At 53.4% G+C, this 368,509-nt stretch carries 391 protein-coding genes, 4 tRNA genes, 1 other RNA gene, 3 pseudogenes and 1 CRISPR repeat array (3 of these 400 cut by a window edge); of the genes and pseudogenes, 210 read left to right on the top strand and 189 right to left on the bottom strand.

What is annotated here, in order from left to right; genetic code table 11:
• Nucleotides 1–24, top strand: partial view of an IctB family putative bicarbonate transporter gene (locus M0646_RS04490; protein WP_149818554.1) — the 3' portion only. The gene continues 1,374 nt to the left of window position 1, outside the view; only the last 24 of its 1,398 coding nucleotides appear in the window; its start codon lies beyond the left edge, outside the window; it ends in the stop codon at nucleotides 22–24.
• Here M0646_RS04490 and M0646_RS04485 read toward each other — a convergent pair.
• A protein-coding gene (locus M0646_RS04485; protein ID WP_286626785.1) for a hypothetical protein crosses the window boundary here: on the bottom strand, nucleotides 1–238 show its 5' portion. Its footprint begins 8 nt before the window's first position; only the first 238 of its 246 coding nucleotides appear in the window; it begins with the start codon at nucleotides 236–238; the stop codon falls past the left edge of the window. The two genes, M0646_RS04490 and M0646_RS04485, sit on opposite strands and share 32 nt — an antisense overlap.
• Nucleotides 239–1,091: 853 nt before the next feature.
• On the opposite strand from M0646_RS04485, the gene M0646_RS04480 reads away from it, so the two are divergent.
• On the top strand, nucleotides 1,092–2,189 hold the full coding sequence (locus tag M0646_RS04480) for an ArsA-related P-loop ATPase (protein ID WP_286626784.1): 1,098 nt from the start codon (nucleotides 1,092–1,094) through the stop codon (nucleotides 2,187–2,189).
• Here the strand turns inward: M0646_RS04480 and hisD are convergent.
• The 6 genes from hisD to M0646_RS04450 all read right to left on the bottom strand — a co-directional run bounded on the left by hisD (nucleotide 2,186) and on the right by M0646_RS04450 (nucleotide 7,103).
• Nucleotides 2,186–3,481 carry a histidinol dehydrogenase gene (gene hisD, locus M0646_RS04475; protein WP_286626783.1) on the bottom strand — a complete coding sequence of 432 codons (1,296 nt, stop codon included), beginning with the start codon at nucleotides 3,479–3,481 and terminating at the stop codon, nucleotides 2,186–2,188. The genes M0646_RS04480 and hisD overlap by 4 nt on opposite strands.
• Before the next feature lie 141 nt (nucleotides 3,482–3,622).
• Nucleotides 3,623–4,120, bottom strand: coding sequence for a DUF29 domain-containing protein (locus tag M0646_RS04470; RefSeq protein ID WP_286626781.1), 498 nt, complete (start codon nucleotides 4,118–4,120; stop codon nucleotides 3,623–3,625).
• Between the two features lie 30 nt (nucleotides 4,121–4,150).
• The gene (locus tag M0646_RS04465; protein ID WP_149818546.1) at nucleotides 4,151–4,627 is read right to left on the bottom strand and encodes a DUF29 domain-containing protein; all 477 of its coding nucleotides are present in this window, start codon (nucleotides 4,625–4,627) and stop codon (nucleotides 4,151–4,153) included.
• Nucleotides 4,611–5,699: a Holliday junction branch migration DNA helicase RuvB gene (gene ruvB, locus M0646_RS04460; RefSeq protein ID WP_286626779.1), complete on the bottom strand. Its 1,089-nt coding sequence runs from the start codon at nucleotides 5,697–5,699 to the stop codon at nucleotides 4,611–4,613. Before ruvB ends, M0646_RS04465 begins: the two co-directional genes overlap by 17 nt.
• A gap of 21 nt (nucleotides 5,700–5,720) precedes the next feature.
• Nucleotides 5,721–6,716: a ketol-acid reductoisomerase gene (gene ilvC / locus M0646_RS04455; RefSeq protein WP_286626778.1), complete on the bottom strand. Its 996-nt coding sequence runs from the start codon at nucleotides 6,714–6,716 to the stop codon at nucleotides 5,721–5,723.
• 102 nt (nucleotides 6,717–6,818) lie between these two features.
• Nucleotides 6,819–7,103: an RNA-binding protein gene (locus M0646_RS04450; protein WP_149818540.1), complete on the bottom strand. Its 285-nt coding sequence runs from the start codon at nucleotides 7,101–7,103 to the stop codon at nucleotides 6,819–6,821.
• A gap of 234 nt (nucleotides 7,104–7,337) precedes the next feature.
• Here M0646_RS04450 and mnmA point away from each other — a divergent pair, with 234 nt between their 5' ends.
• From mnmA to M0646_RS04410, 8 genes are all read left to right on the top strand, one after another.
• Nucleotides 7,338–8,447: a tRNA 2-thiouridine(34) synthase MnmA gene (gene mnmA, locus M0646_RS04445; RefSeq protein WP_149818537.1), complete on the top strand. Its 1,110-nt coding sequence runs from the start codon at nucleotides 7,338–7,340 to the stop codon at nucleotides 8,445–8,447.
• Between the two features lie 14 nt (nucleotides 8,448–8,461).
• Nucleotides 8,462–8,692 carry a DNA-directed RNA polymerase subunit omega gene (locus tag M0646_RS04440; RefSeq protein ID WP_149818535.1) on the top strand — a complete coding sequence of 77 codons (231 nt, stop codon included), beginning with the start codon at nucleotides 8,462–8,464 and terminating at the stop codon, nucleotides 8,690–8,692.
• A 5-nt stretch (nucleotides 8,693–8,697) separates the two neighbouring features.
• Nucleotides 8,698–9,378, top strand: a complete 681-nt coding sequence (locus M0646_RS04435) for a hypothetical protein (protein ID WP_149818533.1) — start codon at nucleotides 8,698–8,700, stop codon at nucleotides 9,376–9,378.
• Between the two features lie 25 nt (nucleotides 9,379–9,403).
• Nucleotides 9,404–11,995: a TIGR03960 family B12-binding radical SAM protein gene (locus M0646_RS04430; RefSeq protein ID WP_286649908.1), complete on the top strand. Its 2,592-nt coding sequence runs from the start codon at nucleotides 9,404–9,406 to the stop codon at nucleotides 11,993–11,995.
• Nucleotides 11,992–12,687, top strand: a complete 696-nt coding sequence (locus tag M0646_RS04425) for an N-acetylmannosamine-6-phosphate 2-epimerase (RefSeq protein WP_286649907.1) — start codon at nucleotides 11,992–11,994, stop codon at nucleotides 12,685–12,687. The genes M0646_RS04430 and M0646_RS04425 overlap by 4 nt, the downstream gene beginning before the upstream one ends.
• Nucleotides 12,688–12,806: 119 nt before the next feature.
• The gene (locus M0646_RS04420) at nucleotides 12,807–13,442 is read left to right on the top strand and encodes a peroxiredoxin (RefSeq protein ID WP_149818527.1); all 636 of its coding nucleotides are present in this window, start codon (nucleotides 12,807–12,809) and stop codon (nucleotides 13,440–13,442) included.
• 125 nt (nucleotides 13,443–13,567) lie between these two features.
• On the top strand, nucleotides 13,568–14,263 hold the full coding sequence (locus M0646_RS04415; protein ID WP_190278220.1) for a DUF3153 domain-containing protein: 696 nt from the start codon (nucleotides 13,568–13,570) through the stop codon (nucleotides 14,261–14,263).
• Nucleotides 14,264–14,269: 6 nt separating this feature from the next.
• On the top strand, nucleotides 14,270–15,304 hold the full coding sequence (locus M0646_RS04410; protein ID WP_286626766.1) for an AI-2E family transporter: 1,035 nt from the start codon (nucleotides 14,270–14,272) through the stop codon (nucleotides 15,302–15,304).
• Here M0646_RS04410 and M0646_RS04405 read toward each other — a convergent pair.
• Nucleotides 15,301–15,936: an EcsC family protein gene (locus M0646_RS04405; protein WP_286626764.1), complete on the bottom strand. Its 636-nt coding sequence runs from the start codon at nucleotides 15,934–15,936 to the stop codon at nucleotides 15,301–15,303. The two genes, M0646_RS04410 and M0646_RS04405, sit on opposite strands and share 4 nt — an antisense overlap.
• Nucleotides 15,937–16,068: 132 nt before the next feature.
• Here M0646_RS04405 and M0646_RS04400 point away from each other — a divergent pair, with 132 nt between their 5' ends.
• From M0646_RS04400 to M0646_RS04370, 7 genes are all read left to right on the top strand, one after another.
• Complete coding sequence (locus M0646_RS04400; protein WP_399374240.1) at nucleotides 16,069–16,728, top strand: transposase; 660 nt, start codon at nucleotides 16,069–16,071, stop codon at nucleotides 16,726–16,728.
• 217 nt (nucleotides 16,729–16,945) lie between these two features.
• The gene (locus tag M0646_RS04395) at nucleotides 16,946–18,478 is read left to right on the top strand and encodes a protein O-mannosyl-transferase family (RefSeq protein WP_286626762.1); all 1,533 of its coding nucleotides are present in this window, start codon (nucleotides 16,946–16,948) and stop codon (nucleotides 18,476–18,478) included.
• Between the two features lie 75 nt (nucleotides 18,479–18,553).
• Nucleotides 18,554–19,960 (top strand): UbiA family prenyltransferase, encoded by a 1,407-nt coding sequence (locus tag M0646_RS04390; protein ID WP_286626761.1) that lies wholly within the window; start codon nucleotides 18,554–18,556, stop codon nucleotides 19,958–19,960.
• Nucleotides 19,957–20,364 carry a GtrA family protein gene (locus M0646_RS04385; RefSeq protein ID WP_286626756.1) on the top strand — a complete coding sequence of 136 codons (408 nt, stop codon included), beginning with the start codon at nucleotides 19,957–19,959 and terminating at the stop codon, nucleotides 20,362–20,364. The genes M0646_RS04390 and M0646_RS04385 overlap by 4 nt, the downstream gene beginning before the upstream one ends.
• Nucleotides 20,342–21,700 carry an FAD-binding oxidoreductase gene (locus tag M0646_RS04380; RefSeq protein ID WP_286626755.1) on the top strand — a complete coding sequence of 453 codons (1,359 nt, stop codon included), beginning with the start codon at nucleotides 20,342–20,344 and terminating at the stop codon, nucleotides 21,698–21,700. Before M0646_RS04385 ends, M0646_RS04380 begins: the two co-directional genes overlap by 23 nt.
• A complete protein-coding gene (locus M0646_RS04375; protein WP_286626754.1) occupies nucleotides 21,697–22,431 on the top strand; it encodes an SDR family oxidoreductase in 735 nt (244 codons plus the stop codon). The genes M0646_RS04380 and M0646_RS04375 overlap by 4 nt, the downstream gene beginning before the upstream one ends.
• A gap of 7 nt (nucleotides 22,432–22,438) precedes the next feature.
• The gene (locus M0646_RS04370) at nucleotides 22,439–23,215 is read left to right on the top strand and encodes an S-adenosyl-l-methionine hydroxide adenosyltransferase family protein (protein WP_149818507.1); all 777 of its coding nucleotides are present in this window, start codon (nucleotides 22,439–22,441) and stop codon (nucleotides 23,213–23,215) included.
• On the opposite strand, the gene M0646_RS04365 is transcribed toward M0646_RS04370, so the two are convergent.
• Nucleotides 23,207–24,457 carry a VWA domain-containing protein gene (locus M0646_RS04365; protein WP_286626751.1) on the bottom strand — a complete coding sequence of 417 codons (1,251 nt, stop codon included), beginning with the start codon at nucleotides 24,455–24,457 and terminating at the stop codon, nucleotides 23,207–23,209. The genes M0646_RS04370 and M0646_RS04365 overlap by 9 nt on opposite strands.
• 72 nt (nucleotides 24,458–24,529) lie before the next feature.
• Complete coding sequence (locus tag M0646_RS04360) at nucleotides 24,530–27,541, bottom strand: SMC family ATPase (RefSeq protein WP_286626750.1); 3,012 nt, start codon at nucleotides 27,539–27,541, stop codon at nucleotides 24,530–24,532.
• A gap of 89 nt (nucleotides 27,542–27,630) precedes the next feature.
• Here M0646_RS04360 and M0646_RS04355 point away from each other — a divergent pair, with 89 nt between their 5' ends.
• Nucleotides 27,631–28,239, top strand: coding sequence for a Uma2 family endonuclease (locus M0646_RS04355; RefSeq protein WP_286649906.1), 609 nt, complete (start codon nucleotides 27,631–27,633; stop codon nucleotides 28,237–28,239).
• A gap of 497 nt (nucleotides 28,240–28,736) precedes the next feature.
• Nucleotides 28,737–29,138, top strand: a complete 402-nt coding sequence (locus M0646_RS04350; protein WP_286649905.1) for an AbrB family transcriptional regulator — start codon at nucleotides 28,737–28,739, stop codon at nucleotides 29,136–29,138.
• 10 nt (nucleotides 29,139–29,148) lie between these two features.
• Here the strand turns inward: M0646_RS04350 and M0646_RS04345 are convergent, their stop codons facing one another.
• From M0646_RS04345 to M0646_RS04290, 12 genes and pseudogenes are all read right to left on the bottom strand, one after another.
• On the bottom strand, nucleotides 29,149–32,796 hold the full coding sequence (locus M0646_RS04345; RefSeq protein WP_286649904.1) for a hydantoinase B/oxoprolinase family protein: 3,648 nt from the start codon (nucleotides 32,794–32,796) through the stop codon (nucleotides 29,149–29,151).
• Nucleotides 32,797–32,840: 44 nt separating this feature from the next.
• Nucleotides 32,841–33,500: pseudogene (locus M0646_RS04340) on the bottom strand (transposase).
• A gap of 205 nt (nucleotides 33,501–33,705) precedes the next feature.
• Nucleotides 33,706–36,396 carry a cyanophycin synthetase gene (gene cphA / locus M0646_RS04335; protein WP_286626748.1) on the bottom strand — a complete coding sequence of 897 codons (2,691 nt, stop codon included), beginning with the start codon at nucleotides 36,394–36,396 and terminating at the stop codon, nucleotides 33,706–33,708.
• A gap of 93 nt (nucleotides 36,397–36,489) precedes the next feature.
• On the bottom strand, nucleotides 36,490–37,458 hold the full coding sequence (locus M0646_RS04330) for a cyanophycinase (protein WP_286626747.1): 969 nt from the start codon (nucleotides 37,456–37,458) through the stop codon (nucleotides 36,490–36,492).
• A gap of 22 nt (nucleotides 37,459–37,480) precedes the next feature.
• On the bottom strand, nucleotides 37,481–38,146 hold the full coding sequence (locus M0646_RS04325) for a Uma2 family endonuclease (RefSeq protein ID WP_286649903.1): 666 nt from the start codon (nucleotides 38,144–38,146) through the stop codon (nucleotides 37,481–37,483).
• A 23-nt stretch (nucleotides 38,147–38,169) separates the two neighbouring features.
• Nucleotides 38,170–38,832, bottom strand: a complete 663-nt coding sequence (locus M0646_RS04320; protein WP_149818489.1) for a Uma2 family endonuclease — start codon at nucleotides 38,830–38,832, stop codon at nucleotides 38,170–38,172.
• A gap of 23 nt (nucleotides 38,833–38,855) precedes the next feature.
• Complete coding sequence (locus M0646_RS04315; RefSeq protein ID WP_149818487.1) at nucleotides 38,856–39,527, bottom strand: Uma2 family endonuclease; 672 nt, start codon at nucleotides 39,525–39,527, stop codon at nucleotides 38,856–38,858.
• 30 nt (nucleotides 39,528–39,557) lie between these two features.
• Nucleotides 39,558–41,120, bottom strand: a complete 1,563-nt coding sequence (locus M0646_RS04310; RefSeq protein ID WP_286649902.1) for a polysaccharide deacetylase family protein — start codon at nucleotides 41,118–41,120, stop codon at nucleotides 39,558–39,560.
• 110 nt (nucleotides 41,121–41,230) lie between these two features.
• Nucleotides 41,231–42,034: a phosphate ABC transporter ATP-binding protein PstB gene (pstB, locus tag M0646_RS04305; RefSeq protein ID WP_149818483.1), complete on the bottom strand. Its 804-nt coding sequence runs from the start codon at nucleotides 42,032–42,034 to the stop codon at nucleotides 41,231–41,233.
• Nucleotides 42,028–42,975 carry a phosphate ABC transporter permease PstA gene (gene pstA / locus M0646_RS04300; protein WP_286626744.1) on the bottom strand — a complete coding sequence of 316 codons (948 nt, stop codon included), beginning with the start codon at nucleotides 42,973–42,975 and terminating at the stop codon, nucleotides 42,028–42,030. Before pstA ends, pstB begins: the two co-directional genes overlap by 7 nt.
• A gap of 2 nt (nucleotides 42,976–42,977) precedes the next feature.
• Nucleotides 42,978–43,991 carry a phosphate ABC transporter permease subunit PstC gene (gene pstC, locus M0646_RS04295; protein WP_149818479.1) on the bottom strand — a complete coding sequence of 338 codons (1,014 nt, stop codon included), beginning with the start codon at nucleotides 43,989–43,991 and terminating at the stop codon, nucleotides 42,978–42,980.
• A 135-nt stretch (nucleotides 43,992–44,126) separates the two neighbouring features.
• A complete protein-coding gene (locus tag M0646_RS04290; protein WP_286626743.1) occupies nucleotides 44,127–45,134 on the bottom strand; it encodes a PstS family phosphate ABC transporter substrate-binding protein in 1,008 nt (335 codons plus the stop codon).
• Between the two features lie 265 nt (nucleotides 45,135–45,399).
• Between M0646_RS04290 and M0646_RS04285 the strand changes: the two genes are divergently transcribed.
• The gene (locus M0646_RS04285; RefSeq protein ID WP_286626742.1) at nucleotides 45,400–46,287 is read left to right on the top strand and encodes an alpha/beta fold hydrolase; all 888 of its coding nucleotides are present in this window, start codon (nucleotides 45,400–45,402) and stop codon (nucleotides 46,285–46,287) included.
• Here M0646_RS04285 and M0646_RS04280 read toward each other — a convergent pair.
• Genes M0646_RS04280 through M0646_RS04270 form a run of 3 tightly spaced genes read right to left on the bottom strand, consistent with a single transcriptional unit; the run spans nucleotide 46,284 to nucleotide 48,210 of the window.
• The gene (locus M0646_RS04280; protein WP_286626741.1) at nucleotides 46,284–47,075 is read right to left on the bottom strand and encodes a YdcF family protein; all 792 of its coding nucleotides are present in this window, start codon (nucleotides 47,073–47,075) and stop codon (nucleotides 46,284–46,286) included. The two genes, M0646_RS04285 and M0646_RS04280, sit on opposite strands and share 4 nt — an antisense overlap.
• 4 nt (nucleotides 47,076–47,079) lie before the next feature.
• Nucleotides 47,080–47,811, bottom strand: coding sequence for a photosystem II S4 domain protein (locus tag M0646_RS04275; protein WP_286626740.1), 732 nt, complete (start codon nucleotides 47,809–47,811; stop codon nucleotides 47,080–47,082).
• Nucleotides 47,812–48,210 carry a hypothetical protein gene (locus M0646_RS04270; RefSeq protein ID WP_149818469.1) on the bottom strand — a complete coding sequence of 133 codons (399 nt, stop codon included), beginning with the start codon at nucleotides 48,208–48,210 and terminating at the stop codon, nucleotides 47,812–47,814.
• 65 nt (nucleotides 48,211–48,275) lie between these two features.
• Between M0646_RS04270 and rpmI the strand changes: the two genes are divergently transcribed.
• The 3 genes from rpmI to lgt are packed head-to-tail and all read left to right on the top strand — an operon-like array spanning nucleotide 48,276 to nucleotide 49,686.
• Nucleotides 48,276–48,473, top strand: a complete 198-nt coding sequence (rpmI, locus tag M0646_RS04265; protein ID WP_149818467.1) for a 50S ribosomal protein L35 — start codon at nucleotides 48,276–48,278, stop codon at nucleotides 48,471–48,473.
• A 41-nt stretch (nucleotides 48,474–48,514) separates the two neighbouring features.
• A complete protein-coding gene (gene rplT, locus M0646_RS04260; RefSeq protein WP_286626737.1) occupies nucleotides 48,515–48,865 on the top strand; it encodes a 50S ribosomal protein L20 in 351 nt (116 codons plus the stop codon).
• A 14-nt stretch (nucleotides 48,866–48,879) separates the two neighbouring features.
• Complete coding sequence (gene lgt / locus M0646_RS04255; RefSeq protein WP_149818461.1) at nucleotides 48,880–49,686, top strand: prolipoprotein diacylglyceryl transferase; 807 nt, start codon at nucleotides 48,880–48,882, stop codon at nucleotides 49,684–49,686.
• On the opposite strand, the gene M0646_RS04250 is transcribed toward lgt, so the two are convergent.
• From M0646_RS04250 to M0646_RS13190, 3 genes are all read right to left on the bottom strand, one after another.
• Nucleotides 49,683–50,273 carry a chromophore lyase CpcT/CpeT gene (locus M0646_RS04250; protein ID WP_149818459.1) on the bottom strand — a complete coding sequence of 197 codons (591 nt, stop codon included), beginning with the start codon at nucleotides 50,271–50,273 and terminating at the stop codon, nucleotides 49,683–49,685. The genes lgt and M0646_RS04250 overlap by 4 nt on opposite strands.
• Nucleotides 50,274–50,334: 61 nt before the next feature.
• Nucleotides 50,335–51,855 carry a uroporphyrinogen-III C-methyltransferase gene (gene cobA / locus M0646_RS04245; protein ID WP_286626735.1) on the bottom strand — a complete coding sequence of 507 codons (1,521 nt, stop codon included), beginning with the start codon at nucleotides 51,853–51,855 and terminating at the stop codon, nucleotides 50,335–50,337.
• A 3-nt stretch (nucleotides 51,856–51,858) separates the two neighbouring features.
• Nucleotides 51,859–53,187: a M23 family metallopeptidase gene (locus M0646_RS13190; RefSeq protein WP_286626733.1), complete on the bottom strand. Its 1,329-nt coding sequence runs from the start codon at nucleotides 53,185–53,187 to the stop codon at nucleotides 51,859–51,861.
• A 614-nt stretch (nucleotides 53,188–53,801) separates the two neighbouring features.
• Here M0646_RS13190 and M0646_RS04235 point away from each other — a divergent pair.
• A complete protein-coding gene (locus M0646_RS04235; RefSeq protein WP_286626732.1) occupies nucleotides 53,802–54,272 on the top strand; it encodes a hypothetical protein in 471 nt (156 codons plus the stop codon).
• On the opposite strand, the gene ribD is transcribed toward M0646_RS04235, so the two are convergent.
• Complete coding sequence (gene ribD, locus M0646_RS04230) at nucleotides 54,244–55,383, bottom strand: bifunctional diaminohydroxyphosphoribosylaminopyrimidine deaminase/5-amino-6-(5-phosphoribosylamino)uracil reductase RibD (protein ID WP_286626730.1); 1,140 nt, start codon at nucleotides 55,381–55,383, stop codon at nucleotides 54,244–54,246. The genes M0646_RS04235 and ribD overlap by 29 nt on opposite strands.
• Before the next feature lie 10 nt (nucleotides 55,384–55,393).
• Nucleotides 55,394–55,708: a DUF6679 family protein gene (locus M0646_RS04225; RefSeq protein ID WP_024125163.1), complete on the bottom strand. Its 315-nt coding sequence runs from the start codon at nucleotides 55,706–55,708 to the stop codon at nucleotides 55,394–55,396.
• A 290-nt stretch (nucleotides 55,709–55,998) separates the two neighbouring features.
• Between M0646_RS04225 and dnaK the strand changes: the two genes are divergently transcribed.
• Genes dnaK through M0646_RS04205 form a run of 4 tightly spaced genes read left to right on the top strand, consistent with a single transcriptional unit; the run spans nucleotide 55,999 to nucleotide 60,701 of the window.
• Entirely contained in the window at nucleotides 55,999–58,023 is a 2,025-nt protein-coding gene (gene dnaK / locus M0646_RS04220) for a molecular chaperone DnaK (RefSeq protein WP_286649901.1), read from the top strand.
• Nucleotides 58,024–58,072: 49 nt separating this feature from the next.
• Nucleotides 58,073–59,053 (top strand): DnaJ C-terminal domain-containing protein, encoded by a 981-nt coding sequence (locus M0646_RS04215; protein WP_149818449.1) that lies wholly within the window; start codon nucleotides 58,073–58,075, stop codon nucleotides 59,051–59,053.
• A gap of 3 nt (nucleotides 59,054–59,056) precedes the next feature.
• On the top strand, nucleotides 59,057–60,142 hold the full coding sequence (locus M0646_RS04210; protein WP_286626727.1) for an acyl-CoA dehydrogenase family protein: 1,086 nt from the start codon (nucleotides 59,057–59,059) through the stop codon (nucleotides 60,140–60,142).
• Between the two features lie 46 nt (nucleotides 60,143–60,188).
• Entirely contained in the window at nucleotides 60,189–60,701 is a 513-nt protein-coding gene (locus M0646_RS04205) for a DNA-3-methyladenine glycosylase (protein ID WP_255451731.1), read from the top strand.
• Here the strand turns inward: M0646_RS04205 and M0646_RS04200 are convergent.
• Nucleotides 60,692–62,383 (bottom strand): SulP family inorganic anion transporter, encoded by a 1,692-nt coding sequence (locus tag M0646_RS04200; RefSeq protein WP_286626726.1) that lies wholly within the window; start codon nucleotides 62,381–62,383, stop codon nucleotides 60,692–60,694. The genes M0646_RS04205 and M0646_RS04200 overlap by 10 nt on opposite strands.
• A gap of 284 nt (nucleotides 62,384–62,667) precedes the next feature.
• Between M0646_RS04200 and M0646_RS04195 the strand changes: the two genes are divergently transcribed.
• Nucleotides 62,668–62,961 (top strand): DUF6825 family protein, encoded by a 294-nt coding sequence (locus M0646_RS04195; protein ID WP_181494369.1) that lies wholly within the window; start codon nucleotides 62,668–62,670, stop codon nucleotides 62,959–62,961.
• Here the strand turns inward: M0646_RS04195 and M0646_RS04190 are convergent.
• Genes M0646_RS04190 through M0646_RS04180 form a run of 3 tightly spaced genes read right to left on the bottom strand, consistent with a single transcriptional unit; the run spans nucleotide 62,958 to nucleotide 64,673 of the window.
• Nucleotides 62,958–63,713 (bottom strand): DUF429 domain-containing protein, encoded by a 756-nt coding sequence (locus M0646_RS04190; RefSeq protein ID WP_286626724.1) that lies wholly within the window; start codon nucleotides 63,711–63,713, stop codon nucleotides 62,958–62,960. The genes M0646_RS04195 and M0646_RS04190 overlap by 4 nt on opposite strands.
• On the bottom strand, nucleotides 63,694–64,458 hold the full coding sequence (locus M0646_RS04185; protein ID WP_286626722.1) for an EI24 domain-containing protein: 765 nt from the start codon (nucleotides 64,456–64,458) through the stop codon (nucleotides 63,694–63,696). Before M0646_RS04185 ends, M0646_RS04190 begins: the two co-directional genes overlap by 20 nt.
• A 38-nt stretch (nucleotides 64,459–64,496) precedes the next feature.
• Nucleotides 64,497–64,673, bottom strand: a complete 177-nt coding sequence (locus M0646_RS04180; protein WP_190278217.1) for a hypothetical protein — start codon at nucleotides 64,671–64,673, stop codon at nucleotides 64,497–64,499.
• 204 nt (nucleotides 64,674–64,877) lie between these two features.
• Here M0646_RS04180 and M0646_RS04175 point away from each other — a divergent pair, with 204 nt between their 5' ends.
• Complete coding sequence (locus tag M0646_RS04175; RefSeq protein ID WP_190278216.1) at nucleotides 64,878–65,309, top strand: NfeD family protein; 432 nt, start codon at nucleotides 64,878–64,880, stop codon at nucleotides 65,307–65,309.
• On the opposite strand, the gene M0646_RS04170 is transcribed toward M0646_RS04175, so the two are convergent.
• The 3 genes from M0646_RS04170 to M0646_RS04160 are packed head-to-tail and all read right to left on the bottom strand — an operon-like array spanning nucleotide 65,296 to nucleotide 66,347.
• Nucleotides 65,296–65,706 carry a ferredoxin gene (locus M0646_RS04170; protein ID WP_286626721.1) on the bottom strand — a complete coding sequence of 137 codons (411 nt, stop codon included), beginning with the start codon at nucleotides 65,704–65,706 and terminating at the stop codon, nucleotides 65,296–65,298. The two genes, M0646_RS04175 and M0646_RS04170, sit on opposite strands and share 14 nt — an antisense overlap.
• Nucleotides 65,707–65,730: 24 nt before the next feature.
• The gene (locus tag M0646_RS04165; RefSeq protein ID WP_149818434.1) at nucleotides 65,731–66,117 is read right to left on the bottom strand and encodes a DUF1257 domain-containing protein; all 387 of its coding nucleotides are present in this window, start codon (nucleotides 66,115–66,117) and stop codon (nucleotides 65,731–65,733) included.
• A 20-nt stretch (nucleotides 66,118–66,137) separates the two neighbouring features.
• Nucleotides 66,138–66,347: a DUF2997 domain-containing protein gene (locus M0646_RS04160; protein ID WP_190278215.1), complete on the bottom strand. Its 210-nt coding sequence runs from the start codon at nucleotides 66,345–66,347 to the stop codon at nucleotides 66,138–66,140.
• A 563-nt stretch (nucleotides 66,348–66,910) separates the two neighbouring features.
• Here M0646_RS04160 and M0646_RS04155 point away from each other — a divergent pair.
• On the top strand, nucleotides 66,911–67,606 hold the full coding sequence (locus M0646_RS04155; RefSeq protein ID WP_149818430.1) for a Crp/Fnr family transcriptional regulator: 696 nt from the start codon (nucleotides 66,911–66,913) through the stop codon (nucleotides 67,604–67,606).
• Here M0646_RS04155 and M0646_RS04150 read toward each other — a convergent pair.
• The 12 genes from M0646_RS04150 to M0646_RS04095 form a co-directional block, all read right to left on the bottom strand.
• Nucleotides 67,595–68,098, bottom strand: a complete 504-nt coding sequence (locus M0646_RS04150) for a hypothetical protein (RefSeq protein WP_286626717.1) — start codon at nucleotides 68,096–68,098, stop codon at nucleotides 67,595–67,597. The two genes, M0646_RS04155 and M0646_RS04150, sit on opposite strands and share 12 nt — an antisense overlap.
• Nucleotides 68,099–68,100: 2 nt before the next feature.
• Nucleotides 68,101–68,691, bottom strand: coding sequence for an HAD family hydrolase (locus M0646_RS04145; protein ID WP_286626716.1), 591 nt, complete (start codon nucleotides 68,689–68,691; stop codon nucleotides 68,101–68,103).
• Nucleotides 68,684–69,646 carry a glycosyltransferase family 9 protein gene (locus tag M0646_RS04140; protein WP_149818423.1) on the bottom strand — a complete coding sequence of 321 codons (963 nt, stop codon included), beginning with the start codon at nucleotides 69,644–69,646 and terminating at the stop codon, nucleotides 68,684–68,686. Before M0646_RS04140 ends, M0646_RS04145 begins: the two co-directional genes overlap by 8 nt.
• Nucleotides 69,646–69,804 carry a hypothetical protein gene (locus M0646_RS04135; protein WP_286626715.1) on the bottom strand — a complete coding sequence of 53 codons (159 nt, stop codon included), beginning with the start codon at nucleotides 69,802–69,804 and terminating at the stop codon, nucleotides 69,646–69,648. Before M0646_RS04135 ends, M0646_RS04140 begins: the two co-directional genes overlap by 1 nt.
• A 105-nt stretch (nucleotides 69,805–69,909) precedes the next feature.
• Nucleotides 69,910–72,474 carry a YadA-like family protein gene (locus M0646_RS04130; RefSeq protein ID WP_286626713.1) on the bottom strand — a complete coding sequence of 855 codons (2,565 nt, stop codon included), beginning with the start codon at nucleotides 72,472–72,474 and terminating at the stop codon, nucleotides 69,910–69,912.
• 651 nt (nucleotides 72,475–73,125) lie between these two features.
• Entirely contained in the window at nucleotides 73,126–73,533 is a 408-nt protein-coding gene (locus M0646_RS04125) for a hypothetical protein (protein ID WP_286626711.1), read from the bottom strand.
• Nucleotides 73,530–74,780 (bottom strand): competence/damage-inducible protein A, encoded by a 1,251-nt coding sequence (locus M0646_RS04120; RefSeq protein ID WP_190278212.1) that lies wholly within the window; start codon nucleotides 74,778–74,780, stop codon nucleotides 73,530–73,532. The genes M0646_RS04125 and M0646_RS04120 overlap by 4 nt, the downstream gene beginning before the upstream one ends.
• A 4-nt stretch (nucleotides 74,781–74,784) precedes the next feature.
• Nucleotides 74,785–75,831 carry a glycosyltransferase family 4 protein gene (locus M0646_RS04115; protein ID WP_149818414.1) on the bottom strand — a complete coding sequence of 349 codons (1,047 nt, stop codon included), beginning with the start codon at nucleotides 75,829–75,831 and terminating at the stop codon, nucleotides 74,785–74,787.
• Between the two features lie 28 nt (nucleotides 75,832–75,859).
• Nucleotides 75,860–77,137, bottom strand: a complete 1,278-nt coding sequence (gene glyA, locus M0646_RS04110; RefSeq protein WP_286626709.1) for a serine hydroxymethyltransferase — start codon at nucleotides 77,135–77,137, stop codon at nucleotides 75,860–75,862.
• A 66-nt stretch (nucleotides 77,138–77,203) separates the two neighbouring features.
• Nucleotides 77,204–78,349, bottom strand: coding sequence for a CO2 hydration protein (locus M0646_RS04105; protein WP_286626707.1), 1,146 nt, complete (start codon nucleotides 78,347–78,349; stop codon nucleotides 77,204–77,206).
• The gene (locus M0646_RS04100) at nucleotides 78,346–79,842 is read right to left on the bottom strand and encodes an NADH-quinone oxidoreductase subunit M (protein WP_286626706.1); all 1,497 of its coding nucleotides are present in this window, start codon (nucleotides 79,840–79,842) and stop codon (nucleotides 78,346–78,348) included. The genes M0646_RS04105 and M0646_RS04100 overlap by 4 nt, the downstream gene beginning before the upstream one ends.
• Nucleotides 79,827–81,656, bottom strand: coding sequence for an NAD(P)H-quinone oxidoreductase subunit F (locus M0646_RS04095; protein WP_149818406.1), 1,830 nt, complete (start codon nucleotides 81,654–81,656; stop codon nucleotides 79,827–79,829). Before M0646_RS04095 ends, M0646_RS04100 begins: the two co-directional genes overlap by 16 nt.
• A 99-nt stretch (nucleotides 81,657–81,755) precedes the next feature.
• On the opposite strand from M0646_RS04095, the gene ggt reads away from it, so the two are divergent.
• Together ggt and M0646_RS04085 are read left to right on the top strand one after the other, a co-directional pair.
• Entirely contained in the window at nucleotides 81,756–83,483 is a 1,728-nt protein-coding gene (ggt, locus tag M0646_RS04090; RefSeq protein WP_286626704.1) for a gamma-glutamyltransferase, read from the top strand.
• Between the two features lie 9 nt (nucleotides 83,484–83,492).
• On the top strand, nucleotides 83,493–84,077 hold the full coding sequence (locus M0646_RS04085) for an L-threonylcarbamoyladenylate synthase (protein WP_286649900.1): 585 nt from the start codon (nucleotides 83,493–83,495) through the stop codon (nucleotides 84,075–84,077).
• Here the strand turns inward: M0646_RS04085 and M0646_RS04080 are convergent.
• From M0646_RS04080 to M0646_RS04065, 4 genes are all read right to left on the bottom strand, one after another.
• Entirely contained in the window at nucleotides 84,074–84,259 is a 186-nt protein-coding gene (locus M0646_RS04080) for a hypothetical protein (RefSeq protein ID WP_011057956.1), read from the bottom strand. The genes M0646_RS04085 and M0646_RS04080 overlap by 4 nt on opposite strands.
• Nucleotides 84,260–84,330: 71 nt before the next feature.
• Nucleotides 84,331–84,768, bottom strand: a complete 438-nt coding sequence (locus M0646_RS04075; RefSeq protein WP_149818398.1) for a DUF29 domain-containing protein — start codon at nucleotides 84,766–84,768, stop codon at nucleotides 84,331–84,333.
• Between the two features lie 16 nt (nucleotides 84,769–84,784).
• Entirely contained in the window at nucleotides 84,785–85,234 is a 450-nt protein-coding gene (locus tag M0646_RS04070) for a DUF29 domain-containing protein (protein WP_190278211.1), read from the bottom strand.
• 34 nt (nucleotides 85,235–85,268) lie between these two features.
• Nucleotides 85,269–86,072, bottom strand: coding sequence for an inositol monophosphatase family protein (locus tag M0646_RS04065; RefSeq protein WP_286649899.1), 804 nt, complete (start codon nucleotides 86,070–86,072; stop codon nucleotides 85,269–85,271).
• Nucleotides 86,073–86,146: 74 nt separating this feature from the next.
• Here M0646_RS04065 and proB point away from each other — a divergent pair, with 74 nt between their 5' ends.
• Together proB and M0646_RS04055 are read left to right on the top strand one after the other, a co-directional pair.
• Nucleotides 86,147–87,256, top strand: coding sequence for a glutamate 5-kinase (proB, locus tag M0646_RS04060; RefSeq protein ID WP_149818394.1), 1,110 nt, complete (start codon nucleotides 86,147–86,149; stop codon nucleotides 87,254–87,256).
• 166 nt (nucleotides 87,257–87,422) lie between these two features.
• Nucleotides 87,423–88,430: a GntR family transcriptional regulator gene (locus M0646_RS04055; protein ID WP_190278210.1), complete on the top strand. Its 1,008-nt coding sequence runs from the start codon at nucleotides 87,423–87,425 to the stop codon at nucleotides 88,428–88,430.
• Nucleotide 88,431: 1 nt separating this feature from the next.
• On the opposite strand, the gene M0646_RS04050 is transcribed toward M0646_RS04055, so the two are convergent.
• Nucleotides 88,432–88,611, bottom strand: a complete 180-nt coding sequence (locus tag M0646_RS04050) for a hypothetical protein (protein ID WP_149818392.1) — start codon at nucleotides 88,609–88,611, stop codon at nucleotides 88,432–88,434.
• Between the two features lie 392 nt (nucleotides 88,612–89,003).
• Between M0646_RS04050 and M0646_RS04045 the strand changes: the two genes are divergently transcribed.
• From M0646_RS04045 to M0646_RS04020, 6 genes are all read left to right on the top strand, one after another.
• Nucleotides 89,004–89,774, top strand: coding sequence for an RNA methyltransferase (locus M0646_RS04045; RefSeq protein WP_286626698.1), 771 nt, complete (start codon nucleotides 89,004–89,006; stop codon nucleotides 89,772–89,774).
• Nucleotides 89,775–89,800: 26 nt separating this feature from the next.
• Entirely contained in the window at nucleotides 89,801–90,832 is a 1,032-nt protein-coding gene (locus M0646_RS04040; RefSeq protein ID WP_286649898.1) for a serine hydrolase, read from the top strand.
• Nucleotides 90,833–91,603, top strand: coding sequence for an ABC transporter ATP-binding protein (locus M0646_RS04035; RefSeq protein ID WP_286626696.1), 771 nt, complete (start codon nucleotides 90,833–90,835; stop codon nucleotides 91,601–91,603).
• Nucleotides 91,596–92,450 (top strand): DUF6671 family protein, encoded by an 855-nt coding sequence (locus M0646_RS04030; RefSeq protein WP_286626695.1) that lies wholly within the window; start codon nucleotides 91,596–91,598, stop codon nucleotides 92,448–92,450. The genes M0646_RS04035 and M0646_RS04030 overlap by 8 nt, the downstream gene beginning before the upstream one ends.
• Nucleotides 92,451–92,549: 99 nt before the next feature.
• Nucleotides 92,550–92,870, top strand: coding sequence for a hypothetical protein (locus M0646_RS04025; protein ID WP_149818381.1), 321 nt, complete (start codon nucleotides 92,550–92,552; stop codon nucleotides 92,868–92,870).
• 12 nt (nucleotides 92,871–92,882) lie between these two features.
• Entirely contained in the window at nucleotides 92,883–93,809 is a 927-nt protein-coding gene (locus M0646_RS04020; RefSeq protein ID WP_286626693.1) for an NAD(P)H-dependent glycerol-3-phosphate dehydrogenase, read from the top strand.
• On the opposite strand, the gene M0646_RS04015 is transcribed toward M0646_RS04020, so the two are convergent.
• Nucleotides 93,799–94,329, bottom strand: a complete 531-nt coding sequence (locus M0646_RS04015) for an anti-sigma factor (RefSeq protein WP_286626692.1) — start codon at nucleotides 94,327–94,329, stop codon at nucleotides 93,799–93,801. The genes M0646_RS04020 and M0646_RS04015 overlap by 11 nt on opposite strands.
• Nucleotides 94,330–94,370: 41 nt before the next feature.
• Nucleotides 94,371–95,036, bottom strand: a complete 666-nt coding sequence (locus tag M0646_RS04010; RefSeq protein WP_149818375.1) for a sigma-70 family RNA polymerase sigma factor — start codon at nucleotides 95,034–95,036, stop codon at nucleotides 94,371–94,373.
• Nucleotides 95,037–95,283: 247 nt separating this feature from the next.
• Between M0646_RS04010 and M0646_RS04005 the strand changes: the two genes are divergently transcribed.
• Together M0646_RS04005 and M0646_RS04000 are read left to right on the top strand one after the other, a co-directional pair.
• Nucleotides 95,284–96,141, top strand: coding sequence for a phosphatidate cytidylyltransferase (locus M0646_RS04005; RefSeq protein WP_149821646.1), 858 nt, complete (start codon nucleotides 95,284–95,286; stop codon nucleotides 96,139–96,141).
• A 177-nt stretch (nucleotides 96,142–96,318) separates the two neighbouring features.
• Nucleotides 96,319–96,711, top strand: coding sequence for a helix-turn-helix domain-containing protein (locus M0646_RS04000; RefSeq protein WP_286626691.1), 393 nt, complete (start codon nucleotides 96,319–96,321; stop codon nucleotides 96,709–96,711).
• A 91-nt stretch (nucleotides 96,712–96,802) separates the two neighbouring features.
• Here M0646_RS04000 and ald read toward each other — a convergent pair whose 3' ends face one another.
• The 6 genes from ald to M0646_RS03970 all read right to left on the bottom strand — a co-directional run bounded on the left by ald (nucleotide 96,803) and on the right by M0646_RS03970 (nucleotide 100,887).
• On the bottom strand, nucleotides 96,803–97,891 hold the full coding sequence (ald, locus tag M0646_RS03995) for an alanine dehydrogenase (protein ID WP_149818373.1): 1,089 nt from the start codon (nucleotides 97,889–97,891) through the stop codon (nucleotides 96,803–96,805).
• A 7-nt stretch (nucleotides 97,892–97,898) separates the two neighbouring features.
• A complete protein-coding gene (pheA, locus tag M0646_RS03990; RefSeq protein ID WP_149818371.1) occupies nucleotides 97,899–98,753 on the bottom strand; it encodes a prephenate dehydratase in 855 nt (284 codons plus the stop codon).
• 82 nt (nucleotides 98,754–98,835) lie between these two features.
• An RNA gene (gene rnpB, locus M0646_RS03985) (RNase P RNA component class A) lies at nucleotides 98,836–99,200 on the bottom strand.
• A 7-nt stretch (nucleotides 99,201–99,207) separates the two neighbouring features.
• Entirely contained in the window at nucleotides 99,208–99,930 is a 723-nt protein-coding gene (locus M0646_RS03980; protein WP_149818368.1) for a DUF928 domain-containing protein, read from the bottom strand.
• Nucleotides 99,931–100,028: 98 nt separating this feature from the next.
• Complete coding sequence (locus M0646_RS03975) at nucleotides 100,029–100,538, bottom strand: peroxiredoxin (protein WP_225901532.1); 510 nt, start codon at nucleotides 100,536–100,538, stop codon at nucleotides 100,029–100,031.
• Complete coding sequence (locus M0646_RS03970) at nucleotides 100,510–100,887, bottom strand: DUF2996 domain-containing protein (RefSeq protein ID WP_226972003.1); 378 nt, start codon at nucleotides 100,885–100,887, stop codon at nucleotides 100,510–100,512. Before M0646_RS03970 ends, M0646_RS03975 begins: the two co-directional genes overlap by 29 nt.
• A gap of 61 nt (nucleotides 100,888–100,948) precedes the next feature.
• Here M0646_RS03970 and rimI point away from each other — a divergent pair, with 61 nt between their 5' ends.
• The 6 genes from rimI (at nucleotide 100,949) to aroC (ending at nucleotide 105,702) form a co-directional block, all read left to right on the top strand.
• Nucleotides 100,949–101,500, top strand: a complete 552-nt coding sequence (rimI, locus tag M0646_RS03965; protein ID WP_286626690.1) for a ribosomal protein S18-alanine N-acetyltransferase — start codon at nucleotides 100,949–100,951, stop codon at nucleotides 101,498–101,500.
• Between the two features lie 90 nt (nucleotides 101,501–101,590).
• The gene (locus M0646_RS03960; protein WP_149818361.1) at nucleotides 101,591–102,766 is read left to right on the top strand and encodes a transaldolase; all 1,176 of its coding nucleotides are present in this window, start codon (nucleotides 101,591–101,593) and stop codon (nucleotides 102,764–102,766) included.
• Nucleotides 102,767–102,826: 60 nt separating this feature from the next.
• Entirely contained in the window at nucleotides 102,827–103,288 is a 462-nt protein-coding gene (locus M0646_RS03955) for a ChuX/HutX family heme-like substrate-binding protein (RefSeq protein WP_286649897.1), read from the top strand.
• A gap of 6 nt (nucleotides 103,289–103,294) precedes the next feature.
• Nucleotides 103,295–104,233 (top strand): TIGR01777 family oxidoreductase, encoded by a 939-nt coding sequence (locus M0646_RS03950; RefSeq protein ID WP_286649896.1) that lies wholly within the window; start codon nucleotides 103,295–103,297, stop codon nucleotides 104,231–104,233.
• Between the two features lie 11 nt (nucleotides 104,234–104,244).
• Nucleotides 104,245–104,583 carry an iron-sulfur cluster assembly accessory protein gene (locus tag M0646_RS03945; protein WP_286626684.1) on the top strand — a complete coding sequence of 113 codons (339 nt, stop codon included), beginning with the start codon at nucleotides 104,245–104,247 and terminating at the stop codon, nucleotides 104,581–104,583.
• A gap of 15 nt (nucleotides 104,584–104,598) precedes the next feature.
• Nucleotides 104,599–105,702, top strand: coding sequence for a chorismate synthase (gene aroC, locus M0646_RS03940; RefSeq protein ID WP_286649895.1), 1,104 nt, complete (start codon nucleotides 104,599–104,601; stop codon nucleotides 105,700–105,702).
• On the opposite strand, the gene M0646_RS03935 is transcribed toward aroC, so the two are convergent.
• Both M0646_RS03935 and murI read right to left on the bottom strand, forming a co-directional pair.
• On the bottom strand, nucleotides 105,686–106,408 hold the full coding sequence (locus M0646_RS03935; protein WP_190278207.1) for a Bax inhibitor-1 family protein: 723 nt from the start codon (nucleotides 106,406–106,408) through the stop codon (nucleotides 105,686–105,688). The genes aroC and M0646_RS03935 overlap by 17 nt on opposite strands.
• Before the next feature lie 77 nt (nucleotides 106,409–106,485).
• Nucleotides 106,486–107,379, bottom strand: a complete 894-nt coding sequence (murI, locus tag M0646_RS03930) for a glutamate racemase (RefSeq protein ID WP_149818353.1) — start codon at nucleotides 107,377–107,379, stop codon at nucleotides 106,486–106,488.
• A gap of 308 nt (nucleotides 107,380–107,687) precedes the next feature.
• Between murI and alr the strand changes: the two genes are divergently transcribed.
• Nucleotides 107,688–108,839 (top strand): alanine racemase, encoded by a 1,152-nt coding sequence (alr, locus tag M0646_RS03925; protein ID WP_149818352.1) that lies wholly within the window; start codon nucleotides 107,688–107,690, stop codon nucleotides 108,837–108,839.
• Nucleotides 108,840–108,845: 6 nt separating this feature from the next.
• On the opposite strand, the pseudogene M0646_RS03915 reads toward alr, so the two are convergent.
• A pseudogene (locus M0646_RS03915) lies at nucleotides 108,846–109,296 on the bottom strand (nucleoside deaminase).
• A 103-nt stretch (nucleotides 109,297–109,399) separates the two neighbouring features.
• Between M0646_RS03915 and rfbB the strand changes: the two are divergent.
• From rfbB to rfbC, 3 genes are read left to right on the top strand one after another with little or no spacing between them, the layout of a single operon-like run.
• Nucleotides 109,400–110,479, top strand: coding sequence for a dTDP-glucose 4,6-dehydratase (gene rfbB, locus M0646_RS03910; RefSeq protein WP_286626676.1), 1,080 nt, complete (start codon nucleotides 109,400–109,402; stop codon nucleotides 110,477–110,479).
• Entirely contained in the window at nucleotides 110,476–111,363 is an 888-nt protein-coding gene (gene rfbA, locus M0646_RS03905; protein ID WP_286649893.1) for a glucose-1-phosphate thymidylyltransferase RfbA, read from the top strand. Before rfbB ends, rfbA begins: the two co-directional genes overlap by 4 nt.
• Nucleotides 111,356–111,904 carry a dTDP-4-dehydrorhamnose 3,5-epimerase gene (gene rfbC, locus M0646_RS03900; protein WP_286626672.1) on the top strand — a complete coding sequence of 183 codons (549 nt, stop codon included), beginning with the start codon at nucleotides 111,356–111,358 and terminating at the stop codon, nucleotides 111,902–111,904. Before rfbA ends, rfbC begins: the two co-directional genes overlap by 8 nt.
• 57 nt (nucleotides 111,905–111,961) lie before the next feature.
• On the opposite strand, the gene psbD is transcribed toward rfbC, so the two are convergent.
• A complete protein-coding gene (psbD, locus tag M0646_RS03895) occupies nucleotides 111,962–113,020 on the bottom strand; it encodes a photosystem II D2 protein (photosystem q(a) protein) (protein ID WP_149818344.1) in 1,059 nt (352 codons plus the stop codon).
• A gap of 269 nt (nucleotides 113,021–113,289) precedes the next feature.
• Here psbD and M0646_RS03890 point away from each other — a divergent pair, with 269 nt between their 5' ends.
• The 5 genes from M0646_RS03890 to tsaE are packed head-to-tail and all read left to right on the top strand — an operon-like array spanning nucleotide 113,290 to nucleotide 116,862.
• Nucleotides 113,290–114,066 (top strand): WecB/TagA/CpsF family glycosyltransferase, encoded by a 777-nt coding sequence (locus tag M0646_RS03890; RefSeq protein ID WP_190278205.1) that lies wholly within the window; start codon nucleotides 113,290–113,292, stop codon nucleotides 114,064–114,066.
• Nucleotides 114,063–114,785, top strand: a complete 723-nt coding sequence (gene ftsE, locus M0646_RS03885; RefSeq protein ID WP_286626671.1) for a cell division ATP-binding protein FtsE — start codon at nucleotides 114,063–114,065, stop codon at nucleotides 114,783–114,785. Before M0646_RS03890 ends, ftsE begins: the two co-directional genes overlap by 4 nt.
• Complete coding sequence (locus M0646_RS03880; protein WP_286626669.1) at nucleotides 114,754–115,662, top strand: ABC transporter permease; 909 nt, start codon at nucleotides 114,754–114,756, stop codon at nucleotides 115,660–115,662. The genes ftsE and M0646_RS03880 overlap by 32 nt, the downstream gene beginning before the upstream one ends.
• 48 nt (nucleotides 115,663–115,710) lie before the next feature.
• Complete coding sequence (gene bchM, locus M0646_RS03875; RefSeq protein ID WP_149818338.1) at nucleotides 115,711–116,403, top strand: magnesium protoporphyrin IX methyltransferase; 693 nt, start codon at nucleotides 115,711–115,713, stop codon at nucleotides 116,401–116,403.
• Nucleotides 116,404–116,862, top strand: a complete 459-nt coding sequence (tsaE, locus tag M0646_RS03870; RefSeq protein ID WP_149818336.1) for a tRNA (adenosine(37)-N6)-threonylcarbamoyltransferase complex ATPase subunit type 1 TsaE — start codon at nucleotides 116,404–116,406, stop codon at nucleotides 116,860–116,862.
• Here the strand turns inward: tsaE and trmFO are convergent.
• Nucleotides 116,765–118,138, bottom strand: a complete 1,374-nt coding sequence (gene trmFO / locus M0646_RS03865; protein WP_286649892.1) for an FADH(2)-oxidizing methylenetetrahydrofolate--tRNA-(uracil(54)-C(5))-methyltransferase TrmFO — start codon at nucleotides 118,136–118,138, stop codon at nucleotides 116,765–116,767. The two genes, tsaE and trmFO, sit on opposite strands and share 98 nt — an antisense overlap.
• Nucleotides 118,139–118,140: 2 nt before the next feature.
• Nucleotides 118,141–119,544 carry a cation:proton antiporter gene (locus M0646_RS03860; protein WP_286649891.1) on the bottom strand — a complete coding sequence of 468 codons (1,404 nt, stop codon included), beginning with the start codon at nucleotides 119,542–119,544 and terminating at the stop codon, nucleotides 118,141–118,143.
• 157 nt (nucleotides 119,545–119,701) lie between these two features.
• Here M0646_RS03860 and M0646_RS03855 point away from each other — a divergent pair, with 157 nt between their 5' ends.
• The 4 genes from M0646_RS03855 to ndhM all read left to right on the top strand — a co-directional run bounded on the left by M0646_RS03855 (nucleotide 119,702) and on the right by ndhM (nucleotide 122,843).
• Nucleotides 119,702–120,385 carry a response regulator transcription factor gene (locus M0646_RS03855; RefSeq protein ID WP_286626664.1) on the top strand — a complete coding sequence of 228 codons (684 nt, stop codon included), beginning with the start codon at nucleotides 119,702–119,704 and terminating at the stop codon, nucleotides 120,383–120,385.
• Nucleotides 120,386–120,431: 46 nt separating this feature from the next.
• Entirely contained in the window at nucleotides 120,432–121,793 is a 1,362-nt protein-coding gene (locus tag M0646_RS03850; RefSeq protein ID WP_286649890.1) for a CHASE3 domain-containing protein, read from the top strand.
• Between the two features lie 130 nt (nucleotides 121,794–121,923).
• Entirely contained in the window at nucleotides 121,924–122,262 is a 339-nt protein-coding gene (locus M0646_RS03845; RefSeq protein ID WP_399363189.1) for a DNA-binding protein, read from the top strand.
• A 245-nt stretch (nucleotides 122,263–122,507) separates the two neighbouring features.
• A complete protein-coding gene (gene ndhM, locus M0646_RS03840) occupies nucleotides 122,508–122,843 on the top strand; it encodes a photosynthetic/respiratory NAD(P)H-quinone oxidoreductase subunit M (protein ID WP_149818324.1) in 336 nt (111 codons plus the stop codon).
• A gap of 241 nt (nucleotides 122,844–123,084) precedes the next feature.
• Here ndhM and M0646_RS03835 read toward each other — a convergent pair whose 3' ends face one another.
• From M0646_RS03835 to M0646_RS03825, 3 genes are all read right to left on the bottom strand, one after another.
• Nucleotides 123,085–123,255, bottom strand: coding sequence for a chlorophyll a/b-binding protein (locus M0646_RS03835; RefSeq protein WP_011056299.1), 171 nt, complete (start codon nucleotides 123,253–123,255; stop codon nucleotides 123,085–123,087).
• Between the two features lie 115 nt (nucleotides 123,256–123,370).
• Entirely contained in the window at nucleotides 123,371–124,918 is a 1,548-nt protein-coding gene (locus tag M0646_RS03830) for a serine/threonine-protein kinase (protein ID WP_286649889.1), read from the bottom strand.
• A 166-nt stretch (nucleotides 124,919–125,084) separates the two neighbouring features.
• Nucleotides 125,085–125,603, bottom strand: coding sequence for a hypothetical protein (locus M0646_RS03825; RefSeq protein WP_149818322.1), 519 nt, complete (start codon nucleotides 125,601–125,603; stop codon nucleotides 125,085–125,087).
• 255 nt (nucleotides 125,604–125,858) lie between these two features.
• On the opposite strand from M0646_RS03825, the gene M0646_RS03820 reads away from it, so the two are divergent.
• The 3 genes from M0646_RS03820 to M0646_RS03810 all read left to right on the top strand — a co-directional run bounded on the left by M0646_RS03820 (nucleotide 125,859) and on the right by M0646_RS03810 (nucleotide 130,279).
• Nucleotides 125,859–126,677 carry a photosystem II manganese-stabilizing polypeptide gene (locus tag M0646_RS03820; RefSeq protein WP_286626656.1) on the top strand — a complete coding sequence of 273 codons (819 nt, stop codon included), beginning with the start codon at nucleotides 125,859–125,861 and terminating at the stop codon, nucleotides 126,675–126,677.
• A 13-nt stretch (nucleotides 126,678–126,690) separates the two neighbouring features.
• Complete coding sequence (locus M0646_RS03815) at nucleotides 126,691–128,283, top strand: ABC transporter ATP-binding protein (protein ID WP_286626655.1); 1,593 nt, start codon at nucleotides 126,691–126,693, stop codon at nucleotides 128,281–128,283.
• A gap of 109 nt (nucleotides 128,284–128,392) precedes the next feature.
• The gene (locus M0646_RS03810) at nucleotides 128,393–130,279 is read left to right on the top strand and encodes a PhoX family phosphatase (RefSeq protein ID WP_149818316.1); all 1,887 of its coding nucleotides are present in this window, start codon (nucleotides 128,393–128,395) and stop codon (nucleotides 130,277–130,279) included.
• On the opposite strand, the gene M0646_RS03805 is transcribed toward M0646_RS03810, so the two are convergent.
• Nucleotides 130,276–131,556, bottom strand: coding sequence for an FtsW/RodA/SpoVE family cell cycle protein (locus tag M0646_RS03805; RefSeq protein WP_255451707.1), 1,281 nt, complete (start codon nucleotides 131,554–131,556; stop codon nucleotides 130,276–130,278). The two genes, M0646_RS03810 and M0646_RS03805, sit on opposite strands and share 4 nt — an antisense overlap.
• A 93-nt stretch (nucleotides 131,557–131,649) precedes the next feature.
• Here M0646_RS03805 and trpA point away from each other — a divergent pair, with 93 nt between their 5' ends.
• Entirely contained in the window at nucleotides 131,650–132,444 is a 795-nt protein-coding gene (gene trpA, locus M0646_RS03800) for a tryptophan synthase subunit alpha (RefSeq protein WP_315863179.1), read from the top strand.
• Here the strand turns inward: trpA and M0646_RS03795 are convergent.
• The 12 genes from M0646_RS03795 to M0646_RS03740 all read right to left on the bottom strand — a co-directional run bounded on the left by M0646_RS03795 (nucleotide 132,441) and on the right by M0646_RS03740 (nucleotide 144,729).
• Complete coding sequence (locus tag M0646_RS03795; RefSeq protein WP_286649887.1) at nucleotides 132,441–134,165, bottom strand: ShlB/FhaC/HecB family hemolysin secretion/activation protein; 1,725 nt, start codon at nucleotides 134,163–134,165, stop codon at nucleotides 132,441–132,443. The genes trpA and M0646_RS03795 overlap by 4 nt on opposite strands.
• A 197-nt stretch (nucleotides 134,166–134,362) precedes the next feature.
• Nucleotides 134,363–136,321: a two-component system sensor histidine kinase NblS gene (gene nblS, locus M0646_RS03790; protein WP_206199677.1), complete on the bottom strand. Its 1,959-nt coding sequence runs from the start codon at nucleotides 136,319–136,321 to the stop codon at nucleotides 134,363–134,365.
• Between the two features lie 46 nt (nucleotides 136,322–136,367).
• On the bottom strand, nucleotides 136,368–138,899 hold the full coding sequence (locus M0646_RS03785; protein ID WP_286626649.1) for a mannose-1-phosphate guanyltransferase: 2,532 nt from the start codon (nucleotides 138,897–138,899) through the stop codon (nucleotides 136,368–136,370).
• Nucleotides 138,900–139,074: 175 nt separating this feature from the next.
• On the bottom strand, nucleotides 139,075–140,586 hold the full coding sequence (gene atpA, locus M0646_RS03780) for a F0F1 ATP synthase subunit alpha (protein ID WP_149818305.1): 1,512 nt from the start codon (nucleotides 140,584–140,586) through the stop codon (nucleotides 139,075–139,077).
• A gap of 40 nt (nucleotides 140,587–140,626) precedes the next feature.
• A complete protein-coding gene (atpH, locus tag M0646_RS03775; RefSeq protein WP_149818303.1) occupies nucleotides 140,627–141,184 on the bottom strand; it encodes an ATP synthase F1 subunit delta in 558 nt (185 codons plus the stop codon).
• Complete coding sequence (locus M0646_RS03770) at nucleotides 141,181–141,711, bottom strand: F0F1 ATP synthase subunit B (RefSeq protein WP_226972001.1); 531 nt, start codon at nucleotides 141,709–141,711, stop codon at nucleotides 141,181–141,183. The genes atpH and M0646_RS03770 overlap by 4 nt, the downstream gene beginning before the upstream one ends.
• Before the next feature lie 11 nt (nucleotides 141,712–141,722).
• Nucleotides 141,723–142,139, bottom strand: coding sequence for a F0F1 ATP synthase subunit B' (locus M0646_RS03765; protein WP_206199672.1), 417 nt, complete (start codon nucleotides 142,137–142,139; stop codon nucleotides 141,723–141,725).
• A 61-nt stretch (nucleotides 142,140–142,200) separates the two neighbouring features.
• Entirely contained in the window at nucleotides 142,201–142,449 is a 249-nt protein-coding gene (gene atpE / locus M0646_RS03760; protein ID WP_009767951.1) for an ATP synthase F0 subunit C, read from the bottom strand.
• A 73-nt stretch (nucleotides 142,450–142,522) separates the two neighbouring features.
• Nucleotides 142,523–143,281 (bottom strand): F0F1 ATP synthase subunit A, encoded by a 759-nt coding sequence (atpB, locus tag M0646_RS03755; RefSeq protein ID WP_149818298.1) that lies wholly within the window; start codon nucleotides 143,279–143,281, stop codon nucleotides 142,523–142,525.
• A gap of 41 nt (nucleotides 143,282–143,322) precedes the next feature.
• The gene (locus tag M0646_RS03750; RefSeq protein ID WP_286626642.1) at nucleotides 143,323–143,793 is read right to left on the bottom strand and encodes an ATP synthase subunit I; all 471 of its coding nucleotides are present in this window, start codon (nucleotides 143,791–143,793) and stop codon (nucleotides 143,323–143,325) included.
• Between the two features lie 15 nt (nucleotides 143,794–143,808).
• The gene (locus tag M0646_RS03745; RefSeq protein WP_149818294.1) at nucleotides 143,809–144,264 is read right to left on the bottom strand and encodes a Mini-ribonuclease 3; all 456 of its coding nucleotides are present in this window, start codon (nucleotides 144,262–144,264) and stop codon (nucleotides 143,809–143,811) included.
• Nucleotides 144,265–144,318: 54 nt separating this feature from the next.
• A complete protein-coding gene (locus tag M0646_RS03740; protein WP_226972000.1) occupies nucleotides 144,319–144,729 on the bottom strand; it encodes an STAS domain-containing protein in 411 nt (136 codons plus the stop codon).
• A gap of 128 nt (nucleotides 144,730–144,857) precedes the next feature.
• Between M0646_RS03740 and M0646_RS03735 the strand changes: the two genes are divergently transcribed.
• From M0646_RS03735 to hemB, 5 genes are all read left to right on the top strand, one after another.
• Nucleotides 144,858–145,175, top strand: a complete 318-nt coding sequence (locus tag M0646_RS03735) for a hypothetical protein (RefSeq protein ID WP_286626640.1) — start codon at nucleotides 144,858–144,860, stop codon at nucleotides 145,173–145,175.
• A gap of 21 nt (nucleotides 145,176–145,196) precedes the next feature.
• Nucleotides 145,197–146,639 carry a deoxyribodipyrimidine photo-lyase, 8-HDF type gene (locus tag M0646_RS03730; protein ID WP_286626639.1) on the top strand — a complete coding sequence of 481 codons (1,443 nt, stop codon included), beginning with the start codon at nucleotides 145,197–145,199 and terminating at the stop codon, nucleotides 146,637–146,639.
• 72 nt (nucleotides 146,640–146,711) lie between these two features.
• Nucleotides 146,712–147,536, top strand: coding sequence for a type I methionyl aminopeptidase (gene map / locus M0646_RS03725; protein ID WP_149818287.1), 825 nt, complete (start codon nucleotides 146,712–146,714; stop codon nucleotides 147,534–147,536).
• 5 nt (nucleotides 147,537–147,541) lie between these two features.
• Nucleotides 147,542–148,090: an NUDIX hydrolase gene (locus tag M0646_RS03720; RefSeq protein WP_286626637.1), complete on the top strand. Its 549-nt coding sequence runs from the start codon at nucleotides 147,542–147,544 to the stop codon at nucleotides 148,088–148,090.
• Nucleotides 148,091–148,244: 154 nt separating this feature from the next.
• Nucleotides 148,245–149,231 (top strand): porphobilinogen synthase, encoded by a 987-nt coding sequence (hemB, locus tag M0646_RS03715; protein ID WP_149818282.1) that lies wholly within the window; start codon nucleotides 148,245–148,247, stop codon nucleotides 149,229–149,231.
• Here the strand turns inward: hemB and M0646_RS03710 are convergent.
• The 3 genes from M0646_RS03710 to M0646_RS03700 form a co-directional block, all read right to left on the bottom strand.
• The gene (locus tag M0646_RS03710) at nucleotides 149,228–149,776 is read right to left on the bottom strand and encodes an NADPH-dependent FMN reductase (protein ID WP_286626636.1); all 549 of its coding nucleotides are present in this window, start codon (nucleotides 149,774–149,776) and stop codon (nucleotides 149,228–149,230) included. The genes hemB and M0646_RS03710 overlap by 4 nt on opposite strands.
• Nucleotides 149,777–149,837: 61 nt before the next feature.
• A complete protein-coding gene (locus M0646_RS03705) occupies nucleotides 149,838–150,878 on the bottom strand; it encodes a hypothetical protein (RefSeq protein ID WP_286626635.1) in 1,041 nt (346 codons plus the stop codon).
• Between the two features lie 59 nt (nucleotides 150,879–150,937).
• Complete coding sequence (locus M0646_RS03700; RefSeq protein ID WP_286649886.1) at nucleotides 150,938–151,519, bottom strand: PAP/fibrillin family protein; 582 nt, start codon at nucleotides 151,517–151,519, stop codon at nucleotides 150,938–150,940.
• A gap of 105 nt (nucleotides 151,520–151,624) precedes the next feature.
• On the opposite strand from M0646_RS03700, the gene M0646_RS03695 reads away from it, so the two are divergent.
• On the top strand, nucleotides 151,625–152,764 hold the full coding sequence (locus tag M0646_RS03695) for a glycosyltransferase family 1 protein (RefSeq protein ID WP_149818275.1): 1,140 nt from the start codon (nucleotides 151,625–151,627) through the stop codon (nucleotides 152,762–152,764).
• Here M0646_RS03695 and M0646_RS03690 read toward each other — a convergent pair.
• From M0646_RS03690 to M0646_RS03680, 3 genes are all read right to left on the bottom strand, one after another.
• Nucleotides 152,761–153,915: a class I SAM-dependent methyltransferase gene (locus tag M0646_RS03690; protein WP_286649885.1), complete on the bottom strand. Its 1,155-nt coding sequence runs from the start codon at nucleotides 153,913–153,915 to the stop codon at nucleotides 152,761–152,763. The two genes, M0646_RS03695 and M0646_RS03690, sit on opposite strands and share 4 nt — an antisense overlap.
• Entirely contained in the window at nucleotides 153,915–156,857 is a 2,943-nt protein-coding gene (gene pruA / locus M0646_RS03685) for an L-glutamate gamma-semialdehyde dehydrogenase (RefSeq protein ID WP_286626629.1), read from the bottom strand. Before pruA ends, M0646_RS03690 begins: the two co-directional genes overlap by 1 nt.
• 77 nt (nucleotides 156,858–156,934) lie before the next feature.
• Complete coding sequence (locus M0646_RS03680; protein WP_286626627.1) at nucleotides 156,935–157,114, bottom strand: hypothetical protein; 180 nt, start codon at nucleotides 157,112–157,114, stop codon at nucleotides 156,935–156,937.
• Nucleotides 157,115–157,242: 128 nt separating this feature from the next.
• On the opposite strand from M0646_RS03680, the gene priA reads away from it, so the two are divergent.
• Entirely contained in the window at nucleotides 157,243–159,669 is a 2,427-nt protein-coding gene (priA, locus tag M0646_RS03675) for a primosomal protein N' (RefSeq protein WP_286626626.1), read from the top strand.
• Here priA and cruF read toward each other — a convergent pair.
• The 8 genes from cruF to M0646_RS03635 all read right to left on the bottom strand — a co-directional run bounded on the left by cruF (nucleotide 159,625) and on the right by M0646_RS03635 (nucleotide 165,547).
• Nucleotides 159,625–160,539: a gamma-carotene 1'-hydroxylase CruF gene (cruF, locus tag M0646_RS03670; protein WP_286626625.1), complete on the bottom strand. Its 915-nt coding sequence runs from the start codon at nucleotides 160,537–160,539 to the stop codon at nucleotides 159,625–159,627. The genes priA and cruF overlap by 45 nt on opposite strands.
• Nucleotides 160,540–160,618: 79 nt before the next feature.
• A complete protein-coding gene (locus M0646_RS03665; protein WP_286626624.1) occupies nucleotides 160,619–161,305 on the bottom strand; it encodes an energy-coupling factor transporter transmembrane protein EcfT in 687 nt (228 codons plus the stop codon).
• Nucleotides 161,306–161,315: 10 nt separating this feature from the next.
• A complete protein-coding gene (locus M0646_RS03660; RefSeq protein WP_149818262.1) occupies nucleotides 161,316–162,029 on the bottom strand; it encodes a TrkA family potassium uptake protein in 714 nt (237 codons plus the stop codon).
• 139 nt (nucleotides 162,030–162,168) lie between these two features.
• Entirely contained in the window at nucleotides 162,169–162,447 is a 279-nt protein-coding gene (locus M0646_RS03655) for a glutaredoxin family protein (protein WP_286626622.1), read from the bottom strand.
• Entirely contained in the window at nucleotides 162,444–162,911 is a 468-nt protein-coding gene (locus tag M0646_RS03650) for a VOC family protein (RefSeq protein WP_286626621.1), read from the bottom strand. Before M0646_RS03650 ends, M0646_RS03655 begins: the two co-directional genes overlap by 4 nt.
• A gap of 109 nt (nucleotides 162,912–163,020) precedes the next feature.
• Nucleotides 163,021–163,335 (bottom strand): hypothetical protein, encoded by a 315-nt coding sequence (locus M0646_RS03645; RefSeq protein ID WP_149818256.1) that lies wholly within the window; start codon nucleotides 163,333–163,335, stop codon nucleotides 163,021–163,023.
• A gap of 48 nt (nucleotides 163,336–163,383) precedes the next feature.
• Nucleotides 163,384–164,709, bottom strand: coding sequence for an aspartate aminotransferase family protein (locus M0646_RS03640; protein WP_286626619.1), 1,326 nt, complete (start codon nucleotides 164,707–164,709; stop codon nucleotides 163,384–163,386).
• Nucleotides 164,710–164,713: 4 nt separating this feature from the next.
• On the bottom strand, nucleotides 164,714–165,547 hold the full coding sequence (locus M0646_RS03635; protein ID WP_286626618.1) for a DUF975 family protein: 834 nt from the start codon (nucleotides 165,545–165,547) through the stop codon (nucleotides 164,714–164,716).
• Nucleotides 165,548–165,964: 417 nt separating this feature from the next.
• Here M0646_RS03635 and M0646_RS03630 point away from each other — a divergent pair, with 417 nt between their 5' ends.
• Nucleotides 165,965–166,279 (top strand): hypothetical protein, encoded by a 315-nt coding sequence (locus tag M0646_RS03630; RefSeq protein WP_286626617.1) that lies wholly within the window; start codon nucleotides 165,965–165,967, stop codon nucleotides 166,277–166,279.
• On the opposite strand, the gene lepB is transcribed toward M0646_RS03630, so the two are convergent.
• Nucleotides 166,276–166,845 carry a signal peptidase I gene (gene lepB, locus M0646_RS03625; RefSeq protein WP_286626616.1) on the bottom strand — a complete coding sequence of 190 codons (570 nt, stop codon included), beginning with the start codon at nucleotides 166,843–166,845 and terminating at the stop codon, nucleotides 166,276–166,278. The genes M0646_RS03630 and lepB overlap by 4 nt on opposite strands.
• A 75-nt stretch (nucleotides 166,846–166,920) precedes the next feature.
• On the opposite strand from lepB, the gene M0646_RS03620 reads away from it, so the two are divergent.
• The gene (locus M0646_RS03620; protein ID WP_149818246.1) at nucleotides 166,921–167,313 is read left to right on the top strand and encodes a DUF1823 family protein; all 393 of its coding nucleotides are present in this window, start codon (nucleotides 166,921–166,923) and stop codon (nucleotides 167,311–167,313) included.
• On the opposite strand, the gene bioA is transcribed toward M0646_RS03620, so the two are convergent.
• The 11 genes from bioA to M0646_RS03565 form a co-directional block, all read right to left on the bottom strand.
• Nucleotides 167,289–168,599, bottom strand: a complete 1,311-nt coding sequence (gene bioA / locus M0646_RS03615; RefSeq protein WP_286649884.1) for an adenosylmethionine--8-amino-7-oxononanoate transaminase — start codon at nucleotides 168,597–168,599, stop codon at nucleotides 167,289–167,291. The two genes, M0646_RS03620 and bioA, sit on opposite strands and share 25 nt — an antisense overlap.
• Nucleotides 168,592–168,858, bottom strand: a complete 267-nt coding sequence (locus M0646_RS03610; RefSeq protein WP_286626612.1) for a YlxR family protein — start codon at nucleotides 168,856–168,858, stop codon at nucleotides 168,592–168,594. The genes bioA and M0646_RS03610 overlap by 8 nt, the downstream gene beginning before the upstream one ends.
• Nucleotides 168,859–168,860: 2 nt before the next feature.
• Nucleotides 168,861–170,048 (bottom strand): transcription termination factor NusA, encoded by a 1,188-nt coding sequence (nusA, locus tag M0646_RS03605; RefSeq protein ID WP_149818240.1) that lies wholly within the window; start codon nucleotides 170,046–170,048, stop codon nucleotides 168,861–168,863.
• 40 nt (nucleotides 170,049–170,088) lie between these two features.
• The gene (rimP, locus tag M0646_RS03600) at nucleotides 170,089–170,550 is read right to left on the bottom strand and encodes a ribosome maturation factor RimP (RefSeq protein WP_190278200.1); all 462 of its coding nucleotides are present in this window, start codon (nucleotides 170,548–170,550) and stop codon (nucleotides 170,089–170,091) included.
• Between the two features lie 215 nt (nucleotides 170,551–170,765).
• The gene (locus tag M0646_RS03595; RefSeq protein ID WP_149818236.1) at nucleotides 170,766–171,065 is read right to left on the bottom strand and encodes a hypothetical protein; all 300 of its coding nucleotides are present in this window, start codon (nucleotides 171,063–171,065) and stop codon (nucleotides 170,766–170,768) included.
• A 161-nt stretch (nucleotides 171,066–171,226) separates the two neighbouring features.
• A complete protein-coding gene (arsJ, locus tag M0646_RS03590; RefSeq protein WP_149818233.1) occupies nucleotides 171,227–172,480 on the bottom strand; it encodes an organoarsenical effux MFS transporter ArsJ in 1,254 nt (417 codons plus the stop codon).
• Nucleotides 172,481–172,490: 10 nt separating this feature from the next.
• On the bottom strand, nucleotides 172,491–173,501 hold the full coding sequence (locus M0646_RS03585; protein ID WP_286649883.1) for an ArsJ-associated glyceraldehyde-3-phosphate dehydrogenase: 1,011 nt from the start codon (nucleotides 173,499–173,501) through the stop codon (nucleotides 172,491–172,493).
• Nucleotides 173,502–173,588: 87 nt separating this feature from the next.
• Complete coding sequence (locus M0646_RS03580; RefSeq protein ID WP_226972039.1) at nucleotides 173,589–174,197, bottom strand: DUF4033 domain-containing protein; 609 nt, start codon at nucleotides 174,195–174,197, stop codon at nucleotides 173,589–173,591.
• Nucleotides 174,187–174,903 carry a hypothetical protein gene (locus M0646_RS03575; protein WP_286626607.1) on the bottom strand — a complete coding sequence of 239 codons (717 nt, stop codon included), beginning with the start codon at nucleotides 174,901–174,903 and terminating at the stop codon, nucleotides 174,187–174,189. Before M0646_RS03575 ends, M0646_RS03580 begins: the two co-directional genes overlap by 11 nt.
• Before the next feature lie 74 nt (nucleotides 174,904–174,977).
• The gene (locus M0646_RS03570) at nucleotides 174,978–176,294 is read right to left on the bottom strand and encodes a DNA methyltransferase (protein WP_286649882.1); all 1,317 of its coding nucleotides are present in this window, start codon (nucleotides 176,292–176,294) and stop codon (nucleotides 174,978–174,980) included.
• 141 nt (nucleotides 176,295–176,435) lie between these two features.
• Entirely contained in the window at nucleotides 176,436–176,993 is a 558-nt protein-coding gene (locus M0646_RS03565; protein ID WP_190278198.1) for an SPOR domain-containing protein, read from the bottom strand.
• A gap of 84 nt (nucleotides 176,994–177,077) precedes the next feature.
• On the opposite strand from M0646_RS03565, the gene M0646_RS03560 reads away from it, so the two are divergent.
• The 9 genes from M0646_RS03560 to M0646_RS03520 all read left to right on the top strand — a co-directional run bounded on the left by M0646_RS03560 (nucleotide 177,078) and on the right by M0646_RS03520 (nucleotide 184,700).
• Nucleotides 177,078–178,133 carry a thiamine phosphate synthase gene (locus M0646_RS03560; RefSeq protein WP_286649881.1) on the top strand — a complete coding sequence of 352 codons (1,056 nt, stop codon included), beginning with the start codon at nucleotides 177,078–177,080 and terminating at the stop codon, nucleotides 178,131–178,133.
• Nucleotides 178,130–179,320 carry a bifunctional 2-polyprenyl-6-hydroxyphenol methylase/3-demethylubiquinol 3-O-methyltransferase UbiG gene (locus M0646_RS03555; RefSeq protein WP_286649880.1) on the top strand — a complete coding sequence of 397 codons (1,191 nt, stop codon included), beginning with the start codon at nucleotides 178,130–178,132 and terminating at the stop codon, nucleotides 179,318–179,320. The genes M0646_RS03560 and M0646_RS03555 overlap by 4 nt, the downstream gene beginning before the upstream one ends.
• Complete coding sequence (locus M0646_RS03550) at nucleotides 179,317–180,258, top strand: folate-binding protein YgfZ (protein WP_286649879.1); 942 nt, start codon at nucleotides 179,317–179,319, stop codon at nucleotides 180,256–180,258. The genes M0646_RS03555 and M0646_RS03550 overlap by 4 nt, the downstream gene beginning before the upstream one ends.
• 73 nt (nucleotides 180,259–180,331) lie before the next feature.
• Nucleotides 180,332–180,742 carry a hypothetical protein gene (locus M0646_RS03545; protein ID WP_149818217.1) on the top strand — a complete coding sequence of 137 codons (411 nt, stop codon included), beginning with the start codon at nucleotides 180,332–180,334 and terminating at the stop codon, nucleotides 180,740–180,742.
• Nucleotides 180,726–182,075, top strand: coding sequence for a gluconeogenesis factor YvcK family protein (gene yvcK, locus M0646_RS03540; RefSeq protein WP_190278196.1), 1,350 nt, complete (start codon nucleotides 180,726–180,728; stop codon nucleotides 182,073–182,075). The genes M0646_RS03545 and yvcK overlap by 17 nt, the downstream gene beginning before the upstream one ends.
• A 63-nt stretch (nucleotides 182,076–182,138) precedes the next feature.
• Nucleotides 182,139–182,729 carry a DUF3177 family protein gene (locus tag M0646_RS03535; RefSeq protein WP_206199560.1) on the top strand — a complete coding sequence of 197 codons (591 nt, stop codon included), beginning with the start codon at nucleotides 182,139–182,141 and terminating at the stop codon, nucleotides 182,727–182,729.
• Nucleotides 182,730–182,732: 3 nt separating this feature from the next.
• Entirely contained in the window at nucleotides 182,733–183,389 is a 657-nt protein-coding gene (locus tag M0646_RS03530; protein ID WP_286649878.1) for a class I SAM-dependent methyltransferase, read from the top strand.
• On the top strand, nucleotides 183,389–183,949 hold the full coding sequence (locus M0646_RS03525; protein WP_286649877.1) for a 2'-5' RNA ligase family protein: 561 nt from the start codon (nucleotides 183,389–183,391) through the stop codon (nucleotides 183,947–183,949). Before M0646_RS03530 ends, M0646_RS03525 begins: the two co-directional genes overlap by 1 nt.
• 391 nt (nucleotides 183,950–184,340) lie before the next feature.
• Nucleotides 184,341–184,700, top strand: a complete 360-nt coding sequence (locus tag M0646_RS03520; RefSeq protein WP_149818207.1) for a PadR family transcriptional regulator — start codon at nucleotides 184,341–184,343, stop codon at nucleotides 184,698–184,700.
• A gap of 1 nt (nucleotide 184,701) precedes the next feature.
• Here the strand turns inward: M0646_RS03520 and M0646_RS03515 are convergent, their stop codons facing one another.
• Nucleotides 184,702–185,409: a uracil-DNA glycosylase family protein gene (locus tag M0646_RS03515; RefSeq protein ID WP_286649876.1), complete on the bottom strand. Its 708-nt coding sequence runs from the start codon at nucleotides 185,407–185,409 to the stop codon at nucleotides 184,702–184,704.
• Nucleotides 185,410–185,842: 433 nt separating this feature from the next.
• On the opposite strand from M0646_RS03515, the gene M0646_RS03510 reads away from it, so the two are divergent.
• The 11 genes from M0646_RS03510 to psbZ all read left to right on the top strand — a co-directional run bounded on the left by M0646_RS03510 (nucleotide 185,843) and on the right by psbZ (nucleotide 193,324).
• The gene (locus M0646_RS03510) at nucleotides 185,843–186,361 is read left to right on the top strand and encodes a phycocyanin subunit beta (protein ID WP_011057792.1); all 519 of its coding nucleotides are present in this window, start codon (nucleotides 185,843–185,845) and stop codon (nucleotides 186,359–186,361) included.
• 68 nt (nucleotides 186,362–186,429) lie between these two features.
• Nucleotides 186,430–186,918, top strand: a complete 489-nt coding sequence (gene cpcA, locus M0646_RS03505; protein WP_149818203.1) for a phycocyanin subunit alpha — start codon at nucleotides 186,430–186,432, stop codon at nucleotides 186,916–186,918.
• 113 nt (nucleotides 186,919–187,031) lie between these two features.
• Entirely contained in the window at nucleotides 187,032–187,895 is an 864-nt protein-coding gene (locus M0646_RS03500; RefSeq protein ID WP_149818201.1) for a phycobilisome linker polypeptide, read from the top strand.
• 43 nt (nucleotides 187,896–187,938) lie between these two features.
• On the top strand, nucleotides 187,939–188,175 hold the full coding sequence (locus M0646_RS03495; protein ID WP_024124994.1) for a phycobilisome linker polypeptide: 237 nt from the start codon (nucleotides 187,939–187,941) through the stop codon (nucleotides 188,173–188,175).
• A 22-nt stretch (nucleotides 188,176–188,197) separates the two neighbouring features.
• Nucleotides 188,198–189,013: a HEAT repeat domain-containing protein gene (locus M0646_RS03490; RefSeq protein WP_286626597.1), complete on the top strand. Its 816-nt coding sequence runs from the start codon at nucleotides 188,198–188,200 to the stop codon at nucleotides 189,011–189,013.
• Nucleotides 189,010–189,651, top strand: a complete 642-nt coding sequence (locus M0646_RS03485) for a HEAT repeat domain-containing protein (protein WP_225901515.1) — start codon at nucleotides 189,010–189,012, stop codon at nucleotides 189,649–189,651. The genes M0646_RS03490 and M0646_RS03485 overlap by 4 nt, the downstream gene beginning before the upstream one ends.
• A 15-nt stretch (nucleotides 189,652–189,666) precedes the next feature.
• On the top strand, nucleotides 189,667–190,500 hold the full coding sequence (locus M0646_RS03480; protein WP_149818193.1) for a phycobilisome rod-core linker polypeptide: 834 nt from the start codon (nucleotides 189,667–189,669) through the stop codon (nucleotides 190,498–190,500).
• A 3-nt stretch (nucleotides 190,501–190,503) separates the two neighbouring features.
• Complete coding sequence (locus tag M0646_RS03475; RefSeq protein WP_149818191.1) at nucleotides 190,504–191,244, top strand: phycobilisome rod-core linker polypeptide; 741 nt, start codon at nucleotides 190,504–190,506, stop codon at nucleotides 191,242–191,244.
• 33 nt (nucleotides 191,245–191,277) lie between these two features.
• On the top strand, nucleotides 191,278–192,033 hold the full coding sequence (locus tag M0646_RS03470) for a phycobilisome rod-core linker polypeptide (RefSeq protein ID WP_149818189.1): 756 nt from the start codon (nucleotides 191,278–191,280) through the stop codon (nucleotides 192,031–192,033).
• A 131-nt stretch (nucleotides 192,034–192,164) separates the two neighbouring features.
• Nucleotides 192,165–193,019, top strand: coding sequence for a M23 family metallopeptidase (locus tag M0646_RS03465; RefSeq protein ID WP_149818187.1), 855 nt, complete (start codon nucleotides 192,165–192,167; stop codon nucleotides 193,017–193,019).
• A gap of 116 nt (nucleotides 193,020–193,135) precedes the next feature.
• On the top strand, nucleotides 193,136–193,324 hold the full coding sequence (psbZ, locus tag M0646_RS03460; protein ID WP_149818185.1) for a photosystem II reaction center protein PsbZ: 189 nt from the start codon (nucleotides 193,136–193,138) through the stop codon (nucleotides 193,322–193,324).
• Here psbZ and M0646_RS03455 read toward each other — a convergent pair.
• The 5 genes from M0646_RS03455 to M0646_RS03435 all read right to left on the bottom strand — a co-directional run bounded on the left by M0646_RS03455 (nucleotide 193,321) and on the right by M0646_RS03435 (nucleotide 197,087).
• Nucleotides 193,321–194,097: an RNA methyltransferase gene (locus tag M0646_RS03455; protein ID WP_315863178.1), complete on the bottom strand. Its 777-nt coding sequence runs from the start codon at nucleotides 194,095–194,097 to the stop codon at nucleotides 193,321–193,323. The two genes, psbZ and M0646_RS03455, sit on opposite strands and share 4 nt — an antisense overlap.
• Nucleotides 194,097–194,789, bottom strand: coding sequence for a type 1 glutamine amidotransferase (locus M0646_RS03450; protein ID WP_286649874.1), 693 nt, complete (start codon nucleotides 194,787–194,789; stop codon nucleotides 194,097–194,099). The genes M0646_RS03455 and M0646_RS03450 overlap by 1 nt, the downstream gene beginning before the upstream one ends.
• An 8-nt stretch (nucleotides 194,790–194,797) precedes the next feature.
• Nucleotides 194,798–195,268 carry a CAAD domain-containing protein gene (locus tag M0646_RS03445; RefSeq protein ID WP_286626593.1) on the bottom strand — a complete coding sequence of 157 codons (471 nt, stop codon included), beginning with the start codon at nucleotides 195,266–195,268 and terminating at the stop codon, nucleotides 194,798–194,800.
• A gap of 129 nt (nucleotides 195,269–195,397) precedes the next feature.
• Complete coding sequence (locus M0646_RS03440; protein ID WP_399374920.1) at nucleotides 195,398–196,834, bottom strand: circularly permuted type 2 ATP-grasp protein; 1,437 nt, start codon at nucleotides 196,832–196,834, stop codon at nucleotides 195,398–195,400.
• A 25-nt stretch (nucleotides 196,835–196,859) separates the two neighbouring features.
• Nucleotides 196,860–197,087 (bottom strand): hypothetical protein, encoded by a 228-nt coding sequence (locus M0646_RS03435; RefSeq protein WP_024125006.1) that lies wholly within the window; start codon nucleotides 197,085–197,087, stop codon nucleotides 196,860–196,862.
• 258 nt (nucleotides 197,088–197,345) lie between these two features.
• Between M0646_RS03435 and ffh the strand changes: the two genes are divergently transcribed.
• Nucleotides 197,346–198,755 carry a signal recognition particle protein gene (gene ffh, locus M0646_RS03430; protein WP_149818174.1) on the top strand — a complete coding sequence of 470 codons (1,410 nt, stop codon included), beginning with the start codon at nucleotides 197,346–197,348 and terminating at the stop codon, nucleotides 198,753–198,755.
• A 12-nt stretch (nucleotides 198,756–198,767) separates the two neighbouring features.
• On the opposite strand, the gene M0646_RS03425 is transcribed toward ffh, so the two are convergent.
• The 3 genes from M0646_RS03425 to M0646_RS03415 form a co-directional block, all read right to left on the bottom strand.
• Entirely contained in the window at nucleotides 198,768–200,357 is a 1,590-nt protein-coding gene (locus tag M0646_RS03425; RefSeq protein ID WP_149818172.1) for a glycoside hydrolase family 57 protein, read from the bottom strand.
• A gap of 219 nt (nucleotides 200,358–200,576) precedes the next feature.
• Entirely contained in the window at nucleotides 200,577–201,515 is a 939-nt protein-coding gene (locus M0646_RS03420) for a cobalamin-binding protein (protein ID WP_286649873.1), read from the bottom strand.
• A gap of 11 nt (nucleotides 201,516–201,526) precedes the next feature.
• Nucleotides 201,527–201,599, bottom strand: a tRNA-Phe gene (locus M0646_RS03415).
• Nucleotides 201,600–201,768: 169 nt separating this feature from the next.
• On the opposite strand from M0646_RS03415, the gene M0646_RS03410 reads away from it, so the two are divergent.
• Both M0646_RS03410 and sbcD read left to right on the top strand, forming a co-directional pair.
• Nucleotides 201,769–203,403, top strand: coding sequence for an alpha-D-glucose phosphate-specific phosphoglucomutase (locus tag M0646_RS03410; RefSeq protein ID WP_286649872.1), 1,635 nt, complete (start codon nucleotides 201,769–201,771; stop codon nucleotides 203,401–203,403).
• Nucleotides 203,404–203,408: 5 nt separating this feature from the next.
• On the top strand, nucleotides 203,409–204,722 hold the full coding sequence (gene sbcD, locus M0646_RS03405; protein ID WP_190278194.1) for an exonuclease subunit SbcD: 1,314 nt from the start codon (nucleotides 203,409–203,411) through the stop codon (nucleotides 204,720–204,722).
• A gap of 489 nt (nucleotides 204,723–205,211) precedes the next feature.
• Here the strand turns inward: sbcD and M0646_RS03400 are convergent, their stop codons facing one another.
• The 3 genes from M0646_RS03400 to M0646_RS03390 are packed head-to-tail and all read right to left on the bottom strand — an operon-like array spanning nucleotide 205,212 to nucleotide 210,263.
• Nucleotides 205,212–207,638 (bottom strand): CHAT domain-containing protein, encoded by a 2,427-nt coding sequence (locus tag M0646_RS03400; protein ID WP_286626587.1) that lies wholly within the window; start codon nucleotides 207,636–207,638, stop codon nucleotides 205,212–205,214.
• Nucleotides 207,639–207,668: 30 nt separating this feature from the next.
• Complete coding sequence (locus tag M0646_RS03395; RefSeq protein ID WP_286626586.1) at nucleotides 207,669–209,051, bottom strand: DUF1822 family protein; 1,383 nt, start codon at nucleotides 209,049–209,051, stop codon at nucleotides 207,669–207,671.
• Nucleotides 209,052–209,105: 54 nt separating this feature from the next.
• Nucleotides 209,106–210,263 (bottom strand): sigma-70 family RNA polymerase sigma factor, encoded by a 1,158-nt coding sequence (locus M0646_RS03390; protein ID WP_286649871.1) that lies wholly within the window; start codon nucleotides 210,261–210,263, stop codon nucleotides 209,106–209,108.
• Nucleotides 210,264–210,552: 289 nt separating this feature from the next.
• On the opposite strand from M0646_RS03390, the gene M0646_RS03385 reads away from it, so the two are divergent.
• Nucleotides 210,553–211,440 carry an MBL fold metallo-hydrolase gene (locus M0646_RS03385; RefSeq protein WP_286626584.1) on the top strand — a complete coding sequence of 296 codons (888 nt, stop codon included), beginning with the start codon at nucleotides 210,553–210,555 and terminating at the stop codon, nucleotides 211,438–211,440.
• A gap of 4 nt (nucleotides 211,441–211,444) precedes the next feature.
• Nucleotides 211,445–212,149, top strand: a complete 705-nt coding sequence (locus tag M0646_RS03380) for a triacylglycerol lipase (protein WP_149818156.1) — start codon at nucleotides 211,445–211,447, stop codon at nucleotides 212,147–212,149.
• On the opposite strand, the gene trmB is transcribed toward M0646_RS03380, so the two are convergent.
• Together trmB and M0646_RS03370 are read right to left on the bottom strand one after the other, a co-directional pair.
• The gene (gene trmB, locus M0646_RS03375; RefSeq protein ID WP_286649870.1) at nucleotides 212,146–212,787 is read right to left on the bottom strand and encodes a tRNA (guanosine(46)-N7)-methyltransferase TrmB; all 642 of its coding nucleotides are present in this window, start codon (nucleotides 212,785–212,787) and stop codon (nucleotides 212,146–212,148) included. The two genes, M0646_RS03380 and trmB, sit on opposite strands and share 4 nt — an antisense overlap.
• Nucleotides 212,788–212,940: 153 nt before the next feature.
• Complete coding sequence (locus tag M0646_RS03370; protein WP_286649869.1) at nucleotides 212,941–214,386, bottom strand: ammonium transporter; 1,446 nt, start codon at nucleotides 214,384–214,386, stop codon at nucleotides 212,941–212,943.
• Between the two features lie 261 nt (nucleotides 214,387–214,647).
• Between M0646_RS03370 and M0646_RS03365 the strand changes: the two genes are divergently transcribed.
• A complete protein-coding gene (locus tag M0646_RS03365) occupies nucleotides 214,648–215,511 on the top strand; it encodes a Tab2/Atab2 family RNA-binding protein (RefSeq protein ID WP_286626581.1) in 864 nt (287 codons plus the stop codon).
• A gap of 1 nt (nucleotide 215,512) precedes the next feature.
• Here the strand turns inward: M0646_RS03365 and dapB are convergent, their stop codons facing one another.
• The gene (gene dapB / locus M0646_RS03360; RefSeq protein WP_286626580.1) at nucleotides 215,513–216,328 is read right to left on the bottom strand and encodes a 4-hydroxy-tetrahydrodipicolinate reductase; all 816 of its coding nucleotides are present in this window, start codon (nucleotides 216,326–216,328) and stop codon (nucleotides 215,513–215,515) included.
• A 90-nt stretch (nucleotides 216,329–216,418) separates the two neighbouring features.
• Between dapB and M0646_RS03355 the strand changes: the two genes are divergently transcribed.
• Nucleotides 216,419–216,838 carry a cupin domain-containing protein gene (locus tag M0646_RS03355; RefSeq protein WP_286626579.1) on the top strand — a complete coding sequence of 140 codons (420 nt, stop codon included), beginning with the start codon at nucleotides 216,419–216,421 and terminating at the stop codon, nucleotides 216,836–216,838.
• A gap of 8 nt (nucleotides 216,839–216,846) precedes the next feature.
• On the opposite strand, the gene M0646_RS03350 is transcribed toward M0646_RS03355, so the two are convergent.
• Nucleotides 216,847–217,140 carry a hypothetical protein gene (locus M0646_RS03350; RefSeq protein WP_149818146.1) on the bottom strand — a complete coding sequence of 98 codons (294 nt, stop codon included), beginning with the start codon at nucleotides 217,138–217,140 and terminating at the stop codon, nucleotides 216,847–216,849.
• A gap of 644 nt (nucleotides 217,141–217,784) precedes the next feature.
• On the opposite strand from M0646_RS03350, the gene M0646_RS03345 reads away from it, so the two are divergent.
• The 9 genes from M0646_RS03345 (at nucleotide 217,785) to M0646_RS03305 (ending at nucleotide 225,965) form a co-directional block, all read left to right on the top strand.
• Nucleotides 217,785–218,339, top strand: a complete 555-nt coding sequence (locus tag M0646_RS03345; RefSeq protein ID WP_286649868.1) for a protoglobin domain-containing protein — start codon at nucleotides 217,785–217,787, stop codon at nucleotides 218,337–218,339.
• Nucleotides 218,340–218,394: 55 nt separating this feature from the next.
• A complete protein-coding gene (locus M0646_RS03340; RefSeq protein WP_149818142.1) occupies nucleotides 218,395–218,790 on the top strand; it encodes a roadblock/LC7 domain-containing protein in 396 nt (131 codons plus the stop codon).
• Between the two features lie 46 nt (nucleotides 218,791–218,836).
• Nucleotides 218,837–219,403 (top strand): ATP/GTP-binding protein, encoded by a 567-nt coding sequence (locus tag M0646_RS03335; RefSeq protein ID WP_149818140.1) that lies wholly within the window; start codon nucleotides 218,837–218,839, stop codon nucleotides 219,401–219,403.
• A 27-nt stretch (nucleotides 219,404–219,430) separates the two neighbouring features.
• Nucleotides 219,431–220,285: a DUF4388 domain-containing protein gene (locus M0646_RS03330; protein WP_286626575.1), complete on the top strand. Its 855-nt coding sequence runs from the start codon at nucleotides 219,431–219,433 to the stop codon at nucleotides 220,283–220,285.
• Nucleotides 220,286–220,299: 14 nt separating this feature from the next.
• Complete coding sequence (locus M0646_RS03325) at nucleotides 220,300–220,713, top strand: hemerythrin family protein (RefSeq protein WP_286626574.1); 414 nt, start codon at nucleotides 220,300–220,302, stop codon at nucleotides 220,711–220,713.
• Between the two features lie 6 nt (nucleotides 220,714–220,719).
• Nucleotides 220,720–220,944 carry a DUF167 domain-containing protein gene (locus tag M0646_RS03320; protein WP_149818134.1) on the top strand — a complete coding sequence of 75 codons (225 nt, stop codon included), beginning with the start codon at nucleotides 220,720–220,722 and terminating at the stop codon, nucleotides 220,942–220,944.
• Between the two features lie 40 nt (nucleotides 220,945–220,984).
• Nucleotides 220,985–223,576 (top strand): M1 family metallopeptidase, encoded by a 2,592-nt coding sequence (locus M0646_RS03315; RefSeq protein WP_286649867.1) that lies wholly within the window; start codon nucleotides 220,985–220,987, stop codon nucleotides 223,574–223,576.
• A gap of 143 nt (nucleotides 223,577–223,719) precedes the next feature.
• On the top strand, nucleotides 223,720–224,727 hold the full coding sequence (gene trpS / locus M0646_RS03310; RefSeq protein ID WP_286626571.1) for a tryptophan--tRNA ligase: 1,008 nt from the start codon (nucleotides 223,720–223,722) through the stop codon (nucleotides 224,725–224,727).
• A complete protein-coding gene (locus tag M0646_RS03305; RefSeq protein ID WP_286649866.1) occupies nucleotides 224,724–225,965 on the top strand; it encodes a zinc ribbon domain-containing protein in 1,242 nt (413 codons plus the stop codon). Before trpS ends, M0646_RS03305 begins: the two co-directional genes overlap by 4 nt.
• On the opposite strand, the gene M0646_RS03300 is transcribed toward M0646_RS03305, so the two are convergent.
• Nucleotides 225,962–226,579, bottom strand: a complete 618-nt coding sequence (locus M0646_RS03300; RefSeq protein ID WP_286626569.1) for a hypothetical protein — start codon at nucleotides 226,577–226,579, stop codon at nucleotides 225,962–225,964. The genes M0646_RS03305 and M0646_RS03300 overlap by 4 nt on opposite strands.
• A 407-nt stretch (nucleotides 226,580–226,986) precedes the next feature.
• On the opposite strand from M0646_RS03300, the gene M0646_RS03295 reads away from it, so the two are divergent.
• The 6 genes from M0646_RS03295 (at nucleotide 226,987) to M0646_RS03270 (ending at nucleotide 231,733) form a co-directional block, all read left to right on the top strand.
• On the top strand, nucleotides 226,987–229,242 hold the full coding sequence (locus M0646_RS03295; protein WP_286626568.1) for a bifunctional diguanylate cyclase/phosphodiesterase: 2,256 nt from the start codon (nucleotides 226,987–226,989) through the stop codon (nucleotides 229,240–229,242).
• 157 nt (nucleotides 229,243–229,399) lie between these two features.
• The gene (locus tag M0646_RS03290; protein WP_286626566.1) at nucleotides 229,400–229,639 is read left to right on the top strand and encodes a hypothetical protein; all 240 of its coding nucleotides are present in this window, start codon (nucleotides 229,400–229,402) and stop codon (nucleotides 229,637–229,639) included.
• Nucleotides 229,640–229,642: 3 nt separating this feature from the next.
• Entirely contained in the window at nucleotides 229,643–230,359 is a 717-nt protein-coding gene (locus tag M0646_RS03285) for an ABC transporter ATP-binding protein (protein ID WP_149818118.1), read from the top strand.
• Nucleotides 230,360–230,377: 18 nt separating this feature from the next.
• A tRNA-Arg gene (locus M0646_RS03280) sits at nucleotides 230,378–230,450 on the top strand.
• Between the two features lie 19 nt (nucleotides 230,451–230,469).
• The gene (locus M0646_RS03275) at nucleotides 230,470–230,979 is read left to right on the top strand and encodes a hypothetical protein (RefSeq protein ID WP_190278188.1); all 510 of its coding nucleotides are present in this window, start codon (nucleotides 230,470–230,472) and stop codon (nucleotides 230,977–230,979) included.
• Nucleotides 230,980–231,019: 40 nt separating this feature from the next.
• Complete coding sequence (locus M0646_RS03270) at nucleotides 231,020–231,733, top strand: DUF4079 domain-containing protein (protein WP_286626565.1); 714 nt, start codon at nucleotides 231,020–231,022, stop codon at nucleotides 231,731–231,733.
• Here the strand turns inward: M0646_RS03270 and M0646_RS03265 are convergent.
• From M0646_RS03265 to M0646_RS03255, 3 genes are read right to left on the bottom strand one after another with little or no spacing between them, the layout of a single operon-like run.
• A complete protein-coding gene (locus M0646_RS03265; protein ID WP_149818114.1) occupies nucleotides 231,730–232,335 on the bottom strand; it encodes a heme-copper oxidase subunit III in 606 nt (201 codons plus the stop codon). The two genes, M0646_RS03270 and M0646_RS03265, sit on opposite strands and share 4 nt — an antisense overlap.
• A 19-nt stretch (nucleotides 232,336–232,354) precedes the next feature.
• Nucleotides 232,355–234,013, bottom strand: coding sequence for a cytochrome c oxidase subunit I (gene ctaD / locus M0646_RS03260; protein WP_286626564.1), 1,659 nt, complete (start codon nucleotides 234,011–234,013; stop codon nucleotides 232,355–232,357).
• 33 nt (nucleotides 234,014–234,046) lie between these two features.
• Entirely contained in the window at nucleotides 234,047–235,033 is a 987-nt protein-coding gene (locus M0646_RS03255; RefSeq protein WP_286626563.1) for a cytochrome c oxidase subunit II, read from the bottom strand.
• A 191-nt stretch (nucleotides 235,034–235,224) separates the two neighbouring features.
• Between M0646_RS03255 and M0646_RS03250 the strand changes: the two genes are divergently transcribed.
• From M0646_RS03250 to M0646_RS03195, 12 genes are all read left to right on the top strand, one after another.
• Nucleotides 235,225–236,223 carry a phosphodiester glycosidase family protein gene (locus tag M0646_RS03250; RefSeq protein ID WP_286626562.1) on the top strand — a complete coding sequence of 333 codons (999 nt, stop codon included), beginning with the start codon at nucleotides 235,225–235,227 and terminating at the stop codon, nucleotides 236,221–236,223.
• 89 nt (nucleotides 236,224–236,312) lie between these two features.
• On the top strand, nucleotides 236,313–236,438 hold the full coding sequence (locus M0646_RS03245) for a photosystem II reaction center X protein (RefSeq protein ID WP_190278187.1): 126 nt from the start codon (nucleotides 236,313–236,315) through the stop codon (nucleotides 236,436–236,438).
• 104 nt (nucleotides 236,439–236,542) lie between these two features.
• Nucleotides 236,543–237,379 carry a Ycf66 family protein gene (locus M0646_RS03240; protein ID WP_149818104.1) on the top strand — a complete coding sequence of 279 codons (837 nt, stop codon included), beginning with the start codon at nucleotides 236,543–236,545 and terminating at the stop codon, nucleotides 237,377–237,379.
• A gap of 33 nt (nucleotides 237,380–237,412) precedes the next feature.
• On the top strand, nucleotides 237,413–238,201 hold the full coding sequence (locus tag M0646_RS03235) for a nuclear transport factor 2 family protein (RefSeq protein ID WP_226971996.1): 789 nt from the start codon (nucleotides 237,413–237,415) through the stop codon (nucleotides 238,199–238,201).
• Nucleotides 238,198–238,986 carry a septum site-determining protein MinC gene (gene minC / locus M0646_RS03230; protein WP_286649865.1) on the top strand — a complete coding sequence of 263 codons (789 nt, stop codon included), beginning with the start codon at nucleotides 238,198–238,200 and terminating at the stop codon, nucleotides 238,984–238,986. The genes M0646_RS03235 and minC overlap by 4 nt, the downstream gene beginning before the upstream one ends.
• Before the next feature lie 38 nt (nucleotides 238,987–239,024).
• Nucleotides 239,025–239,828: a septum site-determining protein MinD gene (gene minD / locus M0646_RS03225; RefSeq protein ID WP_286649864.1), complete on the top strand. Its 804-nt coding sequence runs from the start codon at nucleotides 239,025–239,027 to the stop codon at nucleotides 239,826–239,828.
• Nucleotides 239,825–240,145, top strand: coding sequence for a cell division topological specificity factor MinE (minE, locus tag M0646_RS03220; RefSeq protein WP_149818098.1), 321 nt, complete (start codon nucleotides 239,825–239,827; stop codon nucleotides 240,143–240,145). Before minD ends, minE begins: the two co-directional genes overlap by 4 nt.
• Nucleotides 240,142–241,374, top strand: a complete 1,233-nt coding sequence (cruG, locus tag M0646_RS03215) for a 2'-O-glycosyltransferase CruG (protein WP_226971995.1) — start codon at nucleotides 240,142–240,144, stop codon at nucleotides 241,372–241,374. The genes minE and cruG overlap by 4 nt, the downstream gene beginning before the upstream one ends.
• A gap of 120 nt (nucleotides 241,375–241,494) precedes the next feature.
• Entirely contained in the window at nucleotides 241,495–242,262 is a 768-nt protein-coding gene (locus M0646_RS03210; protein ID WP_149818096.1) for a hypothetical protein, read from the top strand.
• A gap of 29 nt (nucleotides 242,263–242,291) precedes the next feature.
• Nucleotides 242,292–243,506: a BREX system ATP-binding domain-containing protein gene (locus M0646_RS03205; RefSeq protein ID WP_286649863.1), complete on the top strand. Its 1,215-nt coding sequence runs from the start codon at nucleotides 242,292–242,294 to the stop codon at nucleotides 243,504–243,506.
• Between the two features lie 41 nt (nucleotides 243,507–243,547).
• Nucleotides 243,548–244,801, top strand: a complete 1,254-nt coding sequence (locus M0646_RS03200) for a BREX system ATP-binding domain-containing protein (protein ID WP_149818092.1) — start codon at nucleotides 243,548–243,550, stop codon at nucleotides 244,799–244,801.
• A 57-nt stretch (nucleotides 244,802–244,858) separates the two neighbouring features.
• Nucleotides 244,859–246,082 (top strand): methionine gamma-lyase family protein, encoded by a 1,224-nt coding sequence (locus M0646_RS03195; RefSeq protein ID WP_286649862.1) that lies wholly within the window; start codon nucleotides 244,859–244,861, stop codon nucleotides 246,080–246,082.
• Here M0646_RS03195 and M0646_RS03190 read toward each other — a convergent pair.
• Complete coding sequence (locus tag M0646_RS03190) at nucleotides 246,070–247,353, bottom strand: glycosyltransferase (RefSeq protein WP_286626556.1); 1,284 nt, start codon at nucleotides 247,351–247,353, stop codon at nucleotides 246,070–246,072. The genes M0646_RS03195 and M0646_RS03190 overlap by 13 nt on opposite strands.
• 75 nt (nucleotides 247,354–247,428) lie before the next feature.
• Here M0646_RS03190 and M0646_RS03185 point away from each other — a divergent pair, with 75 nt between their 5' ends.
• Nucleotides 247,429–247,725 (top strand): TM2 domain-containing protein, encoded by a 297-nt coding sequence (locus M0646_RS03185; protein WP_225901511.1) that lies wholly within the window; start codon nucleotides 247,429–247,431, stop codon nucleotides 247,723–247,725.
• Here the strand turns inward: M0646_RS03185 and M0646_RS03180 are convergent.
• Both M0646_RS03180 and M0646_RS03175 read right to left on the bottom strand, forming a co-directional pair.
• Complete coding sequence (locus M0646_RS03180; protein ID WP_286626555.1) at nucleotides 247,722–248,150, bottom strand: hypothetical protein; 429 nt, start codon at nucleotides 248,148–248,150, stop codon at nucleotides 247,722–247,724. The genes M0646_RS03185 and M0646_RS03180 overlap by 4 nt on opposite strands.
• Before the next feature lie 33 nt (nucleotides 248,151–248,183).
• On the bottom strand, nucleotides 248,184–248,516 hold the full coding sequence (locus M0646_RS03175; RefSeq protein ID WP_011057859.1) for a DUF760 domain-containing protein: 333 nt from the start codon (nucleotides 248,514–248,516) through the stop codon (nucleotides 248,184–248,186).
• A gap of 138 nt (nucleotides 248,517–248,654) precedes the next feature.
• On the opposite strand from M0646_RS03175, the gene ebsA reads away from it, so the two are divergent.
• On the top strand, nucleotides 248,655–249,029 hold the full coding sequence (gene ebsA / locus M0646_RS03170) for a type IV pilus biogenesis protein EbsA (protein WP_149818084.1): 375 nt from the start codon (nucleotides 248,655–248,657) through the stop codon (nucleotides 249,027–249,029).
• A 45-nt stretch (nucleotides 249,030–249,074) separates the two neighbouring features.
• The gene (locus M0646_RS03165; protein ID WP_149818082.1) at nucleotides 249,075–250,142 is read left to right on the top strand and encodes a phosphotransacetylase family protein; all 1,068 of its coding nucleotides are present in this window, start codon (nucleotides 249,075–249,077) and stop codon (nucleotides 250,140–250,142) included.
• Here the strand turns inward: M0646_RS03165 and M0646_RS03160 are convergent.
• From M0646_RS03160 to corA, 3 genes are all read right to left on the bottom strand, one after another.
• On the bottom strand, nucleotides 250,139–251,206 hold the full coding sequence (locus M0646_RS03160; protein WP_286649861.1) for an esterase-like activity of phytase family protein: 1,068 nt from the start codon (nucleotides 251,204–251,206) through the stop codon (nucleotides 250,139–250,141). The two genes, M0646_RS03165 and M0646_RS03160, sit on opposite strands and share 4 nt — an antisense overlap.
• Before the next feature lie 9 nt (nucleotides 251,207–251,215).
• Nucleotides 251,216–252,118, bottom strand: coding sequence for a Tic22 family protein (locus M0646_RS03155; protein ID WP_149818079.1), 903 nt, complete (start codon nucleotides 252,116–252,118; stop codon nucleotides 251,216–251,218).
• A 220-nt stretch (nucleotides 252,119–252,338) separates the two neighbouring features.
• Nucleotides 252,339–253,529, bottom strand: coding sequence for a magnesium/cobalt transporter CorA (gene corA, locus M0646_RS03150; protein WP_286649860.1), 1,191 nt, complete (start codon nucleotides 253,527–253,529; stop codon nucleotides 252,339–252,341).
• 156 nt (nucleotides 253,530–253,685) lie between these two features.
• On the opposite strand from corA, the gene M0646_RS03145 reads away from it, so the two are divergent.
• Nucleotides 253,686–254,564: a 4-hydroxybenzoate solanesyltransferase gene (locus M0646_RS03145; RefSeq protein ID WP_286626550.1), complete on the top strand. Its 879-nt coding sequence runs from the start codon at nucleotides 253,686–253,688 to the stop codon at nucleotides 254,562–254,564.
• Here the strand turns inward: M0646_RS03145 and M0646_RS03140 are convergent.
• The 4 genes from M0646_RS03140 to M0646_RS03125 all read right to left on the bottom strand — a co-directional run bounded on the left by M0646_RS03140 (nucleotide 254,554) and on the right by M0646_RS03125 (nucleotide 259,640).
• On the bottom strand, nucleotides 254,554–255,288 hold the full coding sequence (locus M0646_RS03140; protein ID WP_149818073.1) for a 2-phosphosulfolactate phosphatase family protein: 735 nt from the start codon (nucleotides 255,286–255,288) through the stop codon (nucleotides 254,554–254,556). The two genes, M0646_RS03145 and M0646_RS03140, sit on opposite strands and share 11 nt — an antisense overlap.
• Nucleotides 255,289–255,307: 19 nt before the next feature.
• Nucleotides 255,308–255,994 (bottom strand): photosystem II repair protein Psb32, encoded by a 687-nt coding sequence (psb32, locus tag M0646_RS03135; protein ID WP_149818071.1) that lies wholly within the window; start codon nucleotides 255,992–255,994, stop codon nucleotides 255,308–255,310.
• A gap of 101 nt (nucleotides 255,995–256,095) precedes the next feature.
• A complete protein-coding gene (locus M0646_RS03130; RefSeq protein WP_149818069.1) occupies nucleotides 256,096–257,316 on the bottom strand; it encodes a CHAT domain-containing protein in 1,221 nt (406 codons plus the stop codon).
• Between the two features lie 251 nt (nucleotides 257,317–257,567).
• Nucleotides 257,568–259,640 carry a glycosyltransferase gene (locus M0646_RS03125; RefSeq protein WP_286626548.1) on the bottom strand — a complete coding sequence of 691 codons (2,073 nt, stop codon included), beginning with the start codon at nucleotides 259,638–259,640 and terminating at the stop codon, nucleotides 257,568–257,570.
• Between the two features lie 145 nt (nucleotides 259,641–259,785).
• Here M0646_RS03125 and M0646_RS03120 point away from each other — a divergent pair, with 145 nt between their 5' ends.
• On the top strand, nucleotides 259,786–260,484 hold the full coding sequence (locus M0646_RS03120; protein WP_286626546.1) for a DUF1997 domain-containing protein: 699 nt from the start codon (nucleotides 259,786–259,788) through the stop codon (nucleotides 260,482–260,484).
• Here M0646_RS03120 and M0646_RS03115 read toward each other — a convergent pair.
• The gene (locus tag M0646_RS03115) at nucleotides 260,429–261,055 is read right to left on the bottom strand and encodes a keto-deoxy-phosphogluconate aldolase (protein WP_286626545.1); all 627 of its coding nucleotides are present in this window, start codon (nucleotides 261,053–261,055) and stop codon (nucleotides 260,429–260,431) included. The genes M0646_RS03120 and M0646_RS03115 overlap by 56 nt on opposite strands.
• Before the next feature lie 104 nt (nucleotides 261,056–261,159).
• Here M0646_RS03115 and smpB point away from each other — a divergent pair, with 104 nt between their 5' ends.
• Nucleotides 261,160–261,618: an SsrA-binding protein SmpB gene (gene smpB / locus M0646_RS03110; protein ID WP_286627158.1), complete on the top strand. Its 459-nt coding sequence runs from the start codon at nucleotides 261,160–261,162 to the stop codon at nucleotides 261,616–261,618.
• Between the two features lie 2 nt (nucleotides 261,619–261,620).
• Here smpB and M0646_RS03105 read toward each other — a convergent pair whose 3' ends face one another.
• Both M0646_RS03105 and smc read right to left on the bottom strand, forming a co-directional pair.
• Nucleotides 261,621–262,247 (bottom strand): DUF3747 domain-containing protein, encoded by a 627-nt coding sequence (locus M0646_RS03105; protein WP_286626543.1) that lies wholly within the window; start codon nucleotides 262,245–262,247, stop codon nucleotides 261,621–261,623.
• Between the two features lie 121 nt (nucleotides 262,248–262,368).
• A complete protein-coding gene (gene smc, locus M0646_RS03100; RefSeq protein WP_286627157.1) occupies nucleotides 262,369–265,875 on the bottom strand; it encodes a chromosome segregation protein SMC in 3,507 nt (1,168 codons plus the stop codon).
• A gap of 113 nt (nucleotides 265,876–265,988) precedes the next feature.
• On the opposite strand from smc, the gene trxB reads away from it, so the two are divergent.
• Both trxB and M0646_RS03090 read left to right on the top strand, forming a co-directional pair.
• A complete protein-coding gene (gene trxB, locus M0646_RS03095; protein WP_149818063.1) occupies nucleotides 265,989–267,350 on the top strand; it encodes a thioredoxin-disulfide reductase in 1,362 nt (453 codons plus the stop codon).
• 19 nt (nucleotides 267,351–267,369) lie between these two features.
• Nucleotides 267,370–268,125 carry a sulfite exporter TauE/SafE family protein gene (locus M0646_RS03090; protein WP_149818061.1) on the top strand — a complete coding sequence of 252 codons (756 nt, stop codon included), beginning with the start codon at nucleotides 267,370–267,372 and terminating at the stop codon, nucleotides 268,123–268,125.
• Between the two features lie 45 nt (nucleotides 268,126–268,170).
• Here M0646_RS03090 and M0646_RS03085 read toward each other — a convergent pair.
• The 3 genes from M0646_RS03085 to M0646_RS03075 all read right to left on the bottom strand — a co-directional run bounded on the left by M0646_RS03085 (nucleotide 268,171) and on the right by M0646_RS03075 (nucleotide 269,785).
• Nucleotides 268,171–268,242, bottom strand: a tRNA-Thr gene (locus M0646_RS03085).
• Nucleotides 268,243–268,308: 66 nt separating this feature from the next.
• Nucleotides 268,309–269,091 (bottom strand): ABC transporter permease, encoded by a 783-nt coding sequence (locus M0646_RS03080; protein ID WP_149818059.1) that lies wholly within the window; start codon nucleotides 269,089–269,091, stop codon nucleotides 268,309–268,311.
• 94 nt (nucleotides 269,092–269,185) lie between these two features.
• Nucleotides 269,186–269,785, bottom strand: a complete 600-nt coding sequence (locus tag M0646_RS03075) for a Uma2 family endonuclease (protein WP_149818057.1) — start codon at nucleotides 269,783–269,785, stop codon at nucleotides 269,186–269,188.
• Nucleotides 269,786–269,923: 138 nt separating this feature from the next.
• Here M0646_RS03075 and M0646_RS03070 point away from each other — a divergent pair, with 138 nt between their 5' ends.
• Nucleotides 269,924–272,161 (top strand): cation-translocating P-type ATPase, encoded by a 2,238-nt coding sequence (locus M0646_RS03070; protein ID WP_286626542.1) that lies wholly within the window; start codon nucleotides 269,924–269,926, stop codon nucleotides 272,159–272,161.
• On the opposite strand, the gene M0646_RS03065 is transcribed toward M0646_RS03070, so the two are convergent.
• The 5 genes from M0646_RS03065 to M0646_RS03045 all read right to left on the bottom strand — a co-directional run bounded on the left by M0646_RS03065 (nucleotide 272,138) and on the right by M0646_RS03045 (nucleotide 274,790).
• On the bottom strand, nucleotides 272,138–272,656 hold the full coding sequence (locus tag M0646_RS03065) for a hypothetical protein (protein ID WP_149818054.1): 519 nt from the start codon (nucleotides 272,654–272,656) through the stop codon (nucleotides 272,138–272,140). The genes M0646_RS03070 and M0646_RS03065 overlap by 24 nt on opposite strands.
• Nucleotides 272,657–272,766: 110 nt before the next feature.
• Nucleotides 272,767–273,552 carry a hypothetical protein gene (locus tag M0646_RS03060; RefSeq protein WP_286649859.1) on the bottom strand — a complete coding sequence of 262 codons (786 nt, stop codon included), beginning with the start codon at nucleotides 273,550–273,552 and terminating at the stop codon, nucleotides 272,767–272,769.
• Between the two features lie 71 nt (nucleotides 273,553–273,623).
• Nucleotides 273,624–274,406, bottom strand: a complete 783-nt coding sequence (gene crtG, locus M0646_RS03055) for a 2,2'-beta-hydroxylase CrtG (RefSeq protein WP_149818050.1) — start codon at nucleotides 274,404–274,406, stop codon at nucleotides 273,624–273,626.
• A 24-nt stretch (nucleotides 274,407–274,430) separates the two neighbouring features.
• Nucleotides 274,431–274,604 carry a hypothetical protein gene (locus M0646_RS03050; RefSeq protein ID WP_149818048.1) on the bottom strand — a complete coding sequence of 58 codons (174 nt, stop codon included), beginning with the start codon at nucleotides 274,602–274,604 and terminating at the stop codon, nucleotides 274,431–274,433.
• A 3-nt stretch (nucleotides 274,605–274,607) separates the two neighbouring features.
• Complete coding sequence (locus tag M0646_RS03045) at nucleotides 274,608–274,790, bottom strand: 50S ribosomal protein L32 (RefSeq protein WP_024124949.1); 183 nt, start codon at nucleotides 274,788–274,790, stop codon at nucleotides 274,608–274,610.
• Nucleotides 274,791–275,001: 211 nt separating this feature from the next.
• On the opposite strand from M0646_RS03045, the gene M0646_RS03040 reads away from it, so the two are divergent.
• The 12 genes from M0646_RS03040 (at nucleotide 275,002) to M0646_RS02985 (ending at nucleotide 288,004) form a co-directional block, all read left to right on the top strand.
• A complete protein-coding gene (locus tag M0646_RS03040; RefSeq protein ID WP_149818046.1) occupies nucleotides 275,002–276,006 on the top strand; it encodes a phosphoribulokinase in 1,005 nt (334 codons plus the stop codon).
• 26 nt (nucleotides 276,007–276,032) lie between these two features.
• Nucleotides 276,033–277,532, top strand: a complete 1,500-nt coding sequence (locus M0646_RS03035) for a DUF3352 domain-containing protein (RefSeq protein WP_286649858.1) — start codon at nucleotides 276,033–276,035, stop codon at nucleotides 277,530–277,532.
• 102 nt (nucleotides 277,533–277,634) lie between these two features.
• Nucleotides 277,635–280,670 carry a phosphoenolpyruvate carboxylase gene (gene ppc, locus M0646_RS03030; RefSeq protein WP_286649857.1) on the top strand — a complete coding sequence of 1,012 codons (3,036 nt, stop codon included), beginning with the start codon at nucleotides 277,635–277,637 and terminating at the stop codon, nucleotides 280,668–280,670.
• Nucleotides 280,671–280,676: 6 nt separating this feature from the next.
• The gene (locus tag M0646_RS03025; protein WP_149818039.1) at nucleotides 280,677–281,264 is read left to right on the top strand and encodes a Uma2 family endonuclease; all 588 of its coding nucleotides are present in this window, start codon (nucleotides 280,677–280,679) and stop codon (nucleotides 281,262–281,264) included.
• Between the two features lie 80 nt (nucleotides 281,265–281,344).
• Complete coding sequence (gene argJ, locus M0646_RS03020) at nucleotides 281,345–282,604, top strand: bifunctional glutamate N-acetyltransferase/amino-acid acetyltransferase ArgJ (protein ID WP_286626534.1); 1,260 nt, start codon at nucleotides 281,345–281,347, stop codon at nucleotides 282,602–282,604.
• Nucleotides 282,605–282,654: 50 nt separating this feature from the next.
• Nucleotides 282,655–283,344 carry a response regulator transcription factor gene (locus M0646_RS03015; RefSeq protein ID WP_149818035.1) on the top strand — a complete coding sequence of 230 codons (690 nt, stop codon included), beginning with the start codon at nucleotides 282,655–282,657 and terminating at the stop codon, nucleotides 283,342–283,344.
• Complete coding sequence (locus tag M0646_RS03010) at nucleotides 283,298–284,701, top strand: cell wall metabolism sensor histidine kinase WalK (protein ID WP_286626532.1); 1,404 nt, start codon at nucleotides 283,298–283,300, stop codon at nucleotides 284,699–284,701. Before M0646_RS03015 ends, M0646_RS03010 begins: the two co-directional genes overlap by 47 nt.
• 78 nt (nucleotides 284,702–284,779) lie before the next feature.
• Nucleotides 284,780–285,061 (top strand): hypothetical protein, encoded by a 282-nt coding sequence (locus M0646_RS03005; protein WP_286649856.1) that lies wholly within the window; start codon nucleotides 284,780–284,782, stop codon nucleotides 285,059–285,061.
• 113 nt (nucleotides 285,062–285,174) lie between these two features.
• On the top strand, nucleotides 285,175–285,849 hold the full coding sequence (locus M0646_RS03000) for a Fe2+-dependent dioxygenase (RefSeq protein ID WP_286649855.1): 675 nt from the start codon (nucleotides 285,175–285,177) through the stop codon (nucleotides 285,847–285,849).
• 51 nt (nucleotides 285,850–285,900) lie between these two features.
• Nucleotides 285,901–286,449, top strand: a complete 549-nt coding sequence (locus M0646_RS02995) for a PepSY domain-containing protein (RefSeq protein WP_286649854.1) — start codon at nucleotides 285,901–285,903, stop codon at nucleotides 286,447–286,449.
• A gap of 333 nt (nucleotides 286,450–286,782) precedes the next feature.
• Complete coding sequence (fldA, locus tag M0646_RS02990) at nucleotides 286,783–287,295, top strand: flavodoxin FldA (RefSeq protein ID WP_149818024.1); 513 nt, start codon at nucleotides 286,783–286,785, stop codon at nucleotides 287,293–287,295.
• An 85-nt stretch (nucleotides 287,296–287,380) separates the two neighbouring features.
• The gene (locus tag M0646_RS02985) at nucleotides 287,381–288,004 is read left to right on the top strand and encodes a Crp/Fnr family transcriptional regulator (RefSeq protein ID WP_286649853.1); all 624 of its coding nucleotides are present in this window, start codon (nucleotides 287,381–287,383) and stop codon (nucleotides 288,002–288,004) included.
• Here M0646_RS02985 and sufD read toward each other — a convergent pair.
• Both sufD and sufC read right to left on the bottom strand, forming a co-directional pair.
• Complete coding sequence (gene sufD / locus M0646_RS02980; RefSeq protein ID WP_286649852.1) at nucleotides 288,001–289,287, bottom strand: Fe-S cluster assembly protein SufD; 1,287 nt, start codon at nucleotides 289,285–289,287, stop codon at nucleotides 288,001–288,003. The genes M0646_RS02985 and sufD overlap by 4 nt on opposite strands.
• Complete coding sequence (sufC, locus tag M0646_RS02975; protein ID WP_286649851.1) at nucleotides 289,284–290,066, bottom strand: Fe-S cluster assembly ATPase SufC; 783 nt, start codon at nucleotides 290,064–290,066, stop codon at nucleotides 289,284–289,286. Before sufC ends, sufD begins: the two co-directional genes overlap by 4 nt.
• 85 nt (nucleotides 290,067–290,151) lie before the next feature.
• Here sufC and M0646_RS02970 point away from each other — a divergent pair, with 85 nt between their 5' ends.
• Complete coding sequence (locus tag M0646_RS02970) at nucleotides 290,152–291,870, top strand: aldehyde dehydrogenase family protein (protein WP_286649850.1); 1,719 nt, start codon at nucleotides 290,152–290,154, stop codon at nucleotides 291,868–291,870.
• A 2-nt stretch (nucleotides 291,871–291,872) separates the two neighbouring features.
• On the opposite strand, the gene M0646_RS02965 is transcribed toward M0646_RS02970, so the two are convergent.
• The 3 genes from M0646_RS02965 to crtR are packed head-to-tail and all read right to left on the bottom strand — an operon-like array spanning nucleotide 291,873 to nucleotide 295,025.
• Entirely contained in the window at nucleotides 291,873–293,111 is a 1,239-nt protein-coding gene (locus M0646_RS02965) for an endo-1,4-beta-xylanase (protein WP_286649849.1), read from the bottom strand.
• A 55-nt stretch (nucleotides 293,112–293,166) separates the two neighbouring features.
• The gene (locus tag M0646_RS02960; protein ID WP_286649848.1) at nucleotides 293,167–294,126 is read right to left on the bottom strand and encodes an ABC transporter ATP-binding protein; all 960 of its coding nucleotides are present in this window, start codon (nucleotides 294,124–294,126) and stop codon (nucleotides 293,167–293,169) included.
• A gap of 14 nt (nucleotides 294,127–294,140) precedes the next feature.
• Nucleotides 294,141–295,025 (bottom strand): beta-carotene hydroxylase, encoded by an 885-nt coding sequence (gene crtR / locus M0646_RS02955; protein ID WP_399374963.1) that lies wholly within the window; start codon nucleotides 295,023–295,025, stop codon nucleotides 294,141–294,143.
• Between the two features lie 154 nt (nucleotides 295,026–295,179).
• Between crtR and M0646_RS02950 the strand changes: the two genes are divergently transcribed.
• The 9 genes from M0646_RS02950 to M0646_RS02910 all read left to right on the top strand — a co-directional run bounded on the left by M0646_RS02950 (nucleotide 295,180) and on the right by M0646_RS02910 (nucleotide 303,020).
• A complete protein-coding gene (locus M0646_RS02950) occupies nucleotides 295,180–295,431 on the top strand; it encodes an AAA family ATPase (RefSeq protein ID WP_286649846.1) in 252 nt (83 codons plus the stop codon).
• Nucleotides 295,400–296,899, top strand: coding sequence for a DNA repair protein RecN (recN, locus tag M0646_RS02945; RefSeq protein ID WP_286649845.1), 1,500 nt, complete (start codon nucleotides 295,400–295,402; stop codon nucleotides 296,897–296,899). Before M0646_RS02950 ends, recN begins: the two co-directional genes overlap by 32 nt.
• Before the next feature lie 67 nt (nucleotides 296,900–296,966).
• Entirely contained in the window at nucleotides 296,967–297,332 is a 366-nt protein-coding gene (locus M0646_RS02940; protein ID WP_206199471.1) for a resolvase, read from the top strand.
• A gap of 41 nt (nucleotides 297,333–297,373) precedes the next feature.
• Nucleotides 297,374–298,642 (top strand): histidine--tRNA ligase, encoded by a 1,269-nt coding sequence (gene hisS / locus M0646_RS02935; RefSeq protein ID WP_206199470.1) that lies wholly within the window; start codon nucleotides 297,374–297,376, stop codon nucleotides 298,640–298,642.
• A complete protein-coding gene (locus M0646_RS02930; protein ID WP_149818002.1) occupies nucleotides 298,639–299,334 on the top strand; it encodes a sirohydrochlorin chelatase in 696 nt (231 codons plus the stop codon). The genes hisS and M0646_RS02930 overlap by 4 nt, the downstream gene beginning before the upstream one ends.
• Complete coding sequence (csaB, locus tag M0646_RS02925; RefSeq protein WP_149818000.1) at nucleotides 299,331–300,350, top strand: polysaccharide pyruvyl transferase CsaB; 1,020 nt, start codon at nucleotides 299,331–299,333, stop codon at nucleotides 300,348–300,350. Before M0646_RS02930 ends, csaB begins: the two co-directional genes overlap by 4 nt.
• A gap of 63 nt (nucleotides 300,351–300,413) precedes the next feature.
• A complete protein-coding gene (locus M0646_RS02920; RefSeq protein ID WP_149817998.1) occupies nucleotides 300,414–300,983 on the top strand; it encodes a hypothetical protein in 570 nt (189 codons plus the stop codon).
• 142 nt (nucleotides 300,984–301,125) lie between these two features.
• A complete protein-coding gene (locus M0646_RS02915) occupies nucleotides 301,126–302,049 on the top strand; it encodes a heme A synthase (RefSeq protein ID WP_286649844.1) in 924 nt (307 codons plus the stop codon).
• Between the two features lie 17 nt (nucleotides 302,050–302,066).
• The gene (locus tag M0646_RS02910; protein WP_149817994.1) at nucleotides 302,067–303,020 is read left to right on the top strand and encodes a heme o synthase; all 954 of its coding nucleotides are present in this window, start codon (nucleotides 302,067–302,069) and stop codon (nucleotides 303,018–303,020) included.
• On the opposite strand, the gene M0646_RS02905 is transcribed toward M0646_RS02910, so the two are convergent.
• Nucleotides 303,017–303,907 (bottom strand): alpha/beta fold hydrolase, encoded by an 891-nt coding sequence (locus M0646_RS02905; RefSeq protein ID WP_286626514.1) that lies wholly within the window; start codon nucleotides 303,905–303,907, stop codon nucleotides 303,017–303,019. The genes M0646_RS02910 and M0646_RS02905 overlap by 4 nt on opposite strands.
• Before the next feature lie 62 nt (nucleotides 303,908–303,969).
• Here M0646_RS02905 and M0646_RS02900 point away from each other — a divergent pair, with 62 nt between their 5' ends.
• Nucleotides 303,970–304,746, top strand: a complete 777-nt coding sequence (locus tag M0646_RS02900; RefSeq protein ID WP_286649843.1) for an SDR family oxidoreductase — start codon at nucleotides 303,970–303,972, stop codon at nucleotides 304,744–304,746.
• Here M0646_RS02900 and M0646_RS02895 read toward each other — a convergent pair.
• Nucleotides 304,714–306,120 carry a type II CAAX prenyl endopeptidase Rce1 family protein gene (locus M0646_RS02895; protein ID WP_286649842.1) on the bottom strand — a complete coding sequence of 469 codons (1,407 nt, stop codon included), beginning with the start codon at nucleotides 306,118–306,120 and terminating at the stop codon, nucleotides 304,714–304,716. The genes M0646_RS02900 and M0646_RS02895 overlap by 33 nt on opposite strands.
• A gap of 129 nt (nucleotides 306,121–306,249) precedes the next feature.
• On the opposite strand from M0646_RS02895, the gene M0646_RS02890 reads away from it, so the two are divergent.
• Nucleotides 306,250–306,762, top strand: a complete 513-nt coding sequence (locus M0646_RS02890) for an inorganic diphosphatase (protein ID WP_286649992.1) — start codon at nucleotides 306,250–306,252, stop codon at nucleotides 306,760–306,762.
• Here the strand turns inward: M0646_RS02890 and M0646_RS02885 are convergent.
• On the bottom strand, nucleotides 306,759–307,526 hold the full coding sequence (locus M0646_RS02885) for an amino acid ABC transporter ATP-binding protein (protein ID WP_149817982.1): 768 nt from the start codon (nucleotides 307,524–307,526) through the stop codon (nucleotides 306,759–306,761). The two genes, M0646_RS02890 and M0646_RS02885, sit on opposite strands and share 4 nt — an antisense overlap.
• Before the next feature lie 183 nt (nucleotides 307,527–307,709).
• Between M0646_RS02885 and topA the strand changes: the two genes are divergently transcribed.
• Nucleotides 307,710–310,373 (top strand): type I DNA topoisomerase, encoded by a 2,664-nt coding sequence (gene topA, locus M0646_RS02880; protein ID WP_149817980.1) that lies wholly within the window; start codon nucleotides 307,710–307,712, stop codon nucleotides 310,371–310,373.
• Nucleotides 310,374–311,972: a radical SAM protein gene (locus tag M0646_RS02875; protein ID WP_286649841.1), complete on the top strand. Its 1,599-nt coding sequence runs from the start codon at nucleotides 310,374–310,376 to the stop codon at nucleotides 311,970–311,972. It begins immediately after the preceding gene.
• Nucleotides 311,973–312,267: 295 nt separating this feature from the next.
• On the opposite strand, the gene M0646_RS02870 is transcribed toward M0646_RS02875, so the two are convergent.
• Nucleotides 312,268–312,762: a hypothetical protein gene (locus tag M0646_RS02870; protein ID WP_286626506.1), complete on the bottom strand. Its 495-nt coding sequence runs from the start codon at nucleotides 312,760–312,762 to the stop codon at nucleotides 312,268–312,270.
• 3 nt (nucleotides 312,763–312,765) lie between these two features.
• Complete coding sequence (locus M0646_RS02865; RefSeq protein WP_149817974.1) at nucleotides 312,766–312,960, bottom strand: hypothetical protein; 195 nt, start codon at nucleotides 312,958–312,960, stop codon at nucleotides 312,766–312,768.
• 74 nt (nucleotides 312,961–313,034) lie between these two features.
• Between M0646_RS02865 and M0646_RS02860 the strand changes: the two genes are divergently transcribed.
• On the top strand, nucleotides 313,035–314,186 hold the full coding sequence (locus M0646_RS02860; RefSeq protein ID WP_286626505.1) for a trypsin-like peptidase domain-containing protein: 1,152 nt from the start codon (nucleotides 313,035–313,037) through the stop codon (nucleotides 314,184–314,186).
• Nucleotide 314,187: 1 nt separating this feature from the next.
• On the opposite strand, the gene M0646_RS02855 is transcribed toward M0646_RS02860, so the two are convergent.
• The 3 genes from M0646_RS02855 to M0646_RS02845 form a co-directional block, all read right to left on the bottom strand.
• Nucleotides 314,188–314,544, bottom strand: coding sequence for a hypothetical protein (locus M0646_RS02855; protein WP_286626503.1), 357 nt, complete (start codon nucleotides 314,542–314,544; stop codon nucleotides 314,188–314,190).
• Nucleotides 314,545–314,558: 14 nt separating this feature from the next.
• Nucleotides 314,559–315,572 (bottom strand): zinc-dependent alcohol dehydrogenase family protein, encoded by a 1,014-nt coding sequence (locus tag M0646_RS02850; protein WP_286626502.1) that lies wholly within the window; start codon nucleotides 315,570–315,572, stop codon nucleotides 314,559–314,561.
• 155 nt (nucleotides 315,573–315,727) lie between these two features.
• Entirely contained in the window at nucleotides 315,728–316,624 is an 897-nt protein-coding gene (locus M0646_RS02845; protein ID WP_286626501.1) for a hypothetical protein, read from the bottom strand.
• Between M0646_RS02845 and M0646_RS02840 the strand changes: the two genes are divergently transcribed.
• The gene (locus tag M0646_RS02840) at nucleotides 316,618–317,625 is read left to right on the top strand and encodes a transposase (protein ID WP_399373867.1); all 1,008 of its coding nucleotides are present in this window, start codon (nucleotides 316,618–316,620) and stop codon (nucleotides 317,623–317,625) included. The two genes, M0646_RS02845 and M0646_RS02840, sit on opposite strands and share 7 nt — an antisense overlap.
• A gap of 23 nt (nucleotides 317,626–317,648) precedes the next feature.
• Here the strand turns inward: M0646_RS02840 and M0646_RS02835 are convergent, their stop codons facing one another.
• Entirely contained in the window at nucleotides 317,649–317,888 is a 240-nt protein-coding gene (locus M0646_RS02835) for a hypothetical protein (RefSeq protein WP_286626499.1), read from the bottom strand.
• Between the two features lie 51 nt (nucleotides 317,889–317,939).
• Nucleotides 317,940–318,685: a CRISPR direct-repeat array (repeat unit 36 nt; unit sequence GTTTCCATTAGTTCGGCTGGGAAAGAATCCCAGCAC).
• Nucleotides 318,686–319,057: 372 nt separating this feature from the next.
• Between M0646_RS02835 and M0646_RS02830 the strand changes: the two genes are divergently transcribed.
• On the top strand, nucleotides 319,058–319,780 hold the full coding sequence (locus tag M0646_RS02830) for an ABC transporter ATP-binding protein (RefSeq protein WP_149817968.1): 723 nt from the start codon (nucleotides 319,058–319,060) through the stop codon (nucleotides 319,778–319,780).
• On the opposite strand, the gene gmk is transcribed toward M0646_RS02830, so the two are convergent.
• Nucleotides 319,777–320,352 (bottom strand): guanylate kinase, encoded by a 576-nt coding sequence (gmk, locus tag M0646_RS02825; RefSeq protein WP_149817966.1) that lies wholly within the window; start codon nucleotides 320,350–320,352, stop codon nucleotides 319,777–319,779. The genes M0646_RS02830 and gmk overlap by 4 nt on opposite strands.
• A gap of 76 nt (nucleotides 320,353–320,428) precedes the next feature.
• Here gmk and M0646_RS02820 point away from each other — a divergent pair, with 76 nt between their 5' ends.
• From M0646_RS02820 to M0646_RS02800, 5 genes and pseudogenes are all read left to right on the top strand, one after another.
• Nucleotides 320,429–320,923: a biopolymer transporter ExbD gene (locus M0646_RS02820; RefSeq protein WP_149817964.1), complete on the top strand. Its 495-nt coding sequence runs from the start codon at nucleotides 320,429–320,431 to the stop codon at nucleotides 320,921–320,923.
• 9 nt (nucleotides 320,924–320,932) lie between these two features.
• Complete coding sequence (gene era / locus M0646_RS02815; RefSeq protein WP_149817962.1) at nucleotides 320,933–321,856, top strand: GTPase Era; 924 nt, start codon at nucleotides 320,933–320,935, stop codon at nucleotides 321,854–321,856.
• A 4-nt stretch (nucleotides 321,857–321,860) separates the two neighbouring features.
• A pseudogene (locus M0646_RS02810) lies at nucleotides 321,861–322,362 on the top strand (GTP-binding protein).
• A 112-nt stretch (nucleotides 322,363–322,474) separates the two neighbouring features.
• Nucleotides 322,475–323,383, top strand: coding sequence for a serine protease (locus tag M0646_RS02805; protein ID WP_190278180.1), 909 nt, complete (start codon nucleotides 322,475–322,477; stop codon nucleotides 323,381–323,383).
• Between the two features lie 69 nt (nucleotides 323,384–323,452).
• On the top strand, nucleotides 323,453–324,196 hold the full coding sequence (locus tag M0646_RS02800) for a DUF928 domain-containing protein (RefSeq protein WP_286626494.1): 744 nt from the start codon (nucleotides 323,453–323,455) through the stop codon (nucleotides 324,194–324,196).
• Here the strand turns inward: M0646_RS02800 and M0646_RS02795 are convergent.
• From M0646_RS02795 to M0646_RS02770, 6 genes are read right to left on the bottom strand one after another with little or no spacing between them, the layout of a single operon-like run.
• Nucleotides 324,193–325,449, bottom strand: coding sequence for an exonuclease SbcCD subunit D (locus M0646_RS02795; protein ID WP_399374961.1), 1,257 nt, complete (start codon nucleotides 325,447–325,449; stop codon nucleotides 324,193–324,195). The genes M0646_RS02800 and M0646_RS02795 overlap by 4 nt on opposite strands.
• 13 nt (nucleotides 325,450–325,462) lie before the next feature.
• Nucleotides 325,463–326,917: a CIA30 family protein gene (locus M0646_RS02790; RefSeq protein WP_149817958.1), complete on the bottom strand. Its 1,455-nt coding sequence runs from the start codon at nucleotides 326,915–326,917 to the stop codon at nucleotides 325,463–325,465.
• Nucleotides 326,907–327,485, bottom strand: a complete 579-nt coding sequence (gene tsaB / locus M0646_RS02785) for a tRNA (adenosine(37)-N6)-threonylcarbamoyltransferase complex dimerization subunit type 1 TsaB (protein WP_286626493.1) — start codon at nucleotides 327,483–327,485, stop codon at nucleotides 326,907–326,909. The genes M0646_RS02790 and tsaB overlap by 11 nt, the downstream gene beginning before the upstream one ends.
• 40 nt (nucleotides 327,486–327,525) lie before the next feature.
• Nucleotides 327,526–327,696 (bottom strand): photosystem II assembly protein Psb34, encoded by a 171-nt coding sequence (gene psb34 / locus M0646_RS02780; RefSeq protein ID WP_149817953.1) that lies wholly within the window; start codon nucleotides 327,694–327,696, stop codon nucleotides 327,526–327,528.
• Nucleotides 327,697–327,748: 52 nt separating this feature from the next.
• The gene (locus tag M0646_RS02775; protein WP_286649839.1) at nucleotides 327,749–328,903 is read right to left on the bottom strand and encodes a glycosyltransferase; all 1,155 of its coding nucleotides are present in this window, start codon (nucleotides 328,901–328,903) and stop codon (nucleotides 327,749–327,751) included.
• Nucleotides 328,900–329,733, bottom strand: a complete 834-nt coding sequence (locus M0646_RS02770) for a thiazole synthase (protein ID WP_149817949.1) — start codon at nucleotides 329,731–329,733, stop codon at nucleotides 328,900–328,902. Before M0646_RS02770 ends, M0646_RS02775 begins: the two co-directional genes overlap by 4 nt.
• 134 nt (nucleotides 329,734–329,867) lie before the next feature.
• On the opposite strand from M0646_RS02770, the gene M0646_RS02765 reads away from it, so the two are divergent.
• Entirely contained in the window at nucleotides 329,868–330,320 is a 453-nt protein-coding gene (locus M0646_RS02765; RefSeq protein ID WP_149817947.1) for a hypothetical protein, read from the top strand.
• Between the two features lie 47 nt (nucleotides 330,321–330,367).
• Nucleotides 330,368–330,904: a 6,7-dimethyl-8-ribityllumazine synthase gene (gene ribH, locus M0646_RS02760; RefSeq protein WP_286626492.1), complete on the top strand. Its 537-nt coding sequence runs from the start codon at nucleotides 330,368–330,370 to the stop codon at nucleotides 330,902–330,904.
• Between the two features lie 34 nt (nucleotides 330,905–330,938).
• On the opposite strand, the gene M0646_RS02755 is transcribed toward ribH, so the two are convergent.
• Nucleotides 330,939–335,882, bottom strand: a complete 4,944-nt coding sequence (locus M0646_RS02755) for a CHAT domain-containing protein (protein ID WP_286626490.1) — start codon at nucleotides 335,880–335,882, stop codon at nucleotides 330,939–330,941.
• A gap of 182 nt (nucleotides 335,883–336,064) precedes the next feature.
• Here M0646_RS02755 and M0646_RS02750 point away from each other — a divergent pair, with 182 nt between their 5' ends.
• On the top strand, nucleotides 336,065–337,087 hold the full coding sequence (locus M0646_RS02750) for an aspartate-semialdehyde dehydrogenase (RefSeq protein ID WP_286626489.1): 1,023 nt from the start codon (nucleotides 336,065–336,067) through the stop codon (nucleotides 337,085–337,087).
• Between the two features lie 5 nt (nucleotides 337,088–337,092).
• Here M0646_RS02750 and M0646_RS02745 read toward each other — a convergent pair whose 3' ends face one another.
• The 6 genes from M0646_RS02745 to M0646_RS02720 all read right to left on the bottom strand — a co-directional run bounded on the left by M0646_RS02745 (nucleotide 337,093) and on the right by M0646_RS02720 (nucleotide 341,695).
• On the bottom strand, nucleotides 337,093–337,245 hold the full coding sequence (locus M0646_RS02745; RefSeq protein WP_190278178.1) for a hypothetical protein: 153 nt from the start codon (nucleotides 337,243–337,245) through the stop codon (nucleotides 337,093–337,095).
• A 303-nt stretch (nucleotides 337,246–337,548) separates the two neighbouring features.
• A complete protein-coding gene (locus M0646_RS02740) occupies nucleotides 337,549–338,349 on the bottom strand; it encodes a DUF1838 domain-containing protein (RefSeq protein ID WP_286626488.1) in 801 nt (266 codons plus the stop codon).
• Between the two features lie 2 nt (nucleotides 338,350–338,351).
• Nucleotides 338,352–339,029, bottom strand: coding sequence for a hypothetical protein (locus M0646_RS02735; RefSeq protein ID WP_286626487.1), 678 nt, complete (start codon nucleotides 339,027–339,029; stop codon nucleotides 338,352–338,354).
• A gap of 4 nt (nucleotides 339,030–339,033) precedes the next feature.
• A complete protein-coding gene (locus M0646_RS02730) occupies nucleotides 339,034–340,206 on the bottom strand; it encodes an AI-2E family transporter (RefSeq protein ID WP_286626485.1) in 1,173 nt (390 codons plus the stop codon).
• Complete coding sequence (murD, locus tag M0646_RS02725; RefSeq protein WP_286626484.1) at nucleotides 340,203–341,567, bottom strand: UDP-N-acetylmuramoyl-L-alanine--D-glutamate ligase; 1,365 nt, start codon at nucleotides 341,565–341,567, stop codon at nucleotides 340,203–340,205. The genes M0646_RS02730 and murD overlap by 4 nt, the downstream gene beginning before the upstream one ends.
• 2 nt (nucleotides 341,568–341,569) lie before the next feature.
• Nucleotides 341,570–341,695, bottom strand: a complete 126-nt coding sequence (locus M0646_RS02720) for a hypothetical protein (RefSeq protein WP_255451700.1) — start codon at nucleotides 341,693–341,695, stop codon at nucleotides 341,570–341,572.
• 15 nt (nucleotides 341,696–341,710) lie between these two features.
• Between M0646_RS02720 and M0646_RS02715 the strand changes: the two genes are divergently transcribed.
• Nucleotides 341,711–342,145, top strand: a complete 435-nt coding sequence (locus M0646_RS02715) for a hypothetical protein (RefSeq protein ID WP_149817931.1) — start codon at nucleotides 341,711–341,713, stop codon at nucleotides 342,143–342,145.
• Between the two features lie 3 nt (nucleotides 342,146–342,148).
• Here the strand turns inward: M0646_RS02715 and M0646_RS02710 are convergent, their stop codons facing one another.
• From M0646_RS02710 to tgt, 7 genes are all read right to left on the bottom strand, one after another.
• Nucleotides 342,149–342,616 (bottom strand): SH3 domain-containing protein, encoded by a 468-nt coding sequence (locus M0646_RS02710; RefSeq protein WP_286626482.1) that lies wholly within the window; start codon nucleotides 342,614–342,616, stop codon nucleotides 342,149–342,151.
• Between the two features lie 3 nt (nucleotides 342,617–342,619).
• The gene (locus M0646_RS02705; protein ID WP_149817927.1) at nucleotides 342,620–344,119 is read right to left on the bottom strand and encodes an AAA family ATPase; all 1,500 of its coding nucleotides are present in this window, start codon (nucleotides 344,117–344,119) and stop codon (nucleotides 342,620–342,622) included.
• A complete protein-coding gene (locus M0646_RS02700) occupies nucleotides 344,116–344,613 on the bottom strand; it encodes a DUF177 domain-containing protein (protein ID WP_286626480.1) in 498 nt (165 codons plus the stop codon). The genes M0646_RS02705 and M0646_RS02700 overlap by 4 nt, the downstream gene beginning before the upstream one ends.
• Nucleotide 344,614: 1 nt before the next feature.
• The gene (locus M0646_RS02695) at nucleotides 344,615–345,046 is read right to left on the bottom strand and encodes a BLUF domain-containing protein (RefSeq protein ID WP_149817923.1); all 432 of its coding nucleotides are present in this window, start codon (nucleotides 345,044–345,046) and stop codon (nucleotides 344,615–344,617) included.
• 86 nt (nucleotides 345,047–345,132) lie between these two features.
• Nucleotides 345,133–346,104 (bottom strand): bifunctional 2-polyprenyl-6-hydroxyphenol methylase/3-demethylubiquinol 3-O-methyltransferase UbiG, encoded by a 972-nt coding sequence (locus tag M0646_RS02690; RefSeq protein WP_149817921.1) that lies wholly within the window; start codon nucleotides 346,102–346,104, stop codon nucleotides 345,133–345,135.
• 3 nt (nucleotides 346,105–346,107) lie between these two features.
• Nucleotides 346,108–346,581, bottom strand: coding sequence for a DUF2752 domain-containing protein (locus tag M0646_RS02685; RefSeq protein WP_206201517.1), 474 nt, complete (start codon nucleotides 346,579–346,581; stop codon nucleotides 346,108–346,110).
• Nucleotides 346,565–347,701 carry a tRNA guanosine(34) transglycosylase Tgt gene (tgt, locus tag M0646_RS02680; protein WP_149817917.1) on the bottom strand — a complete coding sequence of 379 codons (1,137 nt, stop codon included), beginning with the start codon at nucleotides 347,699–347,701 and terminating at the stop codon, nucleotides 346,565–346,567. Before tgt ends, M0646_RS02685 begins: the two co-directional genes overlap by 17 nt.
• 367 nt (nucleotides 347,702–348,068) lie before the next feature.
• Here tgt and rplC point away from each other — a divergent pair, with 367 nt between their 5' ends.
• From rplC to aguB, 32 genes are read left to right on the top strand one after another with little or no spacing between them, the layout of a single operon-like run.
• A complete protein-coding gene (gene rplC / locus M0646_RS02675) occupies nucleotides 348,069–348,707 on the top strand; it encodes a 50S ribosomal protein L3 (protein ID WP_286626477.1) in 639 nt (212 codons plus the stop codon).
• 16 nt (nucleotides 348,708–348,723) lie between these two features.
• Nucleotides 348,724–349,356 (top strand): 50S ribosomal protein L4, encoded by a 633-nt coding sequence (rplD, locus tag M0646_RS02670; protein WP_149817913.1) that lies wholly within the window; start codon nucleotides 348,724–348,726, stop codon nucleotides 349,354–349,356.
• A complete protein-coding gene (locus M0646_RS02665) occupies nucleotides 349,349–349,651 on the top strand; it encodes a 50S ribosomal protein L23 (RefSeq protein ID WP_286649838.1) in 303 nt (100 codons plus the stop codon). The genes rplD and M0646_RS02665 overlap by 8 nt, the downstream gene beginning before the upstream one ends.
• Nucleotides 349,652–349,662: 11 nt before the next feature.
• Nucleotides 349,663–350,529 carry a 50S ribosomal protein L2 gene (gene rplB, locus M0646_RS02660; protein ID WP_286626473.1) on the top strand — a complete coding sequence of 289 codons (867 nt, stop codon included), beginning with the start codon at nucleotides 349,663–349,665 and terminating at the stop codon, nucleotides 350,527–350,529.
• Between the two features lie 22 nt (nucleotides 350,530–350,551).
• Complete coding sequence (gene rpsS, locus M0646_RS02655) at nucleotides 350,552–350,830, top strand: 30S ribosomal protein S19 (RefSeq protein ID WP_011055940.1); 279 nt, start codon at nucleotides 350,552–350,554, stop codon at nucleotides 350,828–350,830.
• Between the two features lie 30 nt (nucleotides 350,831–350,860).
• On the top strand, nucleotides 350,861–351,229 hold the full coding sequence (gene rplV, locus M0646_RS02650) for a 50S ribosomal protein L22 (protein WP_011055941.1): 369 nt from the start codon (nucleotides 350,861–350,863) through the stop codon (nucleotides 351,227–351,229).
• Between the two features lie 12 nt (nucleotides 351,230–351,241).
• Nucleotides 351,242–351,958, top strand: a complete 717-nt coding sequence (gene rpsC, locus M0646_RS02645) for a 30S ribosomal protein S3 (protein ID WP_286626471.1) — start codon at nucleotides 351,242–351,244, stop codon at nucleotides 351,956–351,958.
• A 14-nt stretch (nucleotides 351,959–351,972) separates the two neighbouring features.
• On the top strand, nucleotides 351,973–352,404 hold the full coding sequence (gene rplP / locus M0646_RS02640) for a 50S ribosomal protein L16 (RefSeq protein ID WP_286626469.1): 432 nt from the start codon (nucleotides 351,973–351,975) through the stop codon (nucleotides 352,402–352,404).
• A gap of 2 nt (nucleotides 352,405–352,406) precedes the next feature.
• On the top strand, nucleotides 352,407–352,619 hold the full coding sequence (rpmC, locus tag M0646_RS02635; protein WP_149817902.1) for a 50S ribosomal protein L29: 213 nt from the start codon (nucleotides 352,407–352,409) through the stop codon (nucleotides 352,617–352,619).
• Entirely contained in the window at nucleotides 352,619–352,867 is a 249-nt protein-coding gene (gene rpsQ / locus M0646_RS02630) for a 30S ribosomal protein S17 (protein WP_011055945.1), read from the top strand. Before rpmC ends, rpsQ begins: the two co-directional genes overlap by 1 nt.
• A 12-nt stretch (nucleotides 352,868–352,879) precedes the next feature.
• Nucleotides 352,880–353,248, top strand: coding sequence for a 50S ribosomal protein L14 (gene rplN / locus M0646_RS02625; protein ID WP_149817900.1), 369 nt, complete (start codon nucleotides 352,880–352,882; stop codon nucleotides 353,246–353,248).
• Nucleotides 353,248–353,601: a 50S ribosomal protein L24 gene (gene rplX, locus M0646_RS02620; RefSeq protein WP_226971991.1), complete on the top strand. Its 354-nt coding sequence runs from the start codon at nucleotides 353,248–353,250 to the stop codon at nucleotides 353,599–353,601. The genes rplN and rplX overlap by 1 nt, the downstream gene beginning before the upstream one ends.
• A gap of 58 nt (nucleotides 353,602–353,659) precedes the next feature.
• The gene (gene rplE, locus M0646_RS02615; RefSeq protein ID WP_250681994.1) at nucleotides 353,660–354,205 is read left to right on the top strand and encodes a 50S ribosomal protein L5; all 546 of its coding nucleotides are present in this window, start codon (nucleotides 353,660–353,662) and stop codon (nucleotides 354,203–354,205) included.
• A 29-nt stretch (nucleotides 354,206–354,234) separates the two neighbouring features.
• The gene (gene rpsH, locus M0646_RS02610) at nucleotides 354,235–354,636 is read left to right on the top strand and encodes a 30S ribosomal protein S8 (RefSeq protein WP_149817898.1); all 402 of its coding nucleotides are present in this window, start codon (nucleotides 354,235–354,237) and stop codon (nucleotides 354,634–354,636) included.
• 18 nt (nucleotides 354,637–354,654) lie between these two features.
• A complete protein-coding gene (rplF, locus tag M0646_RS02605; RefSeq protein WP_206201509.1) occupies nucleotides 354,655–355,218 on the top strand; it encodes a 50S ribosomal protein L6 in 564 nt (187 codons plus the stop codon).
• Nucleotides 355,219–355,581 (top strand): 50S ribosomal protein L18, encoded by a 363-nt coding sequence (rplR, locus tag M0646_RS02600; protein ID WP_149817894.1) that lies wholly within the window; start codon nucleotides 355,219–355,221, stop codon nucleotides 355,579–355,581.
• An 11-nt stretch (nucleotides 355,582–355,592) separates the two neighbouring features.
• Nucleotides 355,593–356,117 (top strand): 30S ribosomal protein S5, encoded by a 525-nt coding sequence (gene rpsE / locus M0646_RS02595; RefSeq protein WP_011055952.1) that lies wholly within the window; start codon nucleotides 355,593–355,595, stop codon nucleotides 356,115–356,117.
• 13 nt (nucleotides 356,118–356,130) lie between these two features.
• Complete coding sequence (gene rplO / locus M0646_RS02590; protein WP_149817892.1) at nucleotides 356,131–356,595, top strand: 50S ribosomal protein L15; 465 nt, start codon at nucleotides 356,131–356,133, stop codon at nucleotides 356,593–356,595.
• 12 nt (nucleotides 356,596–356,607) lie between these two features.
• Nucleotides 356,608–357,918 (top strand): preprotein translocase subunit SecY, encoded by a 1,311-nt coding sequence (secY, locus tag M0646_RS02585; RefSeq protein WP_149817890.1) that lies wholly within the window; start codon nucleotides 356,608–356,610, stop codon nucleotides 357,916–357,918.
• Nucleotides 357,918–358,505 (top strand): adenylate kinase, encoded by a 588-nt coding sequence (locus M0646_RS02580; RefSeq protein ID WP_286649837.1) that lies wholly within the window; start codon nucleotides 357,918–357,920, stop codon nucleotides 358,503–358,505. The genes secY and M0646_RS02580 overlap by 1 nt, the downstream gene beginning before the upstream one ends.
• The gene (gene infA / locus M0646_RS02575) at nucleotides 358,498–358,722 is read left to right on the top strand and encodes a translation initiation factor IF-1 (RefSeq protein ID WP_011055956.1); all 225 of its coding nucleotides are present in this window, start codon (nucleotides 358,498–358,500) and stop codon (nucleotides 358,720–358,722) included. Before M0646_RS02580 ends, infA begins: the two co-directional genes overlap by 8 nt.
• A gap of 60 nt (nucleotides 358,723–358,782) precedes the next feature.
• Nucleotides 358,783–358,896, top strand: a complete 114-nt coding sequence (gene rpmJ, locus M0646_RS02570) for a 50S ribosomal protein L36 (protein ID WP_011055957.1) — start codon at nucleotides 358,783–358,785, stop codon at nucleotides 358,894–358,896.
• A gap of 33 nt (nucleotides 358,897–358,929) precedes the next feature.
• Nucleotides 358,930–359,310, top strand: a complete 381-nt coding sequence (gene rpsM, locus M0646_RS02565; protein WP_024125578.1) for a 30S ribosomal protein S13 — start codon at nucleotides 358,930–358,932, stop codon at nucleotides 359,308–359,310.
• A gap of 42 nt (nucleotides 359,311–359,352) precedes the next feature.
• Nucleotides 359,353–359,745 carry a 30S ribosomal protein S11 gene (rpsK, locus tag M0646_RS02560; RefSeq protein ID WP_011055959.1) on the top strand — a complete coding sequence of 131 codons (393 nt, stop codon included), beginning with the start codon at nucleotides 359,353–359,355 and terminating at the stop codon, nucleotides 359,743–359,745.
• 29 nt (nucleotides 359,746–359,774) lie between these two features.
• A complete protein-coding gene (locus M0646_RS02555; RefSeq protein WP_286649836.1) occupies nucleotides 359,775–360,740 on the top strand; it encodes a DNA-directed RNA polymerase subunit alpha in 966 nt (321 codons plus the stop codon).
• A gap of 22 nt (nucleotides 360,741–360,762) precedes the next feature.
• The gene (gene rplQ / locus M0646_RS02550; RefSeq protein ID WP_149817882.1) at nucleotides 360,763–361,113 is read left to right on the top strand and encodes a 50S ribosomal protein L17; all 351 of its coding nucleotides are present in this window, start codon (nucleotides 360,763–360,765) and stop codon (nucleotides 361,111–361,113) included.
• Between the two features lie 6 nt (nucleotides 361,114–361,119).
• Complete coding sequence (truA, locus tag M0646_RS02545; protein WP_149817880.1) at nucleotides 361,120–361,974, top strand: tRNA pseudouridine(38-40) synthase TruA; 855 nt, start codon at nucleotides 361,120–361,122, stop codon at nucleotides 361,972–361,974.
• A gap of 16 nt (nucleotides 361,975–361,990) precedes the next feature.
• Nucleotides 361,991–362,449 (top strand): 50S ribosomal protein L13, encoded by a 459-nt coding sequence (gene rplM, locus M0646_RS02540; protein ID WP_024125583.1) that lies wholly within the window; start codon nucleotides 361,991–361,993, stop codon nucleotides 362,447–362,449.
• A 1-nt stretch (nucleotide 362,450) separates the two neighbouring features.
• Entirely contained in the window at nucleotides 362,451–362,864 is a 414-nt protein-coding gene (gene rpsI, locus M0646_RS02535) for a 30S ribosomal protein S9 (protein WP_149817876.1), read from the top strand.
• Nucleotides 362,865–362,903: 39 nt separating this feature from the next.
• Entirely contained in the window at nucleotides 362,904–363,179 is a 276-nt protein-coding gene (rpmE, locus tag M0646_RS02530; protein WP_149817874.1) for a 50S ribosomal protein L31, read from the top strand.
• 9 nt (nucleotides 363,180–363,188) lie between these two features.
• Nucleotides 363,189–364,238: an agmatine deiminase family protein gene (locus M0646_RS02525; protein WP_286626460.1), complete on the top strand. Its 1,050-nt coding sequence runs from the start codon at nucleotides 363,189–363,191 to the stop codon at nucleotides 364,236–364,238.
• Complete coding sequence (gene aguB, locus M0646_RS02520) at nucleotides 364,235–365,092, top strand: N-carbamoylputrescine amidase (protein ID WP_286626459.1); 858 nt, start codon at nucleotides 364,235–364,237, stop codon at nucleotides 365,090–365,092. Before M0646_RS02525 ends, aguB begins: the two co-directional genes overlap by 4 nt.
• Here aguB and M0646_RS02515 read toward each other — a convergent pair.
• Entirely contained in the window at nucleotides 365,089–366,423 is a 1,335-nt protein-coding gene (locus M0646_RS02515) for an MFS transporter (protein WP_286626458.1), read from the bottom strand. The two genes, aguB and M0646_RS02515, sit on opposite strands and share 4 nt — an antisense overlap.
• A gap of 51 nt (nucleotides 366,424–366,474) precedes the next feature.
• Here M0646_RS02515 and M0646_RS02510 point away from each other — a divergent pair, with 51 nt between their 5' ends.
• Complete coding sequence (locus tag M0646_RS02510) at nucleotides 366,475–366,930, top strand: spore coat U domain-containing protein (protein ID WP_286626457.1); 456 nt, start codon at nucleotides 366,475–366,477, stop codon at nucleotides 366,928–366,930.
• Here the strand turns inward: M0646_RS02510 and M0646_RS02505 are convergent.
• Nucleotides 366,927–367,298, bottom strand: coding sequence for a ferredoxin-thioredoxin reductase catalytic domain-containing protein (locus M0646_RS02505; protein ID WP_286626456.1), 372 nt, complete (start codon nucleotides 367,296–367,298; stop codon nucleotides 366,927–366,929). The genes M0646_RS02510 and M0646_RS02505 overlap by 4 nt on opposite strands.
• 77 nt (nucleotides 367,299–367,375) lie before the next feature.
• A tRNA-Ile gene (locus tag M0646_RS02500) sits at nucleotides 367,376–367,448 on the bottom strand.
• 125 nt (nucleotides 367,449–367,573) lie between these two features.
• Between M0646_RS02500 and M0646_RS02495 the strand changes: the two genes are divergently transcribed.
• A protein-coding gene (locus M0646_RS02495; protein WP_286626455.1) for a cysteine desulfurase family protein crosses the window boundary here: on the top strand, nucleotides 367,574–368,509 show its 5' portion. Its footprint extends 210 nt past the window's final position; the window shows 936 of its 1,146 coding nt (coding positions 1–936); it begins with the start codon at nucleotides 367,574–367,576; the stop codon falls past the right edge of the window.

The following is a 368,509-nucleotide window of genomic DNA, read 5'->3' as shown; positions in this document are numbered from 1 at the left end:
CTGGATGCTGAGCCGTCAACCTAGGCATAAGCTCGGAATCGCCCGCTTGATCTTGCCAGCCACAGTGGGAGCAATGGCACTGACCTATCTTGAGTTGGGAGTGATGGATAGGTTGCCGACACGCAGGGCAGCGACCGGTGAAGTAAGGGTGGTACATCAGCATCCGAATCTGCTCAACAGGAGGAAGATGACCAATCACTTGCTCAAGACTGGCTGTGGGGCATTCTAGAGAAAACATCAGGGAGTCCACAGGAACGTTCGTATCGGTTGGCACAATCTCTTTTTTTCAGTGTGCGAGCGATCGCCGACAAGGGGAATCGTAGAAATACGGAAATCTTCCCCCCCTAGCCTGTGGAAAACTCCAAAAAGCCTGTGGAAAATTCTGGGGAAAACCTGTGGAAAACCCCGGAAAAACTCTGAAAAACTGTGGAAAACTTTTTATTCTTTTTCCACTAAGATAATAGCCTGTGGAAAAACCCCCCACTTTTTCCACAAGTTTTCCACAGGGGGGAAGTGGCTCAAAGTCGCTCTGCAAGCGGGTTTCCGAAAATTTTTCCACATTTCCACAGCCCCTACTACTACTATAAATATTATTTAAATAATTTAGTAGTAGTAGATCTCTAAGATCTAAAGAGAATAAGATTCTGACAGAGAAAAATAAAGATGTGATTTGGGGCATGTGGGGTTAGTCTGAAGCTGTCTTAGAGCTTGAGGAAATCTTGGTTGAGAGGGTTGTGACACTGGGAAACATTAGGAAGACAAGAACAAAACGAAGGGTTGAGATGGCTAGAGGATCAGAACTTCCAAGTGCTTGGGGAAAACTTTGGGGAACTTGGGGAAAACTCTGAAAAAGGATTTGAATTTAGGTTCAGAATGCTCTAATGAGGATCTGTTTGCGCCGCGAAAAATTTTTTTGGCCTGAGAAGGGTCTAGAAGCCCCTAGAAGGAGGGCGATCGCCCTAGTAAGTAGCTTTATCGTTGAGGGGATTTTGCTGCCCATAGAAGCGATTTTATGAGGGGTTGTCTAGAGAACCTTGGGATAGCCGTTTGCCGATAGGATAGTCCAAGCAACTATCGTCCTCAAACTTGCCATGACACGCATTGTTACTCTCTTAGGAGCAACCCCAGAACAACAAACAGCACTGGGTCTGGCTATTGCCCAGTGGTTTGCCGGGCGACAGCAGCGAACCTTGTTAGCAGTGCCGAGTCCAGCCACTTCCCTGCAATTTTTCATTGGCAGTCCAGATCAGGCGATTGGTTGGCAACCCAAGTTGCTGTCGGAGGGATTAGCGATCGCTGAGCTGCTGGCTACTGAAAGTCTCAACACCGCATGGCAAGAACTCAGCCGTTTGGTGGAACCCTATTTGCCCCAAGAGTTGGTGGGTAAGGTTTATGCAGGCGAATTGGTGATCTTGCCGGGGATGGATACTTTGCTCACCCTCAATGCCCTACGCATTCACTACAGCAGTGGTGAGTACGATGTGATTGTCTACGTGGGCGGGAATAGTCAAGATACACTGCGGCTGATTGGGTTGCCCCAAGGGTTGGCGTGGTACTATCGCCGCTTTCAACGTTTGCTAGATCAACTAGATCTCAACGCGATCGCCAATGCTATTGGGGGGCCGATCGCTAGTGCAATTATGGCAGCCAATATTGATACCCAAAAAGTGCGGGAGCGTTTCGGTGAGGCGAAGGAGTGGATCGATCGCGGTGTGCAGATTGCCGCGGACTCGCAACGGTTATCGGTGTTTCTGCTAACGGATGGCACAGTGATCTCAACGGCTCAAACCGAATGGTTATGGGGCAGTGCTCAACAGGTGAATATCCCCATTTCTGAGGTCTTTTGTATGGGGGAACCCACGCCAGAGGTCAGCCGCACGTTTGCACTGCTACGCATTTCGGCGCTCCCCAAAGACTGGAGCCACTGGCAAAGCCTTGTTTCCCATCTTCCAGACCTGAACCAGTTGGCGGCAGCACCAGCTCCCCATGAATTTGATGAGACGCAACAGCAGGTGCGCATTTTCCTGCCAGGATTTCGCAAAGAACAGGTGAAACTCAGCGAGTTTAGTGGGGAACTGACGGTGGAGGCTGGCGATCAGCGACGCCACATTGAACTGCCCCCTAGCTTGAAGGGCAAACCGGTTCGCGGGGGTAAATTTGAAGCCCCCTACCTGATTGTTAGTTTCTAAGGCTCAAGGCGCAGACGCACGGAGTCGCGGTGGGAAATCAGGCCTTCTGTTTCAGCGAGGGTCATGACCGCTCCCCCCTGTTTGCGTAAGGCAGCAGGGGTGTATTGAATAATGCTGGAGTGTTTGAGGAACGTTTCTACACCCAAGGCAGAAGCATAACGGGCGGCACCAGAGGTGGGCAGGGTGTGATTGGGACCCGCGAGATAGTCGCCAACCGCTTCAGGGGTGGAATAGCCGAGGAAAATCGCACCGGCATGGCGCACCTGCTCGACAAGGCTCCAAGGGTCTTCGACTTCCAATTCCAGATGTTCAGGGGCAAAGTGATTGGAGAGTTCTACCGCTTGTTCTAGGCTCTCGACAATGCCAATCAACCCGTAGTGGGCGATCGCCTTCTCGGTGAGGACACGGCGCCGATGCTCAGCCAATTGTTCATTAACAGCCGTGACAACTGCTTCCGCAAGGGGAAGACTCGGTGTGAGCAAAATGGCTGCCGCAAGGGGATCATGTTCCGCTTGAGCCAGTAGATCAGCAGCAATGTGAACGGGATTGGCTGTCTCATCGGCAATGATCAAGACCTCTGACGGCCCTGCTAGGGAGTCAATACCAACGCGGCCATAGACCTGTTTTTTGGCCAGCATCACATACAGGTTTCCCGGCCCAGTAATGACATCCACCCGAGGAATCGTTTCTGTGCCATAGGCAAGGGCGGCAATGGCTTGGGCGCCACCAACGCGATAAATCTCTTGAATTCCCGCTTCTTGGGCGGCAACGAGAACCGCAGGGTTAATGCCTTTGCCCTGACCGGGAGGGGTGACCATGACAATCCGCTGCACACCGGCCACCTGAGCGGGAATCGCATTCATTAACACCGTACTCGGATAGGCAGCCCGTCCCCCCGGCACATACAGTCCGGCAGCATCAACAGCAGTGTAGCGTTTGCCGAGGACAATGCCATCTTCACCAAATTGCACCCAACTTTTGGGGACTCGCTGGCGGTGGAAGGCTTCAATTTGTTGCTTGGCAAGGCGAATGGCATCGAGGAGTTCTTTGGACACCTGTTGGTAAGCGGCATCCAGTTCATCTCCTTTCACCCGTAATGTTTCGGGGGTGAGGTCAATGTGATCAAACTGGGCAGTGTACTCAATCAGGGCGCGATCGCCTTCCTTGGCCACACGGCGCAAAATTGCCTCAACGGTAGCCTGTTGTTCGCTCATCTCCCCGCTATCGGTGCGATCGCAAATGCGGCGTAGTTCAGCGCGTAGGTCTGTTAACTGGGTGATGATCCGCAACATGGTCGTTCACGTAGGCGAGGCAGAGAGTCGGGGAAAGGTTAAAAAACCTTAATCAACCCTATCAATAGCTTACAGCGATTTTCCAATTACAGGGGCGGGCTAAGGCTGGCCAACAACGAGTGCTTAGGGCAAGATCGCGATTCACGAGACTGAGCCTTCGCAGTTCGCATCAGATTGCCAAGGCAGCCAGTTCTGATCGAGAGCTTGTTCAAGGCTAAATTCGGGGGCTTCAGGAATCAAATGAGGATTTACCCCACTAGCGCTGAGAAAGAGTTTTCTCCCATTGCAATATTGTTTGATGAAAATCTCCTGTACAAAGGATGTCAAGCTAGGGCTGGCTTCGAGTATTTCCTGAATGTGCAGTCTAAAATTCATCACTTCTCGTTGCCAACCCCGCAGGCAGTATTCCCGTTCCGTGTCCCAGTATTTAATTTTGAGGAGGTGCTCACAGAGTCGCATTAAATAGCTCGCGATCGCCTGTTTTTCGCTTCGACCCAAGCTCTCAATCTCCTCAATTAAATTTTCCACATCTAAGTTGTCGAAGTCCCCTGCCTTGAGTTGGGCAACGGTCTCCTTAAGCCAAAGGTAATAGTCTGCGGTGTAGAGGGATGCAGGCTTAGTTTTAATGGGAGAGGTCATACCAGAATACTTCTCGAAGGCCAGTGGATTCTATGAATTGAGGTCAGATTGCCAAGGCAGCCACTCCTCGTCTAGAGCTTCCTCCATTGTGAAGTCGGGGACTTCCGGAATCACGTCAGGGGATAACCCAATCACCTTCAGCATATTTTTCCTTGCCTTTTGATAGGAATCTAGGAAAGATGCCTTTGCAAATGGCTGAAGACTGGGGCTATCCTGCAAAATTAGTGCAATTTCTAAACGGAAATGACTAATCTCCAACAGCCAACCCCTATAGCAGTATTGTCGCTCAGTTTCCCAGTATTTGAGCTTGAGAAGATGCTCACAAAGACGCAGTAGATAGCTGAATAGGGCGCGTTTTTCGCTTCGACCCAAGCTCTCAATCTCCTCAATTAAATTTTCCACATCTAAGTTGTCGAAGTCCCCTGCCTTGAGTTGGGCAACGGTCTCCTTAAGCCAAAGGTAATAGTCGGTCTCATAGAGGAGTTGGGTCTTAAGACAAGGGGTCATGGGGACGAGATAACAACGGCAACTGGTTTTCTGGTGGGGTATAGCCTAGGTGTTGCCAAGCGCGGGGAGTGGCAACGCGGCCTCGGGGGGTTCGTTGCAGATAGCCCATCTGGAGAAGGTAGGGTTCATAGACCTCTTCAATGGTTTGCACATCCTCACCAGTGGCTGCAGCAAGGGTTTCAATGCCCACAGGCCCGCCTTGATAGGACTCAATCATCAGACTGAGGAGCCGGCGATCGCTCCAATCCAAGCCTGCTGGATCCACATTGAACAGTTCAAGGGCAGCGGTAGCCACCTCTAGGCTAATCGTGCCATCGTGTTTCACAGCGGCATAATCCCGTACCCGCTTCAGGAGCCGCAGGGCAATGCGGGGAGTACCACGGCTGCGGCGACCAATTTCCAGAGCGGCTTCGGGGGTAATGGGGGTTTGTAAGAGGGCTGCCCCCCGCTGAACGATCTGCTGGAGTTCTTCGGGATGATAAAAGCGCAAGCGCTCCACTAAACCAAAGCGATCGCGCAAGGGTGAGGTCAACGCACCGGCACGGGTGGTTGCTCCCACAAGGGTAAAGCGATTGAGTTTCAGTCGTCGCGTGCGTGCCGTTTGCTGTTTGCCCACGGTGAGATCAAGGTAAAAATCCTCCATGGCGGGATAGAGGAGTTCCTCGGTCATGCGGGAGAGGCGGTGAATCTCATCAATAAAGAGAATATCCCCCGCTTGCAGGTTCACCAAGAGACCCACAATGTCGCGGGGGCGTTCCAAAGCTGGGGCACTGGTCACTTTGCAGTTGACCCCCATTTCTGCCGCTAAGATCAAGGCAATGGTGGTTTTCCCTAAGCCCGGCGGGCCATAGAGCAGCAGGTGATCAAGGGGTTCTTGGCGTGCCTTGGCTGCCTCGATCGCAATGTGCAGCACATCTTTTAGTTCCTGCTGGCCAATGTAGTCCTGCAAGGAGCGGGGACGTAGGGACTCTTCAGCCGGCGCGTGCTGTTCCTCTGGGGTGAGTTGATTGGAGAGCAGTGAAGGGGGGCGCGATCGCTCCGGCGGTGAATTTTGCGACGAAATAATCGCCATTGCTGCCCCCTAGGGCAAAGCTTAAGCCCGTTTTAACCAGCTAAACATGGAACGCAGTTCTTGACCCACCTGTTCAATGGGGTGTTCTGCCTCCCGTCGCCGCATGGCAGTAAAGCCCGGTTTACCCGCCATATTTTCCAGCACAAACTCACGGGCAAATTGACCCGTTTGAATTTCGTGGAGAATTTTGCGCATTTCCGCGCGGGTCTCCTCGGTAATAATCCGTGGGCCACGGGTGAGGTCGCCGTATTCTGCGGTGTTGGAGATGCTGTCCCGCATTTTGGCAAGCCCCCCTTCCACAATCAAATCCACAATCAGCTTCACTTCATGGAGACACTCAAAGTAGGCCAGCTCTGGCTGATAACCGGCCTGCACCAACGTTTCAAAGCCAGCCTTAATCAGGGCGCTGAGGCCACCACAGAGCACCACTTGCTCACCAAACAGATCGGTTTCTGTTTCTTCGCGGAAGGTGGTTTCCAGAATGCCGGCACGGGTGCCTCCAATCCCCTTGGCGTAAGCCATGGCTAAATCGCGGGCTTGACCACTGGCATTTTGATAGACCGCAAACAGGCAGGGTACCCCTTCCCCTTGGGCATAGGTGCGGCGCACGAGGTGACCGGGGCCTTTGGGCGCCACCATCACCACATCCACATTGCCGGGGGGCACAATTTGGCCAAAGTGAATGTTAAAGCCGTGGGCAAAGGAAAGAACATTCCCCGCTTGCAGGTGGGGGGCAATCTCCTGCTCATAAACAACCCGCTGAACTTCATCGGGCAGAAGAATCATAATCCAGTCGGCCAGTTTCGCGGCTTCCGCCACGGAGTGCACCGCTAGACCATCGGCACGGGCACGCTCTGCAGAACGACTGCCGGCATAGAGACCCACCACAACATTGAGACCGCTATCCCGCAAGTTGAGGGCATGGGCGTGGCCTTGGGAGCCATAGCCAATAATGGCGATCGTTTTGTCCTTGAGGAGTTCTAATTGGGCATCTGCGTCGTAATACATGCGCGCCATAGTGATGATGTTCCTTTCCAATTGCATTCAGCAGGTCGTTATTATTTCTCTACCACATTGGCAGAGCCGATATAGCACCTCCTAGAGGGCTAGTTGCGGGAGTTAGCGATTACGGGAATAACGATTGTTGCCACCACCCATGGCTTCACGGGGGCGTGCCTTGTTGACCTTGAGTTGCCGTCCCATCCACTCGGCACCGTCGAGATCAGCGATCGCCGCCTCTTCTTCAGCATCCGTGGACATTTCCACAAAACCAAAGCCCCGCTTACGGCCTGTTTCCCGATCCACCGGTAAGTAGACTTGTTTGACGGAACCGTACTCGGCAAAAACGGCCTCTAGGTCTTCTTGGGTGGCCGTGTAGGAAAGGTTGCCGACATAAATAGACATAATCTGATCTGCTCCAAAGCAAAAATTGAACCATGTGTTGACGCTGACTTCGGAGAGACGACTGTCACGTAACCAACCTTCCCTAAAACCGAACTCAAGAATCGCTCTACTTAAAAAACTCAAGCGGCGATTACTCGCCAACCTTGTCTCCCGATTATAGCCGATTGCGATGGCCTGCGCTGCGAAAGTAGGGATGCTACCCTAAAAGAGGTAGATTTTTTGTGAATCTTAACAATGTCCGATTTACCGGCGGTTGTTGTTGGCCTTTCCGGCGGTGTTGATAGTTCCGTGGCCATTGCTAGCCTCAAAGCTCAAGGGTACCCCGTTGTTGGTCTGACGCTGTGGCTGATGAAGGGTAAGGGGCAGTGCTGCTCTGAGGGGCTAGTGGATGCGGCGCGTCTTTGTGAGGAGCTGGGAGTCCCTCACCATATTGTGGATAGCCGCGAAATTTTCGAGAAATATATTGTGAACTATCTGGTCAGTGGCTACGCCAGTGGGGTGACACCGCTGCCCTGTTCCCAATGCAACCGTTTGGTGAAGTTTGGGCCGATGCTCGCCTATAGCCGTGAGCAACTGGGGATTGACTACATTGCTACCGGGCATTATGCCCAAGTGAAATACAATCCCACGAGCGATCGCTATGAACTGTGGCGGGCGGTGGATCGTCATAAGGATCAAAGCTACTTTCTCTATGACTTGCCCCAAGAGATTCTGGCCCATGTGCTGTTTCCTCTTGGTCAGCAAACCAAGGCGCAGACCCGTGCCCTCGCGGCGCAGTATGGCCTGCACACCGCCAGTAAACCGGAAAGCCAAGATCTCTGCCTGATTGAAGCCCATGGCTCCATGCGCCAATTCTTGGATCAGTATCTGCCCAGTCAGCAAGGGGAAATTGTCGATGTCCATGGCCGGGTGCTGGGGTACCATCAGGGGATTCACCACTATACGATTGGCCAGCGCAAAGGCTTGGGAATTGCGGCACCTGAACCGCTTTATGTGGTGGCCTTGGATCGGGAACACAATCGCGTCATTGTCGGCGATCGTGCCACCGCCGGCCGTCGTGAGTGTACAGTGGCCCGGGTGAACTGGGTCTCGATTCCCCCTCCCACAGAACCGATCACAGCCACGGTACAAATTCGCTATCGTACTCCTCCGGTGCCGGTAACCATCATTCCCGCTGCCAACGCTGAGCAGGTACAATTGGAGTTTGCTGAACCGCAATTTGGGGTAACGCCGGGGCAAGCGGCGGTTTGGTATGCGGGCGATCGCCTGCTGGGGGGCGGCATTATCCAGCCCTTTGTGACACCGACACCACAACCCCTACAAGCAATGGCCACCCACGTTTAAGGAAAAGACTGACCATGCAAAAGCGCCTTCATTACTCAGCCTTGGAAATTAACCGCCGAGCGGAAGAATTAATCAAGCACTCCGCCAATCGCTATCGGATTACGGTGCAAATTGCCAACCGGGCGAAACAGCGGCGGGGGCTAGAGGCCAGTGAAGATCTCGATGATCTGCCCCTGAAGCCGGTGACCCGTGCCATTATCGAAATGTCCGATGAAATTGCTCAACCGGAGTTACTGGCAGATTAGGCGCCATGGGAAGACGACGGGGCTGGACGTTTTTGGGCTGGGTGACGGGGGGGTGCTTGCTGGCACTTTTGTGGTTGCCCCTGAGCAGTACTTGGAGTGTGGGGCGATCGCAACCTGACCCCAACCTACCCGATGCCACTGCCCAAATTCTCATTAACCCGCGGCTGGTGGCAGAAACCCTCTATCCCAAATTGCCCGCTTTACCGAAGGAAAACCACTATATCCGCCAAGAAAATCGTCAGCCCGCGCCGGAGAGTACCCTCCTAGAGCGATTCATTGTCTATCACACCACGGTCAAAGGGCGATCGCCCCTCTACCGTTTTGACTGGAAAATTTCCCTTGCTGACTATTTGGGGCTGAATGACTTCCTGCGGGGAGAAACCTATCCGGGACGTTCTTACCTGACAGTCAACCCCATGGAAGGGGATATTGCTGCTATTCGCCAACTCAATCGCCAACAACGGGATGCCTTGGTGAGCACACTGGCCACCTTCTACGCCCAGCAAGCGGGGTTACCCACGACTACGCCCCAGCGTCCCCAACCCCAAACAACACTGCCAGAACCGACATCGAGACCTCCCACCGTTTTGCCCCCCGTTCCCCAACCTGGCAGTGCTGGACTTTTGGCGCCCCCCGAACCCCCCCGCCCGATGCCCACTGGGGAATCCCGTTTTTTACTGCCCTAGATGTTTGCAATTGGGTTCATGAGTCATGGTTGTTCCGATTACTGAGTTGCTCACCCCAGAGATTCTCAAACCTGCTCGCTATTTGGGCAATGAGCGAGGGGCGGTTCATAAGCCATGGCAGGCCGCAACGGTGCGCTGGGTGCTCAGCTATCCGGAAATCTATGAGGTGGGCGCCTCGAACTTAGGACACATTATTCTCTACAACATTCTCAATGCCGTCCCCGATCAACTGTGCGATCGCGCCTACTTACCCGCAGCGGATTTAGCCGCCAAATTGCGAGTGACCCAAACTCCCCTTTTTGCTGTGGAATCGCGCCGTGCCCTGCGGGAGTTTGACCTCATTGGCTTTAGCCTCAGTTATGAGTTGGGTGCCACGAACATTCTGGAAATGCTCGACTTGGCTGGCTTACCCCTGACTTGGCGAGAACGCCAACAGGCACCCCTAGAAGAGATTCCCCTTATCTTTGCCGGTGGACAGACAGCGACATCAAACCCTGAACCCTACGCTGACTTCTTTGACTTTTTTGCCCTTGGGGATGGCGAGGAACTCTTGCCCGAAATTGGCCTCGTGGTGGCAGAAGGCAAACGAGCCGGCTTGAGTCGGCAGGACTTGCTATTGGATTTGGCACAGGTGCCGGGGGTCTATGTGCCGCAATTTTACGATCGCCAAGGGGATGGCTCTGTTAAACCCAATCGCCCCGATGTGCCTGAGCGCATTTTGCGGCGAGTAGCTACCCCGATGCCCCACTATGCCATTGGCTTGGTGCCCTATGTAGAAACCGTTCACGATCGCTTGACGGTGGAAATTCGCCGGGGCTGTACGCGCGGCTGTCGCTTTTGCCAACCGGGGATGCTCACCCGCCCTGCCCGCGATGTTGCCCCCGATGAGGTGATTGCTGCCATTGAAACGGGGATGCGCGCCACGGGCTACAACGAGTTTTCGCTACTGTCGTTAAGTTGCTCCGACTACTTGGCTTTGCCCGCCGTGGGTGTGGAAATTAAAAACCGCCTGCAAAACGAGAACATCTCCCTCTCACTCCCCAGCCAGCGGGTGGATCGCTTTGATGAAAACATTGCCCATATTGTGGGGGGCACGCGCCAAGGGGGACTGACCTTTGCCCCGGAAGCGGGAACACAGCGGCTACGGGACATTATTAACAAAGGTCTGACCAATGAGGAACTGCTGCGGGGGGTCAAAACTGCCTACGAACAGGGCTGGGATAAGGTCAAGCTCTACTTTATGATTGGCCTGCCGGGGGAAACCGATGCCGATGTGTTAGGCATTGCTGAAACGATCCGTTGGCTGAAGCGAGAATGCTGGATCAAGGGACGCAAACCCCTGAGCTTTAACCTGACCATTTCCAACTTTACCCCCAAGCCCCATACGCCCTTCCAGTGGCACGCGGTCTCCACCAGTGAGTTTCTACGCAAACAGGAGCTACTGAAGGCGGAATTCCGCACGATCAAGGGGCTAAAGGCCAACTTTACCGATGTGCGCATCTCAGCAATGGAAGACTTTGTCGGTCGGGGCGATCGCCAACTGGGGCCAGTGATCCGCCGCGCGTGGGAATTGGGGGCACGGGAAGATTCTTGGTGGGAAAGCCTCGATCGCGCCTATGCCGCTTGGACGCAAGCCATTCAAGAAGCTGGCCTGGACTGGAAATACCGTCAACTGGAAGCGGGTGAGTGGAATGTCTTTAGTGGTGGCAGCCACAACCTCGATGCTCCCCTGCCTTGGGATCACATTGATACGGGCATTAGTAAAACATGGCTGAAGGAAGACTTGCACCGTGCCCTAGAAGCGGTTGTTGTTCCCGATTGTTCCTTTGAGGGCTGCTCCCATTGTGGCGTCTGTGGCATTGACTTTGGCCATAACGTGGTCGTGCCGCCCCCCCCGATTCCGCCCATTCAAGGTCAGCCCCAAGCCCCCCAAGAACGGGTGCAACGTCTGCGCCTCACCTTTGGGAAAACTGGGGAAATGACGCTTCTCAGCCATTTAGATCTACTGCGCCTCTTTGAGCGAGCAGTACGCCGTGCCCATCTACCCATTGCCTTTACGGGGGGATTTCATCCTTCACCCCGCATCTCCACCGCCAGCGCCTTGCCCCTTGGGGTGACCAGTTATGGCGAAATTGTTGATCTGGAATTTTATCGCGAGGTGGATCCGCCAACGGTGCTGGAGCAATTGCGGCAACAACTGCCGGCGGAGGTGCCCCTTTACACCTGGGAAGTGGTGCCCTTAAGTGAACCGGCAGCGAGTCAAGCCCTGCGGGCAGCTACTTATGAACTGCTCATCCGTACCCCTGAACCCGTGGAGCGGGGCACTTGGCAACAGTGGTTAGAGGATTTGCGAGCCACCCCTGAAATTCTCTATGAGCTAACCACCAAGTCAGGGAAAACCCAAGTGGTGAATTTGCGCGATCGCCTGCTGGAGATCCGCCTCAAGGAGCACCAAGACCACTGGCCGATGATGAGCCTGATCTACACGGGGGTCTGTCGCAACGATGGCACATTCCTGCGGCCAGAGCATTGCCTTTACTTGCTGGAGAGGGTGAGTGGTCTGTCCTTGGAACTGGGGGCGATCGCCCGCCAGAAATTGCATTTAGAGACACCATGAACCTAGCAACAGAAATTCGCGGCGGTCTGATTGTCTCCTGCCAAGCACCGCCCGATTCTCCCCTAGCCGTCCCAGAGATTATTGCAGCCATGGCAAAAACCGCTGTTTTACGGGGGGCAGTGGCCGTGCGCATCAATACCCCAGCCCATATTCAGGCGGTGCGCCAAGCGGTAAAGGTGCCCATTATTGGCCTCTGGAAACAGGTGTTGCCCGAGTACCCCGTGTATATTACGCCTCGCTTTGCCGATGCAGTGGCCGTTGCTGCTGCCGGTGCCGATGTGATTGCCCTCGATGCCACAGCGCGATCGCGCCCTGAACCCCTACAGGACTTGATTCAGCGAATTCACGATGAACTGGGCAAGCCCGTCATGGCCGACATTGACTCCCTTGCAAGTGCTGAAGCGGCGGTTGCTGCCGGTGCTGATTGGGTGGGCACGACCCTCTTTGGTTACACCGAAACCACGGCGCATACCCCACCCCCCAGTTGGGCGCTCCTGAGTCAGCTTGTTGAGCACCTCAATGTCCCTATTCTCTGTGAAGGGGGGATTGCCAGTTCCACAATGGCTGCAAAAGCCTTGAATTTGGGCGCTTGGGCAGTGGTCGTGGGCACGGATATTACGGGTATTGACCTCAAGGTGCAGCAGTATGTCCAGACCCTAAAGGCAACGACGATTGAAAATTCTCAACCCTAAATCCTATCCAATTCTATCGGTTTGTATATTTTCCTCTATATTCCGACCGATAAACGAGAGTTTGTGGCAAGATAGAATCCGTAGCTAAAGATACATCGTTAGCCTAGGAGCCACCATCTATGAGCCTAAAACTTGGGGATGTCGTACCCAACTTTACCCAAGCGTCTTCCATGGGGGAAATCAACTTCTATGAGTGGGCAGGGGATAGCTGGGTTGTATTGTTTTCCCACCCAGCGGATTACACCCCCGTTTGTACGACAGAACTGGGCGAAGTGGCGCGGTTACGCTCAGAATTTGAGAAGCGCAATGTCAAAACCTTGGCCTTGAGTGTGGATAGTGTGGAGTCCCACCTCGGCTGGATCAAAGACATTGAAGAAGTCAACAACGTCAAGGTGGATTACCCGATTTTGGCAGACGAAGATAAAAAAGTCTCCAACCTCTACGACATGATCCACCCCAACTCCCTCAACAACCTGACGGTGCGCACAGTCTTTATCATTGACCCCCAAAAACGCCTGCGCTTGACCTTGACCTATCCCGCGAGCACGGGGCGTAACTTTGCTGAGATTCTGCGGGTGATTGATTCGCTGCAACTGACGGACAACTACAGTGTGGCCACCCCCGTCAACTGGCAAGAGGGTCAAGAGTGCGTGATTGTGCCTTCCCTCAGCGATGAAGAGGCGAAGCAGAAGTTTCCCAAGGGCTTCAATGCTGTTAAGCCCTATCTGCGGTTGACACCTCAACCCAACAAATAGCCTAGATTAGCCTAGACAAGTTATGGCGACACCCTGAGCTGTTCGGGGTGTTTTTTTGTGCCTTGGCAGCATCCCAAGATAGGATAATCTTGCACAGCAAAACCAAGGAAAGGAATAGAGGCGGAATGCAGCGCTGGATACTTTGGCTCTTGATACCCCTTGTGGTCTGTTTGAGTGGATGCGTCCAAGCAGATATGGTCATCCAGCATCAGGGACAAACTGGGGGGAGCCTAACCTACACGCTGACGCTGCCCCAACCCGATCTCCCTTTTACAGAACAGGTGATTCAGCAGGCGCGCCGCTTGGGGGGAGTGGTCAAGGAACGCGATAAAACCCATCTTCAGCTGACGATTCCCTTTGACACCAGCCAGCAATTGGCCACTGTCCTCAACCGCATCGGTGGTGTGCCCTATCTTCCCCAAGTCACTGCTGAGGCGGAGATTTTTGACCAGAACTGGTTGCTCTTTGTACGGGAGCGCTTTCGCTATGACATTGATCTGCGCCCCTTGGGCATTGAGTCCCGTGATCAAGCTGTTTTGGTGGCACCGCAGTCGCTCCTGAAGTTTCAACTTGCCCTAGAAACCCCTTGGGGGGCACGCCCGATTGAGCGTCCAGCCACTACTGCTGATACCGTGGTCAATCCTCATGTTCAGCAAAGGGGCGATCGCCTGACTTGGACATTGATGCCCGGTTATCTGAATCACCTAGAGGCAGCCTATTGGTATCCGAGTCCCTTGGGTTGGGGCACACTGGCGATCGTGGGCTTGCTGGTGCTGGGCAATTGGTTACGCACTCGCCTGCCTAGGAGTCATTCAACCTAGAGTCCCATGAGATGGTCTGGCCCGCCGCAGAGTTGGCAACGGTATCTTGCCTATTTAATAGCGGGACCTTTGATTGTCCTCAATCTCTGGGTGGCGGAGCAGGTTTACCTTTACTTTGAATATCCGATTAATCTCCTTGTCATTGCCGCCATCTTGGCTTTTTTGCTCAATCAAGTGGTGATTCGCCTCTGTGCTCGTGGTTTGCGGCGGCGGAATGCGATCGCCCTTGTGTTACTGATTACTCTTTTAGTGGTCAGTGTCTTGATGCTGTTGCTGCTCCCCCTTGCTATTCAACAGGCGGAAGAACTCCTGAATCAACTGCCAGAGTTGGCGGATACCAGCAATCAAAATTTGCGCCATCTGGATCAACTACTGCGCCGCTACCGCTTTCCCGTGGGGGTGAATGACTTGATGGAAGAGCTGACGATCCAGCTCAAAGGGATTGCCGCCATGTTACCCGGTGTGGCGATTACAACCCTAACTAAATTTGTTGATGTGCTCCTCGTGCTAATCCTAACGGTGTATATGCTCTTTTATGGCAGTGAAATTTGGCGCGGAATCATGAAACTGGTACCCAAGCCTTGGCGACAGATGGTGGATTACTCGCTGCGGCTGAATATTCGCAGTTTTTTCTCAGCACAGCTTTTTCTGGGGTTGTTTATGTTTCTTGCCCTGATTCCCTTTATGATCGCCTTCAAGGTCAATTTTGGCTTTCTCTTTGCCCTGATCATTGGTATTGCCCAGCTCATCCCTGTGGTGGGGGCGACCTTGGGCATTGGTTTAGTGACACTGCTCATCCTCTTTCAGAATGCGTGGCTGGCTTTGAATATTTTCGTGATTGCTGTGGTCTTGCAACAAATTAAGGATAACGTGCTTACCCCAAAGTTACTGGGGGACTTGATGGGCCTGAATCCCCTCTGGCAGTTTATTGCTCTGCTCATTGGCGGACGGGTGGCAGGTTTTTTGGGAATTTTGCTGGCCATTCCCCTAGCCGCAACGCTGAAAACCGTCCTAGAGTCTGAGCCTGTCGAAGACACCTAACTAGGCGATCGAAACGTTTTGATCACCGTACACACCCCATGACCGCAAATGTTCATCATGACGGCATTCGTCGCCCCGCCAATCACGCCACTCACAAGGGGAACGGCCTGCGCAGGTAGGGTGAGACTTTTGCTCGAGGCTTTGCCAAAAATCTGCCGCAAAAGGGGAGGCGGCAGCTGCCTGAAGACTGCCATCAGCACTTGGGATAAATTTTTTTGCGCCGCCCGCCGGCCAAAGGTCTTGAAGATTTGCCGACAAAATTGGGTACCGAAGTGGTTTGCAAGTTCAGCGGCAGTAAACCCCAAGGCAGTGGGAATCAGCATCATCAGCACATTTTTGTTTTCGGGATCTAAGCCATAGATGATGAACAGCGCCGCTGCCAGCTTGATTTGGGCATAGTAAAAGTAGGCAATTTCGAGGGGCATGCCAGCCCAGCCCATGACGCCAGTGGCGACTCCAGAACCCACTGACCAGAGGGTGGCTTCATAAATTGCGTGGTTGGCCATGCGATCGCGATCGCCACCCCAGTGGGGATCACGAAGAAACTCGTATCCCCATTCTCGACCATCCTGAATAGCAAGAAGCATGAGGTTGAGCAGCCAATCGGGTATAGACGCTGACGCTGTGGCCATAGGCTTAAGAAATAATTGTCAACTTAAGGGATGGCGTTGGCACAGAAGTGTTGAAAGATAGTTTGAGAGGCTAGAAAAAAGGGAAGAAATGTCATATTCTTCCCTTAAAAGAAGAAAAACAGTCAACTTACTATGGCATCTTTTGCAACTCTTGTCAAGTCCATTCTCAATCGGCTCAGCCCCTGTGACTACCCCGTGCTGAACTCTCAATTGTTCTTCAAAATCTGGTTGACCTACGTTCTCGACCAAGGGTTAACCAGTATGAGAGCCTTATTTTATCGCTTGAATCATGCAGGGATTACAAATGCTGTTGTAATCATGGATAGAGGGTTTGCGAGCTGGCAATTTTTAGAGCGACTGAGTGAGAGGAAGTGCTCATTTGTTGTACGTATCAAGAATAACATGAGAATAAAGCTCAATCATGAGAGATATCGCGTGGTTCAATTTTTTGACGAGAATCAAAGGGAGTTTCGTATAGCGACAAATCTAAAGGAGCTGAGTGATGAGGAAGTGAGTGAGTTATATCGGCATCGGTGGGCGATTGAGAACCTATGGAAATTTCTGAAGATGCATTTATCATTAGACAAGTTGATTACGAAGAGTTTGAACGGGGTGATAAATCAGATTTATATGGTTTTAATTGCCTATTTAATTTTAGAGCTGGTGGAGATAACTGAATACTTTGGGAAGAAGCTATTAGACAAATTGCGATATTTGCAACTGGAACTCAGTCGTCGCTGCTCGATAGTGCATTGGAGCTTTGATTGGCAGCCAGAGCTACTGGTCACTTAAAATGTTAAGTTTTGTTGCAGGATTCAACACTTCTGACCAAGTTCCTGTAGTATGTTTGTGACTGAGGTCTCCTCACGAAGGATCACAGAATTCTTGGGAAAAGTAGTGCTAATCACAGGCTTTTGTGTTTTGTGTTAAGATGTTAAAATATACACGGATTTTGTATGGTCACAGTAGTTTTCAGTAACAATTCTGATATTTTAATTATTCTGAGGATATGCGCCGCTCTATCAATTCAACCTCATATAATAGCTTAATTACTCCTTCAATTACCTTTTTAGTTGGTTTAATAATTTATACACTAACACTTGCGCCTACAATATCATGGGGTGATAGTGCCGATCTTGCTCTCAGAATGCTTAGTACACAAGATACAACTTTCATAGGTAGTCATCGAGAGTATAAGTTATTCCTTTCAATAGGCCAATTTTTCCAAGCAATTCCTTTTGGTGATGTCGGTGCTAGGGCTAATTTTGTTTCGGCTTTCTTTGGTGCAGTAACCGTAGCCTTGGTAACATGGATAGTACAAGTAATTACCCTTAATAGAACTGCCTCTGTTCTTGCAGGTACTAGCCTCATTGTATCTCACAGTTTTTGGCTGCTGTCAGTCATTGCTGAAGTTTATACTTTTAGTACTACATTAGCTTTTGCAACTCTTGGCAGCATAGTCTATTGGAGTCGCTACAATGCACACCACTCGAAATACTTTTTGTTACTCTCCTATGGTTTAGCAGGATTTAGTTTACTTCATCTGCCAACTGGCTTAATTCTTCTAGTAGCTATCGTTTCCTTAACATTCATTCGATGGAGGCAGACTAATCTAGCTAATTTTGCTATTTGTCTAGCTATCTTCTTTCTAGTTTCTCATACATACTGGAACAATGTTTTCTTGGAATTACTTTCAGGTCAAAGTATTTTCAAGGCACTTGGATTGGTCATGACTCAAAATTCATTTTATGAAGTTTCGCCTTTACGTGAATTTTTTAAATTTTTTGCTTATCTGGCATATAATTACTTTGGTCTCTCTATTTTAATTGGCTCAGTTGGAGTCGTTGCTTCTATTTGGTTTCGTGTGTTTGAGGCATTACCTATTATCATTTGGGGCGGAACATTCATATATGCAGGGTCGATAAGTTCTATTCCTGATAAATTCAATGTTTATATTCATGTCTATCCAGCATTTTCGGTTTTTGTTGGTTTGGGGATTGCCTATCTTACACATCTATATCCTTTCTTTCGTAGGAATATTATTTTACTGTTTTTAGCAATTGCATTAATTCCCCCAATCACATATTTTTCCGCAGTTAAATTTAGTGAAATTACGAAAATAGATATAGTTGGAGCAAGAGTAGCACCATTGCGAGATAATAATTGGTACTTCTTATGGCCACCTAAAAATGGAGACTACTCACCTAGACTATTTGCTGAAACGGCTTTAAGTAATGTATCCAAAGATGGTATTTTGATAGCAGATTATACACTGTGGAGACCTTTACTATTTATTCAGACCATTGATAAGTATAGGACAGATGTTCGATTAATTTTTGTAGAAAGACTGTTTTCGGAGGGAGTTGTAAATTGGATTGATCGCAATATTGATGATAATCAGATATTTATTGCAGCAATTGAACCACCTGCTTATTATCAGTTAGATGAAGTGATCAAAAAATATCAACTTGAGCAAAAAGGAATTATTTATCAAATTATTCCAAAATTAAACTCATCTAGCTCACTGAGTAATCACCCATGACCTTAAATCGCTGTGACAATAGAGTTCTATCTATCCCATTTTTTACTTCCGCCTTTCTATTTCTGGCATGAATAGATGATTTACCTTGCAGTTGATTTAGATAAAACACTACTGAAAACAGATGTTCTGCTGGAATTAATCTGGTCGTCTTTTAGTCAGTCTCTAATTCAATTATTCAAAACAAGAAGTTTTAATCGCGCCCAGATCAAAAGAAAATTAGCCACTCTCTCTAAAATAGAGGTTACATCACTACCCTATAATTCAGAAGTTATTCAGTATATCCAAGCTTGGAAAGCAAGGGGGGGTAAGGTTGCTCTCGTCACTGCCACTGATCAACTCATTGCTGATAAGATTGCTGCCCATTTAGGGCTTTTTGACGAGGTTTATGGGTCTGATGGCCAGCTTAATTTGAAGGGAGAGCATAAGGCAAGGTTCATTATAGAGCGTTTTGGTGAGAAAAACTTTATCTACATGGGGGACTCTGAGGCTGATTTGCCTGTGTGGGCAGTTGCGGCCAAAGCAATGACGGTCAATGCGTCTCCTCGGCTACGCAAAAAAGTCGAGCAAATTAATCCCAATGTGGAACATCTCGGCAGCGCAAAACGAAGTATTAAGCCCTACCTGAAAGAAATCCGCCCCCATCAGTGGGTGAAAAATAGTTTGGTCTTTGTGCCTATGCTCGCGGCACATCAATTTGATTTACCAACCTTTTGGATTTCGCTGTTGGCAGTGGTTGCCTTTAATTTCACGGCTTCTAGTGTCTATGTCTTAAATGATCTTTTGGATTTGCAGGCCGATCGCGCCCATCCCCGCAAGCGTCATCGTCCCTTTGCCGCTGGGGATCTTCCCCTCTGTCATGGCATCTGGATGATTTTGGTGCTTTTAGGACTGGGAATGGCGATCGCCACCACTATTAGTTGGTCATTTCTGGGCATTCTGCTGGCCTATTATGGTCTCACAACTGCCTACTCCTTTTACCTAAAGCGACGGATTATTATTGACATTTGCACGCTGGCTGGTCTTTACACCATTCGCATCTTTGCGGGTGCGGTTGCCACAAAAATTTCCCTCAGTGTCTGGCTTTTGGCCTTCTCCATCTTTTTCTTCTTTTGCCTAGCAACAGTCAAGCGGCAAGCAGAACTGGTGGATCATCGTCACCGCAAACAACTCAAGACCAGTGGTCGGAGCTATCATATTGACGATTTGCCGATTATTAGCATGATGGCCATTGGGGCGGGTTATGTCTCAATTTTGGTGCTGGCACTCTATATCAACTCTCCCCAAGTGCAGCTTCTTTACACAAGACCACAGGTGCTCTGGGGTATTTGCTGTGTGCTGCTATATTGGATTACCCGCACCATCCTGCTGACCCATCGCGGGTTGATGCACTATGATCCAATTGTTTATGCAATTAAAGATCGCCAAAGTCAAATTTGTTTCTTGATCTGCCTAGTTCTCTTTATTCTTGGTGGGATTCTATGAGTTTGCAAACTCTGATTATTCGCTATACAGTTTTTGCGGTTATTGCCACCTTTATGAATTTATTTTTTCAAAGGGTGATATTACTCATTGATAATAGTTTCCCTTATTTTATAACCGCAGTGGCAGTGGGTACCCTCGTGGGTTTGGTAGTGAAATACTATCTGGATAAGCGCTGGATTTTTTTTGATCATAAAAAGGGTGTGCATCACTATAGCCGTCAATTTAGTCTGTATGCTTCGATGGGGATTTTCACAACGGCCATCTTTTGGGGATTTGAAACTGTATTTTGGTTGATTTGGCACAGCCATTTCATGCGCGAAATTGGCGCCATTATTGGTCTAGCCATTGGCTATGTTGTCAAGTATCACTTAGATAAACGATATGTCTTTTCCCATCACCCATAGGAGCTATCTACAACCGCTCTGCGGCTGGGGGCGGTATCCTGTGCAGACCTGTCATGTCTATTGCCCGCGCTCAGAATCCGAAATTCTCCAGCTTCTCAAGAGGGATTTGCCGCTCATTGCCCGAGGAAATGGCCGTGCCTACGGCGATAGCGCCCTCAATGGCGAAGCAACGCTGCAAATGCGCCACTTCAATCGCCTATTGGGGTTTAATCCGCACACGGGTCAATTGATTGCTGAGGCGGGGGTGCTGCTGGCGGAGATTCTCGAGATTTTTGTGCCTCGCGGTTGGTTTCCCTTGATTACCCCCGGTACAAAGTTTGTCACTGTGGGGGGCATGATTGCGGCTGATGTTCATGGCAAGAATCACCACAAAGAGGGCAGTTTTGTTCAGAGTTTGGACTGGCTGGATCTCCTCACCAGTGAGGGGCAAATTTATCGCTGCTCCCCTTCCGAAAATCAGGATTTGTTTTACTGGACGGTGGGGGGAATGGGCTTGACGGGGGTGATCCTCAGAGCCGCCTTTCGCTTGCGCCCCATTGAAACCGCGTGGATTCGCCAAACGACCCGCATCGCCAAGCATTTAGACGAGGTCATTGATCTCTTTGAGGCGGCTCAGGACGTGACCTACTCCGTGGCTTGGATTGATTGTCTGGCGACTGGTTCGCAGTTAGGACGGTCTGTGCTCATACTGGGCGAACATGCCACACGGGAGGAGTTGCCAGCCAAATATCGCCAAAGGCCACTGCGGACTCCGCAACGACGCAAACTCTCGATTCCCGTGGATTTTCCCAATGGTGCCTTGAATCCCTTGACGGTTCGCGCTTTTAATCAACTGTATTTTCTCAATCAGCAACGGCAAGCCAGCCAGTCCTTCGTGGATTGGGATCGCTTCTTCTATCCCCTTGATAGCTTATTGGGATGGAATCGCATCTATGGGCGGCGCGGTTTTGTCCAGTTCCAATGTGTCTTGCCCCTGAGCACTGCCCGTGAAGGTTTATCGGCGTTACTGCATTGCACGTCAGCCGCAGGAGCGGGATCCTTTCTGGCGGTCTTGAAGAAGTTGGGGGATCAACAGGGTTATTTTTCATTTCCCATGGCGGGTTATACCTTGGCCTTGGACTTTCCGATGTCGCAACGCACCCTCAAGGTTTTGGATCAACTGGAGGAGATCACCCTACACTATGGGGGTCGCTTTTACCTTGCCAAGGATAGCCATTTGACGCCGATGCGCCTGCGCCAGTCCGATGCTCGGGTAGAAACGTTTGTCAAGGTCAGGGATGCCCAACAGTGGACGGTGAATTTTGCTTCGGAACAGTCAAAGAGGTTACATCTATGAGGGCGCCTGTGCTGATTTTGGGGGCAACTTCCGATATGGGGCGGGCGATCGCCCAGCGGTTTGCAGCTCAGGGCTATCCGATTCAATTGGCGGCACGACAGGTGAGTCGCCTAGAGCCAGATAAAGCAGATCTGGAAATACGCTACGGCGTGGCCGTCAGTGTCCATGAATTTGATGTTTTAGCGGTGGAGACCCATGCAAGTTTTATCCAGCAACTCCCGGAGCAACCCGCGATCGTGATCTGCGTTGTTGGCTTTATGCCAGACCAAAAGGCATGTGAGCAAGATTTATCCCTTACCCTTGAAGTGATGCGCACCAATTATGAGGGGCCAGTCGTTATTTTGAGTCTCTTTGCCAATATGTTTGAGCAGCGGGGGTTTGGGACGTTAGTGGGGATTTCCTCTGTGGCCGGGGAACGGGGGCGGGCAAAGAATTACTGCTATGGCTCTGCCAAGGCGGGGTTTACAGCCTTTTTGTCGGGGTTGCGGCAGCGCTTGGCCAAATCGGGGGTTCGGGTCTTAACGGTTTTGCCGGGCTACGTGAGGACACGGATGACCGAAGGCATGAGGTTGCCCCCCCTACTCACTGCTCAGCCGCAGGAAGTGGCCAATGCGATCTTCACAGCCATAGAAAAAAAGAAAGATGTGATCTATGTGCGACCCATTTGGCGCTGGATCATGGTGATCATTCGTTGGATTCCTGAACCCTTGTTTAAGCGACTGTCTCTGTGAACTGCCTATGGCTCGCTGCATTACCCTACTGACGGATTTTGGCCATCAGGATGTTTATGTAGGGGTGATGAAGGGGGTGATTTTAAGTATTGATCCCCAAGCCCAAGTGATTGATCTGTGCCATGAAATTCCACCGCAGGATTGTCGCACGGCCAGTTTTCAACTGCTGCAAGCGGTGCCCTATTTTCCCCCGCAAACGGTGCATGTCGTGGTGGTGGATCCGGGGGTGGGAACCCGTCGGCGGGCGATCGCCCTTGATCTGGGGGTTGGCTATTGTGTGGGACCCGATAATGGGGTCTTTAGTCTAGTGGGCGATCGCTATCCCCCGCGGCGAGTGGTTGAACTCACCCAGCCGCAGTTTTGGCGTACCCCCAACCCCAGTGCTACCTTCCATGGGCGGGATATTTTTGCCCCCGTGGCCGCCCATTTAGGCGCAGGAACAGATTTCGCGCGCCTTGGCTCTGCCATTGAGCCAGACAGTTTGGTGCGCTTGCCCCACCTCACCTATGAAATCACCCCCCAAGGCATCCAAGGTTGGATTCAAGCGATTGATCACTTTGGCAATGTGATCACCACACTCCCTGCGGCGCTTTTAGCCAAGGGCTACCACCACATTCAGATTCAGGGGCAGCAGATTCCCCTCGTCCACACCTATGGTGATGTTCCACCTCAACATCTGATGGCATTAGTAGGCAGTCATGGGTTTATTGAGTTAGCCGTTAATGGCGGCAGTGCCCAAAGGGTGTTGGGTTGCCGCAATGGCGATGCCCTGTGGCTAATTTGAGGGGGGATTGCTCAGGACAGTTTTTGAAGCAATGCGCGTGCGCTTAAGGGCTGATTCACTGAGGGTGGATTGTTGCTGTAGCTCTTGAGCCGAGGCCTCAAGGACTTTTGCGGCTTCCGTATCCCCCAGTTGGAGAGCAGTTTTGGCCGCACTCTGAAGAAAGGTGGCAGCGCCAGCGGTGTCTCCCGATTGCAGTTTCGTTTCCGCCAGTTTCGTTTTGCGGTATTTTTCGAGGGTGAGAATGCTCTGCTGCACCTCTGGATCCACTTGGGGGATGTGCTCTGGTTCTGCTGTGAGCGTCAGGGGAATCCTCTCGGAGAAAAGGCCAGTGGCTTGCTGCACGGGGTCATCGTAGCGGACTTGGACAAAACCAATGAGGTGAGAGCCTGGGGGCAAGGGTTGGGTACTCAGGGTGATCAGGAGTGTGCGTTTGACGGTAGCGGAAACATCGCCAATCCGAATCACATACTCGTGGGGGGTGGGGCTGTCGTAGGTGAGTTCAATCGTATCGGGAGCCACTTGGTTGACTGGTTTGAAGTTCCCTAGTTGTGCCGCCTCACTCAGGGTCAATAGGACATGGGCATTGGTGTAGTCCACGCTGCTAATGTGGCTAAAGAGCGCTTGAAAACAGGGGATCGCCTGCTCAGCATACTCAATAAACATCAGCCGCCCGCCGCCTGCATCGGCAATTTGCTCGAGGACATCCTGATTCCAGTGAACGCCAAACCCTAAGGTATTAAACGTAATGTTGTACTCTGCTGCCAGCTTGGCCAGTTCAAGGCAGCGTTGGTTATCGCCGTGCTCATTTTCGCCATCGGTGAGCAAAAAGGCTTGGGAGATGGTTCCCTGTTTGCCTTTGGCCAACTCTGTCAGGGCCAGTTTCATCCCCAGATCAATGGCAGTGCCACCACTTGGCTCAAGGGTTGCAATTTGCTCCTTGATTGCGGTTTTATCCTGCACAAATTGATTGGGCACTAACACCTGAGCTTTGTGATCAAAGGCCACGATACTCAGGCGATCGCTCGGCTGTAATCGATCCACTAATGACTGAGCCGCTCGCTTGACCATTGCCAAAGGTTGCCATGCCATTGAGCCACTGTGATCCAAAATCAGGCAGAGATTGAGAGGAGCGCGCTGCTGTTGTTGTCGCTGTGCCGCTAACGTTAGTTCCAGTTGGCGCTGTGCCCCCTGTCCGGCACTGACAATGGGATCGCTGAGTTTGGCAATAAGTTCAACCGTCATTGGCAAAGTGTGCTGTTGCTGACTCTACTCTACCATTTTGCCGATATTGTGCCGCAAGCTGCTACCCCTGTCCTAGGTAATGATGCTGAGTTGGGAGGCTCCCCCTATTTTGGTGACTTCGATGCGGGTTTGAAAAGCTTCTTTGAGGGCAGGCACATGGGTAATGGCGAGGATGCAGTGAAATTCAGGGGCGATCGCGTTCAAGGCGGCAATCAGCCGTTCACAGCCCTGGGCATCTTGGGTTCCAAACCCCTCATCAATAATGAGAAACTGGACATCACTGCCGGAGCGCTGCGCCAACAATCGCGCCAAGGCTAAACGCAACGCAAAATTGATGCGAAAGGCTTCACCCCCAGAATAACTTTCGTAAGGTCGAGTCCCTTGGCAATCGGCAATGAGAATATCGAGGGTCTCAATGGGCTTAGTATCAGCGCCACTGCGCCGCCGACTGCGTTGGGTAATGAACTGCACATGGAGTTGATGATTGCTGAGGCGACCCAGGATATGGTTGGTTTCTGCCTCCAGATGGGGCAAGACCGTTTCAATGAGCATGGCAGGAATGCCATTTTTGCCTAGGGCTTGGGCTAGTTCGCAGTAGAGGCGGTATTGATAGCGGAGGTGGGCAAGGGTTTGCTGTCCCTGTTCGTATTCTTGGGCTAGGCGATGGAGTTGCTCTAATTCAGCGCTGAGTTTGCCATGCTGGGCAAGGTTAGCTTCGAGGGTCTGCTGCTGCTTCAGGAGTTCCTGTTGACATTGGTTCAGCTCGGCGGCAAGGCGGCTGGCGGCGCGTGCAGTGTCCTCAAGGGTAGCAAGTTTGTCAGTAATGCGTTGCAGTTGTTCCCGTTGTTGGTGCAGCGTTTCCTCTAGGTGCTGGAGGTCTTGGCGGAGTTGGGATTGGCGCGATCGCCCCCGTTGCAGGGTCTGATAGGCCTCACAGTTCGGTTCTAATGCCGCCAGTTGTGCCTGAATTTGGGCGTGCTGCTCAGGATCGTAGGCTAAGGCCGCCAACTGCTGATCAATGGTGGCCAAGGTTTGTGCCAAGGGGGAGAGGGTTTCAAGGGCATTGAGTTGGCGTTGCAGTTCTTCCTGTTGTGCCACTAGGGCCGGCAGTTGTTGCTGAATTTGGCGGTATTGCCGCTGCGCTTGGCGGAGTTCCTGTTCCTTGGCTTCGGCCCAACGCCATTTTTCCACTTGCCCGCGGGCGATCGCTAAATTTTTCTCGTCATAGTTGAGGCGCTTCAGTTCCGCCTCAATCGATTGTAGTTCCCCAAGGGTTTCCTGATGGCCGTTCCTCAGCTGCCGCTCAATCTGCTGAATTTCTGCAGCCAAGCGATTCAACTGAGGTTCCAAATCCTGTGTGCTCTGGAGTTGTTGCTGGAGTTGCCCCCGCTGCTCAAAGAGTTGCGTCAGTTGGGAAATCTCATGGGCAACCGTTGCATATTCCCGCCGCAGGACCTGAATTTCGCGCTCTGTGACTGCCAGCTGCTCGCGGATTACCCACACCTGATTGAGCAGTTCCTGTTTTTCAGCGACATGGCGCTGCAGGACAGCCTGGTAGTGCTCGGCATCGAGGGGACGTTGACACAGGGGACAGATGGCTCCCGGTTGATGGAGCAGTTCTAGGCGCTGGTTCAGTTGATGAATCTGCCGCTCGTATTCCCGCTGGCGGGCTTGCAGTTGCTCTAGGAAGCGGCGGCGCTCTAGTCCCTTTTCCCGCACATGGTCTTGATAAACCCGTTGTTTTTCAAGGGTTTCAATCTGTGTTGTAATCAGTATCACCGCCTCTTGGAGAGCAGGTTGTCGTTCCACCTGTTGGTGGAGATGCTGCCACAGCTGCTGCAATTCATCGCGCCGGCTGCGGAGGCGTTGCTCCTGCTGTTGCCGTTCCAGTTCAAGGCGCTGTTTGGCTTGCAGAAGGGGAAAGACTTTTTGTTGAAGCTCTTCCTGTGCTTGGAGCTGAGCGCGCGATCGCTGTAGCTGTTCAAAGGCAGCGACAATCTGATTTTCTTGCTTGAGGAGCTTTTCCAACTGCTGGCATTGTTCCAGAAGAAATTGCTGCTGGCTCTCCAATCCATGCAGGATGCGCAGAAGGTCTTGGCGCTGCTGGTCGAGGTTCTGCTGCTGGCGATCGCGCTGTTGGCGCAGCCGTTGATAGTCAGCAAAACACTGCTGCAATTGCGCTTCAGCGGTTTTCAGGCGCTGCCATTGGCTAACGGCGGCTTCCAAGAGGGGGGCACGGGCTTCTAGATCCGCAATCGCGGCCTGTTCTTGGCGGAGCGTCTGGCACTGCTGCTCGAGATGGGCGATTGTTGTCCCGAGGGTGTCTCGCTGCTGTTGCAGGTGTTCATAGTCCCGCTGTTGCAGTTGATGGACGTGGTAGGCGGCCTGTTGCTCTTGGAGCCGTTGTTGACACTGCTCGACTTGCTGCCGTTGCTGTTGAATCTGCTGGCTCACCGCTGCCTGTTGGGCGCGTAACTGCGGTTCTTGGGCGAGTTGCTCCCCTAGGCTCTGGAGGCGTTGTTCCAGAACGCTGATTTGGGCTTTGTAGTCACGGGCGCGATCGCGAGCCGCTTCCGCAAGGGTCTCGTATTGATCCAAGCCTAAAAGGGTGGCCAAGAGTTGCTTGCGTTCACTGGGGCGTTTGGCCATAAATTCATCGGCACGGCCTTGGCGCAGATAGGCACTGTTGACGAACGTGGCGTAGTCAAGGCGCAGAATTTGAATGATTTTTTCCTGTGTTGCTCGTAGCGATCGCCCCGTTAGCGAGGTATAGCCCGCTGCTGTTTGAATCTGCAACTCTAAAACCGTATGTTGCTCGCGTCGCCGCAACCGTACCACCCGATAGGTCTGCCCCTGAACGCTAAACTCAAACGTCACTTGGGCTTCCATTTCGCCGTAGTAGATCACATCATCCTCACGGCTAGCGCGGCTTTGCCCCCAGAGTGCCCAGGCGATCGCCTCAAGAAGCGAGGACTTGCCCGCCCCATTGGCACCACAAATACAGGCCAGATGTAACCCCGCAAAGGGAAGAGTGGCCTGGCGATAGCTGAGGAAATTGCGCAATACCAGTTGACGTGGAATCATAGGGCACCACACCCTTGATGTTTCCACAGTTTAGGGCATTCTCTAGCGAAGAATGCGTCACTTCTGAGACTCTGCCTAAAATTAAGATCATGATCATCACCACTTGCCAACCCACTCCAACCCCCCAACCAGTGCGATTTACGGTGCAGGACTATCACCGTTTATTGGAACTTGGGTTTCTGAGGGAAGATGACCACATTGAGCTAATTCGGGGGGAATTGGTGCGAATGGCGGCCAAGGGAACAGCGCACGAAAGCTGTCTGCGGCGATTGTTGCGAATTTTACCGAAGATTGTGGGCGATCGCGCCACGCTTCAGTGCCAGTCGCCGATTACGATTGCCCTTGACGGTGAGCCAGAACCCGATGTGGCGATCGTTAAAAACCAAGAAGATGACTATGCCTCAGCCCATCCCACACCTGCGGACACGCTCCTTGTGATAGAAGTGGCGGATTCATCCCTAGAGTACGATCGCACAGTGAAACTATCGCTTTATGCTGAAGCCAAGATTCCCTATTACTGGCTGTTCAATGTCAGCGATCGCACACTGGAAGTCTATAGCGAACCTGCTGAAATTACCCCGCGGCAGTTTGGCTACCTCAGCAAGAGAATTATTCCGACCAGTGGCGTTGTGCAATTGCCGCAGTTCCCCGAACAAGTGCTTGAGCTTGCTTCTATTTTCCCAAATAGTTCACAATGATCAGCAGGCCAATTCGGGTTTGACACTCTTGGGCTTTGCCACCTCACACTGAAGCGACTGTTGTGAGCGTATTCAATTCTTGCAAAAAGTGCCGTAAGTTTGATTGGCGTCATTTTCTGAAGGATAGAGCATCTACCGCCCTTGTCTTAAATAGGGGATACATAAACGCTGATAGAAATCTCTTCCGTCGTGGCTTTTGTAGTGTTTGAGTCTGCGCGATACCTGTGAAAAGGGCTGTAAAAGAGGTGGCGTACTTTCTACACTAGCCCTCACTTTTTTGAGCCTCTTGCGTCCCTGTGAAAAGGGTGTCAATGTAACTCGTCTAAAGGAAATGTAAAACCCTGACTCAAGGGCGATCGCAACTTGAATTCTGAAAAAAATTATGGTTTGCTAAAAATAGACACTCATTCATTACGAGTTCGCTGTCAGGCTTTGGCACTCTTTGATTGAATCGCCAATGAATAGACAGTATTTGATCATTGAAAAGGTAGGTTAAAATGGGACGCAAGCAAGTAGAACCCTTGACAGGTGCTGCTTTATTAGAGAAGTACAAACAATTGGAACATCTCAGCCACGAGGAAAAAGCAAAGGCCTGTGGCTACTACACGGTCACCCAAAGTGGTAAGGAGCGCATCAGCAAACTGAAGTTTAATAAGGCGCTTCTTGAAGCCTTGGGGATGAATCTTGATACGAAGTCAGGGCGTGGTGGTAGCCGAGGCGGTCGCAGTGCTAGTTATCGAATCACGGTACAAGCCAATGGTAATTTACTCATTGGTTCGGCCTATACCAAGCAAATGAATCTCAAGCCGGGGGATGAATTTGAAATTACCCTTGGCCGTAAGCACATTCACCTTAGACAAGTGAGCAGCAACGGTCAACCCACCGACGATGAAGATTAATTTGATATATCTAATCTGAGAGTTGAGGTACCCCAAAGCCACCACCACCTGGGGTACAAATGCGCAGGCGATCGCCCGCTTCAACATTGATTGTGGCGGTTCCTGCTAAGGGATGGGGAATTTGGCCGAGTTTCAGCCATTGATTTTCACCCACTGCACCGCACTCACCACCCGCAAGGCCAAAAGGGGGAATTTTCCGCGACTGGCTGAGGAGGCTGACGGTCATGGGTTCACGAAACTCAAGGACACGAATTGCCCCATCTCCCCCCGGTTGCTGCCCTTTGCCCCCACTGCCCCGCCGACGGCAAAACTCCCAAACAATCACGGGGTAGCGGTTTTCGAGCACTTCGACATCGGTGAGCCGAGAGTTGGTCATGTGGGTTTGCACCGTACTGGCTCCGGCAAAGGTGGCTCCTGCCCCAGCGCCGCCACAGATGGTTTCGTAGTATTGATAGCGATCGCTGCCAAAGCTGAGGTTGTTCATCGTTCCCTGAGCCGCTGCCATAATGCCGAGGACACCGTAGAGGGCATTGGTGAGGGTTTGCGAGGTTTCGACATTGCCAGCAACCACCGCCGCCGGAAACTGGGGGTTCAACAGTGAGCCTTGCGGCACCCGCAGTTCAATGGGACGCAAACAGCCCGCATTCAGGGGAATGTCCTCCTGTACGAGGGTTCGCAAGACATACAGCACAGCCGCCTTGGTAATGGCAAGGGGAGCATTGAAATTGTCATTGGTTTGCTGGGAGGTGCCCTCAAAGTCCAGGCAGGCGGTGCCTTCGTGACTATCAATAGTGATTTGCACCTGAATTTGGCTGCCGTTGTCCATGGCCACGCAAAAGCGTCCCCCTTGGAGCGATCGCAGGCATTGGCGCACACACTCAGCAGCATTGGCTTGGCTAAATTCCATATAGGCAGCGACAACCTCGCGACCATAGCGATCGCACAGGGTAATCAGTTCTTGTACCCCCCGCTGATTGGCGGCTATTTGGGCTTGCAGATCCGCCAGATTCTGCTCAGGATAGCGAGCCGGCCAAGGGGCTTGGCTCAACAGTTGATTAATGGCCGCCTCTTGAAACTCCCCGCCCTCCACCAGCAGCACATTATCAAAGAGAATTCCCTCTTGACGGACATCGGTACTATTGGCCGGCATTGATCCAGGACTAATGCCCCCAATGTCAGCATGGTGCCCCCGTGAGGCGACAAAGAAGGCGGGTTGCGCTTCCCCCTTGAGAAATACGGGGGTAATCACGGTAATATCCGGCAGATGGGTGCCACCGCGATAGGGATTATTTGTGGCAAAAACCTGACCCGCCCGGAGGGTGTTGCCTTTCTCAGCCAGCAGTGCCTTAACACTTTCGCTCATTGACCCCAAATGGACGGGGATATGGGGGGCATTGGCCACAAGGTTGCCGGCAGCATCAAACAGAGCACAGGAAAAATCCAACCGTTCTTTGATATTGACCGAGGCACTGGTCTGCTGGAGCGTTACTCCCATTTGCTCAGCAATGGCGCGAAATAACTGCTGAAAAATGGCTAGTTGCACCGGATCCGCAACGGTGACGGCAATCTGCTTTGACGGTGCCGGGGATTCCTGCAGGGGACGCAGCCACAATCCCCCTTGATCATCCACTTCCGCCTGCCAGCCCGCCTCAACCACATTGGTGCCCGTAGCATCTAAGATCAAGGCCACCCCTGCAATGACCTGATGGACAGGGAGGCAATCGCGCTCATAGACGGGTGCTTTGTGCCATTGGCCTTTGCTGTAAACCGACACATGGGCAAGGGGCGTGAGTTCTGTGGCGGCATGGGGCATCGTGACCGCTGGAACTGCCTGAACAGCAACGGCTTCAACCGCGACTTGACCGATGCGGAGCAATCGCCCCCGTATAGTAAACCCATAGCGATCGCGATGGGCTTGGGCAAATGCGGCTGCCATCCTTTCCAAATCTGCCCAGGGCACCCAGAGGATCGTATCTGTCCCCACATAACCTAAGCCGATGCGCACTTGACTTTGAATCTGCGGGCGATCGACCCCTTGGGCAACAAGTTCATCTATTGCTTGCCCTTTTAGCTGCTCAATTTGGCCTTGCAGCTCCACCAGAACAGCGGCGGTGAGGGGTTGTTCAATCGTTTGCTCCTTGAGTACCCGCAGCTCCGCCTGACCAATGCCGTAGGCCGAGAGCACCCCCGCATAGGGATGGAGATACACCTGCGGCATTCCCAACACCTCGGCAATCAAACAGGCGTGTTGGCCGCCGGCACCGCCAAAACAGCAGAGGGTATAGTCGCGCACATCGTGCCCCTGCTCTAGGGAAATTTTCTTAATTGCCTGTGCCATGGTATTCACCGCCACTTCAATAAAACCAGCCGCCACATCGGCAACACTGCGGGCATCTCCGGTGCTCTCGTAGATCTCTTGGCGCAGTTGAGCAAATTGCTGTTCCACCGTCTCGCGATCCAAGGGCTGTTGACCATCGGCGCCAAAGACAGCGGGGAAATAGGCGGGCTGAATTTTCCCCAAGAGGATATTGGCATCGGTCACCGTGAGAGGTCCGCCGCGACGATAGGCAGCAGGTCCGGGATTGGCACCGGCAGAGTCTGGCCCCACTTGGTAGCACCCCTTATCAAATCGCAAAATCGAGCCACCGCCGGCAGCGACGGTATGCACGGCTAGGAGGGGCGATCGCAAGCGCACACCGGCAATGGTGGTTTCCTGCCACCGCTCATACTCTGGCCAAGGGGCATCCGGATTGTGGCGATAGTGGCAGACATCTGTCGAGGTACCTCCCATATCTAAACCAATCAGCCACTCAATCCCTGCGGCTAAAGCAGTGCGCACCACCCCCACCATCCCCCCAGCAGGGCCTGAAAGCAGACTATCCTTACCGCGCAAGCAGGCCGCCGCCACCACACCGCCATTGGACTGCATACAGTAGAGGGGAATCTCCCCCAGCTCCCCCTGCACCCCCTGTAGATAGCGATGCAGCACCGGCGACAAATAAGCATCCACAACAGTCGTATCGCCCCGGCTGACCAGCTTGATCAGGCCACTTACCTCGTGGGACACCGACACTTGGCTAAACCCCATCTCCCTTGCCAAGGCTGCCACCTGTTGTTCATGGTCAGGGTAGCGGTAGCCATGCACGAGCACAATGGCGCAACTGCGGATGCCTTGGTCATAGACCGCTGCCAATTGGGGCTTCAGGGCTTCTAAGTCAAGGGGAACGAGAATTTCCCCTTGGGCACTCACCCGTTCTTTGACTTCAATGACATGGCTGTAGAGGGGCGGCGGTTGCTGAATCGCTAAGGCAAACAGCTCCGGGCGGTTTTGGTAGCCAATGGCTAGAGCATCCCCAAAGCCTTGGGTAATCAGGAGCACCGTTGGCTCGCCTTTGCGTTCCAAAAGAGCATTGGTGGCCACCGTTGTCCCCAGTTTCACAATTTCAATGGCTTCACTGGGAATGGGGGCATCCGGCGCCAACCCCATGAGCATCCGAATTCCCGCTACTGCTGCATCGCGATACTGCTCTGGATTCTCTGAGAGCAGCTTGTGCACCACCATTTGCCCATCGGGACGGCGGGCGACAATATCCGTAAACGTGCCCCCGCGATCGATCCAAAATTGCCATTTGGCTTTCATTGCAACCGCATTGTTCATGATCACTCTCAGAAGTGTTGAATCCTGCAACAAAACTTAACGTTTTAAGTGACCAGTAGCTCTGGCTGCCAATCAAAGCTCCAATGCACTATCGAGCAGCGACGACTGAGTTCCAGTTGCAAATATCGCAATTTGTCTAATAGTTTCTTCCCAAAGTATTCAAGTATCTCCACCAGCTCTAAAATTAAATAGGCAATTAAAACCATATAAATCTAATTTACCACGCCGTTCAAACTCTTTGTAATCAACTTGTCTAATGATAAATGCATCTTCAGAAATTTCCATAGGTTCTCAATCGCCCACCGCTGCCGATATAACTCACTCACTTCCTCATCACTTAGCTCCTTTAGATTTGTCGCTATACGAAACTCCCTTTGATTCTCGTCAAAAAATTGAACCACGCGATATCTCTCATGATTGAGCTTTATTCTCATGTTATTCTTGATACGTACAACAAATGAGCACTTCCTCTCACTCAGTCGCTCTAAAAATTGCCAGCTCGCAAACCCTCTATCCATGATTACAACAGCATTTGTAATCCCTGCATGATTCAAGCGATAAAATAAGGCTCTCATACTGGTTAACCCTTGGTCGAGAACGTAGGTCAACCAGATTTTGAAGAACAATTGAGAGTTCAGCACGGGGTAGTCACAGGGGCTGAGCTGATTGAGAATGGACTTGACAAGAGTTGCAAAAGATACCATAGTATAGTAAGTTGATTGTTTTTTCTTCTTTTAAGGGAAGAATATGACATTTCTTCCCTTTTTTCTAGCCTCTCAAACTATCTTTCAACACTTCTGGTAAAAGCGGTGAGATCCTCCAACCTTTTTGAAAAGGCCTATACTGTCCTTCTCGCTGTTGATCAGAGTGACTTGATCAGATCAGCGTTGCCCGCGGTCGAGAAACTGCCTATTGGGAGATGGAGGGATTGAGATCACCACTGGTGGAAATTCCCTCACTGTGAAAGCCATTGGTCGTTTCCCCTTGGAGTCGTTGATGATGCTGGTGAATCAGTTGAATGGTGCGGCTGACTTCCGCTGGAAAGATCACCACTAGGGAGCCTTGGGGGGCGCGATCGAGGGCAAATTGAATCGCTGCTACCTCGTCATGGATGATGTCGTATTGGCGTTGGACACTGTGGTGATGTACTCCTCGCTCAATCCAATAGGCGGCATCGCCGCGCGGCCGGCCACGGGTATCGTCATCTTCTTTAATGATGATCCAATCAAAGATTTTCGCCGAGAGTTCACCCAGTTGTTCTAAGTCTTGATCACGGCGATCGCCCGGTCCGCCAACGACACCAATGCGCTGCCCTGGCCATTTTTGGACAAATTCACCAATGGCCTCATACCCTGCTGGATTGTGGGCATAGTCCACCAAGACACTAAATTGCCCCAAATCAAAGAGGTTCATCCGCCCGGGGGTTTGCTCCACTGAGGTTCGGAAGCTGGTCAAGGCAGTGCGAATATGCTCAATACTGATGCCTTGGGCAAAGGCGGCTAGACTGGCAGCGAGGGCATTGGCAATCATAAAGCCGGCTCGACCGCCAAGGGTAATGGGCACATTTTCTGCCTGCTCAATCCGTAGCGTCCAGTCCCCTTTCAAAATCGAGAGATAGCCATTTTCATAAACGGCGGCGAGACCCCCCTGCTGAATGTGCTGCCGAATAATCGGATTGTGGGGATTCATCGAGAAATAGGCCACTTGGGCTTTGACTTGGCGTGCCATTCCCGCCACGAGGGAATCATCGGCATTCAAGACAGCATAGCCATTCGGCCAAGCGGATTCCACCACCACGGCCTTTAAGTCCGCCAACTGTTCAACGGTGTCAATATCACCAAGGCCAAGATGGTCAGCCTGCACATTTAGCACCACCCCGACATCACAGTGGTCAAAGCCCAAGCCGGAGCGGAGAATACCACCGCGCGCTGTTTCTAGGACAGCAATCTCAACTGTGGGGTCTTGCAGGATCAGTTGGGCACTTTGAGGCCCGGTGGTGTCCCCTTTTTCCACCAGATAATCGCCAATATAGATGCCGTCTGTGGTGGTGTAGCCAACGGTTTGCCCCGTTTGTTTGCAGATATGGGCAATGAGGCGGGTGGTGGTGGTTTTACCGTTGGTGCCCGTAATCGCAAAGATTGGGATGCGGCAGGGCGTTCCCGGTGGAAAGAGCATATTCAACACCGGTTCGGCGACATTGCGGGCAATCCCTTGGCTGGGGTTTGTGTGCATGCGAAAGCCGGGAGCAGCATTGACCTCGACAATCACACCGCCAACTTTAGGCAGGGGCTGACTAATATCGGGGCTGACAACATCAATCCCCGCAATATCGAGGCCAATGATCTGAGCCGCCCGCTGGCAAATCCAAACATTTTCCGGGTGAATTTCATCGGTGCGATCGACGGCAATGCCACCGGTACTCAGGTTCGCCGTGGCGCGTAGATAACAAATTTCCCCCGGTTGCAAGACAGTATTTAGGGTATAGCCCTGCTTTTCCAAGAGTGTCCATGTGTCGTGATTCACCTCAATGCGAGTGAGGATATTATCGTGACCGTCTCCCCGCTGCGGGTCTTGGTTAGTTTTCTCAATGAGTTCTTCGATGGTGGAGCGGCCATCGCCAATGACATGGGCTGGCACCCGTTCAGCAACGGCGACTACTTTGCCATTGACCACTAGAACCCGAAAGTCGCGACCCGCATGGTAGCGTTCCACAATCACTGATTTGGAGACACTGCTGGCAATTTCAAAGGCTTCTTCGGCCTCTTCTAGGCTGTTGATGTCAATCGTAATCCCCCGACCGTGGTTGCCGTTGAGGGGCTTAATGACAATCGGGTAGCCGCCGATGTCTTCAATGGCTTCAGGGAGGTCTTCAATGTAGCGGACGACGGTTCCCTTGGGCACAGGAATTCCGGCATCCTGAAGCAGTCGCTTTGCCCCTTCTTTGTCCCCTGCGAGTTCCACGGCCAAGATGCCACTGCGATCGCTCAAGGTGGCTTGGATGCGATGACTGCGGGCACCATAACCCAATTGAATGATCGAGCGACTGCTCAACTCAAACCAAGGAATATTACGGGCTTCCGCCTCGCGGACAATCGCTTCCGTACTTGGGCCTAGGGAGGCTTTGGCTTTTAACTCGCGGAGATCGGCGAGATCCTGATCCAGTTCGCGCTGGGGATAGGTGCCCGTATCAATAATGCTTTGACAGAGTCGTACTGCTGCGCGGCCGGCATAGCGACCCGCTTCTTCCACTTGGTATTCATAGACGACTTGATACACCCCCGGCGTTGAGGTCTCCCGCGTGCGGCCAAAACCAACGGGCATCCCTGCTAGTTCTTGGAGTTCGAGGGCGACATGCTCAACCACATGACCGAGGTAGGTGCCTTCCCTTAGGCGGGTGAGAAAGCCCCCCTCATGGCCAAGGGAACAAAAATGATTGTAGAGACTGGGTAAAACCCGCGCCAACCCATCCACAAAGCCGGGAATCTGATTGGAGGGGGTGTTGGCCACCTCTTCTAGATCTAAACGCATGACAATCAGCTTATGACGCCGAATGCTCCAATAATTAGGACCCCGCAGCGTTTGTAATTTGAGAATTTTCATAGAAGAGTGGCTTTTTTAAGGACAGCTTACCATTTTTAGTTTTGAGGCGAGTGACGCAATAAACTGTATCTTAAGCAACACTTTCCTGAAAACTTAATTTAGGGGAGGCAAAATACATTTGTGCTGCACTTGATGGGTGCGGAGGTTATAGCAGTCACCATCACTGAGGATGTGCAGGCGCAAGTTGTAGATACTCAAGGGTTCGTTAACATCCACATGGGCATAGTTCGTGTAGCTGACATCCCGAGGATCAACAATGGTGACAGAGCCACGACCAAGAACCCGCAGCATACCATCAGCTTCAAACATGGCACAGGTATCTTCGTCAATGCCGACTCCCAGCTTGTCGGGGTGAGCAGAAATGGCGCTGATCAGGCGCGCGAGGCGATTGCGATTGTGGAAATGCTGATCCACTAAAACATCGGGAAGAATACCCAAGCCTGTGGCCAAATCGACTAAGGAGCGGTTTGGAGCTTCATTGCTGCCCCCACTGGCAATCATGCACTCACCCATGACAGCGGCACCGGCACTCGTGCCCCCAAGAATTGATTTGCCTTCCCAGACTTGATGACGCAATTGGTAGAGGAGGGGGGTTTCATCTAGCAGCGCCGACAAACGCAGTTGATCGCCCCCGGACATAAAAATGCCAGTACAGCGACTCAAGCGAGCTAGCATCTCTTCCTGTTCGGCATCAGCGCGATCGCCCACCAATAGAACGTCCACTTCGCGCACACCAATTTCGCGGAAAATATCGTGGTAGAGCCGCCCCATGGCATCGGGTTCACGGGAAGCAGAGGGAATGACGCCAATGATGGCATCTAGGCCGCCAGCGCGTTGGCAGAAGGTGGTGAGAATTTGTCGCCCACGTACTTTGTCTTCCGCTCCCCCGATCGCCATCACTAAACCTTTGTGACCAGAATGTTGATTGGTCGTTTTGGAAATGGGGTCTAATTGCAACATAGGGCTACGGTGAATGAAACGTTCAATCGGCAGACAGAATCGATGCATTTGGCAAGGGCGATGCCAATACCCCCCTATTGACACGGGGATTCTATACAGCATAATGCCAGATTAGGGAAATTTTTTAAGTTTTGGTCAAGATTTGCACGAACGCTTGATGTTCGGGGGTGGCAATTCCCTGTTGGAGTACCTGCAAAACCATACCCAGATCATGGGCCAGTAATGCCTCAGGGGTGAGCCAAAGGCCGGGGAATTGGCGACTGCGAATGATGCCCTCAGCATCAGCAGTGAGGGGCTGGTATTCTCCTGCTTCAAGGGAGAACCAGTGGATTTGGCGATCGTAGGTACACCACACAAGATATTCCTGAACGCCATTGCGGCGGTACACCCTGAGCTTATCGTGCAGGTCGTAGGCGGCACTGCTGGCGGCAATTTCAACTACAAGTTCCGGTGCCCCCTCGATATAACCATCCTCACTAATGCGAGAGTTGCCCCCGCTTTCAAGGCGGAGCACAGCATCGGGCTGCGGTTCATTATCGCCATCCAAGCGAACCGTCGGATTGTCATAGACGAGAGCCCCCGGCGTAACTGCTTTGTAAAAACCGAGCCAAGCCATGATCTCGGCATGGGGCTGACTGTGACTGACACGAACGGGAGAAGCCACGTAAACAATTCCCTCAATCAGTTCTGCTTTTTTCAGGTGGGGCATGGCTGCATAGCGGCGCTCAAATTCGTCCCGTGTCAGGCGATCGCCATTTTCAAGGGGCGGCAGAGAATACTTTAGTGTCATGGCTCTCTCTCCTCAGAACCTCTCTATCGCTGCTGGCGAGCCACAAACGCTTGATGTTCAGGGGTGGCAATTCCCTGTTGGAGTACCTGCAAAACCGTACCCAGATCATGGGTCAGTAATGCCTCAGGGGCAAGCCAGAGTCCGGGAAATTGACGACTGCGAATTATCCTCTCAGCATCGGCAGCAAGTGGTTGGTATTCCCCCGCTTCAAGGGAGAACCAGTGGATTTGGCGATCGTAGGTACACCACACAAGATATTCCTGAACGCCATTGCGGCGGTACACCCTGAGCTTATCGTGCAGGTCGTAGGCGGCACTGCTGGCGGCAATTTCAACTACAAGTTCCGGTGCCCCCTCGATATAACCATCCTCACTAATGCGAGAGTTGCCCCCGCTTTCAAGGCGGAGCACAGCATCGGGCTGCGGTTCATTATCGCCATCCAAGCGAACCGTCGGATTGTCATAGCAACCTAGCCCCGGTGTTGCAGCACTGTAGAACCATAACCATCCCATAATTGAGCCATGGGAGCGACTATGATCGATACTCACGGGAGACCCCATGAATACAACTCCTTCAATCAGTTCTGCTTTCTTCAGGTGGGGCATGGCTGTATAGCGGCGCTCAAATTCCGCTCGTGTCAAGCGATCGCCATTTTCAAGGGGGGGTAGAGAATACTTTAGTGTCATGGCTCTCTCTCCTCAGAACCTCTCTATCGCTGCTGGCGAGCCACAAACGCTTGATGTTCAGGGGTGGCAATTCCCTGTTGGAGCACTCGCAAGACAGTACCCAGATCATGGGCGAGTAATGCCTCAGGGGCGAGCCAGAGTCCAGGAAATTGGCGACTGCGGATGATGCCCTCAGCATCAGCAGTGAGGGGCTGGTATTCCCCTGCTTCAAGTGAGAACCAGTGGATTTGGCGATCGTAGGTACACCAGACAAGATATTCCTGAACGCCATTGCGGCGGTACACCCTGAGCTTATCGTGCAGGTCGTAGGCAGCACTGCTGGCGGCAATTTCAACTACGAGTTCTGGCGCGCCCTCAATATAGTCATCAGCAGTAATTCGCGATCGCCCCCCGTGGCTGAGGCGTAAAATGGCATCGGGTTGCGGTTCATTATCGGCATCTAGGCGAATAGTCGGAGCATCTGCCGCTTCAACCCCCGGTGTGGCTGCACAGTAGGTGCCCAGCCAAGTGATTAGGAATAGGTGAGGTTGACCGTGACTGCGGTAGCGTAGGGGAGAAGCCACGTAAACAATTCCCTCAATCAGTTCTGCTTTTTTCAGGTGGGGCATAGCCGCGTAGCGACGCTCAAATTCGTCCCGCGTCAGGCGATCGCCATTTTCAAGGGGCGGCAGTTGCACTGGGTGTTCAATTGTCATGGCAGGCTGTTGAGGATCCGCGTGCTGCCTTTATTGTAGTTGGTGCATTCTGCGGCTATATTGTCGCTGCTTGATTTGGGCAAGGGGGGCAACAAAAGCCGTGTTGGGAATGCTGTCTAGGGTGGCGATCGCCCGCTGCCACAAGGTCTTAGCCACTGATGATTGTTGTGCTTTAGCGGCAAGCGTCGCCTGCTCCGCCAGTTTGAGAGCCGCTTGATATTGACCTTCAGCAGCTTGTTCAAAGGCCAGCCGTTGTTGCACCCAAGACAGAGCTGCCTGTTGCTCCCGTAGGGTGGCCGCTAGGTACTCCCGTTCGGCGATCGCCCATGGGGGTGTAGTCTTTAGCTCTTTTTCTAAAACTTGAATGCGGGTCTCTAGTTGCAGAATCAACTGCTGAAGCTGCGCCGTTTCTTGAATCGTCAGCCAAGAAGGGGGTTCTGGTAGACTCGTTGGCTCTTGAGCGGCAATCAACTCAGGAACAGTAACAAATTGATAGCCCTTAGCTCGCAGTTCGGCAATGATTCTGGGCAAGGCTGCAACCGTTGCTCGCCGAGAGCCACCCCCATCATGGAGCAGAACAATGGCACCGGCATGCGCCTGCTGGACAACTGTGTTGACAATGCGATCGCTCGTTTGGCGAGGTAACCAATCCTGTGGATCTACTGACCACATTACCACACCGTAACCCTGTTGGCTGGCGTGACTCACCAGACCATTATGGAGATTTCCCCCCGGTGGTCGAAAGAGCTTGATATTTGCCCCGCTGATGTCTTCAATCAATTGTTGGCTTTGATCCACCTCGTGCTGGGCAGCCGCAGGATTAAAGTAATGGTAGCCGTGGCTCCAAGAGTGGTTGGCCAAGACATGACCTTCCCTAACAATGCGCTGCGCTAATTTTGGGCGCGCTGCAACGGCTCTGGCAATGGCAAAAAATGTCGCTTTGACCTTTTCTTGGGCAAGAATGTCGAGCACTTGGGGCGTGTAGGTCGGATCAGGGCCATCATCAAAGGTCAGTGCCACCAACTTTTGCTCAGGGGGTAACGCAACCCGATTAAACACATGGCCACGAAAGGCCTCAGGGGGTGAGTAGTGGTGCCACAGGGGTGGGCGGGCGGGAGTCAAAATGGGCGCAGCATTAAGAATGACCGATCGCACTTGTTCAACGGTGGGTTCGGGTGCTGCTGCCAACCAAACACTAGGAGACTGCCATTGGCCGACGGCTCCTAAACCAAAGATTCCTAAGACACTGGCCGCTAGGGCTAAGGGTTCAAGCTGGCGATCGCGAACTGTTGCGGGTGTGGGGGTTGCAACCGGCCGAAGCCGCAGACGTACCCCCCATGCAGGGCGCTGCCCCCCCAACTGTCGCCCATAGACATCAATGGATTGGGGTAGGAAAGGACTTAAAAAAGCAACCAAGACATCAAGGCAGGTGCGTTGATCGGGAATTTGCTCTGCCTCTAGGAGAATTTTCCAGCCTTCGGCGGAGTGAGCGACACGCACATAGGTGGCCTGCGGCGCAAGGCGGCGCGCTAATTCACGGGCGATCGCCTGAGGTGAAATCTCCCTGACCGTTGACTCCAGCGATGCCACCATAACTGCGCTCCTAGAGCGAGAACGAATAACTACTAGCCCTAGGGTAGCGATCGATTCACAACCACACCTTACCTCTTAGACCACATTCTCAAGCGGACTTGACGCAGCGATCAACCAAAGCGACCACTCACGTAATCGGCAGTCTTCTGTTCCACTGGCTTCGTGAAGATGGACATGGTTTCGTTGTACTCAACGATTTCGCCCAAATACATAAAGGCGGTGAACTGGGAAATACGAATCGCCTGCTGCATGTTATGGGTCACAATCAGAATCGTCACTTGCTCCTTGAGTTCGCTAATCAGGTTCTCAATACTGACCGTGGCAATCGGATCCAATGCCGATGTTGGCTCGTCAAAGAGAATAATCTCTGGATCAGTGGCTAGGGCACGGGCAATACAGAGCCGCTGCTGCTGACCGCCCGACAGAGACGTGCCCGGTTCCTTCTGACGATCTTTGACCTCATCCCACAGGGCAGCACGACGGAGCGATCGCTCCACCACCTCATCGAGGATCGCACGGTTATTGATGCCGCGCACCCGCAATCCATAGGCAACGTTTTCGTAAATCGACTTGGGGAAAGGATTGGGCTTTTGGAAGACCATGCCAATCTGCATCCGCACTTCGATTGGATCCATTTGCAGGAGGTTACGCGGTTGCTCATCCCCCAACCAAATTTCCCCCTCGTAGCGATTGCCGGGATACAGATCATGCATGCGGTTAAAGCAACGCAGCAACGTGGTCTTGCCACAACCTGAAGGCCCAATCAGTGCCGTAACTTTCTTTTCATAGACCGGCAAGTTGATGTTTTTCAGAGCCTGCTTGCCACCGTAGTAAAAGTTCAAGTCCCGAACTTCTGCCAGCTTTTTCAGTGGCTCGTTCTCGGTAGCCACGACCCAATCTGTAGGTTTTACCATTTGATACTCTTCCTAAAACGATAGCGTAGATAAATAGCTGTTGCATTCACCGCCAGCGTCAACACCAGCAGGATAATCCCAGCCGCTGCAGCATTCACTTGAAAGGCCTCTTGAGGACGGGAAACCCAGTTAAACATCTGAATCGGCAGCACCGTAAAGGGAGACCAAATCCACTTAAACGAAATGTAGGGAAACTCGCTTTGAATCGGTGGATCTGGCAAGAACGTGATAAACGTCAAAGCACCAATCGTGATTAGGGGCGCCGTCTCACCAATCGCACGGGAGATACCCACAATAATCCCCGTGAGAATCCCCCCCATCGAGTAGGGCAGCACATGATCAGCAATCACCTGCCAGCGACTCGAACCAACCGCATAGGCGGCTTCCCGAATGCCTTGGGGAATGGCGCGCAAGGACTCGCGGGTGGTCACAATCACCACGGGTAAAATCAGCAGTGCCAGCGTAAACCCAGCTGTGAGAATGCTCTCACCCCAGTTGAGGATATAGACAAAGAAACCGAGAGCCAGCAGACCATAGATAATCGAGGGCACGCCTGCTAGGTTCGTGATATTGACCTCAATGAAATCCAACAGCCAGTTTTTAGGAGCATATTCTTCGAGGTAAATGCCCGCCGCAATGCCCAAAGGAATAGCCACAAACGCCGTTACAAGAATGACCAATAAACTGCCCACCCATGCCGTGAGGATACCTGCCTCTTCTGGATCGCTACTGGGGGGCGAGGTGAAGAATTTCCAGTTGAGCATTGGCAGGCCGCGCATAAAAAGGTCAGAGACCAAAAAAATCAGTGTTAAGAGCGCTACAGCTAGGGAAAACCACCCTAGAACAATGAAAAAACGTTCCCAACGGGTGCGAGAGCGAATGGAGGCAGCGATGGCGATGGGGTTGCGGAGGTTACTCAAAAGCGGGTGCTGGCTAGGCATAGCTAGTACACCTCACGATAGCGACGACTAAAGAAGTACCCCGCCACATTGAGAATCAGTGTGGCAAAAAACAGCATGATCCCAGCGGCAAAAATAGATTGATATTCCAATGAGCCATGGGGGAGATCCCCTAAACTGACCGAGACAATGAAGGCGGTAGTTGTGGAGGCCCCTTCTAAAGGATTAAAGGTGAATTTGGGCTGTAACCCAGCGGCCACGGCCACAATCATTGTTTCGCCAATTGCCCGTGCCAGCCCCAAAATATAGGCGGCCATAATGCCAGAGATAGCAGCCGGCATGAGAACCTTGATTGCTGTTTGCAAACGCGTTGCCCCCATCGCATAGGATCCCTCCCGCAATTGCAAAGGAACAGCCTGCAGGGCATCTTCTGTCAAACTGGCAATATAGGGCAGCACCATTAGTCCCACCACAATACCTGCCCCCAACATGTTAAAACCAGGTAGCTCAAAGTATTCCCAAGGTTCTTTGCCAGGATTAAAGAATTGCTGAACGCCAAGAATGATTTTCTGGAGAAAGGGAGTGACCACCAAAAGGGCAAAGTAGCCGTAAACAACCGTGGGGATACCCGCCAAGATTTCAAGGATAGGCTTGAGGATCTCCCGCATTTTGGCGGGTGCAAACTCACTCAGATAGATGGCCGCAATCGTGCCAAGGGGGATAGCCACACAACTGGCCACAAAGCAGGTCGTGAAGGTTCCAGAGAGCAAGGGTAAGATGCCGATTCCAATAGGCTCAATCAGAGGTGACCAGTCCGTACTCGTAAAGAACTCCACCAACGCTTCAAAGAGGGACTCTTGATGCAGCTCCATCACCTTTTCAAAGAAGATCACTGTTTCGGTAAACAGGATATAGATGATGACAAGCGTGGTCACGACCGATGAGATTGCTGCCAAAAATAGAATGCTAGCAATGATCCGCTCCCGCCAAATCCTGACGGTACGGGATGGCAGGGTAACAGGTAGCTTCGTTGAGTAGGGTAGGGGCTGTTCTACCATGGGTATTATTCCAGCAAGCAAAAATCTTTTAGTTGGAATTTATCTTTTGAGAGAATCAACGACTGAGGTTGACAAAATGGGAAAAAAGGGTGGAGGGCTGATACCTCACACCCTTCATTAAATCAAAATATTAATCTATTGGGGTTGCATCCTCAGCAGTTGGTTGATTGTCAAGCCAATGGCCTCTTTGCCCCCAAAGATCGTACCCACACGGTTGCGGTTGAAGTTAGCCAGAATCGTGCGGTAGGCACTAGCCGGCAGAGGCACATACTTCACCTTTTTCACCATGGCCGGGGCATTATTGAGGTAGTAGGTGACAAACTGCCGTACTTCAGGCCGCTGCGCTGACCTAGCGTTGACGTAGATAAAGATGGGACGGGAGAGGGGCTGGTATGTCCCATTCAGCACGTTTTGCTCGGAGGGTTGGACAGGGCCTTTGCCGTTGTCAATGGCAACCGCTTTGAGCCGATTACGGTTTTCCGCATAGTAGGCAAAACCAAAGTACCCAAGCGCACCGCGATCGCGACTGATACCTTGAACTAGCACATTATCATCTTCGCTGGCGGTGAAATCTTTGCGACTGACTTTTGATTTACCATTGATGGCCTCTGTGAAATAGTCAAAGGTTCCAGAGTCGGCACCTGGCCCAAAGAGTTTCAAAGGAATATTGGGGAAACCTTGGCGCACTTGGCTCCAGTTATTGATTTTAGAATCGGGTTCCCAAATCCGCTTCAATTCAGCAACCGTTAAGCTTGTTGCCCAAGTATTTTGGGGATGAACCACCACGGTGAGGGCATCGTAGGCCACTGGCAGTTCAATAAAGTTGATACCAGCAGCGCGGCAGTCGGCAATTTCCTTGGCCAAAATGGGGCGTGAGGCGTTGGAAATATCCGTTTCACCGCGGCAGAACTTCTTGAAGCCACCGCCTGTACCAGACACACCTACCGTAACGCGGACTTTACCCCCTTGGGCTTTTTGGAAGGCTTCAGCAACAGCTTCGGTAATGGGGAAAACGGTGCTAGAACCATCAATGCGAATCGTAGGTGTCCCTTGGGATAAAGCAGCAGGAGTCAGGCTACCCGACAGAGCCGCGACCGCGGCAACGATACCAAAACGAGCATAGCTCTTTACAGATATGAACATAGTAATCTCTCCTAGCGGAGTAAACAGCGTTTCCCAAAGACTTGAACCCTTGGGGTCTTGGCTTGACGGCTGCCAACAGGTTGCAGGCAGGCGAACCGATCAAACTACCCTTCCGTCAGAATACGCAACGTTTCTAGGGGATAGGTTAAACCAAGGGAAAGATTTGGTTAAAATTCCTACCCAATGTTAGGGATTAGCCATATTGTTGAGGTGGGTTCCATACCCGCTGGTTCAGTGTCAGGGAAATCCTCAGAGGCTGTCTGCAATGCCGTCATTTGTTTCTAAAACCTATCGGTGGCAGGGCTTTCCCTGCACTTATCGTCTCAGTGGCAAAGAAGGGCATACCCCCATTGTTTTTGTCCATCCAGTGGGCGTGGGCCTCTCTGGGCGGTTCTGGGATCGCTGTGTGGGCCATTGGCAGTCCCAAGGGGAAGGTTACTCATTTTATATCCCTGACTTGCTCGGCTGTGGCCAGAGCGCCCTACCCCACATTGCCTATTACCCCGAAGATTGGGCGGCTCAGTTACATGGCTTTATCGCCTCTGAGATTCGCCAAGCGGTGATTCTCGTTGTCCAAGGGGCATTGTTTCCTGTGGCAATGGAGCTAGTTCACCTTGATCCCCAAGTCGTTCGAGCCATGATCCTCAGTGGCCCTCCAGCGGCTTCTCTCGTTTCTGAAAACACTGATCCTAGGTGGCAAAAGGTGCGCTGGAATCTCTTTGACTCCCCCTTGGGTTGGGGCTTTTATCTCTATGCCCGCCAAGAAAGTTTCCTGCGGCAGTTTTCCATTAATCAGCTTTTTGCCAAGCCTGAGGATGTAGATGATGAGTGGCTAAAGATGCTGGCCGCTGGTTGTGCTGACCTTGAGAGTCGCCATGCGGTGTATTCATTCCTGTCGGGTTTTTGGCGGCGGGACTATCGTGAGAAAATGCAGCAGACTGGGCAGCCAGTGCTTGTGGTGATGGGAGACCAAGCCTCGAGTATCAGTCGGGAGGGGGGGGCTGGATCGCCTGCAAAACGGTTGAAATTTTATACCAAGACATTTCCCAATGCTGAGGGAGTGGTGATTGCGGGGCGCAATGTCTTGCCCTATGAGTCAGCCCCTGCTTTTGTGGAGGCGTGTCAAGGGTTTCTGCGTGCTCAGGGTCTCTAAAGCCAACCTCTGAGTTTGTAAACGAGCAGACCTTGGTATTCCCGTAGGGCGATCGTGGTGATGTCCACGTTGGAGGGATTGGGGATCAGGCTGAGCAGTAGGTTTTGCCAAGTGGGCGATCGCGCGATCGACAGGTACCGATAGTCCGTCGGTGCCGGGATCACCTTCATTCCCAAACGGCGAAAAATGGCGACGGAGCGGGGCATGTGGTAGGCGGATGTCACCAGCAGCAGATCCCCCTGAATTTGATGCTGCTCAAGAAGCGCTTTGACATTCACGGCATTTTCATAGGTATTCAGTGCGGTGGTGTCCAGCAGCATCTTGTCCATCGGCACACCGCAGGTGGTGGCAATTTCCGCCATGTCTGCTGCTTCTCCCCGCTGAAAGGTTTCGCCGAGCCAGTCAATGCGACCCCCACTGAGGATGAGATAGGGGGCATAGCCTTGGCGAAAGAGGTGGGCACCGTAGAGGATGCGATCGCCCCCTTCCGTGACTTCTACCCAAGGCCTCGGCGCCGTTTGCGGGACAACCGCCCCACCGAGAACAACGATCGCGGCAGCTTTGGGCATGGGATCAGGGGGTAAATACTGTCGCTCTAGGGAAGCAATAAGCGCTGTTGCCACATAGTCATTGCCGCTCAGGAGTAAAATGCTCAGGGCAATCACGAGGGCGATCGCCGCCTGTTTGGGAGCACGCCAAAAGCGAACAATGGCAAAAATCAATGCCCAACAGGCCAAGGGCAATGGATACAGCAATGGCGGCAGTAATTTCGACAGCAGCAGATCCATAGTCTTAGCGAATGCGCTCCATCTGGATGCGGTAGCGCTCTTTCTTGGTAACTTGAATGTCTTGAATCCGTAATCGCCCTTTGCCACGAATGGCAATGAGGTCATTCACCTTGAGCAGATACCGCGGTTGTTGCACCACTTGCCAGTTGACCCGCACCAGTCCTTGGCTAATCCAGTCGCTCATTTTACTGCGGGAGACGCCAAACCCGGCTGAGGCCACAGCATCCAAGCGCAATGATGCTTCGACGGTACTGAGGGATTTCCGTTGGGGGGGCGCTACGGCCAGTTCTGACCAGTCACAGAGATCGACGGTCACCGCTACAGTCCGCACTTGTTTTAAGTGTTCTTGTAAAGTAGGGACTTTTTCAGGGATGAGAATGACCTGTGCCCCCCGTTCCCCAAGGAGAATCACATCCCCATAATCGCCGTCATCGAGACCGGCATTGGCGATCGCTTGCTCAAAATCACTGTAGGTGGCGGGATCAAAGAGAAAGTTGCCTGTGATTCGCACCAAAGCAAGGGGCGGCTGTTGCTCTTCAAGACTAAGTTCAGTGGGGGCGATCGCCAGCCGACAGCGTTCCGCTTGCGGGTACCCCCCCCAGGCGAGACCATGAACATCGGCCCGTTGCTCAAGGGTGCGGAGTGCCTGCACCACCTGATCGGGGGACAAAAAGGGGGTATGCACCACCGACCAAGTTTTAATGGCTGTGTCAAGGGCGGTCCCTAGGTCAAACATTTAGACCTCAAGAAATTCCGGCAGTTCCAGCCACTGGGCTAAGTGGGCTTTCACCTGTTGGCAAAACTGGGGGCGATCGCCAAATTTCTCAGTGCGGATGGTTTTGCGCTGTGCATCCAATGTCCAGCCATAGTCACTGCTGAGGCGGATTTTCCCCTGCCAGTCGGCGATGGATAGCATGAGCTGTGGGGCGGGGCTATTGTCCACCCCCTTGACGCGAAAGACATAGTTAAAAGTGTTTTGCTTGCCGGCAGCAACCGTTGAGGCTTGACCAAACCGCTCCTGCAAGCGCGATCGCACCCGCTCCACAAATGCCGCATCGCCTAAATCTTCTAGGGTGCGCATGGCCAAGGTAAGGGCAAAATAAAACTCTTCGACAGGAATGAACTCCAGTTCCATGCAGCTTGCCAAGACTCTCTTCAAAATAGTATATTAGTAAGCTGTGTCTAAAATAGGGCAAGGCTATGCCAAAGCTAAAAACACGTCGTGCTGCTGCCAAACGATTTCGGACGACGGGCAGTGGTAAGTTTGTCCGCCGTAAGGCCAACAAAAATCACTTACTCGAACATAAGGGGAGCGATCGCAAGAATCGTCTTTCCCACAAGGCCCTCGTCGATCCACGGGATTTTGAGCGAGTATCGCTGATGCTGCCCTACGCTTAATTGATAAATTTTCAGTTTTTGATCAAGGGTGAAATTGAACTATGGCAAGGGTCAAACGGGGTAACGTTGCCCGCAAACGGCGTAAAAAAATTCTCAAGCTCGCCAAGGGCTATCGTGCGGGGCACTCCAAGCTCTTCCGCACCGCCAATCAGGTGGTCATGAAGGCACTGTGCAATGCCTATCGCGATCGCCGGCGGCGCAAACGGGACTTTCGGCGGCTCTGGATTGCGCGGATTAACGCTGCTGCGCGTCAACATGGCATGAGCTACAGTCAACTCATGGGCGCCCTGAAAAAAGCCGATATTCACCTCAATCGCAAGATGCTGGCTCAATTGGCGGTGTTGGATACGGACGCCTTTGCCACTGTCATTCAGACTGCTCGCGCTGTTTAGAACCTATTCTAGGCATGATCGCCACTTTCCAATCCCCCGGTGCCACCCTTGAGCTAGGGTTCATCACCCTACGGTGGTACGGTCTACTCATTGCTGCCGCCGTCTTTATTGGCATTTGGCTGAGTCAACGCTTGGCACGCCAGCGGCAGATTGATCCTGATCTGATTGCGGATCTGTCGATTTGGCTTGTGGTTGCCGCTATTCCCGCTGCACGGCTCTATTACGTCGCCTTTAACTGGGGCTTTTACCAAAAGCACTTAGATCAAGTGGTGCAAATTTGGAAAGGCGGCATTGCCATTCACGGTGCCATCCTCGGCGGTATGCTAGCGATGGCGATCTTTACGTACGTGCAGCGGCTTTCCTTTTGGCAAGTGGCGGATGTCATTGCCCCTTCACTAATTTTGGGACAGGCCATTGGACGCTGGGGCAATTTCTTTAACTCTGAGGCCTTTGGTGCCCCTACGGATTTGCCGTGGAAACTCTATATCCCCGCGCCGCAGCGTCCTCCGGCGCTAATCAACGAAGCCTATTACCACCCCACCTTTCTCTATGAGTCCCTTTGGAACCTAGGAGTCTTTGTTCTCCTGCTGTGGCTCTTTCGTCAACCTCGCTATCAAAAACCCGGCACCCTGCTTTTGGTCTATGCCATTGCCTACAGCTTGGGTCGCTTCTGGATTGAAGGACTGCGCATGGACAGCCTGATGTTGGGGCCGCTGCGAATTGCCCAAGTGGTTAGCTTGGTGGCGATCGCCCTAGGGGCTTGGGGACTCTTTCGCCTCTATTACCAAGGCAAACCGTTACCAGATTGGCAAACCGCCTAGGCAATAATTTCATCAGCAAAGCTCTGCCAGCGCACAAAGTGAAAGGGACCTGCCACGGAGCCCCAAACGTGCTCATCGGTTTCGGGATCCCGTCCGCGATCGTGGCTAATGAAGCGATCGCCATCAATTTCAAACGTGCTATCAAGATAGGTTTCCCGTCCTTTACGTACGACTTTACAGGCTTTGCCCGGCTCCACTTCACCGCGAAAGCTGTGCCCTGTCCAGTAGGTGAGCATATTGCAGCCACAGAGGAGTTCCAAATCATCGGCTGTCATCGCCTGAAGCCGCTGGCGATCGCGAGCTGCCCCAAAGAAGCGTTTTTCATCCTTGAGTATGTAATTTTTAATCACAATGTGATCATTGGCGGGCACCAGTTCTAAAACCCGTGTGCGGTAGGGAACACCTAGAAGATAGTCATAGGCCTGTTCCACATAAAGGGCAATGCCCTCTAGAAGACCACTGGGCAGAGGGCGCATACACACCCGAATATGGGCATAGAAGGGGGGATTCTCAAAGGCTTGGGCTTGGTTACTAAAATCCGCCGCCATCCAACGGCCAAGGGTCAGCACATCGGTTGCGTGTGTCATGCTCCACAATTGCCTTACAACAGTCCTTTTTTCACACTAGCGGATTGGTGCACCCAAAGCACTAAGTGATCCGTAATAACGCCTGAAGGAGTCCCTCAAGGGTATGCTCTGTGGCTTCAGTATCCACCCGTCCCAAGAGTTCGCGACAAGTTTGCGAGGTTTGCGGGCCAATACTGGCAATCTGCACATTCTGAAGTAACTCTGCCGCCTGCGCACCCACCAATTGGCAAAAGTGTTTCACCGTCTTAGAACTGGTAAACGTGACCATATCCACTTGACCCCCTTGCAGCGCCCCTAAGACTTGGGCATCAACGGTTTGGGGACAGCGGGAATCGTAGGCGGGCACCTCAACAACCTCAGCCCCAGCCGCTGTAAAGGTCTCTACTAGAACGGGTCGTCCGCCCTTTTCAACCCGTGGAAAAAGAAAACGCAACCCCGCCACAGGTTCTGGGAATTCTGCCACTAGGGCATCGGCGACAAATTCACTGGGGGTGAAGTCAGCCACTAAGCCGTAACTGCTGAGGGTTTGGGCGGTTTTTTCGCCAACAACAGCGATCTTGAGACCCGCGAGGGTACGACTATCCTTGCCATGATGCTGTAACCGTTCCATAAAAAAGCTAACGGCATTGTGGGACGTGAGAATGAGCCAGTCAAAGGTATTGAGTTGCGCCAAAGCCTGATCGAGGGGCTGCCAAGAACTGGGGGGAACGATTTCCAGTGTCGGCATTTCTAAAACGGTGGCACCGGCGGCTGTCAGTTGCTGCGTAAAGTCACTCGCTTGCGCTGCTGCCCGGGTGACGAGAATGGTTTTGCCGTGGAGCGGAGACATGGCTGGTGGGGAAATCTTCAAAAATTCAGGGAAGACCAGATCTAGACTAGCCAAAGGGTAGCGTTTTTGGGCGATCGCCCCCACAACCACGACGGCTGGTGCCCTGTCTGGAACGTGAGGCGTATTTAGATAGCTCTCCAACGTGCCAAACCAAAACTGTTGCTGCGGCTGGCCGGCCCATTGCAAAATTGCCAGTCCCTCAGCGGGCGATCGCCCCTGTTGCAGCAGTTCTTCAACGATTTGCCGCAGGGAACGGCTGGCCATCAAAAAAATCAACGTTTCCATTTGGGCGATCGCTGGCCAAGGAAGCCGCTCTGGAGCATGACCTGAAAGAATGGCCACCGACTGGCTCACATCCTTTGCCGTCAGACACAACCCCGCCAGCAGTGGTGCCGCCAGCGCTGACGATAGACCCGGAATCACCACCGCCTCTAGACCTGCCCCTAGGACAGCATCCAGTTCCTGATGCAAACGGCCAAACAGTCCCGGATCGCCACTTTTGAGGCGGACAACCCGTTCATACTGCTGGCCGTAGTCCACTAAAAGGCGGTTGATTTCTGATTGGGGAACCACCTCAGCCCCTGCCCGCTTGCCCACCGCGACTCGCAAACAATCGGGGGGCGTAAGGTCTAGGAGGTCTGGGGAAACAAGCGCATCGTAAAGAACCACCTGCGCCTGCTGTAGACAAACCCAAGCGGCCAAGGTGAGATAACTAGGTGAACCTAGGCCTGCCCCCACAAAATAGATCGTCAACGCCTAGCCTTGGCTACGTTGCAGGAAGATCATCGGGTTGACCGCACCCCGCCCTGGGGGATGTATCTCAAAGTGAACGTGGGGTCCTGTGCTGCGTCCCGTACTGCCCATTTCGGCAATCTGCTGACCCTGCTCAACGTATTGGCCCACGCGCACCAAGTTGCGATGGTTATGGGCATAGAGCGTCAGGGTGCCATCGGCGTGGCGAATTTCCACCAAGTTGCCGAAACCACCAGAATTCCATTGGGAGTAGGTAACGACACCGGCGGCAGCAGCATAGATGGGCGTGCCAATGGGAGCAGCAATATCAATTCCGCGGTGCATCCGTCCCCAGCGAGGTCCAAAGCCAGAGGTCAACACACCACGCGCCGGCCAGATAAAGTTGGTGGTTAGGCTAGGTAGAAAGCGATCGGAGTTGGGCAGAGGGGGTAGGTCGAGATTACTGGGTAAAGGGGGAGCCACAATTGAGCGTGCCACCTTGACGGGCACAGGGGGAGCAATGGGCTGTACAGTCGCAGGTGTCGGTGCTGCTACTGTTGTTGTTTGCGGGCGATTTGCAACAGTGGGCTGGGGTAGAGCTGGGCGAGCAGGCGGTTGTTGGACTGAAACTAGGGCAGGGGTGGTACGCCGCCGCCGCTCAGCAGCCCGCCCAAAGGGAACAGGCTCTAGGGTTGCAGTTGAGGTCGATGCGGCTGGAGAGTGCACAACTGCCACCCGCTGGGAGAGTTGAGTCGTTTCCCCCTCGGCGAACGGTGGTTCAACTTCCGTCGTGGTTTGCTCCAAAGAGCCACCCATTGCAAAGGGGGTATCAATGGCCAAGGAAGCAACAACAGAGGTGGTGGCCTGCGTCACCAAATCCGCCAAGCTATTGGTGCGAACCCGCCGATCCACCACTTTGAAGGTCGGTTCAGAAGGACGGCTGCGGTGCTCAAAGGTGGCAGAGGTAGATAGGGTAGGTGCAGGTGTACTCAAGGGCAAGGGGGCAAAACTGACTTGGGGCTGGATGGTGCGTTGCCATGCCGTTTGGGTGACGCCCAAGAGTAGGTCGGTTTTGTTGGCGGATAAAAGATTTTCAAATTCCGCAAGCGGGTCTTGGGTTTCAGTGCTGAAGAGGGAGGGGAGGTTAAGAGATTCGGGGCGAATGTCCTTTGAACCCAGATCGCGATCGCTCGCAAGAGTGGTCAGATCAAGGGCTTGCGTAGGCTGAATCAAAACAAAGGTGCCCAGCAGGGGCAGACAGGAACAAAGGGAGCGCAGCGAACGACCAAGCATAGCAGCAGACGCAAGGGGTGCATCCTGAGAGGCGGTAGGGGTACGACTATCGTTGCTCAAGGTAATCCTCCTCGCACACAAAATTGACAGTGATTCGACAAAGCGGTGAACCGAGAACACACATCATGAGCAATCGTCCAAGGTAGCCAGAGGCCACTCGCCGCATCTATGCCTAAAACTGTCCCAATCTGTTGTTTATGCAAAGGGTGTTTTGGCACCACGACGAAACTTCTAGGTGACTTTACCCAATCCACAACCAAATGACAAGCCACCCCCTTGCCTCGTCCTGCCCTCTCTGGGGGGTGAATTACTTACTGCAAAATAAAAATGCGAATTTTCTACCTACTGGTCAATAATCAAAAAAAACCTGAATTCATCACGACTTGGGCTTAATTACTACCCATGAAAAAAATCATTATTTCCAATAAATGAATAAGTAGAGTAAAGTCAGCTAATCAGTGTGTATAGTTTTTTTTAATAATGTAAGTCAGTTGACAGCCTTCTCATCGTTGGTCGTTACACCAAAATTGTCCTATAGCACTTGTGCCAAATTGCGCCAAAAGTGGCACATATTCATCTTCACTCTCAGGAGCGATCGGAGCAAGCTTGCTTGGTAAAATAAACCAGTTTGTAACGATTTTTGGCGATCGCCTTTTTGACGGAGCTTTGTCCCCATGACTTACCACAAGCTGTGGTTTCAACAAACAGCAAGCCACCTCAAAGTCTTGCGTCCTTTTCCCCCCTTTAGGGTTGTCCAAAACTTTATTCGCGAATATCTTCCCAACCTCATTGACTATATGGATGGCCAAGGATTGGATCTGCGGGATCCACAGCACTGGTGGGAGAGTATCCACATTGACGGCATTTTGGAATTAGAAAATAGCGAAGGGGAAACCCTGCGGGTGGCGGCTGGGATTATTGAGCAGTGGCGCAATGCCAACGCTGCTCTGCGCCTGATTACAACCCCGGCAATGACCAAGCTGCGGCGCGAGTCCCTCAATGTCAGCCAGCATTGGCTTTTTTATGTCTCTAGTCGCAAGCCCTACCCGGAGTCGCTGTGGATTGATTTGCTCTATGAGCAGGCGGATACGCCCCCCACAGAAACGGGCTGTACCATTATTGAAGTGACGGAACCCGACGCCTAGGCGGTAGGTAGCCCACTAGGAGAATGTCCTCGCCCACGATTTGCCAAGTCACGTCCTCTAGGCACAGGGCCTCATTCATCTTGGTTAAGCCGAGATCGGCCACTGGGGCGGGGGCAGCAGAGCCACCAATAATCTTTGGCGCAATAAATGCCCACACTTTCTGTACCATGCCTTCGGCGATCGCTGCCGCTGCAAGGGAACCGCCGCACTCCCAAAGCACCGTCATAATGCCCCGTTGATGCAGCTCTGCCATAACAGTGGTCGGTGTTAGCGGCTCTCGGTGCACCACCTCCACGCCCCGTGCCTGCAATTGGGGAATGAGGGGATGTTGGGGGGAAGCAGCGGTAACCACCAATGTTGGAGCCGTGGCCGTTTCCCACAAAGAGGCATTCGGCGGTAGATCAAGGGTACGACTCATCACCACCCGTAGGGGATTGCGCTCATGGCGCGAGGTCAAGAGGGGATTATCCAGACGCACGGTATTGCCCCCCACAATCACAGCATCGCATTCAGAGCGCAGTTGATGCACCATGGCGCGTGCGGCTTCACCACTCACCCAGAGACTGTGGCCGGCACTGGAGGCAATTTTGCCATCGAGGGTCATGGCGTATTTGAAAATGCCAAAGGGACGCTGATAGCGCACCCGATGCACAAACGCTTCGTTCAGGCGTTGACACTCTGCTTCCCGCACGCCGACGGTGACTTCTATGCCCGCTGAGCGCAGCCGTTCTACCCCCGCCCCGGCCACTTGGGGATTCGGATCAATCATGCCCACCACCACCTTGGGAATGCCCGCCGCTATAATCGCCTCGGTACAGGGGGGCGTGCGGCCATAGTGATTGCAGGGTTCAAGATTGACGTAGAGGGTGGCCTTGCTGAGGAGGGGGCGATCGCCCTCGCTGACGCTGCGCAGGGCAAACACCTCGGCATGGGGTTCCCCCGCCTTGGGATGAAACCCCTCCCCAATCACCCGTCCCTCTGCCACAATCACACAGCCCACGAGGGGATTCGGAGCCGTACAGCCTTTGGCACGAGCGGCTAACTCAAGGCAGCGCCCCATGTACTGGGCATCAATCGTGGCTATCTCCTCCACAACGGGGGCTGAGCGCATGGGTTAAGACTCAACGCTCGTGTTCGGTTTCCGAGGAATGCTTCGGCAGTTGCTCCGCCTCTGGACACTCATCCGCAATGGGTAACTCCGCATAACCCCGCGGAACTGCTGCGAGCCGCCGTGAAATCGAGCCAATGCTTTCGATATTGACGATCTCTTCCCAAGCACACACTTCGTCGTCTTCCTCCGTTTCGTAGCGGATGGTAACAACATTCCCTTCGATGTCCACAATGCGTGCCCGGTCAATCAGGCGTTGTTGATCCCGCAAGTAAATCCAGACTTCTTGGCCGTCGGTATAGAGTTGATAAAGCTTGCGGTGTAACATAGAACGGTCTCCTTCTCGGAATTGGGTGTAGCAACAGTGAGTCAGCTGTGCTGCAACCTCTTGCCTGTCATCTTACCGCTAGACTTCAAGAGATGAGCAGCGGTGAATGGGAGGTGTGGGGACTGAGGTTGTTCATATCGTTGTAGCGATCGCGCAGCACAGGGGAAAGAGTGATTCTCTGACGGTCTAGGGCAGATCTCGTACAATCAAATAAGCGTAACGAAGGGTAAATAATCCGTTACTATAACGCTATTCATTTATTCTAACCAGTGCGGAGTCGTTCAAACGGCATGGGCAAAATTGTTGGCATTGATCTGGGGACAACCAATTCCGTCATTGCTGTGTTGGAAGGGGGAAAACCCGTTGTGATTGCCAATGCAGAAGGCTCCCGCACCACCCCCTCTGTGGTGGCCTTTGGCAAAGATGGCGAGCGCCTTGTGGGTCAGTTGGCACGGCGACAGGCGGTGCTCAATCCCCAAAACACCTTCTATGCCGTGAAGCGGTTTATTGGCCGCGAATACAGGGAACTGACGGCTGAATCCAAGCGGGTACCCTATACCATTCGCCGCGATGAATCAGGTAAAGTGCGCATCAAGTGCCCACGATTGCAACGGGAATTTGCCCCCGAAGAAATTTCAGCCATGGTCTTGCGCAAGCTGGTGGAGGATGCCAGCCGCTATCTAGGGGAACCCGTCACCGATGCGGTGATTACTGTCCCCGCCTACTTTAATGATTCACAGCGGCAAGCCACCCGTGATGCTGGGCGGATTGCGGGTCTGAATGTGCGGCGGATTATTAATGAACCGACGGCAGCAGCCCTTGCCTATGGCCTCGATCGCCAGAAGGAGCAGACGATTCTCGTTTTTGACCTTGGCGGTGGCACCTTTGATGTCTCGATTCTTGAGGTGGGGGATGGCGTGTTTGAGGTGAAGGCCACCAGCGGCGATACCCAACTGGGGGGCAATGACTTTGATAAGTTGATTGTGGACTGGCTAGCCGAAGACTTCCTCGCCAAAGAGGGCATTGATTTACGGCGCGATCGCCAGTCGCTACAACGGCTCACCGATGCTGCCGAAAAAGCCAAAATTGAACTTTCAGGCTTACTGGAAACCAATATCGATCTGCCCTTTGTCACCGCCACAGCGGATGGGCCAAAACACATTGAAACCACCCTCAGTCGTCGCCAATTTGAAGACCTGAGCCAAGACCTGCTGCAACGGCTGCGCTATCCGGTCGAACAGGCACTGATGGATGCCCATTTAACCCCCGCTCAAATTGATGCCGTGGTGCTGGTGGGTGGTGCGACGCGGATGCCCATGGTGCAGGATCTGGTGCGGCAGATGATTGGCCGTGAACCCAACCAAAATGTCAACCCCGATGAGGTGGTGGCTGTTGGTGCCGCCATTCAAGCAGGCATTCTCGCCGGGGATATGAAGGATATCCTGCTGCTGGATGTAACCCCCCTTTCCTTAGGGGTGGAAACCATTGGCGGCGTCACGAAGGTGCTGATTCCCCGCAATACAACGATTCCGGTGCGCCGCTCCGATATTTTCTCAACCTCAGAAAATAACCAAAGCCAAGTGGAAATCCACGTCGTTCAAGGGGAGCGGGAACTAGCAGAACACAATAAGTCTTTGGGACGCTTTAAGTTAACGGGAATTCCGCCAGCGCCTCGGGGGGTGCCCCAAATTCAAGTGTCCTTTGACTTGGATGCCAATGGCCTGCTCCAAGTGGTGGCCTTGGATCGCTTTAGCGGTCGTGAGCAAAGTGTGGTGATTCAGGGGGCATCAACCCTGAGTGAAGAGGAAATTCAGCAGATGCTCTTGGATGCGGAGGCCAATGCAGCGGGCGATCGCCAGCGGCGGGCACGCATTGAGAAGCGCAACCGTGCCCAAGATTTGATTCACCGCGCTGAACGTCAATTGCGGGAAGCGGCTCAAGAATTTGGCTATCAATTTGCCGCTGATCAGCGCCGGAGTATTGAGGCCCTAGTGCGGCAATTGCAGGAGGCCATTCGCAATGAGGACGATCGCCAGATTGACCTCACCTATGCGGCTCTTGAAGAGCGGCTCTACGACTTTGTCCGCCAACTGCGCCTCAGCGAAGAGGAATTGGAAGACGATGAGGATGTCTTTAAGCTGCCCAACCTCAAGGAAGCAGTCAATAAAGGTCTTGATGCGGTGCGGGGTCGAGAGCGGCGGCGTGACGATTATGAGGATGAGTGGGATGAGCCACCCCGGACGCGGCGTTCTCGGGGGTATTCCCAGCGCAGTGATTCAGCCGCATGGGAGGATTGGGATGACGACGACTGGTAGAGCTTGTTTGCATTGTTTGCCGCAACTGTGAGTGTAGATAGGACTGTCGATGCGTAATTTTCGAGATTACTACCAGCTTTTGGGCGTGGATCGAGGTGCGAGCACTGAGGAAATTAAACGTGCCTATCGGCGGCTGGCGCGGCGGTATCATCCCGATATGAATCCGGGCGATCGCGCTGCTGAAGAGAAGTTCAAAGACATTAGTGAAGCTTACCAAGTCCTAAGTGATCCGGCTCGCCGTGAGCAATACGATCGCTACGGTGAATATTGGTCACAGCCCGGCTTTCGCACTCGCCCTTCCCAACGTACCACTATGGCTCGGCGCAATGGCACCAGTGTCAGGGAAGAACCCGACCTCAGTGAAGATAATTTTCAAGAGTTTTTGGATCAACTGTTGGGTCGGCGATCGCCCCGCACCTCTACGGTTGCTGCGGATCCCCCCCGTCGCTCGCCTACGATAGAGACAGACTACTTTCGCCCCGGCACCGTCAAAACCGCCTATACCGCTGTGAGTCGTCGCGACGCTGAAGCCACCCTAGAAATCCCCCTCGAGAAGGCCTACGAAGGGGGACGGGAGCGGATTCGCCTTGGGGATGGGCGCTCCTTAGAAGTGACGCTGCCAGCGGGGATGGTTACGGGTCAGCGGATTCGGCTGCGGGGTCAAGGTACGGGTGGAGGTGATCTCTATCTGAAAATTCAAGTGACGCCCCATCCCCTCTTTCGCCTTGAGGACTACGACATTGTCTGTGAACTCCCCGTGACCCCCAGTGAGGCTGCCCTCGGCGGCCAAATTGAAGCCCCGACCCTCGATGGTTGGGTGAAAATGATGGTGCCAGCAGGGGTACGCACAGGCCAACGTTTGCGACTGGCGGGTAAGGGCTATCCTCGCCCCGATGGCGATCGCGGTGACCAACTGGTGGAGATTGTCATTACACTGCCGCCCCAACTGAGTGATGCTGAACGCGATCTCTACCGGCAACTTCAGGCCATTGAGTCCTACAACCCCCGTGCCCATCTGGCGTACTCCTAAACTATGGATGCCTTGGTCTTTGCTGACCCCGCAGCGCAGCCTCTCCTAGAGGACATTCAGACCTACCTCAGTACCGTTGTTGCGCCAATTGCCAACCGCATTGATCAGCAAAAGTCCCTTTTATCGGAAAGTCTGCAAGCCCTAGGAAATTTGGGCATTTTTCGTTTGGCGGTACCCAAGGCAATGGGGGGATTGGGGTGCGATCGCCGCACGCTGTGGCATTTGAGCTTACAACTAGCGCAAACCTCCGGTGCCCTTGCCTTTTTGGTGGCACAACATCAATCCGCCTTGGGGATGATTCTTGAACATCCTGAAGGGAACGTTGCCCAAACCTACCTAGCGGACTTAATGAAGGGGCAGATGTTGATTGGTGTCAGCTTTTCCCACTTACGCCACAACCCAGTGGATCTACAAGCTCAACCCACCAGTGGGGGCTACCTCCTGCAGGGCACGCTGCCTTGGCTCAGTGGCTTTCAGCACATGACGATGTTTATCGCCGCAGCTCCCCTACCGGATCAGCGTATTCTCTTTGCCCTCATGCCCTTTATCAATGCCCAACAGGCTGGCGGTGGCATTTTGCACCTCTCATTGCCCTTACCTCTAGCGGCTGTGCCCTCAACTCAAACGGTGCAAGCAGAAGTGGTGGATTGGTTAGTCCCGCCGGAAGATGTGGTGGGTATCAGTGAGGCGGATTGGATGGCCCTCCGCGATCGCCAGCAATTGCTGCGGGGCAGTGCCGCCCCCATGGGTTGTGCCCGTGCCAGTTTGCAGATTCTCGCCGAGAGTACCGACGCCAAAGACCTCTATCACCACTTTCGCGATCGCTGGCACCGCCTTTACCACCAAATTCAAGAAGAGCTAGAGAACCTGAATCCCCCCCACCATGCACAACTGCGCGCCGCAGCCATTCACCTTGCCGTCCAAGCGGCTCAGGCTGCCCTGATGACGACGGGTGGCAGTGCCTTGATGCTCAGTCACACGGTGCAGCGTCTCTATCGCGAAGCCATGCTCTACACCGTCTCTGGCTTGAATGCCCCCGTGCGCCATGCCTTGATGGAGGATTTGTTGCTTGAAAAGGGTTCCCATTGAGCGAGATCAGTGTCTGCCCCTTGAGTGGTTGGCTCGCCCTGCCCCAGTGGTTGCCCAAGAATTACTGGGGTGTCTTCTCGTGCGACAGCAGGCCAATGGTCAACTCTACCGCGGCCGTATTGTTGAAACTGAAGCCTATATGGCCGGCGACCCCGCGTGTCATGGCTACCGTCGCCAAACGGCTCGCAACGCCCCGATGTTTGCAGCACCAGGGACAATCTATGTCTATCAAATCTATGGCATTCACCACTGCCTGAATATCGCCAGCGATCGCCCCAATTTTGCCAGTGCTGTTCTCATCCGTGCCCTTGAGATGCTCAGCCCGCCCTTGCCCCCCCGCAGTGCCGCTGGTCCGGGGAAACTGTGCCAAGTCTTGGGGATCGATCGCCAGCTTTCGGGCTTGATGCTAGGGAAAGAGAGCGGCCTCTGGTTAGAAAAGCCGCCCCAACCCCTGACAGCCCCTGTGGTACAAACCACTCGCATTGGTATTTCCCAAGGGCAGGAGATTCCGTGGCGGTGGTATGTGCAGGGCAACCCGGCGGTCTCCCGTTATTCGTAGCTGCCCGTTGTCACCTCCAGCAATTCCTCCGGTTGGTGGAGAAACTGAATGGCCTTTTCGAGGGCGTCTCGGCGATCGCTCACCACATGGTCTGCCGGCAACCGATCCAAAATACGGAAGCGTTGCAGCCGCTGTTGCACCTTATCCGCCGAACCATTCACGAGAAAAATTGCTAAACGATGCTTTTGTGCCTCCTGGATGAGTGACTCAATGGCCAAGGTTGCCGTTACCCCCAACAGGGGCACACTGCTGACATCCAGAATCAGCACCTTATAGTCCGACATGATCGCCTGCCGCTGGGAAATTGCCCAAGCGGAGCCAAAACTCATCGGACCCCCAAGGTGGAGGAGCAACAGTTGACCCTTGGCTTCGCGGAAGAGTTCTTTTTCCTCGGGGGTGAGGGGCGTTTGATCATCGGCGTGGGTAATCGCCTTCACATCCTCCGATTGCAGATCCGCCAAGCGCTTGATCGTCAGCATATTGGCAATAAAGACACCAACACCCACCGCCACAATCAAATCCACAAAGACCGTCAGCAGCATCACGCCATACATAATGAAGGCCGCCCGCAGGGACAAGAGGTGGGCACGTTTGAGAAAATTCCAGTCAATGATGTCAATCCCCACCTTGATCAGAATCCCCGCCAACACTGCATTGGGAATCGGTTCCGTCAAAGGCGCCGCCCACAGCACCACCATCAGTAGAATGACAGCGTGGATCATGCCCGATAAGCAGGTGCGTCCCCCCGCTTGAATATTTACCACTGTGCCCATCGTGGCACCGGCACCGGGCAGACCACCAAATAAGCCGGACAGTAGGTTACCAATACCTTGGCCAATCAGTTCCTTATCGGAATCGTGCTGGGTGCGGGTAATGCTATCGGCAATCACCGAGGTCAGGAGCGAATCAATACAGCCGAGCATCCCCAGCATTGCCCCGTCCACAATCATCGTTTTCAGCGCAGGCAGTGTAAACGTCGGCGGCACAAACGCTGGCAGCCCCGTGGGAATCGTGCCAATGCGGGTCAAACCGGCATCCCCAAAAAACACCATTGACAAAATCGTGCCTAAAACTAGGGCGAGAAGCTGTGGCGGCACAATTCGCCGAATTTTCTGGGGCGTGAAATAAATGAGTCCGAGGGTGAACAAGCCCAAGGTAAGGGCAGCCGAGTTCAGGGTTTGAATCCACTCTGGCAAGTTTTGCACTGCCCCCAAGACCCCCCCTTTACTGCTGTGCCCCAACAGCGGACCAATTTGCAGCAGGATCATGATCAGGCCAATTCCCGACATAAAGCCAGAAATCACGGTGTAGGGCATGAGGGTGATGTATTTACCCAACCGCAACAGACCAAAGAGGATTTGAAAACCGCCCGCCAGCATTACCACCGTAAAAGCCATGTATAACCCCTGTTCGGGATATTCACTGGTCAGGCGGGTGATCACTGCCGTCATCACGACGGTCATCGGCCCTGTCGGATTGGAAATGAGTGTTGGTGTGCCCCCAAAGAGAGCCGCAAAAAAGCCAAGAAAGACGACGCAGTACAGTCCCGCCGTTGCACCAGCCCCAGAGGTGACCCCAAAGGCCAAGGCCATCGGCAAGGCGACAATGGCGGCAGTCAGCCCACCAAAGAGATCGCCGCGCCAATCGCGAAAGTGAACTCGATTAACTAAATTTGTTAGCATTTCTGCCCCTTTTGGCGAATCTAGAGAGGGTGTCATAGCGAAATCGCTGTTAAGAGCACTCCCTATGGGAGCATCCTCATAACTTGTAGCTATGGTAAGAAAATATTTAATTGATATAATTCTATGCTTTAGCGGAGACAATTGGTCTAGGGAGAACGTCAAAGAATTTCTTATCTGTTCTATAGGAAAAAGCTGGAGAAGGGGGAGAGAGCGAGATCTGTTTACTGTAAAACTTTGTTACACTCGTGGATTGAGAGACACAACTGATGAGGAATACAGCTCCTATGAGTCAATCGCCGCTGGATGCCTTCTTCCTTGGTCGGGCAACCGCAACGCTCCTGCGTGATCAGGCGCAGCATCTATTTGTAGAATTCCTGAGTCAACTGGGGCGATTTGATGCCGAACAGCAGCAGCGGCTCCATCAATTCATGGAAGAGGTGCAAGCTCGTGCCCGTCAAGAGGCAGAAATGGTGGTGCCTCGGAGTGGGGTGGATTGGCAAGCCCTCATTGATGATTTGCGGGCGGAAATTGCTGCTCTACGCACGGAACTGCAACGCTACCGCAATCGCGAAAGCTAGGCACGCGGAACAACAATATAGCCAGTTTTTAAGTAGGCATCGGTTGATGCTGGCTCTGGGGAAAAAGACTCACCACCCAAAACCCAGTGGCGATCGCGCCCCCAATACCACCAATAGGCTGCCGTGTAGGCACAGAGAACGGCATCGAGTTGATCCTCAAGAGCCTTGAGGTCTCGCCCGTTGCTGGGGATTTCGATAGTTAGTTCTAGTGCTAAGGGTGGCTCACAGTGGGGAAGCTGGGTGGCCATTAAATCCCTAAGCTTGGCTAACCCTTTGGCTCGTTCTGCAAGGCGGCCTTTTTTGTATTTAATGATTTGGTCAAGCTGAAAGAGGGCGATCGCCGTGGCATGGGGGAAGACTTCAATTTGAAATCGCCCGCGTTCTTGGGGGGCGATCGTAGGTCCATGGCGAAACCCCCGTTGGCTAAGGGCTTGACTAAAACCCGTGGTGTGCTGCGCAAAGGGGGACTGCTGATTCGCAGGATAGCAGCCGGCATGATACCGCCCAAGGACTTGATGGGCTTGGCGATCGCAGGTACGCATTCCCCGCGAATTGGGAATAATTAGGGGGGCATCCACCGCCACCATGGCTGCTTGCGCAGAGGGTGCATCGCGATCAATCCATGCCAAAAGTTCATCCGTATCACGGGAGCGAGCCAGACACACTATCTCTAGATGCTGAGCCTGCCACTGCAAACAGCAGTACCCTGATGCCCCCCCTTTCCAAGCCAGATCAACGCCGAGAAACCGCATTCGCTGCCATCAACTGTTGTTGCGGTGGATGATCTTGAATCAGTAAAGCAGCAGCCACAACTCCCACGGGTGGTACGAGCACCAAACCGACGAAGGGGATCAGCAGCCCCAAAAACTGCGCCAAACCAAGGCCATAGATTTGGGGCGTATAGGCACGGGTCAAGAGCTTGCGCTCTCTCAAAGAGGTGCTGTGTTTTTCAAGGAGGTAATCAAAGCTGCCTCGCCCTAGGAAGAAACTGTTGACGATCGCCATCACGATAGGTTGCAGCGGCCCCGTTAGAAATGAAAGTAGCAGGAAGATCACCTGCAACACTGCATCCCGCAGCGCAAACCAACCACCGATAATGGCGTTCAATAGATCGCGCCGCCACCCCACCTCAATCGTTTGTCCCGTGGTAATTTTTTCAACACGGTTGAGCAGTGGACCAAGGAAAGGAATCACCACAAGGGGAATCAGCGTTTGATAGCCAATTAGGGCCAAAAAGACAGCAATGAGGGTTGCCAAAATATCAATGAACCCTTGGTAGAGCCACTGCCATTCCCCACCCACAAACCAATCATCACCAATGACTTGAACAGCCCAGAAAGCAGCAATGATAAGCGTTACCCCCAGAACGAGGCTCAAGCAGGCAGGTAACAATAGATAGCCCCAAAGACGATAACGGGCGATAAAAAAAAGACCACGACCAAAGGCAAAGAAACCCGCCTGAAACCGCTGTCCTGCTGACCAAAGCTGCTTGATCACTCAATTGTTCTTCTAGAAGCCCCTAGGAAAATCCTAGCCTATCCACGGCGGGGCGGTGTTCCTTCATCATCCGGCGGCGGCGCATCGGCAACAAAATCAGGGGTATTGACCTGTTCAGCACGGGAAACTGGCGTTGCTGTCGGTCGCCATAGCCAACTGGTCAACAGTCCAAGGGTGAGAAGTCCCACCAGGAGGGGAATGAATAGATCCGTCATCGTTGTTCGCCTCATTGAAGTCATTATTGTACAGAATCGGAGGAATCTCTCTTGAGTGCTGGCTCTCTTGACGCAGTGGGACTCTTGTAAGTTCCAGTGCAACTCTTTCGCAAGAATTGAACACACTCAAAACGGTTAAACCTGCTCGCTGTAGCCGCAGAGTTTGAGCTATCGTTGAAGTGGCTGCCTTGGGTGATAAGAGCAATGCCCCTGTCTCCCTTTTGGATTTGGTTAATTGTTGCCATCATTCTTTTTGTGATGGAGCTTGTTTTGCCGACGGCTTTTATGGAAGCCACTCTCGGCCTCAGCGCCCTGATTGTTGCCTTTCTCTCGTTTCTGATTCCCAGCTTTTCAATACAGATTCTCCTCTGGATGGTGCTCTCTGTTGTGGTGGTCTTTCTCCTGCGGCGGTATCAACCAAAGCGAGTTCCCCCCGTACTCAAGGAAGCCGCCGAGGCGGAAACACTTACGAAAATCCCCGCTGGCGAGACGGGGCGAGTGCTGTACGAAGGGATCTCTTGGCAAGCTCGCTGTGATGATCCCCGCTTGGCCATTCCCGAGCATCAGCGGGTGATTATCATTGGCCGTCAGGGAACGACGCTGATTGTGATGCCCGAGGATGCTATTCAGTCCTAGGGGGCGATCGCCGTTTCTTGCGGTGCGTGGTGGCTGGATCAATGGGAAAACCGGCAAGGGGAACCACCTGCTCAAGGCGTTCTTTCTCAAGCCGTTTTAATTCCGTGTAATCTACCCAGTGGATACAGTCAACGGGACAGGTATCAATGGCTTCTTGAATCAGTTCGAGGGGGTCACCATCTTGGCGTACAACCCGCGATCGCCCGTAGTTCGGCTCAATGTAGAAAGTATTACGAGCCACATGGGCACAGTGTTTGCAGCCAATACAGGTAATTTCATCGACATAGACACCGCGTTGGCGATGGGTTCCTCCGAGTTCAGGTTCGTAGCCGCTGCGAGGTTTACTTTGGCGCAGTTGGCCGCCAAGCTCTGGTTCTAAGCCAAGGGGCTGACCCATCTGCCTATCCATTATTTTGACCGGCTAGGAACGCCAGCGTTGCAATACGAGCTTGACACTCCCATCGGCCTGCTGTTCTGTGGCCTGCACTTGAAAGCCCTGTTCAGTAGCGGATTGCAACACCGCATGGTAGGCATAGCGCTGAGTGACTTTATTCAAGAAGCGATCCACTGACCATGCCTGCTGCCAAAACTCCAAATCCGCCACTAGCTCATACTCAGTGCCATTCCAGCGAAAGCCAATGTCATAGCCATTATCTTGGGGAACAACGACTTGGGCCGTTTGGGTTTGACCGCGAAAGCCGCGCACTTCTTGGCAGCCAGATTGCCATGGTAGGCCCAAGTCCGTTAGGGCAGCCTGTAGGGCGGGTAAACTGCGAATTTGGGTTTTGATTTGGCTGAAGTGCGACATGGATCACCAATCCTCAACGATTACCACTGGGAGGGGACAGATTGAACAACCAATTGATTTTCTTCCTCTTGGGGAGCGTAGTATTCTGCGGTGGGCTGTTGGCTAATGACACACCCCAGTTGCGCTTCAATGGCAGCAGTCACCTCAGCACAGGATGCCCCAGAAATGCCCGTCACTGTTTCAACGACACGGCCATCGGGATAAATCACAAATTCAAGGGTTTCTAGCATTGGCACAACCTACCCACTCGCAGCTATGACTAACCGCTCACGAGGATAAAATTCAAGTCCTAACCTATGGAACTCATTGTGACGAAGGCTAACCAAAGGAGTCAAGGTCTTTAATAAACTTTACACTCCGCAGCAGTTTCCCCCGGATGCCTGAAGAACTGAAGAATCAGTCATCTATAGAGCCAAGTCTGCGTCGAGAATTGATAAGAGATATGTAGATTGCTTTTCTTGGACGGGACGGCGGCCTCAGGGCGATCGCGACCTCACTCAATCCCTCTGGAAAAGGCGGTATGATATTCAGAAATTCGTTTCGCCTTAAACCCTCAGAAAACCATAAAAAACGATAAAACAGTTATTCTGAGACAGGTAGGCGTGTACAAAGAGCGTCTTGGGAGTCAGATCAACGACAATATTGTCAGTATCAAGGTAGCCTTTTCTAACGTTACAGATACATTGATTGTGATGATGGATAGCAATGGTAAGATCACAGGTATTGATTTCCCTGCAGCGCCTGATGACCTGTCTGCTCAGCCTCTGCTTTCGCCCTCTCGGCCTTGACCTTTATGCAAGAACGGCGTAGTTCTCCTGCACCTGAATTATCTTTACAAAATACGCCCTTTTTTCGCGACTTACCCCAGGCAGTGGTGGAGAAAGCACTAGCCCATGTAGTGACACGTCAGCATCCCGCCAACCGAGTCATCTTGCTGGAGAATGATTGGGGCACATCGGTTTACTTTATCCTCAGTGGCTGGGTCAAAATTCGCACCTACAACATTGATGGCAAAGAAGTCACCCTGAATATCCTCGGGCCCGGCGAACTCTTTGGCGAAATGGCCCCCCTAGAGGAAGTGCCCCGCTCAACGGATGTGATTACCCTAACACCGACAGTTGTGGCCAATATGCCCGCGACGGATTTTGTCAATCTTGTCAATACGGAACCTCAAGCGGGCATACGCCTCGCCAAGTTGATGGCACGACGGCTTCGGCAACTGAATCGGCGGCTGCGGCTGCGGGAATCGGATAGTACGTCAAGGGTGGCCGATATTCTGCTGTTTTTGGCGGATGGTCAAGGGCGACAGGGAGCCGATGGCCTAGAAATTCCCAATCTACCCCACCGTGAATTAAGTAGTCTCAGTGGCATGGCGCGGGAAACGGTGACACGGGTGCTTGGGAAACTGGAGCGCAAGGGCATTATTCGCCGCAATCAAGAGAGCTTGTGCATTACGAATCTACGTGCCTTAGAAAGTTTACTCCTTTAGGACTAAGAACAATAATGATTGCCCTGAAGAGGATGGCAGCAAGTAATGCCCAATGCTCCAGCCAATGAACACTCCTAAAATTGCCATTTGAATCAGCACTAGCATAATTTGCCAGTTCTGGTAGCCAGCGGCTTTCATTTCAATGCGCACGAGAATTTCGGTGCCAATGAGAATGGCAATCACACTAAAGACATGAAAGGCAATAATGGCAAGGGTGACAGCGGTACTCAGCACTAGTACTGTAAAGAGACTGGGGGTGCCCACGCGCATAATTAAGCTACTAAAGATACTTTTAGGGTTGCTCTGGCGCGATCGCAACAGGCTAGAGGTGCCACCCACGACAAACACTGTCAGAATTGCTGCCAAAAAAGAGGCATAGGCTGACCACATCCAAGGATAGGCAGACAAATACCAGCCCACGAGGACGTAGCCCAGAACCACCAGCAACAGTAGAGCAAGGGGAAACTTGGTATAGTCTGGCGATGCGCTCATCGCTAACGAGGTGCAAGGTGCGTACAAATCCACTCTACGGCAGCGGCTAAATCTGCTGCAATGTAATCGGGTCGACTGGCGTGCTGGTAACTCCCCTCAAGAACGCGATCGCCAAAGCCGGTTTGTACTAAAATCCCATAGCAGCCGGCATTCCGCGCCAGATCAATATCGGTGGCTTTGTCCCCCACCATGACACTGCGGCTGAGATCTAAATCATGATCCCAAGCGGCCGCTACGAGCATTCCTGTATTGGGTTTGCGCCATGTTGTCCAACCCGCATAGTCGGCAACCACTCCCCCTTCAGGACGGCTGAGATCAGGACAGAAATAAACCGCATCCAACACCGCACCAGCACTGGCGGCTAGCAACTCCTGAAGTCTGTGGTGCAGGGCATAGACATGCTCAATGCTGTAATAATCCCGCGCCGGACCCGACTGATTGGAAGCTAAACAGCAAAACCACCCCGCATCATTGAGCCGTCGCACTGCCTGAGCCACACCGGGGATGAGCTGTAAGTCCTCAAGGCGGTGAATATAGCCCACCTCTTGGTTCAGTACGCCATCGCGATCGAGAAAGACAGCCGGTCTAGCCATGGCGAGCCGCCTCAATCACGGCTGAGACGGGAATATCGGCCATGTTGCCAGTAGGGGATTTAACGGCTCGAAAGCGCGGATCGTTGGGCAGGAGTTTGGCAGGATCCGTAGGGCCAAAAAGCGCCACAAGGGGAGTCCCCACCGCCACGCCAATGTGCATCGGGCCACTGTCGGTACAGAGAATCTGTTGTGCCTGTTGCATTAAAGCCGCAAGTTTACGCAGATCAGGGGGATGGCTAATTGCAAGGTTGGTGAGAGTTTGTGTCAGGGCACCCACCCATGCCTGATCCTCAGGGCCACAGACCACAATGAAGGGCAGGTGCGGCTCCTGCTGTTGCAGCGCCTGGATGACTTCAGCCCAAGCAGTGGGGGGGTAAATTTTGTTAATCCCCTTTGTGAGGGCCATTTGACTAGAGCCGCCGTGCAAAAGGCGATAAGCACCAGAAATGCCTAGGCGTTGCCGCTCTGCAGTTGCCCATTGCCTATCTTCTTCGGCAATCACTGCCTTGGGTAGGGGACAAGGGGTAGTAATGCCAAAGGCCTTGAGCAAATCGTGGTAGGTGGCGGCGCTGTATTGATCAAGGTTGACAGGTACCGCATCGGTGAGAAACCCCAAGGGATTGAGCTTCGCAAAGCCCACGCGCTTGGGAATCCCCGTCAGCCACAGCAAAAAGCGCACCGCCTTACTGCGCCCCAAGGAGAGAATGGCGTCGTACTCCCCATCCCGCAACATACCAATCAGGTTTACCCAGTCAGCCAAGGCATTGCGGTCTTTGAAGTCAAAGGGAATCACTTGGTGGACTGTAGAACTCAGTTGGTAGGCAGCAACCGCACGGGGTTCAACAACCACATCAATTTGACTATTCGGAAAGTGGGTTTTGAGGTCGTCGAGGGTAGGAAAAAACAAAATTTGATCCCCAATACCCCCTGGCACCAGCGCCACAATATTTTTCATCAGCGACCTCCAACAGCAAAAAGCCTTGAATCCAAAGCCCCATAAAAGCCACTGCGTTTCCAGAAGAAGACCACTTTGCAGGGCTTGATCCAAGACTGAGCCATTGCTGGCTGATTCAGCATAAATGGTGGATTCTGGTTGACCACAGACACATCCATAGGGCTAGATTCCTTGGGCAGTATTGAGGAGGCTTAGCTTCAATTTTAAAGGCTAGCGTCTTTTCCCAAATGTGGACATCAAAGCCCCCCTAGTTCCCTGTTGTTCTAAAAACGGGCGCCGATACCAATGCGTGCTAAGGGATAGCCTGCACTAGAAAAACTTGCCCCTGCATCAATAATCACCGGTCCGATTTGGTGGGCTATAGCCATCCCGGCTGCACTGTATCCACCGTAGGTTGCAAATCCCACATTAAATGTGGTTTGACCAGAACGTGCCGGCACAATCGGCATGAGTGCTGCTGCCGAGGCAATGCCCGCAAAAGCCTCTCCCCGTAATTGATTGATTTGAGCATCGGTGTAGGCATTCGCTGCTCCCAAGGCCACTGCTCCCATGCCGTCAACATAGGCTTTATTGACAGCATCCGTTGGATTGATGGGGGTGGCCACATTGGTAATGCGGCGTTCTGCTCCTGGGGCGCCCACAGAAACCGTGTTGGGAGCTGTTGTTACAGAGCCAGCGCCAATGGCCACACTGTTGGGATGGATGGCCTGTGCCGATGGGCCAAAGGCAATGGCATTATTGGCACCCGTCGTTGAATTGTTGCCAATGGCAATACTATTAGCACCCCCAGGGTTAGCAGCATTTCCCAAAGCAATGTTACCGCACGTTACTGTTGCGTTAGTGATTGAACAAATTCCAGTAGCAAACAGTTGGTTGATGAGGGCAGAGAGCTGACTGCCATTGATTGCATCCGTACTCGTTGGTGCAATGATGCCAGGCGCAACATTGACAACCTTGCGTTCAGCACCGGGGGCACCAACAGACACAACATTGGCCTGTGTTGTTACAGAGTTTGCCCCAATGGCCACACTGTTGGCATGTTGAACTGTGGCACCTCTACCAATGGCCACACCATCAGTAGCACCACCCACGACTTGGGCAGTCTGACCAATTGCAATACTATCAGCCGGGTTTGCAGTACTTTGGTGGCCAATGGCAATACTACGAGCCCCCAGCGCTTGGTTGCCAGAGCCTACAGCGGTGGCGTTTGCTGCATTTGCTTGGTTCAAAAACCCCATTGCGGTGCTGTCAGCTCCTTGGGCTAGGTTCTGCCTCCCCACAGCGGTGGCATTGTTTTGGGTGGCTTGGTTGCCCGAACCCATTGCGGTGCTGTCAAGCCCTTGGGCTAGGTTCTGCATCCCCACAGCTGTAGTGTTGTCTGCATTGGCTTGGTTCACAAACCCCATTGCGGTGCTTCTATCTCCTTGGGCAGTGTTTGCAAAGCCAACCGCGCTGCTCTGAACTCCTTGGGCGGTGTTTTCAAAGCCAACTGCGCTGCTGGCATCTCCCAAGGCGTCGTTATCATACCCCATTGCGGTGCTTCTAGTTCCTTGGGCAGTGTTTGTAAAGCCAACCGCGCTGCTCTGAAATCCTTGGGCTTGGTTACCAGAGCCTACGGCGGTGGCGTCCTGTTGAGTGGCAAAGTTCTGTCTACCCACGGCGGTGGCATTTGCTTGGGTGGCTTGGTTGCCTGAACCCATTGCGGTGCTGTCAGACCCTTGGGCAGTGTTTGTAAAGCCAACCGCGCTGCTTTGAACTCCTTGGGCTTGGTTGCCTGAACCCATTGCGGTGCTGTCAAGCCCTTGGGCTTGGTTACCAGAGCCTACGGCGGTGGCGTTTACTGCATTGGCTTGGTTCACAAACCCCACAGCTGTGGTGTTGTCTGCATTGGCTTGGTTCACAAACCCCATTGCGGTGCTATTAGCTCCTTGTGCGGTGTTTGCAAAGCCAACCGCGCTGCTCTGAACTCCTTGTGCAGTGTTTGCAAAGCCAACTGCGCTGCTGTCATTTCCCAGAGCTCGGTTCACAAACCCCACAGCGGTACTGTTGTCGCCAGGGGTCAGGTAGGTGTTGCTAGTGCCATCATAATTATTCTGCATCCCCACAGCGGTGGCATTTGCTGCATTCGCTGAATTCTGCATCCCCATCGCGGTGGCATTTACTGCATTGGCTTGGTTCACAAACCCCACAGCTGTAGTGTTGTCTGCGTTGGCTTGGTTCACAAACCCCATTGCGGTGCTATTAGCTCCTTGTGCAGTGTTTGCAAAGCCAACCGCGCTGCTCTGAACTCCTTGTGCAGTGTTTGCAAAGCCAACCGCACTGCTGTCATTTCCCAGAGCTTGGTTCGCAAACCCCATTGCGGTGCTATTAGCTCCTTGTGCGGTGTTCACAAACCCCACAGCTGTAGTGTTGTCTGCATTGGCTTGGTTCACAAACCCCATTGCGGTGCTTCTATCTCCTTGGGCTCGGTTCTGCATCCCCACAGCGGTACTGTTTTCGCCAGGGGTCAGGTAGGTGTTGGTGGTGCCAATATAATTATTCTGCATCCCCACGGCGGTGGCATTTACTGCATTCGCTGAATTCTGCATCCCCACAGCAGTGTTGTTATCACCCTCGGCTCGGTTCTGCATGCCAATGGCGGTGTTGTTACTGCCAGTTGTATTCGTAGTGCCATCAGCAACGTTTTGATAACCGACTGCGGTATTGTTATTGCGAGCTGCGTTGGCAAAAGGACCTGATCCACTGGGTGTTCCAGTTGTGCCGACTTGATTTTGTGCTCCTAGGGCAGTGTTATTGTTGCCTTTGGCTTGATCTTCTGGAATTGACAAATTCAAATTACCGTCATTGTTGCCAATTGTGTTGTTAGAGCCAAAGGCATGATTTTGAGAATTAACGGTGTTGATCCTGTTGTTAGTACCAACAGCGGTGTTTGTGGTATTTATGTTTGACCCAAGGTTATTGTTGCTACCGATCGCATGATTGGCGACAGTGCCACCATTTACTGTGTTGCTAATACCAACAGCAATAGACCGTTGCAAGGCAGGGAGTAAATTGTTATTTGCGCCACAAATTAGGTTGTCGTTCGCTCCACCACCGGTAGAATTGAAGGAACCACTAGGATTCCCACAGTCTAGAGTTTGAGACAATGCAGGTGTGGTGACCAGAATAATGTGCACTGTTGTGCTAACAACACAAGCCAAAACGGGGTGTAGTCTTTTGCACATGAGGATAGGCCTCCCAAGGTTAAGGTGTAAATACAACAGTCAAGTGCTTTGTAGAATTTTGCACTTTCCTATGGGCTACTCTTTCCTTAAACCCAAAAAGACACAAGTCCTACAGTCGCTAAAAAAGCGAAGGAAAACCTTGCCTTTTTGGTATCCCCCGTTAGCTCACTATTTAAGTAACTCTAGTCAGACTTCGCTTAATTGTCAAGCTTAGTCAAGCACAATTTAGATTTTTTTCGTTTTTAATCAACCTCATCAGTTCCTGATCGCCCGTTGCAGGCGATCGCGCCATGCCAAGGCAAGGGTGAATTCTGTAAAAGGAATGCGATAACAGTCTCCTGTAAAGGTTTCTAGCACCAGTTGAATTGCTCCTTTAGAATGAGTAGTTTGTGTGTCAATTCGTTGACCGTTACACTCAATCCAAATGTTTTGAATAGTTGATAATTCACAAGTTTGCAAATGAATAATGCCCTGTTGGGTAGGGCGTCCCCACGTCAAGCGATCGCCCTGTTGACCGAGGACAGCGGCAATGTCATATTTACTGGTTTCAAAATTTTTTGCCCACTGGCGATAGTGTTCCACCTTCCGGTACTCGACCCAGCCCAACCGTGCCAGCACGATAAAAATAGCCAATAGGGGTAACCAGAGCAGACCGTGACTCATCGATTCACCAATAACTGCCGCCGCAAGACATCGAGGGCATTCATAGCACTGAGATGCCGCACCCAATCCCGTCCCCGTTGACCACTAAAGCGAAATTCACGGGTCATGACCTCGCCATTGGGCAGTGCCACGCCAATATACACCAATCCCACTGGCTTACTGAGCGTCGCGCCGCCGGGGCCAGCAATCCCGGTAATACTGACGCCCCAGTCACTGCCTAAACGCGTTTTCACGCCTAAAGCCATCTGGGCAGCCACCACGGCACTCACGGCACCTTCTTGCTCTAAGTCCTCAGGATTGACCCCCAGTAGAGTTACCTTGACATCATTGGCGTAGGCAATTACGCCCCCCTTAAACGAGAGGGAACTCCCCGGCAAACGGGTTAGCATCTCCCCAAGGCCACCGCCGGTGCAGGACTCTGCCACTGCCACTGTTTGCTGTCGTTCCTGAAGCAGCCGCGCTACCGCACTGGCAAGGGTATCCTCATCCGCACCGTAGCAATCTAGGCCGACAATTTGGCGGATTTCTGCTTCAACGGGTTGAATCAATTGCTGGGCTTCTGCTTCGTCCTTGGCACGGACGGTAATGCGGAGGCGGGTTTCCCCATTGCTGGCATAGGGCGCCACCGTGGGATGCTCACGGGCAATTTGGGCAGCCACTTTTTCCGCAAGTACCGATTCAGGGATGCCCCAGAAACGCAGCACACGGCTGTAAATCACCTCTTTTCCCCAGCCCTGGGAGCGCAAAAAGGGCACCGCAGTTTCTTGCCACATCTGCTTCATTTCGGCGGGAACACCGGGAAAGGTGAGAATTGTCAGACCCGTGCGCGGCTGCCAAATCATACCGGGGGCACTGCCAATCGGGTTGGGCAAAATCTGGGCGCCCGCAGGCAGGAGCGCCTGTTTACGGTTACTGGGACTAAAGCCGCCGCGATGGGCATACTTGCGTTCTAGGTCAGTAATAATTTCCGGGCGTTCTTCAAGGGGGGCTTGAAAGAAATCCGCTAGGGTTTCCGTTGTCAGGTCATCGGGCGTGGGGCCAAGGCCACCCGTGAAAATCAATAGGCGGGCGCGATCGCAGGCAATAGCGACGACTTTCTTAATCCGCGTGGGATTGTCGCCAACGACAGTTTGGTAATAGTGGGGAATACCCAAGCTCGCCAGTTGTTGCGCTAAAAACTGGGCATTGCTGTTGAGAATTTCCCCCAGCAGCAATTCTGTGCCCACGCAAATAATCTCTGCGCTCATTGTTTCAGTCATCTTCGTTGTTGCGCACCCGTTCCCATACATACCAAGCGGCAAAGCCCATCAAAAGGGAGGCAGCCACGGCATAGCCCCATCCCCCCGGCAAACCAGCCAAGGCCAAGGCCAGACTCCCCACCCATAGCGTTAGGCAATAGATAAACAGCACCGTCATCCGCTGAGAAAGACCAGCCTTGAGCAAGCGATGGTGCAGATGACCCTTATCGGGGGCAAAGGGAGACTGCCCTTTCAGGAGGCGGTTAAAAACAACGGTTGAGGTGTCCACAATAGGCACAGCCAGAATCAATAGGGGCAGCAAAATTGCCACCGCTGTGTAAGCCTTCACAAGGCCAATCACCCCCAAGCCAGCAAGGGTAAAGCCCATGAAGTAGGCACCACCATCGCCCATGAAAATTTGGGCAGGATTGAAGTTATAGCGTAGAAACCCCAAGGCACCTCCTGCCAAGGCAGCTGCCAATAGTCCTGCCTCCGGCTCCCCCATCAGCATACAGACAAACAGCATTGCTGAGGCAGCAATCCCCGACACCCCTGCTGCTAGCCCATCTACCCCATCAATGAAGTTAATGGCATTGGCAATGCCCACTAGCCACACTGTGGTCAGGGGCAAACTGAGCCAGCCGAGGTCAACAGTTCCCACCAAAGGCACTGTGATAATGCGAATTTTGACCCCCACCGCCCAGACAATACCCGCCACCAGAAATTGCAGGACAAGGCGTAGAAGCGCTGGTAAAGTCAGCAGATCATCCGCTAGGCCAATGAGGAAAAAGGCCACCCCGCCAAGAGTGACCCCCCAAATTTCATACTCCGCTGGCTGGGGTAAAACACCAAATCCGCCGGCATTCCAGACAATCAGCAGTGCCACCAGATTACCAAGAAAAATGGAGACGCCACCGAGGCGCACCATTGGGCGGGTGTGAATTTTGCGTTCATTAGGTCTATCCACAAACCCTGCCTTCTGGCCAAAGTCATTGACAATGGGGGTGACCAACAGAACAACGGCAATGGCAGCAAGGAAGGCAATCAGGTGGTACAGCATCTGATTAGACCATTGGCAGGATTCCCCCTCAGGCTAGCACTGGTTGCGGCAATTGCAAGTGGGGATAGAGGGGAAATTGAGCACAGAGGGCAGCCACCCGCTCGCGGCAGCGGTTTTTAATCACCTCATCCTCGGGGGCATGCAGGCGATCGCTAATAATTTCGGCGATTTCCGTAAACTCAGCCTCAGTGAAGCCACGGGTTGTCAACGCTGGGGTTCCTAACCGCAGACCACTGGTGACAAAGGGAGAGGCAGGGTCAAAGGGAATCGTATTTTTATTGGTGGTGATATTGATTTCCCCCATCAGGCGATCGGCCTCTTTGCCCGTTAGATTTACCGATCGCAGGTCAATCAGCATCAAGTGGTTATCGGTGCCCCCAGAGACAAGGCGCAGTTGTCGCGCTTGCAGCCCCGCAGCGAGGGCTTGGGCATTGCGGATCACTTGGCCAGAATAGGCTTTGAACTCGGGCTTAAGGGCTTCACCAAAGGCCACCGCCTTAGCGGCAATAACGTGCTCCAATGGCCCCCCTTGGGTACCGGGAAAGACGGCTTTATCGAACTTTTTGCCCAACTCTTCATCACGGGTAAGAATCAGGCCGCCGCGAGGGCCGCGCAGGGTTTTATGGGTGGTGGTGGTGACCACATCGCAAAGGGGCACCGGATTGGGATGGTGACCTGTGGCAACCAAACCGGCAATGTGGGCAATATCGGCCATGAGGTAGGCCCCCACTTCATCGGCAATTTGGCGAAACTCGGCAAAGGGAATGACGCGTGGATAGGCGGAATAGCCGCAGATGATCAGCTTAGGACGGTGCTGCCGCGCCAAATCCCGCACCTGGTTCATATCGAGGCGTTCTGTTTCAGGATGGACACCGTAGTGAACGACGTTAAACCATTTACCAGAAACGTTGACGGGGGAACCGTGGGTGAGATGGCCACCGTGGGACAAGTCCATCCCCATAATCGTGTCGCCGGGATTGAGCAGTGCCAAAAAGACGGCAAAATTGGCTTGGGCACCGGAGTGGGGTTGCACATTGGCGTGGGCGGCGGCAAAGAGTTCCTTGGCGCGATCGATGGCCAGTTGCTCTACTTCATCCACAAATTCGCAGCCACCGTAGTAGCGTTTACCGGGCAATCCCTCGGCATATTTGTTGGTGAGAACTGTGCCTTGAGCGGCCATCACCGCAGGAGAAGTAAAGTTTTCGCTGGCAATCAGTTCAAGGTGTTGCTGCTGCCGCTGGATTTCCCGCTGTACCATTTCAGCGACCAAGGGATCCGTTTGCGCAAGCCAATCAATATGGGTCATTTTATTGTCGATGGAGGGAGATGAACTGCCTTACTATCTTATCGCGGATCGCTGCCTGAGCCTTGGTTAGTTGCTCAGTTGCACGTTCCAGAGTCGGGAGGTTTCGAGGCGATCTAGCCACGTTTCGTAGAATGCCCGATTGGCGGCTTGCTCTTGGGGGTCAGTGGTCGTCCAAGGATAGGGGGCAAGGGCGGTGATTGCCGCTGTGGTGACGCAAAACATTGATTTTTGGAAGGTTTGGCAAATTTTCACGCGCAGATCGTCTTCCCCTCGGCCTTGGCGACGATAGAACTCTAAAAGATAGGGAGGGAGATAGTGGCGCATATCCTGCATGAGCAGTGTGGGAGGAATACCAGCCGCACCCGTGGGAATGGGATCCGCAAACAGGGCGCCATAGCCAAATTCGGCTTGATCGCGGGAAATTTGTTGCGCTTGGGCATTGAAAGAAATGAGGCCAAAGAAGGGGGTACCCCGCAGGAACACCGCTTCGACATAGGGAATGGCGGTGTCAGCTAAAAAGGTAAGACCAGCGCTAGCCGGCAGAATATCGTAAGTTTGGCCGTGAATGGTAACGCTGTAGGTAATGGGGCGATCGGCAGCCGCAATCAGTCCCGCGCGAATATGATCTACGACATCGGGAATGCTGCGAATCTCACCCGCATCGTAGCGATCGCTCAAGGTGAGAAAGATGGGATACATCACCGTCCAAAACTGCCCCAAGCCACTGTAGTAGCAAAGCATCCGCACTGTTTCCAGCAAAAACTCTGGAAAAAGCTGGTTCACGAATTGCATCAGGGGATTGCCCCGCAGTTTAGCGGCGATCGCCTTGGCCGCCAATTGCCGAAATTCTGCCGAATCAAGGAAGGCATCAAGACCGCCGCCCCCATGCCACATCATGGCACGCATACAGTATTCGGCGTATTCGTAGTTAATGCGGTCGTGCCACCAGTGGCGCAGCAGCTTGGGAATGGTAATCTCACCGTTGAAGTATTTGAAAAAGGGAAAGAGCACCAGAAACTGCCGCTGACTAATGTCACAAAGATTTTCGGCATAGGCCTTGAGCACCACCCCATAGCTTTTGAGGATGCCCACCACTTCCATCACATGGGTTGGCGTATCCGGTAACAGGGCTTGACCATTCAGCAACCGCTCTAGGATGGCGGTACGCAGTTCTTGATGCAGGGAGGTTGGAGCAGCAGTAATCAGGGTCATGGTACGGGCAGCGTAGCAACAGCAGTGGTGAGAAGGCTAACGGTGGTTTCACTCCAATGGATCAGCCAGTTAGGAACAATCCCTAAGATCAAGATTAGCGTGGCTAATAGGAGGCTCGGCAGGCGATCGCCCCACGCCACGGGCGGCAAATCCGTCAATTCATTGGGCAAACGACCAAAAAAGACGCGGTTCACCAGCAAGAGAAAATACACTGCCGTTAAGCCCGTCCCCACCATACACAGGAGTGTTTGCACTGGGAAGGTGAGGAAACTACTGCGGAAGATCAGGAACTCCGCCACAAAGCCCACCATGCCGGGGATACCGCCACTGGCCATGACACCGACAATCATCAGGCTACCAATCAGGGGCAACCCCCGCTCAGGGTTCAGCAATCCCCGCAGTACCTCAATGTTGCGGCTGCCAGTTTTTTCATAGACAACCCCCACCAGCAAAAAGAGGAGGGCGGAAATTAAGCCGTGGCTCATCATTTGGGCAATAGCCGCCAAAATACTCAAGGGAGTGGCAGTGGCAGTGGCCAAGAGAACAAACCCCATGTGCCCAATGGAACTGTAGGCCACCATTTTTTTCATATCCGTTTGGGCGATCGCCATTAGGGAACCGTAGAGGACACTGACTACCGCCCAAGTGGCCAACCCCGGCGCCAAAACTTGCCATGCCTGCGGGAATAACTGCACGCCAAAGCGCACTAGCCCATAGGTACCCAATTTCAGGAGTACCCCCGCCAGCAGCACAGAAATCGGCGTGGAAGCTTCAACGTGGGCATCGGGTAACCACGTATGGAAGGGCACGAGGGGAATCTTGATGCCAAACCCCACCAAAATCAGCCCTAGCAAAACCAGCTGTGAACTGAGGGGCAGGGGGGTGGATAACTGGGGGTCAAAGTCAAAGGAGGGGGCATGGGCAAGCCACACCAGTCCTAGGAATCCGGCTAGAAGCAGCACCCCAGAAATGGCCGTGTAAATTAAAAACTTGGTGGCCGCATAACTGCGCCGTGCCCCACCCCAAATCGCAATCAGAAGGTAGAGGGGAATCAACTCCAATTCATAGAAGAGGAAAAAGAGCAGCAAATTATCGGCCAAAAAAGCGCCACTGACACCCGCATTCAACAGCAGTACCAGCGGGTAATACAACCGCGGACGGGGCAGATTGACAGAAGTGGCCAAGAGGGCAATCAGCGTCAGGAAGTTATTTAAGACCAATAGCGGCAGCGACAGGCCATCCACGCTCAGGCGATAGCTCAAGCCCAGTGGCTCCAACCAAGGAATCACCTCGGTTAATTGCGGTGCTGCATTGGCGGGGTCAAATAGACGGGCGATCGCGAGACTGACGACAAGGGCGATCGCCATCACGACAGCGGCTAAACTGCGGTAGGTGCGTCCCAGACTTTCAGCGGGTAACAGGCTGAGGGCAAGGGCACCGAGTAAGGGCACCCAGAGAAGGAAACTTAACAGCGGCATTACAGTAATAGCCATGCGATCGCCCCCCCAAGAATTGCCACACCAATAAACACCAGCAGCAAATAGGCTTGGGATTGACCACTGGCACTGTACTTGAGCAACTCACCCCCCACAAGGGATGCCACACCCGTTGTATTCACAATGCGATCCACAACGTGGCGATCCACCCAAGCGCTGAACTGCGAGAGCGATCGCACTGCCCAAACCACGGTATAGCGATAGAGTTCCTCAATGTAAAGATCGTAGGCTAACAGATCCTGCACAAAGCGCAAGGGCACCTTGATCGGACGTGTCCACTGGCGCTTGAGGGTGACAAAACCCCCAAGGAGAATTCCAGTGCATCCTGACACCACAAGCAGAACCACAATCCACCAATCAATCGTTGTCGGTAACAACTGCACCCGCTGCAAGATAAAGGGCACCAGCACATTCAAAATACTCAGGGTGACCATTGGCACTGCCAGCGGCCAAGGCACTTCAGGGGCACGGCGGGTTTTGGGTTGAGCAGGCCCTAAGAAGACCAAGCGAAAGACACGGGTGAGGTTGACCGCCGTTAGGGTATTAACCAGCAAAATCAGACCCACCAAGCCAAGCTGGGTTTGCCAGTAGTAGTCAATGCCGCGATAAAACGACCAAAAGGCACCCAAGGGCAGACAGCCAATTAGGGAGAGACCGCCAATCACAAAGGCTGAACTTGTGGCTGGCATCCGTCCGCCTAAGCCCCCCAATTCCGTCAAATCCTGACAGTTGGTGGTCATAATCACACTGCCAATACTCATAAACAGCAGTGCCTTGGCGATCGCGTGGGTGAGCAATACAAACAGGGCAAAATCTGTCCAGTTGGTGCCGACACCAATAAACACCAACCCCAGATAGGCGCTCGTCGAGTGGGACAGTGCCCGTTTAATGTCAATTTGGGCAATGGAAACAAGGGATTCACTGATGGCTGTGACTGCCCCAATCAGGATCAGCGCAATGTTTGCCCCCGGGCAGGCCACCAGAATCGGCTGTAGCTTAATGAGAATATAGGCACCCGCCGCCACCACCACTGAGTTGCGCATAATCGAAGCGGGGTTGGGCCCTTCCATCGCTTCATCGAGCCACAGGTGCAAAGGCACTTGAGCACATTTACCCGTGGGACCTGCAATCAAGGCTAAGCCCAGTAAAAAGCCCCAACCGTCTGGTAAATTGGCGTCTTCTGCCCATTGGTAGAGATTGGGAAAATCATAACTCCCCGCAAGGCTGCCGACAGCGACTACCCCCATGAGGAGTAAGATATCCCCCACCCGTTTGGTGAGAAAGGCATCCCGTGCTGCTTTGACCACAAGGGGCTGAGCATACCAGAAGCCAATCAGCAAATAGGTCGAGAGGGTCAGCATCTCCAACAGGCCATAGCTCAGGAGCAGCGAGTTACTGATCGCAATGCCACTGAGGGCCGCCTCAAAAAAGCCCATTAAGGCAAAGAAGCGGGCCATACCCCAGTCCTTTTCGAGATAACCCAGGGCAAAAATCTGGGCGAGGATACTCAGGCCCGTCACCAACTCCATAGCCCCCGTGGTGACACTGTTGATGAGCAATGAAAACGAGAGATCGAGTCCCGGTGCCTGTAGCCAATGCCAAACAATCGTTGCGGTGGCGCCACTGCGAGTTTGTTGCAATAGGAAAAAGCCATGCACAAAAGCAACAACCGTCATCAGCAGATTGAAATAGGCTGCGGGTCGAGGCCCGGTGCGCCGCACAACACCGGTGGCCCAAGGCAACGTCAGGGCTGCACCCACTAAGCCATAACAGGGCACCCACCAACTGGTTTCTAACAGTGAATTTGGCATGGCAAAAATGAACCTTGGCGGTTGAGGACGTTTGCAATACTGCTCTCTTCGTGTATTTTACAGGCTGGGGTTCCGCAGCAGTTTTGAGCCAAATCAATCATGGGGCAAGGATTCACTCTAGGGAAGGTTGAGCAATGGGGGCGATCGCCCTTCCTCGCTATTGTCCTAGCGGTAACGTTTTTTGCCGCCCCACCCGCCCCAGCTCAAACGATTAGCCAGCGGGGAATGGTGACAGCAGCTCAACCCGCAGCAGCAAAAATAGGAAGAGACATCCTCAAGGCAGGGGGCAATGCCGTGGATGCAGCCGTGGCAACCGCATTCATGATCGCCGTCGTTGAACCCTATGCCGCTGGGATTGGTGGCGGTGGCTTTGCCCTTGTGTATCACGCCCAATCTCAAACCCTGCGTGCCCTTGATTTTCGGGAGCGTGCCTCCCTGCAAGCGACACCAACGATGTATCTCAACGCGAAGGGAGAGGTGATTCCCCGCGCCAGTTTGGATGGAGTCTTGGCCGCAGGCACCCCCGGCACCGTTGCTGGCTTAGCCGCTTTGCACCAGCGCTATGGTCAACTGCCTTGGTCGCAGGTGGTGGCACCCGCCATTCAGGCTGCCCAACAGGGGTTTGCGGTTACCCCACGTTATCAGCAGTGGGCAACGATGCGCCAAGCCGTTCTGCAGCACGATGCTACCGCCGCGCGCATTTTCCTCAGGGATGGCCAAGTTCCCCCCTTGGGCACGGTGATTCAACAGCTAGAGTTAGCAAAAACCTTGGGGGCGATCGCCCGCGAGCCGCGCAGCTTTTATGAGGGTTGGATTGCCAGAGCGATTGCCGAGTTTATGGCGCAGCAAGGGGGCAAGATCACCCTAGAGGATTTACGAACCTATACCCCCGTTTGGCGAGAGCCAATTTGTGGCACCTATCGTGCGTTTCAGGTCTGTTCGATGCCACCCCCCTCTGCTGGTGGCGTTGCCCTTGTGCAAATGCTCAACCTCTGGCAACTGTTGCCCCCTGCTTCTACCCCCAGCGATCGCGGTCACTACCTAGCCAGCGTCATGCAAATTGCCTACGCCGATCGCGCCCGTTACCTCGGGGATAGTGACTTTGTGCCGGTGCCGGTCACGACCCTCACCCATCCTCGCTATGCCCAACAGCGGGTTAGCGAAATTCTTCCCCGTCGTGCCCGTCCCCAACGTGCTGTGAGTGCCGCAACCCCAATTCAACTTGCAGAGTCAGACAACACCAGTCACCTGAATGTTGTCGATGCCCAAAGAAATGCCGTTAGCCTAACCTTTACGATCAATGGTCCCTTTGGGGCGGGTGTGGTGGTGCCGCAAACGGGGATTCTCCTCAACAATGAAATGGATGATTTTGCCATTGCCCCCAATCAACCCAACCTCTTTGGTGTGGTTGGTATTCAATCAGAAAACGCCCCCCTAGCCAATGGCATCGAACCGGGCAAGCGTCCCCTTTCGAGCATGAGTCCAACAATTGTGCTAAAGGATCATCGCCTCAATATGGTTTTAGGCTCCCCCGGCGGCAGTCGCATTATTACAACTGTGCTGCAACTGTTTCTGAACGTCGTTGATTTAGGGCAGGATGCCGCCACCGCCGTTGCCCGTCCCCGCATTCATCAGCAGTGGGCGCCGGATACCCTCTTTGTCGAGCCAACGATTCCAAGTTCTTGGATTCAAACGTGGCAGCAGTGGGGCTATCGGGTAGAACAAAGCCGCCCTTGGGGGAATGCCAGCTTAATTCGCGTTTTGGATCAGGGACAATTGGAAGGGGCAGCGGATCCTCGGGGGGAAGGAGCTGCCATGGGTTGGTAGAGGAGAAATATGGCACAGGTGAGTATGGCCGCCTTAGTCGCCGCAGTGCGAGCGGGCCATTGGTTGATTAGTTTTCCCACCGATACGGTGCCCGCCTTGGCCAGTCGGTGCGATCGCGGGGAATTGATCTATGCTGCCAAGGAGCGCCAACTGGCTAAACCCTTGATCCTCATGGGTGCCAATCCTGAGCAACTCTGGCCCTTTGTGCGCGGTAGTGCGGCTGAATGGGAGCAGTGGTCTGCCATGGCGGCGCGTTATTGGCCGGGAGCCGTGACCTTGGTGTTGCCCGCTGCTGAACTTCCTGCGGGTTTGAACCCCCTAGGTACAGGCACGATTGGCTTGCGGGTTCCCGATTGGCCGCCTGCCCAAGCCCTCCTCGAGCAAACAGGACCATTGGCCACCACCAGTATTAACCGTTCAGGTCAGCCGCCACTCATTGAATGGGGGGCGATCGCCTGTGAGTTTCCCCAAGTGCTGACGCTCCACCCGTGGCAGTTACCCCTTACCCCCCCAGAACCTTCAACCGTCGTGCAATGGCAATCGGGGGAATGGTACGTCCTGCGCCAAGGGCGAGTGCAGATTAAAACACCCTAATACTGGGAATCAATTTCCCCAGAGGCGACCCGTTCGAGGAGTTCCTGTAAAATTTTTTCCTCTTCTTCGGAAATTTGGCCATCGGAAAGCACTGCGTCAATAATTTGGCCATGCTCTTCGAGGGTAAGAATTTTATCTTCTAGGGCTTTTTCCACTAGAGCTTTAATTTGGGCTGTATCCATACTGCGACTCCACGTCGTCACTGCCAGTATAGCCTTGATGCCATGAGTATGCTTCAGAACGCTGAAGTTTTTTACTTCGTGGCAGGAAAGTCGGGATCAAAGAGTTGCCCCAGTGTATAGGGGCAGGTTTCAGGGAGATCTGAGTAGTCCAAGGGGGTTTCACGCACCACTAAATCTTTGCCAGATTCATAGGCCTCAGCGATCGCCTGGGGTAAGTAGGGTTGCAGGCTGGGGTTTTGATGGATCAGTTTCTGCACAGCTCGCCGTTGTTCGCGAATGGTTGCTCGCCAGCTTTTACTGCGTTTTTGCGGCTGATAGTCCCACTTCAGGAGATGTCCAATGAGAATCCCGAGGCGATTTTCTAGCTCCCGACGCTCCTGCCGTCCCAAGGCTTCGATTTCCTCTACTAGGTGGGCAATATCAAGATGGCCAAAGTCGCCTGCCTTGAGCAACTTCGCCTGCTCTAGGGTCCAAGCATAAAAGTCCGTGTCATACAGAGGAGAGGTCATGGCCTTTGATGGTGAACTATTCCGTGGGATACAAATCTCGCGGGAAGTCTGGGTCAAGCAATTGTTCTAGGGTATAGGGACAGGTTGGGGGTAAATCTGGATAGTCTAGGGGCGTTTCCAAGCACACTAAGTCGAGTCCTGCCAAATAGGCTTTGGCGATCGCCTTCGTTAGATAAGACTGAAGGCTAGGATTTTCCTCCAATAAATCCTTAATCTCGCGTCGTTGCATCTGAATCGTGACTCGCCAACTTTTACTGCGTCTTTCTGGCTGATACTCCCACTTCAGCAAATGCCCAATCAAAACACCGAGGCGGTTTTTTAGTTCTTGCCGCTCCTGCCGTCCCAAGGCTTCGATTTCCTCTACTAGGTGGGCAATATCAAGATGGCCAAAGTCGCCTGTCTTGAGTAACTTTGCCTGCTCTAGGGTCCAAGCATAAAAGTCGCTTTCATAAAGATTGCTTTGCATGATTTTTGATGAGCAGATCCCCTCCAGCTGCATTTTAGATAATGTACGCCGCAAAAAATTGCCCCAAGCTAGGACTAGCACTCACCAGTGTATGGAAGATGCGACTGCCGGCTTCCTGCCCCGGCTGAATGGGAAACATTCTTTGCCAAGGTTCTGGCGGGTCTAACCATTGCCAGTGGGCACCAGCAGCATGGACAATCGGCCAAGCGGGGGCAACATCCCAAATGCGAGGTGTGCGCTCCACAGCACCGAGGGTATAACCCGCAGCAACGGTCAGCAAGTTGTAACTGGCGGCTCCTAACATGCGAATTTTGCAGGGGAAGGAGCGCTTGAGCACATCGGTACTGCGGGCACAAAGACTAAAAAACGTCTGCAACGTTGGCTCACTGACCTTAACGCGAATGGGTTTCTCATTCAAATAGGCACCGTTGGCATGGTCAGGGGCTTGATAGAAGCCATGAAACGTCTGCTGAAAGCCGGGAACGTGCACATAGCCAAATACGGGTGTGCCTTGGTAGAGCAGACTGAGGGCAATACACCAAATGGGCAAACCATGACTGTAGTTAGTCGTGCCATCAATGGGATCAATGATCCAACACCACTGTTCACCACCGTAGGTATGGTTGCCCTCTTCACTCAGACAGCCGTGGTGGGGAAAGCGTTGTTGCAGCATTTCGGTGATTTTCTGATCGGCCCAAAGGTCGGCGCGGGTAACAAGGCTGCCATCGGCTTTACGATCGCTGGGGGATTGCCCTGTCCACTCCAGCAAACGGGGGGCAACCACCTGTTGAATCTGTTGACAGGTTTGCAGCACCTCAGACCAAAACCCTGAGTTCATTGGCTGTCTCCCACCGCGATACAATGAGCACGTCTGATCCTATACCCACTGGTCAATATCCGTCCCGACTCCCCATGGCACAAACACTGGTCGTCAAAATTGGCACATCGAGCTTAACGGGGGGTAAAGAAGGAAATCTGGCCTTGGCCACCATTGCCCAATTAGTGGAGGTGCTGTGTCACTGTCAACGGCGGGGCGATCGCGTGGTACTCGTCTCCTCTGGGGCGGTGGGTGTGGGTGCTGTGCGCTTGGGCTTAACAGAGCGTCCCCAACAATTAGCCCAAAAACAGGCGGTGGCAGCAGTGGGGCAGGGACACCTAATGCGCATGTACGATGATCTTTTTTCAGTCCTGCGCCAGCCGATTGCCCAAATCCTCGTGACGCGGCAAAATTTTGTGGATCGCCAGAGCTACCTGAATATCTACAACACGTTCCAGGCGCTGTTTGAACTGGGCGTCATCCCCATTGTCAATGAAAACGATACGGTGGCGGTGGATGAACTCAAGTTTGGCGATAATGATACCCTCTCAGCCCTTGTGGCGAGCCTTGTAGAAGCCGATTGGTTATTTTTGCTCACGGATGTCGATCGCCTCTACTCAGCAGATCCGCGCATTGATAAAACAGCCGTTCCCATTGAGCGGGTGGTCTCCTTAGCCGAGTTAGCCCAAACGATTCAAATTGGTGCTGCTGGCTCCCCTTGGGGTACCGGGGGCATGGCCACCAAAATTCGGGCTGCCGAGATTGCCACCGAAGCTGGCGTACGCACTGTCATTACCGATGGGCGATCGCCCACCAACCTGCTAAAAATCCTTGCGGGTGAACCCTTGGGCACCCACTTTGAACCTCGTCCCAAAACCATCAATGCCCGCAAACGCTGGATTGCTCGTGCCCTCATTCCCAAAGGCGAGTTGTGGCTCGATGAGGGTGCCGTTAAGGCCATTACTGTGGGTGGCAAGTCTCTTTTGGCAGCAGGCATCACCCGTGTTGCAGGGGAGTTTCAAGCCCAAGATGCCGTGAAGCTCTGTGACCCCACAGGCACTGAAATTGCCCGTGGCCTTGTCAACTACAACAGTGAAGAAATCCGGCGTGTGCAGGGGCAACAGTCCAGCGAACTAGCCAAGATCCTCGGCTATGCCGCTGCCGATACAATTGTCCACCGCGACAACTTGGTGGTGACCCTGTAACCGTGCTTTATCGCCCCAAAAAGAACGATCGGTAGCAAGTGCGGTAAAATTACTCACTAACTGTGACGGTTTATGCAGCGATTGGGGGTAGGTTTTGCATCTGGCATAGCCACACCAAGGAGGGCGTATCCCTCTAGGACAGTACCTGATGGGCGAAAGGACACGTATGGTTCAATTCCACATCCAACCAGATAGCGAAATTCCTGCTTCAACTCAGCTCTTTAATCAAATTAGTTTTGCGATCGCTGCACGGCAATTTCCGCCGGGGTATCGCTTGCCCAGTACGCGGCAGCTGGCCATGCAAACTGGATTGCACCGCAACACGATCAGCAAAGTTTACGAACGCCTTGAAGCTGCTGGTTTAGTCGTGCCCCAAGTGGGGTCGGGCATCTATGTGCGTGCCCTCGGCCAAGAGGAAACCCGTCCTCGCCAACGCCGACCCGCTGTTGTGCCTGTGCACCGCATTGTTCAAGAAAGCGTTGATACCCTCCTCGAAATGGGCTATTCCCTAAGTCAAATTCGCGAGTTATTCCTTGCGGAGATTGATGCCCGCCAAAAAGCCGGGGTGAGGGTTTTGGTGACGGTGCCCCGCCACGATCAAGGGGCTGGCGAACTGATTGTTCAGGAACTGCAACAACTGCTGCCGATTCCCGTCGAGCTGATTTTTCTTGAAGACTTAGAAACCGTCCTTGATGGCGATACCTCTGCAACTGTCGTTACCGTGCGCTATTTTGCCAGCATGACGGAAGCCATCACCCGCGATAAGGACGTGCGAGTATTTTTCATCGACATCTACAACTACCAGCGGGAACTGGAAGTGGTACGGCAATTGCCGAAAGGCTCCTGCTTGGGGTTGGTCAGCCTCAGTTCCGGTACCCTTGGTGTCGCAGAGGTGATGATCCACAGTTTGCGGGGGGATGAGCTACTCTTGGTGACGGCTCAAGCCAACGATAGCTATAAGCTCAATGCCTTGGTGCACCGTGCCCATACGATCATTAGCGATCGCGCCAGTGGGGAACGGGTCAAAGCAGCCATTGCGGCGGCCCGCCATGAGTTGATTCGCATCCCCCGTCTCATTTGCTGCGAAAGCTACATTGATCCGCAGTCGGTCGAACTGCTGAAACGGGAAATTGGTCTGACGGAAGATCTCCCCCTCGAAGCTAAAGCCTCTTGACTCAGGGATTGAGATCATTCAGGCTATGGGACAATTGCACGGTGATTGCCTGGTTTTTTGCTTGATTGTGCATTGCATCCAGTTGTAGGTTCGTAAGATAACCTAAGCCAGCGGCTAGACCACAGTACAGGAGGCCGACGGCACTGAGTTTTGGCCAATGCAAGCTCATAAAACGCCACATGAGTTGACTCCTCGTTGACAGAACCACACCACATAAATCAAGACCCCTGCTGCCAGCCCAAAACCCAGCCCTCTTCACAGGGATGGAACACAGTTAAAACGATGAAAGTCTCTATAGGAGAGAAGCCCCCTTTGTGTCCCCCATGTTTTAGAACAGGACTGTACCTAGGAAATCTCTGGAGAACTTCCTAAGCAAGGGAACGCGGTTTGCGAGTAGGGGTCACACCTAAAAAGTTATTTCCAATTCTACTGATTGCGCTAAGAACCGTACTAAGCGTGTTACAGTTATTAAATTTTATGAAATATGCAGCAAAGTCCTGAATTTGTAAGGACTTGAGAAAGATTAAAGAAGTCTTCTAAAATCATCTAGAAAATGTTAATTATTTTTTTATTTTGGCTCAGCCAGCAAGCGTGGATACCCTGCCTTTGGTACGCATTGTGCTCGTTGAACCCCAAGGGGAGATCAATGTCGGCAGCATTGCCCGGGTGATGAAAAATATGGGGTTACAGCAGTTGTGGATTGTCAGTCCCCGCTGTGATCCCAAGGGAGAGCTAGCCCGTCGCTGGGCGGTTCATGCAGAGGATGTGCTCCAGCAAGCCAGAATGACGGACTCCCTCGCAACGGCACTGGCGGATTGTCAGCGGGTCTTTGCCACGGTGGGGCGAGATGTGGCGGATTTGGCGTTACCTCTGTGGACACCGCGTCAGGCGGCACCGCAACTGTTGGCTGTCCCGCAGTCGGCACTGGTCTTTGGTCGCGAGGATCGGGGACTCACGAATGCAGAATTGGAGTGTGCCCATGGTTTGGTGCAGATTCCTACGGCTAATGCTTATCCATCTTTGAATCTGGCGCAAGCTGTTGCCGTATGCTGCTATGAGTTGTGGTTGACGGCCTGCGACAGCGCGGGAACTTTTTCCCAAGGGTCTGCCGTCCCCTTTGAGCAGTTGCAGGGGTTTTATGACCATTTAGAGCAGGTGCTGCTCCAGATTGGTTTTTTGTATCCCCATACCGCTGCTAGTCGTATGGCCAAGGTGCGATCGCTCCTCGGGCGCGCCTACCCCACGGCTGCTGAAGTAGCGCTGTTGCGGGGCATACTGCGTCAGGTGGAGTGGGCGATTCAGCACGCAGCCACGATTGCTTCGGACACCTTCCCTCTACAGTAAATGGCATGGTTGCTCAGTCGCGTTCAATGGTTCCGTCCTCTACTCTTTCCTCACTGTCTCGTCCAGCACCGCTTCCTAGCCCAACGCCTCCCCGTCCCAATTTGTTCTTAATGACTTTTCGCTTTGGCGTCAGTGTGGTTGCCCTTGCCACCATAGTCGGCACACTGCTGTCGGTGTTGCAGCCTGAAAAACTGTCCCTAGAGACCACGGCCAGTCAGGCGATCGCCCCCGAAGCACCAATCCCCAACTTGCCCCCAGAACGTCCCCTGACAAACCTGCAACAGCAAATTCAGCAATTAGTGAGCCGTCAACCCAATCTGGCCGCGGGGCTGTACTTTTTTAACCTCGACTCCGGGGCATCTCTGAATGTAGGCGGCGATGCGGTCTTTCCAGCGGCCTCTACGATTAAATTTCCCATCCTTGTTGCCTTTTTCAAGGCGGTGGATGAGGGACGAGTCACGCTCCATGAACGCCTGACGATGCGCCCCGATCTGATTGCTTCTGAGGCGGGCACATTGCAATACCAAAAGCCGAATTCCCAGTACCCCGCCCTTGAGGTGGCCGATTTAATGATTACCATTAGCGACAACACGGCAACGAATATGATTATTGATCGCCTTGGGGGCGCCGCCGTGCTCAACCAACAGTTTCAGGAATGGGGCTTAGAAAATACGGTGATCAACAATCTGCTACCGGATATGAAGGGCACCAACACCACTAGCCCCCGCGACTTGGCAACGCTGATGCTGAAAATTGGTCAGGGGGAAATTGTCTCCCCCCGTAGTCGCGATCGTCTGCTGGACATTATGCGGCGCACGGTCACTAATACCCTCTTGCCCGCTGGTCTTGGCAAAGGGGCCACCATTGCCCACAAAACTGGCGATATTGGTATTGTGGTGGGAGATGCGGGCATGGTGGATATGCCCAATGGCCAACGCTATGTGGCAGCAATGATGGTGAAACGCCCCTACAATGATCCCCGAGGTAGTGAACTCATTCGCCAAGTCTCGCGCATGGCCTACCAAGCCTTCGAGAAACTTCCCCCTCCTCAGCCCTAGATGTCGCAGCCACTCCTGACCTTAGAGAATGTGTGCCGCTACTTTGGCGGCCTCAAGGCGGTTGATCGCGTGTCCTTTAGCGTGGCAACGGGGGAGATTTTTGGCATTATTGGCCCCAATGGCGCTGGTAAAACCACCCTTTTTAACCTGCTGACGGGGTTAATTCCTCTCACCTCAGGAGAAATTCAGTTTCAGCAGCAGCCCCTGCACCTGCTTAAGCCCCACCAGATTGCTGGGTTGGGCATTGCTCGCACCTTTCAAAATATTCGCCTCTTTCCAGAGATGAGTGTTTGGGAGAATGTGCGCATGGGACAGCATCTCCATGCCCCTGCCAGTTTTTGGGCAAACCTCTGGGGAGCAGCCCCTGTACGGTATGCTCAGGAGCGCTTGGAAAACCGCGCCAAGGAACTTCTCTACTGGGTGAATCTCTATGAGCGGCGCCACGAGCGGGCAGGCAACTTACCCTATGGTGAACAACGCCGCCTTGAACTGGCGCGTGCCTTGGCACTGCAACCCCGCCTGCTTTTGTTAGATGAACCCGCTGCGGGTATGAACCCCAAGGAAAAGCAAGACCTCTGTGAGTTAATTCGCCGCCTCAAGGAGACCTTTGACCTGACGGTGATTCTCATTGAGCACCATGTGCCCTTGGTGATGAGTTTGTGCGATCGCTTGGCAGTATTGGACTTTGGTCAACTCATTGCTCTGGGCGATCCCCTGACGGTTAAAAATGATCCCAAGGTGATTGAGGCCTATCTTGGCGGTGATGTTTAGAGCTACAGATCGCTACTTCCAAGGACGCACGGCAATTCTTGCCACCAAGCATGGCAAAGAGCAGGCGATCGCTCCGGTGCTGGCTCGCTTAGGGGTAACGGTAGTTGTGGCCTCAGATTTTGATAGCGATCGCTTTGGGACGTTTAGCCGTGAAATTCCCCGCTGTGGCACCCAAGAAGAGGCGGCTCTCGCCAAGGCAGAAGCAGTGCTGGCACAAACGGACGCAGACTTAGTGGTTGCCAGTGAGGGGAGCTTTGGCCCCCATCCGCAATTTCCGATGCTTCCGAGCGATCGCGAACTCATCCTGCTTGTGGATCGCCGCCATGACCTTGTCTTGCGGGGGGAAGTGCTCTCCCTAGAAACGAACTTTAACCATGCCACCGTGAGCAATCTTGAAGAGGCCTTGGCCTTTGCCGAGCGGGTGGGCTTTCCAGAACATGGTTTGATTGCGATGGCGCAGGCGGATCCTCTACCCAATACGCCAATTTTCAAAGGAATTCAAAGCGAGGAACAGTTGCAAAGGGCGATCGCCACCCTGCAAACCGATCGCCCCACCATTCACCTTGAAACCGATATGCGGGCCCACATGAACCCGACGCGCATGCAGGTGATTGCTCAAGCGGCTGCTGACCTCGTTCAAGCAATGGCTCAGGGCTGTCCTCAGTGTGGTTGGCCGGGGTTTGTGGCTCGTGAGAAACTGCCGGGGCTACCCTGTGAACGGTGTGGCGCACCCACCAGCGCCATCAAAGCCAGCTGTTACCACTGTCAACGCTGTTTGCACCAACTCACAGTACCGGTTCCTGAAACCGTTGCCGATCCCAGTCAATGCTACTTCTGCAACCCCTAGGCAACGACAAAGACTTGGTATAATCCCTTGTACAGCCCTCGGCACCGATTGAGCCATCCTATCGTCTGCATTCCTAGCGCATGTTTTGAGGAGTGACCCATGACACCTCGCTATCTAACCAGTCTTGCCCTTGCTGCACTTACTCTCAATCTCGGGAGTATGGCGCTTGCCCAGACTGCAAACACGAATAACCCAATGGAAGGCTGGCAACAAAACGGCAATGCCAATGATTTGGGAAGCATTCTTAATCCCCAGAATGGCAACTTTTCCGTGCCCGGACTGATGAATCGCCTGCGTTTGATGGATGGTCGCGATCCCAACGAAGTAGTGGCGGATCAAATGGAAAATCTTAATGCTGAAGCAGAGGCCTTTCGCAAACGACAGCAGCAACAATTTCAAAATCTAACGGTTACCCCCTAGGACGGGGATGGTATGTCCCCAAGGGTATTGATTTTGGGCTTAGGTCATTGGGGACAAACACTGGCATACCTATTTGAGCAACAGGGCTGCACGGTCTCCTGCTGGGGGCGATCGCAGGGGGCACTCTCGGCTGTTCTTTTTCAAGACATTCATTTACTGGTTTCGGCTCTCCCCATCAAAGCCGTACGGGAAGTGGCTGCCCAAGTCGCCGCCCTTCAACCCCCCTTAGAAATGATCCTTGTCAGTGCTACCAAGGGTTTAGAAGCAGAAACCTTTGCCACAGCGGCGGATATTTGGCAAACCTACTGCCCGCATCACGATCTTGTGGTGCTTTCAGGACCCAACCTAGCCAGTGAAATTCAGCAGGGATTACCGGCAGCGGCAGTGGTGGGGGGCAACCTAGCAGCAACCAAGCAAGTGCAGGACTGTTTGGGCAGTACCACCTTTCGCCTCTATAGCAATGAGGATCGGCGGGGTGTGGAAATGGGGGGCATCTTCAAAAATGTGATTGCGATCGCCTGTGGCGTCAATGATGGTCTGGGTCTGGGCGTCAATGCCCGCTCTGCCCTGATTACCCGAGGACTGGTGGAAATGGTGCGGGTGGGTACCCACTGGGGCGGACAAGTGGAAACCTTCTACGGCCTTTCAGGGTTAGGAGATCTCCTCGCCACCTGTACCAGCGCCCTGAGTCGCAACTATCAAGTGGGGTGGCATCTTGCCCACGGTAAGTCCCTCTCCCAAGCCCTAGCGCTGACCAAGGGGACGGCTGAAGGGGTGAACACTGCTCGCGTGCTCTGCACCTATGCCCAGCAGCACCAGTTAGATATCCCGATTACGGCGATGGTGAATGCCGTTCTTAGTGGCCATCTCACTCCCCAAGCTGCCCTCAACTGTCTTTTGGAGCGTCCCTTCAAGCCGGAGATTATTCCTAGTCAGTAGCTTCAGTCCTTGGCTGTGAACTTGCCTGGGGTGCCGGCAGCGCCGCAGGAGCCGTTTCACTGACGGGAATGGCCACAGGGGGACGGTCAAGACTGAGCATCAAGCCGACTGCCGTTGGCTCAATCGGTAGGGGAGATACCTCTGGCTCAATGCCAGCAGGACTGGTGATAGCTACAGGCAGACTGGGGAAGGGATTGGGAATTAGACCCGTCAGGATTGCCACGAAGGATGCCGCTAGGGTTGCTCCCGCACTCCCTAAGACCCAAATACGACGGGGGCGATGGGCCTTAGCAATCACTTGAGCGGCCAAACGATCCGCTGGACAGGGGGTCAAGGGTACGGGCAGTTCTTGCATCTGCTGCTTGAGGGTCAGGAGTCGCTGATAGAGGCGTTGGCCTTCGGGGTCAGTGGCCAGCCATGCTTCCACCTGTTGCCGTTCTGCAGCCGTCACTTCACCATCGAGGTAGGCGCTCAGGAGTTCAAAGGTATCGCGTTTGCAGTGATCAAGTTCGTCCATCATAGGGGTCTGTCCTTGCAGGAAAAGGGTAGGGGTGATTCGCATCAGGTTGAAGGGAGATCGAGGTGGGGTTGGAGTTCTAGTTGGAGTCGCTGTCGGGCACGGGCGATTCGCGATTTCACGGTTCCGAGGGAAACCCCAGTGATTTGGGCAATTTCTTCGTAGGAGAGGCCTTCAATTTCCCGCAGAACAATCGTTGTCCGAAAGGTTTCCGGTAGGTTGGCGATCGCCCGCCGTAATTGATCATAGAATTCATCCGTACGCAACCGGTCATCGGGACTGGCATCACTGGCGGCAAGTTCCCAGCTCATTTCACCCTCTTGGGTTTTCAGGGGTGCATCCAGCGACAGGGGCGGTTGATGGCGTTTGCGTTTGCGCAACTCATCGTAAAACAAGTTGGTGGCAATGCGGCTGAGCCAACCCCGAAATTTGCTGGCGTCTTGCAGTTTGTGAATGTTGCGATAGACCCGAATCCAGACTTCTTGCACAAGGTCGGCGCGATCGTCCCAGTCGGGCGCGAGGTGATAGATAATTCGCTCCACATGGGATTGGTATCGCCGCAACAATTCAGTAAAGGCAGCGCGATCTGGGGTTCTGCCGGCTTGACAGCGGACAACCAACTCTTGGGGTGTAAGTTTTGTCAGCGGCAGCGTCACCCGAGCACTGGTCTCCTCAACACGCGTCCAAGCAAGGGGAAGACTGGATGTCATGGATACAATCGACCTCAGACCAATCGCTTTTCATGACGCCCTTGCCCCCATGATGTTCCATAATCCGTTATAGCTTGGCAAGGACACTGCCATGCATCCTGTCTTGGCTGCGAGTCTGTTAATGTTCCCTTAACGTTGGTGAATTTAGATTAAACTTTTTATTGTAGCGGCGATCGTTCTTTGGACGCGCTACGCAAACACTCAACGCGCGGCTCAATGTAACCCCTTATCACCGCCCCTCACCACCATGCTCTGGATCCGCATTGCCAGTGGACTTGTCGCGATCGCTCTCGCGCTGCTAATGACCTTTCTAGGCGGTTGGTATTTTTGTCTGGGCATTGGGGCACTGATTTATCTGGGTCAACTGGAATACTTTGAATTAGCCCGTGCCAAAGGGAGTGCGCCGGCGGCTAAAACCACCCTCGTGGTGAGTCAAGTGCTCCTCATCACCTCACTGCTGCGTCCAGACCTTGCGGATGCTGTCTTTCCCGTCGCAGGTACCTTCATTTGCTTCTACTTGCTATTTCAACCCAAGCTGGCCTCGATCGCCGACATTTCCACCTCAATCATGGGGCTGTTTTACGGCGGCTATTTGCCAAGCTATTGGGTGCGCTTGCGGGGATTGGAGCAACAGGCAACATTACCTTTGGGAGGATTTTGGCCAGAGCAGTTTCAACTCACCGCTTTGCCCTTGGGGTTGCAGGTAACCCTCTTGGCCTTTGTCTGTATTTGGGCGGCAGATATTGGTGCCTATGCTGTTGGTAAGCTCTTTGGCCGGACACGGCTTTCCCACATCAGTCCCAAGAAAACCGTAGAAGGGGCAGTGTTTGGCGTTTTAGGGAGTTTAGGCGTCGCCCTTTGGGGAGCACATTCCCTCGGCTGGCCACTCCCTTGGCTTTTGGGTGCAATGTTTGGCCTCATGATTGGCATTGCCAGTCTATTGGGGGACTTAACGGAGTCAATGATGAAACGGGATGCCGGCGTCAAAGATTCTGGCCAGTTGATTCCCGGGCATGGCGGCATTTTGGATCGCGCCGATAGCTATGTTTTTACGGCACCCCTTGTGTTTTACTTTGTGACGTTACTATTGCCCCTGTGTCAATGAGTTTCTTGCCATTCAATCTACCAAAATTCGCCGCAGTGCTCCGTCTATACCGCAAAGCGGTTAGGTAGTGGTGAGGCGGCGGGCGACCATAGGGAGCAGTCACTCAATCTCAGCTTGTTGCTGGATATATTGAGCTAGCACCGAACATCGGGTGCGACTGATAGCTATAGTCCACTCATGATCACCCTGACGTACGAGTACAGGCTAAAACTAACCCAGCAGCAGGCCAAGCAGATCGACTACGATCTAGAGGTGTGTCGCCAAGTTTGGAATGATGCGCTGAGGGAACGCAAAGACTGGATTGCTTCGCGCAAATGTCCAGTCAATGCCTGCTCTGTGCATAGCGAGTACATCATCTCAGCGGATGCCCCTTACCCCAGCTTCAACGTGCAGTGCCAACGATTAACCCAAGCAAAGCAGACCAACCCTGATTTAGCGTCGGTTAACACCCAAGCATTGCAGCAAGTCTTGAAGCGGGTGGTTGGCCTCGATGTTGGTCTGGAATACTTTCTCTCCACCTCGGACGGACTTCAACTAGCACGGCCTAGGTTTTTCGTAGAGATGCTGTGAACGGGGAATCTCCTGCTATACGCCTAGCGTTAGCGGGATGAGCGTCAATGAGAACGGGGCTCAGCCTGTCCAGAGGTACTTGATCGTCCGCCTAAAGATCAGGAAAGACAACCCGCACATCGGGATGGACTAAATGGTGCTGCTTGACCACTAGACCCTTGGCAAGGGCAGGGGAGAGTTCGAGGGCGCGATCGCCATGATCGGCGAGGCAAAGAATATAGGGCAAGGTGCTATTCGTCAGGGCTTGGGTGGCTGTCCAAGGCACGGCTCCCGGCATATTCGGCACGCCATAGTGAACCACACCAAAGGCGGTATAGGTGGGGTTGGAATGGGTAGTGGGTCGCAGCGTTTCCACACAGCCCCCTTGATCCACGGCCACATCAATGATCACTGCTCCGGGGCGCATCGTTTGCACAAGGGACTTGGGCACCAAACAGGGAGGACGCTGACCCGGCACAAGGACAGCACCAATCACTAAGTCCGCTTGGGGCAATAGCTCAGCAATGAGGTGAGAACTGCTGTAGAGGTACTCCACCCGGGCGCCAAAGAGGGTTTCTAGGTACTTGAGACGCTCGACATTAATATCGAGAATGCTCACCTGTGCCCCCAAACCCACAGCCATCCGCGCCGCTTCTGTGCCGACGACACCGCCCCCTAAAATGACAACCCGCCCCGGCCGCACCCCCGGAATGCCACTGAGGAGCACTCCCCGCCCCCCTTGGGTACGCTCTAGGAAGCGGGCACCAAACTGCACTGCCAAGCGACCGGCAATCATGCTCATGGGGGTTAGCAGCGGGAAGCTGCGTTGGTGATGCGTTTCTTCAACACTTTCGTAGGCGATCGCGGTAATCCCCGATTCCAACAGAGCCACCGTCAGCTCCCGACTAGCGGCAAGGTGCAAGTAGGTAAAGAGCAGTTGGCCAGAACGCAAATAGCGATACTCCGAGGGCAAGGGTTCCTTGACTTTGACCACCAGTTGGGCATCCCACGCGGCTTGAGCCGTGGACACAATTTGGGCACCTGCGGCAACATAGGCCTCATCGAGAAAGCCTGAACCCACCCCCGCGCCACTTTCAATGAGAACCTCATGGCCGCGCTCCCGCAGACTTTGTACCCCCGCTGGCGTCAGACCGACGCGGAATTCTTGATCCTTCATTTCTTTGGGGACACCGATACGCATGGCCAATCTATTCTCCGAGGTCTAGAAATTGATAACTACCAAAGACTTTCAACACATCTGTAGCGTCCTTAAGCGCCAGCAGACAATCAGCCACCACATCAGGGCGACCATTCACCTCTAGGTCAACAAAGAAGAGATAATCCCCCAAAGCACGTTTGCTGGGGCGCGATTCAATGCGGCTGAGGTTAATCTGGCGATCGCTAAAGAGTTGCAGCACCTTGAGCAGGGCACCGGGGGCATTGGCCTTCAGGCTAAAGGCAATGGAAGTGTGGGTATCCCCCGGCTGGGGCCAGCCATCCCCCTGTTGGCGACTCACCACCCAAAACCGCGTGCAATTGTCGGGAATATCCTGAATTTCGGTGGCGACAATGGGTAGTTGATGGAGTTGGGCGGCTCGTACGGAGGCGATCGCCCCCACCCGATCGGATTGAGCCACGTATTGCAGCCCTTCGGCGGTGGAGGTCACCGGACATTGGCGCGCATGGGGAAGATGGGCTTGTAACCAGCGCTGGCACTGCCCGAGAGCTTGGGGATGGGAATAGACCGCTTGAATTTGGGCGAAATCTGTGGTTTGGGCAATGAAGGCATGGACAATGGGGCGGATAAAGGCGTACTGAATGTGCAGCGTATCCAGTCGCCACAGCGAATCAAGGGTAATGTTGACACTGCCCTCAACCGAGTTTTCACTGGGCACCAGCGCTAAATCTAATTCTCCTACCGCCAATGCCTCCAGACAGCCGGCGATCGTGATCATCGGCACAAGGCAAAGGCATACTCCCTGTTGTTGCTGCCATTGGGCATAGCTTTGGGCAGCTTCTTCGCTGTAGGTGCCCACTGGGCCAAGGTAACCCAGCTTCACCATAGATGGACTTCAATACAGAGGCAGAAAAGAGTCAAGGGCACGTCCCCAGGGGGCATTTCTCAAGATCATAAAAAATGATTAATGAATGAGTTAGACGTAAGCCGGGTTCTGTTCAAAGGGTGGTTATCTATCTGGGACACTTGTTACCAAGTGCCTCTAGCGGCTCTGGCTAGCAAAGAACTGGGGAAAAGACCAACCCTGGTTCCTTAGCGCTAGCACACCTTGCTTCCAGCCGGGGTTTACCGAGCCAACACCTCTCGATGTTGCTGGTGCGCTCTTACCGCACCGTTGCACCCTTGCCTGTGAGGTTTCCCTCCATCGGCGGTATATTTCTGTGGCACTATCCTCGCGGTCACCCGCACTGGGCGTTACCCAGCAAGCTTGGTCTTTTGGAAGCCCGGACTTTCCTCAGGAGTGAGAGACTCCCGCAACCACCGCGCTAACTCATTCAGTTTTATTGTACTAGGGGTGCTTGGGCAATACTCCCTAGACCAACGGCAGATAATACGGCGACCCATTCACTGCGGGCTAGGTTCCGTGTGGCTTCATTCCCTTGCAGCTCGGCCAAAATCGCCAAGGTTTCGTACCAAAGACCCGCATCAACTGCTGCCCCAAGGCGATCGCCCCCACTCTTGCCCTGAAGTTGCTTTGCCAAATCCGTTGCCGGCTGCACCCGCGAAATCACGCCACTGACAGAGATAAAGGCGGAGGGATCATCGGCATCAGCACCACACAGTAGGGTAAAGGTCCAGCGGTAGTCTTGGCCGGGTTGGAGTTGCACATTGGGCTTCAGTGCCAGAATCCCCGGTTCAGCGGGTAGATCCACCACCATTGTTGCTAGGGGACGATGCTCAGCATCAGCAATCACCACTTCCCCCTGCGTGGCTTTGCTCTTGGGCACAAAAACAAAGAGGGTTGGTGTCGCCACAGCCGTTTGGCCAAGGTGGGTATCAGGGAGTAAGGCGGTTAAACGTTCACTGCCGCTAACACAGGCTCCACGGGTTGCCCCCCCAAAGCGACTACCGGGAACACCACGGTTCGGCAGATTCGCCCGCAGCCGCGCCACAAGACTGGAAGGCTGACTCACCACAGGGGTCGTTCCCTGCGCAAGGCTGAGAGAACCAAGGGGCAACAGAAAGAGGGTCACCGCAGGTACAAGGGCAAGGTAGGAACGCATGGCCAAACTCCTAAGAAGAATGGCTCTACCCTAGCCCTAAGGAGTCGGCCTTGGCAGTGAACTCGCTTACCGTTGGGGTGTGATTGCGATCGCTTGTTTTAGGCAGTGGCACTGGCCAACTGACGCAAAATCTTGAGCGCCTCATCTACGTGGGCTTTGAAGTTGAGCATAGAGTCAAAAACGTAGCGCACCACACCCTCTTGATCAATGACATAGGTGACCCGCCCCGGAAAGAGACCAAAGAGCGAAGAGGCACCATACTGCTGGCGAACCTTGTTGCCGGGATCACTGAGGACGAGAAAGGGGAGTTGGTGATTTTTCTGGAAGCCCTGCTGCCGCTCCACGGGGTCGCCACTAATGCCAATCACTTCAGCACCCAGTTCTTGGAAAACACTGTAGGCATCGCGAAAGGCACAGGCTTGAATCGTGCAGCCGGGGGTTTCTGAGGCGGGGTAAAAGTAGAGGACAACGTTCTTTTTGCCACGAAAGTCGGAGAGCTTCACCTTGCGGCCATCGGCAGCCGTGAGTTCAAAGTCAGGGGCGCGATCGCCCACTTGAATTGCTGTGGCCATACTCTCGCTAATTGCCTCCCAACCACTTTTGGCCATTCAGGCGCTGCATCACCCCAAAGACTAGGAGATCAAGCGTTACTTTACGCTCATCCCCCAAAAATGGCTCAATGGTGCTGGGGGTAATGCCACCGCTGCTACAGACAAAAGCCTTCGGCCCTTGGATATCCCCCTCTAGGAAGTAGAGGCGAAACTGATACATTCCCTTGCCCCACTCACCCATCACGGTATTCTCCTCTAGGCGCAGACTCACATCCCCCACTTTGGCGCTGAGGGCGTTCTGGAGAGCAGGCAAAAAAGCCTCATTAATAAACTCAGCAAAGGGTTTATCCTCAATGGCGGGGGGCTTTTCTTTTTTGGGGGCTTGGGTGGGCGTCTCTTCTGCCATAGCGCTGCTACACGGTACCATTTCCTCTGCATGATAGCACTCTCCCTTGCAGGCAACGGCCATGGGGCAATTAGAATTACGACGCCCAACGATCAAGGATTTAGATAGCATCGTTCAACTGGATCAGGTGTGTCTGGGGGGCTTTTGGTCGCACCAGGGCTATGCCCGTGAGTTGGAGAATCCGCAACATACGCTGCTGGTGGTGGCCACCCTTGATCAAGTGTGGGGCTGTGGCGTGAGCTGGGGGATTGCCGATGAATTGCACCTTGTGTTGCTGATGGTGCATCCGCAGTACCGGCGGCAGGGGTTAGCGGGGTTACTGCTGTGTCGGCTCTTGCAACTGGGGCATCAAGGGGGCGATCGCCAGTGGGCAACTTTGGAAGTACGCGCCAGCAATGCAGCCGCCCAACGACTCTATCAGCACTTTGGCTTTGAACTGGTCGGACGGCGTCCCCACTACTACGAGAACCCCCCAGAGGATGCCCTGATTCTTTGGCGCAATCACCTCAATACTCCCGAAATGGGGCAGGAACTTGAGCAGCACTGGCAGCACTGGCGATCGCGGGTTGAGGCGCAAGGTTGGTTGCTCAGCGATCGCACTGAGAGAACCTAGGGGTGACATATTGCGCTTTGTTACGGTGCTTTCCCCGACCCTTGGGCTGGCGAACGATAATGAAAGGGACACCTTTGGGAGACCTGTCTCATGAACTTGCTGGAACAGTTGCGACAAATGACAGTTGTGGTCGCTGATACGGGAGACATCCTCGCCATTGAAAAATTCACCCCCCGCGATGCCACCACGAATCCCTCGTTGATTACGGCTGCTGCCCAAATGAAGGAGTACCAGCCCATTGTCGATGAAACCCTGCGCAAAGCCAAAGCTGATTTGGGGTCTGGTGCTACTCCCCGTGAGATTGTCTCCCTTGCTGTGGATCGCTTGGCGGTGGCCTTTGGCTTGAAAATTTTGCAAATTATCCCCGGTCGGGTCTCAACGGAAGTAGATGCGCGGCTCTCCTACGATACAGAAGCTACAGTGCAAAAGGCGCGGGAGTTGATTGGCCAATACGAAGCCGCAGGTGTGGGGCGCGATCGCGTGCTGATTAAAATTGCCTCGACTTGGGAAGGCATTCGTGCAGCCGAAATTCTCGAAAAAGAGGGCATTCACTGCAATTTAACCCTGCTGTTTGGCTTCCATCAGGCGATCGCCTGCGCTGAGGCGGGTGTGACATTGATTTCCCCCTTTGTTGGGCGCATTCTCGACTGGTACAAGAAAAAAACAGGTCGTGCCGAGTATCCGGGGCCTGAGGATCCAGGGGTGATTTCCGTCACCAAAATCTACAACTACTACAAGAAATTCGGCTATCCTACCGAAGTGATGGGCGCTAGCTTCCGCAACATTGGCGAAATCATTGAACTGGCCGGCTGCGATTTGCTCACCATTTCCCCGGCCTTGCTCCAAGAGCTACAAAATACCAGTGGCGAGCTAAAACGCAAGTTGGATCCGGCGATCGCTGCCACCCTTGACATTGAAAAAGTCGCTATGGATGAAGCCACCTTCCGCAGGATGCACGCGGCTGATGAGATGGCCAGTGAAAAACTGGATGAGGGCATTAAGGGCTTCACCAAGGCACTGGAGACCCTTGAGGATCTCTTGACGCAGCGACTGGCCCGCCTTGAAGGGGCGGAAACCCTCACCCATGCAGCAGAAGAACTCTTCCATGTCTATGACCTCGATGGCGATGGCATTATTACCCGCGAAGAGTGGCTGGGAACGGATGCAGTGTTTGATGCCCTCGATGCCAACCACGATGGTAAGGTCACGCCAGAGGATATGGGCGCGGGTCTGGGCGTTGTGCTGCATTTGGCTAAGGCGAAATAGAGAGCTAACTCGGCAGGCTTGCATCGGCATCCCCTGTGCGTCACAGTGGAAGAAGTGTTCATGGCTGATGCACCAACGATGTCTGATACTTCTCCCTCCTTTCAGCAATTCCTCAGGGATTGTGAGCAATTGGGGCTACTGCGCCTTGTGGTTACAAACGAAACTGCCGTTCTGGAGGTGCGATCGCCCCTCACCAAGGTCTTCTATGCCGAACTGCCCAAGGGGCGCTATGCCAATATGCACACGGAGGACTTTGAGTTTCACCTGAATATGGATCAGGTGGCCAAAGTTCGCTTCGAGGAGGGGCAAGCCAAGCGGGGCAACTTTCCCACCTACGCCATTCGCTTTCTCGATGCCAATGAGAAATCCGTCCTCAGCGCCTTTTTGCAATGGGGCAAACCCGGTGAATACGCCGCAGGTCAAGTAGCAGCTTGGCACGCCCTGCGGGAACGCTACGGTACAGAGTGGCAACCCATGGTGGCAGCCCTTGAGGCAAAAGCGTCCAGCGCAACCCATGGATAGGCATCTATGAGAGTCGTTGTAACCGGTGCTACTGGATTTGTCGGGCAGCAGGTCGTCAGCGCCCTGAGCGATCGCGGCGATCACGTGGTTGCCTTAGTACGCTCCTCGGCGAAAGCCGCCAAACAATTCGCTGGCATGACCCATGTTGAATGGGTGGGCTATACCCCCAAAGCCGCCGGGGACTGGTTTGCTGCCCTTGAGGGGGCGGATGCAGTAATTAACTTGGCAGGAGAACCCCTTGCCAATGGTCGCTGGACAGCGCAGCGCAAACAGGAGATCTACGATAGCCGGGTTGTCGGCACACAGCAGTTGGTGCAGGCGATCGCCCAATGTCAACAGCGCCCGCAGGTATTGGTCTCCACCTCTGCCATTGGCTACTACGGCACTAGCGATACAGAAATGTTTGTCGAAACCCATGCAGCGGGAAATGATTTTCTGGCCAAGGTCTGTGTGGACTGGGAAGCGGCTGCCCAAGGGGTAACGGATTTAGGGGTGCGGTTCGTAATTCTGCGTTTTGGCATTGTCCTCGGCGAGCAGGGGGCACTGGCCAAGCTCCTATTGCCCTTTCAGTTATATCTAGGGGGGCCCCTTGGCTCGGGTCAGCAGTGGTTTTCGTGGATCCATCAGCAGGACTTAGTGCGCCTGATTCTAGCCGCAGTGGATCAAGCGGGAATGCAGGGGGTTTACAATGCCACCGCCCCAGAGCCACTGACGATGGCGGACTTTTGCCGGGTATTAGGAGAGGTGATGCAGCGCCCCTCTTGGTTGCCTGTGCCTGCCCCAGTTCTCCAATTGCTGCTTGGGGAAGGAGCTGATGTGGTGCTCAAGGGGCAGCGGGTCTTGCCGGAGCGAACGCTGGCTACGGGATTTCAATTTGACTACCCCAACGCCAAGGCAGCTCTCACCAACCTCCTAAAACCACGATATACTGATGGTTCCCGCTAGTTTGGTGCAAGATGGTGGAATTGACCCCCGCAGCCATTCAAGAGTTGGAACGTCTCCAAGCCCATGGCGTCAGTCGAGGCCAAGCAGCCATTCTGCGGATTCAGGTGCAACCCAGTGAGTGCAGTGACTGGCGCTACGATCTTGCCCTTGTGGCCGAACCCGAGCCGACGGATGTGCTCACCCAGTCCCAAGGCTGGACGATCGCGATCGCGGCGGAAGCGGCTGAGATGTTGCGGGGCTTGCGGGTGGATTACATCGAAGACTTAATGGGGGGCGCTTTTCGCTTCCACAATCCCAATGCCAGTCAAACCTGTGGCTGTGGCATGGCCTTTCGGGTGAGCGGATCGTAGGTTTCAGAAATCACTATGGGCAATACGTTTGGGCATCTCTTTCGCGTCACCACCTTTGGTGAATCCCACGGGGGCGGTGTGGGGGTGGTTGTGGATGGCTGCCCTCCCCGATTGGAACTGTCAGAAGCGGATATTCAAAAGGAACTGGATCGCCGCCGCCCCGGCCAAAGTCGTCTCACGACCCCTCGCCAAGAGAGCGATCGCTGTGAAATTCTCTCCGGGGTCTTTGAGGGCAAAACCCTCGGCACGCCCATTGCGATTCTGGTGCGCAACAAGGACACTCGCCCCGAAGATTATGCCGAAATGGCACAGGTCTATCGTCCCTCCCATGCAGATGCTACCTATGACGGCAAATATGGGATTCGCAACTGGCAAGGGGGTGGGCGTTCCTCGGCACGGGAAACCATTGGGCGTGTGGCCGCGGGGGCGATCGCCCGCAAAATTCTGGCTCAAGTCGCGGGTACCGAAATCATTGCCTACGTCAAGCGGGTCAAGGACATTGAAGCCATTGTTGATCCTGATACCGTGGCAGCGGCTGCCGTTGAGGCGAATATCATGCGCTGTCCCGATGCCACCACCGCAGAAAAGATGATTGCCCTTGTGGATGAGGTGCGGCGGCAAGCCAACTCCATTGGCGGTGTCATTGAGTGCGTGGTTCGCAATGTGCCTGTCGGCCTAGGCTCCCCCGTCTTTGACAAACTAGAAGCAGATCTTGCCAAGGGGGTGATGTCGCTGCCCGCCAGTAAGGGCTTTGAAATTGGTTCTGGCTTTGCCGGTACCCTGCTCACGGGTCAAGAGCACAATGACGAGTTCTATACCGATGAACAGGGGCGCATTCGCACCCGCACCAATCGTTCTGGGGGGGTTCAGGGGGGCATCTCCAATGGCGAAAACATTATTTTGCGGGTAGCTTTTAAGCCCACCGCCACCATTGGCCAAGCCCAGAAAACCGTGAACCAAGCAGGTGAAGAAACCATTCTAGCGGCAAAAGGACGGCATGATCCCTGTGTGTTACCGCGAGCGGTGCCGATGGTCGAGGCAATGGTAGCTCTCGTTCTCTGTGACCATCTGCTCCGGGATCATGCCCAGTGTCATCTGCTGTTTAGCGACTGCGATTGAGGGCAATCAGTAACCGCAGGATAAAGATAAACAGGTTGATGTAGGTCAAGTACATCGAAAGGGCAGCAGAGAGGTACTGATCATCGCGGTAGGTACGGGGCAGCACAAAGAAGTCCACCACCGCAGCCCCCACAAAGAGCACGACACCAATGCCAGAAATCGCAATTTCCAGAAACGTGGGTGTAAAGACACCAAAGAAGCTGAAGACTAACTGGAGAACGAGCACCACCAGCAGGGCAATAATCCCCAGTTGTACCGTTTTGGCAAGGGCAAAGCCATCGCGTTCCGACAGATTGGAACCAATGGGACTAGCGGCCATAAACGTGATGCCACAGCCGCCAGCGGCAATGATGATCCCCATAATGCCCACGGTGCTGAGGGCAAGGGCAATCAATCCAGAGAGCGTATAACCCGACAGCAAACTGTAGGTGGCCAACAGGGGTAGGGCTAGCCCATTGTTCCCTTTGCGAGCGGCTCCCTGCGCCACAAAAAAGAGGACAAGTTCAGCAATAATGGCCACAATAAACGTGGGCATGAAGAGTTGGGGCGCAGCAGCAAGCACGCCCAGACCACCCCAGCTACCCACCGCCGTCAGGACGAGGCCACCACCGACAAAGGGCAGGGCATTGCGAATCACATTGGGACCGACGATCGCGCTACTACGCGCCTCGCGAATCGCCTCTTGAAAATTACTGGTACTACTCACGGGAATCCTCCAAGGGTGGTGAATAGACAACATGGCCAGATGGCATAGTTCTATTGTGCCAAAATTCCCAAGGGCACCTAGCTGGCAACAACCACGGAGACCTCTGGTGGCGGGGCGGTTATCTCTAATGGCGGATAGAATTGGGTCAAGACACTCAAGGATAGATGCTCCACCGTTGGGTAGTATCCCAGCCATTGACTGGCTAACTGGGCAAATTGTTCGGGTATCCCACTGACATAAAAGTGCACTTGGCCTTGGGGGCAAGGAGTCGCTAAATTCATGGCTTCTAGTTTGCGCACTGTTGCACGGGCAACGGCATGGGCAGGATCAAGGTGATGAACCGTTGCGGGCAAATACTGCTCAATCACAGGGCGCAGGTGGGGGTAATGGGTGCAACCATAAATGAGGGTATCGGGGTCAAATTGAACTAGGGGGTTTAGGGTCTGACAAACAATGCGGTGGACGCGATCGCCCTCTAGGCAATTGCTTTCCACAAGGGGGACAAACTCAGGGCAAGCCACTTGAGCGATCGCCACTGTGGGTGAGAGTTCCTGAAGTGCCCGTGCATAGGCACCGCTTTTAACCGTTGCGGGGGTAGCAATGACACCAATGCGCTTTCCCAGCGTGACCGCCATCTTGGCAGCGGGGACAATCAAGCCAAGGATCGGAAAGGGAAACTCACTGCGAACCTGTGCCAAGGCAAGGGCTGAACTAGTATTGCAGGCCATTACCGCCATCTTGACGCCTTGGGAATGCATCCACGTCAAAATCTCCCGCACATATTGCAGGATTTCACTGCGGCGGCGAGTTCCATAGGGCAACCGTGCTGTATCCCCAAAGTAGAGAAACGATTCTTGGGGTAAAAGGCGTTGGAGTGCCTGTAAAACCGTTAGGCCCCCCACCCCACTGTCAAACACGCCAATCGCTCCCAGAGGATTTAGCCCTAGGGATGTCTTGTGCCAGTTGTCCACTCGAACCTCGACCTCACACCAACAAAAATGACATTGCCCCGTTCAGCAAGAGAGCAACCACAGCCAATCTACCGCCCTTTTCACCGGGATGAAACACGCTCCAAACCGTGAGAGCCACAATACATCCCCTCTATGGACGCTAGGTCTGAGAAAAGGGCTGTAGTGCCACTCTAGCAGGTTTTGCCAAGAACCGAATAATTGACGCCAAGACCGAACATCGGGTGCTATACATTGAATCACAGAGCACCTGTGGCTGTAAGTTTCGTCACCCCCTACTGGGGAATTATGGTGTGAGGATAGGAAAAACAATGCTCAGTCAGGAACAGCTCACCAGTTCCCATGAGTGTGAGCGCGCGTGGATTGAAATTGATTTAGCGGCCTTGGCAGCCAATACCCAACATCTTCGCCAATGGCTGGCACCAACAACGGAACTTTTAGCCGTGGTGAAAGCAGATGCCTATGGTCATGGTGCCCTCACGGTGGCACAGACGGTTTTAGCCCACGGTGCAACTTGGCTAGGGGTGGCAACAATTCCCGAAGGGATTGCCCTACGGCAGGCGGGGATTACAGCGCCAATTTTGGTCTTGGGATCCGTCAATTTGCCCGTGCAGGTGCAGATGATGGCCGAGTGGCAGCTTCAGCCCACCCTCTCTACACCCAAGCAAGCCTTGATTTTCTCCGACTACGCCGATCATCTGCGGGAACCCCTTGATGTCCATTTGATGATTGATACGGGCATGTCTCGCTTGGGCTGTCCGTGGCAGGATGCCGTGGGTTTTGTGCAGTTTGTGCAGCGGTTACCCAACCTCCGCATCCAAGGGATTTATTCCCACTTTGCCAGTGCCGATGACCCTGACCCCAGTTTGATGCACCAGCAGCAGGCCTATTTTGAGCAGGTGTGTCAAGAACTTGCTCCCCTTGGGTTGGGATCGGTGCGGCGTCACATGGCCAATTCAGCCGCCACCTTGGCCAATCGCAGTAGCCACTATGACATGGTGCGGATTGGTTTGAGTCTCTACGGTGTGTATCCTGCCCCCCATTTACGGGAGGTGGTGCCGCTGCGACCAGTCATGCAAGTGCGATCGCGCATTACCCTATTGAAAGAGATTCCCGCCCATACGGGCATTAGCTATGGCCACCAATTCATTGCCCCCAAGCCGATGAAAATTGCCGTTGTTGGCATTGGCTACGCCGATGGGGTGCCCCGCCTTCTTTCCAACAAGCTTGAAGTCTTGGTTCAAGGAAAACGGGTGCGCCAAGTGGGAGCCATTACGATGGATCAACTGATGATTGATGTCAGTGACATTGATGGCCTTCAGGAGGGGGATGTGGTGACCCTTCTTGGCGAAGATGGCGGGGACTGCCTAACCGTAGAAACTTGGGCGGATACCCTAGGCACAATTACTTGGGAAATTCTCTGCGGTTTCAAGAACCGCTTGCCGCGTATTCCTGTCTCCTGAATTTTGCTACTCTCCTTCAGAGGTGAGTTCGCCAATGTCCTCGAACCAGAGCTGGGGATGTTGCGTAATAAAGTCCCGCATTAACTGCTGACATCGCTCCAAGTTCAGGTCAATCACCTCAACGCCGTGGGCTGCCATGAACTCCCGCGCCCCCCGGAAAGGTCTGGGATTCACCCGCAATCACTTTTTTGATGCCAAACTGCACCACCGCACCGGCGCAGAGATAGCAGGGCATGAGGGTTGAGTACAGTACTGTATCATCGTAGCGACCGATGCGACCCGCATTGGCCAGACAGTCAATCTCCGCATGCAGAATCGGACTGCCCCGCTGCACCCGTTGGTTGTGGCCGCGACCAATGATTTGGCCATTGCGCACCAAGACCGAGCCAATGGGAATGCCGCCCTCTTTGAGTCCTTGCTCTGCCTCGGCGATCGCTGCCGCCATAAATTCATCCATGATTGTCCGCCTGAGCAAATGTTCATTCCTAGTAAACGTCTTTTTCTGAACAGGTGTCTAGTCTTGGTATGATGCAAGCCAGAATCTGCTGGTGTCAGTGTCCATGATCAAGTTTTTGGTAACGGGTGGGGGTGGTTTTATTGGCGCCAACTTTGTGCGCTTAGCCCTTACGGAAGGCTGGGGTGCAGTGCTCAACCTCGATAAAGTGACCTATGCCTGCCACCCTGGAACCTTGGCCATGCTGGAGCAACTGCCCAATTATCAGTTTGTCAAGGGGGATGTGGGCGATCGCCCCCTTGTCCAAGAGCTATTGCAAACCTTTCAGCCCGATGCCGTGATTCACTTTGCTGCCGAAAGCCATGTGGATCGCTCCATCAATAGTCCCCAAGACTTTATCCAAACCAATGTTGTGGGCACCGCCAATCTCCTAGAGGAGGTCAAAACCTACTGGCAACAGTTACCCACTGGAGCACAGGAGCAGTTCCGCTTCATTCATATTTCCACCGATGAAGTCTATGGCAGCCTTGGCCCTGAGGATCCGCCCTTTCGCGAAGACACCCCCTACGCCCCCAACAGCCCCTATGCCGCCTCAAAGGCCGCCTCAGATCACCTTGTGCGTGCCTACCACCACACCTACGGTCTGCCCACCCTGACAACGAATTGCTCCAACAACTACGGCCCCTACCAGTTCCCCGAAAAACTGATTCCCCTGACGATCTGCCAAGCCCTAGCGGGGCAACCGCTACCCATTTATGGCGATGGTCAAAATGTACGGGATTGGCTCTACGTTGAAGATCACTGCCGCGCGGTCTATACCGTTTGGCAAAAGGGTCAGGTGGGGGAAACCTACAACATTGGTGGCAACTGCGAAAAGCCGAACCTTGAGGTGGTGCAAACCCTCTGTGATCTGCTGCAAACCCTTGTGCCCCGGTCTGATTTGAATTACCGCAGCTTGATTACCTTTGTGAGCGATCGCCCCGGCCACGATCGCCGCTACGCCATTGACGCCCGTAAAATTCAGCGAGAATTGGGGTGGCAGCCCCAAGAAACCTTCAGCAGTGGCCTCGAAAAGACGGTGCAGTGGTATCTTGCCCATCAAGATTGGGTGGAAGCAGCGCGCACCGCCGACTACAGTGCTTGGCTGGCAACCCACTATGGCAGTCTTTTAACCCCTTGCCCATGAAAGGAATTATTTTGGCTGGTGGCTCTGGAACCCGCCTCTATCCCCTGACGCAGGTGATCAGTAAACAACTGATGCCCATCTACGACAAGCCAATGATTTACTATCCCCTCTCAATTCTGATGTTGGCGGGGATTCGGGAGATCCTCATTATTTCTACCCCAGAGCACCTCTATCTTTTTGAAAAGCTTCTAGGGGATGGTCATCAGTGGGGCTTGTCCCTCAGCTATTGTGTGCAGCCTCAGCCCAATGGTCTCGCGGAAGCTTTTATCCTAGGGCGGGAGTTTTTACAAGGAGAACCCGTCTGCCTCACCCTTGGGGATAATCTGCTCTACGGCCATGATTTACCCCAAAAATTGCAACAGGGGGCGCAATTGACGGAAGGGGCAATGATTTTTGGCTATCGGGTGGCCAATCCGCAGCAGTACGGTGTGATTGAGTTTGATGCCAGCGGTCGCGTCCTCGGCATTGAGGAAAAGCCAGCAGTACCCAAGTCCAACTATGCGGTGCCCGGCATCTATTTCTATGACCATCAAGTGTGTGATCTGGCAGCCCAACTGCAACCATCGGCACGGGGGGAACTGGAAATCACCGATCTCAACCGCCTCTACCTTGAAAAGGGACAACTGCGGGTGGAATTGCTGGGACGCGGCTATGCGTGGCTGGATACGGGTACCCATGATCTGCTGCAACAGGCCAGCAGCTTCATTCGCACGCTGGAGGAACGGCAGGGGGTGAAAATTGCCTGCTTAGAGGAAATTGCTTTGCATCAGGGCTACATTACCCCAGAGCAACTTTATGAACTCGCCCAACCCCTGCGCAAAAGTAGCTACGGTCAATATCTCTTGCAGGTGTGGGCAGAAGTCACTGGAGGCATTCATGCTTAAGGTACAACCGCTGGCGATCGCTGATGTTCTGCTTTTGGAACCCCGTGTCTTTCGCGATCAGCGGGGCTTTTTCCTAGAAAGCTTTAATCAACGGGCTTTTATGGCCGCTACAGGCTTAGAGGTGACCTTTGTCCAAGACAATCACTCTGCCTCACAACAGGGCGTGCTACGGGGATTACACTACCAGCACCAACAGCCCCAAGGCAAACTCATTCGCGTCATCGAAGGAAAAATTTTTGATGTCGCAGTCGATTTGCGGCGTTCCTCGCCCACCTGTGGCCAATGGGTAGGGGCTTGGCTCAGTGCAGACACCTTCCAGCAACTGTGGATTCCCGCTGGCTTTGCCCACGGCTTCTGGGTGCAATCAGCCACTGCCCAAGTGCTCTACAAAACAACGGACTACTACAATCCGGGGGATGAATATACACTGCTGTGGAATGATCCAACCGTCGGCATTCAATGGCCGATCGACAGCGAACCCCTCCTTTCTGCCAAGGATCAGCAGGGCAAGTCTTTCAACGAACTTCCCCTATTTGCTTGAGATAAAAAATCCCTCCCCAATTGGAGAGGGACACTCAGACGAGGATACGATTAGGCTCTACAGAGCGTTACCACGGGGAAGTACCTCTTCTGGGAAGACAAAGTTTTCATGGGGTTGGTCTTGGGGCGCCATCCAAGCGCGAATGCCCTCGTTCAAGAGCAGGTTCTTCGTGTAGAACGTCTCAAACTCAGGGTCTTCCGCGGCCCGAATCTCCTGCGAAATAAAGTCGTAAGACCGCAGGTTCAACGCCAGACCCACCACGCCAATCGCACTCATCCACAGCCCCGTTACGGGCACAAACAACATGAAAAAGTGCAACCAGCGCTTGTTCGAGAAGGCAATCCCAAAAATTTGGCTCCAGAAACGGTTCGCCGTCACCATCGAGTAGGTCTCTTCCGATTGGGTGGGGCTAAAGGCACGGAAAGTGCTGGCGCCTTCGCCATCTTGGAAGAGGGTGTTCTCCACTGTGGCACCGTGGATGGCACACAACAGGGCACCGCCGAGCACACCGGCCACCCCCATCATGTGGAAGGGGTTCAAAGTCCAGTTGTGGAACCCTTGGAAGAACAGCAGGAAGCGGAAGATGGCAGCCACCCCAAAGCTGGGGGCAAAGAACCAACTGGATTGCCCCAAGGGATAGATCAAAAAGACGCTGACAAAGACGGCAATGGGGGCACTGAAGGCAATGGCGTTGTAGGGACGGATGCCCACCAAGCGAGCAATTTCAAATTGCCGCAGCATGAAGCCAATGAGGCCAAAGGCGCCGTGGAGGGCGATAAAGGTCCACAGACCACCGAGTTGGCACCAGCGGGTGAAGTCCCCTTGGGCTTCGGGACCCCAAAGGAGAAGAAGGGAGTGCCCCATGCTGTTGGCGGGGGTGGAAACGGCAACGGTGAGGAAGTTGCAGCCTTCGAGGTAGCTGGAGGCGAGGCCGTGGGTGTACCAAGAGGTCACAAAGGTGGTACCGGTCAGCCAGCCCCCGAGGGCAAGGTAGGCGCAGGGAAACAGCAGGATGCCTGACCAGCCGACAAAGACAAATCTGTCACGCTTGAGCCAGTCGTCGAGGATGTCAAACCATCCCCGTTCTGCTGGCGCTCGTCCAATTGCGATCGTCATAAAACTCAACTCCAAAAGGAAGTGATAAAGGCAGATTCGTGAGGTAGCTCAATGGGATGATAAGAGCCAAGTTTACGAATCTTAATAACGACTCTAATCTAGCAAAGGCGTTTTGTGGATTTCAACAACGCATAGATCCCAAGATAGGGCGGTAGCTATTATGGCCCTTGCTTCAGCATCCCTGTTAAAAGCTGTTTTTGCCGGGAGGGTGCAATTACTGTGAAAAGGGCTGTAAGATACTCGGTGTTTCTTGCGCTGAATTTTGCCCTATGGGTCGCTCAGTTCTAATTCCCGCCATTCCCGTAAAGGTCTCTGTTCTTGGCTTTCCACTGCACTTGGTGGATAATGCCCCAGAGTGGCTCTTGATGCAGCAGCGGGATGGCCATGGTCAGCACGTAATCACGCTCAATTCAGAGATGGTGATCCTAGCGGAGCGCACACCAGAGTTTGCCGATGTTTTACACCGTGCTGATTTGGTGATTCCCGATGGATCGGGGGTCATTCTCTACCTCAAGTTGCATGGCCTCTCGGTGCGCCGTCTGCCGGGGATTGAATTTGCCGAAGCCCTCCTGCGACTCGCCAATGAAGCTCCCCAGCCCAAGCGAGTCTTTTTCTATGGGGCAGCGCCGGGGGTGGCAGAAAAAGTGGCTGAGCGCTGGCATCGAGAGTTGCCCAACCTGAACATTGTTGGTGTGCAGTCAGGCTACCACGATGCCGATACAGAGGTTGCTCTCATTGAAACGCTGAAGGAGACACAACCCCACATTATTTTTGTGGCTTTGGGGGTGCCTCGGCAGGAATACTGGATCGATCGCCATCGTCACATTTGCCCAGAGGCGATTTGGGTTGGCGTGGGCGGTAGTTTTGATGTGTGGGCGGGGGTGAAAAAACGGGCACCCAAGCTAATGCAAAAACTCCATCTAGAATGGCTCTATCGCCTGTATCAGGAACCGTGGCGCTGGCGGCGGATGTTGGCTTTGCCCCAATTTGCATGGAAGGCGCTCCTAAGTCGTTTGTATGGGCGACAGCGTTTCTCGTCCCGATGACAGCAGTGACCCCAGTGGTACCCCCCTGCGAACCCACCTCTCAGGGGGTAATCGTTGCAGAACTGTGGCAAGTCACGAAGTCCTTTGGTGGCACTTTGCCCTGCTTACATCGCGTCAATTTACAACTGCGACGGGGAGAGTTTTATTTTCTCACGGGTGCTTCGGGGTCGGGTAAATCCACCCTCTTAAAACTTCTCTGTGGCCAAGTTCGCCCAGATCAGGGCATAGTTCGCCTGTTTGGTGAGGAAGTCAATCCCCAGCAGGATCGGCGGATGGCACAGTTGCGGCGGCGCCTAGGGGTGATTTTTCAGGACTTTAAGCTCTTGGGCGATCGCTCCGTGGCAGAGAATGTGGCCTTTGCGCTGCTGGTGCGCGGTATTCCCAAAGCAGAAATTCAGCAGCGGGTACAAACGGCGCTCAAACTGGTGGGCCTGAGCCACAAAGCCAATGCCAATCCCCAATCTCTATCGGGGGGAGAGCAGCAGCGGGTGAGCATTGCTCGGGCGATCGTTGGTGGGCCTGAGCTATTGCTGGCGGATGAACCCACGGGCAATCTGGATCCGCAAACCAGCCAACAAATTCTTGCCCTGCTCCATCGCCTCCATCAACATGGGCTAACGGTTCTCTTTACCACCCATGACTTAGCCTTGACTCGCTTAGTCCCCCATCGGATTCTCCATTTGCACCATGGCAAACTTGAGCCCCTTACCCACCCTTGACTTTTTGCTTCCAGAAGTGCGCCGCAGTCTCTGGCGCGGTGGTTGGCTCAATAGCGCAGCCGTCATTGCTGTGGCCGTGACGCTCTTTATTTTTGGTTGGGGTTGGCAAGTGTCGCACCTCCTTGGCGCTAGTGTTGAGTCCTTGGGCAATCGCCTAGAAATTACGGCCTATGTGTCGCCTAAACTTCCCGCAGCCAAAGTGGCCAGCCTTAAGGAGCAGTTGGCGGCATTACCGGGGGTAGCCGACTTCACTTGGATGGATCGCGATCGCGCTTGGGCAGAATTGCAAGCTGATTTAGGCCTCAAAAGTGAACAGGGTGGCTTAGACCTCTTTGACACCAATCCCCTCAGCGATGAAATCAAGATCCGCGCCCAAAGCCTCGATCAGGTAGCTCCCCTAGCCAGCCAAATTGCCCAAAAGGAAGGCATTGAGTCGGTGCAGTATCTTGAGCGCGCCCTAGTAGGTCTGCAAAGTGTGCAGCGAGTAGTGCGGGGAATCACGTTCATTTTGGTGCTGCTCCTGAGTTTAACGGTAGTTGCCTTAGTGAGCGCCATTTTACGGTTGATTATCCTTGTGCGCCAACCTGAAATTGAGATCATGACTCTAGTGGGCGCCACCCAAACTTGGATTTATACCCCCCTATTTATTCAAGCTGCTAGTCTAGGGGGCGGCGGCGGTTTACTGGCGTGGATGGTTGGCTGGGGTAGCAGTCAACAGCTGCAGCAGTGGTTAGCCCAACAGGCCAGCTTTCGCGCTCTTTCTAGCCATGCCTCTGTTGTCTGGTCACCCGCTTTGGGGGTGTTCTTGGTTCTCAGCGGCGTGATTTTGGGACTGGTGAGTACCCGATTAGCCCTGCCAACCACCTCTCAGCGGTAGGCGGCTATGCCACAATAAATGGGGCAATGACGATTGATTCTAAGGGCTATGACACAATTTACGGCTGACGAGAAAGCAATTGTTCAAAATTATTTCAACACGACCGGCTTCGATCGCTGGCGGCGCATCTATGGCACGGATCAGGTCAGCAAGGTGCAAGCGGATATCCGCATGGGACACCAACAGACCATTGATACGGTGCTGGCATGGCTCAAGGCTGATGGCTCCCTCAAGGGTAAACTCATTTGTGATGCGGGCTGTGGTGTTGGTAGTCTGAGCATTCCCCTAGCGGAATTGGGGGCACGGGTCTATGCCAGTGATATTTCCGAGAAGATGGTGGCCGAAGCCCGCGATCGCGCCGCTGCTCAATTGAATGGCCACCATGAACTCATCCTCAGTGTCAGTGATCTTGAAGCCCTGCGGGGACAATACCATACCGTCATCTGCCTCGATGTCCTCATCCACTATCCCGACAGCCAAATGGCAGGGATGCTAGCCCACTTGAGTTCCTTGGCGATGGAGCGACTGATCCTCAGCTTTGCCCCCAAAACACCAAAATATACGCTGCTGAAAAAAATTGGTGAATTCTTCCCCGGCTCCAGCAAGGCCACCCGTGCCTATCTCCACAGTGAGGAATTTATTGTGGGGATTTTGCGAGACTTGGGTTGGCGGATTGAACGCAATGCCATGATCAAAACCCGCTTTTACTTTTCGCGACTCCTAGAAGCAGTGCGCGCCTAGATGACGAACCTCAACCTCAGCTTGGCGGATCTGCAAGCCTTGGGGCGCCAGTGGGGGACATGGCTGCCGCCGGGGACAGTGCTCTTGTTAGCGGGGGATCTAGGGGCAGGGAAAACCACGTTTGTGCAAGCCTTGGGGGAGGGATTGGGCATTGCGGATGTCATCCAAAGCCCCACTTTCACGCTGATTCAGGAATACCCCGAAGGGCGTGTGCCCCTCTATCACTTTGATCTCTATCGCCTTACCCCCGCTGAAGTGGCGGAGTTGGCACCGGAACGCTATTGGCTTGGGGAAGAAATTGATCTGGGAATTGTTGCCATAGAGTGGCCCGATCGCCTGCCAACGCTACCCCCAGACTACCTTAGGCTCCAGCTTCAACGACAGCAGGATCGCACCCATCTAACCTTAGAGGCTGTAGGGGCAGCGACATCGCTGTTGCCCAAGTGCTTAAATCTTTGAGGGCGCGATCGCGATAGGCGGCATAGCGCAAGGCCTTTTGCCGAACATTTTGCTCTAGGGGTGGCAGAATACCAAAGTTGGGGGGCATGGGCTGGAAGGTTTTGCTCTCCGCCGTACTGATGTAGTGGAAGAGGGCACCGGCCATCGTGGTTGGGGGTAATACCAAGGGGGCGAGTCCTTGTGCCAAGCGAGCCGCATTCGTGCCGGCTAACCACCCCCCCGCCGCCGCTGCTGTATACCCTTCGGTACCCGTAATTTGACCCGCCGCCAAGAGGGTGGGGCGATCGCGAAACTGGAGACTGGCACTCAACAACTTCGGCGCATTTAAGAAGGTATTGCGGTGCATCACCCCCATGCGCACAAACTCCGCCTGCTCTAAACCGGGGATCATCCGAAACACCCGCTGTTGCTCCCCCCAGCGTAGATTCGTTTGAAAGCCCACCAAGTTCCACAGTTGGCCGTGGCGATCCTCTTGGCGCAGTTGTGCCACCGCATAGGGACGCTCTCCCGTACGCGGATCTCGCAAGCCCACGGGTTTCAAAGGTCCAAAGCGCAGGGTATCCACCCCCCGCCGCGCCAACTCCTCTACAGGTAAGCAAGCCTCAAAAAATTGAGCATTCTCACGCTCAAAGTCCTTCAAGGGTGCCTGTTCAGCTTCACAGAGAGCCTGCCAAAAGCGCTGATATTCTTCAGCAGTGAAGGGACAGTTGAGATAGGCCGCTTCCCCGCGGTCGTAGCGGGAGGCCAAAAAGGCCACCTCACGGTTAATGGACTCCCCGACCACAATTGGGCTGGCAGCATCAAAAAAACTCAGGTAGTCTAGTCCCGTAAAGCGTTGGAGATCCGCACTCAGCGCCTCACTGGTAAGCGGCCCGGTGGCTAGTACGACAATCCCAGTCTCTGGCAAATGGGGGAGTTCTTCGCGCCGCAATGTCACAAGGGGATGGCGTTCGAGGGTTTCAGTCAACTCACGGCTAAACTGGGCGCGATCCACCGCTAGAGCACCGCCGGCGGGCACTTGATGGCGATCGGCAGTGGCAATAATCAACGACCCGAGGGCACGCAGTTCATGGTGCAATAACCCCGTGGCGCGATCGCTCGCCTTGGCACCAAAGGAATTACTGCACACCAACTCTGCCAACTCCGCCGTATGGTGAGCTGGACTAGGCACATGGGGGCGCATTTCATACAGCACCACCGGCACACCCGCTCGAACAATTTGCCAAGCCGCTTCTGTACCCGCTAGACCACCACCAATGACCGTAATCGGTTCCATTGCTATCCTTCTGGGGGAGACTCCACTGCAACTTCTGAGCCGGGTAACGCCTCTGAGTCTTCTACCTCTGGCTTGAAGACCAAGCGCAACAGGGGTGGCGCAACGAACGTGGTCACAATCACCATCACGATAATACCGGCATCTAGAGCCTTCGAGAGCACACCGCTGGCCGACCCCACAGCCGCAAAAATCAAACCCACTTCACCGCGAGGCACCATACCAATGCCAATTGCCCAGCGGTTAATTCCCGGCTGGCCAAAGACCGTTGCCCCTGTTACCACCTTACCAACAATGGCCACAACGACAAGGAAGGAAGCAATGATCAGACCCGCACGATTGGCCGGTTCTAAGGGATTGAGAACGCTAATATCGGTGCGTGCGCCAACACAGACAAAGAAAACTGGCACTAGCATATCGGCAATGGGCAAAATCTGCTCCTCTAGCTCACGTCGTTTTTCCGTTTCCCCCAAGACTAAGCCAGCGGTAAAAGCACCGAGAATCGCTTCCAATTGCAGCATCACTGCCACATAACCAAGGACAAAGGCAAAGATAAGAGAGGGAATCAGTAAGTTGCCGCGCGTTGTCAGGCGATCGACCATCCCCAGAAAGAAGGGACTCAGCAGCCGCCCCACGACAACAGACCCCACCAAAAAGACCACAGAGCTAATGATCAAGTAGATCACATTGCTAATCTCGACCGTGCCCGTTTTGGCTAGACTGGCTACCACTGCCAGCACAATAATGCCGAGAATGTCATCGAGAACCGCTGCCCCAATGATGATTTGACCTTCCGGAGAAGTGAGGCGTTGAATTTCGGCAAGGACTTTGGCTGTGATCCCAATACTGGTTGCCGTCAGAGCCGCCCCCGCAAAGATGGCCGGTACCAAGTCCACATGAAAGAGCGTCACGAGGCCGAAGGTTCCCGCAACAAAGGGAGCCACTACCCCCACCACGGCGACGACAGCCGCTTGGGGCCCCACCTTGAGCAAGCCCTCTAAATCCGATTCCAAGCCAATCTCAAAGAGCAGGATCATGACGCCAATTTCTGAGAGGACGGCAATGACCTCACTGGCAGTATTGGCAACCACCGTAGCCAGCGGGTCATCCATACCGGTGGTCTGCTGAATAAACATCGTCAGCACAGAGGGCTCAGTGGTTCCCCCTTCGGAAAAGACCAACAGGTGCAAAACCGAAATACCAACCACCACCCCGCCCACCAGCTCACCCAACACCGGTGGAAAGTTAATGCGGGCACAAATTTCACCGCCCATTTTGCTCGCCAAGTAAATCACCACCAGACTCAGTAAAACAGCGGCCAAAATTAAAGGTGCTGCTTCCGCCAAGTTCACTGGTTCTGCTGCCGCATTGGCAAAAAAGGGTTCAAACAGTAGCGTTATCAAAGGCATAGGAGCAAAGGCTCAAAACTCTTTAACTCAGTTAAGCATGCCTTCCCCTTTTGCTCAACTTGCCTCTGGCCTGAACCGAATCCTATTCCTTTCTGTCTAACCTAAATTGGATTTCAGCAGGTTTATCATCGTTCTTTATAGCAGCGGTCACTCGATCATGCGCATTCTCTTTGTCGAAGATGATCCCCATCAGCGGCAGCCCATTTACCTAGCACTGCAGCGGCAGGGCTACACCGTTGATACTGCACCCGATTTGAAAACAGCCTACTGGTTAGTCCATGAGGTGGATTATGAATTGCTCATTTTAGATTGGCTTTTACCCGATGGTGAAGGCACACAGCTGTGTCGCTATTACCGCCAGCAGCAAAAAACTGCGCCAATTGTCTTTCTTACCGCAAAGGACACGACGGCGGATAAAGTCACTGGCTTGGATGTGGGTGCCGATGATTATCTCATTAAGCCCGTGGATCTATTGGAATTATTGGCACGCATCCGCGCCCTGCGGCGGCGATCGCCCCTCTGGCAGGGGGATGAACTAACCCTTGAGGGATTAACTCTTCACCTAGAGACTCGGAAGTTGAGCTATCAAGGTGCGGAAATTCAGCTTAAAAGTCGAGATTTTCAGTTGCTCAGCTACCTGATGCGCCATCCACGCCAAGTTCTCAGCTGCCAGCAAATTGAAAGTCAACTCTGGGAATGGGATAAATCCCCTGAGAGTAACGCGGTTGCCGTGCGAGTGAAACGGCTGCGGGAGCAATTGAAACAACTGGGGGTAGAGCATTGGCTCAAAACCCACTACGGTAGTGGTTATTCCTTGAATCCCCAGCAAAATGTTTCTTAGGAAAGTAGTTGGATCAATTCGCTATCGTGCTGGCTTAATTATTGCCATGCCGATTATCTGTCTGTTCATTATTGTCGCGTCATTTATATGGTTGAAGCTAAACCTAATTGAAGATGATGAATGGGTGTTGCATACGCAAAAAGTACGACTAGAAACGCAAAAACTACTTAACTTACTGCTGGACTTGGAAACAGGTGTGCGTGGCTATAGCCTGACACGCAGTCACAGCTTTCTGCAACCTTACATCACAGCAAAATCTCGCATTGTTCCATCATTGGAAAAAATTAGAGGGCTGGTACAGGATAATCCTGAGCAACTTAAAGCTTTAGACTCCATCGAGGAAACCCTTCATCAAAACATTCAGATTTTTGATCGTTACGTATATTCAGAAAATTTTGCATCTACGACTCATGTATTCAGTAAGTCCAACCAAGAGCAGAATATTGATTGGAATAAAAGTCGAATTTTAATGGAAAGAGCACGGCAAAGCATTTACGAATTTTATAAAAATGAGGAGGTGCTGTTGGGCGATCGCCGGCAGCACCAAATTGAGTATCGAGAATTGGCATGGTCAATTATAATTGCTGCCGCCGTGATTGGTGGTATTGCTAGCTTACTCTCTGTTCGCTTGTTTTATCAGCTGGTTGCGGAGCTAGAATTTCGCGAAAATTCCCTTAGGGAAAATAATGAAAAACTATCTGTTGTTTGTCATCAGCTTCAGCGATTTACAGCCAATGCTTCCCATGAGCTAAGGGCACCTTTATCAGCAATTTTAAGTAATAGTCAGCTGGCTCTAATGATCCTAGAAGAAGAGCTGCAAGATGACAGTGAATCCTTTACAACTGTGCAGCAAAACTTAAACAACATCTGCCAGATTGCAAAACAAATGGCCAATTTAGTCAGCGATCTGCTGTTTTTGGCTCGCCATGAAGGTCAGTTGGCCAATTGCCAATCGTTTAATGCCCATGCGCTGATTAAGGAATTAGCTGAAGAGTGGCAGCAGCTCATGGATAACCAAGGGATCACATTTGTGGTTCAATTCCCTGAATTGCCCGTCATGGTAAAGGGTGACTTTTTGCTGCTCAAGCAAGCAATTGCAAACCTTTTGAGAAATGCCTGTGCCTATACCCCTAGGGGTGGCAAGGTGGTACTAGGACTACAGCCAACGGATCGCGGTGTTCAAGTTGCTGTAGCCGATACAGGTATTGGTATTCCTGAGGGCGCCCTTCCCCATGTGTGTGAACGCTTTTATCGCATTGCTCAAGGCCAGGAACAACCAAAGGGTTTTGGTTTAGGGCTGGCAATCGTCAAACAAATTGTTGATGCTCATCAAGGACAGCTGCAAATTCACAGTCGCGTGGGGAAGGGAACAACGGTGACCATTACCTTACTCCCAAGCGGACGTTGACATAGTTCTGTCATTTTTTTTCCCTAACCTAGGGATTGAAGCATTGAGGACACAGAAGGTGGTTAGGAAGTATTTGTGGATCCTGAGTATGTCTCTTTTTGTTGGTACTACGGGCGTTTTTATGCCGCCGATGGCTCAAAGCGTTGCCCAGTCGGTAACCCCGATTCGTAATTTAGGCAATGTCTATGGCATTACCATTCGCGGCACTGTACGCAGTGTTGTTGGCAATCATTTCATTCTCGAGGATGGCACTGGCCAAGTGATTGTGGATGCGGGGCCGCGTTGGTTTCACCAAATCAATCTCCAGCCCGGCGAAACGGTCACGGTGGTGGGGAAATATGATGATTATGATTTTGACGCCTTTCGTATTACCCGCGCCAATGGAGAGGTGATTAACATTCGTCCCCATGGTGGGCCTCCCCCTTGGGCGGGTGGCCGGCGACGCTGGGAGCAACGACAGGCACGTTAGGATAAACCACTTTACCACATAGGCCGCTGGAAAATTTTGTGAGGTAGCTAAAAATTTCGATGGATAGAGGGGGCGATTGCCCCTTTTATTTTCAGCGATCGCTAGCCAAAATCAGCCTAGAATCCAGCCTAGTTCTATTACGGATTCTTGGGTTAAGGCATGAGTTTTTCTAAACTTTCCGCGAAAGGATTCTTGGTATAGTAGAAGCGTTTACGAACTACTGTCCACTCGTCATTGGGTCAGCCATGCTACTGAAGTCCACAACACGTCACGTTCACATCTATGCCGGCCATGTGGTTGATGGGGAAGTTCATCCTGATACGGAAACACTGACGCTGAATGTGGATCCCGATAACGAGTTGGAGTGGAACGACGCCGCCCTAGCGAAGGTGGAAGCCAAGTTTCAGGAGCTGGTGGCGAATGCCGCAGGGGAAGATTTGACGGAATACAATTTGCGGCGGATTGGCTCGGACTTGGAGCACTTTATTCGCTCGTTACTGATGCAAGGTGAAATTGGTTACAACCTCAATAGTCGTGTGCGTAACTACAGTCTGGGGATTCCCCGTGTGAATCACTGCTAGATTCATTCATCCTCAATCGCGGATTATTTAACAGGTGCTTTGACAGCGGCATTTCCCGCTACAGTTTTTCTATTAAGTTTGAATCTATAGGGGGAGTGCCATTCTCTGGCTTTCGCAGTTTTGCGTGTGTGCTCTCTTTGGGAAAAGGGTTGTGTTTAGCCGTCAATTGGCCAAAAAAAAGAGGCCATTACTGACCTCAAAATGACACTTTGACCGCTGAAAATTGGGAGAGAGTTAAGGTCTAGAGGAGACCCCAGAAGTGAAGCACGCCTTGTTTGGTGATCAGTTCTGTGAGTAGCGCCGCCACAAAGCCAATCATGGCGAGGCGACCGTTCCAAATTTCAGCTTGGGGGGTGAATCCAAAGACCCATGCGTTGCGATCTTCAGCTTTGATGGTTTTGGTATCTTCCATGGTTTTGACTCCTGATCGAACCCTGTACCCTCACTGTAACAATTCTTTACTAATTCCGCAACATCTCTTAATATATTTTTCTCTATTGCTGTCCTAGAGGGCGATCGCGGTATCCCTAATCAATGACTGTGGCCATCTTCACGTTCTCCAGCTTGGCGAGGATTTGCGGCTTGTAGTTTTCAAACTCTGCCTTGAGGAGATTACGGCTCACAACTGCTGGGGCAGAACTGGGTAAGCTTTTACTGGTTTGCAGCCAATCCCGTAGCAGTTGCCGCTGGAAGGTAGCGATCGTAAACATGCGGACATTGATGCAGTGTTGCGGATCCTCAAGGGAGAAAAAGAGCAGCGGATAGTAGCCGGTCTCCGAGAGCAAAACGCAGAGTTCTTGGTTGCGTGGCAGTTTCATATCCAAATAACAGGGCAACCAGCGGGGACCTTGTTTGGGATCGTAGATAGCAGTAATCCAGAGGATCATCGGGTGGGGACTGGTGGTAAAGAGAAACTGGTTGTAGCGAATATTGAGCATGCGCCGATCAATTTCTGGGCGAGGCAGCATCACCCACAGCGAGGCGGCTGATTCCCGCTGTGCATACAAAGGCATCGGAAAGACAATTTCCGCTACGGGTTTATCGGCAGGCCAAACACTTTGCCAGCAGACTTCTTCAACTGTTGCAAGGGCAACAGGCGGTTGAGACTGGCGTTCTGAGGGTTGAGAGACTTTTGCAGCAACCTCTACCCCCGGCTGGGTGACTCGACTACTCCCAAACTGTTCCTCAAGGGCTGTTAAGACGTTGATAATTTCACCGACGTTTTGGGGGCGATCGCTGGGGGACTTGGCCATGCAGGCCATGATCAGTTCCTCAAGGACAGGAGGAAGATACAACCCTGGACTGGCCACATTGAAGGGCACTGGCTTTTGGAAGTGGTGTGCCTTAAACCAACTGCCAATGGAGTGGGTGTCCGCCTGAATGGGCATCTTGCCGGTGAGTAGCTCATACATGGTGATGCCAAGACTGTAGATATCCGAGCGGTGATCCAACTCTCGCCCTTCAATTTGCTCTGGGGAACAGTAGGCCAAAGTGCCCATAAACGACGAGGTTTGCCTTTTTTCAGAAACATCCCCCAAAAATTTGGCAATCCCAAAATCCAATAGCTTCGCAAGTTCCCCCATCGTGCCATCCTGAATCACAAGGACGTTGCTAGGTTTGATGTCACGGTGAATAATGGGGCATTTTTGGCCTTCGATGATAATTCCCTCATGGGCTACCTGCAGACCAAGGCACATATGGCGTGCAATTCGCAGAAATCGGCTTAAGGGCAGGGGTTCTTCTAGGAGCAAATCACTGAGGTTTTCGCCTTCCAAAAATTCCATGACGTAGAAGGGAATTTCCTCGTTGTTCATGCCGTAGTCGAGCACCCGCACCACGTGCATACTTTTCTGACCGAGGAGAGCACCCGCGCGCGCTTCTTGGGCAAAGCGGGTTTTCATGCGATCGTTGAGCAGGGTTTGCGACAGGAATTTAACGGCAACGGGAACACCACCAAGGAGAATGTCCTCTGCTCGATACACCCGCCCCATTGAGCCTTTGCCAATCAGCTCCGTCAGCTGGTACCGATTCATCAGAATTTGGCCAATGTTGGTATCGCGGTGCGGTTCTGACATAGTTGCCTCAAGGGGAAATCGGCTGACGAGGTCGCAAACAGGCAAGTATTGTGTTGCTAGGTCGCTATGGTTATACGTCTATTATCTCTAGAGTCTTTAGGTTCTGTTTGATCCATTGGGGCGATCGCTCCCCCCAATCCGTAGTTTCTTAAGCCTTTTTAGGGTTCTAAGCATTGGGAACGCCTAACCAAGACATCAGTGAAGAACTGGTAATCTGAATCTCTTTCTCCAGATCCGGAACAGGGATAAAGACCACACCGCCACTACAGGAAATCTCCCCCACCGATCGCCACTGATTCGCGGTATAGATGTGCACATGATCAACGGCGCCCCGTCGCCAACTGCGCCACATCTCACTGGCAGCACAATCATAGAGTTGATAGCCTTCGGGAATGGCGGCACGGGTAAAGGGCACCAGTTGTGCCTTATTTTGAGCAAGATCAGGGAAAAATGAACCATGGGTCAATGCTTGTCGCAAAGATTCCCACGCATCGCAGTAGCGCTTGACCATGATCTGCGGTTGACCATTTTCACTTTTGCCTGTGGCAATGACGCCCGCTTTGTTGTCCACCAGTTGCCAAGTCCCTAAGACGGATTCAATGCGATAGTTGGGATTCGATGCAAGGCTCTCAGCCCCATTGACAACATCGGCAACAAAAACAGCAAACAACTCGCTGTCATCCATGTATCCACTCCCGATTCTGCTTCTCTCTTAGTGTAGCCAGTTCGCTGGGCCGCACCAGCAGGAGAGGGGGAGCCAATTCATTTTTACTTTTTGAAATTAAAACATCTGGGAAAATTTCCTTTCTGAGGCGATCGCAAAGCTCCGTATAATCATGGATTGATAAGGTAGTTGCATGGCTGCCTTCACTGGACTCTTACGCAGGGGTATCTCCCACACTCTGACTGCTTTGAGATGCTTTGACTTCTGAGGTTAACCATGAAATATCGCATTTTAATGGCGACGCTGCTGGCGGTATGTTTAGGGATTTTTTCCTTGAGCGCCCCCGCCTTTGCCGCAAAACAGACTTTAACCTATGACGATATTGTCGGCACTGGTCTGGCCAACAAGTGCCCCACGCTTGATGATACGGCACGCGGTGCCTACCCCATTGATAGCTCCCAAACCTATCGCATTGCCCAACTGTGCTTGCAGCCGACGACATTTTTGGTCAAGGAAGAGCCTAAGAACAAACGCCAAGAGGCCGAATTTGTTCCCACAAAACTGGTGACCCGCGAAACCACGAGCTTGGATCAAATTCAAGGGGAACTCAAGGTCAACAGCGATGGCAGCCTCACGTTCATAGAAGAGGATGGGATTGATTTCCAACCAGTGACCGTGCAAATGCCCGGTGGCGAGCGTATCCCACTGCTGTTTACGGTGAAAAACTTGGTGGCGAGCACTCAGCCCAACATTAGCAGGATCACCACTTCAACGGATTTCAAAGGGGAATTCACCGTTCCTTCCTACCGCACCGCCAACTTCCTCGATCCCAAAGGACGGGGCTTGGCCTCTGGTTATGATTCGGCGATCGCCATTCCCCAAGGTAAAGAAGAAGAGCTGGCTCGCGCCAACGTCAAACGCTTCTCCCTGACCAAGGGTGAAATTTCTCTGAATGTGGCGAAAGTGGATGGCCGCACGGGTGAAATTGCTGGCACCTTTGAAAGTGAGCAACTCTCCGATGATGATATGGGTGCCCACGAACCTCACGAAGTGAAAATTCAAGGGGTCTTTTACGCCCGCATCGAACCTGCCTAGGATCGACCAGCCCATGGCGACTCTTTTAGAACTCAGGGAACTGCGGGTCGCCTACCCTACAACGGAGACATCATCTGCTGCAACATGCGTGGTGGATGGTGTTTCTTTTTGTGTGGCCGCAGGGGAGCGGTTTGGCTTAGTGGGGGAGTCGGGTTGTGGCAAATCCACGATTGGTAAGGCCATTTTGCAATTATTGCCGCCGGGGTCCCAAGTTGCTGGGGCGATCGCCCTTCAGGGGCAATCCCTTTTGGGGCTGACCACTTCCCAATTGCGGCGACTGCGGGGCGAGCAAATTGGTTTGGTCTTTCAAGATCCGATGACGCGCCTCAATCCCCTCATGAGCGTCTATGACCACTGCGATGAGCTATTGCGGAGTCATTGCTCTGCTTGGAGTCGCTCCCAACGGCGGCAGCGCATTGTTGAGGTGTTGGATCGGGTGAAAATTTCGGCCAATCGCCTGCATCAGTATCCCCATGAGTTTAGTGGCGGGATGCGTCAACGGGTGGCGATCGCCCTTGCGTTGCTCTTGAACCCACCCCTGATCATTGCTGATGAACCGACAACGGCGCTAGATGTGACTGTCGCGGCGGAAATTCTCGATGAACTCACGCGCCTGTGCCAAGCGGAGCAGCGGGGACTGCTGCTGATTTCCCACGATTTGGCATTGATGGCCAAGTATTGCGATCGCCTTGCGGTCATGCACCAAGGCAAGATTGTTGAACTGGGAGCGGCTCGTCAAGTGCTGCAACAGCCCCACCACCCCTATACCCAGTCCCTACTTGCGGCCACCCAACTCACCCCTAAAGAAACCCCACCCTTGGACACTGCCCCAGAACTGCTGCGGGTTCACAATTTACAGCGGCACTACCGCTTGGGGGGATGGCTACAACCGCAAACCACGATTCGAGCGGTTGATGGCGTCGATCTAACGTTGCGCCGCGGAGAAACCCTTGGCCTTGTGGGCGAATCCGGCTGTGGTAAAAGTACGCTCTCGCGCCTGATTCTGCAACTGATTCCCGCCAACGCCGGTGAAGTGGTCTTTTTGGGGCGCAATTTAACTCAATTACCAGCGGCACAACTGCGCCCAGTCCGCCGCGATCTGCAAATGATTTTCCAAGACCCCCATGCCTGCCTCAATCCCAAAATGACCGTAGGGCAAAACTTGCTGGAGCCACTGCTAATTCATCGGCTGATGGCCAAAGAGGCTGCCCAAGAACGGGTACGCGAGATGCTGGCACAGGTGGAATTAACCCCCAGTGAAGTGTATGTTCATCGCTATCCCCATGCCCTGTCGGGGGGACAACGCCAACGGGTGGCGATCGCCCGTGCCCTGATTACCCATCCCCAACTGGTGGTCTGTGATGAACCAGTGAGTATGCTCGATGCCCATATCCAACGCCAGGTGCTGGCGCTGATGCAACAGTTAAAGGAACAATTCCAACTCACTTATCTCTTTATCACCCACGATCTGGCGATCGCCCGCTATTTTTGCGATCGCATTGCCGTCATGTACGCTGGTAAGATCGTTGAACTGGCTCCCACTGCCCAATTGTTTGCCCAGCCGCAGCATCCCTACACGCAAAAATTGCTGGCCGCTGCTCTGTAGCGTATCTTAACCATTTTTCCCCCATTTCTTAGGCAAACCCTAACCCAACTTCCCTAAAGTTTAGGAACTGGCTGCCCACAGTGGATGAATTTGGAACGAGATACGCTTCATGGCTGAATATTTTGGTGATCTGTTACCCCGTGTCCTAAGCCGACGCACCGTACTAAAAACTGCTCTTTTTGGCGCGGCGGGTTTAACCCTTGCAACCCTGACCAAGGGGTGTGCCACTGCACCGGCTTTAGGCTTTCCAACGATTTACCCCAACACCGACGATAAAATTACGCTGCCTGAGGGCTTTGAGCATGGCGTCGTGATTCGCTGGGGCGATGCCCTCGATGGTGGTGAAAACTTGAATTGGAATCGCATTCACCAAACAGTCACCGCAGCCGATGTCCAGCGGCAGCAGCAGTGCTTTGGCTACAACTGTGATTTTGTTGGCTATCAGACCACACCCGATGGCAAGCATTTGCTGGTCGTGAATCATGAATACACCAATCCCGAACTCATGTTTCAAACCGTGGGCGATCGCCCCAATCAATGGCAAGCCGCACTCCAGCGGGAGGCCCATGGACTCTCCATTGTCGAGATTGCCAAAAACGCCAATGGTGGCTGGCAATATGTGAAAGCCTCGCCCTACAACCGCCGAATCACAGGTTCAACGCCCTGTGAGATTTCTGGCCCTGCTAAAGGCCACGCCCTTTTGAAAACGGCTGCGGATCCCACGGGGACACGGGTGAATGGCACCCTCAATAACTGCGCAGCGGGCAAAACCCCTTGGGGCACGGTACTCACCTGCGAGGAAAACTTCCATAGCTATTTTGGCGGCAGTGATAGCAACCTCACGGGCATGGTGAAGGAGCTGCATAAGCGCTATGACATTCCCAATGAGCGGGCCGATCGCTATGGCTTTTATCTCTATGAAGATCGCTTCAACATCGCGAAGGAACCCCAAGAGGCCTTTCGCTTTGGCTGGGTTGTGGAAGTGGATCCTCTTTCTCCGGATCGCGCCCCCATTAAACGCACAGCCCTAGGACGGTTTCGCCATGAGGCGGCGACAACGGTGATTGCCCCCGATGGTCGAGTTGTGGTGTATATGGGGGATGATGAACGCTTTGAGTATGCCTACAAATTCATTACCAAGGGCAAGTACCAAGCCAACGATCGCGCCGCCAACTTGAACCTGTTGGATGAAGGGGAACTGTACGTTGCTCGCTTTAATGACGATCTGACGGGTGAATGGCGAGCGATCGCCCGCGTTGAGGGCAGTACAATTACCCCCAACCCCAATCTGCCCACAGCCTTCCAACAGGATCCTGCCCTGTGTTTTATTTACACCCGCGCCGCCGCTGATGCCCTAGGGGCAACAAAAATGGATCGACCCGAGGACTTCGAGTGGAATCCGGTCACCAAAAGTGTTTGGCTGGCGCTGACCTACAACGAGAAACGGAAGGCTAAGGCCACGGATGGCGCCAACCCGCGTCCTGAAAATGTGATGGGGCATGTGATTGAAATGATTGAGCAGGGCAATAACCCAACCGCCTTGCAGTTTCAGTGGCGTTTACCTTTGCTTTGTGGAGATCCCTCCGCCCCAGAGAAAAACCGCCAGTTAGTGCTGTATGGTGAACCCACCAACGCAGAGGTACCGCCAATCTCAGCCCCCGATAACTTGACCTTCGATCGCGCCGGCAATGTCTGGATTGCCACCGATGGCAATGGCGGATCAACCCGCTTGGGCAAAAATGATGGCGTTTATGTCCTCAATCCGCAGCGCCGCGAACTGAAGATGTTCCTCTCTGGCGTGCCCGGCTGTGAAATTTGTGGCCCTGAATTTAGCAGTGACTATCAAACCTTCTTCTGTGCTATTCAGCATCCGGGGGAAGGGGCAAAATCCACAGCTGATCTGCCAACACGCTGGCCCTATGGAGAAGAGGTGGTCGTGCCTCGGCCTGCCGTCATTGCTGTATGGCGCTCAGATGGCCGGGAAGTGTCAGCCTAGGGCTTGCGGGAAGAATAGCGATTGATCCCTTCAGGACGCAGGGGTACGACTGGGGCAGCCCGGCGGCGGTGGGTTCTAGACGTTTTGGCGCGAGTGTTTGTGGCAGCGGGGAAGGCAATCACCTCTGCCTGCTGTCCTTCACGGGCACAGCGAATCAACAGGCCAGCGATCGCCATACTGGCCATAATTGAGCTACCGCCATAGCTAAAGAGGGGAAAGGGTAATCCTGTTGTCGGTAGGATACCAATGGCGACACCTATATTAATCAGGGCCTGTAGGAGCATGATCACCGTTGCCCCCAAGGCAATGAGCTGGATCAGGGGATCCCGCGCCTGATTCACCACCCGCATTCCCAGCCAACCGTAGGCCGCCAGCAGTCCTAGGAGCAAGAGGCACCCCAATAGCCCCATTTCCTCGGCATAGACCGCAAAAATAAAATCCGTGTGCTGGATGGGCAAATAGGAGAGCTTTTGCTGTGAAAAGCCATAGCCCGTGCCCAAAACGCCCCCCGAAGCAACCGCCAAGAGACTCTGCACCAGTTGGTAGCCATCCCCCATCGCATCCGCCCAAGGGTTGAGGAAGGACATCACCCGCCGCCGTTGATACTCGTTAATGCTGATGCTGAGGACTGCCAAGCCCAAGCCACTCATGGCTGTTAACAGTAGGGGCGCCAAGGGTAAACCTGCCCCAAGGGCAATCAGCCACAATGTCATGCCACAGAGGGCGGTGGTGCTGAGGTTGGGTTGGATTAAAATTCCCAGCAGCGTCAGGGCAAAGGCCGTTAACCAAAAACAGCGTGCCTTGAGATGCAGCCGCCGCCAAGAACTAAACACCCAAGCGGCTTGCAGGACTAAAAAAGGCTTCATCATTTCCGAGGGCTGGAGTTGAAAAGGACCAAGACTAATCCAGCGGGTGGCGCCCATCACCGTTGTCCCGACCCCCGGTAGGCGTGTTGCCCAGATCAGCAGCAGAAACAAAAAGAAACCTGGAATGGCCATCTGGAGCGATCGCCGCAGCGGCAGCCGCAGAAACACTTGAAAGCCTATCCAGCCAAGGGCAAGCCACAGCAACTGGCGCGTAAAGTAGTACAGCCCATCCCCTGTTTCGGCCAAACCGACGGGAAAACTAGCGGAAAAGAGGACGACCAAGCCAAGACCAATCCACACTAGGGTCAACCAGTGGAGCAATCGTGCTTCTAGGGTCCACTGCCGCAGGTCGCCAACCGCTTCGCTGCGCCGCAGGCGATCGCCAAAGGGGAGAAAACGCCACCAACTCACGCTTAGATGACCCTCACTGGCATCGGCCACTATAGGAACAGTATCTAATCTGGCACAATTATTATGCATCTTTTAGAGCGACTGCCTGTGACTTTGCCTACAATTTCTGAACGCTTTGAGCAATGTCGTGCCCGCCAACGCTGTGCCCTGATTCCCTTTTTGACTGCCGGTGACCCTGATTTAGAAACGACGGTTGCTGCCCTCAAGGCCTTAGATGCCCATGGTGCAGATTTGATTGAACTGGGAATGCCCTATTCCGATCCCTTGGCCGATGGTCCCGTGATTCAGGCAGCCGCTACCCGCGCCCTGCAACGGGGAACTCGCCTCGAGGCAGTCTTAGAAATGACAACGGACTTACACCGCCAACTGAGGGCACCACTCATTTTATTTACCTACTACAATCCCATCTACCATCGAGGGGTCTCTTCATTTCTGAAAGCCGTTGCCCAAGCCGGGATCAAGGGCTTAGTGATTCCGGATTTGCCCCTTGAGGAAGCAGAACCCGTTCTTGCAGAAACAGCGCATCTAGGCTTGGAATTGACACTACTGATTGCGCCCACCACATCGCCCGAACGGATGCAGGCGATCGCCACCGCCTCCCAAGGTTTTATCTACCTTGTCAGCACCACGGGTGTCACTGGCATGCGCCAAGAAATGGCCACTCGGGTTCAGGAACTGTTGCACACCCTACGCCAGATCACTCCCAAGCCCATTGGTGTCGGGTTTGGCATTGCCAGTCCAGAGCATGCCCGTCAAGTGCGCGATTGGGGCGCCGATGCTGCCATTGTTGGTAGTGCCTTTGTCAAACGGCTGGCAGAACCAGAGCAGGGAGTTGCCGCTGTCGCCGAGTTTTGTCAGTCACTCCGCACAGCCCTCGATACGCCCTAGGGACGCACCGTCAACGTAAAGTAAATGCCATCGGACTGCAAACTGCGGGTTTGACCGGGCAGATCAATCAATGGTGCCGCGTACTGGAACTGAATGTCTAAGTTGGGTGTTGGTTGCACCAAGAGTCCCATGCCTAAACCGGCAATCACATTGTTAGGCACTGCACCCGCAGGATTACGGCTATTGTTCCAGACCACCCCCAGATCAAACAGGGGCCCAATGGAAATAATTGGGCGACGATTGGCAGTGCGCAGTACGGGAAAACGGGCTTCCCCAGAGAACCGCAGGCCATTATCCCCAGAGAGGGCATTGGTTGAGTAACCCCGCACCGACAGGGGGCCACCAATGACAAATTGGTGAAAGGGGAGCAGGCTATTGGGACTCAGTTGCACATCCGTACGCAAAATCAAGAAGTTATCTGCCCAGAGGCGTTGCAGCCGCTGTCCCTGTCCCAGCCAGCTAAAGAAAGTACCATCAGGGGTTGGACTGGGGTTTTCGGTGGCGCCAAAGATCGGCAGGCCAAAGTTGAACTGCGAACGAAAGACCCATGCCCCTTGGGGATCACGGCGGATATATTCTTGGCTCACTTCCAGCACTCGGGTGGCACTATAGCCCGATGAATCAGAACCAATGGAAATGGGGGTTGGCACTCCCAAAACAAAAGTCTGTGCCGACTGCATCAGGAAGCCAATGCCAAAGGCTAGTTCCTCACGGATATTGCGAATCACCGGTTGGCGAAAACTGGCTTCGTAAATAGAAGACTCACTGCGAATATTCAAGCCAGCAAGGGCGGGGGGGCGGGTAATTTCGCTGTCTGCTTGTACGGTGCGAATGGTGAGTGTGCCATTCATGGCATTGAGGGGCAGACTGTAGCCAAACTCCACAGTGTTGGACGCTCCCCAGTCAAACGTGCCTAGGTTATTACCGATGGCGTAGGAACCGTAGACGCTATCGCCGCGACCACTGAGGTTGTTGTATCCCAAAAAGGCCGTGGCCCGATCCGGGGCGATCGCTGGCGGCGTATTGTTATCCAAACCAAAAGCAGCATTAAACCAGCGGGCAGGTACCACCCGTACCACCAAAATACTGTCCTGGGGCGTCGTGCCGGGTCGCAGACTGGCAGAAAGATTGGCAAAGAGAGGATCCGTTCGCAGCAGGCGCAACTGCTCTTCCAGACGATTGGAGTTGAGGGGCACGCCGGCACCGAGGGCAATACGACTGCGAATATAGCGTTGGATAATTCCTTTATTCCCTTCAATACGAATGTCCTCTAGGCGGCCTTCAAGCACTTGAATCGTGATTACCCCATCCCGTGCCACCTGCTCGCCTAAAACGGCGCGAGAGGTCAAATAGCCCCCCTCAAGATAGAGTTTTGTAATCGCATCGGCAGCGCCTTGTAGCTTCGCAAGCGTCACCTGACGCCCTTCCAAGGGCTTAATAATCGGATCAAATTCCGCAGGCCCAAAGATAGTACTGCCTTCAACAACAATTTTTTGTACAGGTATTAAAACATTTTCTGACTCGGGGGTTGGGCTAGGGGGTGAAGGGGGCGGTTCAAGAGCGGGTGGCGAAGGGGAGGGTAGAGGGGGTGGTTCCGGTAGGGGGGGCTGAATATCCTGTTGGGTGGGGGTGATAACTGGAATCGCTAAAGCAGGTAACACCGCTCCCGTACTGCCGAGAACAGAGAGAAGGGCAACGGGTGCAAATAAGTTTGTTTTCACGTCCTCAACCCCAATGCTTAGTTATTTGGTTTTAGATAGGGCAGCAAAATCAATACAAAAATTTGTCTCTTTTCCTGAGGGTCAAGCCCAAGGAACCATCGGCGTGAGGAGTTATTGATTCTTGCCTTCAGATTTTAGCGGATCATTTGTGGTTGTTGGCAACGATCGCCCCCATCAACACTGACTCCGAACCTGTTTCAAGCGGGGGGAAGTGCCGTTTCAGCAGTGCCATCAGGGTTATTAACGAGGGCGGATTCATCAATGGCCAAATCAAACCAAAAGGTACTGCCGACCCCCAATTCACTAATTAAATGAATTTGTGTATTGTGCTTGTGGATAATATCTTGGACAATGGCCAACCCCAGCCCTGTCCCCTCTAGGGTATGCACGCGATTCTCAACGCGGAAAAACCGTTCAAAGACGCGGGGTTGATCCTCTGGGGCAATGCCCATACCCGTGTCGGCGACTTCAATGCGCACCCGTTCCTGCTCTGGATCGCTGGGGGGATGCCAGACATAGGCACGAATGGTTACCCGTCCATTTTCGGGGGTAAACTTCAAAGCATTCCCCACCAAGTTAGTGAGGGCACCAATGAGTAGATCGTAGTTGCCCCAAACCGGTGGCAAGGGGTTTTCCACTTCGGCAGTGAGGGTAATGGACTTATTGGCAGCATTGAGTTGGTAGGTGCGCATGATCTGATCAATCACCTGCGCCATCTGTACCGAGCCAAATTGATAGGGGCGACCCGATTCGAGGCGAGAAATATCGAGGAAATCATTCACAAGACGAGTCAGGCGATCGGTCTCGTGATTCGCGGTTTCCAGAAACTCCTGCTGCTCTTTTTCACTAAGACTGCTGCCGTACTCTTGAATGGTTTCGATGATCGATTTGATATTGAATAGAGGTGTGCGCAATTCGTGGGAAACATTGCTAATCAATTGCGCTTTGGCTTCGTTGAGTTCCACCTCGCGGGTGATGTCCTGAATCGTAATCGCAATGCCCTTGGGTTTTTCCCGTTGCACATCCATAACCGTTGTCAGCAAAATGCGTACCGATCGCGAGCTGGGTTCTTGGAGCGTGACGCGAAATTCTCCCCCTTCCGATTCGCCCTTGGAGGCTTTGTAGAGAGGACAGGTGAGTTTTTCACACACCGGCGCCGGAAAACAGTTCAGGGCATTTTGACCAATGACATTCATCCCCTCCCAATTAAAGAGACGTTGAGCCGTGGGGTTGACCAAAATAATCCGCATGTCAGTGTCCAACAGGATTGCCCCATCGGCAATGGTGGAAACCAAGGTATCCAGCTTGGCTTTTTCCGCTTGCAGTTCTTCAATGTTTTGCGCTTCGTAGGAAGCAAGCCGCTCTGCCATGTCATTAAAGCTAGCAATCAACTCCCCCAGTTCACCACCAAAGGGCAGGTTAATGCGTTGCTTAAAATTTCCTGCGGCAATGTTTTTCACCCCCTGTACCAACTCTTTGATGGGTTGGGTAATGGTCAGGGCATTGAACACTCCGCCCAAGATCACCATGATCCAGAGGGAGACAAACACGGCAATGGTCAGATCACGGGTGAGATTGGCAGAGGCAATAAGCGTTTGGTTGGGATTAATGCCCAAAGCCACAACTCCTAGATTTTCATCATTAAATATCAATGGCACAAAGACATCGGCCACAAGGCCGTCGGGGGTTTGGTGTTGGCGCACAAGGGGTTCTTGGCTGGCACGGTAGGTGTCCGGCAGTTGAATACGGCGGCGCAGGGTCAGCGCACTTTCCACTTGGGGGGCAGAGTAGGGGAGGCCATAGTAAATTTCGCCATCGGGATCGGCATAAAGGATGTAGCGAATACTGGCACTGCGCTCATAGAACTTACGGGAAAATTCGGCAACAGCGGCGGTATCCCCCTTGGCCACGAGGGGCGCCACATCGGCAGCTAAGAGCAACCCCAAATCGCGGCCATAGCGGGTGTCATTGAGGTGGGCATTGGTTTGAATGGTATTCACCGCCCAAAAGGTGAAACCACTCATGATGATCGAGACCACGAGGGTTGCTGTGGCCATGAGGCGGGTTTGAATTTTGAATTCCGACCACCAACGGGCAATGCCCCGCAATTTATCGCTCAAGTCCCCTTGGGTTTTCTCGGTTTTCAACACCACCATTGCGCCTAACGTACGAAAAATTTTCCCTGATTCTACGGGATTTTGCTCACATTTTTATTGTGGCATCTGAGAGGGGTTCCAAGCGGGCAAACTCTTCAATGCGGCGGCTATAGCGTTGCAGCATCTGCTCACTCCAAGTGGCATCGGGACTATTGACGTAGAGGTGTACCAATGGCTCACTGGCATCGGGCAGAATCAGTACCCAGTGGTCAGTATTGGGTTCACCAATTTTGACGCCATCAATGAGACTCAAGTGATTGCGGGGATGGGTTTCCACCAAGTGGCGCATCAATGACCCTTTGGCAATCCAAGGACAGCGAATCGGGCGATGATAGTAGTGGACGCGGGGCAGTTCTTGGCGCATGACGGTGAGGGGTTTGCCAATCAGTGCCAGCAGTTCGATCAGGGTGGCGATCGTAAACATGGCATCAAATCCCGGATGCAGTTGTGGGAAAATAAATCCCGTTTCCGCAGAACCGCCGAGAACCACACCGCTGTGGTGTTGGCAGGCTTCCATGAGATCAGTGGGGTTGGTGCGACTGCGAATCACTTGTCCGCCCTGTTGATGGGCGATCGCCTCCACCGCACTAGAAGTTGTGACCGGCACCACGACAGTGCCCCCCGGATGGGTCAAGAGGATCAAGTAGGTCATCAACGCTGTGAGTTCTTGATCACTGAACACCTGACCGGCATTGTCCACTAAGGTCAACCGTTCACCATTGGCGGAGACTTGCACCCCCAAACTGGCAGATAGCGCTGTCACCACCTGTCCCAGTTCCCGCAGGAGTCGCTGTCGCTCGAGAATATTGAGGGGGGTTGGGTGCAGGGTGGCATTGAGAACAACGGCATCACAGCCAAACTTACTGAGGATTTGTGGCAAGACAACCCCAGAAACGGCATAGGCATAGTCAATGACAATTTTGGCGGCGCTACCATAAAACAGTTGGGTATTTAGCCACTTTTCAAAGCCCTGGGCATAGGCGGCCACGCAGTTGTTGGGATGGGTCATGACACCGACATCCGTAAGTAGGGCGCGGCGAATATCTTCGCGGAAGTAGGCGGTTTCAATTTGCCGCTCTTTGGCTTTGCTCAGGTTGATGCCCTTATGGTCAAAAAACTCAATCAACAGTTGATCGGCGCGATCGGGATGGGCACGCACATGAATTCCGCCGCTGACTGAAAGGGTTTGGGCAGCAAAGCGGGCAATCGGTAGGGCGATCGCCTCCAAATTGAGGACATGAATCCCCACCGACATCAAACCCGACATCAGAGCATGGGACACCATCCGCGACACATTGCGCTGATCTCGCGACACCAGCACACTAGTTCCGGGCTCAAGGATTGAAGCATAGGCGGCCGCCAGCCGCACAGCAAACTCCGGTGTAATGTCCACATTGGCCACACCGGCTACCCCCCGCTGGCCAAAGAGATAGCGTTGCCCCGTTGTGCCCCAGATCAGGCTTTCATTGACAATTGCACCCGCTTCAATGCGTTTGCCCGGCCAAAGCCGCACCCCCTGACTGAGGCTAGCTTCCTCCCCGACCACACAGCGACTGCCAATAATTACCCCTTCGTGCACCCTCACATGGCGATCGACATGGACATGGCGAGCCAAAATGCAGTGCTCTAATTCACTGTCATCCCCAATAAAACAGCCACTCCAAGCCACCACTGAGCGCAACCGACTGCCATTACCAACAATCACGTTATCTCCCAAGATCGTCCCTGCCCCAAGGGTGACCCCCGCACCAAAGCGGCAGTTATTGCCCAAGACTAGCGGCGCCTGTAGCTGAACTGTTTGCGGCAATGTGGTGTTGTGCCCTACCCAAATTTGCGGCTGAACTTCGTGCCCCTGAATTTCCAAGTGCACGCGGCCATAGAGGGCATCCTGTTGCACCTGTTGATAGGTTTGCAGACTACCGACATCGCACCAGTAGGCATCGGTGATATAACCATACATCGGCACATCCGCCTGCAATAGCAACGGGAATAAATCCCGCGAAAAATCCCGCTCGATGCCGCTATTGAGATAGTCCATGACAGCAGGGCTGAGGATGTAGATGCCTGTATTCACCGTATCCGTAAAGACTTCCCCCGCTGAGGGCTTCTCGAGAAACCGCCGCACGCGACCATCGCTATCAGTAAAGACAATGCCAAACTCCTTCGGTTGAGGTACACGGGCAAGGATCAGGGTTACGGGAGCACCGTGCTGCTGGTGAAAACGGAGGGCATCGGTTAAATCGATATCGGTAATGCTATCGCCACTGACCACCAAAAAAGGATCCGTTAGCAAATTGGCAATGTTTTTGACTGAACCTGCTGTGCCAAGGGGCTGCTCTTCCTCAACGACATAGCTTAGGTGCACCCCAAACTCATTCCCATCGCCAAAATAGTCGCGCACGACATCGGGGAGATAGTGCAATGTCATGACCACATCATCAAGGCTATGGCGGCGTAGGAGATTGAGAATATGCTCAGCAATGGGACGATTGACCACCGGCACCATTGGCTTAGGTAGATCACAGGTGAGGGGACGCAACCGAGTACCACTTCCCCCGGCCATGAGGACGACACGCACTGTTTTCTCCTTTGTCAAACCTCGCCCTAGGATCCCAGTGTAGGAGAGGACGGCAGGCTCAGGGGGATGGCTTCAGGAAACTGCAATGATTTTTGACACTTGAGAGTAGCCTAGGCATAAAAAAACCTACCCTGGGTAGAGGGCAGGTTCAGAGCATGATATAACGCGATCGCGCCTAGGCAGTAAAGCCAGCTTTGTATTCGGCGATCGCCTCTTTCAGCAAGGCTTCAGCTTTTTCATCCAGTTTTTGGGTGGTGCGGATGATTTCGCCGTATTCGGGCTTGCTTGTGTGTAGGTAGTCCCGCAGACCGGCAACAAACTTGGCCACTGCCTCAACGGGGATGTCGTCAAGGTAGCCATTGGTACCGGCGTAAATGGTTGCCACTTGGTATTCCACCGGAATGGGTGAGTACTGGGGCTGCTTGAGAATTTCCCGCAGGCGTTGGCCTCGTGCCAGTTGGTTTTGGGTGGCTTTATCCAAGTCAGAGGCAAACTGGGCAAAGGCTTGCAGTTCATCAAATTGCGCCAATTCCAGCTTCAGTTTGCCAGCCACCTGCTTCATGGCTTTGATTTGAGCAGCAGAACCCACCCGTGACACGGAAATCCCCGCGTTGATGGCAGGACGCAAGCCAGCGTTGAAGAGGTCAGAGGAGAGGAAGATTTGACCGTCGGTAATGGAAATGACGTTGGTGGGAATGTAGGCAGACACGTCACCGGCTTGGGTTTCAACCACAGGAAGCGCCGTCATGCTGCCACCGCCGAGGGCATCGTTGAGTTTGGCGGCACGCTCCAGCAGGCGGGAGTGGAGATAGAACACATCCCCAGGGTAGGCTTCACGACCGGGGGGACGGCGCAGCAGCAGCGACATTTGCCGATAGGCTTGCGCTTGTTTGGAGAGGTCGTCATAGATGACGAGGGTGTGCTTGCCTTGGTACATGAAGTACTCAGCAATCGTGGCACCGGTGTAGGGAGCGAGATACTGCAAAGCGGCTGGATCACTGGCGTTAGCGGCAATCACAATCGTGTAATCGAGTGCACCCCGCTCCCGCAGCACGTTCACCACTTGAGCGACACTGGACGCTTTTTGACCGATGGCCACATAGACGCAAATCACATCTTGGCCTTTTTGGTTCAGAATTGTGTCAATGGCAACGGCCGTTTTTCCGGTCTGGCGATCGCCAATGATCAGTTCTCGCTGACCACGACCAATGGGAATCATGGCGTCAATAGCCGTAATCCCCGTTTGCAACGGCTCACACACAGATTTGCGCTGGACAATACCGGGGGCAGGGGATTCAATCAGGCGGGTTGCCGTCGTGTGGATCTCCCCTTTGCCGTCAATGGGGCGCATCAGCGCATCCACGACCCGACCAATGACCGCTTCACCCACAGGCACGGAAGCAATTCTACCGGTGGCCCGCACCGTACTGCCTTCTTCGATACCGAGGCCATCGCCCATCAGCACCACCCCTACGTTATCCTCTTCGAGGTTAAGGGCAATCCCCACGGTGCCGTCTTCAAATTCCACCAATTCTGAGGCCATCACTTTGTCGAGGCCATAGACACGGGCAATGCCATCGCCCACCTGCAATACAGTACCGACATTATCGACTTTGATCGACTGTTCGTACTGCTCGATTTGCTGGCGAATAATGCTACTGATTTCGTCGGGTCGGATACTTACCATAGAAGTCGCTCTCAAGGGTTGAACAGTTTACAAAGGGACGTTAAGCGGCTTGCGCCAAGGTGAGACTGAGGCGGCGGAGTTGACCCCGCAGACTAGCATCAAAGACTTGGGAGCCAACTTTAATCACCACGCCACCAATCAGTTCGGGATCGCAGGCAGTGACAAGCTCCACATCGGCAGCACCGGTCATGGCTTTGACCTTTTCGACCACGGCACGGCGTTGATCGTCATTGAGTTCGACAGCACTGGTGACTTCCGCCAAGACCACATTGCGGAGTTTGCGCACAAGGGCACGATACTGCTCACAAATAGGGCCAAGAAGGTTAATTCGCCGCCGATCCACGAGCAACATTAAGAAGTTGAGGAAGTAGCCGTGCACCTTATCCACTGTCAACTGCCGCAGCACATTCTTTTTGGCCTCAGGCTTGATCAGGGGATTGGCAAGAAACTGTTGCAGTTCACTGGAGCTGGCAAGGAGTTCCAGAATTAACTGCGTGTCCTGCTGAAACTGATCAATGAGGTTGTGGGTTTGCGCCAACGACAGCAGCGCCTCGGCATAGGGTTCAACAAGTTCACCACGGACAGTGGTCTGCATCATTTGCCTCCTAGTAGGGCAATACTGCGATCAACAAGGGTGCGTTGAAGGTCTGGATTTTGGCTCAAACGCGCTTTGAGTTGGTTTTCGGCCTCGGCAAGTGCCATAGCAGCAATCCGCTCACGAATTTCGGCGATCGCCCGCTCAGTGGCGGCACTGGTATCTTGGGAAGCGGTTTCCTTCAAGCGCTCAATTTCTCGCTTGGCTTGGGCAATGAGTTCTTCCTTGGCAGCCTTGGCACGGGCAAGGGCGTCTTCGCGAATGCGTTGTGCCTCCTGCTTGGCCTGAGCCAGTTTTTGTTGCTCTTCGGCGAGGCGGGCAGCGGCCACTTTCTGGCGTTCTTCGGCTTCCGCAATGGCTGTGGCAATTTGTTGCTGGCGATCGCCCAAGGTTTTGCCAAGTACGCCCCGCCCAAAATACACCAATACCCCAATAATGATGGCAAGGTTGATCACATTGGTTTCGAGCAAATTGGTGTTAATGCCAAAATGCCCCGCTTCTTCCGTTGCCAATAAAAATACTGCGTCCATGACCCACACTCCTAGGCCAGTAACTTCGCTAATAACTGTTCACTCAAGCTGGCAACTTGACCCTCAAGCGCTTGCAGTGTCGCCTGCTTTTGCTGATCAATTTCTGCTTGAATCTTGAGTAACTCTGCCTGCACGGCCTGCTGTGCTTCAGCAATTTCGGCGGTGGCAATTTTTTGTGCCTCGGCTCTGGCCTCTTCAATCAAGGCTTGGGCTTGGCGACGGGTACTGGCCAATTCCTGCTCATACTGCTGAGCCAGTTCAGTTGCCTGTTGCAACCGCTCCTTGGCCTGCTGCAAGTTGGTTCGGATATATTCATCCCGATTGTCCAGCGCCTGACCCAAGGGCTTGTACAGCAGCGCATTCAAAATGACGGTCAAGATTAAGAATTGCACAGCCATCAGGGGTAGGGTGGCATCAAAATCAAACATCAGCCTCTCCAGAATGGGGGATCGGGGGAAAGCTCATCCAAGCCTCCCCCACTGGGGTTAATTAGGATGCAAAGGGGTTGGCAAACAGGAGCACCAGCGCAATCACCAGACCGTAGATGGTCAGGGACTCCATGAATGCCAAGGTCAGCAGCAGTGTACCCCGAATTTTACCTTCCGCTTCCGGTTGCCGCGCAATCCCTTCCACGGCTTGACCAGAGGCATTCCCTTGACCAATCCCAGGCCCAAGCGATGCCAAACCAATTGCCAGAGCAGCAGCCAAAACAGAAGCAGAAGCGACTAACGGATCCATAGTTGATTTCCTCGAGACGTAGTAGGACGAAACAAAATTTCCAGAGATAACAATAGCAGGGTATGTACCCCTTTTAGGAGTGAGCCTCTTCGTGCTCGCCGCCATGCCCCTCCATGGCCTCCCCAATGTAGGTGGCTGCGAGGGTGGCAAACACAAGGGCTTGAATGGCACTGGTAAAGAGTCCCAAGGCCATCACGGGCAAGGGCACAAACAAGGGCACCAGCAACACCAAGACCCCCACCACCAATTCATCCGCCAAGATGTTGCCAAAAAGACGGAAGCTCAGGGAAAGCGGTTTTGTAAAATCTTCCAAGATGGCAATGGGAAGTAAGACGGGCGTTGGCTCGATGTACTTGGTGAAATACTTCAGCCCCCGCTTGCGTAGCCCGGCGTAGAAATAGGCCAAGGAGACCAGTAAAGCCAAGGCCACGGTGGTATTGATGTCATTGGTGGGTGCTGCTAGCTCCCCTTCTGGTAGTTCGATGAGTTTCCACGGTACCAGTGCGCCTGACCAGTTACAAACAAAAATGAACAGGAACAGTGTCCCCACAAAGGGAACCCAAGCTCGGTACTCGTGCTCACCCATTTGGCTCTTGGTCAAATCGCGGATGAATTCCAGCGCGTATTCCATCAGATTTTGAATCCCACTGGGCACCCGTTGGATATTCCGCGAGGCGGCAAAGGCCGCCGCAATCAGAATGGCCATCACAAACCAAGTGGTGATGAAGACTTGACCGTGAACTTTTAGGTTGCCAATATGCCAGTAGAAATGGTGCCCCACCTCCAACTTGGCAAGGGGAAGAGCTGTCCAAAGGTGTATCAAAGGCATCATGCCTCCGCGCTCGGTTGTCTAAGCACTACAGTGAGCCAGCGTTAAGGGGACGGCAAAACCGTACGAAACATATAGACCAGAATGGCGGCTTTGTAGGTTAAGAACCCCAAGAACACTGGAATAATATGTAGCTCTTGCCAACGGGCTGCCAAAATAATCACAACCACGACGACAAGGAGCTGCGTTTTCCCCAGCTTTTTCTGGTCGTTTCCTAGGCGCTCCACACTGCGGGCGAGGAGCCGCAGATAAATTAGGCTCGCACTTGCCCCCAAAAGGTAGTTCAACGCTGTGTTCAGGCCGTGAATCAGCCAAACCGCTCCAAAGGCGATCGCCATCAGCACGAGGCTTGTCGTGAATAATTCGCGACAGAGTTGATAAAACTCGGCCATCGAGCCGCCCTTCTTTGGGGAATTGGCAATGGTTGATGGCGCAGAGGGTGCTGAAGCAGAATCGGGAACAGTCACAGCAGAATAGGGAGCATCCGAGGATGCCTTGAACTGGCCACTAAGCATCCTATCACGCAGTGGTTACATTTCATTACGGGATTCTGCTTCGTCGATATTGCTGTTCATTTCATTGCGAATGTGCCGCTCAAGCAGTTGAAAAATCTCCTGTAGACGTTGAGGATTGGTGAGGTAGAGGTATCCCAGTAGGGCTTCAAAGCCAGTAGCTTGGCGGTAAATTTTTGCGGCAACTCGCTTTGGGCCATCGGCAGCCGCATTGCGACCCTGACGAAAAATCGAGCGTTCGGTTTCGGTGCAATGCTGCCAAAGGAAGTCCATATAACGGGCTTGACTTTCAGCACGCACATGCGCCACCACTTGGCGGTGGTAGGTATTGATGCGTTGGGGCGGGGTTAGAAAAAGCCAGCGGATAAAGAGTTCATAAACGGCGTCGCCAAAGTAGGCCAAAGCCGCCGGTGGCAGTTGATGGGCGGGAATTTTGGGGGGGACAAGGGGCAATAATCCAGCAGAGTCCAGCATGACGTTTCAGCTAAAGAGACCCCCCTTGGTTTTACTGCCACAGGAACAGAATGTTTAGGAATGGGTTTCGCCAGTAATTTGGGCGATCGCCGTCGCCAGATCCGGCTGAAGGGGCAAAAAGTTTTCTAAACGCACGAGTTTGACCGTTTGGGTGATGCGGGGATTGGTGACAATTTGCAGTTGACCCTGATGCTCTTGGGCTTTTTTGGCGAGTTGTACCAAAATGCCGAGGCCAGAGCTGTCAATAAACTCAATTTTTGAAAGGTCTAAGATGACGTTGGCAGGCCCATCGTCAAAACACTTACTAATGACCTTGCGAAAGGCCGACTCGGAGAACGCATCAATGAGACCCGTCAGGCGAAACACTTGATAGTTATCGCGAATCTCACGGGTACCCCTTAGGCTTTGGGTGAGGGCAAGTGGTTCAGAAATGAGAGCCTCCTTTGCCGATAACTGGACACACAAAACGATAGAAAACAAGTATAGATAAACGTGGCATCCTTGTCTATGACTTGATCGCTAACTCAACAAAAGTTTGGAAGTGCAGCAACCGCAGGAAGCTCTTTGCCAGAATCGGATCAGGTACCGCCCCAATGAAATTCTCCAAACTCGTGATGAGCCTTCTCAGCAGTAGCGGTCTGGGATTGCTGAGTTTATCTATTTTCGCCCAAGAAATGCCAGCGGCGACTTATCCCCCAGAGGCGATCGCGGTCTTTATGCAGGAGTGTCAAACCAAATTTGCGGCGCAAGCGCCTCCCGGCTTTGGCGATCGCGGCGATCGCTATTGCACTTGCCTGATAAACCGCCTCCAACAAAAAATGAGCTATGAGGAATTTCAGAAAATGACTGCCGACAATGAACCCCCGGAAGTTAAAGCCGCAACCAATGAATGTATTGGCGCTATTTTCTAGGGCGCCTAGGATGGACGGGCGATGAGCCTGCGCCTGTTTTGGCATCGTCGCGATCTGCGCCTCAGTGACAGTGTGGGGTTGGCGGCTGCCTACACCCAAACTCCCAAAGTGGTTGGCATTTTTTGCTTTGACCCGGCGATTCTCAGTGCCTCGGACATTGCGGCGGTGCGGGTGACATACCTCATGGGTTGCCTACAGGCCTTGCAAGAAGCCTATCAGCGACTTGGGGGGAGCTTTTTAATTTTTCATGGTGACCCGCGTCAAATTCTGCCCCAAGTGGCCGGTGGCTTAGGGGCGGTGGCGGTGCATTGGCATGAGGATGTGGAACCCTACGGTCGCGATCGCGATCGCGCTGTGGCTGCTGCCCTCAAGGAAAAAGGCATTGCCGTCGAAACCACATGGGATCAACTCCTACATCCCCCAGAGGCCGTACAAACAAAACAGGGGCAGCCTTACACCGTCTATTCCCCCTTTTGGCGCAACTGGTCGAGCCTTGCCAAACCGCAGCCAGCTCCCACTCCCCAACGCCTCGAACCTCTGACAGAAGCTGAACAAGCGACAGCCACAGCCCTAGGGGCGATACCGCTGCCCACTGCCAAGGACTTGGGATTTCACTGGTCAGGAGAACTGATCCTTGCTCCCGGTGAAGCCGCTGCCCAAGCACAACTGGAGACCTTTATTGACCAGCACATTCAAGACTATGGTGAGCAGCGCAACTATCCAGCGCAACCTGGAACCTCCCTCTTAAGCCCTGCCCTCAAGTTCGGTGTCATTGGTATTCGTCGTGTCTGGGCAGCCAGTCAGGCCGCTATGGCCGCAGCCCGCAGTGAAGAGGCACAAACGAGTATTCGCACGTGGCAGCAGGAATTGGCGTGGCGGGAGTTTTATCAGCACGCCCTCTATTGGTTTCCCCACTTGGCGGAGCGTCCCCATCGTGAAGGATTTGCCACTTTTCCTTGGCTGAATCACGCAGAACACTTTGCGGCTTGGTGTGAGGGGCGCACCGGTTACCCAATTGTGGATGCCGCCATGCGCCAACTCGATGAAACGGGTTGGATGCACAACCGCTGCCGCATGATTGTGGCCAGTTTCCTCACCAAGGACTTAATCATCAATCCCCAATGGGGTGAGCAGTACTTTATGCAAAAACTGATTGATGGCGACTTGGCAGCCAATAATGGCGGTTGGCAGTGGAGTGCCTCTAGTGGGATGGATCCAAAGCCGCTGCGGATTTTTAACCCAGCCAGTCAAGCGCAAAAATTTGATCCTGAGGCGGAGTACATTCGCCGTTGGCTGCCGGAATTGAAATCCCTAGACACGGCAGATTTGGTGACGGGAAATATTTCTCCCCTAGAGCGGCATCGCTGCGGTTATCCCTTGCCAATTGTGGATCACGGGCAGCAACAGCGGCGATTTAAGCAGCTCTATCAAGCGCATTTTCGTTCACCCATCCCTCAAGGATAAAATTGACATTCCCCTGATCAGCGCAACAGCGTTATCCTGAAAAAGAACGATTTTTGCGGTTGCATCGCGCCCATGAATATCCTTGGCAGTCTGCTCACTCCCCCCACCACCCCTGTCCAAACTCGCCCCCGCCGTGGCATTGAAATTAAATCTAAGCGAGAAATTGAGATTATGCGGCAGGCCTCGCGGATTGTCGCGACGGTGCTCAAGGAAATCTCCCAAATGATTGAGCCGGGCATGACGACGGCGGATCTCGATGCCTATGCTGAGAAACGCATCCGCGAAATGGGGGCAACACCAAGCTTCAAAGGCTATCAGGGTTTTCCGGCCTCCATTTGCGCCTGCATCAATAATGAAGTGGTTCATGGCATTCCCAGCCCCCGCAAAGTGATTCGCAATGGCGACATCGTTAAGATTGACACCGGTGCCTACTACAACGGCTTCCATGGCGACTCTTGCATTACGATTCCGGTGGGGGAGATCTCTGAGGAGGCGGCCAAGCTTGTAAAAGTTGCCGAAGAAGCCCTCTACCGCGGCATTGAGCAGGTCAAAGAAGGCAACTACCTCATGGATTTGGCGGGTGCCATTCAAGATTATGTCGAAGCCAATGGCTTTGTGGTGGTGGAGGACTTCACAGGGCATGGTGTGGGTCGCAATCTCCACGAGGAACCCTCGGTGTTTAACTTTCGCACCACTGAACTCAAGAATGTGCGGCTGCGGGCAGGGATGACCCTAGCTATCGAACCCATTGTCAATGCGGGGTCAAAGCAGGTGCGGATTTTGCGCGATCGCTGGACAGCGGTTACGGTTGATAATTCCCTCTCTGCCCAATTTGAGCACACGGTCTTGGTCACCAAAACGGGCTACGAAATTCTCACCGATCGCACCCTTGTCTAACCCCTATGACGAAAATCCCCCCCGAAGTCCTCGAACGCCACTGCTTTTGCCGCAGTCGTAAGTTTACCTTTGAGGTCAATCAATATCGCTTGCCCCATGGGTCTGTCTCGATCTTGGGAACTGTGCGGCATCCAGGGGGGGCATTAGCTGTGCCGGTGACCCCAGAGGGCAACCTGATCCTTGTCAAACAATACCGCTTTGCCACTGAGGAATATCTGCTGGAGTTCCCAGCCGGCACCGTTGAGGATCACGAAAAGCCCTTTGCTACGATTGAGCGGGAAATTGAAGAGGAAACGGGCTACCGCGCCCACCATTGGCAAAAACTGGGAGAGTTTTACATTGCCCCCGGCTATTCTGATGAAGTGATCTACGCCTACTTGGCCACTGAGCTGGAAAAACTAGAGACACCCCCGCCTCAGGACACCGACGAGCACATTGAAATTGTGGAGTTTTCTCTAGCTGACTTGACCGCTGCGATTCATAGTGGTCAAGTGAAAGATGCCAAGACCGTCACCAGTTTCTATCTGGCCTTGCCCTATCTGCAACCCGCTTGAACACTGAAGTTGTTCGTAAACGTTTGTAAGCATCCTGCACCGCCCACAGTTTTGATCCCTCAAGGTGAGATAATGCGGAAATAATCCAAAGGTTGTACGTGCTGATTCACAGCTGTTTGAACTGGGACATTACTGAGTTTTTGATTGTTGAATTATGGAGCTAACCCATCGGCCTCGCCGTTTACGCCGCACGGCTCAAATTCGTCGCTTGGTGCGCGAGCATACCCTAACCACGGGCGATTTGATCTATCCGGTCTTTGTCATGGAGGGGGAAGATCAGGTGCAGGAAGTCCCCTCAATGCCCGACTGCTATCGCTATACGCTGGATCGCCTGATTTTAGAGCTGAAGGAGGTCTATGCCTTGGGAATTGGGGCGATCGCGCTATTTCCCCTTGTGCCTGAGCACCTCAAGGACAACGCAGGTACTGAAAGCTACAATCCTGAGGGTCTTGTCCAGCGATCGGTACGCGCCATTAAGGCCGTCTTACCGGATCTGCTGATCTTTACCGATGTCGCCCTTGATCCCTACAGCAGCGAAGGCCACGATGGCATTGTCAAAGATGGCGAAATTCTCAATGACGAAACCGTAGAGGTGCTGGTCAAACAGGCAGTGAGTCAAGCGGCTGCGGGCGCTGATTTTGTTGCTCCGTCAGATATGATGGATGGCCGTGTCGGTGCCATTCGGGCGGGTCTAGATGCCGCAGGCTATACCCACGTGGGGATTCTCGCCTACTCTGCGAAATACGCCTCCGCCTACTATGGCCCTTTTCGCGATGCTTTAGATTCGGCACCGAAGTTTGGTGATAAAAAAACCTACCAAATGGATCCCGCCAATGTCCGCGAAGCAGTGCGGGAGGTCAGCTTGGATATTGAGGAGGGCGCCGATCTGGTGATGGTGAAACCTGCCCTTGCCTACATGGATGTCATTGCCCAACTCAAGCAGGTGAGCGATGTTCCGGTGGCCGCCTACAACGTTTCCGGGGAATACGCAATGGTGAAAGCCGCCGCCCGCAATGGCTGGATTGATGAGAAAAAAGTGGTGCTGGAAACTCTCCTTGGCTTTAAGCGGGCAGGTGCTGATGTCATTCTCACCTACCATGCCAAGCAGGTGGCGCAGTGGCTGCAAGAGGGATTGAATTAGGCGCTTGCTTCTCGTAGTTGACGGGTGGTCTGAATCCAACTGGCAATCATTTTGTCCACTCGCTCATCCAGCTTGGGATCCCTCAATTGCCCTTCGGGTGTGAAGGCTTGCCACGCCTGACCAATGGCTACCTGCTCTGGAATCACCCAAGCATGCACCCAGCGCAGAATCACCCGTAGATCGTTGAGGGCATTGCTGTTGGTTTGGCCGCCGAGGACACTCATCATGGCGACCACTTTGCCGCTGAGGTGTTCAAAGCTGAGGAGATCAAGGGAGTTCTTGAGCACACCGCTAACGCTGCCGTGGTACTCCGGGGTCACCAGCAAAATACCATCGGCTTCCTTGACCTTGGTTTGAAAGATGGCGACATCGGGGTAGTCGGGGTAGCTCTCAGCACCGGTACAAAAGGGGAGCGTCATTTGCCGTAAATCCAGACGTTCAACGGTAACCCCTTGGGCGGCGGCTTTGGCAATGGCAACATCTAGGGCGCTTTGAGAGTAGGAGCCATCCCGCAGACTCCCTGCCCAACCAATGAATTTGAGCATAAACAAACTCGTAATGACTATGGCTTATTATACAAAACTTAGGTTTGTTCAAACATCCTCTTTAAGAAGGAACCTCACTCAGGGAAATGGAACCACCCGTGGCCATTTGGGCAATGACGCGTTGTAACTGCGCTAGCGATCGCTCGGCCTCGGTGTAGCGATCCTTCCAGTGTTGAACAGCGGTTTCCTGCTCCCGTGCCTGCTGTGCCTGATGGAGAATTTGCTCTTGGAGTTCGGCAATTTGGGCTTCTAGGTGTTGTAGGCGTTCCTGTTGTTGACTAGTGCGCGCCTCCAGCTCTTGGTTGTAGTGCTGGGTGGTCATATATTGCAGGCGCTGCTGCTGATAGTCCCGTTCCAATTCCTGTAACTTGGTTTGGGTTTTTAGCAGGGTTTTACTCAGTCCCTGAATAACACTGTTTTTGCTGGCCTCTGATCCTTGCGCCTGTTGCAGCGCAGTGATGATCCGTTCTTGGGTTTCAATTAAATGGTTGGCTTGGGTGAGGCGACGGTTGAGATCATCCAGTTGGGTTTGGCGATCGCTCAACTCTGAGCGGGCTTGTTCAAGACGAGTTTGCAGCAGCGCTTTTTCCTCTTGGACTTGGCGCAGTTGGGATTCAAGGAGTTGATATTCCTGTTCCCGTTGCCGCAGGAGGCGATGGCTATTCACCAATTTAGCCTCGAGGGCATCTTGAGCCTTGAGGAGCCGATCCACCTCCTGATGCAGGTGCTCAATTTCCGTTTGCGATTGCTGAAGAATCGTTTCCAAGGATTGGCGATGGTGGCTCATTTCGGCCAACTCGTGGGCACAGGTGGCTTGGGAGCGCAATTGTTCTTGGAGGGCAACGATCGCCTGTTGTTGAATCTGAGCGGTTTCCTCAGTGCGAGCAAGTAAGTCTTCCAAAAAGGCCTGATTGCGCAGTTGCTGCTTCAGCTCGTTAATATAGTGTTCGCATTGGTCAATAGCCTGCTCTAAATAACGGATGCGCTCTTGGCTACTATCACTCCCTGCAACAGGAGTAGCCGCTAGGGAACCTTCAGCCAGCGGTTCAGAAGGCATCGGATTCCATGGAAAACTGAGTTGCTGGGGCAGCTGTGCTTCCATTGCAGCAGGGGTGAGAATCGTGCCACTCTTCCCTAGTTTAACGGTACAGGGAATTGTCCCTAAACCCGGCTCAAGACAAAAAGGCTCCCCTCATTGCCGCGGGCAATTCGCAAATCCTCATCAAGGTAAGTGATATCGAGCCAGCCCTGTTGATCATTGCTGTTGAGGGGCACATCCAGAGCAATCAGGGGTTGACGGCTGTGGAGTTGGGGAATGAACTGGGAGGGAGAATAGTAATTGAGCCACTGACGCAACCCAACAATGGAGCGTTCAAAGTACACCTGTACCCGCTGTTGGGTCAAGGGTTCAAACCGCGCCAAGACACTGATAATCCCCTCTAGGAAGGGCAAGCCGTAGAGTTCAGCGATATTGTAGATGCGCTGCTGCTGCGGACGAATGCACTGATAAATTTGCCCCAGCTTGACAATTGGGGAGCGATCTAGAGCAAGCAGCGCCTGACTACTGGTGTAGATGAGTCGCCAATCCCCGGCCAGTTTTTCGAGGGCATTGAGGGGATCGGGGGTGGGATTCATGGTTTCAAGGGAAGCGGCAAGGGCGGCCACCTGTTTGCGATCGCGCGGTGTGGCTAGAATGCCTCGATTCAGGCCAGCGATCGCCATCAGTAATTCTGTCTTTGCCACAGTTCACCCCTCCTAGTACAAGCAACTTTTTTGCCCCTATGGGTTGCGTCAAGACCCCCCTAATTCGAGAATGGGAAAAATCCCCCTCCCATTCAGGTTAGCGAAATGCGGATCGCGCTATTTACCGAGACCTTTCTTCCCAAGATTGATGGCATTGTGACCCGTTTGTGTCAAACCGTCCGACATCTGCAACGGAATGGCCATCAGGTGTTGGTGGTGGCTCCCGAGGGCGGGCTAGACCATTATGAAGGTGCGCAGATCTATGGTGTCTCCGGTTTTCCCCTCCCATTGTATCCTGAACTCAAACTCGCCCTGCCACGACCCGCCATTGGTCAAGCCCTAGAGGCCTTTGCACCCGATCTGATCCATGTGGCGAACCCAGCGGTCTTGGGGGTAGCGGGTCTGTACTATGCGCAGAAATTCCACTTACCTTTGGTCGCTTCCTACCACACCCATTTGCCGCAATACCTGAAGTACTATGGCTTGGGGTTTCTTGAAGAGATGCTCTGGTCGCTGCTGCGGTTGGCCCATAACCGTGCTCAACTCAACTTGTGTACCTCAACGGCCATGGTGGCAGAACTGAAAGCGCACGGCATTCGCCATCTGGATCTCTGGCAGCGGGGGGTAGATGTGGAGTTGTTTCATCCGCAGCGCCAAAGTCAAGAAATGCGTTTCTTTCTCAGCCAAGGGCATCCAGAAGCGCCCCTATTGCTCTACGTTGGTCGCCTCTCCGCGGAAAAGGAAATTGAGCAGATTAAGCCCATTCTGGAGCAGATTCCTCAGGCGCGACTGGCACTCGTGGGCAATGGTCCGCATCGGGAGGCACTTGAAAAACACTTTGCCGGTACCCCCACCCATTTTGTCGGCTATCTGCGCGGTGAACGCTTGGCAGCAGCTTTTGCCTCGGCGGATGTCTTTGTCTTTCCCTCGCGCACGGAAACCCTTGGCTTGGTTCTTTTAGAAGCGATGGCCGCAGGCTGTCCTGTGGTGGCTGCCAACAGTGGGGGAATTCCGGATATTGTCACTGATGGGGTGAATGGGTTTTTGTTTGACCCAGCGGATTCTACAGGAGCGATTACGGCTTGTCAGCGCCTCTTTGACTCTCCGAGCGATCGCGAGACCCTACGCCAAAATGCCCGCCAAGAAGCTGAACGCTGGAGTTGGGCGGCGGCCACCCAGCAACTAGAGCAGTACTACCGATCAGTTTTGCCAGTCCCCCAGCGGGATGTGGCTCTTAGTCATTAACTGAATCCCTGATCCGCTTCCCTGAGTTGCGGCAGATCGAGGGTGGCTTGCTTCCCTTGGAGAACGACGTAAAAGCCACCGAGGCCAAGGGGGTCAATGAGTTGGTGCAGTGATTGATGGCGGTTCAGGGCTTGGAGGAGACTGCCATTCCTCTGCTGTTGCGCCAGTAGGCGATCGCCCAAACCCAAGGCCATGAGAAATAAACTCTGGCGGGTGACATAGAGGGTTTCAAGGCCAAAGTGCTCCCCATAGCGCGTCAAGGCGGTCACATCCACATGAGCCGTAATGTCTTGCTCGCCAACAAAACAGTAGGGATTGTCGTGGCAGCGGTGTTGATAGTAGCACTGCAAGGTACCCTCACAGCGGGCGGGATGATAGTATTGCTGAGCGGGATAACCATAGTCAATGGTGAGAACAAAGCCCCGCTCTAGGTGCTGACTCAGATCCTTGAGCCAGGGGATGAGGTTCAAATTAACCTCGGTACGGTAGCCGTCGCTGTAGCCCTGCTGCTGCGGATTAATGCCAACGGTGGCAAAGTATTTGTGAATGCGATCGTCGCTAAGGGGACGCAAGACTTCTTGCAACGCCCCTTGGGCATCGAGACTGACATAAATTTCCTGCCAACCGTCCCCCTGCCATTGCAGCCGATGCACGGGAAAAGCATCCACGAGTTCATTACTAAAGATGCAGCCGGTGATTGGTTCAGCAGGAGTGTCAGAGCCTCGCCAGCACAGGCGATCGCCCCAAGGAGCCAAGCGTTGCCGTTGGCGTTCCCGTAAAGTGGGGGACTGCTCTTGAATCTGGTACTCCAGGGCGGTAAAGAAATCGGGGTAGGTCGCTTGGCTATAGCCCAAGACCCCAGCCGCAAATTGGCCTTCACCCGCCCCCATCTCCAACAGGGTAAACCGCTGCGGTCGCTCCAAGGCGTGCCACATCTGCACAAAAGCCTCAGTGAGCAGTTCCGCAAAATCCCTCGTCAGACTACTGGACGTGATAAAGTCGCCGCGCCGACCAATCTGTATTTGGGGACGGTTGTAGTAGCCCCACTGCGGTGCATAGAGAGCCAAGGCCATAAACTCACAGAAGGAAATGGCGCCCGCTGCCCTGATGCGCTCCTGAAGGTCGGCCAATAGCTGAGTGCCCTTTGACATCAATCATCCACTCCGGCAATGGGGGCAAACCCTTGGCGCTGCACATTCTCGGTAATGACACGCGGTTCCAGAAATTGCAGCAGGTAATCGCGGCCACCCGCTTTGGAACCAATCCCTGAGAGCTTAAAGCCACCAAAGGGCTGCCGATCCACGATCGCCCCCGTAATCCCACGGTTGATGTACAGGTTCCCTACGGCAAATTGGGCTTTGGCCTGCTGAATATGGGACGGCGTCCGCGAATACAGCCCCCCCGTCAGGGCATAGGCCGTGGCATTGGCAATTTCAAGGGCTTGGCTGAAGGTTTCTGCCCGCAGTACCGCTAGCACCGGGCCAAAAATTTCCTCTTGGGCGATCGTGGCGGTGGGGGGGACGTTGGTAAAGATGGTAGGAGAGACAAAATACCCCACCTCCGGTACCGGTACACTCAAGGTCAGTTCCGCTTCCCGCTGTCCCTTGGCAATGTATTCCTGAATGCGATCGCGGGCGGCTGCGGTCACCACCGGTCCAACACGGGTACTGGGCAAATGGGCAGGCCCAATATTGAGGGACTTGGTGGCCTCCACTAAGCGCTGCACAAAGGGTTGATAGATGGACTCGAGGACAATCACCCGTGAACAGGCGGAGCATTTTTGGCCGCTGTAGCCAAAGGCTGATTGCACCACCCCCGCCACTGCCTGATCTAAGTCGGCACTTTCGTCAATGATAATGGCGTTTTTGCCCCCCATCTCGGCAATCACCCGTTTGATGTGGGTTTGTCCCCGCTGCAACACCGCTGCCTCAGCAATAATGCGGCAGCCCACCTCTTGGGAGCCAGTAAAGGCAATGAGATGCACATCGGGATGTTTGGTGAGGTAGGGGCCAATCACGGAGCCACGGCCGGGGAGAAACTGAAATACCCCGCGGGGAAAACCAGCGGCAATGAGAATTTCAGCCAGCTTCGCTGCAACCACAGCCGCCGGATCCGCGGGCTTGAGGATGGTACAGTTGCCTGTGACTAAGGCGGCCACGGTCATACCGGTGGGAATCGCTAGGGGAAAGTTCCAAGGGGAAATGACGACTGCAATGCCGCGACCTTGGTAGTGGTAATGGTTGGTTTCGCCGGGAAAGTTGCGGTCATAGCCGCTGCTGAGGCGCTCCATTTCATCAGCGTAGTAGCGGCAAAAATCAACAGCTTCGGAGACTTCAGCATCCCCTTCCGCCACCACCTTGCCCACTTCGTAGCACATCCAAGCCACCAGTTCATGGCGTTGTGCCTCGAGGAGATCCGCTGCCCGCCGGAGCAGGATGGCCCGTTCGGCTACGGGAGTCTGTTGCCACTGCGCTTGAGCAGCTTTGGCAGCCCGGATTGCATGCTCGGCATCCTCAATGGTGGCCAAGCCAACGCGACCGACAACTTCTTCGGGCTGTGAGGGGTTGAGGGACTCACTGTATTCGAGGGTATTGACGCGATCGCTATTGATGATGGGGGTATAGGTTTGCCCTAGTTGGCGATGGACATGAATTAAGGCCGCTTGAATCGCTTCCCGCTGGCTGGCGCGGGCATAGTCGCTATTGGCAGCATTGAGAAAGGTTGAGGTCTTGCCCGTGGTCAGATGAACGTTCACTGCCCTAAAGTCTGCCGTTGGTTCTGGCGGTGCCAAGAGTGCGTCAATATTTACCGCTCCCAATTGTTGGCGCAAAAAGGAACTATTGGCCGTATTTTCCAAGAGCCGCCGAATCAGGTAGGCCATCCCCGGAATCAGCTCACCGTAGGGACAATAGACCCGCACCGTCTGCCCCGCTTCCACAAGAGCCTTGGCAAGTTTATCGGCCATACCATAGAGAACTTGGCATTCCATGGCCGTGGGCGGAATGTGCTGATGTTGGGCGATCGCGATCGCCCGCGCTTGGGAACGAACATTATGACTCGCAACTGCTGTGCGCAAAAGCGTGTGGTGACTCAGGAGCAGTTCAATCACCCGCTCAAAGTTGGCATCGGTATCTTGCTTGTGTTGATAGACGGGCAATGGCCAGTCATTTTGTACCGCCTTAATGAGTTCTTGATCCCAGTAGGCGCCCTTGACCACCCGCACCGTGATTGGTGTCCCCCGCTGTTGCACCCAAGTAATCAGGTCTTGGGCATCTTGGTAGCTATCCCGCAAATAGGCTTGTAGTGTCAGCCCGACATCGGCGCGATCGCGAAACTCTGGCTCTAGCAAAATGTCCTTCAAGATTGCGAGGGTAATGTCTTTGTAGGCGTACTGCTCCATGTCAAAGTGCACCGCCACCCCCAATTCTTGGGCACGATGCAACAACCGCCGAATCGGTTCCCCTACCTTGGCACGGCAGCCAGACACATCTAGGGGATCAAACTGGGAGTAAAAGGCCGTCAGCTTCACGGAGACTTGGACTGGATTCACCCCTTCCCGCTGACCCAAGGGGCTGAGTTGCTGCATCAAGTCAAGGTAGCGATCGCAATACTGCTGTGCCTCTGCCTCCGTAATCACCGCCTCCCCAAGAATATCCATCGTCACCAACATGCCCTGCTTGCGTAGGCGGCCAATGGTTTTCAGCACCTGCTCGGTAGTTTCACCAGCAATGTACTTGTGGGCAAGGGCTTGAACGGCTGTTGTGAAGGTGGTTGCCGCTGCTTGGGCGGGCAGGGAATCCGGCTGAGCAAAGTTCAAGAGTTTTTTTAGGCCTTCCGGCAACTCCACACTGGGGTCACTGAGGTACTCCTGCAAGTGGCGTGCCACCTCGGCTTTACTGCGCAGACTCGGCAGGCAGTCAATGAGGCGAAAGAGTTGCACCCGTAGCCCCGGATGTTCCATCGCCCAGCTGAGGAGTTTATCTTCAATGCGCATTTGCTCCCGCAGTTGACTGAAAAAGTTGCGGGACTCTTGACTAGCCGCCCACAGTTGACGGGCGATCGCGATCGTTTGTGCTTCGTAAAGACCAGTCATGAAGAATCTTGGGTGAGGAGCAGTCTTCCCTATTTTCCCACGCCCTCTCAAGCAAACTAAAGTAAACAACTAAATTCTCAGCGCGGACGAATAAATCGGCGGTTGGCTCGCACCAAGCAAATGCGATCCTCGTCACCAATGGAGACCTTCAGCCAAGGCAAACCGCGACTATCGGTAATCGTGGCAAAGCCTGCGGGAGTGATATTGGCCGTTAGAACGGTTCCTGTGGGAAAGCGGTGCACCACCGGCCAGCGCATAATCGCCAGCTCCCAGCCTAGCGAGCAAATCTGCGTTGTGGAATAGCGAAAATCTAAAGAAGAAGTATGTACAGTGGTTGGGGACGTTTTTATCTGCCTGTCTGAGTGAAAACCAATCAAACCATCTGATGGCCTTAGCACCTCAACAACCCTCTCTCTACGCCAGTGTGCTTGTGGACTGTCCGGCGGCAAGCGAGGCTTACACTTACCAAGTTCCTGCGGGTTGGTGTCTTCAAGGGGGCGAGGTGGTGGAAGTACCCTTTGGCTCCCAAGTGGTGCGGGGGATTGTCCTCGAGGTACTGGAAACTGTACCGCCATCAGTTGAGCCACAACGCTTGCGATCGCTCCTTGACGTGGTTGACCAGCAGCTTTTTCCCAAGGACTATTGGGCGTTGTTAGAACAAATTGCCACCTACTACTGCACGCCTTTAATTCAAGTGGTACGCACTGCCCTACCGCCAGGGGTCTTGGGGCGATCGCAACGGCGGGTGCGCCTGCGGCCACAACAGGGGATTCCCCCCCTGTCAGAACAAGGGCAACATCTGCTGCGCTTTCTCCAGACCAAAGGGAGTGGGGACTACAGTGTGCGCTACCTCCAGCAACAGCTTCCCAAGGCTCAGCGTGCCCTCAAAGAACTCGAACGCCTTGGCTGGGTGGAAACCTACTTAGCGGCACCCGCCAGTCAACAGCCAAAACAGCAACAGGCGGTGGTACTCCTCAATAGTGAAGGGGAGACCTTAACCCAGCGGCAGCGCCAAATCCTCCGCTATTTGCAGCAACAGGGTCGCGATTGCTGGCTGCAAGAGGTACTCAAGGCTACTGGCACCACCGCCCAAACGCTCCATCGCCTTGCTGCCAAGGGATACATTGCCATTGTCGAGCAGCAGCATTGCCGCATTGAACAGGGGGTAACGGTGACATCGGATCGGCCAAAAGCCCTCACCCCTGCCCAAGCCACTGCCCTGCAAGCTATTTCCGAACACCTAGACTGTGCCCAAACCTTTCTCCTGCACGGGGTCACTGGGTCTGGCAAAACGGAAGTCTATCTGCAAGCAATTGCTGAGTGCCTAGGGCGAGGGCGATCGGCCCTACTGCTGGTACCGGAAATTGGCTTGACACCGCAATTAACGGATCGAGTGCGAGCACGCTTTGGTGAACGCTTGCTGGTGTATCACAGTGGTCTCAGTGAGGGGGAGCGCTACGATACTTGGCGACTGACGCTGATGCCGCAGCCACGGGTAATCATTGGCACGCGATCGGCGGTTCTGCTGCCTTTGGTGGGCTTGGGTTTGATCATTCTCGATGAAGAGCACGACAGTGGTTACAAACAGGATCAACCTCAGCCTTGTTACCATGCCCGTACCGTTGCCCAATGGCGATCGCGCCAGCAACGGTGTCCCCTGATTTTGGGCACTGCTACCCCTGCCCTCAGCACTTGGCAAGCCGCCCAAACAGGACAGATTCAGCTTCTTTCTTTACCCCAGCGCATTCATGCCACCCCCCTACCCCCCATCACCATCGTGGATATGCGCCAAGAATTACACCGGGGCAACCGTTCCATGCTCAGTTACCTTCTCCAGGAGGCCCTTGGCAACCTACAGAGCCGGCAGGCAATTCTCTTTGTGCCGCGGCGCGGTCACAGCACCTTTTTTTCCTGCCGCAGTTGTGGCACAGTGATGTACTGTCCCCATTGCAGCGTGTCTCTCACTGGGCACCTCTTTAACGATAAAATGGAAGTGCTGCGTTGTCATTATTGCAACTACACCCAAGCTGTGCCCGAACGCTGCCCTAATTGTGGCTCTCCCTATCTCAAGCCCTTTGGTGGCGGGACGCAGCGGGTGGTGAGTGAACTGAATCGCCTCTTTCCACAGCTGCGAGTACTGCGTTTTGACAGTGATACCACCCAACGCAAGGGCGCCCATCGCCAGTTATTGACTCAATTTGCCGCCGGCGCAGCCGATGTGATGGTGGGGACGCAAATGCTGACGAAGGGCATTGATCTACCCCAGGTGGCGCTGGTGGGCATTCTGGCAGCCGATAGCCTCCTGCACTTACCGGATTATCAGGCGGCAGAACGAACCTTTCAACTCCTCACCCAAGTGGCCGGACGATCGGGGCGGGGTGCCCACGCCGGTAAAGTTATTCTTCAAACCTATGTACCCGAACACCCCGTGATTACAGCGGTCAAAGCCTATGACTGGGACACCTTTGCCACACAGGAGCTAAGTAGCCGTGCCCCCTTGGGCTATCCCCCCTATGCCCAACTCATCCTTCTGCGCTTGAGTAGTCCCGATCCTGAGGACGTGGCCGCAACGGCTCAGGCGATCGCCCAACAGCTCCAAACGTTAGCCCCAGTTTCTCAGGGAGAATGGGAAGTGCTTGGCCCCGCCCCCGCGGCGATCGCCAAAATTGCTGGCCGCTACCGCTGGCAAATTTTACTCAAGGGCAAATCACCGCAAAGTTCTGAACTGAGCCAAGCCCTGATGCACCTCAAGGCGCAGTGTCCCCGCTCAACCCGCCTCAGTATTGATGTTGACCCCCTGAACTTTCTCTAGGGGGGCTTCAGTAAACCACCACAGTGCTGTGACCGGCACGACCCCCAAAACAAATCCCAAGGTTGCCGGAATCCAAAAACGTTGATCCAAGGATGTGAGCGTGATCATCGCCCCAAAGGCAAAATTCACCAGATACACCACCAAGGGAGTAATCAGTTGCCCACGGTTCACCACCATTGGCTTTGGCCACCAAGTGATCATCGCCAGCCCCATAAACACGGCTCCTGTGCCCGTCCATCCCAGAATGTTGCGGTAGGGCATACCAAAGAATTCACCGACATCCTGAAATTGCCAAAAAGGAATGGCAGTTTGACTCATGGCCGGATCAAGGACAAAATCCCAAGCGGTTAAAAAGATTGCTCCCAAGCCCACGGTGATCAGGGCTGCCCCCCAGCCCACGCCTTTGCCTTCCCGCAGCGGACGACTGATGAAGCCACTGTAGGCCAAAAGAAACGTAACTAGCCCCATATAAAACCAGGAGAGGGGAATCGTGAAGGGCACCAGCCCAGCAATTTTGTACCCCAAACCACTGAGGTAACCATAATGGCCAAAGGGAAAGCCGGTACTCGTCCCCAACAGTTCACTGGTAAGGGAAATGCCCACCGCTGGCAGTAAAAAGCCAAGCAGTTTGCCAAGGCCAAAGTTGCGATAGGTGTGAAGGGCGATCGCCAGTGCACCGAGGACAATATAAACGACACCCCCACTCCCCATGCTCCATTGAAAAAGCTGCTGACCCCAGGCGGGCAATGCCAGAATAAACTCGGGATGGGGTACGACGAGGAGCAACCCCGCTAAGCCAAAGGCCATCGCCACAATGTGGCCAACTAGGCACACCTGCTCCGCAACGAAAAGCGCGTTCTTGGGTTTCATAGGGGCAATCTCAAAGGGGCAATCGTTTACAAATGTTAATATGTTAATGTACCACTGTTCCCACTGTCGTCTATCCACCTCAAAAAGGCAGTTGGATTTCACCAAGGGCATCATAGATTGCCAACAATCCTGCCCCCAAGCCAGCACTCAGCGTTAGCCCCCAACTCCAAACCGCCCCTTCAGAAAATTGCGGATGACGCTGAAGCACTTGCCCATAGCCCCGTAAGCGCATTGCCAGATAGATCTGCTGTGCCCGTTCCTCGGCGCGAATGAGAAAGATACCAATCACCTGTGCCCACGGGCGAAGGCGGCGCCAACTCAAGCGAAATCCCCGCAGAAAGAGTGCCTGCTGCATTTGTGTCAACTGACTCTCTAGCTCAAAGAGATAGCGATAGGTCAAAGCCAACGTATCCACCAACAAGGGCGGTAGCCCCCACCAGCGACAGACCTGCACCCATTCACTAAACGTCAAGCTTTCTAGCAACACCCCGCCAAGGGCAAGACACAAGACCAAGCGCCATGTGAGGAGCAGTGCGATCGGCCACGCCGTAACCGCCAACAGTAACCACAGTCCCAGAAAAAAGAGCCCCATCTGCTGCAGACGTTTGCCCAAGCGCTGCCAAGGGACATGGCTCAGGAGATAGAGGAGCGCCACAAGCAAGGTCGCGATCGCCAGACTTTCCCACCGCCGCAAGCTACTAATGCAAAAAATCCACAGGAGAATCGCCATCACCCGTGCCGGTGGCGACCAGCAGTGAAAGCTCAAGGGTTATGCCCTAGTTAATGTGTTGACTCCGCAAAAAGCGATCAATATCGTTATTGGCACCAATCACCACCATAATGTCCCCTTTATTGAGCTTCTGGTTGGGACTGGGATTGATCTCAAACTTATCATCAAAGCGCAGGGCAATTAAATTGAGGCCATAGCGACTGCGCAGTTCCACCTCGGCAACTGTGCGATTGTGAAATGCCTCAGGCACTTTGACTTCGACAATACTTTTTTCGGGGTCAAGGTCGAACCAATCGAGAATCGCTGGGCGGGTGAGCGATCGCGCCAGTTCACAACCCGCCTCATACTCTGGAAAGATCACCCGATCTGCCCCCACTCGCTCTAGGAGTTTTTTATGAATCTCTGAGGAAGCCTTGGCAATGACATTGGGCACGCCTGCCTCCTTTAGGTTCAATGTGGTGATAATACTGGCGTCGAGATGGTTGCCAATGGCCACAATTACCGTTTCAAACTCAAAGAGACCCGCCTCCTTCAGGGCTTGGGGATCCGTGGAATCCAGTTGAATCGCATGATCCACAATGTGATCCTGAAGCACTTGATTCACCAATCGCTCTTGGTTATCACTGCCGAGCACCTCATAGCCCATGCCGTGCAGGGTCTCGCACACCCCCCGGCCAAACCGCCCTAGGCCAATCACTGCATACTGCTGCGAGATCTTGACCCCCCGCCCGCGAAAGAGCATTGCTCCAAAATCCACCATTCCTGAGTTTCCTATTGGCTTTGCGATGCCGATGACGACCCTTTTCTAACATATGGGATACATAGGGGGGATGCAATCTAGCAATTAAATTTTTGGCCGTATTCGATCGCTGTGAAAAGGGCTGTAATTGATCATGCCCTTAAGGAGTGGACGCTGAGCCGCCTGAATGGGTCAGTTCTTGGAGTCGCTGACGAATGTGTGCAGCACTGGCACGGGGAGAAAAGCGCGGTACGGGAAGCACTTGCGTTCCAATCACTAGGTAGAGAACAGGAATCTCGTATTGATAGGCTTGCCACCAATCATCGCGGCTGGTGATGTCGCGTACCTCAAGGGTAAATTCCTTCAGAGTGGCCAGCTTCTCTTGTAGTCCTTCACAGAGGTGACAGCCGGGCTTGCTATAGAGAATCAGATGGGTCACGGTTGCGGTGCAGAAACGAGGGGGGTATCGCCAATATGACGGTGATCCCGCAGGCCAAAAATGGCTTCTGCATGGCGGTAGTGCTTAATCTCAATCAGGTTGTGGAAGGGGTCTGCGAGAAAGAACGTTTGGTGCTCTAGGGGGGTATTGGCAAAGCGGGTACGCGGTGGCTGGTAAAAGTCAAGTCCCTTCTTGATCACGCGATCGCAGAGGTTTTGCCAATCGGCCTGGGCCAAGAAAATCAAGCCAAAGTGGCGCGGATAAATGCTCTTGGGTGGGGTTAAGGGTTCATCCGTGACGTGAGCCACCAGTTGATGGCCATAGAGCTTCATGATCAGGCAGTGGGGATTTTCGCGCCCCGGTTCACAGCCCAACCCATCAATGTAGTAGGCCTTGGTGTCCGCCAAATTACTGACAGGAAAGGCAAGGTGAAATAAAACGGGAGCGATCGCCAACTGAGCCATAGATTTCTCTCGAACTGAAAATGGCTAAATTAGCCGCTATTTTAGCAGGAGAACCGGCTCTCGGTCTGCTTCCCAAGTCGAGTCAAGTATCAATCCCCAGTATTGTTGTTTATCGGCAACGGAATGGATAACAGGGGTAATAGGGATAATAAACGGGTGAATAGGGGGGCGGGTAAATTACGGGGCGAGGTGGATAGGGCACTGGCACAATAATGTACGTTTGAGATTGCCCCGGCGGACGGTAAATGACAGGATTGTAGGGACTGTACTGCGGTGTCCGCGGCCGCCCAAAGGACTCTAGCCCTGGGAAGAAGACATCAACTCCCGGCTGATTAGGAAAGAGGGGATAGGCGGCACGACTGGGGGGAGCGATCGCCACCAGCGTAGCTAAGCTACTGATGGCCAACGGCAGGAAGCGTAACATAGAAGCCTCCAAGGAGAGAGTGATCCTCTGATTCCGACGCTGCGGTGCCTAGGGAAGTTCCCGTAGAACACGACTCAAAATATCCACCATTTGATCAATGTGCGATCGCTCCACAATCAGCGGTGGTGAGAGGGCAATAATATCCCCCGTGACACGAATCAGTAGTCCCGCCTCAAAGGCACGACAGAGGGCATCATAGCCCCGTGCCCCTCCTTGCCCCTCCCGTGGCGCCAATTCAATCCCTGCCACCAAGCCCAAGTTGCGAATATCAATGACATGGGGCAGACCCCGTAGGCTGTGGATGGCCTCCTGCCAATAGGGCGCAAGGGAAGCCGCCCGCTCAAATAGGGCTTCTTTCTCGTAGATCTCTAGGGTTGCCAAGGCGGCCGCACAGGCAAGGGGATGTCCCGAATAGGTGTAGCCATGGAAAAACTCAATTTGCCCCGCAGGGCCTTGCATGAAGGTGTCGTAAATCTCATCGCGGACAATCACCGCTCCCATGGGTACAGCGGCATTGGTTAGACCCTTGGCAACCGTGATGAGGTCTGGAGTCACACCAAAGTACTGACTGGCAAAGGGGGCACCGAGACGGCCAAAACCCGTGATCACTTCATCAAAGATCAGCAAAATGCCGTGGCGATCGCAAATGGCACGCAGGCGTTCCAAGTACCCCTGGGGCGGAATCAATACCCCCGTCGAACCCGCAAGGGGTTCAACAATTACCGCTGCGATCGTCGATGCATCATGCAGCGCCACTAAGCGTTCTAGCTCGTCGGCTAAATGTGCTCCCCAAGTGGGTTGTCCCTTGCTGAAGGCATTGTGCTCAAGGTTGTGGGTGTGGGGCAGATGATCCACCCCTGCCAAGAGAGAACCAAAGAACTTGCGATTGGCAGCAATTCCCCCCACTGAAATTCCACCAAAGCCGACCCCGTGATAGCCCCGCTCGCGACCAATGAGCCGTTGCCGTGTCCCCTCTCCCCGCAGCCGATGGTAGGCAAGGGCAATTTTCAAGGCTGTATCCACGGCCTCAGAGCCAGAGTTGGCAAAAAAGACATGGTTGAGGGGGTCAGGGGTCATCGTGCGCAGGCGATCGGCCACCTGAAATGGCCCCGGATGTCCCATCTGAAATGTGGGGGCAAAATCCAGTGTTGCTGCCTGTTGGGCGATCGCCCTCACAATTTCTGGACGGCAGTGGCCGGCATTGACACACCACAACCCGGCGGTGCCATCGAGAATCTCACGGCCATCAATGCTCCTGTAGTACATCCCTGCTGCCGAAACAAGGAGCCGAGGACTTTGCTTAAACTGGCGATTGGCCGTAAAGGGCATCCAAAAGGGGTCGAGATTCAGATCTGCAAGGGTGGGCAGCGTCATCGGACTAAAACTGGTTACTATTGTCAGTGGTGGGCATGAGGCCAATAATATCGCGGTAAGCCGCCACAATGACACAACTACTCCAAGGAATAGTCACCAGCATCCCCACACAGCAGAGGCAAAAGCCCAAGATATTGAAGAAAATGATTGACACGCTGAGAAAAAAGAAGCTCCACCAATCGCGGGAAACTAAGCGGCGGCTGGTTTCTAGTGCCGGCCACACATCAAACCGGTGTTCCACCACCAAAGGCACAGCAAACATATAGGCTACCCCAAAGTAAACCCCCGGCAGCAGCAGGATGGCACCCACCAAGATGAAAACGGGGGTCAGGGCATTCGGCACAGAGGGAAGCTGCTCCAGTAACGCTAGCAGTTGTTCTAAGTCGGCATCGGGTTCCGTTGCTTCAGCCGCCGCCTGCTCTAATATGCTTTGCAAGAAGGGCAACCCCGCAATCACAAATAGAATGCTGGCACTGATCACAAACACATTCGTAATCAAACCGATGATCAAGTTCGTCAAGAAGATGGGCAGAAAGTAGTTGTTTTTGAACGCATTAAAAAAGTCGCTAAATTCGGTTCTTTGGTTGCGGGCAATGCGAAAGCTGAAAAAGTAGTAGCCTGCGGCGAAGAGGCCTGCCAAAATCGTGCTAACAATTGGGCCGGCCCCCGGAATATTGTTGAGCACACCATTGATAATGGTTGCCAGAATGAGAAAACCAATGTAGGCAGCGGGTTGAGTGCTGAAAATTTGCCAGCCCTCATTGAGGTATTGACCAATCCGTACTTGATAGGGGCGGTTGGCGATCGCTTGGGGAGTATGTTCCGACTCACTGTACATAATGGCGGTTCCAAGGTTTTGCCTCTAGCCTAGCGATCGCTTGGGGCTGCGCCAATTGTCAATGTGTCACTTCTTCACCTTTCTAAAACATCGGATATAAGTCTTTCCTGTAATCATTTTCAAAATGTTGAGTGTGTTCAATCCATGGGACAAGACTTGTATTTAAGACTCAATCATGAACTTTTGTACAGGATCGTAACTAGGTTTGGCTATAAAGCCTACAATAGAAGTGTAGGGAAAGCGACTGAGTCCCCTACAACTCTAAACAGCTCCTCACATTTTCTTATTACTTTTTTGCAGTTAATACCTTTAGTATTCACTGTTCAAGACTCAAAGCCTCACGTTTGCAAAAGCGGGGGAAGGAATCTAAGGAACTGTTACAAGTGATTTCATCAATGACTTGAAGGCGGGGGAATTATGTTCAGCATGCAGTTTTGGCGGCAGTCTCTTGTCGCCACGATCGCCTTGAGTTTGTTAGCCGTGTTTTCTTGGACACCTTTGGCTCACAGCCAAACCCATAGCACGCTACAGGTGGGAGCGACGGTCATTAAAACCTGTCAAGTCAGCCGCCCTGCCCAACCGTCAAGCCTGCGCAATGGCAACTACAGTTTGCAGACTGATTGTCTCCAAGCAACGCAAACAACTCCTGTGGGACAAGTGGTACCGTTACCAGTTGAATGGGGACTGGTGGAGGATGCTAACCCCACACTGATGCGGCTAGTCACCTATTAAGCAGCGGGGGACGAAATTTTACCCGCATGGTTGAGGGGCCAATAGCAGGCGATCGCCCGACCAATGACATTCTCAAGGGGCAAAAATCCCCAGATATGGGAGTCATTGCTGTGGTTGCGGTTATCTCCCATAACAAAGAGCATATTCTCTGGCACTGTCACTGGGGAGAGCGTATAAAAGGGTGGCTCAGCAATGTAGGGTTCTTCAAGGGGGCGATCGTTGACCCAAACTTGACCATCATGCACGGCAACCGTATCCCCGGCGGTGGCAATCACTCGTTTAATGAGGGCTTGATCGGCGCGATAACCAAGGGTCTGCAAGAGGGGTGGGGTATAGAAGACAACAATATCCCCCGGTTGAGGCGATCGCTGGCGATAGGTGATCTTTTCCACCACAATGCGATCGCCCGGCCAAAGCGTTGGCTCCATAGATTCTGAGGGAATAAAGCGCGACTCCGCCACAAAAATACGAATCAGTAGCGTGATCAGCACAGCCACCCCAATCAACAGGGCATTATTGCGTAGCGATCGCCAGCGGGAAGGGGAATTCGTTGCCGAAGCAGACATATAAGGGCAGATTTAGAGAAACCACCCTTTTTATGGTACCGGTTTCAGTAGACCGACTGATTACAAAGAGTGTGAATGGATAGCTCTGATTCGCCACTCCCCCCTCTCACAGAAGCCACATTGTGGCAAATTCTCAATGATGAATTGGATGATGCTACGGTCAATCAGCTCCTGTGGCACTGCTTGGGCTATCGCTATGACGCCCACAGTCAAACTTGGCAGAGCGATCGCGTGCCTCCAGAATGGCGACAAGACTATCCCCAACCCCCCGACTTCATTGGCAGCCGCCCCGCCATCGTCAAGCTTACCCGCTCTATTCCCCCTGCCCACAAGCAACTTCTCAAGGAACAGTTGGGCTTTGCTGGCTATGAAATCAAGGAACTCAACCCCCGCCGTACGCGCCGTGCCACTGCGGTCAATTGGCTCCTCAGCTACATGGCCACTCAAGCCGAGGCTGCGGTGAAATAACCTGCGGCCACCTCGATCGCCACTTGGCGGATGGCGCGATAGACTGCGGCCAGTTCTTCATCACTAATGCAGTAGGGGGGCAGGATATAGAGCGTATTGCCCAAAGGTCGCAGCAGCACACCCAACTCAATAAAGCGGCGGCGCAGTTGGGGCACAAGGTCACTAAAGTAGGAGGCCGCCGTCGCCAATTCCATGGCCGCGATCGTGCCACAGGTGCGAAATTGCTTGAGATTGCTGACATCGGCAAGATACTGCTGGTAACACTGCCAATGGCGCGCCTCTAGACCTTGGTAGGCTTCAGGTTTGGCAAGCAGCAATTGAAATGAAGCCACACTCACCGCACAGGCCAAGGGATTGCCGGTATAGGAATGGCTGTGGAAAAAGGCGCGCGCCGGATCATCGGCATAAAAGGCTTGGTAAATGTCCTCAGTGGCCAATGTGACGGCAATGGGCAAGCAGCCTCCCGATAACCCCTTAGAGAGACAAAGGAGATCGGGTTGTGTCCCCGCTTTCTCACAGGCAAAGAGGGCACCTGTGCGGCCAAACCCCGTCATCACCTCGTCATAGACGACTAACACCCCATAGGCCTTGGCGATCGCAGAAAGGGCTTGTAAAAACTGGGGACGACACATGCGCATTCCCCCTGCCCCCTGTACGAGTGGCTCAATGAAGAGAGCGGCATAGGCATCGGGGTCTGCCTTCAGGGTATCCTCCAGTTGAGCGATCGCCTGTGCTTCCTTGGTCTCGACCTCTGGATCCCCTGCATAGGTTGCTGGGTAGGGCAGGATTGTTAAGGGGGGGAGCAGCGGTTGAAAGGGTTGCCACCACGGGGAACTTTGGCCGACAGTCATTGCCCCAAGGGTATCGCCATGGTACCCGCCGGCAAAGCCAATGAAGCGCGATCGCTGGGGTTGATCTCGCCGCTGCCAATACTGGTAGGCCATCTTCAGCGCCACTTCCACGGCGGTTGAGCCATTGTCGGAAAAAAAGACCCGTTGTAACCCCGCTGGCGTGTGGGCACACAGCAGTTGGGCAAGCTGCTCCGCTGGCTCATGGGTAAAGCCGGCAAAAATGACGTGCTCAAGGGTTTGTGCCTGCTCATAGAGCGCTTTAGCCAGCACAGGATGGCTATGGCCATGGAGCGTCACCCACCAACTGGAAATGGCATCAATAATCTGACGGCCATCGCTCAGTTCAAGGCGAGCACCCTGGGCACGCACCACCTTCAGGGGCGGAGCCGCCGTTTTCATTTGCGTAAAGGGCTGCCAAATGGGGGAGTCAGTCATAGTTGCGATGGGCATCTAAGCGAGCAGCAAGGGTCGTAAAAATATCCTCGGGAATGGGACAGCGGAGCGATCGCGCCAAGCGTTTTTTTTGTTTGGCCACCTTGAGACACTCGGCAGTGGGACACAGATAGGCCGATCGCCCCATCCCCCGATCCAACTGCACCTTTTGATCGGGCCAGCAGCGCACGATTCGCCAAAAGTCCGAGCGATCGGCCAAGCGGCCACAGGACACACAGCGGCGTTGGGGGACAGCCATCATCCCTAACTGGCAACTTGTTCTTCGAGGGCGGCCATGGCCAAGCGATCCTCCTCTTCATAGTTGTATTGGGAGCTATCGCGCACCTCAATTTTCCAGCCCGTTAGGCGAGTTGCCAAGCGCACATTTTGGCCTTCCTTACCAATGGCTTGGGAGACCTTATCCGGTGCCACAAGGACATGGGCAATGCGGGCTTCGGGGTTGATTAGCCGCACATCCTCTACCGGGGCGGGACTGAGGGAATTGGCAATATAGGTGGCTGGATCCGGCGACCAGCGGATCACATCAATTTTTTCCCCCCGCAGTTCATTCACCACTGCTTGAATGCGGGATCCCCGTGCCCCAATACAGGCACCCACCGGATCGACATCCCGCTCTAAGGTATCCACGGCAATTTTGGTGCGGGGGCCGACTTTATGATTCGGGGGATTGGCTTCGCGGGCAATGGCCACAATCCGCACCACTTCATCCTCAATTTCTGGCACCTCATTGGCAAAGAGATAGACCACCAAGCCAGCATCCGCACGGGAAACCTCCAATTGGGGGCCGCGCTGAGGTCCCTCTTTGACGCGCTTGAGATACACCTTGAATGTGGAGTTAGCGCGATAGTTGTCGTTGGGAAGTTGTTCCCGTTTCGGCAGTTCGGCCTCCACTTCCGGTTGGCTAGCATCGCTGCGCACAGCCATAATCACCGATCGCCGCTCAAACCGCAGGACGCGCCCCATGAGTACGGTGCCCTCGAGGTCTTTGAATTCCTCTTGGACGAGGCGACGCTGTTGATCTCGCAATTTCTGCGCCAGCACTTGCTTGGTTTGCATGGCGGCCATGCGGCCAAATTCTTGGTGGTCAGGGGTCACATCCAACAGCACCGTATCGCCGACACGGGCATCCTGCACCACCTCAATCACATCGGCAAGGGCAATTTCGCGATCGGGGTTCGCCACTGTTTCCGTAATCGTTTTGGTGGCCAAAACGCGGAAGCCCTCCTGCTCGGTGTCTAGTTCCACTTCAAAGTTGGCAAAGTGGTCTTCTTCAAAGTGACTATGATCCGGGCGCAGACTGCGGCGATAGCGTTCGTATCCCTTGAGCAGTGCTTCCTTGAGGGCTTGATGCACTGCGTGCTTGGGCAAATTCCGCTCTTGACTGATTTCATTGATCATGGCCCGTAGGCCGGGTAAGCGATAGATGGTCATCGTCTGTTACAACCTCGTTCATTGAGTAGATCAACTGCTGCTAAGGCTCACTGCTGGGGGTGTACAGTTGGACACTGGCAATGAGTGAGCGGGGAATCGCCAGCGATCGCCCCCGTTGATTGAGATAGACATTCACCGCGTCACGGCGAATCAGGTTGCCCTCCCAAAGGGTTTTGCCCCGATGGGGTGCGGTGGTCGTGACCCGTACAGGAAAGCCACGAAAGGCATCAAAGTCGCGATCGCTACTCAAGTAATCCGACAGGCCGGGACTCGACACCTCGAGAACGTAGGCAAACTCCAACTCTGGCAGCCCATCCAAAGCCATCTCCAGTGCCCGACTCAGCCGTTCGCAATCCTCTAAGCTGGTGTCATTCTCAGGATGGCGCACCTCCACCCGTAAAATCGGGGGCGATTGATGGGTCAGCCACTGCACACTCACCAGATCAAGGTGTTCTTGGTCGGCAACCTGCTGGGCAAGGGTTTGCACCACAGGCAAAAGCATCTGTATCTGCATAGGAAATAAAAAAGGCGGGACATTGCCCACCACACCCAAACAATCTCAGAAAATGACAACCCCACTTCCCTAGGGGAAGGAGACTTTTGAACCGTTCACAACAGAACGTTCATGGGTGCTGCCAATACACCACTCTTCGTAGCACTTAGTATAGCAGCTAACAGTGGGCGATCGCCACCCTGACCAACAGACCCGAGACGCTCCTAGCGATCGCTAAAATCGCCATTCGTCAGCTCATCACCGTCGTAGTCCTCTTCTTCTAGCTCCAAATCCTCCAAGACAGGATTCAAGAGCACTGCCATCTCCGCCTCATGGTGGGTGAGCCACTGGCCTGGGGTGCGGAACCAGCGGGGTGGGTTAATGTAGCGAGCATAGTACCACGGGGGAGCAGTGGGCTGGCTAATTTCCGCCTGTACCCGAATCTTCTCACCCGCATAGTAGGCATCTTCGGGCTCCACTTCCAACCATACTTTTTGGCCGATGATTTCTTGGGGGAGCATCATAATGGCAATTCCTCGGGGAACCTCTCCTACAGCCCTTTTCTGGAAGTACTACCCTGTCTCACGTGTGCTTTTACCGTGTTGAGGATATCTCATCCTTAGGAAAAGAACTGTACCTTACCTTAATTCTATTCAGTTGTAGCCGATCTGAGGAAATGTTGCAGTTACTCACCATCGCCCATCGCCAACGAGGGGTAGGGCTGCTGCCGTTTCGGATCCTCGAGCTTTAGGGAAATGAGTCCAGCACAGAGGACAAAGACCATCGAAACCCACAGACAGCCGACAATGCCCCAAATTTGATAGATGAGGCCAGAGAGAACCGTTCCTGCTAGTCGCCCGCCGGAATTGGCCATGTAGTAAAAGCCAACATTCAAGGCCACCTTTTCATCATCGGTGTAGGCCAGCACCAAGTAGGAGTGGACTGCCGAATTCATGGCAAAAATCAAGCCAAAAAGGAGCAAGCCGCCAATAATGACGGCATTGGGATTCCAGTGGCTCATCAAGCCCAAGGCAATGACTGCTGGCACAATCGTCAGTGTAAACGTCCAAAACTGAATAGTGGCGGCTTGGGGAGGGCGACCGCGATTGAGGTATTTCAACAGCAGGGGTGCCGAGGACTGAACACCCCCATAGCCAATGACCCACAGGGCGAGAAAGCCCCCCACTTCATAAAATGACCAGTTGAGAACACTTTGGAGATAGACGGGCAAACCCACCACAAACCAGACATCCCGCGCACCAAAGAGGAAAAAGCGAGCGGCAGAAAGAATATTGATCTCCTTGCTCTTGGAAAAGAGTTGGCGAAATTTGATTTTCTTTTTGATCTGCCCCATCCCCCGTGGCAATAACAAACCGCTGAACAGGATCAAGATAAGCGCGATCGCCATAATCCACAGGGACGCTCTATAGCCCGCCAATGTCAGCAACACACTGCCAACAAAGAAACCCACCCCCTTGAGGGCATTTTTAGAACCCGTCAGAATCGCCACCCACTTAAAGAGCCGTGACTCCGCCTCTTGGGGCACCACTAAGCGAATGGCGCTCTTAGAACTCATCTTTGTCAGGTCTTTGGCCACCCCCGACATCGCCTGTGCCGCCATCACATAGGGCACCGCAAACCACAAGGGCCATTCTTGCGTTAAGGGCGTGAGCATGATCAGCGAGATCACCTGTAAACCAATGCCCGCGTAGAGGGTGACATTCAGCCCTAAACGGGAACCAATCCAGCCACCGAGAAAGTTGGTGACAATGCCAAAAATTTCATAGAAGAGAAAGAGGAAGGCAATTTGCAGCGGTGTGTAACCAATTTGGTTAAAGTAGAGCAGCACTAGCATCCGCAGTGCGCCATCGGTAATCGTGAACCCCCAGTAGGCGAGGGTAACAATCATATAGTTGCGGACACTGGTGGACACAGCCATAGCAGACTCCCTAGGGCAAAGTAGTGGCGACGTGACGAGCTAATTCGGCCATGCGATTGCTGTAGCCCCATTCGTTGTCGTACCACGCGAGAATTTTTACCTGCGTTTCATCCACAACCATCGTGGAAAGAGCATCGACAATACTTGAACGGGGGTCGTTGCAATAGTCAATGGAAACAAGAGGGCGCTCCTCATAACCGAGAATTCCCTTGAGCTGACCGTTTGCCGCCGCTTTCAGGGCTGCATTCACCTCTGTTACACTAGTGGGGCGGCTGACTTCAAAAACACAGTCGGTGAGCGACGCATTCAACAGCGGTACCCGCACGGCTAAGCCATTGAGTTTGCCTTGGAGTTCTGGATAAATCAGCCCAATAGCAGTGGCTGAACCCGTGGTTGTCGGCACAAGAGACATTAGACTAGAGCGGGCACGGCGCAAGTCCTTGTGGGGGGTATCCACCACTGTTTGCGTATTGGTGACATCGTGGATCGTGGTGATCAAGCCGTGGCGAATGCCAAGGGTTTCGTGAATGACCTTAACGACGGGGGCAAGGCAATTTGTCGTACAGGAGGCGGCGGTGAGTAAGTGGTGTTCTTGGGGATTGTAGAGATGGTCATTGACGCCCATGACAATGTTGAGAGCCTGTTCTTTGACGGGGGCAGCAACAATCACTTTTTTCACCCCAACTGCAAAGTAGGCCGCCAGTTGCTCAGCGGTACGGAATTTACCGGAGCACTCTAGGACAATGTCCACCGCGCGCTCTTGCCAAGGTACCTCTGCTGGGGTTTTTGCTTCCGAAAAGGTCAGGATCTGATCGTTGATGGCGATCGCCCCCTCTTTGGCCTGAATGGCTTGGGGCCAGCGGCCATGCACCGAGTCAAACTCTAGTAAATGGGCGGCAGCGGTTGTGCCTCCTTTAATCTCGTTAATGTGGCGAAAGTCGAGTTCAGGCCAACCCCACGCGGCACGCAAAACCAAGCGACCAATGCGGCCAAAGCCATTAATGCCGATGCCAACGCCCATCGTTGCTGCTCCAGCGGGACATCCCTACGTTATTTCAAATAATCTTGAATTGTCAATCAGCAAAAATTCTTTCTGAAAGGAATGCTCTTAAACGTGGGAGCAGGGGGGTTGACTCGGATCTTCCCAACACGGCGGCAGCGTCGGCTCAGGAATCGGCTGGGCAGGGGTACCAAAAACCATTTCGCAACTGTAGTCGCTAAAGTTGGGCGTCATCGTCAAGGGAATGCCAAATCGCTGCCGAAAGAATTGCTCTGTGGGCTTTTTGCACAGGTTGATACAGAGTGCCACGCATTGAGATTCAGCAAGATAGCGGCATTTTTGAATGCGCACGCCACTGTGTTGCCATTGGCGGGGTTGATCGGGGGGAATGACCTCGACCCAGTAGCGATCGCTGGCTCCCACTAACCAGCCCGTGAGGCGGGTGGCAAACCACGCATTCCACTCACAGACCCAACGGGTCGGGCGAAAGAGTGTGCGCACCAAGGTGCTGATGACAGGGGGGACTAACCGATCAAAGACGGTGGCCACGATAGCCTGCTGCTGCACGGGCGATCGCCCCTGCTTCACTTGCCGTGTGATTTCAACAAAACCAACATAGTCGAATCGCTGTGGCTCAACTCCAATGACACTAGCGATCGCTCGAATCAACCGAGCCAAGCACCATCGCTCTAGCCAGTTGAGGGACTCAGGCGGCATCGTCAAGCTGATCGAGCACCTCAAGGGCAGCACGGCGAACGATTGGATCCGTTTCCTGTCCCAGCAGCAAATACAGGGCTTCCTGCACCTGGCGGCAATCAGTATTTCTAGGGACACGTGCTAACTGGCGAATGGCCACTAGCCGATGGAGCGGTTGCGGATGGGTGAGGTCAGCAAACCATTGGGACACCTGTTGGGTCTGATGCTGCTGTTGCAGTTGCCCCATGAGCGTCCCAAGCAGGGCAATGACGGCCACTAAAAGAATGCCGAGGATGACAAGCGCCACCACGAGCCATGGATCTGCGGTGTGCTGACCCAAATGTAAAAGGGTATAGGTGCCCAAACAGGCCAACAGACCCGCGACCACCGTAAAGGCGAAGGGATGGTGTAGCCATTGGGACATCTGTTGGCGCAGGTCTTGCCATAGGGTCAACAGTCGGCATTGCCAGCGACTGAGGAGAAAAATCGTACCCACACCGCTCAGGGTGGCCACCATCAAGGGGCCATCGGTTTGCCACAGGAGAAGGCCGGCCCCCAGTCCGCCGATGACCAGCAAAAGACGCTCAGACAGCAGATTAAAAACGAAGGATTTCCAGCGCAGCCGTTGCGATCGCGTCGCGTGCCCTTTGGGCAATCGCCTGTGGTGCAACACAGCTGAGTGCCGTTGAGGTCGCGGCAATGACCATTTCGCCCAAGAGGTAACCATAGGGTGGGTGTACTGCCAGTTGATGCCTTATTTTACAGTAATTCTTAAGGTACAGCCCATCTGGACTGACTCGACTATCCTTTCCAGCGTAGGATCACCACTTCTTCGCGCAGTTGCTCCTTGGTGGCACTGGCAAACCGTGTTCGGAAGAGATCTGTACGCACAACCTCATAGCCAAGGGATTGGGCGGTGTCGGCTAACAGCTGGCCAGTGGGAATCATTACGCGCAAATAGGAGGTTTGGTCACCCACGACGTAGGCTAGTTGGGCATTGGGGCGCAGGAGCAATCGCAAGGCAGCCAAGTGGCGCGCCATACCGCCGAAATAAAGCCTTGTTACTTTGCTGTAGCGCCTTTCAAAGCCAGACGTTTTACCCAGCTCAATTCTGCGGCGTTCAATTTCAGCTGCTATCCTCTGAATTTCGGGATGATTTTGAACCCAGCGATCGTCGTCATCGGCCTTATACACATTGCGGGTATTGGAACGCAGTAGACTCTTTTTCAAAGCCTGTAAATCCGCCTTGGTTTTGATGAAACCTAGGAGTACCAATTCAAGGCGAGTTGTTCTGGTGTAGTCCTTTTCGTTGGGGTAAGGGGGCGACGTGATTACCGCATCAACGGACTGCGGCGGCAATACTCGGTCAGGACACCTTGCATCCGCCAGATAGACGTGGGCAGGGGCATCATTTTGATTTTTGACCTGCCGCAAATCCTCCACCATTTCATCAATTTTGGCGAGCCAAGCACTAATCACTGGTGCATCAACTTTAGGCTTGCCAACACCCACTTCAGGGCCAAAGCGCAAATTACTCACGGCAAAAACCAGTATGTTGGCGATCGCTAGCAGTTGATGCCGATAGACCTGTTCTATTCTGTATTTCTCTAAGCAGTCAAGGAGTACCAAGACCTTGTGCAAGGGAATCGGGCTGATCGACCCCGTAAGGATGAGTTTATGTTGCTCTGGCGAGAGTTGGCGTAACGGTAGATCCGCAATATTCCCCTCAAAAGGCAGCGAGTCCTCTATCCCTTGCTGCCGCAGGATGTCAAGGGCAAATTCTGCGATCTCACAGGAGTGACGGTAGAGTAAATCCGGATCAACATGCCAATCTGTCTTTACCGATGTGGCAAAATGGGCAAATGGATTGGCTTCGGTACCCAATGAGGGGATTCCACGCAGCTTCGACTCAACCAGCGTTGTGCCTGTGCCGCAAAAGGGGTCGAGGATGACACTCTCTGCATTCAAGCCAAAGTCTTCTATATAATCCCTCACAAGATGGGGCGGATAAGAGAGCACAAACCGATACCAGTCATGAAAGGCGCGGTCTTGCTCATCTATCTTGTTGATATTGCCATTGTCTTTGGGAACGGTTGTATCCTTAGAATGTTTTAGCAACTCAACTCCTGTGGCGATTTGCTCCTAATCCTCTAAAGTCTATGAAAAATTGACTGCATTGGCAGGGGGTTCACTTCACTGCCTCAAAAAGCGGGCACTCTTTAGGCCTCTTTGCAGCGTTCTTGATCCAATTGAGGTCGTTTAGGGCAGACGTTGAATCTCAGCGCGGAAGCCATTGACCTCCATAAAGGCGCGCATTTCGGTGGCATTGGCCTCGTTTTGGAAACTTCCCACTTGTAGGGCGCGGCGCTGACCCAAGGTAATGGGTATCACTTCGGGAACGAGCGATCGCAGGCGTTCTTGATTGGCCAGATCATCCTCCCGCAAATCCAAAACAATGACTCGAAACCGCGTTCTGGGGGCTACGGGAGCTAGTGTTGCCAAGTTTGCATCAGAAATGTCTGGTGGGGGCGGCAATTGATTCATCGCGCGATCGCGACCCACAAATCCCATCGGAATCGGGCCACTAGGCACCGGCAATCGTTCGAGGGAGTTGTCAAGCTGCTGCGGCGGTGGGGTGGGAATTGGCGCGGTACTCACCTCTGGGGCAGGCACGGGAATCGGGATGACGGTATTCACCTCTGGCGGTGGCACGGGGATGGGAATCGGTTCTGCCGCCAATACGGGCGTCCCCCAACCCATTAGGATCAAACATAGGTGACTCAACCACGGCTGGGAGTGAATGCTGAAACGGCTCATCAAAAACTTCATTGCGCTATCAACAATGCCGATGAACGGTGAACAGAACTGTGTTGATTCTTTTCTGTGGGGATCGGACGTGCTATGCAAAATTTAGCTCCCGGATTTGAGGGGCAACGCATCCGGCGGATTCTCGATGCCAACCTTGACCGTGCCCGCGAAGGTCTGCGGGTGATTGAGGAATGGTGCCGCTTTGGCCGCGAAGATGCTGCCCTGAGTGCAGAATGTAAAGATTTGCGCCAAACCCTTGGCCGCTACCATACCCCAGAGTTGCGGGCGGCACGACAAACGGATCAGGATCCGGGGACTGCTTTGAGTCATCCCCAAGAGCGCGATCGCCAGACCCTCAGCGAGGTGCTCACCGCTAACTTTGCCCGTGTCCAAGAAGCCCTGCGGGTGATTGAAGAATACGCGAAATTGACGGACACTGAGCTGAGTGACACCGCCAAAGCCCTCCGCTATCGCGTTTACATTCTCGAGCAAGCCCTGATCCTCAACCCGCGCCAAGCTCGAGCGCAACGCCTGCAAGGGGCAAAGCTCTATCTGGTGACTGCCCCCAGCGATCGCCTGCTGGAAACCGTCGAAGCTGCTTTGAAGGGGGGACTGCCCCTTGTGCAATACCGCGACAAAACCAGTGATGATCACACCCGTCTAACCACGGCTCGCCAGTTACAAGCGCTCTGCCAACGCTACGGCGCCCTGTTTTTGGTCAACGATCGCGTGGATATTGCCGTTGGTGCCAATGCCGATGGTGTCCACCTCGGACAGACGGATATTCCCATGGAACTGGCTCGGCAAATTTTAGGGCGCGATCGCCTCGTGGGACGCTCGACCACCAATCCCCAAGAACTGGAGCGCGCCATTGCTGAAGGTGCCGATTATGTGGGTGTTGGGCCGATTTTTGCGACTCCTACCAAGCCCGGTAAAGCGGCTGTGGGCTTTGACTATCTCCAATACGCCCGCAAACACGCCCCGATGCCGCAGTTTGCCATTGGCGGCATTGATCTCAGTAACATTGATGAGGTGGTCAAGGCCGGGGCGACTCAGGTGGCCGTTGTCCGCGCCATTATGGATGCGGCTGACCCAGAGGCAACCACCCGAGAATTATTACGACGCTTATCTCAAGGGGAACCATCATGACCTCGGCGGCTGAGATTACTGCTGCTGTGCGGCAACTGTACAATACCTATCCTTTTCCGCCGGAACCGCTCCTTGATGAGCCACCACCGGGGTACAACTGGCGCTGGTCTTGGCCGGCGGCCTATAGCTTTTGCACAGGACGCTATCCCTCCCAGTTGGACGTTGCCATTCTCGATGCCGGCTGTGGCACCGGTGTAGGAACGGAATATCTCGCCCATTTGAATCCGCAGGCAAAGATTACCGCGTTGGATCTCAGTGAGGGTGCTTTGGAGATTGCCCGCGAACGCTGCCGGCGATCGGGCGCCACCAATGTCGAATTTCACCACCTGAGCCTAGAGGATGTGGCACAACTGGGGCAAAGGTTCCAGATGATTAACTGCGTGGGCGTGCTGCACCATCTGCCGGATCCGCAGCGGGGCATTCAAGCTCTCGCCGATGTTCTTGCCCCCGGCGGCATTTTGCACATCTTTGTTTATGGAGCCTACGGTCGCTGGGAAATTAAACTGATGCAGCAGGCCATTGCCCTCCTTCTAGGGAGCGATCGCCACAACTATCGCGAGGGGGTGGCCATTGGACGACAACTCTTTGCCGCATTGCCGCAGAACAACCGCCTGAAAAAGCGCGAGCAGGAGCGCTGGAGCCTCGAAAATCAGCGGGATGAATGCTTTGCTGATATGTATGTGCATCCCCAAGAAATTGACTACACGATCGCCAGCCTCTTTGATCTCATTGCTGCCTCTGGCCTAGAATTCGTTGGCTTTTCCAATCCCCAAGTGTGGCGGTTGGAGCGGCTATTGGGCAGCCAGCCAGAACTTTTGCACCGGGCACAGCACTTAGATCCGATCCAGCAATATCAACTCATTGAATGCCTTGACCCTGAGGCAATGACCCACTTTGAGTTCTTTTTGGCCAAGCCGCCGCTGCCCCGTCACGATTGGTCTGAGGATGCGGCTTTGCTGGTGGCCATTCCGTGGCGACACCCCTGCTTAGATGGCTGGCCAGGAGCCTGTGTCTTTAACTGTCACTATGATGTGATTCAGCTCAATCAGGCTGAGCAGCAATTCCTGACGGCTGCGACGGGTCAAAAAAACGTGGCTGAGGTATTAGCTGAGCAACCGGACTTCAATCTTGCAGGGGTGCGATCGCTCCTTGAGCGGGACTTACTTCTCTTAGGAGTAAAAGAATGACGGATCTACTGGAAACAGTCTCTGCCAGTGGTGCAGTCTATGATTGCAGTCATTGGGGGCGCCTACGCCTCACGGGGGGCGATCGCCTGAAGTTTTTGCACAATCAAAGCTCCAATAATTGCCTTGTCCTGCAACCCGGCCAAGGGGCAGATACGGTTTTTCTGACCTCGACGGCGCGCACCCTTGATCTTGTCACCCTACTTGTTCATATAGAGTGGGTGGATCTACTGGTGTCACCGCAGCGCCGCGAGTTTCTCTTGAAATGGCTCGATAAGTACATCTTCTTTGGCGACGATGTGCAGGTGAGCGATCGCACTGCTGAGAGCTACTGCTATCGAGTTTTTGGGAGTGTTGCTGAGAAGATCAGCGCTCAATTTGGTCTTGAAGGATTAGCGCATCCCTATGATCATGTCACTGTCACCCACGAAGGTGTTCCCTTAACCCTTGCTGCCACCAGTGGCCTAGCAATTCCGGGTTTCACCCTTTGGAGCGATCGCCCCCTCAGCGATTTACTTCATCCCTATCCCCAACTGAGTGATGCCGACTGGGAGCACCTACGCATCCGCCAAGGCCGTCCGGCTGCCGAGGCTGAACTCACCGAAGACTATAACCCCCTCGAAGCCCGACTGGGGCATACGATTTCTTTCAATAAGGGCTGCTACATTGGCCAAGAAACGATCGCTCGCCTCAACACCTACCAAGGGGTCAAACAACATCTCTGGGGACTGGACTTAAGTGCCGTAGTGACACCCCCCACCCCCTTACTCCTAGCCGGTGAAAAAGTGGGTCTGCTCACCAGTTGTACTCCCCTAGAGAAGGGTGCCTTTGGCCTCGGCTATGTGCGCACAAAAGTGGGCGGTGCTGGGTTGACGTTGCACACCCCAGAGGGCGTGACTGCCCAAGTGGTCGAGGTACCCTTCTTAAGAACTGTTGCCTAAAAATACTCTCATTAGAGAATGTTATAATCCAATCGGTTCGTGCAGACGTTTACTGACCGAAGGAAGGAAGCCTATGGCCACGGCACAGGTATTAGCGTTCATGCAAAAGACCGCTGAGGATGCCAAACTGCGGGATGAATTGGAAAACCTTCTGGGGGTAGGGGATGGCAATATCAGCGGGGCTGCCGAACTCGATGCCGAGGAACTGGCCGCGCTGCGGGGAAAAATGGCACCGAAAGTGGTGGATTTTGCCAGTCAGCATGGTTTTGAGTTTTCCACCGATGAACTGGTGCAGGTGGTGGATTCCTTTGCCCAACATCAGGCGGGGGAAATCAGTGATGACGAATTTTCAGGCATTTTAGGCGTTCCTGTGAATAGTGACCACGCTGAACACCAAACCCAAGTGACCAATCCACTCCAGCGCCTCGCCCGCTACCTCGGTAAAACCTATTTGGGTATTGGTGCGGATGAGGAGAGCGAATAAGGCTCAACAACTCTCAGCAAGACTGCGTCCAGCCCGTCGTAAAATCCGTTTGTGGTCCCAATGGTTGCTCCCTGGGCTACTGGTGAAACGATGGCTCCTAATTAGTGCAGTTGGCGTTTTGCTGGCTAGTCTGGGCTTTGCCATTAGCATCAACCTCACCCCCATTTTTTACTTCCTGCAATTTCTAGAGCAGTTTGTTCAAAGTATTGCCCGTTTTGTGCCCAGCTACATCAGTGGCCCTTTACTGCTGCTTGGGGGGTTGGCACTGATTGCTTGGGGCTATGCCCGTACCCTTGGTTCCATTACGGAAGTCCTACTGCCAGAGGACGATAAGGCGCTTGTGGAGCGACTCCTCACCCATCGGCGCTTGGGGCGAGGCCCGAAAATTGTGGCCATTGGGGGCGGTACGGGGCTGTCAACCCTCTTGCGGGGACTCAAGCTCTATAGTTCCAATATCACTGCCATTGTGACGATGGCCGATGATGGCGGCTCATCCGGACGACTGCGGCGAGAAATTGGGGTGCTGCCACCGGGGGATATTCGCAACTGCTTGGCGGCGCTAGCGGATGAGGAGAAAATCGTCACCGAACTCTTTCAGTACCGCTTTGAGGCGGGCGATGGCTTGGCGGGGCACAGTTTTGGCAATTTGTTTCTGACGGCGATGACAAATATCACGGGGGATCTGGAGCGAGCGATCGCCACCAGTTCAGCGGTCTTGGCCATTCGTGGTCAAGTGTTGCCAGCCACCCTAACAGATATGACCCTTTGGGCACGCCTTGCCGATGGTCGCCTCATTCATGGGGAGTCCAACATTACAGCCGCCCGCGGCAAAATTGTCGAAATTGGTTGCTCTCCCCCTGCCCCCAAAGCCCTACCCCGCGCCATTCAAGCTCTCCATGAAGCCGACTACATTATCCTTGGCCCCGGCAGTCTCTATACGAGTATCATTCCCAATCTTTTGGTGCCTGAGATTGCCCAAGCCCTAGCGGAGCGGCAGTGCCCCTGTGTTTACGTCTGCAACATTATGACGCAGCCGGGGGAAACCGATGGCTATGCTGTGAGTGATCATGTGCGTGCTCTTGATGCGGTCACGGGCGATCGCCTGTTTGATGCAGTGCTGGTGCAAAAATATCCCCCCAGTGCTGCTCACCTTGAACGCTATGCGCAGCAGGGAAGTACCGCTGTGGCTATTGATCGGGAAGCCCTGACCCGCCAAAACTGTCGGCTGATCCTTGCTGATGTGATGGACGAATCCACGCCAACCGTGCGCCATGATTCGCAAAAGTTAGCAGCCATTCTGATGCGTTGGTATGAACGCGTGCGATCGCTCTAGCCTTGTGCCTTGGGAAGGCGATCCCTAATAATAGAACCGTTGCACTTGGGTCTGTGGCCTGCCATGTCCTTGGAACTTCTGCGATCGCTCGTGTGGATGGACTACCGCCTTGCGGTGCTCTTTACTGTAATTATTCCCTTGATCCTGTTGCTGTGGTCAACGGTTAAAAATGTGCCAGCGATTACCCAACTGCTGATTATCTATTGGCGGGTGGCCAGTCTATTGGCGATTACGGTGTACCTGATGATGCCGCAGTGGCCAGTGGCCTACGTCACCGGATTTATGGCCTTGGTGCTGATTCCCATTAGCCTCTGGTTTTGGGTGGATCTCAATGAGGAAATTAGCGATCGCCAAGATTTGATTGGTCAGGTCTTTAGTAGCTGGCGCTGGGCAATCACGCTCTACTGTATCCTTGCCGCCATTGGTCAGGCCTTTTATTTGCCCTGTGCGTTTGTCGCTGGTGCCGTTCAGACCCCCAGTTGCCAAGTCTGGCTCGAGCCACCCCTGATGTTCAAAGATATTTTCCATGCCCAAGCCCGCGCCGGTACCCTTGGCTTCTTTGCCGCCGTTGCCCTTGTCATCTATATGCTCTATCTGAGCTACTTTGTGTTTGTGCGCTTACCCAAGCAGGGGCGATCGGCGACGGGTCTATAGCCTATGCCGCTGCAACGCATTCTTGAACCTGAGGTCATGGAGACGCCAGAAACGGCTGCCGCCTATGACGCCATGGATTTTACTGCTGTTAATGCCGCCTTCTGTGAAGATTTAGCCGCAGTCTTAGCCAGTGTTGAGCAACCTCTAAAAGTTTTAGATGTGGGTACAGGAAACGGGCGGATTCTGCAAATGCTGCATCAACGCTATCCCCATTGGCAACTAACAGGGATTGACCTCAGTCCAGCCATGCTGGCGATCGCCCGCCACCACAGTCCGCAATTAAACTTTATTCAAGGGGATGCCAAAGCCTTGCCCTTTGCCGACGCGAGTTTTGATGTTGTGATCAGTAATAGCTTGATCCATCACCTAGCGGATCCGCGGCCTGCCCTTGGCGAAATGCTGCGGGTGCTGCGTCCCCAAGGGACGTTGTTTATCCGTGACCTTTATCGCCCAGAAACATTGGCCGAACTGCAAGCCTTGGTTGAGCAATATGCGGGTCAAGACCCGCCCCAGCAACGGCAACTGTTTGCCGATTCGCTCCATGCGGCACTGACCTTAACGGAAATGGGGGATCTGTTCAAAACCTTGCCGCAGCCGCCGCAGCAGTGGCAAGCCACCCTCACCTCCGATCGCCATTGGACCGTTGTGGCACAGCGCTAATGAACCGGCGGCATTACTTTATTGCTTTGTTGCCCAATGCTGACATTCAGGCGGAAGTCACCCGCCTCAAGCAGTATTGTTGCGATCGCTACCAAACCCAAGCAGCACTACGCTCCCCACCCCACGTCACCCTCTATCCCCCCTTTTGGTGGCCAGATGTAGCAGTAGCAGATCTAGAGCAAGCCCTAGAAACCTTTTCCCGCCAAGCTGCTCCAGTGGAATTGATTCTCAATGGCTTTGCTGCCTTTCCGCCGCGGGTCATTTACATTCATGTTGCCGCCACCCCAGATCTGAAAATGCTCCAAGCCAACTTAGTTAAGAGCGTAGCTCAACCCTTGAACCTTCCCTTCACCCGGCGGCACCCTTTTACCCCCCACATGACGATCGCCTTTCGTGATTTAACCAAGGACAACTTTCGCCACGCTTGGGCAGACTTTCAAGCACAATCCTTTGCGGCTCGCTGTTGGGTATCCCACCTCACACTGCTGGTGCACAATGGCCGCCGCTGGCAGATTTATCGTGAATTTTTGTTAAGAAATCTTGCCCCTGATGCCCCTTGAAATCAATTTGCAACAAGCCAATGACTTGATTTTTGCCAACTGCGGAATTATGATGCAAGGAACACTTTTCTCTCAGACTTCCTAAAATCAGAAGTATAGCCCTTTGCCCAAGGATGGCCCACGCTTAAAATCGTGAAAGCCGATACGGGAGAAGACTGTTTCTCCTATATTTCAGGAAAGGGTTGTAAAACAATATTGTAGTCTTGGTAGTGATAAATACTTAGTGACTTTCATGCGCTATATGAGGCTAGAGGCAAGTGCTGATATTAAGGGGGGAGTATTTGTGTTTTCTATCGTTTGGAGCAACAGAGTTGAATTCAGACGCTTCCATGATCTGAGGAATTTTGGGGAGTCAATGGATCAGCAGTAGCCCATTGCTGAGGATAAGGTTATGAAACTGGAAGATATCTACACCTTTTTCCGCCAGCCACCGCCTGTTTACCTGAGCAAGGAAGTTGCGGTGTGCTATGTGCTCTATACCCTTGTGGAAAAGGGGGACTCCTATGGCACGGCGCTGATTCAAGCCATTGAAAACGAATATCCTCTTTACCGCCTTTCTGATACGGTTCTTTACAGCGCCCTCAAATTCCTCGAGGATGAGGGAATTATTGATGGTTATTGGAAGAAGGTGGAAGGTCGCGGTCGGCCGCGGCGAATGTACCACATTGTTGGCGAAAAGGAGCAACAGGCGCGGGAACTTTCGGAGCTTTGGCTACGCTATTTGCAGGAACATCCCCACCGTCAGGAGTAATCTAAGCATCGAGTTGGCGCAGGCGATCGCGCACGGCTTGCATATCCTGCCACGTTAGCCACTTGGGACTGCCCGGCTCCCGCGAGTTATTTCGCAACAGATAAGCAGGATGAAAAATCGGCATACACCAGCGTCCCTGCCATTCAATCCACTGGCCACGAATTTTGGTAATGCCGCGATTATCTTTCAGCAATCCAGAGACAGCCGTTGCCCCCGCCAGCAAAATAATGCGGGGATTCACCAAGCGAATCTGCTCTAGGAGGTAGGGCAAACAGGCTGCTGCTTCAACGGGTGTTGGGACGCGGTTGCCGGGGGGGCGGCACTTCACAATGTTGCAGATATAGGCATCCCGTTCACTATCGAGATTGACCGAAGCAAGGATTTTATCGAGGAGCTGCCCTGCCTTGCCAACAAAGGGGCGACCTGTTTCATCCTCCGCTTGACCCGGTCCTTCCCCAATAATCATCAGCTTGGCGGCGGGATTACCACGGCTGACCACCACATGGGTACGGGTGGCCGCTAAGCCACAGCGTTGACACTGCTGACAATGCGCCGCAAGCGCCTCCAAGTCGCGGTAGGTACCGGTGGGAATGGGCACCTCAGCCCGCAGTGGAATTTGATCGTAGGTGGCAGCATCAAGGGGCGTCGCTGGTGCAGGTTCGGCCTCGGTGGGGGTGTCAAATAAGCTAAATTGCAACGGTTCACTCATGTGGATCGTAACTTCCTGAGAATAATGTTAAAGAAACTTCACGAAACTTAGGAAAAACTTAGGACAAATCGCACCAATTTTATGGCGATCGCCAGAACCTTAATTTATCTCACAAAAGTATTTTACAAATTAATAACTACGGCGAAACAGGTTTCCCACCGCATTGTATAAGAAATACCTGAAGGGTTTAACAGCACGGTTGTTGACCTCACCTAGGGAAACACAGGCTGTTATTCGACCTTTCCGGCACCCACCACTGTGGTGTTCGTGACCTAACATATCCACACCAAGGATCAGCTTGGTCGCTCTAAGGTTGCTTGACACAGCCTTTATGGGTTGACACAAAAACACCATAAAAATCCTGCAATCCCGCTAGGGGCAGGAATGTCAAGAAGTTCTAACTTCTTTAACAACCTTTAAGGAGAATTGATCCATGCTAGATGCATTTGCCAAAGTTGTCGCTCAGGCCGATGCCCGCGGTGAATTCCTCACCAACGCCCAGTTCGATGCCCTGTCCAACTTGGTGAAAGAAGGCAACAAGCGTCTGGATGCCGTCAACCGCATCACCAGCAATGCCTCCACGATCGTTGCTAACGCTGCTCGTGCCCTCTTTGCAGAGCAACCCCAACTGATCCAACCCGGTGGGAATGCTTACACCAACCGTCGTATGGCTGCTTGCCTGCGCGACATGGAAATCATCTTGCGCTATGTGACCTACGCCATTTTGGCCGGTGACTCCAGCGTCCTCGATGATCGCTGCTTGAACGGTCTGCGGGAAACCTACCAAGCCCTTGGTACCCCCGGCTCCTCCGTGGCTGTGGCTATCCAAAAAATGAAAGATGCCGCGATCGCGATCGCCAATGATCCCAATGGCATCACCCCTGGCGATTGCAGCGCCCTGATGTCCGAGATTGCTGGCTACTTTGATCGTGCCGCTGCCGCCGTTGCCTAAGACACAGCTACCGTCTTGTAACTTTGACCGTTCTGAACACGCACATTTTTTAGGGAGATATTTTATCCATGAAAACGCCGATTACTGAAGCCATTGCCGCCGCCGATACCCAAGGTCGTTTCCTTAGCAACACCGAGCTGCAAGCGGTTGACGGTCGCTTCAAGCGCGCTGTGGCCAGCATGGAAGCTGCTCGCGCCCTGACCAACAATGCTCAGAGTCTGATTGACGGCGCAGCCCAAGCGGTGTACCAAAAATTCCCCTACACCACCACCATGCAAGGCTCTCAATATGCCTCGACCCCCGAAGGCAAAGCCAAGTGCGCCCGTGACATCGGCTACTACCTGCGGATGGTGACCTACTGCCTCGTTGCCGGTGGCACTGGTCCCATGGATGAGTACCTCATCGCTGGCTTGTCTGAAATCAACAGCACGTTTGATCTCTCCCCAAGCTGGTATGTGGAAGCTCTGAAATACATCAAAGCCAATCATGGCTTGACGGGCCAAGCTGCGGTGGAAGCCAACGCCTACATCGACTACGCCATTAACGCCCTCAGCTAATAGGCGTTTCCCTTCATTGCCCGGTGAGGTAAGCAGATGTTGTCGGCGTTGGGCTGACCCTTTGTTTACAACACCGGGCTTGTTTGTACCCTCGATATTTAGGAGTTTGTACCGTGGCTATTACTGCTGCTGCTTCGCGCTTGGGTACCTCCGCCTTCAGTGATGCTCCGCGGGTGGAGCTGCGTGCCAACTGGAGCGAGGAAGATCTAGAGACTGTCATCCGTGCCGTTTACCGTCAGGTCTTGGGCAATGACTATGTCATGGCATCGGAGCGTTTGGTGAGTGCGGAGTCACTGTTGCGCAATGGCAAAATTACCGTGCGGGAGTTTGTGCGCGCAGTGGCCAAGTCGGAACTATACAAAGAGAAGTTTCTCTACGGCAATTTTCAAACCCGTGTCATTGAACTGAACTATAAGCATTTGTTGGGGCGGGCACCCTACGACGAGTCGGAAGTAATCTTCCATTTGGATCTCTACGAAAATGAGGGCTTTGATGCCGACATTGACTCCTACATTGATTCCCCCGAATACACCGATAGCTTTGGGGATTGGGTCGTGCCCTATTACCGTGGCTTTAATAGCCAGCCGGGTCAGAAAACAGTGGGCTTTAACCGCATGTTCCGTCTCTATCGTGGCTATGCCAATAGCGATCGCGCCCAAGCAGAAGGCAGCATGTCCCGTTTAGCGCGGGATCTGGCTACCAACAGTCCCAATACGGTGGTGCCGCCTTCGAGTAGCGATACGGCCTTTGCCTACTACACCCCCAGTGCCGATGTGCCCCCACGGGCTTGCTTGGGTGGTTCCTTTGGTGAAAGTGGCCGCGTCTATCGCATTGAAGTGGCGGGCATTCGCCAACCGGGCTATCCGGGGGTGCGCCGCAGCAGTACCGCCTTCTTGGTGCCCTATGAGCAACTGTCGAGCAAAATGCAGCAGCTTCAGCGCACGGGTGCTCGCATTGTCAGTGTCAATCCTGCCTAGGAATGTTTGTTTAGCGTCCTTTTGAGATTGGGAGTCAGGTGTCATGTTTGGTCAAACTGCGTCTGGAAGTGCTGCCCTTAGCCCCTCCGGCGCTCGCGTTTTCCGCTACGAGGTTGTGGGTCTGCGTCAAAACGAAGAAACTGACAAAATGGGGTTTCCGATTCGGCGCAGCGGTAGCACCTTTATTACGGTGCCCTATAGCCGCATGAATGAAGAGATGCAGCGCATTACCCGCATGGGGGGCAAAATCGTTTCCATTACCCCCGTCGTCGCCTCCTAATTGGCTGAGGTCTGGAGAGGGAATGACGGCGGTCTCTGAACCGGTACAACTGACGGTTCCCCAAATGCTGGCGCAGCTTCAGGGGACGGATACCAGTCTCCGCTACTATGCGGCGTGGTGGCTGGGGAAGTTTGGCCTAGAAACGGCAACGGCAGCGGAGCGGCAGGCCATTGTCAGCGCTTTGATGATGGCTTTAGCCGATGAGGCCGATCGCACAGAATTGGGGGGCTACCCTCTGCGACGAAATGCCGCCCGTGCCTTGGGCAAGTTGGGCGATCGCCAAGCCGTACCGGCGTTAATTGAGTGCTTGCGCTGCGAGGATTTTTATGTCCGTGAGGCGGCGGCCATTGCCCTTGGTCAGTTGGGAGATCCCCAAGCGATCGCGCCCCTGCAATCGCTCCTAGAAGGGGGTGTGGCAATGGCGCGGCTCGTCCCCGGGCGCCCGCATCTGGTGCAGCCGGTGGAAGCTGTGATTGAAAGCTTGGGTCACCTTGGTGCCACTGAAGCCATTGCCCTGATTGAGCCATTCTTGGCCCATGAAATGCCGCGAGTCCAATTTGCCGCTGCGCGGGCACTTTTTCAGCTCACGGGAGCGGCCGAGTATGGCGATCGCCTGCTGGCGGCTCTCAACAGTGAGGATGTGCAACTGCGGCGGACAGCGCTTCTGGATTTGGGAGCGATGGGCTATCTACCCGCAGCAGAGGCTATTTTGCAGGCGGGTGTTGAAGCGAGCTTCAAGCTCATTGCCCTCCACGGCATCCTCAGCCAGCAACTGCGGCAGGCCGCCCCAGCCGAACAGACCCTCTCCCTCTTTCAAGGATTGGATCAACTGCTGTGAGTGATCTCCATCCCTATATCCATGCCGTTGAGACCGCCACCTCTGCTCCTGCCCTATGCGAGGCGGTGGTTCAGCTTGCCCAGCAAAAAGACACCGCTGCCATTCCCACGCTGATTGCGGTTTTGGGGTACAACAACCCCGCTGCTGCCCAAGCCGCTGTGGCAGGCCTCATTGCCCTTGGGGATGCTGTCGTGGAGCCGCTGTTGGCACAGTTGGATGGATACAACTACGGTGCCCGTGCCTATGGGGTGCGAGTTTTGGGAAGCATTGGTCATCCTGCCGCCCTACGGGTCTTATTGGCTGCCGCGCAGTCGGATTTTGCCCCCAGTGTTCGTCGCGCCGCCACAAAGGCCTTAGGAACGCTCCGCTGGCAGTTAATCCCTGAAGAGACGGCAAGAGAGGCTCAATTAAGGGAAGCACTCACAGTTCTTCAACGCAACAGTGAAGCAGCGGATTGGGCGGTTCGCTATGCCGTGGGTGTTGCCCTCGATCATCTGCATCAGCAGGCGGCTGCTCGTGCCCTTCGGGAAGCGGTGCGTTTCCTCCTCAATCATTTGAGCGATCGCGACCCCGACATTGTTGTGCGTTCCCGTTGTCAACTTGCCCTCCAGAGGGACTCTCTGTCCATGCACACCTAAAAGGATTGGAAAGTTATGTCGTTACCCTTGCTGGCTGTGAAGCCCAGAACCCTTGACCAGCGGGTGGTCAGTTATGAAGTCCCCGCCGAGGATGATCCCGTCATCTACCGCCTCACCGATGCCACCGATGCCGCAGACGTGGATGCCCTGATTTGGGCAGCCTATCGCCAAATTTTCAGCGAGCACCTGATTTTGGCCTCCTACCGTCAGCCCTTCCTAGAATCCCAACTGCGCAATCGTGCCATTTCCGTACAGGATTTTATCCGTGGCTTGGGTAAGTCCGAGGTCTATCGCGAGCAAGTGGCAGCCGTCAATTCCAATTACCGCCTCGTGGATGTCTCCTTCAAGCGATTCCTTGGCCGCCCCACCTATGGCCAGCAGGAGCAGATTGCTTGGTCAATTATTTTAGCCACCCGTGGCCTAGAAGGATTTATTGATGCCTTGGTGGACAGCGACGAGTACCAGCAAAACTTTGGTGCCGATATTGTCCCCTACCAACGGCGGCGGCGCATGGCGCGTCCTTTTAACCTCGTTAATCCCCGCTACAGCGACTACTGGCGCAACAAGGAAATGTCCCTGAGTGGTCGTTCTTACTATCAAGTGCGCTACTACACCGCAGGGCCACTGGACAAGCAAATTATCCGCGGCGCGATTCCAGCCAACTTCCTCTCTATGGCGCGTTCAATTGTGGTGCCTACCCTCGATACTCAACGCCATGTGGCACGGGCCACCTCCAGTTTGGTGACGGTTCCCAACACCGCCCAAGAGCGGGATTTGCCGCCGACACCGGTCAAACCTGTGCCCGTTGCGTTGCCCTATCGTTATTTGCCCTCTCAACCAAAGGTGTAAGCCATGACGATTCCCTTGCTGAGCTATGCCCCTAGTTCCCAAAATCAGCGGGTACCGGGCTATGAAGTGCCCAATGAAGACACCCCTTGGCGCTATTCCCTTGAGGATGCAGTGGATCAGTCGGATATTGATGAACTGATTTGGGCAGCCTATCGCCAAGTGTTTAGTGAACACGTTGTCCTCAAGAGTACCCGCCAGCCCCATTTGGAGTCCCAACTAGCCAATCGTGCCATTTCGGTACGGGATTTTATTCGCGGCTTGGCCAAATCGGAGACATTCCGTCGCTTGGTGGTGGAGACGAACTCCAACTATCGCTTGGTGGAAATTGCCCTGAAGCGGCTCCTTGGGCGTGCCCCTTACAACAAAGATGAAGAACTGGCGTGGTCCATTCGCATTGCCACCGACGGTTGGCAGAAATTTGTCGATACCCTTGTAGACAGTGACGAATATACGCAAAACTTTGGCGATAACACCGTGCCCTACCAGCGTCGTCGCTATAAAGATCGCCCCTTTAATCTGGTGACCCCTCGCTATGGTGACTACTGGCGCGATAAGTTAGAGAACAGTCGCTACAAGTGGGGCGACATTCGCAACTTCTTGGAGATGGCACGATCGGTCAAGGTGACGCCTGTGCAGTTCAAACCAGTGTCCACGGCCAATGTGCAAATCCCCGATACCACGCGGCGCGATCGCCCGACTGTACCGGCGTCGATCAACCCGACGGCGACCTTTCCGCTGCGCTAGCTATTGTTTCACTCTTTGACTTGGGAGAGATCCATGGACTTACCTCTACTCACCTACAAACCCACGACTCAAAACCACCGCGTCGCTAGCTTTGGAACTGCCGATCAAAACGAAGATACCCCCTATATCTATCGTCTTGAGGATGCGGCCTCCTACGCGGAAATCCGCGAGGTGATTTGGGCCTGCTATCGGCAGGTGTTTAGTGAGCATGCCACCTTGGCCTTTAACCGTCAAATCACCTTGGAATCCCAATTAGTGAACCGAGTGATTACGGTGCGGGACTTCATTCGCGGTCTGGCCAAATCAGAGCGCTTCTACAATACGGTGGTGGCTGTGAACGACAACTACCGTTTGGTGGATGTTTGCCTGCGGCGGTTCTTGGGGCGCAGTGCCTACAACGAAGAGGAAAAAATTGCTTGGTCAATTAAAATCGGCACTCTTGGCTTCTATGGCTTTGTCGATGCCCTCCTCGACAGTGAGGAATACACCAATGCCTTTGGTGACTTTACGGTGCCCTACCAGCGCAAGCGGATGGAGGGACGTCCCTTTAACCTCGTGACGCCGCGCTATGGCTTTGAATACCGCGACAAAGTCGGCACCACTACCACGGATTGGCGGTTTACGCTGGAGAAATTCTACGATCGCAAGTTCCAAGAGCGGCGGCTACCGGAGGGCGACCCCCGCAAATACCGCAATTTGGCAGCAGCGATCGCGCCCAAGACTCGCTATGCCCAGCAGTTGCGTGCCGCTGATATTGACTACTTGGCCAAGGTGCCCCGCCGGCGTTAAATTACGCTCAACGATGCTTTAATCATCTGGCCGTCGGTAAATTTACTGGCGGCTTTTTCTCATTCGTTCCTGCTTGGAACCCCAGTGCATTTTTGCGTGTCCAATCTAGAGGCTCATTGTTTCTTGCCGCTATGCGCGATCGCCTTCTCCCGTGGCTAGTACCTGCCATTATCACTACCACCATTCTGCCCGCCAGTAGTCAAGTTACGATTCCAATTACGGTCACCGTCAGTCCCGGTCGCGCTGTTTTGGGAGATACGCTGGCCATTGTGGTCAACGCTGCAGAACAACCCACAGTCGAGGTGGCGGGCAAAGCCCTGCCGGTCTTCTCCATTGGGCCACAGCAATGGCGTGCGTTTGTGGCCACAACACCACTACAGACCCCCGGCCGTCGTTCATTGGTGGTTCGCTCAGGAAATGAAACCCGCAATCTGTTGCTGTGGGTGGGCGATCGCTCCTTTCCTGTGCAAAGTATTTGGCTCCCACCGGGCAAAGACGCCTCAGGAACGGATTTGGAATTTGATCGCGTGGATGCTTTTAAGGCACTGGTCACCCCCGAAAGACTCTGGCAAGGTGCCTTTCGCCGCCCCAACAGTGGCCCTGTGACCACACCCTACGGCGTGCGGCGGTACTACAACGGGGTTTTTGCCAAGGACTACTTCCATCGTGGTTTGGACTATGCAGGCCCCAAGGGATCACCCGTAGTAGCGGCGCAGCGGGGGCGAGTGGCCTTAGTGGGGCGAGAATCCCAAGGATTTCTCATCCATGGCAACACAATCGGTATTGATCATGGGCAGGGGGTGCTGACGATTTACCTGCACCTCGATCAAATCCGCGTTCAAGAGGGACAAATGGTTGAGGCAGGACAAGTCATTGGTACGGTTGGCAATACGGGTGCCTCCACAGGACCCCATTTACATTGGGGACTCTACGTTAATGGCGAGTGCGTTGATCCGCGATCGTGGCTGGCTCAGGGCTGGCAATAGTTGCGATATAACTCGCTGCTGAGCCTAGTTTAGGGTCAAGAAATGGGGGATAATGCTAGTTCAGAGGTAGCCGCTTCGCTACCATTGCCGCTGATAAGATTTGGGAGTTAGCAACAATGACGATTCTCTTTCAACTGGCTCTTGCTGCCCTTGTCGTCCTCTCCTTTGTGATGGTGGTGGCTGTGCCAGTGGCCTACGCCTCGCCCCAAGACTGGGATCGCTCAAAGCAGTTAATTTTCCTTGGCTCTGGGCTATGGATTGCCCTAGTGCTGGTGGTAGGCGTTCTCAACTTTTTTGTGGTTTAGTTCAGCCAGCGTTGGCGATAGACTTCGTACAAGAGCACTGCTGTGGCGATCGCCACATTGAGGGATTCAACATTTGGCTCCTGAGGAATCCGCAGTGCCGTAAACGTGAGATCTTGGTAGGCCGGGGGTAACCCTTGGCCTTCATTTCCCATGACCAGTAAGGTCGGTTGACGAAAATCCGCTTGCCAATAGATCAGTGGCGCGGTTGGTAATGTGACGACTATTTGCCATCCTTGGGCTTGGTAGGCTTTGAGAGTTGCCAAACCATCGCTAACAGTTTGCATCGGTAGGCGAAACCACTGGCCGGCACTGGCACGCAACACTTTTGGATGGGTCATGTCCACGCAATCGGGGGTCAACAATAGCCCCTCAACACCTACGGCGGCAGCGGTACGAATAATCGTTCCCAAGTTGCCCGGATCCTGAAGCGTGACTAAGCACAGACCTAAACGCTGGAGTGGCAAGGTAGGAAGGGGTGTATAGTCGGCAACAGCAACGACGCCATCGGGAGTGGTTGTCGTACAGAGGGCAGTCAGTGCCTCTTCACTGACTTCAACGGCGCGATCGCTCCTATGGACAACCTGCTGCCAAAATGTTGGCGATTGCTTTGCTTGCCAAGCGCTGGTATAGCAAACCACCGATAAGCGATAGCCGGCTGCCAGTGCCTCTTGGACCAAATGAGTCCCCTCTAAAAGCAAGTGCCCTTGGCGATATTTACGGTGGTGCAGCCTACGGATCGAGCGCACCAAGGGATTCTGCCGACTGGTAATGATCACAACTGAATCCAGCGCTCAAGTAAACGTTCCAGATAGGGAGTCAAGAGTGCGGTTTGCGCGGCTTGAGCTTGAATCTCTGTGGCGGATTGAATGTAAGGGCCGGGGACTAGCTCGTGCTGACAGTGCTGAATCAACTCCCCAAGGCTAGCGGGGGTCACTTCTAAGTGAAACTGAAGACCAACAATGCGATCGCCCCACAAGAATCCTTGCTGCGGACAGGCGGCACTTTTGGCGAGGGGCATCGCATCCGGAGGGAGGCTAAACATCTCCCCATGCCAATGCAGCACCGTCAGTTGGGGTGGCCAATCCTGAAACCAAGGATGCGCTTGGGCGGCTGCTGTCAGTTCAATGGGAAACCAGCCGATTTCCTTCGTGGGTGCTGGGGTGACCTCTGCCCCTAGGACTTGTGCCAAGAGCTGAGCACCAAGACAAATCCCGAAAATGGGTAACCCGTTGGCGATCGCTTGGCGCAAAAAGGCCTTTTCAGCCCCTAACCACGGATAAACAGCCTCATCGTGTACCCCCATAGGGCCGCCCATCACAATCAGCGCATCCACCTCCGTCAATGCGGGTAGCGGCTCGCCCGCATAGAGATGACTGCCTTGCCAATCAAAACCACGGGCGATCGCCCACTGGGCAATGTAGGCAGGGGTCTCAAAGGGCACGTGCTGGAGGTAGTGCAGCCGCATGAATCCCCTTAGGAAGAACTGCCGCCTTCGTTGCCAAGGATACGGGATTTGTACTCGTTCACCTTTTGGCCAAACTCACGGCGACCGGACTCAAAGAGGACATAGCGATAGAGAAACCAACAAGTGTAGCCAAAGCCTACGAGTTCACAGGTCGGGCCTAGGAGGGGAATGGCATTCACTACTTCCAAAATGGCAACCGCGAGTGCCACAAAAGGAACAGTGGCGAGAATGATGAGGAGGGTGCGCAGGGGCTGCTTGTATTCGCCCAGAAATGCACTAACCTGATCGGGGAAGACCGTGAGGAGCCAATAGAGTTTTTCACGAGCCTGTTGCCACTGTTCATCCGTGAGACCGCCCACCTTCGGCGGTGCTGGCTGAGACTCTACTTCCGCTAAGGGTGCTGGTGCCGGCGTTGGTTCAAAAATAGGCTTTTCCGTATGGGCGGTTTCTGTGGTTGGGGATGTCTCAAATTCATTCATGCGCTTAAGTTCCTTCAGTACCTCAGCAAGTTTAGGCTAAGTTCACCGATCAGCGTTGGCTAATAGCTAATAATTGTTTAACATAGGTGGTGCCTTACCGCTAGCATCCCCTGTCCCCAAAAGACGGCTCTAATCATTAAGCACCCACGTATCCTTGCTCCCGCCCCCTTGGGAAGAATTCACCACCAATGAGCCACGCTTCATCGCCACCCGCGTCAGACCACCGGGATGGACATAAATTTCCTTACCGTACAGGATATAGGGGCGTAAGTCCACATGGCAGCCGACAATTTCATCCCCCAGCAGGGTGGGCACGCGCGACAGCGAAAGGGTGGGCTGGGCAATGTAGTTGCGGGGATTGGCTTTGATGCGCTCTGCAAATTCTGCCCGCTGCTCAGCCGTGGCTTGACAACCAATGAGCATGCCATAGCCGCCGGACTCGTTGGCAGATTTCACCACGAGGGAATCGAGGTTCTTGAGCACATGATCTAACTGTTCTGGCTCCCAACACAGGTAGGTGGGCACATTGGGCAGTAGGGGTTCCTCACCGAGATAATAGCGAATCATTTGCGGCACATAGGCATAAATTACCTTGTCATCGGCCACGCCAGTTCCGAGGGCATTGGCGATCGCCACCCGCCCTTGGCGATAAACCTCCATCAGACCCCTGACCCCCAGCATCGAATCAGGACGAAATACCGCTGGATCAATGAAGTCATCATCAATGCGGCGATAGACCACATCCACGCGCTTCAGACCCTTGGTTGTGCGCATTTGTAGGTAACCATCGGCCACCACCAGATCCCGCCCTTCCACAAGCGTTACCCCCATTTGCTGAGCAAGGAAGGAATGCTCAAAATAGGCGGAATTGTACATCCCCGGCGTCAGTACCACCACGGTCGCATCCGGTAGGCCGGGGGGCGCAAGGTTCAGCAGCGTTTCTAGGAGATGGCTGGGGTACTCGTCCACAGGTTGAATGTGCAGTTCTTTGAAGACAAGGGGAAACGTGCTTTTCATCACGCGGCGGTTTTCCAGCACATAGGAGACCCCCGAAGGGCAGCGCAGGTTATCTTCTAGGACATAGAAGGTGCCATCGCGATCGCGCACTAAGTCGGTACCCGTAATATGGCACCAAATGCCCCCCGGCGGCTTCAGGTCATGGCAGGGACGCAGATAGCCCTTGGCCGACTCAATGAGTTGCCGTGGGATGACACCATCCTTAATAATTTTTTGCTCACCATAGACATCCGCAATAAATGTATTGAGCGCCGCAATCCGTTGCTTGAGACCCCGTTCAAGGGCTTGCCACTCTTGGGCGGGAATGACCCGCGGCAGAATATCAAAGGGCATGATCCGCTCGGTGCCCTCGGCAGCACCATAGACCGTGAATGTGGCGCCAATGTTAAACATCACCTGTTGTGCGGTTTTTTGGCGCTGTTGCAGTTCTCCCGCTGGCAGCGATCGCACCCCTTGTAACAGCGGTTCAATAAAAGGTCGTGGTTGGCCTTTGGCTAGAAACCACTCGTCGTAAAAGTCTTCCGGATCGTAGTTCTCAAATTCCAGCATTGATATTCCTTGGTGGCGATTTCCCTCAATGGTCTTGCTCGAGAGGAGTCGGCAAATCTGACACCGCCACTAAATGAAACCCCATTTGACAGCGAAAGTGTTGACATCCCGCTTCGGCAGTACTCCCTAGAGGCGCCCCACAACGGAGCTGACCCTCCTGCCAGCGGGGTTGGCCTTGGCGATCAGCAAACAAGCAGGATTGACACACAGACTGTGACGGTAAAATCTGATTTTGGGTGAGGATCACAAGCATTGGACACCTCCCGCCGATCAGAGCCTTTAATGGGCCGTCTTTATAGAACCTGATAAAAATAAAGACTCTAACCCTAATGTTTTTATCTTACCGTGAAAGCCTAGGGGATACGGTTGACGACCACTGCTAACTTTGCTACAAATTGCAACTCGCAGCCCCTTGCTTAAATCGGCAGCCAAGACGGTATGGGGAAGACGGTTTGCTACGATAGATACTCTAAGATCAATGAAATTCTTGTTGCCCCTTGAGCTGTAATCCATGTTTGACGCCCTTGCCGAACGCCTTGAATCTGCTTGGAAAACCCTACGGGGTCAAGACAAAATTACCGAAAACAACATCCAAGAAGCTCTTAGGGAAGTGCGCCGTGCCCTGTTAGAGGCCGATGTCAACCTCCAAGTCGCTAAAGACTTTATTGAAAATGTGCGTCAGCGGGCGATCGGTGCTGAGGTCATTGCCGGGGTTCGTCCCGATCAGCAATTTATCAAAATTGTTTACGATGCCCTTGTTGAGGTTATGGGGGAATCCCACAGTCCCCTTGCTCACGTGGAGCCACCCCCCACGATTATTCTCATGGCCGGTTTACAGGGAACGGGGAAAACCACCGCCACAGCAAAGCTCGCCCTGCACCTGCGCAAAGAACGCCGCAGCACCCTCTTGGTGGCCACCGATGTCTATCGTCCCGCTGCGATTGATCAGTTGATTACTCTTGGCAAACAAATTGACGTGCCCGTGTTTGAGATGGGTACAGAAGTTAGCCCCGTGGAAATTGCTCGCCAAGGGGTGGCCAAAGCCAAGGAACTCGGTGTAGATACCGTGATTATTGACACAGCCGGGCGCTTACAAATTGATGCCGAGATGATGGCAGAACTAGCGGCCATCAAGGAAGCGGTCCAACCCCACGAAACTCTCCTCGTGGTGGATGCAATGACGGGACAAGAGGCAGCCAACCTCACCCGTGCCTTCCATGAGCAGGTGGGGATTACGGGTGCCATTCTCACCAAACTGGATGGGGATACACGCGGCGGTGCAGCTCTTTCAGTGCGACAGGTGTCAGGACAGCCAATTAAGTTTATTGGTGTTGGTGAAAAAGTCGAGGCTCTCCAACCTTTCTATCCCGATCGCTTGGCCTCTCGCATCTTGGGGATGGGGGATGTCCTCACCCTTGTCGAAAAAGCCCAAGAGGAAGTGGACTTGGCCGATGCCGAAAAAATGTCCCGCAAAATCCTCGAAGCCCAGTTTGACTTTGATGACTTCCTCAAGCAACTGCGCCTCCTAAAAAATATGGGTTCCCTTGCGGGAATTATGAAGCTCATCCCCGGCATGAATAAAATTTCAACGGAGCAACTCCAGCAGGGCGAAGTACAACTCAAACGGGCGGAAGCAATGATTAACTCCATGACCCGCGAAGAGCGCCGCAATCCTGAACTTCTCGCTAGCTCCCCCAGTCGCCGTGAACGGGTTGCCAAAGGTTCTGGTTATCAAGTGGCCGATGTGACAAAGTTGGTCAGCGATTTCCAGCGGATGCGATCGCTGATGCAGCAGATGGGTCAAGGGGGCTTTCCGGGAATGGGGATGCCGGGTATGAACCCAATGGGTCGAGGGGGTCGTGCTCAGGCTCCCAAAAAGCCCAAGAAGCAAAAGAAACGCAAAGGCTTTGGCGTTCTTTAACCACTGCCCCAATTACAAGGGGCGATAGACCCGATAGTTAATGTGGGGAAAGATATTGTCAATAGCTTCCACTTTTTCCAGCCAACCCGCATCAATTTTTTGTGCCTTGATGTCATCATAGAGCTTGTGGAAGCGCATCAAGTGGCTACGGGTGCGGCGAACCGCATAGGGTACCATCGTTCCCGTCCGCATAATAAAAGCCCAGTCTGAGGATTGGGCAAGGAGTAATTCCCGTGCCGCTTGGTTGAGGGCACGCCAACTCAATTCATCCCACGGCTCCCCCTTGGCCAGTTCAATCATCCGTTCAGCAGCCTTATGGAGGTGGGGGTAAATCCAAGCATTGGTGTCATTCAGCCAGTATTCATGGAAGCCCTTGTAGCCCCAACTGGACTGGGACGGACGGCACACCTGCTGGGTGGGATGGGCGCGCAGATAGTCTGCCAAGTGGGTCATGGCAAAGGTGTCTTGGTCAAACCAGACCTTGCGGAAGAGAAAGTCAAGGAACCAAGGCCCTTCATACCACCAGTGGCCATAGAGTTCAGCATCGTAGGGAGAGACCACAATTGGCGGACGCTGCATTAGGTGGTGCAAGTAGCGAATTTGATTTTCGCGGTTAAACATGAAATTGGCAGCGTGCTCAGCCGCCTTTTCCCGTGCCCAATAGGGGTCGTAGAGTTGCTTGTCCCCTAAACCAAGACCGCGCCCGGTAATTTTGTGGTACTTAATCCCCGTATTTTTGCGTTGGCCATTGGGCATGATGTAGGGCTTGATGTATTCGTACTCCGCTTCCCACCCCAAGTCCTTGTAGAACTCACGGTATTCAGGCGCCCCCGGATAGCCCACCTCTGACGACCACACCTGCTGGGAGGATTCATGATCACGGCCAAAGGCAGCCACCCCAGTTTCGGTGAAAATAGGCGCATAGGTGCCAAAGCGAGGCCGCGGACGGGCATAGAGAATACCATGGCCATCAGTAATGAAATAGCGCAAACCCGCATCGGCCAGCATTCGCTCTAGGCCTTCGTAATAGGCGCATTCTGGCAGCCAAATGCCCTTGGGCGGGCGGCCAAAGGTTTGTTCATAGTGCTCACAGGCCACTTGCAGTTGTGCCCACACCGCTTGGGGATACATTTTCATGAGGGGCAGGTAGCCGTGGGTGGCACCACAGGTAATGATTTCAAGGTTATTGGTGTCTTGAAACTGCTTAAAGGCCTTGACGAGGTCGCGATCGTAGTTTTCCCATGTCTGCCGTACGCGGTTGAATTCTTGGGCATAGTGCTCGGCAAGGTAGCGGATGTGGCCATTGTAGGTATTGCGCTCTACCTCTAGTTCTGCCAGTTCCTCTAGTTTTGCCAAGTGCTGATCGTAGCGTTCCTGAAGTAGCGGATCCCGCAGCATTGAAATTAATGGCGGCGTCATACTCATGGTGATTTTGAAGTCCACGCCGTCACGCTTTAGCCCCTCAAACATCCAGATCAGGGGCACATAGGTTTCGGTAATTGCCTCAAAGAGCCACTCTTCTTCTAAAACGTAGTCACTCTCGGGGTGGCGGACAAAGGGGAGGTGAGCATGCAAAACCAGCGCTAAATAACCAATTGCCATAGGAAGCTTGCCTATTTATGTATTTGGGACAACGGCAGGGGATCAATGAGATCAGTTGAGTTTCCCTCATCTTAGGCGAAATAGCCAAATCTGCAACGGGTAATTTTTATCTTTTCTTCAGATTTATCGTTGGTGCCATCCTCCTGCGATTGATGGCGCGTACAGCTGCCCTTTGCTGAAATAGGGGATAGGAAATCAAATCCTTGCCGGCACTGGCTTTCACAGCTGTGAGGGTGTGCCATCCTTGGGAAAAGGGCTGTAGGGTTGCCAACCCATGCCTTGAAATTTTGGTTCTTGGGGTGGGTGGAGAATCTCGACAAGAATTTCAAGGGAATCCACTAAGCGGGGGCCGGGGCGGTTGAAATAGGCGTTGCCATCAACAATGTACAGTTGACCTGTTTGCAGGGCACGCAATTGCTGCCACTGGGGATAAGTGTGCAAGGCTTGGTCAAGTTCTTGACGGCTGCGTTCGAGGTCAAAGCCACAGGGCATGACAATGATCACCTCCGGGTCGATCGCCAGAAGTGTTGACCACTCAATGTAGGGGGAATGTTTTCCTGCTGTACCGAGGACATTTTCACCCCCCGCGAGGGCAATCAATTCCGGTACCCAATTGCCACTGGCCATGAGGGGGTCAATCCATTCAATGGTCGCGACTTGCCGCCGCGGGCGATCGCTCACCCATGCTTGACAGGCATGAATTCTGGTGTGTAGCGAATTCAGTAGGGGGTCGGGAGAGACACCGAGGGCAAGACCCACCCGCCGAATATCCTGCCAGACATCCTCAAGGCAATGGGGTTGGAGGGAAATTAACTGCGGTGGTGGCTCAAAGAGTCTGGCGATTGCCCCCTGCACCTCTGCAAAGGTTACAGCACAAACATCGCATTGATCTTGGGTAATGATGTGGGTCGGTTTTAGCGCTTGCAGGGTCGCCAGTTCCAAGTCATAAATGCCCAGAGCCGATCGCAGGAGGTCTTGAACCGCCCGATCAATTGCTAAACTTGACTGCTGTGTATCTAACCTTGCCCGTGTACAAACAGGCAATGTCTTCACCTCTGGCGGATAGTCACATTCATGGCTACGCCCCACAAGAAACGGTGTCAATTCTAGGGCAGCAACAATTTCTGTGGCACTCGGTAGGAGCGAAACGAGGCGCATCTTGTCGGCGATGCCAGGAGCCAGAATTGAACTGGCGACACGAGGATTTTCAGTCCTCTGCTCTACCAACTGAGCTATCCCGGCTTGAAAGTGCTTTATGATTTTAGCAAGCGTCTAGGTGCGATGACAAGTCTCTCAGAAAATCAATTAGGGCAAAGGCATACTATCGCATACTATATGGAAAGGTCTTGACCACGATTCTGGAGCCGACTAAGCTGCCCTTATAGTGACAGTCCCCTTGTGGAGCCTCCTAATGGGTATTCAAGTTGTTGCCACCACTCCCTTCAAGGATCAAAAACCCGGCACCTCTGGGTTGCGTAAGGCGGTACCTGTTTTCCAGCAGCCCCACTATCTAGAAAACTTTATTCAAGCGATTTTTGACACCATTGAGGCACCGCAGGGGCAAACCCTTGTCCTAGGGGGTGATGGCCGTTACTTCAATGCTGAGGCGATCCAAGTCATCCTCAAGATGGCCGCAGCCAATGGCTTTGCACGGGTCAAGGTGGGGCAAAATGGCATTCTCTCAACGCCGGCAGCCTCCTGTGTGATCCGCAAGTATGGGGCGATCGGTGGCATTATTCTCTCAGCCAGTCACAACCCCGCAGGGCCACAGGGAGATTTTGGCGTTAAGTTCAATATTGCCAATGGCGGGCCTGCGCCAGAGAAAGTTACCAACGCGATCTATGAGCGGAGCCTTGCCCTCACCAGCTACAAAATCTACACAGCCCCCGATGTGAATCTGCACACCCTTGGGGAGTTTCCCTTGGGTGAAATGATTGTTGAAGTCATTGACTCCGTCGCCGATTATCAAACATTGCTGGAGACTCTTTTTGACTTTGATCGTATTGCTGAGGTCATTCGCAATGGGAAGCTGCGCCTTGTCTTTGATGCCATGCACGCGGTTACGGGACCTTATGCCCATCGGATCATTGAAAAACGCCTAGGGGCACCCCAAGGCACGGTGCAAAATGGTGTGCCGCTACCGGACTTTGGTGGTGGTCATCCCGACCCCAATTTGGTCTATGCCCATGACTTGGTGCAGCAACTCTTTGGCGAGCAGGCTCCTGATTTTGGTGCGGCCTCCGATGGCGATGGCGATCGCAACATGATTTTGGGGGCACACTGTTTTGTTACCCCCAGTGATAGCCTAGCCATTCTGGCCGCCAATGCCCAACTGGTGCCCGGCTACAAAGACGGCTTAGCGGGGATTGCCCGTTCCATGCCCACGAGTCAGGCGGCCGATCGCGTTGCGGCCAAGCTGGGTATTGACTGTTATGAAACCCCCACGGGCTGGAAGTTCTTTGGCAACCTCCTCGATGCCGGTAAAGCCACTCTCTGCGGTGAGGAAAGTTTTGGTACTGGCTCCAACCACGTGCGCGAGAAAGATGGCCTCTGGGCTGTGCTTTTTTGGTTGAATATCTTGGCCGTCCGCCAAACCTCCGTGGCCGAGATTGTCAAAGCCCACTGGCAGACCTATGGCCGCAACTACTACTCCCGCCATGACTACGAAGGCATTGAGAGCGATCGCGCCCACACCCTGATGAGCCAACTGGAGCAAAAACTGCCCAGCTTCGTGGGTCAGACCTTGGGTGCCTACACCGTGGCCACTGCCGATAACTTTAGCTACACCGATCCAGTGGATCACAGCGTCAGCCAAAATCAAGGGATGCGGCTGATTTTTGAGGATGGCAGTCGCATTGTCTATCGCCTATCGGGAACGGGAACCCAAGGGGCAACACTACGGGTCTATTTGGAGCGCTTTGAACCCAATCCTGCCCAGCAGCACCTCGATGCCCAAGTGGCACTCGCCGATTTAATTCAACTGGCCAATGAAGTGGCGAATATCAAAGGCTTAACGGGGCGCGATCGCCCCACGGTCATCACCTGATCGCTATGAAAATTCTCCATGTGTCCGATATTCACCTAGGCAGTGGCCTCAGTCATGGCCACATTAACCCGGCCACCGGCTTGAATACGCGCCTTGAGGATTTTATTGCTGCTCTGGCCACCTGTATTGACCGTGCCCTCAGTGAACCCGTTGATCTGGTGCTCTTTGGCGGTGATGCCTTTCCCGATGCCACGCCACCCCCTCTCGTCCATGAAGCCTTTGCCAGCCAATTTCGCCGCTTGGCCGATGCCCGCATTCCTACGGTTTTGCTGGTGGGCAACCACGATCAGCACGCCCAAGGACAGGGGGGCGCGAGCCTCAGTCTTTATCGCACCCTTGGGGTGCCCGGTTTTATCGTGGGCGATCGCTTGGCTACCCATCGCATTGAGACTCGCCGCGGCAGTGTTCAAGTCATTACCCTCCCTTGGTTAACGCGATCTACGCTCCTCACTCGGCCAGAAACCAGTGGCCTTTCCCTTGCGGATGTGCATCAACTGCTCCTAGAGCGGCTGCGCCTTGCCCTTGAGGGGGAAATTCGCCAACTTGATCCGGCCTTGCCCACTGTCTTACTTGCCCATGCCATGGTGGACACCGCCCAGTACGGCTCTGAACGCTATTTGAGTGCCGGCAAAGGTTTTACGATTCCCCTGAGTTTTTTGGCGCGCCCCTGTTTTGACTACGTTGCCCTTGGCCATGTGCATCGCCATCAAGTCCTGTGTCACGATCCACCCGTGGTCTATCCCGGCAGCATTGAGCGGGTGGATTTTGGTGAAGAGGGGGAAGAAAAGGGCTATGTCTTAGTGAACCTTGCTAAGGGCAAAACAGAATTTCAGTTTTGTCCCCTACCCACCCGCCCCTTCCGCACCATTCGTGTGGACTTAACCGAGGTGGAACTGGATCCCCAAGCCGCCCTCTTGGGAGCAATCGCCCGCGGGGAGATCAGCGGGGCTGTGGTGCGGGTCATGTATCAACTGCGCCCCGATCAAATTCCCCTGATCAACCTCCATGAACTGCAAAAAGCGCTTGAAAGTGCCCACAGCGTCAGCCTTCTGCCTCAACTGGTGAATAGCCAGCCCATTGCCCGCCTGCCAGAAGTTGCCCTCGAACAGTGCCTTGACCCCAGCCATGCTCTGCAACTCTATCTGGATCATCACCCTGACCTTGAACCGCTGCACCAAGATCTGCTAGCGGCACTCCAAACCCTTGATGACCACTCTGAAGAAGAGGGTCAAGACACTCCAGAGATGCCGCGATCGCCTGAAGGGCGCGCTGCGCGATCGCCCGAACCTGTGATTCAGCAACTGAAATTGCTCTCCTAATATCGCAATTATTTGATTTTTATTCACCACACTTGAAAACGAAATTAAGGCGAATCATTTACCCTTCGAAATTTTCCCCGGTGGCATTGGCGTGCGCACTGGCCTGCGAACATCACGGGAACCAGACTGATGCATCAGGACAATCCCTAATTCGATCAACGCTACTCCCGCAATTGGTGTTGAGGGCTGAGCAACTCTTCAACCTTGAGCACCCCCCTAAGCAGTGGTAACTTTTCTCAGAGGTTAGGGCGAAAGCCCATGGCTTGGAATCTGAGGGAGAGGGGGCAAGGGAGTGTGCGGCATCTTGGGCAAATTTTTTCTTCGAGCTTGTTGACATTTTTTCTCATCTGACTTAGGCTAAGTCTTAGTGTTCTCCTCTCTGAGGAATCGGCAGGCGGGGTCAGTCATTGCGACGACCCCATTTTTTCTTTAGTCGCTACGGTTGATCCTCAGAAAGCGCTCGATCTCACGCCCCTGCGGGGAAGTTAACTATTGCCAAAAATTTGCAAATTCTTGGTAGGGAATATGGCGGCTACAGTACCACAGCACGGTATAGGGAGCCATCAGGTAAGGTTCTTCTTGCGCCTTAAAAACCGCAATTTTCTGGCAAACCCATGGGATGACTGTAGTTGAGATGTAGGGGGTTAGGGGCTGCTGCAAGTCATCGAGAGCTGCTAGCCCATAGTAAAAGCCGAGAATATCTTGGGTTTCCTGTGCCTTGACCAAGAGCGATCGCAGGGTCGCCAACACAAGGGGATGCTCAGGGGAAATGCGGTGAAGGGCACGCACCGCCGCCATCAATGTTTCCAGATCGTAGGCCTGCTGCTCAATGATTAACTCAAGGGTGTCAATGGCTTGGGGATGATTCGGACTAACAAGGCCAAGGGCGCCGGCAAGGGCAATCTGGTGGGACTGCACCGTGGCCAAGCCCAAATAGCGCTCTAGTCGGCCAACAACCTCCCACTGCTGCACCCCCGCTTGGTGTAAACAGCGACTGGCAAGGATCACATCCTCTAGGTATGAGGAGTTACGAAAAATTTCTAGGGCAACATTGCTAGCTTCAACCGCCCAACGGCCTTTTGCCGTAATCAGAACAGAGGCGATCGCCAGTTTCAGGCGGTTAGACTGTTGGGGATAATGGAGCAGCCGCTGTAAAAACTGCTGTAGGCGCTCTCCCGTGGTGCTGTCCCAAACGCTCCTGACAAGCTTGGCATCTAGCTCCTTGAGAAATTGCTGACACTCCGCTAATAGTTCTTCGCGCACTTGGGGCTTGGTGTCTTGGCGTAAGGTATCCTCTAAAACTTGAAACGCTGTACTGAGGTGGCTGACATTGGGATATTGCTGCGCAATTAAAAAAGCGGCACGGACACGGGGGAGACCCCGCTGCTCCACCACCAAGGATTCCAAGTAAGGCAGCAGCTGTTGGCTAGAGATCCGCGCTAGAAGTTGCCGAGCCTCAGCCTCTAGGGCAGGAAAGAAAAAGGCCAGCTCCGGTTGCTGGGGAAAGCCGCCAGTGGTTTGTTGGACACCACAGGCCCAGTGGCTCATATTGGCAAGGGCGTGTTGGTAGTTTTGCTGCGGCGTTTGGTAATTCACCCCCTTGGGCATGACCGTTACCCAGCGACCCGGATCATCTTGCAGCGCTTGGGGTCTCAGTTGTGCCAGTTCCAATTGCCAGCGACACCAGTAGAGGAAGTTGGGGAATTCAGAAGCTTTTGACGAGGGGCGATCGCCCCCAGACACACCAACTGTAACAGCAGGGGCTTCTGATCGGCGTAAATGGTGCCAGTGTAGGCAGCGGGCTTGGGGATGGCGGCAAATTAAGGGAAGCGCTGATGTGCCCGGCAGATGATCATCGCAGCGACTCAGTTCGCGTAATTGCGATCGCGCTTGAGCTACAGCGGCATAGAGATCTGCACCGCCGTGAAAGTTCTGTAAAAAGTACTTCAAAAACAACTCAGCGGCAATATTCGGAACCGCTTCGCGCATCACGATCGCGTGGGGCAAGCCCAATTGAATCAAAAACTGTCCTAGGGGAATACTGTTGCAGGAATTAAAGATTGCCAGTTTTAGCCCCTGCGCCACTGCACGTTCAAGCGTGCGATAAAGTTCGCGAATCTCTAATGGTTCCTCTTCATTGTTGATAATAATGCCATTACCCTGACTATGCCCAGCAAAAAAGAGAATGTCCCAAGGCTGACACCACAGGGAATAGAGTTCACTTAATTGGGGCGATCGCAGGCAGTGGAGTTCGACATTGGGTAACGCCCTGAGAGCCTCAAGATCCCCCTTGAGATCAAGGTCGCCATTCGCGCCAAAAATTGCCAGAATCCGTACTCCCTCATGGTGCGCTGTCGAAGACTTCAGGGACTGATACACCATTGGTGAAAACACCACATCCAGATTGCTGTGTTGGCGAATCGGTGTCCAATCGTGCCATGGATAGTGCCACAGTTCAACAAAATCTGTCTGCACAGAAATGCGGTGAATCTCGTTCATCGGCGGCGGCAAGATAAAGTTGCCTAGGCCAAAAAATGAAGTCTGCTCCTTGGAAAGTGAAGTTTGCTCATTGATCTGTTCCTCGCAGAGATAACAGATGCGCGTATTGTGCAACCACGTGCCAAGGGTGGTCACAAGGTCAGTGTAGTTTTGCCGTACCTCTTTAAGGAGGGTGGGTTGCTGAGTACCAATGTTCGTAATCTGGTTACCGCTAGCCCCCAGACGAGTATTCTTCGCATAGCCGTGATAGGCGTCACGCCACTGCCGATAGCGGTGCGGAAGGTGAGGCATTGCTGGAAACTCTACAGGATACACCCCATAGGCATCCACTTGGCTTTCTGTCCCCAGTAATAGGCGACCCTTGAGGGAATGCTGCTCAAGGCAACCCCCGTAGATTTCGAGACAGACGTGTTTCATCGCAGCGGCAATCAAAAAGAGCCAATGCAGCTAGACAACAAAAGTTTCCGTGATCTTAGCATCTCCATAGGCCAATGTGATGCCAAAAGTTTCGCCAATTTGTCCCCAAAACTTGTACTGCACCGCTTGATCCTGCTGCCGACTAGTGACTTGGGCAAAGGTATTGCCATTGGCCTCAGTAATCATCAAAACCAAGTCTGGGGGCAACGTTTCACCTACCTTGAGGGCAGTGACGCGCACAAGAATATTGGCAGACATCGTATCTCGCGGCAGTACGGCCATGACCAAGCCGAAGGACTGTCCGCCGAGGGCAAGACCCAAGTCCACGGTACGAGTTTTCCACACCCCTGCTTCTGGGGCAGTGGCATCTTTAGCGTGGAGATATTCTGCCGCCAGCCAGCGCAATCCTTCATCGGCAGTGGTGGCAATCAGGTCTTTGAGGAGGGCAACCGCTTGGCGACAATCCTCCGTTGCCAAGGCTTGGCGTAATTGAGCTTGAGCTTGCATGGCTTCTAAGGTGTCATTGGAGCGCAATGCCCACTCTGGCGATGTCCAGCCCAGCTTCCAACTGAGATAGGGATTGATCATAGCGCCCTCCTCAAGCAGTTCCTGCACGTCTTGCCACACTTGACCCAACAGGTTGCTCACGCCCTTGGTCTTGGCATAAAGCCAGAGACTCAGCCGCTGCGGATGACAGGCCAAAAAGAGATCAAGGCGATGGCGAGGTTGCCCAATGATGTGCAGCCATTCCTCTAGGGGTAACACCAAGCGGGGCAAGAGAATCTCACCACTGGCAATTTGCTGAAGCGTGGCTGTGGGAATCGCAGTTGCGGCAGGTGATGGAACAGGGATGTGATGGCAGGCCGGCAAGGCAGCGAGGAGGGGCACATCTTCGATCATGTCCTCGCGATCGAGGGTGTAGGTACGGCTCAAGGCATCAATGGCAGAACGATTCACGCTGCTAGTCGGTGCATAGCCCCAGAGTCTGACTTGCGCTTCTTCGGCAAAGACTTGGACACCCAAGATGTAATCGGGTTTCCAAGCGGCAATGTGCAACCATTCCTGAGGAATGCGGCACTCGTCAAGCTCTATGGAAGTATCAGGCACAATCAACACTTGACCAATGGCGGTCTTCAGCAGGGTGCCGTTGACAAACTCCCAGAAGATGGGCAGTTCGACGGTGGAGAGGAAGGGGTCGGCACTGATGCCCATTGCTGCGAACCAGTCACGCACAGCTACATAGGCCATCGCATTTATTCGGACACTGCCACGACGGTAAGCGCGGGCAGCCGCTGTGATCTGCTCAATCCACTGGCGATCGCCACTATCTGCTAAATCAATGTGAACATGTTCCGTGTGCGCCATCGGTGGCGCATCTATGGCAGTGAGAAACGAAAGTGATAGCGATGTCATGGTTTCTTACCTAAGTACAACAACTCCCAAAAGTTCATACCGTTTACAAAACAGTCAAGATGCACCCTCATAACGACAGTGTTCTGCCATACCCACCCGACCACACCGTTGACAAGACGCTCTTAACACTTTATAGCCCCCCTTTAACCACAGATTGATAGCCACTGTTACCTCCTTAAGGCGTTGAGGATGCGTGGGTTGGTTAAGGCCTGCGAGTAGCACTTTCGCCAAATGACCACGAATCCGCTCTAGGGCACGAGACACTTGATATTGTTTTGCAAAGCCTAAGTGCTGGGCAATTGCTTGTTGGCTGACCTGCTCGCAATAGTACAGACAAAACACCTGACGACTGGTGTCATCCAGTGCTGCAATCGCATTTTTCATCATTTCAAAGACCCGTTTAAGGGTTTCCTGTTCTTCCTGTTTCAGGGTTGCTTCCCAAGGCGTATTTCCTCCTTCTAGGGTGTCCCAAAACCTTTGCTCAGCAGGATTCACCACCTGTGGTTGGTGATAAGCTCGCAAGGCAGCGATCGCTTTACCAAGCAGGGTTTCAACTTCGCTAGGAGTCACAGCAGGGAGATGAGAATAACATTGACGATAGGTTTTAGCCACCTCAGCCAGCAGTGCCTGATCGGTAGCAGTGGGCTGATCCACCAACTCTTTCCAGAGCTGGACAACCTTTTCGATTCGGTTGATGTCACCTTCGCTGTATCCTTGGTTCCTCAAAGCTGAGGCAAGAGAACGGGAACTACTGTGTTTGAGTAGGCCCCAATCTGATTTCCGAACCCCCACCAGCGCAGCATACACACCGTCATAGATACGGCGATAGGCATAGGTGGATAGCCGCGTACCCCGCTCGGGCTTAAATTTGCTCAATAACTTGAGGGGATCATTAGTGAGACAGCAAGCCTGCTGAAAACAGTCACTGACCTGATGCATCCCGCCCAGTTTCTCCCGCAGGGTCATGGCTACAGACCAACTAGTTTCTTGGAGATAGCAAAATAGACCCCGCCGCCAGTACTGGGCATCATCATGGTTCGGCTGACTCTGGAATTTTTGGAGGAGGAAGACAGCCGTCGGCTCCGGCTCCTCGAGGTTGTACCCCGCTGCTGTGAAGTAGGCCTGTAGTTGGCGATCGCAATACCAGCGCGGGCGATCGGAACCGTCAAATCGGAGCAAAGCAATGAGTTTATCGCAGGGTTGGCGTGTCATCAATCGCTCTCACTAGATATCAATCAAAGGACAACCGTACGGAGAAACGTGACCGCCTGCTTTATTCACTGGGCATTTTCATCCATCCTCCTGTTACAACCCTCCATTCATTTATCCAATGGCGTTTTTACAAATATGCACTCGCCTTGCAGATTTTAGAAAAAATTTTTTACCAACCTTCGTGGCGGCTAGCCCCCACTCTATCAACTCCTAGCGTCACAGGGGGAAGATGATCCATATCACAAGTCAAGAGTGTTTTCTGTGGCACACTACGATCAAGATTTGCGATATGCCCATGTTTAACCCACTCACCATTCGGTTTTGGGGCGTGCGCGGCAGTATTCCCTGTCCCGGTTCCCACACTGTCCGCTATGGCGGTAACACTCCCTGCGTGGAAATTCAAGCTAATGGTCAACGCATCATTTTTGACGGCGGTACGGGTTTACGGGTTCTGGGGGAGCACCTAATGAGTCAACAGCCGGTGGCGGCACATTTATTCTTTACCCATACCCACTGGGATCATATTCAGGGTTTTCCCTTCTTTCAGCCCGCCTTTGTACCGGGGAATCAGTTCCATATCTACGCCGTGCCAGGGAAAAATGGCCAAGGCATTGAACGACGACTGAATGATCAAATGCTGCACCCCAACTTTCCCGTCCCTTTACAGATTATGGGGGGAGATTTGCGTTTTTATGACTTGGAGGCGGGCGAACAGGTACACCTAGGCGGTGGTGTGGTGGTGAGTAATGAAGCCCTGAATCATCCGGGTGGGGGGGTGGGCTACCGTGTGAGTTGGCAGGGTATCCATGTGGCCTATATCACAGACACGGAGCATTTGCCCGATCAGTTGCATCCGGGGGCGTTTGCCTTGGCCGATCGCGCCGATGTGATGATCTACGATGCCACCTATACCGATGAAGAATACTATCACCCGCAGCAGAGCAAGGTGGGGTGGGGGCATTCCACATGGCAGGAGGCGGTTAAGCTTGCCCAAGCCGCCCAAGTGAAGCAACTGATTTTGTTTCACCATGACCCTAGCCACGATGATGACTGTCTAGATCGCATTGGTGAGTTGGCACGGGCACGATTTCCGCAGACGCTGCTGGCTCGCGAGGGGCTAATGATTTCCGTCTATCCAAATGTGATACACTTCCCGGCGACGCCTCAAGCAAGTTAGTCCTGTGTTGCCTGTCGTTCTTTTACCGGGATATTTAGCGGCTGCCCCTGACTATTACCCACTGCGGGATTATCTGCGGCAATTGGGGTTTGTGGCGGAGGTGGTGCCCCTCAGGGTACGCTCGTGGTTTCCCACGTTGGGGGGGCGATCGGTGGCGCCAATTTTACAGGCCTTGGATACCACCATTCAGCATGTTCTGAATACAACAGGGGCGTCCGCCGTGCATCTCATTGGCCACTCAGCGGGGGGCTGGATTAGCCGCATTTACCTAGGGGATCAACCCTATGATGGCCAAGTTTGGGCGGGTCACAAATGGGTGCACACGCTAATCACGTTGGGTACTCCCCATCGGAGTCAGGAGCGTTGGACGCGCCGCAATCTTGACTTTGTGAACACCACGTACCCCGGTGCCTATTACCCGCAAGTTCGCTATGTGTGTCTGGCGGGCAAGGCCATCTATGGCACACCACGCGGTTCGTTTGCCAATTGGTTTACGTATCAAAGCTATAAACTCACCTGTGGCGAGGGTGCCTGTTGGGGAGATGGGGTGACACCGGTGGCAGCAGCCCACCTTGAGGGGGCAGAGAATCTGGTCTATGAAGATGTGCTCCATGCGCCTCGCAGCCGCTTGCGCGATCGCCCCGATGCCCCTTGGTACGGTTCCCCAGCTATTGTCGCTACTTGGCAGCAGTATTTGAAAGCCAGTTAGAGGGCACACCGCTCAAATTGCCAGCGGTAAACGGGTAATCCTTTACTGAGGACACATTTTTCCCGTTCTGTCGCGACGGGCCAAGGACTCTGGGGTAACCAATCGGTACAGGTTGAGCTAAAGGTGGCATGGGCACGAAACTGTTGCACCATTGATTCAGCCACCTCAAAGACATCTGACTGAAGGACAACACGCCCACCAGCGGGCAGGAGTTCGGCAAGGGTGGCCACCAGTTCAGGGGTGACGACGCGGCGTTTATGGTGACGGCGCTTGAACCACGGATCTGGAAACTGAATCGTGACGGTGTGCAGGGGGAGTCCGCCGAGGATTTTGCCCAAGTGGACATTGGCATTGCCCCAAAGGTAGTGGAGGTTCCGAAGTTGCTGGCGATCGCGCCGTTCATTGGCCGTCACCACCAGCGGGTAGCGAATTTCCAGACCCAGAAAATTTTGCTCTGGATACAGTGCTGCCATTTCTAGCAAGAACGTCCCCTTGGCACAGCCAATATCGAGATGTAAAGGCTGCGAGGGTTTCTCGTAAGTTGTTGACCAATCGGGAACAGCAATTTCCTGCTGGAACTTTTGACTGAGAGGGTTAACGTGTTGTCGCACCCGTACCGCCATGGCGCGATCGCTCATCCAAAACTCCCTAATGTACTGCCGCTATAGCGTAGCGTATATCACTGCAAAGTTAGAAAAAACTGCCCTCAAACGCTGAGGACAGCAAAAACCACCTAGGGCAATGGGATCGTCCAGCGGCGTGGTACGACCCCAAACTTATTGGCAGGCGAGTTACTCCTTCAAGAAACCGCTGTAGGCTTCCATGCCATGCTCGCCGATGTCCAAGCCTTTGAGTTCCTCTTCTTCGGAAACACGAATGCCAAGCGTTTGTTTCAGAGCCAGCCAAAAGATACTGGTCAGCAGTACAGTAAAGCCACCGACTGTCAAAATACCGATAATCTGAGCAATCAACTGAGTCACTCCGTGGCCGGTGAGCAAGCCTAACTCTTTGTCAAACAAGCCAACAGCTAAGGTACCCCAAGTGCCGCAGACCAAGTGGACAGAGGTGGCGCCGACGGGGTCATCAATTTTGATGCGGTCAAAGAAAAGGACAGAATAGACCACAATCACACCGCCAATGGCACCAATGATCACGGCACTCCAATAAGACACACCTGCACAGGGTGCTGTAATGGACACTAATCCCGCCAGAATACCGTTGATAATCATGGAGAGGTCAGGTTTACCAATGGCTAGCCAAGCGGTAATTGTTGCCGCAACCCCACCGGCTGCCGCCGCCAAGTTTGTTGTGACTGCGATGTAGGGTACAGCTTCATTCGCGGCCAGTTCAGAACCAGGGTTAAAACCAAACCAGCCGATCCAGAGGATCAAACACCCCAGCATGGCAAAGCCCATGTTGTGGCCGGGCAACGCCCGAGGCGTACCATCTGCGGCATACTTGCCAAGCCGTGGTCCTAGAAACGCAGCGCCCATCAGTGCCGACCAACCGCCTACGGCATGAACCACCGTTGAACCGGCAAAATCCTTAAAGGCAATATCTGGGCCAAGGAAACCAATGTTGCTGAGAAGGCCACCCCCCCAAACCCAGTGACCCGTAATGGGGTAAGAGATACCAGTGAGCAGGAGGCTGAAAATCAAAAAGTCAACAAACTTGATCCGCTCGGCCACTGCTCCAGAAACAATGGTGGCTGCGGTTCCTGCAAAGGCAGCTTGGAACAGAAAGGCCACAGCGATGGGTAAGCCCTCCGGAAAGGGATCAAGACCGTAGGTTTCGGGGTTTTCACTACTGAGGAAAAAGCCCCCTAGGCCAATAAAAGCATTGCCCTCGGTACCAAACATGAAAGAGAATCCGATCGCCCAGTAGGCAAGGGTGGCCAAGGCAAAAACAATTAGGTTCTTAGAAAGAATGTTGACAGCATTTTTCTGGCGGCAGAAGCCAGTTTCCAACATGCCGAAGCCAGCATTCATGAAAATCACCAGAATGGCTGCAATGAGTACCCAAATGGTGTTGAGTACTCCTTGAACTGTTTCAGGGGTGAGGGGTTTATCCTGTGCCTGAGCAGCCACTCCCCAAACAGCCACAATGATTAAAGCTAGGGGACTGCAGGCGACAAGGGCTGGCGATCGCCAGCGGAAATTGGGCTGCCGGTCGAGGTTGCGTAACGGGCGCTTTTGCCGTCTCGCACGTTTCAGTTTTAACTTGGACATCGCTTTCATTCTCAACGATTATGGAGTAGAGTTGCACATGAGTTCAGCGGAGGAGAAATCGCAGTTGCGGCACCATCGCGCCAGAAAGTGATCTGGCTGTTGTTTGGCTTGAGCTGAGCAAAGCATTGACCCGCAATTAACCTTTGATTGCACCAGTTCTCGCAGTGGAAAATCTGTATCGGGTTATACATTTACCTTGACGGCCAAAACCGCCTATCCTAGGAAAGGCAAATAGCTTCAAGTTTGCGGGTAACGTTCCTCTAGGTGTGAATGGATACGATCTGGGAGTTGGATTTTTATTCCCGTCCCCTTGTGGATGAAAACAACAAAAAAATCTGGGAATTGCTGATTTGCGATCGCCAGCAACAATTTCAGTTCAGCAAAACTTGTGCCGGCGCTGAAGCCAATGCCCGCTGGTTAGAAGCTGCCCTCAAAGAAGCCATGGATCAATGGCGGCAGCAACTGGGACTGGCAAACAGTGCTCAACCCGATCGGGTACGTTTTTTCCGCCGAGCCATGACCAGCATTATTACGCGGGGGGGAGAAGCGGCAGGATTAGTGATGGTGCCCAGTCGGCGCACGTTTGCCCTCTATGATTGGCTGCGCGATCGCGCCACAAACCTCTATCCAACCCTACCCAACTACCAAGCCGATCTGGCAACGCCACCCCAGTTGATCCCCCCTGCACCTCAACCTTTACCACCAGCCCTGCGGGGCGATCGCTGGCAATTCAGTGGTCTTCCTCTGGGGGAAATTAAAACGGCTGGTGAATGGGAACTGCCCTTTGGTGAGGTACCCCCACTGCCCTTTTTGACCCTCAGGGACGATACGCTACTGCCGGGGTTAATTATCTATTCGCAGCGCGCACTGCCCTTAGCGGGTTGGCTATCGGGATTAGAGCCGGCCTATTTGAGTTTTGAGGAGAACCCCCAACCGTTATTGGTATTAGAAACAGGAGCGAGCGATCGCTGGGTTCTCATTAGTGGCCGCAATCCCCAGATTCAGAAGGAACTGGCTGCCTTTAGGGACGCCTGTACTCAAAGCCAGGGGCTACACTTTATCGCAGTGAAGGAACGACCGGAACAAGATGTATTGCAAGGCTTTTGGTTGTTGCAGCAAACCCCTGAAGTTTAGACTAAAGCAGCTTTTCAAGGCCATAGATTAAGCGTTTGAGGTGCGTGACTTTGCGAATGGCAAGCAGTACCCCCGGCATATAGCACTGGCGATCGCTGGTGTCATGGCGCAGCGTATAAATTTGTCCCGGTGCCCCAAAAATCACCTCCTGATGGGCAATCAGTCCGGGGAGGCGAACACTGTGAATGCGAATTTCAGCGTCAGCGCACGCCCCTCGCGCCCCCGTGAGATGTTCGGACTCCTGCACTTGGGGGGGGTTAAAGGTTTTGCCCAATTCTGCTAAACGCTGCGCGGTTTGAATGGCGGTACCACTAGGAGCATCAGCCTTTTGGTTGTGGTGCAGTTCAATGATCTCCACGTGATCAAAGTACTGGCTTGCGCGGATGGCAGCCTCTTGGAGCAGCACCATGCCAATTGAGAAATTCGGCGCAATGACCACCCCCATATCGGCCTTGTCGGCAAACTCGGCCAGATCTTCAATTTGTTCTGGACTCAAGCCTGTCGTCCCCACCACCGGATACACCCCGTAGGCGATCGCCATGCGCACATTCTCATACACTGCTTGGGGATGGGTAAAGTCCACCATGACCACGGGTTGTTTTTCTTGGGCAGCCGCCACACACACCTCTTGCAAGCTGCTGCTAATGGGAATCTCTAAGGCTCCTAGCCCCAAGGCTTCACCAATATCTTCCCCCACCTGCTTGCGATCAACAGCCGCATAAAGGGTCGTGTCAGGAGCCTGCTGCACTGTTTTCACAACTTCGCGTCCCATTTTACCGAGGGCGCCAACAACAATCACTGGGATGGATGTACTCATGCCAAACTCCGACACAGACCACAGGCTAGGATAGCGCGATCGCTTGGCGATACAATAAGCCAATGCTGAGTATTTTGTCCTAAAGGCACGATGTTAGTTTTTTCTTTTCCTGAGTTGGTTGAGCGCTGTCAAACTTGGACACCAAAGCGGCCGGGCTATGCCGTCTGTCCCTTGGATCACCACAACCCTGAGCTAGCCTCTAGTCTCTATCGCATTGAGCCAGGACAAGCCAACTATCCCCATTACCACCATCGCGGTGACGATATTTTCCTGATTGTATCGGGAGTTGGTGAACTGATTACCTACCCGATGACGCCCCCTGCGAGTTCTGTGGCGGCAACCGCCTTGATCCGTACCCCCGTGGAAACCGGCTCCTATGTCCATGTGGATGCCCAATGTCTCCATTGGCTGCGGAATTTATCGCCGGATCAGCCCCTGTACTACTTGAACATTGCGCCCCTTTCCCACGAGAGCGATCGCGTCGATGTCACCATTGAGGGCTGGAGCTAAGAAAACAGTTATTCACCCTTAAACTTACTGGCTGCTTCCTCAAAGGCCTTGCTCAACTCATCCCACGCACTCTGGAACCCTGCTTTGAGGGACTCCCAAGCATCATCGCCCGCTTCTTTGAGGGCAGCCAATTGCTGAGTAATCTCATCGCGTTTGGTCTTGAGGGCTTCAATTTTAGCTTCAATATCTGCCTTGACATCTTCACCCGCTTGATCCGCCTTTGCCTTGAGTTGGTCAAGCTGGGCACCGAGTTGTTGCAGCTTCGTTTCCATTTCGCCTTGGTAGGTCAAGCGATCGGACATATAACTATCCTCCCTTGCTCAAGATAAATACCTACGATGACTCAAAGCATCCTAGATGGATAACAATGCAAGGGTGGCATACTCCGTGCCATGGGATCAAGGCATTGGGGATATTTTGTAAAAGTTACTTTCATTTCCACACAAAGCGAATTAAAAAACTAAAGAATAATTAAAAAATGTGTCTAATCATTTTATTTTGTGTAGTGTGTCGAGAAATACAATCAGAGAACTACAGAGAAATCTATACTTTTCATTAGAAAGTCAGGGGGATACTCTCTGCATTAACCGCAGCCTGTTTCTGCAACGCAGAGTGATAAGTAAGCTAACTTCATACTTTTTAGAATGAGGAGCAACTTTTATTTCTGTGTTGAGTCCCTGTGAAATCGGCTAAATCTGAGTTGAGGTTGCATGTCGTGGAGTGAGAAAGCGCTTTTCAAGCATCTAATGCAGGGGTCTGTACCAGCGGTGCTTGGATTTTTAAGGGGGAATCTTTAATTGTTTCTGAAATTTTCAGCTTTTCCGAATATTGTTTGTTAGCTTGCAGGAGCAAGTGCCTGACTTGATTCTAATCACTGAATCACGGACGCCCAGTCAATTCACCTGATCTAGTAATTAAAGTTATTCAGTGTTTCGAGGCGAAAGAGATGACAATTGAGCCAATCAATTTTATGGCAATAATGGTGCGACGAGTCCAGTTGACTGATGAAGACAAATCCCTGTTAGCTGAGGCTGCCCCTTGGGGAAAGGAAATTGCTCCACAGATGGCTGATATTTTTTATGACTACTTGGGGCGGGATGAAGAGATGAATGCCATTCTCAACGCCACAGAAGGACGCATTCATCGCCTCCATCAAACCTTCATCGACTGGTTCCATGAAATGTTCACAGGGATGGATAGTTGGGGCAAGGCCTACGCTGAGCGACGCTGGAAAATTGGTCTGGTTCACGTGCGCATTGGCATTGGGCCACAGCATGTGGTACCCGCGATGGCAATTGTTGTCAACGCCGTGCGGCAAAAGTTAAGGGAAGCCAACAAATCCGAGGCCCTCAGTGATGCCCTAGGCAAAATTTGCATGATTGATCTTGCCTTTATTGAACAGGCCTACTTCGAGGTGTCTTCCCAAGCGGTTCTTAAGGAAACCGGTTGGACCCAGGCACTATTTCAACGGCTAATTGCCACAGGGGCTGCTGCCATGTAGATGACCTAGCAGTCATTGTTCCAAAAGTTCCCATACTTTATATGAGGATTAGATTATGCCAATTAATGCCGCTAAACTTGAAGCCACATTGCAACACTTTGTTGCCAATGCCAGTAATGTCCAAGGGGCAGCGCTTGTGTCTCCCGATGGTCTGACGCTGGCGGCAACCTTGCCGGGGGGAATGGATGATGAACGGGTGGCAGCGATGTCAGCGGCCATGTTGTCGTTGGGGGAACGTATTGGACGAGAGCTAAGCCGGGGCAAAATCGAGCGCATCCTTGTAGAGGGTGCCAGTGGGTATGGCATTCTCACCAGCTGCACCGAAGATGCGGTTTTCCTTGTGCTGGCGGATGCCTCTGCCAAATTGGGCATTATCAACCTTGAAATTAAAAATGTTCTGGCTGAATTGCAAACCCAACTCATGGGTATGGGGCAAGCCGTGAATGTTTAGACCAGCCTGATTCCTCTGTGTTTTGCCGTAATTGAGGTGCCAACCCATGGAAATTATGCGCATTGTCATCACAGGACCAGTGGGCGCAGGCAAATCCACCTTCATCCGTACCATCAGCGAAATTGAGGTGGTGGATACCGATCGCAAGGCAACGGATGAAATTGCTGCTTTCAAGGAAAAAACAACCGTGGCCATGGACTTTGGGCGGCTGCAGTTTGGTCCTAATGTTGCCCTGCATCTGTATGGCACCCCTGGCCAAGAACGCTTTGACTTTATGTGGGATATTCTTATTCGCAAAGCCCATGCGTTTATCCTACTGGTCAGTTCTCACCGTCCCCAAGATTTTCGAGCCGCACGGCGGATTTTGGCCTTCATGCGCCATCGCACAAAGATTCCAATGCTAGTGGGTCTGAGCCATGCCGATAATCCCAATGCGTGGCCTGCTGAAGAGATCGCGATCGCCCTTGGCTACTTGAGTCCCCACCGCCGCCCACCCATGGTGCCTGTGAATGCTTTGGATCAGTCTTCCGTTGCCGCTGCCATGATGGCACTCATTCAAGCCTATGCCAGTGCCCAATCCTCGCAATTAAACCGCAGTGCACTCACCACTTAGAACAACATCACTCACTAGGGGGAATGTATGAAAATTACAGGTTATCTATCGGAATTTTCCTTGGGGGAAATTTTTCATTTTCTGGAGCAGGGGCAAAAAACGGGCTGCCTCTCCATTAAGCCCGTGGAAATGGCGGGGATGATGCCGCTGATTCCCCAAATGCAGGAGTACTATATCTTCTTTCACTTGGGTCAGATTGTAGCCGCAACAACGACCTTGGATCACCAAGGATTGCAACGGCTCATTGAGCAGCGGGGCTGGCTGCGCCCAACTACCATTCAACGCCTTTTACCCTTTTGTTCCCGAACCGGATCCCTTGGGCTGTGTTTGAAAACCCAAGGTGCCCTTGAGCCAGAACAGCTGCGGCTATTGTTCAAGCAACAGGTACTGACACCGATTCCTCACCTCTTTAGCCTCAATGAGGGCTGGTTTAAGTTCGATGCCAACCATCCACTGCCCTTTGCGGAAATGACGGGACTGAGTGCCTCACCCATGGAAATTTCCTTGGCGGGTCTACGACTGCTGCGGGATTGGACAGCCCTAATGGACAAGCTGCCCCTGCCGAGTTCAACCATTGCCAGCACGATTGAAGGACAGCCCCCCTACCACCTCAATCATCATGAGTGGCAAGTGTGGGAGTACGCTAACGGTACCAAAACCCTCCAAGAAATCAGTGAAGCGTTGAACTTACCCATTCTAGAGGTGCAAAAAATTTGTTTTCGCCTGATAGTGGTGGGGATTGCCGAGGAAATTGCTGGCATTGCTGCTGCCGCCGCCAGCCCTACGGAACCAGAACTCATTGAAACAACAGAAATTAGCTCTTCCTTTCTAGAGGGAATCTTTACGTTCCTGAAAACAAAAACCCACCCACAATCGGTCTAGGGGGATAAAAAACAATGCAACGCTTCGCGTGGACAGAGCAGCTCCAGACCGGCGTGCCCATGATTGATATACAGCACAAGGAACTCGTCTGTGCTGTCAATGATCTGGCGGATGCCATTGAACAGGGTCGGGGAAGCGCTGCGATTAAACAGCTAATTGCTTTCATGAAGTATTATGCAGAGTGGCACTTCGGGAATGAAGAAAGCTGTGCTGAAAAATACCAGTGCCCCCTAGCAGAAGTTAACCGCTGCGCCCATAAACAGTTCATCGAGATGATTGAAGAGCTGCAGCAGCAGTACCGCAACAGCCAAGCGGATGCGGCGATCGCCACCCGGATCCATGGTAAGTTAGCAGACTGGTTAGTGAATCACATTATGAAAATTGACAAGCAAATTGGGCAGCACATCTGTGCCCATGCTTCAGGCTAGGAGGGCATGAAGAAATACCATCTGGTGGTCAAACCGAATGCAAGAGCGTCCTCTGTTGCTGTTGATTCTGCCGGTCAGCTAGTGGTGGCGGTGCGTGCCCCTGCCACTGATGGCAAGGCCAATCAAGAACTGATTGCGGTCTTGGCAGCCTATTTTCAGGTGCCTAAGTCCCGTGTTCGGTTAATCAAGGGTCATACCAGTCGCTATAAGGTGGTTGAACTCCTCGATTGATGCCCCTTAGACTAAGAGCAAGTGCGGCTCAACATAACCTATGACTCTTGATGTCACTCCAGCCAAATCCTTTGTCCTCAGCGGTGCACGTCCCCACTACAGTCCCGATCGAGTGGGGCAGGTGGAACATATCTGCTTGGACTTGACCCTAGATTTAGAGACCCAGGCATGCTGGGGACAGTGTCATATCCACCTACGACCATTGCACTCCCAAGTGCGCCAGCTGCGCCTCAATGCCGTGGGGCAACAGATCCAGAGTGTGACTGTGCAGCACCAACCCCAAGCCTTCCACTACGATGGTGAGTTTCTGGATATTTCCCTTGATGCGAGCTTGGGGATTCACCCAGATCAGGTGCTGGTGATCACCATTGACTACCGTCTGCAGAAACCCCAGCGGGGATTGTACTTTGTTGCCACTGATCCCCCCCAAGCTTGGACCCAAGGGGAAGATGAGGACTCCCGCTATTGGTTTCCCTGCTTTGATTCTCCTGGGCAGCTGGCGACGTCAGAGGTACGAGCGCGGGTGCGGCAACCCTTACAGGCCATTTCCAATGGGGAATTGCGTGCCTGCTACAGCGAGGGAGAGTGGCAAATCTTTCACTGGTATCAACCCCAGGTCCATCCCACTTATCTGATGACCCTAGCGGTGGGGGATTTTGCGGTTTTTGATGACCAGTGGCAGGGCAAGCCCGTCACCTACTACGTTGCTAAAGATCGCGCTGCTGATGCCCGCCGCACCTTGGGCAAAACGCCAAAGATGATGGACTTTTTCAGCCGCATCTACGGCTATCCCTATCCCTACCCCAAATATGCCCAAGTCTGTGTGGCCAATTTTATCTTTGGCGGTATGGAAAATACCTCGACAACCCTATTGACAGACCGCTGTCTGTTGGATGAGCGAGCCGCCGCTGAAGATTTTCGCAGTGAAAGTTTAGTGGCCCATGAGTTGGCACACCAGTGGTTTGGCGATCTGGTGGTGATCAAGCACTGGTCTCACGCTTGGATCAAGGAGGGCATGGCCTCCTATGCCGAGGTGCTCTGGTTTGAGGAGGAATATGGCGCTGATTTTGCCGCCTATTATCGCCTTGGGGAATTGCGCAACTACCTCAGTGAGGATAGCGATCGCTACCGCCGCCCCATTGTCACCCATGTCTATCGCGAAGCCATTGAACTCTACGATCGCCACCTCTACGAAAAAGGCGCCTGCGTCTATCACATGATCCGCCAGGAACTCGGCGAAGAACAATTCTGGAAAGCCATTCAAACCTTTGTCCAAACCTACGCCCATCAAACTGTCGAAACGGTGGATCTGCTGCGGGCGATTGAAATGGCCACCGGCCGCAACCTACTTCCCCTCTTTGACCAATACGTTTTTCGTGGGGGACATCCCGACTTCCATGTGAGCTATCGCTGGGAGGTAGCCGATCAATTAGCCGTTCTTACCGTCAAGCAGCAGCAGGTGACCGATGGGGTCACGCCCCTAGAGCGCAACCTCTTTGATCTGCGCATCCCTGTTGGCATCGGTACGGTGGATGATCAGGGGCAGGTGACGGTCAAAACCATTCCCCTGCGCATTCATGAACCAGAGCACACCTTCTATTTGCCGCTGCCACAGCAGCCCACCTTTGTGAGTTTTGATGCCGGCAACCATACCCTCAAAACCGTTACCCTAGAGTACCCCCTCCCTGAACTCAAAGCCCAACTGCAGTACGACCCCGATGTTTTGGGGCGGGTTCAAGCTGCCATTGCCCTAGGCAAAAAAGGAAACCTAGAAGTTGTGCAAACCTTGGCGGCGGCGCTGCAACGGGAACCCTTTTGGGGAGTGCGGCGTGAAATTGCCAAAGTGCTGGGCACGATTCAACTGGATCAAAGCTTAGAGGCTCTAAGGCTCGCCCTTACCGATAGCCATCCCCATGTCCGTGCAGCAGCCGTGGAGGCCATTGCTGGGTTTAAGTCCGCCAAAGCCTACGAACTTCTCAAGCCCATTGCCAAGCACGGCGACCCCAGCTATAGCGTTGAAGCTGCCGCCCTGAAGGGAATTGGTGTGATTGCCGCTGCCAAACCGCAACCGAAACCCAAGCTCGAAAAAGTGCTGAAACGACTGCGGAAGGCTTTGGAAAAACGACAAGGCTGGAATGAGGTGGTACGCTGTGGGGCGATCGCTGGCGTGGGGGAACTCAAGGAGTCTCCAGAGGCGGTGAATTTGGTTCTTGACTACACCGCTATTGATGTCCCGCAACCCCTACGCTTGGCCGCCATTCGTACCCTTGGCACCATTGGCGATCGCCACCATCCCCAACTGCAACAAATTCTGGAACGGCTAGAGCAACTCAGCCACGAGACCTTTTTCTTTACCCAGATGGCCGTTGTTCAAGCCCTGAGTCAAATTGACCATCCCCAAGTTTTAGGCCTGCTGCAGCAGCTGGGCGATCGCACCACCGACGGCCGTATCAAACGATCAGTTGATGAAGGAATCGCCAAAGTTCAGAAAGCCCTTGGCAGCGATGACCGCCTCAAGACCCTTGAGACCACCCTCAACGAGTTACAAAAGGAAAATCAAACCCTAAAAAGCCGCCTTGAAGAGTTAGAAGCACGCACTAAAGCGACCCAGCAGGACGCAGCGCTAAGTTAGGGATAGCGACACCCAGACCCCTGCGGGCATTGGGCAAGCCTAGATGACCCTGCCATGGGAGAGGGGCTTTCATCCTTTAAGCCGTGTTCCATCCATAGGAAAAGGGCTGTAGCATAGTAGGAATGCAATTAGAGGAGGTTGGGGTGACCAAAAAACGGGTGCTTTCGGGAGTCCAGCCCACAGGTAGCTTGCACTTGGGGAATTATCTCGGAGCAATTCGCAACTGGGTGGCGGGGCAAGCCGAGTATGAAAACTATTTTTGTGTCGTAGATTTACACGCCATTACCGTCCCCCACGATCCAGCGGAACTGGCGGCTAATACCTATACGGTGGCTGCTCTGTATTTGGCCTGTGGCATTGACCCCACCCACGCCACTATTTTTGTGCAATCCCACGTCAGCGCCCACGCCGAACTCACTTGGTTACTGAACTGCATTACCCCCCTCAACTGGCTGGAGGACATGATTCAATTCAAGGAAAAAGCCGTCAAGCAGGGGGAAAACGTGGCGGCAGGACTACTGGACTATCCTGTGCTCATGGCCGCGGATATTTTGCTCTACGATGCCGATCTGGTTCCTGTGGGGGAAGATCAAAAGCAACACTTGGAACTGACCCGCGATATTGCTGCCCGTGTCAACTACCTCTTTGCCCACAATCAGCCGCCAATTCTCAAGCTGCCGCAACCCTTGATTGCCCAAGAGGGGGCACGGGTGATGAGCCTTACCGATGGCACCAAGAAGATGTCGAAGTCGGATCCCTCGGAACTGAGTCGCATTAACCTTTTGGACTCCCCCGATGAGATTCGCAAGAAAATCAAGCGTTGCAAGACCGACTCAATCCGCGGCTTGACCTTTGATGATCCTAACCGTCCTGAAGCCAATAACCTGCTGAGTCTCTATCAAGTACTCACGGGAAAAACGAAAGAGGCAGTGGCAGCAGAATGTGCCGATATGGGCTGGGGACAGTTTAAGCCCCTACTCACCGATGCGGTGATTGCTACCCTAGAACCGATTCAGCAGCGATACCAAGAGATTATGGCAGACCCCAGCTATCTCAAGGATTTGCTCAAAAAAGGCCAAGAACAGGCCGCCCGTGTGGCCAATGCAACCCTAGAGCGGGTAAAACTTGCCTTTGGGTTTACGCTGCCATGAATATCACAAGCGGGTTGAGGCGACTCTGGCGGGGATTTTGGCGGCGATCGCGCCTTGTCAATGACGAACCCCTGAATTGGGTCAGTCTCATTGTCATTATCTTGGTGGATATTTTTATCCTCATTAATGTCTTTAGTGGCCTCAGCGAAATTAGCAATTGGCCTTTGAGTCCCAGTCAAGCCCAGCCCTGTTATGCTCCTTGGCAAGCCTATCGCCAAGACACCGCTAGGGAGCGCGACATTCGTTTTCTAGAGCAGCAGATTAGCCTTGACCCCCCGCCCCAGACGGCTGTGGAGCGCCTACAGGAAAGCAGCAAGGGCAAACTGGGAACCATCTCCGCCATTTGCTTCACCTATGCAAAGTATCAAGATGCCGTCAACCACCCCACCAATCAAGCCCGACTTAAGCAACGACAGCAGAAACAGGCACAAATTCAAACCCTCGAGGCCACCAATGCCCGCATTCGTGAAGAGTATGACTCGACACTATTAGAGCAGCTTGCGGGGCAACCCCCGGATCAATCGATCAACTTGGTGGAAGCCGCCAAGGCCAAAGCCACCCTTGAGGCCAACAACCGCCAAATTGCCGCTCTCAAAAATGAGATTGCCGCCCTTGAACAGGCGATTCTCCAAGAAGCCGATAGCCAAGCCTTCTTGAAATTTTTAGCCGAGGACGCCACCTTTGCCCAGCTTGAGAACCAATATCAGCGCTCTCAGTTTTGGTATCCCAGTCTCCAATTTGTTTTACAAGCCCTCTTTCTATTACCGCTGATTGCGATCGCCCTAGTGGTGCATCGTTTTGCTGATCGCCGCCGTTATGGCCTGCTTGCCCTCATGAGTTGGCACCTGCTGGTGATCTTCTTGATTCCTTTGGTGTTGAAGATTTTTGAACTATTGCAGGTGGGAGCACTCTTTGAGTGGCTGGCTAATGTCATTCTTGCTCTCTTTGGCGGTCTGCTTTTTTTGGTCAGCTACCTCTATATCCTGCTGATCCCAGCGGTCGGGTTTGGCATGATTAAAGTGGCGCAAGCTCTTTTCCTCAATCCACAGCGACAGGCGGCAGGGCGAGTCCAAAAACACCGCTGTGTCCGTTGTGGCAAGCGGCTACGGGATCTCGATCAGCACTGTCCCCACTGTGGTTATTTGCAGTGGATGCCCTGTCCCAATTGTCAGCAGCCCACCTATCGCCACTTACCCTATTGTCGTCATTGCGGTGCATCGACCCGTTCTTCTGGCTAGTCCTTGCTGGGGCGGTTGAGCCAGTCGGCACACTCACGCTGTAGCCCCTGCAATGTCATATTGGGTAGCCGCTCAGCAGCAAAGGCCTCGGCCTCAATTGGAATGTCTGCGGGGTTATAGCCACTCTTGCGGTAGAGATCCGCGACGATACCGGGGCTGACGCGAATGCCCACGGGTACCAAGGAATCCAAATCTCGTTTCGCCGCAAAGCAGGCTTGAACGACATGCCAGCCCTCATGGCGCAGCGTTTCGATAAAAATCGGCCAATGAGCAAGGGCGCGAGGACGCAAGATCAAGCGATCGCGACTAAAACTATAGGAGCCGTAATTATCATCTTGGCGCTGCCGGATGTAGAGGGTCGTGCCCGTACGCAAAATGGTGCGAATCAACTGATAAGCTTCCACCTCAGCACTGTTTTGCAGCCGAAAACGGGCAGGATCGCGGCGCGGATAATAAACCAGATCAAAGAGAAGCTGCATATCCTCATCGGAACCGTCAATGGGGATCAAATCCCGCTGGGCGAGACCCGAGGATGGGGAAACTACAAGGGCGATCGCCAGCGTCAATGTCGGTAAAGAAACCCGCAGCCAGCTTTGAAGTTGTTTTTGCAGCACAATGATCAACCCCCTGCCTTTGGGGAATGCTGCTTCTAACCTAGCAATTTTGATAGCAGTCTAAACGTGTTCTCTATCACGATCTCACAGCGATCCCCACCCCTTTTCACAGTGACGGGATCACGGTCAGAAAAGCCTCAAAACCGCTCTTTGAGGGGATGAAGTGCCATCGCTGCCCCAATAGTTTAGAAAAGGGCTGTATGATGGACTTAGGAAGAAGCAACAAATAATATTCCTTGATAAATTTTTGTATAGTTTGTGATTTTAATGTGTTGAATGATGACTTAGCAATGATTGAGAAACTCCTTGTTTTGTCCGCTGTTGATGACTGCCCTTTAGAACCACTAGCGACCGTTGAAGTCGTCGCAGAAGACTCTGCGCAAAAATATCCTCAAAAAAAATGCTTATTGCCATCCATCAACATATTACTGATCGAAAACATCCCCCAATCGGGTGAAATTTTATATCCCCATCTCGCCGAGATTGATTACATTTGCTATCAAGTTCACACCTGTCCGTATTCTCATTTAACCCCCGGGGTGGTTGCTCAGGCCAAGCCCAATCTCCTTGTCCTCATTGCTCAAGGGGATCACGTTCTTAAAGCAGTGCAAACACTCCAGCAACGCTATCCACACTTACCCTTAGTTGTGATTGATCCCAGCGATCGCCCTGATCTGGCCACTCAGATCCTCCACAGTGGTGCTCAGGACTACTTGAGCTTTCAGGAACTCAGTCCCAACTTGCTGGCGCGCAGTTTTCGCCATGCCATCGATCGCCATCAGGTGGAACAACAACTGCTGCGCCAAGCCCAGTACGATCGCCTGCTGGTACAAATTACCCAGCACATTCACCAATCCCTTGATCTGGCCACGATTCTCGAAGCTGCCGTCAAGGATGTGCGAGAACTCTTGGGCTGCGATCGCGTGCTCGTTTATCGTTTCCTCGAGGATTGGCGCGGCATTATGGATGTTGAAGCCGTCGTTCCCCCTTGGTTCTCGGCTCTTGGGGACGTGGTGGGGGATTCCTGCTTTACAGAGCGATACATTGAAGCCTACAAGCGCGGTCGCATCCATGTGGTAAATGATTTAGACACCGCCCCTCTAGTTCCCTGCTATCGGGATCTGCTGGCTCATTATCAGGTCAAGGCCAATCTGGTGGTACCGATCGTTGTCGAAGGGCGGCTGTGGGGGTTGCTCATCTGTCATCAATGCGCCCATCCCCGCGACTGGCAAGACAGTGAAATTGAACTGATTAAGCAGATTTCAACCCAGTTGGCGATCGCCATCCTGCAAGCAGAACTCTATCAAAAGGCGCAAGCGGAAATTCAAGAGCGCAAAGCAATCGAAGCCCAACTCCTCTACCAAGCCCGCCATGACCGCCTCACCCATTTACCCAATCGCTGGTTCTTTGAGGAACAGTTGCGCCTTACCCTCAGCTATGCAGCCGAGCACCCCCACTACCACTATGCTGTTTTCTGTTTGGATATCGATCGCTTCAAGACCCTCAATGACAGTCTGGGACATGGCACAGGGGATTTATTCCTCCAAGCCTTTGCTCAGCGGCTGACGCGTTGTGTGAGTCCTCAGGACGTAGTGGCACGCCTAGGGGGAGATGAATTTGCGGTCTTGCTCAATGATATTGAGGGGATAGAACATGCCCAAGCCATTGCCCACCAACTGCAGGATCGCCTCAACCATCCCTTTGAAATCGATCACTACACCCTGTACAGCACGGTGAGTATCGGTCTTGTGATGGGTAACCCCCATTACACCAGTAGTGAGGAACTGCTGCGGGATGCTGACATGGCCATGTACCACGCTAAAACTAAGGGACACAATCGCATTGATGTCTTTGATCCTGTGATGCTGCAACAGGTGCGCGATCGCCTGTACTTAGAAGTGGAACTGCGGCAAGCGATTGAACGGGGGGACTTTGTCCTCCACTATCAGCCCATCGTCAAGCTCCGGAGCCAATCTCTCAAAGGTTTTGAAGCACTCCTGCGCTGGCAAAAGGGGGATACGCTGATTTCCCCCAAAGTTTTTATTCCCGTCGCTGAAGAAACGGGGCTGATTTTTGAACTCTCCCGCTGGGTCTTGCACAATGCCTGTGAACAGTTGCAGCAGTGGCAACAGCGTTATCCCAAGCTTCAGTCCGTGGGCTTTACGATGAGTATCAATCTGTCCGCCAACCAATTTTCGTTGCCCACCCTTGTAGCTGAGATTCAACAAACCCTTGAGCATTACCATTTAGCAGGGCACTTTCTAAAGATAGAAATTACTGAAAGTACCTTGATGCAACACTTGGACTCTGCCCGCGAAATTCTTGCCGAGTTGAAGGCGATGGGGGTACGCATTAACATTGACGACTTTGGCACTGGGTATTCCTCCCTGAGCTATTTACGCAATCTGCCTCTCGATGGCATTAAAATTGACCGCTCCTTCATTTCCCAAATAGATCGCAGCCAAGAAGATCTAGAGGTGGTTCACACGATTTTGGTGCTGGCGCGCAACCTCCACCTCGATTGCGTTGCCGAGGGCATTGAAAACACAACTCAACTGCAACTGTTGCGATCGCTGCGCTGTCCCTCTGGCCAAGGCTATCTTTTTGCCCCACCGCTGACTACGGACAAGGCTGAGGTGTATCTACAGGAACACATCCTTTAACAACACCAGCACCTTCAAGTCAAGTTCAATCGAAAAATGAATAACAAATTGACTTGTCATCATTGCCCAAGGGAAAGAAAACAAAAGTCCGCGCCACCACTGGCAATGGGTGTGCCGATAGGATTTAGGATAGTGGCAGTGCTCTTGGATTTCTCAGATGGCCAGCTTATTTGACCAAAACTTTCGCTATACCGATCGCGCCCGCGCCATCTTCAAAGAACTGCAACGCAACCTCCATCCTATCTATATGGAGCTACTGGAAGAAGGGTTCTCTCCTCGGGAAATTTCCGCCCTCGTCACCAGTGCTGCTGCCCAAACCGAAAATGCCGCTATTGCTGAATGGGAAGAGGTGCGGGGTGGCTCCCCCAACCCGGAGGAATCACAGACCACGGCCTAGGGGATGACTTCTCAAGCGCGCATCTTGGAAATTGAGTCCCTGAGTGTCCACTACGGTGGCATTTGCGCTCTGCGCGAGGTGAGTCTGGCCATTGCAGCCGGCGAGTGCATTACCCTTGTGGGTGCCAATGGTGCTGGCAAAACCACCCTGCTGCGTGCCATCTCTAAACTCGTTCCCAGTGAAGGTACCATTTGCTTTGCCGGTCAATCGATTGCAGGGCGATCGCCCCATGAATTAGTGAGGCTGGGCATTGCCCATTGTCCAGAGGGGCGTCAGGTTCTCGCCCGCCAAACCGTACGCGACAATCTTCTTCTCGGTGCCTACTGTCGTCGAGATGAGGCGCAGATTGCACAAGACCTCGAAGAACAACTCAAGCGCTTTCCTAGACTACGAGAGCGGCAATACCAACTGGCGGGAACCCTCAGTGGCGGTGAGCAACAAATGCTGGCGATCGCCCGTGCCCTGATGAGTCGTCCTCGCTTACTGCTCCTTGATGAACCCAGTTTAGGCTTAGCGCCCAATTTAGTACGGGAAATTTTTGCCATCTTGGCACAACTGCGGCAACAGGGGATGACAATGCTACTGGTCGAGCAAAATGCGCACCTAGCCTTACAATTGGGCGATCGCGGTTATGTGCTTGAAGCGGGTCAAGTGACCCTCAGCGGTCGTGCAGCGGATCTCCTGAATGATCCACGGGTTCAGCAAGCCTACCTTGGTTAATGCTATGATGAGAAGGCTGGACGTGTGGCTCAGTGGATAGAGCATCAGATTCCGGTTCTGAGGGTCGGGGGTTCGAATCCCTCCACGTCCGTTAATCAAGTGTCAGCATCATGACTGAACCCGTTAGCCGTTCCGAATTGAGCCAAGTTTTAGATGCTATCCAAGGGATGCAGGCCGATATGCAGTCAATGCAGGCTGCCATCCAAGCCATGGATAAAAAGCTGGATATTCACATCGCCACGAGTAACGAGAAATTCCAAAGGCTTGAGGACAAAATTGATACTGTCGAGGCCAAACTTGAACAGCGTATCAATGCTGTGGAGGCTAAGCTAGAGCAGCGCATCAACGCCGTCGAAGCCAAACTAGAGCAGCGCATCAATGCTGTCGAAGCTAAGCTGGAACAACAGATGAAGGCTGTGGAGGCCAAACTGGAGCAGCGTATCAATTCCATAGAAGTACAGTTAGGGCAGCGGATTGATACGGTAGAGTCCACCTTGCAGGATATTTCTAAGCGACAAGCGGGCACAGATGCGCGGCTATGGGGATTCCTAGTGACCCTGTTGGTGGCCACAGTTGGCTTACTGACAAAAGTGCTGTTCTTTGATTTGCCCCGCCCCTAGATTCGTTACCTTAAAACTGGCCTTATCGTTCTTAGCCAGTATGTTTCTCAACCTCAAAGACATCATTTTGCTGTTGCATCCCATCTTGGCCTGCACATTTGTCTTTCCGGTCATTGGCATCACCACATTCTTTGCTCTGCAAACGCGGCAGCGTCGTCTCAAAGACACCACCATCCCACCCACAGTGGGCACCCTGCATGTCAAATTGGGCAATCTTTTAGCAGCCGGCGTGGTTGGCATCACATTGGTGGCCTTGGCCTATTCAGTGGTGTTTGGATTTCAGGGCTTCTTGATGCAGGCGGAGAATCAGACACTGCAACCGCTCTCTGTTGTCCTCGTGGCACTGATGTTTGTTGTCACCATTGCAGCAACGGCGCTGCTGTATCGCGCTCAATCGAAGCTATGGCGTGCTGTTTTTGCCACCCTCTCAGGGATGGGGGTGACCATTCTAGCTTTTCAACCGGGGGTCTTTCGCCGTGATGACGAGTGGTGGGTTTCCCACTTTTACTTTGGCTTGGCGGCGGTGATGCTGATGATTTTTTCTGTGGCCATTGTGGGGGAGATTTACCAAGATCGATCGCTCAGGTGGCGGCGGATTCACATTGGCTTGAATTCCCTTGCCCTTGTTCTTTTTCTCTTGCAGGGAATTACGGGTACCCGTGACCTCTTGGAAATTCCCTTGAGTTGGCAAGCACCTGTGGTCTATCAGTGCAACTTTGATCCGCGATCGCCCCAATTCAAGACCTGTCCCTAAAAGCGAGTCAGGATATACAGCAGGGTGAAGAGGATAATCCAGATCACATCCACAAAGTGCCAGTAGATCTCTGCCATGGCCACCCCCGTATGCTTGTGGGCATTGTAATGTCCGGGGCGGCGCGATCGCCAGATCACCCCCAAAATCAGCAAAATCCCCACAAAGACATGGAGGCCATGGAAGCCCGTCATCACATAAAAGCAGTTGGCAAAGACATTGGTGCGCAGGCCGTAGCCGAGGGTGAGGTACTCATAAACTTGACCGCCCAAGAACACTGCCCCCATGGCCGCCGTGATCCAGTACCATTGGCGCATGCCGCGAACGTCATCCTTTTTGATGGCAACATCGCCGTAGTGGATGACAAAGCTACTGGAAATAAGGATGATGGTGTTGATGGTGGGCACAAGAAGTTCCACCTCAGTGCCTTCGGGCGGCCATTGCTCATTCATGCCCCGCAGAAGTAAATAGGCCGCAAAGAGGCCACCAAACATTAGGGATTCAGAAATCAAAAAGACCAGCAACCCTAAAACCCGAAAATCAGGGTGCTCATGGGCATGATCAACGGCTATGGCCGTCGCTTGAGAGTCAACAGTACCTTGCATGGCTTGCTCCTACAGTGTCCTACTCTTCCTCGTCCTCATCCTCATCGGTGCTTCCCTTGCGCTGCTCAATGCCGTAGTCGTAGGGACCTTTGGTGACCACAGGCAGCACTTCCCAGTTTTCAATCAGCGGCGGTGAACTGGTCGTCCACTCTAAGCTGAGACCGCCCCAAGGGTTATCGCCGGCAATTTTGCCCTTATTCCAGCTCCAAATGATGTTAATCAGGAAGGGAATAATTGAGAAGGCCAAGACAAAGGCGCCAATCGTACAAATGAGATTAATCGACTCAAACTGGGGATCGTACATGGCCACTCGCCGTGGCATGCCTTTAAGACCCAACTCATGCATCGGCAAAAAGGTCAGGTTCGTGCCAATAAAGGTCAGCACAAAGTGGAGAATCCCTAAGCGCTCATCGAGGAGCCGTCCTGTCATTTTGGGGAACCAGTGGTAAATCCCCGCATAGAGACCAAACACGGAACCACCAAAAAGCACGTAGTGGAAGTGTGCCACTACATAGTAGGTGTCGTGGACGTGAATATCCACGGGGGCAGTCCCCAAGGTCACACCACTGAGGCCACCAAGGACAAACATCGACAGTAGGCCAATGGCAAAGAGCATGGCACTGTTGAGGCGAATCTTGCCCCCCCAGAGGGTGGCGACCCAACTAAAGATTTTTACTCCTGTCGGCACCGCCACAATCAGTGTCGAAATCGTGAAGAACATCCGCATCCAAGGGGGCGTACCGCTGGTGAACATATGGTGTACCCAGACAAAGAGACCCACGCAGCAGATGGCCAAACTGGAGTAGGCGATCGCCTGATAGCCAAAGATAGGCTTACGGGCATGAACCGGAATCACCTCAGACATAATGCCAAAGATCGGCAAAATCATCAGGTACACCGCCGGGTGAGAGTAAAACCAGAAAAGGTGCTGGTAAATGACAACGTTCCCACCGGCATCAGGTTTGTAAAACGAGGTGCCAAAGTTAATATCAAACAGCAGCAAAATCAGCCCCGCCGCCAGCACGGGCGTTGACACTAGAGCCAGCAGAGAGGTGGCTAGCATGGCCCAGCAAAAGAGGGGCAATTGATCCCAGCGCATACTAGGCACTTTCATCTTCCAGATGGTGACGATGAAATTCACCGATCCCAGGATCGAGGAGGTACCCACAAGGATGATCGCCAGAATCCACATACTCTGGGCAGTAGTGGCCGTGATCGTACTCAAGGGCGGATAGGAGGTCCAACCCGCTTGGGCACCGCCAAACAGGAAACTGGCCAAGAGTAATGCCCCCGCCGGCGGGTTCAGCCAAAAGGCTAAGGCATTCAAGCGGGGAAAAGCCATGTCCCGCGCCCCAATCATCAGGGGCACCAAGTAATTGCCAAAGCCACCAATGGCCGCTGGCACCACCCAAAAGAAAATCATAATGGTGCCGTGGTTGGTCATGAAAGCATTGTAGAGATTGGGATTGAGAAAATCTGAATCTGCCGTTGCCAGCTCCGTGCGCATGGCCACCGCCATCAGTCCGCCAATCAAGTAAAAGATAAAGGCGGTGACCAAGTATTGAATGCCAATCACCTTGTGATCAACATTAAAGGTGAAATAGTCGTACCACTTCCACGCCTTGGGATGCTCAGGGAGCGACAAGGGGGTATCTAGCGGCAGTTGTGCTTGCGCCATAACTCTCTCAAGAATGCAACAGTAGGAAGAAAACTAAAGCTTTGCCGGAGAATGGTGGTGGGTCATTGCTTCTACTTGCGCCACTAATTGGGGGGTGACGCCCATCTCCTCGACATGGCGATCGCTCAGGGAGGGGATCACGGGAGTCGTTGCGATCGCTTGGTTTTGACTGCGCCACGCTTCAAAATCCTCTGGGGTATGCACGATCACCTGCGTGCGCATGGCACCGTGGTAGCCACCACAGAGTTCAGCACAGACGACGGGGTATGTCCCGACCTTGGTAGCCTTAAAGCGCAGTTCAGTGGGCACACCCGGAATCGCATCCTGCTTCAAGCGAAACTGGGGCACCCAAAAGGAATGGATCACATCCCGCGCGGAGAGGTTCAATTGGACATCCTTGCCCACTGGGATATGCAATTCGCCGGAGACAATGCCACTGTCGGGGTAGGTGAAAATCCATGCATACTGCATACCCGCCACATCCACCACTACATCTGGGGCTTTGCCTTGAACATCGGGGCTGGCACCAATGCCAATTTCAGGGGTTGGCGCTGCTGCTAAAAGGGCAGTTGCATCGCTGGTGGTTTTTGAGGGGGCTTCGGCAACAACTGCCACTGCTGGCTTGGGCGTATGCATCGCGTGCATAGCATGATCCCCCGGATTCAGTCCCCCCATGCGCTGGAAAATATCCACGCTGTAGATGCCAAGGAAAATCACAATCAGGGCAGGAATGGCCGTCCAGAAGGCCTCTAGGGGTAAGTTGCCCTCTACGGGTAGGCCATCCCCTTCCTCACCGGCACGGCGGCGATAGCGAATCACAAAGAGGATGATCGCACCCTGTACCACCAAAAAGAGAGCGGTACCAATTGTGAGCATAATGTCAAAGAAGTTATCCACCAAGGGAGCCTGCTCAGAGGCCTGTTCCGGCAGGAGGCCATGGTGATGACCAACCCAAAAGCTAATCAGGGTGACAACAACGCCAGCGGTGAGTGTCCAAATTGAAGCGGGTATTTGTTCCATGGTGCCAAAGCGTCCAGAAAATCCCACCCTGATCCTAGGCAGATTCCCCAAGGATGTGGGTTAAAAGAACCTAAAGATTTATGTTGATTTATTCACTATCCTTAAAGCAGCTTGGGGACAGAATCATCTGTTTTTGCGTCCTAGGTTAGAGATAGCCCACCGAAACTGAAGGCTGTGCCGGAGGAAAATAGATGCTGAGTGTGTTGCCTTGGGTTGGCCTCTCGTTAGCCACTCTCCAGTACTCGACCCATAGAGTGGATCAAACGCAGGTATATATGGTGGCTGCGCCGATGGCAGACTATCGGGTGGTCATGACAGAACCTGCCCCCAATGGCCAAGATACCTATTTAGAAACGACAGCGGCTTTTGCGCGGCGGACGGGAGCTGTGGCAGCGATGAATACTAATTTTTTCCGCTGGCTGCATGCTCAATCCCTGCTCTCTTTTCAGGATTATCAAAAATGGATCATGGGCGAGTCCCATCCTGAGGGTATTAGTTACCGAGCACTGCGGCAAACCTGCTTGAGCGGTCGAGGCACGATTCCAGCGGGGGTTCTCGGAGCCTACATCGTGAATGGTCAGGTGGTGCGTCCCTATGAGGGGGGCTATTCAGGGGTGGTGAATTTTCCTGCCCAAGGAGGGATCGAGTTTTATCGCGGTAGGTTGCCAGAGCAACCCTTTAATGTGGTGAGTGGCTCGCAGCAAATTTTAGAAGGGGGCAGGAAGCTACCCGTTGATGGGAGCGATCGCACGTCCCCAAAGGCGATTCTCGGCAGACGGGGCAATGAATATATTTTCGTCGTCAGCGATGGGCGGGGCAATGGTGGTTCGCCGGGGGTCTCCTTTCCACAGCTTCAGGCGTTTTTACTGGAGCAGGGCGTCACTGATGCAACGGCGGTGGATGGTGGCGAATCGGCGACGTTGGTGGTGCAGGGACAAGTAAAAAATCATCCCCGCGATCGCTATTGCGAACTGGCGCGTTGGCTACCCGCTCCCACCCTCACGTTTATTCCTCCTGGAGAAGAGGCTCGCGAAGCGGCGATGGCCATGGGGCGATCGCTCAGACCGGTCGGGGCAAATATCGGCTTAGTCCCACGAGAGCAACCCCGAGGCACCCTTTCCTTTGGGTTTTGGGAGCGGATTCAGCAGCGGCTACTGACGCGATTGCGGGCTTGGCGAGACTGGGGCTAATGAGCAGCAAGGCCAGATTTTGTTAAAATCCTAGTGTTCACTTTGACCTGCAAGCAACAGCCATGATTCATTCTGCGTACCCTCTACTGTTGACCATTACCCCTTCTCTGAAAGGTTTCTTTATTGGGCTATTGTCCGGCGCGGTGGTGCTGGGTTTAACCTTCGCTGCTTTGATCACCATTAGTCAAATTGATAAAGTGCAGCGTTCTTCATAGGCAGCCAAGCGGCTGGTGGGCTTTGCAATCATCGCTAAAATAGAGTCATGGCCATTGCGCTGTGACTCTGTGTTTTATTTTGCCCCTTCAATACAATGGGTTAAATGACGTATCTTTCCTTTTCCCCCCTCCTTGGTCAAATTGTTAATGTCGGGCTTGGGCCTGCTGGCATTTTGGGAATTGGCCTAGCGGTTGCTGGAGCCCTCCTCTATTTTCTGCGCTCGATTCAACCAGAGTTAGCGCGGGATCATGATATTTTCTTTGCCGCAGTGGCTCTCCTGTGCGGTGGGATTCTCTTTTTCCAAGGATGGCGCCTCGATCCAATTCTGCTCTTTGGCCAGTTTCTGCTGACGGGCACCGCTGCCTTTTTTGCCTACGAAAGTATTCGTTTGCGGCGGGTAGCCACAGAGCAGGCGCGGCGAAATACCCCGATTGTGGATGAAGAGCGACCTGTGAGCCGCAGCTACACCTACCGTGCGGAAATAGAGGAACTCGAACCCTACGACGACGAGGAAGAAGAGGAGGAGTACCCACCCCTGCGGCGAATTCGTGGTAGCCGTGATGTGTCGCGATCGCGCTATGAAGACGAAGATGTGGAAGATACCCCCCCTGTAGGACGTTTACCCTCGCGCCGCAGTAGCCCACCCCCTAGCCGCCCCAGTGTTCGGCGTCCCCCTTCAAGACGTCCGCGACCGACAACACCAGCGGCAGATGAGATTGTCGATGAACCCTATCGCCCACCAACACCGACAACCCGCCGGCCAACCCGCCGACCGCCGCCGATTACGGAAACTGCGGAAGTGAGCGATCGCCCTGTGCGACGGCGACCCCCCCGCCCCCGTCCGGAAGGAACAACGGATGGCAGTGAATATGTGCCCTATCAACCCTTGGATCGTCCCCCCACTGACGAGCAAGATAACTCCGCCAATTTTGATGAATAGACCTTAATGGCAAACGAGTCGCAAAGGCAGTGAATGATGCGTCGCTCTTTTTTGGTTTCAGTTCTTGGCTTGGCAGTGATCTGTGGGGGGATACAGGAGCAGACTTGGGCGGCTCCCCTCGCGCAAGCCACTCCGGCTGCTCTGCCAGAATCGTTGCAATCCCTCGTTAACGGGTTGGATACAGCAGCCAGTCAAAAGAATCTAGAGGCAGTGCTAGCCTTTTATGACCCTGAGTTCAAAACAGGGGACGGCCTCACCCTTGAAATCTTACGCAAACAACTGCCGACGTTTTGGCAACCCTACCGTGACATCCGCTACCGCACGACGGTGAACCGTTGGCAACAGCAGGGAAATGAGTGGATTCTAGAGATTAGTACAACCATTGAGGGAACCGGCGGCACGAGCGATCGCCCGCAAAACATTCGTGGCAACCTGCAAGCCACCCAAGTCATCCGCAACGGCAAAATCATCCGCCAAGACATTACCAGCGAAAAAACTACGATCACGATTGGTGCGACACCGCCTACGGTGCAATTCTCCCTCCCCCAAGCCGTGCGTGCGGGTGAAGAATTTAGCCTTGATGCGATTGTGCAAGAACCTATTGGCAATGCCATTCTCCTCGGCGCCGCCAGCGATCAGCCCATCAACGCCCAAACCTACGCCAATCCTAGCCCCGTCAAATTGGAACTTCTCTCTGCGGGCGGGATTTTTAAGGTGGGACGTGCGCCTCAAGAAGCCGGTAATCGCTGGGTCTCTGTGGCCTTAATTCGCGATACGGGCATGGTTCTGATTACACAGCGACTGCGAGTGGAAAAACCATGAGTGAGTCTGAGTCAACCCCCGTAGAGGAACCTGCTGAAAGCCCTGCGGTAACTCTTGAGGTGGAGCAAAGCACACCCATTGTCAGCGGCCTTGCTTTAGAACACTGTGGAGGGCGCTACCGACTCACGTTGCCGGCCGATTTAGATTGGATTGACCTGTGGCCGCAGTTGCAACTTTACCTTGTCGGTCAAGAACACCTCTGGTCAGAGACCTTACCCGTAGATTGTGCCTGCGGACAGCGGCTTTTAGATCAGTCACAGCTTCAACAGTTGGCCGAGGCTCTCAGCGAGCATCAGTTGCGACTGGACAAGATTATTACCGAACGCCGCCAGACGGCGATCGCTGCCGCTACCCTTGGCTACAGTGTCCAGCAGGGGGAACTGCCACCCTTAATTGCAAAAGAGACTGAGGGGGACTCAGACCCCGTGGCCAACCCCCTTTACTTGAAAACAACCCTGCGATCAGGCATGGAAATTCACCATGACGCCACTGTGGTGATTGTTGGCGATGTCAATGCAGGAGCCAGTATCATTGCTGCCGGCGATATTATCGTCTGGGGGCGATTACGCGGTATCGCCCACGCCGGTGCCAAGGGCAATCGGGGGGCACGGATTATGACCCTTGAAATGGCAGCCACACAGTTACGGATTGCTGATCTGTTGGCACGTACCCCAGATCCGCCAAATCCCCCCTATCCGGAGGTGGCCTACGCCACTCACCAAGGGATTCAGATTGCCCCCGCCAATACTTGGGGACGATCCTTCGCTGTATCCGAGGCGCCTTGAGATAATCTATTCTAGTAAGCCAATTCCTAGGGAGTTCAATGGGGCGCACGATTGTCATTACCTCGGGCAAAGGGGGCGTGGGGAAAACAACCGCCAGTGCCAATATTGGTGTGGCTTTGGCCAAATTGGGGCGATCGGTGGTGCTCATTGACGCCGACTTTGGCTTGCGCAACCTCGACCTACTACTCGGCTTGGAAAATCGCGTGGTTTACACCGCCATTGATGTGCTGACCGGGCAGTGTCGCTTGGATCAAGCCCTTGTGCGCGATAAACGCCTGAATAGGCTGGTGTTGCTGCCCGCAGCCCAAAGCCGCAATAAGGATGCCATTACCCCAGAGCAAATGCGACAGTTGGCCTCAGCCCTGAGCAAGCACTATGATTACGTGCTCATTGATTGTCCAGCGGGGATCGAGGCGGGATTTCGCAATGCCATTGCCCCTGCGCAGGAAGCCTTGGTGGTGACCACGCCAGAAATTGCCGCTGTACGGGATGCCGATCGCGTGATTGGCTTGCTCGAAGCCTACCGTATTCGCAACAGCCAGCTGATTTTGAATCGCTTGCGCCCCGCCATGGTGGCTGCCAACGATATGATGTCCGTCGAAGATGTCCAAGAAATTCTTTCGATTCCCCTGATTGGCATTGTCCCCGAGGATGAGAAGGTGATTGTTTCCACCAACAAAGGGGAACCCTTGGTCTTGGCAGAGTCGCCGTCCCTAGCGGGGCAGGCCTTCATGAACATTGCCCGTCGCTTGGAGGGTGAAACCGTTGAGTTTCTAGATCTAGAGGCGGCAAGCGGGGGACTCTTTGGTCGCATTCGACGCTTGTTTGGGGCAAAGGGATGATCAGTGAACTGTTAGAGCGGCTGTTTACGCGGACTTCCCCCAGTCGCACCACTGCCAAGGAGCGCTTGAAGTTAGTTCTTGCCCACGATCGCACGGCCCTGACACCGCAAATTTTGGACAATCTGCGGCGCGATATTTTAGAAGTGGTCTCCCGCTATGTGGAGCTAGAAACGGAGGGGCTAGCGGTTTCCCTAGAGTCGGATCAGCGGACAACGGCCCTGATTGCCAATTTACCGATTAAACGGCTGAAACTGTCTCCAGAGGACGTTCCGCCCCCCGAAAATTCGCCAGCAGAGGACGAGGCAGAAGAAAGTTGAGTACCGTTGCAGTTGGCATAGCAGCGATCGCCAGCGCCGCGATCCTGGCCCAGACACCTTGGATAGCTGTTTTAATCGCCCGTTTAGGATCGGGTTGGCGACGACCGACTCCCTTAACCCCTCAGCCCTCCCGCCCAGAGAACTTAGCCAAAGTCTCAATTGTTGTCCCCACCCTCAATGAGGCACAGCGGTTGCAACCCTGTTTAGAGGGCTTAATGCGTCAAGGCTACGAGGTGCGGGAAATTCTGATTGTTGATAGTCATTCCCAAGATGGCACGGCTGAGATTGTGCAGGCAGCGCAACACCGCGATCCGCGTCTGCGACTGGAGTTTGATCCCCCCTTACCGCCGGGGTGGGTGGGGCGGCCTTGGGCCTTACATACAGGCTTTTGTCGTGCCCATCCTGAGAGTGAGTGGATTTTGGGCATTGATGCGGATACCCAACCGCAACCCGGCCTTGTGGCTAGTCTTTTGGCGACAGCAGAGCAGGAGCAACTGGATCTGATTTCTCTCTCACCTCGCTTTATCCTCAAGACCGGCGGTGAATGGTGGCTGCAACCGGCGTTGCTCTTGACGCTGATCTACCGCTTTGGCGCAGCGCGCGCTGTGGAAACTCAGCCGGAGCGGATTCTGGCCAATGGTCAGTGCCTACTCATTCGGCGATCGCGCCTCGAGGCAATGGGCGGCTACCAAGTTGCCGCTTCCTCCTTTTGTGATGATGTAACACTGGTGCGAGCCATAGCGACTACGGGGGCACGGGTGGCCTTTCGCGATGGCTCCAAGGTGCTCAAGGTGCGGATGTATGAGGGTATGGCGGAAACATGGCGAGAATGGGGGCGATCGCTGGATCTCAAGGATGCCACCCCAGCCGCCCAGCTCTGGGGCGATGCCTATTTCCTCTGGGCAGTACAGGGATTACCGTTGCCCCTGTTGGTTTTGGGCTTGATGGCACTGGCAGTGACTACTCCCACCCTTCCTTTAGAAATGGCGACACTGCTCAATGGCCTACTGGTGCTGATCCGCTGCGGCATGACACTGGCCATTGCCCCCGCCTACGATTGGCAAGTGGGTCAAGGACGTTGGCTCTTTTGGCTGTCCCCCCTTGCGGATCCCCTCGCGGCTCTGCGGCTTACCCTCTCCTCTTGGCAACGTCCCAAGCAGTGGCGAGGACGCATTTATCCTGCCAAGACTCACAATTTTGAAAGTGATAGCAAAAGAAATAATCAGTAATATTCAATAATATTTATTGAAGAATTTTTATGGAGAATACCATATTAAATTTGATTAAGTACAAGATTTTTGTGCTATAATGATTGATAAGGAATCGGATCTTGCTGTTATCAAGGAAGAATGTTAGAATCTAAACTAGATATTAAAAGAGATATTAAAGTTCTTCAAAAGCGTTACGAAGAATTAGTCAATCTAGCTAAAGAATGGAATATACATGATTTTAATTCTTGTCATGAAACTATATGCAGTAGCTTTTCAAAGATAAAAGATCACCTAGAAGAACTAGAAAACAATGTAAAGCAGAAAGAAGAATTATTTATAAGCCCAGAGTATGCAGCTATTATAGAAAGACTGTTCGGAGAACATAATATTGGATTTTTGGGTCGCTTCCCTGTATACGAAATTTTTCCCTACAGACTAATCTTTAATATAAAAAAGAAGCAGGCAAAAATCGTAGGCGATAAAATACGAGAGAAAAACTACAACTTAAATCCAGAAAGCATAGTACGATGGGTTAGTGAAAAATATAATGCCATTTGGTCAAGGCGATTCGATGAAGATGAAATTTGTCAAGAACTACTTACCGCTTATCAATACATCGTTGGGTTTAATAGTGATCAGAAAGTAAGATGGGGTAGAAACATTTTAATCAGAGAGATTTATAATCTATGGACAATCAAGTCAATAGCAAAAGAGAAATATACTGAATCAATGTTTTTGGTCGACTTATCAAAGCTTTTGAGAAAAAATAGCATAGAATATAAGGATTATATTTTTATATTTTCTTCTCATAGAGATTCAAAAAATAATTATAGATTTCAATCACCAAATAATACTAGGTCTTTTGGTATCTTAGCAATTCACAAGAAGTCAGAATATAGAGCATAACTAGATTGATTATTTGGAGTTTTGGCAAGGTGAATATTAATCGCAATGATATTGAATTACTAAGTAATGGACAACCACCTGAATCTGAAGAGTTGCTTCAAAAAATGACCGTTGGTCGAGAAATATGGCTTGATTTTTTTAAGAAATATCAACTTGATTATTTTATTGCAAATGGTGGCAGTAAAGTCAAAATTTTAGTTGGGGATAAAGGAACAGGGAAAACCCATTTGATTCGTTCGATTATGCTTGATGCAAAGTCATCTGGCTATGTAACTGTTTATTTATCTGCTAAGAACTTCCGGCCAAACAACTTAGTTGACTTCTATCAATCAATACTTAAAAAAATTAACTTGGAGCTTATTGTAAGAGGAATTTGCTGCACAGTTTCTCAGGAATTTTCTATTGATGATCAATATGATGGTTCAGAAGTGTTCATTCCTAGGATTAGAGATCAATATCCCAATACGCAAATTGCAACTAGTGAAATCAAAAAAGCAATTTCCAAAATAATTAAAAAATATGATTTTACCCCATCATTTCAGTCATTTGTTTATCAAGTTGTATACAATAGGATGATTGCTAATCAGCAGGATGCTATAGAAAAAGCAAAGAAGTGGCTTTCTGCAGCCGATGACATTACTAAAGAAGAAAAAAAAGAATTTAAGTCCTTACTTCTTTTTGAAGAAATTAGAAAGTTTAATGCTCGAGACTGGATTAACTCTCTTGTTCAACTAATAAGACTTGCAGGTAATAAAGGTTTAGTTATTAGTGTGGATGATCTTGAAGTTCTAACTGAGAAAAATCCTGAAACTCACAGATATAGTTATACTAAAAATGCTATTTCGGATGTTTATGAAATTATTCGACAGCTTATTGATGATACTGAAGTATTAGAATATTGCTTATTCATTTTTGCTGGCAACTCTGATCTTGTTACAAATCATGAGCGTGGTTTTCGTTCTTATGATGCTCTTTGGATACGTTTACAAAATGGATTCAAGGAATGCGATAGATTTAATCCTTTTTCTGATTTGCTTGACATTAATAAACATCTAAAGGAATTACAAAGCAAGTATCTTCCTGAGATTAATCAAAAAACTTATAGCCTCTTACAACAAGCTTCATTAAGGGATGATCAACTTGATTTTCCTAGCAACTATCTAAAGAACTTTTCTCAACTTCAACAAGTGGTAATAGAGGCAGTAGTAAAGGCAGTAAAGGATCAAAAAAAGCGTGAATTATGAATAAAAATTGATTTATGGAGATACAGGATTTTGAGTGATATATGGTTACTAATTTAGATAGAAAAACGGCAATTGCTATTATTGAGTCCCTTCGTGCTGGTATTCCTACCAGAGTCTCAATACGTGAACTTCCTGATTTAAGACCTGATCTAACAACAAAAATTATTCGAGATTTAGAACAGCTAGCTGTAGGTAATAAACAAAAGGGTAGATTTATATGGGGTGGCTACGGTCAAGGAAAAACTCACGAATTAACCAATATTGAATATAAAGCTCTGGAGATGGGTTTTGCCGTTAGTAGAGTTACTCTTAGTCGTGAATTATCTGGTCAGCATATGTTGCGTTTGTATGCAAAGCTGGCCTCATCTATCAGAACTCCAGATTCTAAACTGTTTGGTATTCAGCATAAGTTGAATACTAAAAGAGCAGATGATTTAAATGATATTTATATTCATGCCCAAAATAGATACACCCATGAATTACCACTGATTGTTCTTGAAAATTATTTTTACGCTAATGAAGAAGAAAGTGAGTTGCTGTATGGTGATTTGATTGGATGCCGATTACCAATATCTGAGATTAAAAGAGTTCATAAAAAAAGAGGCCAAGATTTTCCAAAATTACCTGTTTTTAAGATTGCAAATCATAGTCGTGCTTACTGTGAGCTAATGTCCGATGTATTAACTTGGTGTGGTTATAAAGGTTGGGTTATCCTAATTGACGAAGTTGAGCTTATTGCACGTTTAGGTAAGGTGGCTAGGTTGAATGCTTACAGAAATTTAAATTGGCTTTTAAACTGGTCAAATGACAATTTATTCCCTATCTACTGCGTTTGTGCAGCAGCCGATCCCCTCCAAACTCGTTGGATCAACACTGAATTAAAGAAAGAGACTTCATCTCAAATTAAAGTCTTTGATAAGACTTTAATACCTAATTTAGCAAGAGAAAAGTTTGATGAGACTGATGAAAGAAAAATGATTAACTTTTTTGAGCAGGCATTAGATGAAAATCAATGTCCTAAGCTCCTTCCAGTAGAATCAAGACAGCTAGAGCAAATAATGCACTTCTTGGTTAATATTCATGCTTCATGCTATGAATGGATCCCTAAATTAGATATCCCTAGTTTTATTGAATCTCTAGGTTACGTCTCATTGAGAATCTACATTCGTGCTTTGCTTGAATCACTAGATATTGACTTTTTATACAATTTTGATTTCAAACCCAAACTTGATGATCTGGTTGATGGCTTGGATGTTAATCTAGAAGATAATGAGTTTTTCAGTGAGGATTCATAGTTAGTCGTGATTCCCTTGCATATTCTTTTACATGAATAGCTGATTTCTTCTTTGCGCGTGACGAATCTACTCTTAACTACTGCTCAAGAGGCACTTGCCCCAACGTTTAACGAAATTGATGGCCGCGTCAAGGAAAACTTGCGGCGGGTTTTAGGAGCTTTTCGTCAGCAGCGGCTGGGGGTGCATCACTTCAGTAGCATGACGGGCTATGGTCATGGCGACCTAGGGCGTGAGGTGCTTGATCGCGTTTTTGCGCAGGTGATGGGAGCTGAGGCGGCCTTGGTGCGGGTGCAATTTGTCTCTGGTACCCACGCGATCGCCACGGCGCTATTTGGGGTGCTGCGCCCTGGGGATGAACTGATTTCCCTTGCGGGTGCCCCCTACGACACCCTAGAAGAGGTGATTGGCCTGCGGGGTCGCGGCCAAGGTTCCCTCAAGGATTTTGGCATCCACTATCGCGAGATTCCCCTCCTGAGTACGGGTGAACCCGATTGGGGGGCGATCGCCACCTGTGTCCAACCTCAAACCCGCATGGTGCTCATTCAACGCTCCTGTGGCTATACATGGCGGCCGAGCCTCAGCCTTGAGGACATTGGCAAAATGATCCAACTGATCAAGGGGCAAAATCCCAATGTGGTTTGTTTTGTGGATAATTGCTACGGCGAATTTGTCGAGACCCAAGAACCGCCCCATGTGGGCGCTGATTTGATTGCGGGTTCTCTGATTAAAAATCCCGGCGGCACGATCGCCACCGCGGGGGGCTACTTAGCAGGACGCGCTGATCTCATTGAGCAAGCCAGTTATCGCCTTACGGCACCGGGGATTGGCCACGAAGGGGGTGCCACATTTGATCAACATCGTCTGCTCTTTCAAGGGCTGTTCTTAGCACCGCAAATGGTCGGCGAAGCCCTCAAGTGCGCCCATCTCTTGGCCTATGTCTTTGACCAATTGGGTTATCCCGTCAACCCCGCCCCCCTTGCCCCCCGCCGCGATGTCATTCAAGCGATCCAATTGGGCAGTCCTGAAAAGCTGATTGCCTTTTGCCGTACGTTGCAACGTTACTCCCCGGTGGGTTCCTATCTTGATCCTATACCTGCGCCCATGCCCGGCTATGCCGATGATCTAGTGATGGCTGGGGGCACGTTTATTGACGGCAGCACGTCGGAACTGTCTGCCGATGGCCCTTTGCGTCCACCCTATATTGTCTTTTGTCAGGGGGGAACCCACTGGACCCATATGGCCTTGATTTTAGAGGCTCTCCTAGAGGATCAGGCTTTTTGAGGCCAGCCGTAGGCTTGGGCAACCGCTTCCCATTGGCACAAAATGCTCTGCTCAAAGGCGTCCTGCCACGTGGGGCACGTTGCTTGGGTGATCTGGTGTGCCCGTGTTCCCATCCGCTGGCGATAGGGGGCATCGTCTAACAGCGGGGTAATGGCGGCTGCCCAATCTTGGGGGTCGCGACTGTAAACCACCACCCCATCCTCCCCTGAGGTTTGGACATATTTGCGCCCGCCATCAAACCCAGAAATAACGACGGGTAATCCTGCCGCTCGTGCTTCCACCACTACATTGGGCCCTGTTTCCGACTCTGAGGGAAAGACAAATAGATCACTGCTGGCATAAATTGCCCCTAATTTTTCTTGGGGTACCTTGCCTGTGAGGGTGACGCGATCGCCCAAAAGGTCTTTGACAAGGGTAGCCTGTGCCCCTTCGCCAACAATCAACACATGGAATGCCTTTCCTTGATTGGCTAACACTTGAGCTGCCTGCGCCAACAGGAGCACATTTTTACTGGCATCTACCCGACCGACAAAAAGCGCGATCGGCACCTCTGGCAGGTGATACTCCTCCCGTAGCCATTGGGGATTGCGAAATCGCAGATGAAAGCGATCGCGATCGATGCCCCGCTGAAACCACGCCACCCGCTCAGGGGGCAAAAACGTGAGCAGCCAATCGGCATCCTGCTGTCGCGAGACCAAGACGCGATCGCTAGCACGCATAAAGCCCGCTAATTTCCGTTCGGCTCGGTAACCAAACCACTGATCCACTTGTAATTTCTCCAGCCATAGCCACCGCCAAAACTCCCGCCCCCAACTGCGGCCACTCATGCGCCAAATAATTTCCCGCGAATAGGTGCGGGTCAATAAGGGCAAATCCGTGTGAATTGAACTGAGCAGCGGACGATGCTGCTGGCGACAAAAGCGGCGCACCGTTTGGGCAAAGCTAAAAGTATCCGTAATGTGAAACACCTGATGTTGGGGTAAATAACGGCGCAATGCCCAGTGAAAGGGAGCCACATCGGTCATGCCTGCCCCTTGGCGCATAATTTCCAGTGAGTGCGTGCTGAACTGGGGCGGTAGCAATTGGTAGCGAACATTGGCTGCTACCTCTAGGGTTTGCTGTTTGGCGCCAAGGAAGTAAATGGTCAAGTCAACGCGGTCTGGGTAGTGGCTGGCAGCTTCCGCAAAACGTTCCCAACATTTGACATGTCCCCCGGCGTTGGGTTGCCATTCTAGGCAAATAAAGACAGCAACAGATAGTGGTTGTGGCAATCCAGACTCCTCAAGGTTGCGTTTTGCTAAAGATTAACTGAATATCGCATTTAGAGTCATTCACAGTGAGCAATAATGGGCTACCGTAATCGCGCGATCGCCATCCTCTTAGCCTTGGCCGGCATCTTTCTCCCTGGGCTCCATAAGTTTTATTTGCGCCAACCCCTGTGGGGTGGCGTTTACCTCATGCTGGGGCTACTCTTTTCGACAGTGCCCTACGGTTCTCTGGGTAGCATTGCTCGCATTGCCTGTGTGATTGAGGCTGTGTGGTATTTGTTTCAGGGAGCCGATGCCTTTGATGCCACCTTCAATCCTGAGATTAGTGCCGTCGTTCCGAAGCTCCCCGCGTCTCGTCTTGAGGAAGCGAATTAATACCGCCAGTAGCGACGACCTTGCCAAAAAATCCCCACGGCTGTGCCAATCAGGAACACCTCTGTGAGTGGAAAAAATAGGGGTCGCAGTCCCAAGGTGCCGCCAAAAAAGCTCAAGAACACACTGGCCATTAGGACACACAGAAATAACGCCCAGAGGGTGCCGCTATAGATCGGCGCTGGGTTAAACCACACCTCCAAAGAGATCACTGCCACCATTCCAAGGCCAATGCTCAGACCAAGGCGGACTAGGAGACCCAAAGGAGGCTGAAGTAGGATGATCAACGCCTCGCGGACAGGGGCAACGGCACCGGCAATATAGTAAAGCCCCGTATCAAACAGCGCTGCAAGCAGGGCAACAAGAAGACCTGTGGGCACCAGCGATCGCCAAGGCAGTGCCTTAAACTGTTGCCAAGGATCGGACACAAGCAAGACTCACAATAAGTATGTGGGTAGAACCTAGGGCATAGGTAGATCGCCGAGGCTCATTTCCAGTTCCATGCGCTGTTCCATCTGGCGCAGAAAATACCCCGTCATCATGGCTGAGGCCAATAACCCCGCAAGGTTGTCGCGATCGGTGGCAATTTGGACATTAAAATCCTCGGAGGGAAGGCCGCCCACGAGACCTTGGACATTCTGGCTGATAATTTGGCGAATTTCTGGACTGACGGAACGGGCAATACGGGTCAAAACTTCTGGCGATTGGCTTTGCAGGTACTTCAGGAGCAGATTGGGCTGCCCATCATCCGTAGAAGACTGGTAGAAATTAGCGTTTCCGGGATCAAAAACCATAGGCAGTGCTCGTTAGTTATGTTAACTATATGTTACCAAACCGAAATGCGCTACTAGAGCGAAGACTCCCGTGCTACCTGCTCTGCCTGTAGAATAGACCTCAGCACTCGGTGAGACTGAATACACAAGGATTCTTGCATGACCGCCCTCGATCAGCTTCAGCCTGCCAACCCCCGGGACGTCAATATCTTTGCCCCCTATATGCGTGCTGAGAAACGTCCGCTGCTGCCCTTGGGTATCGCCCTCTACCGTCTGGGGAAGTTGGAGGGACAACGGGGGATTGAAGGCGGTAACAATGTTGATTTTGTTGCCACATGGACGATCGCCAATTTGCCGGCGGATTTATCCCGCTGTACGGTAACCTTTGATAACTCGCCTGATCTACAGTACGAAATGTCTATCACCACGTTTGAACTGGTGGATCATCTCATTGATGTAATTATTAACTATAAAAAACATCGTATTGCCGATTTTTCCAAAGCGTTTTATCGTAAGCTGTTACGGCTTGACTAAGGATAGCGTGTTTAGGGTTGGGGTTGCGGGAGGAGTAACTAAACGGTGGCAAAGCATTTATTGATTGGTTCAATTGTGCCCTATAGCGGTAAGTCTGCAACGGTTTTAGGCTTGGCCAAGCTCTGTCGCGATCGCCATCTGCGCATTGCCTATGGTAAGCCCTTGGGCACCTACCAACCCGCTACCGACAGTGAAGAAACCGAAGCCGATGTCAGTTTTTTACAGCAAACCCTCAACCTAGAGAATGTGCGACCGACATTGCTCACGCTGACGCCAGAAGCCATCAAGGCACGGCTGATGGGCACAGATCAGCAGGATTATCGCCAAGCCCTAGCAGCCTATCACACTATCAACAGTGAAGACTTGGTGCTCCTCGAAGGGCCAGCCACATTAGCCGAGGGGCGGCTGTTTGATTTGGGGTTAGCTCAGATGGCAGCGGTGTTGGATGCACCCATTTTACTGGTGGTGCGCTACGAGTCCCCCTTGGTGGTGGAATCGCTCCTCCTCGCCAAGTCGGAATTGGGCGATCGCCTATTGGGGGTGATCATCAACGATATTCCCCAACCCGAAGCCCAACCCTTGCCTGCTATTCGCCAATATCTCGAGGCACACCAAATTCCAGTTTTTGGGATGTTGCCCCGCAGTCAGTTGCTGCGCAGTGTCAGTGTCAAGGAATTGGTACGCCAGTTAAATGCCGAAGTTTTGTGCCGTCCGGATCGCTTGGATCTCCTAGTGGAGGAACTCACCATTGGGGCAATGAACGTCAGTGCTGCCTTGAAGTATTTCCGTAAAGCGAACAATATGGCGGTGATTACCGGGGGCGATCGCACCGATATTCAATGGGCGGCCTTGGAGACCTCCACCCACTGTCTGATCCTCACGGGGCATTTGCCGCCTTCCCCGGCGATTCTTGCCCGTGCCGAAGAGTTGGAAATTCCCATTCTCTCAGTGGACTTAGACACCCTAACAGCCGTGGAAATTGTGGATCGTGCCTTTGGTCAGGTGCGCCTCCATGAAATCGCTAAAGTCAAATGCGTCGAACAAATGATGCAGGAGCATGTGGAGGGCGATCGCCTGTTAGCACAACTGGGACTCTTGACCGTTGAGGCCTAGCGCTGGAAGGTTAAGGCAAAAATCAGGACTTGGGTCGGCGTCTTGCCATCAAAGTTATTGTCGCCAATGATGTAGAGCGATCGCGCCCCATCGGCCAAGGGGGGACCCAAGCTCATCCCCTCCAAATTAGTCAAGGGAATCCCCAGCCTCTTGAAATCCAAAATCAGCCGTTTCTGCACAGGGCGGAGAGTGCGCAGATCAACCGGTAACGTGGCCATGCCAAGGGTATCTGTCGCCCCCGCTAGGGATACTTCAAAGAGCTGAATGCCATGCCCTGCTCCCGGACTATAGGTGCGCTCCAAGCTCAGAAAATGGCCACCATTGTCAAGGGCAAGTAGCTCCACGAGGCCATTAAACACTGCCTCTGAGGGTTCCAAGGGATAGAGATGCTCCGCCAGCAACACAGGGGCAACATCCCCCCGCAGGTAATGGAGCAGGCGGCAGTAAATGGGGATATTGGGGCGGACATCTTGGGCAAGGGCTGATTCAACGCCGACAAACAGGCGATCGCCCGCCGGCGAAAGCGTCAGTGCCTCAAAACCGAGATTATTGCGAATGCCCTGCTGACCATTGGGGAGATAGTACTTAGGAATAGGGAGAGCTGCAATGGTTCGTCCATTCGCGCGCTCAAACTCTTTGATCCAAGGGGGGCTAGCCGTGGCCGTTACCCCTTCACTGCTAATTACAAGGTGCCCCTCAGGCGTCAGCGCAATCCCCTCAGTGTCGGCAGTGTTGGGCGGATACACCTCACCATTAGGCTGCTGGAGAAAGGTTACGCCCTTGGGGGCAATGGTTTCGGGAGTGATTTCGAGGGTGTAAAACCGAGGTTGCTGGCGATCGTCACTAATGGCATAGAACTGCTGTTGACGCGGATCGTAGGTCAAACCCGACAGCCCCCCCACCTCGGTATTCTGCCACTGGCTGCCGACGGCTAATTGCACTTCAGCGCGAAATTCCACTCCCACGTTCAGAAACAGGCGCTCCTCTGCTCGCACTTGAGGCAGGGCACATCCCCACAGGAAGCCAAGGAGTAGAATTGCCGTCAGCAGGTGTCGCCAAGGCATGGGTGTGTCTTAGCGGTTGCGGTTTGTGCCTTGACCGCCCCCCTGTTGATTTGGGCGCTGGGGAGACGCGGGTTGATTCGCTTGATTGGGTCGCTGGGCATTATTGCCACCGCTCTGTTGCACGGCAAACTGAATCGCCTCCGGCGTTTGTACCAGTTGAATTTGACCCGCCACAGGATCGTTGGTGCTCAACATGGTTGCCACCAAATTATCCAACATGACGACGCGAATCCCGGTATCCTTGGCCAGTTCAGGACGCTGCTGGCGGGCTTGATCCACTTCCCGTTGGAGTTGGGTTTTATCGAAGTAAAAGGGAATAAACCGCTGGGTGCGGGTCTGGCCGTTTTCGCGCAGTTGTGCTTCTACGGCGATGGGGTTGCCTGTTTTGCTATCTGCTAGGAAAAAGAGGGGGGTGCCGCCCATGAACGGCCTACCATCCTTGGTGAGAATTTTGCCATCGCGTTCCACTAGATCGCCACTTTGTTTGAGCAGATTCACCGCTGCTTCCAGTTGCGGCCTTGAGGGGATAATGTCCACACCAATGGCAGGATTTTTTTGGCTTTCGAGGGCAATCTTCACCGCCCCACTGAGGGCGGCTGCCGAGACCCGAGCCACGCGACCCACCTCCGGCTGCTGGGTTTTAATGGTGTTCAGGGCAGTTTGGGCATCCTGCTGATTGACAAAGAAGGTAAAAACTTGAATTTTCTTGCTTTGATCTTGGGGATTGGGCATCTCAAAGGTCAGCGGTTCCCCCTTATCATTGGTGATCATAAAAACGGGCACATTGTTGAGGATGCGCAGCACTTGTTCTTCGGGCAAGGCAGTGGCAATGTCATAGCGGCTGATGGCGGGTGCTAGCCACAGGCTACTCACTAACCCTGCCAAAACACCCAAGTGTGCCAATCTTTTCATACAGTCTCCTAATTCATGCTTTATTGCAGTCGGTTAACTCTCCCAATCCCATTCTTCACGTGTGGAGAGAGGGGCGATCGCCCTGTAGTACCTAACTCACACCAAAACTTATGCACGTAACAAGTGAGTATTTTTACATATGAAGTACTCCCTTTGCTTTCCCACCCTAAGCCAATTTGACGCAAGGGACAAGGGGCAAGTTTCTAAAGTCGATGGGGAACTAGCGTTCAGTATCTAGGGAGCCTATACTGGTGCTGCTTTGGAACCAGCCCTTGCGCCAGAAAAAGAAAAATAAACTGCCCGCCACGGTAAGCATGACCGCCCAGCAGGCTGGATAGCCCCAATACCACTCCAGTTCAGGCATATTCCAAGGGGAGGTATCGGGATCAAAGTTCATGCCATAGATACCGACAATAAAGGTCAGCGGTATGAAAATGGTCGAAATGATCGTCAGAATTTTCATAATTTCGTTCATTTTATTGCCAACGGAAGAAAGATACACATCCATCAAACTGGCCGCTAGTTCACGGTAGGTTTCCACCATATCTAGCACTTGAATGGCATGGTCATAGCAATCTCGTAGGTAGATGCGCACTTCCTCGGAGAGAAGGGGGCTGGGATCGCGAATCATGGCATTGATGGCATCCCGTTGTGGCCAAATGGCCCGACGCAGCGCCAGTAATTCGCGGCGCACTTGGTGGACTTCTTCGAGAATGGCGCGACTAGGACGGGTAACTACGGCATCTTCTAATTCCTCAATGCGCTCGCCGTAGTCTTCTAGAACCGGGTAGAAGCCATCAATAATGGCATCCAAAAGGGCATAGGCTAAATAATCGGGGCCATAGCGACGAATGATGCCGCGACTGGTGCGAATCCGCTGCCGAACCATGTCAAAACAATCCCGTTCGGGTTCTTCTTGTACTGTGAGCAAGAAATGCGGCCCCAAGACAAAGCTCACTTGTTCAGTATAAAAGCCGTGTTCATTTTCCTTGGGGGTGACCATGCGGGTAATCAGCACAAGGTAATCGTCATGATCCTCAACTTTGGGGCGCTGGGGGACATTGACAATATCTTCAAGGACAATGGGGTGCAGGTGAAAAACTTGGCCGAGTCGCCGCATCACGTCTTCATCGCCAATCCCTTGAACATCTATCCAACTGACGGAGGGACTGCTGAGGTAGGGGCCACATTCTTCCGGCGTTTCTAAAACGCGACGGCTGGCCTGATCCGGCTGATAGTCAATGAGAATAATTGTCGGCGGTGGCGCATCGGCCTCAATACTGAGGGTACCGGGCATGGCGCCGGGTTCATCAAAGAAGTAATCTTCGAGATAGTTATCTTCTTCCTCGGCGGGGGGTGTGGGGTCTAGCGGGGGGGCACTACGGAAAAAGTGAAAGGGTTTTCTGGCCATAAAGGGGGAAATCGACAGAGTGCAAACGGGCTAACTAGAAACCTAGGGCAAATGGGGCGGTAACGTCCCAAAATCGCCTGAAAAGTTAAGATTTTTAAGTGTAGTGGCATTCACGGTGGGAGCGGTGTGGTGAATTCTCAAGTTTCGAGAACCTCAGTGCCAACTTGGGTGGCCATTGCCCAACTGTTGCGCTGGCATAAGCCTGCGGGTCGTTTGATTCTCCTCATTCCGGCGCTGTGGTCGTTAACCTTGGCCAGTGAAGGCTTGCCGTCGTTGCAGTTGCTGCTGATTATCACGGTGGGGGCGATCGCCACCAGTGCGGCGGGCTGCATTGTCAATGACTGCTGGGACCGCAATATTGACCCCCATGTGCAGCGGACTCAAAACCGCCCCCTAGCCAGTCGCCGCCTTTCCCTCAGTGTGGCCTTGGGCTTGATGGTGATTGCTTTCCTCTGTGCTTGGGGATTGGCGTTTTACCTCACTCCCTTGGGGTATTGGCTGGCGGTGGCCGCAGTGCCGGTGATTCTGCTCTATCCCTTGGCGAAGCGAGTCTTTCCCATTCCGCAACTCGTTTTGGCAGTGGCTTGGGGGTTTGCTGTCCTCATTCCTTGGGCAGCGGTACAGGGACGCTTAACCTTGACCACCGCGTGGTTGTGGGCAGCAGTGGTGATGTGGACATTGGCCTTTGATACGGTGTATGCCATGCCCGATCGCCCCGACGATCGCCGACTGGGGGTAAATTCCAGTGCCTTATTTTTCGGTGCCTATGCGCCCTTGGCGATCGCGCTATTTTATGGGCTGACGGTGGTGTTCCTGATCATTGTTGGCTGGAGTGCGGGACTCACTTGGCGATTTTGGCTGGCCTTGGCCGTGACCACCTACTTTTGGCTGCGGCAATCTCTACAAATTTATACCCACGAACGCCGTGACACCCAAACCACAACGCTCCCCATTCAGACCTATGGTCGTTACTTCAATGAAAATGTCTGGTTGGGCTTTTTGCTCTGGGTGGGGATGTGGTGCCCTAGGCCTTAGTCAAAAGCTTGGGGGAAACCTGCCACGGCACAATTGCCAGAATATCCACTTGGGCACAATATTTGAGATCGGCTTCATTGCCAAGGTTGAGCAGGCGCTGCCCGTGGCTGGAATGGTGAAAGAGGGTCAATAGATCATCTTGGTAGTAGCGGTACAAAGCAGTGGCAGCAATAGTTTCGTCATTACCCGCAAGGGCTTCGAGGGGGGCATCCTGCTGACCCCAGAGGTGATGAATCAGCGCCCCAGCACAGACGGTATCTTCGAGGGAATAGCTACCTTCCCAGCCCGAACCAACAATCCAGATGGTTTCCGGTTGATGTTTTTGGACAAACTCGGCAACGGCAGCACGGTTGACAAGGGCGGCGGCAAGAACGAGGGGACTGGCTTGAATTCGCTCAAGGGAACGGGTGCCATTGGTGGTGCTCATAAAGAGGCGACATCCTTTTACCCGCTCTGGCAAGCATTCAGCAGGAGAGTTGCCCATGTCAAAGCCAGCAACTTTTTTCCCACCCCGTTCACCAACGCGAATCCGCTTGGCTGCCGGCCACTGCTGACTCACTTGTTCTAGCTCTGCTAGATCACTAAAGACTTGAACGGCTTCTGCGCCAGCGGCAAGGGCAGTGGCGATCGTAGTGGTTGCCCGCAGGACATCAACAGCAATGGCACAGTCGGGTTGCCAGTCGGCTGGTACACGCTCTGGTGTGTGGTAGGTATAGATTTTCATAAATGGAAGGGGAGCTTGGCTACGATGATCCTTGATACATAAAGTATGTCACCATTGGGATCACTGTAGCGGCGATTAGCAGGGCAACGACGATAATTGTGGCGGAGCGATCGTCGGTTTCCTCTTTGCTCTTGTAGGTTTTCTCGACAACCACTTCGCGTACTACGGGCGGGCCTGGATCCGGTTCGCCTTTGAGGACTTTCGCAAGGCGATCGACGGTGTCAAGGACTGATTGATTGTAGTTGCCATCCCGTAGGGGCACCCGCATCGTTTCTTGGACAATACTTTCGGCAGTTTCAGGATTCAGGCGTTCGGCCACGGCCTCGCCATAGTGAATCGCTGTGCCATTGGTAACGGTATCGAGGGCAATGATCACCTGATTGGCTTGGGACTCAGGATCGGGAAACCACTGGTTAAAGAGGTCATCCACAAAGCTCTGGGGGGTTTCACCATAGTCGAGGCGGTGCAGTGTAACTACATGAACATTGATGCCCGTTGCCTCGGAGAGGTCTTGGAGCGATCGCCCGACACTGCCTTGGGTGACGGCACTAAGCACATTACCTTCATCAACGACCCCAGCCGCTGTTTCCGGCAAAGGGATATCGATCGCGCTGGTTGCCCAGACGGGGGTGACCCACAACGTAGTAGCGAGTAGTGCCAGCAAAAGATAGCGAATGCCGTTTTTCCAAGCCACTTGCCAATGCATCTGTGTTTAATCCTGTATCTCTCAATGCAATTTTCTCAGATGTTGCTTGCAAAAATAAATTTTCTTCTAACAAATCTTAAAACGATGGCCAGACAATTGCTTTACCAAGGAGCGCCCACGAGTGTAAAGCCTGCCCAAAAGTAAGGTGCTTGGAATCTTGAATGTCTCAGAAGGTGTAATTGAGCCTTTTGCAGAGCAGCAACTTTACTAGCAGTGTGGTGCAGATGGCTATAGAAGTATTCCATGAGTTCTAGGGTACCCGCATCACTCACTTGCCAGAGGCTAGCGACGGCACTTTTGGCACCCGATTGAAGGGCAAGACCCGCAAAGCCTAACTCCGCGCGATCGTCTCCCAGAGCGGTTTGACAGGCACTCAAAACCAGCAGTTCGAGAGGGGGTTGCTCTAGATTAAGTTGGGGGAGGTTTTGCAGCGTGACTGTTTCACTGCCCCACAGTTGAATAAAGGACTCTTGGGCTTGACCGGGGCGAAACAAGGCATGGGTAGCCAGATGAACGATGGAATGGTTACCCTGCTGCCGTTGTTGCGTTAGGTTGGCAACAGTAAAGTCACGATTGAGGAAGGTGGATCCGCCCCAGAGTTGTTGGATGGCACTTAATTCTTGGGGGACTGCCGGCAGTGGACTGAGGCGATCGAATTCTGAAGCCCCCATTGCCAAGACCGTGGCATTTTTGAGGGGAGCATAGTCAGTTTTGATCAGGTTAAACGCTGGAATTAAGGCAACACCGTACTTTTCTATCAGAAATTGACCGGTACTGCGGTCTCGGAGAGCCGCCCAAGGGAGCGATCCCAGGCCTGCTCCAACACAAATGAGCAAGGTGTCAATCCGATCAGCCCTGAGTTTGGCTTCTAAGGGCGCAATTAACCAGTCATAAAGCTGCTCACTCCTGCCAAAGGAGGCAGATAAAAACTGTTGGCGTGGATCCGCCACTGAGCGGCGAAAGTCTTGAACCGTAGCCATCAGATCAGCTTGCGACACCGCTGGCACAGTCAGCAACAGTGGCTCTCCCTGTAGAGAGGTAACGAAGAGCTTAATCTCGTTTGCCGTTGGTACCAAGTGCAAAAGAGCTGTGCGCCGACCCGTACGCTTGGACATTTGCCTGAGAATGCGCTGAATGGCAGAGGGATTGAGTCGCCGACTAGTAAATTGATTTTGAAAATAAACTTCATATTCCCGTTGCCAAGTGGCCTCGCGACCTGTGAGAAATTCCCCTGCACCAGCGGGTAAGGCACTTTGAGCAATGGACTGAAGAGACAGCACCAACACTAGAGCAATACAGATTCGGAGGAGGTGTCGGTGCATCTTTAGTGTTCCAAGAAAGTGTTGTCGCTCTAGCCAAGCTTTATCTTAGCCAATGCACCATTCAAGTGTTTTTTCAGAGGAGAGACAGTGACTGCCAATGCCGAATTCAACACTGGACGATAGACATTGAGCCAGCGAGTAATGGTGGACTCGTTGCGATGGAGCAACTAGGCAATTTGTGGACGGCTTTTGGATGGATAGTCCCCTCGTTTAAGACCTATAAGCTTAATGTTACAAAGAGCTGGCAAAAATCATTTTTCATTGGCATAGCTGTAGGCTCGATGCCACGCTTTTGCCTGACTAGGGCGGGTGATCCGCATCCAGTGACGACTCAGGGGAGGCGAGACGAGAGTGTGCAGAAGCAGCCACAGGGTTTGTAATTCACTGGGGGCTTTTTGCCATTGCCAACGGTTGGGTTCACAAAAAAGTAAGGTGACCAATTGGCGGTATTGAGCCAAGGTCAGGGGGTCAAAGTAAATCTCTAGGGTCGTTGGATTGGGCATATCAACAACTTGGCCGCTGAGGTCAATGCCTGCCTCCAAAAGCCGACAGGTGAGGGGTACACCCATTGCGGAGGGGGGGAGGGGTTGATGCAGATGCACGATCGCCCCCCCTTCAGAAAGGCGAATTGTCGTGCCCCACAGGGCAGTGGTTTGATCCCAAGCGAGATGGAGTTCAACGGTTTGCTGGACATTGAGCCAATCATAGGGATCGGGGCGGGGGCGTTCGATGAGGCTGTAGAGGGCAAGGGCGAGAATTACCAGATTGTAGAGGTTCCAGACCCAAGCCAATAGTAGCCCCTTGGTGTGTAATGCCTGCCAATTTAATACAGCAGCCGCCACAGAGAGAAGAAAAAGCACGAGGAGCGGTGCCGCTAGGTGCCACTGAAAATGGTAGCGATCGCGATAACTCCCCTTGGGGGTGACCCAAAAGCCGCGACCAAAGGGACGCAACAACGTGTCAATCACTGTCAATGTCAACGGCACACACTGAAGCACAGCATAAATATCAGATACCAAGGCAGAGCGACTTTGGCCATTGAGCCAGCGGAACGTACTCAACAGCAGCCAGTAGTAGGGCACAAAATAGTAGAGCCACTGCCGCAGGGTGGTTTCAAGGGGGACGACACCCCAAAAGGCGGCAATCAAGGGCAACAGCAGCAATAGCAACCGCATGGGACTATGGAACCATTGCGTGATCCCCTCTAGGTGGGCAAGGCGCTGAAGCCCAGTGAGATTGGGTACCCGCAGTGGACTTGCCGCAATGAATAATCCTTGGAGGGTGCCCCGTGCCCAGCGTTGACGTTGACGAATATGCGCCGTCATTTCCTCTGCACACAAGCCCGCACTGAGACTTTCATTCAGGTAAATCAACCGATGACCTGCTGCCGCCAATTGAATTCCTGTGTAGTAGTCCTCGCTGAGGGATTCAGTAACAAAGCCGCCAATGGCTCCGAGGGCCGATCGCCGCACCACAAAGGAACTGCCGTAGCACAGCGCTGTTTCAATGCCATCCCGCAGGACTTGATAATGACGGGAGAAGATTTCCACCTCTTGAGGCAGGTGATCCTCGAGGCCAAGGTTACGGGCAATGGGATCGGGATTGTAAAAGCTCTGGTAGGTTTGGACAAGGCCAATATCAGCGGTCTGGAAAAAGCCCACAGTGCGGGTGAGAAAATTACGAGTGGGAACAAAGTCAGCATCAAAGACCGCAATCAGTTCACCCTTGGTTTGCGTAAGGGCATGGTTCAGGTTGCCCGCTTTGGCATGGCGATTGTCTGGACGGCTGAGGTACTCACAGCCCAGTTCACAGGCCAATTCCCGTAGGGCAGGGCGACGGGTATCGTCAAGAACATAGATACGTTTGTGGGGATAGTCGAGGGTTTGGCAGCCAACAATCGTGCGTCGCAAAATTGTCAGGGGTTCATTGTAGGTCGGAATAAAAATATCCACCCAAGGCTGATAGTGGCCACTTTTGACCGCAAGGGCAGCAGCATCCGCTTCAGGACGACGATTTTTGATGTGCAAGAGCAGGTAGAGTTGCAGGCCGTAGCCCGCCATCATAAAACCTTCAATCGCCAGTAGGAGTAGGCTAAAGGTGGCCTCTAGGGGAGTGCGCAAATTGAGGGTAGCGAGCGATCGCCACAGCAGATAATGCAGCATCACGGCCATTAAACTGCCAACGACAATGACCCGCGCCCACTGCTGCTGCACTTTTCCCCAGCGCAAAACAATACTGCTAAGAAGCACCATCAAGCACAATGGCCAAAAAATCCACGGCTTGTCCAAGTGTTCAATGGCGAGCCAAGGAGGGACAGGGGGCATTGCTGGAGCCTCAAGCAACTGAATAGTAATGTAACGAAATGTAAACCAACCATTGGACAGGGACAATATTTCCAAAGTTCCCCGCAGTAGCGATCGCCCCCAGCCGTATGTCAGGATCAAAATCACCAAATGCTGATCTAATACTATGACCGATGCCCAAGAGGGGACAAAGCTACCCCCCTTTATTTTTCACAACCAATTCCAAGGCTGGATGGAAGTCTATGCGCCCGTTCAACGCTACGAGACCTATTTGAACAATCACCAAGAATGGTTTCACCGCTGCGCCCATCCCATGAAAACAGAACCTGTGGGCAAGCATGGCTACATTCTCACCATTGGCCGCTATGGTTCCCATGGCTATGAAGTGGAACCCAAAATTGGACTGCACCTACTGCCCCAAGAGCAGGGGGTCTATCGCATTGAAACAATTCCTGTGCCCGAACAGCCGTTTTTGAACTATGAGGTGAATTTTCAAGCGGCCATGGCCTTGGTACCGATGCGAGCCACCCCTGAGACGGATAGGGACCTGTTGGCGCTGAATGTCATTGATTACACGCGGGTCAATTGGGAATTGGATTTGCGGGTGGAAATGTACTTTCCGCGGTTTATCTACCGTTTGCCCCATGGCCTGATTCAGGGGACAGGCAATCGCGTCTTGGCTCAAATTGTCCGCCAAGTGTCCTACCGTCTCACGGCAAAGGTGCAGGATGATTTCCACAAAACCATTGGCCTCAATTTGGGCAAACGCTGGCGCCGCAAACGGTTCCATGCTGAGCGGGTGCGCACCCTTACCCCTGCGCCAGTGCCTGATACGCCTGACGAGCCTGAGCCACCTGCTGCTTGAGCATTGTGACATCCGTACCCAGTTGACTGCCCATACCAATGGCGATCGCCCCCGCTTTCCAGAGGGGTACCACATCCTCCCAACCAATACCGCCACAGGGAATCAGGGGAATCTCAGCCAACAAGGGTCGCAAGGCGCGTAGATAGCTCGCCCCCCCCACCGCCATCACTGGAAAAACCTTCACTGCCGTTGCTCCCACTTGCCAAGCGTGGAGAATTTCCGTTGGTGTCAATGCCCCCAAAATCAGAGGACAATTGGCCTCCTTTGCAAGGGGCACCACCTCTAGGGCTGCATGGGGGGTCACTAAAAATTGTGCGCCAGCGGCGATCGCTCCTTTAACCATTTCTGGGTTTTGCAGGCTCGCAGCGCCAATGGTGCAGTGGGGAGCGTCTTGACGGAGTTGTTGCAAGACGCCAGCAGCATCGGGGGTGGTCCAAGTCACCTCTAGGCAGGTGAAGCCCGCTTGAATATACACTTGAGCGCGGGCGATCGCTGCAGTAGGATGAGCAGCACGCACCACTGCAATCAAGGGCAGGCCTTGCAAAAACGCTAACTGCTGCGGCTTGGGCATAGCGTCATAACCATTGAGCAGGGGGGTGGGAGGGCAGTGATAAGATGAAAATTTCCCCTACCCCTAAACTACGGTATATTGGCAATACCCTTGCGGAGTTTTTGATGGGCGATAGCATCAAAGTCCTGAGTGAAAATCGCCAAGCGCGCTTCCAATACGAAATTCTGGAAACCTATGAATGTGGTCTCGTGTTGCTCGGCACTGAGGTCAAGTCCATTCGCGCTGGCAAGGTGAATTTACGGGATGGCTTTGCCCGCATCCGCAATGGTGAAGCATGGTTGATGAATGTGCACATTTCGCCCCACGGGAGTACCAACCCATCCTATAACCATGACCCCCTGCGCGATCGCAAGCTCCTTCTCCACAAACAGGAAATTCGCAAGCTAGTGGGCAAGGTGGAACAAAAGGGGCTAACCCTTGTGCCCCTGAAGCTTTACCTAAAAAATGGGCGGGTCAAGGTTTCCCTAGGGCTAGCCCGTGGTAAGAAGCTCCACGACAAACGCCAAGACCTCAAGCAGCGCCAAGATAAACGGGAGATGGAGCGGGCAATGAAGCAGCGGTAAACCTAGCTTTGGGGAGTGGGTATGGGATCAATGTTGGTTTCCGTGCCGATGGGCGTTGCAGGGGCAGGGATACTCCCGGTTGCTGCTTCCCAAGAGTCATTGGTGAAATACACATGACCCAGCACTTGCCCCTCATAGGTGCGTCGTGTTAACCGCCAAGTGGGTTCCAGTTGAAACTTGAGAAATTGCCCTTCCTGCATGCCGTGGGTGCGGCCAATAACCATACGCGGACCACCGCGATTGCTGCTGCCAACAAGGAGCAACTCACCCTCCCCCTGTTCAATGCGCAGACCATACTGCAACCCTAAATCCTGTTGCGCCACCCGAATCGAGTAGCCATTGCTATCCGTAGCCCGCCCACAAATGCCCGTAAAGTCAAAGGTCGTCAACAATGGGTCAATCACCACGGGGTTGCTGCCCGACTCACTCCAGCAGGGACGAGTATCCTTAATTTGCTCCACCACTAAGAGGCGATACCCACCGCGGGCAAGGGGCACGGCCATCACCACATAGCGGCTTTGATCCACTTCTGTTTGTGTAAACATGCTGGCTTGGGCAGGCCGAGGGGCAATTGTTCCCAAACAGGCCACCGTCAATAAGCTCAGGCCAAATTTTTGCCAGTATTTCATAGGGACACTCCTCAGCAGAACTTGGAGGTTTTGACAGTTAAATGGCTTCTACTGTTCCACTACGATCCACGCCGATCAACTATCAAAATTCTAGGAATTATTTTTCAGACACCGTCAGGCATCAATGGTGAGCGGTCAAATCGAGGCCAATCACTTGGGTATGTTGACCCCGCGCTTGGGTGACGCCAATCGTGCGCTGAGCCGCTTCAATCATTGGTCGCCGCAGACTGACAACAATAAACTGTGCCTCTTGGCTCTGCTGCTGAATCATTTTGGCAAGGCGCTCAACATTGGCACCATCGAGAAACATATCCACCTCATCAAAGGCATAGAAGGGGGAAGGGCGATAGCGTTGTAGGGCAAAGATAAAACTGAGGGCCGTGAGGGATTTTTCTCCCCCCGACATTGAGGCTAAGCGCTGTACGGGTTTACCCTTAGGATGCGCCACCAGATTCAGGCCTCCGGCAAAAGGGTCCTCAGGGGTTTCCAGTTGTAAATAGCCATCACCCTCGGAAAGGGTGGCAAAAATGGTTTGGAAGTTCGCATTGACGGCATCAAAAGCTTCACGGAAGGACTGGTGACGCAGGGTGGTGAAGTTCTCAATCCGCAGTAGGATCTCCGTGCGCTCCGCTTCTAGAACGGCGAGCTTCTCCTGTAGCTCATTAAGCCGCCCTTGTGTCTCCTCAAATTCCTGAATCGCCAACATATTGACGGGTTCCATGGCACGCAGCCGTTTTTCGAGGGCTTGGCACTGCTGTTGAATGTCGCTGAGGGAGAGATTGGCGGGCACTTCCGGCCATGGCTGGGGTAAAGGGGGTGCCTCGATGGTGCTGAATTCCTGAAGTTGGGCTTGCAGCGTGGTGAGGGTGTCGCTGGCTTTTTGGTATTGCCATTCCAGTTGTTGGTAGTCCTTTTGCTGCTGTCGTAGTTGGTAGTCTTGGCGATCGCGATCGCCCTTGAGGTGGCCAAGGCGGGCGTCCAATTCCCTCAGGGCAGTTTGCGTGCTTTGAATTTGCGTCGCTAAGTCCCCAAGCGTCTGATCGAGGGCTTGCTGCTGACAAAGCGTCTCCTGTTGGGCTTGGCGCAGTCGCTGAATCTCCTGTTCTGTTTGTTTTAGGTCTCGTCCCAGTTGCTCGAGTTGACGGTGGCGATCGCCCAAGGCTTGATCCACCGCTTGCAGGGCGGCCACATGGTCGGCGTGAATTTTTTCCTGTGCCTGAAGCTGTGCCTGAAGCTGCTGCCACTGCTGATGGCTGGGATTGGCTTCAAGGGCATTGAGGGTAAGGCGTTCGGCGGCGAGTTCTGCTTCGAGTTCAGGAAGACGAGCCTCTAGGTGCGCGAGTTCAGTCTCTGCGGCGGTTAACTCTTGGCTAAGGTGCTGCTGTTGGCGCGCTAAGTCTGCTTGCTGGCGGTTGAGGTGCTGCTGTTGCTGCTGAAGTTGCTCCCATTGCCGCTGGCGATCGCGATGGCTTTGGCGGGCTTCACTCAGGGCTTGGCTCAGCTCATTCACTCTCCCCTGTTTTTGCGTGCGCTCTTGAATGAGGCAATCTAACAGGCGTTCCAGTTCCCCAAGGCGATCGCGCACCTGTTGGACTTCTGCCGATTCTTGGGGGGTGACCCCCTGACCAAAACGGAGGGTATTGGTGCGACTATAGCTACCCCCGGTCATTGCCCCTGAGGGTTCTAGCAAGTCTCCCTCTAGGGTGACCATCCGATATTGCCCTAGGTAGAGTCGCGCCGCCTCAAGGCTCTCAAAGACCAGCGTACTGCCAAACACATAGGCAAAAATGGGGGCATATTGCGGCTCAAAGGTCACAAGATTCAAGGCATAGTCAATACAGCCTGCCAAGGAGATAAGGGGTAGGGTCTTGGGACGTGCCATCTTGTTCAGGGGCAAAAATGTGGCTCTACCGGCCCGTTCCCGCTTCAGGATGGCGATCGCTGCTGCCGCCACACTGTCATCCGCCACAACGATATTGCCTAGGCGTGCCCCGGCCGCAATTTCCAAGGCCAGTTGATAGCGGGGTTCCACTTGACCGAGCTGTGCCACCAGCCCAAACACGCCGGGGAGATCAGCACTTAAAATGAGCCGCGCCGCAAAACTCCCTTGACTTTCCTGAACCGCCTGTTGCCGTGCTTCCAGTTGATCCAGCTCCCGCTGCTTTTGGCGCTGTTCTCGCTCAAGGCGTTGATAGGTTTCTTCTGTTAAGCTCAATTGTTGCTGCGCTGTGGCCAGTTGTTGGGCGAGGGTTTGTAGTTGCTGCTCCTCTTGTTGGACTACTGCTGCAGCTTTTGTGAGCGCGTCTTGCAATTCCAATTGTTGAGCTTCTAAGCTGGTGGCTGCCTGGTGCAATTCCCCCTGCCGTTGCCGCAATTGTTGCGATCGCTCCTGCAGGCGAGAGAGTTCACTGCGACTCGGTTCCAGTTCGTGGATCAGGGCATCAATCCGCTGCCGTCGCTGACTGTGCTCCTGAAACCAAGCTTGGGCTGCCGTATTCAACTCCTGAGCTTGCTGCCGTAGGGCGTCGAGGGTGGCTTGGCTGGTGGCAACGGCTGTCACTAAGGGGGGGCGATCGCCCTGTTGCTGTTCTAGCTCTTGAGCAAGTTGCTGTTGCTGCAACCGTTGACTGTGGTACTGGGCTTGCCGTTGCTGGAGTTGTTCTGCCAACTGTGCCTGCTGCTGTTGGTAGCTCGTTTGCTGACGTTGACACTGCCGCTCTTGGGCGTGGAGATCCGCCAACGCTGCTTGCAGGCGGAGGTACGCTTCTTCGCCGAGGGCTTTCACCTCTTGATTGAGTTGTTCTAGCGTAACCGTTGCCGCTTCAATCTCCCGTGCCTTTTGTTGCAGTTGGGCTTGGCGTTCAGCTTGTTCTTTTTGTAGCGTCTGAATCTGTGCTTGTAGTTGCACCTTTTGCGCTTCGTGGGCTTGCCATTGGCGCACCAGCAGCCATTGCTCTCGCTCTTGCAGTTCCAGTCGTAGGGCTTGATATTTTTCCGCGTGCAGGCGATCCCGTTGCAGGCGATCGCGCTGTTGGATGAGTTCCTGCTCAACAATGCGAAAGCGTTCTTCGCGCTCCTTGACTGTATCTAATTTTTCGCGAGCTTGGGCAATCTTGCGGTCAAAATCCGCCACCCCCGCCAATTCGTCAATAATTTCCCGCCGTGCTTTGGCATTCATCGAGATAATGCTGGTGACATCCCCCTGCAAGACCACGTTATAGCCTTGGGGATAGATACAAAACGCCTGCAACTGGTCGTGCAGTTCATTCAGCGTGCAGGGTTGATCATTTACCGCATAGGTCGAGGTATAGGTGCCCTGCTTGGTTACCCGCAGTCGCCGCGTCACCCGCCATTCCGTTTCAGCATCCAGCGCAAAGGTCACCGTGACTCGCGTTTCAATAACACTATGGCCGCGCCGCGTTTGGCTATGGTTCACCAAATCTGGGAGCCGTTCTGCCCGCATCCCCTTAGACCCCGCAAGGCCGAGGGCAAAAAGCAACGCATCCAACAGGTTGGATTTTCCAGAGCCATTCGGACCAGAAATGACCGTAAACCCCGGCAGCAGCGGAATCACGGTTGTGCCGCCAAAGGACTTAAAATTCGTGAGTTCCAACTGCTTGATATACACAGCCAAGGAGCGTGCCTAACCGTTTCATTATGCCTAAAGATGCTCCCCTTGTTTGCCACGGAAAATCAAGCTAAAATCAAATAACTCATAGTCGTTTCGAGTTTGTTTTAGCCATGACACCGCCACGGATTGAAAACGTTGTCATTATTGGTTCTGGCCCTGCGGGCTACACAGCAGCCATCTATGCTGCTCGCGCCAACCTCAAGCCCTTTATGTTTGAAGGCTATCAAATTGGGGGGCTGCCGGGGGGACAACTCATGACCACCACCGAAGTGGAAAACTTTCCCGGCTTTCCGGAAGGCATTCAAGGGCCGCAACTGATGGCACGGATGAAGGCGCAAGCGGAGCGCTGGGGCACAGAAATGGTCACTGAAGATGTGATTCAGGTGGATTTTAGTCAACGCCCCTTTCTCATTAGCTCAGCCGAGCGGCAGGTCTATGCCCACAGTGTGATTATCTGTACGGGTGCCACGGCCAAACGACTCCATCTGCCGGGGGAAGAACAGTATTGGACCAAGGGGGTCTCCGCCTGTGCCATTTGTGATGGGGCAACGCCGATTTTCAAGGATGTCGAGTTGGCGGTGATTGGCGGCGGTGATAGTGCAGCGGAGGAAGCAGTCTATCTCACTAAATATGGCTCCCATGTCCATCTCCTTGTGCGCAGTGACAAAATGCGCGCTAGTAAGGCGATGCAGGATCGCGTGTTTGCCAATCCTAAAATTACGGTTCACTGGCAAACTGAAGCACGGGAAATCCTTGGCGATGGCAATTTAATGACGGGTCTGCAGATTATCAATAAAGCCACAGGGGAAGAATCCGTCCTGCCGGTGCGCGGCCTATTCTACGCCATTGGTCATACCCCCAACACCCAACTCTTCAAAGATTTTCTGGAATTGGATAGTGTGGGCTATATCGTCACCCACCACGGGACACAAACGAATGTGGAAGGGGTCTTTGCCGCAGGGGATGTTCAAGACCATGAATACCGCCAAGCAGTAACGGCGGCAGGCAGTGGTTGTATGGCCGCCCTTGATGCCGAACGTTGGCTGTCGGCGCGGGGGCTAATTCAGGAGTTTCACCAAACGGAAACCGAAACCAAACCCGCAGAAACAACGCCACCTACAACATCCCCAGAACAGGCGTTTGATCCCAATGCCATCAAACACCGCGGCAGCTATGCCTTGCGCAAACTCTTTCACGAGAGCGATCGCCTGCTGCTAGTGAAATATGTTTCCCCCACCTGTGGCCCTTGTCATACCCTCAAGCCCATTTTGGATCGGCTGGTGGATGAATTCGATGGCAAAGTACAGCTCATTGAAATTGACATTACTGAAGATAGCGCGATCGCCGAGCAAGCAGGGGTTACCAGTACACCCACGATTCAACTCTTCAAAAACAAAGAACTCCTAGAAGTGATCGTGGGGATGAAACCCAAGAGTCAGTACCGCGAGACCATCCAACGCTACCTTGCTTAGGCTCTAGCTAGTCAAGGGCATGATCAGCGAGATCGGACTGCTGACCGTTGCAGGTCTGGCGGCAGGCTTTGTCAATGCCATTGCCGGTGGGGGAACACTGATTAGTTTTCCTGCCTTGGTGGCGATCGGCTTGCCGCCAGTGGTTGCCAATCTCACCAGCACGGTGGCTTTGGTACCCGGTTACTTGGGAGCGACAGTGGCGCAACGGCAGGATCTTAAGGGTCAGCAACGGCGCCTTGGTTGGCTCTTTCCCAGTGCGGTGGCCGGGGGCATCACAGGGGCGATGTTACTCTTGCACACTAACGAGGCACTGTTTAATGCCTTGATTCCCTATTTGCTCCTCTTGGCCGCTGTCCTCTTGGGGGTTCAGGAGCAGGTGCGGGCTTGGTTGCTGCAGCGGATCAGTGCGCCAGCCGTATCTGAAGTGGGAGCCATTCCTCTTGTGTTTCTAGCGGCGGTCTATGGCGGCTATTTTGGCGCGGGGGTGAGCGTGATTCTACTCGCCGTGCTGGGCATTGTTCTCGGGGAAAGCTTGACGCGCCTCAATGGCTTGAAGCAAATGTTGGCTTTTGGGATCAATGTCGCCGCAGCGGCGTTTTTTGTTGTGTCTGGGGAGGTGGTGTGGCCTGCTGCTTTGGGGATGGCGATCGCTACCATTGTTGGCGGACTTTTGGGGGGTAAATTTGCCCGTGCGGTTAACCCGCTGCTGTTACGCCGTACAGTGGTTCTTTTGGCCGTTGTGCTGGCGATCACTTACTGGTTGCGACAGCGATAAACTACCCCACCAGAGATGGAAAATGCCGTGAGATTTGCCAAACAAAGCCCGTGACGAGGATTGAACTCGTGGCCTCACCCTTACCAAGGGTGTGCTCTACCACTGAGCTACACGGGCAAAAATTCCCAGAGCTTTATCATAGCCCATTGGGGGAACAATTGCACAGTTGGCTGCGAGTTTTTGCTAAAAATTGCGACGAGAGAAAATCCAAGTGGCGATCGCCAGCAGTGCTACCGTATAAATCACGCCATAGAAGGCATTGGCCACGAGTTCCGGTACAGAGGGCAGCATGCCATAGACCGCTGTATTCTTAAAATCCAAGCGGGATAAATCGGGAAAGATCAGATAGAGAAACTGCATCAGTTGCCGTACGGCATCACTCTCCATCTTTTGGCTGAGGATCACCAGATTTTGGCTAAAGTGCCCCATAAAGTACAGTGCCACCGTTAGCAGCGTGGCAATCAATGAACTAGTGAAACTGCCAAACAGCAAAGCGGCTGCCGTCAAGAGAGCGAGTTGCAGCGCAATATAGAAAGAGGTCACCATCAAAGGGCCAGCGGGATAGGCAAACTGATTCAAGCTCATCAGAATAAACAGAATCAGCGTCATCAGTGCCACCAGTACCAGCAGAACCGCCGATAGGCCCAAATGTTTGCCAATAATAAATTCCGCACGGCTGATGGGTTTCGCCAACATCACTAAGATCGTGCGCTTTTCTATCTCTTTATTGAGCAAACCACCCCCGACAAAGGCAGCAATCAGCAAGCCAAAGAGAGAAATTCCTGCCATTCCCACATCAAGGCTAATTTTGTCTTGGGTGCCTGCTGACACCTGTCCCAAAATCACAACCGCTAAGGCTAGGCCAATGGCAAAAACAGCAGTGACGTAAAGAACCCGCTCCCGCAGTATTTCATTGAAAACATTACGGCTAATTGTCCAGAGGCGACTCACCGTTAACGGCAACATGTCTGGTACCCCTTGAATTTACTCTCCTCTCAAAGAATACCCAATTTTGCTTTTTCGATAGCCTCGGCGTTCATAGGGAGAGCCGCTTGCTGTTTCACGGAGCAGTGGTATCTACGGCGGGGGCAGAGAGGTCAACGTCTTCATAAAACTGTTCAATAGGCACTTTGAGGTCAATGCTCCTCAACTCAACGCGATCGCCCGCGCGGTAGCAGCGCAGCAGCCAATCCCCCACCTCATTTTTTTGGTAAATGTCGATCGCCATTTCCTCTGAGCTAGCGAGCACATAATCCACGAGGTTGGGGTTACGACGGTAGAGATCAAACTTTTTGCCGCGATCGTAGGCCTCGGTGGCGGGTGAGAGCACTTCAACAATGAGACAGGGATAAGTGATGAAAAAGGGACTCTGGCGATCGCGATCGTCACAGGTGACACTCAGATCAGGATAAGTAAAGTTGGTCGTATGAAGGATATTCACCCTCAAGTCAGAGTTAAATACCTGACACCCACGACCCCGTAGATGGGGTTTAATCAGATTGCCGAAGTTCAGTTTAATGATGCTGTGGTTCTTACTACCACCTGCCATTGCATAGACGCGACCATCAATCAACTCATGCTTTTCTAACTGCTGCTCTTCCCACGCGAAGTATTCTTCTGGTGTGAAATAGCGATCGCCCGTCTCCTTGGCAGTCACCATTCTCTGTATTTCTCGTGAAAACCTCACTCCTTTAGCATAGCTCGCCCTTTCCCTGACATCCCAAAGCCAACGTGCCACAATAGGCGGTGGGGACGCAGTTAGGAGATTGAACGTAGTTCTTTTTGGAGAGGGTGCGACGTGTCCCTAAGTTCAAGTGTTGATTCTCACGCCCCTGAGGTAGCCATCCTGCGGGTGAGCGGCTTGCGTTGTGCTGGCTGCGTGCGATCGCTGGAAAATCAGTTAAAAGAGCAGCCGGGCGTAGATGCTGCGGCAGTCAATCTGGTCACGGGAACCGCCGTTGTCACCTATTCCCCCGCTGAGACAACCCCCAGTGCCATTGTCGAGAGCTTAAACCAAGGCCGCTTTCAAGCCACCCTCGCAGAAGCCAATGCCCTTTTGGAACTGCCCACGGCCTCTGAGGAAACCTCTTTGCCAAGGTTAGCGATCGCCCTTGTGCTCCTTGTTCTCTCTAGTGTCGGCCACGGGATTGATCTGCTGCCGGGGCACTGGCCCATGTTAGAGGCGATGATCTGGCATTGGGGGCTAGCAACCATTGCCCTTGTCCTACCGGGGTGGGAGATTCTGCGGGAAGGAATGATAGGCCTGTTCCAACGTCGCCCGAATATGAATACGCTGGTGGCTCTTGGCGCCTTGGGGGCTTACCTCATTAGTACGGTGGCGTGGCTGTGGCCGGCCTTGGGCTGGGCGTGTTTCTTTGATGAACCGGTGATGATCCTTGGCTTTATTTTGCTGGGGCGATCGCTGGAGCAACGGGTACGTCAACAGGCACAACGGGACTTGCGATCGCTCCTTGCGCTTCAGCCACAACAGGCGCTATGGCAACCCAGTTTGACTGCTAGCGATCGCTGGCCCATTCCCGTCAGTCGTATCCAAGTCGGGGACTGGCTGTGGGTAGATGCTGGAGAACCCTTTCCTGCCGATGGCACGATTGTGACCGGGGAAACCCTGGTGGATGAATCCATGCTCACAGGGGAATCTTTACCGGTGGCCAAGGGGGTGGGGGCATCCGTTCTGGCGGGCAGTCGCAATGTTGGTGCTGCGGTCACCCTACGGGTGGAACGCTGTGGTCGTGCCTCATTTTTGGGGCAGATTCTAGACCTCGTGGTGCAGGCACAAAATCGCAAAGCACCGGTGCAGCAAATGGCGGATGTGGTGGCCGGCTATTTTGGCTATGGGGTGCTAGCCTTGGCAGCAGCAACGGCTCTGTTTTGGAGCGCGATCGCCCCCCATTTCTTCCCAGAAATGACCAATAGCACACCCCTATTGCCCTTAAAGCTAGCCTTGAGTGTTCTGGTGATTGCCTGTCCCTGTGCCCTTGGCCTTGCCACCCCGATCGCGCTGCTTGTGGGCACCAGTCACGCCGCTGCCAAAGGCTTAATTATTCGAGGCGGTGATGTTCTTGAGCACAGTCAGCAGTTGGACACGATTGTGTTTGATAAGACGGGCACACTGACGACCGGTGAACTGGCAGTGGCCGAGATCAACCTCTATGGTCATTACTTTTCAGAGGAAGTGCTGTATCTGCTAGCCAGTTTAGAGCGCGAGAGTCGCCATCCCCTTGCAGTGGCGATTCAGAAGGCGTGGGCTGCGACCGGCCAGACAACAGAGCTAGCAACGGTGACAGAGGTGGAAACTGCCCTCGGACTGGGGATCAGCGGTTGGATTGAGGGGCATTACTATCAGGCAGGTCGCCTCAGTTGGCTGCGTGATCAGGGGGTTGACTGTCCTTCCCTAGAAGTGGAAACCCATGTGGCCTTGGCCTGCGATCGCCAGTTGATTGCCGTTGTGACCTTTCGCGATCGCCTGCGCCCAGAGGCAGTGAGCACCGTTCAAGCCCTGCAAGCCCAAGGCTATGCGATCCATGTGCTGACGGGAGACACGGCCAAAGCCGCACAGCAACTCCTAGAACCTCTTGGCCTACCGCCAACGCATCTGCACACCGATCTTCAGCCGCAACAAAAGCTCGCCCTCATTGAAGGTTGGCAAGCCCAAGGCAAAACCGTGGCCATGGTCGGGGATGGCATGAATGATGCGCCAGCTCTAACGGCAGCTCAGGTGGGGATTAGCCTTGGTACGGGTACAGAGGTGGCCATTGAAGCAGCGGATATTATCCTCACCCGCAATCATCTAGAGGATGTGCTCGCTGTGCTGAGCCTTAGCCGCGCCACCTTCCGCAAAATTCAGCAGAATCTTCTTTGGGCAGTGGCCTACAATATCGTCGGTTTACCCCTTGCAGCCGGTGTTGGATTACCCCTATGGGGCCTCAGTCTCACCCCCGGAATTGCTGCCGCTTGTATGGCCGTGAGTTCGATTGCCGTTGTCCTGAATTCCCTAAGCCTCAGTCGAGCAAACTAGCTCGCGAATCTGTTGGGCATTGGCGCGGGTCAGCCGTTTCTTGTGGGGCAGGACAACCACCGCTGGCCCCCGTTTGCATTCCCCCATACAGCCCGTCGCCTTCAGGGCAATGGGGAGCTGTTGTGCCTCTAGCTCTTGCCACAGTTCCTTGGCACCCCGCCGACAGCAGGAGGATTTTTGACAAATGAGCACCTTACAGGGCTGAGAACGCTTTGCCGCTGAGGGTTGAGCCGTTGCTAAAAATTCTAAATGACTGGCCTTGTATTGCTTGACCCAGCCATCGTACTTATCGCTGATCGTTCCTTCTAGCCGCAGGCGATCGCCCACCGTGGGAACTTGCTGTAACTCACGGCGCAGGGACTTTTCTAGCTTAATCCAGACCGTTCCTGTGGCGGTTTTTAGAATCACGACTTTGGGTCGCCCCTTCTTATAAAAGACTTCTTCGACAGTGCCCTCAAGGCAAAATGTCGGCAAATCAATAACACCCAGACCCATGAATGTCAGACCTTGTTAGAAATTTTTCTCAACAAATTGAGTCTAGCATACAAGGGACGGTCTTGGGGGCATCCCAGATCGTTGTGAGATTCATCTGTGGAAAAATAATCTTAGCTGGAGAGAATCCGCTCCCACTCTGCCAGTAGGTTATCAATACTAGCGTCCGTCGGGTTACTCTCAAGGTGGGTGCCCACTTCCTCAACGCTATTGGGAAAGAGTTCTTCGAGAGTGGGTTGAACGGTGGGGGATTCCTCTGAAGCGAGATCGGGCATTAAGTAAATTTGGCGAATATCCGGCGGCAGATACTCCGCGATGCGTACTAGCCCCTCTTCTAAATGCTGGTTGAGTTCCTCAAGGCTGTAGGTTTCTCCTTGAACTTCTAGGTAGGCACGCAGGCGCTCAAGGCTCCAGTGAAAGGTCTGGGTGGTCACCAGCACCAAGCGGCTAAGGGGATTGAGGTAGGCAAGGCTGGCTTCCAAGTAACACCAGAGCGGAGGTGGCGCATCCTGCAGGACATAGGTAATGTGCTCAATGCCGGGGAGTTCCTCTTGAATCAGGGTAGCGGTGCGGTTGACAATCCAATTGCGCAGGGAGCGAGCTTCCTCGTCACCCACTTTCACGCCCTCAGGGGTAAACTCCACAAGGTCAAAGCTGAAAAATAACCCGTGCCACACCTTGGCAAAAAGATAGTCCACCTGTACTGGCGATCGCCCGTGGTGTTGCAGCACACTATAGACAAGAGCGGCATAGCGACAATAAAGGGCAACAAAGTAGCAGCCGCGATCGCGCTCCTCCTGAAAGGCCTTGATCAGTGCTTCATCAGACCAAGTGAGTAGCGGCTGAATTAAAGGATGTTGCCGCTCCGCCATCATCGGAAAGGAAAGTGCCTTGACCATCTCACTGCCACTGAACTAGACGAACTGTCCTACGCCTTTGCCGATTGGCCTATGCAGAATTCATCGTTGCCTTAGCCTTGGGTGCGATCGCGAAACAGGGGCAGGTAATCGCGGCTCTCTGTTCCCAGCCACCGATCCCAAAAGGTGAAATAGAGGCCATAGTTACAGCGAAATTGACTGTGGTGCAAACTGTGGTGGGTGGCGCCAATCAACCACTGCCCCAACCAATGCTCGGCAAAGCCACGGGGATAAATCTCTAAATTCAAATGGTTAATCACACTGGAGACCGTCATCAGGCTGAGCTGAATCACGATCGCGTAGGGGTGCAGCGGCACAAGCACAATAATCAGCGGCAGGAAAATGGCCTGTAGGAACGCTTCCCACGGGTGAAATGAAAAGGCCGTCCAAGGCGAGGCCACAATGCTATGGTGATGCACCCGATGGACACGGCGATAAATTTTCGGTTGGTGCATCCAGCGATGGAGCCAATAGTAATAGGTTTCGTGAAGCAGCAGCACAAGGCCAATACTCAAGGGAAAGTAAATGTAGTCCCAAAGGGAATTTAACTCTAGATAAACGGCTGTCCAGCCCCGCTGCCACATCACTGCGGCGATCGCCCCCGCCAACGCAAAAATAGCCGCTGTCACCAACGACCAGCCAAACTCCTGCCAAAACTGCCCCCGCTGGTAGGGGCGCAAATTGACCCGCCGTTTCCTCAGGGGCGTCCAGCGAGCCACCACATATACAAGCGAAAAAAAGCCGGCCACCAGCACGAGGCGGCTGACCACCATCAAAAACATGACCCCAACCATAATGCCAAAGAGGCGGGGGTCACTGAGGTTGTAGGGAATCATGCAAACAAGTGCTAAATGCGTCCCCTAGACCCAGCCCAACCAGTGGAGCAAGCCCTCTCCTGTCCAATATTCCCATAACAAAAGCGCCACAAGACCAACCATAGCAGCACGACCATTGATCCGCTCAGCAAAAGTATTAAAGCCGTACTTGGGGGTTTCCAGTTTTGGGGTGCGGCTTGGCTCCGTGGGAGTGGCCATGGATTACTCCTGCTCGTCTTCGTTTTCTTCTTCAGCTTCAGGGAAGTAGAAGCCTTGGGCGCGCTCGGTCAAAATAGACTTGCCAATGGAAAGGGCACGTTGCGCTTGAAGGGCAGCTTGGCGCTTCCAGACCGCACGGCGCATACTGCGCTTGGACTTCGAGGTTTTTTTCTTGGGGCAGGCCATGATGATCCCTAGGACTAACTTTCGCAATCTACTAGTATATCCCAAACGCTTCCCTAGGGCAACCACCAATCCCCCCTATGGAGGGCAATGTTCCTCATTTTTGCCCAAAAAACTATCACAGAGGGACACCACCCTTGTAATATCAGTAAGGGAATACTGAACCACCCCATCAGGGGATGTCCACTTCTACGAGCAAAGGGAATCGTCAGCTATGAGCAGTAAGCCAGACCGTGTGGTTCTCATCGGCGTTGCTGGAGACTCCGGCTGTGGTAAATCAACGTTTTTGCGCCGACTGGCCGATCTGTTTGGCGAAGAGTTTATGACTGTGATTTGCTTGGATGACTATCACAGTCTGGATCGCAAGCAGCGGAAAGAAACGGGGATTACGGCTCTTGATCCCCGCGCCAACAACTTTGATCTGATGTATGAGCAGATCAAGGCTCTCAAAAATGGCGAATCAATCATGAAACCCATCTACAACCACGAAACGGGGACGATTGATCCGCCAGAGAGGGTTGATCCCAACCACGTGATTGTGATTGAAGGGCTGCATCCCCTTTACGATGAACGGGTGCGATCGCTGATTGACTTTAGTGTCTATCTCGACATCAGCGACGATGTAAAAATTGCTTGGAAGATCAAGCGCGACATGGCCGAGCGGGGTCACAGCTACGAAGACGTGATTGCCTCGATCAATGCCCGTCGCCCCGACTTCATGGCCTATATCGATCCCCAAAAGCAGTACGCTGACGTGGTCTTGCAAATTCTGCCGACCCAGTTGGTCAAAGAGGAAAAAGTCGGCAATATCCTGCGGGTACGGATGCTGCAACGGGAAGGCATCCCCGGCTTTGAGCCAGTCTATCTTTTTGATGAAGGCTCCACGATTACTTGGATTCCCTGCGGTCGTAAGCTCACCTGCTCTTATCCGGGCATCCGCCTCAGCTACGGGCCTGATGAATACTATGGTCACCCCGTTTCGGTGTTAGAAGTGGACGGTCGCTTTGAAAAACTCGATGAACTGATCTACATCGAAAGTCACCTGAGCAATACCTCCACCAAGCACTATGGTGAAATGACGGAACTGCTGCTGAAGCACCGTGACTATCCAGGTTCCGATAATGGTTCGGGTCTGTTCCAAGTGCTGACGGGGCTGAAAATGCGGGCGACCTATGAGCGCTTGACCTCGCGGGATGTGGCCACTGTCACCAACCGCTAATTTGGCCTGCCACATTGAGGGCACTGATGCAACCGCACCATCGATCGCTATGGTCATCGTTTTTGGTCTTTATCCTCTGCTGGTGGGTTCTAACCTGTGGCCAGCCAGCCTTCGCTGCCGATAGCGATGACCTGATCTTTGTCCCCCGCCAAGCCCAGAGTGTCCTCAAGCTCAATCAACGTCCCAGTAGCGATCCGCTGCGCTTTTTTTGGGAGCGTTTTTGGACATCCCAACTGGCTGATTGGGGCTGGTCGTGGTCTGAGGTCAGTACTTGGGTAGGAGAGGGGGTGACGGTTGCCCAGTTCCCCTGTTCTGAAGTGTGTCCATCCCCGCGGCAGTTGTGGATTCTGCCCCTGAAGCGCCCAGACGCAGCAACCGCTTTCTTAGAGACCTACTGGCAGAGCCATCCTTTTGAGGCGCAAGTCTATCAAAATATCCCCCTCCAAGTGGGTAAGGACTTGGTGACGGCACGGCTGGGCGATCGCCTGCTCCTCGCTGCCGATGTGGAGACCATGATCGCTAGCTTGGGGTCAGCGGTGATTGGGGATGGCAATCTGGCGGGTTTGAGCTTTTATCAAGCGGCGCGACCTCAATTAGACGCTCAACCTACGGCCCTCTACTATGCCAACCTGCAATCCCTAAGTCGTGAGGATCGCGAACTGGCACCCACCTACGATCGCCTGCTGTTGGCTGTGAAGGCGCAAAACAACGAGCTGCATCTGGAAACGCTGCTGCACCGCACCAGTGATCCGACATTGGCGGCTGATCCCCTTGACCTTGAGTTCCTCCGTGCCCAAGAACCGATGCCGACGGTGGTGGTTGCGGGTTCCCACTTGCCAGAGGGCTATAGCCAACTCACCAAGGCTTTGGCAGACTACCCCTTTGGCAGAACGCCCCAAGGGGATGAGATTGCCAGCCAACTGCTGCGGGATTTGACGGCAGAGATACCGCTGGACGTGACGAGGCAAATTTTTCCCTTGGCCAGCGATCGCTTTAGCCTTGCCCTTTGGCGCCAAGGCGATGAACAGTGGCAATGGTGGTGGCAGACGCGCAATACCCCAGAGGCGGCAACTGTGCTGCAACAATTGGATGATCTTGCCCGGGCCAATGGCTATGAGGTGAATCGCTTGGTCTTGAATAAAGAACCCGTCACTGCTTGGGTGAAATTAATTCTTGACCCGCAGACCAGTGAAGGCTTGGTCTCTGATGTGGCCGCGGCCTATGAGCAACGGGGCGATCGCCTGATCTTGGCATCCTCCCTATCGGTACTGTCCCCTAGCCAGCATAAAAACGTGTCTTGGCTGCCGGAGAACCTCCTGCGACAGCGGCAAGGGATTCGTGGGCTGGTCTATGCCCGTTGGCCACAGCTATTTGCTCCCTTGAGCCAGCGTTGGCCGCTACTTCAGTATCTCAATGGCATTAGTGCTGGTTGGTTGGAACGTCTACAAAGCATGACTTTGGTGAATTATGGCGTGCGCGATCGCTTGCAACACCTAGAACTGATTCTCAGCAGCAAAAAAGATTAGAACTGTTAATAAATCCTTAATACGCCTGTTATCAATTGTTGTACTGCCCTAGCTCAGGATTGGGTAAAGTAGGGAGTATTATGTTTGCAGACTGGGGTAAATATGACATCAGTCCTCGATGCGACCAATCGCGATCGCTTGATTGAAAGTGAAAGTTTAGCAGCTCGCACCCTACAGGCACGTTTGCGACTGGTGGAAGAGGTTTTGGTAGATGTCTTGGCGGCAGAATCGGGTCAAGAATTAGTTGATCTACTGCGGCGCTTGGGTGCCCTCTCTTCGCCGGAAGGTCATGCCCTCCATGCCCCAGAGGGAGAACTCCTGAAGGTCATTGAGTCCCTAGAACTGAATCAAGCGATTCGCGCTGCCCGTGCCTTTAACCTGTACTTTCAAATTATCAACATTGTTGAGCAGCACTACGAGCAACAATATAATCGCGAACGAGCTGCCCAAGAGGGATTGCAACGCCGCAGTGTCATGAGTGAACCGATTTCCGGTGTCAGTGGTGAAGGCTTTCCCTTACCCCATAATGCTGCCAATGCAACGGACGTGCGCAGTGGGCCGAGTGAACGCCTAGAGCATAGTCTCTACGAAGCCATTCCCGCCACTCAGCAGTATGGTTCTTTTGCTTGGCTTTTTCCGTGGCTGCATACACTGAATGTACCGCCGCGCCATATTCAAAAGCTGCTGGATCAACTCGACATTAAGCTGGTTTTTACCGCTCACCCGACGGAAATTGTGCGGCAAACGATTCGCGATAAGCAGCGGCGGGTTGCCCGCTTACTCGAGCAACTGGATGTGCTAGAGGGGGCTTCTCCGCACCTGACAGACTGGAATGTCCAAACCCTGCGGGCACAACTGATGGAAGAAATTCGCCTCTGGTGGCGCACCGATGAATTGCACCAATTTAAGCCCGAAGTGCTCGATGAGGTGGAATACACGCTCCACTACTTCAAAGAGGTCATTTTTGCCGTCATTCCCAAGCTCTATCGCCGCCTTGAGCAATCGCTCCATGAAACATTTCCCTATTTGCAGCCCCCGCGGCACAATTTCTGTCGCTTTGGCTCTTGGGTGGGGGGCGATCGCGATGGTAATCCCTACGTGACACCGGAAGTGACGTGGCAAACCGCCTGCTATCAGCGCAACTTAGTTCTTGAGGAGTACATTAAATCCGTTGAGCGGTTGATTAATCTGCTGAGCTTGTCCCTGCACTGGTGTGATGTGCTGCCGGATTTACTGGATTCCCTTGAGCAGGATCAACGGCAACTCCCTAGCGTCTATGACCAGTATGCGGTGCGCTATCGGCAGGAACCCTACCGTCTGAAACTCACCTATGTGCTCAAACGGTTGCAAAATACCCGCGATCGCAACCGAGCGCTGCAAACCTACTGCATTCGCCGCCATGATGCGGAAGAGCTAAATAATGGACAGTTTTACCGCCACGGTCAAGAATTCTTGGCAGAGCTGCTGCTGATTCAGCGTAACCTGAAGGAAACGGGACTGGCCTGCCGCGAACTGGATGATTTGATTTGCCAAGTGGAGGTTTTTGGCTTTAATTTGGCAGCCTTGGATATTCGCCAAGAAAGCACCTGTCACGCTGAGGCGCTTAATGAAATTACCGCCTATTTGGGCATTCTCCCCTGTCCCTATACGGAATTGTCGGAAACGGAGCGCACTCGCTGGCTCCTCAGTGAACTTTCCACCCGTCGCCCCTTGATTCCGGGGGAACTCCCCTTTAGCGATCGCACCAATGAAATCATTGAAACGTTCCGTATGGTGCGACAACTCCAACAAGAGTTTGGCACGGATTTGTGCAATACCTACATCATCAGCATGAGCCACGAGGTCAGTGATCTCTTGGAGGTGCTGCTCTTTGCCAAGGAGGCTGGACTGTTTGATCCCGCCACAGGCACCAGTACCCTACAGGCGATTCCCCTCTTTGAGACGGTTGAAGACCTCAAACACGCCCCCGCAGTGCTGACGGAACTCTTTTCTTTGCCCTTTTGCCATAGCTATTTGGGCAGCCACAGTACCCCCTTTCTGCAAGAGGTGATGCTGGGCTATTCCGACAGCAACAAAGATTCGGGCTTCCTCAGTAGCAACTGGGAAATTTATAAGGCACAACAACGGCTCCAAAAAATTGCTGAAAACTTTGGCTTCCAACTGCGGATTTTCCACGGCCGGGGTGGCTCTGTGGGACGGGGGGGTGGGCCTGCCTACGCAGCCATTTTGGCACAGCCAGAGCAAACGATCAAAGGACGAATCAAGATTACTGAGCAGGGCGAGGTGTTGGCCTCTAAATACTCATTGCCGGAATTGGCGCTCTTTAACCTCGAAACAGTGGCCACAGCCGTGATTCAGGCGAGTTTGCTGCGCAGTAGTATTGATGAAATTGAGCCTTGGCACGAGATTATGGAGGAGCTGGCCACGCGATCGCGCCAATGCTATCGCCATCTCATCTATGAGCAGCCAGAATTCATTGAATTCTTTAACGAAGTTACTCCGATTCAAGAAATTAGCCAACTGCAAATTAGCTCCCGACCCACGCGGCGGGGAGGTAAGAAAACCCTTGAGAGTTTGCGGGCAATTCCTTGGGTCTTTAGTTGGACGCAAACCCGTTTCCTGCTGCCGGCTTGGTATGGTGTGGGCACTGCCCTGAAGGAATTCCTTGAGGAAAAACCCGCTGAGCATCTCTCCCTGTTGCGCTACTTTTACTACAAATGGCCCTTCTTCCGCATGGTGATCTCCAAAGTTGAGATGACCCTTGCCAAAGTGGATCTAGAGATTGCCCGCTACTATGTCCAAGAACTCAGCCAACCCCAAAACCGTGAAGCCTTTTTCCGCCTCTACGATCAGATTGCTCAGGAACATCGCCTGACCACGGAACTGGTGCTCACGATTACTGGCCATGAGCGGCTACTCGATGGGGATCCGGCGCTCCAGCGATCGGTGCAACTGCGCAATCGCACCATTGTTCCCTTGGGGTTCCTGCAAGTATCTCTCCTGAAACGGCTACGCCAGCACAACAGCCAAACCACCTCTGGGGCGATTCTCCGCTCCCGCTATGGCCGGGGTGAGTTGCTGCGGGGCGCTCTCTTGACGATCAATGGTGTGGCGGCAGGTATGCGCAATACGGGCTAAACAATCATGAACCCGACGACCCGCACATTAACACCATCCCCGCTGCACTTCCGCATTGAGGACTATCACCGTTTAGCTGAACTCGGCTTTTTGGGCGAGGATGATCCCATCGAATTAGTGCGGGGGGAACTGATTAAGATGGCGGCTAAGGGGACAGCCCACGAAACCTGTATTACCCGACTCCTGCGGGTCTTAATGCCAATGGTGGGTGAGCGGGCAACCTTACGCTGTCAATCGCCGATTGTAATTGCAGATCACAGTGAACCTGAGCCAGACATTACCCTTGTCGACAATCGGGAGGATGATTACGCCACGGCGCATCCGACAGCAGCGGCAGTGCAATTGCTAATTGAGGTGGCGGACTCTTCCCTAGAGTACGATCGCACTGTGAAATTGATGCTCTATGCCGAGGCAGGGATTCCCCACTACTGGCTTTTTAACTTGGTGGATCGCACTCTCGAAGCCTATAGTGAACCAGCGCAAATTACACCGACAACCTTTGGGTATTTGAATCGGCGAATTGTGCCCGCGACGGGAGCGATCGCTCTGCCGATCACTGAACAACAGCTCCCCTTGAGTCGTATTTTCCCCTAGACTTCTGCAAAAACCTTAACAGTCGCTGTTTTGGGAAAGACCCTTGATATAATCGCAACGATTCTCTTATTGACGACGCTATGAGCCACTGGCAACGGATTACGGGTGGTGTGACTGCCGCCAAAGGCTATCGAGCTGCGGGCATTGCGGCAGGACTCAAAGCTTCAGGGGCACTGGATTTGGCCTTGATTGTTTCCGATGTGCCGGCGATCGCCGCTGGGGTATTTACGACGAACCACATGTGTGCGGCACCTGTCACCTACTGTCGTCAGCGGTTACAAACGAAGGGAGCGGCGCAGGCGATTTTGTGTAATTCGGGTCAGGCCAATGCGGCTACGGGAGAACAGGGCTGGCAGGCGGTTTTAGCCCAAGCGGATATGGTGGCAACGGCCTTGGGGGTGAGTCCAGAGATGGTGCTCGTGGCTTCGACGGGGGTCATTGGTCAACCCATTCCCCTTGAAAAGATGCGCCAAGCGCTGCCAACGCTAACGGCAAACTTGAGTGATGGCGGTGGAGAGGCGGCTGCCCGAGCCATTCTAACCACAGACTTGGTGCCCAAGCAAATTGCCCTCGAAGCCGAGTGGGAGGGGCAGCCCATTCGCATTGGTGGCATGGCCAAGGGGTCAGGGATGATTCACCCGAATATGGCAACGATGCTGGCCTTTATTACCTGCGATGCTGCTGTGTCGCCCCATCTGTGGCAGGAGATGCTCCAACGCGCCTGCGATCGCTCCTTCAATCAAATTACCGTTGATGGTGATACCAGCACCAATGACAGTGTGATTGCTTTGGCCAATGGACAATCGCGTACCCCTGCGATTACGGAGCCGGGCGCAGCGGCCAGCCGCCTTGAGGAAATGTTAACGGCGGTCTGTGTCCATTTAGCGAAGGCGATCGCCCGTGATGGCGAGGGGGCGACCTGTCTCATTGAAGTTCAGGTGAGTGGTGCTAGTGATGATGCCGCTGCCCGTCAAGTGGCCAGAACCATTGCGGGTTCAATGCTCGTCAAATCAGCCATCTATGGACGGGATCCCAACTGGGGACGCATTGCCGCCGCTGCTGGCCGCGCTGGGGTGCCCTTTGATGCCAGTAATCTGGCCATTTCCCTTGGGGGGATTGCCATGATGCGCCACGGTCAACCCTTACCCTTCGATCGCGCCGCTGCCAATGCCTACTTAGTCAATCAAGCCGCCGCTAGTAGCGATCCCAGTGGCCAGCAGTCCCTCGACCATCCGGTGGTGATTGAAGTCAGTATTGGTCATGGCAGTGGTCGAGGTGTCGCTTGGGGCTGTGATCTCAGCTATGATTACGTTAAAATTAATGCCGAGTACACCACCTAGTCCTACAGCTGGGCAACGAACACAGGGGTGTCCCCACGCCGCCGGCCTTAATGAAAATTTTAATTGTTGAAGACGATCAAACCATCGCCAACTTGATTGCCGAATCCCTGGCCCATCAGCGCTACACCCCTGAAGTGGTACATGATGCCGAATCAGCTCTTGAGTATTTAGAGGCCACTGCCTTTGACCTACTGATTTTAGATCTAGGCTTACCGCGCATGGACGGCCTAAGACTGTGCCAAATCCTTCGCCAGAGAGCCTACCAGCTGCCTATTTTGATCCTAACGGCTCGAGACACCAGTACTGACAAAGTCATGGGTCTTGATGCCGGCGCCGATGACTACCTAGTCAAGCCCTTTGATCTGGCCGAACTGTTGGCTAGGGTGCGTGCCCTACTGAGGCGTCAGTCGCTACCATTTTCCTCTGTCCTTAGGTGGGGCGCCCTCACCCTATATCTAGACAAAGCCAAAGTCACCTATAACAACCAAGAGCTCCAGCTGACCCCCAAAGAGTATGCCATTTTGGAGGTGTTGTTGCGTAACGGCAGTCGCATCCTTAGCCGCTCAGCAATTATCGATCATGCGTGGTCATTGGAGGAAGTGCCAGGGGAAGAAGCCGTTAAAGTACACTTAAAGAGACTGCGGCACAAACTGAACGCAGGCGGGGCTCCTCCTAATTTTATTGAAACTGTCTATGGTTTTGGCTATCGGCTTAATCCCAACTTTGAATCGCCGAGTTAGCAATCTGCGGCATCGCCTATTTTTTATATACTTTTTGGTGATTACTGGAATTTTATCTATCTCTTCATTCTCAATTTACTCTCTGATTGTTTATCACCGCTACAATCAACTCGACGATCATCTAAAAGAAGTAGGCACCCAGTCTGCAAGTATCTTAGAAATCCTGCAGCACGAGTATGAAGAGTTAAAGAAAGAACCAAAATACAAAGGGTATGTTCCTAAAAATGTTTCAGGAGACTTGCAACCAATTACAGTTTCTCAATTAATGGGCAAGTATTATTTTGAGTCTGTCTATGAAGTCATGACAAACTTCCCCAGTCATTTTTCTCAGAGTGTTCAATGGTATGACAAGGATAGGAAATTAATTGTTTATGAAGGCAGAAGGATGGATCAAGTGAGTATACCCAATCATCTTTCTGACGCTGGAACAATTGTCAAAGAAGATCAATATCGCTATTTCTTTCTGCCGGTATATGCCAGAGCAAACAAAATGGAGCCTCATCGCCAAGCCATTGGCTATGTCTGTGTCATAGAATCAACCACTGAGTTAGATCGGGAGCTAGAATACTTAAAATCTATCTTTCTATTGAATATCCTCGGCATTAGTATGATTACGCTTTTGGCAGCATTTTGGTTAACTAATCAAAGTCTTCAACCGATTCTCATTTCACTCAATCAATTAAAACAATTCACTGCAGATGCCTCCCATCAATTGCGACATCCCCTAACGGCAATTCAATCTTCGATTTCCTTGCTAGAGCAATACTCCAAGAATCTTGAACCATCCCAATCAAATAAATTCAAAGTAATTTTATCCGCCTGTTACCAGATGAATACCTTGATCAATCAGCTATTGCTCCTAGCGCGTATGGATCATCATAAACTTGATCAGAGTCAATGGGTCAATGTTGACTTGGATGAGCTATTGGAGTCACTCGTTGAGCTACAGTACGATCGCGCTAAGAAAAAACAGATTCATCTGACTTATCACTGTGATACCAATGTCTATGTCTATGGCAATCCTGAACAAATTTACGAGATTTTTAGCAATCTTTTGGATAATGCGCTTCACTATACCCCTAGCCATGGGGCTGTAACCATTAACCTCAAAAAAAGGGGGGCGTTTGCGATTGTTGAGGTTCAGGATACTGGCATCGGTATTCCTCCCGAAGACATCTGCCGAGTGTTTAATCGCTTTTGGCGTTCTCAGGAGGCACAGTTGTACCATGCCCAAGGCTCAGGGCTAGGTTTAGCAGTGGTGAAGGCGCTTGTTGAGCACTATGGGGGCACGGTAGATGTCCAGAGTCAGCGGCATCAGGGAACCACCTTTACAGTCAAGCTCCCCGCCCGCTCCTAAGTACAGCAACCTTCCCTAGATTGTTACTTTTCTTGAGCACAATCATGGGGTAAAAGCCCATTGAACAAGGAGCAACCTATGAATAGTTACGGTTCAAAAGCCCTCTGCCTATTTGTCTCCCTAGGCTTGGCAAGCACAATGGCGAGTTGCAGCAATCCCAGTGCCGGTACTGAAGAGGGAGGGGTGTCCTATGAGTTCCCAGCGCCGGCTGCCAGTGCTTCTGCTGTCGCTGCTACGAAAAACCGAACCATTGGCTCCAGCATTTACCTGATGGCCGAAGGAGGTGAATGGGGCGAAGGCGAGGAAGGTGAAGGGGGTCGTTATCGACGCCGACGCTGGTGGTCCTATTCCCATTCGTAAAGTTAAAGCAGGAAGAAGGAATCTACAGCCTTCAGGCCGGGGAGGAGGTCAACCTTGTTTTTCCTCCCCCCAAGTTGCTGTCTTTATGGGTCAGCCCCTAGGAAAGCGAGCCAATGCTACTGCAAGTCCATCAAGTCTTAACCTCTGAAGAACTGCATCGCCTAAATGCCATCCTTGAGGCAGGGGTCTTTGTAGATGGCAAATTGACTGCCGGGCTCTATGCAAGAACGGTTAAAGACAATCAACAATTGGCGCAAGACAGTGAGGCGTATGCGCTGGCTTCAGGAATCGTGCTTGCAGCCTTAACAAGAAATCATCTCTTCCAAGCCTATGTACAACCTAAGGTCATCCGTCCCATCCTTTTTAGCCGCTACGAACCCGGCATGGTCTATGGCACCCATATGGATAATGCCCTAATGGGTAGCGGTGAGCAGTTGAGTCGCTCTGATGTGTCCCTCACCCTCTTTCTGAGTGATCCTTGTACCTATGAAGGGGGAGCCTTGGTTCTCGATACCAGTTTGGGCGAACAGTCCTTTAGGTTGCCTGCGGGCTCAATGATTGCGTATCCAGCCATCTTTTTGCATCGAGTGGAACCAGTGAGTCAGGGTGTTCGCCTTGTAGCAGTCACATGGGTGCAAAGTTTAATTCGCGATCCCTTGGAGCGAGAACTGCTGTTTGAACTGGATACTGTTCGCCGCAGCATTTTTGAAAAACAGGGGAAAACCATTGAGTTTGACCTGCTCTGCAAGGTGCACGCCAATTTACTGCGCAAATGGGCGGATGTTTAAGCCAAGGTATTCCTTTCAGTCATCTACTGAGTTGAATGGAGACGGGCGAGAATGAAAATACGTCAACTGCATCGTCAAGTCGCGATCGCGCTGTGGCTGCCCTTGGGGTTAACGATGTGGACAGGCTTGGCCTATCGGTTGGGTCGCAGTTGGTTAGGACTATCCAAAGACTTTGGCAAATTGATGATGACAATCCATACGGGCGCCTTTTTGGGGGAGTCCTTCAGTTTGCTCTATGTGCTCTGCTTGGGCTTAGGGGTGGTCGTACTGACCGTCAGTGGTTTTAGGTTAATCAATCCCAGACGACTCAAGCAGTACCACCGGCTGGCTCAGCCAAGTAGCACCCTGAGACTCATCCATCAGTATGGAGCTATTGTTGTCTTGCTGCCGCTTTTGGTGAGTGCCATCACAGGAGTTGCTTACCACTTGAGTCAACAGTGGCTGCATTTGCCAAAACAGCAGCTGGCTGTCTTACTCCAGATCCATGAAGGAGCCTATTTGGGTGTTGCCTTCAAGCCTCTCTACATCTTGGCGCTCAGTGGCGTCTTGCTCCTGATGTTTTTAACGGGCTGGAAAATGCGCGGTAAGCGCTTCGGGTGATCTCGCCAGCAGCACCGCCTAGATGGTGGGGATCGCTTACTCAGATTCCTAAGAACCTTCTGCCCTTGGTTGGCCTCTTGACCATAGCTGCTTCAGTACAAGGGAGCTTTGATTGCCAACTACGACGACTCCATTGAGGGCACAATCGGTGCTGAACAGAGGCTCGAAATTTTTGGACGATCAACAGCGAGTCTTCTAAAACAGGTTTCCAATTGAAATAAATTTGCAATAATAAATAGGGGAGCACGACAGTGTTCACAGGCTCCCCAATCCTGCCGATCGCCCCAGAACATCCTAGGAGAACGCCAGCAAAAATTTACGAGGATGTTATCGATGGCAACAATTGGCTTATTTTATGGAACCCAAACTGGCAACACCCAGATGATTGCAGAGAAAATCCAGTCCGCCTTTGCCAATGCTGCGGTGGTAGAACTGCATGATATTGCATCAGCGAGTCCCTCTGACTTTGAGGCCTACGATCGTCTGATTATCGGCTGTCCAACGTGGAATGTGGGCGAACTTCAAGCCGACTGGGAGGGCTTTTACGAGGAGCTAGACAGCATTGATTTCACTGGCAAAAAAGTGGCCTACTTTGGCGCAGGAGATCAAGTGGGCTATGCTGACAACTTTGGCGATGCCATTGGTATTCTTGAGGCAAAAATCAGTGAACGGGGTGGTGAGACGGTAGGATACTGGTCGATGGCGGGGTATGAATTCAATGCCTCCCAAGCGCTGCGGGGAGATCGGTTTGTGGGTCTACTCATTGATGAAGACAACCAGTCCGATCTTACGGATCAACGCGTTCAGCAGTGGGTCGCACAACTCAAGCAAGAGTTTGGTCTCTAGATGGTTTTGGGGCAACTCAGTGAATGCAGGGTTGCCTCTCTTTTGAATTTTGATAATAGTAATCATTCCGTTTTTGGGTATGGGAATGATGTCCGTCCCCCTCTACACGCCTATTGATCCAGCCACAACTGCGGCGAAAGCCTACCCAGCTTTTGAGCTAGGCCGCAACGCATCCCTCGTGCTGCGGGAGCGTGTTTGGCTGATTCAAACAGGGATTATTGAGATCAACCTCGTCGACAGCGACGGCAACCTCTGTTTTATTGGGTTAGGGACGGCGGGAATGGCCGTTTGTGGCTCCCCTGATCTTTGCTATGAAATACAGGCGCTGAGCCCAAGTCGCCTCCTCTCATTTACGGCCGCTGAGGTACACGCATCTGCCCACTTACCACGCCTCATTTGCGAGGGGCAACAGTATCGGCAGTACTACAGTGATCTGTTACTGAAGGCCGGTCATTATCCCACTGCTGTGCAGCGATTGTATGAAGTTTTAGTGGTTTTGGGGCAAATGATTGGCGTCAGCACCCCTGCGGGTGTTCGCCTCCCTGTGCGGTTCACCCATGCCCAACTGTCCCGCTACACAGGCATTACTCGGGTGACCGTAACCCGCTTGCTCCACCAACTCCGTCAGCAACAGCGGCTCTGGTGGGGGCGCGATCGCCACCTAATTCTTCTTGGCCAAGATTCATGCTGCCCAAAGAACAGGGGTTAGTGTAGCTTAGCCAAGAGCGCTTCTTCAATTTCCTGCCGCAGGGGGTCTGGCTCAATCTCCACCAGTTGCTCAAGGGCAAAGGCCTTCACCAGTAAATCCCGCGCTTGGCGCTCATCAAGGCCACGACTGCGCAGATAGAAGATATCCTCTGCCGCCAGTTGACTGACAGTGGCACCGTGGGAGCACTTGACGTTATCAGCCACAATTTCTAGTTGGGGCTTGGTATCCACGCGGGCTTTGTCCGAAAGCAGCAGGGTGCGGTTCAGTTGACTGGCATCGGTTAGTTGGGCAACCTGTGGCACAACAATACGACCATTAAAAATACCGTGGGCGCGATCGCCAAGAATGCACTTGTGAATCTGTTCACTGCCGCTATGGGGAGCATTAAAGAACACTGCCGAGTGGGTGTCCATAATTTGGCTATCCATGGCGATCGCCAGTCCCTTCAGGATTGTCTGGCTGCCACTGCCTTGGATCTGCACCTGCCAATTGTGGCGGCTCAAGCATCCCCCCAAATCAACGGCGTGCCCCTCGTAGTCACTGTCTTGGGCTTGGCACACCGCTGTACAGCCAATGTGAATCGCCGTTGGTGATTGGTGTTGAATCCGCACATGGCGCAGGCGGGCACTGGCTCCTAGGGAGAGTTCCGTGACACTGTTGGTGAACTGTTGATCGCCCGTGAGGGACAAAAAGCGTTCAATCAGGGTAGCTTGACCGTGGGCAGCAACTTGAACTGTCAGACGCGGTGACACCACGCTCTGCTGCTGCCGACTACTGACACAGAACACCTCCACCGGTTCAGGGAGAGTCTCCGATAGACGCAGACAAACCCGATCCGCAAGCATGGCGGCATTGAGATCACTAAAGACCTCTGGGGGCGCAATCGCTGGTAGGGAAGGGGGCAATAGCTCAACCCCAGCGGCATTCACACGGGAGAGTTCTCCGCAAAAATAGCCATCAATCAGAACAATTTGGGCAACGGTTGGAAAGCTGCGCTCACACAGCAGATGCCGCACTTCGGCAACAATTTCTGGATTGAGGGGGGCAATGGGGGCTTGGAAGGATCGCGTCCGTAAAGCCGATAAATCCGTAAAGCGCCAATCCTCATCGCGGGGGGTGGGCAAGGTTTGCTCATGGAGGCGATCGCGGGCCGCTTGCCGCAGGGATTCTAACTCAGCATGGCGCGGGGGCGGTGCGCAGTTCAATAGATCATTGAGTTCATTCGTGCGACTGGCCTTGGGCAGATCCGCTTGATCGGAATTGGCGTTGACTGTAATGGTCATGATACAGCCCCCTCCTCTTCGCGAACCCAGTCATAGCCCCGTGCTTCCAGTTCTAGCGCCAGTTCCTTCGAGCCAGTGAGGATAATCCGTCCCCCCTCCATCACATGGACATAGTCAGGCACGATGTAGTCCAGCAGCCGTTGATAGTGAGTAATCAGCAGAATGCAGTTATCAGGACGAGTCAGTTGGTTGACCCCATTGGCAACAATGCGCAGGGCATCAATATCAAGCCCAGAGTCGGTTTCATCGAGAATGGCTAGAGTCGGCTCCAGCAGAGCCATTTGCAAAATTTCATTGCGCTTTTTCTCGCCGCCGGAGAAACCCTCATTCACCCCGCGATTGAGGAAGCCTTCATCCAACTTCACCAGTTCAATTTTCTGTCGCACGAGATCATCAAAGTCAAAGGCATCCAGTTCCTCGAGACCTTGATGCTTGCGCTTGGCGTTGTAGGCCACCCGCAAAAAGTCGAGATTGCTCACCCCCGGAATTTCAAGGGGGTATTGAAACGCCAAAAAGACGCCTTCGCGAGCACGTTCCTCTGGGGGCAAGTCCAAGAGATTTTTGCCTTTGTAGAGCACTTTGCCACCAGTTACGGTGTAGTCGGGATGACCCGCGAGAATTTTGGAGAAGGTGCTTTTGCCGGAGCCATTGGGACCCATGATGGCGTGAATTTCCCCAGCGCGAATCGTCAGATTCAGGCCTTTGAGAATGGGGGTGTCCTCCACACTGGCCGTGAGATCACGCACCTCTAAAATGACTTCGCTGTCGGGACGAATCACGCCTTACCTCCCTTGCATCGTTCATAATTTTTTAATGTAGCGCAGCGGGCTGGCGATCGCGATTGAGTTTCTTGGCAGAGGAGTATTGACGACAACAGCACACCGGCACCGCTGTCAAACCATGCCCACAGGAGAAAATCAACCACCTTTTATGACACTCTCAACAACCACCATTCCCGAACTGGAACGCCTCCATCAGCAGGCCAGCCGCTGGCAATCCCTCGCACCGCGAGAGCGCATGGGCTATCTCCAAGCAATGAAAACCCTTGCCCGTCGCCATGCTTCAGAATGGGTGACCTTGGCCTGTCAAATCAAAGGCATTGATCCCCAAGGGGTTTGGGCAGGGGAAGAGTGGACAACAGGTCCTTTGGGACTCATCCTCAAGCTGGATCACTATCTCTATGCCCTGCGTCACGAAGCCGCCCCCCCAGTGCCCCGCTGGCGAACCGCCCCCACCGGTCAGGCGATCGCTGACATTCTGCCGCGCAATTGGCAAGAGCGTTTACTTTGGTTTGGGGTGAAAGCCGAAGTTTGGCTCCAACCCGATCAACCCCCAAGTCAGGGCAGTGCCCACCGTAACCCACCGCCGCCGGGGGTCGTTGTGGTGCTGGGGGCGGGCAATATCACATCATTGTGCTTGGCGGATGCCCTCTATCAACTGGTGGCGGCCAATCGAGTGGCACTACTGAAGATGAATCCCCTCTTGGCGCCCTTGACGGAGTGTTTTCGCAAGATTTGTGCGCCCTTAATTGAGGCGGGTTTCCTTGAGATTGTTGAAGGAGATGCCGCCCTAGGGGAAGCCCTCTGCCATCATCCATTGACGCAGCACATTCACATTACCGGTTCCCACCACACCTACAATCGCCTTGTTTGGGGAGAAACGGCGGCCGAGCAGGCCATTCGCAAAGCTCGCCAACAACGGAAGCTAACCAAACCCGTGACAGCAGAACTGGGAAATGTCACTCCCCTGTTGATCGTTCCCGGCGAATGGACAGCAGCAGAACTGACCTACCAAGCCCGCCAAGTGGCCAGTGCCCTTGTCCATAACGCCAGCTTTAACTGCATTGGGGCGCAAATCCTCGTCACGGCTGCGGGATGGCCGCAGCGAGAGGCATTCCTCAACGCCCTGAAGGCACAACTGCAAGCGATTCCCCCTCGCCCTGCCTATTATCCGGGGGCGATCGCCCGCTATGAGTCGTTTCTGGTGGATTATCCCCAAGCCACGGTGCTGAGTCCCGCTGTCGAAGGCACAATTCCTTGGACCCTGATTGAAGGCCTCACCCCCACGGCCAATCCCCGCATTTTCCAAGAAGAGGTCTTTTGTGGTCTGTTGGCAGAGGTGCAACTGCCCGTTAGCGATGCCGCCGCCTACCTCACCACTGCCGTGCCCTTTGTCAATGAGCGGCTCTGGGGTACCCTCGGCTGTAGTCTAATCGTTGATCCGCGTACTGAGGCCAGCTGTGCAGAAGTGCTGGAACAGGCGATCGCCCAACTGCGCTACGGTTCTATTGCCATTAATGCGTGGGTCTCCTTGGCCTATGGATTGGGCTGTACGCCTTGGGGAGCCTTTCCCGGACATACACCAGCGGCCATTGGTTCTGGGGTGGGCGTGGTTCACAATAGCTTCCTGTTTGACTATCCCGAAAAAGCCGTGGTGCGTGTTCCCTTCCAGTTACCGGTGACGCCCCCTTGGTTCTATGGCCATCGCAGCCTACCCCAACTGGCGCAGGCGGTCATGGACATTTACGCTGGCGGCAATCCCTTGGGTTGGCTGTCCCTCTTGATGGGGGCGATGCGGGGCTAGGCTCATAGCCGAACGGTGACGGTTGTCCCCCCTTGAGGCAGTGTCAACTCCTGTGTGCGGGTTTGGCCTTGGGCTGTCACTGTTAAGCGATAGCGACCAAGATAGCCGCGTCCTTGCCATTGGCCTTGGGCATTGGTTTGACCCGTCACCTTTGTCCACCACTCCTCAAACAGCAGTTTGCGGTAGGCGATCGCCGCTGGCTTGGCGGAAAAGTCTTGGCGATAGAGTCCGGCTTGGGGACGCCAATGGTTCCCCGCCCAAAAGCCCCAAAGCAAAATTTCCTTGACTGCGGAGTGGGCAAAACCAATGCGATAAATTTGGCGCAGGGTCTGGGCCTGCTGTTGCTCATCGGCCAAACTCACACTCACTTCGGTAATTTTCAAGGGGAGATTGAACTGGGCGAGGGTATCGAGGGCCCGCTGCATTTTGGCCTCATCTAAGGGATATTCCAGATGGGCTTGAATCCCAATCCCGCCAAGGGGCACCCCTTGGGCCAAGAGACTGCGAATTTGCTCAACATAGTCGTTCAGGCGATCGCCCTCAATGATGCCGTAGTCGTTGACATAGAGAATCGCATCGGGATTGCCCTCACGGCACCATGCAAACATCTCTTTGACAATGCCCTCACCCAAGCGACTGCGGAAAAAATTGCCATGGAGCATCTCATTGTTGACATCAAATTCGTTGATCCGACCGCGATAGTGGCGACACACGGCAATGGCATGGTTTTTCACCGCTGCGCGCAATTGCTCTGGTGGCAGTGTTTTCAGCCATGGGGGATTAAACTGCTCTACTTCCCAAAAAAGGGTATGCCCCCGCATTGGCCAGCCTTGGGCCTGCACCCAGCTGAAAATGGTGTCAGCCATGGTAAAGTCCAGCTTGCCCTGCTCTGGCTCCAATTGATACCACTTGAGGGCATTTTCATGAACCGCCGCATTGAAGTTTGCCTGAGCCGTTTGTTTGTACCAAGGCGCAGCCGCGGGTGGGGAGGGGCGAAACATCTCGGTGTCAAGGGCAATGCCAAAGGGAAAGGCATGGCTTTGCTGCAGCAGTTGGATGCGGGCATGGGGAATCGGACGGCCTTGGCCATTCTCAACGACGACCGTAAGGGGCGCCTGTCGCAATTGCTCAATTTGCTGGCTGAGGGCATCAGTGGCCACAGAAGAGGCAGAGGTACCACAGGCCACCACTAAAAGAGCGGCCAAGCAACTCAACCAGAGAAAACGGCGCCAGTTCAGCATGAATCAATCCTTAGATCACTAGAGCTTCAGACGGATTGTCGCTATCCTAAGCTCCCTAATGGGTCACTTGAATCCCCTGTTGACGCAGTTGTTCGACAAAAAACTCTTCGAGGGTGGGGCGCGCAAGGCGCAGTTGGAGGATGTTGCCGCCCATCTCTTCAACGAGGGTGAGGAAGCGTTGGAGGGGAATTTTGATCACGCCTTGCCAGCGATCGCCCTGAATTTCTAAGGAATAGAGCCATTCCTGAAGGCCGTCCACATGACCGCCTTTGCCCACCACGTGATAAGCTTCGCTACTGCCAAGGAGTTCATCCACACCGCCTGCGCAAATCAATTGCCCTTGCGCCAAAATACCAATGCGATCGCAAATGGCCTCGACATCCGCCAGCACATGGCTATTAAAGAAGATCGTCTTGCCCTGCTGTTTTAAGGAAAGAATGATCTCGCGAATTTGGTAGCGGCCAAGGGGGTCGAGACCCGACATGGGTTCGTCCAAAAAGACCACTTCGGGATCGTTAATCAGGGCTTGCGCCAATCCTACCCGCTGCACCATCCCCTTCGAGTAGCGGCGCATTTGCTTTTTGCGGGCGTCCTTGAGGTTGAGGCCCACCATTTCCAACAGCAGAGGAATGCGTTCCTTGCGGGTGGCAGCACTGAGGCCAAAGAGTCCCGCCGTAAACTCTAGAAACTCCCAAGCGGTTAAATAGTCGTAAAAGTAGGGATTTTCCGGCAGGTAACCAATCCGCTGTCGCACAGCGCGATCGCCCAAGGGATGTCCCAGCAGCGTACCCTGCCCTGCACTGGGTTGCACTAGCCCCAAGAGAATCTTCAGCAGGGTGGTTTTACCGGCACCATTGGGTCCCAGCAGGCCAAAGGTTTCCCCTTGGTGCACTTGCAGCGAGACAGACTTGAGGGGCGTGAGCACCGCCCGCAGCCAAAATCCGCTACGGTAGGACTTTTGTAAGTTCTCAACCGCCACCACAGGGGGGCGATCGCCCGCAGCGTCAGCCAGCATACCGGAGATTCACCTCAGGAAGAACGAGGGCGATGGAAATGCAAACCCACCAAAGCATCATAGAGAAAGGGCAAGAAATTCCCTGGTTCCAATATACCAAGGGTTTGTTTGCAGCCGTGGGCATCGAGGAGCGGTTTAACGGCGTAGTAGGCCGGCTGCACTTTGTACCAAGGGATATTCGGCCAGAGATGGTGGATGAGGTGATAGTTTTGACCAAAAATGAGGATGTTTAGGAGGCGGCTGGGATAAACGCGGGCATTGTGCCAGCGATCGCGCTCGGTATGGGGACGATGGGGAAAATAGTCAAAAAATAGCCCCAACATCAGACCCACCACCCCAGCGGGCAAAAACCAATAGTTGAGCACGTAGTCTAAATAGCCATTAAGTGCCGCAAAGGTGACAATGCCCACCAGCGTCAAGCGACTGAGAAACCACTCTAGGAGTTCGTACTTCCGCCAAAGCTGCCGCTTAAAAAAGAAAACCTCGTGGTAGAAAAAGCGGGGCGCGATTAGCCACAGGGGTCCCCCTTTGGAAACATAATGGTCGGGATCGTTGTCTGGATCATTGACATGGGCATGGTGCTGCATGTGCACCCGCGTAAAGACAGGGAAAACAAAGCCCAACATCAGGGCACTGCCATGACCCATAATTGCATTCATGATGCGGTTACTGTGGGCAACATTGTGGGAGGCATCGTGGATTACTGTGCCCATGAGGTGCAAGGCCAGCATATTGGCCACAAATGAGACCCAGCCCGGCCAGTGACCCTGAAAGTAGCCCCAAGTGGATAGAATGGCGATCGCAAATGCGGCAAAAAACATCACTAAGGTGGGATTAAAGCCCACCGGTGGACCTAAAAATTCCTTGGGAACCGTGGCCGGGATCGCTGCCTCCGTGATCATCCGCGCGGTCGCTCCTCACATTGTTGCAAAATGTTACCTTCATACTATGTAGGCTAATCAGCGGTACAAAATCAAGTCGCACGATCCCAAAAGTGGGTCACCGCCCTTTGCTCAAGGATGGCCCTAGAACCGTTGCTCTAGTGGAGCCACAATGCTACAAACGCTGCGGATTCAGAACTTTGCCCTCGTTGCGGAGCTAGAGGTGACCTTTCAGCGGGGGTTGAATGTCCTCACGGGGGAAACGGGGGCAGGCAAGTCGATTCTCCTCGATGCCATTGATGCTCTCCTTGGGGGGAAGCTCTCGGCGCGGCAATTGCGATCGGGGACAGAGCAGGGCTGTATCGAAGCTATTTTCACCCTGACCCCCCCCAGTGAGAGACTGGCTGGCCACCCTAGAAATTGATGCTGAAGGGGATGAGGTGATCTGTAGCCGCGAGTTTAGTCTCAAGGGGGAAACCTTTCGCAGTCGCAGCCGGGTCAATGGTGTGCTAGTGAATCGCCAGCAACTTCAGGAATTGCGGCGGCACCTTGTGCGCCTGACAGCTCAAGGACAGGCAGTGCAACTGGCCAGCGCTTCTCAACAGCGGGATTGGCTCGATCGCTATGGGGGCGAGGCCTTAATGAGCCAGCGGCAGCGGGTGGCAGACGCCTACCGAGTATGGCAACAACGGCAACGGGAATTGCAGAATTTTGCCGCTCAGGAACAGCAACGGCTCCAGCGACTCGACTTACTGCACTTTCAACTGCAAGAACTGCTGCCGGCTGCCCTAGACGACCCTGAAGAACTGACCCAATTGCAACAGGATTACCAACGCCTCAGCCATGTGCAGGAACTGCAAAGCCAAAGCCAACAGGCCTATCACCTCCTCTACGAAGGGGAACCCAGTGTGGTGACGTTGCTGGCGCAAGCCCAAGGGGCACTGCAATCCATTGCCGACTGGGATCCAGCGCTTCAGCCGATGAGCGAATTGTTAGAGGGGGCGATCGCCCACACCGAAGAAGCCGCCCGCCAACTGCGCAGTTATGCTGATCGCCTCGATGCGGATCCAGCTACGCTCGATGCCCTAGGTCAGCGCATTCACCAATTACAACGCCTGTGTCGCAAGTATGGCCCTGATTTGGCCAGTGTTATTGCCTATCGCGATCGCATCCAAGCAGAATTAGCCATGCTGAGTCAAGAATCCACCAGCCAAGAGCGCCTAGCGGCAGAAGTTGCCCAACTGCGGCAGGCCCTTGAACAAGCCAGTGCTGAACTTCACGAATTACGACTAAGGGCAGCAGAACGCCTCGAACAAGACCTCCTTACCCACCTTTGCCCCCTTGGACTTCCCCAAGCCCGTTTTACCGTGCAGTTGACGACCACAGAAGCCAGTAGTAGCGGCAGTGATGAGATTACCTTTCTCTGGAGCGCCAACCCCGGTCAACCCCTGCAACCCCTTGGGGAGGTGGCCTCTGGCGGTGAAATGAGCCGATTTTTACTGGCGTTGGAGACCTGCTTGACGACACAGCAAACACCGAAAACGTTGATTTTTGATGAAATTGATGTCGGGGTCTCTGGCCGCGTCGCGGGGGCGATCGCCGAGAGTTTAAGCCGATTGGGGCAAACCCATCAGGTGTTGTGCGTTACCCATCAATCCTTGATTGCGGCAGCGGCTGATCATCACTATTTGGTGCAAAAGGACATTGATCCCAGTACCGCCACAACGGTAATTCGTGTGCAATACTTAACCAGTGAGGCACGTGTCCAAGCCCTTGCGGATTTAGCGGGGGGCGATCGCTCGGCAATGGCACTGTCATTTGCCAGTGGCCTATTGGCACAGCAACAACGCCCCTTTCCGCCTAACGCCGAAGGAATTAGCATGAAAACCTGACGATTTGATGTCCATATCCTTACAGTAAAATAAGTTTGATAGCAACATTACCGTTTGGCCGTTCTCAATGCAGCGTTCTTCCTATCCTGCCGGGGGGGATGAGTTAATGACCATTGATCAAGTGCAGCAAACTCTCCGCCGCTCCCGTGCGTCTATTTATCGTTATGTCAACACCAATCATGAAACCATGAATCCCCCCTTTGATCCCCAACGCCTCAATCCAGAGCATCGCAAAAGCCGTCGTGAACCGCTGCTGTTTCACCCCAATGAAGTGGCTCGTTTTGCCCGTGACGTGATGGGCATTACCACCCTCCAAGTGGAATTAAAAACCACGCCCCCCAATCCGACAGATGATCTCCTCAAGGAAATTCTCGGGGAATTAAAGCACATTCGCGAGGTTCTAGAGCGGGTGGAGAAGTTACTAGGAAGCTAGGCAGGTATAATACGTCTGTTTCATTTGCGCATTGACCACACATGGGTTTGCAAGCACCACGGGGAACTCGCGATATTTTGCCCGCTGAGCGGGTCTATTGGCAGTATTTAGAAACCATTGCTCGCCAGATTTTAGATCGCGCTGCCTACCGCGAAATTTGCACTCCCATTTTTGAGCAAACCCCTCTGTTTGAGCGGGGCATTGGCGAAGCCACCGATATTGTCAGTAAGGAAATGTACACCTTTAGCGATCGCGCTCAACGGTCGCTGACGCTGCGGCCAGAGGGCACGGCGGGGGTGGTGCGCGCCTATATTGAACATGGTTTGCACAGCCAAGGGGGCGTCCAACGCCTGTGGTACCTAGGGCCCATGTTTCGCTACGAGCGGCCACAGTCCGGTCGCTATCGCCAGTTTCACCAGTTGGGGGTGGAAGTTTTAGGCAGTGCCGATCCCCGTGCCGATGCCGAAGTCATTGCTGTGGCTTTAGATATTTTGCAGGCCTTGGGACTGAAGGAGTTAACCCTGATGCTCAACTCCGTGGGCGATCGCGAGGATCGCAGTGCCTATCGCCAGGCCTTGGTGGATTACCTCACCCCCTACAAAGCAGAGTTAGACCCCGATTCCCAAGAGCGTCTGCACCGCAACCCCCTGCGCATTCTCGATAGCAAAGACCCTCACACCCAAGCGATTGTGAAGGAAGCGCCGCGGCTGTTGGACTATCTCAGTCCGCGATCGCGCGACCATTTTGAGCAGGTGCAATCCCTCTTGCAGGATCTGGGTATCCGCTACCAGATAAATCCTGCCCTTGTGCGCGGCCTCGACTACTATACCCATACCGCCTTTGAATTTCAGGATTTGCGTTTGGGCAACGAGGGAACCGTCTGTGGAGGGGGGCGCTACGATCACCTTGTCGAGGAATTAGGGGGACCTGCCACCCCCGCCATTGGTTGGGCGATGGGACTGGAACGGTTGATTTTACTCCTGCGCGATCGCCCGTTGCCGCCGCGTGATCAACCCTACCTTTATATGGTGACCCGTGGCAAAGCTGCCGAACGCCAAGGCCTGATTTTGGCACAGCAATTGCGGCATCAAGGCTATACCGTAGAAATGGATCTCAGCGGCAGTGCCTTTGGTAAACAGGTCAAACGCGCCGATCGCGTCGGTGCCACCGTTTGTTTGGTGATTGGCGAGAGCGAAGCGGCCGATGGCACAGTACAGCTGAAGTGGCTGGCCTCTGGGGAACAGGTCTTGGTACCGCAACAGGAACTGTTGAGCGAAACTTGGCGATCGCGCTTTTCTGCCCCATCATGATGGCCTATTTTCTCATTAGCCACGGCAGTCCTGCCCCTGAGCCACAGGCGGCAATGGCCTTTTTGTGTCAGCAACTCACCCGCCTAGGAATGGTGGGCTGGGGCACCCTTGAGGAAGAACCACTGCCTAACAAGATTCAGGAATTCAGTGGCCAAGCGCAACGCCAAGGCGCTCAGCGGGTAGTCATTCTACCCCTGTTTTTACTGCCGGGCAACCATGTGGTGGTGGATCTGCCGCAGGCGATCGCGGCAGCCGAGTCGGTGCTTCCCATGCAATTACTCCCCTTCTTGGGGGGACAGCCGCTTTTTCAAGCATGGTTACAACGGGCGATCGCTGATGCAGCCGCCGATATTCTCCTTGGCCACGGCAGTCGTCGGCCTGAAGTTCGCCCTTGGTTTGAGGAACTGTGTCAGACCTGTGGTGTGCATCCAGCGCTCCTGACTGAAGTGGGAAGTTTAGACCATGCCATTGAGACGCGGATGGCTCAGGGATATACCAGTAGCAAAATTTATGGCTACTTTCTCTTTGGCGGTAAAACCGTTGATCAGGTCCACAGCCAACTAGCGACATTGCAAGTCAGGTATCCCCACCACGCTGTTTCCTTGGTGCCAGCCATTCAACCCACCCCCGCCTTGATCAACGTTCTTCAAGACATTCTTCAGGCAGTGCCGCTAGTGGAGCCTGTCCCATGAGTCAAGTCTTTCTCTGTGGCTACTACGGCTATGGCAATGCCGGGGACGAAGCCCTCTTGGCAACGCTCCTCGAACAGTTGCCGCCCCACGTTTCACCGGTCGTCCTCAGCGGCAATCCTACAGCTACAGCAGCCCGCTATGGCGTTGCTACCTGCGATCGCCGCCAGTGGCCAAAGGTGCTGCGCACCCTACAACAGAGCCAAGCCTTCATTTGGGGTGGTGGGAGCCTCATTCAGGATGTCACCAGTTGGCGCAGCCCCCTCTATTACCTTGGTCTGATGACGCTGGCTCAACAGTTTGGCTGTCGCACCCTTGCCTGGGCACAGGGGATTGGACCAGTGCGATCGCCCCTCTATCGTTGGTGGACACGGGCACTTCTGCGGCGTTGTCTTGCAGTCACGGTGCGCGATTCCGGGTCAGCGGCTCTCTTGCGGCAGTGGGGCATTCCCCATCAACAGGGTGCCGATCCCGTGTGGCTGATGTCAGCCCGTCCTGTTCTACCTCCCAAGGACAAGGCGCCCATTGCTGTGTGTTTACGTCCCCATCGACACCTCACGGGCGATCGCTGGCAGCTTCTAAAAATGGCCTTGCGGCAGTGGCAGGCAGAGACGGGGGTACCGCTTTTGCTGTTGCCCTTTCAGCCCCAACAGGATTTGCCCTTGGCTGAGGATCTCTATGGGGCATTGCAGCCTGAGCAGACGCAACTTGTGTCCTGTGAGGATCCCCGCGAGATGAAGGGACTGTTGGCAACAACGGCGGGGGCGATCGCCATGCGCCTCCATGCCCTGATCATGGCGGCCAGTGTGGGTTGTCGCTGTTTTGCCCTCAGCTATGATCCCAAGGTGAGTTACCTCATGGCCGATACGGGTATGGCGGGGGTTGAACTAGCAGCATTGCCCCCTGACCCCACTGCCTTGATCCACCAATGGCAACACACCTTCGCAGCCCCCGTGCCCGACTATCAACCCTACCTGCAATCGGCTGCGGTTCACAAGGCAGTACTGAATCTCCTCTAGGCCAGCCCTTCAGCAAGGATAGGATAAGATCAACTCGATGCGTCGTTTTATTGCGGCAACCCCATGAGCGAATTCCACCGCCGCTATCCGACCGGCAGCATTGTCAGTGATTTATTGCAAATTCATGACGGCCTCTTTATTGTCAAAACCACCCTCCTTGTGGGCGACACGATTTTAGCCACGGGGATGGCTGCTGCCCCCACCCTAGAACAGGCGGAAGATAGTGCCCGCCAGCGTGCCCTGCAACTTCTCGGTATTCACCTCCCTGTGCAAACGGAGGCGGAACTGATTCCCCGCACCCCCGCAGCCCTCGAGGCAGCTCCTTGGTCAGAGGCCAGCAATACTGATCTGCTCCTAGAACCCACCCCCCCTCCCAATCCCCGTCGCAGTAAGCCAGCGGTCAAACCTGTTAGCGAGAAGCCCCCCCCTAAGCGCGAACCCGTGGATCTGGCGGATGAAATTGCCCAAACCACTGTGGAAATGAAACGCTTGGGATGGACAGAAGCCCAAGGCCGTGCCTGTTTACTCGAACGCTACGGCAAGCGATCGCGCCAGCAACTGAGCGATGAAGAACTGTTGGATTTTCTCCACTTTTTGCAGCGTCAACCCAGTGCCGGAGAGCCATCGTTTTAGACCTTCAAACTCGGCAATCAAATGCAAGAAAAATTTATACTCTAGCGAAAACTTAAAGAAAAGCTATAGATTTTCACGCCAGCCCTGATCTCCCCCTTAGCTTCTTTACCATGAAGAAGTTGTTGCTGTCGAGGAAAAATCCGTGCTGGGGCCTTTTCATGTCTCACCCTTGACCCTAGGCAGTGATCCGAGTGTCCGTCGCCAGTGGATTTTTCGCCTCGTGCTGCTGATGACGGTCTTTACCCTCTTTTTGATGGCGGTGGGCAGTGCCACACGGGTGATGGATGCCGGTTTAGCCTGTCCCGATTGGCCGTTGTGCTTTGGCACGCTGGTACCGCAAATGGATTTGCAGATCTTCCTAGAGTGGTTTCACCGCCTGCTGGCCACCAGTTTAGGGCTGATGGCGATCGCCTTTGTAGGATTGAGTGTGGCTTGGCGGCAAGCTCTGCCCCCTTGGGTGCCCTCTGCTGCTGCGGCGGCACTGTGCCTTGTGATTGTGCAGGGGATTCTCGGTGGCCTGACGGTGACTGAGTTGCTGCGCTTTGAAATTGTTACCGCTCACCTGGGCACAGGACTGCTCTTCTTTTGCCTTTTGGCAGCCATCACCGTTGGTTTCGCTCCCTTTCGGGGTACGGGGAGCGCCCGTTGGTTGCGGATTGCCGCAGTGATTGCCGCGCTATGTGTCTATGGCCAAAGTTTGTTAGGGGGCTTGGTGTCTTCGCAGTGGGCAGTGCATCAGTGTCTCTATGGCGATCGCCTGTGTGTAGTCCTCAATAGCCATCTGATCGGTGCTGTCCCAGCTACCCTGAGTGTTTTAGGGGTAGTGATTGTCGCTTGGCGTAGCCCCGCCTTGGCCTCCCTCTTGCGCCAACTCAGTTTCTCACTCCTGCCAGTGGTGGCTCTGCAGGTGGCCTTGGGCTGGAGCACCCTACAACTAAAGCTACAGGTGCCGGCTCTCACCGTTGCCCATCAAATGATTGGCGCCACCCTCTTGGGGGTGTTGGTTGCCATTTCCACATTGGCGTGGCGCGATTGCCCATCCGGTTCCCTGAAGCATAAGTTTTGAACGATCTTGAGGCTCGCATGACATTCTTAGCCAGACTTTCCTCCTCAACGGGGGATCTTTCGACAAAATTAGTGGACTATGTCCAACTCACCAAACCGCGGTTAATTCTGCTTTTTTTGATTACAACTGCGGCAGCAATGGAAGTGGCAAGCCAAGGTCGGGTGGCTCCCCAATTGCTCCTGATAACCCTTGTCAGTGGTGCCTGTGCAGCGGCGGCAGCGAATACGCTCAACTGTCTCTATGACCGCGATATTGATGCCATTATGGAGCGGACGCGCCGTCGCCCTTTGCCAGCGGGTCGGGTGGCTCCTTGGGAAGCGCTGTTTCTAGCAGTGCTCTTGGCAACAACGGCCTTTAGCCTCTTGGCAGTGTTTGCCAACCTCCTGAGTGCGAGCCTTGCTATGGCCGGAATTGCGGTGTATGTGGGGGTCTATACCCACTGGCTGAAGCGGTCTTCGCCGCAAAATATCGTCATTGGCGGTGCGGCTGGGGCGATTCCCCCCTTGGTGGGTTGGGCAGCGGTGACGGGAGAACTGAGTTGGGCGGCTTGGGTGCTGTTTGCCATTATCTTTATCTGGACGCCGCCCCATTTTTGGCCGTTGGCGATGCTGATTCAAGAGGACTATGCCCGTGTGCGGGTGCCGATGTTGCCCGTTGTTGATGGCGATCGCGTCACGGCACGGCAAATTTTTCTCTACACCTTGGCACTGGTGCCCACCAGTCTGCTGTTAATCTACCCCTGTGGTGTCGTGGGCTGGGGCTATGGTGTGGTGGCGATCGCCCTTGGCAGTTGGTTTATTTACCGCGCGTGGCAGTTGACCCAAGCCCCCGAGGACAAAGAACAGGCACGCAGCCTCTTTAAGTTCTCGATTCTCTACATGATGCTGCTGTGTGCCGCCATGGTGGGCGATCGCATTCTGCTGCCCCAATTGCCAGAAAGCCTCGATGCCCTTGCTTGCCTCTTGAGTTAGGCGTGCCCCAACTGTTGCAACCACTCAATGAGGATCGGGTTCACCAGCTCCGGGCGATCGTCATGGGGACAATGGCCAGTATTGGGCAGTCGCTCAATGCGAATCGGCAAGCGATCTTGATGGGCTGCAAAGTGCTGAGTCCCCGACACCGGCGTCCAAGGATCCACCTCACCCCAGAGCACCAGAATCGGCACTTGAACCTCTGGCAGCAAATCCACAATTTTCGGTCCCGGCGGTGCTGAAATCACACGGGCAAACACTTCTTTGGCACCGGCATCCATGGCGGGCCGATGCAGCAGTTCCACCAATTCATCGGTAATAGCGTCGGGATTGGCATAGACTTGGGTCAGGGTTTTGCGGATGCGCGCTGGCTGGCGAATTTGATCAAAAATAATGTGACCAATGATAGGAGAGGCTACTAAGGCGCGAAAAATAGCTGTAAAGAGACTCTGCGTCCAGTTCAGTTCATTGGGACGGTGGTTGAGTCCCCCGGCACAGTTGAGAACACTCACCGCACGGCAGGTGTGGCCATAGCGAGCCGCCATCATCAGACACAGCAGACCACCAATGGAATTCCCTACCCAAACCACGGGTTCCCCAATGTGGGCTTGCCAAAAGTCCGCCAGTAGCTCGGCCCACAGATCCAAACTGTAGGTTAAATCCGGCTTTGCCGAAGCACCAAAACCCAGTAAATCAAGGGCATAAACACGGTAACCTGCGGCGGTGAGAGCAGGGATATTTTTGCGCCAGTGACCAATAGAGGCACCAAAACCATGAACCAACACCACTGGGGCACCGCTACCATTGACGCTGTAGCGAATGCGATGGCCACGCCAAGTCCAATCTGCGGTGGGAAAAGCTGCGGTGGCTGAAAGCGTAGAGGTCATTCTGCCCATTCCCGAAATGTATTACTTTTAGAATAGCGATCTTTAAGTTTCGTAACAATTTTATGGCAACCGCACTGATTACGGGGGCAACGGGGGGATTAGGGCAGGCCTTTGCCCAAGCCTTGGCCGATCGCCAGCACGCTTTGATTCTCACTGGTCGCCGCCTCGACACCCTAGAAGAGCTAAAGACCCAGCTCAGCACACAAGTACCGGTTGTAGGTATTCCCCAAGACCTCAGCGAACCCAATGCGGCGCTCCGCCTCTATGAACAGATTCAGTCCCTAGGACTAACGGTGGATGTATTAGTCAATAATGCCGGCTTTGGGGATTATGGTGCCTTTGGCGATCGCGATCGCCAGCAATTGACGGCCATGCTCCAAGTGAACATTACAGCGCTAGTAGAACTCACCCATCTCGTGCTCCAAGAAATGCGCTCCCGCCGCCAAGGTACGATCATCAACGTTAGCTCCATTGCTGCCTGTCAGCCCCTGCCCTACCTCGCCGTCTATGCCGCCAGCAAAGCCTTTGTTCGCCACTTCAGCGAAGCCCTGTGGGCAGAAGTCAAACCCCTAGGCATTCGTGTCCTAGGAGTGTGTCCAGGGCCAACGGCCACCGATTTCTTTGAGCGGGCAGATATGCTGCGCAACCCCGCGCTTCTTGCCCGGCAGGACACTCCCGAACAGGTGGTTGCCGAAACCCTTGCGGCTTTGCAAACCGATGTGGCCACGATCATTCCCGGACAGCCCGCTAACCGCTTCTTGGCCTTTGCCGGTCGCTGGGTACCGCGTCAGTGGTTGGTGCGGCAGTTAGAACCCCGCTTCCGTCCCCCCACTCAGTAGGAGCAAGCCCAAAAAGGAGCCACTATTCCAGATGCTGTGGAGAATCATGGCTGCACCGATATTTTGCGATCGCCAGTAGATGTAGCTGAGCACGGTTCCCAAAACCGTCAAGGGCAATAGATCGGCCAAATTCAGGTGGGCAATGGCAAAGAGGAGTCCCGTCACCCCCATGGCAGTGCCGAAGGGCAAATAGGATTGCACCGAACGAAAGAAAAATCCTCGAAAGAGAATCTCCTCAAAGAAGGGTGCCATCACTGCCACCATGACATAGAGTAGGGCAAAGGTGGTATAATCGCGGCTTTGTAAAATAATTTCCAGTAGGGGATTGCCGCCCCCTTGATTTTTCAGCAGGGCTTGACTAATCAGGGAACTGACCACGACTAACGGCAGTGCCGCCAAATAACCGCCGACCCCCCAACGCAAGGCACCCCCTAACCCCCCTTGCCAACATAACCAATCCGCAGGGCGCTTACCAAAGGGACGCAGAAAGTACCACAGCCAGCCCAAGCCAGCAACCATCATCATCCCGTAGCTCATTAAGGCATACAGCGTTTGAGCCATGGCAGAGCCCAGTGGCAGTCCTAGGCCGATCAGGGAGCGCACCAAGGGCATCAATACCAAACTAATGGCAAAGAAGAGAGCAAACCAGATCACCATGCCTTCCCACAGGGTTTCCCAGCCCCATGTCACGGGGGTCAGGGGTGGCAGAGTGTTCCCGTGCTGGCGGCGGCGCAGGTGTTGATAGATCCAGACAATCCAAAGCACAATCCCAATTAAACTCCCCAAAACAGGAGTGACACCAAGGAGGGCAAGGCGATAGAAGGCCGCTTGGGCGCGATTTTGTTCTGCACGGGTCAAGGTCATCAGGGCGTCGGATCGCTGTTGCAGTTCATAGAGGCGTTCGAGGGCGCGATCGCGAAACCAGCCTTGGAGTGTATTTTTAATCAATGGTTCGGCATCTGGCAGCAATTGCGGGGGATCGGTCCACAATCCCATCAGCACTTCTGCGGTACTGCGGGTTGCCCCTTGAGCCTCATTAATGAGGAGTTGCCATGTGTTGAGGGCGCGATCGTGCTGGCCGGCATCGGCATAGAGCAGTCCCAATTGAAGACGCAGCGGTTGGTTTTGTGGTGTGGGTGTGGCCAGTACCTCTTCATAGGCTTTGATTGCGCTTTCCACATTCCCCACAAGGCGATCGCGGGTTGTGGCATCTCCCAGACCCTGCCATTCTCGGGCTTGTAGTGACAAATTGGTCTGAAATAGGTTAATTTGCCCTTGGGTTTGGGGTTCTAAATAACTGCCCAGCAACGACACCGTCATGAGAGCAGCGACCATGACACTGAGGGCTGCAAGCACCAACCGCTTTAGAGACATAGGGCAAAGCTGACAAGGGACTCCCCAAAACCTTAGCGGAAAGCGACCCAAGGGATCAATCCAGTGCTTGCTTCAATGTCCCGATCTCGATTAAATGGAGACTTGTTGCGTGGACATGATTCTATGGGTATTGATCTGAGCCGTATTCCTGCCCAACCCAAGCCGGGTGTTGTCAATGTGCTGGTGGAAATTGCGGGGGGCAGTCGTAATAAATATGAGTTTGACAAGGAAATGAACGTCTTTGCCCTCGATCGCGTGCTCTATTCGGCGGTGACCTATCCCTATGATTATGGGTTCATTCCCAACACACTGGCGGATGATGGCGATCCCCTCGATGGTCTAGTGATCATGGATGAGCCGACGTTTCCGGGATGTGTGATTCCTGCCCGTCCTATTGGCATGCTGGAGATGATTGACAGTGGCGATCGCGACGAGAAAATTCTCTGTGTGCCTGTTGATGATCCTCGCTATGCCGAGGTGAAGTCCCTCAAGGACATTGCGCCCCACCGCCTCGAAGAAATCGCTGAGTTCTTCCGTACCTACAAGAATCTGCAAAAGAAAGTGACTGAAATTCTTGGCTGGCAGGATGTGGATGCGGTGCAGCCCCTTGTTGAAAAATGCATCAAGGCCTATAAAGGCTAGTGCCTAACCAGCACACGCTCTAAAAAGAGGCGGGTTCGCTCCTGTTGCGGACGACGAAACAGTTCTTGGGGCGATCCTTCCTCAATAATTTGGCCATCGGCAAGAAAGACGACGCGGCAAGAGACTTCACGGGCAAATTGCATTTCGTGGGTGACCACCACCATGGTCATTGCTTCTTCGGCCAGTTGTCGCATCACGGCGAGGACATCCCCCACTAGCTCCGGGTCAAGGGCAGAGGTGGGTTCGTCAAAGAGGAGAATTTCCGGCTGCATGGCCAAGGCGCGGGCGATCGCCACCCGTTGTTGTTGCCCCCCGGAGAGTTGCCGAGGATAGGCATCCCGTTTGTCCAGCAATCCTACTTTGGTCAATAAACTTTCAGCCATTTCAATAGCCACGCGGCGGGGGAGCTTGCGCACAAGGATCGGCGCTTCGATGATGTTTTGCAAGACTGTCATGTGGGGAAAGAGGTTAAAGTTCTGAAAGACCATACCCACATCCCGGCGAATCACCCGCAGTTGTTGCGGCGTTGGCACTGGGGGCAGGTAATGACCGAGAATGAGAATCTCCCCCGATTGGTACGTCTCCAACCCATTCAAGCAGCGGAGCAAGGTGCTTTTGCCAGAACCACTGGGGCCAATGAGGGCAACCACCTCTTGCTTAGCAACGGTGAAGTTGATGTCCTTCAGGACGTGGCGATCGCCAAAATATTTATTGAGGTGGCGGGTTTGGATCACGATTTCTGGGGCTGCCCCACGCTGAGTCATCGCTGCTACCTAAAAACCGTTATGCTGACTAAACAGATTCTCCGCATCGCCCATTGGTTAGGCTAGGGTTATCAATATAAGGAAGTGCTTCTCCTTGCTCCCCATGATACGGTGGGAGAACACAATTCTATGATCGATCGCTAAACTTGAGAGTGCCGAAAAACCCATCCCGCAGCATCTGCTATGTCCACCCTTGTTATCGTTGAATCCCCGACAAAAGCCCATACCATTCGCAAATTTCTGCCCCCGGACTATCGCGTTGAAGCCTCGATGGGTCATGTCCGTGATCTGCCCCGCAGCGCTGCTGATGTGCCCCCCGAACTCAAGGGGGAGGAGTGGGCAACCCTAGGGGTGAATGTCGCTGCTGGCTTTGAACCCCTCTACATTGTCCCCAAAGACAAGCAAAAAGTTGTCAAAGACCTGAAAACGGCCCTGAAAACTGCTGATGAACTCCTGCTTGCGACCGATGAAGACCGCGAAGGCGAAAGTATTAGTTGGCACTTGCTGCAACTGTTGGAGCCAAAGGTGCCCGTGCGGCGCATGGTCTTCCATGAAATTACGGAAGAGGCCATCCGAGAAGCCCTGCGCAATTGCCGCGATGTCAATCAACAACTCGTGCGTGCCCAAGAAACGCGGCGTATCCTCGATCGCTTGGTGGGCTATACCCTGTCGCCCCTGCTGTGGCGGAAAATTGCTCCCCATCTGTCGGCGGGGCGGGTGCAGTCGGTGGCAGTGCGTCTATTGGTGCAACGGGAGCGGGAACGGCTGGCCTTCCGCAAGGGGCAATTTTGGGATCTCAAGGCCACGCTGGATCAACGGGGAACCCTCTTTCCAGCCCGTTTGGTGAGTGTCGGCGGTCAACGCTTGGCCACGGGCAATGATTTTGATCCTGCTACAGGACAGGTGCGCAACCCTGATGCTGTCTTGCTCTTGGATGAGGCGGCGGCCAATGCCCTGCGCGATCGCCTGCTGACGGAAACATGGACGGTCACTGAACAAGAGGAGCGCCAACAAACCCGCAAACCCGCTCCTCCCTTTACCACCTCGACGCTGCAACAGGAAGCCAACCGCAAACTGCACCTCTCGGCCCAGGAGACGATGCGCATTGCCCAAAAGCTCTATGAAGAGGGCTATATCACCTATATGCGCACGGACTCTGTGCATCTGTCGGAACAGGCGATCGCTGCCGCTCGCAGTTGTGTGGAAGCCATGTACGGCAAAGCCTTTTTGTCGCCCCAGCCGCGGCAGTACACCACCAAAACCAAGGGCGCCCAAGAAGCCCACGAAGCGATTCGCCCTGCGGGTAGTCAGTTTCGCACCCCCCAAGAAACCGGCCTTAAGGATCGGGAACTGGAACTCTACGAACTGATCTGGAAGCGCACAGTGGCCTCACAAATGGCTGATGCCCGCGTCACCCTGCTAACGGTCTCGATTACGGCGGGGGATGCCCTCTTCCGTGCCCACGGTAAACGCATTGATTTTCCGGGCTTTTTCCGTGCCTATGTGGAAGGGTCGGATGATCCCGATGCCGCCCTCGAAAGCCAAGAGGTGATGCTGCCCCTGATGCAGGTGGGCGATATTCTCCGCTGCCAAGCCCTTGAAAGTGTCGGTCACGAAACCCAGCCGCCGCCACGCTACACCGAAGCCAGCCTTGTTAAAGCCCTCGAGCAAGCCGGCATTGGGCGTCCCAGCACCTACGCCACCATCATCAGCACGATCCAAGACCGCGAGTATGCCATTCGGCGGGGCAATGCCCTTGAACCCACCTTTACTGCCTTTGCGGTTACGGCACTGCTGGAGAAATACTTCCCCGACTTAGTGGACATTAACTTCACGGCGCGGATGGAGCAAACCCTTGATGAGATTTCCACGGGGGAGGTGCAGTGGCAACCCTACCTTGAATCCTTCTATCTGGGTGAAAACGGCCTTGAGCAGCAGGTCAAAGAGCGGGAGCGCACAATTGAGTCCACAGAAGCCCGGGCGATCGCCCTGCCAGAACTGAATGCCGAAGTGGTGGTGGGTCGCTTTGGTCCTTTTGTCGTCTATCAAAATGGCAATGGCAGCGAACCGATTAAAGCCTCGTTGCCCCAAGATGCCACTCCCGGTAGCCTCACCCGCGAACAAGTGGAGCAATTAATTCGCCAAAAACTAGAGGGTCCCGACAAGCTAGGTGTGCATCCTGAAACTGGCGAACCGATCTTCTTGCTAACGGGGCGCTTTGGTCCCTATGTGCAGTTGGGGGAAGCCACAGCGGCCAATCCAAAACCCAAACGAGCCTCGTTACCCAAGGGGGTCAGTCCCGATGAAGTCACTCTAGACTTGGCGATTACGCTGTTGTCGCTGCCCCGCATATTGGGGGTTCATCCCGAAACGGGCAAACTGATTCAAGCCAATCAAGGTCGCTTTGGCCCCTACATTGTCCATGACCCTGAGGGGGAAAAGGACTATCGTTCCCTCAGGGGGGAGGATGATGTTTATACGATTACCCTAGAGCGTGCCTTGGAGCTGCTGGCGACCCCGAAAGCGAGTCGTGGCCGTGCCAAAAAACAGGTGCTCGCGGTGTTGGGGACTCACCCAGAGGATGGCGAACCGGTGCAGATCTTGGATGGTCCCTATGGTCCCTATGTCAACCACGGCAAGGTGAATGCCTCACTGCCGGAAGGGGTGAGTCCAGAGACCATGACCCTTGAGCAAGCCCTGCCCCTATTGGCGGAGAAAGCACCGAAGAAAACCCGCCGCAGCGCAACAGCCACTGCCCCGAAACCAAAATCAACCACCAAAAAGACCAGTACAAAGACGGCCACCAAGACCGCAAAAACCAGCCGCCGTAAGTCAACGGAAACCTAGGTGAATTCCCCTTTTGCTGCTGAAACTCTCCTCTTTGAGCGATCGCGCCCGCGGCCAGAGGCACTGCGCGTCATCTATGGCTTTCCCAATACCTACAGCGTTGGCATTACCAGCTTAGGGTATCAACTAGTGTGGGCACAACTGGCCAGCCGTCCTGATGTGGCCGTGAGTCGCCTCTTTACCGATGTGCACGAACTCCTGCCTCGAGATCCCGAGTTAGTGGGCTTTTCCTTCTCGTGGGAGTTGGACTACGGCAATCTATTGGCGCTCTTGGAGCAGTTGGGCATTCCCATTTGGCAGCGCGATCGCCACGATCGCTATCCTTTGATCTTTGGCGGTGGTCCAGTGCTGACGGCCAATCCCGAACCCTTTGCCGACTTTTTTGATGTCATTTTGCTAGGGGACGCCGAACCGCTTTTAGATCCCTTTCTGACGACAATGGCGCAGGTGCGCACTGCTGCGCGATCGCAACAGTTGGAAGCCCTTGCCCAAGTGCCCGGCCTCTATGTCCCCAGTCTTTATGCCGTCAGTTATGCCAGTGCCACAGGCCCGATTCAAGGAATTGAACCCCGAAAGCCCACGGTACCCGCCACAGTGACCAAACAAGTCCATCGCGGCAATACCCTTGCTGCCTCAACGGTGGTCACCCCCCTCGCCGCTTGGGAAAAGATTTACATGGTGGAGGTGGTGCGTAGTTGTCCAGAGCTATGTCGCTTTTGTTTGGCCAGTTATTTGACCTTGCCCTTTCGCACGCCCAGTCTCGAAACACTGATTCCTGCCATTGAGCGGGGGCTAGCGGTCACCGATCGCCTAGGGCTTTTGGGTGCCTCGATTACCCAGCATCCCGAATTTCCCGCCTTGATTGAGTATCTAGGCCAACCACAATTTGACCATGTGCGGGTGAGTTTAGCGTCTGTGCGCACAAATACGGTCACTGAATCCCTTGCCCAACTCTTGAGTCAACGGGGCAGTCAATCCCTGACGATCGCCATCGAAACGGGGTCTGAGCGTCTGCGCCAAGTGATCAACAAAAAGCTTGGGACTGAGGAGATTCTTGCTGCTGCCAGCCATGCCCAAGCCGGCGGCCTCAAGGGGCTAAAGTTTTATGGCATGGTGGGACTGCCCACAGAAACCGATGCCGATGTTGCAGCTACGGTGGATCTCTTTCGCCAATTGAAAAAAACAGCGCCGCGCCTGCGACTCACCCTTGGCTGTAGTACCTTTGTGCCCAAGGCCCATACCCCTTTCCAGTGGTGGGGCGTGCAACCCGTAGCCGAAAAACGTCTTAAGTTCCTGAAAAAAGAATTGGCCAAATTGGGGATTGAGTTTCGTCCTGAATCCTATAATGACTCGCTGATTCAAGCTTTAATTTCGCGGGGCGATCGCCGGCTTGCTCCCCTGCTTGAGCAGGTGCGTCACTATGGCACTTCCTTGGGCAGTTATCGGCGGGCGTTTAAGGAACTGCGCGGACAGTTGCCCGACTTTGAAGCCTACGTCACTGCTAATTGGCCAGAGGAAACGATCTTACCGTGGCAGCATCTCCAGAGTGGCCTGCCCACTAAAACCTTGCAAAATCATCTGCAGCGAGCGATCGCCTAGGCCAGTCTGCGCTGATACCCCTGTTTAGTGACTTTAGCCTGAAAACAGCATTGGGGCGATGAAGTCTTTCTGATGTCTATACCGTCCTGCGACTCAACTCTCTCTTTTCTGACGCTTCCCCGCTCGCTCTCCATCAATTCGTTGGCCTCGCGCTGACCACCCATACTCACACGCCACCCAAGAGTCAAACCCCGTTTCATCGATATACACCAGCGTTTCCTTGCCGTGGCTCTCTACCCATGTGTTCCTAAATTCCGATACTGAAAGCCCCCGACTTTAGTCGGTGGGAAGTTTACTATAACCAAGCTGCCAAGAGTGTGACCACGCCCAAGCCCGTGAGGGCAAGCCAGATGAAGGCATTCGGTAAAGGCGTAGCAGGGGGCGGTGGTTCTTGGGGTTTTGGGGGGGCAGCCGATGGCTTTTTCGGGGAACGGCTGTAGGGGGACGTGTAGGCGCGATCGCCCACATGGGATAGGTCGGGAATTTCGCTGTACCATTCCGGACGGCGTTTGAGTTGGGGAGCTTCCAAAATCGCCAGCAAGCGACGACTTTCCTGCCGCGTGTGATGATCTGGGTGTCGTTGGAGTTGACGGCAGAGGCTGACGGCAGCCCCTTGATCGCCAGCAGCACTATAGGCCGTGACTAACCAGAGGCTAATTTCCCCCGATCGCACCGCATTTCCCTCCGCCAGCGCCGCCGCCTGTCCTAAAAGAACAATCGATTGTTGGTAGTTTCCCCGCTCGAAGGCCTGTTGCCCTTGCTGAAAGAGGGCAGCGACTGCATCCGTCATGGCCTATGAGCTGACCCCCACGTCTTCGACCACAATAAGCCCCTTTTTGAGCAGCGCTTGCAGGTCAGCATTGTGGGTTTTGCAGTTGCGCCAGCGCCGCTCATCGACATTTTCATTGCGACCGGGCTGCAGGGTCACAGGTCCAAAGAAACTATCAAAGGTCATGGGCTGTTCGAGGTAGCTAATCACAGTCAGCATGCCAGCAGAGGTTCGACAAACTCACTATTTTCAGGATAAGGCTAGAGTGGATCTGCTGCCGAGTTGAGTTGAGTATGGTTCGCACACGGTTGAGTTGCGTTGGGATGGCGATCGCCCTTGTGGCACTGACGGGCTGTCCATTGCGTTTGCCCGATCGCAACTCCCCCACCCCTAATACGGGGGCATCTTTGCCTCCCCTTGCCCCCACGGAGCGACCCAATGCGGGGGAGAATTTCATTGCCAAGGTGGTTGCTGAGGCAGGGCCAGCAGTGGTGAGCATTGATACCCTACGACTGCGCCGCAGTCAAGAGGATAGTTTTCTCAATCCTTTTCCAATACCAGAGGTGCCGCTGCGCCAAGGTCAAGGCTCTGGGTTTATATTTACCCCCGATGGCAAGATTATGACCAATGCCCATGTGGTGGAGGGGGCTACTGCCGTGCGAGTCACGCTCCCCGATGGTCGCCAGTATGATGGCAAGGTGGTGGGTGCAGATTCCCTGACGGATGTGGCGGTGGTGCAGATTGAGGCTGAGAATTTACCGACGGTACAACTGGGCAATTCCGATAGCCTTGTCCCCGGTGAGTGGGCGATCGCCATCGGTAACCCCTTGGGGCTAAGTAACACCGTAACCGCCGGCATTATTAGTGCAACAGGGCGTGCCAGTAATGAAATTGGCGCTGCCGATAAGCGGGTGAGCTTCATTCAAACGGATGCGGCGATTAATCCGGGCAATTCCGGGGGCCCCCTTCTGAATGCTGCTGGTCAAGTGGTGGGCGTCAATACCGCCGTGATTTCCCAAGCGCAGGGTCTTGGTTTTGCCATTCCCATCAATACGGCCTATCGCATTGCTGAACAGATTATTACTACGGGGCGCGCCCAGCACCTCTATCTGGGGATTCGCATGGTGCAATTGACGCCAGAAGTGGCTGCCCAAATCCGTCAAGATCAGCCCAACTGGACACTGAATCAAACCCAAGGGACGCTAATCGTTGGTGTTGCCCCCAATTCGCCGGCGGCTAAAGCGGGGCTGCAAGTGGGAGATTGGATTGCCAAAATTAACGATCTCAATCAACCCAGCCCCCAACAGGTACAAAGCGTGGTTGAGCAAACAAAGTTGGGGGAGAAAGTGACTTTGGAGATTCAACGGGGCGATCGCCGGCAAACCGTGAGCCTGCAACCGGAGCCAATGCCACCAGAATTGTATCCCTCTTCGCAGCCAGAATAGGTTAGCGTCGAGGCTCCGACAGTACTGCTTCCCCCGTGAACCAACGGCCACAGTAACTGAGGCGCCCATTAAAAATGCGGCAGGTGCGATAGAGGTTGTTCTGCAACAGCACCGTTTCCCCCGTGAACCACCGACCACAGTAACTGAGGCGCCCATTAAAAATGCGGCAGGTGCGATAGAAGTTGTTCTGCAACAGCACCGTTTCCCCTGTGAACCAACGGCCACAATAGCTAAGGCGTCCGTTAAAAATGCGGCAAACCCGATAAACATCACTGCGGGGCGTTTGACTGAGCCATGTCGGCACCCCTTGAGCCTGTTCTAGCCCGATGAGAAGGGCGGCAAGAATCTGAGCAACCATCAGAAAATCCCCAATTATGGGACGAGTACCACCTTACCCTGCACCAAGCGTTGGCTGAGATAGCGATGGGCATCCGCCGCCGCCCCTAGGGGAAAGGTTTTATCCACAACCACTTTTAGCTCGCCGCGATCCACAAGGGTGGCCACCTGTTCAAGGATTTTTCCCTGATGGGCAAGGGCATCACTCAACCCCATGAGTTGCGGCGTCAGCATCAGTGTGAGTTGGATCAAGAGGTTGCGTTGGCGGGCAATTTTCCACGGCGTATCGGCGGCGGGTTCCAAGAGGGTGGCGAGGGTGCCATAGGGACGCACCGCTTTGAAGGTGTCGCTAAAGGTTGTGCTGCCGACGGTGTCAAGAGCAAAATCAACTCCTTTGCCCCCTGTCCAGTCCAAGACTGCTTGTACCCAATCACTGGTGGTGTAGTTAATGGCAAGGGTGGCACCCAGATCTTGGGTAAATCGTGCTTTTGCTGCGGAACTAATTGTCGTGGCCACTTGGGCTCCGAAACGCCGCGCCAGTTGAATGGCGAGATGCCCCACCCCGCCTGCCCCGGCATGGATGAGAACGGTTTTTGCGGTGGAGAGGACATTCAAAGGTGGCACTGCCCCGCGATCGCCCAAGGCTTCCCAGGCCGTAATCACTGCTAGGGGCAAGGCAGCGGCCTGAATAAAGGAAAGGGTTTTGGGCTTGTGGGCAACGGCAACTTCAGGAACAACGGTGTATTCGGCATAGCAGCCGCCGCGATCGCCCAAGCCCCCATAGCAAAAATAAACTTCATCCCCTACGCGAAACCGCTGCACCGCTGCACCCACAGCCACGACCACCCCTGCGCCATCACAGCCGAGAATGGCGGGCCGGCGATCGGGAAAAAATGTTCCCCGCTGTCGCAGCTTCGTATCAATGGGGTTCACACTGGCCGCCCGCAGTTGAATTTTCACCTCATTGGCAGCTTGAATCTGCGGCTCAGGCATCTCCCGCAGCGCTAAAACATCGGGGTCACCAAATTCTGTGATGGCAACGGCTTTCATTGTTGCTGCGTTTCCGTTGACTCCGCTGGGTGCACGACTTAACACCAATTTTGACACACTGCCCGCCCTAAAGGTCAGGGATGCTTGTTACTGGTTCCGCGACCTTGCTTGCCACCTCAGGTTCAGGCACTGATCTCCCCCCCTGAAGCCCCCTTTTAGGAGGAAGTGTTTCCATTAATTCGGCTGGGAAAGAATCCCAGCACTTGAGGGGCAGGTGCAGGTTGAGGGGCAGGCGCTAGGTCAACACCGTGAAAGACTAACGGCAAGTAAAACAGGCCTTTCCAGTTGTCGGAAAACTCTACCAAGAGATTGGGATTAGTTAGGATGCTAAAAATACCATCCTGTAAAGAACGTGGCGTTCGGGTATAAAATTTGTGCAGTATTTCGGCAAGCGTGGAAAGGTCTAAGTCATCCATTGGATCGCCTTTGTATAAAATAGTCCGTTCAAGCGAAAAGTTCTCAGGAATTTTCCCGTGCTCCAAGATGCTAAACACCACTTCCACTTGTGTCGAAAGCCATCCAAGTGGAATAAAAATCCGCTTGGCAATTAAGCGCTCACGCAGCTTAGAAACTTTGGAGTGAGCAGTCTTAGATTGCGTAAATACGCACAACGCCAAGGGTTCTAAGTCGACGTGGTAAACGGCACGAGAGCCGCTGCTAGTAGTAGCAGCTTGAATTGATGCGGTTTTGACCCGGTCATAATGCACTTGAGGGGCAGGTGCAGGTTGAGAGGCAGGCGCTAGGTCAAAACCGTGAAAGGCTAACGGCAAGTAAAACAGGCCTTTCCAGTTGTCGGAAAACTCTACCAAGAGATTGGGATTAGTTAGGATGCTAAAAATACCATCCTGTAAAGAACGTGGCGTTCGGGTATAAAATTTGTGCAGTGTTTCGGCAAGCGCGGAAAGGTCTGAGTCATCCATTGGATCGCCTTCGTATAAAATAGTCCGTTCAAGCGAAAAGTTCTCAGGAATTTTCCCGTGCTCCAAGATGCTAAACACCCAGAAGTGTTGAAAGATAGTTTGAGAGGCTAGAAAAAAGGGAAGAAATGTCATATTCTTCCCTTAAAAGAAGAAGAAAAAATCAATTTACTATGGCATCTTTTGCAACTCTTGTCAAGTCCATTCTCAATCGGCTCAGCCCCTGTGACTACCCCGTGCTGAACTCTCAATTGTTCTTCAAAATCTGGTTGACCTACGTTCTCGACCAAGGGTTAACCAGTATGAGAGCCTTATTTTATCGCTTGAATCATGCAGGGATTACAGTGGATATGTCCACGTTTTCCAAAGCCAACAAAACTCGGACAACCAGCTTATTTGAGGGGATTTACACTCAACTGATGTCTCAAGCTCAAAAGAGACATCGTACTTCAAGCATGACGCTGTTTCCTATCGATTCAACCATCATTACCCTGACGAGTAAACTCTTTTGGTTCTATAAATATCATCAAGTGAAGTTACTTACGGGATTTGATTTAACAGAGAACATCATGGGTAAAGCGGTGATTTCTTTTGGGGAGAGACATGACCTGAGCTTTCAAGAGGAGATTCTAGAAATGATCCCTGAGAATGCTGTTGTAATCATGGATAGAGGGTTTGCGAGCTGGCAATTTTTAGAGCGACTAAGTGAGAGGAAGTGCCCATTTGTTGTACGTATCAAGAATAACATGAGAATGAAGCTCAATCATGAGAGATATCGCGTGGTTCAATTTTTTGACGAGAATCAAACGGAGTTTCGTATAGCGACAAATCTAAAGGAGCTGAGTGATGAGGAAGTGAGTGAGTTATATCGGCATCGGTGGGCGATTGAGAACCTATGGAAATTTCTGAAGATGCATTTATCATTAGACAAGTTGATTACGAAGAGTTTGAACGGGGTGATAAATCAGATTTATATGGTTTTAATTGCCTATTTAATTTTAGAGCTGGTGGAGATACCTGAATACTTTGGGAAGAAGCTATTAGACAAATTGCGATATTTGCAACTGGAACTCAGTCGTCGCTGCTCAATAGTGCATTGGAGCTTTGATTGGCAGCCAGAGCTACTGGTCACTTAAAATGTTAAGTTTTGTTGCAGGATTCAACACTTCTGGCTAAACACCACTTCCACTTGTGTCGAAAGCCATCCAAGTGGAATAAAAATCCGCTTGGCAATTAAGCGCTCACGCAGCTTAGAAACTTTGGAGTGAGCAGTCTTAGATTGCGTAAATACGCACAACGCCAAGGGTTCTAAATCGACGTGGTAAACGGTACGAGAGCGGCTGCTAGTAGTAGCAGCTTGAATTGATGCGGTTTTGACCCGGTCATAATAAACGCCCATAACAAACTCCAAACTCCAAATAACAGATAGCTAGGCTTTTCTCCTAGCCAAGTTTCCATTAGTTCGGCTGGGAAAGAATCCCAGCACACCTACATCAACGACAACTTTCGGGCCATCGAAGTGTTTCCATTAGTTCGGCTGGGAAAGAATCCCAGCACTTGGGTCTCTTGCAAAAACTGATTGCTCAACAGGTTTCCATTAGTTCGGCTGGGAAAGAATCCCAGCACCAGTTACTGGTTTTTAACGAACTGCGGGGTTCTGTCGTTTCCATTAGTTCGGCTGGGAAAGAATCCCAGCACAAGAAGATATCGATATCATGTTTGACTACCCAGGGTAGTTTCCATTAGTTCGGCTGGGAAAGAATCCCAGCACGCTTTGCGGGTAGTGATTAATGACAGGCAACGTCTGTTTCCATTAGTTCGGCTGGGAAAGAATCCCAGCACCTTGGCTGGGTACACAATCCCAGATATTGAAAGTAAGTTTCCATTAGTTCGGCTGGGAAAGAATCCCAGCACACTATTCTCAAATTGAAGTGCGTGTTTTGGCTGTTTCCATTAGTTCGGCTGGGAAAGAATCCCAGCACGGCGGTCAATAAGTGGGACGACTTTGCTTTGGTGAAGTTTCCATTAGTTCGGCTGGGAAAGAATCCCAGCACTTGATCGGAGGTATTGCTATGTCAACGATGACCAGTTTCCATTAGTTCGGCTGGGAAAGAATCCCAGCACCTAAAAGCCCAGGCGAAACTTCCAATTGCGGAAAACGTTTCCATTAGTTCGGCTGGGAAAGAATCCCAGCACGGCACCTTCCTAGAAGGCGCTCTACGACTACTATAGCACAGGTCATTTTCAAGCACCTAGACGGGATCATTTTTTTGTTTTTGTAAAATTTTTAGATCCGCAGGGTCACAGGGCGTGAAAGTCACTCTGGAACTGAATTTCGGGAAAATTCAAGCACCTCTAAATCTGTTAGAAATTGCTCAAAGCGTTGTGGAGACTGGGTTTGAGAAAATTGCCGAGCTGAGAGGATATTTTTGTCCAGAGGTGCTTGATCAACCCCTCAAGGCTCTCAATTCACCACAGCAATCCCTTGCCTTCAGGAGCAAAATTAGGGACACAGGGCGAAACCTCTATACTGAGGATGTTGAACCTCTGGCGATGTGTTTTTGAACCATGAGCTTGCTCCAAGTGTCTGATGTCTATGCCGGTTATATTCCCGATGTGGATATTTTGCGGGGGGTAAACTTTCGCCTCGAAGCGGGAGAACTGGTAGCGGTGATTGGCCCTAATGGGGCTGGAAAATCAACCTTGGCAAAAACCATCGCTGGGTTGCTGACGCCCCGCCTCGGCACAATTACCCTCGCCGGCGAAGATATTACCTACTTACGTCCCAACCAAATCGTCAAAAAGGGAATTGGCTACGTGCCGCAAATTGCCAATGTCTTTCGTACCCTGACGGTTGAAGAAAATCTGGAGATGGGTGCCTTTACCAAGACAGGCAACCTCAAAGCCCTCAAAGAGCGAGTCTATGACACCTTTCCCCGCTTGGCTGAGCGCCGACAGCAACGGGCCGGTACCCTTTCGGGGGGAGAACGGCAAATGCTGGCCATGGGACGCGCCATGATGTTGGATCCCCAAATTATGGTCTTGGATGAACCCTCCGCTGCTCTCTCCCCAGCCCTCGTCAATGATGTCTTTGCCAAAATCAAGGAGATTAATGCCCAAGGGACGGCCATTATTTTGGTGGAGCAAAATGCACGGAAAGCCCTTGCCATGAGCGATCGCGGGTATGTCTTGGAAATGGGCAAAGATCGCTATGAGGGATTGGGCAGCGAATTACTCAATGACCCTAAAGTGGGGGAACTCTACCTCGGAATTGTGCGGGCAGAGCCTTAGGGCACAGGGCTAAAAATTGCTGTTTCAAGAGCAATCAGGCTTTTTTCCAAATCATCATTGACAATTTGAACATCAAATTCTGGGGCCGCAGCAATTTCGGTTTCCGCTTGAGCTAAACGGCGGGCGATCGCCTCCTCACTATCTTGGCCACGGCTACGCAGACGGTGTTCAAGTTCCGCTAAAGATGGCGGCAGAATAAAAATGTGACGCGCTTGAGGATAGGACTGGCGAACTTGGCGTGCCCCTTGCAGTTCAATTTCAAGGATGACGGTTTTTCCTTGGGCAATGAGTTGCAGCAACGGATCGCGTGGGGTACCGTAGTAGTGGCCGGCAAACTCTGCCCATTCCAAGAGTTGCCCAGCAGCAATCATTCCCTTGAATTCTTCTACAGAGACAAAATAGTAATCCACCCCTTCAACCTCCGTGGGGCGTGGCGGACGGGTCGTTGCTGAAACCGAAAGTGCCAGTTCGGGATGTCGCTGTCGCAGTTGCCGTAGGAGCGTCCCTTTGCCGACCCCACTAGGGCCAGTAATCACAATGAGTTGTCCGGGCTGGGGCGTTGCACTGGTCATAACTGCACGGGTGGGAAACTTTTTGATCCTACTGTGTTTGCTCAGAGTTTTATCATTGAGGCAGCGTGGTTGAGGAATGGCCGTGAAGATTCATTTGCCCAGTGAAAGTGAAAATGCTCGCATTGAGATGCTGCCGCTGATTGATGTGGTCTTTTGTATCCTCACGTTCTTTATTTTGGCGGCGGTGAGTCTGACGCGGCAGCAGGCGATTACCTTGAATCTGCCCCAAGCCAGCACCAGTCAAGCGCAGTCGCAAAAGATGTTGGTGGTGAGCATTGATCCGGCGGGGCAACTCTTTGTGGATAAAGACCCCGTCAACCGCAGTGAACTCTATGAACGCTTGGCCACCTACTTGAAAACGAATCCGCAAGGGGTGGTGATTTTGCGGGCATCCCAGGTGGTGAGCTACAACGAAGTTATTCAAGTTTTGGATCTGCTGCGCTCAGTAGGAGGCAATCGTGTGGCCTTGGCGACTCAACCGGTAGAACAACCGGTGCTGAGGACGGAGACCCGTCCTAACCCTCTCCCCTCGCCACCAGCCAACGATCAACCCACGCCCTCCAATCCATAGGGACTCACGGTGGAACCCATTTCCAGTATTCCTGTTGCCCCAGAGGGCTTTCGCTCTGGCTTTGTCGCCTTAGTGGGTCGTCCCAATGTAGGCAAGTCTACCCTCTTTAACCATCTCTTGGGTCAGAAGGTGGCCATTACCTCACCGGTGGCGCAAACCACGCGCAATCGCTTGCGGGGCATCCTGACCACGGCAACGGCGCAATTGATCTTTGTGGATACACCGGGTATCCATAAGCCCCACCATCGGCTCGGAGAAGTGCTGGTGCATAATGCCAAGGGCGTTCTCAATCGGGTAGATGCGATTGTCTTTGTGGTGGATGCTGCCAGTCCTCCCGGTGGAGGCGATCGCTATGTGGCGGATCTCCTGACCACAACCCAATCTCCTGTGCTGGTGGCCATCAATAAAATTGACCTGCTGCCAGAAGGGGAGCGTCCACAGCGGCAACAGGATTATCAAACCCTTGGCCCTTGGCCAACCTATCCCTGCTCGGCGCTCACGGGAGAGGGAGTGGGTTTGCTGCAATCGGCGATCGCAGCGCAGTTGCCCCTTGGCCCCTATTACTATCCGCCAGAGATGGTCACCGATCAGCCAGAGCGCTTCATCATGGCGGAATTGATCCGTGAGCAAATTTTGCACCACACCCGCGAGGAAGTCCCCCATTCGGTGGCCGTGACCATTGAACAGGTGCAGCAGGATCGCAAGCTCACCCGTGTCCACGCCGTGATTTATGTGGAGCGTCCAACGCAAAAGGCGATTATTATTGGCCAAGGAGGTCAGTTGCTCAAACAAATGGGCACCGCTGCCCGCCAAGAAATTGAAACCCTCATTGGGGGCAAGATTTACTTAGAACTGTTTGTCAAGGTACGCCCCCGCTGGCGACAGGATCGGTTGCGCTTGGCGGAGTTGGGCTATCGCATTGAGAAGGATTAAGCCGATGGAGACAGCATTGCGAGTGGGTGTGGCAGGGCCTGTGGGGTCAGGTAAAACCGCCCTTGTGGTGCCCTTTGAAAAGCTTTGGGCGATCGCTATCGCCTAGCGGTTGTGACTAATGATATTTACACCCAAGAGGATGCCCAGTTTTTGGTGCGCTCCCAAGCCCTTCCCCCCGAGCGAATTCTCAGTGTTGAAACGGGGGGATGTCCCCACACCGCTTGGCTGCGACCTTTAGCCCAGAGCTGGTGGATTTAACGATTTACGCGATTGATGTGGCTGCTGGCGATAAAATTCCCCGTAAAGGCGGGCCGGGGATTACCAAGTCGGATTTATTGGTGATTAATAAAATTGATCGTGCCCCCTATGGGGGTGCTGATTTAGAGGTAATGAAACGGGACACCCTGAAAATGCGGGGCGATCGCCCCTATGTGATGACGAACTTGAAAACTGGCCTTGGGCTAGATCAGGTGATTGCCTTTCTCGCATCCCATTTAGCAGCCTAAACAGAATGGTACGGAAGTTGACCCAACGCACAAAAAATCACTGATCACCATCACTGGCACGGCAACAATTTGCCCCTTAGAATCGTCCTATCGGTGTCGTCAGGTAGGAAGTATGATGAACTACGCAGGGGTGAGGGGTGCGATGCTCGGAGCAACGGGGTTAGTGGCAATGGCTTTACCCGCAGTGGGTCAAGTCCAACCCCTGAGTGGTGAGCAAATTAACGAGATTGCCCGCAACATCACAGTCTTGATTGTGGGGAAAGATTCCCACGGTTCTGGTGCCATTATTTCCCGCTCCGGTTCGACCTACTATGTGCTTACGGCAAAGCACGTTGTCAATCGTAAGGATAATTACCGCGTGATTCCCATTGATCAGCAGGCCTACGCCGTTGATTTCAGTAAGATTAAATTTTTGCCGAATACAGATTTAGCTATTGTGGAATTCACAAGCGAGAAAAAAGACTATCAGGTGGCTACGCTGACAAACTCTGACTTTGCCAAGGAAGGGTCGCAGGTCTTTATCTCGGGGTGGCCGCAGCCGGGGGGCAGTGGTCAGTTAGTGCGGCAGTTTACCGATGGCCGTATCTCCGGCTTTTTGATTGAACCCATTGATGGCTATAAAATGATCTACACCAATGTTACCCGTCGCGGTATGAGTGGTGGCCCTGTTTTGGATAGTGCAGGGCGTGTGGTCGGGGTTCATGGTCTCGGTGATACAGAAGACCCCCGCTCCCTTGAGCGCCAAGGCTTGAGTCCAGAGGCGGCAGCGAGCATTGCCAGCTTGATTAAGCCGGGGTTTAATTACGCGATTCCGATTAACACCTTTCTGACGGGTGCGCCAGCGGCGGGTGTATTTCTCTCTCTGCAAGTAGATAATCAGGCGATCGCCAGTGGCACTGCGCCTGTGGTTGTGACCGCACCGAGTCAACCCGATAGTCGCGATCGCATTGAGAACATCAATTCAATTTTGAATACCGTCAATACGGGTGTCAGCGTCATTCGCAACATCTTTAGTTTTTAGAAAGAATTCCAATGACCTGTTGAACTGAGTCCCGGTTCATTGCCTGTTCAATTGCGAGGATTGAGTGATATGGCTATTCAATTTGGGATCCGCCCCATTGCCATTCCCCTAAGTTTGGCAGTGGTCATGATTGGGGCGATCGCCCATGCCTCTTGGGCAAGTTATCGTCCACCCGCTAATATTGGCCGCCCCGGTAACCGTGAGGGAGCTGCAACGCGGATTGCCCGTCCCATGCTACTGCGGGAAAGTACCGGTGGCATCGAAAGCTGTCTGACTGAGCCAAAACAAACTGTGGTTGCCCTTGTGCCCAAGGATAACAATGGCCTTAGCAGCACCCCCACCCCTACCCTCTATAGCTTCATTCCCGCCAACAAGGGCGCAACCCTAACCCTGACGCTGCGGGATCCCCAAGGCACAGAAGTCTATCGCCAAGAGCGTCCTGCCCCCACGGAAGCGGGTATTATTGGCTGGCCTGTGGAGAATGTTGCCCTCAAAAATGGGGTGGATTACCAGTGGCAACTCACCCTCACCTGTACCAATGGCACCACAGCCGTCAAAACCGTCAGTTGGTTCCGACCGATGCCCTTATCGCCAAGCCAACAGCAGCGAATCGTGCAAGCTAAGGATGTGGCGGATGCCTTTGCCATGGCGGGCTACTGGTACGACACCCTCAATCAACTGGCCAAACAACGCCTAGCGCAGCCGCGGAATGCCCAGCTCCAGCAAAAATGGCAAGCCCTGTTGCAGTCTCCCGCTGTCCAGTTGGCCAATGTGGCGAATCAACCCCTCATCCCATTACCACCCCAGCCCTAACTCTCTAGGGAGAGGTCTGCCAGCCACTGGTAGAGGTCAGGAATATTGGCATTGGGTTGTAGCAGATCTTCTTTGATGTGCATCAGCACCTTGGCCAAGGGTTCGGCGCGATCGCGGTACTCAGCAACACTGGCCAGCAGATCCATAAATACCTGTTCTTCAATCTGGGCGCGGGGGGGTGGTTCAGCCGTCGCATCACGGTAGGTTTGATAGGCCACAGGGGTTGCGGCAAACCCCAATCGAAAGATAAAAGCATTGGCTGCCTCTTGCAGTTGCCCTTGGAGCGATCGCACAGATAAATCGCCGCGCTCAAACCCCACTTCGCCTTTTAGGGTGACTTCGACAATCGCCTCTGCCATGTCTGCCCGATGCCGCTGCACCAGTTGCTGGAGTTGGCTCTCCACATGGCTCACGGTGTCACTGGGGGTGAGGGTAAGGGTGTAGCGATGGATGGGACGCTGCCAATAGTCGCGCTTGAGTTCCGCTTGGGGTGACCCCTTCTCAAGGGTGACCAACAGCACCCCCCGCGGATTTTGCTGCTGATTTTCCTGAATCGAATTGGCCTCAACGGAGCCGGGATTAAAGATCCAATCCTCAACGGCGTAATGGCGATGGATATGCCCTAGGGCAAGGTAATCTACACCCGCTTGGCGCAGGGGTAGGAGTTCGTTGTAGCGCAATGCCCCTTGGTAACGGGAGACTTGCCCCTCAAGGCCGTGGTGAAAGAGCAAAATCGTCGCACCAGCAGCGGGCGGTAGTGCCTGAATTTGACTGGCAAGCTGTTGAATGGCACGGGGGGCACTGGCACCATACCACTGGGAACCAATGACGCGCACGCCACAGGGGAGATCCATATAGCCACCCCGCGCTGCCTCGGCGTCCCACGGCTGTAATTGGCCACTTTCGTCAGGTTCCAGTAGATAGAGATAGTCTTTTTCACAGAGGTAGCGGAGCCAATTGGACTTGACACCGTAGGGGCAGTTATCGTGGTTGCCCTCGATCGCCAGCACGGGAATCCCCGCCGATCGCACCTTGTCGAGGACGTATTCCGCTTGATTGAGAATGCCGGGGGTAATCAGCCGCTCCTCAAAGAGATCGCCGGCAATCAGGACAAAATCCACCTGTGCCTCGATGGCGTAGGTTTGCAGGGCACTGTCAAAGGCGGTGAAAAAATCAAACGTGCGATTGGGATTCTCTTGACGGTACTTATTAAAGCCAAGGTGGACATCGGCAACATGGAGGAAACGCACCATTTCCCACTGTCTCCTAGGGGCGATCGCTAGGGATTTGGGCAAGGCGTGCTGCCCAATTGGGATAGGCCTCGGCGGCTTGATCTGTGGCTACCACTTCTACGGTGCGATAGCAGGCCACGGGCAAATTCAGTAAGCTGACCAGAAACGCCGCTAAATCTTCGCGACTCAGAGAGCCCGTCAGGCGATCGCCCTGATCAAGGCGCAGCTCTTTGCCACCGGGCTGATCCGTCAGACCACAGGGGCGGACAATCGTATAGGGTAGGCCACTTTGGCGCAGCATATTTTCTGCCGCCAGTTTCCAAGTGAGGATGCCCCCCAGTTGGTCGTTGTATTGAACTGCCAAGGGCTGCCCCTTCAGGTCAAGATCCGCTTGTTGCGGACGGGTCACCCCCGCAGAACTCACCTGAATCATGCGGGGCAAGGGCAACCCTCCATAGGCTTGAATCGACTCAATCTCAAGGCTGAGGGTGCCGGGGCGGAAGTGGGGGTTGAGGGCACCGTCATACTCAAATTTGCTGAGCATCAGTTGCAGCGAGTAAATTTGCCCCACATTTAGAGGCGGCGCATTGGTGGCAGTGCGGGCCCGAAACACCGGAATAAAGTGGCTAAAGGGCAATTCAACCGTGATCCACTGATCGGCCACCGTATCAAAGGACATGGCATAGCCGACGCCATCCCAAGCGGGGTCACTGCGTAGGAAAAATTTATAGCGCTGGCCATCGCCGCGAACCCGCAGTTGAATGCCCGTGTAGCCTTGGAGATTGAGGGCTGGGGTGAGGTTGCGGGTGCGAATCGAGACAAACCCCCCAGAATTTTCCGTAGAAACCAGCCCCGTGAAGAGGGCGCTGTGATCCTTGAGGTAAAACTGGCTGGCACTGACGCCGCCCATGACCACATCATCGAGGGCACCCCAAACTTCCTTCAGGGGGGGCGTGGGATAGCGATAGTCAAAGAGGGGATAGGTGTTGGGTTGACTTTGAAAATAGGGTTGGGCACGTTCCAACAAATGCCGCATGCCCTCAAATTCAACCGCCTCTGGACTCGCACCGACAATTTCAAGGCCGGGGGGTGGCGCGTTGGGATTGGGCTGTACCTTTGCCCCAACACAGTTGATCACCGCCCGACTGCCCTGCAAGAGATCGGCAGGCAAGGGTTGAGTCACGTCGGCAACGACAATGTCTAAAAAAGGGTCTGAGGGAAGTACATTCTCAGCTTTGGCGCGATCGCGCACCCCTGCCCGCACCGCATAGCCTTGAGCCAAGAGGGTTTTCACCACTGCTTGACCGGTTCGACCCGTTGCCCCCATCACCACAACAAGACCACTGCCCCGATAGGCGGGCGGCTTAAAGAGATCCGGTAAAAGGGGTGACAGCACAGGGCGGAGGGGCTCCAGTGTTCCCACAAAGGGGAGGGCTTGAAAAAAGCGCAGTGTATCGAGAAAGCGACCAAGTTCCCAGTTATTTGCCATAGAGGGGCACCACGCTTGACCAATGGGGGAGTTTTTCCCCTGCCCTTAGTGTATCGTGCCACTGTTGGGCTGCCCATGTGAGCAGAGCGCGGCCATAGTCAGTGGGGTTGGGGGGACTCAGGGGTTTGTAGGGGTGAGGCCAAGTAGCTAAAAGTGTTGCTGCTTCGTGGTCGGCCAGCAGGCGATCGCCCCAAAGAGAATTAAGACTTCCCCCCTGATAACGGTAAATGCCAAGGTACTGATGCCCCTGCTGGGCACGACGCGACACCACCCCATCCTGTTCTATGAGTTCATCACGATAGTGCCACGCCATTGTGCCAAGGCTAGACAGACCCAAAAGGGGAACTTCCAGTTGCTGGGCTAGGATGCGGGCAGTCACGACCCCCAAGCGCGTTCCCGTAAAGCTGCCCGGGCCACAGCCAATAGCGATCGCCCCTAGTTCACCCCAAGTGTAGCGACCCATCAGTTCCCCAAGGCAAGGGTGAAGTTGGCTGGCCAGTTCTCGACCCAAGGGCCATGTTTTCATCTCCAGCAGTTGATCTGCCCCCAAGTCATAGAGGCCTGCCACTAGGGTGGCATCGCTGGTATCAAAACCAAGACAAAGCAGATTAGCTCACTCCGACGGCGATCGCCACCAAGCCAGCCACTAAAAGCAATCCGCCCACAACCAACAGGGCTGCCCGTACTTTTTGCTGCGGTGTCCAAGGCTGTGCTTGATAGACCCTAGGCTCAATAGCAAAGTTGTTGAGACGACCGCCCTCATCGGTGGTATAGCGCATCGAAACAAACCTCAATTCAGCGTTACAGTGCAGCTATTCTAACAAGCAAACTTTACGACTCTTGAGAATCCTTAACAATTTCTTGCAATTGACCGTGGCGATAGACCCGCAACCAGCGACCGCGCCAGTAGATGCGATTGCCAAAACAGCCCCCCAGCCAAATCAGGAAGCTCATCACATCCCGCAGGGGCAATAGCCAGAGCCACAACAGCAGCCGAGGGGTGTCCATCAAGACCATGCTCATGATCGCCTGCAACCAGCGAAGGCCCTGAACCCCCAGAAAGACGCTGAGGGTCCATGGGGTTGGAAACAGTCCCCACAGCAGGGCACTATAGACGGTGCCAAACATCAACACCATGCCAAAATACTGATTGCCGCGATTGGCACGAATACTGCGAGACCAGCGCAGTTCCCGTTGCACCGCCTTCAAAAAGGACTCATCAGCGCAGTCATTGTCAAGAATATAGGACGATAACTCCACGCGATACCCAGCACGCCACGCTGCATACCCCAGTTGGTAGTCCTCACCAATGCGATTGAGCGCAATCTCAAAGCCACCAATTTTTTCTAGGACTTCCCGCCGCAGCAGCACGGTTGGCCCAATGGCAAAACGCAGTCCCCGATCAAGGCAGCGGGCAACAAGCACACTGGGGATAAAGTCAAGGCATCGCCCCATGGCCAGAAACGCAGCTCCTAAGCGGCGGGGATGGTGATCAATGTAACCACAGGTAACGACCCCCACTTGGGGATCCGCCAAGGGTTGCACCAAAGTGGCTAAGTAATGGGGTCTAACTTGCACATCACTATCGGTTTCAACAATTACCCCATAGCGCGCATGGGTAAACAATTGGGCGACATTGCTGGCCTTACGGTTCAGCCCGCAAATCCGCTGACAAAGATACCAGCGAGCCCGGTGGGGATAGGTCTGGCAAATGGCCTTTAACAGCGGTATGGCTGGATCACTGGGGTCTTGAACCCCAAAGAGGACTTCATAGAGGGGGTAATCTTGCTCGCACAGTGAAGACCAGTTTTGCCAAGCCCTTGCTTCTAAGCCGCAGACAGGAACCAAGATCGAGACCGCCGGTAAGGACTCTAGGCGAGTCGTCCGCTGGGTGGTGAAAAATTGATAGGTGAGGGCAGCGGCAACAATGTAGAACAGGCTTCCCGTGATACTCAGCAGGCTCAGGAGAAGGAGGACAACCATCATGGTGCTGTCGTAATTGTTCCCGTCAGGGGGGAACTGGCACTGGCATAGGCTTTGACGGGAATTCGACCCGCCAAGTAGGCAAGACGACCCGCCGTGGTTGCCAGTGCCATGGCTTTGGCCATTGCTGGGGCGTTTCCCGCTTGGGCGATCGCGGTATTAATCAAGAGTGCATCTGCCCCTAACTCCATCGCGGCGGCCGCCTCACTGGGCGTGCCAATGCCCGCATCAACCACAACAGGAACACTAGCTTGATCAATAATGATTTGAATATTGGCGGCATTACGCAGACCTTGCCCCGACCCAATGGGGGAGGCCAAAGGCATCACAGTAACACAGCCCACTTCCTCAAGGCGTTTGGCCAGCAGGGGATCTGCATTGATGTAGGGAAGAACCGCAAATCCTTCTTTGACCAGTTGTTCTGCAGCTGCCAGTGTGCCGAAGGGATCGGGCAGCAAGTATTTCGGGTCGGGAATCACCTCTAACTTGACAAAGTTGTTGTCCTCTTGACCCAAGAGCTTGGCCATTTCGCGGCCTAAACGGGCAACGCGAATCGCCTCCTCAGCAGTTTGACAGCCAGCGGTGTTGGGCAGCAGCCAGATTTTACTCCAGTCAAGAGCATCCACAAGTCCTTCGTGACCGGGGGCATTGGTTTGAACGCGACGTACAGCTACTGTGACAATTTCGCAGCCACTCGCGGCAACACTGGCTTGGAGATCCGCAATAGAACGATATTTGCCCGTACCGGTCATCAGGCGTGAGCGGAACTGACGCCCAGCGATTGTTAGCGGGGCATCTTCAATTAGCAGCTCAGGAGGAGGCGCAGTTACCATGATGCACTTGTGACGTGAAAAGCACTAGGGTTTGCCTTTCTACGATATCAGGGTTACGCTCTTCACTGCTGCGACCTTGGAAAACTTGTGGCATCATAGAGGCACCATAACTTTGGGAGTGCAACAGTTGGTGCATGGCACATATTGGCAACAATGCCGCCATTCAGGCTGCCGATCGCCTGCTACGTCAATATGGCTTTGATTTGGATGGCTCCTCAGTTGAGGTCATCCTAGATCGTTGGTTGCGCCATTTTCCTCCCCGTTGGATTCGCCTCGCCCTCATTGAAGCTCTTTATCTAGGGCGCTATAAAGCCATTTCCGTAGAGCAAATTTTAGAGCTATGGCAACGGCGTGAGCAACCGATTTATCACTTCAACAGTGAGTTTGAAGCCATTATCTGCCAGTCATTGCCCATTAGTGTGCCGGAACCTACTCCCTCTCGCCTTTCAGAGACACCTAGCAATACAAAAATTAGTGAATTTCACCCTGATTTAGCGTCTGACCCATTTGTTACCAAGTTAACTAGTATTGTGCGGCAGTGGCAGCCCCAAGACGTCCTCGTGGAGCAGGGCGATCGCTCCTCCTAGGCCGTTGCAGGTTATACTCTTTTGAGTAAGATTTGGCACCTCCACCTATGGCTGTTTTTGAAGGCACCTATCAAGTTCTGGGAACGCCTCGCTTTGGCATTGTGATTTCCCGCTTCAATGACCTGATTACAACCAAGCTGCTAGAGGGTTGCCAAGATTGCCTGCGTCGTCATGGCGTTGATCCCAATCCCCACGGTTCTCAAGTAGACTATGCTTGGGTGCCCGGTAGTTTTGAAATTCCCCTTGTGGCGGCTCAACTGGCGGCCAGTCGTCGCTATGCTGCCATTATTTGTCTCGGGGCAGTCATCCGTGGCCAAACCCCCCACTTTGACTATGTGGCTGCTGAAGTCACCAAAGGGATTGCGACGGCCTCTATGCAAACGGGTGTGCCGATTATCTACGGCATTCTCACTACCGACACGATGCAACAGGCCCTTGAGCGCGCTGGCATTAAAAGCAATAAGGGTTGGGAATATGCCCTCAATGCCCTCGAAATGGCAAACCTGATGCAAACCCTCCCCAGCAGCATCAATTCACCCACAGCCAAACTCAGCCCCAGTACCCCTGTTCTCGCTGATGGGTAATCCCAAATGGTGAAGTAGAAATTTCTTCCTAAGGCTACCAAGGGCTGCCAATCATCGTAAATCCTGCCCAAAAGTACGGATGGGAAAGTTGACGCCCACCCCCAGTTTGAACTTCTGGGGGCAAAGGAATTGAAAGCCCTCCTTGCACCCCAGCACTACGCAGATGATTCTCCTCAATCACAACCTGCTGATGGATCAGGGCAAGCTGCGCCTGTCGCAAGGCCTCTGCTTTAATGGCAGCAATTCTCAACTGTCCATAAAATGCCGTCATCAAAGCCAGCGTCCCTTCATCACTGACATACCAAAGGCTAGCAACCGAACTTTTCACGCCCGCTTGGAGTGACAGTCCAGCAAACCCAAGTTCTGCATTGGTATCTCCTACCGCTGTGCGACAGGCACTCAGCGTCATTAGCTCTGTGGGTGGCTGGAATAACCGCAACTGCCGCACTTGAGCCATTGAAAGCTGGCTATCCCAAAACTGAATATAGGAATTTTGTGGCTTACCCGCATTAAATTCACCATGGGTCGCTAAGTGTAGGATAGGGTAGAGACTGCGCCGCCGCTGAGTTTCCAAGTTTGAGACCGTAAAAGCTTCATTGAGGAATACTTGCCCTCGTCCTACCAGTTGCGTAATGGTTTGTAGCTCGATGGGAACCGCTGGCAAAGGACTTTGCTTTGTGAACTGCGAGGCACCCATTGCCAGTACAGAAGCATTTTGCAACGGTTGGTAGCGGGTATCCACCAAGTTGATACTGGGAATGAGACCCAGATTATAGCGTTCCACTAGAAACTGACCATTACGACCGATTGGACTATCACTGACCGTTGAGGAAATAAGATTTGACCCCGTGTGCAAAGCCGCGATCGGCACACTCCGCAACCCCTGATCAAGGGCAAAAACCAGTGTATTAATGCCTCGTGCTTGCAATTCAGCATCAACGCCGCCCATGATCCATTGGTAAAGCTGCTGCGCAAAGGGTAGATAGGATTCGCTATTGGTTTTCGTTGGATCTCGCACCTCGCGATTAAAGGCAGAAATGACGCGGCGCACTACTTCTTGGGGCACTCGAACGGGTTGATAAATGGGTTCCCCTTCGGGTGTGATGATGAGAATATCCAACTGTTCAGGTCGCCAAAAGACATAGCTCAGGGCAGGTTTTTGACCTGTTTCTTCAGCCATACGCCCCAATAATTCTTTGATTTGATCAATGTCAAGGAACTGTAGTCCCTCTTGACTAGGAGTGCTCAAAAATTCACCAAAGTACTCACTAAACTCAAAGGAATAAAGCTGCTGAAGCAGTTTGATCGCACTGTTGTAGTCTCCCTGATCAAAAGCCGTACTGATTTGCTGACGAATGATCTCAACTCCGGGGAAGTAAATGACTTGAGCGGTATTCTGGGGCAGTTGAGTGCCTTGTATCTCCTCTCCCAATAAAATCCGACCCAGATTCTCTTGAGTTTGGGGTTCTGGTGGTGTTGGCGGTGTGGACGGCTCCGTGGGTGGAGTTGGGGGTGTGGATGGCTCCGTGGGTGGAGTTGGCGGTGCTTGAGAAACCCGATAGAGAAAACCAGAACCAGAAAATAGGGCAGGCTCAGGATAAGTAGTGTTGAATTGCTCTGAACCCGTGAGGCCGCCGTTGATATTGAAATTCGGGTCAGTCGAATAAACTAGCCAGCGACCGTTGGGGGTACTGAAGACACCGGAGCCATAGTTGTTAACAAAGTTATTTTCCGCAGCAAGGACAATCGCATCCCCAGTCCCAACGGCAGAAATTGGCGCATTGAGAACAATATCGCCTGTTAGTGTTTGTAGGAAAATGTTGCGCCCTGTAATGCCTGTTGGGTTAACATTGCCAACGGTAAGGGTACTGTTATTGACAAATTGCAAATCACTCGCACTGTTCAACTCAGCAGCTAGTATCCCCACTTGGTTATTGGGGTTGGTTAGGATTGCACTGCCATTTCGTAAAGTTAAACCCAAGTTGCCTGCTCGAATTGGTGCACTTTGCGTTAGGTTCCCACTGTTTAAGCTGAGGATTAGGGTATTGCCGTTGGTATTGATGCCAGTGGTGAGGCCATTGACACCATTGTTGAAACTAACGATACCTAGGGCACCTTGATGACTCAAGTTCACATTTCCACTGACATTGCCTGAGAGTGCCTGAAACTCATTGTTGACATTGTTGAGGGTGAAAGTCCCCTGTCCAAGAAGTTGCAGCGTTCCCGCAGAAATGACATGACTGCCCTGAGTAACGCCGCCACCGCTATTGAGTGTGAGATTGCGACCATAGAGATTCGTCGTGCCAGAGCCATTGAACTGAATACCTAGGGAACTTACGCCGGGGGTTTGCAGCGCAAGATTGTAGTTGAGGCTGAAGGGACGAACATCAATGAGACCAGTACCATTAGGGTGACCAATGGTCACCAAAGAAAATCCACCCGTGATTTGGTTGAGGAGAAACTGATCAATGATTAAGTTACCCGTTGCACCATCGCCAATGCCGACGGGAGTATGCGCATCAATCGGTTGAAAGACAAGGCGGCCTGCCCCGGCACTATGGATATCTAGCAGAGAGGGAAAATCACCCAAGACTTCAATCCCCCCCTGAGCTGCTAATGTGAGCATGCCATCTTGAACAGCTAATGTCAGGGGGGCGTCAGAGACTTCCATGACCAGACCAGGATTGCCGTCAGTGCCGCGACCTTCGATGAGAATCTTCCCATTTCCAGCCGTTCTGACCTCAGCAGAGTACTCTGTGTCAGTTGCTGCCCTAAAGCCAAGACCAGCACCGAATTCACCCCCTGTACCTCTCAGGATAATGTCACCACTTTGACTGGTAATACTTGTGAAGCTACTCAGAATACCTTCTTGGTTGTAGGCAAAGCCCGTACCACCAGTACCCGTCAGGGTAATATTCCCAGTCGTGGTTCGAATTCCTGACTCTTCAAGATGGATGCCAATGTTGGAAAGTCCTTCGGAGACGTTGCCCCCAGTACCCGTTAAGGTCAGATTGCCAGCCGCAGCGCTGATGAAGGAGTTTTGAATCGAGATACCATCCACAGGGCTATAAACACTAGAACCACCTGTCCCTAGAATGGTGATCTCTCCAGACCCTGAGGTGAGGATTGAACTCCCACCGATCAGTACCCCTTGTTGGCCATTAGTTGTTGCACCACTGCCATGAATCCTAATATGGCCGCCATCTGCATTGAGGGTAGAGTTTTCGATACTAACCCCAGCAGTGCTGACACCGATCGCTGGACTGGTGAAGGGATTAGAGCCACCCCCCAAAATAATATTGCCACCATTGGTAATGAGTGTAACTGAGTCTAATCTAATTGCTCCTGCACCACTGTTATCGGCATCGGCATGGAGAATGATATTCAGTCGGCCTGCTTCTGAGCGAATGTCATCGGCAACAAGAATGTTATTTGCAGCTTGCAAGGTTAGGGAGGCATCGCCGCCGCCTATTTTGGTAATCGAGGCAAGTACAGAAATATCCCCTACTTGGGTTCCAGTATCACCAGTTGTGATGATGACACTAGTGCCGAGATTCAGAGCAGCTTCAATGGCAGTATTCACAACAAAAGCATCATCAGTGGTGGGGGTAAAGACATCAGGATTGCTCCCAGAGAAACTCCCGCCACTCGTAGGGGAGTTAGAAATGGTGACATTTCGTGGATCAAGGAGCCATGTACCGGGCTGACCATTCACTGCACTGACATCTACTGTTCCCCGAACGCTAAGTAATTCTCGCCCAGAGGTTTCCACAAAGCCGCCATTACCGCTAAGTTGCCCGCCGCGTGCGCTGATCGTGCCGGCAAATTGGGTGCTGTTGTCTGCCCATGCAATGACAGTGCCACCATTGCCTTGATTGAAGGCATCCGCTGCAATCACACTGCCGCTGTTGATAAAGAGATTCTGGGCATTGAAACTGCTATGCAAGCGGTTACTGCCAGTGGTGCCCCCTAGGTAATCGCCCCCCAAGAGAATCGTGCCACCCCCGAGTTGACCAGAGGCGGTTAAGTTGGCATTGATGAGGGCGATATTTTGACCGGTGATCGTGATTTGGCCACCCATACCGATGGGGTTGGCGACGGAAAGGCTGCCACTGATGACGGCGGTGTTCGTTGTGGTGGGAATTTTGCTGGGGTCATGGACAAGGCGAATTGTGCCGTCGGGGTTTTGAATGACGCTGTTGACAGGTTGTGAACCATTGCCAGTGAGTAAGCTGGGTAAGTCCACAGCGGCGATCGCTCCCCCAGTCGGTAGTCGCTCTTGAGGAATCTCAAGGCTGAGCAGCATTCCCTCTTGGGAGACGCGCACCATTCCTGTTTCAGGTACAGCCGCAATGTGGATATTTCCTGCAGGGGCTGCGAGTGTACCCGTATTGATCACTTGGTGGGCCATTAGGCTGAGGGTTTGACCACTACCCACCCTCAGCTCACCTTCATTGATGATGAGGCCTTTACTCAGAAATTCAAAACCTGTGGGCTGACCATTGAGGGATTGATAGAGATTCTGGCCATTGACATCAAAGATCCCTCCCTCAAACAGCACCCGTTGAGCGGTAGAAGCATGGAAGGCAGCGGGGAGATTCAAACGGGCATTGGGGCCAAAGACAATTCCTGCGGGGTTGAGCAGATAAAGGTTGCTGTTGCCACCCGTAATTTGAATCAAGCCATTGATGTAACTGGCGTTGCCACCATTGACCCCCGCAAGAATGTTGCGAATTTGCGGATTAGAGAGAAAGTTGGCGATTTGGCCGTTACTAATATTGAAGTCACGGAAGAGGTGAAGGAGATTTTGACCATTCCCCGATAGGCGGCCACCGCTAATATCAATCTGTTGACCATTTTGGATGACGGTGGTACCAGTGCCATTGGTGGCTGGGGTAATTTGGCTGTAAGCAGCGCTACTCAGCAGTCCCCAAAAGACTAAGGTGATGGAAAATAGGTACTGTTGGAGAGTTTTCACGATCCCAGCCTCCAGATGATTTATCGAGTCCTGCCGCTGGCGACTCTTGTGGGGGAGTGCAGAGGCTGTGGTGGAAATTGGCTATAGCCATTATAGATATGGCAGTAAAATTTCCAAAATGCTACGCTTTGCGATTTCTCAATCCGCAACGATCGTAAAATGAGCTTATCTTCCTAGGAGTAATGGTCTTGGCACAGGGATTACGGGTTGGCATTTTAGGAGCGACAGGTGCGGTTGGCACGGAAATTTTGGCCATTTTGGCGGAACGCTCGTTTCCAGTGGCAGAGTTGCGGCTGTTGGCTTCGCCCCGTTCAGCCGGTCAAACCCTCTCTTTTGCGGAGACAGTGCTGCCTGTGCAGGCGGTGAGTGAGGAGACCCTCAAAGGACTGGATTTGATTTTGGCTTCGGCGGGGGCAAGTGTGTCACGGCAGTGGCTACCAATTGCGGTTCAGGAAGGAGCCATTGCCATTGATAATTCCAGTGCCTATCGCATGGATCCCAACGTCCCCTTAGTGGTGCCCGAAGTCAACCCTGAAGATCTAAAAACCCACCAAGGCATCATTGCCAATCCCAACTGCACGACGATTTTGATGACGGTTGCGCTATGGCCCTTGCATCAGGTGCGACCGATTCGGCGAATTGTGGCGGCTACCTACCAGTCTGCCAGTGGGGCGGGGGCAAAGGCCATGCAAGAACTCAAGGATCAAGCCCTCGATATTCTCAAGGGGCAACCACCGCGTACAGAGGCCTTTCCCTATCCTTTGGCCTTTAACCTCTTTCCCCACAATTCTCCCCTCAATGAGCAGGGTTACTGCCAAGAGGAGATGAAGATGGTCAATGAGACCCGCAAAATTTTCCATGCCCCAGAGTTGCGGCTAACGGCGACCTGTGTGCGCGTCCCTGTGCTGCGTGCCCATTCGGAAGCGTTGAATGTTGAGTTCTTTGAGCCTTTTCCGCTGCAAGAGGCGCGCGATCGCCTGCAACAGGCCGCAGGCGTCCAGTTTGTTGAAGATTGGCAGCGCAATTATTTCCCCATGCCCTTAGAAGCCACAGGTAAAGACCCAGTGCTAGTGGGGCGGCTGCGCCAAGATATTTCTCAACCCAATGCCCTTGAACTGTGGCTGTGTGGCGATCAAATTCGCAAGGGGGCAGCCTTGAATGCGGTGCAAATTGCTGAATCTCTGATTGCCCAAGGACTCCTCTAAAGAGCTTACCACGGTTGACTGAGTACATTGAGAATGTCCTGCTGTGCCAATACCCGCGCACAGTTGCGCCACTGATCGGGATCGTCGCTGACATGGCGTTCATAGCGCAATTCAAAAGCATTGCGGGCTTCTTGGCGTAGGTGGAGGTACTTGTCCATCAGGTCTTCGAGTTCCTCGATGTTGTCAATCCATTCGTCCTCAAGGGTGTCGGGCAGGCTACCAAAGAGCTAGGGTTGAATCTCTCCCACGACGACGTGTATCAGTAGCATCCCCAATGAGTAAGCCAGCGAGCAATTTTGGCGCTCCCATTTCTCTGGAGGGAGATCACTTTCGCGTCGAAATTCCCAGTCAACGCATGCTCCGCCAACAACCCCCCGTTCACCCCGTCCTGTAGAACCACAGTTTACCGAGTTGCCGCTTTTTAGCCTGCCCCCACGGGAATAGGGATAGGTTGGTATTCATCAAGTCACTGGAAACAGTGCACCCTCTAAATAGGCTTCAAAGTGCTCCTGAAAATACAGCCAAGAGGTCATATCAGCACCCTCGCGGTATTCAGTGGGGGCTTCACGGTATTGGGGCAGTCGCTCTAATTGGTCTTGTAGGAGGGAGGGCAAGTCTTCGACGGTCAGGGCTTTGCAGCCAGTCGCACTGTAGATGAGATAACCGGGGCGATCGCCCATCTTCATCCAAGGCAACCAAGGCCCAATCCGACTCCAACACAAATGGACAGCGGCAATCGTCTCCGTATCTTGTTGTAAATCGGCGGTGGCCACCGTTAGCTTAAAGAGTTCTGCCGCTTGGTAGATCGGCTGGGGGCTGTAGGCCTGAAACCGTTCCTCACCCGCAAGGGGATTGTCATAGTAGGGAAATAGATCAAACTGAAACGTAATGGTTCGCTCACTGACTTGGGCAGGCACCTCACGGCGAAATAGCCCCTGCACGGGATCATTAGCAACGGGAATCACGGGAACCACGTCCTCTGTCCAAGGATTGCGCCAGCGATCGCACAGGGATTGCTTTTCTGGATCCAGATAAAACGTCAATTCACGGGAGAGAAAATACCACCCGCCCTCGGGATGGGGCAAACAGCGAGCGGCACTCATGCCAACAATGTTGAAGAGGTGACGGCGACGCTCTTGGGGAACAAAACTATACACCGCTCCCTGCCACGCGATAAACGTGGTCTTGCCCGTCAAATCTGCCCGTACCCGCACCCAATCGCGAGCACTCAACCATTTTTGAACAAATTCAGCGGCGGGCATGGCTACTCCACAGGAATATTAACAGCCTGCAATTGCACATCCTGATTCGGATAGCTGGCAAGGCGCAGGGTCAAGGTTTTTGCATTGTCAAGGAGGCTTTTGGGAATCAAAATTGTGCCTTTGACCAGATCACTACCGGGGGGTAATTCCGTGGGTAGGCCTTCGGTGAGGGCACTCAAAAGGGTACCTTTATCATTTTTGATTTCAAGAAAGGTGTAGATAAACTGCACCCCTTGGCTACTGTCGTTTTTCAAGCTGACGTGCAGGGCTAAATCTTGGCCAATGGTATCCACACGGCTAATTTCTAGGCGCACCCCCTTATCCTCAGCAACGATGGGCAGTGTCCGACTCGTCGCCGGTTCCGCTGCTGGGGGGTCATTGGCAGTGGTGGGGGCAGGCACAATCTCGCGATCGCTGGCACCTTCAGTCATTTCGGCAATGCGGGCTTTGGTTTGGGCAATAATCTGTGCCTCGTCAAGAATGGGCGATCGCTCCCCTTGGGATTGATCATTGGCATTCACGGCACTGCCAAGGATGGGATTCACCACGGGCTGGGACACACCGCGCAATGACTCTCGCCCTAGGTGGTAGCCAATAAAAGCCGTGATTATTGTAATGGCGGCTGTGGTACTGATCAAAACAAGGGAGGTGAGAATTCCGGGTTGAAGGGCACGCAGCATTGTTCTACTCCACTGAGGATGGCTTCATTGACGAAGAAACAGGTGATAAGGGGGGCGGATTACTAGGGAGTGCAACGGTGGCATCCACGTCCTCGGCATTGAGGCGCGATCGCACACTCACCAAGAACGTTTTAATCACTACCGCGATCGGAACCGCAATGAGAACCCCGACTAACCCCGAAGCCCTAGCCCCAGTCAGGATCGCCAAGAAAACCCAGACTGGATTTAAGCCCGTAAAGCTACCGATGATCCGAGGGGCAACCACATTCTCCAAAAACTGCTGATAGAGAAACGCAAATCCCGCTACCTTGAGGGACAACCACACATCCTGAAGGGCGACGAGCAAACTAATTGAAATAATCCCCACCGTACCGCCAAAGGGCACCAAGGCCATCACGCCAATAATGACACCAAAGAGCAGTCCATAGGGCACCTTGAGGAAAATGAAAATCGTGGTCAACCCGATGCCCATGCACAGTCCCAGCACCAACTGACCAATAAAATAGCTTTCAAAACTGCGGCGTATCGTTTCTGAAACCGTGGGGCGCAGCGTATCAGGCAACCAACTGAGGAGGCCATCCCACAATTCGTCACCATGCTGCAGCAAATAGAACGTGAGAACAACGGTCAAAATCAGATTAATGAGCACATCCACCGCACTGCTGAGGGTGCCCAAAATTAAATTCAGCGCCTCGCGAGCTAAACTTTGCAGTTGATCCTTGAGTTTTTCCAAGAGTTGGTTGGCAAGGGCATCCACATCCACCGTCACCGGCAGGTTCAGGGAGTCCACCCACTGGCCAAATTCCAAGAGTCGCCGTTGGCTGGAGTTAAACCATTCGGGCAAGCGGGCAATGAGCTGTTGTGCCTGATTAAAGACATTGGGCACCACGACCAAGGCAATGATGGCAATCAGTACCAGTGCCAAAAGAAAGACCAAAATTGCTGAGGGGCCTCGCGGATTTCCCTGCTCCTCCATCCAGCGCACCGGATAGTTCAGCAAAAAGGCAAATAGAGAAGCCAGCACCAGAACCGCCACCAGCGGCCCAAAAAACTTGAGAATGGTCGCAAAGGCCCAGAAATTCAGCGTCAGGATAGGCCCTGCCAAGCCAATAATCAGAAACCGACTGGCAATGGAGAGGCGATTCCACCAGTGACCCGAGGCCGCAGATTGGCTCATAGCTCTAAGCACAGTTGACGAAAGTGATCACCACGTTCTTCAAAATTCTGGTACTGGTCAAAGCTGGCACAGGCAGGGGAAAAGAGAACGGTTTTGATCGGGTACTGGGTCACCAGTTCAGCAGCCGCCGCCACCGCCCGATCCAGTGTCTCCATGATCTCATAATTTGTAAAGCCCGTGGCTTCTAAGCGCTGCGCAAACTGCGGTGCCGCTTCACCAATTAAGAGCACCCAAGCGGCTTTCTCCTGAATCAGCTTGAGCCAAGCGCGATCGTCCCCCTTTTTGGCCTGTCCACCCGCAATCAGGATCACAGGGCCGGTCACCGAACGCAGCCCAATTTCGGCGGCGTCATAATTGGTGGCCTTACTGTCGTTGATCCACTCCACCTGTCGCCATTGACGAACGCGCTCCAAACGATGGGGCACACCGGCAAACCCTGCCACCGCTTTGGCAATTGTTTCGGCAGGAATACCGGCTAAATGGGCCGTTGCCACGGCTAGAAGAAAGTTTTGCTGATTGTGTTGACCCGGCATTTGCAGGACATGGGTGGGCAGCAGGGGTTGATCTTGAAACCACACCTGATCCTCAGCAATATAGATGCCCTGTTCAATCCCCTTGGGTAGGGCTGCCGCCCCTTGGGTACTGATCCACCAAGCTTGCGGCCAACGATTCACCATGTGCTGACGCAGGTAGGGATCATCCCCATTGAGGATCACCTGTTTCGCACCATTCATGAGGTGAGCTTTGGTTTCGACATAAGCGTCGAGGGTGCCGTGGCGTTCCAAGTGATCTGGTGTGAGGGTTGTCCAAAGGGCAAATTGGGGTTGCAGGGGGGGGCTAGACTCTAATTGATAGCTACTGATCTCAGCAATCACCCAATCAAGGGCGCTAGCGGTCAAAGCCACTTCGCAAATACTATTGCCGATATTGCCACAGGCGGGAGCATTGTACCCCGCTGCTTGAAAAATGGCGGCAGTGAGTGCGGTGGTCGTTGTTTTGCCATTGGTGCCCGTAATACATACCCACGGCAGATGGGCGAGGGTCTGCCAAGCAATTTCCACTTCCCCCCGAACGGGGATGCCTGCTTGGCGAGCGGCAATCAGAGCAGGAGACTGCCAAGGGACACCGGGACTAATGACAATTTCCGCCGGGACACGCAGACCCACACTGGCGAGGGTTTGTAAATCAAAGTCGTAGTTGAGTTGAACAGCAATGCCTTCGGCTTCTAGGAGTTGCTGCTGGGATTGTAGGGCAGGGGTTTGACGACTATCACTCACCTCCACTTGCCAGCCTTGACGTTTCAGTAAACGGGCAGCGGCGATGCCAGAGCGACCAAGACCAATCACATGAACAGTTGGCATAGTTAAGTGGGGTGAATCCAATCCAGCAGGTACAGACTCGGGGCAGCGGTCACTAAGGTGGTATCCTCAAGGCCAATGAGGCCGATCGCTCCCGCTGAATGCTGCGTCTTAGACTCTATTATTGTCACACCGGTTAGAGAACAATGCCTAGCTTACGCACAATTTGGCTCTGTGGTCTGCTGTTGACGACTAGTGTCGGGTTCGTATCTCTTGATGACATGCCCGCGATCGCGCGCCGTCGCGAAGCGCCCAAAGTGGTGCGCGTCACCGATGTCCAATTGCAGAGCGAGAATATTGCGGGTGTCTGGTACCACCGCCTGACGGGGCGCGTGCGCAATGAAACGGCGACACCAGCGCGCAATGTCCAGATCTACTACGAGATTTATGACCCGACGAGCAAGCGACTACTGGAAGCGGGATCCACCCAGTTGCGCAATCCCGTGATTAATAGCGAAGGGGAGGCGGAGTTTCTGGCAACTCCCAATGCGGGGGGGCGGGTGAAAATCACGCTCGTGGAATGGCTGAGTGGCGATCGCGAGTACCGTTCGTTTCAGCAAATGCAGGAATTTTCCCAATAGCGCCTACTGGGTCGTCTCACTGGAGGTGGGGGATTGAGCTGTTGTTTCCTGCACGCCAAAGGCCAGTACCCAGCCTTCAAGATTGTTGGCGGTGCGAATCTTCAGCCATTCCCCATCCTCACTGCGCTCTAGGATCGTCACCACTTCATCAAAGGCCACACCGCCTAGGGCATTTGCCTCGCGACTGGGGCGATCGCGCAACCGTAAACCATCGCCATAGATCACCCGCCCTTCAGAGTTTGGCTGCGGTGAGGGGGTCGGGGTTGGTTCAGGAGTGGGTGAGGGGGAATTCGGTGACGACTCTGGTGGCGTAGGCGGTGGCGAATTTTGTGCTTCGACCTTGGGGCGGGGGGGTGGCCAGAGCAAGTTAAAGACGAGGGGTGTAATGATAGCAGCGGCCACAAGGGTAATCAGACCTAAACCCAAAAAGGTTCCTAGGAGCCATTGCAGCACACGCACCACTGGTTTCATGATCTAACGCCCTGTGGGGGGAGAGAGGATCCGTGAGGCAAACCGTGCCCGCCCGGAGGCCGCCCATTCTTGTAATTGGTGTACCTGTTCGCGAGCTGTCCGTGCCAAGGGGATAATCTCACTGGCCGCGTGCAGCAGATCTTCGGTGGTAAAGTCGCGGTCTTGGCTAAAGGCAAGGTGCATTGCCTCAATGATACACTGCTCAATTTCAGCCCCAGAAAAGTCAATGGTTTCGTAGGCCAACCGCTCTAGATCATAGTTTTGCAGGCGATCGCGCCGCACGCGACTGAGGTGCACTTCAAAAATCGCTCGCCGCTCATCCACATTGGGTAGTCCGACAAAAAAGATTTCATCAAAGCGACCCTTACGCAGCAGTTCCGGGGGCAAGACCTGCACATTGTTGGCAGTGGCCACGACAAAAACAGCAGAGGTTTTCTCAGCCAGCCAAGTGATAATCGTACCAAAGACGCGGCTACTGGTGCCGCCATCCCCTCGGCCATCAATGCCCGCAAAGGCTTTATCCATTTCATCAATCCAGAGGACACAGGGGGCAAGGGCTTCAGCAATTTGAATCATCTCGCGGGTCCGCGCCTCTGACTCCCCCACTAGGCCGCCAAAGAGTCGCCCCACATCCAATCGCAACAGAGGCAAGTGCCATTGGTGGGCGATCGCCTTTGCCACTAGGGATTTACCGGTGCCCTGAATTCCCACTAGCAGCACCCCCCGCGGATAGGGCAGCCCATAGCGCCGTGCCCGCTCGGAAAAAGCACCGCCGCGCCGCAGCAACCACTCCTTGAGATTGTCAAGGCCGCCAATGTCGGCAATCGTTTCTTGGGTGGGATAAAACTCGAGAATTTGGGTTTGCCGCAGGATCTGCCGCTTTTCCTCCAAGATCAAATCCACATGGCTACCGTCGAGCATGCCGTGGAGGGCAATAATCCGACCAATGACGCGGCGAATGCGCTCTAGGGTCAAGCCCTGACAGGCGCGGATCAACTCATCGAGAATCGGCTCAGGGGGAATCCTGCCGAGGCTTTGACAGAGCTTCACCAGTTCAAGGCGAATTTCCTCCCGTTGGGGCAAAGGGAACTCGACAACGGTAATCACATCCCGCAGTTCCGGGGGCAACTGCACCGTCGGAGCCAGCAGGATCAGGTTTTTGGGCTGGGACTTGAGCTGCCGCGCCAAGTTGCGCAGTTTGCGAGAGACGGCCACGTCCTCAATAAAGCGGTGAAAATCTCGCAGCAGAATCATCGCCGCTGCCGGTGGCGGTAGTCTTTCAACAAATTCAAGGGCACTGAGGGGATTGCGCTTGGCGACCCCCAGATCATTGGGATTGCCCTGATACCCCTCGACAAAATCCCAAATGTAGATGGGGCGCTGATTCAGGCGATTGCTAATTGTGTGCAGTGTTGCCTCAAGGCGTTCTTCCTCTGTTGTGGCCACATACAACAGGGGATAGCGTGCCCGCAGCAACAGTTCAAGGTCAGACTGAGCACTCACGGCGATGGTTCCGAACGCTCCAGAACCGATTGTAGTTGCGCAAGCATTGCCCAGCGGTGATCAATGGGGGGTTCCGCAGGGACAGGGGGGTGAATACCGCCACAATTGGGGTCACAGTATTGGGGGTAGGGCAGGGCAAGGCAGAGTTGCTGGTAGAGCCAATCCGCAAGATCAATGCGACCGTTGGCGGGCAAGGTTTCCACCAGATCATCGTCCGGTTGACTCGCCGGCGTTTCTGCAAGCCAAATGAGTTCCGTAGTCGTACACACCAAGCGATGGTTATAGTACTGCAAACAGCGATCGCAACAGAGGGTAACGATCGTACTCACACTGGCACTAACTTCTAAATAGGTGTAGCGGTGACTGGCAGTCACAATCCCTTGCACGGGAGTTAGCGTTGCCAAGTCTGGAAAACCGGTATCCACCCGCCACTCATAGGTCTGGGCGGGCAGCCGCAGTAGATCGGGAATACTTAGCCAGTGGGCATCGCTCACACTAAGTTCCTTGGCTCATTTCATAGAGTTCTTTGAGGAAGTGAAAACATTGCTCAGCCGTCATTGAGGTGGGCTGAAAGGTTGCTGCTGGTGAGTATTTTAACCGCAGGTGCCGAATTTTATCACTGTCCATCTCGCCCAACTGCACCAGACGCATTGACCAATTGATGAAGGTGCGCTCTGCGATGGCCTTGAATTCAATGAGTTCGGCGCTGTGGTGGCGGGGATCCTTGAGGATGCGGGCGTAGGTTTCACTGATTTTCTGGCGATCGCCCTCTAGGGTTTGCAGAAACATGCCGTTGCCGTAGCACAGTATTCCCGTAATGCCATCGCGGAGATTGTTCACCTCTGACTTGGCCATAATATCCCGCAGATCCGGGTAGGACAGGCCATCTGTGGCACAACTGAGATAAAGCAAGCGATGTAATCTCATGGGTCTCCGGTTCTCGATCGCACACAACCGATTTCAATATCCCATGAAAGGGACCCTTGCTAAAGACGACTCCCGTGATCTTTACTTTAAGTTTCGCGAACGCCTCTGACCACTGCGCTAGTGCCAGCACTTGATTTGACAAATCCGGCAAAAGTAACCTTAGCTCCGTGACGTTCAAACATAGCAGCAACATCTTTTATTCTTTGGGGATTGTCATACTCCGGCGAGAACATATCAAAGGTGTCTAAAATTGCCCATTCACGGCGTTTTTGCTGATCCACAGTACTAGGAATTGTTCGTAGATCAACAATTGGTAAAAATCGAGTCAGTACGCCTAGTTTAACTTTCACTAAAAAATCAAATAACGTAATTAAACCATCGATATTCTTCTCAATCAAATTCAACAGAGCTTGGTGTGACATCTTTTTTGTCAAGGGTCTTAAAAGATATTTTGCGTGTATTTTTGTCCAAAAACCTTTAATCGGATAGAAATCAACCACAATCTCAGCACCGATTTTTGCGTATTTAATCAGATTTTTTACAGATTCTTCAAAGTCAGGTGTATGTTGTAGAACCCCAAAACAAAACACCTTATCAAAAGAGGCTTCAGGCAAAGGGATGTCATAGATGCTCGCCTGAAATAGGTGTAATCTTCCGCCAGCAATATCAGAATTATTTTGCCAATTTGCCTCAACCGCCTCTGAATAATCAAAACTCCAAAGATAAGCAGACGTTTTTTCCAAGATAACCCGTGTAAATCTACCTGCACCAGAACCGGCTTCTAAAATACTTTTGCCAGCAAGCTCCTCAGGCTGCCAGTTTGTTGTTGCAAAGAATCGAGTTTCAGATTGTTTTTGATCTGTATCATCTATTTGTGTTTTTGAGAACTTATTCCATTGCAGACCAAAACTTTGGGTGTAGTTTTGGCTTGAATCTACAAATCTAGGAATCTGATTAACAATTGGATAAACAGAACCCGTCTCACTATAGTACGCAGTATGATCCTTTCTAAGTGGTGCTTTCGTCTTGGGATCAACGTAATGAATGGAGATAGTCATTGATTAACTCCTCAGAAAGATGTTTTTTAGGGGATTGATATAAAATTCTCCGGTGTGAAATAGGCTGTACAGTCGCAGGCCATAGTAGCCAAGATAAATCACCCCTAGCCACCACCAGTTTTGAATGCGTTCATTGATGTAGCGAAAGGGGGTGTGCTGCAATCGCCGGCCAGTTTTCAGCTCTAGGCCTATAAAAACCGCCATCACCGTAAATGCGAGAAAGAGCACAGGGCCAAAGAGATGCATTCTCAGGGCATCTTCAACATTGCCGCGAGCGATCGCCATAAAGGAACGGGTCAGACCGCAGCCTGGACAGGGAATGCCCGTTGTTGCCCGAAAAAGACAAAGTAAAAAAGGCGGCGTCCCCGTATGGTTAAAGAGTGCCGCTCCCACTAAAGGTGCTGTGGTCAGTCCCAAAAAGCCCCAGCGGCTCAAGCGTTCCTGCCTTGATAAAACGGCATCAGAGAAGCGCAGCATCGGGTTCCTCAGCATCCACCACTAGTCGCTGCTCCCATTCTGCCGCAAACGCCACAAATCGCTCCTCTAAAATTGCTTGGCGTGCTGCTTGGGTGAACCGAATCAGTTCCGTCACATTATGAATCGAGAGTAAGGTGTAGGCCAGTAGCTCCTTGGCACGCACTAAATGACTCAGGTAGGCTCGGCTAAAGGTGGTGCAGGTATAGCAGGGACAGGTGGGATCCAAGGGTTCATAATCGCGGCGAAAGCGGGCATTTTTCAGGTTCCAGCGCTGCCCTTGGACAATGGCACAGCCATGGCGAGCCAGACGGGTAGGAATCACACAATCAAAGAGATCGACCCCAGCAGCGATCGCCCGCAACATTTCTAAGTGAGTTCCCACCCCCATCAAATAACGTGGCTTATGGGCAGGCAAGAGGGGAGCCGTCACCGCCACAATTTCGTGCATGGCACTGTTGGGTTCCCCGACACTCACCCCACCAATGGCATAGCCCGGCAGGTCATAGGGCAGCATCGCCGCAGCGCATTCCCGCCGCAGATCGGCATACACTCCCCCCTGAACAATGGCAAAGAGAGCCTGATCCGATCGTTGTTTGGCGGCAATACAGCGCTCTAACCAATGTAGTGTGCGTTGCGTCGCTTGGATCACTGCCTCCCGGCTCGCAGGGTAGGGGGGGCACTCATCAAAGGCCATGATCACATCTGCCCCCAAGGCCTCTTGAATGGCGATCGCCCGCTCAGGTGACAGTTCAATGATTTGACCATCGTGGGGTGAACGAAACACCACCCCCTGATCGGAAATCTGCCGCATTTCACTGAGGCTAAAGACCTGAAACCCCCCCGAATCCGTGAGAATTGGCCCTGACCAGCCCATAAAACGGTGCAGTCCCCCCGCTGCGGCCACAATGTCTTCCCCCGGTTGCAGGTGCAAATGGTAGGTGTTGGCCAAAACCATTTGAGCGCCCGCCGCCTTGAGGTGTTCTGGGGTGAGGGTTTTCACATTCGCTAAAGTACCCACGGGCATAAAACGCGGCGTTGCCACTGCGCCATGGGGGGTGTGAAACAGGCCTGCCCGCGCTTGGGTATGGGCACAGTCCTGCTGGCAGACAAATTCAAACACGCTGCTGGATCCACAAGAAGGCGTAAAAAATGTTACCAAATGCCTAGACAAACCCACAATCGCTGATCTATGATTAAAACTTGTGACCAAAAACGGATACTGAGTGGGCGCGATCGCCTCAACCCCCTTAAGTCCTTGGTTCCACTGATCCAGGGGTGGCAGCGTGTTCGCAACTTGCAATCATAGCCTTGCCATCTTTACCTGCGCCTGTCCTTGATCAATGATAGATGCGCTTTAAGCGTCATCGTCTTGACCGTGTAACTGCTGGGTCAATCCACCATTCCTAACTGTAGGAATCTGCCGAGGTGTAGCCTTGCGGCTGCCTCTCGCTGTTTTGTTGTGATTTGTATTTTGAAGGAACGCGATCGTGACAGTTGGTATTTTAGGGACAAAGTTGGGCATGACCCAAATCTTTGACGAGGCGGGTCGATCTGTCCCCATTACGGTGGTACAAGCGGGGCCGTGTCCGATCACACAAATCAAAACCCCCCAAACCGACGGCTACACGGCAATTCAAGTGGCCTACGGCGAAGTGCGGGAGAAAAACCTGAGTCGCCCCGAGCGCGGCCACCTCAACAAATCGCAAACGCCCCCCATGCGTCATCTGCGGGAATTTCGCCTTGAAGATGCCTCTGCCTATCAATTGGGTCAGGCCATCACTGTTGACATTTTTAGTCCGGGGCAGCTTGTGGATGTCCACGGCACCAGCATTGGCCGAGGCTTTGCGGGCTATCAAAAACGCCACAATTTTAAGCGCGGTCCAATGGCGCATGGCTCAAAAAACCACCGTCTGCCCGGTTCCACTGGGGCAGGAACCACCCCGGGTCGGGTTTTCCCCGGCAAGCGGATGGCCGGTCGCATGGGCAATGCGGCAGTCACCATTCGCAAGTTGCAGGTGGTGCGCGTTGATGCTGAGCGCAACTTAATCCTGATCAAAGGGGCACTACCGGGTAAACCGGGGGCACTCGTGAGCATTACCCCCGCCAAGGGTGTCGGTCGCAAATAGGGGCTGGAGAGTAGTTATGGTTGCATGTGTGGTTAAAGACTGGCAGGGTGCCGACAGTGGTGAAGCCACCCTTGATCTGGCGACAGCAAAACCTGAAACCGCCAGTCATATTGTTCATCGTGCCCTTGTGCGGCAGTTAGCCAATGCGCGTCAGGGAACGGCATCTACCAAAACCCGTGCTGAGGTGCGTGGCGGCGGTCGCAAACCTTGGCGGCAAAAAGGAACAGGGCGTGCCCGCGCTGGTTCGATCCGTTCTCCCCTCTGGCGGGGTGGCGGTGTGATCTTTGGTCCTAAGCCCCGCGACTACAGCCAAAAAATGAATCGTAAGGAGCGGCGACTTGCCCTGCGTACAGCCCTGATGAGCCGCGTTGAAGACTTGATTGTGGTTCAGGACTTTGCCGATCACTTGCCCCGTCCCAAAACCAAGGAACTGGTGACCGCGCTGCAACGCTGGGGCATTGAGCCAGAGCAAAAGGTGCTGCTACTGGTGGAAGACATTGCCGAAATGGTGGCACTCTCGGCGCGAAATGTGCCCACCCTGAAACTCCTGCGTGCCGATCAATTGAATGTTTTTGATTTACTCTATGCCGATCGCATTGTTGCCACCACTGGCGCGATCGCCAAAATTCAGGAGGTGTACGGTGACTAAAGTCCAACCCCGCGCCCTTGCGGATCTCATCAAGCGCCCCATCATCACAGAGAAGGCCACAATTTTACTGGAAAACAATCAATACACCTTTGATGTGGATCGGCGCGCCACCAAACCGCAAATCAAGGCTGCGATTGAAGAACTCTTTAACGTCAAAGTTACGGCAGTGAATACCTATCATCTGCCTCCTAAAGAGCGCCGCGTGGTTCGGTTTGTTGGCCATCGTCCGCGCTACAAGCGGGCGATCGTCACCCTTGCCCCCGACAGCAAGATCGTTCTCTTCCCCGAAGTTTAACGGAGTAGATCATGGGCATTCGCGTTTACCGACCCTACACCCCCGGCGTTCGCCAAAAAACTGTTTCTGACTTTGCTGAAATTACCACCGACAAGCCGGAAAAGTCGCTGACCCGTGGCTTCAAACGCGACAAAGGCCGCAACAATCGCGGTGTCATTACCAGTCGGCGGCGGGGGGGTGGCCACAAGCGTCGCTATCGCATTGTTGATTTTCGCCGCAGCAGCAAGCTCAATGTCCCCGCCAAAGTGGCAACTGTGGAGTACGATCCCAACCGCAATGCCCGCATTGCCCTGCTCCACTATCGCGATGGCGAGAAACGCTACATCATCCATCCTCGAGATTTGACCCCCGGCACCGAAATCATTGCCAGTCCTGATGCGCCCATTGAAGTGGGCAATGCTTTGCCCTTGGGCAAAATTCCCTTGGGTACTAGTGTGCACAATGTGGAAATTACCCCCGGTCGGGGTGCGCAAATGGTGCGAGCTGCCGGCGCGATGGCACAAGTAGTGGCCAAAGAGGGGGATATGGTCACCCTCAAGCTTCCCTCGGGTGAAGTGCGGCTCTTCCGCAAGGAGTGCTATGCCACCATTGGCCAAGTGGGGAATGTTGAAGCCAACAACATCAGCTTAGGGAAAGCGGGTCGCAATCGCTGGAAAGGTCGTCGTCCGAAGGTGCGCGGTTCGGTCATGAACCCGGTGGATCACCCCCACGGTGGTGGTGAAGGGCGCGCCCCCATTGGTCGTCCCGGGCCTGTCACGCCTTGGGGTAAACCCACCCTTGGCTACAAAACTCGCAAGAAGAAAAAACTCAGCGATGCTCTCATCGTGCGGCGTCGTAAGAAGTCTTCCAAGCGGGGTCGCGGTGGTCGTCAGTCTTAGGTTTTTGCGGAGAAGTTAGGTTATGGGACGTTCATTAAAAAAAGGCCCCTTTGTGGCGGATCATCTCTTACGCAAGATTGAAGCCCTCAATGAGCGCAATGCCAAGGAAGTGATCAAAACGTGGTCGCGTGCCTCAACGATTGTGCCAGAAATGATTGGCCACACGATTGCCGTCCACAACGGCAAGCAGCACGTGCCCGTGTACATCACTGAGCAGATGGTGGGTCACAAACTAGGGGAATTTGCCCCCACCCGCAACTTCCGCAGTCATGTTAAGGGCGATAAAAAAGCCCGCCATTGATTCTCTTGTTCGCGTCTGGGATAGCCGTCTATGGTTTCTACCTCTTCTCCTACTGCCCGTGCCTGCGCCAAGTATGTCCGCATGTCACCCCACAAGGTGCGGCGGGTACTGGATCAACTGCGGGGTCGCACCTACCGCGATGCCCTGATTATGCTGCGCTTTATGCCCTATCGTGCCTGTGAGCCGATTACAAAGGTCTTGCGATCGGCGGCAGCCAATGCCACCCACAATTTAGGCTTGGATCCCGCCACCTTGGTAATTAGTCAAGCCTATGCCGATCAAGGGCCTTGCCTGAAGCGGTTTCGCCCTCGCGCCCAGGGCCGCGCTTACCAAATTCGCAAGCCCACCTGCCACATCACGATTGCTGTGGCGCCCCAAAACACTGCTGACGAATCGTAGAAGGATACCACCGTGGGACAGAAGATTCACCCAATTGGCTTTCGCCTCGGCATTACACAAGAACATCGCTCCCGCTGGTACGCCGATAGCGATCGCTATCCTGAGCTATTACAGGAGGATCACCGCATCCGCACGTTTATTAACAAGCAACTGGCCAACGCTGGTATTGCGGAAGTGCGCATTGAGCGCAAAGCGGATCAAGTGGAGTTGCAAATTCGCACCGCTCGTCCCGGCGTCGTCGTTGGTAAAGGCGGCCAAGGGATTGAGGAACTGCGCAAGCAACTGCGGCAGATGCTCCCTAGCAACCGCACGATCAAAGTGAACGTGGTGGAAGTCAACCGTGTCGATGCTGAAGCCAGCCTCTTGGCGGAATACATCACCCAGCAACTGGAGCGACGGGTGGCCTTCCGACGCGCCGTGCGCCAAGCCATTCAGCGGGCACAGCGAGCAGGCATTGAGGGGATCAAAGTCCAAGTGGCGGGTCGCCTGAATGGGGCGGAAATTGCCCGTACCGAGTGGACACGGGAGGGTCGCGTTCCTCTGCATACCCTACGGGCAGACATTGACTATGCCTACCGCACCGCCCGCACAATCTACGGCATTTTGGGTGTGAAAGTGTGGATCTTCAAAGGTGAGGTACTGCCGGGACAAGCCGAAGCCGTAACACGGGAACCCAGTCGCCGCAGTCCCCAACGCCGCCTACCCCAATTTGAAAATCGCTCTAACTAACAGGGAAGCCAGCGATGTTAAGTCCAAAGCGTACAAAATTTCGCAAACAGCAGCGGGGTCGCATGACCGGGGTTGCCAGTCGCGGTAACTCCATCCACTTTGGCGACTATGCCCTTCAAGCCCTTGAACCCGCGTGGATCACCGCACGGCAAATTGAGGCTGGTCGTCGTGCCATGACCCGCTATATCCGCCGCGGTGGCAAAATCTGGATTCGCATTTTCCCCGATAAGCCCGTGACGATGCGGCCTGCCGAAACGCGGATGGGGTCAGGGAAAGGCTCACCGGAATACTGGGTGGCAGTGGTCAAACCCGGTCGCATTATGTATGAAATTGCCGGTGTGCCGGAGGCGGTTGCCCGCGAAGCCATGCGCCTTGCTGCCTACAAAATGCCGATCAAGACCCGTTTTCTGGTGCGCAATCAAGAAGAGGAACAACAGGAGGGTTAAGAATGGCACTGACAAAAATGAAAGACCTGCGGGAACTGAGTGATCAACAGGTGAGCGATCGCATTGCCGCCATTAAGAAAGAACTCTTTGATCTGCGCTTCAAAAAAGCCACCCGCCAAGAGGTCAAGCCCCATCAATTTAAGCATCTGCGCCATGAGTTGGCACAGCTTTTAACCCTTGAGAATGAACGTCGCCGCAGTGGAGGCCAAGACTAATGGCAGTTAAAGAACGTGTTGGCGTCGTCGTCAGCGACAAAATGCAAAAAACCGTCGTCGTTGCCGTCGAAAACCGCGCCCCCCACCCCAAGTACGGCAAAATTGTCGTCAAAACCCGCCGCTACAAAGCCCATGATGAAAATAACGAAGCCAAAGTGGGCGATCGCGTGCGCATTCGGGAAACCCGTCCCCTGAGTCGCACCAAGCGTTGGGTCATTGCCGAGATTCTCAGTCCTCGCACTGCCTAAGGAGAGCCAGCCATGATTCAACAGGAAACCTATCTCAACGTTGCCGACAATAGCGGCGCCAAAAAGCTCCTCTGCATCCGTGTGCTCGGCGGCGGTAACCGTCGCTACGGCAGTGTCGGCGATGTGATCATTGCCACCGTCAAAGATGCCACCCCCAATATGGCAGTGAAAAAATCCGATGTGGTTCGCGCTGTCATTGTGCGCACCCGCAAAACCATCCGCCGTGAAAGTGGCATGAGCATTCGCTTTGATGACAATGCCGCTGTCTTGATCAACCAAGAGGGCAACCCTCGCGGTACCCGTGTCTTTGGTCCTGTGGCTCGTGAACTGCGGGATAAAAACTTTACGAAAATTGTTTCATTGGCACCGGAGGTACTCTAATGGCGGCCAAGAAAGCAAACAAAAAGCCAGTGCGCTATCGCATGCACGTGAAAAAAGGGGACACGGTTCAAGTCATCGCTGGCAGCGACAAAGCCAAAGTCGGTGAAGTCCTCGCCGTTTTCCCCAAAACCAGTCAGGTGATTGTCAAAGGAGTGAACCTGAAAACCAAACACGTCAAGCCCCGCCAAGAGGGCGAATCTGGGCAAATCATCACCAAAGAAGCCCCGATTCACAGTTGTAAGGTCATGCTCTACTCCACCAAGCAAAACGTGGCCAGTCGCATCTGCTACACCTACACCGAAGATGGCCGTAAGGTGCGGATGCTCAAGAAAACTGGCGAAATCATTGATTAGGTCTAACCCGTTTTCCCCTCTCTGACCCAGCCCAGAGAATGCCCCTAGGAGAAGCCCCATGTCCCAACGCCTCAAAGATCACTACAACAAAACCGTTGTGCCGCAGCTCATGCAGCAGTTTCAGTACAAAAACATTCACCAAGTCCCCAAGATTGTCAAAATAACCGTCAACCGCGGTCTGGGGGAAGCGGCGCAAAATGCCAAAGCCCTTGAAGCCACACTGGCAGAAATTGCCACGATTACCGGCCAAAAGCCCGTCGTTACCCGCGCCAAGAAGGCGATCGCTGGCTTCAAAATTCGCAAAGGCATGCCCGTTGGTGTGGCCGTGACGCTGCGATCCGATCGCATGTATGCCTTTTTGGATCGCTTGATTAACTTGGCACTGCCACGGATCCGTGACTTTCGCGGTGTCAACCCCAAAAGCTTTGATGGCCGGGGCAACTACACCCTAGGTTTGCGCGAGCAACTGATTTTCCCCGAAGTCAACTACGACGACATTGATCAAATTCGCGGCATGGATGTCTCAATCATCACCACTGCCAATACTGATGAAGAAGGACGCGCCCTGCTCAAAGCAATGGGCATGCCGTTCCGTGAGAACTAACGCCGGAGGCAGATTTTTAAGGAGCAACTATGGCAGTAAATGACACGATTGGCGATATGCTAACTCGCATCCGCAACGCAAACCTTGCGCGTCATCAAACCACCACCATTCCGGCCACGCGCATGACCCGCAGTATTGCGCAGGTGCTGAAAGCGGAAGGGTTTATTCGCGATTTTGAAGAGCAAGGGGACGGCATCAAACGGCATCTTGTGGTTTCCCTAAAATATCGCGGCAAGCAGCGCCAGCCGATTATTACTGCGCTCAAGCGGGTGAGCAAACCCGGTCTGCGCGTCTATGCCAATTCCCGTGAGTTGCCCCGGGTGCTCGGTGGCATCGGCATTGCCATCATCTCCACCTCTAGCGGCATCATGACTGATCGCGAGGCACGGAAGCAGGGCATTGGCGGCGAAGTACTCTGTTACGTTTGGTAAGCTCGGAGGAAGTCCCACATGTCTCGTATTGGCAAGCGTCCCATCCCCCTGCCAAAGAATGTCACCCTCACCCTAGACGGGCAGCAGGTCACGGTCAAAGGCCCCAAGGGTCAACTCAGTCGGGTTTTGCCGCCCGAGGTGAATGTTGCCCAAGAGGGCGAAAATATTGTTGTCAAACGCCGCGATGATTCTCGACCTGCTAAAGAACGCCACGGCCTCTGCCGCACGCTATTGGCCAACATGGTGGAAGGCGTCTCCCAAGGGTTTACGAAAAAGCTGGAAATTCAAGGGGTTGGTTACCGCGCCCAACTCCAAGGCAAAACCCTTGTCCTCAGTATGGGCTACAGCCACCCCGTTGAGATTGTGCCACCCGAGGGCATTACCCTAGAAATTGAGGACAACCAAGGTAAAAAAGTGCAGCAGGGCACGATTGTCCTTGTCAGTGGCATTGATAAAGAACTAGTCGGCAACACCTCTGCCCGTATTCGCGCCGTACGTCCCCCTGAACCCTACAAGGGCAAGGGCATTCGCTATATGGGTGAATTTGTGCGTCGTAAAGTTGGTAAGACAGGGAAGAAATAGATGAAACAAACTCGTACTGCGGCTCGCCAAAGTCGGCATCAGCGCATTCGCCGCAAAGTCAAAGGTACCAGCGATCGCCCCCGCCTCGCTGTCTTTCGTTCCCATCAGCACATCTATGCCCAGGTGATTGATGACACCCGGCACCATACCCTTGTGGCCGCTTCCAGTGTTGAGCCAGAACTGCGGCAAAAACTAGGAAAAGGGAGCACCTGTGCCGCCTCTATTGAAGTGGGGCGACTAATTGCAGAGCGTGCCAAAGCTGCTGGCATTGAGCGCGTTGTCTTTGATCGCGGTGGCAATATCTACCATGGTCGTGTCAAGGCCTTGGCGGATGCCGCCCGTGAAGCTGGACTAGACTTTTAGAGGATGACCCGATGGCAAATCGTCGTAAAAACCCCCGCAAAGTTGAAAAAGAAACCGACTGGCAAGAGCGGGTCGTCCAGATCCGCCGCGTCTCCAAAGTAGTCAAAGGCGGTAAGAAACTAAGCTTCCGCGCCATTGTGGTTGTTGGCAATGAGCGTGGCCAAGTGGGTGTGGGCGTCGGTAAAGCTGCCGATGTCATTGGTGCGGTGCGCAAAGGTGTGGCCGATGGCAAAAAGCACCTGATTGATGTCCCGATCACCAAATCCAACTCTATTCCCCACCCCACTTTTGGCGAAGGCGGTGCTGCTCGCGTCATGATTCGCCCCGCTGCACCGGGAACCGGGGTAATTGCTGGTGGTTCTGTGCGCACCGTTCTGGAACTAGCAGGGGTACGCAACGTGCTGGCCAAACAACTAGGCTCCAGCAACCCCCTCAACAATGCCCGCGCCGCCCTCGAAGCCCTTGCAGCCTTGCGCACCTTCCAAGAAGTTGCCGAGGAGCGGGAAATCCCCATTGAAAACCTCTATAGCAAATAGGTAGGAGTTGTCCATGCGGTTTCAAGATCTGCACCCCCAAGCGGGATCGCGACGACGCAAACGGCGGATTGGTCGGGGCATTGCCGCAGGTCAAGGGGCAAGTGGTGGCTTTGGGATGCGCGGGCAAAAATCCCGTTCGGGTCGCCCCACCCGTCCCGGCTTTGAAGGCGGTCAAAACCCCCTCTACCGTCGTCTCCCCAAACTCAAGCACTTTCCCCTCGTCAACCGGAAGGTTTACACTACGATCAACGTGGGTCGTCTCAATACCCTACCCGCCAATAGTGTAGTGACGGTTGAGTCTCTCCTTGAGGCTGGCATTCTCACCACCGCTAAATATCCCCTCAAAGTGCTGGGGGATGGTGAGCTAAACGTCAAGCTGGAGGTTCATGCCGCTGCCTTTAGTGGCAGTGCCCGCAGCAAGATTGAAGCCGCTGGTGGGGTATGTGTGGAGACCTGCGTTGCTGCCGACAGTGAATAGAGGAACCCCAATATGATTGTGAATCGCGGCAAGGCACCCACTGCCCAAGAAACCTTTATGCAGATGGCTCAAGCGGCTGGTCTGCGGGGGCGACTCCTGATCACCATTGGGCTATTGATCTTGGTACGGCTGGGGATTTATCTACCCATTCCGGGGATCGATCGCGCCGTTTTTGCCCAGAGCGTCCAAGATAATGCCGTGATTCGCTTCCTCGACATCTTTTCAGGGGGTGGCCTCTCTGCCCTTGGGATTTTTGCCCTCGGCATCCTGCCCTATATTAACGCCTCCATCATCATGCAATTGCTGACTGCTGCTCTCCCCTCCTTGGAGCGGCTGCAAAAGGATGAGGGAGAAGCCGGCCGCCGCAAAATTTCCCAAATTACTCGCTACGTGGCTGTGGGCTGGGCAGTTCTGCAAAGTTTTGGCATTGCCATTTTTGTGAGTTCCATTCCCGGTGCGGCTTTGCATCCGGGGGCGTGGTTTGTGGCTGAAATTGTCCTTGGCCTGACCGCTGGCTCAATGGTGGTGATGTGGATTTCGGAATTGATTACTGAGCGGGGCGTGGGTAATGGAGCCTCACTCTTGATCTTTTTGAGCATTGTTGCCTACTTGCCTGCCTCAGTGGGTCAGACGATCGCCCTCGCCGAAAGTGGTGGCAATATTGGCGGCATTGTTATTCTGGTGGCCGTCTTTTTGGCCATGATTGTTGGCATTGTCTTTGTGCAAGAGGGTACCCGCCGCATCCCTATTGTTTCGGCACGTCGCCAAGTGGGGCGCAAACTCTACCGCGAGCAAACCAGTTACCTGCCCCTGCGCTTAAACCAAGGGGGGGTGATGCCAATCATTTTTGCCTCAGCAGTACTGATTCTGCCTTCGACCTTAGCGCAGTTTACCCGCAATGAACTCGTGGCGCGATTTGCGAGTTATGTTTCTCCAGCAGGGCCGACGCCGTGGCTATATGTGATTTTCTATTTACTGTTGATTCTCTTCTTTAGCTACTTTTACTCCTCCTTAGTGGTCAACCCCGTGGATATGTCCCAAAACCTGAAAAAAATGGGCGCCAGTATTCCGGGAATCCGACCGGGGAAAGCCACCTCTGATTACCTAGAGCGGGTTCTCAACCGCCTGACATTCCTAGGGGCGATCTTTTTGGGTCTGGTGGCGATTATTCCCACGGCAGTCGAAAGTGCAACCAAAGTAACAACATTTCAAGGGCTGGGGGCGACCTCCCTGTTGATCTTGGTGGGGGTGGCCATTGACACCTCAAAACAGATTCAAACCTATGTGATTTCACAACGTTATGAGGGGATGGTGAAGCAGTAATGCGCTTAATTTTGTTTGGCGGTCCCGGTTCGGGCAAGGGGACACAGGCAGCAATTCTGACCACGCTTTTGGGGATTCCCCATATTTCCACAGGGGATATTCTGCGGGCAGAGCGAGCTGCGGGCACCCCCCTCGGTCAACAGGCTCAAAGCTACATGGATCGCGGTGAACTGGTACCGGATCAGGTGATTGTGGATATGGTGGCCAATCGCTTGCAACAGCCAGATACGGCTGCGGGTTGGCTTTTGGACGGTTTTCCCCGCAATGTGGTACAAGCAGCAGTCTTTGAGGAGATGCTCAAAAGCATTCACCAAGACTATGATTACTTGCTCTTCTTAGATGTGCCTGCTGCGATTCTCCAGGAACGCGCCCTCAATCGTGCCAAGCAAGCAGCCAATGGTCAGCAGCGCTCCGATGATACCCCTGAAACCATCCTCAAGCGGGTACAGGTCTATGAGCGGGAAACCCTACCAATGATTCGACAGTACATGAGTCATCCCAAGTTTGTACACATTGATGGAACACGTACGATCGAAGAGGTAACTGCTGCCATTCAAGCACGTATTGGGGAGGTGAACCGTGTCTAAACAGGATGCCATTGAAATTGAAGGGACAGTGACCGAGTCATTGCCCAACGCCATGTTTCGGGTGGATCTGGACAATGGCTTTAATGTCCTTGCCCATATTTCCGGTAAGATTCGCCGCAACTACATCAAAATTTTGCCGGGCGATCGCGTGAAGGTGGAATTGACCCCCTATGACCTGACCAAGGGGCGGATTACCTATCGCCTGCGCAAAAAGTAGTTTGATCTTTGTTGGCCACTCTGCTAAGATATAAAATTTGCGACTACATGAGCAACTGATATGAAAGTAAGAGCATCGGTACGGCGTATTTGTGAAAAATGCCGCGTCATTCGGCGACGTGGTCGGGTCATGGTGATCTGCACCAATCCGAAGCACAAGCAGCGCCAAGGGTAACCCACTGTTGTTGCACACATAGGAACTAGATTCATGGCTCGTATTGCTGGTGTTGATTTACCCCGCGACAAACGCATTGAAATTGCCCTCACCTACATCTATGGCATCGGCTTGACCCGCTCCAAAGAAATTTTGGCAAAAACGGGTGTTAACCCAGATACCCGCACTCGCGATTTGACGGATGCCGATATTGCGGCACTGCGGGCTGCGATTGACGAGTACCAAGTGGAAGGGGATCTGCGCCGTCTCGAGGCCATGAATATCAAGCGGCTCATGGACATTGGCTGCTACCGCGGGCGGCGGCATCGCCTTGGATTGCCGGTTCGTGGTCAGCGTACCCGTACCAATGCTCGCACCCGTCGTGGTGGTCGCCGCACTGTGGCGGGTAAGAAAAAACCCGCTGCTAAGAAATAAATTTTTCCGCTCCTGCTACCTGATTCACGGTTTGGATAGATTATGGCACCCTCTGCAAAACGCTCTGGCCCTCGTAAGCAAAAGCGCAATGTCCCCAGTGGCGTTGCCCACATTCAGTCCACATTTAATAACACGATTGTCTCAATTACCGACCCCAATGGTGAGGTGATTGCTTGGGCCTCCGCTGGCTCCAGTGGTTTCAAAGGTGCCAAAAAAGGCACACCCTTTGCGGCTCAAACTGCTGCTGATAATGCAGCTCGCCGTGCCATTGATCAGGGAATGCGGCAAATTGAGGTCATGGTGAGTGGTCCCGGTTCTGGTCGCGAGACAGCGATTCGGGCGTTGCAAGCCGCAGGTCTAGAAATTACCCTCATTCGGGATGTGACCCCCATTCCCCACAATGGTTGCCGTCCCCCCAAACGGCGGCGGGTTTAGGTTGGTTTGGGTCACTTGGGAGCACAGCTATGGCATATCAAATTGAATGTTTGGAAACACGGGTTGAGGAGGATCAAGGACAGTACGGCCAATTTGCGCTGCACCCCCTCGCCCCCGGTCAAGGGATTACGGTGGGGAATGCCCTACGGCGGGTTCTTCTTGCTAACTTACCCGGTAGTGCCGTGACAGCGGTGCGCATTGCCGGTGTGAATCATGAGTTTTCAACAATTCCCGGTGTGCGCGAAGATGTCATGGACATTTTGCTGCAAATGAAGCAGTTGGTGATTCGCAGCCACACCTCAGAACCCCAAATGGGTCGCCTTTTTGCCCAAGCTCCTGAGAATGAGCCATTGACGGTTACTGCTGGCATGGTGCAACTTGGCTCTGAAGTGGAAGTGGTCAACCCCAACCACTATATTGCCACGCTGATGCCGGGGGCAACCTTGGAGATGGAATTCAAGATTGAACAGGATCGCGGCTATCGCTCGGTGGAGCGGGTACGGGACGATCGCCTTGCCTTGGACTATCTGCAATTGGATGCGGTCTTTATGCCCGTGCGGCGGGTGAACTATACCGTTGATTCGGTGCGCAGTGCCGGTACAGAGGGCGATCGCCAACTCCAAGACTATCTAAAGCTGGAAATCTGGACGAATGGCAGCTTGACCCCCCAAGATGCCCTCAATCAGGCGGCAACAATCCTCGTGGATCTCTTTAGCCCCTTGAAGGAAGTGCCCCTGCACACCTCTGAGGCCACCACCACTGACGAGCATGACGAAACGGCACAAATTCCCATTGAGCAACTCAATTTGTCGGTGCGTGCCTACAACTGTCTCAAGCGTGCCCAAGTCAATACGGTCGCTGACCTCCTTGAGTATTCCCAAGAAGAGCTACTGGAGATCAAAAACTTCGGTCAAAAGTCTGCCGAGGAAGTGATCGAAGCACTGCAAAAACACTTGGGAATTACGCTACCACCCCAAAAAGCTGCCCGTAACTAGAGAGATTGAATGAGGTTTGTCTATGCGTCACCAACGTCGGGTTCCCCAGCTAGGACTGCCAGCCGATCAACGAAAAGCACTGCTGCGGGCACTGACCACTGAATTGATTCGCCATGGCCGCATTACCACCACCAAAGCGCGGGCAAAGGCGGTACGCGCAGAGGCGGAGCGGATGATCACCTTGGCAAAGGATGGCTCCTTGGCGGCACGGCGGCGTGCTCTTGGCTATCTCTACGATAAGCAACTGGTGCATGCTCTGTTTGCCCAAGCTCCAGAGCGCTATGGCGATCGCCAGGGGGGCTATACCCGCATTATCCGCAGTGTGCGGCGGCGGGGTGATAATGCCGAATTGGCAGTCATTGAACTGGTGTAGCAGGCAATGATGACGGCGATCGCACCTCCTCAGAGTGGCCAACGCTTGGCACTGCTTATTCAGTACCAGGGCACCCATTTCCACGGCTGGCAACGGCAGGTGGGACAGCGCACGGTACAGGAGGTGATTGAGCAGGCGATCGCCAGTGTTGTCAACCATCCCGTCTCTGTTGTCGCAGCAGGTCGTACCGATACAGGGGTTCATGCTGCTGGTCAAGTGGCTCACGTCACGGTCAACTCGCCCATTCCCGTTCATCGTTGGCCGGGGATTCTCAATGCTCGCTTGCCCGCTGATGTGGTGATTCGTGCGGCGGCGGTGGTGCCCGATCACTGGCATGCCCGTTTCTCCGCGCTGTGGCGTCGCTATCGCTATACCCTCTATACCGATCCCTGCCCCAATATCTTTCTGCGCCCTTGGACATGGCACTACTACTATGCCCCCTTAGATGTGGAAAAAATGGCAGCCGTGCTTCAGCCATTGTTGGGGCGGCATCACCTCAGTGCCTTTCACCGTTCTGGCTCGAATCGTGCCCATTCTTGGGTGGAGGTGCAGGCGGTGAGCTGCCAGCGGCGCGGTGCCCTTGTGGAAATTGAGGTGCAAGCTTCGGGGTTTCTCTACGGCATGATGCGCCTGTTGGTGGGACTCTTGGTACAGGTGGGGCAAGGCCAGCGATCGCCCGCCAGTTTTACGGAAATTTGGCAGCAGGAGCAACGCCACCTCGTCAAGTATGCTGCCCCCCCTGTAGGCCTTTGTCTATTGGGGGTGGGTTATCCTGAATCGCCTTTCCCCCTTGCCCTGTGCACCGAGGCGATGCCCCAGTTTCAGTTAGCCTCCATTACCCCTGAATTGTCCATTGCATAGAATCATGGAGTTTGTGATGACCAGTACCGTAAAGACACCACTGCCCGCCGTGGATGACCTTGCTCCCCAGTGGTATGTCATTGATGCCGCTGATCAACGCTTGGGTCGGCTAGCTGCAGAAATTGCCCGTATTCTCAGGGGCAAAAACAAAGCCATTTACACCCCCCACATGGACACGGGCGACTTTGTGATTGTCATCAATGCCGAGAAAGTCACCGTCACCGGCAGAAAACGCTCCCAAAAACTCTACCGTCGTCACTCGGGACGCCCCGGCGGCATGAAAATTGAAACCTTTGATCAACTGCAAGCCCGCATTCCCGAGCGGATTATTGAGCATGCTGTCAAAGGGATGCTGCCGAAAAATTCCCTTGGCCGTAAACTCTTTACCAAGCTGAAAGTTTATGCTGGGCCAGAGCATCCCCACCAAGCGCAAAAACCCCAGCCTTTGACCATTAACACGATTCCGGGAGCCTAACATGCAGATTGCTGATCAGTCTAAGCGGGTAGTTTATTTGGGAACCGGTCGCCGTAAGTCGGCGGTGGCACGGGTGCGCCTGATCCCTGGTAGCGGTCAACTGTTGATCAATGGCCGCAATGGGGCTGACTACCTGCAAAACAACCCCACCTATCTCAACTTGGTGAAAGCCCCCCTTGAAACCCTTGGCCTTGAAAGTAGCTATGATATTTATGTCAATGCCACGGGGGGTGGTTTGACGGGGCAAGCAGATGCCATTCGTTTAGGGATTGCCCGCGCCCTGTGTCAACTGGACATCGAAAACCGCAAGCCGCTGAAAACGGAAGGCTATCTCACCCGCGATCCCCGTGCCAAGGAGCGGCGTAAATACGGTCTGCGCAAAGCCCGCAAAGCCCCCCAATACTCAAAACGCTAAGATGTTTGTTTTTTACTTCTCGTTTGTGGTGAGACTCCTATGCCAAAACCGAACATTCATCCCCAGTGGTATCCCGAAGCCAAAGTTTATTGTGACGGTGAAGTGGTGATGACCGTGGGTTCCACGAAACCCGAACTACACGTGGATATCTGGTCAGGCAACCATCCCTTCTTCACGGGTACTCAGAAAATCGTTGACGCTGAAGGGCGGGTGGAACGCTTCCGCCGCAAATACAGCGGTGCCAAGCCCCAGCAAACTGCTAAAGGGAAAAAAGCCGCCGCTAAACCTGCACCCAAAACCAACAAAAAGGGCTAATCGCTCTTCATGTCCCCCTTTTTTCAGCCCGCTGAGTGGCTGCCCCATCGCGCCTGTTGGTTAGCTTTCCCCAGTCACGAGGATTTGTGGGGCGATCTCTTACCTCAAGTACGCTCAGAGTTTGCAGCCCTGTGTCGGGCGATCGCTGACCCCGATCCCGTAACAGGTCAGTGCCGCGGGGAGCAACTGAAGATTCTGGTGCTGGACGAGGTGGGAGAAGCCACTGCTCGTTCTTATCTCGGGGATCTGAATCCACAGTTTTATCAGCTCCCCTTTGGTGACATTTGGCTGCGGGATACCGCTCCTGTGGGCTTAATCAATGAGGCAGGGGAGCGCCGACTCCTCTGTTTGCCCTTTAATGGTTGGGGCAAGAAGTATCAACTTCCCGGCGATAGTGACTTGGCTGTGCGCCTTGCTCTAGCCATCGGCCTCCCCTATGGAGCGGTGCCGTTATTCTTGGAGGGGGGGGCGATCGAAGTGGATGGCGAAGGAACCTGCCTTACCACCCGCCAGTGTCTCCTCAACCCCAACCGCAATCCCTATTTAGACAGCGAAGAAGTGGAAGCCCGCCTCAAGCCCGCCCTTGGCGTGAGCAAAATCCTCTGGATTGAATCGGGACTGGCCAACGATCACACCGCGGGACTGGCCAACGATCACACCGATGGTCACATCGATACGCTGGTGCGTTTTGTGGCTCCGGCAACCGTGGTTTGTATGCTGCCCGACAGCCCTGAGGATCCGAACTACGATGTCCTGCTGACGATTTATGAGCAGTTGCAAACGCTAACGGATGCCAAGGGGCGCTCCCTAGAGGTAATCCCAGTGCCTTCGCCGGGGCGGGTGACGAGTCGAAAGGGGGAGATTTTACCCGCTAGCTATGTCAATTTTTATATCGCCAATACCACTGTTGTCGTCCCCACCTATGGTGTCGAAGCCGATGCCAAAGCGGTTGAGGCGATCGCCAAGCTCTTTCCCAGTCGCAGAACCGTTGGCCTTCCCGCACGGATGATTTTAGAAGGGGGAGGCGCCTTCCATTGCATTACGCAGCAGGAACTATGAGAACACTGACCGTTGCTGCCATTCAAGCTCAGCTGACCGATGATGTTGAGACCAATATTCTGCACCTCAGTGATCTAGTGCGGCAGGCGCATCAGCAGGGGGCACAGGTCATTGTCCTGCCAGAGCTATTTGAAGGTCACTATTTTTGTAAGGAAGAGCGGGAGAGTCACTTTCGGCGCGCACACCCCGTGAAAAACCACCCAACAATTGCCCACTTTGAGGCTTTGGCGCGGGAACTGGCGGTGGTGATTCCAGTGTCCTTTTTTGAAAAGGCGGGCACCGTCTATTACAACAGTGTGGCCATGATTGATGCGGGGGGCGTCAACCTCGGTGTCTATCGCAAAAGTCATATTCCCGATGGCCCCGGCTATGAGGAAAAGTTTTACTTCCGCCCCGGAAATACGGGCTTTCGAGTCTGGCGTACTCGCTACGGCAAAATCGGTGTCGGCATCTGCTGGGATCAGTGGTTTCCAGAGGCTGCACGGGTGATGACCCTGATGGGAGCAGAGGTGCTCGTGTATCCCACTGCCATTGGTAGTGAACCCCACGATCCCACACTGGACACCAAAGACCCTTGGCAGCGGGTGATGGTTGGCCATGCAGTGGCAAATGTGATTCCAGTGGTGGCAGCCAACCGTGTGGGTGATGAGGGGGGGCAAGTATTTTATGGCAGTTCATTTATTGCTAATCCAAGGGGAGATCTAGTGGCCGAGGCCGATCGCACCCAAGAAGCAGTGCTTGTCCATAGATTTGATTTAGAGGAAATTGAACGCCTACGGGCGGCCTATGGCTTCTTTCGCGATCGCCGACCCGGCCTCTACAAAGCCCTGTTGACTGCGGATGGTGTTATTTAATTGCTGTGGCTTGGCTGGAGATGAAAGTGTAGGTGCTGATGAGCCTGTAGCCGATGGCAATGATCATGCTCGCTGTCGTGCTCATGGGGATGAGTGTGCCAAAAACCAGCGGGGAGATGCCGCAAGTGCCACGGTCGGGTCAACACCACAAAAGCGATGAAAAGCACCATGCTACTGAGGCCAGTATAGAAAAAATGTTGGGCTGGAAACTGACTGCCGAACCATCCCGTTAGGGGATAGGCCAAGACCCACCAAAGATGACTCCAAGCAAACTGAGCGCCATAAACCCGACCCTGCAATTCCACGGCCACTCTCTCAGCAATTACCGTCTGCATAGGCACATTGACGAGGGTTTTACCGATACCCGCGATCGCCCACAACAGAGCGAGGGTAGGGACATTAGCACTATAGGCAGCCAGCAACGGCAGCACCGTCAGTATCCCCCCTAGACCCATCACCCTCACGGCACTCATCCTGCGACAGGAAGAACCCCAAATCACCGCAGCCAAAGTAGCACCCACACCAAATGCCGCCATGATTGAGCCGTAGGCCTGACTTCCTGCCTGTAGCGTGCCCTGAACATAGCCGACGGTATTCACCAAAATTTCCGCACCAGCGATCGCTGCCACCAATTGCAGTAGTAATCCATAGCGAATTGCTGCATCCCACCAAAGGCACTGACTACCAACACTTAGCTCCTCAAGAAATCCGCTACGGGGGGGGACTGATCCTGCTCTAGGTACGATCAAAGCAGTGGGCAGCCAAGCAATCAACACCGCTGCAACCAAAAAGGTCAAAGCATCCAAAAAGAACACTGAACGGGTACTGAATAACGCCGCAACACTACCTGCGAGGGCTGGGCCTAAAACACTCAGGAGTTGGTACGTGGCATTCGAGAGGGCGATCGCCGGTGGGCACTCCTCAGCCGTCGTAATCAAGGGTAATGTGGCCGTGTAGGTTGGGGTAAAAAGGGCGTGAAAGCCACTCAGCAAAGCCACTACGAGATACAGTTGCCAGCCGTCAGTAACAAACGGCAAGAACGACACCAAAACCATCCGCACAAGATGGGTAGTCACCATCAATCCCTTGCGATCCAATCGATCTGCTAAAACACCAGCAATAGAAGCCAATAGCACAAAAATGGTGACCCGCAGCGTTAAGGCAGTGGAGAGCCACAGTCCAGACTTCTCTCCTGCTAACTCAAAAGCAAGGAGTGCTAAGCCGAGCCATGTGAACGCATCCCCAATCAGATTGATCGTTTGCGCCGCATAGAGACCGGCAAAGGCTCGATTCCGTAGGCACTGCAACAGGGGAGGAAGTTGAAAGGTCATGGTGGCCATCTCAGAACCCACACGTTTACTATATCCCCCCTAGGGGGATGTTTGCCAATCAGTATCCTGCTCGCGATCGCCAGCGGCCTAGCTCTACCGACAGTTGCTTTTGCAAACTGCACCATTAACAGCGTGACTGGCCTAAAATTTGGCAAATTTGGCGCCTACAGTACTTCTAGTGCCTCTGCTAACGATGCCACTAGTCAAATTATCTTCGTCTGTACGAATGTCCAAGGGGCAATTACGATTCGCCTTAGCACTGGCAATGCCGGTCGTTTTACCCCTCGACAAATGACCTCTGGCAGGGGGCGCCTTGACTACAACCTTTACATTGATGCCGCTCGCACCCAAATCTGGGGGGATGGTACCGGTGGGAGCAGTTTGCGTACCTTAGTGCCTGTGAATAATGCCCCTACAACCCTTGAAATTTTTGGTTGCATCCCCACCCGGCAGTTTGTGCCTGCGGGCATCTACAGCGATACGATTGTAGTGACACTGGAATACTAAGAAACCGTAAAGCGATTGGTTTCCTCGCGAATTTGTTCAAAGGAAATCTCCTGGGCTGTACCCGCAAAGGGATGATCCGGAGTTAAAAAGAGAAGGCAGTGACACTCCCGCCGTTCGCGCATGGGCACACAGGGGCAATTCCAGTAGGCCGCTTCTACCTCTGCTTCTTTGTCTTCATAGTGGCGGCAGGGACACAGGGGAGAGCCATAGTCGTCCTTATGCTTGGCCAATCCTTCCAGAACAACCGCCGTTGTCCCTAAATCTGAGCAAAAGTAGGTTCCTGTGCGCTTGGCATAGGTTTCCGCAAACTTGCGCATGGCTTCAAGATTTTTGTCGGAGGCCTGTTGCGGTTTATAGGTGTTACTCATGGCAAAATTTGCGACACGAAACTTCTTTCAGTGTAACGGAAGGCGATCCCCCCGTCAGGGTTAAGCGGATTGAAATATCCAGGGTGCTGGAGTTGAACCAGCCTATGGCGAATTATGAGTTCGCTGCCTCATCCGCTCGGCCAACCCTGGGAAAATGCCTATCACTTTTCAATATAGTCCCACTTGGCGCTTTCTACCGCCAGATGGTCTGAATGGCCATTGAGTGCGGGGTTCCTTGCTAGGCTAAAGGAGAAGGGGTTTCAAGAAGACTGGGGATGAAGCCAATTTACTTAGATGGACTGGCAACCACACCGGTGGATCCCCAAGTACTGGCAGCCATGTTGCCCTATTTTAGCGATCGCCCTGGCAATGCCAGTAATCGTGCCCATGCCTACGGTTGGGAGGCCGCCGCCGCCATTGATCTTGCCCGTGAAACGATTGCCGCAGCCATCCATGCCCATCCCGAAGAAATCATTTTCACCAGTGGTGCCACTGAAGCAGACAACTTGGCAATCAAGGGGGTGGCTGAAGCCTACTACAGTCGCGGTCGCCATATCATTACCGTGCAGACGGAGCACAATGCGGTGCTTGCTCCCTGTCGCTATTTGGAGTCCCTTGGCTTTCGGGTGACCTATCTAGGGGTGAATGAGAAAGGGTTCATTGATCTGGCGGAGTTAGAGCAAGCCTTTACCCATGAGACCATCTTGGTATCCGTGATGGCTGCCAATAATGAAATTGGGGTGCTCCAACCCTTGGCCGAGATTGGTCGCCGCTGTCGCGATCGCGGGGTACTCTTCCACACCGATGCCGCTCAAGCCTTGGGCAAAATTCCCTTGGATGTTCAGGCGCTTCAGGTGGATCTCATGTCCCTGACTGCCCATAAACTCTACGGACCAAAGGGCATTGGTGCCCTCTATGTGCGGCGCGATCGCCCCCGCGTCCAACTGGCACCTCAACTCCACGGCGGTCATCAAGAACAGGGCTGGCGATCCGGAACCTTGGCCACTCCCCTCATTGTTGGCTTTGGGGCAGCAATACGACTCGCTCAGGAACGTCAAGCCACGGATATTCCCCATCTGCGGCACCTGAAAGAACGGCTGTGGCAGGGCTTAGCCTCCCTTGGAGACATTTATCTCAATGGTGATTGGCAACAGAGTTTACCCAACTGTCTCAATGTCAGTATTGGTGGGGTTGAGGGCAATGCTCTGCTG

Origin of the sequence: Thermosynechococcus sp. B3, from assembly GCF_030323045.1 — a bacterium.
Classification (GTDB): Bacteria; Cyanobacteriota; Cyanobacteriia; order Thermosynechococcales; family Thermosynechococcaceae; genus Thermosynechococcus.
Note: the sequence above shows the minus strand (reverse complement) of the source record. Positions and strands in the feature narration are given on the sequence as shown.

Excerpts from the sequence above, each read along its gene's own strand:
- M0646_RS04480 (WP_286626784.1), top strand. The coding sequence starts at position 1,092 with ATGACACGCATTGTTACTCTCTTAGGAGCAACCCCAGAACAACAAACA.
- hisD (WP_286626783.1), bottom strand. The coding sequence starts at position 3,481 with ATGTTGCGGATCATCACCCAGTTAACAGACCTACGCGCTGAACTACGC.
- M0646_RS04470 (WP_286626781.1), bottom strand. The coding sequence starts at position 4,120 with ATGACCTCTCCCATTAAAACTAAGCCTGCATCCCTCTACACCGCAGAC.
- M0646_RS04465 (WP_149818546.1), bottom strand. The coding sequence starts at position 4,627 with ATGACCCCTTGTCTTAAGACCCAACTCCTCTATGAGACCGACTATTAC.
- ruvB (WP_286626779.1), bottom strand. The coding sequence starts at position 5,699 with ATGGCGATTATTTCGTCGCAAAATTCACCGCCGGAGCGATCGCGCCCC.
- ilvC (WP_286626778.1), bottom strand. The coding sequence starts at position 6,716 with ATGGCGCGCATGTATTACGACGCAGATGCCCAATTAGAACTCCTCAAG.
- M0646_RS04450 (WP_149818540.1), bottom strand. The coding sequence starts at position 7,103 with ATGTCTATTTATGTCGGCAACCTTTCCTACACGGCCACCCAAGAAGAC.
- mnmA (WP_149818537.1), top strand. The coding sequence starts at position 7,338 with ATGTCCGATTTACCGGCGGTTGTTGTTGGCCTTTCCGGCGGTGTTGAT.
- M0646_RS04440 (WP_149818535.1), top strand. The coding sequence starts at position 8,462 with ATGCAAAAGCGCCTTCATTACTCAGCCTTGGAAATTAACCGCCGAGCG.
- M0646_RS04435 (WP_149818533.1), top strand. The coding sequence starts at position 8,698 with ATGGGAAGACGACGGGGCTGGACGTTTTTGGGCTGGGTGACGGGGGGG.
- M0646_RS04430 (WP_286649908.1), top strand. The coding sequence starts at position 9,404 with ATGGTTGTTCCGATTACTGAGTTGCTCACCCCAGAGATTCTCAAACCT.
- M0646_RS04425 (WP_286649907.1), top strand. The coding sequence starts at position 11,992 with ATGAACCTAGCAACAGAAATTCGCGGCGGTCTGATTGTCTCCTGCCAA.
- M0646_RS04420 (WP_149818527.1), top strand. The coding sequence starts at position 12,807 with ATGAGCCTAAAACTTGGGGATGTCGTACCCAACTTTACCCAAGCGTCT.
- M0646_RS04415 (WP_190278220.1), top strand. The coding sequence starts at position 13,568 with ATGCAGCGCTGGATACTTTGGCTCTTGATACCCCTTGTGGTCTGTTTG.
- M0646_RS04410 (WP_286626766.1), top strand. The coding sequence starts at position 14,270 with ATGAGATGGTCTGGCCCGCCGCAGAGTTGGCAACGGTATCTTGCCTAT.
- M0646_RS04405 (WP_286626764.1), bottom strand. The coding sequence starts at position 15,936 with ATGGCCACAGCGTCAGCGTCTATACCCGATTGGCTGCTCAACCTCATG.
- M0646_RS04400 (WP_399374240.1), top strand. The coding sequence starts at position 16,069 with ATGGCATCTTTTGCAACTCTTGTCAAGTCCATTCTCAATCGGCTCAGC.
- M0646_RS04395 (WP_286626762.1), top strand. The coding sequence starts at position 16,946 with ATGCGCCGCTCTATCAATTCAACCTCATATAATAGCTTAATTACTCCT.
- M0646_RS04390 (WP_286626761.1), top strand. The coding sequence starts at position 18,554 with ATGATTTACCTTGCAGTTGATTTAGATAAAACACTACTGAAAACAGAT.
- M0646_RS04385 (WP_286626756.1), top strand. The coding sequence starts at position 19,957 with ATGAGTTTGCAAACTCTGATTATTCGCTATACAGTTTTTGCGGTTATT.
- M0646_RS04380 (WP_286626755.1), top strand. The coding sequence starts at position 20,342 with ATGTCTTTTCCCATCACCCATAGGAGCTATCTACAACCGCTCTGCGGC.
- M0646_RS04375 (WP_286626754.1), top strand. The coding sequence starts at position 21,697 with ATGAGGGCGCCTGTGCTGATTTTGGGGGCAACTTCCGATATGGGGCGG.
- M0646_RS04370 (WP_149818507.1), top strand. The coding sequence starts at position 22,439 with ATGGCTCGCTGCATTACCCTACTGACGGATTTTGGCCATCAGGATGTT.
- M0646_RS04365 (WP_286626751.1), bottom strand. The coding sequence starts at position 24,457 with ATGACGGTTGAACTTATTGCCAAACTCAGCGATCCCATTGTCAGTGCC.
- M0646_RS04360 (WP_286626750.1), bottom strand. The coding sequence starts at position 27,541 with ATGATTCCACGTCAACTGGTATTGCGCAATTTCCTCAGCTATCGCCAG.
- M0646_RS04355 (WP_286649906.1), top strand. The coding sequence starts at position 27,631 with ATGATCATCACCACTTGCCAACCCACTCCAACCCCCCAACCAGTGCGA.
- M0646_RS04350 (WP_286649905.1), top strand. The coding sequence starts at position 28,737 with ATGGGACGCAAGCAAGTAGAACCCTTGACAGGTGCTGCTTTATTAGAG.
- M0646_RS04345 (WP_286649904.1), bottom strand. The coding sequence starts at position 32,796 with ATGAACAATGCGGTTGCAATGAAAGCCAAATGGCAATTTTGGATCGAT.
- cphA (WP_286626748.1), bottom strand. The coding sequence starts at position 36,396 with ATGAAAATTCTCAAATTACAAACGCTGCGGGGTCCTAATTATTGGAGC.
- M0646_RS04330 (WP_286626747.1), bottom strand. The coding sequence starts at position 37,458 with ATGCTGTATAGAATCCCCGTGTCAATAGGGGGGTATTGGCATCGCCCT.
- M0646_RS04325 (WP_286649903.1), bottom strand. The coding sequence starts at position 38,146 with ATGACACTAAAGTATTCTCTGCCGCCCCTTGAAAATGGCGATCGCCTG.
- M0646_RS04320 (WP_149818489.1), bottom strand. The coding sequence starts at position 38,832 with ATGACACTAAAGTATTCTCTACCCCCCCTTGAAAATGGCGATCGCTTG.
- M0646_RS04315 (WP_149818487.1), bottom strand. The coding sequence starts at position 39,527 with ATGACAATTGAACACCCAGTGCAACTGCCGCCCCTTGAAAATGGCGAT.
- M0646_RS04310 (WP_286649902.1), bottom strand. The coding sequence starts at position 41,120 with ATGGTGGCATCGCTGGAGTCAACGGTCAGGGAGATTTCACCTCAGGCG.
- pstB (WP_149818483.1), bottom strand. The coding sequence starts at position 42,034 with ATGGTAAAACCTACAGATTGGGTCGTGGCTACCGAGAACGAGCCACTG.
- pstA (WP_286626744.1), bottom strand. The coding sequence starts at position 42,975 with ATGCCTAGCCAGCACCCGCTTTTGAGTAACCTCCGCAACCCCATCGCC.
- pstC (WP_149818479.1), bottom strand. The coding sequence starts at position 43,991 with ATGGTAGAACAGCCCCTACCCTACTCAACGAAGCTACCTGTTACCCTG.
- M0646_RS04290 (WP_286626743.1), bottom strand. The coding sequence starts at position 45,134 with ATGTTCATATCTGTAAAGAGCTATGCTCGTTTTGGTATCGTTGCCGCG.
- M0646_RS04285 (WP_286626742.1), top strand. The coding sequence starts at position 45,400 with ATGCCGTCATTTGTTTCTAAAACCTATCGGTGGCAGGGCTTTCCCTGC.
- M0646_RS04280 (WP_286626741.1), bottom strand. The coding sequence starts at position 47,075 with ATGGATCTGCTGCTGTCGAAATTACTGCCGCCATTGCTGTATCCATTG.
- M0646_RS04275 (WP_286626740.1), bottom strand. The coding sequence starts at position 47,811 with ATGTTTGACCTAGGGACCGCCCTTGACACAGCCATTAAAACTTGGTCG.
- M0646_RS04270 (WP_149818469.1), bottom strand. The coding sequence starts at position 48,210 with ATGGAACTGGAGTTCATTCCTGTCGAAGAGTTTTATTTTGCCCTTACC.
- rpmI (WP_149818467.1), top strand. The coding sequence starts at position 48,276 with ATGCCAAAGCTAAAAACACGTCGTGCTGCTGCCAAACGATTTCGGACG.
- rplT (WP_286626737.1), top strand. The coding sequence starts at position 48,515 with ATGGCAAGGGTCAAACGGGGTAACGTTGCCCGCAAACGGCGTAAAAAA.
- lgt (WP_149818461.1), top strand. The coding sequence starts at position 48,880 with ATGATCGCCACTTTCCAATCCCCCGGTGCCACCCTTGAGCTAGGGTTC.
- M0646_RS04250 (WP_149818459.1), bottom strand. The coding sequence starts at position 50,273 with ATGACACACGCAACCGATGTGCTGACCCTTGGCCGTTGGATGGCGGCG.
- M0646_RS04235 (WP_286626732.1), top strand. The coding sequence starts at position 53,802 with ATGACTTACCACAAGCTGTGGTTTCAACAAACAGCAAGCCACCTCAAA.
- ribD (WP_286626730.1), bottom strand. The coding sequence starts at position 55,383 with ATGCGCTCAGCCCCCGTTGTGGAGGAGATAGCCACGATTGATGCCCAG.
- M0646_RS04225 (WP_024125163.1), bottom strand. The coding sequence starts at position 55,708 with ATGTTACACCGCAAGCTTTATCAACTCTATACCGACGGCCAAGAAGTC.
- dnaK (WP_286649901.1), top strand. The coding sequence starts at position 55,999 with ATGGGCAAAATTGTTGGCATTGATCTGGGGACAACCAATTCCGTCATT.
- M0646_RS04215 (WP_149818449.1), top strand. The coding sequence starts at position 58,073 with ATGCGTAATTTTCGAGATTACTACCAGCTTTTGGGCGTGGATCGAGGT.
- M0646_RS04210 (WP_286626727.1), top strand. The coding sequence starts at position 59,057 with ATGGATGCCTTGGTCTTTGCTGACCCCGCAGCGCAGCCTCTCCTAGAG.
- M0646_RS04200 (WP_286626726.1), bottom strand. The coding sequence starts at position 62,383 with ATGCTAACAAATTTAGTTAATCGAGTTCACTTTCGCGATTGGCGCGGC.
- M0646_RS04195 (WP_181494369.1), top strand. The coding sequence starts at position 62,668 with ATGAGTCAATCGCCGCTGGATGCCTTCTTCCTTGGTCGGGCAACCGCA.
- M0646_RS04190 (WP_286626724.1), bottom strand. The coding sequence starts at position 63,713 with ATGCGGTTTCTCGGCGTTGATCTGGCTTGGAAAGGGGGGGCATCAGGG.
- M0646_RS04180 (WP_190278217.1), bottom strand. The coding sequence starts at position 64,673 with ATGACGGATCTATTCATTCCCCTCCTGGTGGGACTTCTCACCCTTGGA.
- M0646_RS04175 (WP_190278216.1), top strand. The coding sequence starts at position 64,878 with ATGCCCCTGTCTCCCTTTTGGATTTGGTTAATTGTTGCCATCATTCTT.
- M0646_RS04170 (WP_286626721.1), bottom strand. The coding sequence starts at position 65,706 with ATGGGTCAGCCCCTTGGCTTAGAACCAGAGCTTGGCGGCCAACTGCGC.
- M0646_RS04165 (WP_149818434.1), bottom strand. The coding sequence starts at position 66,117 with ATGTCGCACTTCAGCCAAATCAAAACCCAAATTCGCAGTTTACCCGCC.
- M0646_RS04160 (WP_190278215.1), bottom strand. The coding sequence starts at position 66,347 with ATGCTAGAAACCCTTGAATTTGTGATTTATCCCGATGGCCGTGTCGTT.
- M0646_RS04155 (WP_149818430.1), top strand. The coding sequence starts at position 66,911 with ATGCAAGAACGGCGTAGTTCTCCTGCACCTGAATTATCTTTACAAAAT.
- M0646_RS04150 (WP_286626717.1), bottom strand. The coding sequence starts at position 68,098 with ATGAGCGCATCGCCAGACTATACCAAGTTTCCCCTTGCTCTACTGTTG.
- M0646_RS04145 (WP_286626716.1), bottom strand. The coding sequence starts at position 68,691 with ATGGCTAGACCGGCTGTCTTTCTCGATCGCGATGGCGTACTGAACCAA.
- M0646_RS04140 (WP_149818423.1), bottom strand. The coding sequence starts at position 69,646 with ATGAAAAATATTGTGGCGCTGGTGCCAGGGGGTATTGGGGATCAAATT.
- M0646_RS04135 (WP_286626715.1), bottom strand. The coding sequence starts at position 69,804 with ATGGATGTGTCTGTGGTCAACCAGAATCCACCATTTATGCTGAATCAG.
- M0646_RS04125 (WP_286626711.1), bottom strand. The coding sequence starts at position 73,533 with ATGAGTCACGGTCTGCTCTGGTTACCCCTATTGGCTATTTTTATCGTG.
- M0646_RS04120 (WP_190278212.1), bottom strand. The coding sequence starts at position 74,780 with ATGAGCGCAGAGATTATTTGCGTGGGCACAGAATTGCTGCTGGGGGAA.
- M0646_RS04115 (WP_149818414.1), bottom strand. The coding sequence starts at position 75,831 with ATGCTGTACCACCTGATTGCCTTCCTTGCTGCCATTGCCGTTGTTCTG.
- glyA (WP_286626709.1), bottom strand. The coding sequence starts at position 77,137 with ATGACCCATATTGATTGGCTTGCGCAAACGGATCCCTTGGTCGCTGAA.
- M0646_RS04105 (WP_286626707.1), bottom strand. The coding sequence starts at position 78,349 with ATGACCCTGATTACTGCTGCTCCAACCTCCCTGCATCAAGAACTGCGT.
- M0646_RS04100 (WP_286626706.1), bottom strand. The coding sequence starts at position 79,842 with ATGGCTATTACTGTAATGCCGCTGTTAAGTTTCCTTCTCTGGGTGCCC.
- M0646_RS04095 (WP_149818406.1), bottom strand. The coding sequence starts at position 81,656 with ATGCCAAATTCACTGTTAGAAACCAGTTGGTGGGTGCCCTGTTATGGC.
- ggt (WP_286626704.1), top strand. The coding sequence starts at position 81,756 with ATGGGGCAAGGATTCACTCTAGGGAAGGTTGAGCAATGGGGGCGATCG.
- M0646_RS04085 (WP_286649900.1), top strand. The coding sequence starts at position 83,493 with ATGGCACAGGTGAGTATGGCCGCCTTAGTCGCCGCAGTGCGAGCGGGC.
- M0646_RS04080 (WP_011057956.1), bottom strand. The coding sequence starts at position 84,259 with ATGGATACAGCCCAAATTAAAGCTCTAGTGGAAAAAGCCCTAGAAGAT.
- M0646_RS04075 (WP_149818398.1), bottom strand. The coding sequence starts at position 84,768 with ATGACCTCTCCTCTGTATGACACGGACTTTTATGCTTGGACCCTAGAG.
- M0646_RS04070 (WP_190278211.1), bottom strand. The coding sequence starts at position 85,234 with ATGCAAAGCAATCTTTATGAAAGCGACTTTTATGCTTGGACCCTAGAG.
- M0646_RS04065 (WP_286649899.1), bottom strand. The coding sequence starts at position 86,072 with ATGAACTCAGGGTTTTGGTCTGAGGTGCTGCAAACCTGTCAACAGATT.
- proB (WP_149818394.1), top strand. The coding sequence starts at position 86,147 with ATGGCACAAACACTGGTCGTCAAAATTGGCACATCGAGCTTAACGGGG.
- M0646_RS04055 (WP_190278210.1), top strand. The coding sequence starts at position 87,423 with ATGGTTCAATTCCACATCCAACCAGATAGCGAAATTCCTGCTTCAACT.
- M0646_RS04050 (WP_149818392.1), bottom strand. The coding sequence starts at position 88,611 with ATGTGGCGTTTTATGAGCTTGCATTGGCCAAAACTCAGTGCCGTCGGC.
- M0646_RS04040 (WP_286649898.1), top strand. The coding sequence starts at position 89,801 with ATGGTTCCGTCCTCTACTCTTTCCTCACTGTCTCGTCCAGCACCGCTT.
- M0646_RS04035 (WP_286626696.1), top strand. The coding sequence starts at position 90,833 with ATGTCGCAGCCACTCCTGACCTTAGAGAATGTGTGCCGCTACTTTGGC.
- M0646_RS04030 (WP_286626695.1), top strand. The coding sequence starts at position 91,596 with ATGTTTAGAGCTACAGATCGCTACTTCCAAGGACGCACGGCAATTCTT.
- M0646_RS04025 (WP_149818381.1), top strand. The coding sequence starts at position 92,550 with ATGACACCTCGCTATCTAACCAGTCTTGCCCTTGCTGCACTTACTCTC.
- M0646_RS04020 (WP_286626693.1), top strand. The coding sequence starts at position 92,883 with ATGTCCCCAAGGGTATTGATTTTGGGCTTAGGTCATTGGGGACAAACA.
- M0646_RS04015 (WP_286626692.1), bottom strand. The coding sequence starts at position 94,329 with ATGATGGACGAACTTGATCACTGCAAACGCGATACCTTTGAACTCCTG.
- M0646_RS04010 (WP_149818375.1), bottom strand. The coding sequence starts at position 95,036 with ATGACATCCAGTCTTCCCCTTGCTTGGACGCGTGTTGAGGAGACCAGT.
- M0646_RS04005 (WP_149821646.1), top strand. The coding sequence starts at position 95,284 with ATGCTCTGGATCCGCATTGCCAGTGGACTTGTCGCGATCGCTCTCGCG.
- M0646_RS04000 (WP_286626691.1), top strand. The coding sequence starts at position 96,319 with ATGATCACCCTGACGTACGAGTACAGGCTAAAACTAACCCAGCAGCAG.
- ald (WP_149818373.1), bottom strand. The coding sequence starts at position 97,891 with ATGCGTATCGGTGTCCCCAAAGAAATGAAGGATCAAGAATTCCGCGTC.
- pheA (WP_149818371.1), bottom strand. The coding sequence starts at position 98,753 with ATGGTGAAGCTGGGTTACCTTGGCCCAGTGGGCACCTACAGCGAAGAA.
- M0646_RS03980 (WP_149818368.1), bottom strand. The coding sequence starts at position 99,930 with ATGCGTTCCTACCTTGCCCTTGTACCTGCGGTGACCCTCTTTCTGTTG.
- M0646_RS03975 (WP_225901532.1), bottom strand. The coding sequence starts at position 100,538 with ATGGCCAAAAGTGGTTGGGAGGCAATTAGCGAGAGTATGGCCACAGCA.
- M0646_RS03970 (WP_226972003.1), bottom strand. The coding sequence starts at position 100,887 with ATGGCAGAAGAGACGCCCACCCAAGCCCCCAAAAAAGAAAAGCCCCCC.
- rimI (WP_286626690.1), top strand. The coding sequence starts at position 100,949 with ATGGGGCAATTAGAATTACGACGCCCAACGATCAAGGATTTAGATAGC.
- M0646_RS03960 (WP_149818361.1), top strand. The coding sequence starts at position 101,591 with ATGAACTTGCTGGAACAGTTGCGACAAATGACAGTTGTGGTCGCTGAT.
- M0646_RS03955 (WP_286649897.1), top strand. The coding sequence starts at position 102,827 with ATGGCTGATGCACCAACGATGTCTGATACTTCTCCCTCCTTTCAGCAA.
- M0646_RS03950 (WP_286649896.1), top strand. The coding sequence starts at position 103,295 with ATGAGAGTCGTTGTAACCGGTGCTACTGGATTTGTCGGGCAGCAGGTC.
- M0646_RS03945 (WP_286626684.1), top strand. The coding sequence starts at position 104,245 with ATGGTGGAATTGACCCCCGCAGCCATTCAAGAGTTGGAACGTCTCCAA.
- aroC (WP_286649895.1), top strand. The coding sequence starts at position 104,599 with ATGGGCAATACGTTTGGGCATCTCTTTCGCGTCACCACCTTTGGTGAA.
- alr (WP_149818352.1), top strand. The coding sequence starts at position 107,688 with ATGCTCAGTCAGGAACAGCTCACCAGTTCCCATGAGTGTGAGCGCGCG.
- rfbB (WP_286626676.1), top strand. The coding sequence starts at position 109,400 with ATGATCAAGTTTTTGGTAACGGGTGGGGGTGGTTTTATTGGCGCCAAC.
- rfbA (WP_286649893.1), top strand. The coding sequence starts at position 110,476 with ATGAAAGGAATTATTTTGGCTGGTGGCTCTGGAACCCGCCTCTATCCC.
- rfbC (WP_286626672.1), top strand. The coding sequence starts at position 111,356 with ATGCTTAAGGTACAACCGCTGGCGATCGCTGATGTTCTGCTTTTGGAA.
- psbD (WP_149818344.1), bottom strand. The coding sequence starts at position 113,020 with ATGACGATCGCAATTGGACGAGCGCCAGCAGAACGGGGATGGTTTGAC.
- M0646_RS03890 (WP_190278205.1), top strand. The coding sequence starts at position 113,290 with ATGGGTCGCTCAGTTCTAATTCCCGCCATTCCCGTAAAGGTCTCTGTT.
- ftsE (WP_286626671.1), top strand. The coding sequence starts at position 114,063 with ATGACAGCAGTGACCCCAGTGGTACCCCCCTGCGAACCCACCTCTCAG.
- M0646_RS03880 (WP_286626669.1), top strand. The coding sequence starts at position 114,754 with ATGGCAAACTTGAGCCCCTTACCCACCCTTGACTTTTTGCTTCCAGAA.
- bchM (WP_149818338.1), top strand. The coding sequence starts at position 115,711 with ATGACACAATTTACGGCTGACGAGAAAGCAATTGTTCAAAATTATTTC.
- tsaE (WP_149818336.1), top strand. The coding sequence starts at position 116,404 with ATGACGAACCTCAACCTCAGCTTGGCGGATCTGCAAGCCTTGGGGCGC.
- trmFO (WP_286649892.1), bottom strand. The coding sequence starts at position 118,138 with ATGGAACCGATTACGGTCATTGGTGGTGGTCTAGCGGGTACAGAAGCG.
- M0646_RS03860 (WP_286649891.1), bottom strand. The coding sequence starts at position 119,544 with ATGCCTTTGATAACGCTACTGTTTGAACCCTTTTTTGCCAATGCGGCA.
- M0646_RS03855 (WP_286626664.1), top strand. The coding sequence starts at position 119,702 with ATGCGCATTCTCTTTGTCGAAGATGATCCCCATCAGCGGCAGCCCATT.
- M0646_RS03850 (WP_286649890.1), top strand. The coding sequence starts at position 120,432 with ATGCCGATTATCTGTCTGTTCATTATTGTCGCGTCATTTATATGGTTG.
- M0646_RS03845 (WP_399363189.1), top strand. The coding sequence starts at position 121,924 with ATGGCTCAAAGCGTTGCCCAGTCGGTAACCCCGATTCGTAATTTAGGC.
- ndhM (WP_149818324.1), top strand. The coding sequence starts at position 122,508 with ATGCTACTGAAGTCCACAACACGTCACGTTCACATCTATGCCGGCCAT.
- M0646_RS03835 (WP_011056299.1), bottom strand. The coding sequence starts at position 123,255 with ATGGAAGATACCAAAACCATCAAAGCTGAAGATCGCAACGCATGGGTC.
- M0646_RS03830 (WP_286649889.1), bottom strand. The coding sequence starts at position 124,918 with ATGTCAGAACCGCACCGCGATACCAACATTGGCCAAATTCTGATGAAT.
- M0646_RS03825 (WP_149818322.1), bottom strand. The coding sequence starts at position 125,603 with ATGGATGACAGCGAGTTGTTTGCTGTTTTTGTTGCCGATGTTGTCAAT.
- M0646_RS03820 (WP_286626656.1), top strand. The coding sequence starts at position 125,859 with ATGAAATATCGCATTTTAATGGCGACGCTGCTGGCGGTATGTTTAGGG.
- M0646_RS03815 (WP_286626655.1), top strand. The coding sequence starts at position 126,691 with ATGGCGACTCTTTTAGAACTCAGGGAACTGCGGGTCGCCTACCCTACA.
- M0646_RS03810 (WP_149818316.1), top strand. The coding sequence starts at position 128,393 with ATGGCTGAATATTTTGGTGATCTGTTACCCCGTGTCCTAAGCCGACGC.
- nblS (WP_206199677.1), bottom strand. The coding sequence starts at position 136,321 with ATGGTGGTGTTGAAAACCGAGAAAACCCAAGGGGACTTGAGCGATAAA.
- atpA (WP_149818305.1), bottom strand. The coding sequence starts at position 140,586 with ATGGTAAGTATCCGACCCGACGAAATCAGTAGCATTATTCGCCAGCAA.
- atpH (WP_149818303.1), bottom strand. The coding sequence starts at position 141,184 with ATGATGCAGACCACTGTCCGTGGTGAACTTGTTGAACCCTATGCCGAG.
- M0646_RS03770 (WP_226972001.1), bottom strand. The coding sequence starts at position 141,711 with ATGGACGCAGTATTTTTATTGGCAACGGAAGAAGCGGGGCATTTTGGC.
- M0646_RS03765 (WP_206199672.1), bottom strand. The coding sequence starts at position 142,139 with ATGTTTGATTTTGATGCCACCCTACCCCTGATGGCTGTGCAATTCTTA.
- atpE (WP_009767951.1), bottom strand. The coding sequence starts at position 142,449 with ATGGATCCGTTAGTCGCTTCTGCTTCTGTTTTGGCTGCTGCTCTGGCA.
- atpB (WP_149818298.1), bottom strand. The coding sequence starts at position 143,281 with ATGATGCCTTTGATACACCTTTGGACAGCTCTTCCCCTTGCCAAGTTG.
- M0646_RS03750 (WP_286626642.1), bottom strand. The coding sequence starts at position 143,793 with ATGCTTAGTGGCCAGTTCAAGGCATCCTCGGATGCTCCCTATTCTGCT.
- M0646_RS03745 (WP_149818294.1), bottom strand. The coding sequence starts at position 144,264 with ATGCTGGACTCTGCTGGATTATTGCCCCTTGTCCCCCCCAAAATTCCC.
- M0646_RS03735 (WP_286626640.1), top strand. The coding sequence starts at position 144,858 with ATGAAATTCTCCAAACTCGTGATGAGCCTTCTCAGCAGTAGCGGTCTG.
- M0646_RS03730 (WP_286626639.1), top strand. The coding sequence starts at position 145,197 with ATGAGCCTGCGCCTGTTTTGGCATCGTCGCGATCTGCGCCTCAGTGAC.
- map (WP_149818287.1), top strand. The coding sequence starts at position 146,712 with ATGAATATCCTTGGCAGTCTGCTCACTCCCCCCACCACCCCTGTCCAA.
- M0646_RS03720 (WP_286626637.1), top strand. The coding sequence starts at position 147,542 with ATGACGAAAATCCCCCCCGAAGTCCTCGAACGCCACTGCTTTTGCCGC.
- hemB (WP_149818282.1), top strand. The coding sequence starts at position 148,245 with ATGGAGCTAACCCATCGGCCTCGCCGTTTACGCCGCACGGCTCAAATT.
- M0646_RS03710 (WP_286626636.1), bottom strand. The coding sequence starts at position 149,776 with ATGCTCAAATTCATTGGTTGGGCAGGGAGTCTGCGGGATGGCTCCTAC.
- M0646_RS03705 (WP_286626635.1), bottom strand. The coding sequence starts at position 150,878 with ATGGAAGCACAGCTGCCCCAGCAACTCAGTTTTCCATGGAATCCGATG.
- M0646_RS03695 (WP_149818275.1), top strand. The coding sequence starts at position 151,625 with ATGCGGATCGCGCTATTTACCGAGACCTTTCTTCCCAAGATTGATGGC.
- M0646_RS03690 (WP_286649885.1), bottom strand. The coding sequence starts at position 153,915 with ATGTCAAAGGGCACTCAGCTATTGGCCGACCTTCAGGAGCGCATCAGG.
- pruA (WP_286626629.1), bottom strand. The coding sequence starts at position 156,857 with ATGACTGGTCTTTACGAAGCACAAACGATCGCGATCGCCCGTCAACTG.
- M0646_RS03680 (WP_286626627.1), bottom strand. The coding sequence starts at position 157,114 with ATGCGCTGGCCGGTGGTGCACCGCTTTCCCACAGGAACCGTTCTAACG.
- priA (WP_286626626.1), top strand. The coding sequence starts at position 157,243 with ATGGCCTTAGCACCTCAACAACCCTCTCTCTACGCCAGTGTGCTTGTG.
- cruF (WP_286626625.1), bottom strand. The coding sequence starts at position 160,539 with ATGAAACCCAAGAACGCGCTTTTCGTTGCGGAGCAGGTGTGCCTAGTT.
- M0646_RS03660 (WP_149818262.1), bottom strand. The coding sequence starts at position 162,029 with ATGGTGGATTTTGGAGCAATGCTCTTTCGCGGGCGGGGGGTCAAGATC.
- M0646_RS03650 (WP_286626621.1), bottom strand. The coding sequence starts at position 162,911 with ATGGCTCAGTTGGCGATCGCTCCCGTTTTATTTCACCTTGCCTTTCCT.
- M0646_RS03645 (WP_149818256.1), bottom strand. The coding sequence starts at position 163,335 with ATGTTACGCTTCCTGCCGTTGGCCATCAGTAGCTTAGCTACGCTGGTG.
- M0646_RS03640 (WP_286626619.1), bottom strand. The coding sequence starts at position 164,709 with ATGACGCTGCCCACCCTTGCAGATCTGAATCTCGACCCCTTTTGGATG.
- M0646_RS03635 (WP_286626618.1), bottom strand. The coding sequence starts at position 165,547 with ATGTACAGTGAGTCGGAACATACTCCCCAAGCGATCGCCAACCGCCCC.
- M0646_RS03630 (WP_286626617.1), top strand. The coding sequence starts at position 165,965 with ATGTTCAGCATGCAGTTTTGGCGGCAGTCTCTTGTCGCCACGATCGCC.
- lepB (WP_286626616.1), bottom strand. The coding sequence starts at position 166,845 with ATGTCTGCTTCGGCAACGAATTCCCCTTCCCGCTGGCGATCGCTACGC.
- M0646_RS03620 (WP_149818246.1), top strand. The coding sequence starts at position 166,921 with ATGGATAGCTCTGATTCGCCACTCCCCCCTCTCACAGAAGCCACATTG.
- bioA (WP_286649884.1), bottom strand. The coding sequence starts at position 168,599 with ATGACTGACTCCCCCATTTGGCAGCCCTTTACGCAAATGAAAACGGCG.
- M0646_RS03610 (WP_286626612.1), bottom strand. The coding sequence starts at position 168,858 with ATGATGGCTGTCCCCCAACGCCGCTGTGTGTCCTGTGGCCGCTTGGCC.
- nusA (WP_149818240.1), bottom strand. The coding sequence starts at position 170,048 with ATGACCATCTATCGCTTACCCGGCCTACGGGCCATGATCAATGAAATC.
- rimP (WP_190278200.1), bottom strand. The coding sequence starts at position 170,550 with ATGCTTTTGCCTGTGGTGCAAACCCTTGCCCAGCAGGTTGCCGACCAA.
- M0646_RS03595 (WP_149818236.1), bottom strand. The coding sequence starts at position 171,065 with ATGATGCTCCCCCAAGAAATCATCGGCCAAAAAGTATGGTTGGAAGTG.
- arsJ (WP_149818233.1), bottom strand. The coding sequence starts at position 172,480 with ATGGCTGTGTCCACCAGTGTCCGCAACTATATGATTGTTACCCTCGCC.
- M0646_RS03585 (WP_286649883.1), bottom strand. The coding sequence starts at position 173,501 with ATGGGCGTTGGCATCGGCATTAATGGCTTTGGCCGCATTGGTCGCTTG.
- M0646_RS03580 (WP_226972039.1), bottom strand. The coding sequence starts at position 174,197 with ATGCCGCCTGAGTCCCTCAACTGGCTAGAGCGATGGTGCTTGGCTCGG.
- M0646_RS03575 (WP_286626607.1), bottom strand. The coding sequence starts at position 174,903 with ATGGTTACCTCTTGGGCGAAATGGTCATTGCCGCGACCTCAACGGCAC.
- M0646_RS03565 (WP_190278198.1), bottom strand. The coding sequence starts at position 176,993 with ATGAGCCGTTTCAGCATTCACTCCCAGCCGTGGTTGAGTCACCTATGT.
- M0646_RS03560 (WP_286649881.1), top strand. The coding sequence starts at position 177,078 with ATGCAAAATTTAGCTCCCGGATTTGAGGGGCAACGCATCCGGCGGATT.
- M0646_RS03555 (WP_286649880.1), top strand. The coding sequence starts at position 178,130 with ATGACCTCGGCGGCTGAGATTACTGCTGCTGTGCGGCAACTGTACAAT.
- M0646_RS03550 (WP_286649879.1), top strand. The coding sequence starts at position 179,317 with ATGACGGATCTACTGGAAACAGTCTCTGCCAGTGGTGCAGTCTATGAT.
- M0646_RS03545 (WP_149818217.1), top strand. The coding sequence starts at position 180,332 with ATGGCCACGGCACAGGTATTAGCGTTCATGCAAAAGACCGCTGAGGAT.
- yvcK (WP_190278196.1), top strand. The coding sequence starts at position 180,726 with ATGAGGAGAGCGAATAAGGCTCAACAACTCTCAGCAAGACTGCGTCCA.
- M0646_RS03535 (WP_206199560.1), top strand. The coding sequence starts at position 182,139 with ATGTCCTTGGAACTTCTGCGATCGCTCGTGTGGATGGACTACCGCCTT.
- M0646_RS03530 (WP_286649878.1), top strand. The coding sequence starts at position 182,733 with ATGCCGCTGCAACGCATTCTTGAACCTGAGGTCATGGAGACGCCAGAA.
- M0646_RS03525 (WP_286649877.1), top strand. The coding sequence starts at position 183,389 with ATGAACCGGCGGCATTACTTTATTGCTTTGTTGCCCAATGCTGACATT.
- M0646_RS03520 (WP_149818207.1), top strand. The coding sequence starts at position 184,341 with ATGAAACTGGAAGATATCTACACCTTTTTCCGCCAGCCACCGCCTGTT.
- M0646_RS03515 (WP_286649876.1), bottom strand. The coding sequence starts at position 185,409 with ATGAGTGAACCGTTGCAATTTAGCTTATTTGACACCCCCACCGAGGCC.
- M0646_RS03510 (WP_011057792.1), top strand. The coding sequence starts at position 185,843 with ATGCTAGATGCATTTGCCAAAGTTGTCGCTCAGGCCGATGCCCGCGGT.
- cpcA (WP_149818203.1), top strand. The coding sequence starts at position 186,430 with ATGAAAACGCCGATTACTGAAGCCATTGCCGCCGCCGATACCCAAGGT.
- M0646_RS03495 (WP_024124994.1), top strand. The coding sequence starts at position 187,939 with ATGTTTGGTCAAACTGCGTCTGGAAGTGCTGCCCTTAGCCCCTCCGGC.
- M0646_RS03490 (WP_286626597.1), top strand. The coding sequence starts at position 188,198 with ATGACGGCGGTCTCTGAACCGGTACAACTGACGGTTCCCCAAATGCTG.
- M0646_RS03480 (WP_149818193.1), top strand. The coding sequence starts at position 189,667 with ATGTCGTTACCCTTGCTGGCTGTGAAGCCCAGAACCCTTGACCAGCGG.
- M0646_RS03475 (WP_149818191.1), top strand. The coding sequence starts at position 190,504 with ATGACGATTCCCTTGCTGAGCTATGCCCCTAGTTCCCAAAATCAGCGG.
- M0646_RS03470 (WP_149818189.1), top strand. The coding sequence starts at position 191,278 with ATGGACTTACCTCTACTCACCTACAAACCCACGACTCAAAACCACCGC.
- M0646_RS03465 (WP_149818187.1), top strand. The coding sequence starts at position 192,165 with ATGCGCGATCGCCTTCTCCCGTGGCTAGTACCTGCCATTATCACTACC.
- psbZ (WP_149818185.1), top strand. The coding sequence starts at position 193,136 with ATGACGATTCTCTTTCAACTGGCTCTTGCTGCCCTTGTCGTCCTCTCC.
- M0646_RS03450 (WP_286649874.1), bottom strand. The coding sequence starts at position 194,789 with ATGCGGCTGCACTACCTCCAGCACGTGCCCTTTGAGACCCCTGCCTAC.
- M0646_RS03445 (WP_286626593.1), bottom strand. The coding sequence starts at position 195,268 with ATGAATGAATTTGAGACATCCCCAACCACAGAAACCGCCCATACGGAA.
- M0646_RS03440 (WP_399374920.1), bottom strand. The coding sequence starts at position 196,834 with ATGCTGGAATTTGAGAACTACGATCCGGAAGACTTTTACGACGAGTGG.
- M0646_RS03435 (WP_024125006.1), bottom strand. The coding sequence starts at position 197,087 with ATGCTTGTGATCCTCACCCAAAATCAGATTTTACCGTCACAGTCTGTG.
- ffh (WP_149818174.1), top strand. The coding sequence starts at position 197,346 with ATGTTTGACGCCCTTGCCGAACGCCTTGAATCTGCTTGGAAAACCCTA.
- M0646_RS03425 (WP_149818172.1), bottom strand. The coding sequence starts at position 200,357 with ATGGCAATTGGTTATTTAGCGCTGGTTTTGCATGCTCACCTCCCCTTT.
- M0646_RS03420 (WP_286649873.1), bottom strand. The coding sequence starts at position 201,515 with ATGCGCCTCGTTTCGCTCCTACCGAGTGCCACAGAAATTGTTGCTGCC.
- M0646_RS03410 (WP_286649872.1), top strand. The coding sequence starts at position 201,769 with ATGGGTATTCAAGTTGTTGCCACCACTCCCTTCAAGGATCAAAAACCC.
- sbcD (WP_190278194.1), top strand. The coding sequence starts at position 203,409 with ATGAAAATTCTCCATGTGTCCGATATTCACCTAGGCAGTGGCCTCAGT.
- M0646_RS03400 (WP_286626587.1), bottom strand. The coding sequence starts at position 207,638 with ATGAAACACGTCTGTCTCGAAATCTACGGGGGTTGCCTTGAGCAGCAT.
- M0646_RS03395 (WP_286626586.1), bottom strand. The coding sequence starts at position 209,051 with ATGACATCGCTATCACTTTCGTTTCTCACTGCCATAGATGCGCCACCG.
- M0646_RS03390 (WP_286649871.1), bottom strand. The coding sequence starts at position 210,263 with ATGACACGCCAACCCTGCGATAAACTCATTGCTTTGCTCCGATTTGAC.
- M0646_RS03385 (WP_286626584.1), top strand. The coding sequence starts at position 210,553 with ATGCCCATGTTTAACCCACTCACCATTCGGTTTTGGGGCGTGCGCGGC.
- trmB (WP_286649870.1), bottom strand. The coding sequence starts at position 212,787 with ATGAGCGATCGCGCCATGGCGGTACGGGTGCGACAACACGTTAACCCT.
- M0646_RS03370 (WP_286649869.1), bottom strand. The coding sequence starts at position 214,386 with ATGAAAGCGATGTCCAAGTTAAAACTGAAACGTGCGAGACGGCAAAAG.
- M0646_RS03365 (WP_286626581.1), top strand. The coding sequence starts at position 214,648 with ATGGATACGATCTGGGAGTTGGATTTTTATTCCCGTCCCCTTGTGGAT.
- dapB (WP_286626580.1), bottom strand. The coding sequence starts at position 216,328 with ATGAGTACATCCATCCCAGTGATTGTTGTTGGCGCCCTCGGTAAAATG.
- M0646_RS03355 (WP_286626579.1), top strand. The coding sequence starts at position 216,419 with ATGTTAGTTTTTTCTTTTCCTGAGTTGGTTGAGCGCTGTCAAACTTGG.
- M0646_RS03350 (WP_149818146.1), bottom strand. The coding sequence starts at position 217,140 with ATGTCCGATCGCTTGACCTACCAAGGCGAAATGGAAACGAAGCTGCAA.
- M0646_RS03345 (WP_286649868.1), top strand. The coding sequence starts at position 217,785 with ATGACAATTGAGCCAATCAATTTTATGGCAATAATGGTGCGACGAGTC.
- M0646_RS03340 (WP_149818142.1), top strand. The coding sequence starts at position 218,395 with ATGCCAATTAATGCCGCTAAACTTGAAGCCACATTGCAACACTTTGTT.
- M0646_RS03335 (WP_149818140.1), top strand. The coding sequence starts at position 218,837 with ATGGAAATTATGCGCATTGTCATCACAGGACCAGTGGGCGCAGGCAAA.
- M0646_RS03330 (WP_286626575.1), top strand. The coding sequence starts at position 219,431 with ATGAAAATTACAGGTTATCTATCGGAATTTTCCTTGGGGGAAATTTTT.
- M0646_RS03325 (WP_286626574.1), top strand. The coding sequence starts at position 220,300 with ATGCAACGCTTCGCGTGGACAGAGCAGCTCCAGACCGGCGTGCCCATG.
- M0646_RS03320 (WP_149818134.1), top strand. The coding sequence starts at position 220,720 with ATGAAGAAATACCATCTGGTGGTCAAACCGAATGCAAGAGCGTCCTCT.
- M0646_RS03315 (WP_286649867.1), top strand. The coding sequence starts at position 220,985 with ATGACTCTTGATGTCACTCCAGCCAAATCCTTTGTCCTCAGCGGTGCA.
- M0646_RS03305 (WP_286649866.1), top strand. The coding sequence starts at position 224,724 with ATGAATATCACAAGCGGGTTGAGGCGACTCTGGCGGGGATTTTGGCGG.
- M0646_RS03290 (WP_286626566.1), top strand. The coding sequence starts at position 229,400 with ATGGCCAGCTTATTTGACCAAAACTTTCGCTATACCGATCGCGCCCGC.
- M0646_RS03285 (WP_149818118.1), top strand. The coding sequence starts at position 229,643 with ATGACTTCTCAAGCGCGCATCTTGGAAATTGAGTCCCTGAGTGTCCAC.
- M0646_RS03275 (WP_190278188.1), top strand. The coding sequence starts at position 230,470 with ATGACTGAACCCGTTAGCCGTTCCGAATTGAGCCAAGTTTTAGATGCT.
- M0646_RS03270 (WP_286626565.1), top strand. The coding sequence starts at position 231,020 with ATGTTTCTCAACCTCAAAGACATCATTTTGCTGTTGCATCCCATCTTG.
- M0646_RS03265 (WP_149818114.1), bottom strand. The coding sequence starts at position 232,335 with ATGCAAGGTACTGTTGACTCTCAAGCGACGGCCATAGCCGTTGATCAT.
- ctaD (WP_286626564.1), bottom strand. The coding sequence starts at position 234,013 with ATGGCGCAAGCACAACTGCCGCTAGATACCCCCTTGTCGCTCCCTGAG.
- M0646_RS03255 (WP_286626563.1), bottom strand. The coding sequence starts at position 235,033 with ATGGAACAAATACCCGCTTCAATTTGGACACTCACCGCTGGCGTTGTT.
- M0646_RS03250 (WP_286626562.1), top strand. The coding sequence starts at position 235,225 with ATGCTGAGTGTGTTGCCTTGGGTTGGCCTCTCGTTAGCCACTCTCCAG.
- M0646_RS03240 (WP_149818104.1), top strand. The coding sequence starts at position 236,543 with ATGACGTATCTTTCCTTTTCCCCCCTCCTTGGTCAAATTGTTAATGTC.
- M0646_RS03235 (WP_226971996.1), top strand. The coding sequence starts at position 237,413 with ATGATGCGTCGCTCTTTTTTGGTTTCAGTTCTTGGCTTGGCAGTGATC.
- minC (WP_286649865.1), top strand. The coding sequence starts at position 238,198 with ATGAGTGAGTCTGAGTCAACCCCCGTAGAGGAACCTGCTGAAAGCCCT.
- minD (WP_286649864.1), top strand. The coding sequence starts at position 239,025 with ATGGGGCGCACGATTGTCATTACCTCGGGCAAAGGGGGCGTGGGGAAA.
- minE (WP_149818098.1), top strand. The coding sequence starts at position 239,825 with ATGATCAGTGAACTGTTAGAGCGGCTGTTTACGCGGACTTCCCCCAGT.
- M0646_RS03210 (WP_149818096.1), top strand. The coding sequence starts at position 241,495 with ATGTTAGAATCTAAACTAGATATTAAAAGAGATATTAAAGTTCTTCAA.
- M0646_RS03200 (WP_149818092.1), top strand. The coding sequence starts at position 243,548 with ATGGTTACTAATTTAGATAGAAAAACGGCAATTGCTATTATTGAGTCC.
- M0646_RS03185 (WP_225901511.1), top strand. The coding sequence starts at position 247,429 with ATGGGCTACCGTAATCGCGCGATCGCCATCCTCTTAGCCTTGGCCGGC.
- M0646_RS03175 (WP_011057859.1), bottom strand. The coding sequence starts at position 248,516 with ATGGTTTTTGATCCCGGAAACGCTAATTTCTACCAGTCTTCTACGGAT.
- ebsA (WP_149818084.1), top strand. The coding sequence starts at position 248,655 with ATGACCGCCCTCGATCAGCTTCAGCCTGCCAACCCCCGGGACGTCAAT.
- M0646_RS03160 (WP_286649861.1), bottom strand. The coding sequence starts at position 251,206 with ATGCCTTGGCGACACCTGCTGACGGCAATTCTACTCCTTGGCTTCCTG.
- M0646_RS03155 (WP_149818079.1), bottom strand. The coding sequence starts at position 252,118 with ATGAAAAGATTGGCACACTTGGGTGTTTTGGCAGGGTTAGTGAGTAGC.
- corA (WP_286649860.1), bottom strand. The coding sequence starts at position 253,529 with ATGGCCAGAAAACCCTTTCACTTTTTCCGTAGTGCCCCCCCGCTAGAC.
- M0646_RS03140 (WP_149818073.1), bottom strand. The coding sequence starts at position 255,288 with ATGAAAATCTATACCTACCACACACCAGAGCGTGTACCAGCCGACTGG.
- psb32 (WP_149818071.1), bottom strand. The coding sequence starts at position 255,994 with ATGCATTGGCAAGTGGCTTGGAAAAACGGCATTCGCTATCTTTTGCTG.
- M0646_RS03130 (WP_149818069.1), bottom strand. The coding sequence starts at position 257,316 with ATGCACCGACACCTCCTCCGAATCTGTATTGCTCTAGTGTTGGTGCTG.
- M0646_RS03125 (WP_286626548.1), bottom strand. The coding sequence starts at position 259,640 with ATGCCCCCTGTCCCTCCTTGGCTCGCCATTGAACACTTGGACAAGCCG.
- M0646_RS03120 (WP_286626546.1), top strand. The coding sequence starts at position 259,786 with ATGACCGATGCCCAAGAGGGGACAAAGCTACCCCCCTTTATTTTTCAC.
- M0646_RS03115 (WP_286626545.1), bottom strand. The coding sequence starts at position 261,055 with ATGCCCAAGCCGCAGCAGTTAGCGTTTTTGCAAGGCCTGCCCTTGATT.
- smpB (WP_286627158.1), top strand. The coding sequence starts at position 261,160 with ATGGGCGATAGCATCAAAGTCCTGAGTGAAAATCGCCAAGCGCGCTTC.
- M0646_RS03105 (WP_286626543.1), bottom strand. The coding sequence starts at position 262,247 with ATGAAATACTGGCAAAAATTTGGCCTGAGCTTATTGACGGTGGCCTGT.
- trxB (WP_149818063.1), top strand. The coding sequence starts at position 265,989 with ATGACACCGCCACGGATTGAAAACGTTGTCATTATTGGTTCTGGCCCT.
- M0646_RS03090 (WP_149818061.1), top strand. The coding sequence starts at position 267,370 with ATGATCAGCGAGATCGGACTGCTGACCGTTGCAGGTCTGGCGGCAGGC.
- M0646_RS03080 (WP_149818059.1), bottom strand. The coding sequence starts at position 269,091 with ATGTTGCCGTTAACGGTGAGTCGCCTCTGGACAATTAGCCGTAATGTT.
- M0646_RS03075 (WP_149818057.1), bottom strand. The coding sequence starts at position 269,785 with ATGGTGACTGCCAAGGAGACGGGCGATCGCTATTTCACACCAGAAGAA.
- M0646_RS03065 (WP_149818054.1), bottom strand. The coding sequence starts at position 272,656 with ATGGGTCTGGGTGTTATTGATTTGCCGACATTTTGCCTTGAGGGCACT.
- M0646_RS03060 (WP_286649859.1), bottom strand. The coding sequence starts at position 273,552 with ATGGTCAAGGCACTTTCCTTTCCGATGATGGCGGAGCGGCAACATCCT.
- crtG (WP_149818050.1), bottom strand. The coding sequence starts at position 274,406 with ATGATTCCCTACAACCTCAGTGACCCCCGCCTCTTTGGCATTATGGTT.
- M0646_RS03050 (WP_149818048.1), bottom strand. The coding sequence starts at position 274,604 with ATGGCCACTCCCACGGAGCCAAGCCGCACCCCAAAACTGGAAACCCCC.
- M0646_RS03045 (WP_024124949.1), bottom strand. The coding sequence starts at position 274,790 with ATGGCCTGCCCCAAGAAAAAAACCTCGAAGTCCAAGCGCAGTATGCGC.
- M0646_RS03040 (WP_149818046.1), top strand. The coding sequence starts at position 275,002 with ATGAGCAGTAAGCCAGACCGTGTGGTTCTCATCGGCGTTGCTGGAGAC.
- M0646_RS03035 (WP_286649858.1), top strand. The coding sequence starts at position 276,033 with ATGCAACCGCACCATCGATCGCTATGGTCATCGTTTTTGGTCTTTATC.
- ppc (WP_286649857.1), top strand. The coding sequence starts at position 277,635 with ATGACATCAGTCCTCGATGCGACCAATCGCGATCGCTTGATTGAAAGT.
- M0646_RS03025 (WP_149818039.1), top strand. The coding sequence starts at position 280,677 with ATGAACCCGACGACCCGCACATTAACACCATCCCCGCTGCACTTCCGC.
- argJ (WP_286626534.1), top strand. The coding sequence starts at position 281,345 with ATGAGCCACTGGCAACGGATTACGGGTGGTGTGACTGCCGCCAAAGGC.
- M0646_RS03015 (WP_149818035.1), top strand. The coding sequence starts at position 282,655 with ATGAAAATTTTAATTGTTGAAGACGATCAAACCATCGCCAACTTGATT.
- M0646_RS03010 (WP_286626532.1), top strand. The coding sequence starts at position 283,298 with ATGGTTTTGGCTATCGGCTTAATCCCAACTTTGAATCGCCGAGTTAGC.
- M0646_RS03005 (WP_286649856.1), top strand. The coding sequence starts at position 284,780 with ATGAATAGTTACGGTTCAAAAGCCCTCTGCCTATTTGTCTCCCTAGGC.
- M0646_RS03000 (WP_286649855.1), top strand. The coding sequence starts at position 285,175 with ATGCTACTGCAAGTCCATCAAGTCTTAACCTCTGAAGAACTGCATCGC.
- M0646_RS02995 (WP_286649854.1), top strand. The coding sequence starts at position 285,901 with ATGAAAATACGTCAACTGCATCGTCAAGTCGCGATCGCGCTGTGGCTG.
- fldA (WP_149818024.1), top strand. The coding sequence starts at position 286,783 with ATGGCAACAATTGGCTTATTTTATGGAACCCAAACTGGCAACACCCAG.
- M0646_RS02985 (WP_286649853.1), top strand. The coding sequence starts at position 287,381 with ATGATGTCCGTCCCCCTCTACACGCCTATTGATCCAGCCACAACTGCG.
- sufD (WP_286649852.1), bottom strand. The coding sequence starts at position 289,287 with ATGACCATTACAGTCAACGCCAATTCCGATCAAGCGGATCTGCCCAAG.
- M0646_RS02965 (WP_286649849.1), bottom strand. The coding sequence starts at position 293,111 with ATGCTGAACTGGCGCCGTTTTCTCTGGTTGAGTTGCTTGGCCGCTCTT.
- M0646_RS02960 (WP_286649848.1), bottom strand. The coding sequence starts at position 294,126 with ATGCTGGCTGACGCTGCGGGCGATCGCCCCCCTGTGGTGGCGGTTGAG.
- M0646_RS02950 (WP_286649846.1), top strand. The coding sequence starts at position 295,180 with ATGCTACAAACGCTGCGGATTCAGAACTTTGCCCTCGTTGCGGAGCTA.
- M0646_RS02940 (WP_206199471.1), top strand. The coding sequence starts at position 296,967 with ATGCAGCGTTCTTCCTATCCTGCCGGGGGGGATGAGTTAATGACCATT.
- hisS (WP_206199470.1), top strand. The coding sequence starts at position 297,374 with ATGGGTTTGCAAGCACCACGGGGAACTCGCGATATTTTGCCCGCTGAG.
- M0646_RS02930 (WP_149818002.1), top strand. The coding sequence starts at position 298,639 with ATGATGGCCTATTTTCTCATTAGCCACGGCAGTCCTGCCCCTGAGCCA.
- csaB (WP_149818000.1), top strand. The coding sequence starts at position 299,331 with ATGAGTCAAGTCTTTCTCTGTGGCTACTACGGCTATGGCAATGCCGGG.
- M0646_RS02920 (WP_149817998.1), top strand. The coding sequence starts at position 300,414 with ATGAGCGAATTCCACCGCCGCTATCCGACCGGCAGCATTGTCAGTGAT.
- M0646_RS02910 (WP_149817994.1), top strand. The coding sequence starts at position 302,067 with ATGACATTCTTAGCCAGACTTTCCTCCTCAACGGGGGATCTTTCGACA.
- M0646_RS02905 (WP_286626514.1), bottom strand. The coding sequence starts at position 303,907 with ATGACCTCTACGCTTTCAGCCACCGCAGCTTTTCCCACCGCAGATTGG.
- M0646_RS02900 (WP_286649843.1), top strand. The coding sequence starts at position 303,970 with ATGGCAACCGCACTGATTACGGGGGCAACGGGGGGATTAGGGCAGGCC.
- M0646_RS02895 (WP_286649842.1), bottom strand. The coding sequence starts at position 306,120 with ATGTCTCTAAAGCGGTTGGTGCTTGCAGCCCTCAGTGTCATGGTCGCT.
- M0646_RS02885 (WP_149817982.1), bottom strand. The coding sequence starts at position 307,526 with ATGACTCAGCGTGGGGCAGCCCCAGAAATCGTGATCCAAACCCGCCAC.
- topA (WP_149817980.1), top strand. The coding sequence starts at position 307,710 with ATGTCCACCCTTGTTATCGTTGAATCCCCGACAAAAGCCCATACCATT.
- M0646_RS02870 (WP_286626506.1), bottom strand. The coding sequence starts at position 312,762 with ATGACGGATGCAGTCGCTGCCCTCTTTCAGCAAGGGCAACAGGCCTTC.
- M0646_RS02865 (WP_149817974.1), bottom strand. The coding sequence starts at position 312,960 with ATGCTGACTGTGATTAGCTACCTCGAACAGCCCATGACCTTTGATAGT.
- M0646_RS02860 (WP_286626505.1), top strand. The coding sequence starts at position 313,035 with ATGGTTCGCACACGGTTGAGTTGCGTTGGGATGGCGATCGCCCTTGTG.
- M0646_RS02855 (WP_286626503.1), bottom strand. The coding sequence starts at position 314,544 with ATGGTTGCTCAGATTCTTGCCGCCCTTCTCATCGGGCTAGAACAGGCT.
- M0646_RS02850 (WP_286626502.1), bottom strand. The coding sequence starts at position 315,572 with ATGAAAGCCGTTGCCATCACAGAATTTGGTGACCCCGATGTTTTAGCG.
- M0646_RS02840 (WP_399373867.1), top strand. The coding sequence starts at position 316,618 with ATGTCATATTCTTCCCTTAAAAGAAGAAGAAAAAATCAATTTACTATG.
- M0646_RS02845 (WP_286626501.1), bottom strand. The coding sequence starts at position 316,624 with ATGACATTTCTTCCCTTTTTTCTAGCCTCTCAAACTATCTTTCAACAC.
- M0646_RS02835 (WP_286626499.1), bottom strand. The coding sequence starts at position 317,888 with ATGGGCGTTTATTATGACCGGGTCAAAACCGCATCAATTCAAGCTGCT.
- M0646_RS02830 (WP_149817968.1), top strand. The coding sequence starts at position 319,058 with ATGAGCTTGCTCCAAGTGTCTGATGTCTATGCCGGTTATATTCCCGAT.
- gmk (WP_149817966.1), bottom strand. The coding sequence starts at position 320,352 with ATGACCAGTGCAACGCCCCAGCCCGGACAACTCATTGTGATTACTGGC.
- M0646_RS02820 (WP_149817964.1), top strand. The coding sequence starts at position 320,429 with ATGGCCGTGAAGATTCATTTGCCCAGTGAAAGTGAAAATGCTCGCATT.
- M0646_RS02805 (WP_190278180.1), top strand. The coding sequence starts at position 322,475 with ATGATGAACTACGCAGGGGTGAGGGGTGCGATGCTCGGAGCAACGGGG.
- M0646_RS02800 (WP_286626494.1), top strand. The coding sequence starts at position 323,453 with ATGGCTATTCAATTTGGGATCCGCCCCATTGCCATTCCCCTAAGTTTG.
- M0646_RS02795 (WP_399374961.1), bottom strand. The coding sequence starts at position 325,449 with ATGGTGCGTTTCCTCCATGTTGCCGATGTCCACCTTGGCTTTAATAAG.
- M0646_RS02790 (WP_149817958.1), bottom strand. The coding sequence starts at position 326,917 with ATGGCAAATAACTGGGAACTTGGTCGCTTTCTCGATACACTGCGCTTT.
- psb34 (WP_149817953.1), bottom strand. The coding sequence starts at position 327,696 with ATGCGCTATACCACCGATGAGGGCGGTCGTCTCAACAACTTTGCTATT.
- M0646_RS02775 (WP_286649839.1), bottom strand. The coding sequence starts at position 328,903 with ATGATGGTTGTCCTCCTTCTCCTGAGCCTGCTGAGTATCACGGGAAGC.
- M0646_RS02770 (WP_149817949.1), bottom strand. The coding sequence starts at position 329,733 with ATGGTAACTGCGCCTCCTCCTGAGCTGCTAATTGAAGATGCCCCGCTA.
- M0646_RS02765 (WP_149817947.1), top strand. The coding sequence starts at position 329,868 with ATGGCACATATTGGCAACAATGCCGCCATTCAGGCTGCCGATCGCCTG.
- ribH (WP_286626492.1), top strand. The coding sequence starts at position 330,368 with ATGGCTGTTTTTGAAGGCACCTATCAAGTTCTGGGAACGCCTCGCTTT.
- M0646_RS02750 (WP_286626489.1), top strand. The coding sequence starts at position 336,065 with ATGGTCTTGGCACAGGGATTACGGGTTGGCATTTTAGGAGCGACAGGT.
- M0646_RS02745 (WP_190278178.1), bottom strand. The coding sequence starts at position 337,245 with ATGGACAAGTACCTCCACCTACGCCAAGAAGCCCGCAATGCTTTTGAA.
- M0646_RS02740 (WP_286626488.1), bottom strand. The coding sequence starts at position 338,349 with ATGCCCGCCGCTGAATTTGTTCAAAAATGGTTGAGTGCTCGCGATTGG.
- M0646_RS02735 (WP_286626487.1), bottom strand. The coding sequence starts at position 339,029 with ATGCTGCGTGCCCTTCAACCCGGAATTCTCACCTCCCTTGTTTTGATC.
- M0646_RS02730 (WP_286626485.1), bottom strand. The coding sequence starts at position 340,206 with ATGAGCCAATCTGCGGCCTCGGGTCACTGGTGGAATCGCCTCTCCATT.
- murD (WP_286626484.1), bottom strand. The coding sequence starts at position 341,567 with ATGCCAACTGTTCATGTGATTGGTCTTGGTCGCTCTGGCATCGCCGCT.
- M0646_RS02715 (WP_149817931.1), top strand. The coding sequence starts at position 341,711 with ATGCCTAGCTTACGCACAATTTGGCTCTGTGGTCTGCTGTTGACGACT.
- M0646_RS02710 (WP_286626482.1), bottom strand. The coding sequence starts at position 342,616 with ATGAAACCAGTGGTGCGTGTGCTGCAATGGCTCCTAGGAACCTTTTTG.
- M0646_RS02695 (WP_149817923.1), bottom strand. The coding sequence starts at position 345,046 with ATGAGATTACATCGCTTGCTTTATCTCAGTTGTGCCACAGATGGCCTG.
- M0646_RS02690 (WP_149817921.1), bottom strand. The coding sequence starts at position 346,104 with ATGACTATCTCCATTCATTACGTTGATCCCAAGACGAAAGCACCACTT.
- M0646_RS02685 (WP_206201517.1), bottom strand. The coding sequence starts at position 346,581 with ATGCTGCGCTTCTCTGATGCCGTTTTATCAAGGCAGGAACGCTTGAGC.
- rplD (WP_149817913.1), top strand. The coding sequence starts at position 348,724 with ATGGTTGCATGTGTGGTTAAAGACTGGCAGGGTGCCGACAGTGGTGAA.
- rplB (WP_286626473.1), top strand. The coding sequence starts at position 349,663 with ATGGGCATTCGCGTTTACCGACCCTACACCCCCGGCGTTCGCCAAAAA.
- rpsS (WP_011055940.1), top strand. The coding sequence starts at position 350,552 with ATGGGACGTTCATTAAAAAAAGGCCCCTTTGTGGCGGATCATCTCTTA.
- rplV (WP_011055941.1), top strand. The coding sequence starts at position 350,861 with ATGGTTTCTACCTCTTCTCCTACTGCCCGTGCCTGCGCCAAGTATGTC.
- rplP (WP_286626469.1), top strand. The coding sequence starts at position 351,973 with ATGTTAAGTCCAAAGCGTACAAAATTTCGCAAACAGCAGCGGGGTCGC.
- rpmC (WP_149817902.1), top strand. The coding sequence starts at position 352,407 with ATGGCACTGACAAAAATGAAAGACCTGCGGGAACTGAGTGATCAACAG.
- rpsQ (WP_011055945.1), top strand. The coding sequence starts at position 352,619 with ATGGCAGTTAAAGAACGTGTTGGCGTCGTCGTCAGCGACAAAATGCAA.
- rplN (WP_149817900.1), top strand. The coding sequence starts at position 352,880 with ATGATTCAACAGGAAACCTATCTCAACGTTGCCGACAATAGCGGCGCC.
- rplX (WP_226971991.1), top strand. The coding sequence starts at position 353,248 with ATGGCGGCCAAGAAAGCAAACAAAAAGCCAGTGCGCTATCGCATGCAC.
- rplE (WP_250681994.1), top strand. The coding sequence starts at position 353,660 with ATGTCCCAACGCCTCAAAGATCACTACAACAAAACCGTTGTGCCGCAG.
- rpsH (WP_149817898.1), top strand. The coding sequence starts at position 354,235 with ATGGCAGTAAATGACACGATTGGCGATATGCTAACTCGCATCCGCAAC.
- rplF (WP_206201509.1), top strand. The coding sequence starts at position 354,655 with ATGTCTCGTATTGGCAAGCGTCCCATCCCCCTGCCAAAGAATGTCACC.
- rplR (WP_149817894.1), top strand. The coding sequence starts at position 355,219 with ATGAAACAAACTCGTACTGCGGCTCGCCAAAGTCGGCATCAGCGCATT.
- rpsE (WP_011055952.1), top strand. The coding sequence starts at position 355,593 with ATGGCAAATCGTCGTAAAAACCCCCGCAAAGTTGAAAAAGAAACCGAC.
- rplO (WP_149817892.1), top strand. The coding sequence starts at position 356,131 with ATGCGGTTTCAAGATCTGCACCCCCAAGCGGGATCGCGACGACGCAAA.
- secY (WP_149817890.1), top strand. The coding sequence starts at position 356,608 with ATGATTGTGAATCGCGGCAAGGCACCCACTGCCCAAGAAACCTTTATG.
- M0646_RS02580 (WP_286649837.1), top strand. The coding sequence starts at position 357,918 with ATGCGCTTAATTTTGTTTGGCGGTCCCGGTTCGGGCAAGGGGACACAG.
- rpmJ (WP_011055957.1), top strand. The coding sequence starts at position 358,783 with ATGAAAGTAAGAGCATCGGTACGGCGTATTTGTGAAAAATGCCGCGTC.
- rpsM (WP_024125578.1), top strand. The coding sequence starts at position 358,930 with ATGGCTCGTATTGCTGGTGTTGATTTACCCCGCGACAAACGCATTGAA.
- rpsK (WP_011055959.1), top strand. The coding sequence starts at position 359,353 with ATGGCACCCTCTGCAAAACGCTCTGGCCCTCGTAAGCAAAAGCGCAAT.
- M0646_RS02555 (WP_286649836.1), top strand. The coding sequence starts at position 359,775 with ATGGCATATCAAATTGAATGTTTGGAAACACGGGTTGAGGAGGATCAA.
- rplQ (WP_149817882.1), top strand. The coding sequence starts at position 360,763 with ATGCGTCACCAACGTCGGGTTCCCCAGCTAGGACTGCCAGCCGATCAA.
- truA (WP_149817880.1), top strand. The coding sequence starts at position 361,120 with ATGATGACGGCGATCGCACCTCCTCAGAGTGGCCAACGCTTGGCACTG.
- rplM (WP_024125583.1), top strand. The coding sequence starts at position 361,991 with ATGACCAGTACCGTAAAGACACCACTGCCCGCCGTGGATGACCTTGCT.
- rpsI (WP_149817876.1), top strand. The coding sequence starts at position 362,451 with ATGCAGATTGCTGATCAGTCTAAGCGGGTAGTTTATTTGGGAACCGGT.
- rpmE (WP_149817874.1), top strand. The coding sequence starts at position 362,904 with ATGCCAAAACCGAACATTCATCCCCAGTGGTATCCCGAAGCCAAAGTT.
- M0646_RS02525 (WP_286626460.1), top strand. The coding sequence starts at position 363,189 with ATGTCCCCCTTTTTTCAGCCCGCTGAGTGGCTGCCCCATCGCGCCTGT.
- aguB (WP_286626459.1), top strand. The coding sequence starts at position 364,235 with ATGAGAACACTGACCGTTGCTGCCATTCAAGCTCAGCTGACCGATGAT.
- M0646_RS02515 (WP_286626458.1), bottom strand. The coding sequence starts at position 366,423 with ATGACCTTTCAACTTCCTCCCCTGTTGCAGTGCCTACGGAATCGAGCC.
- M0646_RS02505 (WP_286626456.1), bottom strand. The coding sequence starts at position 367,298 with ATGAGTAACACCTATAAACCGCAACAGGCCTCCGACAAAAATCTTGAA.